The sequence below is a fragment of the Bosea sp. (in: a-proteobacteria) genome, assembly GCF_023953965.1.
Taxonomy (GTDB): Bacteria; Pseudomonadota; Alphaproteobacteria; order Rhizobiales; family Beijerinckiaceae; genus Allobosea.
This window is the reverse complement of the sequence record NZ_JAMLIX010000002.1, coordinates 493,588-947,119: the sequence shown is the minus strand read 5'-3', so window position 1 is coordinate 947,119 and position 453,532 is coordinate 493,588. Positions and strand designations below refer to the sequence as shown.

Below are 453,532 nucleotides of genomic sequence, written 5' to 3'. Positions count from 1 at the left end.
ACGAACATGTAGCCGAGCTGCGAGCAGGTCGAATAGGCGATGACGCGCTTGATGTCGTTCTGCACGAGGCCGACCGTCGCCGCGAAGAAGGCGGTGGTGGCGCCGATGGCGACGACGACGGTGAGCGCGACCGGCGCGTATTCGAAGATCGGCGACAGGCGCGCCAGCATGAAGACGCCGGCGGTGACCATGGTCGCGGCATGGATCAGCGCCGAGACCGGGGTCGGGCCTTCCATCGCGTCCGGCAGCCAGGTGTGGAGCAGGAACTGCGCCGACTTGCCCATGGCGCCCATGAACAGCAAGAGGCAGGTCAGCGTCAGCGCGTTCCAGTCATAGCCGAGGAAGCGGAAGCCCTGGCCCGCAAGCTCGCCCACACGCGGGAAGATCGCGTCGAAGCCGACCGAGCCGAACAGCACGAAGACCAGGAAGATGCCGAGCGAGAAGCCGAAATCGCCGACGCGGTTGACGATGAACGCCTTCATCGCCGCCGCATTGGCCGAGGGCTTCTGGTACCAGAAGCCGATCAGCAGATAGGAGGCGAGGCCCACCCCTTCCCAGCCGAAGAACATCTGGACGAGGTTGTCCGCCGTCACCAGCATCAGCATGGCGAAGGTGAACAGCGAGAGATAGGCGAAGAAGCGCGGACGGTGCGGATCCTCGTGCATGTAGCCGATCGAATAGAGATGCACGAGCGAGGAGACCGTGTTGACCACGACCAGCATCACCGCGGTCAGCGTGTCGACGCGGAAGGCCCAGTCGACCTGCAATTCGCCCGACGAAATCCAGCTCGCGACCTGAACGCGCGTCGTGCCGGCGCCGAAGCCGACCTGGACGAAGGCGACCCAGGAGAGGACGGCGGAGACCATCAGCAGCGAGGTCGTGACGATCTCGGAGCCGCGCGCGCCGATCAGCCGGCCGAAGAGGCCGGCGATCAGGAAGCCGATCAGGGGGAGGAAGACGATCGCGTGATACATGGTCGTGAGGTCCAGGCGCGGGGGCCGCGCTCAGCCTTTCATCATGTTGATGTCTTCCACCGCGATCGAGCCGCGGTTGCGGAAGTAGACGACGAGGATGGCCAGCCCGATCGCGGCCTCCGCCGCCGCCACGGTCAGCACGAACAGGGCGAAGACCTGGCCGACGATGTCGTTCAGGAAGCTCGAGAAGGCGACGAAGTTGATGTTTGCCGAGAGCAGGATCAGCTCGAGCGACATCAGGATGACGATGACGTTCTTGCGGTTGATGAAGATGCCGAGCACGCCGAGCGTGAACAGGATCGCGCCGACGGCGAGGTAATGGCCCAGTCCGATCGTCATCACGCCATCTCCTCGGGAACGCCGGCGCGCGAGGGCACCTGCTCGACCGCCATCGCCGTGTCCTTGGTGCGGGCGTTCTGGGTGGGCACATGCTGGCGCTTGATGCCGTGCCGGTCGCGCAAGGTCAGCACGATCGCGCCGATCATCGCGACCAGCAGCACGAGGCCCGCCGCCTGGAAGTAATAGACATACTGCGTGTAGAGCACGCGCCCGAGCGCCTCGGTGTTGGAGACGTTGGCCGGGATCGCGGCGACCGGCGCCTTGACGAGCCCGGGGTCGATGACCCAGACGCCGACGACCAGCAGGAGCTCCACCGCAAAGACGAAGCCGATCAGCGCCCCGATCGGCAGGTAGTTCAGGAAGCCCTGGCGCATCTCGGCGAAATCGACGTCGAGCATCATCACCACGAACAGGAACAGCACCGCGACCGCGCCGACATAGACCACGACCAGCATCATCGCCAGGAACTCGGCGCCGAGCAGCACGAAGAGCCCGGCCGCGTTGACGAAGGCCAGGATCAGGAACAGCACCGAATGCACGGGGTTGCGCGCGGTCACCACCATGAAGGCGGATGCAACCGTCACCCCTGCGAAGAGATAGAAGAAAGCCGCTGCGGCATTCATCTCGGCCAGCCCTTCCCGCCCCCTTGCGGCGCGGTCCTCGTTTGGTTCCTGCGCCGGGACTCGGGAGCCCGCCGCAATCTGGAGCGTCTATAATCAGGCCCGCCGGGCGGGACAACCGCACGGCGGGTCTCATGTCTCATTCGGTTTCCACGCCATCATCCCGGCCGCAGCGAAGCGCGGAGCCGGGATCCATGCCGGAACGCCCCCGGCAAAGGTTCAGGCATGGATCCCAAGGCTCCCTGCGGTCGCCCGGGATGACCGCCGGAGGCGGTCGGAAAGCATCACCGATACGGCGCATCCATCGCGATGTTGCGCGCGATCTCGCGTTCCCAGCGTGCGCCGTTCGCGAGCAGCTTGTCCTTGTCGTAGAACAGCTCCTCGCGGGTCTCGGTCGCGAACTCGAAATTCGGCCCCTCGACGATGGCATCGACCGGGCAGGCCTCCTGGCAGAAGCCGCAATAGATGCACTTGGTCATGTCGATGTCGTAGCGGGTGGTGCGGCGGGTGCCGTCGTTGCGGCGGGGGCCTGCCTCGATGGTGATGGCCTGAGCCGGGCAGATCGCCTCGCACAGCTTGCAGGCGATGCAGCGCTCCTCGCCGTTCGGATAGCGGCGCAACGCATGCTCGCCACGGAAGCGCGGCGAGAGCTGGCCCTTCTCGAACGGATAGTTCAGCGTCGCCTTCGGCTTGAAGAAATAGCGCATCGACAGGCTGATCGCCTCGACGAACTCCTTCAGCAGCAGGCCCCTTGCGGCTTGCGCGAGTGACATCGCCTTCGTCCTTTACATCCTCAGCCGAACAGCGCCCGGCCGATCACGAAACCCAGGATCGGCATGAAACCGACCGTCATCACCATGAGCGCCCATCGCAGGATGCCGATGCGGCGCTCGTAATCCTCTTTCTCGGCCTGCGTCGCCGAGCGATCCGTGCGCCTCAGCGCCCCGATCACCACGGCCGAGACCAGCCGGTATTCCAGCAGGCCCAGCGCGAAGCCGATCACGGCGCCGAGCGGGCCGGCCCAATTCATCCGGCGACCGGCCCCCAGCCCATCACCTGCAACACCAGCGCCACGATCACCACGCTGCCGATCGAGAGCGGCAGGAAGACCTTCCAGCCGAGCCGCATCAGCTGGTCGTAGCGGTAGCGCGGCACGAAAGCCTTCACCAGCGCGAACATGAAGAACACCAGGCAGACCTTGAGCGCGAACCAGAACACGCCGGGCAGCCAGGTGAAGGGCGGCAACGCGATGGGCGCCGCCCAGCCGCCGAGGAACAGGATCACCGTCATCGAGCACATGGTCATGATCGCCACGTATTCGCCGAGCATGAACAGCAGGTACGGCGTCGAGGAATACTCGACCATGAAGCCCGCCACGAGCTCCGATTCCGCCTCTGCGAGGTCGAAGGGCGGCCGGTTCGTCTCGGCCAGCGCCGAGACGAAGAAGATCACGAACATCGGGAAGAGCGGGATGAAATACCAGTTCAGGATCGAGAGCCACGGCACGCCGAGCGCATGCGCCAGCCCCCGGTTCGCTTGAGCCTCGACCACGGCCGAGAGGTTGAGCGAGCCGACGCAGAGCAGCACGGTCACGATGACGAAGCCGATCGAGACCTCGTAGGACACCATCTGCGCCGCCGAGCGCAGCGCGCTCATGAACGGGTATTTCGAGTTCGAGGCCCAGCCGGCCATGATGATGCCGTAGACGCCGAGCGAGGAGATGGCGAGGATGTAGAGGATGCCGACATTGATGTCGGCGATCGCCCAGCCTTCGGCCACCGGGATCACCGCCCAGGCGCCGAGCGCGAGCAGGCAGGAGATGAACGGCGCCAGCAGGAAGATGCCCTTGTTGGCGCCGGCCGGGATGATCGGCTCCTTGAAGGCGAACTTCATCAGGTCGGCGAAGCTCTGGAACAGGCCGAAGGGACCGACCACGTTCGGGCCGCGGCGCAGCTGCACCGCCGCCCAGATCTTGCGGTCGGCGAGCAGGATATAGGCGATGAAGACCAGGAGGCAGACCAAGAGCAGCAGGCTCTTGCCGAGGATGATCGCGATATCGAGGACGAGGTCCCAGTTCATAGCCGCTTACTCCGCCGCCTGCACGAGCCGGCCGGAGGCCAGCGCCGAGCATTCCGCCATCACGGCGGAGGCGCGCGCGATCGGGTTCGTCTGATAGAAGTCGGCGACGGGCGAGGTGAAGCCCGCCTTGTCGGTCTTGCCGCCGAGGCCGGCGAGGCCGCCGATCGCGGCCGCATCGTTCGCCGGCCGGCCGTCGAGCGCGGCGAAATGCGGATGCGCCTCGTAGAGCGCCTGGCGCAGCCCCGAGAGCGAATCGAAGGGCAGCGCCTTGCCGAGGTGGCCGGAGAGCGCGCGCAGGATCGCCCAGTCGTCGCGGGCATCGCCCGGCGGGAAGGTGGCGCGGTCGGCGATCTGCACCCGGCCCTCGGTGTTCACATAGGTGCCGGACTTCTCGGTATAGGCCGCGCCCGGCAGGATCACGTCGGCGCGGTGGGCGCCGCGGTCGCCATGGGTGCCCTGATAGACGACGAAGGCGCCTTCCGGCACCTCGATCTCGTCGGCGCCGAGCAGGAAGAGGACATCGAGCGCGCCGGGCTGGACCATCGCGGCGGCGTTTAAGCCCCCCTCACCCGGCACGAAGCCGAGATCGAGCGCGCCGACGCGGGCGGCGGCGGTGTGGATCACGCCGAAACCGTTCCAGCCTTCGGCCACGGCGCCGAGCGCCTGCGCCGCCTTGGCCGCGAGCGAGAGCACGGCCTCGCCGTCGGCGCGGGCGAGCGCGCCCTGCCCGACCAGCACCATCGGCTTGCCACCGGCGGCAGCGGCCGATTTGACGAGATCGGCCAGCGTCTCGGGGCCGGCGCCGAGATGGTCGTAAGTGTAGGTCAGGTCGGCCTTCTCGCCGATGACGCTGACCTTGAAATCGCCGCGCAGCCAGCGCTTGCGGATGCGGGCGTTCAGGATCGGCGCCTCGCGGCGCGGGTTCGAGCCGACGATCAGGAGCGAGCTCGCCTCCTCGATGCCGGCGATGCCGGCGTTGAGCACGTAAGCCGCGCGGCCGAATTTCGGATGCAGCCTGGTGCCGTCCTGGCGGGCGTCGAGATTGGCGCTGCCGAGCGAGCCGATCAGGCTCTTCAGCGCGAACATCTCCTCGACCGCGGCGAGATCGCCGGCGATGGCGCCGATCTTCTCAGGCTTCGCGGCCTTCACCCTGGCCGCGACGGCGGCGAGGGCTTCGTTCCAGCTCGCGGGGCGCAGGCGGCCGTTCTCGCGGATGTAGGGCCGGTCGAGGCGCTGCGTGCGCAGGCCGTCGACGATGTGGCGGGTCTTGTCGGAGATCCACTCCTCGTTCACCGCCTCGTTGAGGCGGGGCAGGATGCGCATCACCTCCTTGCCGCGCGAATCGACGCGGATGGCCGAGCCGACCGCGTCCATCACGTCGATCGATTCGGTCTTGGAGAGTTCCCAGGGCCGGGCCTTGTTCTGGTAGGGCCGCGAGGTCAGCGCGCCGACCGGGCAGAGGTCGACGACGTTGCCCTGCAATTCGGACGACATCGCCCGTTCGAGATAGGTGGTGATCTCCATGTCCTCGCCGCGGCCGATGGAGCCGAGATCGGAGGCGCCTGCGACCTCGGTGGTGAAGCGGACGCAGCGCGTGCACTGGATGCAGCGCGTCATGAAGGTCTTGACCAGCGGGCCGATATACTTGTCCTCGACCGCGCGCTTGTTCTCGGCGAAACGCGACGAATCCGTGCCGAAGGCCATCGCCTGGTCCTGCAGGTCGCATTCGCCGCCCTGGTCGCAGATCGGGCAATCGAGCGGGTGGTTGATGAGCAGGAACTCCATCACCCCTTCGCGCGCCTTCTTGACCATCGGCGACTTGGTCATGACGACCGGCGGCTCGCCGTTCGGGCCCGGGCGCAGGTCGCGCACGCCGATGGCGCAGGAGGCCTGCGGCTTCGGCGGGCCGCCCTTCACCTCGACGAGGCACATGCGGCAATTGCCGGCGATCGAGAGCCGCTCATGGAAGCAGAAGCGCGGGATCTCGACACCGGCCGCCTCGCAGGCCTGGAGGACCGTGTATTCGGCCGGAACGTCGACCTCGATGTCGTCGATGACGATTTTGGTCATGGTCTCACTCCGCCGCCATCAGCCGCACGGGCTCTGAGTGCGGGTTGGCGGCATAGTCGTCGATGCGCTGCTCGATCTCGTGCCGGAAATGCGCGATCAGGCCCTGGATCGGCCAGGCGGCGGCGTCGCCCAGCGCGCAGATGGTGTGGCCCTCGATCTGCTTGGTGACGTCGAGCAGCATGTCGATCTCGCGCTTCTGGGCGCGACCCTCGGCCATGCGCTCCATGACGCGCCACATCCAGCCCGTGCCCTCGCGGCACGGCGTGCACTGGCCGCAGCTCTCGTGCTTGTAGAAATGGCTGATGCGGGCGATGGCGCGGACGATGTCGGTCGACTTGTCCATCACGATCACCGCCGCCGTGCCCAGCCCCGAGCGCAGCTTCGAGAGCGAGTCGAAATCCATCGGCGTGTCGATGATCTGCTCGGCCGGGACCATGCGCACCGAGGAGCCGCCGGGGATGACCGCCTTGAGGTTGTCCCAGCCGCCACGGACGCCGCCGCAATGCTTCTCGATCAGCTCGCGGAAGGGGATGCCCATCGCCTCCTCGACGTTGCAGGGCTTGTTCACATGCCCCGAGACGCAGAAGAGCTTGGTGCCGACATTGTTCGGGTTGCCGATCGAGGAGAACCAGGCGGCGCCGCGGCGCAGGATGGTGGGCGCGACCGCGATCGACTCGACGTTGTTGACCGTGGTCGGGCAGCCATAGAGGCCCATATTGGCAGGGAAAGGCGGCTTCAGCCGCGGCATGCCCTTCTTGCCCTCGAGGCTTTCGAGCAGCGCCGTCTCCTCGCCGCAGATATAGGCGCCGGCGCCATGGGCCACATAGAGATCAAAGGGATAGCCGTGGACATTGTCCTTGCCGATGAGCTTCGCCTCGTAAGCCTCGTCGACGGCGCGCTGCAGCGCCTCGCGCTCGCGGACATATTCGCCGCGGATGTAGATATAGGCCGCGTGCGCGCCCATGGCGAAGGAGGCGATCAGGCAGCCCTCGACCAGCGTATGCGGGTCGTTGCGCATGATCTCGCGGTCCTTGCAGGTGCCGGGCTCCGACTCGTCGGCGTTGACGACGAGGTAATGCGGGCGCCCGTCGTTCTGCTTGGGCATGAACGACCATTTCAGCCCGGTCGGGAAGCCGGCGCCGCCACGCCCGCGCAGGCCGGACTTCTTCATCTCGTCGATGATCCAGTCCCGCCCCTGCTCCAGCAGAAACCTGGTGCCGTCCCACTGGCCGCGCTGGATCGCGCCCTTCAGGGTGCGCTCGTGCAGGCCGTAGAGATTGGTGAAGATGCGATCGCGATCTGCGAGCATGTCTTAAGCCTCACTGTCCCGGCTTGTCGCCGAGCTGCGACTCCGGGCGCCAGCCCGCCGCGAGCTTCTTCGACTGCGCGACCCAATCGTCGCGCCCGGCCCGCCCCTTGAAGCCGGTCAGGCGCGAATCGACCCAGGCGAGCTCTTCCGCCGTCCATTTGGCGATCTGGTCGAAATGCCAGACGCCCATCTCGTTGAGCATCTTCGCCAATTTCGGGCCGACGCCCCAGATCAGCTCGAGATCGTCGCCCTTGCCGCCGCGCGCGGCGGTGAGCAGCTCGGGCTTGCTCTCGTCGACGGCGGGCTTGCCTTCCGCTGCCGCGGGCTTGCTTTGCGTTGCCGCGAGTTTGCTTTGCGTTGCCGCGGGCTTGGCGGCCTCGGCCACGTCCTTCCGGTCGACCTTGCCCTTGGCGGCCGGCGTGTCGTTGGCCGCGTTGGAGGGCTGGCCGGGCGCGGAGGGCTTGGGGCGGCCGGCGGCGGCGGTCTCGGTCGCGGGCTTTTCGGCGACGGCGGCGGGCGTGGCCTCGGCCTTCTTCGCCTCGGCTTCGGCGGCCTTCCTGGCTTCCACCTCGGCGGCGGCCTTGGCGGCGGCGGCCTCGGCGGCGGCGCTGCGCTGATCGAGAATGCGCTTCTGCCAGGCGCCGGCGCCGATCATCGAGCCGTCATAGAGGGCCTTGTCGTTGAGCGTGTCCGGCCCGCCCTCCGGCGCGGAGCCGGTGCGGTCGTTCTGCGGGCCGGGCTTGACGGGGCGGCCATGGCGCAGGTCGTCGAGGAGCTGGCGGAAATTCGCCGGCGTCAGGTCCTCGTAGTAGTCGACGTTGATCTGCGCCATCGGGGCGTTGCAGCAGGCGCCGAGGCATTCGACCTCGAGCCAGGAGAGCTTGCCGTCGGCGGTCACGGTCGATTGCGGGCCGATCACCTCCGCGCAGACCTTCTTCAGCGCTTCCGCGCCGCGCAGCGCGCAGGGCGTCGTGCCGCAGAGCTGGACGAAATATTCGCCCACCGGCTGGAGGTTGAACATGGTGTAGAAGGTCGCGACCTCCAGCACCCGCATCGGCGCCATGCCGAGGCGCTTCGCGACCGTCTCGATCACGGCGCGCGAGACCCAGCCCTCCTGCTCCTGCGCCCTCCACAAAAGCGGGATGACGGCCGAAGCCTGCCGGCCTGCCGGATATTTGGCGATCTGCTGGTCGATCCAGTTCTCGTTCGCCGGGCTGAAGGCGAAGGAGGCAGGCTGAATGGAATCGGGCGCGAGACGACGGACGGACATCAGCGGTCCACTTCACCAAAGACGATGTCGAGGGAGCCGAGGATCGCGGAGACGTCGGCGAGCATGTGCTTGCGGCAGATGAAATCCATGGCCTGGAGATGGGCGAAGCCCGGCGCCTTGATCTTGCAGCGATAGGGCTTGTTGGTGCCGTCCGAGACCAGATAGACGCCGAATTCGCCCTTCGGCGCCTCGACGGCGGCATAGACCTCGCCTTCCGGGACCTTGTAGCCTTCGGTGTAGAGCTTGAAATGGTGGATCAGCGCTTCCATCGAGCGCTTCATCTCGCCGCGCCTGGGCGGCACCATCTTGCCGTCGAGCGAGGAGACCGGGCCGCCGCCATCGGGCGCCAAGAGCTTGTCGCAACACTGCCTCATGATGCGGACCGACTGGCGCATCTCCTCCATGCGGATGCAGTAGCGGTCGTAGCAGTCGCCGTTCTTGCCGATGGGGATGTCGAATTCCATCTCCTCGTAGCACTCGTAGGGCTGCGACTTGCGCAGATCCCAGGGCGCGCCGGAGCCGCGCACCATCACGCCCGAAAAGCCCCATTTCCAGCAGGTCTCGAGATCGACCACGCCGATATCGACGTTGCGCTGCTTGAAGATGCGGTTGTCGGTGAGCAGCCCCTCGAGATCGTCGCAGACCTTGAGGAACGGATCGCACCATTCGGCGATGTCGTGGATCAGCGAGACGGGAATGTCCTGATGCACGCCGCCGGGGCGGACATAGGCCGCATGCATGCGCGCGCCGCAGGCCCGCTCGTAGAAGATCATCAGCTTCTCGCGCTCCTCGAAGCCCCAGAGCGGGGGCGTGAGCGCGCCGACATCCATCGCCTGCGTGGTGACGTTGAGCAGATGCGAGAGGATGCGGCCGATCTCGGAATAGAGCACGCGGATGAGCTGGCCGCGGCGCGGCACGGTCACGTCGGCGAGGCGCTCGACCGCCAGCGCGAAGGCATGCTCCTGGTTCATCGGCGCGACATAGTCGAGCCGGTCGAAATAGGGCACGGCCTGGAGATAGGTCTTGGCCTCGATCAGCTTCTCGGTGCCGCGATGCAAAAGGCCGATATGCGGATCGACGCGCTCGACCACCTCGCCGTCGAGCTCCAGCACGAGGCGCAGCACGCCGTGCGCCGCCGGGTGCTGCGGGCCGAAATTGATCGAGAAGTTCCGGATGTTGTGCTCGCTCATGTCCGGCTCCGATCAGGCCGTCTTCGCTTTTTCATCGCCCGGAAGGACGTACTCCGTCCCCTCCCACGGGCTCAGAAAATCGAAGTTCCTGAATTCCTGGTTGAGCTTCACCGGCTCGTAGACGACGCGCTTCTGCTCGTCGTCGTAGCGCACCTCGACGAAGCCGGTCAGCGGGAAGTCCTTGCGCAGCGGATGACCCTCGAAACCGTAATCGGTGAGGATGCGGCGCAGGTCCGGATGGCCGGAGAAGAGGATGCCGTAGAAGTCGTAAGCCTCGCGCTCGAACCAGTTCGCCGCCGGGAAGACATCGACCACGGAGGGAACGGGCGTCGCCTCGTCGGTCTGGACCTTCACCCGAATCCGCCGGTTATGGTGCGGGGCGAGCAGATGGTAGACGACGTCGAAGCGCTTCTCGCGGCCGGGATAATCGGCACCGGCGATGTCGGTGAAGTTGACGAAGCGGAAGCGCGGATCGCTGTAGAGCGTGCGCAGGACCTCGACGATCGATGCCGCCTCGGCCCGGATCGTCAGCTCCCCGAAAGCGACGACAGCCTCCGTCACCGCGCCGGGCAGCGCGGCCATGATCTCTTCGCCGAGTTTTCCGAGCGCTTCGCTCATCGTCTCACCTTCATCGCCTGCAACATCGGCCGACGGAGCGCTCAGCGCTCGATCGTGCCCGTCCGCCGGATCTTCTTCTGCAGCAGCAGCACGCCGTAGAGCAGCGCCTCCGCCGTCGGCGGGCAGCCGGGCACATAGATGTCGACCGGGACGACGCGGTCGCAGCCGCGCACCACCGAGTAGCTGTAGTGATAATAGCCGCCGCCATTGGCGCAGGAGCCCATCGAGATGACGTAGCGCGGCTCCGGCATCTGGTCGTAGACCTTGCGCAGCGCAGGCGCCATCTTGTTGGTCAGCGTGCCGGCGACGATCATCACGTCCGACTGGCGCGGCGAGGCGCGGGGCGCGAAGCCGAAGCGCTCGACATCGTAGCGCGGCATCGAGAGCTGCATCATCTCGACGGCGCAGCAGGCGAGCCCGAAGGTCATCCACATCAGCGAGCCGGTGCGGGCCCAGTTGATCAGGTCGTCGGTGGCGGTGACGAGGAAGCCCTTGTCGGCGAGCTCGTCGTTGATCCCGGTGAAGAACGGGTCGCGCGCGCCCACGGGCTTGCCGTCCGGGCCGAGCAACCCTCTCGGGGCCGGCGCGACGAGCGGATCACCACGATCGACCGCTGTGACTGCCATGACCTAATCCTTGTGAACCCTTGCCTGCCGGACCCTTAAAGCGCCGCGTATGCGCCCTTAAGACCGGACGGTCAGTCCCACTCCAGCGCGCCCTTGCGCCACTCGTAGACGAAGCCCACGGTGAGCACGCCGAGAAAGACCATCATCGACCAGAAACCATACCAGCCGAGGCCGCCGAAGGCGACCGCCCAGGGGAACAGGAACGCGACCTCCAGATCGAAGATGATGAAGAGGATGGCGACCAGATAGAACCGGACGTCGAACTTCATGCGGGCATCGTCGAAGGCGTTGAAGCCGCATTCATAGGCCGAGAGCTTCTCCGCATCCGGCTTGGAATAGGCGATCGCGAAAGGGGCGATCAGCAAGGCGAGCCCGATCACCGCCGAGACGCCGATGAACAGCACCAGCGGCAGGTAATCGCTCAGAACGGACGGCACCGGAAGCGCTTGCATGGTCAAACCTGACTCGACGCGGCCACGGGGCGGCTCGCTGCCCAGTCGCTTAGACCGTCGATTAGAATGAAGCAAGACTCCGCCGCGCCGCACAATCGCCGCATCGGGGTCCGGCCCGGTGCGGAATGCGGCCGGATCGGCGCGTATCCGCCGCGCCCGGCCGGGCAGAGGCGCCAGCCCGATGAAACCATCCGCAATCCGTCCATCATGCCGAATCGTCGCCCGCCGCGCCTCACATCTCGCGCAGCGCGGCGGCTGCGGCCTCGGCACTGCGCGCGATCTCGAGGAGGAGCAGCGCCATCTCCTCGAAGACGCTGCGGTCGCTCTCCGCCTCGGTCAGCGTGTCGAGATCGATGAGGAAGGACAGAAGCGCCGCGATCCGCGCCTTGTGATCGCGGGCATCGGTGAGGTGGCGGCGCGCCTCGCGCCGGCGCTCGAGCTGGTCGAAACGGTCGAGCGCGCCGTCGAGCGTCTCGCGACAGGCGCAATTGAGATCCTCCGGCCGCAGGACGCGTCTGAGCCGGCCGATCAATTCGCTCGCCGGCGTATCGCGGCCGCCCCCGTGCTGCGGAGATTTGCCGTGCGCCCTGCCCATGCCCGCCTCCATCGTCACAGCTCGGCCCCGACATGCAGATGGCCCGGCACCGCATGCAGGAAGCCGTTGGCCAGGGGCACGTCGGGATAGAGCTCGCCGAGCCGGCGCTCGGCACCCTGCGCATCGATCCGCCCGTCGAGGACCTCGCGGAACAGCCGCGCGACCGCGACCATGTCGCAGCTCTGCGGCGAGAGCCTGAGCGCGGCGACGCCGGCCTCGCGCAGCGCCGGGATGTCGCCGAGCAGGCAGGCCGAGCCATGCGACAGCGTCTGCACGCCGTTCACGGAGAGGAAGCCGGTGCCGTCCAGCGTCGCGACCGGCATGCCGTCGGGGTCCTGCTCGCAGACGAAGCGGCAATTGTCCTTGGTCAGCTTGTGCGCACGGGCATGGTAGCAGCGGGCCGAGATCGCCAGCGGCACCTTGCCGAAGGCAAAGACCTCGATTTCGACCTCGGGCAGCGCCGCGGCGATGGTCGCGATCGCCGGAAGCGGCAGTTCGGGGGGCAGGCAGATGCGCGTCGCGCCGCGCCCGGCCAGGAAGCCCGCCGCCGCCTCGTTGTAGACATTGACGAAGGGGCCGACGGAAAAGCTCCTCCCGCCGAGGGAGGCAAGGCAGGTCAGGTCGTTGATCTCGACCTGCGCTTCCTGCGCCTGCATCAGCTCGCGCGTCTGGCGCCGCTCGCGCGGCAGCGAGACCAGGATCAGCGAAGCGTGCAGCACCCGCTTGCCCGCGCGCTCCAGCCGCTCGACCACGGCGGGGATATGGTCCTGCTTGAAGGGGGTGCGCTTGGAGCAGACGGCCTCGCCGACCACCACCGTCTCGACCGGGGCCTCGTCGGCGATGCGGAAATAGAAGTCGCGCCAGCGCTCCGGCTGCCAATGATAGAGCACGGGGCCGAGGGTGAGCTGCATCATCGGTGATCCTCCGGCGCCTCTAGCGCCAGCTCTTGCGATAGGCACCGGTCGTGCGCGCCTGCCCTTCGGCCATGGCGGCAAGGCTCGCCGCCGGTGCGCTGCGCCCTTCGTCGAGCGCGGCGAGGATGCCGCGGAAGGAGCGGACGACGCCGGCGATATAGGCGCGGCCGCGCTGGCGGCCCTCGATCTTGAGCGCGGTGACGCCGGCCTCGCGCAGCGCCGGCAGCATCGAGCCCGCATCGAGGCTGACCGGCTCCTCGAAGATGTAGCCTGTGCCCTTCGGCGTGGCGAAACGGCCCTTGCACAGGGTCGGATAGCCGGCCGGCTCGTCCTTGCCGAAGCTGTTGATGGTGAAGCCGCCGAGGGTGGAGACGATGCGCCCGTCGCGCTCGGCATAGGCGACATGGCTCGCCGGCGAGCAGACGCCCTGCATGTTCGGCGACAGGCCGGTGGCGTAGGAGGAGAGCGAGCAGCGCCCCTCCTCCATCACGCACAGGCCGCCGAAGACGAAGACCTCGGTCTCGCAGGCGCTCTCGCGCACGATCGCGGCGATCTCCGGCACGCTGAGCACGCGCGGCAGCACGACCCGGCGGGCGCCGAAGCTCTCGGCATAGAAGCGGATCGCGTCGGGATTGGCGGCCCCGGCCTGGACCGAGACGTGCAGCCTCTGGGCGGGATGGCGGCGGGCGGCATAGTCGAGCGTCGCGAGATCGGCCAGGATCAGCGCATCGGCCCCGGCCGCGACGGCATCGTCGATCGCCGACTGCCAGAGCCCGAAGGCGCCGGCGCGCGCGAAGGTGTTGATCGCGACCAGGACCTTGACGCCGCGGCGATGGGCGAAGGCGATGCCCTTGCGCAGTTCCTCGCGCGAGAAGTTCAGGCCGGGGAAGTTGCGAGCGTTGGTCTCGTCGCGGAAGCCGCAATAGACCGCGTCGGCCCCCGCCTCGACGGCGGCCTCGAGGCTCGCCGGGGTTCCGGCCGGGCAGATCAGTTCCAAGATGCGCCTCCCGTGGCGGGCACGGCCCGGATGCGCTCGCGCAGGGCAACGGCGAGGCGCTGCCCCAGCGGCCCGAGGCCGCCGAACAGGATCTTGCCGAAATCGATGCGGGCATCGTCGATGGCGTTGCGCAGCGCGAGCGCGGCCGCGACCTCGCCCTCCACCCGCAGCACGCGGGAGAAGAACAGGGCGTCGCCGTCGAGCGTGCCCTCCGCCATGCCGATCAGCCCGGCGAGCGGGCCGTGGATGCTGGCGTCGACATCGTCCGGCAGTGTGCGCACAGCGCGCACCTGCGGCCGGCGCTGCCTGGGCTCCAGCACGAAGGCGAAGGGCAGATCGGTCGGATCGAGGCCGAAGCGCTTTCGCGCATGCTCGCCGAGGCGGTCATGCAGATCGGGATGGGCGCGGACGATGCGCTCGAGCATCAGCGCCAGCGCCGGCTGCAGGGGCGCGAGCGGCAGCGGCGCGACGGCGCGCGCGAGCCATGGCGGCAGTCGCGGCGGGACCGCCCGCAACCCTGTCGTCTCCGGTTCCGGCATCGCTCACCTCCGGCGTCGCAGATTAAGGCGCCAGACGCGGCCCTCGTTGCGCCGGCGCAAAGACGGCCACGATCGGCGCGGGCGATGCTCCGGCAACCGGAGCCCTAAGCCCTTGCCGATCCGCGACCTGCCCCGCTTCCGCGACCTCAGCGCCTTCCTCGGCCATCTCGACGCGGCCGGGCAGCTCCGGCGGATCGCCGAGCCGGTCAGCGTCGTCCACGAGATCACCGAGATCCACCGCCGCGTCATCGCCGACAATGGACCGGCCCTGCTGTTCGAGCGCCCGGTGCGGGCGGACGGGACGGTCTCGGCGATGCCGCTCCTGACAAATCTCTTCGGCACGGTCGAGCGCGTCGCCTGGGGGCTCGGCGTCGCGGCGGAGAACATCCCCACGCTCGGACGCACGCTCGCCGAGCTGCGCGAGCCCAGGCCACCGCGCGGGCTCAAGCAAGCCTGGCAGGCGCTGCCGCTGGCGCGGGCGGCCTTGTCGATGCGGCCGCGCGAAAGCCGGCGCGCGCCGGTGCAGGAGCTGGTGTTCCGGGGCGAGGCGATCGACCTCGGCGGACTGCCGGTGCAGCTCTGCTGGCCGGGCGAGCCGGCGCCGCTGATCACCTGGCCGCTGGTGCTGACGGTGCCGCCCGAGCCCTCGGCCGGGGACGAGAGTAATCTCGGCGTCTATCGCATGCAGGTCATCGGGCGCGACCGCGCCATCCTGCGCTGGCTCGCCCATCGCGGCGGGGCGCGCCACCATGCGCAATGGCGCAAGGCCGGCCGCGAGATGCCGGTCGCGGTCGTGATCGGGGCCGATCCGGCGACGATCCTCTCCGCCGTGCTGCCGCTGCCCGAGACGGTTGCCGAGCTCAACTTCTCCGGCCTCCTGCGCGGCGAGCGGCCCTCGCTCGTTCCTTGCGTCAGCGTTCCGCTTGCGGTGCCGGCCGAGGCCGAGATCGTGATCGAGGGGCTGGTCTCGCCGGAGGAGACGGCCCCCGAAGGCCCCTACGGCGACCACACCGGCTATTACAACGCGGTCGAGCCCTTCCCGGTGATGCGGGTGACGGCGGTGACGATGCGGCGCTCGGCCCTCTATCTCTCGACCTTCACCGGCCGGGCGCCGGACGAGCCCTCGCGCATCGGCGAGGCGCTCAACGTGCTGTTCCTGCCGCTGCTGCAACGGCAGTTCCCGGAGGTCACCGACGTCTGGCTGCCGCCGGAAGCCTGCTCCTACCGGATCGCCGTCGTCGCCATCGCCAAGCGCTATCCGGGCCAGGCGCGACGGCTGATGCTCGGCCTGTGGTCGCTCTTGCCGCAATTCAGCTACACCAAGCTCGTGATCGTGGTCGACGAGGACATCGATCCGCGCGACTGGGCGCAGGTGATGTGGGCGGTGGCGACCCGGGCCGACGCCAGCCGCGACCTCGTCACCTTGACCGACACGCCGATCGACTATCTCGACTTCGCCTCGCCGAAGCCGGGGCTCGGCGGCAAGCTCGGCATCGACGCCACCAACAAGCTGCCGCCGGAGACCGAGCGGGACTGGGGCCGGCCGATGGCGATGGACCCCGCCGTCGTCGCCCGCATCGACGCACTCTGGCCTGCGCTGGGCCTGGCGCCATGAGCCGGGCGGTACGCGTCGTCGTCGGGATCAGCGGCGCCTCGGGCGCGGCGATCGGGCTTAGGGTGCTGGAGCGGCTCGCCGAGGCGAAGCGGATCGAGACGCATCTGGTGATCTCGCCGGCGGCGGAACGGACGCTCGCCACCGAGATCGACCCCGGGGCCCCGGCACGGGCGCGCGCGCTCGCCGCGCAGTGCCACGATCACCGCGACATCGGCGCCAGCATCGCCAGCGGCTCCTTCCGCACGGCCGGGATGATCGTCGCGCCCTGCTCGATGCGCAGCCTCAGCGCCATCGCCTATGGCCAGCTCGGCGACCTTCTGACCCGCGCCGCCGACGTCCAGCTCAAGGAGCGGCGCCGGCTCGTGCTGGTGGCGCGGGAAAGCCCGCTGCATCTCGGCCATCTGCGCGCGATGGCGCAGGTCACCGAATATGGCGCGATCATCGCCCCGCCCGTCCCGGCCTTCTATCTGAAGCCTACCGACATCGCGGCGATCGTCGACCAGATCGCGGCGCGCGCCATCGGCCTCCTCGGCCTCGACTGCGGGGAAGCGGCGCCGGCCGAATGGCGCGGCGAGGAGGCTTGAGCCCGTCGCCAGGGTAGCGATATGACGGAAGCCATGGCCCGCCATGCCGCCACGATCAGGCTCGCCGTCCTTATCCTGCTGGCTTTCGGCGGGGCCGCCACCGGCATGGCCGAGGGGCGCCGCGTCCAGATCATCACCTCGTTCCCACCCTCCTTCTTCGAGCCCTTCCGCAGCGCCTTCCGCGACCGGCATCCCGACATCGCCGTCGAGGTCGTGCAGCGCAAGACCACCGCCGCCGTCATCGACATCCGCACGCACAAGCGCCCGGACGCCGACCTGTTCTGGGCCTCCGCGCCCGATGCCTTCGAGCTTTTGAAGCGCGCGGGCCTGCTGGCACCGTCGAAGCCACGGCCGACCGGCGCGCCGCAGACCATCGCCGGCTACCCGGTCAACGATCCGGGCGGCCGCTATCTCGGCTTCGCCGTCTCGGGCTACGGGCTGGTCTACAATCCCTCCTATCTCACCGCGCGCGGCCTGCCGGTGCCGCATAACTGGGCCGATCTCGCAGCTCCCGTCCATGCCGGCCATATCGGGCTGACCTCGCCCTCCCGCTCGGGCACGACGCATCTGATGGTCGAGGCGCTGCTGCAATCGCTCGGCTGGGAGCGCGGCTGGGCGCTGTGGTCGGCGATCGGCGGCAACCTCGCGACCATCACGGCGCGCAGCTTCGGCGTCACCGCCGGCGTCGCGCGGGGCCGCTTCGGCATCGGCATCTCGATCGATTTCCTGACGGAGGCCAATGCCGCAGGCAAGGAGGGCAACCGCTTCGTGCTGCCGGGCGAGACGCTGTTCGCGCCGGCCAGCATCGCCAGGCTCGCGGGCTCGCCCAACCCGGAGGAGGCCGAGCTCTTCATCGATTTCGTGCTCTCGCCCGAAGGCCAGAGGATGCTGCGCGAGCCGCGAATCGGGCGCCTCGCCGTCTCGCCCTCGGCCTACGGCCCGCAGGAGACGCCGCCGCATCTGTCCGAGATCGAGGGCATCTTCAACCGCACGGGCTTCGACGCCGGCCTCTCGGCTGGGCGCTACGAACTGGTCAACCTGATCTTCGACGAATGGATCACCTTCCGCCGGGCCGAGCATGCGCGGCTCTGGCGCAGCCTCCAGGCGATGGAAGCGGCCCTGCTAAGCCGCCCGGACGAGGAGGCCGCCAGGCTGCTCACACGAGCGAGAGCGGCATTGACGCGCCCGCCGGTCTCAGCCGCCGAACTGGACGATCCGGCGCGCTTCCGCAACCTCGCGCGCGTGCCGCGCGGCCTGCCCGTGCCCGAGGAGCAGGCGCGCATCGAAGCCCGGATCAGGAGCGCGATCGCGGCCTCCGCCGCAGAGGCCGGCGACAGCCTGCGGCAGGCGGCCGAACGGCTCGCGGCGCTGGGCTGGCGCGACGAGAGCCAGACCGGGGCCAGGCCATGACGCTGCCGGCCGTGACGCCCCCTTGGCGCCGGCGGCGCTTCGGCATCGGCGGGCGGCTGATCGCGGCCTTCCTCGGTGTCGGCCTCTTCGCGGTCGGCGCCGGCATCGTCGGCGTCATCTCCTATGAGCGGCTGAGCAAGGAGCTCGCGGCGATCGCCAGCGACCACCTGCCCGGCCTCGCCTCGGCCGCCCGGCTCGCCGAAGCCAGCGCCCGCGTCATCGCCGGCATGCCCGAGCTCGCCAATGCCGAGCGGCGCGACGGCTACGATCGCGGCCGGCGCCTCGTCGGGGAGCGCCTGAACGAGCTCGACAAGGTCCTGTCCGAGCGGGCGGGCAGCGGCTTCGACGCCCCGGCGCTGACCGCGGTCGCCGCCGAGATCCGCCGCAACCTCGCCGCGATCGACGAGGTCTCGGAGCGCCGCTTCACGCTCGGTGAGCGCATCCGCGGCATCAGCGAGGAATTGCGCTGGCTCCAGGCGGATCTCATCGACGAGATCGAGCCGCTGATCGACGACGCCCGCTTCAACATCGAGACGGCGCTCGGCCAGGGCGGCGAAGCTCCCGGCAGGCCGAACACGATCCGCGAGGAGACCCGCAAGAGCGAGGCGCTGATGACGCTCAACGCCCAGGCCAATCTGATCGTCGGGCTGTTCGGGCGGCTCGGCACGGTGCAGACCCGGGAGGACATGGAGCAGACCGGCCATGTCATCGGCGAGGCGGTCGACCAGCTCGAGGTCGAGGCGAAGGCGCTCGCCGGCTGGGCCGACACGATCACGGCCAGGCAGATCACGCAGCGCCTGGTCGGGCTCGCCGACACCAATGCCGGCCTGCCCGGCCTCAAGCGCGCGGAGCTCGCCGCGGCGGCCGATGCGCAGCGCCTGATCGCGGAAAGCCGCCGCCTCATCACCGAGCTCGGCACGCTGGTCTCGCAGGAGGTGCGGCGGACGGAAGCCGTGGCGAAGGAAGCCGCCGACCGCTCGGCTCAAGCCATCCGGCTCGGCCGCGACCTGCTGCTCGCCATCGCGGCGGCCTCGCTCATCGGCGCGCTCGCGATCGGCTGGTTCTATGTCCGGCGCCATCTCGTCGCCCGCTTGCGCGTCCTGACCGAGGCAGCGACCAGCATCGCCGGCGGCCAGTCCTCGGCGCTGCCGCCGCAGACGGGCAATGACGAGCTTGGCGACCTCGCCCGCGCGCTCGCCGTCTTCCGGCAGACGCGCGACGACCTGATCCAGGCGGCCAAGCTCGCGGCGCTGGGCCAGATGGCGGCGGGCCTGAGCCACGAGCTCAACCAGCCGCTCGCCGCGATCCGCTCGCATGCCCATAACGGCGCGCGCCTGCTGGAGCGGGGCCGGCCCGAGGAGGCGCGGAAGGCGATCGGCCGCATCCAGGCGCTGACGACGCGCGCGGCCGAGCTGATCGCGCATCTCAGACGCTTCGCCCGCAAGCCCGGCGTGGTACTCGTCCCCGTCGAGGTCGGCGCGGTGATCGAGACCGCGCTCTCGCTGTTCGGGCCGCGCTTCGAGGCCGAGCGGGTCAGGCTGCGGCGCGAGGTGCCGGCCGGCAAGCTTTATGTCCATGCCGAGGAGATCCGGCTCGAACAGGTGCTGGTCAACCTGATCGCCAACGCGCTCGACGCCGTCGCGGGCACCGAGGGCGCGACCATCGCGGTCGGCGCGCGGCGTGCCGGCCACGGGGTCGCGATCTGGGTCGAGGACAGCGGCCCCGGCATCGACCGGGTCCATCTGGAACGGATCTTCGATCCGTTCTTCACGACCAAGCCGGTCGGCTCCGGGCTCGGCCTCGGGCTGTCGCTGTCCTACAACATCATCAAGGATCTCGGCGGCACGCTTTCCGTCGCCGCGACCGGCCCCGCCGGCACGCGCTTCCTGATCACGCTCGAAGGGACGACCCTCCACGTCATGGCTCCGCTGGAAATCGACGCATGAGCGCGCCGCAGATCATCCTCGTCGACGACGATGCCGAGGTGCTGGAAGCCTGGCGGCTGACGCTGGAGCTGGAAGGCTTCACGGTCCTGGCCCGACGCAGCGGCGACGCCGCTCTGACCGGGCTTGCCCGCGAGTCCGCCGTCGTGCTGGTCAGCGACGTGCGCATGCCCGGCCGCGACGGCTTCGGGCTGCTTTCGGCCGTGACCGCGATCGACGCAGAGATCCCGGTGGTGCTGATCACCGGTCATGCCGATGTTCCCATGGCGGTCAAGGCGATCCGCGAAGGTGCCTGGGATTTCGTTGAAAAGCCGGCCGATCCCGTCCGGCTGATCGAGACGATCAGGCGCGCCAGCGAATACCGCCGCCTCATCATCGAGAACCGCGCGCTGAAGGCGGGCGCGGCGCCCGAGGACCCCTGGGCCGCACGCCTCGTCGGCCATTCGCCGGCGATCGCGCGGCTGCGCGGCCGGCTCGCATTGCTGGCCGAGGCCGATACGGACGTGCTGCTTTTCGGCGAGACCGGGACCGGCAAGGAGGTCGCGGCGCGCGCGCTGCACGATCTCTGCAGCCGCCGGGCCGGACGCTTCGTCGCGGTGAATTGCGGGGCGATCCCCGAGACGATGATCGAAAGCGAGCTGTTCGGCCACGAGGCCGGCGCCTTCACCGGCGCGCGCGAGCGGCGGATCGGCAAGATCGAGCATGCCAGCGGCGGCACCCTCTTCCTCGACGAGATCGAATCGATGCCGATCGCGGCGCAGGTGCGGCTGCTGCGCGCGCTTCAGGAGCGGCGGATCGAGCGCCTCGGCTCCAACAAGGAAATCGCGGTCGACATCCGCATCGTCGCCGCGACCAAGACCGACCTCGCCGCGCTCGCCCGCGCCGGCGGCTTCCGCGAGGACCTGGTCTACCGGCTCAACGTCGTGACGCTGCGCCTGCCGCCGCTGCGCGACCGGCGCGAGGATATCCCCGTGCTGTTCCAGCACTTCCTGGCGCTCGCCGCCGCGCGCATCGGACGCTCTGCTCCGCCGCTCGGGCGCGACGCGCTGCAAAGGCTGACGCGGCAGGACTGGCCCGGCAATGTGCGCGAGCTGCGCAACGCCGCCGAGCGCAGCCTGCTCGGCATGGACGAGGATTTCGAGGATGCCGATGCCGGCATGGCGGCCTCCGGCGGCGCCGGGCGCACGCTGGAGGAGGAGGTCGCCATCGCCGAGGCGGCGGCGATCGGCGCCGCGCTGAAGCGCCATGGCGGGCGCATCGGCGTCACAGCCGCGGCGCTCGGCATCACCCGCAAGACGCTCTACCTCAAGATGCGCCGCTATGGGCTGAACGGGTCGGCGGCGCTCGCGGATTGATGGCATTCAGAGGATTTCATTGAGCACCGCCTCTGTCATTCCGGGCGATCCGTCAGGATCGAACCCGGAAACCACGACCGGGTTCTTCGCCGCGCGAAGCCGCGGAATGACGTCTCATGTTACCGCAATGACCCATCGCATGCGCCGGCCTGTTACCGCCACGCCCCAGAAATCGGGTCTTTCACGCCCCCGCCTCCCGAATTCATTAATGAAATCAGAACAACCCGCTTCTGGCATCGCAGTTGCTGGGTGAGCCCCATCGGCCTCGACGTCGAAACGAACACAATCCTTTGGGAGGATCTCATGCTCAATCGCAGGGCCGCGCTCGCGGCCACTCTTAGCCTGTCGCTCGGCGCTTCGCTCGCGACCGTCGCGCTGGCGCAGGCGCCTTCCGGCAAGGTCACGGTCGTCACCTCCTTCTCCAAGGACGTGACCGACCCGATCAAGAAGGCGTTCGAGAAGGCGGTTCCGGGCGTCACGCTCGAAGTGCAGAACCGCAACACCAATGCCGGCGTGAAATATGTCGAGGAGACCAAGGCCAACAACCAGGTCGACCTGTTCTGGGCCTCGGCGCCCGACGCCTTCGAGGTGCTGAAGGGCAAGAAGCTGCTGACCCCCTACAAGTCCAAGGCGACCGGCATCCCCGACAAGATCGGCTCCTACCCGATCAACGACCCGCAGGGCTTCTATTCCGGCTTCGCGGCCTCCGGCTACGGCATCATGTGGAACGACCGCTACGCCAAGGCCAACAAGCTGCCCGAGCCCAAGGAGTGGCAGGACCTCGCCAAGCCCGTCTTCTACGACCATGTCTCGATCGCGGCGCCCTCGCGCTCCGGCACGACGCATCTGACGATCGAGACGATCCTGCAGGGCGAGGGCTGGGACAAGGGCTGGCGCACCATCAAGGAGATGGCCGGCAATTTCCGCGCGATCAACGAGCGCTCCTTCGGCGTGCCCGAGCAGGTCAATTCCGGCCAGGTCGGCGTCGGCATCGTCATCGACTTCTTCGCCTTCTCGGCCCAGGCTTCCGGCTTCCCGATCAAGTTCGTCTATCCGAGCGTGACGACCGTGGTCCCGGCCAATGTCGGCATCATCGCCAACGCGCCGAACCAGGCCGCCGCCGAAGCCTTCATCGAGTTCCTGCTCTCGCCCGCCGGCCAGGAGGTTCTGCTCGAGCCCGGCATCCGCCGCCTGCCGGTCAACCCGACCGTCTACGCCAAGGCCGGCCCCGACTATCCCAACCCCTTCACCGATCCGCGCTTCCAGAAGATGATCGGCTTCGACGTCGACAAGTCGGAAGGGCGCACCGCGGTGGTCGATACGCTGTTCGACCAGCTGATCTCCTTCCAGCTCGATGCGCTGAAGGGCGTCAACAAGGTGCTGCACGAGGTCGACGCGGCGCTCGCCAAGAAGCCGAACGACAAGGCCAAGGCGCTGGCCGAGGAAGCCCGCGTGCTGCTCGCCGCCATGCCGGTGACCGAGGCACAGGCTGCGAGCCCGGAACTCCGCGGCGCCTTCACCGGCGGCAAGGAGAAGGGCGCCCGCCAGGCCGAGATCGAGAGCCAGTGGGCGAGCTTCGCCCGCGACAACTACGCCAAGGCGAAGGCCAAGGCGGAAGAAGCGCTCAAGGCGACGAAGTAGGCCTTTTGGTCGTTCCCGGGCGACGCGGCAGCGCGGCCCGGGGACCGCCTGCCGGCCGCGCCCGGCCAAACGCCCTTCGCAAAGGCTGCCCATGACCGCCATCCCGATCCCGGCTTCCCGCCCCCGCCGCAGCGCCGGCACGCCCGGCCAGATCGCGCTGGCGCTGGCGATCGCCGCCTTCCTCATGATGTTCCTGGTGCTGCCGGTCGCGACGGTGATCTATGTCGCCTTCACCGAAAAAGGCACCTCGACCTTCACGCTCGTCAATTTCTACGATTTCGTCCGCACCGAGCTGTTCATGCGCTCCTTGTGGAATTCCTTCTATGTCTCTGCGATGGCGGTGGTCTGGGCTTCCGTCTTCGCCCTGCCGCTGGCCTATCTCACGACGCGCTTCGTCTTCCGCGGCGCGGCCATCGTCCAGACGCTGGGCTTCCTGCCGCTGATCATGCCGCCCTTCGTCGGGGCGGTGGCGATGCAGCTCTTCTTCGGTCGCAACGGCTCGATCAACCTCCTGCTCGACGACTGGTTCGGCTTCAAGATCGACTTCATGGAGGGGCTGAACGGCGTCATCTTCGTCCAGTCGGTGCATTATTTCCCGTTCATCCTGATCAACCTCTCGGCGGCGCTGCGCAATGTCGATCGCGCCATGGAGGAAGCCGCGCAGAACCTCGGCTCCTCGGGCTTCAGGCTGTTCCGGCGGATCGTCTTCCCGCTCGCGATGCCGGGCTATCTCGCCGGCGCCTCGCTCGTCTTCGTCAAGGTCTTCGACGATCTGGCGACACCGCTCCTGCTCAACGTCAAGGACATGCTGGCGCCGCAGGCCTATCTGCGCGTCACCTCGATCGGCATCGCCGATCCGATGGGCTATGTCATCTCGGTCGTGCTGATCGTCGCCTCGGTCCTGGCGATGTGGCTCTCGGCGCGGGCGCTGAAGGGGCGCGATTACGCCACGACGCAGCGCGGCGGCGGCGGCCTCGCCAAGCGGGTGATGACGCCGATGGAGGCGGTGTTCGGCTATGGCATCGTCATCCTGATCCTGGCGCTGGTGCTGGCGCCGCATCTGGGCCTGCTGCTGCTCTCCTTCGCCACGATCTGGTCCTACTCGCCCCTGCCCGACGGCTTCACCACGGCGCATTACGCCCGCGTCTTCGGCGAGAGCTCGATCTACATCAAGAACACGCTGATCTATGCCACCATCGCCGGCGGCATCGACGTCGTGCTCGGCGTGGCCATCGCCTATCTGGTGCTGCGCACCAAGCTGATCGGCCGCGAATGGCTCGACTGGATGGCCTCGGCCGCGCTCGCCATCCCCGGCGTGGTGCTCGGCATCGGCTATCTTCGGACCTTCTACGGCATCACCCTGCCGGGCGGGACGCCGCTCGCCGCGCTGTGGATCACCATCGTGCTGGCGCTGGCGATCCGGCGGCTGCCCTATGCGCTGCGCGCCTGCTATGCGGCGCTCCAGCAGATCTCGGTCTCGCTCGAGGAGGCGGCCGAGAATCTGGGCGCGACCAAGGCGCGCACGGTCAGGCGCATCGTCGTGCCGCTGATGGCCGGCGGGATCCTGGCCGGCTTCGTCACCTCCTTCGCCACCGCGGCGGTCGAGCTCTCGGCGACGCTGATGCTGGTGCAGTCGAATTCAGACGCGCCGCTGGCCTATGGGCTCTACGTCTTCATGCAGTCGGCGGCCGGGCGCGGGCCGGGCGCGGCGCTCGGCGTCGTCGCGGTGATCCTGGTCGCGGCCTGCACCTTCCTCTCGCATCTCATCATCGAACGCAGCCAGAAGGCCAGGGGAATGGGCCACTGACCATGAACACGACCGTCTCCCTGACCACGCCCGCCGTCTCCGTCGACATTACGGGCGTCAACCTGTCCTATGGCACGAACCATGTGCTCAAGGACGTCAACCTCGCGATCGAGCCGGGCGAGTTCTTCGCCTTCCTCGGCCCCTCCGGCTGCGGCAAGACCACGCTTCTGCGCCTGATCGCCGGCTTCAACCAGGCCGATACCGGCGAGGTCCGGATCGGCGGCAAGCCGATCACCGACCTGCCGCCCTGGAAGCGCGATGTCGGCATGGTCTTCCAGTCCTATGCGCTCTGGCCGCATATGAGCGTGCGCCGCAACGTCGCCTTCGGGCTGGAGGAGCGCGGCGTCAAGCGCGCCGAGGTCGAGCGGCGGGTCGAGGCGGCGCTCGACCTCGTCGGCCTTGGCCATCTCGCCGACCGGCGGCCCTCGCAGCTTTCCGGCGGCCAGCAGCAGCGCGTCGCGGTGGCGCGCACCGTCGCGGTCGAGCCCAAGGTGCTGCTGCTCGACGAGCCGCTCTCCAACCTCGACGCCAAGATGCGCGTGCAGGTGAGGCGCGAGCTGCGCGATCTGCAGCAGCGGCTGGGCCTGACCACGATCTTCGTCACCCACGACCAGGAGGAGGCGAACACGATCTGCGACCGCATCGCCGTGATGAACGACGGCATCGTCCAGCAGGTCGGGACGCCGATGGAGCTCTACGAGCGGCCGGCCAACCTGTTCGTCGCCGGCTTCCTCGGCACCGCCAACATCCTCGCCGGCAAGCTCACCGGCAGCGGCGGGACCCGCGTCTTCGAGATCGAGGGCGGGACGCGGGTTCCGGTTCCCGCCGACGCAGCGGTGCCGGAGGGCGCGACCCTCGTCTTCCGTCCGCAGCACGCCAGCCTCGGCGCGGCGGGCGGCGGCACCGAGGACGGCATGCTCGCCCTGCCCTGCACCGTCGCCAACCGCGAATTCCTCGGCGCGAGCGTGCGCTACGGCGTCAGCATCGGCGCGGCGGAGGTGGCGGTCGACGTGCCGTTCCAGTCCGGCAGCGGGTTGTTCGCCGTCGGCAGCCAGGCCACGCTCAGGCTCTCGCCGCGCTCGCTGCTGTGGCTTGCGGCGTAGGAGCGGCCACGAGCAATCGCGCCATAAGACCAAATCCACAACCCTTGAGCCGATCCAGATATTCTCGAACGCCGTCAGAGAAATGAAAGGGCTTTGACCGACACTGCGCCGGCGCCGTCGTCGAACGACCGCCTGAGGCCGGCGCGGGAGAGGACTGTGAAGAAGCTCTATTCGGTGCAATATCTTCGCGCCTGCGCCGCCCTGCTGGTCCTGTTCGCGCATGCCTTTTCCTATCAGATCGGCACGGACGATCCGATCATCGTCGCGGCGGGCCGGCTCGGCGTGGTTCTGTTCTTCGTCATCAGCGGCTTCATCATGGTCTATATTTCAGGACAGGGGCCCTTCCCGGCCTCGACCTTCCTGAAACGGAGGGCGATCCGCATCGTCCCGCTCTACTGGCTCTTCACCAGCCTCACCGCCCTGCTGGCGGCTCTCGCGCCGAGCCTGTTCCAGACGACGGCCTTCACCTGGCCCCATTATCTGCAATCGCTGTTCTTCATCGTCCACGAGGCCCCAGGGCGGGACAGCACCAGCCCCCTGCTCTCCCTCGGCTGGACGCTGAATTACGAGATCTACTTCTATATCGCCTTCGCGCTGCTCGCCTTTCTGTCCGTGGGTTCGCGCGTGCGCGTGCTGACGCTCGTCTTCGGGGCGATGTGGCTTACCGGGCTGTTGCTGGCGCCCGCCAACCCCGTCCTGCAATTTTATCTCAATGCGTCTCCGCTGGCCTTCGTCATCGGCAGCTGGATCGGCCGGCGCTATCTGGATCGCGGCTTTGCCTGCGGCACGCGCGATCTCTGGCTGCTCGGGCTGCTCGCGCTTGGCGGCGCGGCGCTCGCGCTCGTCGACGACGGCACGCCGCTGATGAGCCAGATCAGCTTCGCGGGACAGGCCCTATGGGGCGCAGGCCTCTTGCTGTGCGGCCTCGGGCTGGAGCCGCGGCTCAAGCGCTGGAGCCTGCTCGAACAGCTCGGCGATGCTTCCTATGCGCTTTATCTGTCCCATATCTTCGTGATCGGCGCCGTGGCCCATCTGGCGAAGCGCACCATCGGCTACGATCAGCCGGCCACCGTGCTGCTGGTCTCGGTGGTTTCGATGGTGGCGGCCTGCATCGCGAGCCTCGCGATCCACCGGGTGATCGAAAAGCCGATCCTGCGCGCGCTGAGCGGCAGAAGAAAGCCGAGGAACACGCCGCTTCCCGACGATGTCGTGGAAGTCAAATAGACAGACCGCGAAGGGCTGCCTGCTACTTCGCCGCGTCGGCGACGATGCAGCCGAATGCGCCGGCCGATGCGGCAAGCCAGGACCAGAAGCTTCCCGCCATGCTGCGCGGGACCATGATCTCGAAGACGGGCCCGTCCGGCCCGTCGGCGAGCCGCCACAACTGCACGCCGACATGAGCGATGCTCGTCGCGGCGGCATCGCCCACGGCGAAAACCGCGGGGTGAAGATCGAGCATCACGCCCTTCGCCAGGAGATCGCGGACGCGCGGGCCCGAGAGCCTCAAGGCGGCGCGCGCGTGGCTCTGGTCGCTGACGGCGGCGTGGGCCGAGAGCTCGTCGAGCAGGGGCAGCAAGCCGTCGCGCGCGGCGGCGCGCAGCCACCATTGCTCCGGCCCCGTCCAGATCGCGTCATGGCCCCTGCCTAAGACAATCCTCGGCGTCCGCGGCAGCGCAATCCCGAGCCGGGCCTCGACCAGCCGCGACAGGGCCGGCGCCGCGCCCGGCCCGGCGATCAGGGTCGCGAGGCCGAAACCGTCGTGCAGCGTCGCGACGATGCCGGCCTCGCCCGTGGCACCGAAGGCGCCGGGCTCAGCGACCCCGGCCCAGGCGCCGCGCGGAAGCCATGAGGTCGCGGTCTCAGCCATGGAGGCGGGTTCCTTCGGGATCGACGAAGACGGGAGAGCAGATCTCGACGACGATGTCGCCGTTGCGGACGGGATCATAGGCGCGCACGCGTTCGCCGATGCGGGCCGATCCGCCCCTGATCAGGCCGAGCCCCATCCAGTGGTTGAGATGCGGGGAATAGGCGACGGAGGTCATGTAGCCCTCGTCGTTCTCCATCACGGCCGCCTTGCCGATGCCGATGAAATGCGCGCCGGCCCGCAGGCGCGCGTTCGGATCAACCGGCCTGAAGCCGACGAAGGACGGCCGGTCCTTCGCGGTGAGAGCCGGCCGGCCCGCCATCAGGCGGCCGATGAAGTCCTTCTTCGCCGACATCATCCTGCCGAGGCCGAGATCGCGCGCCGTGGTCTGGCCGTTGAGCTCGTTGCCGGCGACATGGCCCTTCTCGATGCGCATCACGCCGAGCGCCTCGGTGCCGTAGGGCGTGATGCCGAAGGGCTCGCCCGCCTGCATCAGCGCGCGCATCATCGCCTCGCCATGGCCGGCGGGGACGGAAAGCTCATAGGCGAGTTCGCCCGAGAAGGAGATGCGGAAGAGCCGCGCCGGGATGCCGCCGCCGACCGTGACCGCGCGCGCCGCGAGATAGGGAAAGGCCTCGTTTCCGATATCGTGCGCTGGATCGACGACGCCGCGCAACGTCTCGCGCGCCTTCGGGCCGGCGACCGACGCTTGCGCCCATTGCTCGGAGACCGAGACCATGCGGATATCGAGCCCGGGCCACAGCACCTGATGGCAGAATTCCAGATGCTGCATCACCTTGCCGGCATTGGCGGTGGTGGTGGTCATCAGGAAATGCTGCTCGCCGAGGCGGGAGGTCGTGCCGTCGTCCAGGACGAAGCCGTCCTCGCGCAGCATCAGCCCGTAGCGCGCCTTGCCGACCGGCAGCGCCTTCCAGCCGTTGACATAGACCCGCTCCAGGAAGGTGGCGGCGTCGGCGCCCTGGATGTCGATCTTGCCGAGCGTCGAGACGTCGCAGAGGCCGACGCCGCCGCGCACCGCCCTCACCTCCCGGTTCACGGTGGTCAGCCAGTCGCCCTCGCCGGGCTTCGGATAGTACTGCGCCCGCAGCCACTGGCCGGCCTCGACGAAGACGGCGCCCTGCTGCTTCGACCAGTCATGGGTCGGCGGAAATCGCGTCAGGCGGAAATCCCTGCCCCGGTGATGGCCGGCGAGCGCGCCGATCGCGACCGGCGTATAGGGCGGGCGGAAGGTGGTCGTACCCGTCTCAGGGATCGTCCGGCCCGTCTGCCCGGCCATGATGGCGAGGCCGGCGAGGTTCGAGGTCTTGCCCTGGTCGGTCGCCATGCCGAGCGTGGTGTAGCGCTTCAGATGCTCGACCGAGACATAGCCTTCGCGGGCCGAAAGCTCGATGTCCTTGTCGGTGACGTCGTTCTGGAAGTCGACGAAAGCCTTGCCCTTGCGACCCTTAACCCGCCAGACCGGCTCTAGCGCGGCCGTCTCGGGGTCGGTCGCCGGCACGGCCTCCTGCGCCACGGGCGTGAGCCCCGCGTCGGCCGCAGCCTCGTAGCCGAGCCGCGCGCCATCCGCCAGCGCCTGAGCCAGCGTGAAATGCCCGGCCGCGCTGCCGGCGACCGTAAGCCCCGGCGGCAGCGTGCCCGGCACGAAGCATTGCAGCCCTTCGTCCCAGGCCGGCCTGCCGTTCTGATGCGAGGTCAGGTGCAGCGTCGGGTTCCAGCCGTTCGAGACCGCCAGCAGGTCGCAGGCGAGCGCCGTCGTCGCGCCGGAGGCATCGCGGACCATGACGCCGTCGAGCTGCCTGCCGCCGCGCGTGCCCTCTACCAGACCGCCGGCGAAGAGCCGCGCTCCCAGCCTGTCGGCCAATGCCTTGCGGGCAGGATCGGCATCGGGGCGGGCATCGACGATCGCCGCGACCCTGCCGCCGGCGGCGGCGATGTCGCGCGCCGTCGCCCAGCCGTCGTCGCCGGCGGTGAAGAGCACCGTCTCGCGGCCCGGCAGGACGCCGTAGCGATTGACGTAACTACGCACCGCCCCGGCCAGCATCACGCCGGGTGTATCGTTGCCGGGGAAAACGATCGGCCGCTCCAGGGCGCCGGCCGCGAGGATCGCGCGCCTGGCGTAGATGCGCCAGCCGCGCTGGCGGGGCTGGTGGGCCGCCGGCTCCGGGAGATGGTCGCCGACACGCTCCACCGCGCCGTAGATGCCGTGGTCGTAGAGCCCGAAGACGGTTGTGCGCGGCATGATCCGCACCTCCGGCAGGCTTGCAAGCTCGGCCAGCGTCGCCACCAGCCATGCGGCGGCCGGCTTGCCGCCGATCTCGCGCTTCTCGGCCAGCAACCGGCCTCCGGGCCTGAAATCCTCGTCGCAGAGGATGACGCGGGCGCCGCTGCGGCCGGCCGCGAGCGCGGCGGAAAGACCGGCGGGGCCGGCGCCGATCACCAGCACGTCGCAGAAGGCGAAGGCCTTCTCGTAATGGTCCGGATCGTCCATGCCGGCGGCGCGGCCAAGCCCCGCGGCGCGGCGGATCAAGGGCTCGTAGAGCTTCTCCCAGAAGGCCGACGGCCACATGAAGGTCTTGTAGTAGAAGCCGGCGACGAGGGCCGGCGAGACGAGCCCGTTGAGCGAGAGCAGGTCGAAGGCGAGCGAGGGCCAGCGGTTCTGGCTTGCCGCATCGAGCCCGTCGAACAGCTCGACGACGGTCGCGCGCGTGTTCGGCTCGCGGCGGGCGCCGGAGCGCAGCTCGACCAGGGCGTTGGGCTCCTCCGGCCCGGCCGAGAGGATGCCGCGCGGACGGTGATACTTGAAGGAGCGGCCGACGAGGCGAACCCCGTTCGCCAGCAGCGCCGAGGCCAGCGTGTCGCCGCCATAGCCCCGATAGGACTTGCCGTCGAAGGCGAAGGCGAGCGGCCGGCTGCGGTCGATCAGGCCGCCCTGCGCGAGGCGATGGCTTTGAGCGCTCATGCCGCTCCTCCCGCATGCCGCTTCGCCGGTTCGACGGAGATGACCGCGTGGGTGAAGGTGTCGCGGCCGACGACGAGCCAGGCCCGGCAGCCCGCGCCGTGATACCAGAGCTCGCGATGCCGCCCGCGCGGATTGTCGCGCAGATAGACATAGTCGACCATCGCGGCCTCGCTCGCCGCCATGCCGTCGGGCCGCGCGAGATCGGCCGCGCCGAGATAGCTGAACTCCTGGGCGTCGCGCGCGCCGCAATGGGGACAGGTGATGCGCATGGTTCGTCCTCGGCGGCAGCCGCTCAGTGCAGGTTGGGCTGGGCGCCTGCGCCCTTCTCGTCGATCAGATGGCCGGTCGCGAAGCGGTCGAGCCGATAGGCCGCAGCGACCGGGTGCGGCTTACCCGTCGCGATCAGATGGGCGAAGCAGAAGCCGGAGGCCGGCGTCGCCTTGAAGCCGCCATAGCACCAGCCGGCATTGAGATAGAGCCCCTCGACCGGAGCGAGGTCGATGATCGGCGAGCCGTCCATCGACATGTCCATGACGCCGCCCCAATGGCGCAGCACGCGCAGCCGCCCCAGGCCCGGCCACAGGCCCATGCCCGCCTCCATGACGTCCTCGATGACCGGCAGGTTGCCGCGCTGGGCGTAGGAATTGTAGCCGTCGATGTCGCCGCCGAAGACGAGCCCGCCCTTGTCGGACTGGCTGACGTAGAAATGCCCGGCGCCGAAGGTGACGACGGTGTCGATCAGGGGCTTCAGCCCCTCCGAGACGAAAGCCTGGAGCACATGGCTCTCGATCGGCAGGCGAAGCCCCGCCATCGCCGCCACCCGCGACGAGTTGCCGGCGACGGCGAGCGCGATCTTCGTCGCCCGGATCGGGCCGCGCGCGGTCTCGACGCCGATAGCCCGTCCGCCGGCGATCGCGATGCCGGTGACCTCGCAGTTCTGGATCAGATCGACGCCGCGGCTGTCGGCGGCCCGCGCATAGCCCCAGGCGACCGCATCGTGGCGCGCCGTGCCGCCGCGCCGCTGCAGGAGCCCGCCCCGGATCGGGAAGCGGGCATTGTCATAATCGAAGAAGGGCAGCATCGCCCTGACCTGCTCGCGGCCGAGAAGCTCGGCATCGACGCCGGCGAGCCGCATCGCATTGCCGCGCCGGGCGAAGGCGTCGCGCTGCGCATCGGAATGATAGAGATTGATCACGCCGCGCTGGCTGACCATGGCGTTGTAGTTCAGGTCCTCCTCCAGCCCTTCCCAGAGCTTCATCGAGAGCTCGTAGAAGGGCGTGTTGCCGGGCAGGAGGTAGTTCGAGCGGATGATCGTGGTGTTGCGGCCGGCATTGCCGGAGCCGAGATAGCCCTTCTCCAGCACCGCGACATTGGCGATGCCGTGCCGGCTGGCGAGGTAATGCGCCGTGGCGAGCCCATGCCCGCCGCCGCCGACGATCAGGACGTCGTATTCGGCCTTCGGCGCCGGATCACGCCAGGCGGGCGTCCAGCCCCGGTGACCACGCAGGGTTTCCTTGAGAAGCGAGGCAATCGAGTAGCGCATCGTCAAATCCGCCTCCAAGCGGGCCGGCGAGCCGGCTTGCCAGTTTCAAGGTCGCGGTGGCGTGCGGCTTCGTCAACGCCAGCCACTTCTCGCGGGTCTACAAGCAGCGATACGGCCATGCCCCGACGATCGAGCGGGCGCGACAAGCGGCGAAAGCGCCCTGAAGGGCTTATGCGAAGCTGCCGGCTTGTGACCGTTTCGCCCCCCGGCGCAACCGCTGCAAGGGCTGGCCCGGCGCGCCGGCCTCATGCAAAGATGCGGCCGATTCAGCGAAGGAACAGCCTCTTGCAATCCGCATCACCCGACATCGTGCCGCCCTTGCTCGCCGCCATGCGGGCCTCCGGGCAGCCGGCGCCTTTCTACGCCGCCTTGGAGCAGGTCCTGAAGGAGCATGTCGGCTATCTGTTCGTGACGCTCTTCATCGTCGACGGCGGAGAGACCTTGCGGGTCTTCAGCACCGAGCCGCGCCTCTATCCGACGGGCGTACGCAAGCCGATGGCCGCCACGCCCTGGGGCGAGCAGGTGCTTCGCCAGCAGCGCTCGTTCCTGGCCAATGATGCGGAAGCCGTGGCGCGGACCTTCTTCGATCACGAGAAGATCGCAAGCCTGGGCTGCGGCGCGGTGATGAGCATCCCGGTCGTCTACGACGGGCGCTGCCTCGGTGTCCTCAATGTGAACCACCGCGAGCATGCCTATACGGACGACCACGTCCGGGCCGTGGAGGCGCTCGCCCCGACCTTGATCCCCGCCTGCCTCGATGCCCTCGCCGGGAGACCGTAACCAACCGTCATTCCGGGGCTTCGCGTCAGCGAAGAACCCGGAATGACGATGGTCGTGACGCCCTAGGAAGCGAGCGTGTTCTTGAAGAAGCGACCGCCGCGGGCGATCGCGGCCAATCCGTCCTCGGGCTTCGCCAGCAGGCCGATGTCGTCCAGCGGGTTGCCGTTGACCACGACGAAATCCGCATAGGCGCCCTCGGCGATCACGCCGGCCTTGTCCGCAAGCCCGCAGAGCCTGGCCGAGACGCGGGTCGCCGACTGGATGACCTCGCGCACCGGCAGAACCCTGGCGCGGATCTCGAATTCCATCGACTGGTACTTGTGCAGCTGGCCGAGCAGATCGGTTCCGAACGCCATCGGCAACCCGGCCTCGCGCATGATCTTCAGGGATTCCAGGCCCCCCTTGCGCACGACCTCGAGCTTGGCCTGCGATTCCGGGCCGAGGCCAAAGGCCGCGCCGTCCAGCGCCAGACCTTCGTAGGCGACGAGCGTCGGGCAGGCGAAGGCGCCGGCCTTGGCCGCGAGTCGCGCGGTCTCGGCCTGGATCAGATTGCAGTGCTCGAGGGATTTGACGCCGCATTCGACCGCCCGCCGGATCGAGACGTCGGTATAGGTATGGGCGGAGACGTAGAGGCCGTAATTCTCGGCCTCCTCGACGATGGCGCGGATCTCATCGCGCGAGTATTGCAGGACATGGATCGGGTCGTTCGGCGAGGAGACGCCGCCATTGGCCATGATCTTCACGAAATCGGCGCCCGCCTTGATCTCCTCGCGCGCGGCGCGGCGAACCTCGTCGACACCGTCGGCGATGCGACCCAGAGCCCCGAGCGATTCGAGATGCAGCGGCCGCTTGTCGCTGCGGGCCCGGTAGTCGCAATGGCCGACTGTCTGGCTGAGCGCCTTGCCGCAGATGATCAGGCGCGGGCCGTCGATCAGCCCCTCCTCGACCGCCAGCTTCAGGCCGAGATCGGCGCCGGCCAGATCGCGGACCGTGGTGAAGCCGCGCATCAGCATGTCGCCCATGATCTTGCGCGTGCGTAGCGCGATCAGGGACGAGGGCAGCCCGGCATTCGCGGCGAGATCGACGAGCGTCGCGACGACATGCACATGCGCGTCGATCAGGCCCGGCATCAGCGTGCGGCCGGCGAGATCGATCCGGCGGATGCCGGTACGCTCGATCGGCCGCGTCGAAACCTGCGCGATCCGCTCGCCCTCGACCAGGACCTCGACGCCGTCGCGCAGGACGCCCTCGTCGACGTCCAGGAATTTGCCACCGAAGAGAATGTAGCTGTCCACTTTCGTATCCCCTGAGATTTAACGGAAACGGCGCGCGCCGGATGCCGCGACGGTCAGTCCTCGACCGGAAATGCGCTGGCGACGACGGGCGCCGCGATGCCGACGAGCATCCTCAGATCGGCGGGATCGGCGGCCCGGTAGCCGTCGCCGGCGAAGGAGATGTTGGCCGAGCCCAGGATCTCGCCGTTCCAGAGCAGCGGAACGTTGATCATGCTGCCGACGCCCAGCGCGAAGATCGTCTCGTGGTCCGAGAAGTTCCTGCGGATGTCGTCGGCGTCGCGGGAGATCATGATCTCGCCGTCGGTCAGCACGACCTTGCCCCAGACGGTCTCGGGCGTGGCCTTGCGCCCGAGCACCGGATAGGTCGCCGGATCGCTGGAATAGAAGCGCTCGCTTTCCATGTCCTTGCGGATGAAGCGCAGGACGGTGAACAGCTTGTGGCCGTAGAGCCGGGCGAGGATCCCGTCGAGAACCTTGCAGGTCCCGACCAGATCGTGCGGCCCGGTCAACGAGGAGACGAGGCGGCCGACATCGTCCAGCGTCGGTTTGCAGTCGTGCATGGGGAGCATCCTCGAGTCAGGCCGGCTGCCGGCGGAGCGCGGCTTCAGCCAGCACCGCCGGCCTTACCGTGAGATGGTCATGGGCTTCCGGGATCAGGCCCTTCACCCGGTAGCGCAGGACGATGAGCAGGCCCGCGCTGAGCAGGAGCTCGCGGATCGCGGCCCCTTGCGGCGGCGTGATATAGGGGATGTAGGGCACCAGGAAGCGCGTGCCTTCCAGGATGATGATCACCAGCCCTGCGCCGAGAATGGCGCCGCGGTTGTTGCCGACACCGCCGGCCAGCAGCGACAGCTTCACATAGAGCGTGATCAGCGGCACGAAGAGTTCCGGCGCGATGAAGGAGGTGTAGTGCGCGTAGAGCGCCCCGGCGAGGCCGATGATGCCGCTGCCGATGGCGAAGGCCTGCACCTTGAAGACGCGGGCATCCTTGCCGGCGACGCCGACGACGACCTCGTCGTCGCGGATGGCATGGAGGACGCGCCCGAAGGGCGAATAGAGGATGCGCTGGCAGAAGACGTAGACGGCCAAGGCGATGACCGCGACGATGGCGAGAAAGATCAGGTTGTACTGGAACGTCGTGACGGTGCCGCGAAACGGCCCCGGAATGCCGGAAATGCCGTCTGTGCCATGCGTCAGCCAGATCTCGTTGGAGGCGACGATGCGGATCGCTTCGGCGAAGCCGAGCGTGACGATGGCGAGATAATGCTCCTTGAGCCGGCTGGTGATGAGGCACAGGACCGCGCCGAACAGCGTGGCGGCGACGATGCCCGCCAGGATGCCGAGCGGAATGGACACGCCGGCCGAGGTCGTCAGCAGGGCGCTGGTATAGGCACCGACCGCCATCGAGCCGACGAGGCCGAGATTGACCAGCCCCGCCATGCCCCACATCACGTTGAGGCCGAGCGCCATGATCGCGTAGATGCAGGCGATGATGGAAATGCTGAGGATGTAGATTTCCATGTCAGTTGCCCTCGCGCCCGAGAATGCCTTGCGGCCGCAGCGTCAGGATGACGAGGATCGCCAGGAAGGCGATCGAGGATTTGTAGCTCGCCGGCAGGGCAAGCAGCGACAGTTCCTCGGCGATGCCGACCACCAGCGCGCCCACCACCGCGCCGGGCACGCTGCCGAGGCCGCCGACGACCGCCGCCGCGAAGATCGGCAGCATGGCGCGAAAGCCCGTCATCGGGTCGATCGAGGAATCGAGCCCGATCAGCATGCCGCCGATCCCGGCGAGCCCCATCCCCATGAAGGAGACGATGCGCCCGACGGTGCGCGCGTCGATGCCCTTGATGTCGGCGAGCTGCGGGTTGTCCGCGACCGCGCGCATCGCCTTGCCCATGCGGGTGAAGGTGAGGAAGCCGAAGACCAGCGCCATGATCGCGACCGAGATGGCGATGTTATGCAGCTGCTGCGGCCCGACATGGATGCCGGCGACGACGATGTCGCGGGCGAGCGGCAGGTCGTAGCCGCGCAGATCGTTGCCGTAGAAGAGGCGCACGACGTTCTCGAGCCCGATCGTCAGCGCCAGCGAGCCGATCGCGGTCGTGATGAAGCCGGCCTTGCGGAACGGCTTCAGCACGAACTCGTCGGTCACGAGGCCGATCAGCCCGCCGACCAGCAGGGCGACGAGGAGGGACGGCAGGATCGGCAGGCCGAACAGCGCGTTTGCCGTCCAGCCCGCGAAGGCCCCGGCCGTGGCATGCGAGGCGATGGCGAAATTCGGGAACCGCAGCACCGCATACATGGCGGTAAGCCCGATGGCGGGGACGGCGAGGATGCTCCCCGCCATGACGCCGTTTGCGATCAGTTGCAGAATTTCCATCGCCCCGCCCAGCTTTTGTTTTGCCGCATTTTCTTCACGCGAACCGGTGCCCGCTTCGCTCGAAAATGCTCGAGATCAGACGACTTTGATCAGTTCGATCTTGGCGCCCTTCGCCAGGCCGTAGCGGAAGCGGCAATCGATGATGTCGCCCTTCTCGTTGAAGTCGCAGGGCCCGCTCACGCCGTCGTAATTGACGTCCTTGCCCTCGCGCAGCAGCTTGAGGCCCTCGACCGCCGATCCGACCTTGGTGCCGCCGCCCTGCGAGATCGCGCGGACATTGTCGCGAATGTCGGTGCCCGTCGCCTTCTTCGCCTTCTCGATGGCGAGCAGCGCCAGGCTGGCCCAATCGGTCGCCTGCGCTTCGTAGGAATCGGGCGCCTCGAGGCCGAGCCGCTTCTGGGCGAGCGAGAAGGCCGCGCTGTCGATGTCGCTGGAGGGCTGGACGTTGACGAGCCCGTCAGTCACCTCCGCCGGCAGGCTCTCCGCCACCTTGGTGTTATAGGCATAGGACTGGGTCAGCCGCCCGCCGGTATAGCCGGCGCGGAACAAATCCTTCAGCAGCACCGTCACGTCGGGCGAGTAGCTGTTGAGATAGATCATGTCGGGCTTGGCCGCGAGCGCGCGGTCGATCTCGGAGCGATAGCTCGTCTTCGACGGCTCGTAGACGAGGCCGCCGACCATCGAGGCCCCGTTGCCCGACAGCACATTGGCCATGATGTCCTTCATCGGAACGGCGAAGGGCGTCTGGACGGCGAGGTAGTACACCTTCTTCGCACCGGTGGAGGCGATGTACTCGGCATGCTTGGTCGCTTGCAGGGTGGTCGTCGGCTGCGTGCGGAAGATGTAGCCCTGGTGGGGAAGCTGGGTGATCGAATCCGCGCCCGACACCGTCATCAGCGCGGTCTTGCTCTCCCAGCAGACCGGGGCGACGGCCGAGGTGACCGCCGAGGCCCAGGTGCCCATGATAACCGGCACGCCGTCGACGCCGACGAGCTTCTGCGCGGCGCGCACCGCCGCCTCGGGATTGGTCTGGTCGTCCTCGACGATCAGCGCGACCTGCCGGCCGAGGACGCCGCCGGCCTTGTTGACCTCGTCGACGACGGCCTGCATCGCCTTGAGCATGCGCGGGCCGTCCTGCGATCCGGCCCCGGTCAGCGGCGTCAGCACGCCGAGCTTGAGAACGCTGCCCTGCGCCCGCAGGACGGCCGGCGCCCCGAGGCTGGCGGTCAGGCAGGCGGTTCCGGCAAGAAAGCTTCTTCTGTTCATCGTGCTCCTCCCATGAGCGACGCGGTGAAAAACGCTGGGCTAGATCGTCGCGCGTCCCACCGGGCGCGGTGACGATGATCTATCTCATTGGCAGAGCATCGGATTTTTCCGAAAAATGGATTCCACTTTTCGCATCCGACGCTCTAGCCGCCCAGGAACATGCGGCTGATGCCTTCGTCGGCCAGCAATTCCTGCGACGGGCCATCGATGCTGTTCTTGCCATCGACGAGAATATAGGTCCGGTCCGAGATCGCCATGGCGTCGCGGGCGTTCTGCTCGACGAGCGCGATCGCCTTGCCGGCCTCGCGCAGCCGGACGATCTCGCTGAACAATTCCCCGGCGGCGGCCGGCGACAAGCCGGCGGTCGGCTCGTCGAGCATGATCAGATCGGGATCGACCATCAGCGCCATGCCGACGGCGAGAAGCTGGCGCTGCCCGCCGGACAGCGTCCTCGCCAGCTGCGAGCGCTTCTGGCGCAGGATCGGAAAATGGTTCATCACCTCGTCGGCGCGGGCACGGAAATGCGCCGGGGCGACGAAGCCGCCCATTTCGAGGTTCTCGTAGACGGTCATGTTGCCGAAGACGTTTTGCTCCTGCGGCACGAAGGCGAGGCCGCGCTTGGAGATGTCGTGCGGCTTCAGCCCGCCGATCGGCGTATCGGCGAAGCGGATGCTGCCCTGCGAGGGCCGCAGCAGCCCGGCGATCGTCTTGAGCAGCGTCGATTTTCCCGCGCCGTTGGGGCCGACGATGCAGACGATCTCGCGCGGATTCACGACGAAATCCACGCCCTTCAGGATCTGGTCGCCCGCAGAATAGCCCGCGACGACGTTCTCGACGGTCAGCGCGGTCATCGCCTCGTCCCCATATAGGCATTCTGCACCTCGGCATTCGCGGCGACGTGGGCGAAGGTGCCCTCGATCATCCGCTGCCCTTCCGCCATCACGATCACGTGTTGGCAAAGGCGCGCGATGAGATCCATCTGGTGCTCGATGAGGACGATGGAGACCCCATCCCCGGCGATCTCGATCAGCCGGTCGCCGATATCCCGCACCAGGGACGGATTCACCCCCGCCATCGGCTCGTCGAGCAGCAGCATGGCCGGGTCGCGCATCATCGCGCGCCCGATCTCCAGGAGCTTCTTCTGGCCGCCGGAGAGGTCGGAGGCCTTGTTTCCGAGAACATGGCTGAGTTTCAGCCGCTCGGCGATGCGCAGGGCCTTTTCCACCAGCTCCTCCTCGCGGGCGATGCTGGCCCTGTTCGGGACGACCGCGTTGAGCAGCGCTTCGCCGGGCTGGTCGGTGCCGTACAAGAGCAGGCTTTCCAGCACCGTCAGCCGCGGAAAGCCGCGCGCGATCTGGAAGGTCCGCACCAGGCCGCGGCCGGAGATCTGCTCGGGCCGAAGCCCGTCGATGCGCTGGCCGAGGAAGCGGATCTCGCCGCTCGAGATCGGCAGGATGCCGGAAATGCAGTTGAAGAGCGTGGTCTTGCCCGCGCCGTTGGGGCCGATGAGTCCGGTTATGCCGCCTTGGGCGATCGTGATGTCGACGCCGCGCAGCGCCTGCACACCTCCGAACCGCCGTGTCACGCCACTGACTTCGAGCATGGCTCCCCCATCGAAGGATGCGACTTCTTACGGAGACAGGCAATGGCAATCAGATGGCGGATGGCCGTCGTTGCCGTGGCGGCGAGTAATCACGGCGGCGCTTGCGAGTCAACAAAGAAACAATCATATTTGTTTTTATGTTGGTCCCTGCGGCATGCGCCACATATCCACGGGATGCCCGCTGCCGGCATTGCGGATCGGCAGGGCAACGCTGTATTGAGTCCGACGCCTCGGATTCGGCCGCAGCCGTCTTCACCTGTGAGCGCTGCTCTACGACGAGACGAATGGACAGACGCAAAGCAATCCGGCGGACCCAGGCCGAACGGTCTGAGGAAACCCGCGAGAAACTATGTCGCGCTGCCCTCGATGCGATGACCGATGTGGGCTATGGGCGCTTCGCGACCGATGACGTGGCCAGGCGGGCCAATGTCTCGCGCGGCGCGCTCACGCACCAGTTCCCCAGCCGCAACCATCTGATCATCGCGGCCTACGACTATTTGCTGACGTCCTGGGAGCGGGACTGGGCGAACGACACCATTCACGCGGGACATATGACGCCGGTCGAGCTCACCGACCTGCTCTGGACCAAGCTCTTTCATTCGACGCAATATGTCGCCAGCCTCGAGATCATGCTCGCCGCCCGCAAGGACGACGAGCTGGGCAACGGCATCCGCGCGATCATGGTCCGGTGGACCGAGCATCGCGACAAGCTGACCGCCCACCTCCTCGGCGCCAGCCCGAGCGACGAGAAGGTGAAGCACTTCGTGCAGCTGACCCTGTGCGTCCTGCGCGGCATCGCGCTGCATCACAATTTCAGCACCGACGGCGGCGCAGGGTTGCAGGACAAGCTCCTGGCGGACTGGAAGGCCCTGGTGGCCGGGCAGTTCAAGTTCCCGGCGGGCCGCTAGATCGTCCGTCGTCGACGCCCGAACAGGGCGATCGCCGCGCCGCCGGTCACGAAGGCCGCCATCACGGCGAAGCCGGCTTCATATCCCCCCGTCGCGGCGAGCACGGCGCTGAACAGCAGCGGGCCGAGCAGCACGCCGAGGAAATTGATGCTCACCGCGCCGCTGGTCATGACCCCCGCCCGGCCGGCCGGCGCCAGGCGAGCGACCTCGGCATAGAGCACCCCGTTCCAGCCGAGCGCCGTGGCGCCGAAGAGGCACGAGACGACCGCCATCGCCCAAAGCGGCCAGGCCGGCGTGAACACCGCCACACCGACCGCGCAGAGCGCCATGGCAAAGCCGAGCCCGACGACGACCGTGAAGGGAGCAAGCAAGCGATCGGCGATCCAGCCAAGGGCGAGCCGACCGACGATGCTGCCGATCTGGCTTGCCCCAAAGATCCAGCCCGCGGCCGAAAGCGACAGGCCCTGGCGTTCGACGAGATAGACCGGCAGGAAGGCCCCGAGGCAAAGCTGCATGCCGGAATAGGTGAAGGAGGCCGCCATCATGCGGCGCAACGTCGGAATGCGCAGGACATCGGCGATCGGCTCGAAGAAGCGCGGCGCCCTGGTCCGGCCGGCAGGCTCGCGCACCTCGGCGAAGGGAAGCGTCGCGGCAAGCAGCAGGCAGGCGACGATCGAGCCGCCCGTGAGCGCGGTGACCGCGCCCTGCAGGGACAGCGCATCGACGAGCGGCGGGACGCACAGCCCCGCGACCAGGCCGCCGAGCGGCGCGCCGGTCTGCTTGAACGAGAAGATCAGGTTGGCATAGCGCCGTCCGGTGCCGGCGCTCAGGACATGCGACGTCGCGGGCACGACCGGGCCGTAGCCGAGGCCGATCACCAGCGCGCCGAGGACGAGCATGGCGAGCGTCGAGCCGAGCATCAGCGACAGCCCGAGCGCGCTCAACGCCACGCTGATCAGGCTCACCTTCAGCGGGCCGATGCCGTGCAGGACGCGCATGCCTCCAAAGGTCGCCGCCAGGGCGCCGACATACATGAAGAACGGGTAGTAGCCGACGAGCGCGCCGCTCCAGGAGCGGCTGGCGGCGATCGAGGGCGCGAGCACCGGCACGGAAAGGGCGATGAAGGAACTGAGCGCCTGGACGACGAGGCACAAAAGCGCGATCGCCGCGACCCGCCAAGGGCCCGGCTCGGTTGCAGCGGCAGACATCCCCAGATTCGCCCCGGTGCCCAGGCTATGTGCCCGGGCAGAGATATGTCATCGCGAGACCGTCGTCGATCCCGTGGTCGAGAGGCTCAAGCCTCGGCAGCGCATTCGCGCAGGCTCGCCTCGAGGATGTCGAGGGCCTCCGAGAACAGGGCGTCACCGATCGTCAATGGCGCCAGGAACCGGATCACATTGCCATGGACGCCGCAGGTCAGGAGGATCAGGCCCTTCTCCAGCGCCCGCAGGCGGACCCTGTTGGTGAAATCGGGTGCCGGAGTGGCGGTGCCGGGCAGGTTGAATTCGACCGCGTTCATGAAGCCGGGGCCGCGGATGTCGGCGATCTGGGGCACCGCCTCGACGAGCGACTGCAGGCGCTGCTTCAAGCGGGAGCCCAGCGCCTCCGCCCGCTCGCACAGATGCTCCTCGGCGATGACGTCGAGCACCGCATTGCCGGCCGCGACGCCGATCGGATTGCCGCCATAGGTTCCGCCGAGGCCACCGACGCCGGGCGCATCCATGATCTCGGCGCGCCCCGTGACCGCCGCGATCGGAAATCCGCCGCCGAGGCCCTTGGCCATGGTCGTGATGTCGGCGGCGACGCCGGCGCGCTCCATCGCGAACATGCGGCCCGTGCGGGCGAAGCCGGTCTGGACCTCGTCGGCGATCAGCATGATGCCGTGACGGTCCGCCAGCGCCCTGAGCTCGGCCAGGAAGGCGCGCGGCGCCTCGTAGAAGCCGCCCTCGCCCTGCACGGGCTCGACGATGAAGGCGGCGACGCGAGCGGGATCGACATCGGCCTTGAACAGCTTGTCGAGCGCGGCGAGCGAGGCTTCCGCCGTGACGCCGTGCAGCTCGACCGGGAACGGGATGTGGTAGACCTCCGGCATCATCGGGCCGAAGCCGACCTTGTATGGCGCGACCTTGCCGGTCATCGACATGCCCATGAAGGTGCGGCCGTGGAAAGCGCCGGCGAACGCGATCACGGCCGATCGGCCTGTCGCCGCGCGCGCGATCTTCACCGCGTTCTCCGTCGCCTCGGCACCGGTCGTGACGAAGATGGTCTTCTTGGCGAAAGCGCCGGGAACGAGCGCGTTCAGCCGCTCCGCCAGCCGGACATAGATCTCATAGGGCACGACCTGGTGGCAGGTGTGCGTGAAGCGATCGAGCTGCTCCTTGACCGCGGCGATCACCCTGGGATGCCGGTGGCCGGTGTTCACCACGGCGATGCCGGCCGCAAAATCGATGTAGCGGCGGCCTTCGGCGTCCCAGATCTCGGCGTTCTCCGCCCGGTCCGCATAAATCTGCGTGGTCACGCCGACGCCGCGGGAGATCGCGGCGCTCCGGCGGGCCTCCAGGGTCGCGTTCGATGCAGCCCTATCCGTTGTGGCGACGTTTGACATGAGAACCTCCGAAGGACCCCGACACCCGCTGCAGGAGTTCAGCCGACTTTAATTTTCTTGCATATTTTCTGCAAGAAGACAGAGTGGCTGCGCACAGGCTTTGGCCATAGCTTTCGCGGGCGAGCGGCCTTAGGCTCGCGCAGTACGGGACCGGATGTGGAGCCTCTTCGATTTCGCATTGCCGAAGCGGCGAGGATGGCCGGCGTATCGGCTTCAACGCTGAGGCTCTGGGAGACGCATGGTCTGATCGAGCCGATCCGGACGGCTTCCGGCCAGCGCCTCTACAGCCGCGAGCAGCTCGACCGCTTGCGGGAGATTGCCTGGCTGCGGCGCGAGAAAGGGCTCAATCCCCCCGCCATCGCCGAGCGGATCCGCCATTCCGAGGCCGAGAGCCTGGCCCCGGCCGCAGACGCGGCGGCCCTGATCGGGGCCAAGATCCGGCGCCTGCGGCAGGCGGCCCAGCAAACCCTGGAAGAGGTCGCCCAGGCGACGGACATACCGCTCTCGGCCATCTCGACCTTCGAGCGCACCTCGCTGGGGCTGTCCTTCAAGACCCTTCACGAGCTCGCCCGCCATTTCGGCACGACGCTCGCCGCCTTGAGCGGGCAGGAGGACCATGACACGCGCGAATCGCTGGTGCGGGCGGGCGAGTGGACGGTCTGGCCCCCGACCTCGCCCGGCGTCACCGTGCAGGCGCTGGCCCGGGGCCAGACCCTGATGGAATGCCATCGCTTCGCGCTCGCTCCCGGCGCCTCCAGCGAAGGCACCTACCAGCATGAAGGCGAGGAGTTCATCCACGTGCTGTCCGGCAGCATCGAGATCGCCCTCGACGGCACCAGCTTCGTCATCCTCAATGCCGGCGACAGCCTCTATTTCGAAAGCCGCAGGCCGCATGCCTGGCGCAACGCCGCGGATGCGCAGACCGTCCTGATCTGGATCAATACGCCCGCCAGCTTCTAGAGCATCGGACCGAAAAGTGGATTCCACTTTTCGGAAAAATCCGATGCTCCAACAATAAGATAGATCATCGTTATCGCGTCCGATAGGACGCGCGATGATCTAGGGTCGCCGTTCAGACCTAGCCGATCTGGTATGGCTCGCGCCGCTCGGGATTGGCCTGAAGCCAGGTTCGCGCGATCTCATCGCCGGTGGCCACCCAGACGCCCTGATGGGACAGGATGAACTCCAGCATGCGCCGCAGCAGCGCGATGCGGACGGGACGCCCTATCACCTGGGGGTGCAGGACGAGATGGAAGAATCCGCCCTTGCTGTAGATCTCGGTGAATTCCTCGCTCCATATCTCGAAAATCTGGGAGTTCGGGAAGATCGGCCGCGGCTGCGCGCGCGAGAAGAGCGAGTAGCACGCGTCGTCGATGTTCCAGTGCCAGGGCAGCTCCACCGGCCCCAGCGAGCCATCCTTCAGCACCGTCCGATACGGATCGATCTGGTCCATCAGGGTGGCGTCGTAGGTGAAGCCGTGCTCCTGGAGCAGCTCCATCATGTTCGGGCTGGTTTCGCCGGCGGGCGAGGCATAGCCGCTCGGCTTGACGCCATAGCGCGACTTCAGGACGGACAGGCCGCGCTCCAGCTCCTCGCGCTCCCTCTCCGGGAATTTCGGGTCGATCCACTGGTGGGAATAGCCGTGATGGGCCACCTCGTGCCCGGCCGCGAGGATGGCTTCCATCCGGTCGACATATTTCTCGGCCGTCCAGCCGGGGACGAAGAACGTCGATTTCAGCTTGTATTCCTGAAGCACGCTCAGGACGTTCGGGACGCCGACCTTTCCGCCGTAGGTGCCCATCGACAAGGTGCCCGGGCGCTCCCAGTTCGCCGGATCGCGCGATGTCCAGAGCGTTTCCGCATCGAAATGGATCGCGAGCAGAACCGCGATCCGTGCCCCGTTCGGCCAAGGCTGTTGCGTGTGCATGGTCTCGTTCCCCCTGTTCAGGCGTCAGGCCGGCAGGCCGACAGGCTCAGCACGCGACCAGCCGGGGCCTGCGGCCTCGGGCGGAGGCCGGCGCGGAGGCCGATCCGGCGATCTCGATGATCCGGTCGATATGCTCCCGGGTCAGGCGCTCCGCCGCCGCCATGTCCCGATCGTAGAGGGCCGCCACGATGTCCTTGTGATCCTGGTCGAGGCGCGCGCTGGCGCCGGTGCTGTCCGAGCGCCTGTGGAATTCCAGCTTCTCGCCCGGCCTTTCGTTGGTCTCGAGCAGCAGCTCCGCGACCGCGGCGAGCATGCGGTTATGGCAGGCCCTGGTGAGCAGCCCGTGGAACACGCGCGAATACCGGACCCGGCCCGCCCCTTCGGAGCAGGCACAGAGATCGGCGGCCCGGCTGATGCCGTCGATCTCCTCGCGCGTCGCCCGTGCGGCGGCCAGGCGCGCCGCCTCGGGCTCTATGGCGCGGCGGGCATGGAGCATCTCGAGCAGGTCCTCGCCGCGGGTGATCTCGGCGGCGGCGGCGATCAGCGCGCTCGCCTCCGTCAGCTGCTCGCGCAGGCGCAGCTGAATGAGCTGGTCGCGGCCGGCCGCCGTCAACGTGCGGCCCTGGCGCCCGCGCGAGCGCGTCCAGCCGAGCTCGTCGAGCTCGCTCAGATAGCGCCCCGCCGTGGCCTCAGCCACGTCGATGCCGTTGCCGCGGAACACCTCGCCCAGCTTGCGCGCGCCGATCGGCTGGCCCGATTCAGCGAGCAGGGCGAGCGTGATCAGAGCCATTCTGTCGCTGTGGGTACGATTCGTCATGGCGGGCTTTCAGCCTCTGTCGACGGATCCCCCGACCGCACCGGCCCCGGCATGAACGCGCCCTCCCCTATGCGGCGGGCTTCCAGACACGCCCGAACAGCCTCATCAGATTGCCGCCCAGGAACTTGCGCACGTCATCCTCGGAGAAGCCCATCTTCAGCAGACCCTCCGTGACGTTGGGCAGATCGGCGTTCGACCGCATCCCGGCCGGATAGGTCCAGACGTAGCGCTGGACGGGCAGGCTGCCGACGATCGAGCTGCGCTCGTAGACCGCGGTGAAGACGGGCGGGTCCCAGTTTTCCATCAGGTCGGGGCCGATCGCGATGCAGTCCACGCCACCCTTTTCCGCGACATAGGCGATGTGCCGCAGCACATGCTCGATCGTCGGCCCCGGCTCGTCGCTCACCAGCCCGTCCAGGGCATGGAAGCCGATCACGCCGCCCGCCTTCGCGATATCCCGGATGAAGTGATCGGGCAGGTTGCGCGGGTGCGAACACAGCGCCCGCGCGTTGGAATGCGAGGCGGTGATCGGGTCGCTGGAGGTGGCGAGGACATCCTCCGTGCCCTTGTCGGACAGATGCGAGACGTCGACCACGATGCCGAGGCGGTTGCACTCCTTCACGACATTGACGCCGAAATTCGTCAGCCCGCCCGCGTTGCGCTCGCGGATGCCGTCGCCGAGCTCGTTGCGCATGTCGTGCGTCAGGCCGAAGCAACGCAGGCCGAGGCGGTGGAAGTTGCGCAGATAGGAGATTTCGCCCTCCAGCGGCGCTCCGCCCTCCAGGCAGATCACGACGCCGATCTTCCCCTCGCGCTTGGCGCGCGCGATGTCGTCGACGCCAAGAACGAGGGTGAAATGCTCCGAATCCGAAAGATCGCCATAGGTATGGTCCAGCGTGCGCATGAAGCGCTGGAGATGGGTCGTCCGGTACTGCGTCGCGGGCAGGTAGCCATAGGGGGCATCGCCGCCGATGTGATCGCAGATGACCGTCACGCCGCCCTTGCGCAGGGTGGGCATGTGCCGGCGCTCCAGAACCTTGCGCTCGCCGCTCTCGCGCCGCCAATCGACATCCGAGGCGATGATGTCGGAGTGGCCGACGATGACGATGGATTCACGGTGCAGGTCATGCATGGCGGCTCGCAGCCCCTTCGATCAGTACAGCAATTTTGATCGACGAGCATGGCGAGTCAACCGCCAGCCGCATCCAATTCCACTCCGTTTTCGCAGGATGCGCGTTGATGATGCTCCCGATGTCGATTGACAGCGAAAAAAGGCACACTCAATATCATTCATCAGCGCTGATGAATAAGCGCGGGTGACGCTCGACGGGATCCGCAAGATGGCCAGATCGCCCGCCAGGCCGATACCGCCACCTCCTGGAACGACTGCAATGCGCAACATGACAATTGACGGCGACCGGCTCTGGTCGACGCTCATGGAAACCGCAGCGTTCGGCGGGACGCCGAAGGGCGGCATCCGGCGGCTTTCCCTCACCGACGAGGACAAGCTGGTCCGCGACTGGTTCGCCAAGGCGTGCCGCGCCGCCGGCTGCAGCGTGACGATCGACCGGCTCGGCAACATGTTCGCGCGCCGGCCGGGGCAGATCGACACGCTGCCGCCGATCTGCATCGGCTCTCATCTCGATACCCAGCCGACGGGTGGCAAGTTCGACGGCGTCCTGGGCGTGCTCGCCGGGCTCGAGGTGCTGCGGACGCTGGAAGACGCAGGCTACCGCACCAATGCGCCGATCGAAGTGGTCAACTGGACCAACGAGGAAGGCTCCCGCTTCGCGCCGGCGATGCTCGCCTCGGGCGCCTATGCCGGCGTGTTCGACGTTCCCTCGGTGCTGGCCCGCAAGGATGCCGCCGGCATCAGCATCGAGGCGGAGCTCGAGCGGATCGGCTACGCCGGCGATCAGCCGGTCGGCGGCCGGCCAATCTCCGCGATGTTCGAGCTTCACATCGAGCAGGGGCCGATCCTCGATGCCGAGGAACTGGATATCGGCATCGTCACCGGCGTCCAGGCCATGCGCTGGTACGAACTCGTGCTGACCGGCAGCGACGCGCATGCCGGCTCGACCCCGATGACCATGCGCCGCGACGCGCTCGTGGCGGCCAGCGACATCGTGCGGCTCGTCCGCGATGTGGCGCTGGCCCATGCACCGCTCGGACTGGGGACGGTGGGCCTAATCGAGGCGCGGCCGGGCTCGCGCAACGTCATTCCCGGCGAGGTCTTCCTGACCATCGACCTGCGCCACCCCTCCGACGACGTGCTCGAGCGCATGGAGGCAGAGCTTCTCGACCGGGCCCGCACGCTCGCCGCGGCGGCCGGCATCGGGCTTCGCAGCGAACGGATCTGGAAGGCGCCGGCCATCGCCTTCGACCCGGCGCTGAACCAGCATGTCCGCGCCACGGTCGAGCGCCTGCGCCTGTCGCATCGGGAGATCGTCTCGGGGGCCGGCCATGACGCGGCGAACATCGCCAAGGTCGCGCCGACGACCATGATCTTCGTGCCCTGCCGGGACGGCATCAGCCATAACGAGGCCGAGGACACGAGCCCCAAGGCCTGCGCCGACGGCGCCGCGGCGCTGCTGGGCGCCGTTCTGTCCTTCGACGCCACCCTCCAGGCCGGAGCGCCGACGGCCTGACCTCACCGGCCCGCAGCGGAGGCCAGGTCACCAAAATGTCGTTCTCGATGATCGGACCATCCCATCGGGCGTCCGAACGGGCCGGCGAGGCCCGCTGCGACGCCGCAACGCAAGGGACGCGAGCCGGCCCGGCAGCCGGATGCAAAAAAATTCGGCATGACCGCCCGCTTTTTTGCTCCACAGCCACGGCAGGCGTGTTGACTTCTGTCGACAGAAAGCAAGAATTGCCTTGTTGAACAACCTTTCAGCTGGAGCCTTCCCCATGCGCAGACGAACATATCTTCTCGCAACCGCGGCGCTGGCCGCAGCGCTGGCCGCGACCCCCGGGCTCGCGGCCGATCCCGTCAAGGTGGGTCTCATCATCCCGCTGAGCGGCGGCAACAGCCTGTCGGGCGCCGAGGTTCTGTCCGGCGTCACGCTCGCCATCGAGGAGTGCAACGCCGCCGTGGGCCCGAACGGCCGCCAGGTCCAGATCATCAAGGAAGACGACGCGGGCGTGCCGACGACAGGCGCCAGCGCCGCTCAGAAGCTGATCGAGCGCGACCGCGTCGTCGCGATCATCGGCTCGCAGACCAGCAACGTCGCGACGGCCATCGGCAATGTCGGGCGCAAGGCCAGGGTTCCGGTGGTGACCTCGGGCGCCGCCTCCTCGGACATCACCGAGACCAACACGGCCGGCGACCCCTGGATCTTCCGCGCCATGCCGGGCACCGGCGATCAGGGCGCCGAGAGCGCCAGCGACATGATCAAGATGCTCAATCTGAAGCGCGTCGCGATCATCTACGACAATTCGAGCTACGGACGGCTGCTCAACGACAGCTTCACCAAAGGAGTCAAGGCTCTCGGCGGGGAAGTCGTCGCCGCCGAGCATTACGAGCAGGGCGAGCAGGATTTCTATACGCTGCTGACCCGCGTCCGCGAGACCAAGCCCGACGGCGTGTTCATCGCAGGCCTGATCGCCGAAGGCGCCTCGATCCTGCGGCAGGCCCATGAGATCAACTTCAAGACGCAGTTCTACGGCTCGGGCGGCATGATCAGCAACAGCCTGCTGGACCTGGCCGGCCGCGAGGCGAGCGAGGGCTTCGCCGTCAACGTCATGTACGAGCCGAACACCAACAACCCTCGCGGCAAGGCGTTCGGCGAGCGGTTCCAGAAGCGGTTCAGCCTGCCCGGCAACACGCTGTCCGGCCATGGCTTCGACGTCGGCACACTGGTCTGCGACGCCGTCCAGCGCGCCAAGACCCTCGACGGCGTCGGCGTCAGGGACGCGCTGCGCACCTCGAACGTCGAGATGGTGGAAGGACCGGCCGGAACCCGCGTCAAGTTCGACGACAAGGGTGCCTCCTACTTCAAGCTGGGCACCGCGATCGTGAAGAACGGCGTGCGTACCCTGCTGCCCTATCAATAAACCGACCGGGGGGTGGCGGCGGACGCCGTCACCCCGACCGGGCAGACCCTTCGGGCAGGTACGATGGCGCTCATCGAACAACTTCTCATCAACGGGCTCGTCAGCGGCGGCGTCTACGTGCTCGTGGCCATCGGCCTGACGATCGTCTTCGGCGTGCTCGGCATCGTCAATTTCGCCCATGGCGAATTCTACATGCTGGGCGGCTATTTCGCGCTGATCTTCGCCACGGCGACCGGCATGCCGTTCTACCTCGCCCTGCCCGTGGCGATGCTGGGCGGGGCGATCATCGGCGTCCTCGCCGAGCGCCTGATCTTCCGGTCCGGCGGCGCCCAGCTCCAGGCCGACACCATCATCACCTCGTTCGGCCTGTCGATCGTGCTGCAGAACCTCGCGCTCCTGGTGTTCGGGCCGCAGCCGCAGCTCATCCGCTCCGGCGTGCCCGGCGGGGCGATGAAGCTGTTCAACGCCTATATCTCGACCCAGCGCGTCATCATCCCGATCGTGGCGCTCATCCTGGTCGTGCTGCTCCACCTGCTGCTGACCTACACCTGGACCGGGCGCGCCCTGCGGGCGGTCGCCCAGCAGCCGACCGTGGCGAAGATCGTCGGCGTCGACGTCAACCGCATCGCGATGTCCGCCTTCGCGATCGGCAGCGCGCTTGCCGCCGGCGCCGGCGCGCTGATGGGCACGGTGTTCACGATGGGCCCCTCGATCGGCGGCGCCATCGCGCTCAAGGCCTTCACCGTCGTGATCCTCGGCGGGATGGGCAATATCTACGGCGCCATCGGCGCCGGCCTGCTGCTCGGCATCGCCGAGAGCTTCACCGCCGGCTTCCTCGGCAGCCAGTGGCGCGACGCCGTCGCCTTCCTGATGGTCATCGCGGTGCTGCTGCTGCGCCCGAACGGCCTGTTCGGCTTTTCGGCGAAGAGGGCCTGAAGCGATGAGCGCCACCTCCTCCCCGGCGGCGGAAACCGCGGGCCCCGCGCCGCGCCGCTACGAACCGGCCCTCGTCTCCGTCGCGCTCATGCTGATGGTCGCCCTGCCCTTCCTGCCCGTGGGACAATACGGCATCCATCTCGCCGTCCTGGCGATGGTCTATGCCATCGGCGCGGGCGGCCTCACCGGCCTCATGGGCTATTGCGGCCAGTATTCGCTCGCCCAGGGCGCCTTCCTCGGGGTCGGCGCCTATACGGCGGCGGCGCTGACCACCAAGCTCGGCCTGCCCGGCTATGCGACCCTGCCCTTCTCGATTAGCGTCGCGGCCTTGTGCGGCATCCTGCTCGGCATTCCCTCGCTGCGGCTCTCGGGCCACTTCCTGGCGATCACGACCATCGCCTTCCAGGTGATCGCCTCGCTGATCTTCAGCCAGTGGTACACCGTCACGAACGGGCAGATCGGCATCGACAACATTCCCGGCATGCTGCCGGCCGCCATCCTCGACAGGGTCCAGCCGCAGGTCGCCCATTACTATCTGGTGCTCGTGCTCTGCGTGCTCGCCATCTGGCTGGTGCGCCAGCTCCTGAGCAGCCGGCTCGGGCGGGTCTGGCTTTCGATCCAGGGCGACGAGCTGCTCGCCAAGAGCCTCGGCCTCAACACGACGCGGGCCAAGCTCACGGCGTTCGCCCTCAGCGCGGGCTATGGCGGGGCGGCGGGCGCGCTCCTCGCGCAATACATGGGCAACACGCATCCGGCCGAATTCACCCTGTTCACCTCGATCACCCTGCTCGCCATGGTGCTGATCGGCGGCCGGCGCTCCGTCTACGGGGCGCCGCTGGGCGCCGCGATCCTGACGCTGATGCCGGAGCTGCTGCGCAGCTCCGACGAGCTGCGCCTGATCATCTACGGGCTTATGATCATCATCGTCTGCAAGTTCGCCCCCTTCGGCCTGCTCGGTGGCGCGATCGCCCGGCGTTCGCAATCGAGGACATGACGCCATGCTGCTCGAATGCTCCGGACTGACCCGCCTCTATGGCGGCGTGGTCGCCCTGAACAATGTCGATCTGTCGATCGACGAACGCAGCATCACGGGCATCATCGGCCCGAACGGCTCCGGCAAGAGCACCTTCGTCGATCTCGTCTCGGGCGTGACGCCGCCGACCTCGGGGCGGATCCGGTTCGCCGGCCATGACATCACCCATGCGCCGTCCTGGAAGATCGCCAGGCTGGGCATGGCGCGGACCTTCCAGATGCTGCGGCTGTTTCCCCAGCTCACGCTGCGCGAGAACATGACCATCGGCCAGAGCTGGCAGCTCGCCTCCGGCTATCTGAGCTCGGCTTTCGGCCGTGCCGAGGCGCGCGAGGACGAGGCCGAGCTCGACCGGCGCGCGATGCAGCTCCTGGCCGAGTTCGACATGGCGGCCTTCGCCGACCGCTACCCGTCCGAGCTCTCCATCGGCCAGCAGCGCCTCGTCGAGATCGCCCGCTCGCTGATGAGCTCGCCCAAGCTCCTGCTGCTCGACGAGCCGGCCGCCGGCCTCTCGCCGCCCAATGTCGACCGGCTGGTCGGGCATATCCGCCGGATCCGGGAGGAGAGGCAGACTTCCATCCTGCTGATCGAGCACGTGATGAAGGTCGTGATGAACACCTGCGACCGGGTGGTGGTCTTCGACCGCGGCGAGAAGATCGCCGACGGCGCGCCGCAGGCCGTCGTCGACGATCCGGCGGTCGCCGCGGCCTATCTCGGCGTGGAGAAGGAATCCGTCGATGCTTGAGATACGTGACCTCAAGGCGGGTTACGGCAAGGCGGTGATCGTCGACGGCGTGTCGCTCACGGTGCCGACCGGAGCGATCGTCGCGCTTCTCGGCGGCAACGGCACCGGCAAATCGACCACGCTGAAGGCCATCTGCGGCCTCATCGATCCGATGGACGGCGACGTGCTGCTCAACGGCGAAAGCCTCGTGCGGCTCGGCGCGCCGGGCGTGGTGAAGCGCGGCCTGTGCCTCGTGCCCCAGGGCAAGGAAGCCTTCGCGGAGATGACGGTCCGCGAGAACCTGCTGATGGGCGCCTATATGCACCGCGCCAACCGGGGCGAGGTCGCAAGCCGCCTCGAGGAGGTCGTCACGCGCTTTCCGCGCCTCGCCGAACTGGCCACGCGCCGCGCCGGGCACCTCTCCGGCGGCGAGCGCCAGCTCATGGCGCTGGGGCGCGCCTTGATGGCGAAGCCGCGCGCATTGCTGCTGGACGAGCCGTCGGCCGCGCTCTCGCCGCGCGTCGTCGGCGAGATCGGCGAGGCGGTCATGTCGCTCAAGGAGGCCGGCATGACGGTTCTGCTGGTCGAGCAGAACGTCAACTTCGCCCTGAAGCTGGCGGAACGGCTCTACGTGCTCAGGGACGGGCGCATCGCCCTCGAACGGGCCGTGGTCGGCGGCGATGCCGGCACGGACCTCAAATCCTACTATTTCGGAGTCGAGGAATGACGCACGGGCAACTGCAGAACCGGGTCGCCTTCGTCACCGGCGCGGGCTCCGGCATCGGGCGCGCCACCGTCCTGCGCTTCGCGCGGGAAGGCGCGCGGATCGCGGCCTTCGACCGCGACGCCGGCGCGCTCGACGAAACGGCGCGGGAGGCCGGCGGCGAGGTTATGCCCTTGCGCGGCGACGTCACCAGCGCGGCCGACCTCGATGCGGCCTTCGCCGCCTGTGCGTCGCGCTTCGGGGATCCTTGCATCCTGGTCAACTGCGCCGGCAGCGTCGGCCATGGCGGCGCGATCGAGGACATGAGCGAGGAGGCCTGGGACGCGCTGTTCGAGGTCAACGTCAAGGGTACGTTCCTCAGCGTACGCAAGGCGGCCCCGGCCATGCGCCGCAACCGCCGCGGCTCCATCGTCAACCTGTCCTCGACCGCCGGGCTCGTCGGCTCGGCCGCGCTCGGCGGCTACAGCGCCTCGAAGGGCGCCGTCGTGCTGATGACGCGCTCGCTCGCCATCCGCTACGCCCCGGACCAGGTGCGGGTGAACTGCGTCTGCCCCGGTTCGATCGATACCCCGATGCTGCGGGCGACATTCGAGACGGCCGGCCCCGACCCCGCGGCCCGGCAGGCCATGGCCGATCTCTACCGCTCCAAGCAGCCGCTCGGGCGGTTCGGCAAGCCCGAGGAGATCGCGGCCGCCATCCTCTTCCTGGCATCCGACGAAGCGAGCTTCATCACCGGCGCCTCACTGCCCGTCGATGGCGGCCGCATTGCCTGATCGCCCCCCGCGATGACCGCCACCGCCTCCCCGCCCGGCATCGCCGAACTGGTCGAGCGGCATCGGCGCGGCCTGGTTTCGCCGGTCGAGACGATCGAGGCTTCGCTCGCGCTGGCCGAGGCGTGGGAGCCGTTCCTCGGCGCCTTCGTCACCATCGCTCGGGAGCAGGCGCTGGCCGAGGCGCGCGCGTTGGAGACGCGGCTGAAACGGGGCGAGCCCGCCCCTGCCCTGGCCGGCGTGCCGGTGACCGTCAAGGACATCATCGCGACCGCGGGCATCCGCACGACGGCCGGATCGCCGGCGCTCGCCCGCAACATGCCGTCGCGCGATGCCGTCAACGTGGCGCGCCTGCGTGCCGCCGGGGCCATCGTGATCGGGAAGACGGCGACGCCGCAATTCGCCTGTCGCCAGACGACGGATTCGCCGCTGTCGGGCATCGCCCGCAATCCCTGGGACCTGCGCCTGACGCCGGGAGGGTCCAGCGGCGGGTCGGCCGCCGCCACCGCCGCCGGTGCGGGGCTGCTTTCGCTCGTGACCGACGGGGGCGGCTCGGCCCGGCTTCCGGCGGCCTGCACCGGCATCGCCGGCTTCAAGCCGACCTTCGGCCGCATGCCTTTCGACGGATCCTCCGACGCCTTCGGTGGGCTCGGCCATGCCGGCCTCATGGCCCGGACGGCGGCCGACATCGCCTACGCCCTGCCGCTGGTCGAGGGGCCGTGCGACGCCGATCCCTATTCCCTGGCGGTGACCCCGCGGCCGGCGCGGCAAGGCGGCACGCAGGCGCTGCCGCTCGCGGGCCTGACCATCGGCTGGCGCGCGCAACTCGCGCAAGAGCCGATGGAAGGCGCCATCGCGGCGGCCTTCGAGCGGGCGCTCGGCGCCGTCGCGGCGCTCGGCGCGCAACTCATCCCCATCGACGGGGCGGTGGAGCCGCCCTTGCCGATCTGGCGCGTGCTCCAGCACAGCATCTGGGCCGAGCGCTATGCCGACAACGCCGCCGTGATGGCGCATATCGACCGCGTGATCGCGGACGGCATCGCCGATGCCGGGAGCCTGACCGCCCGTCACCTGCAAGGGGCGATGCATGGCCGCACCCGGCTGTTCAGGCAGGTACAGGGCTGGTTTCGCGACTGCGACCTCATCCTGTCCCCGACGCTCGCGCGCGGACCGCTGGCCGCGGGCCATCCCGGCTACGGGCCCATCGACATCGATGGCCGGGAGGCGGGCGACATCCGCGAGGCCTGGGCCCCCCTGCTCGGCCTGTTCACCATGACCGGCCACCCGGCGCTCAGCATCAATATCGGCTGGACGCCGGCCGGGCTGCCGATCGGCCTGCATCTCGTCGGGCGCTGGCACGAGGACGCCAGGGTCCTGGCCGCCGGCGCCGCGATCGAAGCCCATTTCGACGCCGTGAAGCCTCCACCGCCGCTGCCTTCGCAGCCGGTTGCCGCGTCAGAACCGAAGGAGACACTCCCATGATCCAATGGCCGGGCAACAACCGCATGGCCTTGCTGCTGACCTTCGACTTCGACGCGGAATCGGTCTGGCTCGCCCGCGACCCGGAGAATGCGGGCCGGCTCGGGGTCCTGTCCCAGGGGCTCTACGGCGCCAGGCGCGCGGTGCCGAAGCTGCTCGAGCTGCTCGATGCCGAGAAGCTGCCGGCGACGTTCTTCATTCCCGGCTGGGTGGCCGAGCATCACACCGACCGCTGCAAGGAGGTCCGCGACGCCGGCTACGAGATCGGCCATCACGGCTATTCCCACGGCTGGGCCGACGCCGCCAGGCCGCAGGCCGAATGCGACGATTTCGATCGCGGCACCGAGGCGCTCGATCGCTTCCTCGGCGTCAGGCCCGTCGGCTACCGCCCCCCCGGCGCGGAGATCACCCGCAACACCCTGACGATGCTGACCGATCGGGGAATGCTCTACAACAGCAACATGCTCGACGACGTCTACCCCTATCGGCACGTGCTGCCGGATGGCCGGCAGGGTCCGATCGAGCTGCCGACGCACTGGTCGATCGGGGATGCCAACTACACCTGGAATTCCATCCGCCACCCGAAGGTCATCCAGACCTCGGAGCACATCTTCACGATCTGGAAGGACGAGTTCGACGCCCATTACGAATGGGGCGCGCTGTTCAACCTCGTACTGCACCCGCAGATGATCGGCCGGCCGTCGCGCGTGGCCCTGCTGCGACGGTTCATCGACTATGTGCGCGGCTTCGACGGCGTCTGGATCGCGACCTGCGCCGATGTCGCCGCCCATATCGCCAGCCTCGATACGAAGGGCTGAGCATGGCGAGCGGCGCGGATCGCCTGTGCGAGGCCCTGCTGGCGCACGGCGTCGATACCTGCTTCGCCAATCCCGGCACCTCGGAGATGCATTTCGTCGCGGCGCTCGACCGGCGGCTGGAGATGCGCTGCATCCTCGGCCTGTCGGAGGGCGTCGTCACCGGCGCCGCCGACGGCTATGCCCGCATGGCCGGCAAGCCGGCGGCGACGCTGCTGCATTGCGGCCCGGGACTGGCGAACGGCATCGCCAACCTGCACAACGCACGCCGTGCCCATACGCCGATCATCAACGTGGTCGGCGATCATGCGAGCTATCATCTGCGCAACGATCCGCCGCTGGCGATGGACATCGAGGGCCTCGCCCGGCCGGTTTCGACCTTCGTCCGGCGCATCGAAGGACCCGGCGCCATCGAGGCGGCCGTTGCCGAGGGCTATGCCGCGGCGGTCGGCCGGCGCGGTGTCGCGACGCTCGTCCTGCCCGGTGACGCCGCCTGGAACGAGGCGCCACCGGCCAGCTGGGCGATCGGCCGGCCGCCCCCGGCTGCGATGCCCGACGAGCGGACGATCGCCGCCGCAGCCGATGCGCTGCGTTCAGGCCGGCGCTGCGTCGTCCTGCTCGGCGGTCCCGCGCTCAGGGCGAAAGCGCTTGAGCACGCATCGCGGATCGCGCGTGCGACCGGCGCCAGCCTGATGGCCGAGCCGTCGAACGGGCGGATCGAACGGCGGCCCGAACATGCCCCGCTGGAACGGATGCCCTATGCGCTCGACGAGGTCGTCGCGCGCTTCCGGGACGTCGATGTCCTGATCGTGGCCGGGGCACAGCGACCGACCGCATTCTTCGCCTATCCGGGCAAGCCGACCTTCCTGCACGATCCCGGCGCCCTGCTCGTCGAGCTTTGCGGCGTCGCCGACGAGCTGGAGGGCGGGCTGGAGGCTCTGGCCGAAGCCGTGGCCGGCGCCGGCAAGGGCGAAGCTGTCCCGCCGGGCCGGCGCGCACTCGCCGGAGATGCGTCGTTCGACGGGCTGCTGAACGAGGCGGCGATCTCGCACATCGTCGCGGAACTCCTTCCGGAGAACGCCATCGTCGTTGACGAATCCATCACCTGCTGCCGCGGCTTCTTCGCCCTGAGCGACCGCAGCGTGCCGCATGACTACCTGCAGCTGACGGGCGGAGCGATCGGCATCGGCATCCCGCTCTCGGCCGGCGCGGCCGTGGCCAGCCCGGGCCGGAAGGTGATCACGCTGCAAGCGGACGGCAGCGCGATGTATACGACGCAAGGGCTCTGGACCCAGGCGCGCGAGCAGCTGGACGTGGTGACGATCCTCCTGTCCAACCGCGCCTATGCCATCTTGGAGGGCGAAATGCAGCGGGTGGGCGCGGCGCCCGCCCGCCGGAACGCCAGGCGGATGCTGCGGCTGGACGATCCGGGCATCGACTGGGTGAGCATGGCTCGCGCGCACGGCGTCGACGGACGCCGCGCCACGACCGTCGCCGCATTCCGCAGCGCGTTCGCCGATGCCCTGTCGCGGCCGGGGCCGGTTCTGATCGAGGCCGTGCTGTAGGGCGAAAATCCCCAGCCGGTTATTTCTTCTGGCTCGCGGCGGCGGCCAGGGAGCTGGAAAGAACCTCGCAGCTATGTTCCAGGTGAGCGATGAAGGCGCGGCGCGCGGCCTCGCCATCGCCACTGGTCAGCGCCTTCAGCAGACCCTGATGGGTACTCTCGAAGCGAGCGCCCGTGCCGAAGCCGCGGTTGACGAAGGTCAGCGCCAGGCGCAGCTCCGACGCCAGGTCGTCGAAGGCGGCGAGCAACCGGGCATTGCCGGTGATCGAACAGACGCGCCGGTGGAAGGCGAGATCGGCCTCCACCAGTTTTTCGCTATCGTGCTCGGCGGTGGCGGACCGCACCTCCGTGAGGATGGCGTTCAGAGCCTCAAGATCCTCGGGGCCGGCCAGCGTGGCCGCGATCGGCACCGCATAGGCCTCGAGCGCAATGCGCGTTCCGTAGATTTCCACGACGTCGCGGGCCGTGAGCTCCCGCACGAAGAAGCCGCGACGCGGTATCCAGCGGACGAGGCCGCGCTTTTCGAGGCGGCGCGCCGCCTCCCGGATGGGCGCCCGGCTGATCTCGAGGCGCCGCGACAATTCCGCCTCGACGATTCTGGCACCTGGCTTGAGTTCTCCCGACGCCATGGCGCGATAAAGCCGCAATTCGACCTGGGCAACGAGATTGCTTTGCTCAATCGGTGAGTTGAGGGTCGTTTTCAGCATCGGCCGGGGTTCTCTCTCATGACGGCAACGGTTGCCGCTTGGCGGCGAACGATATCGAGCACGTCAACAACCGCAATGCACCGCTGCGGACGACGCCTTGCGTCCCTGTCGCGCTCCTGAACGGCCTCAAACGGCATCGGCCGGCAGATGCCGCGCCGCGACATAGCCGCCATCCACCGGCACGATCGCGCCGCAGACATAGGAAGCCGCCGGCGAGGCGAGAAAGGCGATGACAGCGGCGATCTCCTCCGGCTGGCCGACGCGGCCGAGCGGCGTCGAATCGACCTGCAGCTTGCGGTAGTGAGGCTCCTCGAGGCGGTGGCGGACCATCGGCGTCTCGGTGACACCGGGAGCGACCGCGTTCACCAGGATGCCGACGGGGGCGAGCTCCCCTGCCAGCTGGCGCGTGAACTGGGCGATGCCCGCCTTGGCGACGGCATATCCCGTCGTGCCCGGATAGCCCACCAGGCCAAAGGAAGAGGCGACATTGACGATGCGCCCGCCCGGCTGCGCGAGGTGCGGGATGACATCGCGCGTGACGCGCAGCACCGAGGTCAGGTTGGTTTCGATCAGGCGATCGAGCAGCGCGTCGTCGGAGGCCATCAGCGACTTGGATCCGCCGATTCCGGCGTTGTTGACCAGGATATCGATGCGGCCGAAATGCTTCAGCGCCGTTTCCGCGAGCACGTGCCCCGCCGTGCGGACGGTCAGGTCGATCTCCACCGGGACGCCGATGCCTTCGGCCGTATCCCTGACGGAGGGGTCACGGTCGGCCAGCACGATGGCGATGCCCTGCGAGGCGAGCAGGCGCGCCGTCGCCGCCCCGATTCCGCGTGCCGCACCCGTGACAATGGCAACCCGCTCGACCATCGAACGCCTCCTGCTCGTGCCGAAACGGTCCACCGGCCGGCCGCTGCGATCCATACGCAAGACGATATGTAGTCTGTCGACAGAGGTCAAATAGCGATGAGGCTATGACAGGGGCGCCGCCGACAATTCGCCATCGAGCCACCGGCGCAGGGCGACGATCGGCGGGGTATCCCAGTGGGCGCGCGCGCAGACGATGTGATAGGCATCCACCGTCACCGCCGTGTCGAGGATCTCCACCAGCTCGCCGCGCGCGATGGCTCCACGCGACAGGATCGAATTGCCGAGCGCGATGCCTTGCCCGAGCGCGGCCGCCTGCAAGGCGAGATGCGTGTTCGGCATCTCGATCCCGTCGAGCCGATCCGGCCGCTGGGCGCCGGCGACCTCGATCCATCGATCCCACACACCCGTCTCGTCGCTATGAAGAAGCGGCAGCCGGAGCATGGCCTCGATCGAATCGATGGCGGGGTAGCGGGCAAGGAACGCGGGGCTCGCCACGGGAAACAGCCGCGGAGCATGAAGCGGCACCTGCATATGATCGGCGGGCAGGTCCGGCAGGGCCCCGAAGCGGACATGGACATGGATGCCCTCCCCGGCCGGCGTCTCGATCCGGCTCTCCACGCCCGTGATCAGGTTGATGCGCAGGTCGCCGAGCACCTGCGACAGCTTCGGGATGCCCGGCAGCAGCGTCTCATGCGCGAGGCCGGGCGTCGCGTGGATCAGGAGGCTGCGGGGGGCCGCCGGGCGCAGCATCGCCGTGGCGTCGCACAGGCTGTCGAAGGCCCGCCTGACCTTGCGATGGTAAGCCTCGCCGGTCGCCGTCAGCGACAATCCGCGCTTGTGCTTTTCGACCAGCGCCACGCCGAGCGATGCCTCGAGGCCGGCGATATGCCGGGAGATCGAAGCGTGATCGGTGCGCAGAACCTCCCCGGTCCGCCGCATGCTGCGCGTCTCCCCCAGGACGATGAAGGCGCGCAGCGCGATCAGGGACGGCATGCGGGTCAGATACGGATGCATGGGCGGGCTGGAACGCCTCGGAAACTGGTGACTTGAAGACACCATATCGGTGCAAAAATAGCAATTGCTCCGGTGCGTTGCGCCGTCCTACTGCGGCGTGGATTGCGGACCCCTTCGCAACCTGCTCCAGTGGCCTCGTTCTCGTCCGACGCCCGGCGGCCCGGAGCCTCGTGGAGATGCTCATGGTTGCCGTTCCCGACGGTTCGCTCGTCCCGCCCTACCGTATCGGCGTCGAGGTCGGCGGAACCTTCACGGATCTCGTCTGGGCGGACGCCTCGGGCGCCGTGCATACCGGCAAGACCCCGTCCACCCCGCATGCCATCCAGGAGGCGGTGCTGGCGCTGATCGCGTCGACCGGCCTGCCACTCGAGGCGGTCGCCCAGGTCACACACGGTTCCACGGTGGCCACCAACGCGCTGATCATGCGCAAGGGCGCCACGGTCGGGCTTTTGACCACGCGCGGCTTCCGCGACATCGTCATCCTCGGCCGGTGCGAGCGCAACCACGACGTCTACGACATGCAGTACCGCGCGACGGTTGCGCCGATCCGCCGCCACATGATCCGCGAGGTGACCGAGCGTATCGACGCCAGGGGCGCCGTCCTCCAGCCGATCGATCTCGAAGCGGCCTGGCGCGAGGTCGAGACCTTCCTGGCGCAGGGCGTGACCGGCATCGCGATCTGCCTCGTCAACGCCTACGCCAATCCGGAGCACGAGGCCGCGCTCGCCGAAATGATCCGCCGGCGCGCGCCGCATGTCTCGATTTCCGCCAGCTCCACCGTCTCGCCCGAGTTCCGCGAATACGAGCGCTCTGTGACGACGCTGGCGAACGCCTTCGTCGGCCCGCTGGTCGAGCACTATGTGCGCCTCCTCGACGAAGGCATTCGCCGGGACGGCTATCGCGGCACGCTGGAGATCATGCAGTCGAACGGCGGCGTGATGCCGGCCGCGGCCGCGGGCCAGAACGCGGTCAGGATGATGTTGTCGGGCCCCGCCGCCGGCGTCTGCGGCGCGGCCTGGTTCGCCCGGCGCAACGGCATCCGCGACATCCTCACGCTCGACATGGGCGGCACCTCGACGGATGTGGCGATCGCGCCCGATCTCGTGCCGGGCATGGTCACGGAGCTTACGGTCGACGGATTGCCGCTGCGCACCACCTCCGTCGACATGGCGACGATCGGGGCCGGCGGCGGCTCGATCGCCCATGTCGACCGGGGCGGCTTCCTCGCGGTCGGGCCGGAGAGCGCCGGCTCGTCCCCGGGCCCGGCCTGCTACGGCCGGGGCGGCACGCGCCCGACGGTGGCCGACGCGCAGATGGTGGCGGGACTGCTTCGCCCCAGCGACTTCTTCGGCGGGAAGATGGTGCTCGATGCCGACAAGGCGCGGGCGGCCGTCGCCCGCTTGCAGGCGCAGGGCCTGAGCGGCTCGGTCGAGGACATCGCCGACGCCATCCTGCGCACGACCAATGCCAACATGGCCGGCGCGGTGAGGCAGGTTTCGACCGCCCGCGGCATCGACCCGCGCGGCTTCACCCTGGTCGCCTATGGCGGCGGCGGGCCTCTGCACGCCGCCATGGTGGCGCAGGAGATCGAGATCCGCCAGGTGCTCGTGCCCTGGTCGCCCGGCCTCGTCAGCGCGTTCGGGCTGCTCGTCGCCGAGACCAAGATCGACACCGTCGAGAGCGCGCTGCATCCGCTCTGCGACACCAGCCTCGACGCCGCGCGCGTGGCCAAGCTGATCGACAAGGCGCGCGACACCGCCGCCGCCAATCACCTCGACGACGAAGACTGCGAGATCGCGATCGGCCTCGACATGCGCTATTCCGGCCAGGCCTTCGAGATCACGCTCTGGACCGACACGGCGGCGCGCGATGCGGCGGCGCTGCGGCAGCTTTTCGAGAGCGCGCACCGGCAGCGCTACGGCTATGTCCGGCAGAAGCTCGACTGCGAGGTGGTGGCCTATCGCCTGCGCATCAGCCGCAAGGCGCGCGATGCGATCGTCACCCCCCTCGACCACGACGCGCAGGCCACGGCACGCAAGGTCGAGATCGCGCTGGGCGGCAGCCATCATCACGCGACGCTCCTGCCGCGCGCGGCGCTGGCGGTCGGCGGCCGGCTTCCCGGCCCCGCCATCCTGACCGAGCCGACATCGACCACCGTGGTGCCGGCGGGCTGGGAGGCCGAATGCCTGCCGACGGGAGACCTGCTGCTGAGGGACGTGACATGAGCTTCGATCCGACAACGCTCACCATCATCGCGCGCGGCCTCCAGTCGGCCTCGGAGGAAATGGCGACGAACCTCATCCGCTCGGCCTTCTCGGCCGTGGTCCGCGAGGCGCGCGACTGCTCCACCGCCCTGCTCGATGCGGAAGGGCGCGTGGTCGCCCAGGCGGAAATGATCCCGATCCAGACCGCGGCCCTGTCGGCGGCCTTCGCCGCGGCCCGCGCCGTGCTCGATCTCGAGACGATCCGGCCCGGCCACTTCATCCTGCTCAACGACCCCTATAGCGGCGGGCAGCACCTCAACGACATCATCCTGTTCAGCCCGATCTTCGCCGATGACGGCAGCCTGCTCGCCTATGCCGGCAGCACGGCGCATCATCTCGACATCGGCGGCGGCTCCGCCGGCATCAACACCGCCGCCCGCGAGCTGATCCAGGAGGGGATCGTCATCCCTCCCCTCCTCCTCGACTACGAGCGCGACTGGAACGGCGGCAATTTCGAGCGCTTCTTCTTCGCCAATATCCGCACCCCGGATATCGGGCGCGGCGACATGGACGCGCAGTTCGCGGCCAACTTCCTCGGCGCGCAGCGGGTGCTGGCGCTGGCGCGCCGGCACGGCGTCGGCGCGGTCCGCGCCGCCATGGCAGGCGTCCTCGACTATTCGGAACGGCGCATGCGGGCCGCCATCGCCGAAATTCCCGACGGCCGCTGGACGGGCACCGCCCTGATCGACGGCGACGGCATCGCGGCCGACGGCCCGCCGCTGGCGATCGAGGTCAGCGTCGAGGTCGCGGGCGATGCCATCGTCCTCGACTTCACCGGCACGGCCGCTCAGGTCGGCAGCATGTTCAACTCGCCGCTCGCCTCGTCCATCGCCGCCGCGGTCACCGCGGTCCGGGCCGTGCTGAGCGACACCGGCATTCCGGCGAACGACGGCTGCAACCGGCCCCTGACGATCATCCTGCCGGAAGGATCGATCCTCAATCCGCGTCCCGGGGCGCCGGTGCGGGCGCGCGCCACCGCCTCCACCCGGGCGCTCGACGCCGTCCACGACGCGCTGGGGCAGATCATCCCGGAGCGGATTCCGGCGCAGGGCAACAACACGACCACCGGCCTGTTCATGACCCACGCCCCCAAGGGCGGCAGGATGCGGATCCACCTGGACATATTGGGCGGCGGCTGGGGCGCGGCGAAGGGCTACGACGCGATCAACGCCACCGACCACATCCTGTCCTCATGCCGGCTGACGCCGACGGAATCGATCGAGCAGATCTACGACCACCTGCTGATGGAGAGCTTCGGCCTCTGCCTCGGATCGGGCGGGAGCGGGGCGAACACGGGCGGCATGGGCATCTTCCGCCGCTACCGCATCACGGCCGACGGCGTGACGCTGAGCATCTATTCGGACCGGTTCCGCCTGCCGCCGCTGGGGCGCTCCGGCGGCCGTGACGGCGCCCGTTCGTCGCTGGTGGTCGAGCGCGGCGACGAGCGGATCGCGCTCGGCGCCAACAGCACCTTCGCGCTCAGCAAGGGCGACGTGGTCGAAATCCGCATCGCCGGCGGCGGCGGCTGGGGCGACCCGCGCGAGCGGGAGCGGGCCGAGGTGGAACGCGACCTCGACGACGGCTTCATCACCGCCGAGACGGCCCGCGAGGTCTATGGCCTCACCACGCGACAGGAAGAGACCGCAGCATGAGCACGCTTCCCTTGCGCCCCGTCGCCGCGTTCGACGCCGAGACCCTGCTCGCGGAGATCGTCACATGGGTCGAATACGAGACGCCCTCGGACAGGCCCGATCTGATCGATCGCCTGCTCGACCATGTCGAGGCGCTGTTTACCGATCTGCCCGTCGACCGCAAGCGGCTGCCGGCGCGCGAGGGCCGCGGCGGGCAGCTCATCCTGCGCTACGACCCGGCGGGCACGGATGCGCCGCCCCTCGTCTTCATGGGCCATATCGACACCGTCTGGGCGGCCGGAACCCTGGCCGAGCGCCCTGTCCGGCGCGATGGCGACAAGGTCTACGGGCCGGGCATCTTCGACATGAAGGCCGGCTCCTGCCTCAGCGTGCTGACGCTGCTGGCGCTGGCGCGGGAAGGCCTGGTGCCGCCGCGCCCCGTCGTCGTCTACCTCAACGGCGACGAGGAAACCGGCTCGCTCGCCTCGCGGGAGACGATTCTCGCCCTGGGGCGGCAGGCCGCCGCCGTCATCGTGCCGGAGCCGTCCTTCGAGGCACCGGGCACGGTGATCACCGCCCGCAAGGGCTGGGCGACCTTCCGGCTGGAAGCACGCGGCGTCGCGGCCCATGCCGGCGGCAGCCTGCACGAGGGCCGCAGCGCGATCAACGAGATCGCCCGCCATGTGCTCGATATCGCCTCGCTCAACGCGCGCGAACCACAGGCGACGTTCAATGTCGGCGTGATCGGCGGCGGAACCCGGCCGAACGTGGTGCCGGCCGAGGCCTGGGCCGAGATCGACATGCGCGCCGAGACGATCGAGGTGGCCGAGCGCATGACGGCGCAGATGCTGGCGCGGCGGCCCTTCGATCCGGACGTCGCCCTCCATGCCAGCGGGGGAATCAACCGGCCGCCCTTTCCCCGCTCACCGGCCGTGGCCGGCTTCTACGAGGCGACGAGGAGCCTCGCGGCGCGCCTTGGCCTGCCGCTCGGGGAGACCTCCCGCGGCGGCGTCTCCGACGGCAACTTCGTGGCGGCGATCGGCAAGCCGGTGCTGGACGGAATGGGCTGCTCCGGCGCCGGCGCCCATGCGCTGCACGAGCACATCCTGGTCTCGACGATCGCGCCGCGCGCCGCCTTGATGTTCAACATGGCGACCGGGATCACCGGGGCGTGACGGGCGCGGCCTCCTGTGCGGCGATCTCGGCCAGGGCGAGGGCCTGGGCGATGCCGTCGGCCGGCGCTCCGGCTTCGACGGCCCGCACGCGATCGACGAGCGCGGCGATCGTCGCCACCGGCAGACCGTGGCGGCGGCCGATGGCGACGACCGGCCCGAGCTGGTAGGGCACCTCGGTCGGGCGGCGACGGATCATGATATCGCGCCAGACACCGCTGTAGAGCTTGGTCGAGCCTTTCCGGCTCGCGATGATCGCCTCGATGCAGGCGTCGGCATCGGCATCCCGGCCGGTCAGGAAGGCGGCCGGATCGAAGGACTGGAACGGCATCGGCCGCACGCCCTCCGCCAGGGCGATCGCGAGAACCGAGCGGATCAGCCAATGGATCAACGGCCGCAGGCGCGGCTCGGCGAGGAAGCCGACGATGGTCTCCTGGGTGATGCCCTCGGCCTTCAGCACCGTCGCCCAGGCGAGCTTGCTCCAGAGGTAGCCATAGATGTTGTCCGTCAGGATCGCATCCGGCTCGAAATCCTTCAGCGCGGCGTGAAGCTCGATCGCGCGCGGCGTGAGCGCGCCATCGAGCTCGCCGACGACGACGGCGCCGCGCCCGCCGAAGGAAACACGGCCCGGCTCCTGCCAGTCGGCGCCGAAGTTCACGAAAGCGCCCATGGTCCGACGCTCGCCGGCCACCGCCGCGATCTGCGGCTCGTTCATGCCGTTCTGGCAGGACAGGATGTAGCCGTCGTCGCTGAGATGGGGCATCAGCCCCTCCAGCGCCGTTGCCGTGTGCTGGGCCTTCACGGCCAGGAAGACGCGGCCATAGCGGTCCTTCACCTCGCCGGGCAGCATGGCGCGGCAACGCACTGAAAAGTCGGCGACAGGGCCGTCGATCCGCAATCCGCGCCGTTCGATGGCGCGGACATGATCCTCGACCAGATCGACGAAATGGACCTCATGGCCGGCACGCGCGAGGAAGGCGCCAATGGTCCCGCCGATGGCTCCGGCGCCCCAGACGAGGATCGGATCGCTCATGCCTACCCCCTATTGCAGCGGCGAGCACGGCAGCGGCAGGCAGATCGAGGACTGCATCGGCGGCGGCAGCGTTCCCGGAAAGGCGTTTGGCGGCCAGATGCCGGCCCTGGCCGCCTCGGAACGGATCCGCAGGCGCTCCTCGAAACTCGCATAAGGCCAGAGATGGGTGAAACGCGGGGTCCCGTCGAGCGCGGCCCCTGCGGCAAGCACGGGCGACATCCCGGCCCGGGCGGGAAGCTTGCGCTTCCAGGCCTCGATCAGGGTCGGCAGCGTCCCGACGCGAAGATCGTAGGTTCGCAACTCATAACACGGGCCAAAGCGCCCCGCCGGCACCGGATCGATCCAGGAAAAGGGCAAATAGGCCTCGGCGCTGTAGCCCGTCATCAAGCTTTCGCAAGAGAACGGATCGGTCGCCATAGCCAATTGGCGCCGCTCGGCCATGAATTCCATGTCCGTCTCATAGGCGCGCATCAACACAATCTGGTTCAGCGCTCCAGTCTCGGTCGCCCAACAACCAAGCATGCGCCCGCCCGCGGCCGCTTTTGCAACGTACTGCGCCAGTCGTTCCGACACTTCGGCATGATGTCGGGCGGGAACGCTCAGATAGACATACTCGTGGATCATCACGACCGGTCCAAAGGATCAAAAGCATTGAAGACTTGTCATTTTTATTTGGATACGTCAATACACGCTTGTATGCAAAGAACCGAAGCGGTGAACCTCCTCACCCTCGGGCGGCGTCTGTTCAACGGAAAAGCCCATGCAGTCGGACCAGACCTCGAAACCGGACGAGTCGCGCCGGCTGTTCCTGCGGGTTTTTCCCTCGATCATGCTGCCGATGTTCATCGCGATTTCGGATCAGACCCTGGTCGCGACCGCCTTGCCGGCCATCGCCGCGGATCTTGGGCAGGTCACGCTGATCACCTGGATCGTCGTCGCCTTCCTGATGATGAACTGCCTGGCCGCGCCGGTCTATGGCCGCTTCGGCGATCTGATCGGGCGGCGGCAGATGATGCTGATCGCGCTGGCCTTCGTCATCCTGGGCGCGGCGATCGTCATCACCGCCCCGAGCGTCCATGTCATCATCCTCGGCCGCGCCATCCAGGGGGTGGGCGGCGGCGGGCTGATGAGCCTGACCCAGGCGCTGATCGGCCAGATGGTGCCGCTGCGCAAGCGCGGCAGCTATCAAGGCTATCTGGCGGCCGTCAACGCGACGGCCACCGTCGCGGGCCCGCTGCTCGGCGGTCTCCTGACCTACCGGTTCGGCTGGCGCGTCGCGCTCGCGACGACGATCCCGCTGGCCCTGATCGCGCTGGTCCTTACCTTGCGGCTGCCGAAGCTGCCGAGCCGCGGCACGGTCGCCAATTTCGATGCGCCGGGCCTGGGCTTCTTCGCCGCGACCGTGGTGCTGCTTCTGCTCGCCGTGCAGGAGCTGGAGAGGATCGCGCGGGGCGGATCGCCCGTTTCGATGCTGCTCCTGCTCGGTGCCGCCGGCGCCAGCCTGATCCTGCTCGGCCGTCGCGAAAAGCGGGCCTTAAGCCCGCTCTTTCCCCTGCCCGTCCTGTCGCATCCATCGATCTGGCGCGGCGCCTGCTTCGCGGCCTGCCATGGTGCGACCTATGTCTCGCTCGTCGCCATCACGCCGCTTTATCTGATCGCCGCGCGCGGCCTTGACGCGAACACGGTCGCCTTCCTGCTGCTGACGCTGACCATGGGCGTCGGCCTGTCGTCGATGGTCACCGGATTTCTGGTCAGCCGGACCGGCCGTACCATGATATTTCCCTCGGCCGGGTCCTCTGTCCTGACGGTGCTGCTGCTGGTCTTCGCCTGGCGCTCGCCGGAACTGAGCACCTGGCAACTGCCGATGTTCTATTTCGCGATGTCGCTTTGCATCGGCACTGTCATGGGCGTTCTGCAGGTCACGGTCCAATACGTCGCCGGGCCGGAAAACCTGGGCGTGGCGGCATCGGCGGTCCAGTTCTCGCGCACGCTCGGCGCGTCCCTGGGCACCTCGCTCGTCGGTGCCGTCATCTTCATCGCGCTCCAGTCCGGAGACGGGCGCGCGGCCGAGGCCTTCGCGATGGCGCTGCGTGGCGCGATGGAGTTGCCGGCCGACGCGGCGGCGCAAATTCGCGGTGAAATGCTGGCAGCCTTCCGGCCCGCCTTTCTGGCCGTGGCCGCCTTTGCCGGCATAGGGTGTCTGATGGGATGGTCCAACCCGGTTCGGCGGATTGCCGCCAGACCGGGTGAATGATCAGGACAGCGTCGCCATCAGCCGCTCCAGAAGCAATGCCCTGTGGGGGATGGTCGAGACGACCAGACGCTCGCTGTGGCTGTGGCTGCTGCCCTGCCCGTCGACGCCGAGCCCGTCCAGGGTCGGCGCATGGCTGGCGGTGAAGTTGCCGTCGCTGCAACCGCCGGTCTGAACGTCGCCGAGCTCGAAGCCGTATCCGGACGCAAGCTCCCTTGCCGTCTCGTACAGCGCCGCGATGCCGGGCAGCTTCTCGTAGGGCGGCCGGTTGAGCCCACCCGTCACCGTGATGGTGCAATCGGGATTATAGGTCTTGAGGTTCATCAGCCTGGCGACGGCCGCCTCGGCGACGGCCGGGTTCGGCACACGCATATCGACCTCCGCCTTGCATTCATAGGCGACGACATTCGGGCGGGTTCCGCCGTGGACGACACCGACGTTCACGGTCAGGCCGCTGTCGTAGTCGGTCATATCCTCCAGATCGAGGATCTGGCGCGCCATTTCCTTGATCGCGCTGCGCCCGTGGACGTGGCGGGAGCCGGCGTGCGCGGCGCGACCATGGATCGTGATGTCGAAACGCGCGGTGCCCTTGCGGGCCGTCACGCATCGCCCGCCGTCGCGCGCGGGCTCGGTCACCAGCACGTATTTGGCGCGCCCGGCCTCCTCCTCGATCCGCGCCCGCGAGGTAAGGCTGCCGATCTCCTCGTCGGAGACATAGAGATGGCGGATCGGCAAGGGCGTGCGGGCGCCGCGCGCGATCAGCTCGCGCAGGGCCGCGAAAGCGAGATAGGCGCCTCCCTTCATGTCGGAAATCCCCGGCCCGTAAGCCAGATCGCCTTCGACCCTGAACGGCAGGACGCTGCCCAGCGTCCCTTCCGGGTGAACCGTGTCGTAGTGGCTGAGGACGAGGATCCCCTTCTCGTCGGGCTCACCCCAGGGGGATTGCACGAAGACATGGTCGCCGCAGCCATCCCGGCCGGGAATCCGCTCGACCCGGGCGCCCGCGGCCCTCGCATCGGCCTCGACCTTGTCGGCCATCCGGTTCACCAGATCGGCATTCAACGACGGGCTTTCGATCTCGACCCAGGAGCGGATGCCTTCCAGCATCGTCTCGGGGCTGTATCGGGCGAGCGCGGCCGCATTGTCGGTCATCCGGAACCTCCTGAAAGTACCTTCCCGCTCAGAGCGAGCCGCCGTCGATCGACAGCACCTGCCCCGTGACGTATTTCGACAGATCGGAAGCCAGCCAGAAGACGCCGTTGGCGATGTCCTCAGCCTCGCCCAGGCGGCCTAGCGCCGTCTGCGCGAGCTTGGCCTGGCGCTTCTCGGGAGAATAGCCTTCCCAGCGGCGCACCTTGGCCTCGTCGGTGAGCACCAGGCCCGGCGCCACCGAATTCACCCGGATGCCGTGCGGCCCCAGTTCGACGGCGAGCTGTCGGGTCAGGCCGACCAGCGCATGCTTGGAGGCGCAGTAACCCTGCACCCCGGTGAGCGAAGGCTTCAACCCGGCGCCCGAGCTGATGTTGATGATGGCTCCCTTGCCATTGCGCTTCATGCCCGCGGCCGCGGCGCGGCTGGTCACGAAGGAGGCGTGGATATTGACATCGAAGAGGCGGTCCCACGACGCGTCCTCCACCTCGTCGACCGGCTGGAAGGGCGTGCCGAGCGATCCGCCGGCATTGTTCACCAGCACATCGACCGCCCCGCCGGACTGCGCCTCGACATCCGCGATCCAGGCCGCCGCCGCCTTGCGGTCGGACAAATCGACGATCGCCGTCGTCACGCCGGGCAGCGTCGAGATCTGCCTGAGCCCTTCGGGCTGGATGTCGCAGCCCCAGACCCGGGCGCCCATGCGCGAGAAACCCTCGGCGATGGCGCGGCCGAAGCCGGATGCGGCGCCCGTGAGCGCCACGGTCCTGTTCTCGAAATTCATGCTTCTCTCCTCATATGGGACAATCAACCACGAGACTTCGGATCGAGAATGTCGCGCAGGCCGTCCCCGAGCAGGTTGAAGGACAGCACCGTCATGAAGACGAAGAGGCCGGGAAAGATCGACAGGAAGGGGGCCGTCGTCAGATAGCGCTGCGCCTCCTGCAGCATCGCGCCCCATTCCGGCGTCGGCGGCTGCGCGCCGAGGCCGAGGAAGCTCAGGACAGCCGCGGCAAGAATGGCTTCCCCCAGCGAGAGGGTGGAGTAGACCACGAGAGGGCCGAGTATGTTCGGCATGACTTCCCGCAGGATGATCCGCTTGTCCGATGCCCCGATGCAACGGGCGGCTTCGACATATTGCAGCCTCGCCGTGGCGATCGTCGCGGCGCGGGCGACACGGGCGAACCGCGGAATGCGGACGATGCCGATGGCGATGATGCCGTTCTGCAGCGAAGGCCCGAGCACGGCAGCGATCAGGACGGCCAGCAGCACATAGGGCATGGCCATCATCACATCCATCAGCCGCATGACGGCGTTGTCGAGCGAACCCCGGTAATAGCCCGCCAGCACGCCCAGGGTCACGCCGAAGACCAGGGAAATGCTGACCGCGAGGAAGCCCACGCTCAAGGAGATGCGGCTGCCCAGAATGACGCGCGAGAAGACATCACGCCCGATCTGGTCGATGCCGAAGAGGTGCTCCCAGCTCGGCCCCAGGAGCACGCCGCTGGTGAACTCGTCGGACTCGTAGGGCGCGATCAGGGGAGCGAAGATCGCGAGCAGCGCCAGCAGAACGAGGAAGACCAGCCCGAACATGGCGCTTCTGCGCTCGGCCAGCCGCGAGAGGGCGATCCGCAGCCGCGCCGCGAACGACTTGCCGCCCGCACTCACGACCGGCGCGGCGTCAATGGCCTGATGTGTCATTGCCGCACCCTCGGATCAATGAAGCCATAGGAAACATCGACCATCAGATTCACGAAAACGATGATGACCGCATAGATGATGATCGCTCCCTGCACGACCGGATAGTCGTTCGCCAGGATCGCCTGCATCATGTGGCGGCCGAGGCCCGGCCAGGAGAACAGCGTCTCGGTCACGATCGAGCCGCCGAGATAGACGCCGATCTCGAGCCCGATGATGGTGACCACGGGGATCATGGCGTTGCGCATGACGTGCCGGGCCACCACCATCGGGAAGCTCAGCCCGCGCGCGAGGCCGGCATTGACATAATCCTCGTTGATGACCTCCAGCACGCTGGCCCGGGTCGTTCGCGCGATCAGCGCGGCCGGCGCGGTCGCCAGCGTGACGGCCGGCAGGACCATGTGTGAGGCCACGTCGACGAAGGCTTCCCGGTTCAGCGTCAGGATGCTGTCCAGGAAGGTGAACCCGGTCACGCGCGTCAGCACCGTGCTGTAGGAGACCATGCCGCCCGTCGGGAAGATATTGAAGTACACCGAGAAGACGACGATCAGGATCATTCCGAACCAGAACACCGGCAGGGAAATACCCGAAAGCGTCAGGAACATGGTCGCGGAATCGAACCAGCTTCCCTTGCGGATCGCCGCGATGGTGCCGGCGACAACCCCGAAGACCGAGCCGAGCAGCGTCGCCAGAATAGCGAGCTCCGCCGTGGCCTTCAGCCGGTCGAGCAGGATCGGCAGCACCGGGTCGCGGCTCTGCAGGCTCTGGCCGAAGTCGCCCTGAATCACGTTTCCGAGCCAGGAAAGATACTGGACGTAATAGGGCCGGTTGAAGCCCATCTCTTCGTGAAGCCGGGCGATGGCCTCCTTGGAGATGCTTTCGCCACCCATCATGGTGACGACCGGATCGCCCGGAATCGCCCGCATGAAGGCAAAGACGAGGACCGACAAAAGCAGCAGGACGACGAGGCTGTTCAGCAGCCGCGAAAGGACCGTGGAAAAGACGCGGTTCATGCCGGGCCGCCATTCGGCGCAGGAGCGAGCGGCGCCTCGTTGTAGAGGTGACAGCGCACTTCACGGTCGTCGACCATGCGCGGCTCCGGCAGAACCGTATCGCAGATCGCGCCGATCCGTTTGGTGCAACGGGTGTGGAACGGGCATCCCTTCGGAACGTGAACGTTCGAGGGAATCTCGCCTTCGAGCGGAGCGCGGTTGGTCTGCGCACCTGCGACAGGCTTCGGCGTCGCCGCCATGAGGGCCGCCGTGTAGGGATGAAGCGGATCGGCGAAGATGCGCTCGACCGGACCGGTCTCCACGATGCGCCCGAGATACATCACGGCCAGGCGATCGACGAGATAGCCGATCAGGTTGAGGTCGTGCGAGATGAAGAGGCAGCCGAGCCGCAGGTGGCGGCGCAGATCCTCGATCAGGGCAATGATCCTGGCCTGCACCGAAACGTCGAGCGCAGAGGTCGGCTCGTCCAGCACGAGGAACTTCGGATCCAGGATCAACGCGCGCGCGATCGCGATACGCTGCCGCTGCCCGCCGGAGAACTCGTGCGGGTAACGGTCGAAATGGGCCTCCGTCAGCCCGACCCGCTCGAGCATCTCGACCGCCAGCCTGCGCCGCTCGGCCGTGGTGCCGCGGTTGTGGACGATGAGGGACTCCATGATGATCGTGCCGGCCGTGCGGCGCGGGTTCAGCGAATTGTAGGGGTCCTGAAAGACCATCTGCACCTGCTCGCGCAGATGAAGCGCGGGAAGGTCGTCGATCGGCGTGCCGCTGAGCGTGACACGGCCCCCGGTCGCCGGCTGGAGCCTAACGAAGGCGCGCGCGAGCGTGCTCTTGCCGCAACCGGATTCACCGGCGACGCCGACCATTTCCCCCCGGCGGACCGACAGGTTGACGCCCTGCACGGCGCGAACGGCCAGTCTCTCGCGACCGCGGTTGAAGGGCCAGATGCCGTGACCGCGCACGGGGAAGCTGACCGAGACGTCGTGCGCCTCGAGAACCTCGTCAGGTTGCGTTGTCACCGCGGCCGGAGCTGCGGAGGTCTGCATGATCATAATGCGCCCTCGACGACCTTTGGTTTCTCAGCTCCTTCCGGCAGGCAGGCGACGTAATGACCCGGCTCGACTTCGATCATCTGCGGGATCTCGGGGCTGATCGATCCGTCCGGCAGGCGCCGCGTCGCGTAGCGATAGCCCCCGGGGGGCGGGACCTCGCGGGTCGCGCGACCGATCGGCTTGCCGCGGTCGGCGACGGAGGGCAGCGAGGCCAGAAGCGAGCAGGTATAGGGATGCACCGGGTTGCCGAACAGCATCTGCGCCGGCGCCATCTCGACGATCTGCCCCAGATACATCACCGCGATGCGGTCGCAGTTTTCGGCAGCGACCCCGAGATCATGCGTGATGAGGATCAAGGCCGATCCGAGATCGCGCCTCAAGTCGCGCAGCAGCCGCAGGATCTGCGCCTGAATCGAGACGTCGAGCGCCGAGGTCGGCTCGTCTGCGATGATGAGCTTCGATCCCCCGACGATGGCGACGGCGATCATCACACGCTGCGCCATGCCGCCGGACAATTCGAAGGAGTAGTTGCCCATGATGCGCGCGGGATCGGGCAGGCCGACTTTGGCCAGCGTCGCGATCCCGAGCTCTCTGGCCCTGGCGCGCGACACGCCCTGCGCCTGCATGGCGGCCTCGATGATCTGGCTGCCGATGGTCGAGACCGGATTCAAGGCCCGCTTGGCCTCCTGAAAGACCATCGAGATCTGCCGTCCGCGGATCTTGCGCCATTCCGTCTGGTCGAGCCCGACCAGCTCGCGTCCTTCAAGCTTGATCGAGCCCCCCTCGATCTGCCCGGGATGCGGCACGAGACCCATGATGGCGCGAGCCGTCATGCTCTTGCCGCTGCCCGTCTCGCCGACGATGCCGAGGCACTCTCCCGGTGCCAGATCGATATCGATCCCCTCCAGCGCACGCACCAGGCCCGTCTTGGTCGGAAAATGAAGGCGTAGCCCACGAATCTGCAGCAACGGCGCCGGCCCTGCGCTGTTCCCGGGGCTCTGGATGGACGTCACGCGGAGCACCTGCACAGTCTGGTTGAGCACATGGGGCATAAGGCTCGCGCCGCCGGACCAGAGGCCCGGCGGCGAAAGTTGTCCACGGGTGAAAGAACGACCCGTATCCGGCGCGTCATTTCTTCAGCGTAGCGGCGTTCAGATAGACCTGGTTCGCCGGGTTGCGGAAAACGCCCTTCACTTCGGCGCGCACGCCAAGGCTGTAGACCGGGTGGACGAGGAAGACCGCGGCGGCGTCATCGGCTATGATGTTCATCGCATCGGCATAAAGCTTCTGGCGTTCGGCATTGTCGTAAGTCGAGCGGGCCTTGTCCAAGAGCGCGTCGACCTTCGGGTTGTTGAGCCGCGACGCGTTGTCCTCACCGATGAACTGCGAGTGGAAGGTCGGGAAGATCACGCCCTCGGGATCGACGGTCGACGCCGTCCAGCCGCCGACCGTGATGCCGAAATCGCCGGCGCGACGGCGCGTGATCCAGTCGGACCAGGTCGCCATCGAGACCGTCGCCTTGATGCCCACGGCCTTGAGATCCGCCTGGATGATGGCAACGCCATCGGTGGGCGACGGGAAGTACGGACGCGGATTGGCGAAGGACATGAACTGCAGCTCGAAGCCATCCGGATAGCCGGCCTCGGCCAGGAGGGCCTTGGCGCCCTTCGGATCGAAGTCGTATTTGGGCAGGTTCGTCGAATGCCCGAGCTCGCCGGGAGGCATGGCCTGCTGGCTGATTTCGCCCAGGCCGAAGAACGAGACCTTGAAGACCCGCTCCCGGTTGATCGCCTTCTGGATGGCCTTGCGGACACGGATGTCCTTCAGCGGGCCTTTCTCGACATTCAGCCAGATTCCGGAGAAACCGACGGCGCCGATCGTCTGGATGTCGAGGGCCGGGTCGGCCTTCAGATCGTTGATCCGGTTGAACGGCACGTCGTCGGTCAGCTGGATCTCACCCTTCTGCAGCGCCAGCAGGCGCACGTCGTTCTCCGGAATGACACGCAGGACCACGCGCTCGACCTTGGGCACCTCGCCCCAATACTCGGCGTTCCGGGTGAGCTCGATCAGGTTGTTCTTTTCCCAGCGCACGAACTTGAAGGGACCGGTGCCCACCGGCCGATCGACGAGCCCGTCCGGCTTTCCGGCGATCGACTTCGGGCTGACGATGTAGGCGGGGTAGATGGCGAGGTTATAGAGCAGCGCCGGCTGCGGCAGCGAGAAGTGCAGCTTGACGGTGTGATCGTCGACCACCTCGACCGATTTCATCGCCCCGAGCTTGCCGTCCCAGCGGACGAAACGCCGCGAGTAGGACGGGTGGTCCTTGATGAACTGGCGCTCGAACGAGACCTTCACGGCCTCGGCCGTGAACGGCGTCCCGTCGTGGAACTTCACGCCATTGCGCAGCTTGAAGGTCCAGATCAGGCCGTTTTCCGAGCGCTCCCATGACTCGGCCAGGGCCGGAGCGATCTTGGTGGTCGGCCCATCGAAGCGGACGAGGCCGTCGAACACCCAGTCCGCGACCTTGAAGTCCTCGCTCGAGGTGGCCATGGCGGGGTCTAGCGAAAGCGAGTCCGTGCCACGACCATAGACCAGAGTTTGCGCCCAGGCGGCAGGTGCCGCGCTGAACACCGCCAACGCCGCGGCAAATAGCCCGGCAACAGCAGTTCTGCTCAGCAACATCGATGTCTCCCTTACTTAAAGTCCTGATGGAAAGGTACGAACTTCAGGCTACCGTGCCCAGCCAGATGCCCCTCACCTGACCAGAAAGCCGCAGCTTTATGTATTTATTTGTATACGGTTGCATCGGCATCGGATACTGTCAAACAAAATTGGCTGAACCCAGCTCCTTTTGCATCATCGTCAGGATGAAGCATTGGGCACGACCGGTAGCCGCAGCGAGCTGGGCCGCGAGGCGTCGAGATACACTGTATTGACGGCTACGCGTTTCCGGCGCGCCTCTCCCTCGGGCTCGCCGGTGTTGGGATTGACGTCGAACTTGGGAAAGTTCGACGAGGATACGTCGACCCGGATGCGGTGGCCGGCCCGGAACAGGTTCGCCGTCGGCAGCAGCGTGACCTCGATCCGCGTCACCTCGCCTGGCTTGCGCAGGCGCGGCTTCTCCGGGTCCTCGGCATAGCGAAGCCGCATGATCCCGTCCGTCAGCCACACGGCATAGCCATGGGGATAGTCCTGGCTGGCAGGGTAGACATCCAGGAGCTTCACCGTGAAGTCGGTGTCGAGGCCGTCGGTTTCGACCCAGAGCTCGGCGGTGACCGGGCCGATGATCGTCACATCCTCCTTCAGCGGCTTCGACTGGAAGGCCAGCACGTCGCTGCGGGAGGCGAGAGGAATGTAAGGCGCCTGGCAGCCGAGCAGCTTCTCGGACTCGACCTGATCGTAAATCCCGCCCGGAACCACGATCGCTTCCCGATTCAGCGCATGGCCGATGGTCGGTACCGGCTTCGAGGGATCGAAATCATAGCTGAGCGACGCCGTCTCCTCGGCCTGGCGCTCAGTCGACAGGCTGCCGTCGGCGTGAAGGTGATAAGGCCGGAACGCGGTGTCCGGCGCGGGCCAATCGGCAAGGCTGCGCCAGTGGCCGCCATGCTCGAACCGGCCGTCGCCGTTGCGCCGCCCGCTGCCGCCGCCCATCACGAACACGCGCACCGGCGGCTCGTCGAAAGGCTTGCCTTTGACGACGTGCTCGAAGAAGCGCAGGCGATAGCTGCGCCAGTCGCCGCACCAGGAATCGATCGCGGCATCGGGCCCGAACTCGACATCGCCGAACGCCGTCACCGAGCGATCGCCATGGGTCCAGGGGCCGAGGATCAGGAAATGGCGGCCCTTGCCGGCCTTCTTGAGCCCCATGTAGTTCTCGGCCTGCCCCCAAGGATAGATGTCGAGCCAAGACGACATCTGGATGGTGGAGGTCGGTGCGTAGGTCTCGTAATAGCCCGCGGCCCACAGGCCCGGCTGGCGCCAGTAATCGCCGAAGGCCCCGTGGCGCCATTCGTCGAAGATGTAAGCCTCGTAGTCGGGATGATGGCGCAGCGGCGAGTGCCCGGGCTTCCACGGCAGGCGCTGGTACCAATCCCGCAGGTTCTCGGCCTCCAGGGCCGCCTTCATCACCGGGTCGGCCTTGGCTTCGGGCGACATGATGGCCTGAGCCAGCGCCCAGGTCACCTGCTTCAGCTCGAAGGCGCCGAAGCAGCGGGCACCGTTCTTCCACGCATTGGCGAAGCCGCCCGAATCCACCGCCTGGGCCACGACGCCGGGGGCATCGACGGAGCCCAGGGCCACTTGCGTGTGGCCGCCATAGGAGAGGCCGAGCGTACAGATCCGCCCGTCGCTCCAGCTTTGCCGGACGATCCAGGCGCAGGTGTCGTAGCCGTCATAGGCTTCGTGCACGTATTTCGTGAACCGCCCTTCGGAATCATACCGGCCGCGGACGTCCTGATAGACCATCCCATAGCCATGCTCGCCGTAGAAGGCGGCGATGGCGGCACGATCGCGTGCCTTGAACTCATCGCGTGTCAGTTCACTGCGGCTGGCGATCTTGCGACCATATGGCGTCCGCTCGAGAATGATCGGGAACGGTCCCTCCCCCTCCGGCAGATAGATGTCGGTCGCCAGCTTCACGCCGTCCCGCATCTCGATCATCACGGTCTCAAGTCGCATACGATACCCCTTCCACCGGCCTTGCAGCCTAGATCGTCGCGCGTCCTGCCGGACGCGGTCACGATGATCTATCTCATTGTTTTAGCATCTGATTTTTTTTGAAAAGCCGATTCCGCTCTTCGTATCCGATGCTCTAGGCGTGTTCCATGTCCATTGCGACGGCCACGCCCAGCCCCGCTTCCTCCGGGATCGAGGCAAGGCCGCGCTGCAGCACGAAACCTTCGGCCGGATTCCGCGCGAGACGGTCCGGCCAGTTGATCTCGGGCAGGGCGATCACCGGATGCGCGTGGATCAGATGGATCGCGGCCGCGGTGCCGATCGTGGTCGAGAGAGAGCCGATCTGGCAGACGACGCCCGCCGCCGCCGCGATGGCGGCGATCTGCGCGGCGGGATAGAGCCCGCCAGCCTTCGGCAGCTTGATGTTGATGTAATCGCAGGCGCCGGCCGCGATGGCGCGAAACGCGTCATCCGGTCCATGGATGGATTCGTCGAGCATGACCGGGATGCTCGAACGGCGCCTGAGATCCGCATGACCCGCGATATCGCCCGCGGCCAAAGGCTGCTCGACCACGAATACGTCGTGGCGCGCGGCCTTGTCGAGGAAGCGCAGGGCCTCGCCGGCGGTCCAGCCCTGATTGGCATCGATCTTCAGGCGGAAATCCGGTCCGTTCTCCTCGCGAATGGCGCGCAGCGCTGCAAGCTCCCGCTCCGCATCGCTCCCCACCTTGACCTTGATCGTCGTGTAGCCGGCCTCGATATTGCGCCGCGCCGCCGCAACCATATCCGGCACAGGCCCGGTGCCGATGGCGCGCGACGTCGCGACAGGCCCTCCGGGCACGCCGCCGAGCAACACCGAAACCGGCACGCCCAGGGCGCGCCCGAGCGCATCATGGGCGGCGATGTCGACTGCGGAGAAAGCGGCGCGGTTGCCATGGGGGAAGACCCGGCGCATCGCCTCGTGCAGGCCGCGCATGTCGCGAATGTCGTGGCCGATCAGCGCGGGCACGAGATGATCGCGCAGCGCGATCACCATCGTATCCGACGTCTCGCCGGTTATGAACGGCACGGAAGGCGCCTCTCCATAGCCGGTATGGCCGCCTTCGGTCACGAGCTTCAGGATGACGTAGGATTGGCGCGTGTCGCCTGCATGAAGCGAAGTCGTCAGAGGATCGCGCGAGACCGTGTCGTAAAGCCGGACGGTCATCGACGTTATTGCAAATTCCATCTGGACGCCCTCCTCGAGCCTTACCGCACCGTCAAACGCCGCTTGCGCCCCAGGAGCGAAGTCTGGCGTCAAGGCCGTTCCATTCCGGCAGTCAAGCGGCGGAGGCGGTCAGCTCTTCCACAGCGCGAAGGGCTGGAGGCGCCTCCAGCCCGCCGCCCGCCTCCCGGGCGCTACGGGCACGACATGGACTATGCCGCCGGAGAGCCATCCACCGGCCCGGCCGCCCAACTCAGCCACCTGCATCGGCCCTCGTCCTCGCTCTGCTTTGCCAAGCGGCGCAGAGTTGTATTGATCGAATGCATCTACATGTATACAAATAAATTCAATAGAGACTGTCAAGCCGCTACACTGCCTAGCAAGACGATGACAAAGGAAATCGCGATGCCTCAGACCTCGCCCGCCACGCTGGCTGCTCAAGTTGACGGCGCCGCTCTGATGAAGACGGTTCGCTCTCTGGCGAAATGGGTCAAGCTCTCGGGTACGCCGGAAGAGCGTGAAAGCTTCGACCACGTGCGCTCGGTGCTCGACAAGATGGGCTGGCGCACCGAGATGATCGTCCATGAGGCCTATATCAGCCTCCCCGGCCGGGCCCGTGTCGAGGTCGATGGCAAGGTTCTCGGCTGCATCACGCAGTCCCACTCGGCCCGGTCGCCCGCGACCGGAACCGCGGGAGAGCTCATCTATCTGGGCAATGGCAACGCCGAGGACTTCAAGGGCAAGGACGTCACCGGGAAAATCGTGGTGATCGAAGGCATCGCCAAGCCGCCGCAGGCCTGGCTGTCCTCACAGGCCGGCGCCGCGGGCCAGATTCATATCACGCCCGGCGACATGCTGCACGAGATGTGCATTTCGCCGGTCTGGGGCAGCCCGTCGGCGGAAACGATCGGCCTGATGCCGAGCACGGTGATCGTCACGGTCTCGGGCGCCGACGGAGAGATGCTGAAGCAGCGCATCGCGGCAGGCAAGACCGGCGGCGTCACGCTCTTCGCCGAGGTCGACACGAAATGGACCGAAACGCCGATTCTCGTCGCCGAGCTGGATGCGCCGAACGCGGCCCCCGACGACCCGTTCGTGATGTTCTCGGGCCATATCGATACCTGGTATCATGGGGTGATGGATAACGGCACCGCCAATGCCACCATCATCGAGGTCGCCCGCCTCGCGCAGGCGCATCGCGAGGAATGGAAACGCGGCCTGCGGCTGTGCTTCTGGTCGGGCCACTCGCATGGGCGCTATTCGGGTTCGGCCTGGTATGCGGATGCGAAATGGCGCGAGCTCGACAAGCGCTGCGTCGCCCATGTGAACGTCGACTCGACCGGCGGCAAGGGCGCCAATGTGCTGACCAACAGCGGTTCGAACGCCGAGCTGCGGGGCATCGCGACCGACGCGATCAAGGCCGAGGCGGGCCAGGACTACGCCGGCAAGAGGCTGGGCCGCCAGGGCGATGAATCCTTCTGGGGCGTCGGCATTCCGGCCATGTTCGGCAGCCTCAGCCACCATGCCCCTTCGCCGGGCGAAAAGGCCCATATGCATCTCGGCTGGTGGTGGCACACCGCCGAGGACACGCTCGACAAGATCGACGAGGCCAATCTCGTCCGCGACACCAAGGTCTTCGCCCATGTCGTCTGGCGCCTGCTGACCGATCCCCTGGTACCGCTGGACTATACGATTCACGCCGACGACCTCCTGGCCGAGCTCGACAAGCTCGGCGATGCGGTCGACCTGTCGGTGGTTCGGGCCGGAGCCATGAAGTTGCGCGAAAACATGGCGGCGCTGAAAGCCAAGGCCGCCGCGGCGGACGCAGCGGGCCTTGCCGCGATGAACGCCGCGATCCTCAAGGTCTCTCGCGCGCTCGTGCCGATGGATTCGACCAAGGGCGACCGCTTCGTGCACGACCCCGCGCTGCCGCAGCCGGGCTGGCCGGTTCTGCAAGCCGTCCGTGCGCTGGCCGGCCTTCCGAAAGGCTCGGATGGCTGGCAGTTCCAGAGGGTCAGCGCCATTCGCGGCGTCAACCGGATGGTTCACGCCCTCGACGCAGCCAACGAGGCGCTGGAGGCGCAGCTTTGATCCACGCGTCCGGCCTTTGTCGATAAGGCTGTTTTGGAGACGTCAAGTCACCGTGTACAAGTGCTCCTAACCCATTCAGAGAAGACCGGTTAGGTCAGACCAGGGAGACTTGCATATAATGGCGGGACGCGCGGCACGTTCGAACACCACAGGCCAATCCCGCTCGGATTACGTCTATGGCCAGATCCGCGCCGGTCTTCGGCGCGGGGACATAAAGCCCGGGCAGCGGCTGCTGGAGGCCGATCTCGCCCAGCAACTCAACGTGAGCCGGACGCCGATCCGCGATGCCATCCGTCGCCTGATCTCGGAAGGACTTGTCACCATCGCGCCATCGCGCGGCGTGATGGTGATCGAGCTCAGCAAGCAGCAGGTCCGTGAGATCTACGCCCTGCGCGAAGTCCTGGAAGGGGCCGCCGCCCGGCTTGCCGCGCAATTCGCGACGAAGGAAGAGCTCGCCATCCTGCGCCAGGCGCTGGAATCCTCGGCCAACATCGTCGAGCCTGCCCGCTACGCCGATTTCAACACAGTGTTCCATCAGGCGATCCACGACGCGGCGCATAACCAGTATCTCGCCCTGGCGCTGAACCAGCTCGCGAACTCGCTCGCCCTCCTGCCGGGCACGACGTTCCAGGCACCCGGTCGCCTTCCGGTCGCGAAGCAGGAGCATATGGCGATGCTGGAGGCGATCGAGAGCCGCGACCAGGATCTGGCCGAGCTGCTCGCCCGCAAGCACATCCGCCAGGCCCATATGACGCGCGCGAACATGATGTTCGCCTCATCCTGGCAGGACAGCCGGACAGCCGCCGCCGACAACTGAGCCGCTCCCGCCAGCGGCCGATCGTTCCGCAGCGCGACAGTTTCCTGAAAGTACCAGAAAGAGATTGCCGGCGCAGGCGCTTCATGAGTATTGTCCGTATACATTTGTATTCATCTGCGAGTGCAGCAGACGGGCAGATCTCCAGAGGGACGATGAGATGAAGGCGGCCTGGTATGAGCGCAACGGCCCTGCGCGCGAGGTCATGATCGTGGGCGAGATGGCGATACCGGAGCCCGGCCCCAACCAGGTGCTCGTCCGCGTTCATGCCTCCGGGGCCAACCCGCATGACGTCAAGGCGCGCTCCGGCTGGACCGGAAACCCCCTCTACGCCGAGAAGGTCGTGCCCCATGCCGATGGCGCCGGCTTCATCGAGAAGGTCGGCCCCGGCGTTCCCGCCTCGCGGCTGGGCCAGCGCGTCTGGACCTTCCGCGCCGACGCCGCCCGCCCCGGCGGCGGCACGGCTGCCGAATTCGCGGTGGTGAACGCCGCCCATGCGGTGCCGCTTCCGGACAACGTCCCGCTCAGCACCGGCGCCTCGCTGGGCGTTCCCGCCATCACCGCCCATACGGCCGTGCTGCGCGACGGCACCGTCGCCGGCCAGTGGGTCCTGGTGCATGCGGGCGCGGGCGCGGTCGGCCAGTTCGCGATCCAGTTCGCCCGCTGGAGCGGCGCGCGCGTGATCGCATCGGCCAGCACCCCCGAGAAGGCCGGCATCGCGCGCGCATGCGGCGCCGACGAGGTCCTGGATTACCGCGATCCGGATTTCGTCGCGAAGGTGCGCGATCTCACCGGCGGCCTGGGCGTGGATCGGATCGTCGAGGTCGATCTGGGCGAGAACCTCGCCGCGGATATCGGCGCGATCCGCATGAACGGAATCATCGCCAGCTATTCGTCCACCCGCGTTCCCAAGCCCGTGGTGGACTATTACGCCGTCGCCGCCAAGGGCGTGACGCTCCACACCGTGCAGGGCCGGCACCTGTCCGAGGAGCGCCGCGCCGCCGCAGTGCGCGATATTTCCGCCCTGCTGTCGCGCGATCTCCTGAAGGCTCCCGAACCCGCCATATTCGCCTTCGACGATGTCGCCGCAGCCCACGAGATGATCGAGGCCGGCGCCGGCATCCGCAAGGTGATGCTCGCCGTGCGCTCGCTCGATGCGTGATCTCCCGCCCGCACTACAGGAGCGATACCATGAACAAGACCCTCCAGGCCTCCGCGCGCGATCTGGTCTCGCCTGAAGCCCTGACCGAGACCGTGGCCTATCTCTGCTCGCTCGGAGAGAAGGTCTCAGGCTCGGCGGAAGAAGAAAAGGCTTGCGACTACATTACCGGCAAGCTGCGCGAATATGGCTATGAGCCGGTCGTGCACCGGTTCGATTCCTACCTGTCCTATCCGCGCTCGGCCGCGCTGCGGGTCGGCGGCTCCGCCGGCTACGACATACCCTGCGTCGGCGTCGCCTTCGGCTCGTCCACCCCGGAAGGCGGCTTCACGGCCGAGGTCGTCCTCGTCGGATCGGGCACGGAAGCCGAATACGAAGGTAAGGACGTCGCCGGCAAGATCGTGCTCGTCACCAAGCTGCCCTCGCCCGGCAATTCGGTCGTCGCCGCCGCCAGGGGCGCCAAGGGCATGATCTGCATGTCCGCCGGCAAGCAGCGCCACAAGATGACGATCACGCCGGTCTGGGGCACGCCTGAATTCGACCAGACCAGGGATATTCCGCGCCTGTACCTGGTCTCGATCAGCAAGACCGATGGCGACCGCATCCTCGCCGACCTCGCCAAGGGCCGGGTCGAGGCCACCATCGTCACCGACGTCTTCGAAGGCTGGCGCAGCGTTCGCCTGCCGGTCGCGGAGATCAAGGGCGAGGAGCCGCTGTTCTCGCTGGTCGGCGCGCATTACTGCTCGTGGTTCGACGGCTCGACCGACAACATCACGGGCGATGCCTGCGTACTGGAGCTCGCGCGCGTCCTCAAGCAATTCGAGGGCAAGCTTCGGCACGGGCTGCGTTTCGCCTGGTGGCCGGGGCATTCCCATGGCCGCTATTCTGGCTCGACCTGGTATGCCGACACGTTCTTCCATGACCTGCATGAGAACGCGATCACCTATTTCAATATCGACAGCCCCGGCGTGAAGGGCGCGACCGTCTACGTGCCGCGCCACCAGATGGCGGAACTCTCGGCCTATAACGAGGGCACCACCAAGGACGTCACCGGCTGGACCACCCTCAACTCCTCGAATGCCCAGCTCGCGCTCGGCAAGCGCAAGGACAAATACGTCAGCCCGACCCGCCCCTCGCGCGCGGGCGATCAGTCCTTCTGGGGCGTCGGCGTCACGTCGCTGGCGGTCTATTCGATGCTGACCCCCGAGGACGAGAACCGCGACCTGAACGTCGGCGGCTCCGGCGGAGCCTGGTGGTGGCATTCCGAGCACGAGACCTTCGACAAATATTCGCCGGAGGTGCTCAGCCAGGATGCCAGGCTCTATGCGACGATCCTCATGGGTCTCTCGAGCGCCGATATCCTGCCTTTCGAGCCGGCCGCGATCACGGGCGACTACCTCGACAGCCTGCGGGAGTTCGAGGAGGCGGCGGGAAAGCATCTGCCGATCGCCGAACTCGCCGAAGAGACCCGCTCGTTGAAGGCAAGGCTCGAGGCGCTGCATGCCGGCGCCCGCGCCGACGCTGCCGACAACAGCAAAAGCGCGCGCACGAACCGCCTCTTCCTGCGGATTTCCCGCCTCCTGAACCCGGTGCTGTACCAGGCCGGATCCGATTTCCACCACGACCCGGCGCTGGGCAGCCGTGCCCTGCCCTCGCTGGGCCCGGCCCTCACGCTCGGCAAGCTTTCGCCCGAAAGCGACGCCTACCGGTTCGCGCGCGTCGGCCTGCTTCGCCGCATGAACCGGATCCGCCATCAGCTGCGCGAAACCAGCCGCCTGCTGACGGAAAACGGATATTGATTCGACCTGCGGCCCTGCACTTCCGCAGGGCCGCGGATGCCTCGCCGGATGCCGGGGCAAAAGCCGGACCGCTCATCGGCGCCGGGCCGGAGATAATTGTCCCCAGATGCGGATTTGCCGGCACCCTGCGCTTGACACTTCCGGCCCGGAGCAATACTCACCACACCGCTGATGGCGCATGCCTCGGCCGCCCAGCGCGGGCGTAGCTCAGTTGGTTAGAGTGCCGGCCTGTCACGCCGGAGGTCGCGGGTTCGAGCCCCGTCGCCCGCGCCATTAAATCAAAGACTTATGATCGCCATGCGTCCTACCGGACGCTAAAGCGCACGGGCCCGCTCCACGGCGCTTGCGATACGGCGGCCGAAGCCTTAAACGCGACCGCCAGGGCGGTTAGCTCAGTCGGTAGAGCATCTCGTTTACACCGAGAGGGTCGGCGGTTCGAGCCCGTCACCGCCCACCATCGCCATCCTGGTGGCGTGTTTCGCCTTTTTTTCTCCCGCTAGGCGCATCCGACGCACGATGCCGTCGTCGCGCCCGCATCATGCCAGCGACATGCAAGGCGCTCACCGAAAGGCTTTCAGCTGTTTGAAAGCTCCGGCACCGTTGCTTCCAGGCTCTCCAGTACAAAGCTGCGAAAGCCGTCCCGAGCCGCTGGACCGAGCGTTCCGTTCGCTGTCGGCCACCATGTCTTGTCAACCTCTCGGCCGGGCACGAGCCTCCGGCCCAGGAAATTCTTTTCGCCGGTCAAGGCCTGATGCTTTTCCAGCAAGGCGAAGTTCTGCCCATCGTAGACATTCAGCGAAAATGCTGCCGAAGCATAATACTGATTGCCCTGGAAACTTAATCCAAGACCGTCGACGCGCTGTCCCGTCTTCAACGCCATTCTTATTTTCATGACGACGATGTAACGATCACATCTGGGGGCCGTTATAACCTTGGCAAGAATGGCCCTGGCCTCCTCAGCGGGGTCGGAGAACGGACGGTAGCCCTCTTCGAGGACGGCAAACGATCCCTGGGGAACACTGATGCGTTTTAGATTTGAGCGCCTGCCAAGAACGGAAGAGATCTTGCTGAACACCAGGTCATCGATTCGCCAAGCGTCTATCGGAACCTTGAAGTTCTCGTTGTTGAAAACCGTGAAGCCGGTCTTCGCCACGGCGACGGTGTCGCCGATCGCCGAGATGATGCCGACGCACTTGCCGGTATCCTTCCTCGGTGCGATCGATTGCCCGGAAGCGGGACCCGCGTAGACGGGAGCGCATGCAAGCGCGACGACGGCGCAACGCCGAACAAGTCCGGCGATGACGGCAACTGTTTTGAGCGGCACGGAAATCCTCCAGTCCGGTTGCGATTATCGAACCTGCTATCGCAGTGTCAATTCAACCAGGCTCGACGGGCATCGGCTTTTCGGCCCGGGCGATCGTTCGTGCCGCCGGGAGAATCGGCGAGACGCCGCCCAAAACAAAACCGCCGGCGCTTGCGCGCCGGCGGCTCGTTCTTCGAAAGCCCGTAAAGCTCAGTGGGCGACGACGCCCGCCGCCTCGTCGTCCGTGCCCTTGGGCGGCACGGCCTTGAGATCCTCTTCCCAGACGATCGGAACCGGCTGGCGGGTCAGCGCATGCTGGAGCACCTGCTCCATCCGCGCCACGGGGACGATCTCCAGCCCCTCGCGGACGGATTTCGGCAGGTCGATCAGGTCCTTGGCGTTCTCCTCGGGGATCAGCACCTTCTTGATGCCGCCCCTGAGCGCCGCCAAGAGCTTCTCCTTCAGGCCGCCGATCGGCAGCACCCTGCCCCTGAGCGTGACCTCGCCGGTCATGGCGACGTCGCGGTTGGTCGGGATGCCGGTCAGCACGGAGACGATCGCCGTCGCCATCGCGATGCCGGCCGAGGGGCCGTCCTTCGGGGTCGCCCCTTCCGGAACGTGGACGTGGATGTCGCGCCGGTCGAAGAGCGGCGGCTCGATGCCGAAATCGATGGCCCGCGAGCGGACATAGGACGCCGCCGCCGAGATCGATTCCTTCATCACGTCCCTGAGGTTGCCGGTGACGGTCATGCGGCCCTTGCCGGGCACCATGACGCCCTCGATCGTCAGCAATTCGCCGCCGACCTCGGTCCAGGCCAGCCCGGTGACGACACCGACCTGATCCTCCGTCTCCGCCATGCCGTAGCGATAGCGCGGCGGGCCGAGATATTCCTCCAGCAGCTTCTCGTCGACGACGACCTTGTCCTTCTTGCCGAGCACGATGTCCTTCACGCCCTTGCGGACCGTGTTGGAAAGCTCGCGCTCGAGGTTGCGCACGCCGGCCTCGCGGGTGTAGCGGCGTACCAGCATCTGCAAGGCGCCGTCGGTGATCGACCACTCCTTGCCGTCGAGCCCGTGCTTCTTGATCGCGTTGGGGATCAGGTGCTTGCGCGCGATCTCGACCTTCTCTTCCTCCGTGTAGCCGGCGATGCGGATCACCTCCATCCGGTCCAGCAGGGCCGGCGGGATGTTCAGCGTGTTCGCCGTCGTCACGAACATCACGTTCGACAGGTCGTAATCGACCTCGAGGTAATGGTCGTTGAAGGTCGCGTTCTGCTCGGGGTCGAGCACCTCGAGCAGGGCCGCCGAAGGATCGCCGCGGAAGTCCTGGCCCATCTTGTCGATCTCGTCGAGCAGGATGAGGGGGTTGGCGGTCTTGGCCTTCTTCATCGACTGGATGATCTTGCCGGGCATCGAGCCGATATAGGTGCGCCGGTGGCCGCGGATCTCGGCCTCGTCACGCACGCCGCCGAGCGACATGCGCACGAATTCGCGCCCCGTCGCCTTGGCGATCGACTTGCCGAGCGAGGTCTTGCCGACGCCGGGCGGGCCGACGAGGCACAGGATCGGGCCGGCGAGCTTGTTGGTGCGCTGCTGCACGGCGAGATATTCGACGATGCGGTCCTTGACCTTGTCGAGGCCGAAATGATCGTCGTCGAGCACCTGCTGGGCGGCGTTGAGGTCCTTCTTGATCTTCGACTTCTTGCCCCAGGGAATGCCGAGCATCCAGTCGAGATAGTTGCGCACCACGGTCGCCTCGGCCGACATCGGCGACATCTGGCGCAGCTTCTTCAGCTCGGCCGTCGCCTTGTCGCGGGCTTCCTTGGTGAGCTTGGTGCGGGCGATGCGCTCCTCCAGCTCGGCCAGCTCGTCGCGGCCTTCCTCGCCGTCGCCGAGCTCCTTCTGGATCGCCTTCATCTGCTCGTTGAGGTAGTACTCGCGCTGGGTCTTCTCCATCTGGCGCTTGACGCGCGAGCGGATGCGCTTCTCGACCTGGAGCACGGACATCTCGCTTTCCATCAGCGAGAGCACCTTCTCCAGGCGATGGGCGACGTTGACGATCTCCAGCACGCCCTGCCGGTCGGCGATCTTGACCGCCAGATGCGAGGCGACGGTGTCGGCGAGCTTGGCCGGCTCGTCGATCTGCGAGACCGCGGCGACGATCTCGCCCGAGATCTTCTTGTTGAGCTTCACATAGCTCTCGAACTCGCTGACCACCGAACGGGCCAGCGCCTCGACCTCGACCTTCTTGCCCTCCTCCTCGGCGAGGCCGGTGGCCTCGGCCTCATAGAAGGAATCGCTGGCCGAATAGGACAGCGCCCTGGCGCGGCCGACGCCCTCGACCAGCACCTTCACGGTGGAATCGGGCAGCTTCAGCAGTTGCAGCACGCGCGCGAGCGTGCCGATCTCGTAGATCTCGTTGGGCTGCGGGTCATCGTCGCCGGCGTTCTTCTGGGTCGCCAGCAGGATGAGCCCGTCCGTCTTCACCACCTCCTCGAGCGCGCGAATCGACTTCTCGCGCCCGACGAAGAGCGGGACGATCATATGCGGGAAGACGACGATGTCGCGCAAAGGCAGAACCGGGTAGGTGCCGGTCTCGCCGGTGACGAAGGGGGCGCGTGGCGTCGAGCCAGTCATGGCAGTTCCTTTGCAGTTGCGCCCGGCGCGCCCCCGAAATGGGCGGTGCGATCGGACGAGCGGCCGAGGCAACCATTCGCCTCTCCGCCCCCGCGCGCCGCACCCTCGATAGGCATGCGATTCTCGCAGGTAGCGCTAAAGTGGAGATTTCCGCGCCGGCTTTCAAGCGAGGCGTCCGGTTCATTCACCGCAGGCTCGCGCCGCCTTAGAGCCGGCCGATCTCGAAATCCCGCCCGAGCAGCTTTGCGAGCTGCTTCAGCCGGCCCTCGACACGCTCGCTCGCCAGCGCCGTCAGGTCCTCCGGCAGCCGCAGGACGAGGCGGTTGTCGACACAAGCCCCCGGAATGCGCGGCAGGATGCCCGTCATCCCGGCCGAGAGCAGATAGGCGACGCGGAAGATCGCGGCGATCAGCATCGCCTGCGCCAGCGCCGGCGCCGGCAGCAGGGTCCTCAGGCCGGCGGCGGCCGGCGAGCTCGCCTTCAGGCCGGCATAGCGGTGGAAGATCGCCAGCGCCAGGAAGGCCCGCCCGACATGGTCGATGCCGGTGAAATAGGCGTGGGCGATGACGTTCATGCTCTGCTCGCCGCGATAATCGGGATGGGCGCGCCAGCCGATGTCGGAGAGCAGGCAGACGGTCTCGATCATCCGGTCGGAGGGCTCGTTCCAGGGCGGGCCGGCGGTTTCGAGGATGGCCTTCGTCCAGGCGATCAGCTCGGCGGCATGGCGCGGATCGCGGGCGCGCAGCAGGTTGTAGTCGCGCGCCGCCTGGAGCAGCGGGTCGACCGCCTGCTCCTGCGGCGAAAGCTGTTCGTAGAGCAGGCCCTCGCGCACGCCTTGGGCCGAGATGATCACCTCACGCGGCTTGCCGCGCTTGATCAGCTCGTCGAGCACCAGCGCGCCATAGACCAGCAGCGGCCGGCGCGCCGAGGAGACGGCATCGATCGCATCGAGCACCGAGGCATCGGCCCGCTCGACCAGCTTGACGAAATCGGCGACGTCGCGGGTCGGCACGGCATAGCCGTGCATCACGTTCAGCGGATAGGCGCAGCGGCGCTGGTGGAGCGTCGCGAGCGCGCGCCAGGTGCCGCCGACAGCGTAGAAGTTGCGCCCCTTCATGGCGGCAAGCTGCGGCAGCTTGTCGAGCTCGTCCCTGACGATCTTCTCGGCCGCCTTGAGCGAACCCTTCGAGCGGTCGAGCAGGGCAAGGCCGCCGAGCGGGACGCTGGCGCCCTGCCCCGCCGCGCCGTCCCGGACCGAGATAAGCTCGAGGCTGCCGCCGCCGAGGTCGCCGACGACGCCATCGGGATCGTCGAAGCCGGAGATCACGCCGAGCGCGGAGAGCGCGGCCTCCCGCCCGCCCGAGATCAGCTCGATCGGCTGGCCGATCGCCGCCTCGGCGCGGGCGATGAAGTCCGGCCCGTTCTGCGCATAGCGTGTCGCGGCGGTGGCGATGACGCGGATTGCGCCGACATTGATCGCCTCGCAGAGGATGCGGAAGCGCACCAGCGCGTCGATCGCCTTGACGATGGCGTCGTCTGCGAGGCGCCCGGTCGAGGCGACCTGACGGCCGAGCCCCGCCATCTCCTTCTCGTTGAAAACCTGGGATGGAGCCCGCGCCAGCATCTCGTAGACGACGAGGCGCACCGAGTTCGAGCCGATATCGACGATGGCGATGGTATCGGAAAGCGCGAGCCGGCCGGGCGCATGCCTGAGCTCAGGCCTTGCGTCCCCCTCGGCGCGAGAGGGAGCGGGGACTCGAATTGGAGAGCGATTTTCCACGTCCGGACAGACTCGGGTTCGTCATGAAATATTTATGCGCGTTGAACGGCTCTTCGTTCGGCGCGGGCACAATGCGGCGCGAGCCGCCATCGGGCAATATCGTCCAGCTTTGCTCGTTGTCGAGCAGGTTCGCCAGCATGATCTGGTCGAGGAGCTGCTGGTGCACGGTCGGATTCAGGATCTGGGTCAGCGCCTCGACGCGCCGGTCGAGGTTGCGCGGCATCAGATCGGCCGAGGAGATGTAGATCTTGGCCCGGGCCGCCGGCAGGCCGTGGCCGGCGCCGAAGGCGTAGATCCGGGTATGCTCGAGGAAGCGGCCGATGATCGACTTGACGCGGATGTTCTCCGAGAGGCCCGGCACGCCCGGCCTCAGGCAGCAGATGCCGCGCACGACGAAATCGATCTCGACGCCGGCCGCGCTCGCGTCATAGAGCGCATCGATGATCTCGGGATCGACCAGCGCGTTGCACTTGCCCCAGATCGCGCCCTTGCGGCCGGCCTTCACATGGGCGATCTCGGCGGCGATATCGGCGAGCAGGCGCTGCTTCAGGCCGGTCGGCGAGATCGCCATGCGCTCGAGCCCGTCGGGCTCGGCATAGCCGGTGATGTAGTTGAAGATGCGCGCGACATCCTGCGCGATCACCGGATCGGCGGTGAAGAAGGAGACGTCGGTATAGATACGCGCCGTGATCGGGTGGTAGTTGCCGGTCGCGATATGGCAATAGCTGACGAGCTGGCCGGCCTCGCGGCGCACGACCAGTGACAGCTTGGCGTGTGTCTTGAGCTCGATGAAGCCGTAGACGACCTGGACGCCGGCGCGTTCCATCTCCTTGGCCCAGCGGATGTTGGCTTCCTCGTCGAAGCGGGCCTTCAGCTCGACCAGCGCGGTGACCGACTTGCCGGCCTCGGCCGCTTCCGTCAGCGCCTTGACGATCGGCGAGTTGGCGGAGGTGCGATAGAGCGTCTGCTTGATCGCGACGACGTTGGGGTCGCGTGCCGCCTGCTGCAGGAACTGCACGACGACGTCGAAGCTCTCATAGGGGTGGTGGACGAGCAGGTCCTTCTGGCGGATCGCGGCGAAGCAATCGCCGCCATGCTCGCGGATGCGCTCGGGGAAGCGGGCGTTGTAGGGCTTGAACTTCAGGTCCGGCCGGTCGACGCCGACGAGCTGCGAGAGCTCGTTCAGGCCGATCATGCCGTTGACTTCGACGACCTCGTCGCTGTCGACCCTGAGCTCGCGCACGATCAGCCGGCGCAGATGGCCGGGCATGCCGGTCGAGAGCTCGAGCCGGATCACGACGCCGAGCCGGCGCTGCTTCAGCATCGTCTCGAAGACGCGCACCAGATCCTCCGCCTCCTCCTCGATGTCGAGATCGGAGTCGCGGATGATGCGGAAGGAGCCGGCGCCCTTGACCTCGTAGCCGGGGAAGAGCTTGCCGATGTACAGCGAGACCGCGTCGTCGAGCGTGATGAAGCGGTGCAGCCCCTCGCGCGCCAGGTCGGGCAGCTCGATGAAGCGGTCGATCTTGGTCGGCACGCGGATCAGCGCGTCGAGCTGACGCCCGTCGCTCTTGCGCTCGAGCGCGAGCGCGACGGTGAAGCCGAGATTGGGGATGAAGGGGAAGGGATGGGCCGGGTCGATCGCCAGCGGCGTCAGCACCGGGAAGACGTAGTTGAGGAAATAATCCTCCAGCCAGACCCGGTCCTGCGCGCCGATATCGGCCGGCTGGAGCAGGTGGATGCGGTTCTCGTGCAGATCGTGGCGCAGCTGCGCCCAGCGCGCCTGCTGGTCGGCGGTCAGCGCCGCGACCGCCTCGCCGATGGCGACGAGCTGCTCGGCCTGGGTCAGCCCGTCCTGGCTGCGCGTGACCACGCCGGCCTTGAGCTGCTCGCGCAGGCCGGAGACGCGGACCATGAAGAACTCGTCGAGATTGTTCGCCGAGATCGAGAGGAAGCGGAGCTGTTCGAGCAGCGGGTGGCTGCGGTTCGAGGCCTCCTCCATGACGCGGCGGTTGAACTGGAGCCAGGAGAGCTCGCGGTTCATGAAGCGCTCCGGCTCATGGCGCAGCAGCGGTGCGTCGGCATCGCTCAAAGCCGTGTCGGGCGCAATCGTCACGATCTCGGTGGTCATACGCTTCGTCCGGGCTCTGGTCGCCGCCATGGTCATGCGCCGTGTTGAAGACACTCTAGCGTGACGGTTCGATGACAAGCGACAGGATTTAATCAGGATTGGCTGCGTTCAACCCGCCTCCTGCGGGAACAGTTCCGCCAGCGCCTCCTGCACCAGCGGGCGCGTCACCCGGCGGCCGCGTTCGAGCGCGAGCCGGTCGAGCCGGTCGACCACCAGCCGCGCGGCGGCGAAGGAGCGCTCCATCCTGAGCGCGAGGCTGTCGATCACCGCGACGTCGACCACGAGCTGCCGGTCGATGAAGAGCTTGACCAGGAGCGCCCGCAAGAGGCCGTCGTCCGGCGGCTCGATCGTCGCGGCGGGCGCCAGCCTGAGCCGCGACAGCAGGTCCGGCACGGTGAGCCCCCAGAGATCGGGCGGGCGCCGCGCCGTCAGCAAGAGGAAGCCGCCGCGCGCCTTCACCGCGTTCATCAGGTGGAACAGCGCCGCCTCGTCGAGCGCCCCCGCATCGCAATCCTCGACGACCAGCGCGCCGGCCGAGACCAGATGCGGCACCTGCCCCTCGCGCAGCTCGGCTGCGGGAAGCGTCCAGGCATGGGCGGCGCGCGCCCAGATCGCGGCGAGATGGGTCTTGCCGGCTCCCTCCGGCCCGGTCAGGCGCAGCCACGCCTCGGGCCATTGCGGCCAGCACTCGATCAGGCCGTAGGCCGCCTCGTTGGAGGCGCCGACCAGGAAATCCTCGACGCCGTGGCGGCTGTCGACCGGCAGGTCGAAGGCGAGCTGGCGCGGGCGCTGGGGAAGGTCTGACATGCGAGCGTTTCAGCTGTCGGCGTCGCCGCGCGCCTTCGCCGCCGCGGCGCGGGTGGCGTCGCCGCCATGGTAGAGGTTGCTGGCGAGGTACTGGTTGAGCGCGAAGCGGCAGAGCACGCCGATGATCGCCGCCAGCGGCACCGCGAGCAGCAGGCCGACGAAGCCGAACAGCGAGCCGAAGGCCAAAAGCGCGAACATCAGCCAGACCGGGTGCACGCCGATCGAATCGCCGACGAATTTCGGCTGGAAGATGTTCCCTTCCAGGAACTGCCCGACCAGGAAGACGCCAAGCGTCGCCACCGGCCAGGTCCAGTCCGGCCAGAACTGCACCGTCGCGACGCCGACCGAGAGCACGAGCCCGGTCAGCGAGCCGACATAGGGGATGAAGGAGAGGAAGCCAGAAATGATGCCGATCAGCGCGCCGAAATTGACGCCGATCAGGCTCAGGCCCACGGCATAGAAGCCGCCGAGCAGCACGCAGACCAGCGCCTGCCCGCGCAGGAAGCCGGCGATCGACAGGTCCATCTCGTGCAGCAGGGTACGGATGGTGTCGCGATGGTCGAGCGGCAGCCAGCTGTCGACGGTCGAGACCATCCGGTCCCAGTCGACCAGCAGGTAGAAGGCGATGACCGGCGTCAGCACCAGGAGCGAGAACACGCCGACGATCGCCGTGCCGCCGGTCCAGAGCGATTGCAGCAGGCCGCCGATCCATTTCACGCTGTCGCCGACGAGGTTGCCGAGCGAGTTCTGCGCCTCCTTGGTCAGGTCGGCGCCGCCGAGGCTTTCCAGCCAGGGCGCGCCCTTCTCCAGCACCAGCGCCTGGAGCTTGGCGGCGTCGCCCGGCAGCCTGGCGACGAGGCCGGCGAGCTGCTGGCCGAGCAGCGGCACCAGCAGCACCAGCGCCAGCACGAAGAGGAGCAGGAAGACGACGAGGATGACGATCGTCGCCGTGAGCCGGCTCATGCCGATGCGCTCGAGCCTGTCGGCCAGCGGATCGAGCAGATAGGCCAGCGCCAAGGCCGCGATGAAGGGCAGGAGCACGTCCCGCAGCACGACCAGGAACAGGATGAAGACGAGAAGGGAGCCGACCCAGAAGCCGATCTGGCGCTGCAACGTCATCAGGCGGCCTCTCTCGAATCTGCAACCGGCGGGACAGGACAGATGTGCATCGCGCCCCGCGCTTCCAAGCCGCCGCGACGCAAAAACCGCTCAATCCGCCATATGGCGCAGCCAGAGGGCGAGATAGGCCGTCATCGAGGCGAGCGTCAACAGAGCGACGAGGAATTCGCAGACCGTCGCCGCCAGGCCGGGCTCGACCCCGAAGGCCCGCGAGCCGAGCGCCAGCGCCGCAAAGCCGATCTGCGCCGCGGTGTTGAGCTTGCTGACGGCGATGGGCGCGATCGTCAGCGGCTTGTCGAGGAGCCAGGACAGGATCACCGCCGCCACGATCATCAGGTCGCGCGCGACGACGAGGACGACGAGCCAGGCCGGAATCGCGCCGACGACGGCGAGCGTGACGTAGATCGAGACGATCAGCGCCTTGTCGGCGACCGGATCGAGCCAGGCGCCGAGCTCGCTGCCCATGCCGCAGCGCCTGGCGAGGAAGCCGTCGAGCGCGTCCGACAGGCCCGCGACGACGAAGAGCACGAAGGCCGCCCGCCAGTTCGCGCCGACGATCATGACGATGACCAGCGGCACCAGGAAGAGCCGGCCGATGGTGATCAGGTTGGGGATCGTCATGGTACATTTTCGCTCATGGCGCGGCGGGATGCCAGCTGCACCTCGGCGATGAGGCGGGCCGGCCTGTGAGAAACCGGGAAAGCGTCCCCGGATGCCTTGCCAGCCGGCATCCGCTTGCCTATCGCTCGCGCGAGCAGAAGGAAGGCATGACCGCAATGAGCAAGCCCGGCGCGAACGGACTGACCTATGCGCAGGCGGGCGTCGACATCGACGCCGGCAACGCCATGGTCGACCAGATCAAGCCCCTGGTGCGCGCCACCCGCCGGCCGGGCGCCGATGCCGAGATCGGCGGCTTCGGCGGGCTGTTCGACCTCAAGGCCGCCGGCTTCAGCGATCCGATCCTGGTCGCCGCCAATGACGGTGTCGGCACCAAGGTCAAGATCGCGATCGAGAGCGGGCTGCATTCCACCATCGGCATCGACCTCGTCGCGATGTGCGTCAACGACCTCGTCGTGCAGGGCGCCGAGCCCCTGCTCTTCCTCGACTACTACGCCACCGGCAAGCTCGACCCCAAGGTCGGCGTCGAGATCGTGCGCGGCATCGCCGAGGGCTGCCGTCAGGCTGGCTGCGCGCTGATCGGCGGCGAGACCGCAGAGATGCCCGGACTATACGCCGAGAAGGATTACGACCTCGCCGGCTTCGCCGTCGGCGCCGCCGAGCGCGGCACGCTCTTGCCGCGCGCGGATCTGAAGCCCGGCGACGTCATCATCGGCCTGCCATCCTCCGGCGTTCATTCCAACGGCTATTCGCTGGTGCGCCGCATCGTGCAACTCAGCGGGCTCGGCTGGGATGCGCCCGCCCCCTTCGCGCCGGGCGAGACGATGGCGCAGGCGCTGCTCACGCCGACGCGGATCTATGTGAAGCCGCTGCTCGCCGCGCTGAAGGCGACCGACGGGATCAAGGCGCTGGCGCATATCACCGGCGGCGGCTTCCCCGACAACATCCCGCGCGTGCTGCCGGACGGGCTCGGCGTCGCGCTCGATCTCGCCGCCATCCCTGCGCCGCCCGTCTTCGGCTGGCTCGCCCAGGTCGGCGGCGTCGCCGAGCGCGAGATGCTGCGCACCTTCAACTGCGGCATCGGCATGATCGTGGCGGCCGAGGCCGGCAAGGCGGACGACGTCCTCGCCGCGCTGAAGGCCGCCGGCGAGGCGCCGGTCAGGCTCGGCGAGGTGGTGCCGGTCGCCGCCGGCGCGGAGCCTGTCGGCTATCGCGGCAAGCTCGCACTGTGAGCGGTACCGCTGCCCGCAAGCGCGTCGGGGTGCTGATCTCCGGGCGCGGCTCCAACATGGTCTCGCTGGCGCAGGCGGCCGAGGCGCCGGATTATCCGGCTAAGATCGCGCTGGTTATCTCCAACATTCCCGATGTCGCCGGGCTTGAGCGGGCGCGCGCGTTCGGCATCGCCACGGCGACGGTAGACCACCGCCCCTTCGGCAAGGACCGCGAGGCCTTCGAGCGCGCTGTCGATGAGCTGCTGCGGGTCAACCAGATCGAGCTCATCGTGCTCGCCGGCTTCATGCGCATCCTGACGCCCTGGTTCGTCAAGCGCTGGGAGGGGCGGATGATCAACATCCATCCCTCGCTGCTGCCGCTGTTCAAGGGCACGCATACGCACCGGCAGGCGCTGGAAGCCGGTGTCACCGAACATGGCTGCTCGGTGCATTTCGTCGTGCCGGAGCTCGATGCCGGGCCGGTGATCCTGCAAGCGAAGGTGCCGGTTAAGCCCGGCGACGACGAGGAGACGCTCGCCGCGCGCGTCCTCGTCGAGGAGCACAGGCTCTATCCGGCGGCGCTGGCGGAGGTCGCCTCCGGCCGATCGAGGCTCGAAGCCGGCGCCGTCGTCCGCGGCTGAGGAGCCAAAGCCGCCTCCTCTTTCGCGCGCTCCTCCTTCTGCCAGCGGCGGAAGAGATCGGCGCGGCGGGCGGGATAGCGCTGCTCCAGCGAAACGAGACCGGTGATGCGGTCGGTGCGGAAATGGCGGAAAGCCTGCCGGAGCTCGCACCAGGCGACGACGATGCGCACACGGTCGTAGAAGGTCATGCCGATCGGCCAGATCATGCGCTGCGTCGCCTGGCCGCTCTCGTCGCTGTAGCGGATCGAGAGCTTGCAGCCGTTGCGGATGGCGGCGCGCACGGCGGCGACATCGACCTGGTCGGCCGGCACGTCGCCGGGATGGGCGGCGGCAAACAGCGCCCCGTCGAGCAGGATCGGCTTGAGATGCGGCGGCAGCACCGCCGCGACCTTGCTGACGACGTCCTCGGCGGCGCGCGCCAGCGCCGGGTCCGCCCGCTCGGCGAGCCAGCGCATGCCGACCAGCACGGCCTCGATCTCGTCGGGCGAGAGCATCAGCGGCGGCAGGTCGAAGCCGGCGTCGAGCACATAGCCGATGCCGGCCTCGCCGCGCACCGGCACGCCCTGGCGCACCAGCGCGCCGATGTCGCGATAGACCGTGCGCACGGAGACATCGAGTTCGCCGGCCAGCGTCTCGGCGGTCACGGGGCGCCTGCGGCGACGCAGGCTCTGGATCATGTCGAGCAATCGTTCGGCGCGCTGCACGGCCTCAGTCTCCCACTCCCTTCAGGCCAAGACAGGATGACCCGTCCAGCTGACAGCTTATGTCAGCAGCTTGGCAGGAGTGAGGCGCTTGTTCAGAACGGGCGCTTCAGCTTGCACTGATCGATGAACTGGAGGCCCTTCTGGCGCGCCGAATCGTTGAAATAGCCGGTGTCGCGGAAAGCCTGGATCTCGTCCTTGGTCATCGCGTTGACCGTGCCCTTGGCGTAGCAGCTGCAGGCGGAATGGACCGCCTCGCGCGTCGTGCCCATGAGCTGCGACTGCGTGACCAGGCAGGCGTCGAAGGCGCGCAGCTGGATCCTGTAGGGGCTCAGGTTCTTCGCCGTCGGGTCGGGCGGGGGCAAGGGAGCCGAACCGCTTGCGGCATAGGCCGAAACGCTCGCCAGAATCGACAGTCCACCGGCCAGAACGACCGCACTCATCCGCCGCATCTTCATGATCCGCCTGTCCTTCGAGAACCGGGCGCATCGCAGACCACGATGCCAAGCCCCGTGTCCCGGCATGGCCATAGAGCGCCGCGAGGTCAAGAGGCTGCGCGGCGAGGTGCCGATTCCGAGGCGCGATCCTAGTCGATCTCAGGCGCGCGCTCGGCGAGCTCGAGGAAAACCGCCACACAGAGCAACCAGAGGATCGCCAGTTCCATGATCGCCGCCCGCGCGCTCCATGGCCGGCAATGTCCGGCCTTCCGGACCATCCTCGCCCGCATCGATTAACGGGCGGTTTCGGGCAGCGCGCTAAGGAAATGGGAACCTTAACCACCCGTTAAACCTCATTCTCCAGATTGCGGGCATCATCTGTCCCAAGACGCCGTCGCGTCGGAGTTCTGGATCATGCGTTGCGTTGCGTATCTGGCCGGTCTTGCGGCCTGCCTTGCCCTGTCGCTGCCCGGCCAAGCCCAGGCCCAGTCCAGCGACTACTCGACCCTCACCTCCCCGCAATCTGCGCAGAACTGGTATCTCACGCTCGGCGCCGGCGTCCGTTACCAGCCCGATTACGCCGGCTCGGACGACTACGTCTTCCGCGCCCGTCCGATCATATCGCTGGGCAGGGGCCTGAAGAGCACCTGGTGGAGCGCCGAGGATGACGCGATGCTCTCGATCGGCGTGTTCTCCGGCCAGGGCTGGCGCATCGGCTTCTCCGGCGACCTGCTCTGGAAGCGCAGCGCCAAGGTCAATCCGGCCCTCGTCGCGGTGCCGTCGACCAAGTTCGGGGCCGAGGCCGGCGTCTTCGCCGAGTTCTATCCGACATCCTGGCTGCGCGGGCGCGTCGATCTGCGCCGCGGCATCGTCGCGCATGACGGCGTCGTCGCCGATCTCAAGCTCGACGCCTTCTCGACGGTCGGCCAGTGGACGCTCGGCGTCGGCCCGCGCATGCGGATCACCTCGGCCGACTATATCCGGACCTATTTCGGCACCTACGGCGCCATGCCCGGCACGGGCGGCCTGCTGCAACGCTACAATGCCGGCGTCCATACGGTCGGCGCGCTCGCCCAGGTGACCTATCACTGGTCCGAGCAGCTCAAGACCACGGCCTATGTCGAGTACAAGCGCCTCGTCGGCGACGCCACGCGCTCCCCGATCGTCAGGCCGTTCGGCTCGCGCGATTCGATTACGATCGGGCTCTCGGCGAGCTATTCCTTCGACACCGGAACGAGCTACTCCTTCGGGCTCTGATCCCGCATGAAAAAGGCGGGCCGGAAACCGGCCCGCCTTTTTCGTTTTCACGAAGCGGCTTGCGCTCAGCCGACGATCTCGTTGCCCGAGAAGAACTGGGCGATCTCGATCGCGGCGGTCTCCGGCGCGTCCGAGCCATGCACGGTGTTCTCGCCGACCGACTGGGCGAAGAGCTTGCGCACCGTGCCCTCGGCGGCGTTGGCCGGGTTGGTCGCGCCCATCACCTCACGATACTTAGCGATGGCGTCCTCGCCCTCCAGCACCTGCACGACGACCGGGCCGGAGATCATGAACGCGACGAGCTCGCCGAAGAACGGGCGCTCCTTGTGGACGGCGTAGAAGGTCTGCGCCTGCTCCTGCGTCATCCGGATGCGCTTCTGCGCGACGATGCTGAGGCCGGCCTTCTCGATGACCGCGTTGACCGCGCCGGTGAGATTGCGCTTCGTCGCGTCGGGCTTGAGAATGGAGAAGGTGCGCTGGACAGCCATCGATCGATCCTTGGAAGGGTACTGATAAAGGGAAATGCGGCGCGCTTATAGCCGCCGCCTCCCCGACCCACAAGGCGCTCCGTTCTCAGTGCCGCGTCAGGAAAGCGCGGGCCTCGCGCAGCGCGGCCGCGATCTCGTCGCGGTTCATCTCCAGCGCCAGCTCCCTGCGATGCTCCGCCGCCCGGGCGGAGCCGCGGGCGAAGGCGACGTTGAACCACATCTGCGCCTTGACCAGGTCGACGGCTCCCGCCCGCCCCGAAGCGTGCATCAGCCCGAGCTCGCAATAGGCTTCCGCCGAAACCTCCGCCGGGATCACCAGCGAAGCAGGAACCGCGCTCATCTCCATGCGTGCCATGACAGCCTCTCCTTGCACCGTCTTGTCGTTGTGCCGTCCGCCCGTCCAAAGGCCCCGGCTGATGAGTGCGAGAGTGGGCCCGATCCTTAAAATGCGTCCTAAATTTCGAGATGAATCGAACCTCAACGAAACGTCATCACCCGGTTAAAGCAACCGGGGATTCACCTTCGAATTACGAAAAAGGAAGCGATCTCAACGCATTGCCGAATCGCCCTCACAAGGGATGTTGAGAATGGATTCACCTTGCGTCACGGAAGCGGCACGGATCTGCGCCCGTGCCGCGCGGGATTGCGGCCGGCCCTCAGCGCGCCTTCTGGCCGAAGAGGATCGCCTTTTCCTCCGGGGTCCTGATGCCGGCCGGGTCGCGCAGCGCGGCGCCGACCTCGAGGCCGCGCCGCACGGCCGGCCGCGCCTGCATCGTCTCCAGCCAGCGGCCGACATGCGGGAACTGCGCGATGTCCTGCCCCTGCCGCTCCCAGCCGCGCGCCCAGCCGATGCAGGCCATGTCGGCGATGGAATAGTCGCCGCAGATATAGTCGCGGCCCTCGAGGCGCCGGTTCAGCACGCCGTAGAGCCGGTTCGCCTCGTTGGTGTAGCGCTCGATCGCGTAGGGCACGGGCTCGGGCGCGTAGAGGCGGAAATGATGGGTCTGGCCGAGCATCGGCCCGAATCCGGCCATCTGCCAGAACAGCCATTCATCGACGGCGACGCGGGCGCGCTCCTCCGCCGGATAGAATTTCCCGGTCTTGCGGCCGAGATATTGCAGGATGGCGCCGGATTCGAAGACCGAGATCGGCTTGCCGCCCGGCCCGTCGGGATCGACGATCGCCGGCATGCGGTTGTTCGGGGCGATGGCGAGGAAATCCGGCTTGAACTGCTCGCCCTTGCCGATGTTCACCGGCACGATGGCATAGGGCAGCCCGCACTCCTCGAGCATGATGGTGATCTTGAAGCCATTCGGCGTCGGCCAGTAATACAGGTCGATCGGCTTGGCGGGGACTTGCGACATGGTTCGCTTCCTTTCAGGTGGGCGGGAAGAGGCGATGGCGGCTCACGCCAGGAAAAGGCGCCTGGCCATCAGCAGCGTGTTGGGCGTGTCGTCGCGCCCGTCGAAGCGGGCCTGCCGCTGCAGGAAGAAGCCCATGCGCTCGTAGAAGGCGATGGCCGGCTCGTTCTGGCTCTCGACCTCGAGCCGCGCCACCGACGCCTCGGGGAAGCAGGCCAGCGCGACCTGGAGCAAGGTGCGCCCGATGCCGACGCCCTGCCTTGCCGGCAGGACATAAAGCCGCGTCAGCAGCGCCGCGCCGTCGCGCTCGCGCCTTGCGGAAGCGGTCGCGACGATCTCGGCACCGACCAGCGCGACGAGGAAGACGCCCTCGTCGCGGCCGAGCTGGGCGCGCAAGCTATCCAGCGAGTGCCAGGCATTGGTGATCTCGGCGACGCGCCGCCAGCCATAGATGCCGTCATAGGTCGCATGCCAGGTCTCGACGAGCAGCGCCCTGACCGCCGGCAGATCGGCGGCCTCGGCGTCGCGGATGACGAGATCGGCGGGGGTCACATGATCACTCGATTCCGAGCTTCTTCTTCAGGATCTCGTTCAGCGCCTGCGGATTGGCCTTGCCGCCGGACGCCTTCATCGCCTGGCCGACGAACCAGCCGAGCATGGTGGGCTTCGCCTTGACCTGCTCGACCTTGTCGGGATTGGCCGCGATAATCTCGTCGACCGCCTTCTCGATGGCGCCGGTATCGGTGACCTGCTTCATGCCGCGGGCCTCGACGATCGCGCGCGGGTCGCCGCCTTCGGTCCAGAGGATCTCGAACAGGTCCTTGGCGATCTTGCCGGAGATGACGTTCTCGCCGATCAGGTCGACGAGCCCGCCGAGCTGCGCGGCCGAGACCGGCGAGGCGGCGATGTCCTTGCCTTCCTTGTTGAGGCGGCCGAACAGCTCGTTGATCACCCAGTTGGCGGCGGCCTTGCCGTCGCGGCCCTTGGCGACCGCCTCGAAGTAATCGGCCTGCTCGCGCTCGGCGACCAGGACCGAGGCGTCATAGGGCGAAAGCCCGTATTCGGCGATGAAGCGGGCCTTCTTGGCGTCCGGCAATTCCGGCAGCGCGCCCTTCAAGGTCTCGACGAAGGCGTCGTCGAATTCGAGCGGCAGCAGGTCCGGATCGGGGAAGTAGCGGTAGTCGTGCGCCTCTTCCTTCGAGCGCATCGAGCGGGTCTCGCCCTTGCCGGGATCGTAGAGGCGCGTCTCCTGGTCGATCGTGCCGCCATCCTCGATGATGCCGATCTGGCGGCGCGCCTCGGTCTCGACCGCCTGGCCGATGAAGCGGATCGAGTTGACGTTCTTGATCTCGCAGCGCGTGCCGAAGGGCTCGCCCGGCCGGCGCACCGAGACGTTGACGTCGGCGCGCAGGTTGCCCTTCTCCATGTCGCCGTCGCAGGTGCCGAGATAGCGCAGGATGGTGCGCAGCTTCGAGACGTAGGCCTTCGCCTCCTCGGCCGAGCGCAGGTCCGGCCGGGAGACGATCTCCATCAGCGCGACCCCCGAGCGGTTGAGATCGACGAAGCTCATCGTCGGATGCTGGTCGTGGATCGACTTGCCGGCATCCTGCTCGAGATGCAGCCGCTCGATGCCGACGGTGATCTGCTCGGTCGGGGTCAGATCGACGACGATCTCGCCCTCGCCGACGATCGGGCTCTTGTACTGGCTGATCTGGTAGCCCTGCGGCAGGTCCGGATAGAAATAGTTCTTGCGGTCGAAGACCGAGCGCTTGTTGATCTCGGCATTGAGGCCAAGCCCGGTGCGCACCGCCTGCCGGACGCATTCGGCGTTGATCACCGGCAGCATGCCGGGCATGGCGGCGTCGACGAGGCTGACATGGGCGTTCGGCTCGGCGCCGAAGCCGGTCGCGGCGCCGGAGAACAGCTTGGCATTGGAGGTGACCTGGGCATGGATCTCCATGCCGATCACGACTTCCCAGTCGCCGGTCGCGCCCTTGATCAGCTTCTTCGGGTCGGCGGGGCGGGCATGCGCGTTCATCTGGTCTCTTCCGGCTGACATCATCGCCTACGCGTTACGATGTCGAAAGGCGGGCGGCAAGAGCGGCACGCCGCACCCCGCGCGCCGTGAAGCCGTTGCACTCCTGCAACCGGCTGACGGGAAGAGCAGGATAGTGCCGCCGGAGATAGCCTCTGACGAGTGATGGAACTTGACATTCGTCACTTCCCGTCTCTTCTAGCACGATATGCCGGGGTCCCATGGGTCGAGCCGGCGCGCCATCCGGAGTTCCGTCATGTCACGCAGCCGTTCCATCGGCCTGGTGCTCGCCGTCGTCTTCGCGTCGGCCGCCCCGGCGGCTTTCGACGCCGCCGCGCAGGGCGCTCCGCCCGCTCCCCCGGTCCAGGTCGCCAACCCGCTCGCCAAGCGCATCACCGACTGGGACGAGTTCACCGGCCGCTTCGAGGCCAGCGAGCAGGTCGATGTGCGCGCCCGCGTCTCCGGCTTCATCGACAGCGTGCATTTCCGCGACGGCTCGCTCGTCCAGAAGGGCGACCTGCTCTTTACCATCGATCAGCGGCCCTACAAACTGGCAGTCGACGCCGCCCGCGCCGAGGTCGCCCGCGCCCGGGCCCAGGTCGACCTCGCCCAGAACGAGGTCGAGCGCGCCGAGGGGCTGACGCAGAACCGCACCATCACGGCGCGCGACGTCGACCAGCGCCGCGCCAACCTGAACAGCGCGATCGGATCGCAGCAGGGCGCCGAGGCCAATCTGAAGACCGCCGAGCTCAACCTCGAATGGACCGAGGTGCGCGCGCCGCTGGCCGGGCGCGTCTCGAACCGCCGCGTCGATCCCGGCAACCTGATCGCCGGCGGCCAGTCGGGCGCCTCGCTGCTCACGACCATCGTCGCGGTGGCGCCGGTCTACTTCGCCTTCGACATCTCCGAGGCCGATTTCCTGCGCTATGCGCGGATGAGCCAGCCGCGCGCGGACGCCGCCAGGAACGCGGGCACGGTGGTCGAGGTGCGCCTCGCCGACGAGACCGGATGGGGCCGGCGCGGCAAGGTCGACTTCCTCGACAATGCGTTGAACGCCCGTTCGGCGACGATCCGCGGCCGGGCCGTGTTCGCGAACGAGGACCAGTTCCTGACGCCGGGCGTGTTCGGGCGCCTGCGCCTGCTCGCCGGCGAATCCGACGCGCTGCTCGTGCCTGACACCGTCATCGCCTCGGACCAGGCCGGCAGGATCGTGCTGACGGTTAGCCCCGAGAACAAGGTCGTGCCCAAGCCGGTGGTGCTCGGCCCGCTGAACGAAGGGCTCAGGGTGATCCGCTCCGGGCTCTCCCGCGAGGACAGGGTGATCGTCGGCGGCAACGCCAATCCGATGATCCGGCCGGGCGTTCAGGTGACGCCGCAGCCCGGCCAGATCAAGCTCGCGACGACCAACTGAGCCCGCCATGTTCCGCTTCGCCCATTTCTTCATCGACCGGCCGATCTTCGCCACCGTCCTCTCGGTGCTGCTGACGATCGCAGGAACGATCGCGCTGCGCACGCTGCCGATCGCCGAATATCCCGAGATCGCCCCGCCGACCGTCTCGATCACCGCCTTCTACCCCGGCGCCTCGGCGGAGGTCGTCGCCGCAACCGTCGCGACCCCGATCGAGCAGGAGGTCAACGGCGTCGACGACATGCTCTACATCACCTCGCAATCGACCGGCGACGGGCGGGTGACGATCAATGTCGTGTTCAAGGCCGGCGTCGACATCGACCAGGCGCAGGTCCTGGTGCAGAACCGGGTCTCGGCGGCGGAACCCCGCCTGCCGCAGGAGGTGCGCCAGCTCGGCATCCAGACGCGCAAGGCCTCGCCCGACTTCCTGATGGTGATCAACATCATCTCGCCGGACGGCTCGCGCGACGCGCAATACATCTCGAACTACGCCTCGCTCAACATCAAGGACGTGCTGACCCGCGTCGAGGGCGTCGGCGACGTGCAGGTCTTCGGCGCGCGCGACTTCTCGATGCGCATCTGGCTCGACCCGGCCAAGGTCGCCGCGCGCAACCTGACGGCGGGCGACGTGGTCACCGCGCTCAGGGCCGCGAACGTGCAGGTCGCCGCCGGCGCGCTCAACCAGCCGCCGGCCAGGTCGGACGAGGCTTTCCAGCTCTCGGTCAACACGCTGGGGCGCCTGAGCGAGGTCGCCGAATTCGAGAACATCGTCGTGCGCGCCGACGCCGACGGCGGCACGATCCGCGTGCGCGACATCGCGCGCGTCGAGCTCGGCTCGCAGGACTACACCACCAACGCCTATCTCGACGACCGCGGCACCGTCGCCATCGGCGTCTTCCAGCGGCCGGGCTCGAACGCGCTCGCGACCTCCGATGCGCTGATCGCGACGATGGCCGCGATGGCCAGGCAGTTCCCGGCCGGCGTCGAGCACCGCATCATCTACAACCCCACCGAATTCATCGGCGAATCGGTCAACGCCGTGGTGCGCACCCTGCTCGAGGCGATCGTGCTCGTCGTGTTCGTGGTGATCCTGTTCCTGCAGACCTGGCGGGCCGCGCTGATCCCGATCGTGGCGATCCCGGTCTCGCTCGTCGGCACCTTCCTGGTGATGAGCGCGCTCGGCATCTCCTTCAACACCATCTCGCTGCTCGCACTGGTGCTCGCCATCGGCATCGTCGTCGACGACGCGATCGTCGTGGTGGAGAATGTCGAGCGCTATCTGGCGCAGGGCCTGACGCCCGCGGAAGCGGCGCACAAGACGATGGACGAGGTCGGCGGCGCGCTCTTGGCGATCGCGCTGGTGCTCTGCGCGGTGTTCATCCCGACCGCCTTCATCAGCGGGCTGCAGGGCACCTTCTACCAGCAATTCGCGGTCACCATCGCGGCCTCGACGGCGATCTCCTGCTTCGTCTCGCTGACGCTGTCGCCGGCGATGTCGGCGGTGCTGCTCAAGCCGCACAGGAAGCATGGCGAGGACGAGCCGCACGGCTTCCTCCACCGGCTCGCCGCGCCGCTGCGCTGGTTCTTCCATTATTTCAACGCCGGCTTCGACTGGCTGTCGCGGGTCTACGGGCACGTCACCGCGCGGCTGATCCGCATCGCCGCGATCCTGCTGATCGTCTATGCGGGCCTGATCGCGGCGACCGTCTGGGACCTGCGCCGGACGCCGACCGGCCTCGTGCCGCAGCTCGACCGCGGCTATTTCATCATCGCGATGCAGCTGCCGCCGGGCGCCTCGCTCCAGCGCACCGACGCGGTGCTGCGCAAGGCCGGCGAGATCCTGCGGTCGCGGCCGGGCGTCGCCCACACCGTCGCCTTCGCCGGGCTCGACGGCGCGACCTTCACCATCGCGCCGAACGCGGCCGTCGCCTTCGTCGCGCTCGCGCCGTTCAAGGATCGCGAGAAGGCCGGGCTGTCCACGACCGGCATCCTCAACGACCTGCGCCAGCAGATGTTCACCATCTCCGAGGCGTTCACGCTGGTGATCGAGCCGCCGGCCATTCCCGGCATCGGCACCGGCGGCGGCCTGAAGGGCTATGTCCAGGATCGCGGCGGGCGCGGCCTGCAGGCGCTGGAAGGCGCGGCCTGGATCGTCGCCGGCTCCGCCGGGCAGGTGCCGGGCATCCAGCAGCCCTTCACGCTGTTCTCGACCAGGACGCCGCAGATCTACGCCGATATCGACCGCACCAAGGCGGAGATGCTCGGCGTGCCGGTGACGCGCATCTTCGAGACGCTGTCGGTCTATATGGGCTCGGCCTATATCAACGACTTCAACCTGCTCGGCCGGACTTTTCGCGTGACCGCTCAGGCCGACAACCCGTTCCGCCTGACCACGCGCGACGTCGCCAACCTCAAGACCCGCAACGCCGACGGCGAGATGGTGCCGATCGGCTCGATCGCCTCCTTCCACGACACGACCGGCGCCTATCGCGTGCCGCGCTACAACCTCTATCCGGCGGCCGAGGTGCAGCTCTCGATGGCGCACGGCCATTCGACCGGACAGGGGATCGCTGCGGTCGAGCAGATCGCGGCAGAGCGCCTGCCGGCCGGCTTCGGCTTCGAATGGACCGAGATCGCCTTGCAGGAGAAGCTCGCCGGCAACACCGCGATCATCGCCTTCGGGCTGGCGGTGGTGTTCGTCTTCCTGCTGCTGGCGGCGCTCTACGAAAGCTGGCTCCTGCCGCTCTCGGTCATCCTGATCGTGCCGATGTGCATCCTGGCGGCGATGTTCGGGGTGAACTATGCCGGGCTCGACCGCAACATCCTGGTCGATATCGGGCTCGTCGTGCTGGTCGGCCTCGCCGCCAAGAACGCGATCCTGATCGTCGAGTTCGCCCGGCAGGCGGAGGACGAGGGGCTCACCCGGCGCGAGGCGGCGGTCGCCGCCGCCCGCACGCGGCTGCGGCCGATCCTGATGACCTCGATGGCCTTCATCCTCGGCGTGCTGCCGCTCACCGTCTCGATCGGGGCCGGCGCCGAGATGCGCCAGGCGATGGGAATCGCGGTGTTCTCCGGCATGCTCGGCGTGACCCTCTTCGGCCTGATCTTCACGCCGGTGTTCTACGTGGTGGTGCGCTGGCTGGCCGACCTGCGCGGGAACCGGCGCAGGGTCGCGGCGGCGGCGCAAGGATAAGCGGTGTCAGACCAGGCGCCGCGCCACCGCGCGGCAGAGGAAGGCGAGGCCGGCGGCGACGGCGGTGCCGATCGCGCGTCCGGCCGGCTCGGGCACCGCCTCGCCACGCGCGATCTGAACGACCGTCAGCAGGATCAGCAGCACGGCGACGAAGGCGAGCAGCCCGGCGAGCACCGTCAGGCAGGCATAGGCCATGGCGCGGCTGACGATCATCGCAGAGGGCTCCGGCTACGCTCTCACCCCCACCAGCGCTCGGCGACCGGGAAGCGGCCCGCCGCCTGCTCGATCACCTCGCCGAGCGCAAACAGCGCCTCCTCGTCGAAGGGGCGGCCGATGAGCTGGAGGCCGAGCGGCAGGCCCTGCCCGTCGAGCCCGGCCGGCACGGCGATGCCGGGCAGGCCCGCCATGTTGACCGTCACCGTGAAGATGTCGTTGAGGTACATCTCGACCGGGTCGGCCGCGCCCTTCTCGCCGATGCCGAAGGCGGCCGAGGGCGTCGCCGGCGTCAGCACCGCGTCGACCCCTTGCGCATAGACTACCTCGAAATCGCGCTTGATCAGGGTGCGCACCTTCTGGGCGCGCAGGTAATAGGCGTCGTAATAGCCGGCGGAGAGGACATAGGTGCCGATCATGATGCGGCGCTTGACCTCCGCGCCGAAGCCGGCGGCGCGGGTCTTCTCGTACATCTCGACGATGTCCCGGCCCTGCTCGCGCAGGCCATAGCGGACGCCGTCATAGCGGGCGAGGTTGGAGGAGGCTTCGGCCGGGGCGACGATGTAATAGGCCGGCAGGGCGTATTTCGTATGCGGCAGCGTAATCTCGACGATCTCGGCGCCGGCGGCCTTCAGCCAGGCGATGCCCTGCTGCCAGAGCGCGTCGATCTCCGGGTTCAGCCCGTCGAGCCGGTATTCCTTCGGAATGCCGATCTTCATGCCCTTGACCGAGCGGCCGACCGCCGCCTCGTAATCCGGCACGGCCATGTCGACCGAAGTGGTGTCCTTCGGATCGTGGCCGGACATCGAACGCAGCATCACCGCCGCGTCGCGCACCGTGCGGGCGATCGGCCCGGCCTGGTCGAGCGAGGAGGCGAAGGCGACCGTGCCCCAGCGCGAGCAGCGGCCATAGGTCGGCTTGATGCCGACCGTGCCGGTGAAGGCGGCCGGCTGGCGGATCGAGCCGCCGGTGTCGGTCGCGGTGGCGGCGAGGCACAGGCCCGCGGCGACGGCCGCGGCCGAACCGCCCGACGAGCCGCCCGGCACGAGATGAGTGCCCTCGACGGCGCCGCCCGAGCCCGCAGAGACGTTCGAGCCTTTCCGGCGCCACGGGTTGACGACATTGCCGAAGGCCGAGGTCTCGTTCGACGAGCCCATGGCGAATTCGTCGTTGTTGAGCTTGCCGAGCATCACCGCGCCGTCGCGCCAGAGCTGGCTCGTCACGGTCGATTCATAGGGCGGCACGAAATTGCCGAGGATCTTCGAGCAGGCGGTGGTGCGCACGCCCTGCGTCGCGAACAGGTCTTTTATGCCCAGCGGCAGCCCCTCAAGCGGGCGCGCCTCGCCGCCGGCGAGCTTTTCGTCGGAGGCGGCGGCCTGCTTCAGGGCGTGCTCGGGCGTCTCCAGCACATAGGCGTTCAGCGCGCGGCCCTTCTCGACGGCGGCGATATGCGCCTTCGTCAATTCGGTGGCGGAGAAGCTCTTGGCTTTCAGGCCGTCGCGGGCCTCGGTCAGGGTCAGGCGGGTGAGATCGGTCACGGAACTATCCAGCATCTATGCGGTCGGGCGGATCGAAGCGGCGCGCGCTACTCGATCACCTTGGGCACCATGAAATAGTTGTCCTCGCAGGCCGGGGCGTTGGCGACGATCGCGGCGGCGATCCCGCCGTCGTTCACCACGTCCTCGCGCTGCTTCATCGCCATCGGCGTCACCGAGGTCATCGGCTCGACGCCGTCCACATCGACCTCGTTCAGCTGCTCGACGAAGCCGAGGATGGCGTTGAGCTCGCCTTGCAGCTTGGTGAGATCGGCCTCCGGCACGGCGATGCGCGCGAGATGCGCGACACGTTTGACGGTGGCGAGATCGACCGACATGGCGGACTCCTGGCATGGATGGCGGCGCGGGAGCGCCTCCTGTCGTCAGGGCTATAAGCGGAGCAGCAGGCGCCCGCAACCGAAGCCGGCGCCCGTTCCGTTAGCGGCTCAGATCGTGAAAGCCTCGCCCTTCTTCGGCACCACGACCTCGATGCCGCTGCCCTTCAGCCCCGCGACGAACAGATCGGCGTTCTGGTCGATGATCGGGAAGGTGCCGTAATGGCTGGGGATCGCCACCTTCGGCTTGACGAAGCGGCTCATGGCGAGCGCGGCGACCTTGCCGCCCATGGTGAAGCGATCGCCGATCGGGCAGATGCAGGCCTCGACGCCGTGGATCTCGGCGAGAAGCGCCATGTCGGAAAAGATATCGGTGTCGCCCATGTGCCAGAGCGTCTTCTCACCCTTGGCCTTGAGGATCGCGCCGTTGGGGCTGCCGACGGGGACGTTGACGCCGCCCTCGCCCATGCCGGCCGAGTGGTCGGCGCGGGTCAGCGTCACGCTGAACGGGCCGAGATCGACCGTGCCGCCGGTGTTCATCGGCTGGAAGTTCTTCAGCCCCTGCGAGGCCAGATGCATGGCGAGATCGTAATTGGTGATCACCACCGCGCCGGTCTTGGCCGCGATGTCGAGCGTGTCGCCGACATGGTCGCCATGGCCGTGGGTGACGACGATATGGCTCACGCCCCCCGAGATCGCCGCGACATCGCCCGCGAAGGCCGGGTTCCCGGTGAAGAACGGATCGATCAGGATGGCGGCGCCGGCGATGTCGACGCGGAAGGCGGAATGGCCGTACCAGGTGAGTTTCATGCGAAGGCTCCAGGCTTTCGAGTGTCCGGTCCCTATCTAGGCCGATCGGGGCCGCCGACCAAGTCGACAATGCCGCCGCGGAGGGGCAGGCTGCTGCGATGTCGAACCAACGGAACCACCCCATGACCGACGACGCCACGGTCTCCAGTCAAGAACTCGCCCGCCGGATCGCGCAGGGGCACGGCGACGAGCCGGCCGATCTCGTGATCAAGGGCGCGAAGCTCCTCGATCTCGTCACCGGTGATCTCGCCGAAAGCGACATCGCCATCTGCGGCGACACCATCGTCGGGACCTACGCAGCTTACGAAGGCAAGCGCGTCATCGACGCGAAGGGCCTCGTCGCCGTGCCGGGCTTCATCGACACGCATCTGCACATCGAATCCTCGCTGGTGACGCCGCTCGAATTCGAGCGCTGCGTCCTGCCGCACGGCGTCACCACCGCGATCTGCGACCCGCACGAGATCGCCAACGTGCTGGGCGCCGAGGGCATCCGCTATTTCCTCGCCTGCGCCGAGGCGATGCGGATGGACCTGCGCGTCAATCTGTCGAGCTGCGTGCCCGCCACGCATCTGGAAACCGCCGGCGCGGCGCTCGCGGCGCAGGACCTGACGCCGATGATGGACCATCCCAAGGTGATCGGGCTCGCCGAGTTCATGAATTTTCCCGGCGTGATCCATCGCGACCCCGGCTGCCTCGCCAAGCTATCGGCCTTCTCCCGGCGCCATATCGACGGCCATGCGCCGCTGGTGCGGGGAATGGACCTCAACGCCTATCTCGCCGCCGGCATCCGCACCGACCACGAGACCACCACCGCCGCGGAGGCTCGCGAGAAGCTCGCCAAGGGCATGGCGATCCTGATCCGCGAGGGCTCGGTCTCGAAGGACCTCGCCGCGCTGATCCCGCTGATCTCGCGCGATGCCTCGCCCTTCCTCGCCTTCTGCACCGACGACCGCAACCCGCTCGACATCGGCGAGGAAGGCCATCTCGACCACATGATCCGCACCGCGATCGCGAAGGGCGCGGACGTGCTCGCGACCTATCGCGTCGCCTCGCTCTCGGCGGCGCGCATCTTCGGACTCGCCGACCGCGGCTTCATCGGGCCGGGCAAGCGCGCCGATATCGTGCTGGTCGAGGATCTCGACGCCTGCTCGGTGCGCCATGTCCTGACTGGCGGGAGGCTGGTCGAGGACAAGCTGTTCGAAGGCCGGACCGAGGTTCCCGCGGTCGGACACGGCAGCGTGAAGTGCCGGCCGGTCACGCCGGCCTCCTTCCGGGCCGAGGCCCGCGACGGGCAGACACCGGTGATCGGCGTCGTGCCGGGGCGGATCATCACCGAGCGGCTCGCGATGCCCCTGCCCGCTCACGCCGGCGAGACCCTGCCCGATCTGGCTCAGGACGCGATCAAGGTCACGGTGATCGAGCGGCACGGCAAGAACGGCGGCATCGCCACCGGCTTCGTCCACGGCTTCGGCATGAAGCGCGGCGCCATCGCCTCCTCGGTCGGGCATGACAGCCACAATCTCTGCGTCGTCGGGGTGGACGACGCCTCGATGGCGGCGGCCGCGAACCGCCTGATAGAGACCGGCGGCGGCTTCGCGGTGGCCGATGGCGAAAGGATCGTGGCGGAGCTGGCGCTGCCGGTCGCCGGGCTGATGAGCGAGGAGCCGTTCGAGGCGGTGCGGCGCGACCTGGAACATCTGCGCGCCGCGGCGAAGGCGCTCGGCGTCGTGCTGGCCGAGCCCTTCCTGCAGGTCGCCTTCCTGACGCTGCCGGTGATCCCGCATCTCAAGATCACCGACAGGGGGCTGGTCGACGTCGACCGCTTCGATTTCGCGTGAGGCCGGCCTTGCGCTTCAACGATCCAGCGCTCGCGGCGCGAGGCGGGTCGTGATACCGCCATGCCATGACCAGCGCGATCGTCCCGCTCGAAGCTCTCCTTGCCCTGCCGGCGCAGGCGCGGCTGCTCGGGCTCGATCTCGGCACCCGGACGATCGGGCTTGCGCTCTCGGATGTGGAGCGCCGGATCGCGACGCCGCTGGAGACGATCCAGCGGGTCAAGTTCGGGCTCGACGCGGCCGCGCTCCTGAAGATCGCCGGAAAGCACCATGTGGCCGCGCTGGTCCTCGGCCTGCCGCTCAACATGGACGGCAGCGAGGGGCCGCGCGCGCAATCGACCCGGGCCTTCGCGCGCAATCTCGCCCCGCTCACCAGCCTGCCGGTCGTGTTCTGGGACGAGCGCATGTCGACGCTCGCCGTGACGCGCACCCTGCTCGACGCCGATGCCTCGCGGGCGAGACGGGCCGCCGTCGTCGACAAGATGGCGGCGGCCTACATCCTGCAAGGCGCGCTCGACCGGCTCGGCCGGCTCGGCCCGCAGGAAAGCGGGGATGACGGCGACGACTGACGACCGAACGATGAAAAAGGCCCGCGCATCGCGCGGGCCGTCACAAGCTCAAGGCTCGCGCCTCTAGTTGTTCCCGCCCCGATTGGTGCGGAAGTCGTAGGGCTGCGCGTAGCCATAGGGCGCGTAATAATACTGCGGATAGGCATAGACCGGCGCCGGGGGCGGCGCATAGTAATCATCGTAATAATAGGTCGGGGCCGCATAGGCGCGGTTCTGGGCCGCGATCGCGGCCGCGCCCAGGATGCCGAGACCGACCGCGCCGGCGACCGCCGCCCCACGCGAGGGACCGCGCCAGTGGCGGTAGCGATACTGGGTATAGTCGACCCGGGCCTCGTCGAGGCGCGCCGCATCGAAGCCGCGCGCCCCGGCCGCCGATGCCGGCACTGCGAAGCTACCGGCGGCGATGCCGGCCGCGGCCAGCGCAACGACTGTGCTTTTTCTCAGAGACATCATGACGGCATCTCCTTTCACGGGATCGCCCCGAACCATGACGGCAGGGTCGTACGATCCGGTTGAATGGGGCCTGAACCAATCGCGGCGGCTTTGCGGCAAGGTCCATGCCGGCCGCGCGTCGGCGTGACAGGGACAGGCCGGTTCTTGATTTCAACGGCCGCCCGCAGCCATTGTTCCCATACCGGCCTTCCGGGCGCAGCCGCGCGCGCGCCGCGACCTGCGATAATCCATCATGGCTAATGCGCGTGAGACACAACACCTACGCTTGAACTTTGACCGGAAATACAATTATTAATTGTACATCCGTAAGGGAAGCTCATCGGTTGAACAAATAGGCTTCCGATCATGGGAGGGTATCGATCGCCATGAAGCGTACAGTGCCCAAACTGGTCCCGCCCGGAGCAACCCGCCTCACATGCGAGGATGAAGAGATGGCCTGTCGTACGATGTCGCCGCTGGAAGTTGCTTCCTTCGTCGAGGGAATGACCGCCGAACTGCGCGCCATGGCCCGCGAAGCCAAGCTCGGCACCCTCGCCTATTTCCTCGAGATGGCCAGAATCGAGGCTTGCGCAGAGGTCGAGCGGCTCACCACGCCGAGCCGCGAGCGCCATTGATCCGCCCCAAGCACAGCCGAATGGCCGTGCATCCGACCGGGGCGAAGCGACCTCGCCGCGGCGGCCGCGATGCCCGACGGCACGCATCGGCGGGCTTCGTCGGCTGACGGACCTGGCTGAAGGGGCGCGGTAGCCGGCCGGCGGCGGTTCTGAGGAGGCCAGAATTCCGCCACCGACCGGCCGGGCCCTCCGGTTTCCCGGGAGATGCGGCGGACCCGGGCTCCCGAGGGGCGTGTCCGATCTCTACAAGGCGCCGGATGCGAATCAATCGAATCCGGCCGGCCGCCGGCCTTCGTCGATCGTTAACCCTACGGGCTAAGATTACCGGGCGGAAAAAGGCCCGCTTCAGGCCGCGTTGGCGACGATCACGCGGTTGCGGCCGTTGGCCTTGGCCCGATAGAGCGCATCGTCCGCCCGCTTCATCATGTCGGCGCAGGATGCATCGCCCGGACGCCGGTTCGACACGCCGACCGATACCGTGATCGTGATCTCGCGCGTGCCGTTCTGGACGACGAAGGGCGTGCTCTCGACACGTGCGCGGATGCGCTCGGCCACGCGATAGGCGGCCTCGGCGCCGGTATCGGGCAGCACCACGACGATCTCCTCGCCGCCCATGCGCGCGACCAGATCGATGCCGCGCGTGCAGGCGCGGACGCGGTCGGCGAATTCGCGCAGGACCTCGTCGCCGACATCATGGCCCCAGCTGTCGTTGACGGCCTTGAAATGATCGATGTCGAGCACGAGCAGCGACAGCGCACGCGCCCTGAGCGCCGATTCGTCGAACATCGCCGAAAGCCGGTTGTCCATGAAACGGCGGTTGTGCAGGCCGGTGAGCTGGTCCATCACCGCCATTTCCATCGAGGTCTGGACGCTGTCGCGCAGCCGCTCGGTGAAACGCTTGCGCCGAACCTGCGTGCGCACCCGCGCCAGCAATTCGTTGCGGTCGATCGGACGGACGAGGAAATCATGCGCGCCGATCTCGAGGCCGCGCAGGATGCGGTCTCGATCCTCGGCCTCCCCCATCATCAGCACCGAGACGTTGCGCGTGCGCTCCAGCGAGCGCAGCTGGCTGCACAGGCGCAGGCCGTCCTGCCCCTGCAGGTCGAGGCTGATCACCACGGCGTCGAAGCCGCCCTCGGCGGCACGCATCACCGCCTGCTGGGCGTCGCTCTCGATCTCCACGGCATGGAAGGCGCAGAGCGCGCTCTGCAACCGCTCGGCGGCGTGCGGCCGGTCCTCCACCACCAGGATCCGGCCGTTCAGGCCGGTCTCGGCCGCGGCCGTCGCGAGCGGATCGGCGATGCCGAGCCGGGCGGAGGCGACCGCGCGGCTGCGCAACTCGTCGGTCATCGCCTTCAGCCGGGCGAGGCTGCGCACGCGGGCGAACAGCGCGGTGTCGTCGAGGGGCTTGGTCAGGAAATCGTCGGCGCCGGCATCGAGGCCCTGGAGCCGGTCGCGCGGCTGGTCGAGCGTCGTGACCATGACGACCGGGATATGCGCCGTCGCGGGCGCGCCCTTCAGCCGGCGGCAGACCTCGAAGCCGTTCATGCCCGGCATCATCACGTCGAGCAGGACGATGTCGGCCTCGCCGCGCTCGCACAGCGCGATCGCGTCGCGGCCATTCGTCGCGGTGACCACGCCGAAATACTCGGCCGAGAGCTTGGCCTCGAGCAGCTTCACATTCGCGGGGATGTCGTCGACGACGAGGACGCGGGCGGTCATGGCTGCGGCTCAGGCTGCGCCGGCATAGGCGCGTACGGTCTCCAGGAACTTGGCGACCGAGATCGGCTTGGAGAGATAGGCCTCGCAGCCGCCCTCGCGGATGCGCTCCTCGTCGCCCTTCATCGCGAAGGCGGTGACCGCGACGACGGGGATCGCCTTGAGGTCGTCATCCTCCTTGATCCATTTGGTGACCTCGAGCCCCGACACCTCCGGAAGCTGGATGTCCATCAGGATCAGCGCCGGATGATGCGTCCGCGCCAGCTCGATCGCCTCGATGCCGTCCGACGTCTTCAGCGTCGCATAGCCGTGGGCCTCGAGCAGATCGTTGAAGAGCTTCATGTTGAGCTCGTTGTCCTCGACGATCAGAACCGTCTTCATCGGGCCGCCCTTCGTTTGCGCCGGGAGCGCCGCGCCGAAGGCGGGCTTTCCAAACTGGCGGCGTCGTTCGATGATTGCGTAGCACGTGAGCAGTTGACGAAACACAAACCCAATACAAGACTCAGGCCTTCATAATAATGCGACGCCCCACATCCGACGAAGCCGAGGCGCTGGCGCTTGGCGCGCTCGCCTTCCTGGCCGCCGAGCCCGAGCGGATCGAACCCTTCCTCAGCGCCACCGGCCTTCAGCCCGCGACGCTGCGTCAGGCCGCCGGCGAGCCCGGCTTCCTTGCCGCCGTGCTCGACCATATCGCCGGCAGCGATTCGCTTCTCCTGGAGTTTGCCGGAAATGCGGGCTTGAATCCCGAGATGGTCGCAGAGGCGCGGCGCGCCCTCGCCGGGCCGGAGCCGGACGATTTCCGTTGAGCGCGCGCGCGCTCTGCCGCGACTGCCTGTCGGATCACGCGGCGGCGGGGGCTATGCGGCGCTGCCCGGCCTGCGGCTCGCCGCGGCTTATCAGCCACGCCGAGCGCGATACGTTGAGCCTCGCCCATATCGACTGCGACGCCTTCTACGCCACGATCGAGAAGCGCGACGATCCGAGCCTCCAGGACAAGCCGGTGATCGTCGGCGGCGGCAAGCGCGGCGTGGTCTCGACCTGCTGCTACATCGCCCGCACCTATGGCGTGCGCTCGGCCATGCCGATGTTCAAGGCGCTGAAGGCCTGCCCCGAGGCGGTCGTGATCAAGCCCGACATGGCGAAATACGTCGCGGTCGGCCGGCAGGTGCGCCAGCTGATGCGGGAACTCACGCCGCTGGTCGAGCCGCTGTCGATCGACGAAGCCTTCCTCGACCTTTCCGGCACGCAGCGGCTGCACCATGCCAGCCCCGCGGTGACGCTGGCGCGCTTCGCCCGCCATGTCGAGGATGAGCTCGGCATCACCATCTCGGTCGGGCTGTCCTATGCCAAGTTCCTGGCCAAGGTCGCCTCCGACCTCGACAAGCCGCGCGGCTTCTCGATCATCGGGCGGGCCGAGGCCGTCGCCTTCCTCGCCGGCCAGCCGATCGGCCTCATTCCCGGCATGGGGCCGGCGGGCGTCACGCGGCTCGCCGAGGGCGGCTTCAAGTTGATCGGCGATTTGCGCGAGGCGCCCGTCGACAAGCTCTTCCGCCTCGCCGGCAGGGACGGGCCGCGGCTCAAAAACCTCGCCAACGGCATCGACCCACGCCCCGTCACGCCCGAGCGCGAGACCAAGAGCGTCTCGACCGAGACGACGCTCGACGTCGATCTCGCCCGCTTCGAGGAGCTGGAGCCGATCCTGTGGCGGCTTTGCGAGAAGACCTCGCAGCGGCTGAAGGCGCAAGGTCTCGCCGGCCGCACCGTCACGCTGAAGCTGAAGAGCGCCGATTTCCACATCGTCACCCGCGCCGCCCGCCTGCCGGAGCCGACGCAGCTCGCGGCGCGCCTGTTCGCCGCCGGGCGCGACCTCCTGAAGCGCGAGTGCAACGGGTGGCACTACCGGCTGATCGGCATCGGCGCGAGCGATTTCAGCCCGCCGGAGGCCGCCGACCACGGCGATCTCGCCGATACCGCGACGCCGCGGCTGAAGGCGATGGAGGGCGCGCTCGACGCCTTGCGCGCCCGCTTCGGCGACGCGGCGATCGGCAAGGGCCTCGCACTCAGGCTGCCGCAGCGCCAGCCGGCTATTTCGCGCAAGGCTCCTGCGGAAGAAGATCCAGACGCGTGAGCGTGCCGCGCAGCGAAAAGCCGCTGTAGTCGAGCCTGACCGCGCCGGTGATGCCGTTCTCGTAGAGCTCGAAGGCGATGCTGTAGGTGGGCGTCGATTCGCCCGATCCCGCCTTGTAATAGGAGATCGTCACCGGCCAGCGTGCCATCTTCTCGAACTCGGGGCGCTGCAACGGCTTCTCGGAGGGCGCGGTCTCGAGGCGCTTGCCGATGATCGAGAGCGTGTCATAGACGTCCTTGCCGGAATTGGCGCCGTCGTAGAAGCGCACGCTCAGCGTCTTCTGGCCGGCGCGCGCGGCCTGGATCAGCGCCTTCATCTGCGCGTTGGGGAATAGCGCGTCGTTCACCTCGCGATAGGTCTCGGCCTTGGGCCGGCTGAGCTTCACCTCATAGCCGCCATCGCGCTTCTGCGCCGTGCCGTCGACGGTTTCCGTGGTCCCGCCCGAGGTGTTGTCGGTCTTGAAGCGGTAGCTTCCCCCGTCCCCGGCCTCGAAGCTCACGGTGCGGGCATCGATCAGGCGCGACCCGGCCGGCGTCCCGAGCTGCGTGACCTGCCGGAAGGACAACGCATAGCCCTCGCAGGCGTCGCCGGTGAACTCGAAGGCGATGCGGCCCTTCGCCGTCTCGATGCTGCCGGAGGGCTTGCCCTCGTCGAGCACGAGATCGTAGACCGCCCGATGCGGGGCGAGCACCACGCGCTCAGCCGTTCCTTGCGCCCGGGCCGGCGCGCCGGCCAGAACCAGCGCAGCAGCGAAAACCCCGGCCGCGAGCCTCAAAGCCGTTCCGTTCATGCACCGTCCGTCCGTTGTGACCCGCCGGAAATCTAGTTGCATCGCGGCAATGGCGCAAACATGGCGACGAAGCCGCCCCCGGCCGATCGCATCGGCCCTGTCCGCCCGGCATGGCAGCAGTGCTTGCGGGCCGGCCGGCCATCGGCCATGAAGAAGCCCTGCCCTCGAAGCCAGATGGAGCCAAGCCCGTGAACGCCGCCGATACCCGACTGGCCGAACTCGGCATCACCCTGCCGACCCCCGCCGCGCCCATCGCCAACTACGTGCCCTACGTGATCACCGGCAACCTGCTCGTCATCTCGGGCCAGCTCTGCTTCGGGCCGGACGGCAAGCTCTCCGACCAGCACAAGGGCAAGCTCGGCGCCGAGATCTTCAACGAGGCGGGGCTGGAGGCGGCCAGGCTCTGCGCCATCAACGTGCTGGCCCAGGCCAAGGCCGCGCTCGGCGGCGATCTTAACCGCATCCTGCGCTGCGTGCGCCTCGGCGGCTTCATCAACGCCGCCCCGCATTTCTCCGCCCTGCCGGCGATCATGAACGGCGCCTCCGACCTGATGGTCGCCGTCCTCGGCGACAAGGGCCGCCATGCGCGCTCGACCGTGGGCGTGGCGGAACTGCCGGCCGATGCCGCCGTCGAGGTCGAAGCGATGTTCGAGATCACCTGATGGGTGCCGATCTCGGCTGGCTGGTGGCGAGGCCGATCGCCCATCGCGGCCTGCACGACCGCGCCGCCGGCGTGATCGAGAACAGCCCATCCGCCGCCATCGCCGCCATCGCCGGCGGCTTCGGCATCGAATGCGACGTCCAGCTCACCGCAGACGGCGAGGCGGTCGTATTCCATGATTTCGGGCTCGACCGGCTGACCGCCGAGACGGGAGCGGTCGTCGCGCGCAAGGCGGCGGAGCTCTCCGCGATCACCCTCAAGGGCTCGAGCGACCGTATCCCGACGCTCTCCGCCTTCCTCGACCTGGTCGGCGGGCGCGTCCCGCTCGTCATCGAGATCAAGAGCCGCTTCGACGACGACCTCGCGCTGACCCGCCGCACCGTCGAGGTCGTCGCGGGCTACGAAGCTCACCCGATCGTGATCAAATCCTTCGATCCGGCGATCGTGACGGCGCTGCGCAGGCTGGCGCCGGCGATCCCGCGCGGGATCGTGGCGATGAACGCCTATGATTACAGCGACTACGACAGCCTTTCGCCGCAGCGCAAGCACGCGCTCGCCAATCTCCTGCACTTCGCCGAGAGCCGGCCGGACTTCCTCTCCTGGAAGGTCTCGGATCTCGACAGCGCGGCGCCCTATCTGTGCCGCAACGCGCTGGGCTTGCCCCTGATGAGCTGGACGGTGCGCACCCCGCAGGAGCGGCAGAAGGCCGCCAGCTGGGCCGACCAGATGGTCTTCGAGGGCTTCCGTCCTTGAGCGAGGCGGGGGGCGGCGATCTCACGCTTCGTGCCGCGACCTCCCTCAAGGCCGTTTCCGCAGAGGCCTGGAACGCCTGCGCCCAGGCGCCCGCGGCCGATCCCGCGCTCGACCGGGACAATCCCTTCGTCGCCCATGAATTCCTGATGGCGCTGGAAGAGAGCCGCTGCATCGGCGGGCGCAGCGGCTGGTCGCCGGCCTATCTCATGGTCGAGGACGCGGCGGGCCGGCTGCTGGCGGCGGCGCCGAGCTTCCTGAAAAGCCACAGCCAGGGCGAATACGTCTTCGACCATGGCTGGGCCGACGCCTATGAGCGCGCCGGCGGGCGCTATTATCCCAAGCTCCTCGTCGCCGCGCCCTTCACCCCGGCGACGGGCCCGCGCCTGATGGTCGCCGCCTCCCCACGCGCCGACGAGGCCCGCGCCGCCCTGATCGAAGGGCTCGAGGCGCTCAGGGCGCAGGCGCAGGCCTCCTCGGTCCATGTCACCTTCGCGCAGGAGCCGGACGCCGCCGCGCTGAAGCAGGCCGGCTACCTCGAGCGCAACGACCTGCAGTTCCATTGGCTGAACGAGGGCTTCGGCACCTACGACGACTTCCTCGCCACGCTCGCCTCGCGCAAGCGCAAGGCGCTGAAGCGCGAGCGGCGCGATGCGCTCAGCCCCGGCATCACGATCGAGAACCTCTCGGGCCGCGATCTCACCGAAGCGGTCTGGGATGATTTCTTCGCCTTCTACCAGGACACCGGCTCGCGCAAATGGGGCCGGCCCTATCTCAACCGGGCGTTCTTCTCTCAGGTCGGCGCGGCTATGGCCGAGCGCATCGTGCTGGTGATGGCGAGGCGCGCCGGGCGCCATATCGCCGGTGCCATCAATTTCCGCGGCGCCGACACCCTCTACGGCCGCAACTGGGGCTGCATCGAGGATCATCCCTTCCTGCATTTCGAGGTCTGCTACCACCAGGCCATCGACTACGCGATCGCGCACGGGCTCGCCCGTGTCGAAGCCGGCGCGCAGGGGCAGCACAAGCTCGCGCGCGGCTACCGGCCGGTCGTCACCCGCTCGCTGCACCATATCGCCGATCCCGGCCTCAGGCGGCCCGTCGCCGCCTATCTCGAACAGGAGCGTGCCGAGATCGCGGCGGCGCAGGCGGCGCTCGCGACCGAGGGCCCCTTCCGCAAGGACGAGGCGAAGGATGACTGACGTGGCGCCGGCGTTCTGCGGGGACGGCGAGCTCGGGTATCGGCGCAGCCTGACCGACTTCTCGACGCCGCTTAAGCTCGACGAGAGCTACCGGCTGGCGCATCTGCCGCTGGTCGCGCCCGGGCATCCCGGCGTCATCCCCCGGCGCGAGGGCAGCTTCTACGAGATGGGCCGCCATCCCCGCGTGTTCTCGCTCGTCCTGCCGGTGGACGACGACACCTTGCGCGCCTCCCCGGCGTTCCTCGCCCTGGAGGGCTCGCTCAGGGCCGCCCCCTTCGCCGGCAAGATCGCCTGGGACCTGCTGCCGAAGCGGCGGGAGCGGCTGCATGCGACGGTCTGCGGCTCGCTCGGCCTCGCCACGCCGCCGGCGATCACGGCCGAGACGCGCGAGGCGCTACGCCGGATCGGGCCTTTCACGATGGAGCTGCGCGGGCTTTTCTCCGGCAACGTCAATCGCGGCCGGCTCTATCTGCCGGTCTATCCGGAAAAGCGGGGCGGCCGTAATCCGCTACAGCAGGTCCAGGCCGCCTTCGGCCGGGCGCCGGGCGATCTCTGGCTCACCGGCCTCTACAACCTCGCCGACGATCTCGACGCAGCCGAGACGGCCGCGCTCGGGAGAATCGTCGCGCGCTGGTCGAACGTGCCGCTGCTGCGGCTCGCCGTGACGGAGCTTCGGGTCATCGGGGCCTGCGACGACCTCGTCCTCGACGGCCATGTCGAAGCCGTGCTGCCGCTCGGCGCCGGCCCGCGGCCTTGACGGCCCGGCCTGCGGGCCGCAAGGCTTCAGGCCTTCCGTTTCCGATCCAGCCGGACCCGCCATGACCGCCTACGACCCGTCCAACGTCTTCGCCAAGATCCTGCGCGGCGAATTGCCCTCCCACACCGTCTACGAGGACGCCGAGACGCTGGCGATCATGGACATCATGCCGCGCGCCGACGGCCATGTGCTGGTGATCCCGAAGGCGCCCTGCCGCAACGTCCTCGACGCGCCCGCCGATGCGCTCAAGGCCGTGGCGCTGACGACGCAGAAGCTGGCACGGGCCGTCAAGGCTGCCTTCGCCGCCGAGGGCGTCACCATCCAGCAGTTCAACGAGGCTGCCGGCGGGCAGGTCGTGTTCCACCTGCATGTCCATGTCATGCCGCGCTTCGAGGGCGTGGCCTTGCGCCCGCATACCGGCGCGATGGAGAAAAACGAGGTGCTCGCCGACCATGCCGAGAAGATCCGCGAGGCCCTGAAAAGAACCTGAGCGCGCCTCAGCCCTTGCCGCCCTTCATCGCCATGGCGATCAGCTCGTTGCCGAAGTCGATCACCTCCTTCGGAATGCCGCCGACGGCCTGCACGCCGAGATAGATCAGGTAGACGAAGGCCGGCACCAGGATCCAGCCCAGCACCTCTTCGAAAACCTTGCGGCGGCGCCGGCGGCGGTCGCGCTTCTCGAACCAGCCGAGCTTTTCCTTGGGCGGACGGGCAGCCACCTTCTTAGCCGGGGCCTCTGCCAGCACCTCGCCGCTCTCGGCGGCGAGGCTTGCGGATTTCCGTTTGAACAACACGCTCCTTACGCCTTCGTCAGCGGAACCTTGGGTACGGTACGGACGGCCTTGGCCGAGGCCTTCGGCGCGTCGCCCGCGGGCCCGCCGCCCTTGGGCGCCCGGCGCGGCGGCGCCTTGGCGGCCTTGGCGGCGGTCTTGGCGCGCGGCTTCGGCGTGCGCCTGGCGGTCGCGGCCTCGACATCCTTCTCCGGCTTCGGCTTGACCGGCCCATCCGGGAATTCGAGGCCGAGAACCTTGATGCCGGTCTCGGAATGCACGACCACCACCTTGACGGCCCCGCCGTTCTTGAGGCGCCCGAACAGCACCTCGTCGGCGAGCGGGGTCTTGATCGTCTGCTGGATCAGCCGCGCCATGGGCCTGGCGCCCATCGCCTCGTCATAGCCGTTCTCGACCAGCCATTCGCGCGCCTCCTCCGTCAGCTCGATGGTGACGTTGCGGTCGGCGAGCTGGGCCTCGAGCTGGAGCACGAACTTGTCGACGACGCGCGCGACCACAGTCTTCGGCAGATGCCCGAAGGAGATCACCGAATCGAGCCGGTTGCGGAATTCCGGCGCGAACAGCTTGTTGATCGCCTCGGTATCGTCGCCCTCGCGCTTGGTGCGGGTGAAGCCGAAGGCGTTGCGGGCCATGTCGGCGGCGCCGGCATTGGTGGTCATGATCAGGATGACGTTGCGGAAATCGACCTGCTTGCCGTTGTTGTCGGTCAGCTTGCCGTGGTCCATCACCTGCAGGAGGATGTTGAACAGGTCGGGATGGGCCTTCTCGATCTCGTCGAGCAGGAGCACGCAATGCGGATGCTGGTCGATCTGGTCGGTCAGGAGCCCGCCCTGGTCGAAGCCGACATAGCCCGGCGGCGCGCCGATCAGCCGCGAGACGGTGTGGCGCTCCATGTATTCCGACATGTCGAAGCGGATCAGCTCGACGCCGAGCGAGGAGGCGAGCTGGCGGGCGACCTCCGTCTTGCCGACGCCGGTCGGGCCGGCGAAGAGATAGCAGCCGATCGGCTTCTCGCCGTCGCGCAGGCCGGCGCGGGCGAGCTTGATCGAGGAGGACAGCGCCTCGATCGCCTTCTCCTGCCCGTAGACGGTGCGCTTCAGCGTGGTCTCGAGATTGCGCAGCACCTCGGCGTCGTCCTTGGAGACGGTCTTGGCCGGGATGCGCGCCATGGTCGCGATCGCCGCCTCGATCTCCTTGACGCCGATCGTCTTCTTGCGCTTGGACTCGGTCACCAGCATCTGCGAGGCGCCGGTCTCGTCGATCACGTCGATCGCCTTGTCCGGCAGCTTGCGATCGTGGATGTAGCGGGCCGAGAGCTCCACCGCCGCCTTGATGGCGTCGTTGGTATAGCGCAGCTTGTGGAACTCCTCGAAATAGGGCTTCAGCCCTTTGAGGATTTCGATCGTGTCCGGCACCGAGGGCTCGTTGACGTCGATCTTCTGGAAGCGGCGCACCAGCGCCCGGTCCTTCTCGAAATACTGGCGGTATTCCTTGTAGGTGGTCGAGCCGATGCAGCGCAGCGTGCCCGAGGCGAGCGCGGGCTTGAGCAGGTTCGAGGCGTCCATCGCCCCGCCGGAGGTCGCGCCGGCGCCGATCACCGTATGGATCTCGTCGATGAACATGATCGCCTTGGGGTGCTGCTCGATCTCCTTCATCACCTGCTTGAGGCGCTCCTCGAAATCGCCGCGATAGCGCGTGCCGGCGAGCAGCGTGCCCATGTCGAGCGAGAAGACGGTGGCGTCCTGGAGCACCTCGGGCACCTCGCCGCGGGTGATCTTGAGGGCGAGCCCCTCGGCGATCGCGGTCTTGCCGACGCCGGGCTCGCCGACGAGCAGCGGGTTGTTCTTCTGGCGGCGGCACAGGATCTGGATGGTGCGCTGCACCTCGGCCTCGCGGCCGATCAGCGGATCGATGCGCCCGTCCCTCGCCTTTCGATTCAGGTTCACGCAGTAAGCATCGAGCGCGCTTTCCTTTTTCTTCTTGTCCTTGTCCTCGGCATTGCCCGGCTCGGCGCGCTGCTCGCGCTGCGGCTCGGCCTCGTCCTCGGCGCCGCGCACCGGCCGGTTCTCGCCGGCGCCGGGGCGCTTGGCGATGCCGTGGCTGATGTAGTTGACCGCGTCGTAGCGGGTCATGTCCTGCTCCTGCAGGAAATAGGCGGCGTGGCTCTCGCGCTCGGCGAACATCGCGACCAGCACGTTCGCCCCGGTCACCTCCTCGCGGCCCGAGGACTGGACATGGATCACCGCGCGCTGGATCACGCGCTGGAAGCCGGCGGTGGGCTTGGAATCGTCGCGCCCGTCGGTGACGAGGTTGGTCAGTTCCGCGTCGATATAGTCGACGAGGTTGCGCCTGAGCAGGTCGAGATCGACGCTGCAGGCGCGCATCACGGCGGCCGCGTCCTGGTCGTCGACCAAGGCCAGCAGCAGGTGTTCGAGGGTGGCGTATTCGTGACGGCGCTCATTGGCCAGAGCCAGAGCCCGGTGAAGCGCCTGTTCGAGGCTGCGCGAGAAACTCGGCAAGGGGCGCGCTCCTATCTGTTGCGGGGCGTTGCGGGCTGACTACTTCTTCTCCATCACGCATTGCAGCGGATGCATGTGCTTGCGCGCCAGGTCCATGACGAGCGTGACCTTGGTCTCGGCGACCTCATAGGTAAAGACGCCGCATTCGCCGACGCCGTTCTGATGCACATGCATCATGATCCGCGTGGCTTCGGCACGGTCCTTGTTGAAGAACCGCTCCAGAACGTGAACGACGAACTCCATCGGGGTGTAGTCGTCGTTGAGCAGCAGGACGCGATAGAGATTGGGCTTGCGCGTCCGCGTGCGGGTGAGCACGGCCGTGCCGGTGCCGTCGCGCCCGCCATCGGCCGGCGGCGGCGCGCGCTTGGGGCGATCGGCCATGACCGGCCGGCCGCCGCCAGCGTGCGGCCAAGCCCGCGATACCTTGCCCTGGCCCGACCCCGTCATTCCCGTCCACGCCGTATCCATCGATCCCGCATCGTCACCCGAGATAGTGCTTCGCCCGCGAATTTACAGACCTCGCCCCTGCTTCGCCAGCCCGTTCGCAACCGTCCCGGCTTGACCGGGCCGGGCCGGCGGACATAAGCCCGGCAGCCCGCTCGACAAGGACGCCGCCATGACCCCCAACGCCATCGTGACCATCGGGGAGGATCTCGCCCGGCCCGTGCGCTTCGGCAACAGCCTGCCGCTTTCGCTGATCGCCGGCCCCTGCCAGATGGAAAGCCGCGCGCATGCCCTCGAATGCGCGCTGGCGCTGAAGGAGATCGCGGCGGCGCTCGACATCGGCCTCGTCTTCAAGGCCTCCTTCGACAAGGCCAACCGCACCAGCGTCAAAGGCGCGCGCGGCGTCGGCCTCAAAGCGGCGCTGCCGGTCTTCGCCGAGATCCGCGAACGCACCGGCCTGCCGGTCCTCACCGACGTGCACGACGCCGGCCAGTGCGCCCCCGTCGCCGAGGTCGTCGACGTGCTCCAGATCCCGGCCTTCCTCTGCCGGCAGACCGACCTCCTCGTCGCCGCAGCCGCGACCGGGCGCGTCGTCAACGTCAAGAAGGGCCAGTTCCTCGCGCCCTGGGACATGGTCAACGTCGCGGCGAAGGTGACCGAGAGCGGCAATCCGAACGTGATGCTGACCGAGCGCGGCGCCTCCTTCGGCTACAACACGCTCATCTCCGACATGCGCAGCCTGCCGATCATGGCGGGAATCGGCGCACCCGTGATCTTCGACGCCACTCATTCGGTGCAGCAGCCCGGCGGCAAGGGCGCCTCGACCGGCGGGCAGCGCGAATTCGTGGCCGTGCTGGCGCGGGCGGCGGTCGCCGTCGGCGTCGCGGGCCTGTTCATCGAGACCCATCCCGACCCCGACAACGCGCCCTCGGACGGGCCCAACATGGTGCCGCTCGCCGCGTTCCGAGGGCTGATCGCTCAGTTGCAGGGCTTCGACCGCCTGGCCAAGTCGCAGACCGCGGCGGCTGCGGTCGCCCATGTCTGAACCCGTCCGGGCGCCGGCCGAGAGCCTCACGACCCTGGTCGTGATTCTCGGGCTGTGCGGCTTCTCCTCGGCCTTCACCATGCGGCTGATCGACCCGCTGGTGCCGACGCTCGCCGGCGAGTTCGGCGAAAGCATCCCGCGGATCGCCTTGCTGGTGACGGCGTTCTCCGGCTTCTACGCGCTCGGCCAGCCCTTCCTCGGCCCGATCGCCGATTCGGTCGGCAAGCTGCGCAGCATCACGGCCTGCCTCGTCGCGCTTTGCCTGTTCTCGCTGCTCGCGGTCTTCGCGACCGGGTTCTGGTCGCTGCTCATCCTGCGCGCCGCCAGTGGAATCGTCGCCGGCGGCGTCAATCCGGCGGCGCTCGCCACGATCGGCGACCGGGCGCCGATGTCCGAGCGGCAGATCATGCTCAGCCGCTACCTCGTCATCATGATCGTCGGCCAGATGGCGGGCGCTACCTTTTCGGGGGTGATCGCCGACCATATCGGCTGGCGCGCCGTCATGGGCGTCGCCGCGCTTCTCGCCGCGGGCGGGGCGCTGCTGGTCCGGCTCACGCTGAAGCCGCGCCCCGATCCGGCACGCGCGCCGCTCAGCCTCGCCGGCGCGCTGGCGGGCTACCGGGCGGTCTTCTCCAATCCGAGCAGCAAGCTGATCTATGCGCTGATCATGATCGAGGGCACCCTCGCCTTCGGGGTGCAACCCTTCATCGCCGCGATCCTCGACGAGCGCTCCGGCGTCGGCGCCTCCGAGGCCGGGCTCGTCATCGGCGCGATGGGGCTCGGCGGCGTCGTCTACGGCGTGCTGATCCGCCCCCTCGTCGAGCGGATCGGGCCGCGCCAGATGATCCGGCTCGGCGGGCTTACCGTGGCGGCGGGCTATTTCGCCTTCATGCTGCCGGGGCCGTGGTGGTCCGCGGTCGGCATCTTCCTGATCATGGGTTTCGGCCTTTTCCTCCTGCACGGCACCTTCCAGGCCCAGGCGACGGAACTCGCGCCGACGGCGCGCGGCTCGGCCATGGCCCTGTTCGCCTGCTTCTTCTTCATGGGCCACGCCAGCGGGCCGCTGGTCATGGGCCCGTTGCTGCAGGCGCTCGGCCCGCAGGCGGCGCTCGCCATCTTCGGCGTCGCCGTCGGCGTGCTCGGCCTCGTCGCGCCGCGCCTGCTGCGGCTGGGCGCGCCGGGCTGAAGGCCGTCAGCGCCCGCGATAGGGCGCCACCCCCTGGTCCGGCAGCCACAGCCCCTCCGGCGGCGCGGCCGTCTGCCAGAACACGTCGATCGGGATGCCGCCGCGCGGATACCAGTACCCGCCGATGCGCAGCCAGTCCGGCTCGAGCAGGTTGACCAGCGTCTTGCCGATCGAGACGGTGCAATCCTCGTGGAAGGCGCCGTGGTTGCGGAAGGCGCCGAGATAGAGCTTCAGCGATTTCGACTCCACCAGCCAGCGGCCCGGCAGATAATCGATGACCAGGATGCCGAAATCGGGCTGGCCGGTGACCGGGCACAGCGAGGTGAATTCCGGGCAGGTGAAGCGGGCGAGATAACGCGTGCCGGCATGGGGGTTGGGCACGCGGTCGAGCCGCGCCTCCTCCGGCGAGGCCGGCAGGGCGCTCATCCGGCCGAGTTGCAAGGTCGAGGCGTCGATGGTCATGGCATGCTCCTGCATTCGGGCGCGGTTCTAGAACACCTGCGGCCTATCTGTGAACCGTCGCCGCCCGCCCGATCGGATTTCCCTAAATATGTCACGGTTTTCCATACGCTTGCTTGCAAGGGCTGGAGGCAGGATCCCGTTCGATCTCCCGGGACGGAACAGTCGACAGAACGCGATGGTCATTGCCGGAATATTGTTCCCGATCGGCTTCCTGATCGGCCTCAACCGCGGCTATCCGGCGATCGTCCTGGCGAGCGCATTGGTCACGCTCGTCGTTTTCCCGGCCTGGTTGATCCGCGGGGAACTCGGCCTTTTCACCATCCTCGTCTGGGCAGGCTATCTCTTCGCGCTGCAGGCCGGCTTTCTGCTCGGCGGCTATTGCGGCCTGCCCGCGCCGGACGCGGACCTACCAGAACCAGACCGGGCGCCCCGCCAGGAAACAAAGCCCCGCCCACCACAGGACGGTCAGGCCGGACCAGAACAGGACAGCGGCAAGTGACGGACGGCGGCGGCCGGGCATGGTCTGGATCATGATCGTTCCCCGTTGGGACGAAGCGTCTTGAACGATCCGGTGATCCGCAAGCCCCGCGCCAGCGGGGGGCTTTCCCCGCGGCGGGCGGTTGGCTAGATCATCGCGCGTCCTACCGGACGCGGTAACGATGATCTATCTCATTGTCGGAGCATCGGATTTTTCCGAAAAGTGGATTCCACTTTTCGGTCCGATGCTCTAGAAGCGCCGGATCCATTCCGCCTCCTCCGGAGCCAGGCCATGACCGCGATCATCGACATCATCGGACGCCAGATCCTCGATTCCCGTGGCAATCCGACCGTGGAGGTCGATGTCGTGCTGGAAGACGGCTCGATGGGCCGCGCCGCGGTGCCCTCCGGCGCCTCGACCGGTGCGCATGAGGCGGTGGAGCTGCGCGACGGCGACAAGAGCCGCTATCTCGGCAAGGGCGTGCTCAAGGCGGTGGAATCGGTCAACATCGCGATCGCCGAGGCGATCGTCGCGATGGACGCCGAGGACCAGACCGCGATCGACCAGACCATGATCGAGCTCGACGGCACGCCCAACAAATCCAAGCTCGGCGCCAACGCCATCCTCGGCGTCTCGCTCGCCGTCGCGAAGGCCGCGGCCGAGGCCTCGGGCCTGCCGCTCTACCGCTATGTCGGCGGCACCTCGGCGCGCGTCCTGCCCGTGCCGATGATGAACATCGTCAATGGCGGGGCGCATGCCGACAACCCGATCGATTTCCAGGAATTCATGGTGATGCCGATCGGCGCGGCCTCCTTCGCCGAAGGACTGCGCATGGGCGCGGAGATCTTCCACACCCTGAAGAAGAAGCTCCACGACGCCGGCCACAACACCAATGTCGGCGACGAGGGCGGCTTCGCCCCGAACATCAAATCGGCCGAGGCCGCGCTCGACTTCGTCATGCAGGCGATCGAGACCGCCGGCTACAAGCCGGGCGAGGACGTGGCGCTGGCGCTCGACTGCGCCGCGACCGAGTTCTTCAAGGACGGGTCTTACGTCTATGCCGGCGAGCGCAAGACGCGCGATCCCAAGGCGCAGGCGAAATACCTCGCCAAGCTCGTCGGCAGCTACCCGATCGTCTCGATCGAGGACGGCATGTCCGAGGACGACTGGGAGGGCTGGAAAGCGCTGACCGATCTCGTCGGCGCCAAGTGCCAGCTCGTCGGCGACGACCTCTTCGTCACCAATGTCGAGCGGCTGTCGCGTGGCATCAAGGGCAGGACGGCGAACTCGATCCTGGTCAAGGTCAACCAGATCGGCTCGCTGACCGAGACGCTCGCCGCCGTCGATATGGCGCAGCGCGCCGGCTATACTGCCGTGATGTCGCACCGCTCCGGCGAGACCGAGGACGCGACCATCGCCGATCTCGCGGTCGCGACCAATTGCGGGCAGATCAAGACCGGCTCGCTCGCCCGCTCCGACCGGACGGCGAAGTACAACCAGCTCCTGCGCATCGAGGAGGAGCTCGGCTCACAGGCCGTCTATGCCGGCCGCGGCGCGCTGAAGGCGCTGGCCTGAGCCTTGCCGCGCGCGCCTGCGCAACGCGCGGGCGCCATGCGCGCCGGCCCGTAACCGGGCCGGCCAGTCGCCGCTAGACAGGGGCCATGGATCAGATCGCCCCTGCCCCCATGCTCGGGACGGATGCCGGGACGCGCCGTCGCAAGCGCCTCGCGGTCATGGCGATGCTGCTCGCCGTGGTGATCTACGGCTCCAATTTCGTCGTCAGCCGCCATGCCCTCCTGAACGGGCTGAACACCCACGACCTGATTGCGCTGCGCTTCGCCATCGCCGGGCCCCTGCTGCTGCCGGTCTTCCTGCGGCGGGGGCTTTCCTCCTGCGGCGGCGTCGGCTGGAGGCGCGGTTTCTGGCTGACGCTGAGCAGCGGCTTCCCGATGCCCTATCTGATGTTTATGGGGCTTGCCCTCGCACCCGCTGCGCATGGCGCCACCATCGGGCCGGGCGTCGTGACCCTGACCGGCATCGTCGGCTCGGTGGTGCTGTTCGGCGCGGCCCTGACCGGGCGGCTCGTCACCGGCATCGCCGGCGTGCTCGCCGGCCTTGCCTGCCTCGGCATCGCCGGCAGCGCCGGGGCGACCGCCATGACGCTGCGCGGGGATCTTTTCTTCCTCAGCGTCGGCCTGCTCTGGGGCTTCTATCCGCTGATGGTCCAGCTCTGGCGGATCGACGGGCTCATCGCGACGGCCATCGTCTCGGTCCTGTCGCTCATCTACCTGCCGGTCTATTTCCTGTTCTATTTCCGTGGCTTCGACATCGCGCCATGGTGGGTGCTCGCCTTGCACGGCATCAACCAGGGCGTGCTCAACGTCATCGTCGGCCTCTGGGCCTGGGGCTGGGCGGCGCATGTGCTGGGGCCGGGCGTGGTCGGACGCTTTCCGCCGCTGATCCCGGTCACCGGCACGCTGCTCGCCATTCCGGTGCTGGGCGAGATCCCCTCCTCGCTCCAGCTCGCCGGCGTCATGCTGATCATCGCCGGCCTGGTCGTGGCCTCATGGCGCCGGCCGGCGCTCAGGCCGGCTCGCCCCGCTGCCAGCCTGCTTGCGTCTCGGCGATGAAATCGGCGAGCCGCCCGGCCGCGATGGCCGCGCGCAGGCCCGCCATCAGCTCCTGATAATAAGCGAGGTTCACCCAGGTCAGCAGCATCTTGCCGAGCATCTCCTCGGCCTTGACGAGATGGTGCAGATAGGCCCGCGACCAGCTATTCGCCGCCGGGCAGGCGGATTGCGGATCGATCGGGCGCGGATCCTCGGCGTGCTTCGCGTTCTTGAGGTTCATCCGGCCGAAGCGGGTGAAGACCTGGCCATGGCGGCCGGCCCGCGTCGGCATCACGCAATCGAACATGTCGATGCCGCGCGCCACCGCCTTCACGATGTCGTCCGGCGTGCCGACGCCCATCAGATAGCGCGGCTTCTCCCGCGGCAGATGCGGCTCGACCGTCTCGATCATCGCCAGCATGACATCCTGCGGCTCGCCGACGGCGAGCCCGCCGACGGCATAGCCCTTGAGGTCCATCGCGGCGAGCGCGCGCGCGCTCTCGACACGCAGATGCGGCACCTCCCCGCCCTGCACGATGCCGAACAGCGCCCGCCCCGGATGCTCGCCGAATGCCGCCTTGCAGCGCTCGGCCCAGCGCAGCGACAGCCGCATCGCCTTCTCCGCGACCTTCTCCTCGCAGGGCAGCGCCACGCATTCGTCGAGCTGCATGACGATGTCGGAGCCGAGCAGGTTCTGGATCTCGACCGAGCGTTCCGGAGTCAGCACATGCTTCGCCCCGTCGATATGGGAGCGGAAGGTCACGCCCTCCTCGCCGAGCTTCCTGAGCTGCGACAGCGACATCACCTGGAAGCCGCCGGAATCGGTCAGGATCGGGTGCGGCCAGTTCATGAATCTGTGCAGGCCGCCGAGCCTGGCGATCCGCTCGGCGCCCGGCCGCAGCATCAGGTGATAGGTGTTGCCGAGCACGACATCGGCGCCGAGCGCCCGCACCTGATCGGGATACATGCCCTTGACGGTCGCGGCGGTGCCGACCGGCATGAAGGCCGGCGTGCGGATGACGCCGCGCGGCATCCTTATCTCGCCGGTGCGGGCGGCGCCGTCGCGGGCGGCGACATGGAAGGCGAATGCGGCCGGCGCGGCCGCGTCGAGCTGGGGTTGAGCGGTCATGCCCAGCGAGGTAGATCAGCGCACCGGTTTAGGGAAGAGGCGCGGAGCTCACCCCTTCGCCAGCGCCGCCTCGTAGATCTCCGGCTTGAAGCCGACGATCGTGCGGCCCCTGCCGAGGTCGAGCAACGGCCGCTTGATCATCGCGGGCTGCGCCAGCATCAGCGCGATCGCCTTTGCCGCGTCGAGCCCCTGCTTTTCGGCGTCCGGCAGCGCGCGGAAGGTCGTGCCGGCGCGGTTCAGCACCGTCTCCCAGCCATGCTCCTCGACCCAGCGCTCCAGGCAGGCCCTGTCGATCCCGCCGACCTTGTAGTCGTGGAACGCAAAGGCCACGCCGTGGCCGTCGAGCCAGGCGCGCGCCTTCTTCATCGTGTCGCAGTTCCTGATGCCGTAGATCGTGATCGCCATGGCGCGCGCTCCTCAGCCCGGCCGCTTCGGGCTGTCGAGGCCGCGCTGCACCGCCGGGCGCGACAGCCCGCGCTCCAGCCAGGCCGGGACATGGCTGAGCCTCGCATAGTCGACGAGCTCGCCCGCACCGTAGAAGCCGACGAGGTTGCGCACCCAGCCGAGGATCGCGATGTCGGCGATGCTGTAGTCGTCGCCCATGATCCAGGCGCGGTGAGCCAGCCTGTCCTCCAGCACGCCGAGCAGGCGCCTGCTCTCGTTGGCGTAGCGGTCGCGCGGGCGCTTGTCCTCGTATTCGCGGCCGGCGAACTTATGGAAGAAGCCGAGCTGGCCGAACATCGGGCCGATCGCCGCCATCTGGAAAAACACCCATTGGATGGTCTCGTAGCGGGCTGCCGGGTCCTTCGGCAGAAGCCGGCCGGTCTTCTCGGCGAGATAGAGCAGGATCGCGCCCGATTCCCACAGGCCGAGGGGCTTACCGCCCGGGCCGTCCGGATCGATGATCGCCGGGATCTTGCCGTTGGGGTTGAGCGACAGGAATTCCGGCCCCCAGGTCTCGTTCTTGCCGATGTCGATCAGGTGCGGCTCGTAGGGGAGTTCCAGCTCCTCCAGCGCGATCGAGACCTTCACGCCGTTGGGGGTCGGCAGCGAATAGAGCTGGATGCGGTCGGGGTGGCGGGCGGGCCAGCGCCGCGTGATCGGAAAGGCGGAGAGATCGGCCATGACGGGCTCCGGCTGAATCGGATTGAGCTTCGGGCTGGAACGATAGACCCGGCCGCGCCCAAAGCAACGGCCCGGCGCGAACCCGCGGGCGCTGCCGGCGTCGGGAAAGCCCCGGAACGGGGGCGACCCCGCAGCCCGGCGCGCAGGTCGGCTAGTTAGCAGGTGCAGCATGCCTGATCGGAAGCCATAGCGACGCACCATCCATACAAAACGCCCATACTGCCTAAATTGCAGGCATCAGTTTCCTCATCTTTGCCGCAAGCCTTACGTTCAGCGCAGGACGATCCGGCAAAAATAAGTGAAATCTTAACTTGTCATGCATTGGAAGCATATCAGAGCTGAACCTGTGCACCTGCCGGAAGCGGGCAGGCCGGTTTATATGCAGTGCACAACGAAATTGTCGCTGTGGGCACCGCCCCGGTCCGGAATATCCGCCAAGGAAGACTGCCATGTTCGTCACCATGATCGCCGCCAAGATCCGCGCCTATCTCCGCTATCGCGAGACCGTTCGCGAGCTCTCCCGCCTGAGCGACCGCGAGCTCGACGATCTCGGCCTGTCGCGCGCGGAGATCGCCTTCGTCGCGCGCAGCCACGCGGCCTGAAGCCACCGCGACCAGAACCGGCCCGTAAAAGGCGCGCCGTGTTCCGAATCGGTTCTCCCGGGTTCGTGACCTCCCCTCCCCTCGAACCACGGTCGAAGAGCGAATGCCCGCCTCACGGCGGGCATTTTGCGTTTCAGGGCCGCCCGAGCCCTTGACCTGAAAGCGGGCCTGCGGACACATCCCCCGCCATGAAGCCTGCATCCCTCAATCCCGTCCATGTCATCGGCGGCGGCCTCGCCGGCTCCGAGGCCGCCTGGCAGGTCGCCGAGGCCGGCGTCCCGGTCGTCATCCACGAGATGCGCCCCGTTCGCGCCACCGACGCCCACAAGACCGAGGCGCTGGCGGAGCTCGTCTGCTCGAACTCCTTCCGCTCCGACGATTCCTCCGGCAATGCCGTCGGCCAGCTGCATTGGGAGATGCGCCGCCTGGGCTCGCTGATCATGGCCAAGGGCGATGCCCATCAGGTGCCGGCGGGCGGCGCGCTCGCGGTCGACCGCGACGGCTTCTCGCAAGCCGTAACCGCCGCTCTCGAGGCCCATCCGCTCGTCAGCATCGAACGCGGCGAGATCGCGGGCCTGCCCCCGGCCGCGTGGGACAACGTCATCGTCGCCACCGGCCCGCTGACCTCGCCGGGCCTCGCCCAGGGCCTGCAGGCGCTGACGGGGGAGGATTCGCTCGCCTTCTTCGACGCCATCGCCCCGATCGTCCATGTCGATTCGATCGACATGGAGACGGCCTGGTTCCAGTCGCGCTACGACAAGGCGGGGCCCGGCGGCACCGGCGCCGACTACATCAACTGCCCGCTGACCAAAGACCAGTACGAGGCCTTCATCGACGCGCTGCTTTCAGCCGAGAAGACCGAATTCAAGGAATGGGAAGGCACGCCCTATTTCGACGGCTGCCTGCCGATCGAGGTGATGGCCGAGCGCGGCCGCGAGACCCTGCGCTGGGGGCCGATGAAGCCCGTCGGCCTGACCAACCGGCACAACCCGACCGTGAAGCCTCATGCCGTGGTGCAGCTGCGCCAGGACAACGCGCTCGGCACGCTGTTCAACATGACCGGCTTCCAGACCAAGCTGAAATATGGCGAGCAGGCCGCGATCTTCCGGATGATCCCCGGCTTGCAGAACGCCGAGTTCGCCCGGCTCGGCGGCATCCACCGCAACACCTATCTGAATTCGCCGAAGCTGCTCGATGATCTCCTCAGGCTGAAGGCCGATCCGCGCCTCAGATTCGCCGGGCAGATCACCGGCTGCGAGGGCTATGTCGAGAGCGCCGCGACCGGCCTCCTCGCTGGGCGCATGGCCGCCGCCGCGCGGCTGGGCCGCGCGCTGCCCCTGCCGCCGGCGACGACGGCGCTGGGCGCGCTGGTCAACCACATCACCGGCGGCCACATCGAGACCATCGACGAGGGGCCGCGCTCCTTCCAGCCGATGAACATCAATTTCGGGCTGTTCCCGCCGATCGCGGGCGTGGCGACGACCGGCCCCGACGGCAAGCGCCTGAAGGGCCCCGCCAGGAGCATCGCCCGCAAGCAGGCGCTGACGGCGCGCGCGAAAGAAGCGATGGACGCATGGGCGCGTAGCGTCGCGGCGGAGATCACCCCCGCCGCGCCGCCCGCCACAGGATCCATTGCCGGCGCCAGCCCGGCAGGGTGATGATGGTGCGGTAGGGGTCGTAGCCCTTGACCTCCATCCGCTTCAGATAGGGCTCCACCAGCGCGACCGGGAGGAAGGCTGGCCTTAAGCCGGAAGGGATCGTCTCGCCGAGGCTCACGAGCTTCGTGAGATGCCCGCGCGCGATCCCGCGCAGCTCCTTCAGCGTATAGAGCACGCCGGGCCCCCCGCGCCCGCGTACGATGTCGTCGCGGGTCACCCCGTTGCGGGCGAGGATATCGGCCGGCAGATAGACCTGTCCCTCGGCCGCGTGCCAGGGAAAGGCGCGCATCAGCCCGGTCAGCGCATAGGCGACGCCGGCATGGCCGCAGGCCGCCGCCCCGCCGGGATCGCGCCCGCCGGCGAGCACGATGCAGGCAAGCCGGATCACCGCGCTCGCCGTCTCCCCGGCATAGCCCTCCAGATCGCGCAGCGACGGCATCGGATCGTCGTAGAGGTCGAAGATGCGCGCATCGATCAGCGCCGTCAGCGGCGCGACAGGCAGGCGGTAGCGGCGCACCGTGTCGATCAGCGCGGCGGCGACCGGGTGCCCCTGCGCCTCGGCCGTCGGCTGGCCTTCGAGCAGGTCGCGCCACCATTGCAGCCTGACCTCGCCCGGCAGCGGCTCGCTGACCAGCGCCCGCACGCGCGCGATCTCGAGGCTGAAGGCATAAAGCGCATAGAGCGCGGCGCGGCGATCCTCGGGCGCGTAGAGCCCGGCGATGTAGCGGTCGGGATCCTGCTCGCGGACGATGTCCGCGCAATGGGCATAAGCCTCCGGCAGGCGCGCCGGCGCCGTTTGCCTGCGATCGTCGGTATCGGTCTGCGGCATCGTCCCGCCTCGGGCCGCCCTCATGCGGCCGCCTTCAGTCTAGGGCAAGCACCTCGGCCCCGCTACACCTGCCCGGCATGGCTGGCATCCGGAGCTACTCGCCTTTACGAAAATACGTTGTCATTCCGGGGCTTCGCTTAAGCGAAGAACCCGGAATGACAATGATCAAGCGTCAAAAGCGGCTAATCGACCGCGATCAAGGCCGCCGCCACCCGCCGATCCTCGCCGACGAGGACGTTATAGGTGCGTGCCGCCGGCCCCGTCGCCATGCCCTCGACCGTGATCCCCGCCTGCTTCAGCCGATCACGCAGGGCGGGCGGAATGAAGGCGATCTCCGGCCCCGTCCCGATCAGCAGGAAATCGATCGTCCCGGCCTCGTCGATGACCGGCTTCAGGCTCTCGATCGTCACATGCGCAAACTGCGTCACCGGCCAGATGCGGATGCCGGCCGGCGTCGCGATGATCGAGCCGCGGTGGCTCATCCCGGCGAAGCGGAAGCCGCCGGCGCCGATCGCGTCGAGCGGAAAGCGGCCGGGGACGAAGCCCTCGAAGCGCGCCACCCGCGCTCAGGCTTTCGCCTTGGCGGCCGAAGCCTTGGCGCGCGCCGCCTCCTGCGCCTCCTCGCGGGCGCCGGCGGAGCGGACGTCCATGTAGAGCAGCACCGGCGTCGAGATGAACATCGCCGAATAGGTGCAGACCACCACGCCGAACAGCATGACCAGCGCGAAGCCCTCGATCGCCGTGCCGCCGAACAGCACGAGCGCCAGCAGCGACAGGAAGGTCGTGGTCGCCGTCATCGCCGTGCGCGAGAGCGTCGAGTTGACCGAGAGGTCGAGCAGCTCGGCGATCGGCATGGTCTTGTAGCGGCGCAACAGCTCGCGGGTGCGGTCGAACACCACGACGGTCTCGTTCAGCGAGTAGCCGACGATGGTCAGGATCGCCGCGATCGAGGTCAGGTTGAATTCGAGCTGCGTGATCAGGAAGAAGCCGATGGTCAGCACGATGTCGTGCAGCGTGCCGATGATCGCGCCGATCGCCAGCGGCATCTCGAAGCGGAACCACAGATAGATCAGCACGCCGACGATCGCGAGCACGACGCCGAGCGTGCCGGCCTGCACCAGTTCGCCGGAGACGCGCGGACCGACCGTCTCGACGCGGCGGAACTCATAGTTCGCCGCGAAGGCGTCGCGCGCCTTGACCACGACCGCCTGCTGCGCGGTCTCGCCGCCCGGCTGCATGCCGAAGCGCATCGAGACCTCGCCGGCGGTGCCGAATTCCTGCACCTCCGCCTCGCCGAAGCCCAGCCCGTTGGCGGTGTGACGGATCTGGGCGATGTCGACGCTGCCCGCCTTCGACTGCATCTCGATCAGCGTGCCGCCCTTGAAGTCGATGCCGAAATTCAGGCCGACCGTCAGGAACAGCACGAGCACGAGGATCGAATAGGCCGCCGACAGCGGATAGCTGAAGCGGCGGAACCAGACGAATCTGAAACGGGTGTTGTCGGGAACGATGCGAAGCAGGCGCATGCGCATGGCCGATCTCCTGAAGGGCTGGCTGCGTCAGAACGGGAGGTGCTTGGGCTTGGTCCAGCGATACCAGAGCGCGATCAGCATCCTGGTCAGCGTCACCGCCGTGATGACGGTGGTGAGGATGCCGAGGATGAAGACGACCGCGAAGCCGCGCACCGGGCCGGAGCCGAGCGAGAACAGCGCCACCGCCGCGATCAGCATGGTGACGTTGGAGTCGATGATCGTGGCGAAGGCGCGCTGGAAGCCGGCCTCCAGCGCCGAGACCAGGCTGCGGCCCTGATGCTCCTCCTCGCGCATGCGCTCGTAGATCAGCACGTTCGAATCGACCGCCGTGCCGATGGTCAGGACGATGCCGGCGATGCCGGGCAGCGTCATCGTCGCGCCGAGGAAGGACATCAGGCCGAAGATCAGCCCGACATGGACGATGAGCGCGATGCTCGCGATGATGCCGAAGATGCCGTAGGTGGCGAGCATGTAGAGCACGACCAGCACGGTCGCGATCAGGGTCGCCATCTTGCCGGCCTGGATCGAATCGGCGCCGAGGCCGGGGCCGACGGTGCGCTCCTCGACGATGGTCATCTTGGCCGGCAGCGCGCCGGCGCGCAGCAGGATCGCCAGGTTGTTGACCTGCTCGACGGTGAAGTTGCCCGAGATCTGGCCCGAGCCGCCCGTGATCGGCGACTGGATCACCGGCGAGGAGATCACCTTGTTGTCGAGCACGATCGCCAGCGGCCGGCCGAGATTCTCGGTGGTGATCTGGCCGAAGCGCTGGGCGCCGCGGATGTTGAAGCGGAAGTTCACGATCGGCTGGCCCGAGCGCGAATCGAAGGCCGGCTGCGCGTCGATCAGGTCGGCGCCGTCGACCGAGGGCTGGCGCGCCACGGGCACCGGCTGGCCGCCGGCGTCCTGCGAGGGCAGCATGTCGATGTCGGCGCTGTTGGCGTCGCCGAGGAGGCGGAATTCGAGCTTGGCGGTGTCGCCGAGGATCTGCTTCAGGCGCTGCGGGTCCTGCAGGCCCGGCACCTGCACCAGGATGCGGTCGAGGCCCTGGCGCTGGATGTTCGGCTCGGTCGTGCCGAGCGCGTCGACGCGCCGGCGCAGCACCTCCATCGCCTGCTCGACGGCGCGGCGGATGCGCTCGTTCGAGCCGGCTTCCGTCACGGTGAGCTGGATCAGCCCGTCGGGCTGGTCGGCGATGGCGATCGACTGGTTGCCCGCGGAGCCGAAGGCGCTGAGCGCGCCGATCGGCTGGGCGAGCTCGCGCAGCTTGGGCAGGACGCGCGCCCGCTCGGCCGCGTCGGGGATGCGCACCTGCACGCCGCGCGGCGTCGTCTGGATGCCGCCCTGGATGCCGATGCGCTCCTCGCGCAGGATGCGGCGGACATCGTCACGCAGCTGGACGATCTGGCTGCGCACCAGCTCGGCCCGGTCGATCTCGAGCAGGACGTGCGAGCCGCCTTGCAGGTCGAGGCCGAGCACCACCGCATGGATCGGCAGGAAGGCGCGGGGAATCCACGCGGGCGCGTTGGTTTCGATCGCCCTGCGCGTCTCCGGCGAGAGCAGGTTCGGCACGGCGAGCCCGCAGCCGATGATCAGCACGAGCAGGACGAGGATGACCTTGCGGGCCTGGAGACGAAGCATCTTGCGTGAACAGCCTTGTTGTCGTGGCTCGAGGCCCGCGCAGGCGCGGGCCGCCGCATTCTCAGTTCTTGACCGGCTCGCCCTTGGAGCGGACGTCCTGAATCATGCCGCGCACGACGCGCACGCGCACGCCGTCGGCGATCTCGGCTTCCAGCTCGGCATCGTCGATGACCTTCGAGACCTTCGCGATCAGGCCGCCCGAGATGATGACGGTGTCGCCGCGGCGCACGTTCTTGATCATCTCCTGATGGGTCTTGGCCCGGCGCTGCTGCGGCCGGATGATCAGGAACCACATGATGACGAAGATCAGCAGGAACGGCACAAGCTGGATCAGCATGTCGGAGCCGCCGCCGGCTCCGGTCGCCTGGGCGAATGCGGGGGTGATCACGAAAGCACTCCTCTGCTACGGCGGCGGCGCGCCGCCGGCCACAGGCCGTTAGGTGAAAAGACGTCAGGCCAAAGCGATCGCCCGGCCGGAAAATCGCGCGGACTATAGCCAGCAACGCCGTGAAATCAATCGCAGATGCCCGGTTTCCCGCAAGCGCTCCTCACCTATGGCCTGGCCGCCCTTCGCGCAATGCCCTTCATGCATGCAATAGCTCTTGCGCGCGAGCAAGGCGCGGTTTAGCTAGCGGCAGGAGCCGTACCGGACGGTACGGTACGGCTCGACGGGACGAAGCGAAGGCAGCGCCGCCATGACCACGACCGAGATGACCACGACCGAAACCACCTCCGACCCGACGCTTGCCGCGCTCCTGCGCATCGCCGACGCGCTCGAGCGGATCGCCCCGCCCCGGCGCAAGCCCGCCGATCTTTCGGCCGCCGACGCCTTCGTCTGGCAGGCGGCGGCGGGCGAGCTTACGCCGGTCATGAAGGTCAACCGCGTCGCGCTCTCGCTGCTGCGCGGGGTGGACCGCGTCCGCGACACCCTGGCCGAGAACACCGAGCGCTTCGCCAGGGGGCTGCCGGCCAACAACGTGCTGCTCTGGGGCGCGCGCGGCATGGGCAAGTCCTCGCTGGTCAAGGCGGTGCATGCCGACACCAACCAGCGCCTCGCCGGAGCGGCAGCGCCGCTGAAGCTGATCGAGATCCACCGCGAGGACATCGAGAGCCTGCCGGCGCTGATGGGGCTCCTGCGCGCCGATCCGCACCGCGCCATCGTCTTCTGCGACGACCTGTCCTTCGACGGCGACGACACCTCCTACAAGTCGCTGAAGGCGGCGCTCGACGGCGGCGTCGAGGGGCGGCCGGACAATGTCGTGTTCTACGCCACCTCGAATCGCCGCCATCTCCTGCCGCGCGACATGATGGACAACGAGCGCTCGACCTCGATCAATCCGGGCGAGGCGATCGAGGAGAAGGTCTCGCTCTCCGACCGCTTCGGCCTCTGGCTCGGCTTCCACAAATGCAGCCAGGACGAATATCTGGAGATGATCGACGGCTATGCCCGCCATTTCGGGCTTACGATCGCGCCGGAGGAACTGCGGCGCGACGCGCTGGAATGGGCGACGACGCGCGGCTCCCGCTCCGGCCGCACCGCCTGGCAATACATCCAGGACCTCGCCGGCCGGCTGGGGAAGACGCTGGAGGGGTGATGCGCCCGCCCGCGGCTTCGCCGTTCCGGGGCAGACGAAAACGGGGCGGCCCTTTCAGGGCCGCCCCGTTCTTTTCGATCGGGAGGGTCTCGCGGAACCGATCGAAGGCTTGAAACCCGTGTCCGCGTCTTCCGATCAGTTGTTGAGATAGGGCGTCGGGTCGACCGGCTCGGAGCCCTTGCGCAGCTCGAAATGAAGCTGCGGCGAGGAGACGTTGCCGGTCTGGCCGGAATTCGCGACGACCTGGCCGCGCTTGACTGTGTCGCCGCGCTTGACCTTGAGCTCGCCGTTATGGGCGTAGGCCGAGACATAGCCGTTGGGATGGCGGATCAGCACGAGATTGCCGTAGCCCTTGAGCTCGCTGCCGGCATAGGCGACGGTCCCGCCCTCGGCCGCCTTGATCGGCGTGCCTTCCGGAACGGCGATGTTGATGCCCTCGTTGCCGCCCTTGCCGCCATAGCCGGCGATCACCCGGCCGCGCGCCGGCCAGCGGAAATCCGCCTTGTCGGACGACGAGGCCGCCTGTTCCTCGGCCTTGGGGATGCTGGCGGTGGTCTTGGGCTCGGCCACGGGCTCGGCCTTCGGGGCGGGCTTCGGCTCGACGACCGGCGCACTCGCGACGACCGCTGGCTTCGCCGGCTGAGCGGCGACCTTCGCCGGCTTCGGCTCCGGCGCGGGCTTCGCGGCCGGCACCGGCACGGCGGCGGTCTTGCGGGCTTCCGCCTTGGCCTTGGCCTCGGCCGCGAAGCGGGCACGCGATTCCTTCATCGCCTGGGCGTCGGCGGCGGCCTTGGCCTTTGTCTCGGCGGCAGCCTTGGCCTTCGCCTCGGCGGCGGTCGTTCTTGCCTCGGCGGCGGCCTTGGCTTTCGACTCGGCGGCGGCCTTGGCGTGCGCCTTCGGATCGACGGCGGCGGGCGGCACGGCGGGGCTGGTGACGAGGCGCGGTGTCTCAACCGGCGCCTGAACGGCCTGGCGGACGGGCGCGGCGGAGGCGGCGCCGGCCGCATTGTAGACCGGAATCGTGATGCGCGTGCCGGGAGCGACATTGGCGCTGCTCAGCCCGTTGGCCGACATGATGGCGGCGCGCGGCACGCCATAGCGCGAGGAGATCATGTCGAGGTTCTCGCCCTGGGCCAGCACGATCGGCGTGCCGCCCTGCGCGGACCAGCCGGCAGCCCCGCCCGAAACCGCCTGCACCGGCTGGGAGCGCAGCGCCACGGCCGATTGCGGCGGCGGCAGGGGCTGCGACTGCACGATCGGCGCGGCGGCGACGGGCTGGAGCGGCGCGCTCGCCACCCGTCCGATCGAGCCGGTGGTGACCGGATCGCGGGCCGGCGCCGGTGCCTGGGCGGTTCTGAAGGGGTTGTCGAAGGGCGTGTCGGTGAAACGCAACGCGTCCGACGAGCAGGCGCTGACGCCAAGGGCGAGCAGGCAGACCGTCGACAAACGGCGGACGGCACGGTGATGGGACGATCCGGCTTGGCTACGCATGGACTGAGCACTCGCGAACGACGCAACTCGATGACGGGGATTAAAGTCCCGTTGAGGTTACGAAAGCGTTTCGCTCACGCCGCCGTCTTCACTTTTTTGGATTTTTCGCCAGGCGGAAGCCTCACAGCGCCCGCGCCAGCCCCGGCATCAGCGGCGGCAGGCGCAAGCTCGGCCCGGTCGCATGGTCGAACCCGCCGTCGTCGAGGCGCGTGACCACCACGCGGCGCGCCACGCCCTCGACGCGCAGCGCGCCGACGAGGCGCCCGCCGGGCGAAAGCCTTGCCAGCAGCGCCTCGGGCACCGCGCGGGTGACGCCGTTGACGAGGATGCGCTCGAAGCGCCCCAGCGTCCGGTCGGGCTCAAACCCGTCGGCATGGCGCAGTTCGACGCCCTTGCCGAAGCCCATGTCGCCGACCCGCTCATGCGCCGCCAGCGCCAGCGAGCGATAGCGCTCGAGCGAGACGACCTCGCCCCCCATCGCCGCCAGCAGCGCCGAGACATAGCCGGAGCCGGTGCCGACCTCGAGCACCCGCACGCCGGCTTGCATGTCGAGCGCGCCGATGAGATCGGCGACGGTGTGCGGGGCGGTCATCGTCTGGCCGCAGGGCAGCGGCACCGAGACGTCCTGCCGGGCGAGATCGGCGAAGCGGGAGGGAGCGAAGCGCTCGCGCGGCACCTTCTCCATCGCGCGCAGCAAGGCGAGGTCGCGCACGCCGCGGCTGCGCAGCGAGAGCAGGAAGGCGACGGTGCGCTCGCCTTCGCTGGCCGGCGTGTCCGCGCTCACGTCATCTCACGCGAAGACCCGCGCGAAGCGCGTCAGCGTCGGCTCATGCGTCAGGTCGAGCTCGAGCGGCGTGATCGAGATGCGATTCTCGGCCATGGCGCGCAGGTCGGTTCCGTTGGCCGGCTCCTTGCGGGTGCGCTGGAAGGCGATCCAGTAATAGGGGTAGCCGCGGCCGTCCTTGCGCGGCTCGAGCTGCAACAGCTCCTGGTCGCGCCGCCCCTGCACGGTGACGGCGACGCCCTCGACCTCGCCCGGGCCGGTATGGGGGAAGTTGAGGTTGAACAGCACGCCTTCCGGAATGCCCTCCTCCAGCAGCCGGCGGATGATGCCCGGCGCATGGTGCTCGGCGCAGTCCCAGCGGATCACGTCGCGGTTGCCGGGCTGGTAGGCCTGGCTCAGCGCGATCGAGGGCACGCCGAGCAGCGTGCCTTCCATCGCGGCGGCGATCGTGCCGGAATAGGTCACGTCCTCGGCGACGTTCGAGCCGCGGTTGACGCCGGAGAGCACGAGGTCGGGCCTCGCCCCGGCCATGACCGAGCGCACCGCCATGATCACGCAGTCGGTCGGCGTGCCGGAGACGGCGAAGCGCTTCTCGTCGATCCGGCGCAGCCTGAGCGGGTTCGACAGCGACAGCGAATGCGCCACGCCCGACTGGTCGGTCTCCGGCGCCACGACCCAGACATCGTCGGACAGCGCGCGCGCGATGCGTTCCAGCACGTCGAGCCCCTCGGCATGGATGCCGTCGTCATTGGTCACGAGAATACGCATGTCGCTCAAACCTGCCTTTCGATAAGGGACGCGCGGGCTGCTTCAGGCCCGCTCGATCCGCGTCACGCCGCGCATATAGGGCACCAGCACCGCGGGCACGGTGATCGAGCCATCGGCGTTCTGATAGGTCTCCATCACCGCGATCAGCGCCCGGCCGACCGCCGTGCCCGATCCGTTGAGGGTGTGCACGAAGAACGGGCCCTTGCCGTCCTTCGTCTTGTAGCGGGCATTCATCCGCCGCGCCTGGAAATCGCCGCAGACCGAGCAGGACGAGATCTCGCGATAGCTCTTCTGCCCCGGCAGCCAGGCCTCGATGTCCCAGGTCTTGCGCGAGGCGAAGCCCATGTCGCCGGTGCACAGCGTCATCACGCGATAATGCAGGTCGAGCTTCTTCAGCACGGCCTCGGCGCAGGCGAGCATGCGCTCGTGCTCCTCGCGCGATTTTTCCGGCGCGGTGATCGAGACGAGCTCGACCTTCTCGAACTGGTGCTGGCGCAGCATGCCGCGCGTATCGCGCCCGGCGGAGCCTGCTTCCGAGCGGAAGCAGGGGGTGAGAGCGGTGAAGCGCAGCGGCAATTCCTCCTCGGAGAGGATCTGCTCCCGCGCCAGATTGGTCAGCGGCACCTCGGCGGTCGGGATCAGCCAATGCTCCTGCCCGGCCCGGAACTGGTCCTCGCGGAACTTCGGCAGCTGCGCGGTGCCGAACATCGCGTCGTCGCGCACCAGGAGCGGCGGGTTCACCTCGATATAGCCGTGCTCCTCGGTGTGGGTATCGAGCATGAACTGGCCGATCGCGCGCGAGAGCCGGGCGATCCCGCGCTCCAGCACGACGAAGCGGGCGCCCGAAAGCCTGGCCGCCGTCTCGAAATCCATCTGGCCGAGCGCCTCGCCGAGCTCGAAATGCTGCTTCGGCTCGTCGACGCCGGCGAGCAGCCCGCGCTCCTCCGGCTTCACGCCATGGAGGTGCAGCACGACGTTGCCGTGCTCATCGGCGCCGTCCGGCACATCGTCGAAGGGGGTGTTCGGGATCGCTGCGAGCGCGGCGTCCAGCGCTTCCCGCGCCGCCTTTTCCTGCGCCTCCAGCGCCGGCTGCGCTTCCTTCAGCCCGGCGACCTCGGCCTTGAGGCTCTCGGCGAGGGCGGCGTCCTTCGCGCCCATCGCCTTGCCGATTTCCTTGGAGAGCGCGTTGCGGCGCTCCTGCGTGGCCTGCGCCTTCGCGATTGCCGCGCGGCGCCTGTCGTCGAGATCGAACAAGGCGCGCGACGAGGTGTCCTTGAAGCCCCGGCGCTCAAGCCCCCTGTCGAACGCCGCGGCGTTCTCGCGAATCCATTTGATGTCGTACATCGTCGTCCGGCCATGCCATCGCTGCCGAAGCGCAGCGCAGGATGCTCTAGACCGGGATCGCGCGGGAGGGAACCACCGTTGTCGCCCTCCCCGCCGTCATTCCGCTTCCGCCTTCGCCGCCTCGCTCTTCTTCTCGACCCGGCGCACGGAGAATACCGAAAGCTCGTAGAGCAGCAGCATCGGGACCGCGAGCATCAGCTGCGAGATCACGTCCGGCGGCGTCAGCACCGCCGCCACGACGAAGACGAAGACGATGGCGTAGCGGCGCTTCTCCCTCAGGAACTTCGAATCGATGATGCCCGCCTGCCCGAGGAGCGTCAGGATCACCGGAAGCTGGAAGGCGATGCCGAAGGCGAAGATCAGCGTCATGATCAGCGAGAGATACTCGCTGACCCGCGGCAGGAGCGCGATGCCGGCCTGGGTCTCGGTCGCGGCCTGCTGCATGCCGAGCGAGAACTTCATCAGCACCGGCATGGCGAAGAAGAACACCAGCATCGCGCCGAGCAGGAAGAACACCGGCGTCGCCATCAGATAAGGCGCGAAAGCCGCCTTCTCGTTCTTGTAGAGGCCGGGCGCCACGAATTTGTAGATCTGCGTCGCGATCACCGGGAAGGCGAAGAAGCCGGCGCCGAAGGCCGCCACCTTGATATGGGTGAAGAACAGCTCGAGCGGGCCTGTATAGATCAGCTGCGCGTTGGCGGCGCTGCCGGCGGCCCGGACATAGGGCCAGACCAGGATGTTGTAGATCTGCGTCGAGAAGGCGAAGCAGACGAAGAACATGATCAGGAAGGCGATCAGCGACTTGATCAGCCGCGAGCGCAATTCGATCAGATGGTCGATGAGCGGGGCGCGCGAAGCCTCGATCTCGTCCTCGCCCTCGCGAGGATTGGCGACGCTCATGCGGAATTCTCCTCGCCCTTCACGGTCTTGCGCCGGCGGACGGGCTTGGCGGCCTCAGCCGCAGCGGCCTTGACGCTGCGCTTGCGGGCGGGTTTCGCCGGCTCAGGCTCGGCCGTGACAGGCGCAGCCGCCGGCTCGGCCGCGGCCTTGCGCGTCCGCCTGGGCCTGGGGCGCGGCGCCTCGATCTCGACGGGCGGCAGCGGTTCCGGCGGCGGCAGCGAGGCGAGGCTCGCCTCGGCCTGCTTCAGCGCCGCTTCGTCCGGCTTATCCGCTTCGGGCTTGGCGGGCTCGAAATCCTTGATCGAATCGATCGGCTTGAAGTCGCTGTTCAGCGCGTTCGACACCGATCCGCCGATATCGTCGACCTGCTTCTTGAGATCGGCGAGCTCGGCCTCGCGCATCGCCTCGTTGAACTGGCCCTGGAACTCCGCCGCCATGCGCCGGACCCGGCCGACCATCTGGCCGACCGTGCGCAGGGCCTTGGGCAGGTCCTTCGGGCCGATCACCACGAGCGCCACCGCGCCGATCAGCACCATCTCGCTCCAGGCGATGTCGAACATCGACGGCTCGTCCTCTCAGGCTTCAGCCCCGCGTCGCGGCGGCGTCAGGCCTTGTGCTCGGCCTTGGCCTTGGCCTCGGCCGCGGCGTTGTCGGCCTTGACCTGGTCGATCACCTTGGGGTCGACGGTCGGCGTCGGCTCGTCGTCCTCGGCCATGCCCTTCTTGAACGATTTGATGCCCTTGGCGACGTCGCCCATCAGCTCGGAGACCTTGCCGCGCCCGAACAGCAGCATCACGATGACGCCGACGACGATCCAGTGCCAGATGCTCACGCCACCCATGGTGGTACTCCTTACGAAATTGCGTCGACCGGGGGGCTATCCCCGCCAGATCCCTGCCCGGTCGCTTGTTCGGCGGCGGAACCTATTGATCCGCGGCCGGAAACACAAGGACTTCGTCCGAGGGAATCTCGACACCGACCTCGTCGCCCACCGCGATCCCGTCCGAGAGCCGCGCCCGCACCGACAGCGCCCTGTCGAAGCCGTCCACCATCACGCTCAGATGGTCGGCCTCGCCGAGGAAGCGCCGGCCCGTCAGCCGCCCGGGCAGGTAATAGCCCTTCGGCACGATGCGGACGCGATGCGGCCGGATGCAGGCGATCGCGTCGGCGCCTTCCGCGATGCCCGGCGCCGCGAAGCGGCCGAACGGCGTCTCGACCGCGCCGTCGCGGACCCTGCCCTCGACCTCGGTCAGATCGCAGAAAAATCGGGCGGCAAAGAGGCTGGCCGGACGCTTGTAGAGCTCCTCGCCCGTCCCGACCTGGACGATCCGGCCCGCCCGCATCAGCACGATCCGGTCGGCGATGCGCATCGCGTCCTCGGGATCGTGCGTGACGATGATCGAGGTCGCGCCGGTCTCCTCCAGGAGGGCCGCGGTCTCGTCGCGGACCACGTCGTGCAGGCGCCGGTCGAGGTTGGAGAATGGCTCGTCCATCAGGAGCACGCCCGGCCGCGGCGCGATGGCGCGCGCCAGCGCCACGCGCTGCTGCTCGCCGCCGGAGAGCATATGCGGATAGGACCCGGCGAGCTCGGCAAGCCCCACCCGCGCCAGCGCCCTGAGCGCCGTCGCCTCGGTGGCGGCCGGCGCCTGACCGCGCAGGCCGAAGCAGACGTTCTCGCGCACGGTGAGATGCGGGAACAGCGCATAATCCTGGAAGACGAAGCCGACGCCGCGATGCTCGGGCTCGACGAAGCGCTCCGGGGCCGAGACGTCGCGCCCCTCCAGAAGGATGCGCCCGGCGCTCGGCCGCTCGACCCCGGCGGCGAGTCTGAGCAGCGTCGTCTTGCCGCAGCCGGACTGGCCGAGCAGCGCGACGATCTCGCCGGGCTCGACCGAGAGCGAAACATCCGTCAGCGCCGCCACCGCCCCGAAGCGCTGCGTCACATGCTCGAATCCGAGCGCCATCGGGATCGCGGCACCGGCCGTGCCGCGCCGGCCCCAGCCGAGCCATCCTGCCTTGGTCTCGCTCAGTGCCAATCCCCGCTCCTCGTCATGCCGCCCTCGCTCAGCCCTGTTGCTGCCCGCTTTCGCCATCGTCAAGCGGGCTGAACAGGTCGCCGAGCGGGTCCTCGTCGTCGCGCAGGGACGGATCGTCGTCGGGCACCGGCACAGTCAGTTCGCGCGTCAGCGGCCCCTCGATCAGCCCCGTCCCCTTGAGCTCCTCAAGCCCCGGCAGATCATCGATGCGGTCGAGCCCGAAATGATCGAGGAAGCCCGGCGTCGTCCCGTAGGTGATCGGCCGGCCGGGCGAGCGCCGCCGCCCGCGCAGGCGCACGAAGCCCGCCTCAAGCAGGATGTCGAGCGTGCCCTTGGCGGTGGCGACGCCGCGGATCTCCTCGATCTCGGCCCGCGTCACCGGCTGGTGATAGGCGATGATCGACAGCATTTCGAGCGCGGCGCGCGACAGCCGGCGCGGCGGCTCAGCCTCCGCCGCCAGGAGATAGCCGAGGTCCGGCGCCGTCCGGAAGGCGAAGCCGCCGGCGACCCGGCGCAGGTTGACGCCGCGCGTCGCATAGCTTTCCGCCAGCCGGGCCAGCACCGGCCCGATCGCCACGCCCGCCGGCATGGCGCGCGCCAGCACCTCGGCGGTGAGCGGCGCCGCCGAGGCGAAGAGCAGCGCCTCGGCGATGCGCAGCGCCCGGGCGAAGGCTTCCGCCGCGTCATCGGCATCGTCGTCCGGGGCCTCGATCGCCCTGCCGCTCATGAGCCGCCCCCGGCGGCGAAGGGCAGCCCTTCGGGCCTGGCCGAACGCCGCCGCAGCGAGATCGGCGCGAAGGCCTTCTCCTGCCTGAGGTCGATCACCCCCTCGCGCGCCATCTCCAGCATCGCCGACAGGGCGGACGCCCGGACCGTCGCCCGCATCTCGCGCATCGGCAGGCCGTGCGAGGCCATGTAGCGCGTCAGATAGCCATCGAGATCGGTCCAGTCGCCGGCCTCGCCGATCAGCCGCTGCAACGCCTCGCGCGCCTCGACCAGCGACCAGACCACGCGGTGGCCGACCGAGATATGCGCCTGCGCACGCTGCTGCCGCTGCCGGGCATAGGCCGAGAGCAGATCGTAGAGCTCCGCCTCCCAGACCGGCCGGGCGCCGGGCGCCGTTTCTTCCCGCGCGCCGCGCGCGAACACGTCCTGCCCCAGCCGCTCGCGCGCGGAGAGCCGGTTGGCGGCGGCGCGGATCGCTTCCAGCCGGCGCAGGCGCAGCGCCAGCGCGGTCGCGAGATCGGCTGCGCTCGGCTCCTCGCCCCTGGGCGGATCGGGCAGCAGCAGACGCGACTTCAGATAGGCGAGCCAGGCCGCCATCACCAGATAATCGGCAGCGAGCTCGAGCCTCAGCGCCCGCGCCTCCTCGACGAAGGCGAGATATTGCTCGGCCAGCGCCAGGATCGAGATGCGGGCGAGGTCGACCTTCTGGCGCCGCGCCAGATCGAGCAGAAGGTCGAGCGGCCCTTCATAGCCGTCGACATCGACGACGAGCGAAGGCTCGCCCGCGCGCCGCCCGCGGTCTTCCTCGAATGGCAATTCGGCCGTCATCAGCCTCGGGCTCCTTTCCCCTGTCATTCCGGGGCGCGCCTAAAGGCGCGAACCCGGAATGACAACGTCATGGCACGTGCCGACAGCGCCTGAAGCCCCTGCGCCCCCGAGCTTCAGGTTCGGCCGTTCAGCCCTGCAACGCAAGCGCGGCCGCGACCTCGGCGCGGGCTGCCTCCAGATCGACCGGCTCCGGCGCGTGGCGGATGCGGCCGAGCGCGGCGGCGGCGCGCCGCGCCCGCGCGCCGGTCATCTCCGGCACGGCGCCGGCGACCGCGATCATCTCCGCCATGATGCCGTGGCAATGCAGGACGAGGTCGACGCCGGCGCGGATGGCGGCGCGCGCCTTGGCCTCGAACGAACCGGAGAGCGCCTTCATCGAGATGTCGTCGGTCATGATCAGCCCGTCGAAGTTAAGCTCGCCGCGCATGACCTCACGCACGATCTTTCGCGAGACGGTCGCCGGATGCCGGGAATCGAGCGCGGTGAACACGACATGCGCCGTCATCGCCAGCGGCATGTCGGCGAGATGCCGGAACGGGCGGAAATCATGCGCCCTGAGTTCATCCAGCGAGGCGTCGACGACCGGCAGGTCGTGATGGCTGTCGGCGCGCGCGCGGCCGTGGCCGGGCATGTGCTTGACGACCGGCAGCACGCCGCCGGCGATCAGCCCCTCCGCCGCGGCCCGGCCGAGCCGCGCGACCTGATCGGGGTCATGCGCATAGGCGCGGTCGCCGATCACGTCATGGCTGCCGGCGACCGGCACGTCGAGCACCGGAAGGCAGTCGACGTCGATGCCGACTTGTCTCAGGTCATGCGCCATCAGCCGGGCGCAAAGGCGGACGATCTCGCGCTGGCGTAGCGGATCGTTGATGCCGAGGAAGGCGCGCGCCGGCGGATATTTCGGCCAGCTCGGCGGCCCCATGCGCTGGACGCGCCCGCCTTCCTGGTCGATCAGGATCGGCGCGTGCCAGCCGACGGCCTCGCGCATCTCGGCGGTCAGCGCGGCGACCTGCTCGGGCGACTGGGTGTTGCGCCTGAACAGGATGAAGCCCCAGGGCCGGGCGTCGCGGAAGAAGGCCCGCTCGTCCGCGGTGAGACTCGAGCCGAGGCAGCCGGCGATGAAGGCGCGCGATGTCATGCCACCGGGTTAGGAAGCGGCGCGCGGGGCGTCAAGCGCTCCCGGCCCCGATACGGAAACGGCGACCCCGAAGGGCCGCCGTTCGCCGTAACCGGAAAGACCGTGACAATCAGTTCTTGGCGATGAAGCACTGCCCGCCGGCGGCCTGAAGCTGCGTGCACATCGTGGTCGCCTCGTCGCGGGAATACGGCCCGACGCGCAGGCGGTAGACGGTCTTGCCGCCGGCGAGCTCGGTCTTGCGCACGATCGGCGCCTGGCCGGAAAGCTGCTGCGGATATTTGCGCTGGAGCGCCGCGAAGGTGGCGCGGGCTTCCGCCTCGCTGCCCGGCGCGCCGAGCTGGACCACGAAGTCGCCGGTGCCGGCGCGCAGCGCGGCGGTCGCCGGAGCCTGCGGCGCGGCGGCGGGAGCCGCGTTGGCGAGGCGGGTCGGCACGGCCGGCGTGGTGGCGGCCGGCGGCGTCGTCGCGCGCTCCTGGACCTTCGGGGCGGCGGGGGCCTGCGCCGTGCGGGGCTGGGCCGCCGGCGGCGCCGTCGGCCGCAGCGGCGCCGAGCCGGTCGCGGCCGGCTGGCCGGAATCGACCGCGACGGGCGCCTGCGCCGGCGTGCCGTCGGGGCGGATCGAGACGGTGCGCACCTTGCGCGGCTCGCCGAGCCCCGGCACCGGCGGCATCGGGGTGAGCGCCGGCTCCGGCGGGACGATGCTGCGCTCGGGCGCGCCCGGTGCGGCGGCGAGCGCGGTCGCCTCGGCCGAGCTCGGTCCCGGCATGACCACGCGCGGCGGCAGCGAGCGCGCCGCCTGCTGCACGTCGACCGGCTGCTCCTCATTGTTCACGACGCGGCTCTGCCCGGCGGGGGCATCGGGGCTGCGCTCGTAGATCTGCTTGTTCTGGTTCGGGATCTCGGCGCCGCCGGGATTGACCGGCTCGACCTTGACCGGGCCGGCATCGGCCGTGATCAGCGGCGGCTGGCCGTCCGTCGAGGTCGAGCCGCCGCGCCAGGTGAAGGCGGCACCGACGCCGACGAGCCCGACCGCGATGACCGCGGCCGCAGCCCAGAGCCCCTTGCGCGAGCGGCGCGGCTCCAGATCGGGCATGTCGTCCTCGCCGTATTCGGGCGCGGGCTCGTCCTGCTGCGTCTCGCCATAGTCATACGCGGGCGCCTCGTCGGCATAGACGACCGGGGCGGGATCGAACCCGGCGCCCTCGTCGAGATCGCGCGGCGCGGCCGGATGCAAGGGCGGCAGCGGCTCGGGCAGGTCGAAATCGGGCGCGTACTCATGCCGGGGAGCGGCGGGAGGCGGGGGCGCCCGCTGCGGCTCGGTACGCCGCAGCAGCGCCTCGAACTCGTCCAGCGCGCCGCGCAGCTCGGCCGGCGGCGCGCCGCTCTCGGCGGCGGGCGGCGCAGGCTGATGCGGCACGACCTCGAAGCTCGGCTCATGGCGCAGGCCCTGGCGCCGCTCGGCGAAGATGTCCTTGAGCGGATCGTCCTGCCCGACGATGCGGGTCAGCTCCGCGAGCGGGTCGGCCTGCTGCCCCGGGCGGGGTGCCTGCCCGGCTGCGCGCAGCTGGCGCTCGAGATCTTCGAGATCGAGCGCGAAACGGTTCCTAGCTGGCTCACTCATGGCATGATCCATTCCAGCACAAGCCGCCCTTCCCTATGGAAAAGGCGATGACCCGTGCGGTCAATCTGACCTTGTGCGCGCCGGCGGAAAAGCCTCCGTCAGCGCATCTCTTCCGGCGCCGCAACTCCGGCGACAGCCAGACCGGAAGCAAGGACGCCGCGCACCGCATGCACGAACGCCAATCTCGCCAGGGTCGACTTTCGATCAGTTTGATTAACGAACCGTAATTGCGGCGAGTCTTTGCCCTTGTTCCAGAGCGAATGGAAGGCGCTCGCCAGTTCATGCACGAAGAAGGCGACACGATGCGGCTCATGCGCGGCGGCGGCTCCTTCGATGATGCGCGGCCAGGCCGCGATCGTCTTGACGATGCCGGTTTCCGCCTCGTCGGTCAGGATCGAAAGATCGGCCCCGGCCAGCGCCGCGGGCGAAAGATCGAGATCGGGGAACGTCTCGCGCGCCTGCCGGAAGATCGAGGCGCAGCGCGCATGCGCATATTGCACGTAGAAAACGGGATTGTCCTTCGACTGCTCGACCACCTTGGCGAGATCGAAGTCGAGCGTCGCGTCGTTCTTGCGGAAGATCATCATGAAGCGCACCGCGTCGCGGCCGACCTCGTCGATCACCTCGCGCAGCGTGACGAAATCGCCGGAGCGCTTCGACATCCTGACCTGCTCGCCGTTGCGCAACAGCCGCACGAGCTGGCAGAGCTTGACGTCGAGCGCGCCCTCACCGTTCGTCACCGCCTTCACCGCCGCCTGCATGCGCTTGACGTAGCCGCCATGGTCGGCGCCCCAGACGTCGATCATCTCCGGGAAGCCGCGCAGGAACTTGGAGCGGTGATAGGCGATGTCGTTGGCGAAATAGGTGTAGCTGCCGTCCGATTTCAGCAGCGGCCGGTCGACGTCGTCGCCGAAGCGGGTGGCGCGGAACAGCGTCTGCTCGCGGTCCTCCCAGTCCTCGTCCTTCTGGCCCTTGGGCGGCGGCAGCCGGCCCTCGTAGACGAGATCGCGCGCGCGCAGATCCTGGATCGTCTGGTGCACGGCATTGGTATCGCCGTCCCGGCCCTGCAGCGAGCGCTCGGAGAAGAAGACCTCGTGGACGACGCCGAGCGCGGCGAGATCGTCGCGGATCATCGCCATCATGGCGTCGGTCGCCGCCTGCCGGACGAGCGGGAGCCAGTCCCATTCGGCCTTGTCGCGCAGGGTCTCGCCATATCGCGCGGCGAGCGCCTGCCCGACCGAGACCAGGTAGTCGCCGGGATAGAGCCCCTCGGGGATAGCCCCGATATCCTCGCCCAGCGCCTCGCGATAGCGCAGGAAGGCGGAGCGGGCGAGCACGTCGACCTGCGCGCCGGCATCGTTGATGTAGTATTCGCGGGTGACGTCGTGCCCGGCGAAGGCGAGCAGGCTAGCCAGCGCATCGCCGAACACCGCGCCACGGCCATGGCCGACATGCATCGGCCCGGTCGGATTGGCCGAGACATATTCGACATTGATCTTCGGCGCGGGCTTCGGCGCGCCGCGGCCGTAATCGGCGCCGGCCTCGATGGCGGATTTCAGCACCGCGGTGAACACCGCCGGCCGCAGGGTCAGGTTGATGAAGCCGGGCCCCGCGATCTCCGCCCTGGCGATCTCGGGGTCCTTCGACAATTCCTCGACCAGGAGCGCGGCGAGCGCGCGCGGATTCGTCCCGGCCTCCTTGGCCAGCACCATCGCGGCGTTGGTCGCGAGATCGCCATGGCCTGCGTCCCTGGTCGGCTCGACCACGACGCGCGCGAGATTCAGGCCCGCCGGCAGCGCGCCTCGCGCGGCCAGCGCCGCAAGCGCACTGTGAAGACGGGCGGAATGGATCTCGAACAGGTTCATCGTGGTCACGGGGATCGCGGATGGGAAGCCGCCCGGCCCTATCGCAGCGCAGGGGTGACGTCAAACAGGCGCCGATGCTCGTCGAGCGCGTACCAGTCGGTCATGCCGGCGATGTAGTCGGCGATTCGCCTTGCGCGGCGGTGCGCGTCGAGGCCCTCGCAACCGGCCGCCCACTCCGCCGGCATCGCCGCCGGATCGGCGCTGAAGCGGGCGAACAGCTCGCGCACCACCTGCGCCGCATCGGCCCGGATCGGCGCGATGCGCGGGTGGCGGTACATGTTCGGATAGAGGAAGCCCTTGATGTCGCGGTCGGCCGCCGCGATCGGGCCCGAGAAGGCGACGACGGGGCCGTCCGCCCGCCGGATCTGATCGGCATCGGCCGGCTTGAGCGCGGCGAGGCGCCGCTGCGACTCGGCGATCACGTCCTCGACGAAGCGGGTGATAACGCGGCGCACCAGCTCGTTGGTGGCGCGCGCCCGCTCCAGCCCCGGATGCAGCCGCTCGATCTCGTCGAGCAGCCCGGCGAGGAAGGGCACCGCCCTGAGCTCGGCATGGCCGAAGAGGCCGGCGCGCAGGCCGTCGTCGATGTCGTGGGCGTTGTAGGCGATGTCGTCGGCCAGCGCGGCGGCCTGCGCCTCGGCCGAGGCATGGCTGTCGAGCCAGAGATCCTGGCGCTCCTGGTATTCGAGGATCGCGACCGGCAGGCCGCGCGCGACATGGCGCATTGTGGGCCTGCCCTCACGGTCGATGAGCGGGCCGTTGTGCTTGACCAGCCCCTCCAGCGTCTCCCAGCTCAGGTTGAGCCCGTCGAAAGCGGCGTAGCGCCGCTCCAGCCGCGTCACGATCCTGAGGGTCTGGGCGTTGTGGTCGAAGCCGCCGAAGCCGGCCATGCACTCTTCCAGCGCGTCCTCGCCGGTATGGCCGAAGGGGGTGTGGCCGAGATCATGCGCCAGCGCCAGCGCCTCGGCCAGATCCTCGTCGAGGCCGAGGGCGCGCGAGAGCGCTCGCGCGATCTGCGCCACCTCGATCGTGTGCGTCAGGCGGGTGCGATAGTGGTCGCCCTCATGCGAGACGAAGACCTGCGTCTTGTGCGCCAGCCGCCGGAAGGCGGTCGAATGGATGATGCGGTCGCGGTCGCGCTGGAATTCGCCGCGCGTCGCGGAGGCCGGCTCGGCGACGAGGCGCCCACGGCTCAGGGAGGAGCGGCAGGCATAGGGCGCGCGCCAGCGCTCGCCGGGCTCGAGGCCGGGAGGAAGGAAAAAGCCGGAAGGCGCGTCGCGTCGATGGGGCATGGCAGCCTCGTTGCGGCCCCCTGCTTGTCTGGCCGCCGCCGGGCCCTTACCTTTCCGGGCAACCGGGGTGCAAGGAGCATCTGCCGGGGAGCCTGCCCAAGGAGTCCCGATGATGTCGAGCGATCTCGCCGTCAAGCCGCGTGGTATCGAGGTCACGGCCAATGCCGCGAAACGAATCCTGTCGGTGATGGCCAACGAAGCGCCGGGCGCGATGCTGCGCGTCAGCGTCTCCGGCGGCGGCTGCTCGGGCTTCCAATACGTCTTCGACATCGACCGGGAGCAGGCCGCCGACGATCTCGTGATCGAGCGCGACGGCGCCAGGGTGCTGATCGACGAAACCTCGCTCGACCTGCTCGAGGGTTGCACCATCGACTTCGTCGACGACCTGATCGGCCAGTCCTTCCGGATCACCAACCCGAACGCGACCAGCTCCTGCGGCTGTGGCACGTCGTTTTCCGTCTGAGGCCGGCCAAAAGAGAGGGCGCCCGCGCGGCGCCCCTTTCATCCCATCGGCCGGGTGGGCCGCTTCAGTGCGCCACGCTCGCGCCGCCCTGCTCCAGATGGATCTCGGCCGCCATCAGCCCCTTCGGCCCCGGCCCGTAGCGCACCAGCACCGTCTGGCCCGGAACGAGCTCGACGAGGCCGTAGCGCCGCAGCGTCTCCATATGCACGAAGACGTCGGGCGCGCCCTCGCCCGTCGAGACGAAGCCGAAACCGCGCAGGCGGTTGAACCACTTCACCACCATGCGCTCCAGCCCGCTGGTCGGCGCGACCGCGACATTGGTGCGCGCCAGCGGCATCTCGGAAGGGTGGCGGCCGGCGGAGGTGTCGATCGAGATGACGCGCACCGCCTGGCGACCCCGCACTTTCTCGACCGCCTCGAGCACGATGCGCGCGCCCTCCGCGATCGCGTTGAAGCCGTCGCGCTTCAGGATGGTGACATGCAGCAGGATGTCGGTGCCGCCCGCCTCCGGCACGACGAAGCCGTAGCCCTTGGAAACGTCGAACCACTTGACGTAGCCGGCGATCTCGACCGGCACCTCCGCCGCGTGGCTGCCCGCCCCATCGAGCCGCACGACGCGGTTGAGTGACTGGATGGGACCCATCGGTGGCCGCCCGCTCTCACCGAATTCGTCGGACATGTGCCGCTCACCCCCACGCGCAACGCTTGATTCGCTGCCGATACGATAACACCGCTGCGGATTCGGGATACAGCCCCCGATGCGGTCGTCCACATCGACGATTGACGTAAAGGCCGGCGCGCCGCAAACCGATGAGACCATGCCGACGACCGCCAGCGCCCCGCTCAATCCCGATCTCATCGACACCGGCACGCCGCCGATCCCGGAGGCGAAAGGCTGGGCGCGCGCCTATGACGGCGACCGCGGCCCGCTGATCGATCTCTCCCAGGCGGTTCCCGGCGCCCCGCCACCGGCGGCCCTGCTCGAGCGGCTCGCCGGCGCCGCCGCCGATCCCGACACGGCGCGCTATGGCGGGCTTGCCGGCGACCCGGCCTTGCGCGAAGCCTATGCGGCCGAGATCTCGCGCCTTTACGGCAGCGCCTTCGCGCCCGCCGAGGTCGCGATCACCTCGGGCTGCAACCAGGCTTTCGTGGTGACGATGATGGCGCTGGCGCGGGCCGGCGACAATGTGCTCCTGCCGACGCCCTGGTACTTCAACCACGAGATGACGCTGTCGATGCTGGGCATCGAGGCCCGCCCGCTGCCCGCGGCGCCGGAAGCCGGCTTCGTGCCCGCTGTCGCGACCGCCGAGGCGCTGATCGATGCGCGCACCCGCGCCATCGTGCTCGTCACCCCCAACAACCCGACCGGCGCGGTCTATCCGCCTGAGACCATCGCCGCCTTCGCCGCGCTCTGCGCCCGGCGCGGCCTCTGGCTCGTGCTCGACGAGACCTATCGCGATTTCCTGCCCGCGACGGCTGCCAGGCCCCATGAAGTCTTCGCCGCAATGGGCTGGCAAGACACGGTGATCGGCCTTTACAGCTTCTCGAAGGCCTATGCGATTCCGGGCTGGCGGCTGGGCGCGATCACGGCCGGCGCAAGCGTGCAGGCCGAGATCGGCAAGGTGCTCGACTGCCTGCAGATCTGCCCGGTCCAGGCGGCACAAGCGGCCGTGGCCTGGGGCATCGACGGCATCCGCGACTGGCGTGGGCGCAACCGCACCGAGATCAACGCCCGCGCCGATCTGTTCCGCCGGGCGATGGCGCCGCTGAACGGCTGGCGGATCCTCTCGGCCGGCGCCTATTTCGCCTATGTCGCCCATCCCTTCGCGGGCGTGCCGGCGGGCGCGGTGGGGCGGCGCCTCGCCGAGGAACGCGGCGTGCTCACCCTGCCCGGCCCCTATTTCGGCCCCGGGCAGGAGAACCATCTGCGCATCGCCATCGCCAACGTCCCCGCCGACAGGATCGAGGGGCTGGGCGAGAGGCTGAAGGGCTTTTCGCTATAGGCGAAAGCCGCCCGCTACATCGTCGCGCCGATCTGCCATGGCACGTATTCGGCGTCGCCATAGCCGAGCTCCTCGGACTTGGTCCGCTCGCCCGAGGCGACCTTCAGGAGCTTGTCGAAGATCTCGCGGCCCTTCTCTTCCAGCGAAACCCCGTCGAGCACGTCGCCGCAATTGATGTCCATGTCGTCGATCATCTTCTCGTAGACGGGCGTATTGGTGGCGAGCTTCACCGAGGGCGTCGGCTTGCAGCCATAGGCCGAGCCGCGCCCGGTGGTGAAGGCGAGGATATTGGCCCCGCCCGCCACCTGCCCGGTCGCCGCGACCGGATCGTAGCCGGGCGTGTCCATGTAGACGAACCCCTTCGCCGTCACCGGCTCGGCATAGTGATAGACCGCCGAAAGCGTCTTGGTGCCGCCCTTGACGGCAGCGCCGAGCGACTTCTCCAGGATGGTGGTCAGGCCCCCCGCCTTGTTGCCCGGCGAGGGGTTGTTGTTCATGCTCATCCGGGCACGCGCGGTGTAGTCCTCCCACCATTCGATGATGCCGACGAGCTTCTCGCCGACCTCGCGCGTCGCGGCGCGGCGCGTCAGCAGATGCTCGGCGCCGTAGATCTCCGGCGTCTCGGAGAGGATCGCCGTGCCGCCATGCTCGACCAGGATGTCGACGGCGGCCCCCAGCGCCGGATTGGCGGTGATGCCGGAATAGCCGTCCGACCCTCCGCACTGCAAGGCCAGCATCAGCTCGGAGGCCGGCACCGTCTCGCGCACCGCCCGGTTGGCGATCGGCAGCATCACCTTCAGCGCCTCGATGCCGGCTGCGACCGCCTTCTTCGTGCCGCCCGTCTCCTGGATCGTCAGGGTGCGGAAGACGTCGCTCTCGGTGACGCCATAGGCTTCCTTCATCCGGCTGATCTGGAAGCCCTCGCAGCCGAGGCCGACGACGAGCACCGCCGCCATGTTGGGATTGCAGGCATAGCCCCAGGTGGTGCGCTTGAGGACCTCGAAGCTCTCGCCGTTGTAGTCGATGCCGCAGCCGGTGCCGTGGGTCAGTGCGATCACGCCGTCGACATTGGGATAATCGGCGAGCAGGCCGGAGCGCTTGACCTCCTCGGCCATGAAGCGCGCGGCCGAGGCCGAGCAGTTCACCGAGGTCAGGATGCCGACATAGTTGCGCGTGCCGGCCTTGCCGCCCGCACGGCGGAAGCCCTCGAAGGTCGCCCGTTGCTCGACCGGCAGCACGAATTCGGGCTTGGCCTCCGCGGCGTAGGCGTAGTCGCGCGCGAAGGCGTGGAAGCCGGTATTGTGCTCGTGCACCCACTCGCCCGGCAAGATGTCGCTCGTCGCGAAGCCGATGATCTGGCCGAACTTGCGCACCGGCTCGTCCTTCGCGATCGGCGCGATCGCCAGCTTGTGCCCACGCGGGACGCGCTTCAGCGCCGTAACCCCGGCCACCGTCATTCCGGCATCGATCGGATCGACGGCGACGACGACATTGTCGGCGGCGTTGAGCTTGAGCGTGCGGGGCGGCGCGGATTTGTCGAGCATGGCGGAAACCGGACCTCTTCAGCGCCGCGACGGCAGGCGCATACCCCACAGATGCGCTCAACCGGCGGTGTTTTCAATCGGTTCGAACGGCAGGCGGCAGCTGCCCCCGTCCGCCGCCATGGTTCCGCCCAACTTCGTCATGCTATAGAATAAACGGCAGCGGAAGGCCGGCGCGGGTTCTCGCCGGGCAGCAGCATGGGAAGTCCGGTCATGATCATGAATGGTGGGAAGCGTGCTGCCGGCGGGATCGACCGCCGGTCGTTCCTGGCGGTCTCGGCCGCCGGCCTCGGCGCACTGGGTCTTGGCGGCTGCGCCGGCGACGGCATGAGCCTCGCCGAGGCGCAGCAGCTCTACGGTCCGGTGCCGCAGGAGAAATTCCCGATTCCCGCGGTCGACGTCACCAAGGTCGACCCGAAATATTTCCGCCGCACCGTCCGCTACGAGACCCGCGAGGAGCCGGGCACGATCATCGTCGATCCGGCCAACTACTACGTCTACCGCATCGAGGGCGACGGCAACGCCACCCGCTACGGCGCCAATGTCGGGCGCGACGGCTTCCGCTGGAACGGCGACGCCTATGTCGGGCGCAAGTCCGAATGGGCGACCTGGACCCCGCCCCCGGAAATGATCAAGCGCCAGCCAGAGGCGGCCCAATACGCCCGCGGCATGCCCGGCGGCCTCGACAACCCGCTCGGCGCCCGCACGCTGCATCTCTACCAGAACGGCAGATACACGCTCTACACGATCTATGCGAGCAGCGACCCGGAATCGATCGGCAGCGGCGTCACCAGCGGCTGCGTCGGCCTGCTCAGCCAGGACATGATCCATCTCTACGATCAGACCCCGGTCAAGACCAAGGTCGTCGTCCTGCCGGCCTGACCCCGCTCTCGTCATTCCGGGGCTTCGCGCCAGCGAAGAACCCGGAACCCGCGACTGGGTGAGCCACCCGCAACCGGGCATCAGATGTTATACTCGGTGGTGGGTTCCGGTTTCGCGCCTTAAGGCGCGCCCGGGAATGACGGACCGTACGCCAAACGAAAAACCCCGGCCTGACCGGCCGGGGTTCGCAAACGCAACCGAACTCACGAGGAGCCGCGGCGGCCTTTCGGCCGCCGGCCGGGATCACGCCTTCGGGGCGGCCTTGGCGACGATGCCCTCGAACGGCTTGTAGGCGTCCTTGGCGAGAGCGGCATAGAGCTCGCCCATCTTGGTGATCTGGGCGACGGCGCCCTCGAACGAGGCCTTGATGAAGTCGGCCTGGATTTCCAGGGCCTTGTCGAAGGTCTTCACGCCGGCGAGCTTCTCGAGCGTGGCGGTGCCGGCCTCGAAGGACTTCTTGGCATAGTCGGTCGTCTCGACGGCGATCGTCTGCACGCCCTTCGAGGTGGCGCCGAAAGCCTTCAGGGCGGCGTCGACGTTGTCTTTGGAAGCCTTCTGGATGGTGTCGAACTGCTGGATCATGGTCGTCTCCCGGCGGTGCCGCCTCAGGGTGAATGGGCCGATCGGCCCGACAAGTCGCGCGCCCCAAGGTCGCATGATCGAGATCATCACCGGGGACTTACGGTATATTGTGCATCGCAACATAAATGTCAAGGGGACGCTGCATTGCACCAAACGCAGACTGTTCCGGCGACGACCGTTCAAGTTTTAACGGCTCCGTAACCGCGCCCGCCTAACCTCAGCGACTGTGTCCCCCGCGCCACGATGACCCGGCGCGGGGACCGGCCCAGTTGACGAGTTGAGGCGGGTACATGGTTTCTGGTTGCGTTGGGTTGCGGCGGCCGCGTCTGCGGGCCGTCGCCGGTCTGATCGGTGTCGTCGCCGTCGCGGCCACGATCGCCTCCTCCCCCGCCGAGGCGCGAAAGCGCCGGCACCATGCCGGCGGCGGCTATACGCCGCCCTATGCCGCGATGGTGGTCGACGCGAAGACCGGCCGCACCCTGCATGCGGTCAACGAGGATGCCGCCCGCATCCCGGCCTCGCTGACCAAGGTGATGACGCTCTACATGCTGTTCGAGCAGATGGAGCGCGGCCGCTTCAGCATGGATTCCGAGCTCAGGGTCTCGTCCTACGCGGCCTCGCAGCCGCCGACCAAGCTCGGCCTGCGCGCCGGCTCCACCATCGCGGTCGAGGACGCGATCAAGAGCATGATCACGCTCTCGGCCAACGATTCCTCGGTCGTCGTCGCCGAGAACATCGCCGGTTCCGAAGCGGCCTTCGCCGAGCAGATGACGCGCAAGGCGCGCGCGCTCGGCATGAGCTCGACCCGCTTCTACAACCCGCACGGCCTGCCCCATTCCCCGCCGAACCTGACGACGGCGCGCGACCTCAGCATCCTCGCCCGCGCCATCCAGGAGCGCTTCCCGAAATACTACCCGCTGTTCTCGATGCGGGCCTTCCAGTACGGCAGCCGCACGATCCGCGGCCATAACCGCCTGCTCGGCAAGGTCGAGGGCGTCGACGGCATCAAGACCGGCTATACCCGCGCCTCCGGCTTCAACCTGATGACCTCGGCCAAGGCGGAGGGCCGGCACATCGTCTCGATCGTGCTCGGCGGCCGCTCCGGCGCCGCGCGCGACCGGATCATGACCGATCTCGTCCTCGCCAGCCTGCCGCGCGCCTCGACCAGCGGCCGCTCCTCGGTGATGGTCGCCGAGGCGCCACCGGCTCCGGAGGAGCGCCCGCGCTCGCTGTCCGCCCCGCAGGCCGCCGCCGAGCCTGCGCCGATCCCGGTCCCGCGCCCGCGCCTGCAGGCGGAGGCGCAAGCGCTCCCGGCCGCCGCGCGCGCCTATGCGCCGCTGCCGACCACAACGCCGATCGCGCCGCCGCGCCCGGTCGCCGTCGCCGCCAGCGGCGGACAGCCGCTCCAGATCTCCGGCATGCGCCCGGTCGCGGCGACGACGACGCCGTCCGCCATGCGCTGGTCGATCGGCGCCCAGCCGGCCGACGCCAAGGTCCTGCGCCCGCCGGCGAATGTCGACGTCACCTCCTCGATCGCCAGGGCGTCCGAGCCCGCCGAGGAGCCGGTGAAGCTCGCCGAGGCCGTGACCGACGCTCCCGTCCGCAAGACCCAGAGCGCCGCCGTCGAGGTTCCGGCGCCTCAGCCCGCCCCGGCGATATCGCACCAGGCGGCCGTCGTCGCCTCCGGCAAATGGGTGATCCAGCTCGGCGCCACCGACGACGAGGCCAAGGCCAAGGAAATCCTGGCCCGCGCCCGGGCCAAGGCGGCGGGCTCGCTCGCCAGCGCCTCGCCCTTCACCGAGAAGGTCGCGAAGGGCGGCTCGACCCTGTTCCGCGCCCGCTTCGCCGGCTTCGACGACTCCAAGGACGCGCAGAACGCCTGCGCCCAGCTGAAGCGCGGCGGCTTCGCCTGCTTCGCCACGCGCAGCTGACCGGATCAGGGACAGGAGTTCACGCCATGTCGCAGAGCCACTCCCCGAACGCCTCGCTATCGCTGCTTCAGAAGGACGTCCTTGGCCTGGTTGACGCGAGCGGCAAGGCCGCTGGTGCCCCCGGCATCCGGGTGGATGCGCTTCATCAGGGCCCGGTGGGCTTCGCGGATCGCCTCCTCGCCCGCCCCCGGCTGAAGCCCCAGGATATCGTGGGCCTCCTGCTGCGTCATCGCGCCCGCGCCCGGCGCGCCGCGCTGCCCCGCGTCGCCATCACGCTGAGCGTCTTCACGCCAGCCGGGCGACCGGCGGTCGAGATATGCCTCTAGCAGGCGCGCCCCTTCGGAATCGCGCGCCAGGCAGTCGCGCATCAGCTGGGCGAGATCGGCCTGGCCCAGGCTGTCGAGGTTACGCCCCTCATAGGGGCCGGCGGTGACACGGCCGGCGACCGCGCCGCTGTCGTGATCGAGCTCCATCTCCAGCAGGACGGATTTGACCTGCGAGGTCGCGCCCGGCGTCGGCCCGCCGCGGTCGGCCCAGGGAAAGCGGATGCCGCCCGGCCCGGTCGCGCTCCAGCCGAGCAGCCAGGCGCCGATGCCGCCGAGGAAGACGGCCATGTCCATCCGACCCCTGGCCATCAGGAGCCCGGCCACACCGAGCGCGGCGACGCCGCCGCCGGTCTTCGCCAGCCGCGCCAGCGCTTTCGGGTTGGCCCCGGCGAAGAGCTTCGCCAGCCACCAGACCAGGATCAGCACGGCCACGCCGTAGATGAGGCTCACCGGCGCCCTCCGTCCATGGCGGCGATCAGCCCCTTCACCGCCGGGTTCGAGCCGGAAAGCCGCTGCATCGCCTCGCGCCCGCCGGCGGCATAGGCCGCCGCTCCGCGCAGGAGATCGAGCAGCGAATCCGGCGCGCCGCTATCGAAGCGTGCATGGGCGCCGCCGGTCAGCCGCGCGATCGTGGCGAAGGCCGAGCCAGCCGCGGGATCGTCGCCCTCCTGGAAGACGAAGCCGCGGATGCCGCGCAGGCCGAGCTCGCCGGCGAGCGCCGCCAGCGCGTCGATATCCTCCTCCATCGCATCGCCGACATAGACGAAGGCGCGCAGCGGCACCGCGCTCGCCTCGTCGCGGACATGGCGCAGCACGCGCGCGATCTGGGTCTGCCCGCCCGCGCAGGCGATGCGGCGCATCAGCCCGTTGAGCCGCGCCGGCTCGCCGACCCAGCCCGAGGCGCGGCACTCACCGAGGCCCCGGAAATAGACGAGCTGCACGGCAAGCCCGCCGCTTCCGGCGGCGACATCGAACATCCGCGCCTGCAGCGAGCAGGCGAGGTCCCATGTCGGCTGGCGGCTCATCGTGGCGTCGAGCGCGAAGACGAGCCGCCCCGCCTGACCCGTGGCCAGGGGCGCAAGCCGCTTCGCCGCGCCGAGGAAGCGATCGATCTCGCCCGGCTCAGAAGGCCCCGCCGCCGCGGTCGCTCCCGCCTTGCCGACGGCCCGCTCGTTCCTGTCGCTCATCGGCCCCTTTCGATCCGCTGAATCGCCCTTCTTTCCTGATATTGGCCATCACGGCGGCATTTGCTACCCGTGCGGCGAACGGAGAACTCAGGAATGGCCGCAATCACGGTTTTCGAGACGGTCGCCGCGATGCGCGCGGCCGTGGCCGGCTGGCATGGCGCCGGCGAGACGGTGGCGCTGGTGCCGACCATGGGGGCGCTGCACGAGGGCCATATCGCGCTGGTGGCGGAAGGCCGGCGCCGGGCAAGCCGCGTCATCGTCACGATCTTCGTCAACCCGACGCAGTTCGCCCCGCATGAGGACTTCAAGAAATATCCGCGCACCTTCGACGCCGATTGCGCCAAGCTCGTCGCGGCCGGGGCCGACGCGGTGTTCTTCCCCTCGGTCGAGGAGATGTATCCGGCCGGCTTCGCGACGCGCGTCCTGCTGCTCGGCCCGGCCGCGGTCGGGCTGGAGGACCGCTTCCGCCCGACGCATTTCGAGGGCGTGGCGACGATCTGCTGCAAGCTCTTCACGCAAAGCCGGGCCGATTGCGCGATCTTCGGCGAGAAGGACTATCAGCAGCTCAAGGTCGTGACGCGGATGGCGACGGATCTCGACCTCGGCGTCGCGATCGTGCCGCTGGCGACGATCCGCGAGGCGGACGGGCTCGCCATGTCCTCGCGCAACCGCTACCTCTCGCCCGAGCAGCGGGCGCTGGCGCCGCTCCTCCATCGCGTGATGCAGGAGCTCGCCATCCGCATCCGCAACCGCGACGACCTGTTCAAGGCGGTGGCAGAGGCGCAGGAGGCGATCATCACCGCCGGCTTCGAGCTCGACTATCTGGAAGCGCGCCACGCCGAGACGCTGGCGCCGGTCACCTCCCTTGCGGACGGACCGATCCGCCTGCTCATCGCCGCGCGCATCGGCGGCACAAGGCTGATCGACAATATCGCGGCGTAGGCAGCCTACAGCAGCCCCAGCCCCGCCAATTCCCGCCGCAGCGCCTCCGGCATCTCGCCGAGATCGCCGCCGTGGTCGGCGAGATCGCGCGGCGCGTCCTTGGCCTCGAGATAGCGCCAGCCCTGGAAGGGGCGGTACGGGCGCGGCTCGACCGGCACAACCACCGGCTCCATCACGAGGTGGCAGCGGCCGATGCCCTCGCCGTCGGTGAAGGGGCGGATGTCGATCAGGCGCTGGCGCGCCGAGACCTGGCCCTTGATCACCCAGTAGAGCGAGCCGCCGTCGAGGATCTCCGCGACCTTTCTGGGCACCATGCGCGTGGTGTGAAGCTGCTCGGCCGGCTCGCCGCGGGCCCGGCGCTGGGCCATGCGCTCCGCGATCCACTCCTCGAGATCGGTGATCGATTCGGCGCCGACGCAGAGCTTGAGCAGGTGAAGGGGCATGGCGGCAAAATAGGCCCCTGTCCGCCGCAGGGCCAGCCGCCGCCGCGCTTCTCCACAGCCCCGCCCGCCTCCCTGCGGCGGCACGTCGACGCAGCCTTCCGCAGGGGAGCGGGCGAGCGGCTTCGATTCGGCGGTTGCCACGCCCGCCGCGATGCGGTTCACAATCCTCCCGCCCCCGAACCATGGAAGGACGCCCCCATGCGCGGACTAGCAGGCAAGGCCATCCTCGTCACCGGCTCCTCGACCGGCATCGGCCATGCGATGGCCGAGCGACTGGTCGCGGAGGGCGCGAAGGTGATGCTCCACGGCCGCGACGCGGGCGAGGTCGACGCGGCCGTCGTCCGGCTCGGCGCGGCCACGCGAGGCATGGCGGGCGATCTCGCCGACCCTGCGACCGCGCGGACGATCGTCGACGCCACCGTCGCCGCCTTCGGCCGCATCGACGGGCTCGTCAACAATGCCGGCATCTATCCGCGCGGCATCCCGGCCGAGACAACGGCCGCCTTCTTCGACCATGTCTTCGCGATCAACACGCGGGCGCCGCTGCTCTGCGCGGAAGCGGCGATCCGCGCTTTTCGCGCGCAAGGATCGCCCGGCGCCATCGTCACCGTCGGCTCGATCAACGCCTATTGCGGCCTGTCGAACCTCACCGTCTATGCGATGTCGAAGGGCGCGCTGATGACGATGACGCGCAACCTCGCCAACACGCTGGGGCCCGAGCGCATCCGCGCCAACCAGCTCAATGTCGGCTGGACCTGGACCGCCAACGAAGACGCCACACAGCAGCGCGAGGGCCGCAAGCCCGGCTGGCAGAACCATCTGCCGCCGCGCGACGCCCCGACCGGCCGGATCATGCAGCCGCAGGAGATCGCCGCCCATACCGCCTTCTGGCTTTCGGACGAGAGCGCGCCGGTCTCGGGCCAGATCTACGAGGCCGAGCAGTTCCCGGTGATCGGGCGCCTGTAAGGCAGCGTGCCCGCTCGCCTATTCCCCCAGCACCACGATCTTCGCGCCTTCCGCGACCTGTCCGCCCGGCTCGCCGGCGACCTCGCTGACCGTGCCGTCGCGCGGGGCGGTCAGCACATGCTCCATCTTCATCGCCTCGACGATGGCGAGCCTCTGGCCCTTGGTCACGGCCTCGCCCGGCGCCACGAAGAGCGCGACGAGCTTGCCGTGCATCGGCGCCTTGACCACGCCCCCGGCCCCCGCGGCCGCGTCGAGATCGACGCCGAAGGGATCGAACAGCGCGACCGCCGTCTGCCGGCCGCGATGGAGCGCGTACCAGATGCCGCCTTCGCCTTCGGCCAAGGCGATCTCGTGCTCGCCCTCGCCGATCGCCTGTCCCGGCAGGCTGACGCGGGCGCCATCGCCCTGCCACTCGATCAGCGCCTCGACGCGCTCGCCATCGACCAGGAGAGGCAGCCCGAGCGGCTGGCGCGGCATCAGCGAGAAGGCATCGGGATTTTGCCAGGGCGAGCGCGCCTCGCCTTCCGTCGCGGCGAGGCCCGCCGCCTGCCGCGCTTCCTCGAGCTGCAGGGCCGCCGCCGCCACGGCCGCCGCATCGAGCGGCTGCGGCGCGGCGCCGAGCGCGCTCATGTTGCGGTCGATGAAGCCGGTGTCGAACGCGCCTTTGCGGAAGCCTTCCGCCTCGGTGAGCCTCTTCAGAAAGGCGAGGTTGGTGCGCGGGCCGGCGACGATGGTCTCGCCCAGCGCGCTGCCCAGCCGGTCGAGCGCCTCGTCGCGCGTCGGGGCGTGCGCGATCAGCTTGGCGATCATCGGATCGTAGAACGGCGTCACCAGATCGCCGGCCTCGACGCCGCTATCGACGCGGATGCCTTCGCCTTGCGGGAATTGCAGCGCCCAGAGCCGGCCGGTCGAGGGCAGGAAGCCCTTCTCCGGATCCTCGGCATAGAGCCGCGCCTCGACGGCATGGCCTTGCGCCTTCACTTCTGCTTGCGTGAAGCCGAGCGGCTCGCCGGCCGCGACCTTGAGCTGCAATGCGACGAGGTCGAGCCCGGTGATCGCCTCCGTCACCGGATGCTCGACCTGAAGGCGCGTGTTCATCTCCATGAAATAGAAGCGGTCGGGGTGCAGGCCCTCGCGTCCGTCGGCGATGAACTCGACCGTGCCGGCCCCGACATAGCCGACGGCCTTCGCGGCTTCCGTCGCCGCCTTGCCCATGGCGGCGCGCATCGCCGCCGTCATGCCCGGCGCCGGCGCTTCCTCGATCACCTTCTGGTGGCGCCGCTGCAAGGAACAGTCACGCTCGTAGAGATGCACGACGTTGCCGTGGCCATCGCCGAAGACCTGGATCTCGATATGGCGGGGGCTGAGGACATATTTCTCGACCAGCACGCGGACGTCGCCAAAGGCGCTCGCCGCCTCGCGCTGCGCGCCGGTCAGGGCGTCTGCGAAATCCTCAGGCCGGTCGACCTTGCGCATGCCCTTGCCGCCACCGCCGGCGATCGCCTTGATCAGCACCGGATAGCCGATGCGCTGCGCCTCCCCGGCGAGGAAGCCCGGATCCTGTTGGGGCCCGTGATAGCCCGGCACCACCGGCACGCCGGCCTTCTCGACCAGCGCCTTGGCGGCGTCCTTCAGCCCCATCGCCCGGATCGCGGCGGCCGGCGGGCCGACGAAGACGATGCCCGCCGCCGCGCAAGCCTCGGCGAAATCGGCGTTCTCGGAGAGGAAGCCGTAGCCCGGATGGATGCAGGCAGCGCCCGCCTCCCGCGCGACGGCGAGAATCCTGGCCGTATCGAGATAGCTCTCGCGGGCAGGCGCGGGGCCGATCGCGTAAGCCTCGTCGGCCATCTCTACGAACAGCGCCTCAGCATCGGCCTCGGAGTAGACGGCGATGGTCCTCAAGCCCAGCCGCTTCGCCGTGCGGATGACCCGGCAGGCGATCTCGCCGCGATTGGCGATCAGGACGGAGGGCAGCTTGGCGGCGATCGTCATGGCGGCGGCATCCCTGGCTAATCCGAGGCGGGCTTCTGCCGGCCGGCCTTGACGCCGGAGCGGCGCTCCTTCGAGGCGAGCCTGCGTTCCTTCGAGGCCTTGGTCGGCTTGGTCGCGCGGCGAACTTCAGGGCGCACCGCCGCCGCCCGGATCAGCTCCAGCAGTCGCTCCACCGCTTCCTCGCGATTGCGCTTCTGGCTGCGATGCGCCTGGGCGACGATCACGATCACGCCGTCCTGCGTCAGCCTGCTGCCGGCGAGCTTCATCAGCCGGATCGCGACCTCGTTGGGCAGGTTGGGCGAGCGGCGCGCGTCGAAGCGGATCTGCACCGCGCTCGAGACCTTGTTGACGTGCTGGCCGCCCGGTCCGGAGGCGCGCACGAAGCTCTCCTCGATCTCGCTTTCGTCGATCGCGATGGACGCGGTGGCTTGAATCATGGGAGGAGCGTAGCGGAATTCACGGAGACATGCAGCGGTGAAGCCCTCTCGCGAGATCGCCGGCCTGATCGCGATCATGGCCGCGCTGCGCCGGCCGGAAACCGGCTGCCCCTGGGATCTGGAGCAGGATTTCGCCTCGATCGCGCCCTATACGGTCGAGGAAGCCTATGAGGTCGCCGACGCGATCGCCCGCGGCGACAGGCTCGATCTCAAGGACGAGCTCGGCGATCTCCTGCTCCAGGTCGTGTTCCATGCCCGCATGGCCGAGGAGGAGGGCTCCTTCGCCTTCCCCGACGTGGTCGAGGCGATCACCGGGAAGCTGATCCGCCGGCATCCGCATGTCTTCGGCGAGGCGCGCGATCTCTCCCCGGCCGAGGTCAAGGCGCTCTGGCACAGGATCAAGGCTGAGGAGAAGGCCGGGAAGGCGGCGGCGCGCGCGGCCGCCGGCCTGCCGCCGAAGACGGAGGAGACGGGCGTCCTCGCCGGCGTGCCGCAGACGCTGCCGGCGCTCACCCGCGCCTGGAAATTGCAGGCGCGGGCTTCGACCGTCGGCTTCGACTGGAACGACGCGCGGCTCGTGCTCGACAAGATCCGGGAGGAAACGGCCGAGATCGACGAGGCGCTCGGCAGCGGCGACAGGGCCGCGATCCGGGAGGAGATCGGCGACCTGCTCTTCGTCGTCGCCAACCTCGCCCGCCATGTCGATGCCGATCCGGAAGGGTGCCTCAGCGCCGCCAACGCCAAGTTCGAGCGCCGCTTCAAGGCGATCGAGGAATTCCTTGAGGCTGAAGGCAGAACGGCGAAGGAAGCGAGCCTCGACGAGATGGAAGCGCTCTGGCAGGCGGCGAAGCGGCGCGAGAAGGCGGCGGGGTAGAGCCGCTTTCAGGGGAAACCGCCCTTTGTCATTCCGGGGCGCGCCGCAGGCGCGAACCCGGAATGACAAAGGTGGTGCTCAGCCCTGCCGCTCGGCCTGCGGGAAACGCGCGGTGAACGCCCCTTGCCGCTCCGGCGGCAGCCGGACGGTCAGCTTCAGCCCGCCATCCTCGGCGTCCTCGCGCGCCAGGATTTCGCCATTGGCATGCAGCCAGGCGAGCGACCGGCCATCTCCCGGCGCAAGCTCCAGCGCATAGACCGGGCGGGTCAGCGCGATCCGCGCCTCGATCGCGCGCGTCAGGCGCTCGATCCCCTCTCCGGTCAGTGCCGAGACCAGCACCGGGCGCGCGCCCTCCGGCCGCAGCGTCGCGATGCCGAGCTGGCGCTCGCGCTCTGCGGGAACGAGCAGATCGGCCTTGTTCCAGACCTCGATGACGCGCTCGCCGTCGTCGGGGTTGATGCCGAGATCGCGCAGGATCGCCTGCACGTCGGCGGCCTGGGCCTGGGTGTCCTCATGCGAAACGTCGCGCACATGCAGCAGCACGTCGGCCTCGATCGCATCCTCCAGCGTGGCGCGGAAGGCGGCGACGAGCTGTGTCGGCAGGTCGGAGATGAAACCGACCGTGTCGGAGAGCATGACGCGCGCCCCGTGGGGCAGCTTGATCGCGCGCGCCGTCGGGTCGAGCGTGGCGAACAGCATGTCCTGCGCCAGCACCTCGGCCGAGGTCAGCCGGTTGAACAGCGTCGACTTGCCGGCATTGGTGTAGCCGACCAGCGCGACGATCGGATAGGGCACGCGCTTGCGGCTCAAGCGATGCAGCGAGCGGGTGCGCTTGACGCCCTCCAGATCGCGCTCGATCTTGGTCATCCGCTCCTGGATGATGCGCCGGTCGGCCTCGATCTGGGTCTCGCCGGGGCCGCCGAGGAAGCCGAAGCCGCCGCGCTGGCGTTCGAGATGGGTCCAGGAGCGCACCAGCCGGCTCTTCTGGTAGTTGAGATGCGCGAGCTCGACCTGGAGCGCGCCCTCCCGGGTGCGGGCGCGCCGCCCGAAGATCTCGAGGATCAGGCCCGTGCGGTCGATGACCTTGCAGCCGAACGCCTTTTCGAGGTTGCGCTGCTGGACCGGCGAAAGCGCGCAGTCCATCACGACGAGGCCGATCTCCTCGGCCTCGATGCGCTTGCCGAGCTCCTCGACCTTGCCCTTGCCGAGATAGGTCGCGGGCCGCAGCGCGCTCAGCAGCACCTGCACCGGCGCGACGACGGTGAGGTCGATTGCCGCCGCCAGCCCCACGGCCTCGTCCAGCCGCGCCGCGAAGGAGCGCTGGTTGGCGTCGACCGCGACGCCGCGCTTCTGCAGATAGGGCCCCACGACGAGCGCGCGCGTGTTCGCCGCGATGTCGCGTTCGATCTCGTCGAGCGGCTTCGCGCCCGTTACCCGCGTAGCCGCCCGTTTCTCGTCGTCCGTGTGGCTTGTCGCCAAATCAGTTCTTGTCCGTGTCCTCGGGCTCGAACAACTGCACCGGATGGCCGGGCATGATGGTCGAGATCGCATGCTTGTAGACGAGCTGCGAGTGACCGTCGCGGCGCAGCAGCACGCAGAAATTGTCGAACCAGGTGACGACGCCCTGCAGCTTGACGCCGTTGACGAGGAAGATCGTCAGCGGGATCTTCTGCTTGCGCACATGGTTGAGGAAGGTGTCCTGGAGGTTCTGTGCCCGCTCGGCGGCCATGATCGTTCCTGTTGTTGGGATCGCCGATCGGATTTAAATCCAGCGATCCAGTTCGTTCCGTTTGAAACCGGCGGCGCATTCCGCCGGCATTCGGAACACCGACGCGCCATTAGATCGTCGACTTCGCTCACAACGCAAGTGCAGCAACGCCGAGTTTTACGCATGACGCCTGCGCGTTGCGCAAATGGACATGGGTGGAGCGCCTGCCTCAGCCGACGCCGAGCGACTTGAGCTTGCGGTGCAGCGCCGAGCGCTCCATGCCGATGAACTCGGCCGTGCGCGAGATGTTGCCGGAGAAGCGCGCGATCTGCGCGATCAGGTATTCGCGCTCGAAGATCTCGCGGGCATCGCGCAGCGGCAGGCTCATCAGCCGCTCGCCGCCCGAGCCCGACGGCGTCGTCGGCACCATGGCGCCGACCTCGGCCGGCAGCATCTCGATCGTCACCTCGGCGGTCGGGTCGCCCTGGGTCAGGATCATCAGCCGCTCGACGTTGTTGCGCAGCTCGCGGATGTTGCCCGGCCATTCGTGCGATTGCAGCACGGCCATGGCGTCGCTGCCGATCCGGCGCTTCGGCAGGCCGGTGGCGAGCGAGATCTGCTCCATGAAGAACTCGATCAGCTCGGGCACGTCCTCGCGCCGCTCCGACAGCGGCGGCACCTTGACCGGCACGACGCTGAGGCGATGGTAGAGATCCTCGCGGAAGTGCCCGTCCGCGATCAGCCGTGCGAGATCCCGGCTCGACGAGGAGATGACGCGGACATCGACATGGACCCGCGTCGCGCCGCCGACGCGCTGGAAATTCTGGTCGACGAGCACGCGCAGGATGCGGTTTTGCGTCTCGCGCGGCATGTCGCCGATCTCGTCGATATAGAGCGAGCCGCCATGGGCCTCCTCGAGCGCGCCGATCCGGCGCGAGCGGCCGTCGCCGCCCTCGACGCCGAACAGCTCCTCCTCCATCGTCTCGGGCGTGATCGTCGCCGCGTTGATGACGACGAAGGGCCCGCTGGAGCGGGTCGAGGCTTCGTGCAGCGTGCGCGCCGCCAGCTCCTTGCCGCAGCCGGGCTCGCCGGTGATCAGCACGCGCGCATTGGTGGGCGCGACGCGCTCGATCGTCTGGCGCAGCTGGTTGACGACCGTGGTGTGGCCGACGATGCGGTCGGCCTGGACCGAACGGGTCTTGAGCTCGCGGACCTCGCGGCGCAGGCGCGAGGCTTCGAGCGCGCGCTCGGCGACCAGCACCAGCCGGTCGGCCTTGAACGGCTTCTCGATGAAGTCGTAGGCGCCGCTCTTGATCGCCGAGACCGCCGTCTCGATGTTGCCGTGGCCGGAGATCATCACCACCGCGAGATCGGGATGGCTCTCCTTGATCAGCTCCAGCACCTGCAGGCCGTCGAGCCGGCTGCCCTGCAGCCAGATATCGAGGAAGACGAGGTTCGGCCGCCGCGAGGCGATCGCGGCCAGCGCCTCGTCGGCGGAGCCTGCCTTGCGGGTGCGGTAGCCCTCGTCCTCCAAGAGGCCGGCGACCAGATCGCGGATATCGACTTCGTCATCCACTACCAGGATGTCAGCGCTCATAGGCGTATCCCATTGCTCGCATTCGTGTCGGGCGCATCGCCGGCCTCGGCCTGCGGGGCCGGCCCTACTTCGGGGAACCAGAGGCGGATGCGCGCGCCGCGCGCCCCGCCGGCGGCATCCGGGCGGTCGAGCAGCTCGATGCCGCCGCCATGGTCCTCCAGGATCTTGCCGACGATGGCGAGGCCCAGGCCCGTGCCCCCCTCGCGCGTCGTCATATAGGGCTCGAGCAGCTTCTGGCGCTGGTCCGCCGGCAGGCCCTTGCCGTTGTCGATGACGTCGATGACGATCCGGCCGCCCTCCTCGCGCGCCAGATTGACCTCGATGCGGCCCTGCCCGCGCTCGTCGGCCGGCACGGCCTCGATCGCCTCGGTCGCGTTCTTGATGACGTTGGTCAGGGCCTGGGAAATCAGGCGCCGGTCGAAGCGGGCCGGCACGGCGTCCGCCGGCAGCGTCTCGGCGATCGTCGTGCCCGGATTGCCGACGCGCCAGAGGAAGACGATCTGGCGCACGGTCTCGACGATATCCTCGCTGGCGAGCGAGGGCTTGGGCATGCGGGCGAAGGAGGAGAACTCGTCGACCATGCGCCTGATGTCCTCGACCTGCCGCACGATGGTGTCGGTGCACTGGTCGAAGACGTCCTTGCCCTCGGTGATGACACGCCCGAAGCGGCGCTTGATGCGCTCGGCCGAGAGCTGGATCGGCGTCAGCGGGTTCTTGATCTCATGGGCGATGCGGCGGGCGACATCGGCCCAGGCGGCCGTGCGCTGGGCCGAGACGAGGTCGGTGATGTCGTCGAGCGTGACCACGAGACCGGCGCCCGTCCCCTCACCCTCGCGCACCGCGCGGATATTGACCATCCGGTCCTGGCCGGCGCGGGTGAAGGCGACCTGGCCGGAGCTCTGGCGCTGCCGGTTGTGCAGCGCCTCGGAGACGAAGCCCGCCACCTCCGGCGCGATCTCGGCGATCGGCTTGCCGAGAAGGCGCCCGCCGGTGCCGAGCAGGCTCTCGGCCGAACGGTTGATCGTGGTGACGTGGCCGTCGCCGTCGAGGCTGAGCACGCCGGAGGAGACGCCCGACAAGACCGTCTCGGTGAAGCGCCGGCGCCGGTCGATGACCTCGCTCGCCGTGACCAGGCTGTCGCGCTGGCGGCGCAGCTCCGCCGTCATCTTGTTGAAGGTCTCGCCGAGATGGGCGAGATCGCCCTCCGATCGTCGGATCGGCACCTGGACGTAGAAATTCCCGCTCGAGACCTGGTCGGTCGCGTCGATCATCCGCCGGATCGGCGCGACGAGGCCGTTGGCGAAGCTCAGGCCCAGCCAGATCGCCGAGAGCAGCAGGATCAGCGCGATCAGCCCGTACATCGAGGCGAAGGCGACCTGGACGCCCTTGCGGCGCGCATCGATCGACAGATACTCGACGGCGGCCCCGCGCGCGACCGCGGGGAACTCGACGGCGAGCGGATCGACCTCGCGGGCGACGTGCAGGAAGCTGTTGTCATAGGTCGGCAGCTTCATCACGGCGCCGAACACCGTCCCCGTCCGGGGAATGACGCAGATCGGCTCCGGCGCGGAGCGCGCATCGTCGAAGGCGGCCTGGTCGGGCATCGGCGGATTGCGCAGCACGTTGATGTTGGCCCGCGCGATGACCTTGTCCGGCGGCTGGATGATCGCGACGACAGGCAGGCCGAGCGCGGTGGCGCGCGAGGTCAGGAAGGTATCGAACCATTTGCGGTCGACGTCGAAGGCGGGCTTGGCCCGGCTCAGATCATCCGCCAGCACGCGGATCTCGCGGCCGAGCGAGCGGCACTGGCTGGCGGCATAGGCATCGGCGACCTCGACCGACTTGAAGACCGCGTCGCGCATGCGGTCCGAGAACCACGGCTCCAGCCCGCGCTCGATCGTGATCGTCGCGATGATGGCGACGAGCACCGCCGGCAGCGCCGCCATGATGCTGAACAGGCCGACGATGCGCACATGCAGGCCCGCCGCCGCCGCCCCCGCCTTGCGGGCGCGGATCAGCACGGCGGCCTCGAAGGCGACGATGACGATCAGCACCAGGATCAGCAGGGCATTGAGCACGAAGACGCCGACCACGACCTCGTGCACGGGCACGATCGGCGTGGCGCCGGAGAGCACGAGGAAGGTGAGCAGCGCCGAGACCAGCGCCAGCGCGACGACGATTCCCCCGACCCAGCCGGAGACGCGACGGGATTTCTCCTCGCCGCGCGGCATCATCCTGGCTTCGCTGACAGAAGCGGACACGGTTTGACGACAGCTCCGATGGGGCAGGAACGCAACGGGTCGCGCCTGCGGGGGCGCCTGTGATGCGCCGCCGCAACGGTGTTGTCAAAATATGACATCCGCAAGGCAGCCCGCCTCAGCGCGGCGAGCGGACCACCTGCATGTCGAGCTCCCGGATCTTCTTGCGCAGGGTGTTGCGGTTGAGGCCCAGCAGCTCCGCGGCGCGGATCTGGTTGCCGCGCGTGGCCGCCAGCGCCGCCGCGATCAGCGGCGGCTCGATCTCGCGCAGGATGCGGTGATAGAGGCCGGGCGGCGGGATCGCGTCGCCGAATCCGCTGAAATACCGGCCAAGATGCCGCTCGACCGAGCCCGACAGCGTCTCCGCCCGCTCGGGCGCCGCCGGCGCCCCGGCAAAGCCCGTGCCCACGGCGGCCGGCTGCAACTCGGCCTCGACGATCGGGGCGGTGATCGTTTCCTGGGGATAGAGCGCGGCCAGCCGCCGCACGAGGTTCTCGAGCTCCCGGACATTGCCCGGCCAGCGATAGCGGCGCATCACCTCCATCGCCTCCGAATCGACCTGCTTCAGCGGCAGGCCCTCCTTCTCGACCAGCGTGAAGAAATGGCGGACGAGGTCGGGGATGTCCTCGACGCGCTCGCGCAAGGGCGGCAGGCGGATCGGCACCACATTCAGCCGGAAGAACAGATCCTCGCGGAACAGCCCCTGCGCGATCGAGATGCGCAGGTCCTTGTTGGTGGCGGCGACGATGCGGACATTGGTCTTGATCGGCGTGCGCCCGCCGACCGTGGTGTATTCGCCCTGCTGGAGCACGCGCAGGAGCCGGGTCTGCGCCTCCATCGGCATGTCGCCGATCTCGTCGAGGAAGAGCGTGCCGCCCTCCGCCTGCTCGAAGCGGCCCGAGGAACGCGTCAGCGCCCCGGTGAAGGCGCCCTTCTCATGGCCGAACAGCTCCGATTCGATCAGGTCCTTCGGGATCGCGGCCATGTTGATCGCGACGAAGGGGCCGTTGCGGCGTTTGCCGTAATCGTGCAGCGCGCGCGCCACCAGCTCCTTGCCGGTGCCGGATTCGCCGTTGATCATCACGGTGAGGTCGATCGGCATCAGCCGCGCCAGCGCGCGGTAGACGTCCTGCATCGCCGGCGAGCGGCCGATCAGCGGGATATCCTCGGGCTCGGCCGCATGCCCGCGCGCCACCTCCCCGCGCGGGCGCGACATCGCGCGGCCGACGATGGCGACGAGCTCCTTCAGGTCGAAGGGTTTCGGCAGATATTCATAGGCGCCGCGCTCCGAGGCCTTGATCGCCGTCATGAAAGTGTTTTGCGCGCTCATCACGATGACCGGCAGATCGGGCCGCGCCCGCTTGATGCGCGGCAGGAGGTCGAAGGCGTTGCCGTCCGGCATCACCACATCGGTGATGATCAGGTCGCCGAGCCCCTGCGCCGCCCAGGTCCAGAGGGTGGCGGCCTGGCCGGTGGTGCGGACGTCGTAGCCCGCCCGGGCGAGCGCCTGGTTGAGGACGGTGCGGATCGCGGCGTCGTCGTCGGCGACGAGGATGTGACCGGTCGGCATCTGTGCGGCCCCTAGGTTGCCTGCCCCGGCCTGAGCTGGTGCAGGGGCAGGAGGATCCTGAAATGCGTCCGGCGCGGAACGGATTCGCACTCGACGATTCCGCCGTGATCGCCGATCACCTTGGCGACGAGTGCAAGTCCAAGGCCACTCCCCTGGGCCTTGGTGGTGACGAAGGGATCGAACAGGTGCGGCACCAGATCGGCCGGGACGCCCGGGCCGTTGTCGCGCACCCCGATCTCGAGCGGCAGCGCGATGCGCTCGCCGGAGCCCGGCACCTGCAGGCGGATGCCGGGACGATAGGCGGTGGTGAGCGTGATCTCGCCGTCGCCGGTCTCGGCGCCGATGGCCTCGGCGGCGTTCTTGACGAGGTTGAGCAGCACCTGGACGAGCTGGTCGCGGTTGCCCGCGACCGGCGGCAGGGAGGGATCATAGCTTTCCGTGAAGCGGATATGCCGCGCGAAGCCGGAGCGGGCGAGGCGCTTTACATGGTCGAGCACGTCATGGACGTTGACCGCCTCGCGCTCGCCCGGCCGTTCGTCGCCGAACAGCTCGACCCGCTCGACCAGCTTCACGATCCGGTCGGTCTCGTCGCAGATGAGCTGCGTCAGCATCCGGTCGTCGTCGGAGATCGCGCCTTCGAGCAGCTGCGCCGCGCCCCGGATGCCCGAGAGCGGGTTCTTGATCTCGTGCGCCAGCATGGCGCCGAGCGCCGTGATCGAGCGCGCTGCCCCCCGATGCGTCAATTGCCTGTCCATTTTTTCGGCAATTGTCCGTTCCTGCAGCATCAGCACGACCGCATCGCCCTCGCCCGGCAGCGGCGAGGCGAAGACGTCGACGATATGATCGCTGCCGAGGCGCGGCGTGCCGAGATCGAGGCGGTATTCGCTGACGCTGGCGCCGCGCCGGCGCACCTCCTCGATCACGCCGAGCACCGGCGAGCCGAAGGCGACGAGATCGTCGATGCGCTGGCGCTTGAGCAGGGCGGCGCCGGACTGGAAGAAATCCTCGGCCGCGGTGTTGGCATAGAGCACCGCATGCCCCGCCCCGATCACCAGGACCGGCATCGGCAGCACGTTCAGCGCCTGGAGCTCGATCGCATCGGCAAGGTTCGCGGCAAGCTTGCCCGTCATCGGCTGCCCTCCCGGCCTTCAGGCCGCTTCGCGGCTGCGCCCGGTCGAGAACAGTCCGGCGAGCGCCGCCAGGACCTGCCGCGGCTCGTCCGAGGTCAGGAGCAGGCGGCGCCGCTCCGGATCAGGTGCGCAGCCCTCCGCCACCGCGTCGTCGGCATAGGCGGCGAGATGCTTGCGCGCGTGGCGCACGCCGTGCGCCGTCCCCATCAGGGCGAGCAGCCCCTCATAGTGCTCGCAGGCCATGGCGAGCTTCTCCGCAAGCGTCGGCGGCCGGACCTCGCGCCCGTCGAGCGCCGCGCCGATCTCGCCGACGAGCCAGGGCCGGCCGAGCGCGGCGCGCCCGACCATCACGCAATCCGCTCCCGACTGGGCGAGGCAGGCCCGCGCATCCGCCACGTCATGCACGTCGCCATTGGCGACCAGCGGAAAATCGCCAACGCTACGCACCGCCGCGATCGCCCGCCAATCCGCCCTGCCCTTGTAGAATTGCTGGCGCGTGCGGCCATGGACCGTGATCATCCGCGCCCCCGCGGCGACGGCCCGGCGGGCGAGCTCGGGTGCGTTGCGGGAGGCGTCGTCCCAGCCCAGCCGCATCTTGACCGTCACCGGCAGGCGCGTGGCGGCGACCGCCGCCTCGACCAGCGCGAGCGCATGGTCGAGATCGCGCATCAGCGCCGAGCCCGCCCAGCCGCCCGTCACCTTCTTGGCCGGGCAGCCCATGTTGATGTCGACGATCGCCGCGCCATTGGCCTCGGCCAGCCGCGCCGCCTCGCCCATCCAGTAGGGGTCGCAGCCGGCGAGCTGCACGACATGCGGAAAGACGCCCTCGCCTTCGGCCCGGATGCGCGCTTCCTCGCTGCCGCGCACGAATTCGTCGGAAGCGACCATCTCCGACACGACGAGGCCCGCGTGCCGGCGCGCCGCGAGCCGGCGCATGACGATGTCGGTCACACCGGACATCGGCGCCAGGAAGGCGCGGGACGCGATGGGGATGCCTGCGATGTCCAAGGAACCAGCCTGCTTTTAAGGCATTTCTGCGGATGCATATTTATTGGACGATGCTGCGGGAGCGCAAGGCTTCGCGCGTCGATATTGCAGCGCAATGGCGCCAGACCCCCTGCCCCAGTGCGGCGGAATTGGTTATGGCATGCGCCCACGATCCCGCTCGCCGTGAGGACCCAGCGCCGTGCTTCGTCAATCTGATGCCCTCCCGCCCGTCGCAGCCCTCCTCGTCGCGGCCGGCAAGGGCCTGCGGGCCGGCGGCAACGAGCCGAAGCAGTACAGGCTCGTCGAGGGCCGCCCCGTCCTCACCCATGCGCTCACGCCCTTCCTGGCGGAGCCGGCGATCGCGCGCGTCGCGATCGTGATCGGCGAGGGCGACGAGGCGCGCTACGCCAATGCCGTCGCCGGGCTCGACGGCGCCCGCCTTGCCGCCCCGACGCTGGGCGGGCCGACGCGCCAGGCATCGGTCCGGCGCGGCCTGCTCGCGCTCTCCCGCGAGGGTTTCGACGGCATCGTGCTGGTCCATGACGCGGCGAGGCCCTTCGTCACGGGCGCCCAGATCGGCGCCGCGATCGGCCGGCTCGGCGCGGGCGGCATCGCCGCGATCCCCGCCTTGCCCATGACCGACACGGTGAAGCGCACCGGCGCCGACGGCCATGTCGTGGAGACGCCGCCGCGCAGCGAGCTCGTCACCGTCCAGACGCCGCAGGCCTTCCGCTTCAGGCCGCTGCTGGAAGCCCATGAGGCGGCGGAAGCGGCGCAGCTCAACGGCTTCACCGACGATGCCGCCCTGATGGAATGGGCGGGCCATCCGGTCGCGACCTTCCCCGGCGACCCGGCCAATGTGAAGCTGACCCATGCCGAGGATTTCCTGCAGCTCGCGGCGCGTTCGGCCGAGGCGCTGGTGACGCGGGTCGGCACCGGCTACGACGTCCATGCCTTCGGGCCGGGCGACCATCTCTGGCTCGGCGGGGTGAGGATCGGGCACGATCGCGGCGTGATCGCCCATTCCGACGGCGACGTCGCGCTGCATGCCCTGACCGACGCCCTGCTCGGCGCGCTCGCCGAGGGCGATATCGGCACGCATTTCCCGCCGAGCGACCCGCAATGGCGCGGCGCGGCCTCGGCCCGGTTCCTCGCCTTCGCCGCGGCGCGGGTCGGCGAGCGCGGCGGGCGCATCGATTTCCTCGACCTCACCGTGGTCTGCGAGGCGCCGAAGATCGGCCCGCATCGCGAGGCGATCCGCGCCGAGATCGCGGCGATCGCCGGCATCCCCTCAAGCAAGGTCGCGATCAAGGCGACGACCTCCGAGCGCATGGGCTTCACCGGCCGGGGCGAGGGTCTCGCCGCGCTCGCCACCGCGACGATCCGCCTGCCCGAGGAGGACTGACCCATGTTCGACGCCGAGATCACCGCCCTGGCCGAAACGGTTCTGTCGGGCTGCCGTGGGCGCGGGCTCGCGGTGGCCACGGTCGAATCCTGCACGGGCGGCCTGGTCTGCGCTGCCCTGACCGCGATCGCGGGCTCCTCCGATGTCGTCGCCGGCGGGCTGGTGACCTATTCCAATGCCGCCAAGACGACCCTCGCCGAGGTGCCGGCCGGGCTGATCGACGCCCATGGCGCCGTCAGCGAGGCGGTCGCGCGGGCCATGGCGGAAGGAGGCCGGGCGCGGCTAGGCACGGATCTCGCCGTCGCCGTCACCGGCGTCGCCGGCCCGGGCGGCGGCACGCGGCACAAGCCGGTCGGGCTCGTCCACTTCGCCTGTGCCGGGGCGAACGCCACCCGCCATCGCGAGATGCGGTTCGGTGCCCTCTCGCGCGACGAGATCCGGCGGCTTTCCGTCCTCGTCGCGCTCGAATTGCTGCGCGACGCGGCCGGCTGAAGCCCGTCAGAGCGCGAGCTTGCGCCAGATCGCGCCGATGACGTCGGCATAGTCGTCCCGCCAGGGCCGCGTGCCGGTGCCCTGCTCGACCTGCCAGTTCTCCTCCGGAGCGAAACGCAGATCGGCGGGGGCGCGTGCGACCATCGCGACCTGCGGCGAGAGCTTCTGCTGCCTGCTCAGCTCCGGCGTCTGGCGAGGCTCGCGGACCCAGGTGACGAGCCCGTGCTAGCGCGCCGTCGCGGCGACGACGGGAGCCAGGTCCATGTTCCGGTTGGAGATATGGAACAGCAGCGCCCCGCCCGGCGCGAGCCGGGACAGATAGAGCCCCATCGCCTCGCGCGTCAGCAGATGCACCGGGATCGCGTCCGAGGAGAAGGCGTCGACGACGATCAGGTCGAGCGAGCCCGCCGCCGCGTCGGCGAGCGTCAGCCGGGCGTCGCCGATCACGAACGGGGCATCGGGGGCGCACTGGCTGATGAAGGAGAACTGCGCCGGGTCGGTCGCGATCGAGACGACGCGGGTGTCGATCTCGTAGAAAGTCCAGTGCTCGCCGGGGCGGGTCTGGCAAGCGAGCGAGCCCGTCCCGACGCCGACCGAGGCCACCTTGCCGAGCACCCCGCCGCGCGCGCGCCGGAGCGCCTCGATGCCATCGGCAATGCCGCCGCCGGTGAAGTAATAGCTCAGCGGCTCGGGGCGGCCCGTGACCGGGCTGCCATCGTCGTTGCGCAGACGCTGCACGCCATGAACGGTCGTTCCATGCGCGAGGCTGCGGAAGCGTCCGTCCTCCGCCTCGAGAATGCGGTGGATCCCGAAGAAGGAGCGGACGGAATCGGTGCGCCGCCAGTCATTGGCGAGCAGAAACGCCATCATGCAGCCGGCGGTCGCGATCAGGCCCAGCTTCAGGACGCGCAGCCTCTCTCCGATGGCGCCGATCCCCGGACGGCAGAGCAGCCCGGCGACCATCAGCATCGGGTATTCGATCACCGTATTGAACAGCATCGGTGCCAGCAGGCCGCAGAACAGCCCGCCGAGCACGCCGCCGAACGACATCCACAGGTAGAATTCCGTCAGCCGCGACGCATCGGGCCGACGCTTCACCAGCTCGCCATGCGCGACCATGGCCGTGACGAAGAACAGCCCCAGATGCAGCGCGAGCGAATAGCCCCAGCCGATCCGAAACTTGGCCGCGACGGCGAGGAGCAGGGCAAACATCAAGGCGATCTGGAGATGCAGCATCCAGCGATGCGGCAGGATCGGGCGGCGCTGGAAGACGATGACGAAGGTCAGCAGGAACAGCGCCAGCGGCATCACCCAGAGCAGCGGCACGGCCGCGACATCCGTGGAGATGTGCGCGGTGACGGCCACCAGCAGCCCCGACGGGACGAAGGCGAGCGCGACCCAGCCGAAGCGCTGGGCGTTGGTGACCGGCGCGGCCGGAGCGGCCTCGACGGGCGCAGCCGCGTCCGCCCGGCCGGCGCCGATGGCGAGCCCCGCGCAGCCGGCGATTCCCGCCAGCAGCAGCGCGAAGCCCCAGGCCCAGCCGCTGGCCTGCAGGGCGAGCGGCAGCAGCGGCTCGACGAGGAAGGGATAGGCGATCAGGGCGAGGAAGCTGCCGGCATTCGAGGCGGCGTAAAGGAAATAGGGGTCGGCAGCATGGCTGTGGCCGGTCCGCGCGAACCAGGCCTGGAGCAGCGGGCCGTTGGCGGCGACGGCGAAGAACGGCAACCCGACCGAGGCCGTGAACAGGCCGATCAGCCAGAGGACCTCTCCCTCCTGCGGCGGCCGCTCGAAGCCGGCTGCGATATGGATCGGCAGGCTGATCGCCAGGACCGCGATCATCAGCCCCAGATGGATCAGCGCGGCGCGGCGCAGCGCGAAGCGGCTGACGAGCAGATGGGCATAGCCGTAGCCTGCGAGCAGCACGGCCTGGAAGAACACCATGGCGACCGACCAGACGCCCGGCGAGCCGCCCAGCTTCGGCAGCACCATCTTGGCGAACATCGGCTGGATGCCGAACAGCAGGAAGGCCGAGACGAAGATCGTCGCGACATAGACGGGAAGCGTCGCCGCCATGCGGCGCGCCTGGAGGCGATCGACGGTCCGTGCGGCGGATGCATCCATGGCATGTCCTCGGCTGAATGCCGCACCATGCCAGGCAGGGCTTAAGAGCCCGTCACTGCCGGCGCCGCACCCCGGCCATAGACCAGCTCGGCGCGTTTCTCGAAGGCTTCGGCGAACTTCCGGAACGCCTTGTCGAACATCGCGCCCATCAGCAGGCCGAGCATGCGGCTGGCGAATTCGTAGGAGATGAAGAAGCCGACCTCGCAGCCCGTGCCCTGCGGCTTGAAGGTCCAGCGGTTCTCCAGATAGCGGAACGGCCCGTCGACATATTCGACCAGGATCCTGAGGTTTTCCGGATCGAGCGTGACGCGGCTGGTGAAGGTCTCGTGGATCGCCTTGTAGCCGACGCTCATATCCGCCAGCAGCACCTCGCCGCCGCCCTCGCGCGGCGTGCGCCGGCGCACCGTCAGCCCCTCGCAGAGCGGCAGGAACTGCGGATATTTCTCGACATCGGCCACGAGCGCGAACATCTGCTCGGGCGAGTGCCGCACCCGGCGGGTGCTGTTGAACATCGGCATCGCGGGGCGCCGTCAGCCGCTGAGCTTGGCCGCCCGCGCATCGCGCAGCCGCGCGAAATCCTCGCCGGCATGATGCGAGGAGCGTGTCAGCGGCGTCGAGGACACCATCAGGAAGCCCTTGGCATAGGCGATGGTCTCGAAGCTCTTGAACTCGTCGGGCGTGACGAAGCGGATCACCGCATGGTGCTTGCGCGAGGGCGCGAGATACTGGCCGATGGTCATGAAATCGACCTCGGCCGAGCGCAGATCGTCCATGAGCTGGAGCACTTCGTTGCGCTCCTCGCCGAGCCCCACCATGATGCCCGACTTGGTGAAGATCGCCGGATCGAGCTCCTTCACCCGCTGCAGCAGCCTGAGCGAATGGAAATAGCGGGCGCCCGGCCTGACCTTCAGGTATTTGCCCGGCACGGTTTCGAGATTGTGGTTGAACACGTCGGGCCTGGCGGCCACGACCACTTCGAGCGCGCCGGGCTTGCGCAGGAAGTCCGGCGTCAGGATCTCGATGGTGGTCGAGGGCGAGGCTTCACGGATCGCGGCGATGACGCGGGCGAAATGCTCGGCGCCGCCGTCCCCGAGATCGTCGCGGTCGACCGAGGTGATCACGACATGCTCGAGCCCGAGCTTGACCACGGCCTCGGCGATCTTGCGCGGCTCTTGCGCGTCGAGCGGCAGCGGCACGCCGGTCTTCACGTTGCAGAAGGCGCAGGCCCGCGTGCAGGTGTCGCCCATGATCATGAAGGTGGCGTGCTTCTTCTCCCAGCACTCGCCGATATTGGGGCAGCCGGCCTCCTCGCAGACCGTGACCAGCTTCTCGGCCTTCACGATCTTCTGGGTCTCGGCCCATTTCGCCGAGCCCGGTGCCTTGACGCGGATCCAGTCCGGCTTGCGCAGGACCGGGTTCTCCGGGCGCTTCTGCTTCTCGGGATGGCGCAGCTCCGCGGCCGGTCCACGGGATTCGGCCTTCGGATTGCCGGCATTGGGCCGCGGATCGCGATTCAGAAGGTCGAGGACGAGCGCCATGTCGGGGTCCGGGCTTTCCAAGGCGGGAGCCGGCCGGGCCGGCCCCTCCTAGCTAACCCTCAACGCGTTCAGCCGCAACTGCCGGCCCCGCCGGCGGGAGCGCCTCACCTGCGACCGCGCGCCGCGTTCCAGACCACGATCACGATGACGGCGCCGGCGACCGCCGCGGTCAGCGTCCGCCAGAAGCCGAAGACCGGAATCTCCACGAGCTCCGCGAGCTTGGCGCCGACGAAGGACCCCGCCACGCCGACGAGCATGTTGGTGAAGAGGCCGTGATCGGACGAGGTCAGGCGCTCGGCGATCCAGCCGGCGATGACGCCGATCAGGAGCGTCATGAAGAAGCCGTAGCCCGGCTGGGCCATGGTGGCGGCGAAGCTTTCCATCTCGGACAGTCCCCAGCTTATGCGCGGATGCGCGGCGACAATAACGACGAGAGCCGGCCGAAGTTCCGCGTCCGGGCCGGTCAGGCGATGAAGCGCGCCAGCAGGATGACGAGAACGGCGCCGATGACCGCCATGCCGGCCTCGTCGAGGAGACGATAGCCGGTATTCAGCCGCCAGCCGGTCAGGCGCACGATGCCCTGCCCGACCAGCATGCCGAGCACGCCGACGACCGCATGCCGGACCATCCCGCCGCCACCGACGATCAGGCTGGCGGCGAAGCCCGTGACGGTGCCGAACGCCACCGTCGGCACGATGACGCTCAAGTCGAGCGGCAGCCCCCGGCGCGGCGGCAGGATCTCGATCTCCTCGTCGCGGACGATGCGATCGGGCTTGGGCGATTTGCGGGTGCGGGGCGGCATGGCGGCAATATGAGGGTGGACAGGCCGCGCGCCAAGGAGCGGGGACGCTACATTCGTCATTCCGGGGCATGGCGAAGCCATGAACCCGGAACCCACGACCGGGCGCGCCCTTGAATCCGCTTGGAGAAGCGTTGCACCCCGCCGCGGGTTCCGGGTTCGCGCCTGCGGCGCGCCCCGGAATGACGGACGTGGAGCCTCAGGCGTTCAGCACCTTGCCATAGGCGTCGAGCACGGCCTCCTTCATCGCCTCCGACAGGGTCGGATGCGGGAAGACGGTGTGCATCAGCTCTTCCTCGGTCGTCTCGAGGTTCATCGCCACGACGAAGCCCTGGATCAGCTCGGTCACTTCCGGGCCTACCATGTGGGCGCCGACGAGCTTGCCGGTCTTGGCGTCGAAGATCGTCTTGACCAGGCCGGAATCCTCGCCGAGCGCCACCGCCTTGCCGTTGGCGACGAAGTTGAAGCGGCCGACCTTGAGCGCGTGGCCGGCGGCCTTGGCCTTCGCCTCGGTCAGGCCGACGCTGGCGATCTGCGGGTGGCAATAGGTGCAGCCCGGGATCATCGCCTTGTCCATCGGGTGCGGGTGCAGGCCCTTGATCGCCTCGACGCAGATCACCGCCTCATGCTCGGCCTTGTGGGCCAGCATCGGCGGGCCGGCGACGTCGCCGATCGCATAGAGGCCCTTGACGTTGGTGCGGCAGAATTCGTCGATGACGATCGTGCCGCGGTCGGTCTTCACGCCGAGCGCCTCGAGGCCGAGATTCTCGACATTGCCGACGACGCCGACCGCCGAGATCAGCCGCTCGGCGGAGATCGTCTGCTTGGCGCCCTTCTCGTCCTCGACATGGGCGGTGACGGAATCGGCACCCTTCTCGACCTTGGTCACCTTGGCGCCGGTCAGGATCTTGATGCCCTGCTTCTCGAAGGCTTTTCGCGCGAAGGCCGCGATCTCGGCATCCTCGACGGGCAGGATCTGCGGCAGGAGCTCGACCACCGTCACCTCGACGCCCAGCGTCCGGTAGAAGGAGGCGAACTCGATGCCGATCGCGCCCGAGCCCATCACGAGCAGCGATTTCGGCAGCTTCGCCGGCACGAGCGATTCGAAATAGGTCCAGATCAGCTTGCCGTCCGGCTCGATGCCGGGCAGCGCGCGCGGCCTCGCACCCGTCGCGACGATGATGTGGTCGGCGGTATAGCTGCCCTCGCCCTTGGCGTTCTTCGGCGGCGGCACCTGCGGCTGCATCGCCGGCTTCCTGGTCGGCGCGACCGCGATCGTGCCGGGCTTCGTAAGCTTCGCCTCGCCCCAGATCACGTCGACCTTGTTCTTCTTCATCAGGAACTGGACGCCGTTGTTCATCCGCTGGGCGATGCCGCGCGAACGCTTCACGACTGCCTCCAGATCGGCCTTGAACGAGCCTTCCAGCGTCAGTCCGTAATCCTTGGCGTGCTCGCCGTAATGCAGGATCTCGGCCGAGCGCAGCAGCGCCTTGGTCGGGATGCAGCCCCAGTTGGAGCAGATGCCGGCGAGATGCTCGCGCTCGACGATCGCGGTCCTGAAGCCGAGCTGGGCGGCCCGGATCGCGGCGATGTAGCCGCCGGGCCCGGAGCCGATGACGATGATGTCGTAGTCAGCCATGGTTTCTCTCCCGCCGCCGTCAGACCAGCATCGCCATGGGCTTCTCGATATAGCCCTTGAATGCCTGCAAGAGCTCGGCGCCGAGCGCGCCGTCGACGGCGCGATGGTCGGTCGAGAGCGTCACCGACATCACCGTCGCGACAGCCGGCTGGCCGCCCTTGACGACGACGCGCTGCTCGCCGGCGCCGACCGCCAGGATCGTCGCATGCGGCGGGTTCACCACGGCGGCGAAGTCCTTGACCCCGAACATGCCGAGATTGGAGACCGCCGTCGTGCCGCCCTGATACTCCTCCGGCTTGAGCTTGCGGGACTTGGCGCGCGCCGCCATGTCCTTCATCTCGTTGGAGATCTGCGACAGGCTCTTGTGGCAGGCATCGCGGATGATCGGCGTGATCAGCCCGCCGGGGATCGAGACCGCGACGCCGACATCGGCGTGCCTGTGCTTCAGCATCGCGCCTTCGGTCCAGGAGACGTTGGCGTCGGGCACGGCCTTGAGCGCCAGCGCCAGCGCCTTGATCACCATGTCGTTGACCGAAAGCTTGTAGGCCGGCTTGCCGTCTTTTTCGGGCGCGGCGCCGTTGAGCTCGGCGCGCAGCTTCAGCAGCGCGTCGAGCTCGCAATCCACCGTGCAGTAGAAATGCGGGATGGTCTGCTTGGCCTCGGTCAGGCGGCGCGCGATCGTCTTGCGCATGCCGTCATGCGGGATCTCCTCATAGGAGCCCGGCTCGAACAGCTTCTTGACCGCCTCGTCGGAGGAACCGGCCGCGAGCGGCGCGGCGACGGGCTTGGCAGCCGCCGGAGCCGCCTTGGCGCCGCCGCCCTTCCTGGCAGCCTCGACATCCTTCTCGACGATGCGGCCATGCGGGCCGGAGCCCTTGATCGCGCCGAGGTCGAGCCCGGCCTCCCTGGCGATGCGACGCGCCAGCGGCGAGGCGAAGGGGCGGCTGCCGCCATGAGCCGGGGCCGCCGCGGGGGCGGGCGCAGCCGGAGCGGAGGCCGCGGGCGCCGCGGCGTCGGCCTTCGGCGCCTCGGCCTTGGCGGGGGCGGCGCCGGCGGCCGGAGCGGAGATGCTCTTGGCATCCTCGCCCTCGCCGGCGATCACGCCGATCACCGCGTTGACGGCGACATCGGCCGTGCCTTCCGGAACCAGGATCCTGGCGAGCACGCCCTCGTCGACCGCCTCGACCTCCATGGTCGCCTTGTCGGTCTCGATCTCGGCGATGACGTCGCCGGACTTGATCGCGTCGCCTTCCTTCTTCAGCCATTTGGCGAGGTTGCCCCTCTCCATCGTCGGAGAGAGCGCGGGCATCAAAATATTGGTTGGCATCTTTGCGCCCCCCTCTCAGCGATAGCAGACGGCCTTGGCCGCCGCGACGACCTCGCCGATGTTCGGAAGCGCGAGCTTCTCGAGATTGGCCGCATAGGGCATCGGCACGTCCTTGCCGGTGACGCGGGCGACGGGAGCGTCGAGATAATCGAAGGCCGCCTCCATGATCCTCATGCCGATCTCGGCGGTGACGCCGGACTGCGGGAAGCCCTCCTCCACCGCGACGCAGCGATTGGTCTTCTGCACCGAGGCGAGCACGGTCTCGATGTCCATCGGCCGGATGGTGCGCAGGTCGATGACCTCGGCCTCGATGCCCTCCTTGGCCAGCGCCTCGGCGGCGCCGAGCGCATAGGTCATGCCGATGCCGAAGGAGACGATGGTGAGGTCCTTGCCCGCACGCACCACCTTCGCCTTGCCGATGGGAACAAGGAAATCCTCGCCTTTCGGCACGTCGAAGGACTTGCCGTACATGATCTCGTTCTCGAGGAAGATCACCGGGTTCGGATCGCGGATCGCGCTCTTGAGCAGGCCCTTAGCGTCGGATGCGCTGTAGGGCATCACCACCTTGAGGCCCGGCACGTTCGAGTACCACGCCGCGTAATCATGGCTGTGCTGGGCGCCGACGCGGGCGGCGGCGCCGTTGGGGCCGCGGAACACGATCGGCGCGCCCATCTGGCCGCCGGACATGTAGAGCGTCTTGGCAGCCGAGTTGATGATGTGGTCGATCGCCTGCATCGCGAAGTTGAAGGTCATGAACTCGACGATCGGCTTCAGGCCCGACAGCGCCGCGCCGACGCCGATGCCGGCGAAGCCGTGCTCGGTGATCGGCGTGTCGATGACGCGCTTGGGCCCGAACTCCTGCAAGAGCCCCTGCGTGACCTTGTAGGCGCCCTGGTATTCCGCGACCTCCTCGCCCATGACGAAGACGTCCTTGTCGCGGCGCATCTCCTCGGCCATGGCGTCGCGCAAGGCTTCGCGGACCGTGGTCGAGACGAGCTCGGCACCGGCCGGGAACTCGGAGGAGGCGTCATAGCTCCTGGCCTGGGCGGGAACGCTGTCGGGCTTGCTCGCGGCCGGCACATCCTCGCTCTTGGCATCGCTCCTGGCCTCGGCCTTCGGCTCGGCCGCCTTCTCGGGAGCCGCCGCCTTGCCGCCGCCGCTGGCCGCGGCCGCGACATCCTCGCCATCGGCCGCGATCACGCCGATCTTCGTGTTGACGGCGACGTTTTCGCTGCCGTCCGGCACGAGGATCTTGGCGAGGATGCCCTCGTCGACGGCCTCGACCTCCATGGTCGCCTTGTCGGTCTCGATCTCGGCGATGATGTCGCCGGCCTTGATCTGATCGCCCTCTTTCTTCAGCCACTTGGCCAGTTTTCCTTCCTCCATGGTTGGAGAAAGCGCAGGCATGAGAATGTCGATCGGCATGAACGCACCCGGATTCTGTAAAGACGCGGGGAAAGGGATGAAGGCCGGCGGGGCGTGGGGCGATCAGCCCCGCGCGGCTTCCAGCAGGATGTCGGTATAGAGCTCCGAGGGATCCGGCTCGGGATCATGGGTCGCGAACTCGGCCGCGTCGTTGACGATCTCGCGCACCTTGGCGTCGATCGCCTTGAGCTCGTCCTCGCCGATCTTGAAATCGCGGATCAGGCGGGCGCGCACCTGCTCGATCGGATCGTGCTCCTCGCGCATGCGCTGGACCTCGTCCTTGGAGCGGTACTTCGCCGGGTCGGACATCGAATGCCCGCGATAGCGATAGGTCTGCATCTCGAGGATATAGGGCCCCTTGCCGGAACGGGCGTGCTCGATCGCCCGCAGGCCCGCCTCGCGCACGGCGCGGACATCCATGCCGTCGACCTGCTCGCCGGGAATGTTGAAGGAGATGCCGCGGCGGGAGAAATCGGTCTGGGCCGAGGCGCGCGTGACTGCGGTGCCCATGGCGTAGCGGTTGTTCTCGATCACGAACACGACCGGCAGCTTCCAGAGCTGGGCCATGTTGAAGCTCTCGTAGACCTGGCCCTGATTGGCCGCGCCGTCGCCGAAATAGGTCATCGAGACGCTGTTGTCGCCGCGATACCAGTCGGCGAAGGCGAGGCCCGTTCCAAGCGCGACCTGCGCGCCGACGATGCCATGGCCGCCATAGAAGTTCTTCTCGCGCGAGAACATGTGCATCGAGCCGCCCTTGCCGTGCGAATAGCCGCCGCGCCGGCCGGTCAGCTCCGCCATCACGCCGCGCGATTCCATGCCGCAGGCCAGCATGTGGCCGTGGTCGCGATAGCCGGTAATGACCTGGTCGCCGTCCTTCGAGGCCATCTGCATGCCGATGACGACAGCTTCCTGGCCGATATAGAGATGGCAGAATCCGCCGATCAGGCCCATGCCGTACATCTGGCCGGCCTTCTCCTCGAAACGCCGGATCAGCAGCATCTCGCGATAGGCGTGAAGGTCTTCCTCCCTGGTGAAGCTCGGCGTGTTGCTGAGGGCTCCCTCGCTGCCGGAACGGGCCTTCGCCGGCTTCGTGGCGGCTCTGGATTGAGCGGGAGCTTTCGACTTGCGCGCGGCAACGGCCATCAGGCGTCCTCCAAGGTCATCAGACCAATGTTGTAGAGGATCGGAAAAACCTTGGCGAGGACGCTATCTCGCACCGCAACATGAGGCAACGCCTTGAAAAACAAGGGCCGAAGCTTATCAACCTGAATCGAGTTAATCGGCTCTGCCGGGCCGGGAACGCGGCCTTGCGGGCTCAACGCCCCATGATGACGACGTCGTTCTTGTGGACCCGTCCGAGGATTTCGCGGGCGTTTTCCTCGAGCAGATCGCGATCGATGGCGTCGCTGCGCACCAAAGCAAGCTTCTGTTCCCAGGATTTGCGCTCGGCCGTGAGAGCGGCGAGCTCGGTTTCCATGTCGCGCAGCGACTCGCGGATCGCGCCGCGCGCCTCGAGGCCACGTGCGCCGTGCTGGGCGTGGAACAGGAAATAGGCGACCGCCGCCCCCGAGACGAGGTAGAGGGCCAATGTCACGAAGATCGAGCGGAGGCCGCGGCGGATAACCATGGCGCAGACGCTAGGACGGTTTGGTTTCCGCGCAGTTAACACCAGCGCCGCCAACCCGCCGGCGCCGCAAAATCACGCGACCCGCGCACGCAACGAGTTGACCGGCGCCGCTCGGCTCCGTATGCACCGGCGCGGTGAGGGCGGGTAGCTCAGTGGTAGAGCACGTGACTTTTAATCATGTGGTCGAGGGTTCGATCCCCTCCCCGCTCACCATTCAGCCGAGCCGCCGGGTCACGCCGCCCTTCGGCCATGACGGCGCCGGCGCGCGCAGCAGATAAGCTCCTCCCGCAGGCCCCAGCGCAGGCCAGCCGGGATCGGCGTAAGCGCCGAGCTCCCGGCAGCGCAGCCGCTCGCGTTCCGCATCGGTCGTCGCATCGGAGCAGGCGGAAACCTGCGAGCGCTGCCAAAAGGCGCTGGCCGGCACCGAGGCGGCGGCGAGCATCGCCGCCGCGAGGCAGGCCGAAACCGGAAAACCCTGCATCGCCTGCCCTTTCGGCACCTCGAGCGCGTGGGACGCCATGATGCAGGCCGCGTCCTTGCCGAAGGCTTAAGAGCCCTCCGGACATGGAACAGAACAAGCGGCTGCGACGTTTCGCCAGAATGCGCTAGGCGCGCGCGACAGCCGCCGGCAAGCAAATCGCCGGCCCGGCCAAGCTCACGCAGCCTTATCGTCCGGCGATGCAAGGTCGTGATCTTTCGGTCGGGCGCATCCGGCCCAGATCAGATTCACTCGATACCGACCCGAACAAAATCGGCTCTCGCTTGTTGTCGATACATCTCGTTCGACCGGGACAATTTCAGGAGCAAAGATATGATCAGGCACCATCGTTTCATGCTTTCCACCGTCGGCGCCGCACTTTTCGCCACGGCCGCGGTGGCCCAGACCAGCGCGCCGGCACCGACAGCCCCGGCACCGGCCGCGCCGGCGGCCACGCAGCCGGTCACCACGCCGTCGAGCACGGCAGGCGAAACCAATCTGGCCGGACAGGGCAAGTGGCGCACGAGCAAGCTGATCGGCGTCGACATCTACGGCCCCGACGACAAGAAGGTCGGCGACGTCACCGAGGTGATCGTCGACAAGTCCGGCAAGGTCGAGATGGTCACGATCGGCGTCGGCGGCTTCCTCGGCATCGGCTCGAAGGATGTCGCGGTTCCGTTCGACCAGGTGAACTGGAGCGATCAGCCGATGGCTGCGTCCGCTCCGGCCCCGGCCGCACCGACCGCGACCGGCACCGCCTCGGGCGGCGGCATGACCTCCGCGCCGGCGGCGACGGCTCAGCGGGCGCCCGCCATGTATCCCGATCACGGCAAGATCACGCTCACCCGGGACCAGCTCAAGGCCGCGCCGGGCGTGACCTATTCCGGCACCTGACGGTCATCGACCGCCAGGGCCGGGTCGCCCGGCAGGCCCGCCCCGTCAAAACGGGGCGGGCCTTTTCCGATCCGCGTCGCATCGGAGCGCGAGGACGTCTCGCAGCAGCGGCGGGACGGCCTCGGGCAGATCGTCGGCGATCAGCCCCATTCCGAGCCTTTCGCCGGCCAGGCCATGCAGCCAGACGGCCGCGCAGGCCGCCTCGAAGGCGGGCATGCCCTGGGCCAGGAGGCCCGCGATCAGCCCCGCCAGCACGTCTCCGGAGCCTGCCGTCGCGAGCGCAGCCGTCCCCGTGGCGTTGATGGCGGCGCGTCCGTCCGGCGCGGCGACGACGGTGTCGGGCCCCTTGTCGACGACGACGGCGCCGGACAAAGCCGCGGCCCTGCGGGCGCGCTCGAGCTTCGAAGGCTCGGCGGCGATGCCGGGCTCGTTCCCGAACAGCCGCTGGAATTCGCCCGCATGCGGCGTCAGCACGGTTTCAGGCCTGCGACCGCGCAGGCTCCGCACGCCGCCATCGGGCCATCCGGCGATGAGGGTCAGCGCATCGGCGTCGAGCACCGCGGGCCGGTCGTCCGCGATCACTGCCCGGACCAGATCGCCCGCGCGCCGGCCAAGCCCCAGCGCGGGACCGGCGAGGACGGCCGAAATCCGGCGATCCTCGAGGAACGCCGCGAGCGCGCCGGCATCGGCCACGGCCTGCTGCATCAACGCGTCCGGCCCGCGCGCGGCGTGCGCGGGCAGAGCCTCGGGCTCGCAGAGCAGGGTCGCAAGGCCTGCGCCCGCCCGCAGCGCCGCTCGTGCGCCGAGCCGCGGCGCCCCGACCCCCGAGACACCGCCGGCGAGCACGGCGAGCGCACCGCGCCTGAACTTGTGGGTATCGGCCGCGTGCTCCGGCCAGGCCCGGCGCCAGAGCGCGACATCGTTGCGGAAAGCCGTCATGCCGACGGCAGCGAGCGCGGCCCTCACCGGAATGCCGATATCGGCGACCGTCACCCGCCCGCAGAGCGAGCGCCCCGGCTGGAGCAGATGGCCGGGCTTCAGCCGGAAGAAGGTCACCGTCTCGCTCGCCTCGACCGCGAGGCCCTCCGCCCGGCCGGTATCGCCCGATACCCCGCTCGGCATGTCGACGGCGATGACGGGGCGGCCGGCGGCGTTGAGCATGGCGGCGGCTTCGGCGAAAGCACCGGCGAGCGGGCGCGTCAGGCCCGCGCCGAAGAGCGCGTCGACAAAGACATCGGCAGGCGCAGCGCCCGGCGGCTCGACCGGGCCGGCCCAGCGTGCGAGCGCGATCGCGGCATCGCCGGCAAAGCCGTCCGCACCGCCGGGCGCCACCACCCGCACCGCCATCCCGTGCTCGCGCAGGAGGCGGGCCGCAATGAAGCCGTCGCCGCCGTTGTTGCCCGGCCCGCACAGCAGCGTGACCGAGCCGCCGGCGCCGGCCCGCGCGAGCACGGCGTCAGCCACCGCGCGCCCGGCCCGCTCCATCAGCACGATGCCGGGCGTGCCTGCCGCGATCGCGACGCGATCGGCCTTCGCCATCTGCCCGGTGGTCAGCAGGGCGAGCTCCGCCCGGCCCGCCATTTCGGCATTCCAGTCGTCCATGCCGCATCTTCGGACAGGGGCCGGCCCGCCGCAAGTTGCGGTGCGGTGCGGCTTGTGGTCAACAAATAGGCAGATGCTTTTCTTTTGTGCCGTTCATTGCCCTTCCGGCGGGCGCGCCCCCGGGCTTCGCCGCATGGCGGGGCGCCGGCGCCAATGCTATGAGCACAGGCAAGGCTGCATCCGTTCGACGGCGCGGGTCGCGTTCCCGCGCCCGGGCGCGCTTTCAGCCGCGATCCGGCCCGCGCCGGACCAGGAGATCCAGAGGAGGCCGGTCGGCGCATGAAGAAGATCGAAGCGATCATCAAGCCCTTCAAGCTGGACGAGGTGAAGGAGGCGCTTCAGGAGGTCGGGCTTCAGGGCATCACGGTTCTCGAGGCCAAGGGTTTCGGCCGCCAGAAGGGCCATACCGAGCTCTATCGCGGCGCCGAATACGTCGTCGACTTCCTGCCGAAGGTGAAGATCGAGATCGTCCTCGCCGACGAGATGCTGGATCGCGCCATCGAGGCCATCATGAAGGCCGCCCAGACCGGCCGGATCGGAGATGGCAAGATTTTTGTATCGAGCATCGAGGGGGTGATCCGCATCCGTACCGGCGAGACCGGGGCGGACGCGATCTGAGCATTTCATCCCCGATCATTCGGACAACGGGCCGCGGCCGGATCGAAGCCGGCCGGCCTGCGTGGACCTGAGAAACTGCTGGCAAGAGGAATTGCTGAGATGAAGAGCGCCAAGGAAGTCCTCAAGGCGATCAAGGACAACGACGTCAAATATGTCGACTTCCGCTTCACCGATCCGCGCGGCAAGTGGCAGCACTGGACCTTCGACGTCAGCATCATCGACGAGGACATCTTCGCCGAGGGCACGATGTTCGACGGCTCCTCGATCGCCGGCTGGAAGGCCATCAACGAATCCGACATGCTGCTGATGCCGGACCCGACCACCGCGGTGATCGACCCGTTCTTCTCGGCCGCGACCATGGTGATCAACTGCGACGTGCTCGAGCCCGGCACCGGCGAGCCCTATACCCGCGATCCGCGCGGCATCGCCAGGAAGGCCGAGGCCTATCTCAAATCGACCGGCATCGGCGACACCGTCTATGTCGGCCCGGAGGCCGAGTTCTTCATCTTCGACGACGTCAAGATCGCCGCGGACCCGTACAACACCGGCTTCAAGCTCGATGCCGCCGAGCTGCCGACCAACGGCATGACCGATTACGAAGGCGGCAATCTCGGCCACCGCATCGCGACGAAGGGTGGCTACTTCCCGGTGCCGCCGCAGGACATGGCGCAGGACATGCGCGGCGAGATGCTGGCGGCCATGGCCTCGATGGGTGTCGCGGTCGAGAAGCACCACCACGAGGTCGCTTCCGCCCAGCACGAGCTGGGCGTGAAATTCGACACGCTTCTGCGCACCGCCGACCAGCTCCAGATCTACAAGTACTGCATCCACAACGTCGCCCAGAGCTACGGCAAGACCGCGACCTTCATGCCGAAGCCGGTCTATGGCGACAACGGCTCGGGAATGCACGTCCACCAGTCGATCTGGAAGAACGGCAAGCCGCTCTTCGCCGGCAACAAATACGCCGACCTGTCGCAGGAGTGCCTGTGGTACATCGGCGGCATCATCAAGCACGCCAAGGCGCTGAACGCCTTCACCAACCCCTCGACCAACTCCTACAAGCGCCTCGTCCCGGGCTACGAGGCCCCGGTGCTGCTCGCCTATTCGGCGCGCAACCGCTCGGCCTCCTGCCGCATTCCGTGGACGACCTCGCCCAAGGCCAAGCGCGTCGAGGTGCGCTTCCCCGATCCGATGGCGAACCCCTATCTCGCCTTCTCGGCCCTGCTGATGGCCGGCCTCGACGGCATCGTCAACAAGATCGATCCGGGCCCGGCGATGGACAAGGACCTCTACGACCTGCCGCCGCGCGAGCTGAAGAAGATCCCGACCGTCTGCGGCTCGCTGCGCGAGGCGCTGGAATCGCTCAAGAAGGACAACGCCTTCCTCAAGGTCGGCGGCGTCTTCAGCGACGATTTCCTCGAAAGCTATATCGAGCTCAAGATGCAGGACGTGGCGCGCTTCGAGATGACGCCGCACCCGGTCGAGTTCGCGATGTATTATTCGTACTGAGGCTTAGGCCGGGCGCGGGTCTAGATCGCCGAGCGTCCTATCGGGCGCGAAGTGGCGATCTAGCTCTTTGTTTCAGCATCGGATTTGTCCGAAAAGTGGATTCCACTTTTCGGTCCGATGCTCTAGAGCCGCGCCCGCGCCTACGTTTCGCCGACGAGGTCGCGGTAGCTCTCGAGCGTGCGCCCGACATGCCGGTCCGTCGTCAGCGGATCGCTCCAGTAGCGGCGATAGGCGCTAGCGCCCATCGTGCCCGCGAGGTTATCATCCCGCAACCGTGCGAGAGCCGCCGCGAGCCCGGCGCTGTCCCCGCCATCGACCAGGATTCCGTCCTCTCCGTCGGCGATCCAGCTCGCCGGCCCGGTGGTGCGCGCCAGCACGACCGGCACGCCGAGCGAACGCGCCTCGGCGACGACCAGGGGGCCGGGCTCGTACCAGAGCGAGGGCAGCACCAGGCAGCGCGCCTGAGCGATCTCGTCGAAGACGCGCTCGGCCGCGACCCAGCCGCGGATCTCGGCTTCAGGGTTGATCCGCGCGATCTCCCCGGCGAGCGGCCCCTCGCCGACGAAGCGCACCGGCATGCCGGCCTCGGCCGCCGCCCGCGCCAGGACGTCGCCGGCCTTCTCCTGGGTGAAGCGCCCGAGGAAGAGCGCGTGCCGGTTGGCCGCCACGTCGGCGGGCGGGCGCTTTCGCGCCTCCATCATGTTCTCGATCACGACATGGCGCGCCTGCTTCGGCAGGAAGGGCTCGGCGAAGCGGCGGGCGAAATCGCTGACATGGATGAAGAGCGGCGCCGAAAGCCTGCGCATCGCCTCGTCCGAGCGCCATTGCCGCGCGACCCGGACGAGCTTGTGCAGATAGGAAGCCCGGTCGCAGTGGCTCGCGATGCAGGCCGGCGACATCGGCTTCAGCCGGCACGGCGCATTGGCCTTGAAATCGAAATAGCCGCCGACCGGGCAGAACGAGAAATAATCGTGCATCGTGATCGCGACCGGCAGCCCGCTTTCGCCGGCGGCGGCGATGGCGGCGGGGCTGAACGCCTTGGTCCACTGGTGCAGATGCACCAGCGTGCCGCGGCGCGGCTGGCGCGCCAGGAGATCGCTGAGGAAGGCATGGGCCCGCGCGTTCCAGATGCCCTGCCGCGCCGCGGCGACCTTGCCGGCGACCTGCCAGATCTCCTCCCCGGCGAAGGGCTCAACCGTGATCAGCGGATGGTCGAGCCGCTCGCAAACCGGGCCGATGGCGCAGGCGAAGACGATCTCGACACCGGCCTCGGCAAGCCCGCGCGCGCTCTCGATCGCGACCTTGGCGGCGCCGCCGTTGACCGAGCCGAAATCGCTGACGATGACCGCGCGCATCAGCCCTGTCCTCAGCCGAGCGTCAGGACGCGCTGCGGCGCAAGCCGCCCGCGAACCAGATCCCACAGCGCCAGCAGGTTGCCCTTCAGCCGGCCGCGCCGGTCGATCAGCCCTGGCGGCCTGAGGCTGCCGAGCAGGTTGGCGCCGACATTGCCGACGAGGAAGCGCACGGTCCGCGACCAGCGCACCGTGCCCTTGCGCGTCACATAGATCGGGTTGGCGATCTGGGAATAGCCGAAGCGCAGGCCGGAGGTGCGGCCGCGCTTGGTGCCGCGATGGACCCCGCGCAAGGCCGAGGCCAGGACGATCCGGCCCCGCCCCCGGAGCTGGCCGGAGAAGTCGATATCCTCGTGCCAGCCATAGAGCGGCAGGTTCTCGTCGAAGCGCAGGCCGGCCCGCCTGATCGTCGCGAAGCGGAAGACCATGTTGCAGCCGTAGAGATCGTCGATCGGCAGGGCGCTGCCCTGTGTGGGCGGCCGGTCGTTCTCCAGGATGGCGAGCGCCGCCGGCAGGTCGATGCCCGGCCCCCGGATGCCGTCGGCCAGGAGCGCCCCGGTCGCGGCGACGATCCCGGGGTCGTCCCGGAAGAGCCGCTCGGCCTCCGCGAGAAAGCGATCGGCCGGCAGGTAATCGTCGTCGAAGAACACGATGAGGTCGGGTTCGCCCGCCGCATCGAGGATGGCGTTGCGCTGCGCGGTCAGCCCCTTCGGGCCGTCGACGCGCTCGACCGGGACGGAAAGCCCGGCCGCGTGGTCCCAGTCGACGTCGCCTTCGGCGGCCGGGCAGATCAGGATGCGGTCCGGGCGCCGCTCCTGCCGGTCGATCCGGGCAAGCGTGTCGCGCAGGACCTCGCGGCGGCCGGAGGTGGCGATGCCGACGATGATGGCGAAGGGTCGGGCACTAGGGGTCTCGGTCATGATGCCTCAGCGTGCGATCCAGCGCAGGAGGGTGAGAAAGGGGCGCGCGCTGAAGGCGAGCACGGCCGCCAGCGCGAGGCCGGTCGCGACCGGCAGATTGCCCGAAAACCAGCCGGCGCTGAGCCAGGACAGCGCCAGCGCGGCTGCGGGCAGCGCCACCGGCTGCCACGGCATGGCGAAGGAGCGCCAGTGCATCAGCGCGATGCCGAGCGCAAGCGCCGCGCCCGCGCCCGTGGCAGCGCCCGCGGCGATGGCCGCGTCGGCGCCGGGGAACAGCCATGCCGCGATCAGCGCGCCCGCGCAGGTCATGGCGCAATCCAGCACCGCGAGCCCGATGATGGCGGGCAGGCGCCGCCTGAGATGCGCCGGCGTCGGCAGAAGCGTGCTGATCAGCGGGCGCAGCAGCGCCATCAGGAGGAAGAACGGCGCCGTGCGCAGGAACGCGGGCTGGAGCCCGGCGGGAATGGCGATCCAGGTCGCGAGGCCCAGGACCGCGATCAGCCCCGCGGCCCCGATCAGGGAAAAGCCGACCAGCAGCGCATAGAACCGGCCGAGCTCGGCGCGGAAGCTCTCGGAATCGCCCTCGCGGTCGAACACCGCCACCAGCTCGGGGAAACGGATGGCCTGAAGCGACGAGACGATCATCACGAAGGGGCGCTGCAACAGGTCGAGCGCCAGCATCGGGCCGGCGGCGGCGGGACCGAGCGTCCCGATCAGGATGGATTTGAGGCCGAGCGGCACGCTGAGGTTCGCGATCGCGGCGCCCGCCGAGGTCCCGCCATAGGTCAGGTGATCGCGGGCGATGGCCCGGTTCCAGCCGGCGGAAAGCGGCAGGATGCGGCGGGCGAGCACCCAGGCCAGAGCGCAATAGATCAGGTTGCCCGCGAGCACGCCCGCGAGCACGAAGGCGAGATCGGCCCGGATCGCCGCGCCGCCGATCGTCGTCGCCGCCATGATCGTCGCCCGCGCGCCTTGCAGCCAGGAGAACAGCCTGAATTGCTGGCGGAAGCGCAGCATGGTCAGGTGCAGCTCGCCCGCGCCTTGCAGGATGGCGGCGACGGCGCCGATCAGGCCGAGCCAGAGCGGGGCGCCGAACAACGGCGCGAGCAGGGCCGCGAACAGGCAGACGACGGCGCTGCCGGAAAGCTCCGCCACGATGACGCCGCGCTGCGCCCGTTCGCTTGCGCCGTCGGGGCCGGGGTAGAAGCGGCTGCAAGCCGCGCGGATCCACTGGAAACAGATGGCATCGGCGAACTGGACGACGGCGATGAACAGCGAATAGGCCGCGTAGTCCAAGGCCGGCAGCAGGTTGGAGACGGCGATGAGCAGGCCGAAGGCCAGCAGCGCCTGATAGAGATAGGCGCCCAATGCGGCGATCTTGGCCATCAGGGCGCCGCCCCGCCGCCGGCGGAACCGTCAACCCTCGGATCGAACGCGCGAGAACCGATGCCGGAACGCATGAGCCTTTCCCCTCCGGCCACAGGGCTTAAGGCGAAAAGGTTGATATTTCCGCGCTACGACGCTGTCGTTTTCAGGAGAAACGCAGGATCGCGAGCCCGATCGCGGCCGCCACGGCCGCCAGCCACCAGAGCCAGCGGGCCGGCAGAGCATCGCTCGCCGCAGGCACGCCGATGACGTCCTCGTGACCGAAGGCTTCGCCGGCGAGGCGCGCCCGGCGCTGCAAACCCGCAATACCCGCAAGCGAGACAGACTGACGCGACGCCACGGCTTTCTCCCCTCACCGGCGATCATAGCCCATCTGCGGCGATCCGCATAAGGCTTAAACCGCGCCGACCATCTTCGGCATCCATGGTTAACGCGGGCTGAACGGCCCGGTTCCGCTCCCTTGTCGCCGATGCCGGCGACGGCATCATGACAGCGGTTCCGATACGCGGGCGAGACGTCTATAAACCGCCCCTGACACGGCATTGCGGCGCGCGATGCGCTACAGTCCGCGGGAACGAATCAGGAAGCATTGGTGGCGATGGCGGAGAACGGCGATCTTTTCGGTGCGGAGCCGGCGCGGTCGGATGCGGCGGGCCTCAGGCCGCAACCGCGCCCGCCCGCCGCGCCCCGGAAGGCCGCGCCCGCTCCCGCGGCGCCCGCCGGCAACGGCACCCTGTCGGAAACCGGCTACGACGCCTCGGCGATCGAGGTGCTCGAAGGGCTGGAGCCGGTGCGCCGCCGGCCCGGCATGTATATCGGCGGCACCGACGAACGGGCGCTGCACCATCTCTTCGCCGAGGTAATCGACAACGCGATGGACGAGGCGGTGGCCGGCCACGCCAGCTTCATCGACGTCGAATTGTTCGAGGACGGCTCGATCGCGGTCACCGACAACGGCCGCGGCATCCCGGTCGATCCGCACCCGAAGTTCCCGGGCAAATCGGCGCTCGAAGTCATCATGACGACGCTGCATGCCGGCGGGAAGTTCGATTCCAAGGCCTATGAGACCTCAGGCGGCCTGCACGGCGTCGGCGTCTCGGTGGTCAACGCGCTGTCGGACCGGCTCGAGGTCGAGGTCGCGCGCGGCAAGACGCTCTATCGCCAGCTCTTCTCGCGCGGCCTGCCGCAGGGACCGCTGGAAACCGTCGGCAGCGTGGCCAACCGGCGCGGCACGCGCGTGCGCTTCCATCCCGACGCGCAGATCTTCGGCGAGGGCGCGCATTTCTCGCCGGCCCGCCTACTCCGCATGGCGCGCTCCAAGGCCTATCTCTTCGGCGGCGTCGAGATCCGCTGGGCTTGCGCGCCCTCGCTGCTGAAGCCGGAAGGCGACGTGGCGGCGCAGGCCGTGTTCCGCTTCCCCGGTGGCCTGCGCGACTATCTCGGCGGCGAGATCGAGGGCAAGGATCTCGTCGCCGAGCCGATCTTCGCCGGCAAGATCAGCCGCGACGGCGGCCACGGCTCGCTCGAATGGGCGGTCGCCTGGCTCGCCACCGGCGAGGACGGCTTCTCCTCCTCCTATTGCAACACGATTCCGACGCCCGAGGGCGGCACCCATGAGCAGGGCCTGCGCATCGCGCTGCTCAGGGGCCTGCGCGACCATGCCGAGCGCGTCGGCCAGTCGAAGCGGATGGCGCAGGTCACCTCCGACGACGTGATGGCGACCTGCGCCGCCATGCTCTCGGTCTTCATCCGCGAGCCGGAATTCCAGGGCCAGACCAAGGACAAGCTCGCGACGCAGGAGGCCCACCGCATCGTCGAGGGCGCGGTGCGCGACGCCTTCGACCACTGGCTCGCCGCCGCGCCGCAGCAGGCGGCGCGGCTGCTCGACTGGTCGATCGACCGGGCCGAGGAGCGGCTGCGCCGGCGGCTCGAAAAAGAAGTCTCGCGCAAGACCGCGACGCGGAAGCTGCGCCTGCCCGGCAAGCTCGCCGATTGCTCGCATGCGGGCGCGGCCGGCTCCGAGCTCTTCATCGTCGAGGGCGATTCCGCCGGCGGCTCGGCCAAGCAGGCGCGCAACCGCACCAACCAGGCGATCCTGCCTCTACGCGGCAAGATCCTCAACGTCGCCAATGCGACGCGCGAGAAGCTGAACCAGAACCAGCAGCTCGCCGACCTGATCCTGGCGCTCGGCTGCGGCATCGGCAGCCAGTTCCGCGAGGACGATCTGCGCTACGAGAAGGTCATCGTCATGACCGACGCCGATGTCGACGGCGCCCATATCGCCTCGCTGCTGGTCACCTTCTTCTGGCGCCAGATGCCGCGGCTGATCGAGAAGGGCCATCTCTACCTCGCCGTGCCGCCGCTCTACCGGCTCCAGCACGGGGGAAAAAGCGTCTATGCCCGCAACGACGCCCATAAGGACGAGCTGCTGGAGACGGTGTTCAAGGGCAAGAAGCCGGAGATCTCGCGCTTCAAGGGCCTCGGCGAGATGATGCCGCAGCAGCTCAAGGAAACCACCATGGACCCGGCCAAGCGCATCCTGCTCAAGGTCATGGTCGACCACGAGGCCAAGGAGGAGACCTCCGACACGGTCGAGCGGCTGATGGGCAACAAGCCGGAGGCGCGCTTCAGCTTCATCCAGGAACGCGCCGCCTTCGCCGGCGAGCTGATCGACCTGTGAGGGCAAAGCCCTGCATTTCCGCGGGGCTGGGCGTTAAAGCCGGCGGGCTGCCGGGCGAAGCATTTCCCGCCAGGGTTCGCGGATGTCGAGCCCTCCCCGAGCCCCGCACCGCCATGACCGCCGCCATCACGCCACCGCCCGGGACTGGCCGCTGACGGCATGGGCGAGCCTGCTTCCCCTCCATCTCGACGCCACCGCGATCTGGCATCGCCCGCCGGGCGGATTTCCTGGGACGATATCGGGATCTTCAACGCCGTCGCCGGCGGCGGGTCGATGGCCGTGGCGGCGGCGCGGCTCGGCCTGAGCGAGGCCACCGTCGCGCGCCGGCTGAAGGGCCTCGAAGCCAGGCTCGGCCTGCAACTCTTCACGCGCGAGGCCAACCGGCTCGCGCCGACCGCGATCGGCACGGAGCTGGCGGTGGAAGCCGACCGCGTCGAGGCCGCCGTCAAGCGCTTCGCGACCCGGGCCGACGCCGCCCGCCCCCGCGCCGGCGCGCCGGTTCGCATCACCGCCACCACCTCGATCAGCCTGTTCCTGACGATGCACGCGACCACGATCTCGCAAGCCGCCGGCGGGATCGAGATCGTGATCATCAGCACGCGCGACAGGCTCGACCTGACGCGCGGCGAGGCCGATATCGCGCTCAGGATGAGCCGGGTTCCGGACGAGCCCGGCCACTATGCCCAAAAGGTCGGGCGGCTGATGCAGGCGCTCTATCTGCGCCGGGACGCCGATCCCGCCACCGCGCCGATCATCTCGGTGAACCGCGAAACCTCCTCGCGCATCGACGACCATATCATGGCCTATGCCGCCGGCCGGCCGATCGCGGCGCGTGTCGGCGATTCGGCCGCCCGCTACGAGAGCATCCGCTCGTCCGGCGCGCTGTCGATGGCGCCCTGCTTCATGGGCGATGCCGATCCGGCGCTGCGCCGGCTCGAGCCGCCGCCCGAGGCGACCGGCGACGACATCCTCCTCGTCTCGCACGAGGTCTCGCGCCGGCGGCCAGGCGTCGCTGCCGTGCTCGTCGCATTGCGCAGGCTGTTCAAGGAGCATCGGGCCAGCCTGATGGGGCGAACGGCCGCCGCCGGGGAGGATCGCTGAAGTCTACCGCGATCCGGCAAGACTCGGCTAACCATCCTTTTACTGCTCGCAGGGCATGCTGGCCGCAAAGCTCGTGAGGTCACGAGCCCGGAGAATGCGCCATGCGCCCGATCGAGCTGTTCTGGAAGAACGACCGCGGCACCGTCGCCGCCGACATCGCCAAGGCCGGCGCGGCCATCGCCTTCCTTTCGGTCATCGCCGCGAACTTCCTGTCGGGCCAGACCGCCTCGTTCGACAAGGACCGCATGGCCGCGGTCAGCCTCGCCGCCGCCAAGGGACAGCCGGCGGACCCGGTGACCACGGGCTCGATCGGCCGGACGGCGAACGCGACCAAGCTCGACCCCTGCGCCCTGCCGCGCTAGGCGGGCGTACCACCCTTGTCATTCCGGGGCGTGCCGCGGGCACGAACCCGGAATGACAGGCATGTCAGCCGAGCCAGCGCAGCAATTGCGCCGTCACGGCCTCCGGCGCCTCCAGCGTCGAGAGATGGCCGCAAGCCGGCACGACCGCGAGCCGGGCTCCCGTGATCCCGGCCATCTCCCGCGCCTCCGCGACCGGGGTGATCGCGTCCTCCTCCCCGACGAGGACCAGCACCGGGCCTGAAGCGGCGGCGAGCGCCGGGCGCGAATCCGGCCGGCGCATGATCGCCTTCTGCTGGCGCACGAAACCCTCGGCCCCGACGTCGTCGGCCATCCGGCGGACCTGAAGCCGCAGCCTCTCGTCGGTCAGGCGCGCGGGCGCGACCAGCCTCTGCCAGAGAAGCGTGGTGACGTTGTCGAAGGCCCCCTTCTCGACGAGCGCGATCATCTGCTCGCGCGGCCCGTTGGTCTCGGGCGTCGCGGGCTTCGCGCTGGTGCCGAGCAGGGCGAGCCGCGTCACCCGCTCCGGCGCCTGCCGCAGCACCTCGAAAGCGACATAGCCGCCCATCGACAGGCCGCAGAGCGCGAAACGCGGCGGCGCGGCAGCCAGGAGGCGGCGCGCGATGGCCCCAAGGCTGTCGTCGCGGGCGTGCTCGGCGACGAGGATCGGACGCCCATCGGCGAGCGCCGGCCATTGCGGAGCATAGAGCGCGGCGTTGCAGCTCAACCCCGGGACGAGAACGAGCGGGTCCTTCATCGGGCAAAAAGCGTCCTTTTCCGGCTAGATGATTGACTTTGCCGTGTTTTCTTTGCATTCCACACGGGTCCGAAGGCGCGCAGGAAATGAAGTCGCGCCAACGCGGTGGTCGAGCAGGTCATCCCGCCGCGTTTCACCGACCCAGAAGAAGCGCGATACCCGATGTCATTTGCCGAACTCGGCTTGAGTGAAAAGGTTCTGACGGCCGTCACCGCCGCAGGCTATAGCACGCCGACCCCCATCCAGGCCCAGGCCATTCCGCATGTGCTCGCCCGCAGGGACGTGCTGGGCATCGCCCAGACCGGCACGGGCAAGACCGCCGCCTTCACCCTGCCGATGCTGACCATGCTGGAGACCGGCCGCGCCCGGGCCCGGATGCCGCGCACGCTGATCCTGGAGCCGACGCGCGAGCTCGCCGCGCAGGTCGAGGAGAACTTCACCCGCTACGGCGTCAACCAGAAGCTTTCGGTGGCGCTCCTGATCGGCGGCGTCTCCTTCGGCGATCAGGACGCCAAGATCACGCGCGGCGTCGACGTGCTGATCGCGACGCCAGGGCGCCTGCTCGACCATGTCGAGCGCGGCAAGCTCCTGCTCACCGGCGTCGAGCTGCTCGTCATCGACGAAGCCGACCGCATGCTCGACATGGGCTTCATCCCCGACATCGAGCGGGTCTGCAAGCTCGTCCCCTTCACCCGGCAGACGCTGTTCTTCACCGCGACGATGCCGCCGGAGATCACCCGCATCTCCGAACAGTTCCTGCACAATCCCGTGCGCGTCGAGGTTTCCCGGCCGGCGACGGCGGCCACGACCATCACCCAGCGGCTGATCGCCTCCAACCCGCAGGATTTCGAGAAGCGCGAGACGCTGCGCAAGCTGATCAAGGACGCCGTCGAGCTTCAGAACGCGATCGTCTTCTGCAACCGCAAGCGCGATGTCGCGACGCTGCACAAATCGCTGCTGCGCCACGGCTTCCCGGCCGTCGCGCTGCATGGCGACATGGACCAGTATGCCCGCATGGCGGCGCTCGATTCGTTCCGCACCGGCGAGAATCCTATCCTCGTCGCCTCGGACGTCGCGGCGCGCGGCCTCGACATCCCGGCGGTCAGCCACGTCTTCAATTTCGACGTGCCGACCCATGCCGAGGACTATGTCCACCGCATCGGCCGCACCGGCCGCGCCGGGCGCGAAGGCGCCGCCTTCACCATCGTCACCCGCCATGACGACAAGCTCGTCGCGGCGATCGAGAAGCTGACCGGCCAGACGGTCGCCTTCGAAGGCCCCGGCCTCGACGCGTTGCCGCCGGGCCAGCCCCGCGAGGAGCGCCGCGGCCGCCGCGACGACAAGCGCCCCTCCTCGCGCGGCGGGCGCGGCCCGCGCGCCGATGCAGAGGCTGCGCGGGCGGACAGGCCCGACAGGAAGGCCGAGGAGCGCCCCGGCTCCCGCCGCGCCCCGGTCAGGCCCGATTCCGAAGCGACCCAGCCCGCCGCCGCGCAGGTCCGGGACGGCGCGAGGCGCGGCCGCGGCTCCCGCGAGCGGGACGAGGATGACGGGCCGCAGGTCAAGGGCCTGGGCGATCACGTTCCCGCCTTCCTGCTGCGTCCGGCGCGCGTCGGATAACCTTACGGCATCAACCGGCTGTTAACCTCGTCGACCTAGATTGCCAGTCGCCGCGGCGAGATGACCCGTGCGGCGAACGGGCGCATGCCACCGTGGATACGGACAGGATGTCCCGCTTCGATGATGGCTATCGGAGCTGATCGCGGCTTTCAGGCCCGCGGCCCGGCTTCGTACCGGATTGGCAATGGCATGGACGATTCCGATTCGGCTCCCGCTCGTACCAGTGATCTCGCCGAGCGCGTGGTCGCGGCGATGCGCCAGCACGGCTCGCCGGACTATCCCCGCGCCTTCGAGGTCTGGTACGCGCATCTGAGCGGCGAGATGCCCGCCGTCAGCCTCGCCATGAACGCCATCATCGCCGGCAGCGACGGGCAGGTCGGCGCCGCCGACATCGACAGCCTCTACGAACGCTTCATCTCGACCGAGCGCTTCTCGCGCCAGGCCGAGCGCACCAGCCTGCAGGTGCTCGGCGAGATCGACGCGATGATGGAGCTGGTCGACAAGGCGCTCGGCTCCAGCGAGCTCTATCACGGGCGCCTGGCCGCCATGTCCGAAGAGGTTCCGCCGACGACGGATCGCCACAAGCTGCGCGAATGGGTCGAGGCGCTGGTGATGTCGACCCGCGAGGAGGTCACCCGCAAGGCCCAGCTCGAGGTCGAGCTGCGCGCCAGCTCCAACGAGATCCGCAACCTGCGCGAGGCGCTCGAATCCACCCGCGCCGAAGCCCTCACCGACCCGCTGACCGGGCTCGCCAACCGGCGGCATTTCGAGGAGATGCTGCAGAAATCGATCGACCAGGCGACGCTGCGCCGCGAGCCCTTCGCGCTGGTCATGGCCGATATCGACTTCTTCAAGCGCTTCAACGACGTCCACGGCCATCTGACCGGCGATCAGGTCTTACGCCTCGTCGCACGCACGATGAAGGACAAGTTCAAGGACAAGGCGGTGATCACCCGCTTCGGCGGCGAGGAGTTCGCGATCATCCTGCCGGAATCCGACCTGATCGCGGGGAAATTCGGGGCGGAGACCGTGCGCCAGGCGCTGCTCACCCGCGAGCTGATCAAGCGCTCGACCAATGAGAGCCTCGGCCGCATCACGATCTCGCTCGGTGTCGCGAGCTATCGCCGCGGCGATACGGCGGGCTCGCTGGTCGACCGGGCCGACCAGGCGATGATGCTGGCCAAGCGCGCCGGGCGCAACCGCACCGTGACCGAGGACGCGATCGAGACCGCCAGCCGCGTCGCCTGAGCCAGCCGGCCTTTCTCGAACCGCACGCCTGCCATTCCGGGCGTGCCGTAAGGCGCACAACCCCGCAATGACAGGGGGCCTCCGACCGAGAACGATCGCAATCGTTCACACCGCCTAAGGTGCCGTCAGCGCGCTCTCGTTCCTCGGCTTGATCTCGACCGATTCGCCGCAGCCGCAGGCCGAGACCTGGTTGGGGTTGTTGAAGACGAAGGTCGAGGAGAACCGATCCGTCCTGAAGTCGAGTTCAGTGCCGAGCAGGAACAGCACGGCCTTGGCGTCGACGACCACCGTCGCATCCTTCTCGGTCACGACCTCGTCGCCCTTGCCGACCGCGCGCGCGATCTCGAAGCTATATTCCATGCCGGCGCAGCCGCCCTTCCGCACACCGACCCTGAGGCCGAGCGCCGGACCGTCCCCCTCGGCGGCTTGCGCCACGATCTCGCGGATGCGGGCCGCAGCGGCGTCGGTCAGCGAGATGACCTTCAGGCCCGGTATCGAAAACATCGCCGTCCCTCCTCGACCGGGTTCAAGGCCCGGTGAAGCAAGATTCACCACTATAACATAAGGATCGGTGCAGCCTTCGTCGAGATGGCGCCGGCGTTCAGAGCAGCGCCTCGCCCCGGAACATCGGCACGCAGCCGCCGCCGACCCGCGCGCGGAACCCATCCGCCGCGCGCCGTGCGGCGACCTTCAGCAGGCTCGGGCGCCCCATCTCGGCGCCTTGCCTGATGCTGTAGGCGGCCTCGTCGCCGCCATCGAGCGACAAGAGGAAAGCGCCGAGCGTGGCGCTGGCGCTGCCGGTCGCCGGGTCTTCCCAGGTTCCCGAGAGCGGCGCGAACATCCGCGCCCGGACGGCGTTCCCGTCGCGGGCATAGAGGAACAGCGACAGCCGCCCCGCGAGCGCGGCATGGCGCCCCTCCAGCGCGCGGAAGGCAGGCAGGTCCGGCGCAGCCTGCGCCAGGGCCGCCGGCTCGACCTGCGCCAGGACGAAGTTCAGGCCGAGCGAAGCCTGCACCGGCGCGTGAGCGCTCGTGACGATGCCGGAAGCCGGCAGGCCGGCACAGGCCGCCACCCCCTCGGCCGGCAGCGCGATGCCGAGCGACAACGCCTGCGGCGCGGCGATGACGGCGCCCGTCACGGCGCCTGCCGCGTCGCGCTCGACCGCGATCTCGACTTGCCCGGCCATCTGCTCGAAGCGCAGCACGCCGCCGCGGTCGCGGCCATGGCGGGCCAGCACGCAGGCCGTGCCGACATTGGGATGGCCGGCGAACGGCATCTCGGCGGTACGATGGAAGATGCGCACGCGCGCATCGCAGGCGGGGTCTTCCGGCGGCAGGACGAAGGTCGTCTCGCTGTAGTTCATCTCCGCCGCGAGCGCCTGCATCTGCGCATCGGACAATCCGCGCGCATCAGTGAAGACGGCGAGCGGATTGCCGCCGAAGGGCCGGTCGGTGAAGACGTCGACAGTCTCGTAGGGAAAGCTCGGCATGCGACAGCGCCGCCTTCACCACATGTCGAGCGCGACGCGGGCCTCGTCGGACATGCGCGACTGGTCCCAGGGCGGGTCGAAGGTCATGTTGACGGTGACGCCGGCGACGCCCGGCACCGTGCCGACGGCATTCTCGACCCAGCCCGGCATCTCGCCGGCGACCGGGCAGCCCGGCGCGGTCAGCGTCATGTCGATCGTGATCTGCCGGTCGTCGGCGATGTCGACGCGGTAGATCAGGCCGAGCTCGTAGATGTCGGAGGGGATCTCCGGATCGTAGACCGTCTTCAGCGCGGCGACGATGTCGTCGGTCAGCCGGTCGATCTCCTCCGGCGGCAGCGCGCTGCCCTTGGCCATGGTGGGGGCGTTCGGCTTGAGGTCGTCGGCGGTGCTGTCGGTCATTTCTTTCAAATCCCCGTCAGGCGAACAGGCTCTCGGCCTTCCGCAGGGCCTCGACCAGAGCGTCGACCTCGTCTTGCGTGTTGTAGAGCCCGAAGGAGGCGCGGCAGGTCGATGTCACACCATATCGTGCCAAAAGCGGCATGGCGCAATGGGTGCCGGCCCTGACGGCGACGCCGGCGCGGTCGATCACGGTCGCGACGTCATGGGCATGGGCCCCCTTCATCTCGAAGGCGACGATCGCGCCCTTCTCCCGCGCCCTGCCGAAGATGCGGATGGAGTTCATCTCCGAGAGCCGCTCCATCGCATAGGCGTTGAGCCTTGCCTCATGCGCGGCGATGTTCTCGCGGCCGAGCGCCATCATGTAGTCGAGCGCGGCGCCCAGGCCCACCGCCTCGACGATCGCCGGCGTGCCGGCCTCGAAGCGGTGCGGCGGGTCGTTATAGGTGACCGTGTCCTCGGTCACGGTGACGATCATCTCGCCGCCGCCCTCATAGGGCGGCAGCCGGTCGAGCCATTCCTTCTTGCCCCAGAGCACGCCGGAGCCCGTCGGCCCATAGGTCTTGTGGCCGGTGAAGGCGTAGAAATCGCAGCCCAGCGCCTGCACGTCGACCGGCAGATGCACCGCGCCCTGGCTGCCGTCGACCACCAGCGGAATGGCGTGGGCGCGGCAGATCGCGGCGACAGCGGCGATCGGGACGATGGTGCCGATCGCGTTCGACATCTGCGTCAGCGACACCACTTTGGTACGCGGCGTGATCAGCTTCTCGAACTCATCGAGGAGGAAATTGCCGTCATCGTCGACCGGCGCCCATTTGATCACGGCGCCGTGGCGCTCGCGCCAATAATGCCAGGGTACGATGTTGGAGTGGTGCTCCAGGATCGACAGGATGATCTCGTCGCCTTCGCCGAGGTTCAGATGGCGCCCGAGCGAGGAGGCGACCGTGTTGAGCGCGCCGGTCGAGGAGCGCGTGAAGACGATCTCCTCCAGATGGGCGGCGTTCAGGAAGCGGCGCGCGCTTTCGCGTGCCGCCTCATAGGCTTCGGTCGAGGCGTTGGCGAGATAGTGCAGGCCGCGATGGACATTGGCATAGTCCTCCCGCATCAGCCGCGTCATCGCCTCGATCACGGCTTCCGGCTTCTGGGCGGAAGCCGCGTTGTCGAGATAGGTGAGCGGCTTGCCATAGACTTCCCTGCTCAGGATCGGGAAATCCCTGCGGATGGCGGAGACGTCGTAGGGCTTGGCCGGCGCGTTCATCGGCTCAGGCCTTGCCGGGCGCGGCCGCGTCCCGATCCGCGACGAGCTGGCCGCCATGGCCCCAATCCTCGCGCTCGATCTCCTGGATCACGACATGGGTGTTCTCAGGCTTCTTGCCGAGCACGCGCACCAGCGTCTCGGTGAAGACCTTGACGATCTCCGCCTTCTGCGCGCGCGTCGCGCCCTTGGTGATCTGGACGTTGATATAGGGCATCAGACCGTACTCACCTCGGAAGCGGCCTCGCGGGCCTTGAGCCAGGCTTCGACCTCGGCCATGACGAGGTCGCGGACGTTCTCGTCGGCGATGAAGGCGACCGCCTCGCCGGCGAAAGCCTGCAGCACCAGCGCCTCGGCCTGCGGCCGCGGCAGGCCGCGCGCCATGAGGTAGAAGAGCTGCTCGCCGTCGATCTGCGCCACCGTCGCGCCATGGCCGCAGACCACGTCGTCGGCGAAGATCTCGAGCTCGGGCTTGTTGAACATCGTCGCGCCGTCGTTGAGCAGCAGCGCGTTGCTCTTCATGCCGCCATCGGTCTTCTGCGCATGCGGGCGCACGATGACCTTGCCCTGGAAGACGCCGGTCGACTCGCCACCCGCGATCGTCTTGTAGAGCTCGCGGCTGGTGCCGTGCGGCACCTCGTGGTCGACGATCAGCGTCACGTCGGAATGCTGCGCCTTGTTGATCAGGTTGACGCCGCGCAGGCCGACCTCGCTATGCTCGCCGGCGAAGCGGATGAAATGCTGCTGGCGCAGCGTGCCGGCATTGCAGACGAGCGCGAAGGAATCGAACTTCGCCTGCGCTCCGACCGTCGCCAACAGGCTCTGCACCTCGACCGTCGCCGCCTGCTGGCGGGTGACGATGCGCACATGCTGGATCTCGCTCTCGTCGCCTGTCTCGAAGACGATCGCGCCGTTGATCTGCTGGGCGGCGGAACCGGCCGCCTCGTCGATCTCGACGATCGTGGCCTTGCTGCCCTTACCGGCGAGCACGACCGAGCGATGAAACACCGCCCGCTCCTCCTCGCCGGAAGCGAGCGAGACGATCACGACCGGCTGCGCGAGCTCGACGCCGTCCGCGATCTCGACGAAGACGCCATCGCGCATCAGCGCGGTGTTGAGGGCAAGGCCCGTATCGTCGGCGCCGACCGAGGGGCCGGCGAGAAGGCGGGGCAGGTCCTCGCGGGCCGAGACCAGCGCATCGGCGAGCGACTGCACCGAGACGCCCGCGGGGATCGCGTCGAGCGTGGAGAGCTCGGGCACGAAGGCACCGTCGACCAGCACGAGGCGCGGGCCCGCGAGCTTCAGTTCGGCGAGCCGCGCCTTGACGGCGCCGGTGACGGCGCCGCCGCCTGCGAGCGGGCGCGCCTCGCGCAGCAGCGCGCGCAGATCGGTATAGCGCCAGGATTCGAGCCGGCGATGCGGCAGACCCCTGGCCTCGAAGCCGGCGAAGGCGTCCTCGCGCAGCTTGCGCACGGCCGGGCCGCCGGGCAGCTCAGCCTTCGCGTCGGCATATTGCTGGATCAGCGTCTGCTCGGCCGCCGTCTTCAGCGGGGTGACGATGGCCATCACGCCGCCTCCCCGAAGGCAGCATAGCCCGCCTTCTCGAGCTCCAGCGCCAGGTCCTTGCCGCCGGTCTTCACGATCCTGCCCTTCGACATGACGTGCACCGTGTCCGGCACGATATGGTCGAGCAGGCGCTGGTAATGGGTGATGATCAGGAAGCTGCGGTTCTTGGCGCGCAACGCATTGACGCCCTCCGCGACGATGCGCAGCGCGTCGATGTCGAGGCCGGAATCGGTCTCGTCGAGGATGCACATCGACGGCGCAAGCAGCGCCATCTGAAGGATTTCCATGCGCTTCTTCTCGCCGCCCGAGAAGCCGACATTGAGCGGCCGGCGCAGCATCTCGCGCGCGATGCCGAGCCTGTCGGCGGCGGCGTTGACCTGCTTGATGAAGTCCGGCGTCAGCAGCTCGTCCTCGCCGCGCGCCTTGCGCTGGGCGTTCATGGCGGCCTTCAGGAAGGTCATGGTGGCGACGCCGGGGATCTCCAGCGGATACTGGAAGGCGAGGAAGATGCCGGCGGCGGCGCGCTGGTCGGCCTCCATCTCCAGCACGTTCTCGCCATTGAGCAGGACCTCGCCGTCGAGGACCTCATAGTCCTCCTTGCCGGCGATGACATAGGAGAGCGTCGACTTGCCGGAGCCGTTCGGCCCCATGATGGCGGCGACCTCGCCGTCCTTCACGGTGAGGTTCAAGCCGTTGAGGATCTGCTTGTCCTCGTCGGCGATCTTGACGGTGAGATTGCGGATTTCGAGCATTGTTTCGTTCCGATAAGCGAATGGCGAATAGCGAGTGGAAGGGCTTACGGCGATGGCGGGGCGGTTAAGCCACTCGCCCTTATCCGACCGAGCCTTCCAGCGAGATCGTGATCAGCTTCTGCGCCTCGACGGCGAACTCCATCGGAAGCTCCTGGAGCACCTCCTTGACGAAGCCGTTGACGATCAGCGCCACCGCCTCCTCCTCGGAGAGGCCGCGCTGCTGGCAATAGAACAGCTGGTCCGCGCCGATCTTCGAGGTCGTCGCCTCGTGCTCGAAGATCGCGGTCGCGGTCTTGGCCTCGATATAGGGGATGGTGTGGGCGCCGCACTGGTCGCCTATCAGGAGCGAGTCGCAATTGGTGAAGTTGCGCGCGCCCGTCGCCTTGCGGTGGGCCGAGACCATGCCGCGATAGGTCGAGTCGGACTTGCCGGCGGCGATGCCCTTGGCGATGATCTTCGAGGTCGTGTTCTTGCCGAGATGCAGCATCTTGGTGCCGCTATCGACCTGCTGCATGCCGTTCGACACCGCGATCGAGTAGAACTCGCCGCGCGAGCCGTCGCCGCGCAGGATGCAGGACGGGTATTTCCAGGTGATCGCCGAGCCGGTCTCGACCTGCGTCCAGGAGATCTTCGAGCGCTTGCCGCGGCAGTCGCCGCGCTTGGTGACGAAATTGTAGATGCCGCCCTTGCCCTCGGCGTCGCCGGGGAACCAGTTCTGCACGGTCGAGTACTTGATCTCGGCATCGTCGAGCGCGATCAGCTCGACCACCGCGGCGTGGAGCTGGTTCTCGTCGCGCTTGGGCGCCGTGCAGCCTTCGAGATAGCTGACATAGGCGCCCTCGTCGGCGATGATCAGCGTGCGCTCGAACTGGCCGGTGTTCTGCTCGTTGATGCGGAAGTAGGTCGACAGCTCCATCGGGCAGCGCACGCCCTTCGGCACATAGACGAAGGAGCCGTCGGTGAAGACCGCGCTGTTGAGCGTCGCGAAATAATTGTCCGTCACCGGCACGACGCTGGCGAGGTACTTCCTGACCAGGTCGGGATGCTTCTGGATCGCCTCCGAGATCGAGCAGAAGATCACGCCGACCTTGGCGAGCTCCTCCTTGAAGGTCGTCACCACCGAGACGGAATCGAACACCGCATCGACCGCGACGCGGTTCTCCGGCGCGACGCCGGCCAACACCTCCTGCTCGCTCAGCGGAATGCCGAGCTTCTTGTAGGTCTCCAGGATCGCCGGATCGACCTCGTCGAGCGATTTCGGCTGCGCGCCCTTCTTCGGCGCGGCGTAATAATAGAGATCCTGATAGTCGATCGGCGGGTACTGCACGCGCGACCAGGCCGGCTCGGTCATGGTCTTCCAGCGGCGGAAGGCGTCGAGCCGCCATTCCAGCATCCATTCCGGCTCGTCCTTGCGGGCCGAGATGTAGCGGACCGTGTCCTCGGTGAGGCCCTTGGCCGGCTTGTCGACCTCGAGCTCGGTGACGAAGCCGTATTTGTACTCGGTCACGTCGATCGACTTGACCTGATCGATGGTCTCCTGGACCGCTGCCATGTCTACTCTCCTGTCGCGGGTTCAAGGCCCGCCGGTTCGGTCTTCGTGTTGCGGAACGCCTCAGGCGGCAACCTGGGTGCCCCGATCGGTGTGTGCGGCCATGAGCCTGGCATAGGCCGCGAGAAAGAGATCGATATCCACCTCGCAGGTGGTCCATCCGAGCGACGCCCGCAAGGCCCCCGCGCTCATGGCAGGGTCGACGCCCATGGCGTCCAGCACATGCGAGCGCCTGACCTTGCCGGACGAGCAGGCCGAGCCGGAGGACAACGCCACCCCGGCGAGATCGAGCTTGATCAGTACCGTCTCGGCCTTGAAGCCCGGCGTCGCGAAGGCCGAGGTATTGGGCAGGCGCGGCGCCCCACGGCCGAAGACGACGGTCTCGGGCGCCAGCGCCAGCACTCCGGTCTCCAGCCTGTCGCGCAGGGCGGAAACCCTGTCAGCCTCGCTGGCCAGCGCTTGACAGACAGATTCTGCCGCCGCACCGAAGCCTATGATTCCGGGCAGGTTTTCGGTTCCGGCCCGCCAGCCGCGCTCCTGCCCGCCGCCGCGCATCGGCTTGTCGGCGAGTTCGAGCGCACCGGTGCGCAGGACAATGGCGCCGATCCCCTTCGGCCCGCCGATCTTGTGGGCCGAGAGCGTCAGCACATCGGCGCCGAGCGAGGCGATATCGACCGCGATCTTGCCGGCCGCCTGCACCGCATCGCTGTGCAGAAGGCCGCCATGGCGATGCACGATCGAGGCTGCCTCCGCGACCGGCTGGATCACGCCGGTCTCGTTGTTGGCGAGATGGATCGAGACCAGCGCGCGGGCGCCGGGATCGTCCGCGGCGAAGCGCGTGAGCCTGGCGTCGAGCCAGGCGAGGTCGACCAGACCGCTCGCATCGACCGGAATGGCTTCGGCCGCGCCGGCCGGGAAACGGTGTCCCTCGCGCACGCAGGCATGCTCGGTCGCGCTGTAAAGCAGCAGGGTGGCCGGTGTGCGCACGCAATCGCGCCCGCCATCGCAAGCCATCAGCCCGGGCGAGAGCACCGCGACATTGGCCTCGGTGCCGCCGCTGGTGAAGACCACGTTCGAAGCCTTCGCGCCGGCGAGCCTCGCGACCTGATCGCGCGCCTGCTCCAGAGCGGCGCGCGCGGCACGCCCCTCGCCATGGACGGAGGAGGGATTGCCCGGCAGCGTCAGCGCATGGGCGACCGCTTCCGCCGCCTCCGGCCGCACCGGGGTCGTGGCGTTGTGGTCGAGATAGGCGCGTTCCGCCGTCACGATCCTGCCCGCTCCATCCTCATCATCGCCGACGCGCCGACACGAAATGCTTGAAATCGCACCTGTGCGCCGTGCTATAGCCGCCCATCCGAACCGGCCGGAACGGTCGAAACCAAGGCTCGCTCGTGCGATCCCTCGTTTTGTTCCTGACTTGTTCACGGCTATTAGAACTATTCTAAGCGCCCTTCATCTAGGGCGCGCATGGTGGCGCCGTCAAGGGCGGCCGGGTTTTTAAGCGGGCATGCGCCCGCTTTCTGCCCGCCCGCGCCGGCACCGCCCAAGAAGCGGTGAGACGATGCCAGAGGTTATCTTCAACGGGCCGGCAGGCCGGATCGAGGGCCGCTACCAGCCAGCCAGGAAGCGCGGCGCGCCGCTGGCGATCATCCTGCACCCGCACCCGCAATTCGGCGGGACGATGAACAACCAGATCGTCTACAACCTGTTCTACACATTCGTGAACCGCGGCTTCTCGGCGCTGCGCTTCAATTTCCGCGGCGTCGGCCGCAGCCAGGGCCATTTCGACCATGGCGCGGGCGAGCTTTCGGATGCCGCAGCCGCGCTCGACTGGATGCAGGCTCTCAACCCCGAGGCCAAGAGCTGCTGGATCTCCGGCGTCTCCTTCGGCGCCTGGATCGGCATGCAGCTCCTGATGCGCCGCCCGGAGATCGAGGGCTTCCTCTCGATCGCGGCGATGGCGAACCGCTATGATTTCTCGTTCCTGGCGCCCTGCCCGTCGTCGGGCCTGTTCGTCCACGGTTCGGAAGATCGCGTCGCACCCGTGAAGGAGGTGATGGCGGTGATCGAGAAGGTGAAGACGCAGAAGGGCATCCAGATCGAACATGCGGTCGTCGACGGCGCCAACCATTTCTTCGACGGGCGCGTCGAGCAGCTGATGGAGCAGGTCGGCGCCTATCTCGACCGCAAGGTCGGCCCCGAGATCCTGAAGAGCGAGCAGGAGCAGGCCTGACCGCCATGACAGCCTTCAAGTCCGACCTTCTGCGCACGCTCTCCGAGCGCGGCTATGTCCACCAGATCTCCGACCCGGAGGGGCTCGACGCGGCCGCGGCCAAGGGGCCGATCAGCGCCTATATCGGCTTCGACGCGACGGCGAGCTCGCTTCATGCCGGCTCGCTGATCCAGATCATGATGCTGCACTGGATGCAGGCGACCGGCCACAAGCCGATCGCGCTGATGGGCGGCGGCACCTCGATGATCGGCGATCCCTCCTTCAAGGAGGAATCGCGCAAGCTTCTGACCGTCGCGGATATCGAGCGCAACCTGCAGGGCATCAGGCGGGTTTTCGGCCGCTATCTCGATTTCAGCGGCCCGGCGACGATGGTGAACAACGCCGACTGGCTCTTGGGCCTGAACTATCTCGAATTCCTGCGCGACGTCGGCCGGCACTTCTCGGTCAACCGCATGCTGTCCTTCGACAGCGTGAAGACGCGGCTCGAGCGCGAGCAGTCGCTGTCCTTCCTCGAATTCAACTACATGATCCTGCAGGCCTACGACTTCGTCGAGCTCAACAAGCGCACCGGCTGCATCCTGCAGATGGGCGGCTCCGACCAGTGGGGCAACATCGTCAACGGCATCGATCTCGGCCACCGCATGGCGGGCGTCCAGCTCTACGCGCTGACCTCGCCGCTGCTCACCACCGCGTCTGGCGGCAAGATGGGCAAGACCGCCTCGGGCGCGGTCTGGCTCAACGACGACCTGATGAGCCCCTATGAGTTCTGGCAGTACTGGCGCAATACCGAGGACGCCGATGTCGAGCGCTTCCTGAAGCTCTACACCACGCTGCCGATGGCCGAGATCGCCAAGCTCGCCGCGCTCGGCGGCGCCGAGATCAACGACGCCAAGAAGGTGCTGGCGACCGAGGTCACGGCCCTGCTGCACGGCCGCGCGGCGGCGGAAACCGCCGCCGAGACGGCGCGCAAGACCTTCGAGGAAGGCGCGCTCGCCGCCGACCTGCCGAGCGTGTCGATTCCGCGGGGCGAGGTCGCGCCGGGGCTCGGCGTGCTCACCGCCTTCGTCAGGGCCGGGCTCGTGCCCTCGACCGGCGAGGCACGCCGGCAGGTCAAGGCCGGGGGCCTGCGCGTCAACGATGCCCTCGTCACCGACGAGCGCGCCACGCTCAGCCTCCGCGACCTGACGGCGGAGGGGGTGGTCAAGCTCTCCTTCGGCAAGAAGAAGCACGTCCTGCTGCGGCCGGAATAAGCCGTCAGGGGCGCGGCTGCGCCTGGCCGGGCTGAACCGGCCGCTGCGCCGGCGCGCCGCCGAGCGGGTCGACGAAGCGGCGCAGGATGCCGGGCGCCAGCGCCGAGAGCGGGTTGATCGTCATCGTCGGCGCGCTGGCCGGGCCGGAGATGCGGAAATTGACGGCGAAGAGCCCGCCATACTGGCTGCCGCCGCCGAGCAAGGCCCCGACCACGGGCACCTGCGCGAAGGCGTTGTTGAAGGCGTAGCCCGGCACGAAGGTCCCGCCGATATCGACGCGGTCGCGGCCGTAATCGACATGGCCCTGCAAGGTGAAGCCGAGCTGGTGGCCCCAGATCACCATGTCGGAAACGTCGAGCCGGCTGGCGGAGCGGGTGAATTCCGCCCTGAGCTTGGTGAAGGCGACCTCGCTTGCATCGATGCCCCGCCCGGCCGCGCCCTCGCCCGAAAGGCCGCCCTGCGCGCCGACGACCCGGCGCAGCACGGGCTCGTCGCGGACCATGAAATTGCGGAACAGCAGATCGCCGCTCTGGTTCTCGCCGGGGATCATCGTCAGGATGAGGTCGCCGCCATAAGCCTTGTTGTAGAGGTCGAGGAAGCGCAGCAGCGAGCCGCCGTTCTCCGACTGGACGACGAGCTTGCCGCCCTGGCCCTGCCGGGCCGTGACCTCGGCCTTGCCGATCCGCCCCTGGAAGCCGACGGAGCGCAGATCGCCGCCGCGGCGGGAGAATTTCAGCGTGCCGGCGGTGATCGCCTCGTTGTTGAAGCCGGTCAGGATCGGCACGTCGAGATCGAGGTCGAGATCGGTGCTCCGGCCGGCCGCCCTGTCGCCCCCGCGCGCCGGCGCCCGGCTCTGCAGATCCCTGATGAAGGGGCGCAGATCGGCGACCGCGCCGCGCACGGTGAGCTTGAGGAGATTGCCGTCCCGCCTCGCCTCGACCTTGAGATTGTCGCCCGGCGACAGGCGAAGCTGCGAGAAGCTCGCGCTGTCCACGCCGTTCAGCCGGTTCAGCTCGATACGCCCCTTGATCAGGACCGAGCCGGCCTCGAGCACGAAATCCTCGAGGTCGGGGCCGTCCGGATCGGCGACATAGGCGAAGGCGACGCGGCCCGGCCGGCCGGAAGGCTTCACCAATCCGGGAACGACGCCCTCGAGCGCGACCTTGGTGAGATCGATCTCGACGCGCGGCGGCGGCTCGCCCCCCTTGCCGATCAGCTTCGTCACCTTGACGGGCAGCGTCCCGGTGATGCCGGCATCGGCCGGCAAGCCGCGCCGCTGCCGGGCTGCCGCGTCCAGCGCAAGCTGCAGGATCGCCTCGCCCTGCCCTTTGCCGTTCTGCCGCAGCTCGACCTGCGTCTTGTCGCCGCCGATGCGCGCATCGCCGCGCAGCATGAGCCCGTTGCGGTCGAGCGCGACGGTGAAGCTGCCGGCATCGAGCTTCTCCGTCCCAAGGAGCGTGTCGGACGCGACGCTGGCGAGCGTCCCGCTGCCCGTCACGACAACCTCGTCGGACTTCAAATCGTCGGCGAGCGGAAGGGCGATGGTGACCTTGAGGTCGCTCGTGCCCCTGATCGCCGCCGGATCGAGCCGGCCCGGATTGAATTCCCTCAGGGCCGGAAAGGCGATGAGCGCGGCAAGCGCGTCCATCGCGCCGACCGAGCGGAAGTCGATCCGCGCCTGCGGGCGCGGCGGATGGAAATCGGGCACGGCGAAGCTGCCCTCGCTCAGCTGGAGCCGGCGGCCGCCGCCGAGCTCGGCCGTCGCCTTGCCGATGGCGAGCTGGACGCTGCGCCCACCGACCCGTCCGGAGACGGTCGCATCGCCGAGCGGCGGCAGGCCCGGATCGGGCAGATAGCGGACGCGGTCGGCATCGATCATCACCGACAGCGCCCGATCGGGCATGGCTTCATGCCGGGCGAGCCGGGCATGGTCCTCCGGCGTGAGGGCAAGATCGACGGTGAGCGACTTCATGTGCCCGGCCGCGAGCTGACGCCGCAGCACGTCGTGCACGTCGGGCGCGCCGAAGCCCCGCCAGATCGCCAGCAGAGCGCGCACGTCGGAATCGACCGCCTTGATCGCGAAGCGCTGCTCGGCCGAGCCGTTCAGCCGCTGGACGAAGGCCGACATCTCGACCGAGGCCGCGGGCCCGCGCAGCGACGCCGAATCGACGGTCACGGCGGTATGGGCGGGATCGAGCCTGAGCGCGGCCTTCAGGGCGTCGATCCTGACCGGCGGATCGGCATCGAGCCCGGCGAGCTCGCCTGCGGCGTCGAGCGCGATGCGCCAGCCGCCATCGTCCTCGCGTAGCGAGCCTGTCGCCGCAAGGCGCGTGGCGCCGGCCCTGATCTCGCCGCGCAGGATGTTCAGCTCGGTCAGGTCGGCGCCGCTCGCCAGCTCGAACTCGGCCGAGTCGAGCGCGAAGGGCGAAAGCGGGCTGTCGGGGAAACGCAGCGTCCCCGCCTGGACAGCGATCCGCGCCGTGATCGACTTGCGGCCATCGGGGGCCTGCTTCAGGGTGGCGCGGCCTTGCAGCGGCAGCCCCTCGACCAGGACCGCGCCGGTGCCGAAAGCGAGCGCCACCGCCTCCGCTGGCTCGAAGCGCCGGATGTCGATGTCGGCGCGCTGGGTGCCGTCGGCCTCGGTCGTCAGATCGGCCGAAAGCTCCTTCCAGCGCTGGCCGGTGCGGCCCTTCATCGTCATCCGCGTGCCGCGCTCGCCGATGCGCGTCAGCCTGATCTCGACGTCTTCCAGCCCGGCCTTCTGGCGCCCCTCCGGATCGACCAGCGAGAGCCTGGCGCCGTTGATGCCGGCTTCCTCGAGCGCGCCGAGAAGCCCGTCGCCGCGCGCGAGCGTCGAAATGGCGCCCATGATGCCGGTGAAGGCGTTCCACTGCGCCGCGTCGGGCACGGCGGGCTGCAGCGTCGCCTCGGCCGGGGCCGCATCGGCATTGACCACGAGGGCGCCGTCCCTGGTGACGCCGAGCCGGACATTGACGCCGCGCAGATCGACCGAGACGAGCCGGATATCGCCCCTGAGCAGCGCCAGCGGCGCATAGCCGAGGACGGCTTCGGGGGCGCGGATGACCGCGCCGCTGACGTGCTGGAACGAGACCTGCCTGACGAGGAGCTGGGAACGCCCGTCGATCCGGCCGAGCTCGGCGGAGGTGGCCTCGACCTTCCAGTCCGGGCCGAGCCGCTCCTCGATCGCGGCGGTGATGCGCCCTTCGAGCCCCGACAGCGGGACGATGCCGGTGGCGAGCAGCGTAACAGTCGCGCCTGCCAGAACCATGAGCGCGACGCCGACCGCGACGCAGAGGGTGACGAGGCCGGCCTTCGCCCGCCGCTTCACGGTTGCGAGCTCGCAAGGATCGCCGGCGGATGCCGCTTCCGACGGCCCCCCGGCCACAGCTTTTGTGTCCTGCTCCGCCAAACTCGCTCGATCCCCTTCGGCGCCTCACGCCATTTCGTCTCAGGGCGCGGCCGTCTCCCCTTGCCGCGCGCCCGGAAGGCAGCATGACTGTCGATGCGGCCGGGCGGGCCGATTCGGCAATCCGGAAACGGAAGGCACGACGATACGCCGGCCCCAGCCTCAAGCCGCCATGCCGGGTTGCGGGCTCCATGCAGCGGGAAGGCGACGAAAGGAAGGCAAACGCCATGGCATTGCAGGAAGGCGACCCGGCACCGGACTTCACATTGCCGCGCGACGGCGGCGGAACGATCGGGCTCGGCACATTCAGGGGCCGCAAGCTCGTGCTCTACGCCTATCCCAAGGACGATACGCCCGGCTGCACGCAGGAGGCCATCGCCTTCAACCGCCTGCGCGCGGATTTCGCCGCCTGCGGCACCGAGATCATCGGCGTCTCGCCCGATTCGGTGAAGCGGCACGAGACTTTCAAGCGCAAGCACGCGCTCGACTTCCCGCTCATCGCCGACGAGACGCAGGCGCTGGCCAATGCCTACGGCATCTGGGTCGAGAAAAGCCTGTATGGCCGTCGCTATATGGGAATCGAGCGCTCGACCTTCCTGATCGATGCGCAGGGGCGCCTCGCCCGAATCTGGCGGAAGGTGAAGGTCGAGGGACACGCCGAGGAGGTGCTCGCGGCGGCGCAGGCGCTGTGAGGCGCCGCCGGCGCTCTTTGCGAAAGATTAACCCTAACAAACTCTAATGGCGGGATCGGCAGCGTGATTATCGGTTTTGCGTATGCATCAGCCCCAGACAGCCCCCGCCCTCGCGACCGCAGGCCTTCTCTCGCACAAGACCTATACGGTGCGTCGCTCCACCATGCTCGCAGGCCTCGCCTGGCTCGCGCTGACCACCGCCGGCTGCGGCACGGCCGGCTGGTACATGCTCAGCCGCGACGACCTCGCCGCCCGGCTGATCGCCCGCGAAACGGCCCGCCAATACGCCTATGAGGACCGGATCGCGGCGCTCAGGGCCGATATCGACCGCTATGCCAGCCGCGCGCTGCTCGACCAGGACGGCGTCGAATCGCGCGTCGACGAGCTCGCCAGCCGGCAGGCGGAGCTGGAATCGCGCCAGTCGCTGGTGACGGCGCTCGCCGACACGCTGCAATCCAGCGGCCTGATGCCGGCGCCGAAGCTGCCGCTGCGCGCGCAGGCCATCAAGCCCGGCGAGCCGATCCGCGCCTCGGGCGTCACCAGCTTCGCGCCGATCCTGCCCGGCAAGCCGATGCCGGCCCCGGAGACGCCCTCGCTGCGCGGCGCCGACGGCACCGCCCAGGGCGGCTGGCAATCCGGCGAAGCCGCGGCCGAGCCGCCGGCCAAGCGCCTCGAAGCCGCGCTGACGACCCTCGACAGCGCCATCGCACGCACCTCCGACGCCCAGCTCACGGCGCTGAAGGACATGGACGAGACGCTGGCCGCCACGCAGAAGCGCCTGCGCAGCGCGCTCGCCGACACCGGGCTCAATCCCGAGCGCCTCGCCGCGCCGGCCACCGCCGCCGCCGGCATGGGCGGGCCCTTCGTGCCGGTGAAGCTCGACGCTTCGGCTGGGCCCTTCGAGGCGACGCTGAGCGCGCTGCAGCCGCGCGTCGCCTCGGTCATGCGCCTGCGCGGCGCGATCGAGCAATTGCCGCTCGCCAAGCCGATGGCCGGCGATCACGGCTTCACCTCGAATTTCGGCTACCGGACCGATCCGTTCACGCGCGGGCTCGCCATGCATACCGGCGTCGATTTCCGGGCCGAATCCGGCTCCGCCATCCTGGCGACGGCGCCGGGCAAGGTCGTGGTCGCCGAATACAATGGCGGCTACGGCAACATGGTCGAGATCGAGCACGCCAACGGCTTGAGCACGCGCTACGCCCATATGTCGGCGATTTCGGTCTCCACCGGGCAGATCGTCAAGACCGGCACGGTGGTCGGGCGCGTCGGCACGACCGGCCGCTCGACCGGCCCGCATCTGCATTACGAAACCCGCATCAACGACGAGCCGGTCGACCCGACCCGCTTCCTGCGCGCCGGCGGCAAGCTCCTCGCCAGCGCGCTCTGACGAGACCTTCCGGGACGAAAAAGGCCGCGCTCCGGGCGCGGCCTTTTTCGTTTGCCGTCAGGCTCAGTCGATGTCCTCGACCTCGACCGTGGTTCCGTAGACGCGCTGCGCCAGCGAGGCCTCCATGAAGGCGTCGAGATCGCCGTCGAGCACCTCGGAAGGATCGGTGGAGCTGACGCCGGTGCGCAGGTCCTTCACCAGCTGATAGGGCTGAAGCACATAGGACCGGATCTGGTGGCCCCAGCCGATATCGGTCTTGGAGGCCTGCTCGGCATTGGCCTTGTCCTCGCGCTTCTTCAGCTCGATCTCGTAGAGGCGCGCGCGCAGCATGTCCCAGGCCTTGGCCCGGTTCTTGTGCTGCGAGCGCTCCTGCTGGCAGGCGACCGCGATGCCGGTCGGGATATGGGTGATGCGCACCGCCGAATCCGTCGTGTTGACGTGCTGGCCGCCGGCGCCTTGCGAGCGGTAGGTGTCGATGCGGCAATCCGATTCCTTGACGTCGATGACGATGCGGTCGTCGACGACCGGATAGACCCAGACCGACGCAAAGGAGGTCTGCCTTCTGGCGTTCGAATCGAAGGGCGAGATGCGCACCAGCCGGTGCACGCCCGATTCGGTCTTCAGCCAGCCATAGGCGTTGTTGCCCTTGAACTGCAGCGTCGCGGACTTGATGCCGGCGGTGTCGCCGTCCTGGTATTCGAGCGTCTCGACCTTGAACTTGCGCCGCTCGCCCCAGCGCCGGTACATGCGCAGCAGCATCTCGGCCCAGTCCTGGCTTTCGGTGCCGCCGGCGCCGGGATGGATCTCGACATAGGTGTCGAGCATGTCGGCCTCGCCGGAGAGCAGGGTCTCGACCTGAAGCCGAGCGGCCTCGTCCCCGACGCCCTTGATCGCCTGCTCGCCCTCGGCGACGGTCGCCTCGTCGTCCTCCATCTCGCCGAGCTCGATCAGGGTGAGCGCGTCGTCGAGATCGCGTTCGAGCTTGCCGATGCCCTCGATCTGGGTTTCCAGCGCGGTGCGCTCGCGCATCAGCTTCTGCGCGGCCTCGGCATCGTTCCAGAAATCGGGGCCCTCCGAGAGGGCGTTCAGTTCCGCCAGGCGGCGCTGGGCCTGATCCCAGTCAAAGATGCCTCCTCAGCAGTCCGATCGACTGCTTGGCGTTATCGAGCTGCGACTGGATTTCAGGGCGCATGATTCTAAGTCCGGATGATCGTGCGGGCTGAGATAGGGGGCAAAGCGCCGGCTGTAAACGGCCGGGCGCGCCAGCCCTCAGTACAGCCCGCCCGTGCCCGATCCGACGGAGCGTCCGCCGCCCGGGCCGACGCTGAGCGCGCCGCCGTCACCGGCTGCGCCGATCACCGAATAGCTGTCCGGCGGGGCGGTGCCCGGCTTGAACGCCTCCAGGATGCCGCCGTCGCCGCCGGCGCGCATGCCGGTGCGGGGATCGACGCGGATCAGCTTGATGCCGGCGGGCACGCGGAACGGCGTCGCCGGCTTGTCCTTCAGCGCGACGCTCATGAAGTCGCGGAAGATCGGCGCGGCATACTGGCCGGCGGTCGCGGAGGTGCCGAGCGATTTCGGCTTGTCGAAGCCCATATAGACGCCGACGGCGAGGTCCGGCGAGAAGCCGACGAACCAGACGTCCTTGGCGTCGTTGGTCGTGCCGGTCTTGCCGGCGAGCGGCTTGCCGACGGACTTGACCACCGTCGCCGTACCGGCATTGACCACGCCCTCGAGGATCGAGACCATCTGGTAGGCGGTCAGCGGGTCGAGCACCTGCTCGCGGTTGTCGACGAGGCGCGGCTCCGGCTGGTTCGCCCATTTCTCGGCGTTGCAGCCCTCGCAGACCCGCTGGTCGTGGCGGAAGATGGTCGAGCCCGAGCGATCCTGGATGCGGTCGATCAGGGTCGGCCGGATGCGCTTGCCGCCGTTGACCAGCATCGAATAGGCCGCGGTCATCCGCATCACGGTGGTCTCGCCGGCGCCCAGCGACATCGACAGCACCGGCTGAAGGTCATCATAGACGCCGAAGCGGCGGGCATATTCGGCGATCAGCGGCATGCCGACATCCTTGGCGAGCCTGACCGTCATCAGGTTCTTCGAGAACTGGATGCCGTAGCGCAGCGTGCGCGGCCCGGTCGACTTGCCGTCGTAGTTCTCCGGCCGCCACATGCCGAGCCCCGGCCCCTGGTCGATCTCGATCGGGGCGTCGAGGATGATGCTGGACGGGGTATAGCCGTTGTCGAGCGCGGTCGCGTAGACGAAGGGCTTGAAGGAGGAGCCGGGCTGGCGCAGCGCCTGCGTCGCGCGGTTGAACTCCGACTGGTCGTGGCTGAAGCCGCCGACCATCGCCAGCACGCGGCCCGAGAACGGGTCCATCGCGACGATGGCGCCGTTGACCTCCGGCAGCTGGCGCAGGCGCGCGAAGCCCGGCCGGCTCTCCATCGGCTCGACATAGACCACGTCGCCGACCGAGACCGCACGCGAGACGCGCTCGCGGCGGGTCCATTTGATGCCGTCGGCGGCGAGCGTCAGCGTCTGGCGCTCCTTGTTGAGATGGCCGGCATTGTCGCGCAAGGGATGCAGTCCGAGCCTGGCGGTGTCGCCATTGACGTCGAGCACGACCGCGAGGCGCCAGGGCGCGACATCGCCCAGCACCGGCAGTTCGCCGATCGCGGCGCCCCAGTCGCCATGGCCGAGCTCGAGCTTCTGGATGGCGCCGCGCCAGCCGCGCGCCTCGTCGAAGCGCACGAGGCCGTCGACCAGCGCCTTGCGCGCCATCAGCTGGGTCTTGGGATCGACCGTGGCGCGCACCGAAAGCCCGCCTTCGAGCAGCTTCTTCTCGCCGTAGCGATCCTGCAATTCGCGCCGGATCTCCTCGGCGAAATAGCCGGCGGCGATCTGGTTCGGCGAGACCGTGCGCGGATTGACGCCGAGCGGCTGCTTCTTGGCCGTCTCGCCGTCCTCGCGCTTGACGTAGCCGTTCTCGACCATGCGATCGATGACGTAGTTGCGGCGCTCGATCGCGCGGTCGCGGTTGCGGAAGGGATGCAGGTCGGAGGGCGCCTTCGGCAGGGCGGCGAGATAGGCCGCCTCCTGCAGGTTCAATTCGTGCACCGACTTGCCGAAATAGTTCAGCGCCGCGGCGGCGATACCGTAGCTGCCCTGCCCCGGCGCCGGCGCGCCGAGATAGATCTCGTTCAGGTAGAGCTCGAGGATCTTGTCCTTGGAATAGGTCGCCTCGAGCTTCAGCGCGACCAGCGCCTCGCGGATCTTGCGCTCATAGGACTGCTCGGGGCTCAGGAAGAAGTTCTTCGCGACCTGCTGGGTGATGGTCGAGGCGCCCTGCTGGCGACGGTTGGTGCCCTTGTTGCGGAAGTTCGAGATCACGGCGCGCGCCAGCCCTTCGGGGTCGACGCCGACATGCTTGTAGAAATTCTTGTCCTCGGCCGAGAGATAGGCGTCGACGACGAGCTTCGGCACGGCCTGGATCGGCAGATAGAGCCGGCGCTCGCGCGCATATTCCGCGATCAGGCTGCCGTCGCCGGCATGCACGCGCGTCATCACCGGCGGCTCGTAGTTCCGCAGTTGCGCGTAATCCGGCAGATCCTGCGAATAATGCCAGATCAGCCCGCCGGCGATGGCCGCGCCGATCACGAAGGCGATCGCGCCGGCGGCGAACAACCATCCGAAGATTCGCAGAATGAACCGCATCTCAGGCCCTGGACCCCGTAACTGCCATCCGGCGGGCGCCAGATCGGGGCGCTTCGCAGGTCATCGCTATAACATGGCGGAGATGGCGGAACCGTGGCCTTGCGATCACAATTCCGCAATGCTTTGCGCGGCCCGCGCGCCTAGTTCCGGTTCTCCGCCGCCTTGCCCACCGAGGCGCGCTCGCGGGCGAAATAATCGTCTATCGCGGATGAGACGGCGCCGACCGCCTTGCCGCGCCACTCCGGCGAATTCAGAAGCTCGGCATCCTTCGGGCTCGACATGTAGCCGAGCTCGATCAGGACCGAGGGCACGTCCGGCGCGCTCAAGACCCAGAATCGCGCCGAGCGCAGCGGGATCTTGTGCATCTTGATCGAGCCGCCGAGCTTCTCGACCAGGTTGCGCGCGAAGACGCCGGTGAAGGTGCGCGTCTCGCGGCGGGCGAGGTCCATCAGGATGCCGGCGACGTCCTGCAGCTCCTCGCTGGTCTCGAGTCCCGCGACGGCGTCGGCCTCGTTCTCCTTGGCGGCGAGCCTTGCGGCCTCCGCGTCCGTCGCGCGCTCCGAGCGGGTATAGACGGTCGCGCCGCGCACCTCCTGCGCCTGCGTCAGCGAATCGGCATGGATCGAGATGAACAGGTCGGCCTGCTCGCCGCGCCCGATCTGCACCCGCTCGCCGAGCGGGACGAAGCGGTCGTCGTCGCGGGTCATGACGACGCGGTAGCGCCCGTTCGCCTCGAGCTCGTCCTTCAGCGCCTTGCCGAAGGCGAGCACCACCGCCTTCTCGGCGATGGCCGCGATGGTGGCGCCGGGATCGATGCCGCCATGGCCGGGATCGATGACGATGGTGCGCCGCGTCTCGCCGGCGGCCTTCACCGGCGCGGGGGCAGGCAGGGCGGGCCCGGGCCGGCGCGGCTTGCCGGCCTCGGCCAGGAATTCGGCCCGCGCCACCTTCTTCAATTCGATCGTCAATTCGCCGAAGCCGCCGCGCACCGCCTTCACCTGCGCCTTCGCGACGATGGCCGGGTGGGCGAGATCGATGATGATTCGGGCCTTGTCGGTGGTGAACAGGCCGAATCGATAGCCGCTGACGAAGCCGGCGCTGCGCCTGGCCGAGGGCTGGATCTGGAAATTGGTCGAGGGCAGCTCGACGATGACCCGGTCCGGCGCGGCCTGCACCCAGGCCTCGACCGGCACGGAAGACGACAGCATCATCGACAGGCGCACGCTCTCGCCGCTCTGCTCGATGCGGGCGTCGGTCGCGACCGGGTATTCGCTCTGCGGGCGCGGCTCGGCCTTGGGCTGCGCTGAGGCGAGGCCGGCGGCGACGAGGCAGGCAGCCGCCGGCGCGCACCGCAGCGCCCGGCGCCACGGCGCATCGCGACGGCTCGAATCGGCGCGGCGGATGCGGAAGAACAGCTCGAAGAATCCCGTCTGTCGTCGGTTACGAGGGTTTAACCATAACGGGGCTGAAAACCTAACAGCCCGTTACCATCTCTCCCCTGAAAGCGTGAACCGCCCGGCGCGCCTGCCGGGCAAATGCGGCCGTCATGTGACTTGCCAATCACTGTCACCTGTCTGTAATGGAACAGGTTGCTTGTCAGCCTGCCCGCGGGAGCACACCCGGATCGAGCGATCCGTCGACGTCCGAGGCAGGCTGGGCCATCGTTCCGAACCGGAGCGGCGGCGGCAAGACGACCGCAACGAATCGTCCGCAGACGGTCGGCATCGGGATTGCGTGTGTTTTATGCGCCCTGCCCTGTCTTGCGAGCGTGCAAACGCGATGCGCTTGGCCGCCGTGCCGGTGCATCGCAGGTCAGGACAGATGACGGGGCATAAGACGCCGCTGCCAGCATCGGTAAACCGTCCGAACCCGCGGGACCGCGCCGGGCTTCAGGCCCGTCCGATCGTTCCACGCCACCTTCCTGTCCGGATTTTTTCCTCCCTCCCCCTGCAACATGCCGGCTCCCGCCGGCCTCTTCGCGGCGCCCCTGCCCGCGGTGGCGGATCCCGATCCGTAGCCGCGCGCCTTCGGCTGGCGGCCGCGCCAATGGAAATGACTTATGGCCAACAAGATGCTCATCGATGCCACCCACCCGGAGGAGACCCGGGTCGTGGTGGTGCGCGGATCGCGCGTCGAGGAATTTGATTTCGAATCCGCCAGCCGCAAACCGCTGCGCGGCAATATCTATCTCGCCAAGGTGACCCGGGTGGAGCCCTCGCTCCAGGCCGCCTTCGTCGAGTATGGCGGCAACCGCCACGGCTTCCTCGCCTTCTCCGAGATCCATCCCGACTATTACCAGATCCCGGTCGCCGATCGGCAGGCGCTGCTCGAGGACGAAGCCCGCGCCGAGCGTGACGAGGAACGCGACGAGGAGCGCCGCGAAAAGCGCGGCCGCCGCGACCGTGGCCGCCGCGGCGACCGCGACAGCCGCGCCAAGAAGGCGGCCGCCGACGAGACCGTCTCGGCCGATGTCGAGAGCAATGGCGAGCTGCGCGTCGAGACCGACGGCAAGCAAGCCGCCATGGTCAACGAGGGCGCGCCCGCCTTCGGCGAGTTCTTCGCGCCCGACGTCGCCGAATCGACCACTGAGGACGCCGTCCCCAACGCCGCGCCGCTGACCTTCGAGACCGTCGAGGCCGTCGTCGAGGACACCGCCTCCGAGGCGGAACCGTCCGAAGCTGCCGGGACCGAGGCCCGCAAGCCTTCCGAGGACGACGGCGACGACGAGAACGGCGACCACGACGAGAACGGCGACGACGACGCCGAGGATCAGCCCGAGCAGCTCGGCGGGGGCGACGCCCTCGACGACATGCCCGAGCGCCCGCAGCGCCATTCGCGCCGCCAGTACAAGATCCAGGAGGTGATCAAGCGCCGCCAGATCATCCTGGTCCAGGTCGTCAAGGAGGAGCGCGGCAACAAGGGCGCGGCGCTCACCACCTATCTCTCGCTCGCCGGCCGCTATTCGGTGCTGATGCCGAACACCGGCAAGGGCGGTGGCATCTCGCGCAAGATCACCAATGCCGAGGACCGCAAGCGCCTGAAGGAGATCGCCCAGGAGCTGGAGGTCCCGGAGGGGATGGGGCTGATCCTGCGCACGGCCGGCGCCGCGCGCACCAAGGTCGAGATCCGGCGCGACTACGAATATCTGATGCGGATGTGGGAGAGCGTGCGCGAGCTGACGCTGGCCTCCGTCGCGCCTGCGCTGGTCTATGAGGAGGGCAACCTCGTCAAGCGCTCGATCCGCGACCTCTACAACAAGGATATCGACGAGGTTCACGTCGCCGGCGAGGAGGCCTATCGCGAGGCGAAGGACTTCATGCGCATGCTCATGCCGAGCCATGCCAAGAGCGTGAAGCCCTATCGCGAGCAGACCCCGCTCTTCGCGTCGTTCGGCGTCGAGAGCCAGCTCGACGCGATGTTCTCGAACACGGTCACGCTGAAATCCGGCGGCTACCTCGTCATCAACCAGACCGAGGCGCTGGTCGCGATCGACATCAACTCCGGCCGCTCGACCCGCGAGCACAATATCGAGGACACCGCCCTCAAGACCAATCTCGAAGCGGCGGAGGAGATTTCCCGCCAGCTGCGCCTGCGCGACCTCGCCGGCCTCGTCGTGATCGATTTCATCGACATGGAGGAGAACCGCAACAACCGCGCCGTCGAGAAGAAGCTGAAGGAGTGCCTGAAGGACGACCGCGCCCGCATCCAGGTCGGCCGCATCTCGGCCTTCGGCCTGCTCGAGATGTCGCGCCAGCGCATCCGCACCGGCGTGCTCGAATCGTCCTCGGTGCCCTGCCCGCACTGCGCCGGCGCCGGCATGATCCGCTCGACGCCTTCGGTCGCGCTGCAGATCCTGCGCGCGCTGGAGGAGACGCTGATCAAGAGCGCCTCGCACAACCTCTCCGTCCGCACGAGGCCGGAGGTCGCGCTCTATGTGCTGAACCAGAAGCGCGCCCATCTCGCCGACCTGGAGAGCCGCTTCGCCATCGCGATCACGATCTCGACCGATCTGAACCTGCTCGGCACCCGTTATTTCGAGGTCGAGCGCGGCGAGTTCGTCGGCAATGAGGGCCGCGTCGTTCCGAGCGGCATCAAGGCCGAGGCAGTCGTCTCCGACGTCGACGACGAGGCGCTCGACGCCGCCGCGGAAGCCGCCGCGCTGGACGCCGAGACCGACGGCAACGAGACCGCCGCGACCGAGGCCGAGCGCGGCGAAGGCGAGAACGGCCGCCGGCGCCGCCGCCGGCGCCGGCGCCGGCGCGGCGGCGAGCGCGACGAGCAGGGCCAGCAGCTCGACGGCACGCAGGCCGATGAGGACGGCGACGAGGGCGATGAGGACGGCGACGAGGCCGCAACCCCGGCCGCTGCCGCCCCGGCCGCCGAGGCGGTCAGCGAAGCGGCGCCCAGCGAGGCCGTCCCGGCCGAGGTTCCGGAGACAACCGTTGAGGAGCCTGCCGCCAAGCCCAAGCGCAGCCGCGCCCGCAAGCCGAAGGCCGAGGTCGAGGCCGAGGTCGCCAAGGAGGTCGAAGCCGAGGCCGTCGCGGCCGAACCCGCCCCCGCTGCCGCCGAGGCCGAGAAGCCCAAGCGCAGCCGCGCCCGCAAGAAGGTCGTGCCGATCACCGAGGGCGGGGAAGCCGCCGCGGAAGCGGCGCCCGTCGCAGCGCCGGCCGAGGCTCCGGCAGCCGCCCCCGAGCCGGCCCCTGCTCCGCCTCCGGCCGAGGAGCCCGTCGCGGTCGTGCTGACCGAGCCGGATCCGACGCGGCCGAAGCGCGGCGGCTGGTGGAACAGGCTCGCCGGCCGGTCCTGAGCGCGCCCTCGAAATCCGAACGAATGAAGAAGCCCGCTGCGATCCGCAGCGGGCTTTATGCTTTTCACGAACCAGCAAACCGGTCAGGATCGCGGCCATCCGGGGAAAGGAACCGATGCCGCCGCCGCGCAATCCCGAGCGCATGGTCATGATCGCCCTGGCGGCCATCGGGTTGGCCGGGCTTTCCTATCTCGCCTGGAGCGCGGTCGGCTGGTTCGGCGTCGGGCTTCTGGGCCTCCTGGTGTCGTTCCTCTCGGTCCGGATCGAGCTTGAAGGCAACCGGCCGGTCGGCCACCAGATGACGCCCGATCTCTATGCCGGGCAATATCGCAGCGAGGCCGGCCAGGGTCACGCCGAGCGGACCGGCCGCGTCTCGGAGCGCCTCTCGCTGGCCAATACGGCCCGCCTCGCCGGCCTCGTCGGCGGCGTTCTGGCGCTCGTCGGATTCGGCCTGTTCTTCCTGCTGTAGGTGATGTGGACAGTTGCCGGATCACTCCCGGTCGGCATCACCGCCGTATGGCAGGTATCCACACCGCTTGGAGCCCGCTTCAGCGCTTCTTCAGCCAGCCGCCGATCCGCGCCACCGCCTCCTCGCATTCGCTGAGCGAACCGGCGAAGGAGAGCCTGATCGTGCGGCTCCCGCGCGCCTCGTCGAAATCGAGGCCGGGCGTGATCGCGACCCCGGCCTCCTCCAGCACGGCACGGCAGAAGGCCATCGAATCGTTCGAATGCCTGCCGATGTCGAGATAGATATAGAAGGCGCCGTCCACGGGGAGGAAATCGCCAAGCCCGATCTCGGGCAGCGCCTTCAGCAGGAAGGCGCGGTTTCGCGCGTAACCCGCCTTGATCGCCTCGCATTCCACGGTCGCGTCGAAGGCCGCCTCACCCGCCACCTGGCTGAGATAGGGCACCGAGATCGAGAAGTTCTGCTGCAGGCGCTCGATCGTGCGCACCAGCCGCGGCGGCACCACGAGCCAGCCGACCCGCCAGCCGGTCATGCAGTAATATTTGGAAAAGGAGTTGACGATGATCGCCTCGGGATCGGCGGCAAGCGCCGTCGTCGCCGGGGTCTCGTAGGTCAGCCCGTGATAGATCTCGTCGGAGATGTACCAGAGCCTAAGCCTGCGGCAGCAGGCGGCGACATCGGCGATCGCGCCGGGCGCCATCACCACGCCGGTCGGATTGGCCGGGCTCATGGTCAGCACGCCCGCCAGCGGTTTCTCGCGATGGGCGCGCTCGATCAGCTCCGGCGTCAGGGCGAAGCGTGTTTCGGGGCCGACCTCGATCGCCACCGGCTCGAGCCCCAGCGCGATCAGGATGTTGCGATAGGCCGGATAGCCCGGCGCCGTGATCGCGATCCGCGCGCCGGGCTCGAAGCAGGCGAGGAAGGCCAGGATGAAGCCGCCCGACGAACCGGTCGTCACCACCACGCGCTCGGCCGCCACCGCGACGCCATGAGTGTCCTGATAATGGCGCGCGATGCGAGCCCTGAGCGAATCCGTGCCGAGCGCCTGCGTGTATCCGATCCGGCCATGCTCCAGCGCACGCGCCGCGGCGGCGCGAATCGAGGCCGGCGTCGGCGCCGAGGGCTGGCCGACCTCCATATGCACGACCGAACCGCCGCGGCGCTCGATCGCCGCCGCCTGGTTCATCACGTCCATGACGATGAAGGGGGCGACGCGCTCGGCGCGCTTCGCCAGAGCGGGCATGATGAGGGGCTGCGGCATCGGCTCGTCCGGTTTCATGAGGAGGCGGGTTCGCGTAGCCGAGCCGGCTGTCTCCCGCAACCGCTGGCAGAGCTGTGATTTGACCTTCACCCGCCGAAGACCCACAAGCTCGCGCCTGAACACGCCGCTTCGTCGGCGGCCGCTTTGAGAAGGATGACGAGATGGCTTTCCCGACCCTCACCGGCCTGGCGCGCGCCTGCCTGCGGCCGGCCGCGCTGGTGCTCGGCCTCTGGCTCGCGACCTCGGCCGCCCCGGCCATGGCGCAAGGCCAGCCGCTCTCGCCCGAGCAGCGCAAGGCAGTGACCGACCTCGTCCGCGAGACGCTCCTTAAGAACCCCGAGATCATCCAGGATGCGCTGATCGAGCTGGAGCGGCGCAACACGCTCGCCCAGGCCGATGCCCAGCGCGGCGCGGTCGCGGCCGAGAAGGCCCGCATCACCGATCCGGCGACATCGGTGGTCATCGGCAATCCCGATGGCGACGTCACCCTCGTCGAGTTCATGGATTACAATTGCGGCTTCTGCAAAAGGGCGATGGAGGACGTCACCGCGCTCACCAAGGCCGATCCGAAGCTGCGCGTCGTGCTCAAGGACTTTCCGATCCTCGGCCCCGATTCGGTCGAGGCGAGCCGCATCGCCGTCGCCGCCAAGAACCAGCTCCAGGGCCAGAAATATTTCGACTTCCACAACAAGCTGATGGGCGTGAAGGGCAAGGTGAACGCGGCCAAGGCGCTCGAGATCGCCAAGGAGGCCGGCGCCGATGTCGAACAGATCAAGAAGGACGTGAAGGCACCCGCCACCATGGCCGCGATCGAGGACACCATGGCGCTCGGCGACCGCCTCGGCCTCACCGGCACGCCCGCCTTCATCATCGGCGACGAGATCGTCTTCGGCGCGGTCGGCCAGGCGGCGCTCAGGCAGAAGATCGACTCCGTGCGCCGCTGCGGCAAGACCGACTGCGCCGGCTGAGCCGCGACGGAACTGGCCCGGACGCTTCAGGCTTCCCCTGCCGGCCCGCAACGTTTATGAGGGCGGCTTATGCCGCCCGCGCGCGGCGCCGGAATCAACACCCTCCATGGTCGCCGTCCACGTCCTGAACGGACCCAATCTCAACCTGCTCGGAACCCGCGAGCCCGCGACCTACGGCGCGGTCACGCTCGCCGGCGTCGAGGAGCGGCTCAGCCGCAAGGCCGAGGCAGCCGGCGTCGCCCTCACCTTCCGCCAGACCAATTCCGAGGGCGAGCTCGTGAGCTTCGTCCAGGAGGCCGGGCTTGGCGGCGCCGGCATCATCATCAATGCCGGGGCCTATACCCATACCTCGGTGGCGCTGCGCGACGCGATCAAGGGCGTCGACGCGCTGGCGATCGAGGTCCATATCTCGAACGTGCATGCGCGCGAGGACTTCCGGCACCATTCCTACATGGCGCCGGTCTGCGTCGGCGTGATCTGCGGCTTCGGCGTCGCGAGCTATGAGCTGGCTTTCGACGCCATCGTGCCGCTCATGGAGAAGCGGGCGCGGACAGCCGCCTGACATCTGATTGAACGGGAGGACGGCACGGCCGCCCCTCCCATCCGCGATTTGAGAAGAAGACGGTGACACCGCCATGGCGACCAAGAGCCCGATCGACCCCGACCTCGTCCGCGAACTCGCCGAGCTTTTGAACGAGACCGATCTCACAGAGATCGAGGTCGAGAAGGGCGATCTGCGCGTCCGCGTCGCCCGCAGCATCACGGCGACCGTCCAGGTGCCCGCCGCCGCGCCGCTCGCCGCGCCGCCGGCCGCGGCAGCGCCCGCCCCCGCCGAGGCGAAGCCCGCCGCCCATCCCGGCGCCGTGCCCTCGCCCATGGTCGGCACCGCCTATCGCCGCCCCTCGCCGGAAGCAAAGCCCTTCGTCGAGGTCGGCAGCCTGGTGAAGCAGGGCGAGCGCATCCTGCTCGTCGAGGCGATGAAGACCTTCAACGACATCGTCGCCCCGCGCGCCGGCAAGGTTACGGCCATCCTGGTCGAGGACGGCCAGCCGGTCGAATATGGCGAGCCGCTCCTGGTGATCGAGTGAGCGCGGCGCCGGGATCGGGTTTCAAGATGTTCGACAAGATCCTGATCGCCAACCGTGGAGAGATCGCGCTGCGCGTGCTGCGCGCCGCCAAGGAGCTCGGCATCGCCACCGTCGCGGTGCACTCCACCGCCGACGCCAACGCCATGCATGTGCGCCTCGCCGACGAGAGCGTCTGCATCGGCCCCCCGCCCGCCCGCGAGAGCTATCTCAACATCCCGGCGCTGATCGCCGCCTGCGAGATCACCGGGGCGGACGCGGTCCATCCCGGCTACGGCTTCCTCTCCGAGAACGCCCGCTTCGCCGAGATCCTGGAGCGGCACCAGATCGCCTTCATCGGTCCCAAGCCCGAGCATATCCGCAGCATGGGCGACAAAATCGAGGCCAAGCGCACCGCCAAGCGCCTCGGCATCCCCTGCGTGCCCGGCTCCGAGGGCGGCGTCAGCGACGAGGCCGAAGCCCTGCGCATCGCCCGCGAGATCGGCCTGCCGGTGATCATCAAGGCCGCGGCCGGCGGCGGCGGCAAGGGCATGAAGGTGGTCCGCGACGAGGAGGAGCTTCCCGTCCTGCTCGCCACCGCCCGCAGCGAGGCCAAAGCCAATTTCGGCGACGATGCCGTCTATATCGAGAAATATCTCGAGAAGCCGCGGCATATCGAGATCCAGGTGCTCGGCGACGGCCGCGGCAACGCCATCCATCTCGGCGAGCGCGACTGCTCGCTGCAACGGCGCCACCAGAAAGTCTGGGAGGAAGGCCCCTCGCCCGCCCTCAACGCCGGCGAGCGCGACAGGATCGGCGAAATCTGCGCCAGGGCGATGGCCGAGCTCGGCTATCTCGGCGCCGGCACGATCGAGTTCCTCTACGAGGACGGCGAATTCTACTTCATCGAGATGAACACCCGCATCCAGGTCGAGCATCCGGTGACCGAGATGATCACCGGGATCGACCTCGTCAACGAGCAGATCCGCATCGCCGCGGGCGCGCCGCTCTCGCTCAAGCAGTCCGACATCGTCATCGACGGCCATGCCATCGAATGCCGGGTGAACGCCGAGCACCCGGCGACCTTCCGCCCCTCGCCCGGCCGTATCACCTCGTTCCATACGCCGGGCGGGCTTGGCGTGCGCGTCGATTCCGCCGCCTATCAGGGCTATGCGATCCCGCCGCATTACGATTCGCTCGTCGGCAAGCTGATCGTCCATGGCCGCAACCGCGACGAATGCCTGATGCGGCTACGCCGCTCGCTCGACGAGTTCGTGGTCGACGGCGTCGATACGACGCTGCCGCTGTTCCGCACGCTGGTGCGCAACCCCGACATCATCAACGGCGACTACAACATCCACTGGCTGGAGAAATTCCTGGCCGCCGGCGGCATGGGCGCGCCGGACGCCTGAGCGCGCCGCCCCTCACAGCGCCTCCAGCAGGCCCTTGATCAACGCCCGGCGCGGCGCGATCGAGGAGATCAGCCCGTATTCCTGCAAGGTATGCGCGCCGTCGCCGTCGATGCCGAGCCCGTCGAGCGTCGGCGTGCCCAGCGCCGCGGTGAAATTGCCGTCCGAGCCGCCGCCCGTCATCGGGCAGTCCTGCAGTTCGAAGCCGATCTCCGCCGCGACCTTGCGCGCCAGCGCGAACAGCTCGGCCACCGCCGGCGTCTTCTCATAGGGCGGGCGGTTCATCCGGCCGGTGATGCGCAAGCTCACATCGGGGTCGTGCGGCTTCAGCCCGAGGATACGCTTCTCCATCATCGCGCCGTCGGCGAGCGTAGTGACGCGGCAATCGACGCTGAACCAGGCATGCTGGGGGATGACGTTGGCCGCCGTGCCGCCGCCGACCAGCGCGACGCTGGTGGTGATGCCGCGCGCATAGTCGGTCATGCCCTCGATGGCGAGGATCTGGTGCGCCGCCTCGCGGATGGCGTTGCGCCCGTCGGCATGGCGCGAGCCGGCATGGGCGGGGCGGCCTTCCACCCTGACCTCGAAACGGCCGACGCCCTTGCGCGCGGTGACGACCCGGCCGCCGTCGCGCGCCGGCTCGGTGACGAGCACCGCCTTGGCCTTGCGCCCGATCTCCTCGATCAGCCCGCGGCTCACCGGCGAGCCGATCTCCTCGTCCGGCGTGAACAGGAAGACCATCGGGCGCCCGGCCGTGCCCGCGACCGCGACCTGCTTGAAGGCCTGCAGGGCAAGCCAGGCGCCGCCCTTCATGTCGTAGACGCCGGGGCCGTAGAGCCGGTCGCCCTCGATCCGGACCGGCAGCCCCTTGGCGCTGGTGCCGAGCGGATGCACCGTGTCGAGATGCGACATCACCGCGACCGCCGGCTCGCCATTGTCGGGCCCGGCGCGCAGCAAGAGCATGTCCCCGAGCCCGTCGCGCCCGGGAATGCGCTCGACCGCGATCGGCAGCCCGGCGACCTCCTTTTCGACGAGATCCATCATGCCGTTGACCCCGGCGGGGTCGCTGGTCGGGCTCTCGAGCGCAACCCAGACGGAAAGCGCGGCGGCATCATTCTGATTCATGGTCGACTAGTCTCCAGACAAATGGAACGGGCGCGGCTCAGCCGGCGGCGAGCGCCGCCTCAGCCGCCATGGCGATCGCAAACAGCGCCGCGTCGCCGCCGCCGGCCCGGGCCAGGGTCAGCCCGGCCGGCGCCTCGCCGGCGCGCTGCATCGGCAGCGAGATCGCGCAGCCGTCCATCACGTTGATGAGGGCCGGATTGCGCAATACCAGCAGGTTGATGCGGGTGTAAGCCTCGTCGTCGGCATCGCATTCCGCGATCGTCGGCGCGATCACCGGTACCGTCGGCATCGCCAGCGCGTCGAAAGCCGAGACCTCGTCGCGCATCGCCGCGACGAAGGCCGTGCGCTCCTGGACGAGCCGGATGTAGTCGGCGCAATCCTGGTTGCGGCCACGCAGGATGCGCGCCTTGACCCGTGGATCGTAGCCCTCGCCCCTGGCCTCGATCAGCTCGCGGTGATGGGCGTAGGCCTCGGCAGGGGGAAGGCCGCCCTTGGCATTCATGCGCGCGACCTCGGCGAAGCGCGTGAAAGGCTCCTCGGAGACGGCCGCGCCGGCCTGGGCGAGCCGCTCCAGCGCCCGCTCGAAGCTTGCCGCCACATGCCGGTCGAGCCCGTCCAGCACGAGCGTCTGCGGCACGGCGATGCGCAGGCCCTTCAGGTTCGCCGGCCCCGCCTGCGGCAGCGCGGCCCCGCTCATGATCTCGTGCAGGATGCGGCAGCATTCCACGCTGTTGGCCAGGGGCCCGATCGAATCGAGCGTCTGCGACAGGGGGAAAGCGCCCTCGCGCGGCACGCTCGCGGCCGTCGGCTTGTAGCCGACGATCCCGCAGAAGGCGGCCGGGATGCGGCAGGAGCCGCCGGTGTCGGAACCGATGCCGGCGAAGGCCATGCCCTCAGTGACCGACACCGCGGCGCCCGATGAGGAGCCGCCCGGGATCCGGCGCGTCGTCGCCCGCTGATAAGGCGCGGCCGGCGTGCCGTAATGCGGGTTGAGCCCGAGGCCGGAGAAGGCGAACTCGGTCATGTTGGTGCGGCCGATCACGATGAAGCCGGCCCGCCGCAGCCGGGCGATGGCGGGCGCGTCGCGCTCGGCCGGGGCCGCATCCGCCAGCACGGTCGAGCCCGCCGTCGTCGGCTCGCCGGCGAGGTCGAACAGATCCTTGACCGAGATCGGGATGCCGGCGAAGGGCGACGGCTGAAGCCCCGCCGCCCGCAGGCGGTCCATCGCCTCGGCGGCGGCGAGCGCGGCCTCGCGATGGACCTTGAGGAAGGTCCGCCGTCCCTCTCCGTCCGGGGCGTCGATCCTGGCGAGCGCCTCGCGCACGAGGTGAAGCGCGCTCGTCCGTCCCGCGGCGAGATCGTCGGCAAGGGCGGAAAGGGTGGGAGCCATGGCGTATCGGACCGGATCGAAGGCGTGGGTAGCGGGGAGCAGGCGAGCGTCCCCGGTCGGGCGGCCCATGATTGGCATGCGGCGGGCGCACCGCCTAGCCCCGCGCGGAAAAACAGGCGAGCCCCGGCGGGTTTCGCATCGGCGCTGAATTCGGCTCTTGCCAAGCCGGACCGCATTGATTAGACCCCGGCTCACCAACGCGGTACGGCCCTTGAAGCGCCCCTGCCGTTGGGGGATCGTCTAACGGTAGGACCCCAGACTCTGACTCTGGTTGTCTAGGTTCGAATCCTAGTCCCCCAGCCACCCTTTGGTGGCGCAATAAAGTGCAATGAATTCAAGCGCTTACGAGCATCAAGAATTTCTCTGGTAGCCCAGCGGTAGCCCATTTGGGTATCCCGATGGGTGGCCCCGTTCTTGGGCGAAGCCTCCAGCCGCTGCCCACGGATCGAGGCCGTGCTGAATGTGTGGTTAGATTGAGTTCTCATCCGAGACTGAGTCGAGCCACGAGAGGTGACGCATGCCCGATTGGTTTGAGAGCTTGGCTAAGGTGCTACCGGGCGAGAAAATATACGATGACGCACTAGCACCGGCAGCCAAGCAGGTAGGCCGCCTCGGCGAGGATACGGTGAAGACGGCGCGCCTGATGTTGGCGCCGTTGCAGATTGCGGCCCATTTTCAGGACCGTCTGGAAAATATGCTGAAGAGGGTTGGCGAGCGGGTTCCCGAGGAGCGAAGGATCGAGGCTCCACCACAGATCGCTGGCCCGGCTCTGGCTCAGATGCATTTTCTGGAAGAGGGCTCCGAACTATGGCGCGCGTTCGAAGAACTCCTAACGAAGGCCGTAGACCGCGACAAGGTTGGTCTCGTTCACCCGGCCTTCGTGCAGATAGTGTCTCAGCTGAGCCCAGACGAAGCGCTCATACTTCGATCTCTTCGAACGAAAACCATCCTTATCACCGATAAATTGGATTGGGACGCGGCTAACCGGAAGTTTGAAAACAGACAGATACTTGAGCACAACATTCCCGAGAGCGAGCTGTCTCTGCCGCAGCAGTTCCAGCTATATGTCCTGCATCTGACGTCGCTCGGTCTCGCTGAGTGGCCGGTGACCGATCAGGCCCCCTTGATGCGGGGAAATGCCCAAATCGGGGTGAAGCGCAATTCCGCTGTTCAACTGACGGACTTCGGGCGGCTATTCGCTGACGCCTGCGCGCCGCCTTCAGCAGAATAGCGAAAGCTAACCGACTGGTGGGCCAGCGCGGCCGGGCGTGAACCGGGGCGCGGCGAAGCAAAAACAGGGGGAGGCCCCGGTTGCCCGAAGTCTCCCCCTGAGGTTCACCTTAGAAAGCCCTCTCAGGCGCCTCTCGGCGTGGTCGCTTATCGTACTCAGGCAGCTCTCGGGTCATCGTGTTCATCAGGTGGATGAACGGCACCCAGTTGCCCCACGGGAACGCCTTGGCGACGTTCCGCACGTCCTGCTGCGACAGGTTGTTGTCGCTGGACAGGAGGTTCCCGCCCACGGTCCCGAGAGCCTTCTGCACGTCATCACTAGGCTGAAGGTCGGGTTGCCCGTTAGGAAGTTGCTGGCCTGCCCGCTCATGCGGAAGCCGAAGACGGGGTCTTGGCCGGCGAGCGCTAGAACGCTGTCCGCCGCCGTGGGGACGAACGAGGACCAACTCGTCCGCTGGAAGCCGCCAGCTAGCAGGCCTTGCCACGACAGCGCCCTGTCCAGCTTCTCCTCCCGGCGTGGGTCCGACGCGTAGCGGTAGTGGCTGTACGCGATGTGCGTCAGCACACCGCCCAGCCCCGTCAAGAGGAAGGTGGTGGCCGTCTCCCAGTCTCGCATGTGGATGTTGTGCATGAGGTGTCGCGCCCACGCACCCATGACGAAGCTGCGGAACTGGAAGACCATGCGTCCGAGGCCGTGTCCCATGACGCGGTTGAGAGCGCCGGGGTCGTTGGCGAGGACGTCGGGAGCGTAGTCGTTCAGCCAGAATTCCGACACGCGCTCCGGATCGCAGGACAGGATCACGACCGGCCCGCGCGTGACGCGCCGCATCTCGCCCAGCCCGCGCTCGAGGTCGCGCCATTGATGGATCGTGAAGCTTGCCATGGCCGCATCGAAGCTTCGGTCGGCAAAAGGGAGCTCTTCGGCCGCAGCGTCGACGGCGACCGGAAGATCGGCCGGGCGCTCAGCGCGCATGGCGGCGGAAGGCTCCACCGGCGTGACCTGCCTGCCCGCCGGCTCGTAGGAGCCCGCGCCGGCACCGACATTCAGCACGGTCCGGGCGTCGCCCAGCGCCTGCTCGATCAGGCGCGCGATCGCCGGCTCGGGCTGCCGGAAACGGCTGTATCCGGCACCGATCCGCCCGTAATCGGCATCGCCGGCGCTTCCATCCGCTTTCCTCACGCTCATTCCCTCCCGCTTCGATTGTCGATGCGAGGGTATGGCGCAGCCGAGCCGGGCGCACTATCGAACAGTCCTGTCGGTTTCGTGAGTTTTCCCGCTTGCAGCCTGGGGTCGCCTCATCAAAACGCCGCGACCAGCGCTGTTCCCGGACGAATACTGCGATCAGAATAGCCCCTCGATGCGACCGCGGTGGCCGCATGGCCCTTCGAAGGTGGCGACGATGATCACGAGGCGGTCTGTTCTGGGAGCAGTGGCGGCCGGCGCGGCCGGTGTCGGTTTGGCATGGCATCCGCGCGCGGCCATGGCCGCGGAGGCTTTCGCGGTCAAATTCACCGACGACGAGTGGCGCAAGCGGCTCTCGCCCGAGCAATATGCCGTGCTGCGCGAGAGCGCGACCGAGCCACCCTTCACCAGCCCGCTCGACAGGGAGAAGCGCCGCGGCAGCTTCGCCTGCGCCGGCTGCGACCAGGAGCTGTTCTCCTCCGCGACCAAATTCGAGAGCGGCACCGGCTGGCCGAGCTTCTGGGCGCCGATCGCCGACACCGCGGTCGGCACCGAGCGCGATACCTCGTTCGGCATGGTGCGCGTCGCCGTCCATTGCAGCCGCTGCGGCGGCCATCTCGGCCATGTCTTCGACGACGGACCGAAGCCGACCGGGCTGCGCTACTGCATGAACGGGCTGGCGATGACCTTCAAGCCGCTGGCCGCCTGAACGAAAGACCGATGACCCTGCTTCTGCTCGCCTATCTCGGCGGTGTGCTGACCATCGTCAGCCCCTGCATCCTGCCGGTCCTGCCCTTCGTCTTCGCGCGGGCCGGACAGCCCTTCCTGCGCGGCACGCTGCCGATGCTCATCGGCATGGCGGCGGCCTTCGCCGGCGTCGCGACGCTCGCGGCGGTCGGCGGCCATTGGGCCGTCGAGGCCAACCAGTACGGCCGGATCGCCGCGATGGCGCTGCTTGCCCTGTTCGGCCTCGCCCTGCTGCTCCCGGCCCTGGCGAACCGGGTCGCACGGCCGCTCGTCGCGCTGGGCGGGCGGCTCACCGAAGCAGCCGAGCGGCATGGCGGCGGCGCGGGCGCGATCCTGCCCTCGCTCCTGCTCGGCATCGCGACCGGGCTGCTCTGGGCGCCCTGCGCCGGGCCGATTCTCGGCCTGATCCTGACCGGGGCGGCTCTCCAGGGCGCCAATATCGGCACCTCGCTGCTGCTGCTCGCCTATGCGGCGGGCGCGGCGACCTCGCTCGCCGTGGCGCTGCTGGCCGGCGGGAAGGTGTTCGCCCTGATGAAGCGCTCGCTCGGCGCCGGCGAATGGCTGCGCCGCACTGGGGGTGTCGCGGTGCTCGCCGCCGTGGGGGCGATCGCGCTCGGGCTCGACACCGGCGTCCTGACGCAACTCTCGCTGGCCGGCACGAACGCGCTCGAACAACGCCTGCTCGACCGTTTCGACACCGCCGCAACGCCGCCGCCGGCACCCGCGATGATGAGCGGGAGCGCGGCCATGACCGGCGCCAACCCCGCCATGATGAGCGCGAACCCCGCGATGATGGCGGCCAAGCCTGCCGGCGCGGATACCGCACTGCCGGTCGAAGGCGCCCTGCCCTCGCTTGCCGGCGCCGTCACATGGCTGAACTCTCCGCCGCTGAGCAGTGAGGCGCTCAAGGGCAAGGTCGTGCTGGTCGATTTCTGGACCTACTCCTGCATCAACTGCCTGCGCGCCATCCCTTACGTCCGGGCCTGGGCGGAGAAGTACAAGGACCAGGGCCTCGTCGTCATCGGCGTGCATACGCCGGAATTCGCCTTCGAGAAGCGGATCGACAATGTGAAGCAGGCCGCCGCCGGGCTGAAGATCGGCTATCCCCTGGCGATCGACAACGACTATGCCATCTGGCGCGCCTTCGCGAACCGCTACTGGCCGGCGCATTACTTCATCGATGCGCAGGGCCGCATCCGCCATCACCATTTCGGCGAAGGCGGCTACGAGCAATCGGAAAAGGTGATCCAGCAGCTTCTCGCCGAAGCGGGACGCAAGGACGTCGCGACCGGAACCGTCTCTGTCACCGCATCGGGCGCCGAGATGGCCTCGGACGAGGCGGATGTCCGCTCGCCCGAAACCTATCTCGGCTATGAGCGGGCCGAGAACTTCGTCTCGCCGGGCGGGGCCGTCGAGGATGCGAGCCAGCGCTATGAGCCCGGCATGCCGCGCCTCAACGAATGGGGCCTCTCCGGCCAATGGACGATCGGGAAAGAGCATGCCGCGCTCGACGCGGCCGACGGCGCCATCGCCTATCGCTTCCATGCCCGCGACCTGCATCTCGTGCTGGGTCCGGGCGCGGAGGGCGCGCCGATCCGCTTCCGCGTCACCATCGACGGGGCCGCTCCCGGCCCCGATCACGGCGTCGACATCGACGCGGACGGCAACGGCACCGTCACCGGCCAGCGCCTCTACCAGCTCATCCGGCAAGGCGGCCCGGTCAAGGACCGCAGCTTCGAGATCCGATTTCTCGATGCCGGCGCCCAGGCCTATGCCTTCACCTTCGGTTGATCACGGAGCTTTCGCCATGTCCGTCAGGAACACCCGCCCCCGCCGCAACCTCAGCCGCCGTTTCCTGCTGGGCGGCGGCGCCCTCGCGCTCGGCTGGATCGCCTTGAAGCTGTCGCCGCTGGCGGCCGCGGAAGAAGCGCGCATCATTCCCGCCCCCGCGGTCGACGAGCCCGCCGCAGCCGGCGACGCGGCGAAGACGGCAATCCTCGCCGGCGGCTGCTTCTGGGGCGTCCAGGGCGTGTTCCAGCATGTCGAGGGCGTAAGCAGCGCCGTCTCCGGCTATGCCGGCGGCGAGCAGGGCACGGCCGAATACGAGCAGGTCGGCACCGGCCGGACCGGCCACGCCGAAGCCGTCAAGGTCACCTACGACCCGCGCAAGATCAGCTATGCCAAGCTGCTCCAGATCTATTTCTCGGTCGTCCACGATCCGACGCAGCTCAACCGGCAAGGGCCGGATGTCGGCCCGCAATACCGCTCTGCGATCTTTCCGGCCGATGCCGAGCAGGCCCGCGTCGCCAAAGCCTATATCGCCCAGCTCAACCGGGCCCGCGTCTACGACGCCGCGATCGTGACCAGGATCGAGCCGGACCGCGCCTTCTATCCGGCCGAAGCCTATCATCAGGATTTCCTGACGCGATATCCGACACATCCCTATATCGCGATCAACGACATCCCGAAGGTCGAGAACCTGAAGCGCGTCTTCCCGCAACTCTACCGGGACAAGCCGGTGCTGGTCTCGCAGGCTTCGCACTGAGAGACCAGCTATCCCGCTGTCGTCAGCCGGCCCCATGATCATGACAGGACCCGGAGCATCCGAAGCCGTGTCGCGAGGACGCGCCATATTGAAGCGAGAGCCGCGCCTCAGGCAGAAAAGCCTCTCCCGCGACGGTCTCGGCGCGTGCCCCTGGTGCGGCCTTTCATATTGGGATGGAACCGGCAGTAGTATTCGACGGTGTCGCCGGCCGTCGCGATATGCGTCGCCGTCCTGCCCGGCGGGATCAGGACATCCCACGAGCCGGGAACCGGCCAGCATGGCGGCGCCCGCCAGCAGCGCCTGCCGCCGGTCGAGGATTCCCGCCGTCATTTCAGCTCTGCAAGCTCGCCTTGCGCTGCATATGCGGTATGAATGATTCTCTTAGTCGCAGGTCGATAGGAGATTTCCGTGAAGCTGTATTACAAAGCCGGCGCCTGCTCGCTTGCGCCGCACATCGTCCTGAGTGAAGCCGGGCTTGCCTATACGCTGGAAGCCGTCGACCTGAAGACGAAGAAGACCGGGAGCGGGGCCGATTATCTGACGGTCAATCCCCGCGGCGCGGTGCCGGCGCTCGAAGTCGAGCCGGGGGTGGTGATCACGCAGAATGCGGCGATCCTGCAATATATCGGCGACCACTCGTCCGTCGCGGCTTTCAAGCCCGCCTATGGCTCGCTGGAACGCGCCCGCCTGCAGGAGGCGCTCGGTTTCTGCTCCGACCTGCATTCCGCGGTCGGCGCCCTGTTCTCGCCGACCCTGACGGAAGAGGCCAAACCCGGCGCCATCGCCAACATCCACCGGCGCATGGGCCAGCTCGAAGCCATGCTTCCGGACAATCAGGCTTATTGGCTCGGTGCCGAGTTCACGCAGCCGGATGCCTATGCTTCGGTGGTCGTCGGCTGGGGCATCGGGCTGAAGCTCGATCTCGCCGCCTATCCGAAGGCGCTGAAGCTGCGTGAGCGTGTGCGGGCGCGGCCGAGGGTGCAGGCCGCGCTCAAGGAGGAAAACCTTCTTTGAAGACCGGATCGGCCAGCGGCACCGGGGCATGGCCCCGCCGCTGGCCGACGAGGGGCGACTGATCGGGGAATCCGTTCACGCGAACGAGCCCTGGGAGTTCTCTTCCCCGATATGGCTGATCATGTCGCGGAGCATGTCGCTGACATGATCGTCGGCGATCTCGTAGAACACGTTCTTGGACCGGCGCGTGCCCCGCACCAGCCTCGCACCGCGCAGCAGGCGCAGATGATGGCTGACGAGCGACTGCGAAAGCTCGAGCTCCTCCGCGATCTCGGAGACCGATTTCGACCCTTCCGAGCAATGAAGCAGGATCTTCAGCCTGCTGGGGTCACCCAGCAGGCGAAAGGTCTCGGAGAGGATGATCAGGTCCTGCGGCGACAGCGTTTTCGCTTTTGACGATGAGCCGGCCTTTTCTCCCATGTCCGCTGGCTCCCCCTCAGTGCGCGTGGCCATGGTGCGCCGGCACCGGGGCGGCTCGCTCCAGGCTGCAGCGGCTGACGCCATCCCAGTCGATGCCGATGGTCGGATGCTCGATGCCGAAACGCTCCTTCAGCTCCCGTTCGGCTCGCCTGACCACCGCGGCGAGGTCGGCATCGGCTTTCGGCTGGAGCTGGAGCGTCGCAAGCACGCGGCCGGAGGTGATCGACCAGACATGAACATGGTGGATGTTCTGCACGCCTTCGACCGTCCCCTTCAAATGGGCGGCGATCTTGTCGGCTTCCGCGTTGGCGGGCGCGCCTTCGAGGAGGATGTGCAGGGTCTTCTTCAGCAGGCCCCAGGCGCTGCGCAGGATCAGGAGCGAGACGAACACCGACAGGATCGGGTCGATCGGGGTCCAGCCCGTATACCAGATCACGATGGCCGCGACGATCGCGCCGACCGAACCCAGCAGGTCGCCCATGACGTGAAGCACGGCCCCCTTGATATTGACGTGCTCGGAGTCGCCGCGCGTCAGGTACCAGAGCACGAAGAGGTTCACCACCATGCCGACGCTGGCCACGACGAACATCGATCCGACCAGGATCGGCCGGGGTTCGAGAAACCGCTCGACGGCTTCGTAGACGATCCAGCCGACGATGCCGAACAGCGTCAAGGCGTTGACGAAGCCGGCGATGACCTCGAAGCGGGCATAGCCGAAGCTTCGCCGGCTGTCGGCCGCCCGGCGCCCGAGCCGGAAGGCGATATAGGCGAGGCCGAGCGCGATGGCGTCGGTCAGCATGTGGCCCGCATCGGCCAGCAGGGCCAATGAGCCGGACATGACGCCGCCGACCGCCTCGACGATCATGAACAAGAAGATCAGCACGAACGACACGAGAATCTTGCGCTCGTTGTCCGCGGTCACGGCAGGAGCGTGCGAATGGTCGTGATCGCCGTGATCGTGATTATGGCCGGAGTGGTCGTGCCCCTCGTGACCGGCATGATGGCGTGAGGACGGGGTCATGGCTGCTCGTTTCGGCTAACCTAAAACACATGAATAAGTATTCATATGTTAGTTTTTGAAAACGAGTCAAGCGCCGATCCGCGACCTCCGGATCAGCTCACGGTCGCCGGGTAGCCGGCCTGTTCGAGAACCCGCAAGATGGCGGCCTGTGCGGCGCTCGTTTCGACCCTGACCGAGCGTTCGGCGGGGTTGGCCTCGACCCTGGCCGCGGAATCGACCGACTGGATCGCCTTGGTGACGGACTTGGCGCAGCCGCCGCAGGACATGCCTTCGATCCTGAGTTCCATGAGATGGCTCCTTGGTTTCGATGTCACGGCCCTCAAGATGGGGCTTCCAACAATGGCAAGGTCAAGAGCGAAATTCCCGGCCGGCGGCGCTTGTCCTTGGCTCGCACAACGCCCTACGGAACGAGGGCGAAGCCCGCGCCTGTGGCTGCAAGGATCACCACGACCAGCCAGGACGGCGCCTTCCAGACCGCGAGGAGGAGAAATCCGGCCAGCGCGACGAGGAAGTCGCGCGGCGTGAGGACGGCGCTGGTCCAGACCGGGCTGTAGAGAGCGGCCCCGAGAATCCCGACCACCGCGGCATTGGCTCCCCGCATCGCCGCTTGCGCCGCGGCCTTCGTCCGCAAGGAATCCCAGAACGGCAGCGAGCCATAGACGAGCAACAGACCCGGAAGGAAGATCGCGACGAGCGCGATCGCCGCGCCGACGGCTCCCGAGGGCGGCAATGTCATCGCCGCTCCGAGATAGGCTGCAAAGGTGAAGAGCGGGCCGGGTATCGCCTGCGCAAGAGCGTAGCCGGCGAGGAAGGTCTCGCTCTCCACCCACCCTTTAGCGACCGTCTCGGCTTGCAGCAGCGGCAGGACGACATGTCCGCCGCCGAAGACCATGGCCCCCGAGCGGTAGAAGCCATCGAAGAGAGCGATGCCATGGGCCCCCGCGATCGAGGCCGCGATCGGCGGCAAGACCAGCAGCAGGACAAAGATCGTAAGCGCGGTGACGGCGGCACGGCGCGACACCGGAAAACCCAATGTCTCCCCGACAGCCGCGGGCGCGCCCCGGCAGAGCCGAAGCCCGGCAAGGGCCCCAACGGCGATGGCCAGGATCTGGCTCGGCGCGCCGGCGACGAACACCGAGATCGCGACGGCAAACAGCGCGATCGCCGCGCGCTGCCTGTCCGGCGTCAGAGCGCGCGCCATTCCCCACAAGGCGTGTGCGACGACGGCCACGGCGACGAGCTTGAGCCCATGCAGCAAACCCGCCGCGAGCGGGCCGCCGAGCGCGGCCGAACCTGCCGCGAAGGCGAACAGAACAAGCGCCGACGGCAGCGTGAAGCCTGCCCAGGCCGCCAGCCCGCCAGGAAGCCCGCCGCCGCGCAGGACGCCGAGCACAAAGCCGAGCTGGCTCGATGCCGGCCCGGGAAGGAACTGGCAGAGAGCCAGGAGATCGCCATACCCGGCTTCGTCGATCCAGCGGCGTTTCAGCACGAACTCGTCGCGGAAATAGCCGAGATGCGCCACCGGGCCGCCGAACGCGGTGCAACCGAGCTTGAGGAATGCGCCAAAGACCTCGCCGGGCGAGCCTCGGATCGCGCTGGCCTGCCTGTTCGAAGCGGATTCTGCGTTCATGGAGGAGCCCGTCGGCGGCCTGGGATTCGATCGGCGCCGCCGCGCTCATACCAGCCCGGTCGCGATGGGACGTTCGTACCTGACGGATCAAGCCTGCCCCGTTGCCGGAGCAGGCCTGTTCGCGGCGGACGTCGGGACCTCTCAGTGCAGGATCTGGGAGAGGAAGAGCTTAGTGCGCTCGTGCTGCGGGTTCTTGAAGAATTCGTCCGGCGTGTTCATCTCGACGATCTGGCCGGCGTCCATGAAGATCACCCGGTCGGCGACCTGCCGGGCGAAGCCCATCTCGTGCGTGACGCAGAGCATGGTCATGCCCTCGTCGGCCAGCGAGACCATGGTGTCGAGCACCTCCTTGACCATTTCCGGATCGAGCGCCGAGGTCGGCTCGTCGAACAGCATGATCTTCGGGCTCATGCACAAGGAACGGGCGATCGCCACGCGCTGCTGCTGGCCGCCCGAAAGCTGGCCTGGATATTTCGCCGCCTGCTCCGGAATCTTGACGCGCTTGAGATAGTGCATCGCGATCTCCTCGGCGTCCCGCTTGGGCATCTTCTTCACCCAGATCGGCGCGAGCGTCAGGTTGTCGAGGATGGTCAGATGCGGGAACAGGTTGAAATGCTGGAAGACCATGCCGACATCGCGGCGGATCTCGTCGATCTTCTTCAGGTCGTTGGTGAGCTCCGTGCCGTCGACGATGATCTGGCCCTTCTGGTGCTCCTCCAGCCGGTTGATGCAGCGGATCATCGTCGACTTGCCGGAGCCCGACGGCCCGCAGATGACGAGCTTCTCGCCACGCCCGACCTTGAGGTTGATGTCGCGCAGCACGTGGAACTCGCCGTACCACTTGTTGACGCCGATCATCTCCACCGCCGTCTCGGTGTTGAGCGAGGTCGGCTTCAGCGCCGCCGGTCGCGTCCCGGCCGTCCCGATATCTGCCATTGCCATGGTCATCGTCCTCTCAGCGTTTCTGGCCGGCGGCGAGGCGCTTCTCGACCGCGATCGAATAGCGTGACATCCCCCAGCAGCACAGGAAATAGAAAATCGCGGCGAAGGCATAGCCCGTCGACCGCGTCACCGGCGTCGCCCAGGTCGGGTCGATCAGCGTCGCCTCGATGGTGCGCAGGAAGTCGAAGATGCCGACGATGGCGACCAACGTCGTATCCTTGAACAGCCCGATGAAGGTGTTGACGATGCCCGGGATCACGATCCTGAGCGCCTGCGGCAGGATGATCAGCCGCATCATCTGCCAGTAGCCGAGGCCCAGCGACATCGCCCCCTCGTACTGGCCCTTCGGGATCGCCTGCAGGCCGCCGCGCACCACCTCCGCCATATAGGCGGCGGCGAAGAGCGCGACGCCGACCAGCGGCCGGAGCAGCCGGTCCGGCGACCATTCCTGCGGCACGAACAGCGGCAGCATGGTGTTGGCCATGAACAGCACGGTGATCAGCGGCACGCCGCGCACGAACTCGATGAAGATCACCGAGAGGAGCTGGATCGCCGGCAGCCGCGAGCGGCGCCCCAGCGCGAGCAGCACGCCCAGCGGCAGCGAGAAGACGATGCCGACCGCCGAGATCAGGAACGTCACCGTCATCCCGCCCCAAAGCCCGGTATCGACCCGCGGCAGCCCGATCCTGTCGTCGAGGAGCGCGAGAACCCCGAAGACGACGAGCGCGATCAGGATCAGGCGCTTGGGCCGGTAGAAGCGCAGCCAGGGCGGCGCGGCCTCCTCGACCGCGAGCTGCCCCTCGCCGATCCAGAACCGCATCAGCCTCGGCGCGAAGGACAGCACGATATAGAGCGCGGCGAGCGCGAAGCTCGCCAGGATCAGGAAGCGCAGGAAGCCCACCGCCCGATCGCCCCCTAACAGCAGGATGAAGGCGCTCGCCGGCAGGATGACGAAGAAGAAGAACGCGCCGATCTTCTTCAGCGGCGCCTTGCTCCAGAGCAGCCAGAACACGCCGAGCGCGAACATCGCGAAGACGATGTTGACCCGCCAGCGCTCCGCCACCGGATAGGAGCCGTAGATGAAGTACTGGAGCCGGTCCGCGACATAGGCCCAGCAGGCCCCGACCGGGCGCCCGGCCTTGCCGGCGAGGCAGGCGTCGCGGTTCTCGCCGGTCCAGACCGCATCGATGAGATAGAAGCGGACCAGCCCCGGAACCGTGTCGATGACGAGCCAGACGCAGATGAGCGTCAGAAACGCGTTGAGCGGGCTGGAGAACAGGTTCGCCCTCGCCCAGGCCAAGGGGCCGGCCACCGACAGCGGCGCCGGCTCCTGCTCCAGCGTCTCCTTGCGGACGAAGGCGTAGGGGGCGTTCTCGGTCGTTGCGTCGGTCATCGCGCGCCCCTCACCGTTCCACCAGCGCCATGCGCTTGTTGTAGATGTTCATGATGAGCGATGTCACCAGCGAGATCGTCAGGTAGACCGCCATCGTGATCGCCACGACCTCGACCGCCTGTCCGGTCTGGTTCAGGACCGTGCCGGTGAAGACCTGGACGAGGTCGGGATAGCCGATCACCACCGCCAGCGACGAGTTCTTGGTGAGGTTGAGATAGTTCGAGGTCAAGGGCGGGATGATGACGCGCATCGCCTGCGGGATGACGACGAGCTTCAGCGTCGGCCCGTTGCGCAGGCCCAGCGCATGCGCCGCCTCGCTCTGCCCCTTCGACACGGCGAGGATGCCGGCGCGCACCACCTCGGCGATGAAGGCCGCCGTATAGGTGCTCAGGCCGATGAGCAGCGCCACGAACTCCGGGAAGATCTGGATGCCGCCGCGCAGGTTGAAGCCGGCAAGCTCGGGATAGACGAAGGAGACCGGCCGGCCGGTGGCGACATAGACCAGCGCCGGCAGGGCCGCGATCAGGCAAAAGGCGACGAGGCCGACCGGATACTGCCGGCCGGTGGCCTCCTGCTGCCGGCGCGCCCAGGCGCGGAAGACGAAGGTGGCGGCAAGGCCGATCAGGAAGGCCCAGAGGATCAGGCCGCCGCCCGGCCCCAGTTGCGGATCGGGCAGATAAAGGCCGCGGTTGTTGAGCAGCGCGCCGGCGGGCAGCGCGATCGACTCGCGCGGATTGGGCAGCGGCTTCAGCACCGCGTTGTACCAGATGAAGAGCTGGAGCAGCAGCGGGATGTTGCGGATGCCCTCGACATAGATCATCGCGAGCTTGGCGATCACCCAGTTGTTCGACAGCCTGGCGACACCGACGAGGAAGCCCAGGATCGTCGCGAAGACGATGCCGAGCGCGGAGACCAGGAGCGTGTTCAGAAGGCCGACGAGGAAGGCGTCGCCATAGGTCGAGCCGCCCGAAGCCGAGAACGGGATCAGCTTCTGGTTGACGTCGAAGCCCGCCGCATTGTGCCAGAAGCCGAAGCCCGAGGCGATCTTCTGCGCCCTGAGGTTCTCGATCGCGTTCGACGCCGCCGACCAGACCAGGAAGCCGACGATCGCGATCATGGCGATCTGATAGGCATAGCCCCGGATCTTCGGGTCGTAGAACAACGAAGCCTTGCCGGGGGACGTCGTTTCGTGGGGAATGCTCGACACCTGTCACGCCCTCTTCGCTGCGCTTGGGATGGCCGGCGATCCTGCGGCGCCGCGGTTGCGCCGTGGTCGTCTCGTCAGTCCGTGCGACGCTTGCGGTTCTGCTGTCGGCGTCCGGCCGGCAGGCCGGTTTCGGCGGATCGGCTTAAAGCCTCAAGGCTTCCCGCCAGCGACCCCGCAGCGCATTCAGGTCATATTCGATCGTCGGTGGCACATCCCGGCCGGGCGGCCCCGAAGACGGTCTCAAAGGCAGGACGACGGCTTCCGCGGCGCGGCCGGCCCGTCCGCCGGATCGCAAGCCCGCCGGGCCATGGCCAGGGCGGCAAACAGACCCGGCTCCCGGCGCGGCGAGAAAAGCCGCGCCGGGCGCATGGGTGAATACGGGGCGCGCGCCGGCTCAAGCCTTGCGCGCGCGCCGCATGCCGCTTCAGCGAACCGGCGGCGCGTATTGCAGGCCGCCCTTGGTCCAGAGCGCGTTCTGGCCGCGGGCGATCTTGAGCAGCGAGCCCTGGCCGACATTGCGCTCGAAGCTCTCGCCGTAATTGCCGACATGCTTGACGATGCGGACCACCCAGTCCGGCGTCAGGCCGACCTGCTCGCCGAACTTGCCCTCGGTGCCGAGCAGGCGCTTGATCTCGGGATTATCCGACTTGAGCTTCTCCTCGACGTTGGCCTGGGTGACGCCGAGCTCCTCGGCGTTCAGCATGGCGAAGCCGACCCATTTCACCAGGTTGAACCACTGCGGGTCGTTGTTGCGGACGGAAGGGCCGAGCGGCTCCTTGGAGATGATCTCCGGCAGGACGATGTGATCGTCGGGGTTGGCGAGCTTCAGGCGCTCGGCATAGAGGCCCGAGGCGTCGGTGGTGAAGGCGTCGCAGCGCCCGGCATCGTAGGCCTTGACCGTCTCGTCGGAGGTGGCGAAGGCGACGACCTCGTATTTCAGGTTGTTGGCGCGGAAATAGTCGGCGAGGTTGAGCTCGGTCGTGGTGCCCTGCTGCGTGCAGACCGAGGCGCCGTTGAGCTGCAGCGCCGAGTTCACGCCGAGCTTCTTGCGCACCAGGAAGCCCTGGCCGTCATAATAGTTCACGCCGGTGAAGAGCAGGCCGAGCGAGGCGTCGCGCGTCATCGTCCAGGTCGAGTTGCGCACCAGGACGTCGACCTCGCCCGACTGGAGCGCGGTGAAGCGGTCCTTGGCCGAGAGGGGCACGAACTTCACCTTGGTGGGGTCGTTGAAGATCGTCGCCGCGATGGCGCGGCAGACATCGACGTCGAGCCCCTTCCAGTTGCCCTGCGCGTCCGGAACGCCGAAGCCGGCGAGACCGGTATTCGAGCCGCAGATCAGGTTGCCGCGCTGCTTGATCTGCCCAAGCGTCGCCTGCGCCGAGGCGCCGGTCACGGACAATGCCAGACCGATCCCTGCCGTCAGCGCGGCTGCCAGAAACTTCTTCATCGATGCTCTCCCGTTGGAACCCGTTGCCCGGCTTAAGCCGGAAGTCGTCCCCGGGTCGCGCCGCCGGCGGTGTTTTTCACCGCTCGGTTCATCGTGCGATCACGCGGCGTACCCGTGTCCTTGAAAATCGCTTGCCAGAGTGACCCATGAGCGTCAAGCAACCGCCGCCTTCCTGCGGCGCCCCTTGTTCTCTGCATGGATCACATGCGAGTTTGTCAGAGTAGGTCAAGCCTGACCACGTTTTTCCTACTCCTCATCGTGCCGTTCCATGAAAAAGCCGACCTCGTCTGAGTTTAAGCGCCTCGGCGCGCGCACGCGCCTCGTGCTGGCCGGGCGGGACCCGGCCGATAGCTACGGGTTTGTCAATCCGCCTATCGTACGAGGCTCGACGGTGGTCTATCCGAACACGGAAGACTTCCTGGCCCGCAAGGCGCGCTACAGCTACGGCACGGATGGCAGCCCGACGCTCGACGCGCTGATCGCGGCCGCCGGCACGATCGAGGGCGGCGCCGGCGTCGTCGCGACGCCCTCCGGGCTGATGGCCTGCACGCTCGCCTTCCTCGCCATGCTCTCGGCCGGCGACCACGTCCTGGTGACGGACAGCGTCTACCGGCCGACGCGGATCTTCTGCGACGGCCTCTTGAAGCGTATGGGCGTCGAGACGACGTATTACGACCCGCTGATCGGCGGCGACATCGCCAAGCTGTTCAAGCCCAACACCAGGGCCGTCTGGACCGAGGCGCCGGGCTCCCAGACCTTCGAGATGCAGGATATCCCGGCGATCGTCACCGCTGCGCATGAGCGCGGCATCCTGGTGGGGATGGACAACACCTGGGCGACGCCGCTGTTCTTCGACAGCCACGGCTTCGGCGTCGACCTTTCCGTGCAGGCGGGGACCAAATACTACGCCGCCCATTCGGACGTGCTGATCGGCACCGTCTCGGCCCGGACGCCGGCGCTGTTCAGGGCGCTGCGCGACACCTGGAAGCAGCTCGGCCTGATCGTCGCGCCCGAGGACGCGTTCCTGACGCTGCGCGGCATGCGCACGATGGCGCTGCGCCTCAAGGAGCAGATGGCGGCCGGCATCGCCATGGCGGAATGGCTCAGGCAGCGGCCGGAGGTTGCCCGCGTCCTCCACCCAGCTTTGCCAGGCGCGCCGGGGCATGCGATCTGGAAGCGCGATTTCACCGGCGCCTCCTCGCTCTTCTCCTTCGAGCTGAAGCCGGCCTCGATGAAGGCGGTCGGCGCGATGCTCGACGGGCTGACGCTGTTCGGGATCGGCGCCTCGTGGGGCGGCTATGAAAGCCTCGTCCTGCCCTTCGACTGCCGGGATTACCGCACCGCCACGGCGCCTGGCTTCGAGGGACCGACGATCCGCATCCATATCGGGCTCGAGGACATCGAGGACCTGAAGGCCGACCTCGCCGCCGGCTTCGAGCGGCTCAGCGCGGCAGGCTGAGCCGCGCGGCCGTCATTCCTGGGCTTCGCGTAGCGAGGAACCCGGAACCCACGGCCGGGCGAGACATTCCATACCCGGGTGCAGGCCGCCCACCCAGTCGTGGGTTCCGGGTTCGCGCCTTGAGGCGCGCCCCGGAACGACAGGGGCGGTTCCAAGACCCGTGCGCCCTCAGGCCGAGGCGGTCTTGGTCTCGTCCTCGCGCTCGGCGTAGATGAAGAGCGGGCGCGCCTTGTTCTCCACCGCCTCGGGGCCGATCACCACCTCGTCGACGCCTTCCAGGCCCGGCAGCTCGTACATGGTCTCGAGCAGGATGCCCTCCATGATCGAACGCAGGCCGCGCGCGCCGGTCTTGCGCTCGATCGCCTTGCGGGCGATCAGGCTGACCGCCTCGTCGGTGAAGGTGAGCTGGGTGTCCTCCATCTCGAACAGGCGCTGATACTGCTTGACCAGCGCGTTCTTCGGCTCGGTCAGAATCGTCTTCAGCGCCGCCTCGTCGAGGTCCTCCAGCGTCGCCAGCACCGGCAGGCGGCCGACGAATTCCGGGATCAGGCCGAACTTCAGCAGATCCTCGGGCTCGACCTGGCGGAAGATCTGGCCGATGCGGCGGTCGTCGGGCGCCTCGACCTTGGCGCCGAAGCCGATCGAGGTGCCCTTGCCGCGGCTCGAGATGATCTTGTCGAGGCCGGCGAAGGCGCCGCCGCAGATGAACAGGATGTTCGTGGTGTCGACCTGCAGGAATTCCTGCTGCGGATGCTTGCGCCCGCCCTGCGGCGGCACGGAGGCGACGGTGCCCTCCATGATCTTGAGCAGCGCCTGCTGGACGCCCTCGCCCGAGACGTCGCGGGTGATCGAGGGGTTGTCCGACTTGCGGCTGATCTTGTCGATCTCGTCGATATAGACGATGCCGCGCTGCGCCCGCTCGACATTGTAGTCGGAGGCCTGGAGCAGCTTGAGGATGATGTTCTCGACATCCTCGCCGACATAGCCGGCTTCCGTCAGCGTCGTCGCGTCGGCCATGGTGAAGGGCACGTCGAGGATGCGGGCGAGCGTCTGCGCCAGCAGCGTCTTGCCCGAGCCCGTCGGCCCGATCAGCAGGATGTTCGACTTGGCGAGCTCGATGTCGTTCTGCTTCGTCGCATGCGAAAGGCGCTTGTAATGGTTGTGCACCGCGACCGAGAGCACCTTCTTGGCGTGCTCCTGGCCGATGACGTAGTCGTCGAGGACCTTGCGGATCTCCTTCGGCGTCGGCACGCCGTCCTTCGACTTCACCAGCGCGGATTTCGATTCCTCGCGGATGATGTCCATGCACAGCTCGACGCATTCATCGCAGATGAACACGGTCGGCCCCGCGATGAGCTTGCGGACCTCGTGTTGGCTCTTGCCGCAGAAAGAGCAGTAGAGCGTGCTCTTCGAATCGCCGCTGGGCTTGCTAGCCATCGTCCATCTCCAGTTCGGGAGCCGGGAGCCATGCCCGCCGGGGCGGACGGCCTTCGTCTCTCGGTCACACTTAAGCGCTCAGATCACGATGATTGGGTTAACGGCCCGCTCCGGTACATCCGGACTAAGCGGGCCGGCCCAAGCCGGATCAGAATGGAGCACCCGTCCGCTCACCCCCGGCTCCATGCAAACACGGGGCCGCCTTCCGTACAATATGGAGGCTCCGGCGCGCCGGGCCAACCCACAGGATCGCGAGTGCGGCGATCAGCCTTCCGCCTCGGCGCGGCGCTCCATCACCTTGTCGATCAGGCCGAATTCGCGGGCCTGCTCGGCGGTCATGAAATTGTCGCGCTCCAGCGCGGCGTGGATATCCTCGTAGGAGCGGCCGGTGTGCTTGACGTAGATCTCGTTCAGGCGCCGCTTGAGGCTCTCGACCTCCTTGGCGTGGATCAGGATGTCGGTCACCTGGCCCTGATAGCCGCCGGAAGGCTGGTGAACCATGATGCGCGCGTTCGGCAGGGCGAAGCGCATGTCCTTGGCACCGGCGGTCAGGAGGAGCGAGCCCATCGAGGCCGCCTGCCCGACGCAGACCGTCGTCACCGGGCAGCGGATCAGCTGCATCGTGTCGTAGATCGAGAGGCCGGACGTCACCACCCCGCCGGGCGAGTTGATGTAGAAGGAAATCTCCTTCTTCGGGTTCTCGGCCTCGAGGAACAGGAGCTGGGCCACGATCAGCGAGGCGGAGAAGTCCTCGACCGGGCCGGTCAGGAAGATGATGCGCTCGCGCAGCAGGCGCGAATAGATGTCGAAGGCGCGCTCGCCGCGGCTCGACTGCTCGACCACCATCGGGACGAGATTGTTGTAGGTCTCGAGCGGATCGCGAAGCATGGATCAATCCTCGGGTCGGAGCGCCGTATCGCGGCGATGTCATCGAATCAGCGGCGTCTTGGAAGACACCCACATAAGCACGGCGAAGGCGGCTGAAAAGGGAAACGCCGCCGGTCGCGAAGGCCGGCGGCGCGATCGTTGCCGTTAAGGTTGCCGACGGGATCAGGCGGAGGCGTCCTCGGCCTTCTTCGCCTTCTTGCCGGCGGCCTTCTTCGGCTTCGCCTCGGTCGCATCCTCGGCCTCGTCGTCGGCGAAGAGCGCCTCGCGCGAGACCGTCTCGTCGGCGACCTTCACCTGGCCGAGCAGATGGTCGACGACCTTCTCCTCGAAGATCGGGGCGCGGATCTCGGCCAGCGCCTGCGGGTTCTTGCGGTAGAACTCCCAGACCTGCTTCTCCTGGCCGGGGAACTGGCGGGCGCGCTCGATCAGGGCCTGCGTCACCTCCTCGTCCGAGATCTGCACCTTGGCCTGCTCGCCGATCTCGGCCAGGACGAGGCCGAGCCGCACGCGCCGCTCGGCGATCCTGCGATAGTCGGCGCGGGCGGCGTCCTCGGTCGTATCCTCGTCGGCGAAGGTCTTGTTCGCCTGCTTCATGTCGGCCTCGACCTGGCTCCAGACCGAGGCGAACTCCTGCTCGACCAGGGTCGGCGGCAGATCGAAGGCGTATTTGCCGTCGAGCGCATCGAGCAGGCCCTTCTTGAGCTTGCGGCGCGACTGGACGGTGAAATCGCGGCCGATCTGCTCGCGCACGGCTTCCTTGAGCTTGTCGAGCGATTCCATGCCGAACGACTTGGCGAGCTCGTCGTCGATCTTGACCGCGTCCGGCCCCTGCACGTCGGTGACGGTGACCTCGAACTCGGCCGGCTTGCCGGCGAGATTCTGGGCGCCATAGTTCTCCGGGAAGGTGACCTTGACGGTGCGCGTCTCGCCGACCTTGGCGCCCTCGAGCTGCTCCTCGAAGCCGGGGATGAACTGGCCGGCGCCGAGATCGAGCGGGATCGCCTCGCCCGTGCCGCCGTCGAACTTCTCGCCGTCGAGCGTGCCGACGAAGGAGATGATCAGGCGGTCGCCGGTCGCGGCCTTGGCCTTCTCGCCCCTGGAGGTATAGCTGCGGTTGCCGGCAGCCATGCGCTCCAGCGCGGCCTCGACATCGGCGTCGGGAATCTCGGCGACGGGCTTGACGAGCGAGACGTCGGAAAGATCGGCGAGCTCGATCTTCGGCAGCACCTCGAGCGCGACGGTGAAGGCGAGATCGCCCTTGGCCTCCATCGCGGCCTCGATCTCCTCCTTGTTCTCCGGGAAGCGGATCTGCGGCTCGAAGGCGAGCTTCAGGTTGTTGTCGGCGACGATCTTCTGGTTCGCCTCGTTGACGGCGTTCTGGAGCACGTCGGACATGACCGAGCGGCCATAGAGCCGGCGCAGATGCGCGACCGGCACCTTGCCGGGACGGAAGCCGTTGATGCGGGCCTTGCCCTGGAGATCCTGGAGGCTGCCGTCGAGCCTGGACTTCAGATCGGCGGCGTTCAGCACCACCTGGAATTCGCGCTTGAGGCCCTGGGACAGGGTTTCGGTCACGTTCATTTTTGTACCGCCAACAGCTCGTTTACGTCTCAATGTCCAAAGCGCGGCGCCGGTTCCGGCCGCCGCCACGCTCGCGAAAGAATCCTGACCGGTGGTGCGGGCGGAGGGACTCGAACCCCCACGACTTTCGCCGCTGGAACCTAAATCCAGTGCGTCTACCAAGTTCCGCCACGCCCGCCGGCCCGATAGCGCCGCGCGCGAGCAAACGCAGCGCGGCCATCGTCAAGCCGCAGGGCTATACGCATTTCGTCCGGGCCATGCAGCAAAAAAATGACGATCCGGCAAAACAGGCCTTTCGCCGTCGCCTCTCGCCAGAGCGGCCGGCCCGGATTATGCGGGATGCCATGACGAAGCCGCCCGCCGCCCCGCTCCCCCTCACCCGCCGCCGCCTGCTTACGGGGTTCGGCGGGGCCTGCCTGATCGCACCGCGCGCGGGCTTCGCGCAATCGTCAGGGCCGGCCGAGCAGCGAACGCTCGTCGCCGCCCCGGCGAAGGCGCGCTTGCGCCCCTCGCCGCCGGTCGACACCGAGATCTGGGCGTTCGACGGCGCCACGCCCGGCCCCACCTTACGAATCAAGCAGGGCGAGAGCCTGAATCTCAAGCTGGAGAACAAGACGGCGGCGCCGCTCGACCTGCACTGGTACGGCCTGCGCGGCGAGGCGGAACGCGGCGGCACGACGACGCTCGCACGCCCGCCGATCCAGCCGGGCGAGACGGGCGAATTCCGCCTCACGCCGCCCGATCCCGGCACGCTGCTCTATCGCCCGCTCATACCCGGCGGCTCGTCCGAGCCCGCGGGCCGCGGCCTGAGCGGGCTCCTGATCGTCGCGGAACCCGAGCCGCCGGCAGTCGATCTCGACCTCGCCGTGCTCGTCACCGACTGGCTGCTCGGCGACGACCAGGCGCTCCAGCCCTTCGTGCTGCAGGGCAACGCCGCGGCCTCGGCCGGGCGGCTGGGAAGCTGGCTCACCGTCAACGGCCGCTCGCCGCCGCTGCCGGTTTCGGCCCGGCCGGGGGCGCGCATCCGCCTCAGGCTCGCCAATGCCTGCAATGCCCGGATCATGCGGCTGCGCTTCGACGGCGGCAAGGCGACCGTGATCGCGGTCGACAGCCAGCCGACGGAGAGCTTCGCGCCGGTGCGCTCGCAACTGCCCTTCGCGCCGGGCACACGCTACGACGTCGTCCTCGACCTGCCGGAGGAGGCCGGCGCCGCCGTCAACGTCACCGCCCTGATCGGGCCGGGCCTGCCGCTCATCAGGATCGTCACCGCCGGCGAGAAGAAGGCGCCGATGACCGAGCCCCCGGCGCTGCCGCTCAACCCGGCGCTTCCGGCCGCCGTGCGGATGCAGGACGCGCTGCGGCCCGAACTCGTGATCGAGGGCGGGGCGACGCTCACGGAAGACCGGACGCTGGATTTCGCCGGCCTCGACCTCGCCCGGCCGTGGCGGATCAATGGCGGCCTCGGCTCCTTCGACGGCAAGCCGCTGTTCAGCGTCAAGCGTGGCACGCCGATCGTCATGGCCATCGACAACCGCACCGCCTTCGTCCAGCCGGTGCATGTCCACGGCCACAGCTTCCGGCTGCTGCACCCGCTCGACGACGGCTGGGAGACCTATTTCCTCGACACCGTGCAGATCCCGGAGCGCAAGAAGCTGCACATCGCCTTCATCGCCGACAATCCGGGCCGCTGGCTGATCTCGTCGACGGTGCTGGAGCGGTTCGATCTCGGGGTCTGGAGCTGGTTCGAGGTGGCGTGAGGCGGCCTCAACCCGGCTTTTTCGGCTCGACATGGCCGCCGAAGCCGGCGCGCATGGCCGAGAGGATCTTCTCGCCGAAGGTGTGGTCGAGGCGCGAGCGGAAGCGCGCGAACAGCGCCGCGGTCAGCACCTCGGCCGGCGTCGCGGTCTCGACGGCGGCATCGACCGTCCAGCGGCCCTCGCCCGAATCCGAGACGTTGCCGGTGTAGGCGGACAATTCCTCGTCGGCGGCCAGCGCCTCGGCCGTCAGGTCGAGCAGCCAGGAGGTGACGACCGAGCCGCGGCGCCAGACCTCGGCGATCTCGGCGACGTCGAAATCAAAGCCGTATTCGGCCGGCAGGCCCTCGCTGGCGGAGGCGTTGCGCAAGAGGTCGAAGCCCTCGGCAAAAGCCTGCATCATGCCGTATTCGATGCCGTTATGGACCATCTTGACGAAATGGCCGGAGCCGGTCGGGCCGCAATGCAGATAGCCTTGCTCGCTCGTGGATTTTCGGCCCTCGCGATGCCGCGTCGGCTCGATTGCGCCCTTGCCCGGCGCCAGCGCCGCGAAGATCGGCTCCAGCCGGTCGAAGGCCGCCCTGTCGCCGCCGATCATCAGGCAATAGCCGCGCTCCAGCCCGTGGACGCCGCCGGAGGTGCCGGCATCCATGTAATGGATGCCCCTGGCCGTGAGCTCGCGGCCGCGGCGGACATCGTCCTTCCAGAAGGCGTTGCCGCCGTCGATCAGCGTATCGCCCGCCGCGACCAGGCCTGAAAGCGTGGCGAGCGTCGCTTCCGTGACGCTGCCTGCCGGCAGCATCACCCAGATCGCGCGTGGCGCCTTCAATTTCGCGACCATGTCCTTGAGATCGGCGGCAACGGTCGCGCCGTCGGCGGCGAGCGCCCGGCCCGGCTTCGGATCGCGGTCGTAGACCACGCATTCATGACCGGCGCGCATCAACCGGCGCACGATGTTGCCGCCCATCCGGCCGAGGCCGATCACTCCAAGCTGCATGCCGCCACCTCCCGCGCGCCCGCCGCCCTGCGGCAGCCGGGACTACCGTTTCATTGCACCGTGAGCACGGGGCGGCAAGCCGGGTCGGGCGCAAGCGCGGCCGGCAAGCTTTGATTCAGATCAACGCCTCGCTTGAGGAATGTTTAACCGGCCCATGCAAAGCAAACCGCCACAACTTTGACCTGAGGAGGCAGGAATGAATTTCGACGACGCGATCAAGTCCCACAGCAACTGGAAGATGAAGCTCGGCACCTATATCCGCAATCCAGACCGCAGCCTGAAGGCGGTCGAGGTGGCGCGCGACGATGTCTGCCCGCTCGGCTGCTGGATACACGGCGATGGCCGCAGCTTCGCAACGCTGCCGGAATATGCGGTTCTCAAGGCCGCCCATGACCGCTTCCACAAGGCCGCGGCCGAGATCGTCCGCAAGGCCGATGCGGGCGAGACCGTCTCGAGCGACATCTCGCTCTCGGCGACCAGCCCCTATGCCAAGACGTCGATGGAAGTCGTGCAGGCGATCATGGCGATGAAGCGCAAGGCAGCCTGAGCGGGACGCAAGCGAACCCGCCGGCGGCGGCCGCCGCCGATCTCGACTTTCGTCGCGGTGCTCCCGTGCAGCTTTTGGCATTTACGAATGCCGGAGAATCGCCTTAGCCTCCTTCCCGTCGGCAACAACTGAAAGGAGGTGATCCAGTGTCTCATTGTCATCAACCGCTGGTGCAAGGCGGGCGGACCTGGACCTCTTCTTGCTGGGGTTTCTATTCCGCGTGAGTTTTGGCACCTTTGATCCGGCTCGCCGGGTCGCGGTTCGGCAATGGAAGGGCTGCCCGCAAGGGCAGCCCTTCTTGCTTTCGCGATACACGCATGCTGGCGCGCGGACGCAAGCCGTGGCAGAGAGGCGCCGTGTCACGCTTTCCTCTTCACGTCCCGAGCCCCGGCCGTGCCCGTCCCTGAACCGAGCCGCGAAGCGATCCTCGCCTTCATCGAGGAAGAGCGCGCCGCCGGCCGCGAGGTCGGCCGGCGCGAGATCGCCCGGGCCTTCGGGCTCGACCAGGGCGGCAAGATCTGGCTGAAGCGCCTGCTGCGAGAACTCGCCGAGGCCGGCGAGATCGGCGGCGACGGTGAGGTGCGCCCGGTGCATCCGCGCGGCGCGCTGCCGCCGGTGCTGCTCTGCGAGATCAAGCGCCGCGACCGCGAGGGCGACCTCATCGCGCAGCCGCTCGAATGGGACGAAGCCGGGCAAGGCGCGCCGCCGCAGATCCTGGTGGAACGCACCCGCGAGGGGCGGCGCAGGGACAAGGCGGCCGCTGCCGCGCCGGGCATCGGCGACCATGTCGTGCTGAAACTCACGCGGCTGCGCGGCGTCACGGGCTTCGGCTATTCCGGACGCGTGCTCAAGGTGATGGGCAAGGCCAGGGCCGCCGTGCTCGGCATCTTCCGCGCCCTGCCCGACGGCTCCGGCCGGCTCGTGCCGATCGACAAGAAGGCGCAGGGCCGCGAGGCGATCATCCCGAAGGGCCGCACGGACGAGGCGCAGGACGGCGACCTCGTCTCGGTCTCCTTGCGGCGCGAGAGCCGCTTCGGCCCGCCCGAGGCACAGGTGCGCGAGCGTCTGGGCTCGATCAAGTCGGAGCGCGCCGTCAGCCTGATCGCGATCCACGCCCACGGCATCCCGCACGAATTCCCGCCCGCCGCGCTGAAGGAGGCGGCGGAAGCGCCGCTCGCAAGCCTGAAAGGCCGCGAGGACTGGCGCGACCTGGCCCTCGTCACCATCGACCCGGCCGACGCCAAGGACCATGACGACGCGGTCCATGCAGCGGCGGACGAAGACCCTGGCAATCCCGGCGGCTTCGTCGTCACCGTCGCCATCGCCGATGTAGCGGCCTATGTCACGCCGGGCTCCGCGCTCGACCGCGAGGCGCTGGAGCGCGGCAACTCGGTCTATTTCCCCGACCGCGTCGTGCCGATGCTACCGGAGCGGATCTCGAACGACCTGTGTTCCTTGCGCGAGAACGAGGACCGGCCTGCCATGGCGGTCCGCATCGTGCTCAAGGCCGACGGTTCGAAGAAGGGCCACTCCTTCCACCGCGTGCTGATGCGCTCGGCGGCAAAACTCTCCTACGATCAGGCGCAGGCCGCCATCGACGGCAAGCCGGACGCCAAGACCGCCCCGATCCGCGAGAGCGTGCTGATGCCGCTCTGGGCGGCTTACGGCGTGGCGGCGCGCGCCCGCGACCGGCGCCAGCCGCTCGAGCTCGACCTGCCCGAGCGCAAGCTCGTCCTGAAGGCCGACGGCTCGGTCGACCGCGTCATGGTGCCGGAGCGGCTGGCGGCGCACCGGCTGATCGAGGAGTTCATGATCCTCGCCAACGTTGCCGCCGCCGAGACGCTGGAGAAGGCCGGCAGCCTCCTGATCTATCGCTGCCATGACGAGCCGACGCTGGAGAAGATGCGCGCGCTCGGCGAGGTTCTGGCCTCGATCGGCATCAAGCTGCCGCGGGACGGGGCGCTCAGGCCCGTGCTGTTCAACCGCATCCTGGCGATGATCAGGGGCTCGGAGAACGAGACGCTGATCAACGAGGTCGTGCTGCGCACGCAGGCGCAGGCCGAATACGTCGCCGAGAACTACGGGCATTTCGGCCTCAATTTGCACCGCTACGCCCATTTCACCTCGCCGATCCGCCGCTATGCCGATCTCGTCGTGCATCGCGCCCTGATCGCGGCGCTGAAGCTCGGCGACGACGGGCTGCCCAGGACCACGACGCTCGCGGAGCTGCGCGAGGTCGCGACGCGCATCTCGGCGGCCGAGCGGCGCGCCATGATGGCCGAACGCGAGACCACCGACCGGCTGATCGCGCATTTCCTCTCCGGCCAGATCGGCGCAAGCTTCGACGGGCGCATCGGCGGGGTCACCCGCTCCGGGCTGTTCGTCAAGCTCGACGGCACCGGCGCCGACGGCTTCGTCCCGGCCTCGACGCTCGGCGGCGACTATTATCGCTTCGACGAGGCGGCGCACGCGCTGACCGGCGAGCGCACAGGCGAGAGCTGGCGCCTCGGCGACCGGGTGCATGTCAAGCTGGTCGAGGCCGCCCCCGTCGCCGGCGCGCTGCGCTTCGAGATGCTCTCGGCCGGGCGAAAGGTGGCGACGGCCCGCGCCGGCAGGCGGCGCGGCGGCGGCACGTCTTTCGGCAAGAGGCGCTGATGGGAATCCGGATCAACGGCGTCGAAACCGCCCCGGCGGAGCGCAACTGGCGGCAGGCGATCTCGCGGGGCCTCAGGGGCCGCTGCCCGCATTGCGGGCGGGGCCGGCTGTTCCGCGCCTTCCTGAAGCCGGTCGAGGTCTGCGCCGCCTGCGGCGAAGAGCTGCACCACCAGCGCGCCGACGACCTGCCGCCCTATATCGTGATCACCATCGTCGGCCATATCGTCGTCGGCGGCCTGCTGCTCGCCGAGAAATTCGCCGACTGGCCGATGGAACGGCATATGATCATCTGGCCGGCCCTGACGCTCGTCCTCTCCTTCGCGCTGATCCAGCCGGTCAAGGGCGGGGTCATAGGCCTGCAATGGGCCGCGCGCATGCACGGCTTCGGCGGCGAGCCCGACCGGCCCGAGCGCCAACCCCTGCCCTCTCCCGGACCGCGCCAATGACCGACCACGTCCTCACCCTCAACCAGACCGAGCGGGCCCGCACCAAGGTCAACCTGCGTCCCAAGGACGCCGCGACCATGATGATCCTCGACCGCAGCGGCACCCGCCCCAAGGTGCTGATGGGCAAGCGCCATGCCGGCCATAAATTCATGCCGGGCAAATACGTCTTCCCCGGCGGGCGCGTCGACGACGGCGACCGGCGCATGGTCGCGACCGGAGCGGTGGCGCAGATCTGCGAGGACCGGCTCGGCAAGCGCTGCCTGCGCCCCGGCGCCGGCAAGGCGCGCGCGCTGGCCTTGGCCGCGATCCGCGAAACCTTCGAGGAAACCGGGCTCCTCTTCGGCTCGGCGGAGTTCGGCGCGCCGGAAGCCCCGCCGGCCGGAAGCTGGCACGATTTCGCGGCGCAGGGCGTCTTCCCCGATCTCTCGGCCGTCACCTTCGTCGCGCGCGCGATCACGCCGCCGCGCCGGCCGAAGCGGTTCGACACGCGCTTTTTCGCGATCGACGCCTCGGCCGTCGCCAGGCGGATCGAGGGCGTGGTCGGCCCCGATTCGGAGCTTGTCGACCTGGTCTGGGTCGATTTCGACGAGGCCAAGGCGCTCGACCTGCCGAGCATCACCAAGGTCGTCATCGAGGAGGTCGAGGCCCGCATCGCGGCGGGCTTCGCGCCCTGGCTGCCGGTCCCGTTCTACTGGGAGAAGCGCGGCAGCTTCGTGCGCGAGGAGCTCTGAGAGGGGCGAGCTTTCGTCCTTGACTTCGCCGGCCGGTTGCGGCATTCCCCGCGCTGACGGTTTGCCGGGCTCGCCCGGCCATTTTGTTTTCGCAAGGGCGCCAAGCCCGCACGGTTCGAGGATAGACCCATGGCCAAGGCCGTGACGATCAAGATCAAGCTGCTTTCGACCGCCGACACCGGGTTCTTCTACGTGACGAAGAAGAACTCGCGCACGATGACGGAGAAGATGTCGAAGAAGAAGTACGACCCGGTCGCGCGCAAGCACGTCGAGTTCAAGGAAACCAAGATCAAGTAAGGCGTAAACGGCCCGAATATCCGATCTGGATTTTGGAGAACCGCCCCTTCGCCGGGCGGTTCTTTCGTTTGGTTTCAAGGCATGCCGCGCGACAAGGCCCCGCCGGGATGGCGCCGGATCGCGCCCGTCAGCTCCAGCTCGAGCAGGACATGGCCGACCGCGCGGGCGGAAAGCCCGCTGGCGCGGACGAGATCGTCGAGCGCGATCGGCGTGGGGCCGAGCAGCTCGAGCAGGCGGCGGGCATCGGCGCCATCGGCGGGGCGCTCCGATTGCGGCGGCTGCGGCACGAAGCCGTCGTCATGGCGGGCATATTCGGGGGCCGGCAGGATCCCCGGCCAGTCGAGCTCGTCCCACATCGCCTCGGTCGGCGACGGCTCGAGCGTCTCGCGCATGGTCCGGGCCGGGGGCGGCAGGCCGGGCTCGCGCTGCCGCAGGGGATCGAGCGCCTCGATGACATGGGCGGCTTCCGCGCAGAGGATCGCGCCCTCCCGGATCAGGTGGTTGCCGCCCTCGGCGCGCGGGTCGAGCGGGGAGCCCGGAACGGCGAAGACCAGCCGGCCCTGTTCGTTGGCGAAGCGCGCCGTGATCAGCGAGCCCGAGCGGCGCGCCGCCTCGACCACGACCGTCCCCAGCGAAAGCCCGGAGACCAGGCGGTTGCGCCGCGGGAAATCGCGCGCGCGGGCGACCCAGCCGAGCGGCATCTCGCTGATCAGCGCGCCACGCTCGACGATACGGCGGGCGAGCGGGATGTTCTGCGGCGGATAGATCTCGTCGAGCCCGCCGGCGAGGACGGCGACCGTCCCGGTTTCGAGGCTCGCCTCGTGGGCGGCCGTATCGATGCCGCGGGCGAGCCCCGAGACGATCGCGAAATCGGCCTCGCCGAGCTCACGCGCGAGGCGGGCGGTGAATTTCAGGCCGGCGGCCGAGGCGTTGCGGGAGCCGACCAGCGCCACGCCCGGCCGTTGCAGCACCTCGGCCTGCCCGAGCACCGCGATGAGCGGCGGCGCCGAATCGATCGCCTGGAGCGGCACCGGATAGGCGGCTTCGCCCGAGGCGATCAACCGGCCGCCGAGGCGGTGCAGCGCCTCGAACTCGCGCTCGGCTTGCGCCGCCGGGCAGAGCCGGATGGCACGGCCGGCCTGACGGGCGAGATCCGGCAGGGCGTCGAGCGCGGCGGCCGCGCCGCCGAAGCGGTTCATCAGGGAGCGGAAGCTGCGCGGGCCGATGTTCTCGCTGCGGATCAGCCTGAGCCAGTCGAGGCGCTGGCGATCGGAGAGGACGATGCCGGCCATCCCGTCAGCCCTTCTGGCCGATCTTGCCTTCGGTCCCGGCGGCGAGCCGGGCGATGTTGCCTCTGTGCATGATCCAGAGCAGGAGCGTCAGAACGGCCATGACCAGCGCGGCCTGCGGCATCCCGGCCCAGAGCCAGAGCAGGAGCGGCGTCAGCAGGCTGGCGACCAGCGCGGCGAGCGAGGAATAACGCCAGATGCCGGCAATGCCGAGCCAGACCGCGGCGAAGACGAGCGCGACCGGAAGCTTCACGCCGATCAGCACGCCGAGATAGGTCGCGACGCCCTTGCCGCCCTTGAAACCCAGCCAGACCGGGAAGAGATGACCGAGAAAGGCGCCGAAGCCCGCCGCCAGCGCCGCCTCCGGGCCGCCGAGGAAGCGCGCCCCGACGAGCACCGCGGCCGTCCCCTTCAGCATGTCGCCGATGAGGGTCGCGGCCGCCAGCTTCTTGCTGCCGGTGCGCAGCACGTTGGTCGCGCCGATATTGCCGGAGCCGATGCTGCGCAGGTCCGGCCCGCCGGAAAGCTTCGTCACGACGATGCCGAAGGGGATCGAGCCGAAGAGATAGCCGATGACGAGGGCGATGAGCGTGGCCGGGCCGGAGAGGCCCCAGTTCAGAACATCCGTCATGCCGCCCATTTCCCCCGCGGTGCGCGCGGACAGCCTAGCCGGCTTCCGCCTCGTAGACCACCCGGCCGCCGACGAAGGTCGCCTGGACGATGCCTTCCAGCCGCGCCTCGTCGAAGGGCGAGTTCTTGGCGCGCGACTTGAGCTTGCGCTTGTCGACGACGAAGGGCGCCTCGGGGTCGAAGAGCACGAGATCGGCCGGCGCCCCGGCCGCGAGCCGGCCGGCGGGAAGCCCGATGAGCGCGGCGGGCCGCGCCGAGAGCGCGGCGAGGAGCCCGGGCAGGCCGATCTGCCCGGCCTGCACCAGCCGCTGCGAGGCCGAGAGCATGGTCTCGATGCCGAGCGCGCCGTCGGCGGCTTCGGCGAAGGGCTGGCGCTTGGTCTCGACGTCCTGGGGATCGTGGTCGGAGACGACGACGTCGATCACGCCCTCGGCCAGGCCCGCGACCATGGCCAGCCGATCGTCCTCGTGGCGCAGCGGCGGCGAGACCTTGCAGAAGGTGCGGTAGTCGCCGACGTCGTTCTCGTTGAGGGTGAGGCTGTTGATCGAGACGCCGCAGGTGACGCGCACGCCGTCCTGCTTGGCGCGGCGTATGAGCTCGACCGATTCCGCGCAGGAGATCATCGCGGCGTGGTAGCGGGCGCCGGTGGCGCGGGCGAGGCGGATGTCGCGCTCCAGCATCACCGTCTCGGCCTCCCGGGGAATGCCCGGCAGGCCCTTGCGGCTGGCGAACTCGCCGTCGTTCATCACGCCCGAACCGCGCAGCTCGGGGTCCTCGACATGGTTCATGATCAGCGCGTCGAAATTCAGCGCGTAGATCATGGCGCGGCGCATGACCTGCGGGTTGCGCAGGCCCCTCGCCCCGTCGCAGAAGGCGACGGCACCGGCCTCCAGCAGCAGGCCGAACTCGGTGATCTCGTTGCCCTCGAGCCCCTTGGTCAGGGCGGCGCAGGAGAGAACGTTGACGATCGCCTTGTCGCGGGCGCGGCGCTTGAGGAAATCGATGATCGCGGGGTCGTCGATCGCCGGGTGGGTATCGGGACGGCAGACGATCGTGGTCACGCCGCCGGCGGCGGCGGCCTGCGAGCCGGTGCCGAGCGTCTCGCGGAACTCCGCGCCGGGCTCGCCGAGAAAGGCGCGCAGATCAACGAGGCCGGGCGCCAGCACCTGGCCCTTGGCGTCGATGCGGCGCACGCCCTCGCCCGTGGCGGGCATGCCCTGCCAGTCGACAGCCGCGATCACGCCGTCGCTGAGCCGGACGGAGCCCACGCCCTCGCGTCCGGTCGCGGGGTCGATCAGCCGGGCGTTGAGGATTGCGATGTCCTGCGTTTCAGCCATGTTCGGTCATCCCGCTCAGACGTTCGGCAGGTGCTGGGCCAGCGCGTCGAGCACCGCCATGCGCACGGCGACGCCCATCTCGACCTGCTCGCGGATCAGCGACTGGGCGCCGTCGGCCACGGCCGAGGAAATCTCGACGCCCCGGTTCATCGGTCCCGGATGCATCACCAGCGCGTCCGGCGCGGCGCGGGCGAGCTTGTCATGGTCGAGCCCGTAATAGCGGAAATATTCCTTCGGCGAGGGCACGAAGGCGCCGTGCATGCGCTCGAGCTGGAGGCGCAGCATCATCACGATATCAGCGCCTTCGAGGCCCTTGTTCATGTCGGTGAAGACCGCGACGCCCATGCGCTCGATGCCGGCCGGCAAGAGCGTCGTCGGCGCGATCAGCCTGACCTTGGCACCCAGCGCATTGAGCAGGATGATGTTGGAGCGGGCGACGCGCGAATGCAGGATGTCGCCGCAGATCGCGACCGTCAGGCCCTGGATGCGGCCCTTGTTGCGGCGAATCGTCAGCGCGTCGAGCAGGGCTTGCGTCGGATGCTCATGGGCGCCGTCGCCGGCATTCACCACCGAGCAGCTGACCTTGCGGGCGAGCAGGTTGACCGCGCCCGCCGCGTGATGGCGCACGACGATGATGTCCGGCCGCATGGCGTTGAGCGTCGCGGCGGTGTCGATCAGCGTCTCGCCCTTCTTCACCGAGGAGGAGGCGACCGACATGTTCATCACATCGGCGCCGAGGCGCTTGCCGGCGAGCTCGAAGGAGGCCTGCGTCCGTGTCGAGGGCTCGAAGAACAGGTTGATCTGCGTCCGTCCGCGCAGCGTCGCCGCCTTCTTCTCGACCTGCCGGGAGAGGGCGACATAGTCCTCCGCCCTGTCCAAAAGAGCCTCGATGTCCAGATGGGACAACCCCTCGATCCCGAGGAGATGGCGGTGCGGATAGAGCGGTGCTGGCGATGTCATTTGAAGCAGGCTGTTTAGGCGCGAGTCGGGCGCCGCGCAAGCGGGCGTGGTAGCAACAGCGTCATTCCGAGTTCGCGCCTGCGGCGCGCCCCGGAACGACAGGGGTAGCGCCTAGTCCTTCACCGCATAGACATGCCCCGGCCCCGGGAAGCGCCGGGCGCGGACCTCGGCGGCGTAATCCGCCATCGCCTTGTCGGCGGCTTCGCCGAGACCCCCGAAGAGCTTCACAAATTTCGGCACGCGCCCGGTCAGGCCGAGCATGTCGTCGAGCACGAGCACCTGCCCGTCGCAGGCCGCCGAGGCGCCGATCCCGATGGTCGGGATCGCGACCGCGGCGGTGATCTCGACCGCGAGCGGCTCGGCGATCGCCTCCAGCACCACGGAAAAGGCGCCGGCCTCGGCGACAGCCGCGGCGTCGGCGCCGATCGCCGGCCATTGCGCGCGGTTGCGCCCCTGCGCCTTGAAGCCGCCGAGCACGTTCACCGCCTGCGGCGTCAGCCCGACATGGCCCATCACCGGGATGCCGCGCTCGACGAGGAAGCGGATCGTCGGCGCCATGCGCTGCCCGCCCTCGAGCTTCACCGCCCCGCAGCCCACCTCCCGCATGACGCGGGCGGCGTTGCGGAACGCCTGCCCGGGGCTCTCCTCATAGCTGCCGAAGGGCATGTCGACGACGACGAGCGCCCTTCGCGAGCCGCGCATCACGGCTTGCGCGTGCAGGATCATCATCTCCAGCGTCACCGCCACGGTGCTGTCGAGGCCGTGCACGACCATGCCCAGCGAATCCCCGACGAGCAGGATATCGCAATGGCGGTCGGCCAGCGCCGCCATCGGCGCGGTATAGGCGGTGAGCGTCACGATCGGCTCGGCCGCCTTGCGGCTCGTGATGTCGAGCGCCGTCAGGCGCCTGATCTGTGCTTGCGACGACACGCTTTTCTCCCCATGTGACGGCGATGCACCGCGAAAGGCTCTAAACGGTCCTGTACGACACGCAAAGCGCATTCGCCGTTTGACACGGCCTCTCCGCTGACCCACTTTCGCGCGCAATTCCGAACCGCCGGAGCCTTGCCGGTCGCGGAACCGCCCCGTCCCGGGCCGGCTCCGCGCTCCGGAAGACCTGTTGTCGAGACCACGCATCATGAAGCTCCTCGTCGTCGAGTCGCCGGCCAAGGCCAAGACGATCAACAAATATCTCGGCTCCGACTACGAGGTCATCGCCTCGTTCGGCCATATCCGCGACCTGCCGGCCAAGGACGGCTCGGTCGAGCCGGACAACGACTTCGCCATGACCTGGGAGATCGAGGGCCGCGGCGCCAAGCAGGTCGCCGAGATCGCGCGCGCCGTGAAGGGCGCCGAGAAGCTGATTCTCGCCACCGACCCGGATCGCGAGGGCGAGGCGATCTCCTGGCACGTGCTGGAGGCGCTGAACCAGAAGCGCGTGCTGAAGGGCATAGCCGTCGAGCGCGTCACCTTCAACGCCGTCACCAAGGACGCCGTGCAGAAGGCGCTGGCCAATCCGCGCGCGATCGACCAGGCGCTGGTCGATGCCTATCTGGCGCGGCGGGCACTGGACTATCTCGTCGGCTTCACGCTCTCGCCGGTGTTGTGGCGCAAGCTTCCGGGCGCCCGCTCGGCCGGCCGGGTGCAGTCGGTGGCGCTGCGCCTCGTCTGCGACCGCGAGCGCGAGATCGAGGCATTCCGCCCGCGCGAATACTGGTCGCTGGTGGCGACGCTCGCCACGCAATCCGGCCAGACCTTCGAGGCCCGCCTCGTCGGCGCCGACGGCAAGAAGATCGCGAGGCTCGACATCGGTACGGCCGAGGAGGCGAAAGCCTTCAAGGAGGCGCTGGAAAGTGCCCTCTTCACGGTGACCGAGGTCGAGGCGAAGCCGGTCAAGCGCCACCCCTACCCGCCTTTCCAGACCTCGACGCTGCAGCAGGAAGCCTCGCGCAAGCTCGGCCTCGCCCCGGCGCGGACGATGCAGCTGGCGCAACGCCTCTATGAGGGCGTCGACATCGGCGGCGAGACGGTCGGGCTCATCACCTATATGCGAACCGACGGCGTCGACATGGACGGCTCGGCCATCGCCGCGGCGCGCCGCGTCATCGGCAAGGAGTTCGGCGACAGATACGTGCCGAACGTGCCGCGCAAATACACGGTCAAGGCCAAGAACGCGCAGGAGGCCCACGAGGCGATCCGCCCGACCGATCTCGGCCGGCTGCCGGCGATGGTCACGCGCCATCTCGAACCGGAGCAGGCCAGGCTCTACGAGCTGATCTGGAAGCGCACCATCGCCAGCCAGATGGAATCGGCCGAGATGGAACGCACCACGGTCGACATCGCGGCAAAAGTCGGCGCGCGCAATCTCGAGCTGCGCGCCTCGGGGCAGGTCGTGCTCTTCGACGGCTTCCTGACGCTCTATCAGGAAAGCCGTGACGACGAGGAGGACGAGGATTCGAAGAAGCTGCCGGCGATGAAGGCGGGCGACCGGCTGGAGAAGCGCGCTATTACCGCCGACCAGCATTTCACCGAGCCGCCGCCGCGCTTCTCGGAGGCGAGCCTCGTCAAGCGCATGGAGGAGCTCGGCATCGGCCGGCCCTCGACCTATGCCGCGACGCTCTCGACGCTGCGCGACCGCGAATATGTCCGCATCGAGAAGAAGCGCCTCGTGCCCGAGGACAAGGGCATGCTGGTGACAGCCTTCCTCGAAAGCTTCTTCAAGCGCTATGTCGAGTTCGACTTCACCGCCAATCTCGAGGAGAACCTCGACCGCGTCTCCAATGCGGAGGTCGACTGGAAGGCGCTGCTGCGCGCCTTCTGGGAGGAGTTCACCGCCTCGATCGGCGAGACCAAGGATTTGCGCGTCGGCGACGTGCTGGAGGCGCTGAACGGCATCCTGGGCGACTACATCTTCCCGAAGAAGGCCGACGGCTCCGATCCGCGCGTTTGCCCGAACTGCGGCAACGGCCAGCTCTCGCTGAAGCTCGGCAAGTTCGGCGCCTTCGTCGGCTGCTCGAACTATCCCGAATGCCGCTATACGCGGCCCCTCTCCGTGCCCGCCGCCGATGGCGAGGCCTCGGCCGAGGGCGGACAGGGCACGCCCGGCGTGCGCATCCTCGGCACCGATCCGGTGACGGGCCTCGAAGTCACGCTGCGCGACGGCCGCTTCGGCCCCTATATCCAGCTCGGCGAGGGCGAGAAGCCGAAGCGCTCCAGCCTGCCCAAGGGCATGAGCCCGGCGAGCGTGACGCTGGAAAAGGCGCTGGCGCTGCTTTCGCTGCCGCGCGAGGTGGCGAGGCATCCCGAGAGCGGCGAGCCGATCCTGGTCGGCATCGGGCGCTTCGGGCCCTACGTGCAGCACGGCAAGGTCTACGCCAATATCGACAAGGGCGACGACGTGCTCGAGCTCGGCGCCAACCGCGCCATCGACCTGATCGTCGCCAAGGAGAGCGGCGGCGGGCGCGGTGGACGCCCCGCGACGCCGGGCCGGGCGCTGGGCGAGCATCCTTCCGGCGGGGCGCTGGAGGTCAAGGCCGGGCGCTACGGCCCCTATGTCGCCTGGGGCAAGATCTTCGCGACGCTGCCCAAGGCGATGGCGCCGGAAAGCGTCACGCTCGAACAGGCGATCGCGCTGGTGAACGCCAAGGCCGAGGCGAAGGGCGGCGCCAAGGGCAAGGCCAAGGCCGCAGGCGCCGCGAAGCCCAAGGCACCAGCCAAGAAGGCACCGGCCAAGAAGGCACCCGCGAAGAAGGCGGAGAAGAAGCCGCCCAAGGCGGCGCGCGGCTGAAGCGCAGCCCGCCTTCGCCCGGTCAGAGGCTCGCCACCACGACGATGCGCTTCACCTCGCCGCGCAGGAAGGCCTGCAGGAAGCGGTCATAGTCCTTGAAGGAGATGCAGCCGTTCGAGTCGCCGCGCGGCCCGAGCAGATAGGTATGGGCGAGCAGGCCGGCGCGGCCGTGGATGGCCCCGCTGCCGCCGACCGGGTTCAGCCGGATGGCGCGCACGCCGTGGAACAGCGCCTCGCGCTCGGTCAGCGTGTAGGTGTGCGGCGGGGTGACGCCCTTCATCCGGACATGGGCGTAGCGGACGTCGTCCATCATCTCGCCGAGGCCGGAATGGGCCTCCAGCCGCTCTCCGTTCGGCATGTGGACCGTCCTGGCAGCGATATCGTAGATCGCCGTGCCGGCCTCGGCGGTGCGCGGCGGCGTGCCGGCCGAGGGGCTGAGACGGGTGACGCGGCCACGGTCGAGGACTTCGTCCTGCGGCGCGGCATAGGCGAGCGCGGTCCCGGCGGGCTGTTTCGATACGCCGAAGAGCTTCTCGAAGAAATTGCGGTTGTCCTCGGGCGTCGGCTGGGCGGCGGCGGCGCGGTTGCGCCGGGACGGCGTGGGCTGCGCCAGGCGCGGCGGCGGAGCATCGCGGTTCGCCAGCAGGTCCGAGGGGCGCGGCACCGGCAGGGGCGCGACCGTCTCCGCCAGCGTGACCTGAGGCTGCGGCGGCAGAGGCAAGGCCGGCTCGGCGGCCACGGGCGGCGCCGGCTGGAAGGCGGCGCGGAAGGGAGCCCCCCGGACGAAGGAAGCAGCCTTCCCGCCCGACAGGGCCGGATCGAGCAGGCCGCTATAGGCGGGAGCCTGTGGCGCAGGGGCGGCGGGCACAAGGGCGGCGGGCGCGCGCGCCATCTCGGTTTCCGGCGCATCCGGCCCCAGCATCCAGAAGCCGGACATGACGCCGCCGGCCAGTGCGGCTGCGAGGAGGAGGCCTTTCAGCAGGGGCTGGCGGCGGTTGCGGCGGCGCGAGCGCACATAGGGTATGCCGCCTTCCCGCACATAGGTCGCATAGCTCATCCGCCGCACTCTCGATACGCTTACGCCACGCCCGGCGGCCACTGGCCGAACCCGAATGTCGTTCCGCTTCGATAAGGCGCCCTCTTGGTTAACCGGCGGTGAACCGAATCGCTGAATCTGGCGCCATATTTCCCGCCCCGGCCATCGAATCGGCTATGTCGCAGCTATCGTAACCGCGGAGGTTGCAACCGCCGGGCCGGCAGGCTTCCATGGCGGCTCAACAGGAGGCCGGGACCGCTGTGAGTGAGCCAGCCGAGCCGAGGACGAGTTCAGTCGCCGCATTGGGCGCGATCGTCAGCGGCGCGCTGATTCTCCAGATCGCCGCGACCATCGTGAACACGGTCGTGCCGCTCAAGATGGCGCTGGAGCAGATGCCGCCGCTGCTGATCGGCCTCGTCGGCTCCGCCTATTCCGTCGGCTTCCTCGCCGGGTGCTTCGTGGTCCCCGCCTTCATCCGCCGCGTCGGGCATATCCGCGCCTTCGCGGTCTTCTCGGCCCTGCAGGCGGTGTTCACGCTGAGCTTTGCGCTCACCCCGCTCGATCTCTGGGGCGCGGCGCGGCTCGGCATGGGCTTCGCCGGTGCAGGCCATGCGATCTGCATCGAGACCTGGATCAGCGGCCAGGCCAAGCCCGGCCAGCGCGGGCGCCTGTTCGGCTTCTACCAGATCCTCAACCGCCTGGCGCTGATCGGCTCGCAGATCGGCGTCGGCTATGTCGCGCTGCAATCGCACGACATCTTCCTGCTGGCGAGCGCGGCCTTCTCGATCGCCCTGATCCCCGTCGGCATGACCCACGCCAAGGGGCCGGAATCGGGCAAGGTCATCTCGGTCAGGCTCAACACGATGTGGCAATATGCGCCGGCCTCGGTGATCGGCTGCCTCTATACCGGGCTGATGGGCGCCACGCTGACCAATATCGTGCCGGCCTACGGCATCCTGATCGGCCTCGACCAGGCCTGGGCGATCCTGCTGACCGCCGGCATCCAGATCGGCGCGCTCCTGCTGCAATGGCCGCTCGGCCTGCTGGCTGACCGCGTCGAGAGCCGCAAGATCATGCTGGGCGCGGCGATCTCGGTCCTGCTCTGCTCGATGGCGCTCGGCACGGTGATCTGGCTTGCGCTGCCCTATGCCCGGTTCTGGCTGTTCGGCCTGTTCGCGCTGATCGGCGCGGGCGCGATGCCGATCTACGCGGTCGCCGTCGCGCATGCCTATTTCCGGCTCGGCCCCGAGCGGGCACTGGGCTTGTCCGCGCAGCTCCTCTTCCTGTGGGCCACGGGCTCGGCCATCGGCCCGCTGGTCTCGACCACCTTCATGCAGGTCATCGGGCCGCAGGGCCTCCTGGTCTATTTCGGGCTGCTCTCGGCGGCGACCGGCGCCTATCTCGCCTTCCGCCTGCGGCGCAACCCGCCTTCGGCCCATCCGTTCGGGGAGCGCAAGCCGATGATGCCGACCATTCCCGACGTCACGCCCTCGGGCCGCCGCAGCCACACCGAGGGACACTAGCTCCTTGTTCTAGCATCGGGCGGCCCTTCGCCGCCTCAATGGAAATCCCGCGATTTCGGCAGGATACGGACGTTGCGCGGGTGGCGATGGCGCGGCGGCGGCGGGTTCCTCAACTCGTCGACGGACATGGGCATCTCGGCGCGGTGCGTGTCCGACAGCGAAAGCAGATCGGGCGAGCGGTCGGCGATGCGCCGGGCCATGAGGTGGACGACGCCCTCGGGGCTCTTCTGCACCCGGCCCTCGACCAGCATCAGCCGCGCGCCCATGACCTCGCGGCGGAAGCGCTCGAACAGCCGCGCCCAGATCACGACATTGGCGATGCCGGTCTCGTCCTCCAGCGTGACGAAGACGGCGTTGCCCTTGCCCGGCCGCTGGCGCACCAGCACGATGCCGGCGGTGCGGGCAAAGGCTGAATCGGACTTCGCCTCGATCTGCGCACAGCTCAGCACGCCCTCGCGACGAAAGCGCGAGCGCAGGAACGCCATCGGGTGGCTCTTCAGCGACAGGCGCAGCGTCTGGTAATCGGCGACGACATGCTCGGCGAGCGGCATGACGGGCAGCGCCATGGCGGGCTCCTGCCCCAGCTCGCGGGCGCGCGCCGCCTGGAACAGCGGCAGCGCGCCATCGTCCGGCAGGCGGCGCACGGCCCAGAGCGCCTCGCGCCGGTCGAGGCTAAGCGAGCGGAAGGCATCGGCATCGGCGAGGAGGCGCATGGCGCGCGCCGGCAGGGCGGCCCGGCGCATCAGTTCCTCGACGTCGCGGAACGCGCCTTCCCCTCCCGCCTTTTCGATGGCGAAACCCCATTCCTTCTTGAAGCCGTCGACCTGGCGAAAGCCGAGGCGCAGCGCGAAGGGGTGTTTTTTCACCCCCTCGCGACATGGATCCCGGGTCTTCCTACAGTCGCCCGGGATGACGATGTCCTGTTCATCCAGACGTTCCAGCCGGTTGTCCCAGCCGCTCGCATTCACATCGACCGGCCGCGGCTCGACCCCGCCGTTCTCCTGCGCCTCACGCACGATCTGGGCCGGGGCGTAGAAGCCCATCGGCTGGGAGTTCAGCAATGCGCAGGCGAAGGCGGCCGGGTGCCACCGCTTCAGGAAGGAGGAGATGTAGACCAGCTTGGCGAAGGAGGCGGCGTGGCTCTCCGGGAAGCCATAGCTGCCGAAGCCCTTGATCTGCTCGAAGCAGCGCCGGGCGAAGTCGCGCTCATAGCCGCGCGCGACCATGCGCTCGACCATCATCGCCTCGTAATTGCCGATGGTGCCGGCATTGCGGAAGGTCGCCATCGCCTTGCGCAGGCCGTTGGCCTCGATATCGGAGAATTCCGCAGCCACCATGGCGAGCTTCATCGCCTGCTCCTGAAAGAGCGGAACACCGAGCGTCTTGTTCAGGACCCCGTGAAGCTCGTCGGCATCATGAGGAGGCGCGGGCTTTGGAAAGACCACCTCCTCGATCCTCGCCCGCCGCTTCAGGTAAGGGTGCACCATGTTGCCCTGGATCGGGCCGGGGCGGACGATCGCGACCTGGATGATGAGATCGTAGAACTCCCTCGGCCTGAGCCGCGGCAGCATGTTCATCTGCGCCCGGCTCTCGACCTGGAAGACGCCGAGCGACTTGCCCTCGCAGAGCATGTCGTAGGTGGCTTCATCCCCGTCCTTGAAATCCGCGAGCTCGTAGGGCTTCGCCTCATGCTCCGCGATCAGGTCGAACGCCTTGCGGATGCAGGTCAGCATGCCGAGCGCCAGCACATCGACCTTCATCAGGCGCAATTCGTCGATGTCGTCACGGTCCCATTCGATGAAGGTGCGATCCGCCATCGCGGCGTTGCCGATCGGCACCGTCTCGTCGAGCCGCCCGCGCGACAGGACGAAGCCGCCGACATGCTGCGAGAGATGGCGCGGGTAGCCCAGGAGCCGGGTGGCGAAATCGACGGCGCGGCGGATCGTCGGATTCGCCGGGTCGAGCCCGGCCTGGCGGATGCGGCTGTCGCCGATCCCATCGCCCCAGCTGCCCCATTGCGTGTCGGCGAGGCGGGCGGTGACGTCCTCGGTCAGGCCCAGCACCTTGCCGACCTCGCGGATGGCGCTGCGCGGCCGGTAATGGATCACGGTGGCGGCGATGCCGGCGCGCTCGCGGCCGTATTTGCCGTAGATCCACTGGATCACCTCCTCGCGCCGCTCATGCTCGAAATCGACGTCGATATCGGGCGGCTCGCGGCGCTCGGCCGAGATGAAGCGCTCGAACAGCACGTCGTTCTCGGCCGGATCGACGGCGGTGATGCCGAGCACGTAGCAGACGGCGGAATTGGCGGCCGAGCCGCGGCCCTGGCAGAGGATGCCCCGGCTCTCGGCGAAATCGACGATGTCGCTGATGGTCAGGAAATAGCGGGCGTAATCCAGCGTCTCGATCAGCGAAAGCTCCTTGGCCAGGAGCTTCTCGACCTTGTCGGGCACGCCACCCGGATAGCGGATCAGGCTGCGGCGGCGGACGAGCTCGACGAGCCAGTCCCGATCCTTCCAGCCGGGCGGGACCGGCTCGTCGGGATATTCATAGGTGAGCTCGCCGAGATCGAACCCGACGCGGGAGAACAGCGCTTGCGTCTCGGCGATCGCCTCGGGCGCGTCGCGGAACAGGCGGGCCATCTCGCGCGGCGGCTTGAGGTGGCGCTCGGCATTCATCTCCAGCAGCCGCCCGGCCCGCTCGATCGTGACGCCCTCGCGGATGCAGGTGAGCACGTCCTGGAGGTCGCGCTGGGCGCTGGAATCATAGAGCGCGTCATTGGTCGCGATCAGCGGGGTGCGGGTCGCGGCGGCGATGCCTTTGAGCCGCGCGAGGCGGCGGCGGTCGTCGCCCAGCCGGTGCATGGCGGCGCCGAGCCAGACCGCGCCGGGCGCGGCCTCGTCGAGGCGTGCGAGCAGCGCGGCGAGGCTGTCCGGCCTGCGGCCCGGCATCGCGATCAGCAGCAGGTCGCGGGCATCGGTCAGGAGGTCGTCGAGGATGAGGCGGCACTCGCCCTTCTTCACACCCTCCTTGCGGTTGCCGAGGCTGAGCAGCCGGCACAGCCTGCCCCAGCCGGCACGGTTGGCCGGATAGGCGACGATGTCGGACGTGCCGTCGGCGAAGACGAGGCGGGTGCCGGTCGCGAGCTTGAAGCGGAGGGCAAGCGCCTTCATCTGCCCGGGCGTGAAAGGCAGCTCCGCGAAATCGGGGTTCTCGACCCAGAGATATTCGCCGGGGCTGCCGCCTTCCCTGACCTTGTCGGGCGCCGGCAGGCCGTCCTCCCGCAACTGCCGGAGCGCCGCCCAGGCGCGCACGACGCCCGCCACCGTGTTGCGGTCGGCGATGCCGATGCCGGCATGGCCGATGAGCAGCGCGCTCAGCACCATATGCGCCCCCGGCGAGGCACCGCGCAGGAAGGAAAAATGAGTCGCCGCAACGGGTTCGGCGAAGGTATTCTCGTTCTGATTCATGCGAAGAGCCCGTGCAGGAACCAGCGCGGCGGAGCACCGTCGGCATCGTGGAAGCCGGTACGGTAGAGCCAGAAGCGGCGGCCTTGCGCATCCTCGACGCGGTAATAGTCGCGCATCGGCTCGTCGCTGCCGTCGCGCCACCATTCGGGGGCGATGCGCTCCGGCCCCTCGGCGCGGGCGACGTCATGGACGAGGCGGCGCCAGCGGAAGCGGATCGGCGGGCCGTCCGGCACCTCGGCGATGGCCTCGACCGGCTGCGGCGGCTCGAAGAGCTGCAAGGGGCGGGCCGGCGGCTCGTCCGGCTCGGGCTCGGGCCAGGGCGTTTCCGGCCGCGGCGCTGCGGCCGGGAGCGCCTTCGCCGCCCGGACGGGGTGATGGGTGTCCTGCGCCGCGAAGCGCAGCACCCGGTCGCGGCCGAAGCGGGCGGTGAGGCGGTCGACCAGATCGGCCACCGCCTCCTCCTCCACGGCGCGGCCGTCGAGGCTGTGCTGGGGCGCGGCCAGCGGCTCGCAGAGCGGCACGGCAAGCCTGATCGCATCGAAGCCGAAGCCGGGATCGAGCGGATCGGCCAGCGTCGCGATGCGCTCGCGATAGAGCCTGAGCAGCGCCTTGCCCTCGCGCGAGGGGCGGCCGGTCTCGATCGCGAGGCGGCGCACCGCGCCGTCGCTGCGGAAGAAGGCGAATTCGAAGACGCGCCCGCCTTCGCCACGCGCCTCCAGCACCCGCGCCGCCTCCCCGACCAGCCGGGCGACCACGGCCTCCAGGCTCGCGGCATCGGCGAAGGGTTCGGCGAAATGACGCTCGACCACGCAGTCGGGCGGCGGGCGCAAGGGGGTGATGCGGCGATCCTCATGGCCGAGGATGCGCCGAAGCTTCCTTACCAGCACCTCGCCGAAGCGGGCGGAAAGGGTCGCGGAAGGGCGCGCCGCGAGATGGGCAAGCGTCTTCAGGCCGGCGCGGGAGAGCGCGATCACGGTCTCAGGCTCCACCTCCAGCACTGCGACCGGCAGCGGGCAGAGCATCTCCGCCTCCCGCCCCGGCGGGACGATGCCGCCGCCCCCGAAGCGGGAGGAGGCGCGGGCAGCGTCGGGCGTGCCGGCGATGGCGGCCTTCAGCGTAAGGCCGATCGTCCGCATGGCATGCCCCACGCGATCGATCATGCCCGCCTCGCCGCCGAAGAGATGGGCGCAGCCGGTGATGTCGAGGATCAGGCCGTGCGGTTCGTCGCAGGCGACCAGCGGCGTGAACCGGTCGCAGAAGCCGGCGAGCGCTTCGAGGAAGTCCAAATCCGCCCGCGGCTGCGCCTCCAGCGCGACGAGATCGGGGATGCGGGCGCGGGCATCGGCGAGCGTCAGCCCCCGCGTCAGGCCAAGCCGAACGGCGCAAGGGTCGCAATCGACGAGGCGCAGGCCGCCGTGCTGCGTCTCGACGAGGACGTGCGGCTTCTCAACCCGCCCGCCGCAGGCCGGTATCGCGCCCGTCCGCCGCAACCTGTCCGTCGCCAGGAAAGGGAACCAGAGGGCGAGATAGCGGCGCGGCATCGGTTCTGCGGGGCTCGAGCCTGTCGGATCGGTCGAAAACGGGTCGCTCAGTGAAAGCACATCGGTCACGGTCCCACTCCACACGCCACTCACGCTCGCCCGCGCCGCCGCGCTGGCGCAGCAACCTGGCAGTGAAGGCCGGGGCACCCGGCGCGTTCGCCTCCAGCGCCCGCGAGGCGAGCGCCCTCACCTGCCAGCGCGTCTGCGCCGCGCTCGGCGCCTGCGCCGCCGCCACGCGCAGCAAGAGCACCGGCACGCCAGAGCCTTCCGCCGCCAGAGACAACCGCCGGCTCGCCGTCAGGTCGAAAGGGCGCGGCTCGCCCCAGGGCTCGATCAGCACGGCGGCGAGCGCCGGGCAGCGCGCGCCTTCCGCGCCCGCCCGCAGCACGCCCTCTGCCTCGCGCGCCCTGACCAGCAGCAGGCGGCCCGGATCGAGGCCGAGCTCGCCGAGCCCCGGCGCATGCAGCCGCCCGGCCTCCGCATCGACGAAATCCTGCCGTGCCCAGAGGATCGGCCGCCCGGCAGCCTTCTCCTGCCCCGCCCGCAGGGCGAGCCCGAGCGCAAAGCCGGTCGCTGCGGCAAGATCGGCGACCGCGCCGGCATAGACCTCGTGCAGCGCCGCCCGCTTGAGCCCGCCGTTCAGGACCGCGTCCAGCGCCGGCACGCCCAGCCCGATCCGCCCGGCCGCGGCCGGGCCGCCGCGCAAGGCGGCCTCGGCAAGGCTGCGGCGCAGATCGGACAGGGTCGGTGCGGTCTCTGGCATGGAGGCAAGGCGATTGTTCTCTCTTTGTTCTCTTATAGAACACCTTTTGCCGGAAGGCGAGTCCAAGTCTCGCGGGCGCCTCCTCCAGGCGATGGACGCTTGCCATACCGTTGTCATTCCGGGCTTCGCGTAGCGAAGAACCCGGAACCCACGACCGGGCGGGCGGCTCTCAACCGGGCATGAGAAATCTCACCCGGTCGTGGGTTCCGGGTTCGCGCCTTAAGGCACGCCCCGGAATGACAGCGGTGGTTCGGATCGAGCGCAACGACGCAAGTCTTTGTCATCGCACCGGATTCGTCCTAGCCTCGTTGGAATGTGGGAGATTCTCTCGACCTACTGGCCGCATATCCTCGCCGTCATCTCGGTCGTGATGGCGAGCATCGCCGGGGCGCATGCGGTGATGACGAAGGACGAGGTGCGCGCCGCCATCGGCTGGGTCGGCGTCATCATCCTCTCGCCCATCGTCGGGCCGCTGCTCTACGCCATCGTCGGGATCAACCGCATCCGGCGCGCCTCGCTGCTCGCCCAGCGCCCCGGCCACGGCATGGCGGCGGCCGATTTCCATGTCGAGGACGGGGCGCTGGCGACGCATTTCGGCCGGCGCTTCCTCGCGCTCAAGACGCTCGGCGACCGCGTCGCCCGCCACCCGCTGACCACCGGCAACCGCATCGAGACGCTGGAGACGGGCGATGCGGCCTATGGCGCGATGCTCGAGGCGATCGCGGCGGCTGAGCGCAGCATCATCCTGGAAAGCTACATCTTCGACCGCGATCCGATCGGCCTGCGCATCGCCGACGCGCTGATAGAGGCCGGGCGGCGCGGCGTCGCGGTCAGGGTGCTGATCGATGCGGTCGGCGCGCGCTATTCGGTGCCGAGCATCGCCGGGCATCTGCGCGAGGGCGGGATCGCGGTCGACGTCTTCAACGGCAACATCATCATGGGCCTGAGGCTGCCCTATGCCAATCTCAGGACGCACCGGAAGATCATCGTCGTCGACGGCACGATCGGCTTCATGGGCGGCATGAACATCCGCCAGGGGTTCACCCGCGAATTCGCCGGCGACGCCTTCGCCCATGACACGCATTTCCGCATCGAGGGGCCGGTGGTGGCCGATCTCTTCGCCGTCGCGGCCGAGGACTGGTGCTTCGCCACCGGTGAATCGCTCACCGGCCCGGTCTGGAAGATTCCGCCCCCGGCGGCGGGCGGCATGGCGGTGCTGGCGCGCGCGGTGCCCTCGGGGCCGGATTCCTATCTGGAGACCAATCACAAGCTGCTGACGGGGGCTTTGTCGGTGGCGCGCCATTCGGTCAGGATCATGTCGCCCTATTTCCTGCCCGACCAGGAGCTGATCAGCGCGCTCGTCACCGCCGCGCGCCGCGGCGTCGACATCGACATCGTCGTGCCCTCGGTCAACAACCTCGTGCTGGTCGACCGGGCGATGACCGCGCAATTCGACCAGATCCTGAAGAACTACTGCCGGATCTGGCGCTCCACCGGCGCCTTCGACCATTCCAAGCTGCTGGCCATCGACGGGAGCTGGGCCTATGTCGGCTCCTCCAATCTCGATCCGCGCTCGCTCAGGCTGAACTTCGAGATCGATCTCGAGATCCTCGACCACGGCTTCGCCGAGGCGATCGAGCGCCGGATCGAGGCGGTGATGGCAAGCGCGACCCCGGTCACGCTTGTCGGGCTTTGCGCCCGGCCCTATGTCATGCGTCTGGTCGACAGGCTGATCTGGCTCGGCTCACCCTATCTATGAGCCGGACCAACCCGATTCCCGACACCGTCGAGCGGGGCAGCTCCGGAGCACGAGCCGGCGGAACGATGCAGAAGAAGAACAAGCAGAGCCTGCCCGCCAGCATCATCGCCTCGCTGCGCCAGCGCCGGAACCGCCCCGGCACCCTGCCGGCCGGCGCGCAGCGGCGCCCCGCCGGCACGCTCATCGCTTCCTACAACGTCCATAAATGCGTCGGCGTCGATGGCCGCTTCGATCCTGGCCGGATCGCGCAGGTGATCCGCGAGATCGCGCCGGACGTGATCGCCCTGCAGGAGGCCGACAAGCGCTTCGGCGCCCGCCAGGGCCTGCTCGACCTCGCGCGGCTGAAGGAGGAGACCGGCCTCGTGCCGGTGCCGGTCGCGAACGCCAACGCCGCCGCCCATGGCTGGCACGGCAATGTCGTGCTGTTCCGACAGGGGCTGGTGCGCGACGTCCACCAGGTCTCGCTGCCGGGCCTGGAGCCGCGCGGCGCGCTCGTCGTCGACATCGACCTGGAAAGCGGCGCGGCGCTTCGGATCGTCGCGGCGCATCTGGGGCTGCTCAGGCGCTCGCGCTCGCAGCAGGCACGCATGATCCTCGGGCTGATGCGCAGCCGCGACGCACGCCCCACCCTGCTCGTCGGCGACCTGAACGAATGGCGCCTCGGCGGCCGCTCGGCGCTGAGCGCGCTCGATGCGGCCTTCGGCACCATGCCGATGCCGGTGCCGAGCTTCCCGGCCGGGCTGCCGCTCCTGGCGCTCGACCGGATCATCGCCGACCGCCCGGAGATCCTCTCCGAGGTCGCGGTCCACGACACGCCGCTCGCGCGCGTCGCCTCGGACCATCTGCCGATCAAGGCCTATGTCGACTCAGGCCTGGCGGCCCCGCCGGCGCCGGCGCTGCAAGGCGGCGAGCCGCCCCTGCCGTTTGCCGCCGCCTCGCAGGGCGGCCAGGGGGCCAGGCCCGGCAACCGCGAGATCGTGCGCAAGGCCGGCGCCCAGCTGAAGCGCGCCGTCCGGCGCACCCTGCGGCGGCCCGACGCCCCACCCCGGTGATGGCTTGAACCCGATGCCGGATATCCTGGCCGAGCGCCCGAGCGCGCCGCAACTCTTCCTGATCTTCGCGCGGATCGGGCTGACCAGCTTCGGCGGCGGCCTGAGCGGCTGGCTCCTGCGGGAATTCGTGCAGCGGCGCCGGCTGATGAGCGAGGAGGATTTTCTCAACGGGCTGTCGATCGCGCAGGCCCTGCCCGGCGTCAACGTCACCAACATGGCGATCTGGATCGGCTACAAGCTCGGCGGGCGCAAGGGCGCGATCGCCTCCTGGCTCGGCATGGTCGTGCCGTCGGCCTTCCTCATCGTGCTGATCGGCAGCCTCTTTTCCGCGCTCGGCGGCTATGAGCTCAGCCATGTCGCGCTCGGCGGCGCGGCCGCCGCGGCGATCGGGCTGTCGCTGGCGATGGGGCTGACCGCGGCGCGACGGGTGCCGCGCCGGCTGTTCCCGCTCGCGATCATGGCCTTGACCTTCGTGGCGGTGGCGATCCTGAAATGGCCGCTGATCTGGACCGTGCTCGCCGCCGGCTCGCTCAGCGTCGCCATCGCCTATCGCGAGAGCTGAGCACGACGCGATGCAGCCCCAGCCCCTCGGCATCCTCCTCGTCTTCCTGCCGCTCTCGCTGGTGACCATCGGCGGCGGCCAGAGCGCCGTCGCCGACATGCACCGCCAGGTCGTCGAGGTGCATCAGTGGATGAACGCCGCGCAATTCGTCGATGCCTTCGCGATCGCGCGGCTGGCGCCGGGGCCCGGCTCGCTGATCGCGACCCTGATCGGCTGGCAGATCGCCGGCTTCTGGGGCGCGGTCGCGGCCACCGCCGGCATCTTCGGGCCGACGGCCTTCCTGATCTACGGCGTCGCCCATCTCTGGTCGCGCTATGAGGGGGCGCGCCTGCTGCGCGCCCTCGAAAGGGGTTTGAGGCCGGTCGCGGCCGGAGCGATCCTGGCGGCGAGCTACGTCCTGGTCCAGTCGCTCGACAGCGGCTGGCTCGGCCGCGGCACCGCGATCGCCTCGACGGCCCTGCTGATGCTGACGCCCATCAACCCGCTGCTGCTGATCGCGGCCGGAGCAGGCTCATTCGTCGGCCTGCACCTCCTGGGGCTGATCTAGACCGCCGTGCGTCCTAAACCGGACGCGACTATTGCAGGTCGGCGAAGGCGCCCTTCAGCCGCTCGACCGCTTCCGCCACCACCGCGCGCGGTGTCGCCAGATTGAAGCGCAGGAAGCTTTCGCCGCCCTTGCCGAAGCTCGGGCCGTGATTGGCGGCGATCCTCGCCTGCTTCTCGACGCGCGCGGTGAATTCGGCCGGTTCCATCCCCGTCCCGGAGAAATCCACCCAGGCGAGATAGGTTGCTTCGAGCGGCATCGAGCGCAGGCCGGGAATGGCCGCGATGCCGGCATCGAAGAGGCGGCGGTTGCCGTCGAGATAGAGGGTGAGCGCATCGACCCAGGCGGCGCCCTCAGGGCTGTAGGCGGCGCTCGCCATGGCCATGCCGAAGGAGTTCGGCGAGATGCCGAGCGCCTCCATGCGCCCGCGGAACGGCCCGCGCAGCCGCTCGTCGGGGATGATGACGTTGCCGACATGGGCGCCGGCGATGTTGAAGGTCTTGGTCGTCGCCGTCATCATGACGAGGCGATCCACGATCTCGGGCGCCGCGAGCGGCATCACGGTGTGCGTCCGGCCGGGCATGACGAGGTCGTGGTGGATCTCGTCAGAGACGAGGACGAGGTCGTGGCGCCGGCAGAAGGCGGCGATTTCGCGGAGCTCCTCCCGCGACCAGACCCGCCCGCCCGGATTATGCGGCGAGCAGAGGATGAGCATGCGCTCGGCCCCGGTCATCGCGTCGTCCCAGGCGGAGATGTCGAGGACGTAGCGTCCCTGATCCAGCGCCAGCGGGCATTCGACGACCCGGCGCCCCGAGGCGGCGACGATCCGCGCGAAGGCATGGTAGACCGGCGTCATCAGCACGACGCCGTCGCCGGGCTTCGTATAGGCCTCGACGCACAGCGCCGTGCCGTTCACCAGGCCGTGGGTGGTGAAGATCGAAGCGGGCGAGACCTCCCAGCCATGCCGGTTCGACATCCACCAGCGGATCGCCGCGAGATAGGCCCGCTCATCCCCGAAATAGCCGTAGACGCCGTGAGCGGTCATCGCATCCAGGGCCGCCTGCACGCAGGCCGGCGGGCGGAAGTCCATATCCGCCACCCACATCGCGATGCCATCCCCGGCCGGCACGCCATAGACGGCTTCCATCTTGTCCCATTTGGCCGAATGGGTGCCGCGGCGATCGATCCGCTCGTCGAAATCGGGGAGAATCTGCATGAGTTCCTGCCGGCTGGTCGGGAGAATTCCCTTCCCCTATCAGGTCGCCCGGAACAATTCCGCATTTTTCCGGGCCGAGCCGTGACCGGACCTTGCCGGCAGGACGCGCGATGATCTAGCGGCCCCAGCGCAGCGCCAGCGGATCGAGCTCGCGGGCGAGTTCGATCAGCCCTTCGCGCGTCTTCGGATGCAGCGGCGCCAGCGGATGGCGCACGGCCTCCGACCTGATGACCCCGCCTTCCTTCATCACCGCCTTGGCCGAGCGCAGGCCGCATTGGCGGTTCTCGTAATTGATGATCGGCAGGACGCGGGCATAGAGCGCCATCGCCTGCCTGCGATCGCCGGCGGCATGGGCGGCGAGGATCGGCTTGATCAGATCGGGGATCATCGCCGAGGTCATCGTGCCGGTGGCGCCGGCATCGAGATCGGCCATCAAGGTGATCGCCTCCTCGCCATCGAAGGGGCCGACGACCGCATCGCCGCCAGCCTCGATCAGCGCGCGCAGCTTGTTCGCGGTGCCGGGCATCTCGATCTTGAAATAGCGGACGAGCGGGACCTCCTTGCCCAGCCGGATCATGAAGGGCACGGTCATGGTCACGCCCGAAAGCGGCGCGTCCTGCAGGATGATCGGGAGACCGCAGGCGTCGGCCACCGCCTTGAAATGCTCGATCATGCCCTGCTCGTCGGCCTTGAGCAGCGCGCCGTGATAGGGCGGCATCATCATCAGCATCTTAGCGCCGGCAGCAGCCGCGGCCTTGGCGCGGGCGGCGGCGACACGCGTCGAGAAATGCGAGGTGGTGACGATCACGGGCACGCGGCCCGCGACCTGCTCCAGCGAAAGCCGCATGACCTCATCGCGCTCGTCGTCGGTGAGCAGGAACTGCTCCGAGAAATTGGCGAGGATGCAGATGCCGTCGACGCCTTGATCGACCATCAGGTCCATGACGCGCCTGTTGCCCTCGCTATCGAGGTCGCCGTTCTCGTGGAAGATCGTCGGCGCGATCGGCAGGATGCCCTTGTAAGGTTCGGTCATTCGAAAGCGTCTCTCAGCGTCGGGGGAGAAAAAGGGGTGATCCTTCGTCGAAAGCCCGGGTCCCGCAGCCTGGAGGCCGGGCTTTCGACCGTCCGCGCCCCCGGGACGGACCCGGGCAGGATGCGCAAACCGCCTCCTAATTCATGACCATTGCGCGCAAAAGTCAAATTCATGGGGACGGGCCACCGCCGTGGGTTGCCGCTTCAGTCCAGATTGAACATGTTGTTTCTTGCCTTGAAGATATGCGACGTCATCGCCTCTTCCGCCCTCTGGTGATCGCGATCACGGATCGCCGTCGTGATCACCTCGTGGTCAGCCACGTAACCTTCCATCCGCTGCGGCGTGAGGCTCTGCTCCTTCAGCTTGCCCCAGAGATTGCCCGCGCGGACCGAGCTGATCAGCTCATAGACGGCAAGCATCAACTCATTGCGCGCCGCCTTGGCGACCACGCTGTGAAACTTCGAATCCCAATGCTCGAATTCGCCGAGAGACTGCGCCCGCCGGCCACGCTCGATCGCCTCGCTCATCTCCCGCATATGCTCGGGCGTCGCGCGCTGCGCCGCCATATGCGCCAGTTGCGGCTCGATCGTCAGGCGGGTCTCGAAAACCTCCGTCGGGTTCGTATTCGCGAGCCAGTCCAGGGATTGCGCGGGCGGGCCCTGCCGCCGGCCGCCCAGGCGCGGCGGGCCGGCCGAGCCGGCGATGAAGGTGCCCCGCCCGATCTCGCGGACGATCATGCCGGCACCTTCAAGCTCCGCCAGCATACGCCGCAGCGCTGTCCGCGGCAGTGAAAGATGCGCGGCAAGATCGCGTTCGGCCATGAGCCGATCGCCCGGTGTCAGTCGCTCACTCTCGATGTAGGCCCAGAGCTTGTTCGTCACAATTTCCTCGATCGGTTTAAACCATATTGGTTGATATTGACACCGGTAGCAATACCAATCACTGCTCCGCTCACTCAGGACATTGGAGGTCAGATGCACGCGACCGCGACTGTGCTTCCGGAATTCGAGCGCGACAACCCGCCTGCCGGCGTGCCTCGGCAACTGTTGATCGGCGGCATCTGGCGGGACGCCGCGGAGATGTCCCGCTTCAAGGTCATCGACCCGGCGACGGGCGCTGCGGTCGCCGAGGTTGCCGACGCGTCGATAGAGGACGCCATCGCAGCCGTCGACGCTGCCGCGGCGGCGGCGGAGTGCTGGGCCGAAACCGCTCCGCGCAGGCGGGCGGAGCTGCTGATGTCGATATTCGAGGCGATCCTCGCGCAGCACGAGCGGCTCGCCCAGTTGATCTCGCTCGAGAACGGCAAGAGCATCGCGGATGCGCGCGGAGAGGTTTCCTATGCCGCCGAATTCTTCCGCTGGTATGCCGAGGAAGCCGTGCGGGCTCATGGCAGCCTGGGCCTTGCGCCGACGGGGGCCAACCGCCTGCTCGTCGACCACCGCCCGATCGGCATCAGCGTGCTGGTCACGCCCTGGAACTTTCCGGCCGCGATGGCGACGCGGAAGATCGCGCCCGCCCTCGCGGCAGGATGCACCTGCATCCTGAAGCCGGCGGCGGAAACGCCGCTGACGGCGCTGGCTCTCGCCGAGATCATGCGGCAGGCCGGGGTGCCGGCCGGGGTCGTCAACGTGGTCGCGACGACGCGCGCCGGACCGGTCGTCAGCGCGATGCTGCATGATCCGCGCGTGCGCAAGCTCTCCTTCACCGGGTCGACATCCGTCGGCCGGCTTCTGCTCAGGGAGGCCGCCGACCAGGTCATCAGCTGCTCGATGGAACTCGGCGGCAACGCAGCTTTCATCGTGTTCGACGACGCCGATCTCGACGCCGCCGTCGAGGGAGCGATGATCGCCAAGATGCGCAACGGCGGCGAGGCCTGCACCGCCGCAAACCGGTTTTTCGCTGAGCGCGGCATTCACGACGCCTTCGTCGACCGGCTGGCGGAGCGCATGGGCAGCCTGCGGGTCGGCCCCGGCCGCGACGAGGCGACCCAATGCGGCCCGCTGATCACGGTCGCGGCCGTGGAGAAGGTCGGGCGCCTGGTCGCGGACGCGGTCAGCGCCGGCGCGCGCGTGGTCACGCAGGCGGCCGCGCCCGCCTGGCCGTATTATTATCCGCCGACCGTCATGGCCGAAGTGCCGTCTTCGGCCGCGATCCTCAGGGAAGAGATCTTCGGCCCGGTCGCGGCCGTCGTGCCGTTCGACGGCGAGGACGAGGTCGTGGCGCTGGCGAACGATACCGAATACGGTCTGGTCGGCTACGTCTATACCGGCGATTTCAAGCGGGGGCTGCGGGTCGCGGGCCGCCTGGAAAGCGGGATGGTCGGGCTCAATCGCGGATTGGTTTCCGACCCCGCGGCTCCCTTCGGCGGCGTCAAGCAGAGCGGCCTGGGCCGCGAGGGCGGCTCGCATGGGCTGCTCGAATTCCTCGAGACGCAATACATCGCAGCCTCCTGGTGAGGCGAAAGGGGCGGCGGATGGCTCAAACATTTGGATTCGTCGGCCTCGGCCGCATGGGCAGCCGGATGGCGGGCCGCCTCGTCGCGGCCGGGCACGCGGTCGTGGGCTACGATCCCGCCGCGCCGGCCGGTCAGCATGGATTGCGCCGGGCCGGCAGCCTCGCGCAGCTTGGCGAGATGGCCGAGACGGTCCTGCTCAGCCTTCCCGACGCCGCGGTCGTCGACGATGTGCTGTTCGCTCCCGACGGCCTTTTGTCCGGGTCCTCGCGGGTCAGGACCGTGATCGATCTCTCGACGATCGGGCCGAAAGCCGCCACGGCGACGGCGGCCGCGCTCGCCCAGCGCGGCGTCGGCTGGGTCGAGGCGCCGGTCAGCGGCGGACCCAGGGGCGCCGAGGGCGGAACGCTTGCGGTGATGGTGTCCTGCACGGACGCGCTCTACGCCGAAGCCGAGCCGGTGCTCGCGCCGCTCGGGCGCATCTTTCGCACGGGAACCCGGCCGGGCCTCGCCCAGGCCGCGAAGCTTGCGAACAACATGCTGTCGACGACAGCCCTCGTCATCACCGCGGAAGCGATGACGATGGGCGTGAAGGCCGGGCTCGATCCCGCCATCCTTCTCGACATCATCAATGCCGGCAGCGGCCGCAACAGCGCGACGCAGGACAAGTTTCCGCGCGCGGTCGTGACGCGCGGCTTCGACTACGGCTTCGCGACCGCGCTCGCCTACAAGGACGCGCGCCTCTGCGTCGACGAGGCGGAGAATCTGGGCGTGCCGATGCTTCTGGGATCGCTGGTGCGCCAGATGATGGCCGCGACCAACGCGAAGTTCGGGCCGGCCTCCGATTTCACCGAGGTCGCGCGCATCTACGAGGAATGGGCGGGCGTCGAAATCGGCGCCGGGCCCTCGGCGTGAAGGAGACGATCATGGCGAGCGAAACCTACGAAGCGGGCATGAAGGTCAGGCGCGAGGTGCTCGGCGCCGAATACGTCGACAAGTCGATGGCGAGCGCCGACGATTTCAACCGCGCGATGCAGGATCTGTCGACCGAGTTCTGCTGGGGCGCCGTCTGGGCCCGCGAAGGCCTGTCCAGGAAGACCCGCAGCCTGTTGAACCTGGCGATGATCGCCGTCCTCAATCGGCCGCATGAACTGAGGCTGCATGTCAGGGGCGCCCTGCGCAACGGCGTCACCAAGGACGAGATCCGGGAGGTTTTCCTGCAGGTCGCCGTCTATGCCGGCGTGCCGGCGGCGATGGACGCCTTCCGCAACGCGCGCGAGGCCTTCGACCAGGCATGAGCCGGATCCGCCACCCGGCGGATCAATGATCGACTAACGCCGGCAATGTGCAAAAAATGCTTGGCGGGCCGGTATCACTAGGGTAAAGAAAAATACCGGTCTAAACCGGTTTCGGAATTGGTTCTCCTGACGTCCAGCCTGATCTGTCTCGATGCGGCGCCGCTCCGGCGCTGCATTGCCGGTCTGCGCGCCGGATGTGAAGCGCTTCACCCAAGGCGGCGACAAGACCGCACCTAAGAACGCAGGGCCCATGAGGCCAGCATCGGGAGGTTACAGCATGATGTTCAAAGCAGGAATGACCGCCGCTTCTGTCATGTTGCTGGCGCTGCAATGGTCAGGGCAGGCACAGGCGCAGGCGCAGGCGCCGATCCGCATCGGAATCCTCAACGATCAGTCCGGCATCGTCTCCGACGCGAACGGCAAGGGCTCGGTGATCGCCGCCCAGATGGCCGTCGACGATTTCGGCGGCAAGGTCCTGGGCCGGCCGATCGAGATCTCGGGGGCCGACCATCAGAACAAGGCGGATATCGGCGCCTCGATCGCTCGCCAATGGTACGATCAGGGCTTCGACCTCGTCGCGGATACGCCCAATTCCGCCGTCGCGCTCGCGGTGCAGGAAATTTCCAAGCAGAAGCAGAAGATGTTCATCAATGTCGGGGGCGTCGTCCACGATCTCTCCGGCAAGTTCTGCACGCCCTATTCGTTCCACTGGATGAACGACACGGCGGTCATGGCCTCGGTCCTGCCGAAGATGATGGTCAAGGACGGCGCCAAGAAATGGTATTTCATCGGTGCCAACTACACGTTCGGCCAGATCCTGAGGCGGGACGCGACGGAGGTCATCGACGCGGCCGGGGGCTCGGTCGTCGGCGGTGTCGAGCATCCGATCGAGGCGACCGATTTCTCCTCCTACATCATCGGCGCCAAGGCGTCGGGCGCCGACGTGATCGCGCTGGCCAATGCCGGCGAAAACACGGCGAACTCCCTGAAGCAGGCTAATGAATTCGGCATCGGCATCGGCGGCAAGCAGAAGATCGCGGCCCTGAACGCGGCCTTTCACGACATCGTCTCCATCGGCCTCGACACGGCCCAGGGCCTGACCCTGATGGAGCCCTACTACTGGGACCTGAACGACGAGACCCGGGCCTGGAGCAAGCGCTTCCAGGAAAAGAAGGGCATGCCGCCGAGCGTCAACCAGGCCTCCGTCTATGGCGCCATCATGCATTATCTCAAGGCGGTGCAGGCCGCCGGCAGCGTCGAGGCCTCGGCCGTCGCCGCCAAGATGAAGGAGCTGCCGGTCAACGACTTCATGATCAAGAACGGCGTCGTGCGCCCCAACGGCCGTCTCGTGCGTGACGTCTACGTCTTCCAGGTGAAGACGCCGGCCGAGTCGAAGTCGAAGTTCGACGTCTACAAGCTCGTCGCCACCATCAAGGGCGCCGATGCCTACAAGCCGCTGAACGAGGAAGGCTGCCCGCTGATCAAGTGAGGCGGATCACGCCCAAGCGGGCGCCGCGCGGCGGCACCCGCATCCGCCTTGAGGACAAACATGTCTGACGCAATCCTGGAAGCGCGGGGCCTGACGCGCGAATTCTCCGGCTTCATCGCCGTCAATTCGGTCGATCTGACGATCCACGAGGGCACGATCCACGCGCTGATCGGCCCCAACGGGGCGGGCAAGACGACCTGCTTCAACCTCTTGACCAAATCCATGCCGCCGACGCGCGGCACGATCCGCTTTCGCGACCGGGACATCACCGCGCTGGATGCGCCTGCCGTCGCAAGGCTCGGCATGGTCCGCTCCTTCCAGATCTCCTCGATCTTTCCAAAGCTGACGGCGCTGGAGAACGTGCGCCTGGCGCTGCAGCGGCGCAGAGGACGTTCCTTCGACATCTGGCGCTCCGAGACGGTGCTCGATCAATATGACGGCGACGCCATGGACCTGCTCGACGAGGTCGGCCTTAGCGATCACGCCGATGCGGAAGCAGCCCTGCTCTCCTATGGCCGCAAGCGGGCGCTCGAGATCGCGACCACCCTGGCGCTGGACCCGTCGATGCTGCTGCTCGACGAGCCGACGGCGGGCATGACCCAGGCGGATGTCGAGCGCATCGTCGGCCTGATCCGCCGCGTCCGGAAGGGCCGGACCATCCTGATGGTCGAGCACAATCTCTCGGTGGTCGAGGGGTTGTGCGACGAAATCACCGTCCTGACGCGGGGCCGGATCCTGGCGCAGGGCGACTATGCCGCCGTGTCGGCCAATCCCGATGTCATCGACGCCTATCTGGGAAGCCCGGAATGAACGCCGATCAACCAGGGCCGGCCATGCTCCAGCTCGACCGGGTCGAGGCCTGGTATGGCGAGAGCCATGTCCTGCACGGCATATCGCTGGAGGTGCGTGCCGGCGAGGTCGTCACGCTGCTCGGCCGCAACGGCGCGGGCAAGACGACGACGATGAAGAGCATCATGGGGCTGATCGACCAGCGCCGCGGCAGCATCCGCTTCGAGGGCGAGGAAACCGTCCATCTGCGCGCCGACAAGGTGGCGCAGCGCGGAATCGCCTTCTGCCCCGAGGAACGCGGAATCTTCGCGACCCTGTCCGTCACCGAGAACCTGATGCTGCCGCCGCGCATCGCCGCCGGCGGGCTCGATATCGATACGATCCACGCGATCTTCCCCAATCTGAAGGAGCGGGCGAACAGCCAGGGCACGCGGCTTTCCGGCGGCGAGCAGCAGATGCTCGCCATCGCCCGGATCCTGCGCACGGGGGCGCGGCTGCTGCTGCTGGACGAGCCGACCGAGGGGCTCGCGCCCGTGATCGTCCAGCAGATCGCGCGCCTGATCCAGACCATTCGCGAACGCGGCTTCACGATCCTGCTGGTCGAGCAGAACTTCCGTTTCGCGCAGAAGGTGGCCGACCGGCACTATGTCGTCGAGCACGGCCGCGTCGTCGACATGTTCGACAACGCGATGCTCGATCGCAATGTCGGCAAGCTGCACCATTATCTCGGAGTGTGAGCGATGACCGCCCTGGCGAGCGTGCCGCTCGAACTCATCCTCGGCCAACTGGTGCTCGGCATGATCAACGGCGCCTTCTACGCGCTGCTCTCGCTGGGCCTGGCCGTCATCTTCGGCATGATGAACATCATCAACTTCGCGCATGGCGCGTTCTTCATGCTCGGCGCCTTCGTGGCCTGGCTGATCGGCTTTCCCAACACCTGGCTGCCGATGATCTCGCCCGGCCTGTCGGTGCCGCCCTGGCTCGCCGTCAATTTCTGGGGCGCGCTGATCGTGGCGCCGCTGATCGTCGCAGCCTTCGCGCTGCTGCTCGAGCGCATCGTGATCAAGCGCATCTACGGTCTCGACCCGCATCTCGGCCTGCTGCTGACCTTCGGGATGGCGCTCGTGATCGAGGGCATCATGCGCAACGCCTTCGGCAGCACGGGCAATCCCTATCCCGTTCCGCCGCAGCTGCGCGGCGGCTTCGATGCCGGCATCCTGTTCATCCCGTATTATCGTCTGTTCGCGGTCGTCGCGGCCTTCGTCATCTGCCTCGGCACCTGGCTGGTCATCGAGAAGACGCCGATCGGCGCGCGGCTGCGGGCAGCCACCGAAAACCCGAAGCTGGTGCTGTCCTTCGGCGTCAACGTGCCCCGGATGATCGCGCTGACCTATGCCGGCGGCATCATGCTCGCGGCGGCGGCCGGGGTGCTCGCGGCGCCGATCTATTCGGTCAATCCGAGCATGGGCACCAATCTGGTCGTCATCGTCTTCGCCGTCGTCGTGATCGGCGGCATGGGCTCGATCATGGGCTCGATCGCCACCGGCTTCGGGCTGGGCATCGTCGAGGGACTGACCAAGGTCTTCTACCCGGCCGCTTCCTCGACGGTGATCTTCATCATCATGGTCGTGGTGCTGACGACACGCCCGAACGGCCTCTTCGGAAAGGCGCGCTGATGTCCGCAATCGAGATGTCCGGCACGGCCCTCGGCGCGCTGCGGAAACAGCGCAGCCGGAAGGGCTCATGGGCGTTGCGCATGGCGATCCTGACGGCCGTCGTCGCCGTGGCGCCGCTGCTGCTCTACCCGGTCTTCCTGATCAAGGTGCTGTGCTTCGCGCTCTTCGCCTGCGCCTTCAACCTGCTGGTCGGCTTCGCCGGGCTGATGAGCTTCGGCCACGCCGCCTTTTTCGGGATGGGCAGCTATATCTCGGCCTGGACCGCGAAGGAGTGGGGCCTGACGCCGGAGCTCGCGGTCCTGGCCGGCGGGCTCGTCGGCACCGCGATGGGCGCGGCCTTCGGCTGGGTGGCGATCCGCCGGCAGGGCATCTTCTTCGCGATGATCACGCTCGCCTTGGCGCAGATGGTCTATTTCTTCTGCCTGCAGGCGCCTTTCGCCGGCGGCGAGGACGGCATCCAGCACGTTCCGCGCGGCCGGCTCCTCGGGCTGATCCCGCTCGACAACGACCTCGCCATGTACGGGTTCTGCGCGGTCGTCTTCCTGCTCGGCTTCGCCGTCATCCACCGGGTCGTGCATTCGCCCTTCGGCCAGATCCTGAAGGGCATCCGCGAGAACGAGACGCGGACGGCATCGCTCGGCTACGACACCGCGCACTACAAGCTGATCGCCTTCATCGTTTCCGCGACGTTCTCGGCCATGGCGGGCGGCGTCAAGGCGCTGGCCTTCGGCATCGCGACCTTGACGGAAGTCCACGCGGCCACCTCGGGCCACGTCGTCCTGATGACCCTGGTCGGGGGCATGGGCACGATCTTCGGGCCCGTGGTCGGGGCCTTCGTGATGACGGCGATGGAGCAATATCTCGCCCGCTTCGGCTCCTGGGTGACCGTCATCCAGGGGCTGATCTTCATCTTCTGCGTCCTGGCCTTCCGCACCGGCATCGTCGGCGAGTTCAACCGCTGGCACGGGCTCTGGCGCGCCCGGCGCGATCCCGCGCCGGCCGGTGCTGCCCCCGCTCGAAAGAGCTCCCCCAGCCAGCATGCCGGAGATGCCTCATGACGGTCGCCACGCACTTTCACATGAACGGCGAGGAGACCCTCGGCCATGCGGGGCTGGAACGGGTCGAGCGGGTGGTCGAGACGCCGGCCGGGCCGGCGCGCATCCAGGGCTATGTCGATCCGCGCTTCGCCGGGGTCGTCGATGCCTATGCGCAGGGCTTCGCCAACGACGAGGAGATCGGCTCGTCGACGGCGGGATACCGGCATGGCCGGAAGATCTACGACCTCTGGGGCGGCCACGCCGACAAGGCCCGCACGATCGAATGGTCTGAGCACACGATCGTCAACACGATGTCGACGACCAAGGCCTTCTCCGCCACCTGCCTGATGATGCTGGTCGATCGCGGGCTCGTCGATCTCGATGCGCCGATCGCGCGGTACTGGCCGGAATTCGCGCAGGCGGGCAAGGCGAAGATCCCCGTCCGCTATATCCTCGATCATCGCGCCGGCCTCGCCCGCATCGACCGCCCGGCCCATCGCGGCGGGATCTTCGATACGCAGGCCATGGAGGAAGGCCTCGCCGCGCAGGCACCGAACTGGGAGCCGGGCAGCCAGGCCGGCTACCATGTCCTCACCATGGGCTTCCTCATCGGCGCGATCGTGCGGCGGGTGTCCGGCAAGACGCTCGGCACGTTCCTGCGCGACGAGATCGCCTTGCCGCTGAAGCTCGACTTCCATGTCGGCCTGCCGGTCGCGGATCACGCGCGCGCGGCCGAGTTCGTCAACGCCGAGCGCGGCACCATCTTCCAGAAAGCGGCGGCGGAGCCGGATTCCCTGATCGCCAAGGCGACGGCGCAATTGCCCGAGAGCAGCAACTCGCCCGCGTTCCGCTCCTGCGAGCACGGCTCCGGCAACGGCCACGGCACGGCCCGCGCCGTGGCCCGCTTCTATGCCTGCCTGGTTGCCGGGCGCAGGCTCGATGGCGTCACCCTGATGCGGCCGGACACGATCGCGACGATGACGACGCAGCAGCACCGCCTGACCGAGATCGTCAACAACCGCGATTACTGCCAGGCGCTGGGCATGCTGCGCAATTCGCCGGAATGGGCCTGGATGGGCCCGAACGAGAACGCTTTCGGCCATCACGGCGTCGGCGGCTCGATCGGGCTGGCCGATCCCGACACGGGGCTGAGCTTTTCCTATCTGATGAACAAGATGCACGAGCGCATCGACAACGGTCCTCGCGCGCGCCGCCTGATCGAGGCAAGCTTCGCTTCGCTGTAGCGCCATGTCGGAGGCGATGATCCCGTGAAGCGTGTCGTCGAGATCGAGCAATTCTGTTCCCTGGCCAACCTCGCCGGCGAGTGTCCCCTCTGGAACCCGGATGACGGGCATCTCTACTGGATCGACGCGCGGGGCCGGGCGATCTTCCGGCAGGCGCCCGGCGGAGCGCCGACACGCTGGGCCCTGCCGAAGCGCATCGGCTCCTTCGGCTTTCGCGCCGATGGCGGCATTCTCGCAGCGATGGAGGACGGCTTCTTTCGCCTCGATCTGCGCGCCCGGGACGGGGATGGGGCGTTCACGCGCCGCCTCATCGTCGAAGCGGAGCCGGATCTTCCGGATAACCGCATGAATGACGGGAAATGCGATCGTCGCGGGCGCTACTGGTGCGGCTCCCGCGGCGAGGATTCCGTCACGCCGCTCGGCTCGCTCTATCGGCTCGACGGGCGGGAATGCACGCGGATGGACGTGGGCTTCATCGTGCCCAACGGCATCGCCTTCAGCCCCGACGACCGCACGATGATGATGTCGGATTCGGAGTCCGACGTCCTCTTCGCCTATGATTTCGACTTGGAAGAGGGCGTGATCTCCAATCGGCGCCTGTTCTGCTCGACGGCGGACATGCCCTGCCGCGTCGATGGCGCCGCCTTCGACAGCGAGGGCGGCTATTGGTGCGCGATGATCTATGACGGCATGATCGTCCGCTTCGACCCGGTCGGCCGCATCGACCGCATCGTTCGCCTGCCCACGCGCTATCCGACGATGTGCTGTTTCGGCGGGCCCGATCTCGAGACGATGTATGTGACGACGGGCACGATCTTCCTGCAACCCGGCGAAGCGGAGCAACAGCCTCTGGCGGGCTGCGTGCTCGCCATTCACGGCCTCGGCGTCAGGGGGGTCGGCGAGCCGCGCTTCGCGGGATGACCTCGCCGCCCTATGAATGGCTGTTGCACGCATTGGGCATTTATGATCTAGATAGCCTCCAAGGTCGGAATAACCGATCGCCCGCGCCCGCAGGCGCCAGGGGAAATCAGGGAGATCGCCATCATGTCTCGCACGAACCTCATCGCGCGCTTTGCCGTCGCTGCTCTCGCCTGCCTTTTCATGGCCGCGCCGGCATCGGCGCAGCGGCTCGACGAGATCATCAAGCGCGGTAAATTGCTCGTCGGCATCGACATCAACTCGCCGCCTTACGGCTTCCAGGACGAGAAGCAGGAGGCGCAGGGGTCTGAGGTCGAGACCGCGCGGATGCTCGCCAAGGATCTCGGCGTCGAGCTCGAGATCGTGCCGACGACCGTGGCCAATCGCGTGCCCTATCTGACGACGAACCGGGTCGATGCGGTGATGGCGACCTTCGCGATCACGCCGGAGCGGGCGAAGTCGGTCTGGTTCACGACGCCCTATGGCACCACCGGTTCGATCATCATCGCGCCGAAGGGCACGACGATCCGCAACTATGCCGATCTCGACGGCAAGAAGATCGCGACCACGCGCGGCTCGGCCGCCGAGATCGCGCTCGGACAGAATGCGCCGAAGGGCGCGCAGATCGTGCGCCTCGACGACGATGCCGCGGCCAGCGCCGCGCTGATCACCGGCCAGGTCGACAGCCTGATCACCACGCCCGCCATCGCGCAGACGCTCTACAAGCGCTTTCCCGACCGCGGCTTCGAGGAGAAGTTCTCGGTGCTGAAGTTCTGGTACGGCGCCGGCGTGGCGCGCGGCCATACCGACCTGCTGCAGTGGCTGAACACCGCGCTGATGTTCAACATCCAGAACGGCAACATCTCGCGCATCAACGAGAAGTGGATGGGCGTGCCGCTGAACAACATTCCGACGCTCTGACAGGGACGAGCGCCTTGACCCGTCAGGCCCGGTCGCCCATGGGTCGAGCCGTCTCATGATCGACGCCCATCAGCACTTCTGGGCCACCGCGCGTGGCGACTATGGCTGGCTGACGCCGGAAGCGGGCGTGCTCTATCGCGATTTCGGGGCGGAGGATCTCTCCCCCCTGCTCGCCCGCCACGGCATCACCGGCACGATCCTGGTCCAGGCGGCGCAGACGGTCGCGGAGACACGCTACCTGCTCGACATCGCCGAGCGGGCGCCTTTCGTTCTCGGCGTCGTCGGCTGGGTCGACTTCACCGCGCCCGACGCAGCCCGGCAGATCGCGGAGCTGGCTGGGGAGCGGCTCCTCGTCGGCCTGCGGCCGATGGTGCAGGACCTCGATGACGACGACTGGCTGCTGCGCCGCGACATCGCGCCCGCCATCGCCGCCATGCAGGAGCACGGGCTGGTCTTCGACGCCCTGGTCTATCCGCGCCATCTGCCGCGGCTTTGCGCCTTTCTCGATCGCTATCCCGGCTTGCCCGTGGTTCTGGACCATGGCGGCAAACCGGAGATCCGCAACGCGGCGCTCGATCCCTGGCGGGCCGACATCGCGGCGATCGCGGCAAGGCCGCGCACCCTCTGCAAGGTCTCAGGGCTCGCGACGGAAGCCCGTGGCGACTGGAGCGCCAAGACGCTGCGCCCCTATGTCGATCATCTGCTGGCCGTATTCGGACCGGCGCGGCTGATGTGGGGCAGCGACTGGCCGGTGCTGACCAAGGCCGGCAGCTACGATTCCTGGCGCGAGGCGGCGCAAAACCTGCTCGGCGGCCTCAAGCCCGCCGAAAAGGCGGCGGTGTTCGGCGGGAACGCCGCGCGCTTCTATCTCGGGCCGCGCGGCCGGCGGCCCGGCTAAAGCATCGGACCGAAAAGTGGAATCCACTTTTCGGAAAAATCCGATGCTCGAACAATGAGATAGATCATCGTTATCGCGTCCGATAGGACGCGCGATGATCTAACCGGCCGGCGCCGGCTGGACCAGCTCGATGGCGTAGCCGTCCGGGTCCGCCAGGAAGGCGATGACCTTGCCCGAGGCGATGGTGAAGGGCTCCCGGGTGACCTGCCCGCCCGCGGCCGCGATGAGCCTGCAGGCCTCGCGGACATCGTCCATGCCGAGCGCGATATGGCCGAATGCGTCACCGGCCTCGTAAGCGGAGCGGCCGCGATAATCCGTCAGCTCCAGGACGGTGGTATTTTCCTCTGGGCCGTAGCCGATGAAGGCGTTGCGGCGGCCTTCGTCGGGCATGTCGCCGCGCCGCAGCACCCGCATGCCGAGGACATCGGTATAGAAGGCGATGCTGCGCTCGATATCGGCGACGTGAAGCATGGTGTGCAGGAAGCGCGCGCCGGCAATCATCGTCATTCTCTCCTGTGAGCGGTGGAGGCAGGGAGCCGGTCACGGCCGTCTCCCGAAAGCGTCAGAGCGTCAGGCAGACCTTGCCGAAATGGCCGCCTTGCTTGAAGGTCCGCAGCGCCTGCGGAACCTCGTCGAACGGCCTTACGCCATCGATGACGGGTTTAAGCCGATGCTGCGCGACGGCGCGGCCCATCGCCTCGAAGCTGTCGCGGTTGCCGACCCGGATGCCGCGCAGCCCGATGCCCTTGCGGCTGAGCTCGCCCAGGTCGAACGACGGCGTCGTCCCCGACAGGAAGCCGACGAAGCTGACATGCCCGCCATTGCGCAGGCAGACCAATGATTGCCCGAGCGTCTGCGTGCCGCCGACCTCGACGACGCAATCGACCGGCCCGGCCCGGGCGAGGATGGCCGCGCCCCAATCCGGCTCGGCCCGGTAATTGATGCCGAGATCGGCTCCGAGCGCGCGGGCCCGTTCGAGCTTGCCGTCGCTGCTGGAGATCAGCGTGACGCGCGCGCCGGCGAGCTTCGCGAATTGCAGCGCGAAGAGCGAGACGCCGCCCGTGCCCTGGACCAGCACATGATCCCCCGGCTTCAGCGCGGTCGCCACGAAAAGAGCATTCCAGGCGGAGACGCCGGCGCAGGGCAGCGCCGCGGCCTCGGCATCGGAAAGATGCGGCGGCACGGCGACCAGCTCGTCCTGGGGAAACACCGCCTCCTCGCGCGCGACGCCGTCGAGCGGTCCGCCCAGCGTCGGCAGGCTGTCGAGCAGCGGCAGCGGCCCGTGATGCCAGCCCTTGATGAAGGCGGGCATCACCCGGTCGCCGACCGAAAAACCGGTGACGCCGGCCCCGAGAGCCATGACCACGCCGCAGGCATCGGACAGCGGCACGAGCGGCAGCGGGATCCGGCGCACCCCCTCGACCACCTGGAGGTCGCGATAGTTGAGGGCGAGCGCCGTGATGCGGACGCGCACCTCGCCGGGGCCGGGATCGGCCGGCTCGCGATCGATCCAGCGCAGGTTGTCGAAGCCGAAGCCGTCGACGAGGGAAAGCGTGCGCACCATCGGACGGCTCAACTGACGTAACCGAGCGGCGGCGGGGTGAACACCCGCCGAAACTCCTCCAGCCGCGCGACGACCTTCGGACGGGACAGTTCGAGATGCGCGCGCAGCGCCTTGGCCACGCCCTTCTCCTTGCCGGCGAGCATGGCGTCGAAGATGTGCAGATGCTCTTCCATGAAGGGCTCATGCACCGGCACGTCCATTTCGACGCCGAGCACATGCTTGCTCAGCGTCAGCACGCAACGCGAGCGCAGCAGGGCGCCGAGCAGCTCCTTGTTGGGGCAGGCCTCGAGGCAGCGGACATGGAGATCGTATTCCAGCTCGTTCATCTGCGTGGCGGTGACGGCCGGATAGGCCTTCAGGCAATCGAGCAGCCGCTGGCGCATCGCCTCGACCTCGCCCCGGGGCAGGTGCGGGATCGCCTGGGCGAGCGCCGCCGGCTCCAGCAATTCGCGCAGCTCGTAGAGAAAGTTCAGCCTCTCCCGGTCGAGCGAGACGATGATCCAGCGCTGGCGCTCATCCTTCTCCAGCATGCCGAGGCTTTGCAGCCTGACCAGGACGTCATGAGCGACGGTGCGCCCGACATTGTAGTGGCGGGCGAGCTCGAGCTCGTTGACGCGGTAGCTGCCGAAAGCCGAGCGGTGAATGATCATCCGCTCGACCTCCTCATAGATCCCCTGCCAGGCGAAGGAGCGCTTCAGCATCTCCGGCGCTTCGTCGATATCGAGCATCCCGGCGGAAAGCTTGACCCGGCGAACGCCGGCCCTGTCGCCGCCGACACGGTAGCCGCGGCCCTCGAAGCGCTCGACGAGCCCGGCCCCCTGCAACTGCATCAGGGCCTGGCGCACCGGCGCCCGGCTCGATCCGAGGATCTCCGCGAGCGGGCCTTCGAGCAGGACGGTGCCGGCTGGCAGGGTGCCATTCTCGATCGAGCGGCGCAGGATGCGCTCGAAACGCAGATAGAGCGCCTCGCCGACCGCGCCGTCCTCGTCCCCGGAAGCAGAAGCGGACGACACCTTGGAATCTCCATAAATGGCTATTGCGGGCGAAAGCCAATCATGTTAGGCCTCGCCTGTCAACGAGAGAGCGCCCCGCTCAGAGGGCGTCAGAAAGAACCAGACTGAGGAAATCGCTTCGGAGGGCCAGGGCGAACGTCGTCTCGGCACGAGCTTCGTCGTCTTTATTTCAGGGTTCCTGCCCGATGAACTACACCTTCCAATTCGGCGAGGTCACGCGCTACTGGACCTGGCTGCTCAACGGCCTGCTGGTAACATTGGCGTTCACCTTCGTCGCCGCGTTCCTGAGCGTCGCCGTGGGGATATTGGGCGCGGTCGCGCGCCGGTCCCGGTTCGCATGGGTGCGCGCGGTCGCGCGCCTCTATGTCGAAATCATGCGCAATACACCGTTCCTGGTCCAACTCTTCATCCTGTTCTTCGGCCTGCCCAGTCTCGGCATTCGTCTCAACGCCTATGTAGCGGCATTGATCGGACTCGTCCTCTACAATGGCGCGTTCATGACGGAAATCATCAGGGCCGGCCTCGGGGCGGTGCACCGAAGCCAGGTCGAGGCCGGCCTGTCGATCGGGATGTCGCGGCTGCAGGTCTTCCGCCACGTCGTCCTCGTGCCGGCCCTGCAGAAGGTCTACCCGGCGCTGTCGAGCCAGTTCATCCTGCTGATGCTGAGCACGAGCGTGATTTCGGCGATCGGCGTCGACGAGCTGACCTCATTCGCCGGCCATATCCAGACGCTCAATTTCCGCAGCATCGAGGTCTATCTCGTCTCGATCGTGATCTATTTCATCATGACGCTCCTGCTGCGGGCGGGCGCACGCAGCCTCGGCTACGTGCTGTTCCCCTATCGGCGCGGCGCGGCAGCCGGCGCGGGGGTCTGAGGCATGGGCTTCCGCACCTTCGGGCTCAACGACGTCATCTATCTGATCGAGGCCGCGCGCTGGACCGTGCTGCTGGCGCTGATCGCCTTCGCCGGCGGGGGCATCGTCGGCGGGCTCGTCACGCTGATGCGCATCTCGAAGAGCCGCGTGCTCCGCGGTTTCGCGATCGGCTTCGTGGAGGTGCTGCAGGGCACGCCGCTGCTGATGCAGCTCTTCCTGTGGTTCTTCATGCTGACGCTGCTCTTGCCGGTGAAGCTGTCCTCGATGACGGTCGCGGCCATCGCGCTGACGCTGAACGCGGCGGCCTTCTTCGTCGAGATCTGGCGCGGCTCGATCGAGGCCGTCGCCCGCACGCAATGGGAGGCCGCGGCCTCGATCGGCATGTCGCGGATGCAGCAGCTTCGCTACATCATCGTGCCGCAGGCCTTCCGCATCGCGCTCGCCCCGACCGTCGGCATGATGGTGGTGATCCTCAAGGGAACCGCGCTGACGTCGCTGATCGGCTTCGTCGAGGTCACGCGCGCGGGCCAGCTCATCTCCGGCGTCACCTTCCAGCCGCTGAGCACCTTCCTGGTCGTCGGCGCCATCTATCTCGTGCTGTGCATGCCCCTGGCGGAACTCAGCCATCGCATCGAACGGAATTTCAATGTCGATCGTTCAGCTCACGTCGGTTCGTAAATCCTATGGCGGATTCGAGGTCCTGAAGGGCGTGACGCTCTCGGTGGCGCGTGGCTCGGTCGTGGTCGTGATCGGGCGCAGCGGCTCCGGCAAGAGCACGATGCTGCGCTGCATCAACGGGCTGGAGAAGATCCAGGGCGGCGAGATCACCGTCAATGGAAAGCCGGTTCTCCCGGACGAGAAGGCGCTGCGGGCGCTCAGGCGCGATATCGGCTTCGTCTTCCAGAGCTTCAACCTGTTCCCGCATCTGACCGTCGAGCGCAACATCACCATCGGCCTCACGGTGGTGCGCGGCATGGCTCTGGCCGAGGCGCGCACGATCGCCGAGAACGCGCTCAGGCAGGTCGGCCTGCTGGAAAAGCGCGACGCCTATCCCGACCATCTCTCCGGCGGCCAGCAGCAGCGCGTCGCGATCGCGCGCTGCCTGGCGCTCTCGCCGAAGGTGATGCTGTTCGACGAGGTGACATCCGCCCTCGACCCCGAGCTCAAGGGCGAGGTGCTGAAGGTGATCGCCGATCTCGCCCAGCAGGGCATGACGATGATCCTGGTCACGCACGAGATGCAGTTCGCGCGCTCGGTCGCCGACCACGTCGTCTTCATGCACGAGGGGCTGATCTGGGAAGAGGGGCCGCCCGCCACGCTGTTCAGCCAGCCGGGCACGCCGGAGTTGAAGCAGTTCATCGCGACCAGTCTCTAGAGGCCAAAAAAGGGGAGGATCACCATGATAGCAAGACGCAGCCTCATCACTTGCCTGTCGGCCGTCGCGCTGGCGGCCATGCTCGCGCTGCCGGCCGCGGCCCAGGCGCCCGGCGGCACGCTCGACGCCATCCTGAAGCGCGGCAAGGTCCTGATCGGCATGGACATGTCGGCGCCGCCTTTCGCCTATCAGGACGAAAAGCAGCAGCCGGCGGGATCCGAAGTGGAAACCGCGCGCCTGATCGCCAAGGATCTCGGCGTCGAGCTCGAGATCGTGCCGACCTCCGCCGCCAACCGCATTCCCTATCTGGTCACCGGCCGCGTCGACATGATGATGGGCGCGTTCTCGATCTTCCCGGACCGGGCCAAGTCGGTCTGGTTCAGCGCGCCCTACGGCTCGGTGACCTCGGTCATCATGGGGCCGGTCGGGCTTGCGGCGAAAGCCTATGGCGATCTCGCCGGCAAGAAGATCTCGGTGTCGCGCGGCACCTATACCGAGCAGGTGATGATGGCGGCCCTGCCCAAGGACGTGCAGATCGTCCGCTTCGACGACGATGCCCAGGCCATGGCGGCCATGGCGAGCGGACAGGTCGATGCCTATGGCGTCGGCAACGTGCCCGGCTCGGCCCTGATCAAGCGTTTCCCGGGCAAGTACGACATCAAGATCATCATCCCGCCGCGCAACTGGTACAGCATCGGCGTGCGCTCGGGCGACACCGATCTCCTGCAATGGCTGAACACCTTCGTCTTCTTCCATCGCGAGAACGGCGACCTGAAGAAGATCTATGAATCCATCATCGGCGACACGCTGCCGCCGCCGCCCGTGCTCTGAGGAAGGTTCCGTCGATGACGCCCCACCGTCCGATCGGCGAGCGCCGCAACGCCTCGGCAGAACAGGTTCCTGCCGCGACGCTCGACGCCCTCGCCGGCCTGCCCACCGCCATCCTGAGCGACAACATGCAAGGCCTGGTGGGAACCGGCCTGCTGCGGCCCTGGCATCGCGGCGGGCGGATGGCGGGAACGGCCGTCACCGTGCGGGTGCGTGCCGGCGACAACCTGGTCCTGCATCGCGCCCTCGACCATGTCCGGCGCGGCGACGTGCTCGTCGTCGACGCCGGCGGCGAGGTCGCCCAGGCCGTCACCGGCAAGATCATGCTGACCTATCTGGAAAGCATCGGCTGCCGCGGCATCGTCATCAACGGCGCCGTCCGCGGCACCGACGAGATCGGACGCAAGGACTTTCCCTGCTTCGCGCGGGGCACGACCTGCCGCGGCCCCTTCAAGACGGGGCCGGGCGAATACAACATCCCGGTCGCGATCGACACGCTGGTGATCGCGCCGGGCGACATCGTCGTCGGCGATACCGACGGCCTTGTCGCCTTTCCGCCCACCGAAGCCGGGCGCCTGATCACTGCCGCGGGCGCGCAGCTGGCGAAGGAGGAGGAAGGCGTGCGGGCGATCGCGCAGAACCGGTGGGACCGGAGCTGGATCGCCGCGACGGAAGCGAAATACGGGCTCTCCTGAGCCGGATCGACGAGGACGACATGCCCAAGGTTATGCTCAAGGACGTTTGCCATGCCCGCTCCGGCGACAAGGGCGACACCGTCAATCTCGGCCTGCTCTGCTACGATCCCGCCGATTACGACTGGGTGAAGCAGCACGTCACGGCCGAGGCGGTGCTGAAGCATTTCGCCCCGCTGGCGAAAGGGCCGGCCAGGCGCTTCGAACTGCCGAACCTGTCCGCCTTCAACTTCCTGATCGAGCATGCGCTCGACGGCGGCGTCACCAAGGCGCTGATGATCGACGGCCACGGCAAGGGCTACAGCGCCTGCCTGCTCGAAATGATGATCGATTGCGACGTGGCGCCGAAAGGGCTGGCCTCCAGGGGCCATCCCGGCCAGCCGACGGGAGAAGCAGCATGACCAAGCGCACCATCCGGCTCGGCGCCGGCTCCGCCCATGAGGGCGACGACCTCGACGCCGCCAAGCTGCTCGCCGAGAAGGGCGAACTCGACTACATCGTCTTCGACTGCACCTCCGAGAAGGCGATCTCGCTGGCGCTGATCCGCCGCTCGAACGGCCTGCCCGCCTTCGACGCTCAGCTCGCGGCGAAGCTGCGCGCGGTCGCGCCGGCCTGCATCCGCAACGGCACCAGGATCATCGCCAATGCCGGCGGCTTCGACCCCGACGGCGCCGGCATGCTCGCGGCCGAGATCTGCCGCGAGCTCGGCCTGAAGGACGTCAAGATCGCCTACTCCACCGGCGGCGACGTGCTCGACCAGCTGCGCCGGCTCGACCCGACGGTGATCGAGACCGGCAAGCCGGTCTCCGCGCTCGGCAACAACGTGCTCGGGGCGCTGGCCTATGGCGGCACGGACGCGATCCGGCAAGCGCTCGCGGGCGGCGCCGACATCGTGCTGACCCAGCGCGCCGGCGATTCCGAGCAGTTCCTCGCCCCGATGATGCATGAATTCGGCTGGACGGGCCAGGACTGGGACAAGATCGCCTGCGGCCTCGGCATCGGGCATCTCGCCGAATGCGCCGCCCAGCTCTCGGGCGGCTATTTCTACGACCCCGGCTACAAGGACGTGCCCGACATGCACCGCCTCGGCTTCCCGATCATCGAGATGGACGAGGATGGCGGCGCCACGATCAGCAAGGTCGCCGGCACGGGCGGGGTCATCAGCGAGCTGACCTGCCGCGAGCAGCTGCTCTACGAGATCGGCGACCCGAAGAACTACGTCCATGCCAGCGGCGTCGTCGACTTCACCACGACGCGGGTCGAGCAGCTCGGCCCGGACCGCGTGCGCGTCGACGGCACGACCGGGCGGCCGCGCACATCCGATGCGCGCGTCGCGCTGGCCGTGCGCGAGGGCTATATGGGCATGAGCCGCATCGTCTATGGCGGCGTCGGCTGCTACGACAAGGCCAGGAAAGCGGCCGAGATGGTGCGCGGCCAGCTCCGCGAGCGCTGCGGCGTCGCCGACGAGAACATGCGCTTCGACTTCATCGGCGTGAACGCGCTGTTCGACTGGGGCGTCGATCCCTCCACGGTGCGCGAGGTCGAGCTTCGGATCGCCGGCCGCTTCATGACCATGGAGGAGGCGCGCAAGGTCCCCTATTTCGGCTCGCAACTGCCCTGCAACGGGCCGGCGGGCGGCGCCTGGGGCCGACCGATCGACCAGGGCGGCGTCGAGGAGATCATCACCTTCTATTCGACCCGCCTGCCGCATTCCGAGATCCATTACGAGCTCAAGACGCTCGTCTCGTGACGCCCTTGAGGACATTGCCGCCATGACCGACGTGGTTTTGACCGATCTTCACAACGGGGTCCTCACCGTCACGCTCAACCGGCCCGAGGACAACAACCGGATCGACCGGCGCACGACCGCGGCGATCATCGCGGCGATCGACCGGGCCGCCACCGACAAGGCCGTCAGGGTGATCGTGGTCACCGGTGCCGCCCCCTATTTCTGCGGCGGCGGCCGGCCGGACGGGCATCCGCACGGCACGCTGGAACAGCGCAGCGCCTATGCGCTCGCCTTCGTCCAGATGCAGGAGGCCTTCGCCCGCGCCAATGTTCCGATCGTGGCGCGCGTCGGCGGCCATTGCGTCGCCGGCGGCATGAGCCTGCTCTCGTTCTGCGACCTCGCGGTCGCGGCCGACGATGTCGAGTTCGGCTATCCGGAGGTCAATTACGGGCAGTTCCCGGCGCTGGCGCTCGCGGTGCTGATCCCGATGGTGCCGCCCAAGGAGGCTTTCGACATCCTCTATTCCGGCGATCGCTTCTCCGCGGCGCGGGCGCTGGAGCTGCGTCTGGTCAACAAGGTGGTGCCGCGCTCCGGGCTCGACGCGGCCGTGGCCGAGTATATCGCGATGCTGAAGAGCAAGAACCAGGTCTCGGTCGGGCTCGGCCGGCGCGCCTATTACGCGATGACGCCGATGACGCCGGCCTCGCGCCTCGAATACGCGCAGACCTTCCTGATGACGCTGCTGGCGGCCGAGGGCACCGGGCAGGTGCCGCCCCCGGCGAAGCACGACTGAGATGACGGCGGAGCGACCGGCTCTGCTGACGCTGGCGGAATTCGCCGCCGGCCTGCAGCCAGAGGCCCTGCCCGCGCGGGTGCGCGAGAGGCTGCGCAGCTCGCTCATCGACTGCGTCTGGGGCTGCCTGCACCTTCATCACGATGCGAGGGCCCAGGCCGCGCTCACGGTGATGCCGCGGGCCGCGGGGGGCCTGGCGCATGTGCTGACCACCGGCCACCGCGCCAATGCCGGCGACGCGGCTTTCGTCAACGCGCTCGCCACCGCGGCCACCGATCGCAGCGACACGCATCTGCCGACCGCGACCCACCCCGGCATCATCGTCATCCCCGCGGTTCTGGCGGCGCTGGAGGAACGCGGCGGCAGCGGGCTGGATCTCGAGCGCGGCATCGCGGCGGGTTACGAGATCATGGGCCGCATCGCGCGCGCGGTGATGTCGCCGGAGCTGGCGAGGATCTTCCGCCCCACCGCCGTCGCCGCGCCGGCCGCGGCGGCGATGGCCGTGGCTTCGGCGCTGCGTCTCGATGCGCGCCGGATCGCGGTCGCGGGGTCGCTCGCCGCCCAGACGGCGATCGGCTTCAACGAATGGGCGCGCGCGGGCACCGGCGAGCATGTCGTGCACGCCGCCTTCGCCGCGCGCAACGGCGTGACCAGCGCCTATCTGGCGGCCGAGGGTTTCGAGGCGGCTCCAGGAGCGCTCGACGGTGTTTCGGGCCTGCTGGCCGGCTATGGCGTGCGGGCGCGCGGCGCCGAGCTGACCCGCGATCTCGGCTCAACCTTCGAGTTCGACCAGATCGCCTTCAAGCCCGTCCCGGCCTGCTTCTTCGCGCAGACCCCGGCGCAGGTGGCCGCCGCGATGCCGCCCCTCGACAGCGGCGGGATCGAGGCTGTCGAGATCCGCGTGACCGGCCAGGCCGCAGCCTATCCGGGCTGCGCCGCCGCGACCGGGATCGACACCTTCCAGGCCGCGGTGATGAGCATCCCCTTCGCGGTCGCCTCGACGCTTCTGGCCGGCCGTCTCGACGCCGGCGCCTGGGCGCGCTTCCAGGCCCCTGAGCTCGCCGCGCTCGCGGCACGATGCGCGGTCGTGATCGACGCCGAGCTCTCCGCCGCCTATCCCGCCCGCAGCGGCTGCCATATTCGCGTGCGGATGAGCGATGGCCGGCTCGTCGAGCAGCGCCATGACGACTTCGCCTCGATGAGCGCCGCTGAGGTCCGCCAGCGCTTCCGCGACGACGCCGCGCCCCTGATCGGGGCGCAGGCGGCCGAGCGGACACTCGCGGCCATCGCCGCGCTCGAAACCCTGCCGCAGGCGCGGCTGATCGGCGAAGGCGCCGAACCCGCGCGAGTGCCCCGGAAAACCGCATCATGACCGATGTCCCAGCCCTGATCAGGCTCGCCGCCGAAGACAATGTCGCGACCTCGCGCCGACCGATCCCCGCCGGCGAGACGATCGGCGAGGGCCTGACGACGCTGGTCGACGTACCGCGCGGCCACAAGGTGGCGTTGAGGCCGATCGCGGCCGGCGAGCCCGTGGTGAAATACGGGCAGGTCATCGGCTATGCCAGCCAGCCGATCGCGGCGGGCGAGCACGTCCACACCCAGAATGTCGAGATGCGCGACGTCGAGCTGCATCACGCCTTCTCGAGCACCGCGCGGCCGACCGCGTTCGTGCCGGAGGCCGAGCGCGCCGGCTTCCAGGGCTATCTGCGGCCGGACGGACGGGTCGGGACGCGGAATTTCATCGCGATCCTGTCCTCGGTGAACTGCTCGGCCACCGTCTCCCACGCGGCGGCGGATTATTTCAACCGCGGCGGCGGGCTTGCCGGCTTCGAGCATATCGACGGCGTCGTCGCGCTGACGCATGGCGGCGGCTGCGCGATCAACACGCAGGCCGAGGGCTATGCCTATCTGACGCGCACGATCGCCGGCTATGCCCGGCACCCCAATGTCGCCGGCGCCCTGATGATCGGGCTGGGCTGCGAGACCAACCAGATTCCGCTCCTGATGGAGAAGCACGGCCTTTCGGAAAGCGAGGCCTTGCGGACCATGACGATCCAGGAGGTCGGCGGGACCAAGAAGACAATCGCGGCCGCGATCGACGCCATAGGCGCCATGCTCGACCGGGCGAACGCGGCGCGGCGCAGCATGCAGCCCGCCTCGAAGCTGGTCGTCGCTCTCGAATGCGGCGGCTCGGACGGCTATTCCGGGATCTCCGCCAATCCCGCGCTGGGGCATGCGGCGGACCTGCTGGTCCGCCACGGCGGCACCGCGGTGCTTTCGGAAACGCCTGAAATCTACGGCGGCGAGCATCTCCTGACCAGCCGGGCCGCGAGCCCGCGCGTGGCCGAGAAGCTGCTCGAGCGCATCGCCTGGTGGCGCGACTATGCCGCCAGCAACAAGGCCGAGCTCAACAACAATCCCTCGCACGGCAACAAGGCCGGCGGCCTGACCACGATCCTTGAGAAGTCGCTCGGCGCGATCTCGAAAAGCGGCAGCACCAACCTCAACGCCGTCTATGAATATGCCGAGCGGATCGATGAGCCGGGCTTTGTGTTCATGGACACGCCCGGCTATGATCCAGTCGCGGTGACCGGCCAGGTGGCCGGCGGCTGCAATCTCGTCTGCTTCACCACCGGACGCGGCTCGACCGCGGGCTACAAGCCGACACCCGGGCTGAAGCTGGCGACGAACACACCGATGTACGAGCGCATGCAGGACGACATGGATATCAATTGCGGCACGATCGTCACCGGTGACGAAACGGTCGAAGAGGTCGGCGAGCGCATCTTCCGGGCGATGATCGAGACCGCCTCGGGCAAGCCGACGCTCAGCGAGGAGCACGACTACGGCCATAACGAATTCGTGCCCTGGCAGGTCGGAGCGGTGATGTGACCGCGGCTGCAGATTCCCTCCCCGGCTCCGGGGAGGCTTATGACTTCATCGTCGTGGGGGCCGGCTCGGCCGGATGCCTGCTCGCCAACCGGCTTTCGGCCGACCCGTCACAGCGCGTGCTCGTCGTCGAGGCGGGAGGGCGCGACAACTGGATCTGGTTCCATATTCCGGTCGGCTATCTCTTCGCCATCGGCAATCCGCGCGCGGACTGGCGCTTCGAGACCGAGGCCGAGCCGGGATTGGGCGGGCGCCGCCTGGCCTATCCGCGCGGGCGCGTGATCGGCGGGAGCTCGGCGATCAACGCGATGATCTATATGCGCGGCCAGGCGGCCGATTACGACGGCTGGCGCCAGCGCGGGCTCGAAGGCTGGGGCTGGGACGAGGTGCTGCCCTATTTCCTGCGGCACGAGGACCACGAGGCGCCGCCATCGCCCTGTCATCGCTCCGGCGGCGAACTGAGGGTGGAATACCCGCGCGTGCGGTGGGACCTGCTCGACCGCATCCGCGACGCGGCCGAGAGCGCCGGGATCGCCAAGATCGAGGACTTCAACGGCGGGGATAATGCCGGCTCCTCCTACTTCCAGGTCACGCAGCGGCGCGGCAGGCGCTGGAGCGCGGCCACCGCCTTCCTGAAACCGGCGCTCACGCGCAAGAACCTGACCCTGCTGACCCATGCCGAGATCGAGCGCGTGCTGTTCGAGGGTCCGGCCGCCAGGGGCGTGGTGCTGCGCGAGGGCGGGCAGAAGCGCATCGCGAACCTGCGGCCCGGCGGCGAGGTGATCCTTGCAGCCGGCGCGATCGGCTCGCCGGCCCTGCTGGAACGCTCCGGCATCGGAGACGGAGAGCGCCTGACGGGGATCGGCGTGACGCCCATCCATCAACGCCGCGGCGTCGGCGAGAATCTGCAGGACCACCTCCAGATCAGGCCCGTCTACCGCGTCGCCAATGCGCGGACGCTGAACGGAGACTACCGGAACCTGTTCCGGCGCGGATTGATGGGGCTGGACTACGTGCTGCGGCGGCGCGGACCGCTGACGATGGCGCCTTCACAGGTCGGCGCCTTCGCAAGATCTTCCGAACGCTATGAGACCGCCAATCTCGAATTCCATTTCCAGCCGCTCTCGCTCGATAAATGGGGAGAGGGACTGCACCGCTTCCCGGCCTTCACCGCCAGCGTCTGCAATCTGCGCCCGAGCAGCCGCGGCAGCAGCCATGCGACGGCCGCCGACGATCCGCGCGCGGTCGCGATCAGGCCGAACTACCTCGCCACGCAGGAGGATCGGCAGGTTGCCGTCGAGGCGCTGAAGCTGACGCGTCGGATCGTATCGCAGCCGGCCTTGAGCGGTTTTCATCCCGAGGAAGTATCGCCCGGCCCGGGCTGCGCCAGCGACGCGGACCTGCTTGCCGCCGCCGGCGAGCTGGGCACCACGATCTTCCATCCGGTGGGAACGGCGCGCATGGGGCTGGCCGATGATCCCGATGCCGTGGTCGACGGACGACTGCGGGTGATCGGCCTTCAGGGCCTGCGCGTCGTCGATGCTTCGGTGATGCCGACGATCACCTCCGGCAACACCAACGCGCCGACGATGATGATCGCGGAGAAGGGCGCGGCCATGATCCTGGAGGATCGGCGTCGATAGCCTTCGGCGCCGGATTCCGCGAAACCTCAAGGCACGCGCCGGCCGGCATCAGGCCGGCCGCGCTCGCTCACGTCATCGGAAACTGGACCTGCGCCGTCAGGCCGCCATCGACGACGAGCTCCGTGCCGGTGATGTAGCTCGCCTCGTCCGAAGCGAGGAACATCGCGAGATTGGCGACGTCCCAGGCCGTGCCGAACCGGCGAAGCGGGATCGTGCGCGCCCGCAGGGCCATGGCTTCGTCGGGATCGGTGATGCCCAGGGTTTCCCGGAAGGTCATGCTGGCTCCACGGGCCAGGAGCGGGGTATCGGTGATGCCGGGCGAGATCACGTTCGCCCGGATGTTCTGGGCCCCGTACTGCGCCGCGATCGCGCGCGTCATGGCGACGAGCGATCCCTTGGTCGTGGCGTAGGCGATCTGCGGCATGCCGAGATAGCGCAGGCCCGCGACGGAGCCGATATTGATGATGGAACCGCCGCCGGCCGCCTGCAGCAGCGGCAGCGCGTGCTTGCAGGTCAGGAACGTGCCCTTGACGTTGACGTCCGCGACCCTGTCCCAGGTTTCCTCGCTCGTCGCCTCGGGACCGCCGGCCGCGGGCATCCCGACATTGTTGTGCAGGATGTCGAGGCCGCCATAGGTGCTGACGGCGGCATCGAGGGCCATGCGGACATCCGCCTGGGACGAGACATCCGCGCGGATCGCCGTGCTGATGCCGCCCTCGTCGGCAATGATCCGGTGCGTTTGCGCCAGCGCTTCCCCGTCGATATCGACGCAGACGACATTGGCGCCGCGCCGGCCGTAGGAGACCGCGGCGGCCTTGCCGATGCCCCAGCCAGGGCCGCAGGCTCCCGCTCCGAATACGATGACGGTCTTGCCTTCGAATGGCTTACTCATGCTGGTCGCGGGTCAGGGAGGTCATTGGAACAGCCACCTTGTAGCGCCCTTTGCAGCGGCAGGGCGAGCAGAAGCCATGAAAGCCAATAACGTCTTTCAGATCAAGCGCTTGAATGCCTGAATGGCGCGGTCTACGGGAATCGAACCCGTCTTCCCAGCGTGAAAGGCTGGTGTCCTAACCGATAGACGAAGACCGCTTGCCCGGAAACCGCGGAGGTTCCTGCCGAGGCGGGGCGAGGTATAGTGGCAGGCTTTCCGCTCCGCAAGCACCCGCTCACAAGAAAAATCGCGGGGCGCTTGCACCTCAGGTCGGCCGGGCAAGATCGAGGATGCGCAGCTCCGCCGCCTCCCGGCCGCCCCAGCGGTTGAGCGACAACGTCGCGGCGAGATGCACGCTCTCGCCGCGCGCGGCGATGAGGGCCCGGCCCAGCGGCTCCTGCGCCGCCCGAAAGGCGATGCCGCCGATCACGGCGCCGTCACCGCTGCGCAGCTTGACGCGGACATGGCCGCCGCTGCCGATCTCGACGGCTTCAGTCAGGCGATGCGCCGGAAAGACGAAGACCGGCTCGGGGCTGCCCGATCCGAAGGGGCCGGCCCGCTCGATCTCGGTGAGCAGGCGGGGGCTGGCGCCGCCGGCCGAGAGCGCGGCGTCGACGAAGAGCGCCTCGGCCTCGCCCGCGGCGCCGACCTCGGGCGACAGACGGGCGTTGAGGAAGGCGTGGAAGGCCTGCGCCTGCCCGGCCGCCAGCGTCACGCCCGCCGCCATGGCATGGCCGCCGCCCTTGAGCGCGAGCCCGGCCTCGACGGCGGCCCGCACCGCCCGGCCGAGATCGACGCCCGCGACCGAGCGGCCGGAGCCGGTGGCCCCGCCCTCACCGTTGAGCGCCAGCGCGAAGGCCGGGCGGCGGAAGCGCTCCTTCAGCCGGGCCGCGACGAGGCCGACGATGCCGGGGTGCCAGTCGGCGCTGCCGGCGAGCAGGACCGGCAGTTCCGCCACGCCGGCGAGCTCGTGCTCCGCCTGCGAGACTGCCTCGAGCACGGCGAGGCGCTCGATCTCCTGGCGCTCCTGGTTGAGCCGGTTGAGCTCGGCTGCGATCGTGCGCGCCTCGACCTCGTCCTCAGTCAGCAGCAGGCGCGCGCCGAGCGCGGCGTCGCCGATGCGCCCGCCGGCATTGATGCGCGGGCCGAGCAGGAAGCCGAGATGCCAGGGCTGGATCGGCCCGTCGAGGCCGGAGACGTCCATCAGCGCGGCGAGACCCGGCCGGCCGCGCATCCGCATCATCGCCAGCCCCTGCCGCACGAAGGCGCGGTTGAGGCCCTGCAACGGCACGACGTCGGCGACCGTCGCCAGCGCGACGAGATCGAGCGCGCGCAGGAGGTCGGGCTCGCCGCCCAGCGCCGCCCAGTGGCCCTGCCGGCGCAGCGCCCGGCTGGTCGCGACCATGACGAGGAAGACGACGCCGGCGGCGCAGAGAGCCCCAAGGCCGGAGAGATCGTCCTGCCGGTTCGGGTTGACCAGCGCCGCGACGGCCGGCAGCCGCTCGGGCGCCTGGTGGTGGTCGAGCACGACGACATCGAGGCCGAGCCGGCGCGCCTCCGCCAGCGGCTCCCCGCTGGTGGTGCCGCAATCGACCGTGACCAAGAGGGTCGCGCCCTCGCCGGCCAGCATGCGGATCGCCTCGCTGTTGGGGCCGTAGCCCTCGATCAGCCTGTCGGGGATATGGATACGCGGGCGCGCGCCGGCCTGCGTCAGGAACCACGCGAGCAAGGCGGACGAGCAGGCGCCGTCGACATCGTAGTCTCCGAAGATCGCGACGCGTTCGCCCCGCATGCCGGCACGGGCCAGCCGGGCCGCGGCCGGATCCATGTCGGTCAGCACGGACGGGTCCGGCAGGACGTCGCGCAGCTTCGGCTCGAGGAAGCGCGCCGCCTCGGCGGGCGCGACGCCGCGGAAGGCGAGCAGGCGGGCGAGGATGTCCGGCAGGCCCTGCTGCTGGCTCAGAGCCTCGGCGCGGCCGAGGCCGGCGATATCGAGCCGGTCGCGCCAGGGGCGGCCGAGCACGGAGCGCGAAACGCCGAGGAAAAGGCGGTGAGCCTGCGAATCCATGAAATCGGCAGCCGGCAGTCGTTCAGTCCGACGGCCGACGGCCCCTTCTCAGTCGAGCTGGAACTTCGAGAACTCGCGGTGCTCGCCATAGATGCGGCGGACCGTGCCGGTGATCGAGCGGTAGACGATGGTCTCCGTCTCGATCACGTCCTGGCCGAAGCGCACGCCGGAGAGCAGGCCGCCATCGGTGACGCCGGTGGCGCAGACGATGACGTCGCCCGAGGCCATGTCCAGCATGTCGTATTTCCTGTTCGGGTCCTTGACGCCCATGGTCGCGGCGCGCTGGCGCTTCTCCTCGGTGTCGAGGATCAGGCGCCCCTGCATCTGGCCGCCGACGCAGCGCAGCGCGGCGGCCGCCAGCACGCCTTCCGGCGCGCCGCCGATGCCGAGATAAAGGTCGATGCCGGTCTTCTCCGGCTGGGTGCAGAAGATCACGCCGGCGACGTCGCCGTCGGTGATCAGGCGGATCGAGCAGCCGGTCTTGCGGACCTCCTCGATCAGCTTGGCATGGCGCGGGCGATCCATGATCAGGGTCGAGATCTCGCTGGGCTTGACGCCCTTGGCCTTGGCGAGCGCATTGATGTTGTCGGCCGGGGAAGCGTCGAGATCGATGACGCCCTTGGGATAGCCGGGGCCGATCGCGATCTTGTCCATGTAGACGTCGGGGGCATAGAGCAGGCTGCCGGCGCCGGCCATCGCCATCACCGCGATCGAGCCCGGCATGTCCTTGGCGCAGAGCGTGGTGCCCTCGAGCGGATCGACCGCGATATGCACCTTCGGGCCCTGCCGGTTGCCGACCTTCTCGCCGATGAAGAGCATCGGCGCCTCGTCGCGCTCGCCCTCGCCGATGACGATCTCGCCGTCGATGGGCAGGCGGTTCAGCTCGCGGCGCATCGCGTCGACCGCGGCCTGGTCGGCGGCCTTCTCGTTGCCGTGGCCGCGCCAGCGGGCGGCGGAGACGGCGGCGCGCTCGGTGACGCGCACCAGCTCCATCGAGAGATAGCGCTCGATGATCTGGTCAGGCGAGATGCGGAGATCGACGGACATGGAGGGCTCCCGGTTTCTTTAGGCAGTCGGCAGGCGATGATCGCGATTGCCTACTCCCGTTCTATGCGAATGACTTGCGGCGGTTCCGCGACATGGCCGTCGGCCGTGACCTTCTCGAGCGCGGCGCGGATGGCGGTTTCACTGGTGGCGTAGGTGATGAGCACGACCGGGACCGGCGCGCCGGAGCGCCCCTCCGGATCGCGATGGGCGGCCTCGGGCGAGCGGCGCTGGACGATGCTTTCCAGCGAGATGTCGGCCTGCGCCATCCGGGTTGCGATCGCCGCGGCGGCGCCCGGCCGGTCGGCGACGGCGAGCCGGACGTAGTAGCCGCCCTCGTGCCGCTGCATCGGCGCGCGCCGGGGTTCTTCCAGCCGCGCCACCGGCAGGCCGAAGGGCAGGCCCGCCGTGCCGCGCGCGACATCGGCAATGTCGGCGACGACGGCGGACGCCGTCGGGTCGCCGCCGGCGCCGGGGCCGACCAGCGTGATCTCCCGGACCGCGTCGGCATCGACGCTGACGGCATTGAGCACGCCCATCACCTGCGCGATGGCCGAGGATTTCGGCACCATGGTCGGGTGCACGCGCTGCTCGATGCCGGTCCTGGTGCGCTCGGCGACGCCGAGCAACTTGATGCGGTAGCCGAGATCGTCGGCCATCTTGAGGTCGAGCGGCGCGATCGCGGAAATGCCTTCGACATGAATCGCTTCGGCGTCGATCTTCGTGCCGAAGGCGAGGCTCGTCAGGATGGCGAGCTTATGGGCGGTGTCGAAGCCCTCGACGTCGAAGGTCGGGTCCGCTTCGGCATAGCCGAGGCGCTGGGCGTCCTTCAGGCAGGCCTCGAAGGTCAGCCCCTCCTGCTCCATGCGCGAGAGGATGTAGTTGCAGGTGCCGTTGAGGATGCCGGAGATGCGGCTGACGCTGTTGCCGGAGAGCGCCTCGCGCAGCGTCTTGACGATCGGGATGCCGCCGGCCGAGGAGGCCTCGAAGGCGAGCGCCACGCCCTTGCGCTCCGCCAGCTCCGCCAGCGCGACGCCATGGGCCGCGAGCAGCGCCTTGTTGGCGGTGACGACATGCTTGCCGGCCGACAGCGCCGCCTCGACGGCGGCCTTGGCCGGGCCGTCGGCGCCGCCGATCAGCTCGACGAAGCAGTCGATCTCGTCGGAGGCCGCCAGCGCCACGGCATCGTCGAACCAGGAAAGCCCGCCAAGATCGACGCCGCGGTCACGGCTGCGGTCGCGCGCCGAGACGGCGGTGACGCGGATCGCGCGGCCGCAGCGCGCGGCGAGAGCATTCTCCTGCCGGCGCAGGATGCGCAGCGTCGAGGCGCCGACCGTGCCGAGGCCGGCAAGGCCGATGCGCAGGGGCCGGGAAGCGGGCGAAAGAGGCGGGTTCGTCATGCGCGCGGGGTCGCATGAGGCGCGGCGGGTGTCAACGAGGAAGCCGCAGGCGGTCAGCCGAAATGGCAGACGACCTCGGCCGCGACGCGCTTCACCTTGCCGTCCTCGAAACCGAGATAGATGCGCAGGAGGTTGCTGCCGAAGGCCGTCGCCTTGATGGTGTGCAGCGCCTCGATCGTGGTGCCTTCCGAAACGGTGCTGTTCTCGACGGCGGGCGTCCAGAACCAGGGCTTCGGCGGGTCGATCGTCACCTGCGCGAGGATGTTCTCGGCCTCGGCCCGGCCGGTCCCCAGCGGGATATGGCGGGTGACGATCTCGGTCGCGTCGCGCGCGCATTCGCGCCCGTTGCTGACGGAAAGCACGTCCGAGACCAGGGCCGAGCGCGTCTCGGGAATACGGCCCCTCGAATAGTCATAGGTCGCGACGAGGCAGATCAGGGCGAAGACGGCGAAAGCGACGCCGACGAGGCGGCCTTGTCGTGACATGGAAAACGAGCCCCGGACGCGATGCGGACCGATCCGTCCGCTCCGCTGGGTTCCCATGTTTTGCCGGCCGGGTCCAGAGGCAAGGGCGCCGCGGCAGCACGCCGTCATCCCGGATCGGCGCGGCTAAAGCCGCTTGTCCGGGACGACCACCGCTTTTTGGGGCGAGCGGGGCCGCCCTACCCCGCCTTCGGCATCTGGATGACGTTGTGCAGGGTCGCGTCGGCGCCTTTCAGGAAGCGGCCGATATTGCGCGCCGCCTGGCGGATGCGCTGCTCGTTCTCGACGATGGCGATGCGGACGTGATCGTCGCCATGCTCGCCGAAGCCGATGCCCGGCGCGACCGCGACCTCGGCCTTCTCGATCAGGAGCTTGGAGAACTCCAGCGAGCCGAGATGGCGGAACTTCTCCGGAATCGGCACCCAGGCGAACATCGAGGCCTCCGGCGCCGGAAACTCCCAGCCGGCCTTGCCGAAGCTCTCGACCAGCGCGTCGCGGCGCTTGCGATAGGTCTCGCGCATCTCGCGGATGCAATCGTCGGGGCCGTTCAGCGCCGCCGCCGCCGCGACCTGGATCGGCGTATAGGCGCCGTAGTCGAGATAGGACTTCACCCGCGCGAGCGCCGCCAGCAGCCGCTCGTTGCCGACGGCGAAGCCCATGCGCCAGCCCGCCATCGAAAAGGTCTTCGACATCGAGGTGAACTCGACCGCGACATCGATCGCGCCGGGCACCTGCAGCATCGAGGGCGGCGGGTTCGCCTCGTCGAAATAGACCTCGGCATAGGCGAGGTCGGAGAGCAGGATGATCTCGTGCTTCTTCGCGAAGGCGACGAGGTCGCGGTAGAAATCGAGCGTGGCGACATAGGCCGTCGGGTTCGCCGGGTAGCAGGTGACGAGCGCGATGGGCTTGGGCACCGAATGCATCATCGCCCGCTCCAGCGCCGGGAACATCGCCGGCGTCGGCTCGGCCGGGACGGAGCGAATCACGCCGCCCGCCATCAGGAAGCCGAAGGCGTGGATCGGATAGCTCGGATTGGGCACCAGCACGACATCGCCCGGCCCGGTGATGGCCTGCGCCATGTTGGCGAAGCCCTCCTTCGAGCCCAGCGTGGCGACGACCTGGGTCTCCGGGTTCAGCTTCACGCCGAAGCGGCGATCGTAATAGTTCGCCTGGGCGCGGCGCAGGCCGGTGATGCCCTTCGAGGCGGAATAGCGGTCGGTGCGCGGCTTGCCGGCGGTCTCGACCAGCTTCTCGATGACGTGCTTCGGCGCCGGCAGGTCGGGATTGCCCATGCCGAGATCGACGATGTCGACGCCCTTGGCGCGCTCGGCGGCCTTGATCTTGTTGACCTGTTCGAAAACATAGGGCGGCAGGCGCTTGATACGGTGAAAATCGGTCATCTCGAACAGGTCCCAGGGCCGGCGCCAGCCGGCATCACGATTTAAGCGCGGATCATATCCTTGCGCCGGGGCTGCTTAGCATCGCATCTTTCGTCATGACAGGGGAAAAGACGCAATATCTTGCGATCTTCAGTCCTGCGGGATGACGGCCGGCGCGGGCGGCGGCGTCGCGCCGAGCGCTTTGGCCGTATTGCCGGCGGCCTCGTTGGCGCTGCGCTTGGCCTCGAGCTCGGCCTCGATCGCCTTGTAGTCGCCGACCGGCTTGCGCGGGGCGTCGCGGGCGATGCTCGAGCCGACGGGGATGTATTCGAGCTCGGCCGGGCGGGCCTCCCGAACGAAGCCCTTCGATTCCTGCGGGGTGGTCGCCATGCCGGCGGCCTCCGCGACGCCCTTGAAGCCTTCGCTCGCCCCGCAGCCCGCGAGCGCCATGCCGGCCACCGCCAGCAGCACCGCCGTCACGAGCGGCTTCTTCGCAGGGGTTTCAATCGGCATCGGGGCATCCAGCGGTTCGTCGATTTCACTTGGTAAAGCACAGGGGCTGCGTCCTTAATAGGATCAAAATGGAGCGCCATGCGCTATCCTGCAACGATCGGGGGGAAAGGGCCAAACCATGACCCGCAACAGCGACGACAAGACGAAGGCCGCCGCTCCCGACTTCGACCAGTTCGCCCAGAACATGGGCCGGCTCGTCGAGGAATATGGCAAGGTTACCGCCGCCTACCTCAAGCCGCTCGAACGCGGGCAGGCCAAGACCGGCCAGGCCGACGAGGCGAGCGACATGGTCAAGACGCTCGGCCGCGTCGCCGAGCGCTGGGTCAACGATCCCGCCAAGATCATCGAGGCGCAGGCCTCGCTCACCGGCGACTTCATGAACCTGTGGAGCACGGCGCTGAAGCGCGCCGGCGGCGAGGAGGTCGCCCCCGTCGCCGAGCCCGACAAGCGCGATCCCCGCTTCAAGGACCCCGACTGGACGAACCACCCGACCTTCGACTTCATCAAGCAGGCCTATCTGATCGGCTCGCGCTGGGCCGAGACGATGGTCGACAAGGCCGACGACCTCGACCCGCATACGCGCGAGAAGGCCCGCTTCTACATCAAGCAGATCGCAGGCGCCCTCGCGCCGACCAATTTCGTCGCCACCAACCCGGAGCTGCTGCGCGAGACGCTGCAGCAGAACGGCGAGAACCTCGTGCGCGGCATGAAGATGCTCGCCGAGGACGTCGAGGCCGGCGGCGGCGAACTGAAGATCCGACAATCCGACCACGGCGCCTTCGAGGTCGGCGTCAACATCGCCACGACGCCGGGCAAGGTGATCTTCCGCGACGAGATCATCGAGCTGATCCAGTACGCGCCGGCAACCCCGCAGGTGCTGAAGCGGCCGCTCCTGATCGTGCCCCCCTGGATCAACAAGTTCTATATCCTCGACCTCAACCCGGAGAAGAGCTTCATCCGCTGGTGCGTCGCGCAGGGGCTCACCGTGTTCTGCATCTCCTGGGTCAATCCGGATGCCCGCCACGCCGCCAAGGATTTCGAGAGCTACATGCGCGAGGGCATCTTCGCCGCGCTCGAGGCGATCGAGGAGGCGACCGGGGAAAAGCGCGTCTCGGCCATCGGCTACTGCGTCGGCGGCACGCTTCTGGGCGTGACGCTCGCCTATATGGCGGCGACCCGCGACAAAAGGATCGAGAGCGCGACCTTCTTCACCACCCAGGTCGATTTCTCGCAGGCCGGCGAGCTCTCGGTCTTCGTCGACGAGGAGCAGATCCGCGCGGTCGAGGAGCAGATGGCCAGGACCGGCTATCTCGACGGCTCGCGCATGGCGGGCGCCTTCAACATGCTCAGACCCAACGACCTGATCTGGTCCTACGCCGTCAACAACTACCTCAAGGGCAAGACGCCGACGCCCTTCGACCTGCTCTACTGGAACGCGGATTCGACGCGGATGCCGGCGGCGAACCATTCCTTCTATCTGCGCAACTGCTATCTCGACAACAAGCTCTCCAAGGGCGAGATGCAGATCGGCGGCAAGACGCTCGACCTCGGGAAGGTGACCATCCCGGTCTACAACCTCGCCACGCGCGAGGACCATATCGCGCCGGCCCAATCGGTCTTCAACGGCTCGCAATGCTTCGGCGGGCCGGTCGAGCATGTCGTCGCCGGCTCCGGCCATATCGCCGGCGTCGTCAACCCGCCGGCCAAGGTGAAATATCAGTACTGGACCGGCGGCCCACCCACCGGCCGTTATGTCGACTGGCTGGCGAAGGCGCAGGAGCATCCCGGCTCCTGGTGGCCGCACTGGTTTTCCTGGCTCGAGGCGCAGGCGCCGAAGAAGGTGGCGGCACGCGAGCCGGGAGACGGCAAGCTCAAGCCGCTCGCCGATGCGCCCGGGACCTATGTGAAGGTGAAGGCGTAGGGCGCCACCCTTGTCATTGCGGGGCTTCGCGTCAGCGAAGAACCCGGAATGACAGAGCTGTCGCATGCCACCGCCAACGAAAAAGCCGGCCCGAAGGCCGGCTTTTCACGCGACAGCGGTCGAGCTCAGTATTTGCGCACGACCGGCTGCACCGGAATCGTCTCGGCCGGGTTGTCCCAGCGATAGGTCAGCGCGGCCGAGAGGACGTGAACCTGCGGCTTGGCCTCTGCGGAGTAGATCACCGGGGCGGCCGGGCTGAACTGCGGATGCGCCGGGTTGTAGTTCACCCGCGCCTTGTTGATGTGGATATAGGTGTAGCCGAGATCGAGATTGATCTTCTCCGAGAACTTGTAGCTCATGCCGGCCGAGAGCCAGAGCCGGTCGTTGTCGGAGATATAGATCGTGCGGTTGGTGTCGTTGACCGCCGAGAGCTCGTAGCCGACGCCGGCGCGCAGCGTCAGGTCGGGGTTGTACTTGTATTCGACACCGGCGGCGAAATACCACGAATCGTCATAGACGAAGTTCAGGCTGCTGAGCGGCTGGCCGCTGATCCGGCTGACGATCGGGATGCGGCGGAAGCGGCTCCAGTTGGTCCATTCGACGCCGAGATGGGCCTGCCACTGCTCGTTGATGACCTGCGAAACGCCGAAGACGACCGAATCCGGCAGGTTGAGGTTCGCCTTGACCGGCAGAACGGGGGGAAGCCCCGGCGTGCCCGCCAGCGTGCCCTCGAGCGTCTGCCGGATCGAGGAGCGATAGGCGATGCCGATGTTGGTGCCCTGCCAGGGGGTGAGGTTCACACCGAAGCGATAGCCGAAATCGACGGTGTCGCCGTCGAGGATCGCGTTGCCGGCGGTGGCCCTCAGGCCGGTAGCCTGCTTCAGGTCGGCCTTGAAATACTGGACCTGGAGCGCGGCGCCGATCGAGAGCCAGTCATTGACCTGATAGCCGATGGTCGGGGAGACGTTGATCGAGCGCACCTTGGCCGAGCGGCCATAGGTCTGGGCGGCGTGGAAGGTGTTGTCGGCCTTGGAGCGCATGCCGAAGGGCGCGCCGGTCGTCAGGCCGATCCAGAACCGGTCGGTGAGCTGCCAGGCGGAATAGGAGGCCGGGATGAAGGCGCCGTCGCCGCCGATCGGGCCGGTGCCGAGCGGACTGCCGCCGAGCACGGTGTTGGGCACGCTGGTCACCGGCGAGGTCATGACGCGCGTGCCCGTCGTCGGCTTATATTCGCCCTGCGGCAGCAGATAGGTGAAATTCCACTGGCTGGTGCGGCCGGGGAACATGGTGATGGTCGCCGGGTTCCAGGCCATCGAACTCATGCCGACGCCGCCCGCGGCCGCGCCCGCATAGGCCATGCCGAGCCCCTCGGCGCCCTGGCCGCTGCGGATGGAGAAGGAGCTCGCCGAAGCCGCTCCGGCCGCCAGGAGAGCGGCGAGCGAAACCGTGGCGGCAGCGGTGGTGCGGACAAGGCCCTTCATCGAATCCATCCCGATCTCGGTTCTCCGAGGCCCGACACCTCGCCTGATTCGGAATCATGGCGCGAGCCGATTACCGCCGCAATCCTGCTTCCGACGCGCCGCAAACGCCGCACAGCCTCCCCATTCGGCCGGCCGCGCCGGAAAATCGCCCGAATATGCCGATTTTCAGGCAGGTCCCGGCAAGCTTGCCCGGAAAGATATCGTTTATATGAGAACCATTGCCGGTTTCGGGCCTTTCCGCCGCGCCCGTTCCTTTACGGAAGCCGTCGCTTTGAGCAGCGCCGTTGCATTCAGGCAACAATCCGGGCGCCGGCCTGCCGCCGATGCGCCATGCAGGGGACGGGCTTGTGTTTTAGGCCGGCATCCGGTCAGGATCACCAGCCATTCAAGATCGTCAGAGAACGGGGGACCATCGTGAAACTGCTCCGCTACGGCGCGCCCGGCCAGGAGAAGCCGGCCCTTCTCGACGGCAAGGGCGGGTTGCGCGACCTGTCCGGCGTCATTCCCGATCTCACCGGCAAGGCGCTGACCTCCGCCTCGCTTGCGCGGATCAGGGCACTCGCGCCGGAGTCGCTGCCGCTGGTGGCGGGTTCCCCGCGCCTCGGCGCCTGCGTCGGCGACGTGCGCAATTTCATCGCCGTCGGGCTCAACTTCGCCGATCATGCGGCCGAGACCGGCTCCGCGATCCCGAAGGAACCGATCCTGTTCAACAAGGCGCCGAACTGCATCGTCGGGCCGAACGACGACGTGATCATCCCGAAGGGCTCGCAGAAGACCGACTGGGAGGTCGAGCTCGCCATCGTGATCGGCGACGGCGGCTCCTATATCGCCGAGCAGGACGCGATGGCGGCGGTAGCCGGCTTCTGCGTCTGCAACGACGTCTCCGAGCGGGCGTTCCAGATCGAGCGCGGCGGGCAATGGGCCAAGGGCAAGGGCTGCCCGACCTTCGGCCCGCTCGGCCCCTGGCTCGTCACCGCCGACGAGATCGCGGACATCCAGAATCTGAGCATGTGGCTCGAGGTCGACGGCGAGCGCGTCCAGAACGGCTCCACCAGCACGATGATCTTCGGCGTCGCCCACCTCGTCCATTATATCAGCCAGTTCATGCGGCTCGATCCCGGCGACGTCATCACCACCGGCACGCCGCCCGGCGTCGGCCTCGGCTTCAAGCCGCCGCGCTTCCTGAAGGGCGGAGAGGTCGTCCGACTCGGCATCGAGGGGCTCGGCGAGCAGAAGCAGAACATCGTCGCCTACAAGGGCTGAAAGCCGGACGGGGGCGCTGCGCCGCCCCCTCCCCGCGCGGCGCGAACCGGCGGCCACTTCGCCCCAAAATACGCCAGAGCATGCTGATTTTATACGGAAAGACGCGGTCATCCCGGGCGCGCGGCGAGCACGCTTGCGCGGCGCGATCTCGCCTGACCGCCAGAAGAAGAGCCAACCTGACGAGCCCGGCATTGCGCCGATCTCGTCGTGGCGGCCGAAACCGGACGATCAGAGCAATGGTCGCAGGGTCATCTCGATGCCCAGAAGCAGCAGGCAGACGAGAAACACGCGCCGGAAGCTGGCCGGGCTGATCCGGTTGCGGAGCTTTTGTCCCGCCCACATCCCCGCGAGCGCCGGCACCAGGACCAGGAGCGAGAGCCCCATTGTCTCCGAGGCGAAAGCGCCCTGAGCCTTGAGCCCGGCGGCCAGGGCAACGGTCGAAACGGTGAACGACAGTCCCAAAGCCTGGACCAGATCGTCCCTCGAAAGACCGAGCGCTTGCAGATAAGGCACAGCCGGGATGACGAAAACCCCGGTGCCGCCGGCCATCATGCCGGTTATCGCGCCGATCAGGGGCGAGAGCCACCGTTCGGTTCGGACGGGCACGTGAAGCTGTCTCGCTACCAGGGTGTAGCCGGCATAAATCGCAAGCGTCGCGCCGAGGGCTGTGGTCGTCACCTCGATGTCGCCGCTGGCGAGCCAGGCCGAGCCCAGCATCGTGCCGGCGCAGATCGCCAACATCATCGGCCAGAGCCTGCGGATGAGCGCGCCGAAGGCCGGCCCGGCCAGCAATTGCCATAGATTGGTGACGAATGAGGGCACGATCAACAAGCTCGCCGCCGCGAGCGGCGAGATGACCGCGCCGAGAATCCCCATCGCGACGGTGGGCAGGCCCATGCCGGTCACGCCTTTGACCGTGCCGGCGGCGAAGAACGTGACGGCTGCCACGAGAAGAAGGGATAGGGACAGATCGGTCATAAGCGGGAAAGTGTCAGCACCATCCCCATCGTAGCCCGACCCATCCCAAAAGACGATGTGCCGCGAACGATCGATCGGGCGGTCGCGAGCCATGTTCCCCCAGGGCGACCTCGGTCCGTGCCTCGTCGCTGCCACGACCTGGCGGCGGGGCTGGTCTTTACCGGCGTCGGATCGGGAATAGTGCTGTCAGGCAAGATGCGCGCGGCAGAAGCTGCGCAGTTCCTCGGCCGGCCGCACCAGGAACTCGACCGGGGTCAGCGGCACATGGTCGAATCAAAGAACCGCTCGACGGAGAGACACCGCCGAACGCGCTCGCTACGGTGAGCGGTTGCCTGTGCCCTCGCCGCAGAGCGCCGTCAGCCTGACCGGTGATCGTTCACTTTGACGAGCTCGCTCGAAATCTGGCGAGCCCCGATGAAGAAGCCCCTTACCGCATCGCCGACGATATCGCCGAGGTCGGACGGGGTCGCGGTCTGGTACACGAAGCGTCGGATCGCGATGTAGAAGATGCGCCCGTGCAAGCCCCAAAACATCTCGGTCTCGCGCTCGATCAGAGGCAGTTGAGCCACATCCGGCAGGCCGAGCTCCCGACGCAGTTCGGCGCAGGCCGGCTCGATCACTTCGCGCCTCACGATGTCGAGATAACGGCCTGTGATATCGAAGGAACGCAGGCCCGAGAAGACGAAGATCCGGACCCAGTCATGGTCGAAGACCTTCGCGACATACTCGCGGTAGAACTGGTCGAGCCGCGCTTCGAGCGATTGTGAGCGGTCCTTGATCAGCGGCGCCCAGCCCGGCTGCCAGCGACTGAGATAGACCTGCTCGTACACACGCTCGATCAGCGCCTCCTTGCTTGGGAAATGCCGGTAGATCGCCGAATGGGTGATGCCCATGCGCTTGGCGAGCTCGCGCGTCTGGCCGTCGAAGCCATGCTCGGCGAAGAAGCGGATCGCCTCGCTCAGGATCGCCTGTTCCCGGTCCGTCGCACGCATGTTGCGCCGCCGCGGCCGGGTCTCGCCAGCTCCGGATGTGGTCATGCGTGCCATCGCGCTCCAGTTTCGCACCGGGCCGTGCCGACCCGGTCGTCCGAATTTGCGACCATCTGGTCATTTTGGCCAGCGCAATTCCAGATATCCCCGCAACGCAGGTTCGTCGCGGCCGTCTCTGCCGGCCTGCGTACTTTGCCAGTCCTGCCCGAAGCTTAGCTCTGCCCGATCCGTGTCCGGCATGCCAGGAGGGTCTCTGTCGTTATATCTAATGGAATATAACGCATTGGTCGTGCAAGGAAATTTTGTGACCAATTGGTCATTTCTTCTTGACGCCCTCCGGGGCGCGTGCATTCATTTTGAGACCAGATGGTCACAAATCTGGCCTGGAAACGCACGACGGAGTTCGGAGCCTTGAAAGCCCGAGCCTTCAGCTATTTTCGCCCCGCTACGATCGCGGAGGCGCTCGCGGCCTTCGCCGAGGCCGCCGGCGATGCCAGCTACATAGCCGGCGGGCAGAGCCTCGTGCCGGCGCTCGCCCTGCGCCTGCAGGCGCCGGAGCGCCTGATCGACATCGCTCATATCCCCGAACTGCGCGGCATCTCGCTGCAGGACGGCAGCTTGCGCCTGGGCGCGTTGACCCGTCATGTCGAAGCGCATGACGATCCGCTGATCGCCAGATACGCGCCGCTGCTCGCACTGGCCGCCCCTCATGTCGCACATCCGGCGATCCGCAATCGCGGCACGCTGGGCGGCAGCGTCGCCCTGGCGGACCCCGCCTCCGAATTCCCGGCGATGATGCTCGCGATGGATGCAGAAATGGAGATCGCCGGCCCCGAAGGTGCGCGCCGCGTGCCTGCGGCGGCGTTCTTCCAGGACCTCTACCAGACGGCGATCGAGCCCGGCGAATTGCTGGTCGCGTTCCATATTCCCGCCGCGCATCCGCAGCATCGCTGCGCCTTCGACGAGCTGGCGCGCCGGCGCGGCGACTATGCCATCGTCGGTTGTGGCGCGATGCTCGGCCTGGAAGGGGGCCTCGTCGAGGAGGCACGCATCGCCTTGCTGTCGGTCGGCCCCGTTCCCGTGAGGGCCAGGACGGCGGAAACCGTTCTCGCCGGAGGCGTGCTCGACGCCGAGACGATCCGCCGGGCACAGGCGGCGCTCGCCGACGACCTCGATCCGCAGGACGACGAACAGGTGCCGGCCGCGATGCGCCTGCATCTGGCGCGCGTCCTGCTCGGGCGCCTGCTTGGCCGGATCGCGGAGGCGTCATGACAGCGGCCGTTCCCGTCACCCTCACGATCAATGGCGAGACGCTGACGCGGCTGGCCGAGCCGCGCGAGACGCTGGCCGATTTCCTGCGCCGCGATCTCGGCCTGACCGGCACCCATGCCGGCTGCGAGATGGGTGTCTGCGGCGCCTGCCTCGTCATGCTGGACGGCGTGCCGGTTCATGCCTGCCTGACCTTTGCGGTGCAGGCAGGCGGCGGCGCCGTCGAGACGGTGGAAGGATTGAGCGAAAGTGCCGTGATCGCCGATCTGCAACGCGCCTTTCACGAGCGCAACGCGTTGCAATGCGGCTTCTGCACGCCCGGCATGCTGGTCACCGCCCATGGACTGCTGGTGCGCAAGGCGACGCCAAGCCGGGAGGAGATCCGCGACGCCCTCTCCGGCAACTACTGCCGCTGCACCGGCTACGAGGCGATCGTCGATGCGATCGAGGCCGTCGCGCGCCGCCGTGCCGCAGGCGAGACCGCAGCCGCCTTCCTGGAGGAGCCGGCATGAACGCGCCGCTCGGCACCCTCGACCGCCCGAACTCCTATATCGGCCGCTCGGTCTCGCGTCCCAACGCCAAGCGCTTGCTTGCGGGACGGGGTCGCTACGTCACCGACCTCGTGCTGCCGCGCATGCTGCACGCCGCTTTCCTGCGCAGCCCCTATGCCCATGCCCGCATCGTCTCGATCGATGCCGCGGAGGCGCGCGCCATGCCCGGCGTGCGGCTCATCGCGACGGGGGGCGATCTGGCGAAGCTGTGCAAGCCCTGGAGCGGTACGCTCGATCATTTCAAGGGCATGAAATCGGCCCCGCAACTGCCCCTGCCGCTCGAGGAGGTGCTCTGGGCCGGCCAGGCGGTCGTGGCGGTGGTCGCCGATACGCGCGCCCAGGCGGAGGATGCGGCCGAGGCGATCGCGGTGGAGTTCGAGGAGCTGCCGCCGGTCGTCGACGTGGACGCCGCGCGGGAGCCGGATGCCGACCGGGCCGCCGTCGCCGTCTCCGACAATCTCTGCTTCGGCTGCCGGCTCGATACCGGCGGCATCGACGATATCTTCGCGGGGGCCGCCCATATCGTCGAGGAGGAGTTCCATTTCGGCCGGCATACGGCGGTGACGCTGGAGCCGCGCGCGATCCTCGCCGACTGGGATGCGAGCGAGGGCAAGCTCACGGTCCATCACGCGACGCAGACGCCCTACCAGTTCCAGGACCTCTATTCGCGCCACTACGGCATCCCGGAAGCGAGCGTGCGCGTCGTCGCCCCCGATATCGGCGGCTCCTTCGGCATGAAGCTGCATGTCTATCACGAGGATATGGCGGTCGTGGGCCTGAGCATGCTCTGCGGGCGACCGGTCAAGTTCGTGGCGGACCGGATCGAGTCCTTCGTCTCCGACATCCATGCCCGCGACCACCGCGTGCGCGCCCGGATGGCCCTGGATGCGGAAGGCACGATCCTGGCGATGGACGTCGACGACGTCACGGCGATCGGGGCGTTCTCGACCTATCCGCGCACCAGCGCGGTCGAGGGCAACCAGGTCATCCGGCTGATGGGCGCACCCTATCGGTTCGACAGCTACCGCGCCGAGCTTTCAGTCGTATTCCAGAACAAGGTCCAGACCAGCCAGTATCGCGCCGTCGGCCACCCGATCGCCTGCGCCGTCACCGAACGGCTCGTCGACATGGCTGCCGCGCGGGCAGGTTTCGACCCGATCAGCCTGCGCGAGAAGAATCTGATACCGGACGGCGCCTATCCCTTCACCTCGCCGACCGGATACCAGTTCGAGGCGCTGTCGCATCAAAAGAGCCTCGCGCGGCTCAAGGTGCTGATGGGCTACGACGCGCTGCGGGCGGAGCAGGCGGCGCTGCGTGGGCGCGGCATCCATCGCGGTGTCGGCCTCGCGAGCTTCGTCGAGATCTCCAATCCGAGCCCGGCCTTCTACGGCATCGGCGGCGCGCGCATCTCGGCGCAGGACGGGGCCGTTCTGGCGGTGACGCCGTCAGGCGAGATCCGCTGCCAGATCTCGGTGACCGAGCAGGGACAGGGCACCGAGACCATCATCGGCCAGATCGTGGCCGACCAGTTCGGCATCGGGCGCGAGAAGGTTCGCGTCATCACCGGCGACACCGAGAACACGCCCCATGGCGGCGCGACCTGGGCCTGCCGCGGTGCCGGGATCGGCGGCGAGACCGCGCTGCAGGCGGCCCGCAAGCTGCGCGGCAACGTGCTGTCTTTGGCCGCGACGATCCTGCAAGCCAGGCCGGGCGATCTCGACATGCGGGACGGCGTGGTGGTCGACACGCGCGGCGCCGAGCGCGTCAGCCTCGCCGAGATCGCGCGCATCGCCTATTTCCGCTCCGATACGCTACCGAAGGATGCGAGCGCCCAACTCACCGTCGCGCATCATCATGCGCCGCAGGGCTACCCCTTCGCCTTCACCAACGGTGTGCAGGGCTGTCATGTCGAGCTCGACGCCGAGACCGGCTTCGTGAAGATCCTCAAGCATTGGGTCGTCGAGGATTGCGGACGGATCATCAATCCGCTGCTGGTCGACGAGCAGGTCCGCGGCGGCGTGGTTCAGGGCCTGGGCGCAGCCTTCTTCGAGGAATGCCGGTACGACGAGAACGGCCAGCTCACAAATGGCTCGCTGGCGGACTACCTCGTGCCGATGGCGTGCGAGATGCCGGACATCGTGATCGCCCATATCGAGACGCCGACGGCCGACACCGCCCTGGGCGCCAAGGGTTGCGGTGAAGCCGGCACTGCCGCCGCATCCGCCGCCGCGCTCAATGCCGTCAACGACGCGATGGCGCCTTTCGGCGCCAGTATCGCGCAAATCCCGATGACGCCGACGCGCCTGCTCAAGGCGCTCGGAACGATCTGAACAGAGACAAGAACAAAGCCCCTCGGAGGAGACGATCATGACAGACAAGAGCAAAAGCCTGCCTTCATTCACACGCCGCGCCACGCTCGCGGGCCTCGCCGCCGGCGGCGCGACGCTCGCCATGCCGGGCATCCTGCGCGCGCAGGGGGAAACCATCCGCATCGGCTTCCCGACGCCGCTGACCGGCCCCTTCGCCGCCGAGGCCAAGGACCAGGTCAAGAGCGCCGAGCTCGCGGTCAAGCTGATCAACGACAAGGGCGGCATCGCAGGCCGCAAGGTCGAGCTGCTCGTGCGCGACGACAAGCTCAACGCGGGTGAGGCGGCGACGCGCACGCTGGAACTGATCGAGAAGGACAAGGTCCACGCCATCGTCGGTGCGCTCTCCAGCGCCGTTCAGCTCGCGGTCAACGAGGTCACGCGGGCGCGCGGCGTCATCTACGTCTCGATCAGCCAGTCGGACACCATCAACGAGATCAAGGATTTCAGCCGCTTCACCTTCCACGAGGCGTTGAACCCGCACATGACGACGGCGGCGGTGGCCAAGCACACCTTCAAGAAGGACTCCAAGATCGCCTATCTCGTCGCCGATTACGCCTACGGCCACGAGATGCTGCGCGGCTTCAAGCGGGCGCAGCAGGCCATCGGCGCGACCAGCGCCGGCGAGATCCTGCACCCCTTCGGCGCGGCCGATTATTCGACCTTCATGCCACGGCTGCGCTCGATGCGCCCCGACATCCTCTGCATCTGCAATTTCGGCCGCGACCAGGCGAACTCGGTCAAGCAGGCGGTCGATTTCGGCATGAACCGCCAGTCGAAGATCGTGGTGCCCGTGCTGCTCCACAACCAGCGGCTCGCCATCGGTCCCGAGGCCTTCGAGGGCGTGATCGGCGGCGCCAACTACTATTGGGGCCTCGAGGATACGATTCCGACGGCGAAGAGCTTCAACGACGCCTTCAAGGCCGCCAATGGCGGCGCCTACCCGACCGATTACGGCGCCTATGGCTTCAGCGGCGTCTATTCGCTGCTGCTCGCCATGGAGAAGGCGGGCGGCACCGACACCGACAAGGTGATCGCGGCGCTCGAGGCGCTGAAATACGACATCGCCAAGGGCCCGCAGCACTATCGCAAATGCGACCATCAGTCGGTGCAGTCGGTGCTGGTGCTCGAGTCGAAGAAGAAGGCCGAGATGAAGAACGAGGCCGACCTCTTCAAGGTTCTCGCCACGGAGCCCGCCTCGGAAACCATTCTGCGCAGTTGCTCGGAACTCGGCTTCCCGGCCTGAGCATCGCCGACACACGCGTCATGGAGGGTCTGTGATGGACGCCGAACTCATCGCGATGCAGCTCTTCTCGGGCGTCGCGCTCGGGGCGATCCTGATCATGGTCGCGCTCGGCCTGTCGATCATCTTCGGCATGCTGGGCGTGGTGAACTTCGCCCATGGCGCGCTGTTCATGATCGGGGCCTATGCCGGGCTCTGGGTCGCGTCGCTGACCGGCAGCTTCTGGTGGGGGCTGCTGATCGCCCCCATCGCCATCGGCGCCTTCGGGATGCTGATCGAGCGCTTCCTGATCCGCCCGCTCTACAAACGCTCGATCGACGACCCGCTGCTGCTGACCTTCGGGCTCGGCTATGTGCTGGTCGAGGCCGTCCGGATCGTCTTCGGCAGCGACGGGATCCCGTTCCAGACCCCGCCGGAACTGGCCGGGGTCGCCGATCTCGGCATCGGCTTCTTCCCGATCTACCGGCTCTTCGTCGTCGCGGTCGTCGCCGTCATCCTCGTGCTGCTCTGGCTCGGGCTGGAGAAGACGAAGTTCGGGCTGATCGTGCGCGCGGGCGCCAAGGATCCACAGATCATGCGCGTGCTCGGCGTCGACATCTCGAAGGTGTGGCTCCTGGTCTTCGGGCTCGGCATCGGGTTGACCGCGCTGGGCGGCGTGCTCGCCGCGCCGATGCGCAACGTCAATCCGGAGATGGGCTCGCTCGTGCTGGCGGAGGCCTTCGTCGTCACGGTCATCGGCGGCATGGGCTCTCTCGTCGGCGCCGTGGTCGCGGGGCTGCTCGTCGGCGTGGCGATCAGCATGACGGCCCTGTTCGCCCCGGAAATGGCGACGATCGTGATGTTCGCGCTGATGGCGCTCGTGCTGCTGGTGAGGCCGCATGGCCTGTTCGGCAAGCCGGTGCGCGGCTGAGGAGACGACGATGACCGCTTCCGACTCCTCCGTCGCCGCCGTCATGGCCGGGCCGGACGGCCACAGGGGCTGGCGCGCAAGGCTGACGGCCTGGCGCGTTCCCCTCTCGATCCTGACCCTGTGCCTGCTGCCCTGGGTGCTGCCCTCCCAGGCGCTCGCCGTCAACGTGCTGATCTACGGGCTCGTCGCGGTCGGCTACAATCTGCTGTTCGGCTACACCGGGCTGCTTTCCTTCGGCCATGCCGCCTTCTTCGGGGCCGGCGCCTATGTCACGGGGATCGCGATCGGCAAGTTCGGACTGCCCTGGTACGTGGCCGTCGCGCTCGGTGTCCTCGCCGGCAGCGCGCTCGCCTTCGTCATCGGCCTGCTCTCGATCCGGACGCGCGGCATCTATTTCTCGATGGTGACGCTCGCCCTGTCGCAACTCGTCTACTATGTCGCGCTGCAGGCCTACTCATTGACCGGCGGCGAGAACGGGCTGCGCGGCTTCACCGTCGCCAGGATCGACCTCTTCGGCTGGACGGTCGACTTCCTCGACCCGCTGAAGAAGTATTACGTGCTCATGGTCTTCGCGGCGGCGGCCCTGTGGCTGGTTTCCCGCATCCTGAACTCGCCCTTCGGGGCGGTGATCGAGGCGATCCGCGAGAACGAGACCCGGGCGCGCGCCTGCGGCTACGACGTCGAGCGCAGCAAGCTGATCGCCTTCACCCTGTCCGGGTTGATCTGCGCGCTGGCCGGGACGCTCTCGGCCCTGCATCTGGCGATCGTGCCGCTCGACATCCTGCACTACCACACCTCCGGCATGATCGTGATGATGACCCTGCTGGGCGGAGCCGGCAGCTTCTTCGGCCCCTTCGTCGGCGCGCTCGCCTTCCTGCTGATGGAGGACGTCGTCTCGCTCTGGACCTCGCACTGGCAGATCGTCGTCGGCAGCGTCTTCATCCTGTTCGTGCTGTTCCTGCCCAGGGGCATCTGGGGCACGGCGCTCGCCTGGAGGGCCGGCCGATGAGCGCCCCCCTGCTCGCGGTCGAGAATATCGGCCGGCGCTTCGGCGGCTTCGTCGCGCTGGAGGGCGTCACCGCTTCCTTCGAGCCGAACAAGGTCACGGCGATCATCGGGCCGAACGGGGCCGGCAAGAGCACCTTCTTCAACGTGCTCTCCGGCGTGCTGGCGCCTTCAGGCGGCTCGATCCGCTTCAAGGGCCGCGACATCACCGGGATGCCGCAGCACCGTTTCGCGCATCTGGGAATTGCACGCTCCTACCAGATAACCAACATCTTCCCGGAGCTCTCCGTCCACGAGAACGTGCGCGTGGCGGCCCAGGCTTTCCGCTCGCGCTACGACATCTGGCGGAACCGGGCCGCGATGACCGAGCTCGACGACAGGGCCGATACCGCGCTCGCCGCCGTCGGGCTGATGTCGCGGCGCGGCGCGACGGCGAAGTTCCTCGCCCATGGCGAGCAGCGCGCACTGGAGATCGCGATCGCGCTGGTCGCCGATCCCGAGCTCCTGCTGCTCGACGAGCCGACCGCCGGCATGGGGCCGGAGGAGACCAAGGACATGGTGGCTCTGCTGGAGCGGCTCGCGGCCGGGCGCACGATCCTGCTTGTCGAGCACAAGATGAAGATGATCCTCGGCCTTTCCGACCGCATCCTCGTGCTGCATCACGGCCGCCTGATCGCCGATGGCAGCCCGCAGCACATCCAGACGGACCCCGAGGTCCGCCGCGTCTATCTGGGGCAGAACCATGGCTATGCTTGAGGTCGAGGACCTGAACGCCTGGTACGGCGCGAGCCATGTCCTGCACGGCATCTCTCTGGCGGTCGAGCCGGGCGAGATCGTCGCCCTCGTCGGCCGCAACGGTGCCGGCAAGACCTCGACGATTCGCTCGGTGATGGGCCTGATGCCGCGCACCGCAGGCTCGGTGCGCTTCGCCGGAGCCGAGTTGCTGCCGCGGCCGGCCCATGCGCGCTTCCGGCTCGGCCTTGCCTATGTGCCCGAGGAGCGGCGGATCGTGCCCGGCCTCACCGTCCGGGAGAACCTCCAGCTCGGCCTCGTCGCGACCGACGGTTCCATCGATGAGCGCCGGGCCATCGACGAGATCGCCGAGAGTTTTCCGCGCCTCAAGGAACGTCTCGACCAGCAGGGCGTCACCATGTCCGGCGGCGAGCAGCAGATGCTGGCCATCGCGCGGGCGATGATCGCCAAGCCGAAGATGATCCTGCTCGACGAGCCCTCGGAGGGCATCATGCCCGTGCTTGTCGAGGAGATGGGCGTGCTGTTCCGGCGCCTGCGCGATCAGGGCGTCACGCTGCTGCTGGTCGAGCAGAACGTCGAATGGGCGCTGAAGCTCGCCGACCGTGCCGTGATCGTCGACCAGGGCGAGGTCGTCCATCGCAGTACGGCGGCCGCGCTGCTGGCCGACAAGGCCGTTCAAGAACGCTACTGCGCCGTCTGACGCGCGCTCCGGAGGCAATCATGGATATCACCGGCGAACATCGCATCACGGCACCGCGCGAGAAGGTCTGGGCGGCCTTGTTCGACGTCGAGACGCTGAAGGCCTGCATTCCGGGCTGCAAGGAGCTGGAGCAGACCTCGCCCACCAGCTTCGCCGCCAAGGTGCAGCTCAAGGTCGGCCCCGTCTCGGCGACCTTCGCCGGCACGGTCGAGCTGCAGGACATCGACGCGCCGAATGGCTGCCGCATCGTCGGCCAGGGCAATGGCGGCATTGCCGGCTTCGCCAAGGGAGGCTCGCAGGTCACGCTGGTCGAGGACGACGGCGGGACGGTGCTCAGCTACGATGCCAAGGCCGAGATCGGCGGCAAGCTCGCCGCGCTCGGCACGCGCCTGGTTCAGGCAACCTCGCGCAAGCTCGCCGATCAGTTCTTCACCGTCTTCACGGCACGGCTAACGAAATAAGCGGTGCTTGAAACCATCCAGAGCGTAGCCTTGCTGCGCGCCCTTCACGATAGAACTGCGAACCCTGTGCAGGGCGGTGAGAAAACCATCCAGTGAAGCGCCTGCGTTTGTGCGGGCGCGGGCGGCGTAAAAGTCGTCCACTGGATAGGCTGATCCCTTTCGGGGTCGGCGGGGATGTTCGCTGTGGAGGTCTACGCGGCGGTTCGCGATTTCGTTTTCAATCAGAAGCAGAGCCGACGGGAAGCGGCTCGCGTGTTCGGGCTGAGCCGCGAAACGATCGCCAAGATGTGCCGGTTCTCGATCCCTCCGGGCTACACGCGCACGAAGCCGGTCGAGAAGCCGAAGCTCGGTCCGCTGCTGCCGGTGATTGAGGCGATCCTGGACGGAGACCGGGCGTCTCCGGTGAAGCAGCGCCATACGGCGAAGCGGATCTTCGAGCGGCTGCGGGACGAGCACGGCTTTGCCGGCGGCTACACGGTGGTGAAGGACCATGTGCGGCTCTGCCGGGCGCGGGGCCGCGAGACCTTCGTTCCGCTGGCCCATCCGCCCGGTCACGCCCAGGTGGATTTTGGCGAGGCGCTGGCGGTGATCGGCGGCGTGCGGCAGAAGATCCACTTCTTCTGCCTGGACCTGCCACAGTCGGATGCCTGCTTCGTGAAGGCGTATCCGCGCGAGACGACGGAAGCGTTCCTGGACGGTCACGTCTCGGCTTTTGGCTTCTTCGGCGGTGTGCCGCTGTCGATCCTCTATGACAACACCCGCATTGCGGTGGCGAAGATCTGCGGCGATGGCCGGCGCGAGCGGACGCGGGCCTTCACGGAGCTGGTGAGCCACTATCTGTTCCGGGATCGGTTCGGGCGCCCGGGCAAGGGCAATGACAAGGGCAAGGTCGAGGGGCTGGTGAAGTATGCCCGCTCGAACTTCATGACGCCGATCCCTTTGGCGGCGAGCTTCGCCGAACTGAACGCGATGTTGGCCGAGCGCTGCCGCCGGCGACAGGACGAGCGGGCCGGCCGGCATGCCCAGACGATCGGAGAGCGGCTTGTTGCCGATCTCGGGGTCTTGCGCCCTTTGCCGGCAGTGCCGCTGGAGCCGTGCGAGAAGCGTGGTGCGCGGGTCTCGTCGACGGCGCTGGTCCGATATCGGTCGAACGACTACTCGGTCCCGACGGCCTATGGCTTCCAGGACGTGGTGGTGAAGGGCTTCGTCGAGGAGGTCGTGATCCTGTGCCGGGGCGAGGAGATTGCCCGCCATCCCCGCAATTACGGGACGGGCGTGTTCGTCTCCGATCCGCTGCACTATCTGGCGCTAATCGAGGAGAAGCCGAACGCCCTCGACCAGGCCGCGGCCTTGCAGGGCTGGGACCTGCCCGAGGCCTTCCAGCACCTGCGCCATCTCCTGGAAGCGCGCATGGGCAATCGCGGCAAGCGCGAGTTCATCCAGGTGCTGCGGCTGCTGGAGGCCTTGCCGCGCGAGGTCGTGAGCTTCGCCGTCGGCGAGGCGATCCGGCTGGGCGCGATCGGCTTCGATGCGGTGAAGCTGATCGCGCTGGCGCGGCTGGAACGGCGCCCGGCCCGTCTGGATCTGGCGGCCTATCCGTATCTGCCGAGGACTACGGTGAAGACGACCTCGGCGGCCGATTACGCCGTGCTCCTGCCGGGAGCCGCGGCATGACGGGCTCGGGGAAAGAGACGATGCCGGCGGGCACGACCGCTGGAACGCCGCAGGTCCTGCTGGCGCACCACCTCAAGCAACTGAAGCTGCCAACCGTCCTGCGCGAGTACGACAAGGTGGCACGGGAATGCTCCCGCGACGGCGTCGATCATCCCCGCTACCTGCTACGGTTGGTCGAGCTCGAACTGATCGACCGGGAGCGGCGCACGGTCGAGCGGCGGATCCGGGCGGCGCGCTTCCCAGCGGTGAAGAGCTTCGACACCTTCGACTTCACGGCGATCCCGAGCCTGAACAAGATGCTCGTGCTGGAGCTGGCGCGCTGCGGCTACATCCTGCGCCGGGAGAACATCATCGCGCTCGGCAACAGCGGCACCGGCAAGACCCATGTCGCCCTCGCGCTCGGGCTGGCCGCTTGCCAGAAGGGCTTCTCCGTCGCCTTCACGACGGCGGCTTCGCTGGTCAACCAGCTCCTCGAAGCCCGCGACGAGAAGCGCCTGCTCAGGCTCCAGCGCGAGTTGCAGGCGGTCAAGCTGCTGATCGTCGACGAGCTCGGCTATGTGCCGCTGTCGCCGACCGGCGCCGAGCTCCTGTTCGAGATCTTCTCGCAACGCTACGAGCGCGGCTCAACCATCGTCACCTCGAACCTGCCCTTCGAGGACTGGACGTCCGTCCTGGGATCGGAGCGCCTCACCGGCGCGCTGCTCGATCGCCTGACCCACCACGTCAGCATCCTCGCCATGAACGGCGACAGCTACCGCCTCAAACAATCGGCCGGCCGCCGGCGCGCCTCCGCCGCGGCGGGGCAAAAACAGACCACCGCCAACGAAGCCGATCCAGAAACCGGCGAGATCATCCCCTGATCAATCCCGACAGCGCGATATGGCAGGGGCCCCGATCGGGGCCCCTGCCATATCCGCCACCCTCAACGCCAGTGGCCTGCTTTTACTCCGCCACGCTGGCCTGGAATCCGACCGCCGTTGACACGGCCATAGAGTGGTCGCGCGTGACGCCCAGACCATTGGTGCGGCAGTCGAGAGTCCAATCGTGAAAAACCGCGAACTGTCCATCCGTCGTCGGATGGATGTCGATTTCCACAATGTCGGAGCCGGCCTTAAAGCTCGCCTGCACAGAAGCGATCGTGTTCTCCAAATAGTCGTGCGTCGGTGGCAACATGCGGGACGCCGTGCAGGTATCATTGGTGACGCCGACCGGATCAAAGCGTTGCGCAATGCCGCGATGGGCAAGAAGGATCGGCTCCCCGGTCAAGGCAGGTGCAAATAGGTTTGTGTTGTTGAGAAAGATGAAGGCAGCAAGCGCGATCAACGCGAGGACCAGATAGCGCCAAACTTTTCGCAAGCAGCATTCCTCTCACAATTAGGGCTCAAGCCAATCTGCAACGGGCTTGCCTTCCGCAGATGGCTGAAGTGGGGCCGAGCTTCCGAATAACGGCTTCCACGACAAAGCTGTGATCTGGCCGGATTCATCATCCGCACCGGATATTCCAGTGGACCCCGGCGCTTCAAACGCCGGGGTCGACACTCTTTGCACTTCGCTCAGCACTGACGAGCCATCGCAAATAGCCGCCGTCGATCGTGTCGCGGCAGGCTTTCAGGATGCGCGCGAGCTGGCGTCGCTCAGGCGCATTCTTCCAGTCGATCGCGCGCAGCGCTTCGACGTTCCTGTTGAGAAGGGTGCCGGCGACGATGCGGCGTGATGCTCCGGACTCGACGCCATCCCATGCGCGCAGCATCAACGCGGCGCGATGGAGCTGGAATCGGGACAGGCGTTGCTCTTGCGGCCAGCGGCCGGCGTGCCTTCCCTCCAGCCGCCGCACCAGGCGACCGGCATTGCGATGACGCCACCAGAAATGCGGATCGATCGGAAGGACGATCGCCGCAAGGACCGGCTCCGCGCCGGTGTCGAACCAGAGTTGGTGGTCGCCCTCGGCGTCGGCGGCGACAGCGTGCAATCCATCTCCCGTCAGTTCGCCGAGGATGGGCAGCGCGCGCGGATCAGGCAGCGAAGTAGCCGCGAAGCCGTCCGGGGCAGCAGTGACAATCAGCGTGGCAGGGAAGCATTGCGCCTGCCACACAGGATGCGCCGTCACGGCCGATGCAGAAGGGTCGGCCGGGAAACGCCAACCCCCAGCGGCGCGAGAGTCGGGTGATGGCTTCCGTCCTCGTCGTGCCGCCGGCGGCGATCTCCGTCAGCGCGGTTGCGTAGTCCTGCCGGTATTGGCTGTTGCGGCGGAGAAACTCGAAACTCACGCGACCGCGGTCGAGGTGGCTCAATTCATGCTCGAATTGCGGGGATCGCCAGTCCTGCAAGGGCTCCATGTTATTTCCTCCCGGCCCGGTTTTTAAGAATGATTCGAGTATCGGGGCGCGGGGATGGGCTGCAATGTAGATAATCGGAATGCGAAAGGTTCGCTGGGCGAGCCATCATAAGTTGCATAGCCGTTAGAGAATTAGTGCGGGGCTCACTGCATCCGTGGCTGGAGAAGGTGCCGATAACCTTGCTCGGTCATCCAGCGCGCACGCGCCAAGTGAGTGTCGTGCATATGCTTCGCGCGCTCCGGATCGGCATCAGCATCGAGGCCGAACACGATCTCGACCACCTCGCGCCAGTCGGCGCCTTCCTCCGCCGCGTCGAGCAGCCGGAGGTAGGTGGCGAGATGCGCTTCGTCGTAGGCATTCACCTGATCGGTCAGCGGCGGACTGTCCTTGAAGGCGGACTTATTCGTCATGGTGTTCCCCAACCCGTTCCCCACTTTGACAAATAGGTTATCGGCCTGGCCCGCAATAGATTTGCGACAGCATTCCCTCGCCGAAAGCGGAATGACGTTATGCGGCCGCGGCGATAGCGGGTCGCTTGGCGGACCGAATCGGAGGTAAGAGTCGGCCTCCGACCATACCGAATAGGAACGATCATTCCTAGAACGATCGTTCCGATTCTGGCTCCGATGCGTCATGGACCTTAAGGAGGTCATGGCGATCAACATGCGTCGGCTGCGCTATGACAAGAAACTGACGCAAGAGGAGTTGGCCGAGCGCTCGGGCTTGAGCATGCGCTACGTCGGCTCGATCGAGCGCGGCGCGGTGTCGGCAAGCGTGAGCGTCCTCGGCAAGGTCGCCGAGGCGCTGGGCGTCGATCCCTGCGATCTGATCCGGGCGCAGAAGCGCTGACGATCGCCACGCCGAGATCCCGTGCAAGCGCGTGATTTCCAATCGGATCATTGGAATATTCGTGTGTGGATCGCGAGCCGGGCGCAGCCCGGCGAGCGGCGGCCGTGCCGACCTGGCGCGGCCGCGCCGCCGATCCAACTTCACGGATCGGCGGAAAATTGCTAGTCTTCGCCCATTAGTAACCGCGATTAGACGGCCCTGTGAGGGCCGCGCCGTCGATGATGACGGCGCGGCCTTGATGTTTATGCGGCCTTCTCCAGCAAGGTCTTTGCCTTCCCCTCCAGTTCAAGGCGCGTGTCCTGATGCGCCTTGGTGCGGGCGTGCGCGGTCATGCCCTGCACAAAGTCGAAGATGCTTTCCGGCGGACGGCCTTCCTCCTGCAACACGGTCTCGATGATCTTGCCGGTTTCGGCCTTGCTGAATCCGCGCTTGCGCAGGAAGGTTTCGCGGTCGTCATCGGTGCGGGCAACGATGCGCTCCCGCGCCGCCCTGATGCCGGCGACGAATGGCGCGGGCGAGGAATGGGCGAAGCTCGTCAACGCGGGCGCTGCTTCATGGGCGAAACGCTGCGCGGCAAACTTGCTGTGCCGGATGCTGATTTCCTCGAAGCCTTCCACGCCCCAAAGATTGCGGTTCATACAGACCGCGCGCAGATAGAATGACGCGATGCCAAGCGTCTTCGATCCCACTTCGCTATTCCAGCAATAGAAGCCCCGGAAATATAAATCCGGCTCTCCGTTCGGCAGGCGTCCCGCTTCGATGGGGTGCGTATCGTCGACAAGGAAAAGAAAAACGTCCCTGTCCTCGACAGGGCGGCTCTCCGTTTCCGCAACCGGCGTGGTGCGCATCAGCGGCGGCAGCCATCCGGTCCCGGCAAGAAGCTGCTCGGCGGCTTCCGCCATCGGCTGCTTCTTCATGGCGGCGAGACGATCCGCCGCCTCGTCGCTGACGGCCTCCCGCACGGCGTCGAGAATGAGCGCCTTGGTGACGCGGCCAAGATAGGTCCGCACCGTGGGCGTCCAGTGCGCGGTCATGTCGAGCGTGAGCGCGCTCGCCAGCTTGTCCGCCGTCTCAAGAACGCGCGGCTTGCGCTCCCACGGCAGTTTCACCGCGTTGACGGTCTGCGAGGCGCAATGCGCGAACAGCGCCATGACGCTCGCATGGTCCAGCCCGGCGATGAAGCCCCACAGGTGCGCCACGTCACGCGGCATGTCAGCAGCCCATCCGGCGTGACGATCCGCCAGCGCCTTCGCCGCCGCCGTGTCCTCGATGCCGTCCGCATGCCCGCCAAGGCTGGCGCTGATAGGACGGATTTCAAGGCAATGAGCATCGACGCCGCGATAGAAGGTCTGCGCGGCGAGCGCATGGGTGACAGCGATCAACGCCATGTCCGGCTGCTCGCCAAGAGCGAGCCGCAGGCCAAGGGTGTGGTGTGCGGTCAGGTCGCGAACAAGGATGTCCGACAGTGGCTTGCCGTCTTCCTCCGTGTCCTCGTCCTCTGCGTCTGGCTCGGCAACATGGTCGCCGTCCTCGACAACCTCGCCGTCGGCATTGACGCGCACGCCGTCGATGACGGTTTCGCCATCGCTGGCTTCCTCCGCTTCCGGCTTCTCGTCCTTGGGGCGGACAAACCCACGCTCGATGCGTGCGCCGCCGTCATGGTCCAGCACAACAAACACGCCGCTGCGCGTGATGTCGTCGAGGTCGTAGGCGTGGCGCTTGGCGTCGATGTGCTCGATCTCGGCTTCAAGCTCCCCGAAGCGCTGATCCACATCGTCGGGAAGCTCGTCCGCACCCTCATACTCCGACGACAGGCGGTCATATTCCTCCTGTGCGGCGGCGTAGACGGCTGCATCCTCGGCGGACAACTCCACCGGATGCGGATAGACACGGCGCATGCCGTGCGCATGGGGGAAGTCGATATGCGCTTCCCACCACTTCCACCCCTCGTCTCCCCGGACGCGGAACGCAATGCCTTCCAGCTTCTCCATGACAAGCCGGTCGAGCAATGCGGCATCTTCATAGAACCCGCCGCGATCCTCGGTGAATAGATCGCGGATGATATTGCCGCCTGCCTCCGTGTAGGCTTCTGCGCCGATGAAGATCGCGCGCCGATCCGTCGCCGGGACGTTCGCCTTGGTCAGATCGCGCCGGATTTGCGCGGGATCGCGGTTATAGGACAGGTTCGCAAAAACCTGCTCCTGCCGTGCATGGTCCTCGGTGATCGCGAAAGCCATCAACTGGTCCAGCGTCAAACCGCCGTCACGATAGACCTGCATCAGCCTGGGGCTGACAGCGCCAAGCCGAAGCCGCTGCTTCACCACATGCGCGGTAACGCCGAAGCGGGCCGCGATTTCCTCGGCTCCCCATCCGCGATCTTCGGCAAGCTCGCGGAAGCGCTCATACTCGTCGGCGGGATGAAGGTTCTCGCGCGTCACGTTCTCGTCAAGGCTGATTTCGGCCGCGTCGTTCATCGTGTCGATGAGGCAGCGGATCGGTTCGGTCTTCTTGATCTGCTTGCGCTTCACGCGGAGCAACTGCGCCAGCCTGCGGCCTTCGCCAACGGCCACGAGATAGAAGCCGGTCGGCTGGCCTTCGGCGTCAAGCTCCGGCTCCACCACAAGGTTTTGCAGGATGCCCTTCGCGGCGATGCTTGCCGCCTTCCCCTCGATCGACGCCTCGCTATGCGGGGTCTTTCGCGCATTCTTCGGATGCTTCTTGAGCTTGTTGAGCGGAATGAAAACCGTCTCGCCGCTTGCCGCGACCGCTGACGTTTCCGGGCCGGTCGCAATTGCCGCAACGGTGCCCACTTCTCCAACGCTCGCCGCTTCCTCGACTGCCGCAACCGTGGCGGCCTTCGTCTTCTTCGATGTCCTAGCCATTATTCCAATCCTTTCTCTGTTCATGCCGGAGGCATGGCCCCCGCCATGCCTCCCGGGGGCGCGTGAGCGCTCGGCAGAGAGGGGGGCGGCTATCGGCGAGCGTGGCCGGGCTGCGCAACAAGCGAGGTGGATTGGACGGATCGGAAGAATGACAACGGTGCGCCGCCTTGCGCGTGCGCGGCCCTGCCATTGCGCAGGCGGTAGTCGCGGGGGAGAGATGGCCGAGACCATCTCTCCCCGGCTACGATCGGCAAGGCGTCAGCCGCAGCCGATCACGACAAAGCGAGCGAAGCTCTCGTCTCTAAGTGCAGCCAATGGTGGCGGTTCGATGCCGACACAAGACGGATGCTGTCGCTCCCGCCTAAGGACGGGGACGACAATTCGCCATCTCCGAAATGTTTTCCAGCGTTTCAGTATTTTTTCGATCTGCTACGCGTTGCTACGCCAGAGTTCGCTCACGAGCGGATCGCTGTCTTTTCGCAGACGTGGCTATCTGTTTGTATCCTTTCATGAGCAAAGATACGGATACCCCACGTCGCACGATGATGTTCGCCACAAAGAAGGCGATCCGACGCGCCGAACTGCGGCAGATCGTGCCCTTGTCGGATTCGACTATCTACGACCTTGAGCAGCGCGGCGAGTTTCCCCGCCGTTTTTATCTCACGGCGCGATGCGTCGTATGGGATCTGACAGAAGTTGAAGAATGGATTCATCAGCGACGACGCGCTTCAGAGGCGTCGCTTATTCAGCGGGCGCCCCTGCCCGACGTTCGCCAGCGAAAGGCGCGCCCAGTCAGGCAGTAGTCGTCATTCCCGCCGGGAACCGCATTGCAGGCGGATATAGGACCGGCGAGTGATTTCGATCTTGCTCCCAGGCGTCCACCATATCAGCCCACTCTTGCAGCATGTGACGGCGTTGGTGTTCGTACTCCGCCTTGTTGTAGACGCCGCGCGAGCTGCGTCCATCCTCATGCGCCAAACACTTCTCGATCCAGTCGCTATTGAAGCCAATCTCGTTCAGCAACGTCGACCCGGTTCGGCGCAAATCATGCACAGTGAACGGCTCCAGGGCCAATCCGAGCTTCTTCGCGCGCTCTGCAACCGCCGTCGTGATCCGGTTGAACGTCGCGCGCGACATTGGAGCATCAGCGTCGTATCGAGACGGCAGAAGATAGTGGGAATTTCCGGCGCACGTCTTGAGCGCGATCATGATGTCGAGCGACTGCCGAGACAAATAGACGTTGTGCGGTTTGCGGCGCTTCATGCGCTCCTTGGGGATGCTCCATACCGCGTTCTCAAAGTCGACTTCGCTCCAAACAGCGTCGAGCAATTCGCTCTTGCGCACCATTGTCAGGAGGATGAGGCGAAGACCAAGCCGAATGGTGGGCAACGTCGGAACGTGCCTCAGTTGGTCGAGCATGATCCGTATTTCGCTTGGCGTGAGGGACCTGTCTTTCGGTGCGAAGGTTGCGATGGAAGCAGGGCCGACGTCCTCCGCCGGATTTGGGATTTTCTCGCCGTTCAATATCGCAAAGGCATAAATCTGTTTGACGATGTCGCGAACGTGAATTGCGGTTGCGGGCGCTCCACGATCCTTCACCTTGACGCACTGGGCTCGTAGATCATCGGGGGTGATCTCCGAAAGCAGGCGATTTTTCCAAACAGGAAGTATGTCGCGGTCAAAAATCGTCTTGCGCATAGCGCGGGTGCTGTCGGCCATCGGTGCCGACTTGATCCAGCGCCGACCAACGTCGCCGAACGTCTCACCGAGCGCGACGCGCCGCTTAGCGCGCTGCTTCTCCTGGGCGGGAGAGCGCCCCTCGGCAACATCTTTCTTGGCAGCGAGACAGCGATCGCGCGCCTCGGCGAGCGATAAGCCGCCGGGTCCGTAGCGCCCGATGGTGAGCGTTTCGCGTCGGCCATTCAGCCGGTAGTCCATTCGGAAGGTTTTCGCGCCGGACGGGATGACGAGAACGTACATACCGTCACGGTCTGCGACCTTGTATTTTTTATCCTTTGGTTTCAGACCTTTAAGCTCGGTGTCGGTCAGCATTGTGGGCCTCGCAAAGGCTAGGCGAACTTGAAATTGACCGTCATTTTGTCCGTCATAAAAAAGACCGTCAAGAGAAATAAAAATCCACGATATATCAATAACATATCGCGATTTTGGAGGATCGCTGCGCTTGGCAGGGCTGACGGTCTTTCTGTTGAGGGTCTACCTGCAAATTTCTGAGACCGTCAGAAAGACCGTCACAACGAGATGGTAGCAATCAATACGTCTCAAACGATCGTCGCAGAAATATCCTGTTATTTCAGTATATTAGATCGTAGCCAAGCGCAGGGTTCAATAGACCAAAACAGACCTGAATCATTCCCACTCGATCGTGCCGGGCGGCTTCGACGTCACGTCGTAGACGACGCGGTTGATGCCCTTGACCTCGTTGATGATCCGCGTCGCCGCACGGCCGAGGAAAGCCATGTCGAAGGGATAGAAATCCGCCGTCATGCCGTCGACCGAGGTCACCGCCCTCAGCGCGCAGACATGATCATAGGTGCGGTGGTCGCCCATGACGCCAACCGTACGCACCGGCAGCAGCACGGCGAAGGCCTGCCAGATCACGTCGTAGAGGCCCGCCTTGCGGATCTCGTCGAGATAGATCGCATCCGCCTTGCGCAGGATGTCGAGCTTCTCCCTGGTGATCTCGCCGGGGCAGCGGATGGCGAGGCCAGGCCCCGGAAAGGGGTGGCGGCCGACGAAAGCCTCGGGCAGGCCGAGCTCGCGGCCGAGGACGCGCACCTCGTCCTTGAACAATTCGCGCAAAGGCTCGACGAGCTTCATCTTCATGCGCTCGGGCAGGCCACCGACATTGTGGTGGCTCTTGATCGTCACCGAAGGCCCGCCGCTGAACGAGACGCTCTCGATCACGTCCGGATAGAGCGTGCCCTGCGCCAGGAAATCGGCCGGTCCTTTGCCATCACTTGCGAGCTTGGCGGCTTGCGCATCGAAGACCTCGATGAAGAGCCGGCCGATGGTCTTGCGCTTGGCTTCCGGGTCTGCGCCGCATTTGGCCAGTTCCGACAGGAAAAGCGCTTCGGCTTCGACATGGACGAGCGGGATGTTGTAGTGGTCCCGGAACAGGGTCACGACCTCTTCGGCTTCGCCCAGGCGCATCAGGCCGTGGTCGACGAAGACGCAGGTGAGCTGGTCGCCGATCGCCTCGTGGATCAAGACCGCCGCCACCGCCGAGTCGACGCCGCCCGAGAGTCCGCAGATGACGCGGCCACCGCCGACCTGCTCGCGGATCTTCTTCTGCATCTCGGCGCGATAGGCCGCCATGCTCCAGTCCGGCTTGCAGCCGCAGATCTCGACCACGAAATTGCGCAGGAGCTTGCCGCCATCGGGAGTGTGGACCACCTCGGGATGGAACATGGTGGTGTAGAAGCGCCGCGCCTCGTCGCTCGCCACCGCGAAGGGCGCGTTCTCCGAGGTCGCCTTGACCGAGAAGCCCTGCGGCAGCGCGGTGACCCGATCGCCATGGCTCATCCAGACCGGGTAGCGGGCGCCCTCCTCCCAGATGCCGGCGAAGAGCGCCGAGGGGGCGACGATTTCGATATCGGCGCGGCCGAACTCGGCGGCGTGCCCGCCCTCGACCCTGCCGCCGAGCTGATGCGCCATGGTCTGCTGGCCGTAGCAGATGCCCATCAGCGGAATGGCCGCGGTGAAGACCGCCTCGGGCGCGCGCGGGCTGCCTTCGTCAGGCACCGAGGCCGGGCCGCCGGAGAAGATCACGCCCCTGGGCTTCAGCCGCGCAAACGCCTCGGCCGCCTTCTGGAACGGAGCGATCTCGCAATAGACGCCGATCTCGCGGATGCGCCGCGCGATGAGCTGCGTCACCTGCGAGCCGAAATCGATGATCAGGATGGAGTCGTGATGGGGCCGGGCGCTCGTCATCGCGTCCCGTTAGAGCATCGGGCCGAAAAGTGGAACCCGTTTTTCGGAGCAATCCGATGTGCCGCAAAGATGGATCGCGCGGGCGGGCGCAACGCCGGCTGCGGCCTCAATCACCGCGCCGGAGGCAGGCCAGATAGAATCCGTCCGTACCCGTACGGCGCGGCGTGAGCTGGATGCCGAAGCTCGTGGCGAAGCGGGCGAGCAGGGAGAAGTCGCTTTCCGCCCCCTTGAGCACGTCGATCGGCGCCACGGACGTAAAGCCCGGATGGCGCCCGAGGAAGGCGCGGACGCCATCGTCATTCTCCTCCGGCAGGACCGAGCAGGTGATGTAGGCGATGCGCCCGCCGGGCTTCACCAGCTTCGCGGCGCGCGCCAGCACCTGCGCCTGCTCCTTGACGCGTTCGGCCAGCGCGCCGGGGCGCACCCGCCATTTCGCATCCGGGTTGCGCCGCCAGGTGCCTGAGCCGGTGCAGGGGGCATCGACCAGGACGAGATCGGCCTCGCCCGCGATATCGGCGAAGGGCTCGTGGCCGCGCGAGCGCGGGATGCGGATCTCGACGATGCTCGCGCCAGAGCGCGCCAGCCGGTCATGCAGCGGCGCGAGGCGGCGGCTGTCGAGATCGGTGGCTGAGATGCGGCCGCGATCGGCCATCAGCGCGGCGAGCGCCAGCGTCTTGCCGCCGGCCCCGGCGCAGAGATCGATCACGCTCTGGCCCGGCCGCGCGCCGGCGAGCAGCGTCACGAGCTGCGAGCCCTCGTCCTGGATCTCGAAGGCGCCGGCGAAGAAGCCGGGCTCGGCCTGCAGCGAGGGGCCGCGGCCGTCAGGACCGGGCTGGAAGCGCACCGCGTCGGGCGACCAGGCGCCGGCCTCCGGCCGCAGATGGGCGAGTTCCTTCAGGACGGCGTTCCGGTCAGCCTTGAGGCGGTTGACGCGCAGGTCGACCGGCGCGCGCGCCGCCAGCGCCTGCCCCTCCGCGACGGCGAGCTCGCCGAGGCCGGCGCGGAAGGAGGGCCAGAGCCATTCCGGCACATCGGCCCTCGCCCAGTCGGGCGCACCCTCGGTCGAGAAGACGGTGAGAAGCGCCGTCTCGTCGTCGCTCAGGGGGGCGGGCGCGTGGTTCTCGCCCGAACAGAGCGCCGCGATCTCCGCCACGCCAAGGCCGCGCAAACCCGCCAGCATGCCCAGCACCAGCGCACGCGGCGCCTCCGAGGCCATCGCATAGCCCGAGGAGCCCTTGCGCCGGAGCGCGTCATAGACCAGCGAGGCTATCGCGGCGCGGTCCTTCGAGCCGGCGAAGCGGCGCGACAGGCCCCAGTCCTTGAGGGCGTCAGTGGCCGGCCGGCGGCGCTCGGCGATGTCCTGGAGCACCTCGATGGCGGCGCTGATCCGGGCGGCTGGGGTCATGGCGCCGAACATCCTTCGAGCGGTTCAAACATGACTGTGGGACATGCAGCCCCCGGCGCCACGCTCTTGACGCGGTCGTTCCACAAGCGGAAACACGATGCAACCGCATGTCGCGGCCCTGGGGACATCCACACATGAAAAGCGTGAGCCGCATCGTCATCCTGAGCCTCGTCACGCTGGGCCTCGGCGCCTGCGCCACCCAGCAGCCGGACTACACCCCGCCGGCCGCCAAGCACCTCGACGCCAAGACGAGCCTCGAGAACCGTCGCTGAGACGCGGCGGGCCGCCCGGCCCGTCAGCCCTCCTCCTCGATCGCGACCTGGGCGATCTGCCGGGCCCCGCCATTGAGGCCCGCGGCTAGCGCGTGGCCGAGCGCGACCGCCCCGACGCAGAGCACGACCGAGGCGACAATGTTGACGAGCGCGCGCGCCATCGCGCCGCTGCGCATCAGGTCGAGCGTCTGGAGGCTGAAGGAGGAGAAGGTGGTGTAGCCGCCGCACAGCCCGATCATCACGAAGAGGCGCATCGTCTCCGGCATCGGGTAGCGGCCATGGGCCAGGGTCAGCGTGCCGAAGAAGCCGATGACGAAGGAGCCGGTGACGTTGATGATGATCGTGCCCCAGGGCAGGTCGCCGCTGATCGGCAGCGCCAGCAGCGAGATAAGGTAGCGCGCCAGCGTGCCGAGCGCACCACCGGCCATGATCACCAGACAGGTCGAGAAGGACATGCTCGCTTGCTCCAAATGGCGGGCGAGGCATGAAAAACCCGCCCTGGCGGCGGGTGTCGGGCACACTCCTACCGCTGTTTCGTCGCGGTAGGAGTCATCAGCCCTCACGGGCGGTTTCGGGGGAACTCCATCCCCATCGCTCCTGAAGATAGGATGCCGCGCGGCGAGGCGCAACCGGCAGAGCCGTGGCTTCAGCCCTCGGGCAGGCCGAGCATCAGGCGGATGTTCTGCACCGCCGCGCCCGACGCCCCCTTGCCGAGATTGTCGAGCCGGGCGACCAGCACCGCCTGGCCGAGATCGTCCTGGCCGAACACGGTGAGCTCCAGCTTGTTGGTGTCGTTCAGCGCCTCGGGCTCGATCTTGCCGCCCTTGCCGTCCTGCGAGAGCACGGAAACACAGGTCGAGCCGGCATAGCGCTCAGCTAGCGCATGGTGGAGATCGGCGATGCCCGGCCGCCCCGGCAGCGTGTCGAGATGCAGCGGCACGCAGACCAGCATGCCCTGCCGGAAATTGCCGACCGAGGGCACGAAGATCGGCCGCCGGGTCAGCCTCGCATAGGCCTGCAGCTCGGGCAGGTGCTTGTGGCGCAGGCCCAGCCCGTAAAGCTCGAAGGCGGGCGCGACGCCGCTCTCGAAATCCGCGATCATCGCCTTGCCGCCGCCCGAATAGCCGGAGACCGCGTTGACCGTGACCGGATGGTCCTGCGCCATCAGCCCGGCATCGACGAGCGGACGCAGGAGCGCGATGGCGCCGGTCGGATAGCAGCCGGGATTGGCGACGCGCGCGGCGCCTGCGATCTTGCCGGCATGGCCGGGCTCGAGCTCGGCGAAGCCGTAGACCCAGCCCGGCGCGACGCGATGGGCGGTCGCGGCATCGACGATCTTGGGCGCGCCGGCGCCGAGCATATCGGCGAGCGCGACCGATTCCTTCGCCGCCTCGTCCGGCAGGCAGAGCACGACGAGATCGACCTCAGCCATCAACGCTTTACGCGCGCCGGGGTCCTTGCGCTTGTCGGGATCGATGCTCCTGACCTCGATCTCGGGCACGGCGGCGAGCCTGTCGCGGATGCCGAGACCGGTGGTGCCGGCTTCGCCGTCGATGAAGATGGTTTTCAGGTTCTGGTTCATCGGGACCCCCGGTGGCTGGGCAGGCCGTTGCTTCAGGCATAAAAAAACCGCGCTTTCCGGCGCGGTCGCGGGCGTTCGGGCTTCAGCCGAGCGTCATCGCGGGCGCGCCGGAGCGGCCTGGATCAAGCGACGTCGGATGAAGCTCGTCATCATGGCTCGTATATGTTCGCGCGCGGGCGGGGTGTCAATCACGCCTTTGGACTCCTCAGCCGCCATCGTGGAAAGCCGAATCCCTGGAATCACTTCGCCGCCTGTCCTGACAGGCCGATTCAACGCCTTCGCAAACCGATTTAACCGGCCTTCCTCAGCGCCAGCGCCTGGATGTGGTGCTGCACGATGGTCGCGGCCGCTATCGCGGTGACGTCGGCATGGTCGTAGGGCGGGCAGACCTCGACCACGTCCATGCCGCGGATGTCGAGATCGCCGAGCGCCCGGAGGATGCGCAGCACCTCGATCGTGGTGAAGCCGCCCGAAACCGGCGTGCCGGTGCCGGGCGCGAAGGCGGGATCGAGCGCGTCGATGTCGAAGGTGAGGTAAGCTGCGCCCTCCCTGACCCGCTCGCGGATGCGCCGCGCCGTTCCCGCCACGCCGAGCTCATGGGCCGCATAAGCGTCGAGGACGGCGATGCCGCAGTCGCGCGGCGCGACGGTGCGGATGCCGATCTGGATCGAGCGCTCGACGTCGATCAGCCCCTCGCGCACCGCCTCCAGCACGAACGAGCCATGGCCGATGCCGCCGGGACCATCGTCCCAGGTGTCCTGATGCGCGTCGAACTGGATCAGCGCCAGCTTGCCGTGACGGGCGACATGGGCACGCAGCAGCGGCAGGGTGACGAAATGGTCGCCGCCGAGCGTGACGAGATGCGCGCCCGTGGCGAGAATGCCGGCAGCTTCAATCTCGATCGCTTTCGCTGAGCCCCGGAGATCACCGCGCGGCAGGGCGCAGTCGCCGTAATCCACCGCCTGGAGCCGGGCGAAGGGATCGAGGCCGGAGGGGTATTGCGGATCGCCGTCGAAGATCGCGCTGGCGCGGCGGATCGCCTGCGGGCCGAAGCGGGCGCCCGGCCGGTTGGTCACGGCAAGGTCGAAGGGCACGCCCCAGATCGCGAGGTCGCAGCCCGCGACATCCTTGCCATAGCGGCGGCGCATGAAGGAGAGCGCGCCGGCATAGGTCGGATCGGCGGCGCCGCCACGCCGGTCGCCGGTGAAGGCATGGTCGATCGGGGGCTTGCCGGTGATTTCGGTCATGGGCTTTCGGACAAGTCAGCGGCGCGCTGTGAACCAGACATAAAGGCACCAGGGCAGGATCAGGGCGAGCGCCGTCAGGACGAGGCGCAGCATCGTCCAGGCGTTCGGATTGTTCAGCGCCCGGCCGTCGAGCTCCGGCACGCCGTGGATCAGGCCGAGCGCCACCGCAGGCGCCAGGAAGACGACGAGCGCCCGGCCGATGCGGCTTGCGCGCGGCAGTTCCTCGCGCGCCAGCATCAGCAGGGCGGGGGCGGCGATCATGCCGAAGGCGATCAGGGTGAGCAGGACGCGCATCGGGCCTTGCTACAGCACAGGCCCGAGAGGCGGCAACCGCTACGAAAAAGGGCGGCCCTCGCGAGCCGCCCTTCCGCATACCGGATAATCCGGAAACGATCAGCGCTTCGAGAACTGGAAGCTGCGGCGGGCCTTGGCCTTGCCGAACTTCTTGCGCTCGACGACGCGCGAGTCGCGGGTCAGGAAACCTTCCTTCTTGAGCGGGCCGCGCAGTTCCGGCTCGTAATGGGTCAGCGCCTTGGAGATGCCGTGGCGCACCGCGCCGGCCTGGCCGGAGAGGCCGCCGCCCTTGACCGAGACGACGACGTCGTACTGGGTCATGCGGTCGACGAGCTGGAGCGGCTGCTGGAGAACCAGACGCAGCACCGGACGGGCGAAATAGACCTCCTGGTCGCGGCCGTTGACCGTGACCTTGCCGGCGCCGGGCTTGATCCAGACGCGGGCGATGGCGTTCTTGCGCTTGCCGGTGGCATAGGCGCGGCCCTGCGCATCGACCTTCCTGACGTGGACGGGAGCCTGCGGCTCGGCGGGCTTCGCCACCTGGCCGAGTTGCTCGAGAGACTGAAGAACCTCGGCCATGGTCAGACCCTCTTGTTCTTGCTGTTGAGCGCGGCGACGTCGAGCGTCTCCGGCGACTGGGCGGCGTGGGGATGCTCGGCGCCCTTGTAGACGCGCAAATTGCCGAGGATCTGGCGGAAGAGCGGGCCGCGCGGCAGCATGCGCTCGACGGCCTTCTCGACGACGCGCTCGGGGAAGCGGCCTTCCAGGATGAACTCGGCCGAACGCTCCTTGATGCCGCCCGGGAAGCCGGTGTGGTGGTAGTAGTTCTTCTGCTCGCGCTTGCGGCCGGTGAAGGAGACCTTCTCGGCGTTGATCACGATGACATTGTCGCCGCAGTCGACATGGGGGGTGTAGGCGGCCTTGTGCTTGCCGCGCAGACGCATCGCCACGACGGAGGCGAGGCGGCCGACGACGAGCCCGGAGGCGTCGATCACGACCCATTTCTTTTCGACATCGGCGGGCTTGAGCGAGACGGTGGTCTTCATCGCGGCACCCTTCGGTTCATGTAAAAAAGGACAAGCCGCCGGAGAGCCCCGGCGGCGGTGTGGCGTCGCAATAGGCGGCGCCGGGCACGCTGTCAAGCATCGCGATCGACCTGAGAAGACAGAAAATGTCGATTTTTCAAGCAGCTGATAAAAACGGTATCAGGATACCGTATCATTGCTTTCAACACGTCACCGTTCCGCCGGGATCGAATAGGTCCCGGTCGCGTGGCAGACCATCTCCGGCTCGCCTTGGGAGTAGAGGCCGACCTCACCGACCGCGAGCCGCTTGCCGAGCTTCAAGAGCTTCGCCTCGCCGATCAGCGCGGCCCTGCCCGGCTTGCGCAGGAAGTTGAAATTGAGGCTCGTCGTCACGGCGAGGCCGACCGGCCCGATCTGAGCCAGGATCGCCGCATAGAGCGAGAGATCGGCCAGCGCCATCATGGTCGGCCCCGAGATCGTGCCGCCGGGGCGCAGGTGCTTCTCGTGATAGTCGCAGCGCATCCGGGCCGTCATCGGCCCGACATCCTCGATGAAATAGCTGCGCCCGCCATGGTGGATCTGCGGAAAGGCCTCGTCGAGATAGGCTTCGATCGCGGCGGCGGTCATGCGGGTCGTCATGCGGGAAACCATGGGCTGAGGCGGGGCCTGTCCCCTTGCAGCATGGCCGGCAGGCCCCGACAATAGGCCGAAATGCGCAAGGGAAGCCCATGAACGCCCATCACCAGCCGCAACTCCCCCTGCTGCGCAGCGACGCCGGAGGCATCGCGACGCTGACGCTGAACCGCCCGCAGGCGCGCAACCCGCTCAGCGAAGCGATGCTGACGGCGCTCGGTGAGGCTTTCAGCGCCATCGCCGCCGACCGGGCGGTCAAGGCCGTGATCCTCGCGGCGGCCGGGCCGGTGTTCAGCGCCGGGCACGATCTCAAGGAGATGACCGCCCATCGCGCCGATCCCGACCGGGGCCGGGCCTATTTCGCCGATATTCTCGGGCGCTGCTCGGCCGTGATGCAGCAGATCACCGCCCTGCCCCAGCCGGTGATCGCGGCCGTCGAGGGCACCGCGACGGCCGCCGGCTGCCAGCTCGTCGCGAGCTGCGATCTCGCGGTCGCGGGCGAGGCAGCGCGCTTCTGCACGCCGGGCGTCCATATCGGGCTGTTCTGCTCGACGCCGATGGTGGCGCTCTCGCGCAACCTCTCAGCCAAGCACGCGCTGGAGATGCTGCTCACCGGCGAGATGGTGCCGGCGACCGAGGCGCTGCGGATCGGCCTCGTCAACCGCGTCGTGCCGGCCGGCGAGGCTCTTGCCGAGGCGCGGCGGCTTGCCGGCGTCATCGCCGCGAAAGCGCCGGCGACAGTCCGGCTCGGCAAGCGCGCCTTCTACGAACAGCGCGAGATGGGGCTGAAGGCGGCTTACGACCACGCCGCGGCGGTGATGGTCGAGAACATGCTGGCGCGCGACGCCGAGGAAGGCATCGGCGCCTTCATGGAAAAGCGCGCGCCGGTGTGGGAAGAGTAGAGACGCCATCGACACGCCTGCGCTGGGACTTCCACCTCATGAACCACGACGCCTATCCCGATAGCCTGATCCGCGAGATCCTGAAATCCGTGAAGCGGATCGCGCTCGTCGGCGCCTCCGCCAACGAGGCGCGGCCGAGCTGGATCGTGACGAAATACCTCCTCGACCGCGGCTACGACGTCATTCCGGTCAATCCCGGCCTCGCCGGCCAGACGCTCCTCGGCAAGACGGTCTATGGCTCGCTCGCCGAGATTCCGGGCCCGCTCGACATGGTCGAGATCTTCCGCAACTCGCAGGCCGCCGGCCCGATCACCGACGCGGCGCTCGCGCTCGATCCCCTGCCCAGAGTGATCTGGATGCAGCTTTCGGTGCGAAACGACGAAGCCGCGGCACGCGCCGAGGCGAAGGGCGTCACCGTCGTCATGAACCGCTGCCCGAAGATCGAATATGGCCGGCTCTCCGGCGAGATCGGCTGGCAGGGCATCAATTCGCGCATCCTCTCGGCCAAGAAGCCGGTGCTCGCCGGCAAGGGCTTCCAGAAGCTGACGATCAACCGGCCGGGCACATGAGGCCGCCGCCGGGGCCGAATTGACGCCTCCTCAACCGTTCGTTAAATCGAACGATCCGTTTTCGACACCAGATGACCAGGGAAGAGCCATGACCGACCGCGCACCGGGCTTCAACACACTCGCCATCCATGCCGGAGCGGCGCCCGATGCGGCGACGGGCGCGCGCGCCACGCCGATCTACCAGACGACGTCCTTCGTCTTCGACGACGTCGACCACGCCGCCTCGCTGTTCGGCCTGCAGGCCTTCGGCAACATCTACACCCGCCTCGGCAACCCGACCAACGCGGTGCTGGAGGAGCGGGTCGCGGCGCTGGAGGGCGGCACGGCTGCGCTGGCGGTGGCGTCGGGCCATGCGGCCGAGTTCCTGAGCTTCCACGCCCTGCTCCAGCCCGGCGACGAATTCGTCGCCTCGCGCAAGCTCTATGGCGGCTCGATCAACCAGTTCAACCATTCCTACAAGAACTTCGGCTGGAACGTGATCTGGGCCGATCCCGACGATCTCGACGGCTTCGCCAAGGCGGTCACGCCGAAGACCAAGGCGATCTTCGTCGAGTCCGTCGCCAATCCCGGCGGCGTCATCGTCGACATCGCCGCGATCAGCGCGATCGCGAAGAAGCACAACATCCCCTTCATCGTCGACAACACCATGGCGACGCCCTATCTGCTGCGCCCCTTCGAGCACGGCGCCGACATCGTGGTGCATTCGGCCACCAAGTTCCTCGGCGGCCACGGCAACTCGATCGGCGGGCTGATCGTCGACGGCGGCTCGTTCAACTGGGTCGGCGACGACCGCTACCCGATGCTCTCCAAGCCGCGGCCGGAATATAACGGCATGGTGCTGGGCGAGACCTTCGGCAATTTCGCCTTCGCCATCGCGACGCGGGTGCTCGGCCTGCGCGATCTCGGCCCGGCGCTCTCGCCCTTCAACGCCTTCATGCTGCTGACCGGCATCGAGACCCTGCCGCTGCGCATGCAGCGGCACTGCGACAACACCCAGAAGGTCGCCGAGCATCTGGCCAAGCACCCGGCGGTGGAATGGGTGAACTATCCGGGCCTGCCGGGCGATAAATACCATGCGCTCGCCAAGCGCTATACGCCCAAGGGCGCGGGCGCCGTCTTCACCTTCGGGCTCAAGGGCGGCTACGATGCCGGCGTCAAGCTGGTCTCGGACCTCAAGCTGTTCTCGCATCTCGCCAATATCGGCGATACGCGCTCGCTGGTGATCCACCCGGCCTCGACCACCCACCGCCAGCTCACCGACGCGCAGAAGGAGCAGGCCGGCGCCGGCCCGCAGGTGGTGCGCCTCTCGATCGGGCTCGAGGATGTCGAGGACCTGATCGCCGATCTCGATCAGGCGCTGGCATAGGCTTCTCGCCCCGTCATTCCGGGGCACGCCGCAGGCGTGAACCCGGAACCCACGACCGGGTGAGCCCTCTGAAAGGGCGACGATCGGAAAAGCCGCGGCCCAGTCGTGGGTTCCGGGTCCGCTGCTGCGCAGCGTCCCGGAATGACGAGGGGAAGCGCCCTATCCCCGCGCCGCCTGCTCGGTGCGGGTGAGGTGGACCACGCCCATCGCCAGTACGGCAAAGCCCAGCGCCTGATGGGCGAGCCCGGCCCAGAGCGGCACGACGAGGAGCAGCGTCGCGATGCCGAGCGCCGATTGCGCCAGCACGAGCCCGGCGATGGCGGTCGCGCGCTTCGCGCTGCCCGAGCCCGGCGCGGCGCGGCGAAGCTTGAGCGCGCTCCAGAGCGCGAGCGCGAGCAGGAGATAGGCGCCGAGCCGGTGGTTGAACTGCACCAGAGCGACATTGTCGACGAAGTTCTCCCAGAACGGCGCCTGCGCGAACAGGAGCGAGCCGGGCGGCACCAGCACGCCGTCCATCAGCGGCCAGGTGTTGAAGGTGAAGCCCGCCCGCGAGCCGGCGACGAGCCCGCCGAGCGCGACCTGCACGAACAGCATGAGCAGGATGAACCACGCGCCCGCCCTGCCCCGCGCCGGCTCGGCGCGGCGCGGCGGCGTCAGCACCGTGGCGAAGGCGACGACGGAGGCGAAGAACAGGCCGGCGAAGGTCAGGTGCAGCGTGAGCTTCACCGGCGCGACCGCGACCATGCCGGGTTCCAGGCCCGACGCCACCATGATCCAGCCGATCGCGCCCTGCAGGCCGAGCAGGAGCCCCATGCCGAACAGGATCAGCGTCCGGCCGGCCGGCAGCAGGCGCCGCAGCGCCACGACGAGGAAGCCGGCGAGATAGATCAGCCCGATGAAGCGGCCGAGCTGGCGATGGCCCCATTCCCACCAGTAGATGAACTGGAACTCGCCGAGGCTCATGCCCTCGTTTAGGAGCCGGTATTGCGGGCTTTCGCGGTATTTGCCGAACTCCTCGGCCCAGGCCTGGCCCGAAAGCGGCGGCAGCGCCCCGGTGATCGGCTTCCATTCGGTGATCGAGAGGCCGGAGCCGGTGAGCCTCGTCGCGCCGCCCACCACCACCATCAGGAAGACGAGGCCCGCCACCGTCCAGAGCCAGCGGCGGATGCCGGCATGGCCTGTCGCGGCGGTCTGATCGAGGGCGAGGGTCATAGGGCGCGCGGGCTTTCGGTTTCAGGACGGTTCTTTGCCCGCATGCTTCACAAGCGCGGGCGCCGGTGACATAGACCCGTGGCTCCGGCGCGACAACGCCCGCATTGCCGCAGCCGCCGAGCCCGCCTGGAGAGCCCGATGAGACAACGCACCCGCAAGCTGGTCGGGACCGTGGTGATCCTGGTCTTCGTCTGCGTCTACGCGCTCGTCGCCATGGCGCTCGCGCAGGGGCGGATCACCGAGGCGCCGAAGCTCGTGCAGACAGCCGCCTATATCGTGCTCGGCCTCGCCTGGGTGTTGCCGCTGCTGCCGCTGATCAAGTGGATGGAGCGCAAGGACGAGGGGTGAGCCTTCCCGCGTTCTCAGTCGGAGATGGTCAAAACGCTCTGTCATTCCGGGGCTTCGCAAAGCGAAGAGCCCGGAATGACGATCGTCTAACCAGAACCGCTGCCGCCCTATTCGACATCCAGCCTGCGCCCCCGGTTGCGCAGCCAGAACGGCAACCCCGAGAGCAGCGCCCGCAGCGCCGCCTCGTTCTGGTGCAGGCCGTTGAGCGAGACGCGCGGCAGGGCATGCAGATGGGCGGCGTGCTCGGGAAAGAGATGACCCGGCCGGGTCGTGACCGCGCTGTCGAAGCCGGCTTCAGCCGCCAGCGCGAAATCGCGCGGGCCGGCGGAACCGGAATCGCCGACCGGATAGGCGAAATGGCGGATCGGCAGGCTGAGCTGCGCTTCGAGCCGCGCCTTGCTGTCCGCGATCTCGCGGCGCGCCGTCTGCGCATCATGCTTGCCCAGCATCGGATGCGTCAGGGTGTGGGCGCCGATGGTAATCCCCGGCGCGCCGGACAAGGCCCTGAGCGTCTCCCAGGGCAGGCATTCGCGCTCGACGAGGGCGACAGGGTCGATGCCGGCCGCAGTCGCCAACTCGGAAATCGCAGACAGCAGAATCGCTTCCGGGCCGCGGCGCAGACGCCGGTAGAGCCCGGCGAAGGCGCGGCCCTTCTCGGCGTCGGTTCCGGTCGGGGCGGTGAAGCGGCCGTCCGGCAAGGTCAGGTCGAGGCGCGGCAGGGCCCGGATCGCCTCCTCCAGCTCCAGCCACCAGAGCCGCGCGGTGCGGTCGGCGAAGCCCGGCGTCACGAACAGCGTCCAGGGCACCCCGTGCCTCGCCAGGACCGGCCAGGCCTCCTCGACCGTATCGCGATAGCCGTCGTCGAAGGTGAGCGCGACGAAGAAGCGGCCGGGCTCGGGGTTCTGCAAACGCGCCAGCGCCTCGTCGAGGGTGATGATGTCGTAGCCCTCGTCCCGGATCAGCCGCAGCGCGCGGTCGAGGAAATCCGGCGTGACCTCGAGCAGGGCGTTGGGGTTAAAGCCGCGCGGGGCGGCGGAGCGGACATGGTGCAGCGTCAGGATCGCGCCTCGCCCCTGCGCGAAGCCGCGGCTCCAGCGGTCGGCGCCCGTCGCCGCCATCACCTGGAATGCGGCCGCGATAGCCCTGTGACGCCCGTCCATCCTCAATCGACCACTCGCTCGCAACCGCCCGCTAACGCTATCGCGCGATCGCGCGGCCGGGCCGGGCGATTGTGGCCGATCCGTTCACAATGACGGGTTAAGGACGCCTATCCGATCTGCTCGCACGGGCGAAGGAGCCATGTCCACCATCGCCACCCCGACACCGGCCGCCTCCTATACGCCAGCAGCCCTCGACAGCCGCCCGCGCCCCTGGGCCTCGATCGTAGTCGAGACCGATATCGCCGCGCTCGCCGAGGAATGGCGCGCCTTCGAGGCCACCGCGCTGGCGAGCCCCTATCAGGGCCATGGCTGGGTCAGCGCCTTCGTCGAAACCATCGGCGCCGCCCAAGGCATGGCGTTCCGCCATGTCCTGCTGCGCGATGCCGCCGGCGCCCTGCTGGCGCTGCTGCCGCTGACCATCACCAGGCGCGGCGGCTTCCGCTTCGCCGAGTTCATCGGCGGCAAGCACGCCAACTACCATATGGGGCTCTATGCCCCGGCCTTCGCCGCCGCGCTCGACGGAAGGCTGGCCGAGCGGATGCTGAGGGAGGTCGGCGCCGCCATCGGCGGGCTCGACGCGCTGGTCTTCGTCAACCAGCCGGTGACGTGGCGTGGCATCGCCAATCCGGCGGCCCGGCTCGCCGCCGGTCCCAGCCCCAGCCGCGCCTACAAGCTTTCCCTGATCGCCGGCGACGGCGAGGCGACGCTCAAGCGCTCGATGAGCAGCCATGCGCGCAAGAAGCTCAAGAACAAGGCCAGCCGCTTCAGGGATTTCGGGCCCTCGACGCTGGTGCGGGCGACGACGCCGGGCGAGATCACGCGCATCGTCGATGCGTTCATCGCCCAGAAGGCCGAGCGCTTCCGGGCGATGGGCGTGCCCGATCCCTTCGCCGGGCCGGCGATGCGCGCCTTCCTGGAACGCGGGGCGATCGAGCTCTATGCGCTCGAGCTCGCGGGCACTTATGTCGCCACCTATGTCGGCACCAGCCTCAACGGGCGTTTCTCGGGGATGGCGACCTCGTTCGACATGGGCAGCGAAACCGTGAAGAGCAGCCCGGGCGAGCTCCTGCTCGCCGAGCTGATCCGCCTGAAGGCCGGCGAGGGCATGGCGGCCTTCGATCTCGGCGTCGGCGAGGCGCGCTACAAGACCACCTTCTGCGACGATCACGACGATCTGGTCGACAGCTTCCTGCCGCTGACCGTCAAGGGCCGGCTCTTCGCCGCGATCGCCCGGACGAAACGCGAGCTGAAGCGGCGGATCAAGCGCTCGCCGGCGGCGCTGAGGCTCGCCCAGCGGGCCTCGGGCCTTCTCCGGCGCGGGCCGCCGGAGGAGGACTGAAGCCTGTCGATCGTCAAACCCCGGCTGGCATTTCCGGGTGCTGGATCGGCGCCATCGGCACGCCCTCCTCGGGGTCGAGGACGAGGGTGACCGGCGCTTCGGTCAGTTCGCTCAGGCGATAGGCGGTCTCCAGCGCATGGCCGTTGCCGACCTGCCCGCTCATCACGAGCCCCGCCTGCGCCCGGCGGGCGAGCGGGGCGAGCACCGCGGCCTCGTCGCTGGAAGCGGCGGCGACCAGCACCCAGTCATAGGTCTCGCAGAGCGCGTCGAGCGCGACGTCGACGAGATCGGACGCCGCCAGCACGGCGGCGCGGCCGGCGCGGCCGGCGCCGATGCGATGCAGCCGCGAGCCCGGCTCCCGCATGATGATGTCGGAGAACAGCGCCTCACCGGCCAAAAGCTCCGAGAAGCCGGCTTCGCCGGTCTCGTGGTCGCGGGACAGATCGACGAGCACGCAGCGGCAGCGCTGCGCGAGCAGCTCGGCGAGGTCGCGGGGCCTTGCCGCCCCCTCGCCCGCGCCGTCGAGGACGAGCGCCAGCGGCGCCATGCCGCGGGCCGGCTCGCGGGTGCGTTCGGCGATCTCGGCCAGCGTCAGCTCGGGCCGGTCGAGGTCGAGCCGGCTCTGGCCGAGCCGGCCGGCATGGGTCAGGAGGCCGGCGACGCGCTCATGGCGCGGCGTGCCGGGAACGGGGCCGCCGGGCCCCGCCTCGTCCTCGGACGCGCCGGCGGAGACCCAGCGCGGACCACCCCGGGCACCCTGCTGCCGGCCCTGGCCGTCGAGCAGCTCGCGCGTCACGATCGTCGCCAGCGCGATCAGGAAGGTGGCGAGCGTCGAGACCAGCACGACCGGCACCTTCTTCGGGAAGGAGGGCTCGGTCGGCTCGATCGCGCGCGAGATGATGCGCGCATCGGCGGGCGTCGCGTTCATGGTGTCGCGCGCGACGGCCTCGCGGTAGCGCTGCATGTACTGCTCGAGCTGGTCGCGCAGCGCGCGCGCCTCGCGCTCCAGCGCGCGCAATTGCACCTCGCTGTCATTGGCGCTGGAGACGTTCTTCTTCTGCCCGTCGAGCGCGGCCTGGAAGCTCTCGACGCGCTGGCCGGCGATCTTGGCCTCGTTCTCGAGCGTGCGCACGGCGCGCTCCGCGGCGGCGCGCAATTGCCCCTCGAGGTCGCCGAGCTGGGCGTTGAGCTCCTTGATCCGGGGATGCTCGGGCAGGAGGCTGCGCGATTCCGCCGCGATCTGGGCGCGCAGGTTGACGCGCTGCTCGATCAGGCGGCGGATCAGGTCGTTGTTGGCGACGTCGGGGATCTCGAAGGTGCGCCCCTGCTTGATCGCATCGCGGATCAGCCCGGCCTTGGCCTGCGCCTCGGCCTGCTGGCTACGCGCGTTGGAAAGCTGGGTCGAGAGGTCGGTGAGCTGCTGGGAGGTGATGGTGGTGTTGTTGGGGCCGGAGAAGAGCCCGTTCTGCGAGCGGAAATCCTCGACCTTGGCCTCGGCGTCGGCCACCCGCTTGCGCAGCGGCTCGATCGTGGTCGAGAGCCAGTTCGAGGCGCTGCGGGCGTTCTCCTGCTTCGCCGCCTCCTGGAATTCGAGATAGGTCTCGGCGATGATGTTGGCGCCCTTGGCCGCGAGCGCCGGGTCCTGCGAGGTGAACTCGATCGAGACGATGCGCGAGCGGGCGACGGGATAGACCAGGAGCCGGTCGAAATATTTCTCGAGCACGCGCTCCTCGGGCGAGCGGTCGGCCGGATGGGCGCCGAGCCCGACCATGACCGCGAGCTTGCGCAGCGCACCGAGCGCGCCGACGCCGGAATCGAACTCGGCATTGCCGACGAGGCCGATGCGCTTGATCGCCTCGCGCGCCAGATCGCGCGACATGATGACCTGGACCTGGCTCTGCACGGCCTCGGAATCGAACTGGCCGGCGCTGTCGGGCAGGGACTGGCCGGGCAAGGCGTAAAAGCCGCCGCGGTTTTCCAGGAGCAGCCGCGCCTCGCCGGTATAGCGCGGCGTCACCACGTTCACCGCGGCGAAGGACAGGCCGAGCGCGATGAGCGTCGGCACGACGATCCAGAACTTGCGGCGCTTGATCGCCGCCCAGAGGGCGGAGAGATCGAGCATGTCGCCGCGGCCTTCGCCGGCGCCGCGCGCATCAAACCCAGCTTGAGCGGTCATGGACCCACCTTCGACGCAAAACCCCTGCCCCCCGGAAGGGGCGCGGGCGCCATTGAACACTCGGTAAGGTTATTGGGGAGTAAATGCCGGGCGGCGGCCCCGCGGATTGCCGTCGCCTTGCCTGCCGGCGCCCCGCCCCGACGGCCCGCGGGAAGCCTTTGTTAACCATATCGCCCCTAAAGATCGGTCGAGTTATGCACGGGTAGCCAGTGATGAGTCGACGCCTCGCCTCCCTCGCCTTGGCCGCCGCCATGACGGCGGGTGCCTGCGCGCCCCGCTTTCCGGCGTCGGACTATGCGCTCGCCGAACCGGCCGGGCCCTACAGGCTCGCCAGCGGCGACCGGCTGCGCATCATCGTCTTCGGGCAGGACAATCTCTCCAACATCTATGCGGTCGACGGCTCGGGCCGCATCGCCATGCCGCTGATCAACACGGTCGAGGCGCAGGGGCGCACGACCCAGCAGCTCGCCCAGGCGATCGAGGCCAAGCTGCGCGGCGGCTATCTGCGCGAGCCCAAGGTCTCGGTCGAGGTCGATACCTACCGGCCCTTCTTCGTGCTCGGCGAGGTCACCAATTCCGGCCAGTTCCCCTATGTGCACGGCATGACGGTGCAGACGGCGGTCGCCATCGCCGGCGGCTTCACCCCGCGCGGCCAGCGCTCATCGGCCGAGGTGACGCGCCAGATCGAGGGCCAGACCGTGACCGCGACCGTGCCGATCACCTATGCGGTCCAGCCCGGCGACACCATCGTCATCAAAGAGCGCTGGTTCTGAACCGGCACCGCCTTTAGATGACGGACAGCCCCGCCGCCCGCCCCTTGCGCATCCTGCATGTCTTCCGCGCCCCGCTCGGCGGGCTGTTCCGGCATGTCCTCGACGTGGCGCGCGGCCAGGTCGAGCGCGGGCACGACGTCGGCGTCTTCTGCGATTCCAGCACCGGGGGGCCGCGGGCCGACGCCGTCTTCAGCGAGCTCGCCGGCCGGCTGACGCTCGGCGTGACGCGGGTGCCGATGTCGCGCTATCCGAGCCTGACCGACCTCAAGGCGCAATTGTCCGCGATCGCGCTCAGGCGGCGGCTTGCGCCGGACGTGGTGCACTGCCACGGCTCGAAAGGCGGGGTCTATGGCCGCATCCCCGCCCTGTTCTCACCCGGCCGGGCTTATGTCACCGCCTATACCCCGCATGGCGGCAGCTTCAACTACAAGCCCGGCGGGCTGGAGCATAAGATCTACATGAGCGTCGAGCGGCTGCTCGAAGGCGCGACCGACATGTTCCTGTTCGAGAGCCGCTTCATCGCCGGCCGTTTCGAGGCCTATATCGGGCATCAGCCGCGCACCGCCCATCGCGTGGTGCTGAACGGCGTCAGCGATGCGGAGTTCGCGCCGATCGACCACGGGGCGGCGGAATTCGACCTGCTCTATCTGGGGGAGCTGCGCTCGGCCAAGGGCGTCGACACGCTGATCGAGGCGCTCTCGCTGATGCGGCGGGAGGGCTTGAGCCCCCGCATCCTGATCGTCGGCTCGGGTCCGGACGAAGACGAGCTCAGGCAGATGACGCGCGAGCGCGGGGTCGCCGACCAGTGCGTCTTCGAGCCGCCGGCGCCGATCCGCATGGCGCTTTCCCGCGCGCGCGCCATGGTGATCCCCTCGCGCGCCGAATCCCTGCCCTATGTCATCCTGGAGGCGGCGGCGGCGGCGCAGCCGCTGATCTCGACCAATGTCGGCGGCATCGCCGAGATCTACGGCCCGAACCACCGCCAGCGGCTGATCCCGGCCGACGACCCGGTCGTGCTCGCAGGCGCGATCCGGGAGATGCTGGCGATGCCGGAGGCCGGGCGGCTCGCCCAGGCGGCCGACCTCGCCTTGCATGTCCGGCAGAATTTCCGCCTCGACGACATGATCGACGGCGTCGTCGCCGGCTATCGCGACGCGCTGAAGGCGCGCGGCGTCCCCTGCTGAACGAACGGCCGACGCGAAACAGCGAGCGGTCCGGTTAAGTCTTCCGTGAGCAATTTCCGATAGAGCCGAACCGGGATCGCCCTGCCGTAGCGGAGCGCTCCGGGTTGAGGGTATCAGGCTCATGGGGACTTTCGACGTCCGCGATATGATGAAGACGGACGCGGCCGCCACGGCGGCGCCGGCCGTGTTCGGGGGGGCCGATCCGGCCGGAACGCGGCGCTTCCACCCGCTCGCCGAGCGCATCGCGGCGATCCCCGTCAAGCCGACGCTGTCCCCGGTGATGATCGAGGGCGTGGCCCGGCTCATCGACCTCGCCGCCGTGCTCGGCACTGGCGGGCTGATCTACTGGCTCTACGCGGCCGGCAAGGTCGAGCCCTTTCCCTATCAGGTGATGGTCGCGGCGCTGGCGCTGGGATCGCTCGCGCTCTTCCAGACGCTGCAGCTCTATCCGATCGGCGCGCTGCGCAACCTCGTCGGCAGCGCGGTCAGGCTGGTCACCGGCTGGACCATGCTGTTCCTGGTCGCGCTCGCGGCCTTCTTCTTCCTGAAGATCGGCGACCAGGTCTCGCGCATCTGGCTGATCGGCTTCTACCTCGCCGGCACGGGCGCGCTGCTGACCGGGCGCGTCGCCATGGCGGCGGGCGTGCGCCACCTCACCCGCACCGGCCGGCTGGAGCGGCGCACCGCGATCGTCGGCGGCGCCGAGGCGGGCGAGGCGCTGATCCGGGCGCTCGAAAGCCAGAAGAACACGGGGCTTCGCATCTGCGGCGTGTTCGACGACCGCAACGACGAGCGCTCGCCCGATCTCGTCGCCGGCTATCCCAAGCTCGGCACAATCGACGACCTCGTCGAGTTCGCGCGCCGCACCAAGCTCGACCTCGTGATCTTCACCATGCCGATCTCGGCCGAGGCGCGGCTGCTTACCATGCTGCGCAAGCTCTGGGTGCTGCCGATCGACATCCGCCTCTCGGCGCATATGTCGAAGCTGCGCCTGAGGCCACGCTCCTATTCCTATTTCGGCGCCGTGCCGGTGCTCGACGTCTTCGACCGGCCGATCGCGGATTGGGACATCGTGGTCAAATGGGCGTTCGACAAGGTCGCCGGCACGCTCGCCCTGATCGCGCTCTCGCCGGTGATGCTGGCGACCGCGGTCGCGATCAAGCTCGATTCGCCCGGGCCGGTGTTCTTCCGCCAGAAACGCTACGGCTTCAACAACGAGACCGTCGACATCTTCAAGTTCCGCTCGCTGCGCAACGACATGGCGGACCACAATGCCGCCAAGCAGGTCACCAAGGACGATCCGCGCGTGACGCGCGTCGGCCGCTTCATCCGCAAGACCTCGATCGACGAATTGCCGCAGCTCCTCAACGTCGTCTTCAAGGGCAACCTCTCGCTGGTCGGCCCGCGGCCGCACGCGATCCACGCCAAGGCGTCGGACCGCGCCTACGAGCAGGTGGTGGACGGCTATTTCGCCCGCCACAAGGTCAAGCCCGGCATCACCGGCTGGGCCCAGATCAACGGCTGGCGCGGCGAGACCGATACCGAGGACAAGATCCAGCGGCGCGTCGAGCACGACCTCTACTACATCGAGAACTGGTCGGTGCTGTTCGACCTCTACATCCTGCTGAAGACGCCGTTCTCGCTGCTCACCAAGAACGAGAACGCCTATTGAGCGCGCTCGCCGAGACCCCGCGGCAGGAGGCGCCGGCGCCGCGCCTGGCGGTCTCCTACGCCGCGATCAAGCGCGGCACGCTGTGGCTGCTCGGCGCCTCGAGCGGGCTTGCCCTGATCGAGCCCTCGCCCTACGAGATCGTCTTCCTCGTGGTGCTGTTCGTCTTCACGCTGACCGGCATCCGCTTCTCGCAGAAGCTTCTGCCGCTCGCGCTCCTGCTGCTCGGCTACAATATCGGCGGCATCGTCTCGCTCATTCCCTGGATGGACGACAGCGCCGCCGTGCGCTTCACGGCGGTCTCGGTCTACCTGATGATCACGGCGGTGTTCATCGCCGGCATCATGTCGCAGGATGCGGCCGGACGGCTGGAGACGCTGCGCCAGGGCTACCTGTTCGCCGCCTGGGTCGCGGGCGTCGCGGCCATCCTCGGCTATTTCGACATCGGCGGGCTTGGCGAGATCTTCACGCTCTACGGGCGTGCCGCCGGCACCTTCAAGGACCCCAACGTGCTCGGCCCCTATCTCGCCTTGCCGATCGTCTATGTGCTGCAACGCGTCCTGACCGGGCAGATCGGAATCCTGCGTGGCCTTGCGACGCTGAGCATCCCGCTTGCGGCGCTGTTCTTCACCTTCTCGCGCGGCGCCTGGGGCGTGTTCGTCGCCTCGACGGCGCTGATGATCGCGCTGACCTTCCTGATGGCGCCGAGCTCGGCCGCACGCGCGCGGATCGTCGCGATGTCGGCCGCGGCGCTCGTCGCCGTGATCGCGGCGCTTCTCGTCGCGCTGTCCTTCGAGGATGTCCGCGCCGTCTTCGAGATCCGCGCCAGCCTGGAGCAGGACTATGACCAGGGCGTCACCGGCCGCTTCGGCAACCAGCTGCGCGCCATTCCGATGCTGCTGGAGGCGCCGAACGGCTTCGGGCCGCTGCGTTTCCGCTGGCATTTCAACCAGGCCGACCCGCACAACGTCTATATCAACGCCTTCGCCTCCTATGGCTGGCTCGGCGGGCTTTCCTGGATCGCCCTGATGGCCGCGACCATCTATGTCGGCTGGCGGCTGGTCTTCCGGCGGGGGCCGGCCCAGCTCGACGCCATCGCGATCTGGTCGGTGCTCTTCGTCACCATCCTGCAGGGCTTGCAGATCGACAGCGACCACTGGCGCCATCTCTACCTGATGATGGGCCTCGTCTGGGGGCTCGCGGCGCTGGCGCCGCAGGAGGAGGACGCGGGCGTGCCGGAACCACCTCTGTCATTCCGGGGCGCGCCGAAGGCATGAACCCGGAATGACAACGGGGCGGCAGGTGTCAACGATGCCTAGAGCATCGGATGCGAAAAGTGGAATCCACTTTTCGGAAAATCCGATGACCTAACAATGAGATAGATCATCGTTACCGCGTCCGATAGGACGCGCGATGATCTAGCCCCTGCCCTTGCGCACGACGACATAGGCATAGGTCGTGACCAGGCTCCAGCCGATCCGGGCGGCGAGCGCGTTGAAGGCGTGGTCGGCCTGCTTCAGCCCCGGCATGCGGTCGAAATAGCCGTGGCCCCAGAAGCGCTGGACGTGGATCTCGGCGAAGCCGGCCCGCTTCAGCATCGGCCCGAGCAGGGCCGGATCGCCGCGGCACCAGTCGTAGAGCGCGGGGAACTTCGGATCGCCGCCGCCGTCGCGGCGCGCCGGGAACAGGGCGTGGACGATGGCGCGCGAGAACTTTTCGGGCAGGACATGGTTCAGCGCGAAGACCGGCGCCCACAGCGTCGGAAAGAACGCCAGCGCCACGCCGCCGGGCGCCAGCAGCTCATGGACGTTGGCCCAGGCCCGCTCGACGCCGTCGACATGCTCGAAGACCATGCGCGACACCATCATGTCGTAGCCGCCGCGCGCGACATCGGGCTCCGACAGATCGCCGGCGATGTCGAAGCACGCGGTCTCGAGCCCGCCCCCGGTCAAGGCGAGCTCGCGCGCGTCGATGTCGTTGACGATGAGATCGATGCCGTTGCGGGTGGCCTCGCCCTGCGTGAAGAGCGGATCGCGGCCGCCGCCGATCTCGCAGACGCGGCGCAGGCCGAACTGATGCGCCAGCCCCAGGATCGTCGCCTCGTAGTGATCCCAGGCCCATTGCGAATGCCAGCCGGGCTCGATCGCCTCGAAGAAGCCCGCAAGAGAGCCGGCCGCCGGCCCCTTCGCCGGACGCTCGAGATCGGCACCCGCGGTCGCAAGGCTCGCCATGGACATGATCGCCTCCGCCATACGGGCCTGCCCAGGCCCTGGCGGCGACACTGAGCGCATGGCGGCGGCGGCGCAACGACTAGCTCGAGCGATGGTAAATTGGCGGCACCGCGGCCGATCCGCGACGGGAACGGGCAGCGCATCGCATTTTCAGGATTGGAATGGTCGGAGCGAGAGGATTTGAACCTCCGACCCCTTGTCCCCCAGACAAGTGCGCTAACCGGGCTGCGCTACGCTCCGACGGCTCGGCTTATAGTGGCGCGACGGCGCAGATGCAATCCGCTTCGATGCGATCGCGCGCATGATCGTGCCGGCAAGCCTCGCACGAAGCGGACACCTCCCAAATGGGGGGGTGCGCCGCCCCACGCGATGCGGGAATGATGACGGCTCAGTGCCGGGTCGTCATGTCATGAAACATACGCATCAGATGTCGCTCATCGCGCGCCGCGCCCAGATTCGCCGCGCGGCCGCCCAGCGGAAGGAGCTCGTTTCCGCCGAGCGCCTCCTGCTGCGCCTGGTGGCTTCGGCCGGCGACGAGGCCGGACAGCCCTCGCGGCATGATCGCCGCGAGGCGGCGCCGGCCGCCGATCCGCCGGTGACGCGCCAGCGCCCGTTCAGCCAATAGTCATCTGCGATACCCCTTCATGCCGGCGCGGCACGGCGATCGCCGTCGCGGCGATGACGGCATGGGCGGTATCACGTTGAGACAAGACTGGTTCCATTGCGAGGATTGCGGCTCGCCGGGCGTCTCGATCCCGCAGGCGCTCGGGGATGCGAGCGTCGTCTCCTGCGCCCATTGCGGCCTCGTGCTCGGTTCCTGGGCCGAATATCGCCGCCGGGTCGACCAGGCGCTGATGGCCGAGCAGGCCGGCAGGACCCGCCGCCTCGTCGTCGCCGACCCGGTCGGCGCCATGCCGGCGCAGGCATAGGGCGCGTCCCGCGTTTTTGTTGCAGCATCGGATCGTTCCGGAAAGCGGACTCCACATTCCGGCCCGATGCCCTAAGCTGCCGCGATGGAGATCCTCGTCCCCCTGCTCATCGGCCTCAGCCTGATCTGGCTGATCGGCCGCGGCGTGCCCTGGAACGCGAAGCTGACGACCATCGCGGTCACGCTGGCGATCATCGTCGATCGTGCTGCTGGAGCGCGGGGGCTACTGGCCGCAATCCTGGCGCCGGAGCTGAATCCGGCGCTCAGGGCGAGACCAGCTTGAGCCCGACGATGCCGGCGACGATCAGGCCGATGCAGGCGAGCCGCAACGCGCCCGCCGGCTCGCCCAAGAGGGCGATGCCGAGGATCGCCGTCCCGATCGTGCCGATGCCGGTCCAGATCGCATAGGCGGTGCCGACCGGCAGCGCCTTCAGGGCAAGCCCGAGCAGGCCGAGGCTGACGACCATGCTGGCGAGGGTGAAAAGCGTCGGGACGAGACGGGTGAAGCCATGCGTGTATTTCAGGCCGATGGCCCAGCCGACCTCGAACAAACCCGCAATGAACAGATAGAACCAGGCCATGCCGGCACTCCGCGACGATGGGCGCGGTCGTCCGCGCGACTTGAGGAAGGATGTCCGGGGTCGTCCCCGGCCCCGAAGGCGGATCGCCTCCTTGTTTCAGCACCGGACCGGGCGCAGCCGCAAGCCTCGATCAGACCGCGTCGGACGCCGGCTGCAGGGCCTGCTCGAGGATGCGCCGGCACTCGCCGAGCTCCTTCAGCACCGCCGTCAGGACGGAGACGTCGTCGAGCCCTTCGGGGACGGGCGGCCGGCCATGCGCCTGCCGCTCGGCGCCGGCCTCGGGGGGGGCGCCCGGCCCGATCGCCGCGTCGCGGGGCCCGGCCGCCGGAGCCGCGCCGATCGGCGCGCCCCGGCCGATCGCCTGGACATGGCGCGGCCCCTGCTCCTTCAGGATGCGCTGGAGGCCCTTGATCGTATAGCCTTCGCCGTAGAGCAGGCGCCTGATGCCCTTGAGCAGGGCAACATCGTCGGGGCGGTAGTAGCGGCGCCCGCCGCCGCGCTTCAGCGGCTTGATCTGGTTGAAGCGGGTTTCCCAGAAACGCAGCACATGCTGGGGGATGTCGAGGTCTTCGGCGACCTCGCTGATGGTTCGGAAGGCATCTGGGCTCTTGGTGTCCAATTCGGCCTCGGTATCGCCGGCGTGGAACTCCAGATTCACTCAGTCTCACCCTCGCCACTCTGCCCGTTGATGCGGGCCTTCATCACATTCGAGGGCTTGAACACCATCACGCGACGCGGTTCGATCGGCACCTCGACTCCCGTCTTCGGATTACGCCCGATTCGCTCGCCTTTGTCTCGCACGACGAAAGAGCCGAACGAGGACAGCTTCACATTCTCGCCGCGCGCGACCGCATCGCAGATCTCGTCGAGCACCGCCTCGACGAGCTTCGACGACTCCGTCCGCGACAGCCCGATCTTCTGGTAGACAGCCTCGCACAGATCCGCGCGAGTGACCGTTTGCCCCGCCATTCATAGCCTCCAAGGCGTATTGTGGGCGGCGGCGGAAACCGCCGGCCCTTCGCCATTACGGACGGCGGACGCTAGGCGCCCCCGCCGCAGGGGTCAATCCTTCAGGGCGGATTCGATCCGAATTGACGATCGACCACGGTCATTTCGACGTCAAGAAACCGCCGCCTCACCAGCGGATCAGGGCCGAGCCCCAGGTGAAGCCGCCGCCCATCGCCTCGATCAGGACGAGCTGGCCGCGCTTGATGCGCCCGTCGGCATGGGCTTCCGCCAGCGCCAGCGGAATCGAGGCGGCCGAGGTGTTGCCGTGGCGCTCGACCGTGACCACGACATGGCCGCGGTCGATGCCGAGCTTGTCGGCGGTGGCGTCGATGATGCGGCGGTTGGCCTGGTGCGGCACGAACCAGTCGATGTCGGCGCCGGTCAGCCCCGTCTCCTCGAAGGTGTGGCGCACCGTGTCGGCCAGATTGGTGACGGCGTGGCGGAAGACCTCCTTGCCCTCCATGCGCAGATGGCCGACCGTCCTGGTCGAGCCGGCGCCGCCATCGACATAGAGCTTGTCCCGGTAGCGCCCGTCCGAGCGGATATGGGTGGCGAGCACGCCGCGATCGGCGAGCGTCCCCTCCCCCGGCACGGCCTTCAGCACCACGGCGCCGGCCCCGTCGCCGAACAGCACGCAGGTCGTGCGGTCCTCCCAGTCGAGGATGCGCGAGAAGGTCTCGGCGCCGATCACCAGGGCCACGCGGGCGCTGCCGGTGGCGAGGAACTTGTCGGCCGTCGCCAGGGCGAAGACGAAGCCGGAGCAGACCGCCTGCATGTCGAAGGCGGCGCCGCCGGTGATGCCGAGCGCCGCCTGGATCTGCGTCGCGGTCGCGGGAAAGGTGTAGTCCGGCGTCGCGGTCGCGACGATGATCAGGTCGATCTCGGCGGGATCGATGCCGGCGTCCGCGATCGCCGCCTCAGCCGCCTTGAGGCCGACCGCCGAGGTCGGCTCGTCATCGGCCGCGACATGGCGCTGGCGGATGCCGGTGCGCTGGACGATCCACTCGTCGCTGGTGTCGATGCGGGCGGCGAGCTCGGCATTGGTGACGATTCGGGCGGGCAGGTAGGAGCCGCAGCCGACGACTTGAGAGCGCAGGATGGACAAGAAGATCGTTCCCTATTCGGCCTCGGCGGGCGCGGCCGCCGTGAGTTCCGGGCGCGTGCTCGCGGCGACCATCTCGCGGACCTTCGCCATCAGGTCCTCGCGCGCCATCTCATAGCCGAGTTCGACGGCGCTGGCGAAGCCGATCGCATCCGTGCCGCCATGGCTCTTGATGACGATGCCTTCGAGCCCGAGGAAGACGCCGCCGTTCGACTTGCGCGGATCGAGCTTCTCCTTCAGCGCCGCGAAGGCGCCGCGGGCGAAGACATAGCCGATCCGCGCCATCAGCGAGCGGCCCATCGCCGCACGCAGGAAATCCGCGATCTGGCGGGCGGTTCCCTCGGCGGTCTTGAGCGCGATGTTGCCGGTGAAGCCCTCGGTCACCACGACGTCGACCGTGCCCTTGCCGAGGTCGTCGCCCTCGACGAAGCCGTGATAGGCCAGATGCGGCAGGTCGCTCTCGCGCAGGATGCGGCCGGCTTCCTTCACCGCCTCGACGCCCTTGATCTCCTCGACGCCGACATTGAGCAGGCCGACCGTCGGCCGGTCGAGATCGAGCACGACGCGGGCCATCGCCGCGCCCATCACCGCGAGGTCGACGAGGTGGCGGGCGTCCGCCCCGATGGTGGCGCCGACATCGAGCACGATGCTCTCGCCGCGCGCCGTCGGCCACAGGCAGGCGATCGCCGGCCGGTCGACCTGCGCCATCGACTTCAGGCAGAATTTCGACATCGCCATCAACGCGCCGGTGTTGCCGGCCGAGACGGTGACGTCCGCCTCGCCGGTCTTGGTCGCGTCGATCGCCCGCCACATCGACGATTTGTAGCGGCCGTAGCGCAGCGCCTGGCTCGGCTTGTCGTCCATCTTCACCGAGACCTCGGTGTGGTGGAAGGTCGTCACCGTCCTGAGCTTGGGATGCTGGTCGATCAGCGGCACGACCTGCGCCTCGTCGCCGAAGATCACGAAGCGCGCATCCGGGCGGCGTTCCAGCATCAGGGCTGCGCCGGGGATGACGATGGCGGGGCCGTGATCCCCGCCCATCGCATCGAGCGCGATTGTAACCGGTCTTGTCATGGAATTCTGGCGTGTCCCGGATATGGCCGACCTTCGATCCGGGGCGGCTCAGTGCCGGCCGGACAATAGCGGTTTGGGCCGGCGCCGCAAGCCGCCGGAACGGCGTAAAATGCCTCAGTCACCGCGTTTCAGCTTCGCAAGGGCGGCGAAGGGCGATTCCGCCCCGGCCTCGCCCGCCGCGGATTGAAACTGCGCGCCGGGCTTGCGCGGGTAAGGGTCGAGCGCCAGCGCCAGGAATTCGAGCGTTATCGCGCCCAGATCGATCACGCCGCCGGTGATCGGCTCGGGCGGATCGTCCTCGTTCAGCAGGACCTCGATATCGATCGGGGCATCGTCGCGCTCGCTGCGGCGCGCCAAGGCATCCTCGCCGGGCGCGAAATCGAGCTTGACCGGCACGTCGAGCCGCACCGGGAAGGGATCGAGCGTCACAACGCAAGCCTGATGCAGCCCGACCACGATGCGGCCCTCGAGCGCCACGCGCTCGCCGTTGCGGGAGAGAGTATAGCGCGCCTCCAGCGATTCGACGCGGACGACGCCGAGCAGCTTCGCGACGGCGGGCAATTGCCCCTCCTCCGCCCGGATCACGATTTCGGTGCCGCGCGGGCGGATCGTCTCGACGCGGATCGGATGCTGAAGCGGCGAAGCACGATCAGGCGCCATGGGCGGCCTCCGCAGGCGTGAACGCCGGGAACAGATTCTCCCGGCGCAGGAGAGCATCGAGATCGGCGGCGGCGAGTGCCTCCTGCCCGGCCCGGACGAAGGCCGCGAGCGCCGGCGCGGCTTGCGGCGCGCAGGCGTTGCGTCCGAGCGCCTCGGCGAGCGCGTCGAGGCCGGGCGCGGCGAGCGCGGCTTCATAGGCCTGGACGCGGCCATAGAACATCTGGCCGATCTTCTTCATCTTCTTCGGCACGGCGATGTCGCTGACGCCGCCATTGCGGAAACCGAGCTCGAGATAGGCGAAGGCGGCATCGACCAGTTCCTGCGCCAGCTCATCCGCCGGCGGCGGCAGCTCGCGCAGGCGGCGCAGCACCATGAGCAGGTGCAGGGTCAGCGATTCGAAGCGGCCCTCGAAGCTGTCGGGAATCCCGCCCTCGATGTAGAGCACGGACCGGCGCGACGCCTCGGCGACCCGCGCGAACAGCGTGTCCACAGGGAAGCGCCGGCGGGCGCGCTTGCCGAACAACCCGAAAATCACCCGTTTGCTCCCGACCGCGACGGCTGGGGGCGTCCTCGCCTTGCCAAAGCCATCCTCGGGCGTTACGCCAACCCTCACCCTTTTGACAAGCGGCTTGGGATCGTCCCGGCCGTGCCCGCCTTCGGATCGTGCCCGCATGACCCATATCAGCCGCCGCACGGCTCTGCTCGGAGCCCTCGCGACCACCTCTCTCGCGCTCGCCGGCTGCGGCCCCGACGCCGGCGGCTTCGTGCTGCCGACCTCGGCTGGCCTCAACGAGGAGTTCAAGCGCGGCTTCGTGATGGACGAGGCGCTGGTCGCGCAGATCAAGGTCGGCATGGACGTTCAGGCGGTGCTGCAGATCCTCGGCACCCCCTCGACGACCTCCACCGTCGGCAACCGCACCTTCTACTACATCAGCCAGACGATGCGCCGCCGGTTCCAGTTCCAGGAGCCGCAGATCATCGACCAGCAGGTGCTGGTGATCTATTTCAACAAGGGCTTCAAGGTCGAGCGCATCGCCCATTACGGCCTGCAGGACGGCGTGATCTTCGACTTCATCAGCCGCACCACCCCCACCGGCGGCGAGGAGCAGAGCTTCCTGCGCAACCTGTTCAAGGGCGTCACCAAGTTCAGCCCGTTCGGCCCCTGAGCCGCCACGCCTTGCCGGACGCGACGAACCCCGCGGGACACCGCGGGGTTTTTTCTTGGCCGGACGCTCGCAGATCGATTCAACGGCCTGCGGAGGTGATTCAACCCGGAGCGGCAAGCCTTTGTTTTGGCGGGGTTTTCCGTGGCTGTTTTTATGGAAGCGGCCCGGAATGACAGTGGTGGCACGCGAAAAAAACCCGCGGCTTTCGCCGCGGGTCCGTAAGCGCTTCAGCGATGCTCGCGATCAGGAATGCGCCAGGATCGCCAGCAGCAGCAGGGCGATGATGTTGGTGATCTTGATCGCCGGGTTCACGGCGGGGCCCGCCGTGTCCTTGTAGGGGTCGCCGACGGTGTCGCCGGTCACGGACGCCTTGTGTGCCTCCGAGCCCTTGAGATGGCGCACGCCGTCCTTGTCGACGAAGCCGTCCTCGAAGCTCTTCTTGGCGTTGTCCCAGGCGCCGCCGCCCGAGGTCATCGAGATGGCGACGAAGATGCCGGTGACGATGACGCCCATCAGCATGGCGCCCACCGCCGCGAAGGCGTTGTTCTTGCCGGCGATCGCGTGGATCACGACATAGGTCACGACCGGGGCCAGCACCGGCAGCAGCGAGGGCACGACCATTTCCTTGATCGCGGCGCGGGTCAGCATGTCGACGGCGCGGCCGTAATCGGGCCGGTCCTTGCCTTCCATGATGCCGGGCTTCTCGCGGAACTGCTTGCGCACCTCCTCGACCACCGAGCCCGCCGCGCGCCCGACCGCCGTCATGCCCATGCCGGCGAACAGGAAGGGGATGAGGCCGCCGAGCAGGAGGCCGACGACGACATAGGGGTTCGACAGCGTGAAGTCGACCGTGACGCCCTTGAAGTACTGGAACGCCGTGGAGCCGGCCTTGTTGGCCTCGGAGATGAAGAAGTTCAAATCCGAGGTATAGGCCGCGAACAGCACCAGCGCGCCGAGGCCGGCCGAGCCGATCGCATAGCCCTTGGTGATCGCCTTGGTGGTGTTGCCGACCGCGTCGAGCGCGTCGGTGGAGTGGCGCACCTCCTTGGGCAGGCCCGCCATCTCGGCGATGCCGCCGGCATTGTCCGTGACCGGGCCGAAGGCGTCGAGCGCGACGACCACGCCCGCCAGCGCCAGCATGGCGGTGGTGGCGATGGCGATGCCGAACAGGCCGGCCAGCGTATAGGACACGATGATGCCGGCGATGATGACGATGGTCGGCAGGGCGGTCGATTCCAGCGAGACCGCGAGGCCCTGGATGACGTTGGTGCCGTGGCCGGTCACCGAGGCCTGGGCGATCGAGACCACCGGGCGCTTGCCGGTGCCGGTGTAGTATTCGGTGATGATGACGATGAGCAGCGTCACCGCAAGACCCACCAGCGCGCAGCCGAAGAGCGCGCCCGAGGTGAAGCCGACGCCCTGCGCCGTGGTGAAGGAGGCCGAGAAGCCGCCGAACATCACGTAGTTCACCGCCGCGATCGCGCCGACCGAGAGCACGCCGGCGGCGATGAAGCCCTTGTAGAGCGCGCCCATGATCGACTGGTTGGCGCCGAGCTTGACGAAGAAGGTGCCGATGATCGAGGTGACGATGCAGGCAGCCCCGATCGCCATCGGGTAGAGCATCATCGTGCCAAGCGTCGGCTGGCCGGCGAAGAAGATCGCGGCGAGCACCATGGTCGCGACCAGCGTCACCGCATAGGTCTCGAAGAGGTCGGCGGCCATGCCGGCGCAGTCGCCGACATTGTCGCCGACATTGTCGGCGATCGTCGCGGGGTTGCGCGGATCGTCCTCCGGGATGCCGGCCTCGACCTTGCCGACGAGGTCGGCGCCGACATCGGCGCCCTTGGTGAAGATGCCGCCGCCGAGACGGGCGAAGATCGAGATCAGCGAGGCGCCGAAGCCCAGCGCCACCAGCGAATCGATCACCGTGCGGCTGCCCGGCGCGAAGCCGAGGAAGGAGGTCAGGACACCGTAATAGACCGCGACGCCGAGCAGCGCGAGGCCGGCGACGAGCATGCCGGTGACGGCACCCGCCTTGAAGGCGACGTCGAGCCCCTCGCCGAGCGACTGCATCGCGGCCTGCGCCGTGCGGACATTGGCGCGCACCGAGACGTTCATGCCGATGAAGCCGGCGACGCCCGAAAGCACCGCACCGATCAGGAAGCCGATCGCCACCCATTGGCCGAGCAGCCAGAAAAGCGCGACGAAGAGCACGACGCCGACCATCGAAATGGTCATGTACTGGCGCTTGAGATAGGCCTGCGCGCCCTCCGCAACCGCGCCGGAAATCTCCTGCATGCGCTGGTTGCCGGCATCGCGCTTCATCACGTCGCCATAGGCCCAGATGCCGTAGGCTATGGAAAGCGCACTCAATATGATGATGAGAAGCAGAGCTGACATTCGTTTTCCTGACCTTGATCTTCCAGCCGTCGGGAGCGCGCGCGGCTCCTCTCGTGCAGCGTTGGACGTCAGGCAGCGAAAAAACGGGCCAGAATCCTAAAAGGCCCGCTCCACGTCGCCAGTGTCAGGCGGCTTTGTGGCAAGTTTCGCGGAAGAGCGCAAACCGCCGCGCTTACAAATCCACGCGAATGTCAGCGGCGCGCTGCCGCAGGCGTCACAGCGGGAAGCCGCGATTGACGTTCTTGTGGCAGGCGTCGCCGTCCGGCCGGGTAGAGTTGCTGCGGCAGCAGCCGCCCATCCAGATGAAATCCCGCTCCCGGATCTCGTGCCACTCGTCGCCGGGCAGGTAGAGCCCCTGCCCTTCCAGCATGTAGAGGCCGCGCTTCATCTCGAAATCGAAGCGCATGTCGCAATAGGGCAGCAGGGGCTCGCTCCAATCGGGTCTCAAGCCGCGGCGGGCCGCTGGAAACGTTGCCACGCCACGAGCAGAAGGGCGATGGCGACCGGCGGGAAGACCAGCCAGTTCACCGCGTCCCAGCCGCCATGGCTGAGCAGCCCGCCCGAAGAGAAGGAGGCGATGGCGACCGAGCCGAAGACGAGGAAATCGTTCGCGGCCTGGACCTTCACCCGCTCCTGCGGCCGGTAGCAGTCGGTGATCAGGGCGGTCGCGCCGATGAAGCCGAAATTCCAGCCGATCCCGAGCAGGACCAGGGCGAGCCAGAAATGGCCGACGCTCAGCCCGCTCAGGCCGACGACGGCCGCCAGCGCCGTCAGGAGGAGACCGGCCGCCGTCACCGTGCCCTTGCCGAAGCGGTTGATCAGCCCGCCGGTGAAGAAGCTCGGCCCGAACATCGCCAGCACATGCCACTGGATGCCGAGCGCGGCGTCGCCGACCGAATGGCCGCAGGCGACCATCGCCATCGGCGCCGCCGTCATGACGAAGCTCATCAGGCCGTAGGCGACGAGCGAGGCCGTGACCGAGGCGATGAACTTGGGCTGGCGCATGATCTCGCCGAGCGGGCGTCCCCCGTCGGAATGGACGGCGGCGACCGGCGGGGCGCGCAGCTGCGAGACGATGGCGATCGCCAGCAGCGCCAGCACGCCCTGGGCGAGGAAGCTCGCGGCGAAGGGGGCGGCCGGCGTCAGGTCGCGCGTCCAGTAGACCGTCTGCGGGCCGATGACGCCGGCGACGAGGCCGCCGATCATCACCCAGGAGATGGCGCGGGGCCTGAAGTCGGCGCTCGCGGTATCGGCGGCGGCGAAGCGGTAGCTCTGCACGAAGGCGCCGTAGAGCCCGCAGACGAAGGTGCCGAGGCAGAACAGCCAGAACAGCCCGAGCGTGACGCCGCCGGTGGCGATGCTCGCGCCCGTCGCGCCGACGAGCGCGCCTATCAGGTAGCCGCCGCGCCGCCCCAGCCGGCGCATGATCATCGCGGCCGGGATGACGCCCGAGGCGATGCCGAGCTGGAGCAGGCTGACCGGCACCGTGGCGAAGGTCTTATCGGCGACGAGCTGCGCGCCGACGATGCCGCCGAGCGAGACGATGATCGCCGGATTGGCGCCGCCGAGCGCCTGGGCGCCCGCGAGGATCAGCGCATTGCGCTTCGCGAGCCTGTCGCCGTCGAGGGCGGTAACATGCTGGTTCATCACAACGCCGCCCTGCGGCCGCCGCGACGCGCCGCTCTTCAGAAATGGGAGAAGGAGCCTTGCGCGAAGCTGCGCAAGCCATCCTTCGCGCGATAGGTCGCCACGCCGGCCTCAGGCGTGATCCGCCCGATCGGGGTCAGCGGGAGCGCGACCTCAGCCGCCGCCGCGACCAGAGCAGGATATTCCCTTTCCGAGGCCGTACAGAGGATTTCGTAGTCGTCCCCGCCTGTCCAGGCCAGTTCCGCCAATGCGGGGGCGGCCATGAGCGCGGCGCGGGCCGCCAGCGAGAGCGGGACGGCATCGAGATCGATCCGGGCGCCGACGCCGGAGACGGCCAGCAGCTTGGCGAGATCGCCGACGAGCCCGTCGGAGACGTCCATCGCGGCCGAGGCATGGCGCTGCAGGGCTTGCGCGAGACCAAAGCGCGGCTGCGGATGCAGATAGCGATCGGCGAGGAAGGCACGTTCCTTCTTGCCGAGCGCGGCGACCCAGCCCGGCTTGTCCGGCCCATGGACCTTGAGGCCGAGCGCGCCGTCGCCGATGCTGCCGGAGACGAGCACGACATCGCCGGGCTTCGCGCCGGAGCGCCGGACCATCCGCCCGGCCGGAACCGTGCCGAAGGCGGTGATGGAAAGGGTGAGCGGGCCTGCGGTCGAGACGGTGTCGCCGCCGATCAGCGGGCAACCGCCGGCCTTGGCCATCCGCCCGAGGCCCATGGCGAAACCGGCGAGCCAGCCTTCGGTCCAGCCGCGCGGCAAGGCAAGCGTCAGGACGAAGCCCTCGGGGGCGGCCCCCTTGGCGGTGAGATCGGAGAGGTTGACGGCGAGCGCCTTCCAGCCGATCGCCTCGGGCGGGTCGTCGGGAAAGAAGTGCACGCCGGCGACCAGCGCGTCGGCGGTGACGACGACCTCATAGCCGCGCCCCGGCCGCAACAGCCCGGCATCGTCGAGGAGGCTTAAGGCCCCCGGCCCGGCGATCGGCGCGAAATAGCGGGCGATCAGCTCGAATTCGCCGGGGCGCTGGTCATCGGCCATCGTCGACCGGCCTCCACCTTTTTCGGGCCTCTCCGCCGTCATTCCGGCAAGCTGCGGCAGCAGCGCCTACGCCGCCGGGGTGTCGAACTCATCTGCACGGAAATCGCGGGCCATGCGGTCGAGCACGGCGTTGACCATGCCGATCTCCTCGCCCGCATAGAAGGCGTTGGCGACGGCGACATACTCCGAGATCACGGCGCGCGCCGGCACGTCCTTGCGGAAGGCGAGCTCATAGGCTCCCGCGCGCAGGATCGCCCGCATCACCGCCTCGACACGCTTCAGCGGCCAGTCCCGGGCGAGCAGATCGTCGACGGTGCGGTCCACCAGCCGCTGCTCGCGCACGACGCCGCCGAGGACATCGCGGAAAAAGGCGAGCTCCACCTTCGGCAGCGCGATCTCCTCGACCTCCTTGCCGATCCAGAAGGCCTCGAACTCGGCCATCGTCTCGATGACGCCGCGGCCGCCGACCTCCATCTCGTAGAGCGCCTGCACGACCGAGAGCCGCGCGCCACGCCGCAGCTCGGCCCGGCTCATGTCGACTGCTCCGCCAGCGAGCGCTTGTAGCGCAGGACGCTGAGCGCGGCTTCAGCCGCGCCGCCGCCCTTGTCCATTTCGGAGCGGTTGGCGCGGGCCCAGGCCTGCGCCTCGTTCTCGACGGTCAGGATGCCGTTGCCGAGCGGCAGGGCGAAGGCGACCGACAGGTCCATCAGCGCGCGCGCGCTTTCGCCGGCGACGATGTCGTAATGGCCGGTCTCGCCACGGATGACGGTGCCGAGCGCGACCACCGCCTCGTAAGGATCGACGGACTCGTCGGCCGCGCGCAGGCCGATGACGATGGCGGCGGGGATCTCCAGCGCGCCGGGAACCGTGACGACGTCGACGCGGCAGCCCGCGGCTTCGAGCACGGAGGCCGCGCCGGCCAGAAGCTCGTCGGCGAGCTTGTCGTAGAAGCGCGCCTCGACGACGAGGACGCGCACGCCGTCGAGCTCGACGGCCTCAGTTGCGGCCTTGTCGGCCGGGGTCTGCCGGGGTCCGGCCATTTGTTCTGTCCTTCTTGGAATTCGAGCGGGCTCGTTACCCTTGCGGGCGCGCTTCCGCAAGCCGTGCGGCATAACGCGCCATCAGATCGACCTCGAGATGGACGGCATCGCCCTCCTTCCGTTCTCCCCAGGTGGTGACCGAAAGCGAATGCGGGATCAGCAGCACGGTGAAGACGTCGCCCGCGACCGTATTGACGGTGAGCGAGGTGCCGTCGAGGCAGATCGAGCCCTTGGCCGCGATGAAGCGGGCCGTGCCCTCCGGCGCCTTGATGTGGAAGCGCGCCGTCGCGCCCCAGGGCTCGTCCGGATCGGGCGCGATCGGCTCGATCTTCAGGATGCGCGCGACGCCGTCGACATGACCGGTGACGAGATGGCCGCCGAGCTCCTCGCCGACCTTGAGCGAGCGTTCGAGATTGATTCGGGTGCCCGGCTCCCAGCCCCCGACGACCGTCTTCGCCAGCGTCTCGGCCGCCGCCTCGACCTGGAAGACTGAGCCCGGCGCACCATCCGGCCGCGGCCGCAGCGCCGTCACCGTGAGACAAACACCGGCACAGGCGATCGAGGCGCCGATGGCGATGCCCTCAGCCTCATAGGGGCAGGCGATGGCGAGGCGCTTCAGGCTCGGCCCCTTGCGCTGCGCCTCCACGACCTCGCCGATGGCGGTGACGATGCCGGTGAACATCAGCCTCTCCTCACGAAATGCTCGAAACGGTCGCCGCCGATCAGGCGGGTCTCGGCAGGGGCGTATAGATCGGGATCGGCCAGCAGCGCGGCAAGCCCCGGGCGAACGGCGACGATGCCGGGCCCGCCCAGCAGCTTCGGCGAGGTCGAGACGACGACCTCGTCGGCGAGCCCTGCGAGCGCCAGCTTCTCGCCGATGCGCGGCCCGCCCTCCGAGAAGACGCGGGTGATGCCGCGCGCGCCCAGCAGCACCAGCGCCTCGCCGAGGTCGAGATGGCCGTCGGCGGCCAGGCCGACGCGCATGACCTCGACGCCGGCCTCGACCAGCGCGGCTTCCGGCTCGACCGGCGCCGTCTCGGCCGCGATCACCCAGACCGGGACCTCGCGGGCCGTGCGCACGAGCCGCGACGCCGGCGGCAGGCGCAGATGCGTATCGAGGATGACGCGGATCGGCGAGCGGTCCGCCATGCCGGGCAGCCGCACGGTGAGCTGCGGGTCGTCCGCGAGCACCGAGCCGATGCCGAGCATGATCGCGTCGTGATGCGCACGCTGGAGGTGGACCCAAGCCCCGGCGACCGGGCTCGACACGGTGAGCGGCGTGCCTCCCGCCCCGCCGGCATAGCCGTCCGCCGTGCGGGCGATCTTGAAGGTCACCATCGGCCGCCCTTGCGTGACCCGCAGGACATGGCCGCGATGGGCGCGCTGCGCCTGATCTTCGAGCACGCCGACGACGACCTCGATGCCGGCCGTGCGCAGCAGCGCATGGCCGAGCCCGGCGATGAAGGGATTGGGATCGTCCATCGCCGAGACCACGCGCCGCACCCCCGACAGGATGGTGTGCTCGACGCAAGGGATGCCGCCGCGCACCGAGCGATGCGCGCAGGGTTCGAGGGTGACGTAGAGCGTGCCGCCCATCGCGGCCGCTCCGGCCCGGGCGAAGGCGTGCGCCTCGCCATGCGGGCGGCCTCCGGCCTGCGTCAGCCCGCGCGCGACGACGGCGGGGCCGTCCGACGTGTCGCGGGTGACGATGGCGCCGACGGAGGGGTTCGGCCAGGTCGCGCCGAGATTGCGCGCGCCATAGCAGAGCGCCTGCGCCATGAAGGCACGGTCGATCGCGCCTGGATCAGTCATCGGAGCGGAGCTGCGGGGCGCCCTCCTCGGCGGCGCCGAGCTGGCCGAGCAGCTCCTCGAAATCCCTGGCCTCGCGGAAGTTCTTGTAGACCGAGGCGAAGCGGACATAGGCGACGTCGTCGAGGGCTTTCAGCCCCTCCATCACCAGCTCGCCGATGGTCGAGCTCGGAACTTCCGCCTCTCCCGCGCTTTCGAGCTGGCGCACGATGCCGTTGACCATGCGCTCGATGCGCTCGGGCGCGACCGGGCGCTTGCGCAGCGCATGCGCGATCGAGGTCTCGAGCTTGTCGCGGTCGAAGGGCGTGCGCCGGCCCGAGCGCTTGACCACCATCAGCTCGCGCAGTTGCACGCGCTCGAAGGTGGTGAAGCGGCCGCCGCAATCGGGGCAGACCCGGCGGCGGCGGATCGAGGCGTGATCGTCGGTGGGACGGGAGTCCTTCACCTGCGTGTCGAGGGAGCCGCAATAGGGACAGCGCATTTTCAGTGCCCCTCTCGTATCGCCCTCAATAGATCGGGAAGCGCGCCGTCAGCGCCTTGACCTTGGCGGTGACCGCCTGCTCGACGGCCGCATTGCCCTCCTCGCCATGGGCGGAGAGGCCGTCCAGCACCTCGGCGATCAGCTCGCCGACCTGCTTGAACTCGGCGATGCCGAAGCCGCGCGAGGTCGCCGCCGGGGTGCCGAGGCGGATGCCGGAGGTCGTCATCGGCTTCTCGGGGTCGAAGGGGATGCCGTTCTTGTTGCAGGTGATGTGGGCGCGGCCGAGCGCGGCCTCCGCCGCCTTGCCGGTCAGCTTCTTCGAGCGCAGATCGACCAGCATCAGGTGGTTGTCGGTGCCGCCGGTGACGAGGTCGAAGCCCTTGGCCTTCAGCGTCTCGGCCAGCGCCTTGGCGTTGGCGACGACGGCATGGGCATAGGTCTTGAACGCGGGCTGCAGCGCCTCGTGGAAGGAGACCGCCTTGGCGGCGATGACATGCATCAGCGGGCCGCCCTGGATGCCGGGGAAGATCGCCGAATTGACCTTCTTGGCGATCGCCTCGTCATTGGTCAGGATCATGCCGCCGCGCGGGCCGCGCAGCGTCTTGTGCGTCGTGGTGGTGACGACATGGGCGTGCGGGAACGGGGAAGGATGCGCCCCGCCGGCGACGAGCCCGGCGAAATGGGCGATGTCGACCATGAAATAGGCCCCGACCTTGTCGGCGATCTCGCGGAAGCGGGCGAAATCCCAGTGGCGGGCATAGGCCGAGCCGCCGGCGACGATGATCTTGGGCTTGTGCTCGACGGCCAGACGCTCCATCGCGTCGTAGTCGACGCGCTGGTCGACGACGCAGACGCCGTAGGAGACGACGTTGAACCATTTGCCGGACTGGTTGACCGGCGCGCCATGGGTCAGGTGCCCGCCGGCGGCGAGGTCGAGGCCCATGAAGGTGTCGCCGGGCTGCATCAGCGCCATGAACACGCCCTGATTGGCCTGGCTGCCGGAATTGGGCTGGACATTGGCGAATTTGCAGTCGAACAGCCGGCAGGCGCGCTCGATGGCGAGTTTCTCGGCGATGTCGACGAACTGGCAGCCGCCATAATAGCGCCGGCCCGGATAGCCCTCGGCATATTTGTTGGTCATCACCGAGCCCTGCGCCTCCAGCACGGCGCGGGAGACGATGTTCTCCGAGGCGATCAGCTCGATCTCGTCGCGCTGGCGGCCGAGCTCCAGCGCAATCGCGCGGGCGATCTCCGGATCGGCATCGGCGAGCGTGGCACCGAAGAAGGAGTTCGAGAGGTGCTTGTCGCGCGCGGCTTCGGTCATGTCGTCCGGTTCCTGGAGTTCAACGGCCGGTCGGCGCCCGGCTCCGCCGCGGCGTCCCTATCATGCGGCGGGAGGCTGTCCAAGCGATAGATGGACGCGCGGCGGCCGGCCCGCTTTTGCAGCCTCTGCGGCGGCAAGCCAGGAATCAATCTATTGCAGTGCAAAAATCAAATCCGGCGCCGCCCTTTCGATGTCGTCGACAGGCCCAACGGGCAGGGCCTGACGAGCGCCAGCATTACGAGAGAAATCCAGCCATCAGGCGCCGGGTGGAACGCTCTCGCCGGACTCACAACACCACAATCGATCCGCGAAAAGCTGCGACAGGCTTGCCGATCCTCTCCCCATGACCGATGGTAGCCTGGCAATAGCCACAGAGGAAGGAAGACGATGCGCATTCTCATCGCTATGATCACCCTTGCCGCCGCCGGCTGGTTGACGCTCTCGGACGCGCAAGCCGCCTGCACCGGGACCAATGGCAGGGGATGGGGCACCGGCAGGGGCGCCGGCCAGTTCCAGATGACCACGGCGGACAAATCCTGCCGCATCAGCCATCCGGGCATCGTCAACGACAGGGCGGGGACGCGGATCGTGGCGAACCAGGTCAGCATCACCAGGGCGCCCAGCTCGGGCAAGCTCGCGGTTTCGAGCGGCGGCATCGTCTATACGCCCAACAAGGGCTTCAAGGGCAGCGACAGCTTCTGCACCAGCAACACCACGCCCAAGGCGCCGGGCGAGGTGCTCGCCGGGTGCGTCACGATCATGGTGCAATAAAGCTTACGACCGCTCGCAAAGAAAAACCCGCCGGAAGACCGGCGGGTTCGATGGAGAAGCCGCGGAAGGCCAGAGCCTCAGATGTCCTGATCGCCCTGCAAGGCCGCGACCGGCGCCGGGCCCAGCCCATCCTTGTTGTAGATGTCGTCGCGGAACTGCACGCCGCCGTCGGGCGTCGCCCAGGCGGTGACGTAGACCCAGTAGCACGGCACCGGATCGGCGATGCGGGCGTTGACGCGCTGGCCGGACTGGATGGTCTCGTCGATCTTGGCGCGGTCCCAGCCGGGGGTGTTCTTCAGGAGCCAGGCGACATAGTCGCGCACGTTCTGGACGCGCATGCAGCCCGAGGAGACGAAGCGGTAATCGTCGCCGAAGATGCCCTTCGAGGGCGTGTCGTGCATGTAGACGCCGTGGGGGCTGGGGATGTTGATGCGCACGAAGCCGAGCGAGTTGAACTCGCCGCCCGGATCCTGCCGGAAGGTGTAGCGCGTCGCCTCGTCGGAATTCCAGTTGACGCTCGCAGGCGCGATCTCGGCGCCGCTCGGCGCGATGATGCGGATCTTGTTCTCGGTCAGGTAGTTCGGCTGCTTGCGCATGGTCGGGATCAGATCCTTGCGGATGATCGAGGCCGGAACCGTCCAGGTCGGGTTGAAGTTGATCTCGGGAATCTTGGTCTGCAGCAGCGGCGACTGCCGGTCGATTTTGCCGACGCCGGCGGCGTGGCGCGTCGCGACATGGCCGTTCTCGACGGTCTCGACCATCGCGGCGGGGATGTTGGCGACGACATAACGCCCGCCCAGATTGCCCGACCAGCTCCGCAGCCGGACGACATTGGTCTCGAGCTGGCGGATGCGGCGGTCGATCGGCACGTTGAGGGCGGCGGTTGTGGCGCGGTTGATCGCACCGGTGGTCGACAGGCCGACGCGCGACTGGAAGCGGCGCACCGCGGCCTCGACATAGGAATCGTAGACGGCGCTGTCGCCGGCCGCGGCATCGAGATCGCCGGTGACGATCAGGCGGCGGCGCAGCGCCACCACGCCCGGCCCCTTGGCGCCGACACCCATGCGGTCGGGCAGCTGCACCTGCGGCCAGCCGCCGCGGGCGGCGAGATCGCGATAGGCCGCGATCGCCTGCTCGGTCGCCTGGAGCGCTTCCGAAGACAGCATCGGCGTCGAGGAGCGCACCACGGCGTTGCGCGCGCCGGCATCGTAGCTCTGGCGCCATTCGGCCTGCTGGGCAAGCGCCGGTGCGGCGGGGGCCGTGGCGGCGCCCGACAGCAGGGCGAGCACGGTTTCGCGGCGGGTCAGGCTCACTTGCGACATCTCATTCCTCTTCAACACTGCACGCCGGCGCCGGGACCACATGAAAACGCCGCCGCAAGGGGCGACGCTCATGGCGCCGGACGACCTGTCAGGCCGCCGACGGTGTCCTAGCACGGTTAAAGAGGTGTGATGAGAGCGGCGAATTTAGGGCATGGCCCCATTTTGCCGCATGCATGGCGGCAAAGTCACAGTCGCCCGGGCCGGCCGGGTCATCGGTCCCGGCCGGGCGGCGGCAGCGTTCTTCAGAGCTTGTAGCGGATCTGGTCGGTCCAGAAGCGCTCCAGGCGGAGCAGGGCGTTGTTCATCCGCTCGAAATCGTCAGGCGCAATGCCGCCGATCTGCTCGACCGTGCGGACATGCTTGTCGTAGACGCCCTTCACGATATCGTGCACGGTCGCGCCCTTCTCGGTCAGGCTGATGCGGACCGAGCGGCGGTCGATGCGCGAGCGGGCATGATGGAGATAGCCGAGCTCGACCAGCTTCTTGACGTTGTAGGACACGTTCGAGCCGAGATAGTAGCCGCGCGTCCGAAGCTCGCTGGCGGACAATTCCGAGTCGCCGATGTTGTAGAGCAGCAGCGCCTGGACGCTGTTGACGTCGTCGCGGCCGCGGCGCTCGAACTCGTCCTTGATCACGTCGAGCAGGCGCCGATGCAGCCGCTCGACCAGCGTGAGCGACTCAAGGTAAAGAGGCTTCACATTGAGTTCGCCCTCGCTCGTCTTCGCAACATCCGAAGTCTTGACACTGGCTTTCATGGTATACCCCACCTGTTGTCTATCGGCCGGAATTTGTCTTCCGGTCCGCTTCTGAAAAACACCATAGGCCAGCCCGAATGAAAACGAGTTTAAATATCAGGATGAATCAGGGATTTACCCCTTTGGGTGAATGCAAGATGAAGCCAGAAAAGCTTAAGCTAAAGCGTTTCTTACCATGACCCGGAGCAATCGAGCGGCCCGGGGGGCGCCGCACGACCCGTCATTGCGAGCGTAAGCGAAGCAATGACGAGGATGGCGGCGGGCGCTACTGCGCCTCGTTCTCGGCCGCCCAGGTCGCCAGGAAGTAGACGGCGATCAGCGCGATATAGAGGCCGACGAGCCAGGCCGTCATCGGCACGAAGCGCGGGAAGAGGAAGCCGAGCAGCATCTGGCTGATCGCCGCCAGAAGCCAGAGCACGCCGCCCCAGGTCGAGGTCAGCCAGAGGCCGACGGCGGCGACGAGGTCGATCACCGCGAAATAGACGATGATCGCCTGATAGCTCAGCAGGCGGTTCTCGAAGGGCGGCTGCGGGTTGCCCGGCAGGCCGAAGATCACCGCCCAGGCCGTCAGCCCCTTGGCGAGCCAGAAGGCCGAGAGCAGGCGCAGGAACCAGACGAGCACGAGCCGCCACCGGTTGGCCTGCCCGCCCCCGCCTTCGCCCGTGCGGGCGCCGCGCAGGGCCTCGCCGTCTCCGCCCAGACCCAAGCTTCAGCCCTCCAGCTTCAGTTCATCGGCGCCGAGCGGCGCGAAATAGGCATCGATATCGGCCTGATCGACCTCCTCCAGCGTCGCCGGCCGCCAGCGCGGCGCCTGGTCCTTGTCGATCACCACGGCGCGCACACCCTCGTAGAAATCATGGCCGCGGGCGATGCGCGAGACGATGCGGTATTCGGTGCGCATCGCCTCGGCGAAATCGAGGCCGCCGCCCAGCCGCATCTGCGCGAAGGCGATGGCGACGCTGGTCGGCGACTTGACCGCGATCGTCTGCGTGAGCTTGCCGGCGAAGGCGCTGCCCTTGCCTTCCGCCCGGCGCAGGCGCTCGATCACCTCCGGCAGGGTCGCGGCGCCGAAGACGTCGGCCATCATCGCCTGCTCGCCATGCAGGGGGCCCGGCCCGCGCTGCAAGGTGAAGCCGGCGAGGATGTCGTCGATCGCGCCCGGCCGGGTCAGCGCGTCGGTGAGCTCGGCCATGCGCTCGCTCGGCACGGCATGGGTCGCAAGCCCGGCCGAAAGCGCATCGGCCGCGCCGATCCGCTCGCCGGTCAGGGCGAGGAAGCCCCCGAAGCCGCCATCGAGGCGCGGCAGCGCCCAGGTCGCGCCGACATCGGGGAAGAAGCCGATGCCGACCTCCGGCATGGCGAAGAGGTAGCGGTCGCCGGCGATGCGGTGGCTGCCATGCAGCGAGATGCCGACGCCGCCGCCCATGACGATGCCGTCGATCAGCGCGACATAGGGCTTGGGGTAGGTCTTGATGCGATGGTTGAGGGCGTATTCCTCGGCCCAGAAGGCGAGCATCTCGTCATGGCGCCCGGCCTTGCCGCGATCGTGCAGCCAGCGGATGTCGCCGCCGGCGCAAAACGCCTTCCCGCTGGTGCTGACCACGACGACGCGCGTGACCTGCGGGTAGTCCTCCCAGGCGTCCAGCGCGCTGGCGAGCGCGCGGACCATGCCGAGGCTCAGCGCATTCAGCGCACTCGGCCGGTCGAGGATGACGAGGCCGGCCGCGCCGCGAATCTCGCAGGTGATCTCGCGCTGCTGGGTCATGCTCGCTTTCGGCCTCCGACGGGCTTGCGGTTCTGGAAGGCGGGGCGAGGCTTGTCAACGCGAGGCTCTTGCGACCATGCGCCCTGTTTTGGAATCGTTCCGATGTGCTATGGAAAACCCCGGCCGCCTTCGCCCGCATGACGAATGCCGGACCCAGTGTCGTTCAGAAGCGTGAGGCGATCGCCATGGAATACCGGGTCGTGCGGCCTTTCCCCGCCGCGCAGTCGCGCCAGGACGAGGCGCCTTCGCTTAACCTGACGCGGCGGATGCGGCGCAACCGCAAGGCGGAATGGTCGCGCCGGCTGGTGCGCGAGACGAGGCTTTCCACCGACGACCTGATCTGGCCGATCTTCCTGACGGATTCCGCCGAAGCCCGCACGCCGGTCGCGTGGATGCCCGGCGTCGACCGGCTGAACATCGACGAGGCCGTGCGCCAGGCGGCGGAGGCCGCGGCGCTGGGCATCCCGGCGATCGCGCCCTTCCCCTTCGTCGACAAGGGCTTGCGCGATCCGACCGGGTCGGAGGCGGTCAACGCCGGCAACCTGATGTGCCGCGCGGTTCGCGCGATCAAGCGCGAGATCCCTGAGATCGGCATCATCTGCGACGCGGCGCTCGACCCCTATACCTCGCACGGCCATGACGGCGTGATGGACGGCGAGCGCATCCTCAACGACGCCTCGGTCGCGATCCTCGTCCGGCAGGCGCTGGCGCTGGCGGAGGCCGGCGCCGACGTGATCGCCCCCTCCGACATGATGGACGGGCGCGTCGGCGCGATCCGGGCGGCGCTGGACGGCGAGGGCCACGAGGAGGTGCAGATCATGGCCTATGCGGCGAAATACGCCTCGGCCTTCTATGGTCCGTTCCGCGACGCGATCGGCACCAATGCGACGCTTATCGGCGACAAGCGCACCTACCAGATGGACCCGGCCAACTCCGACGAGGCGATCGCCGAGGTCGCGCTCGACCTTGAGGAGGGCGCCGACATGGTGATGATCAAGCCCGGCCTGCCCTATCTCGACGTGGTGGCGCGGGTGAAGGACCATTTCCGGGTCCCGACCTTCGCCTACCAGGTCTCGGGCGAATACGCGATGCTGACGGCGGCGGCGCAAAATGGCTGGCTCGACGGCGAGAAGGCGATGCTGGAGAGCCTCACCGCCTTCAAGCGCGCCGGCGCCGACGGCGTGCTGACCTATTTCGCCCCGCGCGCGGCGAAGATGCTGAAGGCCGCCTGCTGACGGCGCGGTTCCCTTAGCCTCGTCCCGGCGCTACCGTCGCCGGGCATGCGCGCCCTCCTCCTGCCGCTTCTGGCTGCCGTCACGCTCGCGCTTGCGGGCTGCGGCGGCGATTTCGACACCGACCAGACGCGGCTGTGCCGGCAGGCGATTCCGCCGCTCAACCCGCCGGGCGCCCGCATCGCGATCGAAGGAACCGCCCGGGGCCCCGCGCCGCGCGCGCTCAGGCTGTATTACCGGGTCCAGCTCGGCGACGGGCTCTCGCGGCACCGCAGCATCGACTGCCTCTTCGCCGGCGAAGGCGGCGGGCAAAGCCGGGGCGCCCTGATCGGCATCGCCTCCGACGGACGGCCGATGGCCGATGCGAGCTTCTATCTGCTGCGGCGCTTCTATCTGGAGGACCGGGTGGAGCCGCCGCCGGACCCGGCCGCGCCCGCGCCGGAGACGCTGCCGGCGATTCCCGCCTGGCTCGCCTACGGCTTGCAGCAGAGCCTGAGCGGCCTGCCCTCGGCGGCGATCTACGCCATGCTCGCGGCGGCCTATGCGCTGGTCTATGGCCTGACCGGGCGGATCATCCTGAGCTTCGGCGAGTTCGCCGCGCTGGGGGCGCTTTCCTCCGTCGTCGGGGTTGCTCTTCTCGTCTCGCTTTCGGTCTCGACGCCGTTTTCCGGGATCGTCGTCGCCTTTGTCGTCGCCATCGCCGTCTGCGCGCTGCACGGCTTCGCCATGGGCCGCTTCGTGCTGCGCCCGCTCGAACGCGCCAGCGGCCAGCAGGTGCTGATCGCCACCATCGGGCTTTCCATCGCGCTGTCCGAATATCTCAGGCTTGCGCAGGGGCCCGAGTTGCGCTGGCTGCCGCCGGTGTTCAACACCCCGGTCGCGCTGGCGCATGCCGGCGACTTCATCGTCACGCTGAACCCGCTCGCGCTGGGACTGGCGGCGATCGGGCTCGGCGCCACGCTCGGGCTCGTCGCGCTGATCCGGCTCAGCGCCTATGGCCGCGCCTGGCGGGCGGTGGCCGACGATCGGCGAACCGCCGCGCTGTTCGGCGTCGATGCCCGCGCCGTGCACGACGCCGCCGTCGTCATCGCCTGCGCCGCCTGCGGCCTGGCCGGCGTCATCGTGACGGTGGTCTATGGCGGGATGGGCTTCGCCGGCGGCTTCTCGCTCGGGCTGAAGGCGCTCGTCGCGGCGATCCTCGGCGGCATCGGCTCGGTCGGGGGCGCGGCGCTGGGCGGGCTCAGCATCGCCGTCTTCGAGGCGCTCTGGTCGGCGGCGCTGCCGATCGACCAGCGCGACCTTGCCGTCTATGCGCTGCTTGCCATCGTGCTGATCTGGCGCCCCGGCGGCTTTTTCGGCGAGGGCGAATTGACGCCGCGACGGGTGTGAGGCCCAGTCGAGGCCTTTTGAACGGGACTTAGGACCATGAGCGAGCGCTTCGCGATCACGCCCGAGGATATCGACGCAGCCGCCTCGCGGATCGCCGGGCATGTGCTGCGCACGCCGCTGGTGCCGGCGCCGCGCCTGTCCGAGCTCACCGGCGCGCGCGTCCTGGTGAAGCACGAGAACATGCAGGCGACCGCCTCCTTCAAGGAGCGCGGCGCGGTCAACAAGCTCATCATGCTGAGCGAGGCCGAGCGGGCGCATGGCGTCATCGCCATGTCGGCGGGCAACCATGCCCAGGCGGTCGCCTACCACGCCCGCCGCTTCGGCACGCCTGCGACGATCGTGATGCCGCAGACGACGCCGCTGGTGAAGGTCGAGAACACCCGCGCGCATGGCGCGCGGGTCGTGCTCTACGGCGAGACGCTCTCGGAATCCGCGCAGAAGGCCCATGAGCTCGCCGGCGCCGAAAAGCTCAGCTTCGTCCACCCCTATGACGACGCCGCCGTGATGGCCGGGCAAGGGACGCTCGCGCGCGAGATGCTCACTGAGGCGCCCGATCTCGAGGTGCTGATCGTCCCGCTCGGCGGCGGCGGGCTGATGGCCGGCACCGCCGTCGCGGCCAAGGCGATCAAGCCGGGGATCGAGCTCGTCGGCGTCGAGACCGATCTCTACCCCTCCTTCTTCAACGCCGTGCACGGGCAGGAGCGCCCGATCGGCGGGCCGACGCTCGCCGAGGGCATCGCGGTCAAGACCGTCGGCCGGCTGACGCTGCCGGTGATCGCAAGCCTCGTCAGCGACACGGTGCTCGTCGGCGAGGACCTGATCGAGCGGGCCGTCAACGCTTATGCGAGCCTGCAACACAGTCTTGCGGAGGGGGCGGGCGCGGCCGGCCTCGCGGCGATGCTCAAGGAGCCGGAGCGCTATGCCGGGCGCAGGGTCGGGCTCGTGCTCACCGGCGGCAATATCGACATGCGCCTCATCGCCACCATCATGGTGCGCGAGCTCGAGCGCGAGGACCGCATCGTCGCCTTCCGCCTGAGCACCGCCGACCGGCCGGGCCTGCTCGGCAAGGTCGCGAGCCTCATCGGCGCGGAAGGGGCCAACATCCTCGAGGTCAGCCATGGCCGGCTCTTCCTCGACATGCCGGCCAAGGGGGTCACCCTCGACGTCACGGTCGAGACGCGCGGGGCGGCGCATGCGCGCTCGATCGCGGACACGCTCGCCGCAAACGGCTTCGCGCCGCGGCGCATCCTGCCGCGCGGCCTTGCGGAACCGGCCCGCTGACCAAACATTATGAGGTGTTGTTGCACCCCGCCGGAGGATCGAAGCCCCGATGAGCGATATCCGTCATGGCCAGCCGCCGGTCACGGCGCTGGAGCCGCGCCCCTTCCAGAACGTCAGCGGCGTTCTCGGCTCACGGCTGTTCGCTTGGTTCGTCGACATCGTCGCGCTGTTCTTCCTCGGCTGGCTCGTCATGCTGCTCCTGTTCTTCCTCGGCATCGTCACCTTCGGCGCGACCTGGGCGCTGCTCCCGATCGCCACGGTCGCGACCGCGCTCGGCTATGCCGCGCTGACGATCGGCGGGCCCAGGCAATCGACCTGGGGCATGCGCGTCGCGGGCCTCAGGGTCGAGACCGCCATGGGCGGGCGCCCGGACGGGCTCTCGGCGGCGGTGCACGCGCTCCTGTTCTATGTCGCGGCCGGCACCTTCCTGCTCTGGCTCGTCGATGTCGCCTTCGGCTTCGCCCGCGCCGACCGGCGCATGGGCCACGACCTGCTGACCGGTCTCGTCGTCGTGCGCGCCTGAGCGATTGAGCCAGGTCAAAAAGCCGCGAACCGCGCCCATTTCGGCACCGCCGCGCTTGTTGCCGATGCGTCCGATGCTAGATTGATGCTTACAAGCTTCCGGGGAGCCGGCCGACGTGACGCGCCCATTGCGGGATGCCCCGCAATTCTACCTGACCTCGCCGACCGCGTGCCCCTATCTGCCGGGGCGCGAGGAGCGGAAGGTGTTCACTCATCTCGTCGGCCCGCGGGCGCCCGAGCTCAACGACGTCTTGTCGCAGGGCGGCTTCCGGCGCTCGCAGAGCATCGCCTACCGGCCGGCCTGCGAGGGTTGCCGCGCCTGCATCTCGGTGAGGGTCTGCGTCGCGGATTTCCGCCCGTCGCGCGGCTTCCGCCGGGTCATGGCCCGCAATGGCGACCTGATCGGCGAGGCCCTGCCGCCCAAGCCGCGCTCCGAGCATTATTCCCTGTTCCGCTCCTATCTCGACGAGCGCCACCCCGATGGCGGCATGGCGACGATGTCGGCGCTGGATTTCGCGATGATGGTCGAGGACACCCATGTCGAGACCAGCCTGATCGAATACCGCCGCCGCGGCCCCGATTCCGGCTTCACCGGGCGGGGCAAGGGCGACCTCTTCGCGATGGCGCTCACCGATACGCTCGGCGACGGGCTCTCCATGGTCTATTCGGTCTACGATCCGGGGCTGGAGGCGCGCTCGCTCGGCACCTTCATGGTGCTCGACCATATCGACCGGGCGCGCCGGCTTAACCTGCCTTACGTCTATCTCGGCTACTGGGTCGAGGGCTCGCCCAAGATGGCCTACAAGGCCCGCTTCCTGCCGCAGGAGCGCCTGATGCCGCAGGGCTGGGAACGCGTCGACCGGGAAGATCCGGCCGCGTGAGGCGCGGGCGATAAGAAAATCGCAACCTATGGTTGTGTAACCTGAAAACCTTGCCGCCTGCGGGCGGCGAGCCCACCACGGACCGGACAACGGGGCGCAAACGCCTCGTTGTCCGGAAAATGTCGGCTCCCCTTTAAGAGTAAATCAAGCCGGACCTGCTTAAGTGGTGCCACTGCCTTGTCGTGGGGGTCCACATGCTGCGTAACCTGACCCGGATGCCGGCAGAGATGTCGCCGGATTCGCGCCGGCAGCTTCTCCATGCCGTCACCGATCTCTTCCTGCTCGACGGGGACCCGAACGAGATGGTGAAGGAGCATTACGGGGAGATCGCGGCGGGTTCGCTCAGCCATCTCAACGACGCAGAGCGCAAGGGCTATGCCGATCGCGTCGCGGCCGTGCCGAGCCTGCCGCACAACGTCGCCGTCACGCTCGGCGGCGACGGCAACGCCGAGGTCGCGCGGCTGGTGCTGTCGCTGTCGCCGGTCCTGACCGATACCGATCTCGCCGCCATCGCGGTCAGCCAGTCGCAGCAGCATCTCGTCGCCATCGCCGAGCGCGCGCGCCTGTCGGAAAGCGTCACCGACATCCTGGTCGAGCGCGGCGACAAGGCGGTGCTGCACACGGTCAGCGCCAATGAGGGCGCGGCCTTTTCCGATCGCGGCTTCGACCGGCTGCTCGAACGCGGCGAGGACGATGCCGCCATCGCCGGCGCGCTCGCCCGCCGCTCCGATCTCGCGCCGAACCGGGCCCAGCGCGTGCTGCGGATCGTCGAGCAGCTCTCCGAGGGCGCGGGCGCGGCGCCGGCCACGGAAGCCTCCGCCTCGCTCGCCCGGCAGGCGCGCCAGCAGCGCCTCGAGGTCAAGCTCCTGCTCTCCGACCTCGCCGCCAAGGTGCGCGAGGTCGACGACGTACTGACCATGCTGGCCGACGAGGACCGCGCCTACCATCTCGCGCAGGTGCTGTCCCACATCGCCGACATCTCGATCGACCAGGCGCTGCGCGTGCTGATGCAGCGCGATGCCAGCGGCATCGCCGTCGCCTGCCGCTCGCTCGGCATCGGCGCGACCGCCTTCCGCGCCATCCTGCAATTGCGGGCGCGGCGGCTCTACTTCTCGTCCCACGACATCGACGACGACGTCGACGCCTATGGCAAGCTCGATCTCGCGACGGCGGAACGGACGCTGCGCTTCCTCAAGCTCAGGACCAAGATCGCCTGAGGCGCGCGCCACAAAACCGCGACATTCGCGCCGCCCCATGCTAGCTTAGACAGCTAGCGCGGTCGCGAGGGTGCCTTCGACGTGAGATTTCCGCTTCTTTCCGCCGTGACGCTGGCCGCCCTTCTCGGGGCCGGCGCACCGGCGCGGGCGCAGGCGGTCCTGCCGCTCTCGGGTTTCGCCCCGCTTCCCTCCTTCGCCTGGGACGAGCCTAGCCTCTCCCCGAAATGGGAAGGCTCCTATGCCCGCATCTCGTCCGGCTTCCATGTCAGCAGCGGCAAGCATATGCGCACCAGCGCCGGCCCCACATTCGGGCTCGAGGCCGGGACGATGCGGCGCGAGGGCAATTTAGTCTATGGCGTCGCCGGCGCGCTCGACTACATGCCGGCCGTCGGCGGCTACGGCTATCCGAGCTTCGGCACCATGGCTTATACGCGCGACTTCGCCGGCGCCTTCAAGGTCAAGGCCGGCGTGCTGGTGACGCCCGATGTCCTGGTCTACTCGACGGTTGGCCTGAGCGCCGCCAACGAGACCTGGCGCTTCGGCGCCACGGGCTTCTCGTCCCCCTTCAGCCGCAGCAGCATCGCGGTCAGGCCCGAGGCGCGCGCCGGCGTGGTCTGGGCCGTCACCGACAAGATCACGATGGGGCTGGAAGTCGGCGTCGTCGGAGAGGCGATCCGCTGAGGATTTGATTCAAGCGGTTGCGGAGCTGATACCGATTTCCCGGGCAAGCCCTTGATCTGGCAGGCAACCTGCTCCCTCACCCCCCGAAGCTGTTGCTCTTCGGAAAACCCTTGGGCGGCAAGCGGCCGGCCTCGGCGCGGTGGCCGAGCCATTCGATCAGATCGGCCGGCGCCACCGTCCAGGTCCGGCCGGACGTGTCGAGCCAGGTCAGGCCCTCGGCCAGGTTGAAGGTCTTGGCGTCCGAGAGGCCGCCATCCTTGTAGCGCTGCAGGCGCACGCCCTTGCCGCGCGCCATCTCCGCCACTTCCGAAAGCGGGAAGCAGATCAGCTTGCGGTTCTGGCCGATGATCGCGACATGGTCGCCGTCGGCCGGCACCGCCAGCACCGCGACGGTATCGCCGTCGACATTGAGCACCTGCCGGCCTTTACGCGTATTGGCGACGACATCGTCGGCCGGGGCGACGAAGCCCCTGCCCTCGCTCGTCACCATCAGCAGCTTCGAGCCCGGCCTGTAGGGGAAGGCGGAGACGATCTCGGCAACCTCCTCCAGCTCGATCATCAGGCGGATCGGATCGCCGAAGCCGCGCCCGCCCGGCAGCTTGGACGCCTCCAGCGTGAAGACCTTGCCGTTCGAGGCGAGCACCAGCACCTTCGCCGTGGTCTCGGTGAAGAACGCCGTCTGGAGCGCGTCGTCGCCCTTGAAGGAGAAGCTGGAGCGGTCCTGGACATGGCCCTTCAGCGCCCGGATCCAGCCCTTCTTCGAGATCACGACCGTGATCGGCTCGCGCTCGACCATCGCCTGCGTCAGGTCGATCCCGGCGGTATCGGGCATGTCTGCGAAATCGCTGCGGCGCTTGCCGATCGCGGTTTCCGGGCCAAACGTCTTCTTCACCTGGCGGATGTCCCAGGCGATGGTCTTCCACTGCGTCGCCTCGGAGGCGAGCAGGGCCTCGATCTGCTCCTTCTCCTTGACGAGCTCGTCGAGCTCGGTCTTGAGCTGCATCTCCTCCAGCTTGCGCAAGGCGCGCAGGCGCGTGTCGAGGATGGCGTTGGCCTGGATCTCGGTGAGGTCGAAGACCTTCATCAGCTCGATCTTCGGCTCGTCCTCCTCGCGGATGATCTTGATGACGCGGTCGAGGTCGAGATAGACGATCAAGAGGCCGCGCAGGATTTCCAGCCGCCGGTCGATCTGGCCGAGCCGGAAGCGCGAACGCCGCTGCAACACCTCGCGGCGATGATCGAGCCAGGCGCGCAGCGCCTCGGCGAGGCCGAGCACGCGCGGCACCAGCCCGCCGGTCAGCACGTTCATGTTCATCGGAATGCGCGCTTCGAGCTCGGAGAGCCGGAACAGCGATTCCATCATCAGATTGGCGTCGACGCTGCGGGCGCGCGGCTCGATGACGATGCGGATGTCTTCCGCGGATTCGTCACGCAGGTCCGCGACTAAAGGCAGCTTCCGCTCGTTGAGGAGCTCCGCGATCTTCTCGATCAGCCGGCCCTTCGAGACCATGTAGGGGATCTCGGTGACGACGACCTGCCAGGTGCCCCGGTCGAGCTCCTGCTTTTCCCAGCGCGCCCGGGTGCGGAAGGCGCCGCGGCCGGTGCGGTAGGTCTCCGCCATCGAGGCACGGCTCTCGACGATGATGCCGCCGGTCGGGAAATCCGGCCCCGGCACGAAGGTCATCAGTTGCTCGGAGGTCGTCTGCGGGTGCTGGATCAGGTAGAGCGCGGCGTCGCAGAGCTCGGCGGCGTTGTGCGGCGGGATCGACGTCGCCATGCCGACCGCGATGCCCTGCGAACCGTTGGCGAGCAGGTTCGGGAAGGCGGCCGGCAGCACCACCGGCTCCTCGTCCTCGCCATTGTAGGTCTCGCGGAAATCGACCGCGTCCTCGTCGATGCCGTCGAGGAGGAGGCGCGCGACCTCGGTCATGCGCGCTTCGGTGTAGCGATAGGCTGCGGCGTTGTCGCCGTCGATATTGCCGAAATTGCCCTGCCCGTCGACGAGCGGATAGCGCTGGGCGAAATCCTGCGCGAGGCGCACCAGCGCGTCATAGACCGACTGGTCGCCATGCGGATGGAACTTGCCGATGACGTCGCCGACGATGCGGGCGCATTTCTTGTGGACCTGGCCCGGATCGAGCCGGAGCAGCCGCATGGCGTGCAGGATGCGGCGGTGGACCGGCTTCAGCCCGTCGCGCGCATCCGGCAGGGCCCGGTGCATGATGGTGGAGAGCGCATAGGCGAGATAGCGCTCCTCGAGCGCCGATTTCAGATCGATGCGCTCGGATTCGTCCTCCGGCGGCGGATCGACCGGTTTGCCCATGCTGCCTCAGCCCTCGTCTCGTCGCATTTCGCGCCATCTCGATCACGTCGCATTCAGACGGCACCGTCTGAATGCGAAACACGTGATCGATTCTTAAAGTTAGAGCATTGCTCCGCGCGAAAAACCGGTACCCACTTTTTCGCGCAATGCTCTATGGCACGGCGCGAGTCGCCCCGCCAGAACAATGCAGGTACGAAGCCGCCCGCGCAAATGCGTGAGCCGGGTTTTCGCGCTCAACCGGTGGGTAATTCCGCACTGCGCCGGGCAAGCTCGATCAGCCGCGCCCGCTCCGGCGGCTCGCTCAGGCCGCGCGGCTCGTAGATGTGGCGGCGCAGGAAGAAGCCGGTCAGGGCAAAGCCCGCCAGAAGATCGGCCGGGGACGGCCGGCGTCCGCCCTGCCCCTCGGCGAGGAAGGCCGGCAGCTTCAGCAGCCGGTCTAGGTAAGGCTGCGCAGCCGGGCGGCTGACAGCCTTGCCGGATTTCGGCGAGACATGGCTGAGATCGTCGGGCGAGCCGGTGACGGCGCAGCGCGCCAGATCGAGCCCGAAGCCCAGCTCCGCCAGCATGGCGAGCTCGAAGCGGACGATCAGCGCCGGCGCGAGCTCGATCTCGTCGAGATGGGCGATAAGGACGCAAAGCGCCTCGTGCAGGCCGGGATGGGGATCGCGCTCCGGCAGCAGGCGCAGGAGGCCCGCGATGGTCGCGAGCCCGTAGAGCGCGACGGGGGCGACCATCAGCCGGGCGGCGTGGGAGGTGATGAGCTCGACCCTATATTCGCCGAGATGCTCGTCGAGCCTTGCCCGCCAGCTCAGCGCGACGCTGTTTCCGGGCTGGAGCAGCGGCAGCGTCTTCTGCGAGCGCCCGCCACGGACGAGGCCGAGATGGCGGCCGTGATGGCGCGTCATCACCTCCAGGATCACGGCACTCTCGCCATGTCCTTTCAGGCCGATGATCGTGCCCTCGTCGGTCCATTCCATGGCTGGATTTAGAGCGAACAGGGCGTATGTTTCCAGCGCTTCCTTGGCAACGCGCTCCGGGCACAAGCGCGGGTTCCCCGCGCCCTTATGAGGAATGCGGCCGCAACCCTACCCGACCACCCGCTCGACCCGGCTGATCACCCGCTTCTCGCGCAGCTCGCTGATGATCGCCGAGAGGTGCTTCAGGTCCCAGACGGTCAGATCGATGGTGACGTCGGTGAAGTCCTGATTGGGGCGCTCCATCTGGACGGCGTCGATATTGCCGTCATGCTCGGCGATCGTCGTGGTGATCTGGGCGAGCGAGCCCGGCTCGTTGATCGACTTCAGCGCGATCCGGGCCGGGAAGCGCTGCGGCGCCTTGTCGTCGAGGTCCCAGCGGACATCGAGCCAGCGATCCGGCTCGTTGTCGAAGGCGGCGAGCGCCGGCGACTGGATCGGGTAGATCGTCACCCCCTCGCCCGGCGTCATGATGCCGACGATGCGGTCGCCCGGCACCGCCCCGCCCTGGGGCGCGAAGCGCACCGGCAGGTCGCCGCCCAGCCCACGGATCGGGATCGCGGTGTCCGGCGCCTCGCCCGGCAGCTTGAACTTGAGGTTCTCGCCCTGGCGCAGCTCGAACCAGCCCTTGCCGTTGGCGGCGGCGGCCGGCTTGCCGTCGGCGCGCTTCTCCGGCTCGAGGTCGGGATAGACCGCCTTGACCACGTCGCCGGAATACATCTCGCCGCGCCCGACCGCGGCGAGCACGTCGTCGACCGCCGTGCGGGCAAGCCGCTTCAGCGCCGCCTTCAGCTTGTCGTCGGAGAAGGCGCGCTCGGCCCGGGTGAAGGCGCGCTCGAGGATCTGGCGGCCGAGGCCGGCATATTGCCGGCGCACGGCGGCGCGCGTCGCGCGGCGGATGGCGGCGCGGGCCTTGCCGGTGACGACGAGCGATTCCCAGGCGGCGGGCGGCGCCTGCCCGTCGGCGCGGGTGATCTCGACCTCGTCGCCGTTCTGCAGCTCGGTCAGCAGCGGGGCGATGCGGCCGTTGATCTTGGCGCCGACGGCGCTGTTGCCGACGTCCGTATGGACTGCATAGGCGAAGTCGATCGGTGTCGCCCCGCGCGGCAGGGCGATGAGGCGCCCCTTCGGCGTGAAGCAGAAGACCTGGTCGTGGAAGAGCTCGAGCTTGGTGTGCTCAAGGAACTCCTCGGGGCTGTCGCCCTCGTTCAGGAGGTCGACGGTGCGGCGCAGCCATTGATAGGCGCGGCTCTCGTCGCCGAGCTGGCCGGGGTCGCCGGGGCGGCCGTCCTTGTAGTGGGCATGGGCGGCGATGCCGTATTCGGCGATGCGGTCCATCGCGTCGGTGCGGATCTGCAATTCGACGCGGCTGTGGCCCGGCCCGACCACGGTCGTATGGATCGAGCGGTAGTCGTTCTGCTTGGGCGTCGAGATGTAGTCCTTGTAGCGGCCGGGCACCATCGGCCAGGTCATGTGGACGAGGCCGAGCACGCGGTAGCAATCCTCGGGCTTCTCGACGATGACGCGGAAGCCGAAGATGTCCGACAATTGCTCGAAGGAGACGGATTTCCGCTCCATCTTCTTCCAGATCGAATAGGGGCGCTTGCGCCGGCCGGAGACCTCCGCCCTGATGCCGCTCATGGCGAGCTTCTGCTTCAGATCCTCCTCGATCTCGCCGATGACGGCGCCCTCGCGCGCCGTCACCTCCTCGAGGCGCTTGGTCACGGTCGCGTGGGCCTCGGGCTTGATGTGGCGGAAGGAGAGCTCCTCCAGCTCCTCGCGCAGTTCCTGCATGCCCATGCGCCCGGCGAGCGGGGCGTAGATCTCGATCGTCTCCTCGGCGATGCGCAGGCGCTTCTCCGGCGGGACGAAATGCAGGGTGCGCATGTTGTGCAGCCGGTCGGCGAGCTTGACCAGCAGCACCCGGACATCCTCGGCGATGGCGAGCAGGAGCTTGCGGAAGTTCTCGCCCTGTGCCGCCTTCTTCGAGACGAGGTCGAGCTTCTTGATCTTGGTGAGGCCGTCGACGAGCCGGCGGATGTCCGGCCCGAACAGGTTCTCGATCTCCTCCAGCGTCGCGGCCGTATCCTCGACCGTATCGTGCAGGACGGCCGCGACGATGGTGGCGTCGTCGAGCTTGAGATCGGTCAGGATCGCCGCGACTTCGAGGGGATGGGCGAAGAACGGGTCGCCCGAGGCGCGCTTCTGCGTGCCATGCGCGCGCATGGCATAGACATAGGCCCGGTTGAGCAGATCCTCGTCAGTATTCGGATTGTAGCTCCTGACCCGGTCGACGAGCTCATATTGCCGCATCATGGCCATGCGGGTCCCAGCCTCGTTCCGCGATCGTTGCAACGGGTGAATATTTGCACAGACATCGGCGGCGGCAAGGCGTTTTTCGGGGGCGGGCTTAAGAAAAAAGCCCGGCATTGCCGGGCTTTAACGCAAGACGGTGAACGATCGGTCAGTCCTCGTCGTCGGCGCTCTCGGTCGGCGGGACGAGGCCGTCGAGCCCGCGCAGCAGGTCCTCCTCGCTCATCCGGTCGAACTGGACCTCGCTGTCGGGGGTCGACGCGGCGGCGGGGTTGGCGAGCAGCGGCACGGTCTCCGGCTCCGGCTCGTCGACCTCGACATGCTTCTGCAGCGAGTGGATCAGGTCTTCCTTCAGATCCTCGGGCTTGAGCTTCTCGTCGGCGATCTCGCGCAGCGCGACGACGGGGTTCTTGTCGTTGTCGCGGGTGACGAGGATCGAGGAGCCCGACGCGATCATCCGCGCGCGATGGCTGGCGAGCAGCACCAGCTCGAAGCGGTTCTCGACCTTGTCGATGCAGTCTTCAACGGTAACGCGAGCCATGGCCGGCTTCTTCCGATCTCAGCGATGCGAGGGAAATGGATCGGGCAGCCCTTACAGGCAAAGCCGCCACGATGCAAGAATTTCGCTGCCCTGCTTCCCCGGCCCCGCCTCAGGCGCGCATGCGCCGCACCATGTCGTCCAGCGTCGGCTCGCGCCTTTGCTCGCTCTCCTCGATGATCCGCCCGCCCATCGCCGGCAGCTCCTGCGGCCTGATCTCGGCGAAACGCATCCGCATCGTGGTGGCGACGCCCTCGCCGAAGGCGATCGCCTCGCGGTTGCCGATCGAGGACAGGAAGGCGATCGTGCTGGCTGAAGCGTCGGAGATCGCCGAGCGGATGATCTGCTGGTCGCGCTCGTTTGCCAGCCGCATCGCGAAGACGGTCGAGCATTGCGACAGGATGGTCGGATCGAGCTCGCCCGGGCGCTGCGTCACGATGCCGAGATAGGCGCCGTATTTGCGGCCTTCCTTGGCGATGCGGGCGAGCGCCTGCCGCGTCGGCGCAAAGCCGAGCGCGATATCCGAGGGGACGTAACGATGCGCCTCCTCGCAGAGCACCAGGATCTCGCAGGCGCCCTGGCTCGCCGCAGCGAGATCGAAGGCGAGCCGCGACAGCACCGAGGCGACCGCGTTCACCACCTCGCCCGGCAGGCCGCCGAGCTGGAAGGCGGTGATCGGCCGGCCGTGCATGGGAACGCGGAAGACCTGCGCCAGGATCGGCGCCACCGTCTCGTACATGTTGGCGCGGCCGAACATGAAGCGGTAGCGGGGATCGTTGTGGAGCGCCTCGAGCCGCACCTTGAGCGCGCGCAGGGCGCCGCGCGGCCAACGCTGCTCGTGCAGGCCGATCAGCTCGTCGATGACGGCGAAGGCGTCCTTGAGGCGATAGGGGGTGGCGAGATCGCCGCCACCACCGGTCGGCGCGGCCTCCGCCGGCTGGCGCGACATGCCCATATCGAGCGGGCGCTTCAGCAGGCTGGAGCCGAGATCGCGCGCCATCTCCTGTGCCTTGGGCTGGCGATAGCGGGCGCGGGCTGCGATGACGACCTCGCGCAGGATATCCGCCTCGTCGTCGGGGGCAGGCCGCCCCCGGAAGACGACATCGGTGAGCTCCTCCTGGCTGAACATCCAGAACGGCAGGTCGAGGCTGTCGCCGTCGATGGTCAAGGCGAGGTCGGGAAAGGCCGAGGAATATTCGTTGTGCGGATCGAGGATGAGCACGCGCAGCCGCGGCCGCACCGAAACGGCCCGGCGCAGCAGGAGCGAGACCGCGCTCGACTTGCCGACGCCGGTGGTGCCCACCAGCGCGAAATGGCGCGAGAGCATGTCCTGGATGCTGACGGTTGCCGGGATGCTCGAATCTTGCGTGACATGGCCGATCTCGACGCCGGCCCGGTCGCCGAGATCATGGACGAGCGCGAGATCGCCGGAGCGGATGCGGTGCGCGACCGCGCCGATCGGCGGAAAGGTGGTGATGCCGCTCTGGAAGCGCGGCCGCTCGCCGGTGTCGCTTTCCAGCACCTCGCCGAGGAACTCGACCTCGACCCGGATCGGATTCTCTTCCGCCTCGCTCCAGGCGGCTTCGACGGCGTGCAGCTTGTAGACCAGGGCGACGATGCGGCTCGCACCCAGATTGATCGAGACCATCCGGCCGATGGCCCAGGCATCGCTCGCCTGCCAGTTTCCGGTCGAGACCGCGCTGAGGATCGTGGCGCGCGAGCCGTCGCAGGCGATCACCCGGCCCAGCGCCCGCTCGGGTGGCTGGTGATTGTCGCGCCTGTCGGGCGAAATGTCGTTCCGGAAAGCCGCGTTGTTCAATGGAAGTTGCATCGGATGCGCACGAAACCCTGGAAGCGTGACGGGTTGACGCTACAGGAAGCGGGTTACGAATACCTTCACGGCGCGCCGCCAATCCGCGTGATCGCTCCGCCCGGCAAAAGGATGTCGAGCGCCCCGCCTTGAGCCGGCCCGCCACTTTCGTCTAAGCAGGTCGCGGGCAACTGAGGATATCGCATCATGGCCGGACGGCTGCGCCTGGGCGTCAACATCGACCATGTCGCCACGGTCAGGAACGCGCGCGGCGGCGCCGTGCCCGATCCGGTCAGGGCGGCGCATCTGGCCGTCGCCGCCGGCGCCGACGGCATCACCGCCCATCTGCGCGAGGACCGGCGCCATATCCGCGACGCCGACATGGAGCGCCTCGCCGCCGAATTGACCCGGCCGCTCAACTTCGAGATGGCGGCAACCGAGGAGATGATCGCGCTGGCCGAGCGGCTGAAGCCGCATGCGGCCTGCCTCGTGCCGGAGAAGCGCGAGGAGCGCACCACCGAAGGCGGGCTCGACGTCGTCGGCCAGGAAAGCGGGCTTGCCCCCCGCATCGCCCGGCTGAAGGCGGCCGGCTGCCGCGTCTCGCTGTTCATCGAGCCGGACGAGGCGCCGATCGCGATGGCCGTCAAGCTCGGCGCGCCGGTGGTCGAGCTGCATACCGGAAGCTGGTGCCATGCGCAGGCCGATGGCCAGACGCGGAAGGCTGAGGCCGAGTTCCGGCGGCTGGCGGAGGGCGCGGCGCTGGCGGCGAAGCTCGGCCTCGAGGTCCATGCCGGGCACGGGCTCGATTACGACACCGCGCGGACGCTCGCTGCCGTGCCGGCCTTCGTCGAGTTCAACATCGGCCATTTCCTGATCGGCGAGGCGATCTTCATCGGCCTCGAGGCGGCGATCGGCCGGATGCGGCAGGCAATGGACGAGGGGCGCAAGCGGAGCCGGGCCCAGGCATGATCCTCGGCATCGGCTCCGACCTCTGCGACATCCGCCGGATCGAGCGCTCGCTCGAGCGCTTCGGCGAGCGCTTCACCCACCGCGTCTTCACCGAGGGCGAGCGGGCGAAATCGGACCGCCGCGCGACGCGCGCCGCTTCCTATGCCCGCCGCTTCGCCGCGAAGGAAGCCTGCGCCAAGGCGCTGGGCACCGGCATGAGGCACGGCGTGTTCTGGCGCGACATGGAGGTGGTCAACCTGCCCGGCGGGCGCCCGACCATGCGGCTGAGGGACGGCGCGCTCGCGCGGCTGAAGGCGATGACCCCGCAAGGTTGCGAGGCCATCGTCCATGTCTCGCTGACCGACGACCCGCCTCTGGCGCAAGCCTTCGTGGTGATCGAGGCGCGGCCGATCGGGTGAGCCGGCCTCAGCGGCCGGTGACCTGGCCTTCCGGCTCGTCGCTCAGCCAGCGATAGACCACGCCGCCGAGAACGCCGCCGATCAGCGGCGCCACCCAGAACAGCCAGAGCTGCTGGAGCGCCCAGCCGCCGACGAAGAGCGCCGGGCCGGTGCTGCGGGCGGGGTTCACCGAGGTGTTCGTCACCGGGATGCTGACGAGGTGGATCAGGCACAGGCCCAAGCCGATCGCCAGCGGCGCGAAGCCCGCCGGAGCCTTGCCATGCGTCGAGCCCATGATGATGAAGAGGAACATCATCGTCATCACGACCTCCATCAGCAAGGCCGCGCCGAGGCCGTACTTGCCGGGCGAGTGCTCGCCGAAGCCGTTCGAGGCGAAGCCCTTGGCGACATCGAAGCCCGGCGCGCCGCTCGCGATCATGTAGAGGACCGCCGCGGCCACGATCGCGCCGACGACCTGCGCGACGATGTAGGGAACGACCTGCCCGGCCGGGAAGCGCCCGCCGGCGGCAAGGCCGACCGTCACCGCCGGATTGAGATGGCAGCCGGAGATGTGGCCGATCGCATAGGCCATCGTCACGACTGTGAGGCCGAAGGCGAGCGATACGCCGAGCAGGCCGATCCCGACATTCGGAAATCCGGCGGCGATCACCGCGCTGCCGCAGCCGGCGAAGGTTAACCAGAAGGTGCCGATGGCCTCGGCGGCTAATTTCTTCGTGCTCATGAGCGAATCCTCGAATGTCGCGCGACTGTGATGCTGTTGGCGAAAATCAACCCCGTCAATCCGCACGCTTGCCGAAAACCGCCCTGATCCTGCCGTTTTCCCGTCCTGGATTCACCGCCCTCATCCTTATGCCAGCGCCCGGCGTCCTTCCCCCTTCCGTTCTTGCGCGTTGTCGCAGGCACGATAGTCGGCTAGACCGCGCTGGAACGAGCCTCAGGAGCGCCCCGCGTGGCCAACGACGTCGACAGCAAGAGCAAGGCGGCCAAGGAAGAAGGCGGCATCCTCGAGACGATCAAGGTCGTCGTCCAGGCGCTGCTGATCGCGCTCGTCATCCGCACGCTGCTGTTCCAGCCCTTCAACATCCCCTCGGGCTCGCTGATCCCGACGCTGCTGATCGGCGACTACCTGTTCGTGTCGAAATACACCTACGGCTATTCGAAGCATTCGATCCCGTTCAGCCCGCCGCTGTTCTCAGGCAGGATCTGGGCGGCCGAGCCGCAGCGCGGCGACATCGCCGTGTTCAAGCTGCCGAGCGACAATTCGACCGACTACATCAAGCGCGTCATCGGCCTGCCGGGCGACCGCATCCAGATGATCGACGGCATCCTGCACATCAACAACCAGCCGGTGAAGCGCGAGCGCATCGCCGACTACGCCACCGCCGACAACTGGGGCCGCAGCGCGCCGGTGATCCGCTATCGCGAGACGCTGCCGAACGGCGTCAGCCACGAGATCATCGAGCGCGAGGGCGACACCGGCACCTTCGACAACACCCAGGTCTTCGCCGTGCCGCCCGGCCATTTCTTCATGATGGGCGACAACCGCGACAACTCGCTCGATTCGCGCGACCGCAGCGTCGGCTTCGTGCCGTTCGAGAACTTCGTCGGGCGCGCCGAGATCATCTTCTTCTCGATCGAGGACGGCGCCTCCGCCTGGAAGATCTGGGAATGGCCCGCAACGGTTCGCTGGAACCGCCTGTTCAGCACCATCAAGTGAGCAAGGCGGGCGAAGGCGGGCGCAAGGCGCCGGACACCGCGCGGCTCGAAGCCGCGCTGGGGCACCGTTTCGCCGATCCCTCCCTGCTCGCCACGGCGCTCACCCACATGAGCGCCGAGGATTCGCGGCTGGCGAGCTATCAGCGCCTCGAATTCCTCGGCGACCGGGTGCTCGGCCTGTCGGTCGCCGATCTGCTGTTCAGGCATTACCCGCAATCGGAAGAGGGCAATCTCTCGCGCCGGCTCGCCGATCTGGTCCGCAAGGAGACCTGCGCGGAGGTGGCGCAGGGCTGGAACCTCGGCCAGTTCATGCGGCTCGGCGAGGGCGAGATCCTGGGCGGGGCGCGCAAGAACCAGGCGATCCTGGCCGATGCCTGCGAATCGATCATCGGGGCGGTCTTCATCGACGGCGGCTACGAGGCGGCGCGCGCGCTGGTCGAGCGCGCCTTCGGCGAACGCCTGCTGAAGCCGGTGAGACCGTTGCGCGACGCCAAGACCGCGCTGCAGGAATGGGCGCAAGGGCGGGGCTATCCGACGCCGACCTATAGCGAGCGCGCCCGCTCCGGCCCCGACCATGCCCCGGTCTTCGTCGTGGCGGCGAAGATCAACGGACTTTCCGACGCCGAGGCGCGCGGCCCCTCCAAGCGGCTGGCCGAGCAGGCGGCGGCCGAAGCCTTCCTCCGGCGCGAGGGCCTGTGGAACGACAACCTGGGAAGCGGCGATGCCTGAAACCACGCGCTGCGGCTTCGTCGCGCTGATCGGCGCGCCCAATGCCGGCAAGTCGACGCTGATCAACCAGCTCGTCGGGGCCAAGATCTCGATCGTCTCGCGCAAGGTGCAGACGACGCGCACGCAGATGCGCGGCATCGCCTTGTCCGGCGCGGCGCAGATCGTCTTCGTCGACACGCCGGGCATCTTCGCGCCCAAGCGCCGGCTCGACCGCGCCATGGTGACGAGCGCCTGGGGCGGGGCGACCGATGCCGACCTGATCGGCGTGCTCGTCGATGTCGGACGCTTCGACCATGAGGAGAACACGGCGCTGCTCGAGAAGCTTTCCGAGCTGAAGCAGCCGAAATTCCTGGTCCTCAACAAGATCGACACCGTGCCGAAGGAGAAGCTGCTCGCCATCACCGCGGCGGTGAACGCGCTGGGCCGCTTCGAGGCGACCTTCATGGTCGCGGCGCTGACCGGCTACGGCGTCAAGGACATCCTCGCCTGGCTGGAGACGCGCCTGCCGCCCGGCCCCTGGCTCTATCCGGAGGACCAGATCTCTGACGCGCCGCTGCGCTTCCTCGCCGCCGAGATCACCCGCGAGAAGATGTTCGAGCGGCTGCACGACGAGTTGCCCTATCGCTCGACCGTCGAGACCGAGAGCTGGCAGCAGAAGCCGGACGGCTCGGTCAGGATCGAGCAGACGATCTATGTCGAGCGCGAGGGCCAGCGGAAGATCGTGCTCGGCGAAGGCGGCCAGACGATCAAGGCGATCGGCCAGAAGGCCCGCGCCGAGATCGCCGAAGCCGCCGAGGCCAAGATCCATCTCTTCCTGTTCGTGAAGGTGCGCGAGAACTGGAGCGACGATCCGGAGCGCTATCGCGAGATGGGGCTGGAATTCCCCAAGGGCAAGGCTTGAGCGGCGCGGCGATGCGCAGCGAGAAGGACAAGATGCTGGCCGGCGCGCTCTACCGTGCCGACTGCCCCGAGCTCGTCGCCGACCATCGCCGCATCTGCGCCTGGATGGAGCGCTTCAACGCGACCACCGCGACGCCCGAGCAGCGGCTGCCGCTGCTCGGCGAAGCTCTCGGCCATGTCGGTCAGGGGGTCGTCATCCGCCCGCCCTTCCATTGCGATTACGGCTACAACATCAGCCTCGGCGACGGCGTCTTCCTCAATTTCGGCTGCGTCATCCTCGATGTCGTCGCTGTCACCATCGGCGAGGGCACGCAGATCGGCCCCGGCGTGCAGATCCTGACCGCCGATCATCCGCGCGACCCAGAACAGCGGCGGCAGATGCTCGAATTCGGCCGCCCGGTCCGCATCGGCCGCAATGTCTGGATCGGCGGCGGGGCGATCATCCTGCCCGGCGTCACGATCGGGGACGACGCGATCATCGGCGCGGGCAGCGTGGTCACGCGCGACGTGCCCGCCGGCCGCATCGCGGTCGGCAATCCCGCCCGCCTGCGCCCCTGACGCCGTGGCAGGGATGATCCACGCCGTGCCGCCGGGCGCGGCGACTTGAAACTTGTCTGATTTCAGTCATGAAACGACATTGTTAAACCGCGTTTTGCGGGCAGTTTGTTTACTTGAGATATTTCAGCAGGAGTCATTGCCATGAGCGGCGCACCGCGCATCGCGCTTTTCATCGACGGCGCCAATCTCTACGCGACCTCGAAGCAACTCGGCTTCGACATGGATTACCGGCGTCTGCTGCGCGAGTTTCAGGGGCGCGGCAACCTGATCCGCGCCTTCTATTTCACCACATTGGTGGAAAGCGAGGAGTATTCCTCGATCAGGCCGCTGGTCGACTGGCTGGACTATAACGGCTACCGGGTCGTCACCAAGGCGGCGAAGGAGTTCACCGACGCCACCGGCCGGCGCCGGGTCAAGGGCAACATGGATATCGAGCTGGCGATCGAGATGCTGGAGCTCGCGCCGCATCTCGACCAGATCTACCTGTTCTCCGGCGACGGCGATTTCCGCCCGCTGGTCGAGGCGGTGCAGCGCAAGGGCGTCAAGGTCTCGGTGGTGTCGACGATCTCGACCAATCCGCAGATGGTCTCCGACGAGCTGCGCCGGCAATGCGACGAGTTCGTCGACCTCGCCCAGCTCGCGCAGAAGATCGGCCGCGACCCGGCCGAGCGCACGAGCCGCGGCGGCGCCGCGCCCGCCGCCCCCGGCAACCCGTCGCTGGAGCGGCGCTACGGCATCCGCCAGGGCGACGAACCGGCCGAGGGGTAAAGCGCGGGGCGCCCCTACCCGCCCGTCTTCAACAGCCGCTGCTTGTCGCGGTTCCAGTCGCGGGTCTTCTCGGTCTCGCGCTTGTCGTGCAGCTTCTTGCCCCTGCCGAGGCCGAGCTCGATCTTCGCCCGGCCCTTCTCGTTGAAATAGACCTTGAGCGGGATCACGGTGAAGCCCTCGCGCTGGATCGCGCCCATCAGCTTGTTGATCTGGCGGCGATGCAGCAGGAGCTTGCGCGGCCGGCGAACCTCGTGGTTGAAGCGGTTCGCCTCGAGATATTCCGGGATGTAGGAGTTGAAGAGCCAGAGCTCGTCGCCCATCGGGCCGGCATAGCTCTCGCCGATCGTCGCCCGGCCGCCGCGCAGCGACTTGACCTCCGTGCCCTGCAGGGCAAGGCCGGCCTCGATCGTCTCCTTGATCTCGTAATTGAAGCGCGCCTTGCGGTTGTCGGCCGCGAGGCGATAGCGCTCCGGATCGGGTTTCTTCATGCCGCTTATCTATCTAGGCATTGAGCAGCCCGGCGAAAACCATCGCCTCGCGAATGATTTTGCCCGTCGCCGGCGTCACCGGCAGGAGCGGCAGGCGGATCTCCTCCTCGACGCGGCCGAGCAGGGTCAGCCCATGCTTGGCGCCGGCCAGGCCCGGCTCCTTGAAGACGGCGTCATGCAGCGGCACCAGCCGGTCCTGCACCTTGAGCGCCCCGGCGAAATCGCCCTTCCGCACGGCCTCCATCAGATCGGCGCAGAGGCGCGGCGCGACATTGGCGACGACCGAGATGCAGCCATGGCCGCCGGCCGCCATGTAGGCGAGCGCCGTCATGTCCTCGCCCGAGAGCTGGATGAAATCCGCGCCTAAGGCGTGGCGCTGCTGCGAGACGCGGGCGAGATTGGCGGTGGCGTCCTTCACCCCGGCGATGTTCTTCAGCTCGTAGAGCCGCGCCATCGTCTCGACCGACATGTCCACCACCGAGCGCGGCGGGATGTTGTAGATGATGATGGGCAGGCCGATCGCATCGTTCACCGCCTTGAAGTGCCGGTACATGCCCTCCTGGGTCGGCTTGTTGTAATAGGGCGTCACCACCAGCACGGCGTCGGCACCGGCCTTCTCGGCATGGACAGCGAGGTCGATCGCCTCGGCGGTGCTGTTGGAGCCCGCGCCGGCGATGACCGGGACGCGGCCCTTGTTCTGGCCGACGACGATCTCGACGACGCGCTTGTGCTCGTCATGGGACAGCGTCGGGCTTTCGCCGGTGGTGCCTACGGGCACGAGCCCGGTCGAGCCGCTGCCGATCTGCCAGTCGACCAGCGCGCGCAGCGCTTCCTCGTCGATCTTGCCGGCTTTGAACGGCGTGACCAGAGCGGGCATCGAGCCGGAAAGGGCAATCTGCTTGGTCATGAGCGGCGATCCTGAAGGCGAAAAGGCGGGTTGCAAGGCCGCCACACATAAACCGTCGCCCCGCCAAGGCAAAGCCGGAAGCCGATGAAAATCCGTGGCCTCATGGTTAAACCTTCTTAAACGCCCTTCCCCGACCATCGCACGATGTCCGCCCGAGATCGGAGCCCCGCCATGGCCTCGCCCGCCACCGCGAGACTGATCGGCCTCTTGCTGCCCGCCCTGCTCGGCGTCTCGCCGGCGCGGGCGGACGAGGACGGCCCGCCCGCGAGCCCGCCTGCGCTCGTCATGCCCGTCGACGTCGAGACGACGGGCGCGCTGCCGCCCTACCCGACCGACGCGCTCAAGGCCGAGACCGCCGCCGATCCACAGGCCGTGAAGGCGGCGGTCAGCGCCTATCGCCGCGGTGCGCTCAGTGCCGGCGACGATCTCGCCCAGCGCATCGACGACAGGGCCGCCCGCTCCCTGCTCGAATGGGTGGCGATCTACGCCAATGCCGGCAGCGTCCCCTTCGCACGGATCGAGGCCTTCCTGCGCGAGCATCCGAACCACCCGGCGACGACCCGCTTCCGGCGCCGCGCCGAGGAGGCGCTGATCGCCGAGAAGAAGAGCCCGGCCGTCGTCCGCGCTTTCTTCCAGGGTCATGAACCGCTCTCCCCGGCCGGGCGGATCGCGCTTTCGCTCGCGCTCCGGGACGAAGGCCGGAGCGAGGAGGCGATCGCCCTCATCCGCCGGACATGGCGCCAGGATGCTTTCGGGCAGGCGCTCGAAAAGATCGTGCTCAAGGCGTTCGAGAGCGCTCTGATCCGGGACGATCACCGCCTGCGGGCCGAGCGCTTCCTGTTCCGCGGCAACGGCGAATCGGCCTTGCGCAACGCCGCCCGCGTTTCGGCCGATTACCTCGTGCTGGCCAGGGCCCGGCTCGCCAGCGCCAAAGCGCGCCGGCCGATTGCGGAGAAGCTGATCGCGGCCGTGCCGGCTTCGGTGCGCGGCGACGTTTCCTTCGCCTTCCTCCAGGCCCAGCAGGCACGCCGGGCCGACAGGCTCGACGATGCGGTGAAGGCGCTCAGCCCCGTGCCGCGCGATCCGGCCCTGCTCGGCGACGGCGACGGCTGGTGGGAGGAGCGGCGCCTGATCGCGCGCAAGCTTCTCGATGCCAATGAGCCGCAGAAGGCCTATGAGGTCGCGGCCGGGCACGGCGCCGAGGATGCGGCCGAGCGGATCGAGGCGGAATGGCATGCCGGTTTCATCGCGCTGCGCTTCCTGAAGAAGGCGGATGTCGCGCTGAAGCATTTCGACACGGCGGCAAGCATCGCGGCGACGCCGATCTCGGTCGCGCGCGCCGCCTATTGGCAGGGCCGCGCCCATGAGGAGCTGGGCGAGGCCGAGGAGGCCCGGGCCGCCTTCGGCCGGGCGGCGGAGCATCCGGTCGCCTATTACGGGCAGCTGGCGCGGGCGAAGCTCAGCCTTCCCGGCCTGAAGCTCAGGCGCACGGCGGCGGCCGGGCTCGACACGCTGCCGGGGCACAAGGCGCTGCGCCTGCTCTACCATATCGGCGAGCGCGACCTCGCCACGCTGATGCTGAACGAGCTGGCGCAGCGCCTGCACAGCACCGAGGCGCTGGAGGCGATCGCGGCCATCGCCCGGCGCGAGAGCGATGCGCGCGCCCTGCTGCGCATCGGCAAGGCCGCGCTGCAACGCGGCTTCCCGCTCGACATGGCAGCCTATCCGACCGACGGCGTGCCGGAGTTCGACGTGCTCGGCGACCCGATGGAGCGGGCGATCGTCCACGCCATCGCCCGGCAGGAAAGCGCCTTCGATCCGACCGCGATGTCGCATGCCGGCGCGCGCGGGCTGATGCAGATGATGCCGGCGACGGCGCGCGAGACGGCACGGCGCGCGGGGCTACCCTTCGACTGGCAGAAGCTCGGCCAGGATGCGCTCTATGCGGCGCGGATGGGCGCCGCCCATCTCAACGACCTGCTGAAGGAGTGGCGCGGCTCCTATATCCTGACCTTCGCCGCCTACAATGCCGGCTCGCCGAACGTGAAGAAATGGATCGCCGCCTATGGCGACCCGCGCGACCAGCAAGTCGACGCCGTCGACTGGGTAGAGCGCATCCCCTTCTCCGAGACGCGCAACTACGTCCAGCGCGTGATGGAGAACCTGCAGGTCTATCGCGAGCGGCTGAACCAGCGCACCGCCTATCTGATCGATTACGACCTGAAGCGCGGCGGCAGGCGCGAGTGAGCCGGCGGTCGGCCCGCCCGCTTTCGCCCCCGCTCCCGCCATGGTTAGCTGCGCTCCCCTTGCCTCCTTTTGAGTCCATCATGCCGCCCGAATCCGGTTTCTCCTCCCGCTTCGTCAACGCCGGCGACGGGCTCAGGCTTCACCTGCGCGACTACGGCCCGCTCGAGGCCACGGCGCTGCCGGTCGTCTGCCTGCCGGGGTTTGCCCGCACCGCCGCCGATTTCCACGAGCTCGCACGCGCGATCGCCGAGGACGAGGCCCGGCCGCGCCGCGTGCTGGCTCTCGACTATCGCGGGCGGGGCCTGTCCGCCTACGACCCGGACTGGAAGAATTACGAGATCCGCATCGAGCTCGACGACATGATCCAGGCGCTGGTCGCCAGCGGCATCGAGCAGGCCGTCTTCGTCGGCACCTCGCGCGGCGGCCTGCTGACCATGGCGCTGGCGGCGGCCCGGCCGGCGATGATTCGCGGCGCCGTCCTCAACGATGTCGGACCGGTGATCGACGCGCGCGGCCTGCTGCGCATCCGCGGCTATGTCGGCAAGCTGCCGGTGCCGCGCAGCTTCCAGGAAGGCGCCGAGATCCTCAAGCGGCTCTCCGACCAGCAGTTCCCGATCCTGAACGATGCGGAATGGGAGATGATGGCGCGCCGGACCTGGACGGATCGAGACGGGCCGCTCCGGCCCGATTACGACGCCAAGCTGATGAAGGTGCTGGAAGAACTCGACCTCGAGGCGCCCCTGCCGGTGCTCTGGCCTTATTTCGATGCGCTGAACGGCGTGCCGCTGCTCGCGATCCGCGGCGCCAATTCCGATCTCCTGGCCGACAAGACCCTGCACGAGATGGCCGAACGCCACCCCGATTGCGAGATCTTCACCACGCCGGGCCAGGGCCACGCCCCGCTTTTGGGCTCCACCGACATGATCCGGCGGATCGCCAGGCTGATCGCGCGGGCCGAGCGCCGCGCCGGCTGATCCGGCTCAGGCTCCCGGACGCCCGGCCGGCCTGCGCAGCAGGCTTGCGCAGACACAGCCCAGCCAATAGGCGCCGGCGAACAGAAGCCCCGTCTCGACCCAGGTCGCGGTCGCGCCGTTCAGGAGCTGGAGCCAGCTCAGGGCGGCGCCGGCGATCCAGAGCGCGGCGACGGCGCTCCAGCCGCCGCTCCAGAAGCGGGCCTTGCCGCCGTCATGGCTGATCCAGCCCATGGCGAAGCCGAGCCCGAAGGCGGCGAGCAGGAACCAGAGGAACTGGCTGGCGAGATAGAGCATGGCAGCCTCCTATTTCGCCACGGTGAACTGCACACGGCGGTTCATCGCCCGGGCCTCGGGCGTCTCGTAGGTCACCAGCGGGCGGGTGCTGCCAAAACCCCGGACCGAAAGCTGGCCCGGCTCGATGCCGCGCCGCACCAGCTCGTCGCGCACGTGCTGGGCCCGGCGGAGCGACAGGTCCATGTTGTCGTAGCCGCGCCGCTCGCCGTCGCGGTTGGCGTGGCCCTCGATCACCACCGCCGAAGCCGGGCACTGCTTCAGGATGGAAGCGGCCTCGCCGATGACCCGGTCCGTCTCGGGGTCTGTTTCGAGGACTGCGGTTGCCTGGCCGAACAGCACGGTATTGCGCGTCGTCAGCCGGTCGAGATCGCTCTGGCAGGTCGCCGCGGAAACGACCACGCAGCCGGTCTGGCGCAGGCCGATGACCGCATCGGCCGTGAAGCCCGGCGGCAGGCCGGTGGCGGCGCTGGTCTCGATCTCGCTCTTGATCAGTTCGCGGCAGGTCAGTCCGCGCAGCGTGACACGATCGTCCACCACCGAGGCGGAGCCCATATCCAGCCGCAGCAGGTCGGCGAGGACGGTGCGGGCCGCCGCGCCGAAGCCGGCCGGGCTGCCCGGAACCAGGATCGTTGCGTCGTCGAGGCGATCCTTCAGCGGCGATTCGGCGACCGCCGCGCGCAAGGCGGCCCGCGTCGCCTCGTCCGGCAGATAGCCGGAGAGGCTGAGGCCGCCGCGATCGACCGACAGGGAAAGGCCGTAAGGCCGGACGACGACAGCGCCGGGCCCCTCCTCGGGCAGCGCAAGCCCGGCGGGAGCGCCGCGCGCCAGAAGATCGCGCAGGGCCTGAAGGCTTGCGGCATCCGCGGCCTCGCCGGCCATCGCGAAAGCCTTGTCCCGGATCGTCACCGAGCCGGCCTTCAGCTTCGACAGCACATCGAGCGCGAAGGCGGTGGAAGCGCGCAGATCGATATCGGAACGCAGCGCCGGCTCGATCATCATGCGATCCTCGACGGCCGCCCCGAAATGGCCGCGCGCCAGGCCGAGAACCTCGGCGCGGAGCGCCTCGTCCGGCAGCATCCCGTCCAGCCGCACGCCGCCTTCGCCGCGCACCGCGCTCCAGTTCACAGGCACGGCCGGGCGCGGCGCCTCCACCGGCACAGCGGCCGCCGGCGGCGTGACCGGTTGAGGCGCGGGGGGCGCCGGAGGCTCGGCAGCGGGTGCGGGCGGCGCGGGAGGCGCTTCGGCAGGCGCCGCTGCGCTTTCCGGCTGCGGCGGCGCGGGCAGGACATCGTCCAGGATCAGCCCCGGCACCTCCGGCAGCGGAACCACGACCGGCACCGGTGGCGGCGGAGGCGGCGGACAATCGATCGTGGCCCGCGTCACCGGAGCGTCCGTCCGGGCAACATCACGGCGCAGCGCCTCGCACGCCTCGTAATCCTGCGGGCCATTTCCGGCGAGCGTCAGGGCATCGCCCTCGATCTCGGCCTTGCCCTCGCGAAGCCGCGCCAGATCCGCGACCGCGCGCCTGACCTTCGCCAGGAAGGTCGCGGGTGCGCCGAGCGCCGGCTTCATCTCGTCACGCAGCGCTGCCGCTGCCCCGAAAGCCTGCCGCACCGCCGCCAGCATCTGCTCGCGCGTCTCGCGGTCGGGATAGAAGCCGCGCAGGGTGAGCCCGCCGCCGGCTTCGCGCTCGGCGCTCCAGCGATAGGGCGTCACGCTCGGCGGCTCGAGATCGCAGGCGACGGCGCTGAAGCCCGGCCGCTGCGCCCGCACGCTGGCCGTCTCGAGTTCCAGAAAGGAATCGGGGCTTGCGGCCTTCCCCTCGATACAGAAGCGGCCATCGTCGAGGGCGGCCCTGCCGGAGGCGAGCTTCGGCAATTCGGCGATCATCGCCGCCGCCATGGCGGCGAACCCCTCCGGCGCACCGAAGGCGACGGTCTGGCGGTCGTCGACCGCCAAGCCCGGCAGGGCCGCCGAAGCCGCCGCCAGGTTAGCCGCCGCGGTCTCGAGATCGGGCACGAAGCCGCCAAGCGTCACCGTGTTCCCCTGGCGGCCGGCGAACCAGGAATAGGGCTTCTGGGCGACCACCTGCGACAATCCGCCGAGCGTCCTGCGCACGCCGAATTCGCCCTGCAGCCGGGCCATCGCCTTGGTCGCCCCGTCGGAGGAGAGGACCTCGCCACCGATGGTGACGTCGCGGCCGTCGACCTCGGCCACCACGGGGCGGGCGCCCGGTATCGTGCCGGCCACCGCCGCCACGGCCCGTTCGGCCCGCCGGCCGACATCCTGCTCGATCGCGGAATCGAGCGCGAAGTTCCCGGCTCCCCACAACAAAGCCAGTGGAACCAGCCCCCAGAGCCAACGCGCCGGCTGAGACATGCACCGCCCCCCGCTCCGCCCCGATTCGCGATCGGGCGCAGCTGTCCCCCTATCCGGACCGTCCTCGCTTCTCGAAGGCTTGCCGGGCGATCCGCGGAATCGATTCGTCGGGCGCCCGCGAGCCGCCGCCTTGCGGGACGGTGGCGCGAACACCCATGCCAGATCAGGCTGGACAACAGGCCGCCGTCAACAGCCAAGCCGGACAACCCACATGAAAAACAGGCACCGGAAACCGGGGCCTCCCGCGATATGGAAACGGACGCCCCGGTTTCCCGAGGCGCCCTGTATCAAAAAAAGAAGCCCCGGGTTTCCCCGGGGCTTCCTGACCAGAGATCGGAAACCGATCAGAAGTCGCGCTGGATGCGCAGACGGCCGGCCCAAGCGTCGTCCGACTTGATCGTGCGGGCGTTGACGCCGAGGATGGCGGACTTGGCATCGATCACGCGCGCACCGTACTCCATGCGCGAGTAGAGGACTTCGACACCGATGTCGAGGCCGGCAACCGGCATCCACACCAAGCTGGCGCCGAGGATCAGCTCCTTCGGATCGATCGACTTGAGGACGCCGACACCGTCGTTCGTCTTGAGAGCCGCATACGAACCGATGAAGTCCGAACGGATCTGCGGGGTCCAGAAGTGGCGGAACGCCGCAACCAGGTTGAAGCCCGTCGTCGCCTTGAAGTTGCCGAACGCGTTCCAGCCGAAGTTGACCGGGACGTAGGCAGGCAGACGGCCAAAGCCGACCGCGGTGCCACCAGCGGCGCCGAGATACTCGATCGCGCCGTCGGCGTAGCCGGCCTGCAGCCACAGGGTGTCGCCAGCGGCGATCATCGGCAGGTTGAGCTTCACGCCGGCCTGGATCGCCCAGCCCATCTCATCCTTCTTGGAGCCGGCAGCGAGGCCAGCGACGGCCGGGCCCCACGGCGAGACATACAGGCCACGGTCGCCGATGGCGGCCGACAACTGAGCCGAACCCCAGCCCTGGTCGACGCGCAGCGAGGCGACGACGTCAGGATAGGTCATGCCACGGAAGGCAGGGTTGGCAACCACGGCGCCGTTGACGAAGCGGCCGCCGCGACGAGCCGTCGTCGAGGGGTCTTCGAGCGAGATCGTGGCGCTGAAGCCGCTGCCGAAGGTGGCGGTGTAGGCGAGCAGGTTGGTGTTGCGGTCCGAGGTGCGCAGGCTGCTGAAGCCGATATCGTTCGCGTAGAACGAATAGAACGACTGCATCTTACCAGCGGTCAGCGGGCCGAACTGAACGATCGCCGTCTCGAGGAGGAACGGGGTCGGGTCAGCGGTGCCGGGGACGGCGTTGAACATGTTGGCGCCGGCGTTCAGGCCGCCATAACGGTAGGAACCCGTGCGGGTGTTACCGTCGAAGCGGACGAAGGTGCGCAGCGTGCCGTAGGCGGTCTGGTTGCGCGCATCGACGAAGATGCGGCCCTGGACGCGGGTGCCGTACGAATCCTGGCCAGCGTTCCAACGCTCACCGAAGGTGTACTCACCGCGGACGCGGCCGCCGATGCGAAGGCAGGTATCGGTGCCGGGGATGTAGAAGAAGCTGGCGCCGAAGGCGGAGCAGACACGAACGTATTCGACCGGAGCGGCCTTCCGCGAGGGAAGGTCGGCGGCCTGAGCCCCGGCGACCGCGGCGATGCCGGCGGCGGAACCGAGGAGGAGGCTCTTGACGAGCTTCATTTGGTAACCTCCAAAAGAGTTTCGAGACCCTCGGGCTTCAGCCTGCCCCCCGCCCCAAGCTTTCTAGCCTGATCGCAGAACCTGCCTGTTCCCGGTCTTTCGCCTGCGTCACCGACCTATTTCGGAGGCGAAGGCGAAAAACAGCGACCGGGAACGTCCCGACGCATTTCCACCATACGAAAGCCGCCTCGCCGATCAACCACGATCCGCCCTCCGAAGCCGCCGCGGGGGTGCTTTGGAACCCGGTGTTGCAGGCAGGTCACGCTTTCACCTTCGAAATTTACCGGGCATTAACCGCAACCGGGCGGCGCAGGGGTCTTTCGGCTTGCATCGGCGGGGAATCGCAGCTCCGGAAACCGGGTCCGGCGCCGAATCCGTGACGCCGGATTCGCCGGCGGACGGGCCGGTTCAGTATTCCCACTCGGCCCCGATTCCGACCGCGGCGCTGCCGTCCGCGCCGGTCTCGGCCTGGAGCTTCAGGCGCTTCGTCACATCGACGCCGACCGAGACGCCGCTGTCCTCGGGCTTGGAGCCGACCTTCACGCCGACGGAGATGTTGTCGCTGATATAGCGCGAGGCGCCGACCGTCGGCCCGCCCGCCCCCATCTGGATGTCGAGATTGTCGACGCCCAGCGACCTGCGCAGCCGCTCGAAGGTGTCGTCGCCGCCGCCCCCGGCGAACTGCGCCGCCGCCTGGGCAAGCTGCAGCGCCTGGAACGGCGACAGCGAGCCCGAGGCGCGGGCGAAGAGCAGCCGCGACAGAACCTCGTCCGGCGGCAGCTCGGGCTGGGAGGTGAAGGCGAAGACCGGCTGGTCGGCCGGGCCGCTGACGGCGACCTGGGCTGTGACGTTGCCGGCGGCGGTCCGGGCGATGAAATCGAGCTCGGGAACGAGCCCGCCGGCGAAGGTCAGCCGGCCGCGGCTGAAATCGAGCCGCTGGGTCAGGACGCTGAGCCGGCCGCGGCGCAATTCGAAGCCGCCATCGAGCACCGGCGCCGAGGAGGTGCCGCCGACGCGGATCTCGCCGCCGAGCTCGGCATCGATGCCGCGGCCGCGGATGAAGACGCGGGCCGGCGCGGAAACGGTCAAGGCGAGCGCCGCGTCGAAGGCCGGCCCGGCGCGGCGGCCCGCCCTCGCCTTGTCGGCCCTGCGCTGCGCGGCAAGCCGGGCAGCGGCGGTGCCGCGCGCATTGACGTGCCTGATCCCGTCGACCGGCCGGAGCGTCGCCGGCAGGCGGTCGGGCACCGAGACCTCGAGCGAGGCGATATCGATCCGGCCGGCGAGGCGCGGGCGCTGCGCCAACGGGCCGGAAACCTCGAGATCGAGCCCCGCGACCGCGGTCACCAGCCCGCTGGAGACGAGCTGGGCCCGATCGCCCCGGATCCGGATCTGGCCGGGGAAGCCGGCCGCCGGATCGACCCGGACCTGGCCGCTCGCGGAGATCGTGCCGCCGTTCGGCGTGCGGGCGGAGGCGCGCTCGATCGTCAGGTTGTCGCCATTGGCGGCGATGCGTGCCTCGATCGCCGTGAGGCGGATGCCTTGCAGGGCGTCGGTGAAGCTGCCGCCGGTCAGGGTCGCGGTGCCGCTGAGGCGCGGGGCGGAAGCGGTTCCGCCGGCGCGCATGTCGAGGGCGACCGTTCCGGTGACACGCTGCCCGCCCGCCCCCAGCATGGCGTTGGCGAGCGTGGCGTCGAGGCGGCCCTGCGCCGCAAGATCGAGCGGGCCGGACGCGTCGAGCGGGGCGGTGCCGCGCAGCGTCAGGCTCGCGCCCTTCCCCGCGTTGACGGTGGCGGAGACGCTGGTCGCATCGCCCCTCAGCGCGCCCTCGCCCCGGATCTCGGCCGGCGGCAGGCCGGCCTGCCGGGTCTCGGGCGTGGCGAACCCAGCGATCCTGAGCTTCCACGGCCCGGAGAGATCGCCCGGCCGGCCCCTGATCTCGGCCTCCGCGTTCAGCGTGCCGCCGAGCCTCAAGCCGGGCACGGCGATGCTGGCGGCGGAGAGCGGCACGTCGCGGGCGGCGAAGCGCAGGTCGAGCGTCTCGCCGGCGCGGCCGTCGAGCGTCATCCGGCCCCGGTCGACCGAGAGCGCGAGGCCCGCGATCTCGACGCCCGTGGCCGGGAAGCTGAAGGTCGCCGGTTTCGCGAGCGTGATCGCCCGGCCGTCGCGGCGGGCGTCGAAGGAGGCAAGCTCGAGCTTCAGCGGCTCGCCCGGAACGAGGCGGCCGGCGCCCTTCAGCGCGAAGCCGCGGGCGTTGGCGGAAAGCGTGAAGGCGCTGGCCTCGGGCGCGCCTTGCGAATCGAAGCGGATGGCGCTGATCGCCTCGCCGCCGACGACGGCACGGTCGATGGCGATGGCGGCATCGAGCATCGGGCGGCCGCGGATGTCGCGACCCTTGGCGCGGGCGTCGAGCTTGTCGATGCTGAGCGACGGGCCGGCGAGCCGCGAGCCCCGCGCGGTCAGGTCGATGTCCTGCCGGCCCTCCGGGGCCGCCAGCACGATATCGGCGTCGAGCTCGCCGCCGAGCTTCGTCAGCGCGAGCGCGGAGAGATCGTCGAGATTGCGCGCGGCGAGCGTCAGGCGCCCGGCCGCCAGGCTCGCCGGATCGAGCGTCAGATTGCCGTTCAGCCGGACGGAGCCGAGGGCGAAATCCAGCGTCGAGAGGTTCCAGCCGTCATCGGGCTGGCGCGCGAGATGCAGCGAGCCGGTCGCCGGCCTGGAATCGACCTCGCCGGCGAGGGTGAGGCTGGCGTCGAGCGCGCCCTGCAGGTCCTTGGCCACGGCATCGATCGTCAGGCGCGGGATCGGCCGGGCGAGCGCGGTCGCGTTGGCGACGGCGATGCGGGCCGTGGCGTCGAGCCTGTTCTGCGGGCCGGTGATGTTGGCGGTGACGTCGCCGCGGCCGGAGAGGCGCGGATCGGCGCGCTTCAGATCGGGCAGCTTCAGCGCGAGCTTCAGATCGGATTGCTGCCGGCCGATCGCGCCGTCCGCCGTGAAGGCGGCGTGCTCGCCGGCGACGTCGAGGCCGCTCACGGTGTAGTCGCCGGCGAGCGCCTCGACGCGGCCGGCCAGCGTCAGCTTGCCGGCGAGCAGGCGGTCGAGGGCGGCTTCGCCGGTCGAGAGGCGCTCGGCCCGGCCGGTGAGCGTCGCCTTGTAATTGTTCTGGCGGGGCGTGGCGTCGAGATCGGCACCGATCTCAGCCTGGCCCGCGAGCGGTCGGCCGGCCAGCCCACTCAGCCGGGCGAGGTCGGGCAGCGCCGCCTGGAGCCGGCCGAGCATGCGCGCCCGGCCGAGCTTGCCGCGATAATCGAGCGCGACGCCCGACATGGCGAGCTTCAACGTCTCGAAATCGGCGGTGCCGTCGTCCTGCCCGGCGCCGCGCAGGGTGAAGCCGACCTTGTCCCCGACCGCGCGCGCCAGCGCCTTGTCGGCGAGCGCGATCCCGCTCGCCTCGCCGTCGGAGGTGAGCGCGATCACGGTGCCGGGCTCGCCGATGGTGCCGCTCGGCCTGGCGTCGAAGGCGAGCGCGACCTTGCCGAAGCGCCCGACCGTGAGCTTCAGCTCCTCGGCATCGAGCCGCGCGGCGATGGTCGGTCCGGCGAGCGGGCCGCGGATCGTCGCGTCGAAGGCGAGCTTGCCGATCTCGGTGCCGGCGGTGACCGTGCGGCCTTCCGCATTGGGGCGGGCGGCCGCGGTGACGCGCAGGTCGAGCGTCCTGTCGGGGTTGTAGCGGCCGAGAACGTCGAGCCGCGCCAGGGCCGAGACCAGCGCGAGCTTGCGGATGTCGACGCCGCCGCCGTCGGCGAAGGCGACCGAGCCGTCGAGCCGGGTCGAGCCGGCGAAGACCGGCGCGGCGGGCGGCGGCATCAGCCCCTCGATGCGGGCGTCGAGCCCGAGCGCGAGCTCACGCTCTGCCCCGGCGCGGGCGAGCGTGGCGGAGCCCTCGGCGCCGATCGTCGGGCCGGCGGTGAAGACGAGGCTGGAGCTGAAGGAATCGAGCGGGCCGTCGCCCTTGAGATCGAGCGTCACCGGCGGCTCGCCGGGCAGCCCGGCGACCTTCGAGATCAGGCCGCCGGCCGGCTCGTCGAGCTTGGCGGCGAGCTGAAGGCGCGTGCTCTCCGGCACGAAGGACAAGGTGACGTCGAAGAGGCCGCCCATGTCGAGGCGCTTCGCCTCGAATTTGAGGTCGAGCCCCTCATTGGGCGGGCCCAGCCGCGCCGCGCCGGAGGCGCCGAGCCTGGCGGCGACGCCGAGAACCGGCTCGCCCAGCGCGAACTCGTTGAGCTGGAACGCCCGGATGATGACCTTGAGCGGCAGCTCGGGCAGGATCGGCTCGTTGCCGCGCGGAGCAGCGCCTGCCGGCTGCTGCGCGGGCCGGCGCAGGACCTCGAGCTTGCCGATCTCGAGCCGGTCGACGTCGAGCCGGCGCAGCAGCAGGGCGCTGCGGGTCCAGACCAGGCGGACACGGTCGAGCCTGAGCCAGGCCCCGTCGCGGTCGGAGAGCACGATGTCGCGGATCTCGACATTGGAGGAGAGCGCGCCGTCGACAGCGCCGATCGAGACCTGGCTCGTCTCGCTCGACAGGGCGCGCGAGATCAGGTCGGCGACGATGCCGCGATCGGTCTCGGCGTTCTGGGCGAAGCCGCTGAGATGGGCCGAGACGAGGAAGCCCGCCGTCAGCAGCAGCGCGAAAAGCGCGAGACGGGGAAGGGTCGGGAGCCGGCGCATCAGAAGGCCTGCCCGATGCTGACATAGAGCGCGGCAGGCCGGTCGCCCTTGCGCGGGTTGAGCGGGGCCGCGACGTCGACCCGGATCGGCCCGATGCCGGTATAGTAGCGCAGGCCGAGGCCAGCGGCCATGCGCAGCCTCTCCTTGCCGTCCGGCAGGCTCGTCTCGAAGGCGGTGCCGGCATCGAAGAAGGGCACGATGCCGATGGTGTCGGTGACCTTGATCCGCGCCTCCAGCGAGGCTTCAAGCAGGCTGCGCCCGCCGGTGAGCTGGTTAAACGGCCCGAGCGGCGAGAGGCTGCGATAGGCATAGCCGCGCACCGAGCCGCCGCCGCCGGCATAGAAGCGCCGCGTCGCCGGGATCTCGCCGAGGCCAGCGCCGGAGATCGAGCCGAAGCCGACGCGGCCGGCGAGCACGTAGCGCGCATCCTCGTCGAGCGCGAAATAGGCCGAGAGCGACGCCTTGGTCTGGTAGATCCCGACCGTCGAGCCGAGGAAGCTCGGATAGGGCGTGAAGGAGGCCGTGGCGCGGAAGCCGCGCGTCGGGTCGAGCAGGCTGTCGGTGGAATCGTATTTCACCGAGAGCGGGACGCCGACCAGCGTATAGGTCACCTGCCCCAGCACGTCGCTGGTCTGGCCGCGCTCGACCTCGATGCCGCCCTGCACCGAGAAGGTGTCGCTGAAGCGGTGGCGGATCGCGGTGGCGAGGTTGCCGTAGCGGGCGGTGTAGCCGCCATAGCGGTTGATGCCGACGCGCTCGCGCGTCGCGACGCCGTCGAGGAGCCAGTCGTTGCGGCTGCCGCCGAGCGCCGGCTTCATGAAGCTGAAGGCGAAGCGGCCGCCGATATCGGATTCCTTGAAGTCGCCGAAGCGCTGGATCTTGGTGCCGTCGATGCGCGGCGCGAAGAAGATGCCGGCCTCCAGCCGCAGCCGCTCGGCGCCGCCGAACAGGTTGCGGTGCTCCCAGTAGGTCTTCACCGCCGGGCCGTCGATGGTCGAGTAGCGGGCCGAGAAGCCGAGCAGGCGCTTGGGCCGCTCGGTCACCTCGACGAAGATCGGCAGGTTGCCGGCGCCATCGAGCTTCTCGCCCTCGCGGATGCGCACCGAGCCGATGGCGGGGATCGTCGCGATCGAGCGGCGCGTATCGGCCAGCGCCTTGGGCGAATAGGGATCGCCCGGCTCGAGATAGATGAAGGAGCGCACCACCTCCGGCGGGATCTCGTCGGTCTGGCCGATCGCGATCTCGCCGAAGCCGGCGAGCGGGCCGGGCGCCAGCACATAGGTCACGTCCATGATGCCGGCGGCGTGGTCGACCACGGGCCTGAGCTCGACGACCCTGGCGAGCGGGCGCGACTGCGCGCGCATATGGTCGACGAGCGCGGCCTGCGCGGCCCTCAGCGCCGCGGCGGTGGCGGGGTCGCCCGCGTTCAGCCGCGAGACCCTGAGCGGATCGGCGATCGCGGGGGGGCCGGCCTCGTCACGCTCGACGACCTCGATCTTGCGCAGTTCGAAGACCCTGCCCGGCCGGGCCTTGACCGTGATCGGCACGGGCTCGCGGTTGCGATGCGCCTCCAGCGCCCTGACCAGCGCGGCATTGGGCTCGGCCCCGACGCTGAGCGTGGCGCCGTCGACGACGATCTCGAGGTCGGCGTTGAAATAGCCCTGCGACCAGAGCGCATCGAGCATCGGGTTCAGATCGCTCGCCATCCGGCGCGACAGCGTCTCGCCGTCGGGGGGAGCGTCCTGGCGCAGGCGATAGAGCAGCGAGGCATCCTGCAGCGAGCGCGTCAGCGCCTTGGCGTTCTCGGCCTCGCCGAGATCGAATTCGAGCCTGTAGGGCAAGGTCGAGGCGCTCGGCGCCGGCGGCTCGTCCTTCTTGGTGAAGAGGCCGAAGACGTCGAGCGACGACAGGTCGAAAGCCCGGGCAGGGGCGGCCTGCAGGCTCAGCAGCGCGGCGAGCGCATAGCCGCCGCCCAGCGCGACCGCATGCCCCACCCGACACCAGAACCGCATCTACCCTCCAAGCAACCCCAGCCACGCAATCGAAACCAGTCTGCCCGCCGCCATCATAAGCAGCGAGCCAGCCCGTGCAATCCTCAAGGCAACGCCCGATCCCGTTAACGAAGCGTCAAGGTCACCGCCGCGAGCGGCGAAAGCCTGGCCACCACCTCGCCCTTGCCGGGCGCGAGCACACCGCCGCAGAGGCTGCCCGTGGTCACGATCTGCCCGGCCCGAAGCGAGCCCAGATCGTCGCCCGCGCGGTTGGCCCAGGCGAGGACCGGCACCATCGGATCGCCGTTGCCATGGACCGCCGGCCGGTCGTAGAGCGTCTCGCCGTTGAGCGAAATGAAGCAGCCGAGCCGGCTCGGATCGTCCAGCGCGGCGATATCGATCTCAGGGCCGACGAGATAGCCGCCATGGCCCATCGCATCGGCGAGCCAGAGCGGAAAGGCGACCTTGCCGGACCAGTCGGCGAGGCGGCTCTCGATGATCTCGATGCCGAGGAAAGCCTTGTCGCAGCAGGCGATGAACTCGGCGCGCGACCAGGGCCGCCCCGGGCGCAGCGGCACGTCGCGGGACAGCCTGAGCCCGATCTCGATCTCGATGCGCAGCTCCGCGCCGGCCGCGCCCTCGTAGACGTCGGCCGGCTCAAGCCATGGCCCCGGCATCAGGCCGGCGACCGGGGTGCCATCCGCGGCGATGGCGACCTTCCAGCCCGCTTCGGCAAGGCCGAGCGCGGCGCCCACCGCCGCCTGCACGGCGTGGCCCTCGGTCAGCGTCTCCGGCACCGGCAGGGGCGCGATCCCGGCGAGCGAGCGCTCGCGGCGAGCCTTCACCAGCGCATCGCGCAGGGTCTCAACGGTGGTCGGCATGGGAATTCCTCGGCATCCGGATGCGGGAAGCGGCGCACCCTGCCCTGCTATCGCAGCCGGCCTTGCGCGACAAGGCGGCCATGGAACCTCCCGGCCGCTGCCCGGTTGCCCGAGCATGACCCGGACGATCCACCGCAGCGGCAGGGCGCTCATCGCCAGCCTCGCCTGCCTCGTCATGATGCCCTTGGCCGCGCTGGCGCAGGCGCCCATCCCGGCGCGGGATTTCGTGCGCGAGACGGCGAACGTCCAGATGTTCGGCATCGAATCGGCGACGCTGGCGCTGCACAAGAGCGGCTCGCCCGCGATCAAGGAATTCGCGCATCAGCTCGCCAGCGAGCAGGGCGCGGTGACGAGCGGCTTGCGCCGCATCGTCGCAAGGCGCTCCGACGTCGCCCTGCCCGACCGCCCCGACGCGCGCCATCTCGACCTGCTGCGCGATCTTTCCGGCAAGCAGGGCGCCGCCTTCGACGAGGCCTATGTCGCGGCCCAGCGCAGCGCGCATCACGAGGCCGCGCTTTTGATGGAGCGCTATGCCGGCGAGGGCGAGGATGCCGAGCTCAGGGATTTCGCCACGCAATCCCTGCCGGTGTTCCGCGAGCTCGACCGCAAGGCGCAGGCGCTGCCGGCGACGCCTTGAACACCGCTGCCTTCCGTCAGGGCGCGATCTCGAAGACCACCGTGACCTGCGTCCGGTAGCTGTTCTCGCCGCCCTCCAGCGGCACAGCCTCTGCCGCCATGCGCCGGATCGGGCTGAACTGCACCGGCTGGGGCGTCGTCGAATGGTCCTCGATCGACAGGACACGGCCGAGCTTGACTCCGGCCGCCTCGGCCAGCGTCCCGGCGCGGGCGAGCGCGTCGGCGACGGCGCGCTTGCGCGCCTCGGTGAGGGTCGGTCCGAGATCGTCCTTGACGAAGGCGATGCCGCCGCCCGCATTGACGCCGAGCCCGACCGCCTTGTCGAGGATGGTGCCGGCGTCCGCGAGGTTGCGGACCCGGACGGTCAGCGTGTTGCCGACGCTGTAGCCCGTGATCCTCGGGTGGACGTTGCGGTCCTTGCCGGGCTCGGAATAGTGCGGCTGGATGCTCAGGCGGGAGGTCTGGAGATCGCGCGCGGCGATGCCCGCCTCCTTCAGCGCGGCGAGGACCTGCCGCATCGCCTCGCTGTTGGCGGTGAGCGCCGCACGCGCCGTCTCGGCCTCGCGCAGCACGGTGAGGTTGAGGATCGCCATGTCCGGCGCGACGGCGACCTCGCCCTCCCCGGCCACGCTGATGCGCGGCGGCGGGCGACCGGCTGCCGGCTCCTGCGCCGCCGCCGGCATGGCGAAGAGCGTGGTGGCGGCGAAAAAGGCAGCTCCGGCAAAAGCAGGGGAATGGAAATACGGCATCATGACTCCAGTCGGTGCTACGGCCATCGATGGCCCCCGCCATGCCAAGCGCGAGATGATGTCGAGATTATCACGAACCCCGCCCGCCCCGCCCAAGGGCCGCCAATCATGACCGAAATTTAACTTTTGCCGGAAGCACGCCGCCACTAGATTAAAATCAATCTAAACTGGGGGTGCCCGAACCGTGACCGATCTGCCGCTTCATCCCGCCGCTCGCGCCTCCTATGACGCGGTCTCCCGCAGGCTGCACTGGTTCATGGCGGCGCTGATCGCGCTGGCCTTCGTGCTCGGGCTGACCATCGATGCCTTTCCGAAGGACTGGAAGCCCGTGGCGCTCGAGACCCACAAGATCGCCGGCATCGCGGCCCTGCTGCTGCTCATCGTCCGCTTCGGCTGGCGACTGACCCACCGCATGCCGGCACAGGCGGAAAGCCCGGCCGTGCTGGCGCTGGCTGCCCGGGCCGGCCATGCGGCGCTTTATGTCCTCATGCTGATCGTGCCGGTCATCGGGCTGATCTATGCGATCCGGCGCGGACAGGGCTTCGATTTCGGCCTGTTCAGCCTGCCCCCGCTCCAGGCGCCCGAGCCGCGCGCCGTCATCCGCCCGCTCCGGGAACGGCACGAATGGGCGGCCTATGCGCTGATCGCGCTGGCCGGCCTGCACACGCTGGCGGCGCTCTGGCACCATTTCGTCCGCAAGGACGACACGTTGCAGCGCATGCTGCCCGAAGCGACGCAGCGTCCGCTCAAAGGCTGACCCGCCGCCGCGCGAGCGCGGACGATGGCCGGCGGGAAACGACGGGGCGGCTTCACATCATCAACCATTCCTCAACGGAACGCCACTAACGTCACGTTCGACTGAATGCCTTGGACGATGCGAAGCGCCACGCCCCCTTCCCCAGACGGCCACGCCGAGCTGCTGAACAGCGAGCACGAAGGATTCGCCTCCTTCGCGCAGAACGCTTTCTCGTCGGCCATCATCAACTTCGCGGCGGTGGTCGCCATCGCGGCCATGCTGTGGCGGCCCGACCAGGAAGCGTTGCTGATCGGCTGGATGCTCGTCACGCTGATCTATTCGCTGTCGATGTGCCTCGACATCGCCGCGTGGCGCAGCCGCCTGCACGAACGCTCGCCCTGGCCGGTGCGGATCGTGCATCTGCGCGCGCCGGCGCTCGGGCTGATCTGGGGCGCCCTGCCCTGGGTCGCCGGTCCGACCGCGGATACCAGCGAGAACATCACGATCGGCTTCGCGATCGCCGCCATCATCGCCGGGGGCATGACGCGCTTCGTCGTGGTGGCGCGCGCCGCGCAGGTCTACGGCTTCACGCTGGCCGCGACCGCCGTCCTGTCCTTCAGCCAGCAATCCTCCGGAACCGCGACGACGGTGGGGGTGCTGCTCACCCTCTACCTGATCTTCATGACCCGCCACATCACGACCTATGGCGCGACGCTGGCCGGAGCCGTGCGCAGCCGCAACGCCGCGATCGAAAGCAGCCGCGAGCGCGCCCATCTGCAGGAGATCGCGCTCGCCGAGCGCGACGAGGCGAGCCGCCGGCACCAGGAGCTGATGGAGATCGTCGCGGCCTTCCGCCAGTCCATGTCAGGCTTCCAGGAGGTCGTCCGGCGCGAGACCCGGGGCATCGCGGCAAGCGCGGCCTCGCTCTCCGACACCGCGGAAACGACCGCGAGCCAGGCCGGGGCGGCGCGCAACGCGACGGCGAGCGCAACCGGCGAGATCGACGCCATCGCCGCCGGCACCGGCCATCTCAACGACGCGATCACCCGCATCGGCGAGCGGACCTATCGCGCCGGCGAGGTGATTAGCGACACCGTCTCGGTCAGCGCGACGGCCATGGCCGACATCGCCCAGCTCTCCACGGTGATGCAGGGCATCACCGGCATCGTCGAGATGATCCAGTCGATCGCCGGACGCACGAACCTGCTCGCGCTCAACGCCACGATCGAGGCGGCCCGCGCGGGCGAAGCCGGGCGCGGCTTCTCCGTCGTCGCCGCCGAGGTCAAGGGCCTCGCCGCCCAGACCACCGAGGCCAGCAACGAGATCATCACCCGCATCGGCGCGATCGGCGCCTCGGCCGCCAATGTGACCCGCTCGATCGAGGCGATCCGCCAGGCCGTCCTCGACGTCCACGACGTCACCCACGCCATCGTCTCCGCGGTCGAGGAGCAGCGGGCCTCGACCGCCGCCATGTCGAGCAACATCGATTCGGCCGCCGATCACAGCCGCCAGGCGACGCAGCGCGTCGAGCAGGCCTACAACGCCGTAGGCGAGACCAAGAGCGAGATCGAGAAGGCCCGCCAGGCCGCCGAGATCATGGCCGAGGTCGCGGGCTCGCTGACCACCTCGGTCGACGAGTTCCTGCACCGTATGGAATCGGTCAACGCGTGCCCGGCCGAAGCTCCCTCGCAAGCCCGCTCGGCCTGAGCCTCAGAGAGCCTCGACCACGTCCTCATAGGTCCTCAAGCCCGTGCGCGGGGCATAGACCAGCACCGCCATGTTGCCCGGCGCGTGCTCGTTCCTCCACATCTTGTGATGGGCGATCGGGATCTTGTCCCAGGGGAAGACCTCGGACATGCAGGGGTCGATGCGCCGGTCGAGCACGAACTGGTTGGCGGCGCTGGCCTGCTTGAGATGGGCGAAATGCGAGCCCTGGATGCGCTTCTGCCGCATCCAGACATAGCGGGCGTCGAAGGTGATGTTGAAGCCCGAGGTGCCGGCGCAGAACACCACCATGCCGCCGCGCCGGGCGACGAGGCAGGAGACCGGGAAGGTCGATTCGCCCGGATGCTCGAAGACGATGTCGACGTCCTTCTTGCCGGTGATGTCCCAGATCGCCTTGCCGAACTTGCGCGCCTGCCTGGTCCATTCGGCATATTCGGGCGAATTGACCTTGGGCATCTGGCCCCAGCAGTTGAAATCCTTGCGGTTGACCACGCCCTTGGCGCCCAGCCCCAGCACGTAGTCGCGCCGGGTCTCGTCGGAGATCACGCCGATGGCGTTGGCGCCGGACGCCGCGCAAAGCTGCACACCGAAGACGCCGAGCCCGCCGGACGCGCCCCAGACGAGGACGTTGTCGCCCGGCTTGATCGTGTGCGGGGCATGGCCGAACAGCATGCGGTAGGCGGTGGCCAGCGTCAGCGTGTAACAGGCCGATTCCTCCCAGGAGAGGTGCCGCGGCTTGAGCATGAGCTGGCGCGACTGCACCCGGCAGAACTGGGCGAAGGAGCCGTCCGGCGTCTCGTAGCCCCAGATGCGCTGGCTGGGGGAGAACATCGGGTCGCCGCCATTGCATTCCTCGTCGTCGCCGTCGTCCTGGTTGCAGTGGACGATGACCTCGTCGCCGACCTTCCAGCGCCTCACCTTGGAGCCGACGGCCCAGACCACGCCGGCACAGTCCGAACCCGCGACATGGAAGGGCGCCTTGTGGACGTCGAAGGGCGAGATCGGCTGGCCGAGCCCCGCCCAGATGCCGTTGTAGTTGACGCCGCCGGCCATCACCAGGAGCAGCACCTCCTCCTCGCCGATGGTCCAGGTCGGCACCACCTCGATCTGGAAGCTCTCCTGCGGCGGCCCATGGCGCTCGCGCCGGATCGCCCAGGCGTACATCTTCTCCGGCACATGGCCGAGCGGCGGCAGTTCATCGAGCCCGTAGAGGTCCTTGAGCGGCTTTCCGGCGGCGGCCTGCGACTTCGACATCCTCGTCTCCCCCTGCTCCGGTCCGTCGTGGCCCGCGCGGCTTCCACCGCCGGAATTTGCTGCACTGCATCATCAATCCAGGAAATTACGCCGCAGCGCAACAAATTCCGCCGAACCCTTGCGTTTTCCGCGTCGTTTGCGACGATGCCGAACGCCTGCGCGAGGCTGGGGAGACAGGATGCGCGGACTGCTGATGATGGTCGGCCTGCCCGACATGCCTCTGCTGTCGATGATGCTCGTCGTCACGATGATCCTGATGGGTGCCCTCACCTTCGGCTGGCTCGCCGATCTGCTGCTTTCCGATGCCAGCTTCGGCGTGATGTTCAATGCCGGCATCCTGCTGGTGGGCGCCTTCGCCGGCGCCTGGTTCTGGCACCGCTACGGCATTCCGACCCGCTTCCAGGCCGAGGCGGTGCGGGCCCTCGTCGCGACGGGATCGGGGCTGTTCCTGCTGATCGGCCTGGCGGTGGCGCGGCCCTGACCGCGCGACCGACCCCTGTCATTCCGGGGCGCGCCCCGGAATGACAGGGGTTGCGGAGACGACCCGGCGTCCTGCCTAGGCCGGAACGCCGCGGCTGGCGGCGAGCATGTAGTTCACGTCCATGTCGCGCGCCGCGCCCCAGCGGCCGGTCAGCGGATTAAAGACCACGCCGGTCCGCGCTCCGATCGTGAAGCCGCTGGTCTCGATCGCGGCGGAAAGCTCGGCCGGCGTCACGAACTTCTCCCAGTCATGCGTGCCCTTCGGCAGCCAGCGCAGCACGTATTCGGCGCCGACGATCGCGAGCGCGTAGGATTTCAGCGTGCGGTTGATTGTCGCCATGACGATGAGCCCGTCGGGTTTCACCGCCGCGCAGCAGGAGGCGACGAAGGCGTCGACATCGGCGACGTGCTCGACGACCTCCATCGCCAGCACGATGTCGAAGCGCCGGCCCGATTCCACCACCGCCTCGATCGTCTCCTCGCGATAGTCGATGGCAAGCCCGCTCTTTTCGGCATGGGCGCGCGCGACGGCGATGTTGGCCGGGGCCGGGTCGAGGCCGGTGACCGTGGCGCCGAGCCTGGCGAGCGGCTCGCAGAGGACACCGCCGCCGCAGCCGATATCGACGAGACTCAACTGCGCGAGCGTTCGCATCTGCCCGGGATCGCGGCCGAAATGCGCGCAGACCTCGTCGCGGACGAAGGCGAGCCGCACCGGATTGAACTTGTGCAGGACCGCCATCGGACCCTTCGGATCCCACCAGTCGCGCGCCAGCGCATCGAAGCGGGCGACCTCGGCCGGGTCGATCGTCGTGCCTGAGCGTTCCGCCGCTGCCGCCATGAACCCGTCCCTCGCCGCGCGACGCCGCATTGACACCGCGCCCGCCGCCCGTCATCTACACCCGCCCCGCCCCGAGCGCGAGGGCGACGTTTCGACCCGGCCCTGGCGCCGGGGATAGCTATCGAGAGCCGAAAAGACCGTCATGGCCCGTCTGGTGATGAAATTCGGCGGCACCTCAGTCGCCAATGTCGAGCGCATCAAGAACGCGGCGCGCCACGTCAAACGCGAGTTCGACGCCGGCAACGAGGTCGCGGTCGTGGTCTCCGCGATGTCGGGCAAGACCAACGAGCTCGTCGCCTGGTGCAAGGAGGTCGCGCCCTCCTTCGACCAGGCGGAATACGACACCGTCGTCGCCTCGGGCGAGCAGGTCACCTCCGGGCTGATGGCGATGGTGCTCCAGGCGATGGGCCTGCCGGCGCGCTCCTGGCAGGGCTGGCAGATCCCGCTCTACGGCTCCGACGCGCATGGCGCGGCCCGGATCGAGGGCATCGACGGTGCCGGCATCCTCGCCGGCTTCGACCGCAGCCGCGAGATCGCGGTCTGCTCCGGCTTCCAGGGCATCAACCCGCGCACGCACCGCATCGTCACGCTCGGGCGCGGCGGCTCGGACACCAGCGCGGTGGCGCTCGCGGCGGGTCTCAAGGCCGATCGCTGCGACATCTACACCGATGTCGACGGCGTCTACACCACCGATCCGCGCGTGGTGCCCAAGGCCAGGCGCATGGACAAGGTCTCCTTCGAGGAGATGCTCGAAATGGCCTCGCTCGGCTCGAAGGTCCTGCAGGTGCGCTCGGTCGAGATCGCGATGGTGCATCGCATGCCGACCTATGTGCGCTCCTCCTTCGACGACCCCGAACACCCCAATCCCGGCACCCTCATCTGCGACGAGGACGACATCGTGGAACAGCAGATCGTCACCGGCATCGCCTTCTCGCGGGACGAAGCCCAGATCACGCTCCGGCGCGTGGCCGACAAGCCCGGCGTCGCCGCGGCGATCTTCGGCCCGCTCGCCGACGCCAACATCAATGTCGACATGATCATCCAGGTCGTCTCCGACGACCGGGCGACGACCGACATCACCTTCACCGTGCCGACCGCCGATTACGAGCGCGCGAGGACCGTGCTCGAGAGCAAGCGCGACGCGATCTCCTATGAGGACATCCAGGGCGCGACCGATGTGGTGAAGGTCTCGGCGATCGGCGTCGGCATGCGCTCGCATGCGGGCGTCGCGGCGCGCGCCTTCCGGGCGCTGGCCGAGAAAGGCATCAACATCCGCGCGATCACCACCTCCGAGATCAAGTTCTCGGTCCTGATCGACGCCGCCTATACCGAGCTTGCGGTGCGCACGCTGCACTCGCTCTACGGGCTCGACGCCGCCTGAGGCGGCGCCCTCCCGTCACTCCGCCGGATGCGTCACCGGCGCCTGCCTGCCGCCGCGCAGCCAGCCGCCGAGCCTGACCAGCCCCTCCGACAGCCTGTCCATGTAGAGGAACAGGACGGGGGTGATGAACAGCGTCAGCACCTGGCTGATCATCAGGCCGCCGACGACCGCGATGCCGAGCGGCTGGCGCAGCTCCGCGCTCGCGCCGGCGCCGAGCGCGATCGGCAGCGTGCCCATCAGCGCGGCGAGCGTCGTCATCAGGATCGGCCGGAAGCGCATGATGCAGGCCTTGTGGATGGCCTCCTGCGCCGTGAGGCCCTCGCGCCTGAGCACCAGCGCCACGTCGATCATCATGATCGCGTTCTTCTTGACGATGCCGATCAGCATCAGGAGCCCGATGATGGCGATGACCGAAAGCTCGAGGTCGAACAGCCTCAGCGCCCCCAGCGCGCCCATCGCGGCCGAAGGCAGGCCTGTCAGGATCGTCAGCGGGTGGATGAAGCTCTCGTAGAGGATGCCGAGCACGATATAGATCGTCAGAATCGCGCCGGCGATCAGCAGGCCCTGGTTCGCCAGCGAATCCTGGAAGACCTTGGCGGTGCCGGCGAGCGTGGTCGAGATCGACTTCGGCAGGCCGAGCCCGTCCTTGATCGCCGCGATATGCGCGACGCTGTCGCCGAGCGCGACCCCAGCCGGCAGGTTGTAGGAGATCGTCACCGCCGGGAGCTGGCCGAGCTGGTTGACCGTGAGCTGGCCGGCGGTGCGCTCGATCCGGGCGATGGCGCCGAGCGGCACCAGCGTGCCGGACTTGGTGCGCACGCGGATGGCGTTCAGCCGCTCCGGCGTCCAATGCTCGTTCGGGTTGAACTCGACGACGACATTGTAGCTGTCGCCGGCGGTGTAGATCGTCGAGACCTGCCGGACGCCGAAGCCGGAATAGAGCGTCGAGCGCAGGATGTCGGAGCCGATGCCGAGCGCATTGGCCTTGTCGCGGTCGACCACGACGGTCGCCTGCAGGGCGTTGTCCTGGAGATCGGTGGTGACGTCGACGAAGGTCGAGCGGTCGCGGCTCATCGCGTCCGCGAGGCGCAGGGCCCAACCGTTCATCAGCTGCTGGTCGAGCCCCTGCACGACGAGCTGGTACTGGCTCTTGGAGGAGCGCGCGCCGATGCGCAGGTTCTGCACCGGCGTCATATAGGTGCCGATGCCCGCCACCTGCGCGAGGTCGCGCCGGAGCGAGGCGAGCACCGCCTGGATATTGGGCCGCTCGTCGAGCGGCTTGAGCTCGACGAAGAGCCGGCCCGAATTGAGCGCGTTACCCCCGCCATTGCCGCCGACCGACGAGGCGACATGCGCCACGTAAGGCGACTTGCGGAAGACATCCGCGACCTCGTTCTGGAGCTTCTGCATCGCCTCGAAGGAGATGTCCTGCCGCGCCTCGGTCGAGACCTGGAGCTGGCCGATATCCTCCTGCGGGAAGAAGCCCTTCGGCGCGCTCTGGAGCAGCCAGACGCTGCCGGCCATGGTCAGGAAGAAGGCGACGAGCATCAGCGGCTGGACGCGCAGGCACAGCTTCAAGCCCGCATCGTAGCCGGCGAGGAGCTTGTCAAAGCCCTTCTCCAGAAAGCGGCCGAGCGCGTTCTCCCGGTGATGCTCGGAATAGCCCGAGAGCAGGCGCGAGCACAGCATCGGCGTCAGCGTCAGCGAGACGAAGGCGGAGGCGAGGATCGAGACCGTCACCACCACGGCGAACTCGTTGAAGATGCGGCCGATGACGCCGCCCATCAGCAGCACGGGGATGAAGACCGCGACCAGCGAGAGCGAGATCGAGACGATGGTGAAGCCGATCTCGCCCGAGCCCTTCAGCGCGGCGTCGAAGGCGGAAAGCCCGTCCTCCTCCATGTGCCGGACGATGTTCTCCAGCATGACGATGGCGTCGTCGACGACGAGGCCGACCGAGAGCGTGAGGCCGAGCAGCGAGATGTTGTCGATCGAGAAATTGAGCAGATACATCACGGCCAGCGTCGCGATGATCGAGATCGGCACCGCGACCGCGGGAATGAAGGTCGCCGCCACCCGGCGCAGGAAGACGAAGATCACCATGACGACCAGCGCGATGGTGAGGAACAGCGTGAACTCGACGTCCTCCACCGCGTGGCGGATCGAGGTCGAGCGGTCGTTGAGCAGCGAGAGCGAGGCTGCCGCCGGCAACTGCTCCTCGAAGGCGGGGATCATCGCCTTGACGCGGTCGACGACCTCGACGGTGTTGGCGTCGGGCTGGCGCTGCACGGCGAGCACGATCGCCGGCGTGCCGTCGTACTGGCTGCGCGTCTGGGTGTTCTCGACCGAATCGATCACCTTGGCGACGTCGCCGAGCCTAACCGGCTTGCCCGAGCGCGTGGTGACGATGACGTCGGCGAACTGGGCGGCGTTGGCGAGCTGCGTCTTCGCCAGGATGGTGAGCTGCTGGGCGTCGTTCTGCAGCGTGCCGACCGGCGTATTGGCGTTGGCGGCGGTGATCGCGGCTTGCAATTCGTCGAGGCCGATGCCGCGCGCGGCGAGCGCGGTCGGGTCGATCTGGATGCGCACCGCATATTTCTGGCTGCCCCAGATCAGGACCTGGGCGACGCCGTCGACGGTGGAGAGCGCCGGCGAGATCACCTGCTGGGCGAAGGCATCGAGCTGCGAGAGCGGCACGATGTCGCTCTTCAGCGCCATCAGGATGATCGGCGCATCGGCCGGGTTGACCTTGCGATAGCTCGGCTGCGTCGTCATCTCGGCCGGCAATTGCCGCTGGGTGCGGGCGATCGCGGCCTGCACGTCGGCGGCGGCTGCGTCGATGTCGCGGTTCAGCACGAACTGGATCGCGATCGAGGTCGAGCCTTGCGAGTTGGTGGTCGAGATCGAATCGATGCCGGCGATGGTGGCGAACTGCTTGATCAGCGGCGTCGCGACCGAGGTCGCCATGGTGTCGGGCGAGGCGCCGGGCAGTTGCGCCGAGACGTTGACGACCGGGAACTCCGCCCGCGGCAGGGCCGCGACCGGCAGGAAGCGCCAGGCGAACAGCCCCGCCAGCACCAGCGAGACCGACATCAGGATGGTCGCGACCGGGTGGCGGATGCAGAAGGCGGAGACGTTCATGAGCGCGCCCCTTCCGCGACCGGCGTGGCCTGCGCCGGCTTGTCGCCGGCAGCGGCGCGCTCGCGCACCCTGGTGCCCTGCTTCAGGCGCATCTGGCCGTCGGTGACGACGCGCTCGCCGGGCGCCACGCCCTCGCTCAGCGCGGTACGCTCGCCCTCGCTGAGCGCGACCTTGACCGGCCTGAGATCGACGGTCGCATCCGGCTTCACGACGAAGACGTAAGGCCCCTTCTGCCCGGTCTGCACCGCGACCGTCGGGATCACCGTGACGTCGGAAAGCGTCTGCGGCACGATCTCGACATCGACATATTGGCCGGGCCACAGGCTCAGATCGTCATTGGCGAAGGCGGCCTTGGCGGTGATCGTACCGGAGGCGACGTCGACGGCCGAATCGACGAAATTGAGCTTGCCCTCCGCCGGGGGGCGGTCGGCGTTCGGGACGCTGGCGGTCACCGGCACGGGCCTCGCCGCAGCGAGCGCGCCCTGCAGGGTCATGAGCTCGCTCTCGGGCATGGCGAAGGAGACGCGCAGCGGCTTCATCTGGGTGATGGTCAAAAGGCCGGTGCCGCTGCTGTTGGCGCTGGCGTTGACGAGGTTGCCCGGCGTGACCTGCACCGTGCCGATGCGCCCGTCGATCGGCGCGGTGATGCGCGTATAGCTCAGCTTCAGCCGGTCGGCGTCGAGCGTCGCATGGTCGGCCCGGATGCCGGCGGCCGAGCTCTTCTCATCGGCCGTCGCCTGGTCGACCTGCGCCTGCGTGCCGGCATTGCGGGCGAAAAGCTGCCTGTACCGGTCGAGATCGGCGAGGTTGCGGGTATGCGTCGCCTCGTCGCGCGCCAGCATCGCCTCGTCCTTGGCGATCTGGGCCTTGATGTCGCGGTCGTCGAGGGTGAAGAGCAGGTCGCCGGCCTTTACGAACTGCCCGTCGGTGACGTGCTGGGCCGTGATCTGGCTGTCGATGCGCGAACGCACCAAGACGCTCGCCGGCGTCTCGACGAAGCCGATGGCGCGCTTGCGCACCGGGACATCCGCCCGGATCGCCGCCGCCGTGACCACGGCGACAGGCGCCCCCTCGCCGCGCCCGCCGCGGGCGGCGTGCTCGGCTTGCGGCGCGCGGGCGCGCCAATACCAGATCCCGCCCGCCGCGAGGCCGGCGATGACGACGCCGATGACCAGTCCCGAACGCTTCATCGTCTGTGCACTCGCTCAGGCGGCATGGCCGGCGGAGGCCGGGGCCTTGGTTTCGGATCGGGTCCTGATCTGCTCGCGGATCGCGGAAAGCGCATCGAGCGCCGCCAGGATCGCCGGCTCGTCGACCTCGCCCAGCACCTCCCGGGCGATCTCGCCGCGCACCGCGTCGAGGCTGTCGACCAGCGACCGGCCTTCGGGCGTGAGGAAGAGGCGATAGGCACGCCGGTCGGCGGGGTCGGTGCGGCGCTCAATCAGGTTCTGGCTCTGGAGGCGGTCGAGCAGGCGGGTCAGCGAGATCGGCTGGAGGTCCATCTGCTCGGCGAGCGCGGCCTGGTGCAGCCCCTCCTGCCGCCGCAGCCGCGACATCAGCCCCCATTGCGCCCGCGTCGTGCCGTGCCGGCGGGCGCGCTGGTCGACATAGGTCCTGAGCAGCCGCGCGGTTTCGACGAGCTGGAACATGAGCTCGCGCCGCAGGGGTCGTTCCATCGCCAGCCTCCATATCGTAAGCCTGCTTATCATATGGAGGATTACGGCGTTTCTGCGAAGCCGCTGGATTTTTCGCCCGTGCCGCGCCATGGGACGCAAGGCAGGGCCGGATGCGCGCCATGACGGTTCTGCCGGAGCCGAAACGCCTCTAGAGTGCGCGCCGAATCCTGTCCCTTGCGAGACCCGTCCCCATCATGAGCCAGCTCTTCAGCCCCTATCAGCTCGGCAGCCTTTCGCTCGCCAACCGCATCGTCATCGCCCCGATGTGCCAGTATTCGGCGGAAAACGGCTGCGCCAACGACTGGCACAGCATCCATCTCGGGCATCTGGCGCTATCGGGCGCGGGCCTGATGATCGTCGAGGCGACGGCCGTCGAGCCGGACGGGCGCATCAGCCCCTTCGACCTCGGCCTCTGGAACGACGAGACCGAGGCAGCGCTGGCCCAAGCGCTTCGCCCGGCGCGCCGCTGGTCGCAGATGCCGATCGCGATCCAGCTCGCCCATGCCGGCCGCAAGGCATCGACCGCGAAGCCCTGGGAGGGCGGCGGCCAGCTCGATCCCGACAAGGGCGGCTGGACGGTGCATGCGCCCTCCGCGGTTGGTTTCGAGAACTATCCGCGGCTGCCGCGGGCGCTCACCCGCGACGATATCGGCCGGCTCTGCGAGGCTTTCGCGGGCTCGGCCCGGCGTGCCGTGCGGCTGGGCTTCGACGCGATCGAGCTGCACGGCGCCCATGGCTATCTGATGCACCAGTTCCTCTCGCCGCTCTCGAACAAGCGCGAGGACGACTATGGCGGCTCGCTGGAAAACCGCATGCGCTTCCCGCTCGAGGTGCTCGATGCGATCAGGGCCGTGGTGCCGGCGGGTTATCCGGTCGGCTTCCGTATTTCCGGCACCGACTGGGTCGAGGGCGGCTGGGACATCGAGCAGAGCATCGTCTTCGTCAAGGCGGGCCAGGCGCGCGGGGCCGCTTTCGTCGACGTCTCCGGCGGCGGGATCTCGACCGCGCAGAAGATCCCGCTCGGCCCGAGCTACCAGGTGCCGCTGGCGCGGGCGGTGAAGCAGGCGACCGGCCTGCCGACCATGGCCGTCGGCCTGATCACCGAGCCCGAGCAGGCCGAGGCGATCATCGGCACCGGCGAGGCCGATTTCGTCGCGCTGGCGCGCGGCATCCTCTACGACCCGCGCTGGCCCTGGCATGCGGCGGCCGCGCTCGGCGCCACCGTCAAGGCGCCGAGCCAGTATCTGCGCTCGCCGCCGCGACAGCATTCCAAGCTGTTCGCCTGAGCTTGCCGCGATGACCGCCTATTCCGAGCTCTCGGCCCATTTCGGCCGCATCGCGGCCATGTCCAACGCCATCGGCATCCTGCAATGGGACAACGACGTGATGATGCCGAAGGGCGCGGCCGGAACGCGCTCCGAGAGCATGGCCCTGCTCGCCGTCCTGCGCCACGGGCTTTCGAGCGATGCCCGCATCGGCGACTGGCTCGCGAAGGCCGATGGCGACGAAAGCCTCGGCGCCTGGGAAAAAGCCAACCTGCGCGAGATCCGGCGCGTCTGGACGGTCGACACCGCGCTTCCTTCCGATCTGGTCGAGGCGTCGAGCAAGGCGATCTCGGCCTGCGAGATGCGCTGGCGGCAGGCGCGGGAAGAAGCGGATTTCGCCGGGCTCCTGCCCTATCTCGCCGAGGTCCTGAACCTGCAGCGCGAGATCGGCCGGGCCAAGGGCGAGAAGCTCGGGCTCATCCCCTATGACGCCCTGCTCAACGACTACGAGCCGGGCGGCCGTTCCGCGAAGATCGACGTGCTGTTCGACGATCTCGCCGCCTTCCTGCCCGGATTCACCGAGGAGGCGCTTGCCGTGCAGGCGCGCCGCCCGGCGCAAGCCGCGCTGGAAGGCCCCTTCCCGACGCAGGCGCAGCGGGCGCTGGGGCTCAGGCTGATGGCGGCGCTGGGCTATGATTTCGAGCGCGGCCGGCTCGATATCTCGACCCATCCCTTCTGCGGCGGCGCCGACAACGACGTGCGAATCACCACCCGCTATGACGAGGCCGATTTCACCAAGGCGCTGATGGGCGTCCTGCACGAGACCGGGCATGCGCTCTACGAGCAGGGCCGGCCGCAAGCCTACATCAACCAGCCGGTCGGCGCGGCGCGGGGCATGAGCCTGCACGAGAGCCAGTCGCTGCTGATGGAGATGCAGGCCTGCCGCTCGCGCCAGTTCCTCGCCTATGCCGCGCCGCTGATGCGCGAGAGCTTCGGCGGTGCGGGGCCGGCATGGGAAAGCGAGGCGCTGTGGCAGCGCTATACCCGCGTCGCGCCCGGCTTCATCCGCGTCGATGCCGACGAGGTCACCTATCCCGCCCATGTCATCCTGCGCTACCGGCTGGAGAAGGCGCTGATCGCCGGCGAGATGGCGCTCGCCGACCTGCCCGCCGCCTGGAACGACGGCATGAAAACCCTGCTCGGCGTCATCGTGCCCAACGACCGTCTCGGCTGCCTGCAGGACATCCATTGGCCCTCCGGCGGCTGGGGCTATTTCCCGACCTATACGCTGGGCGCGATGACGGCGGCCCAGATCTTCGATGCCGCCTGCCGGGCGGAACCGGCGATCCTGCCCGGCATCGGCAAGGGCGATTTCAGCCCGCTCACCGGCTGGCTGCGCGCCAATATCCACGGCAAGGGCTCGCTGCTGACGACCGACGATCTCCTCACCGAAGCCACCGGCAGGCCGCTCGATGCCGCCGTGTTCAAGGCGCATCTGCGCCGGCGCTATGTCGAGGAGGTTTGATTTTATTTATTCAAAATCAAATACTTAATCTTCGTTCCGCGCCTGCCTGCCATGCCGTTTCAGGGCTTGCGCCGCGGCGCCGGAAGCAGGATGTCGGGAGCGACCTCCCGCTCCGGTGACCGATCATGACTGAGACCAAGCCTGCCCCGCGCATCGCCATCACCTATTGCTCGCTGTGCAACTGGATGCTGCGCTCGGCCTGGCTCGGGCAGGAGCTGCTCTCGACCTTCGGGCAGGATCTCGGCGAGGTCGCGCTGATCCCGCGCAGCGGCGGCATCTTCCAGGTCCATTACGACGGCGAGCTGATCTGGGACCGCAAGAGCGATGGCGGCTTCCCGGATTCCAAGGTGCTGAAGCAGCGCGTGCGCGACCGGCTCGACCCCGAGCGCAGCCTCGGCCATGTCGACGGGCATGTAGCGCAGGCGGAAGCGGAGGGCTGAGAGCGCCGGAATGAGGTTCAGGCTGTCGCGTGCCGCCGCGTCGCCGCGAGCCATTGCTTCAGCCGACCCTCGGGATCGGCGTTCAGCGTGATGTCGGTCACGGCCGCGACGCTGTCGGCGCCCGCCGCGAAGACGCCCTGCGCCCGCTCCAGCGAGATGCCGCCGATGCCGACCAGCGGGAGCGCGCCGATGCGGCGCTTCCATTCGCCGAGCCGCTCCAGCCCCTGCGGGCCGAAGCGCATTGCTTTAAGAATCGTCGGATAGACCGGGCCGAGCGCGACGTAATCCGGCTCAGCCGCCAGTGCGCGCTCGAGTTCCGCCTCGTCATGGCTGCTGACGCCGAGCCTCAAGCCCGCCTTGCGGATCGCGCCGAGATCGGCGGTATCGAGGTCTTCCTGGCCGAGATGGACGCAATCGCAGCCCTCGGCGATGGCGAGCTTCCAGTAATCGTTGACGACGAGCACGCAATCAGCCGCGGCGCAGAGCGCCTTGGCGCGGGCGATCTCGCGCGCGACCTCGGCCTCGGGGCGATCCTTGACGCGCAGCTGCACCAGCCTGACGCCGAGCGGCAGCATGCGCGCCAGCCAGTCGGCCGAATCGAAGATGGGGTAGAACGGATCGAGCTTCATGCGAGAAAGGCCTTGCCCATGACGGGGGTGGAGGGAGCCGCCATGTCGCGCGCCTCGATCGGCCCGGCGGCAAAGGCCTGGCGGCCGGCGCGGATGGCGAGCGCGAAGGCTTCCGCCATCGCGGCGGGATCGCCGGCCTTGGCGACGGCGGTGTTGAGCAGGATGCCGTCATAGCCCATCTCCATCGCCTGCGCGGCATGGGAGGGCAGGCCGATGCCGGCATCGACGACGAGCGCGACCTCGGGGACATGCCGGCGCAGGCTCCTGAGGCCGTAAGGGTTGTTGAGCCCCCGGCCCGAGCCGATCGGCGCGCCCCAGGGCATCAAGACCTCGCAGCCGGCATCGATGAGGCGCCCGGCGACGACGAGGTCCTCGGTGGTGTAGGGAAAGACCTTGAAGCCGTCGTCGCCGAGGATGCGGGCGGCCTCGACCAGCGCGATCACGTCCGGCTGGAGCGTGTCGTCCTCGCCGATCACCTCGAGCTTGATCCAGTCGGTGCCGAAGACCTCGCGCGCCATCTGCGCGGTGGTGACCGCCTCCTTGACGGTGTGGCAGCCGGCCGTGTTCGGCAGCACCCTGACGCCGAGCTCGCGGATCAGCGCCCAGAACGCCTGCCCCGCCCCGCCCGCCGCCTCCCGGCGCAGCGAGACGGTGACGACCTCGGCGCCCGAGCGCCTCACCGCCTCGGCCAGGATCGCCGGCGAGGGATATTGCGCCGTGCCCAGGAAGAGCGGGTTTTGCGGCGTGAAGCCGTAGAAGGACGCCATCTCAGCCTCCCTGCATCGGCGCGACGATCTCGATGCGGTCGCCCTCGCTCAGACAGGTTTCAGCGCGCCTGCGGGCCGGCACGAATTCGCCGTTCATCGCGGTCGCGACGATGCGCCCGCCGAAGCCGAGCTCGGCCAGCGCCTCGGCCAGCGTCTTCGCGGCGATCTCGCGGGGTACGCCGTTAAGCAGCAAGGTCATGCAGCATCTCCGGTTTCGCTTGCGGGTCGAGCACGGCATCCGCCGCCATCCGCGCCATGGCGGGGCTGAGCAGGAAACCGTGGCGATAGAGCCCGTTGACATGGATCACCCGCCCGCGGCGGGTGAGCCGCGGCAGATTGTCGGGAAAGGCCGGGCGGGCATCGGTGCCGATCTCGACCACCTCCGCCTCGGCGAAGGCCGGATGCAGCGCATAGGCCGCGCCAAGCAGTTCCAGCATGGCGCGCGCCGAGATGCGCCGGCGCTCGCCGCTCTCGATCATCGTCGCGCCGACCATGAAGAGCCCGTCCGCGCGCGGCACGACATAGAGCGGGATGCGCGGATGCAAAAGCCGCACCGGCCGCGCGAGCGCGATCTCGTCGCTCCGCAGCAGCAGCATCTCGCCCTTGACGCCGCGCAGCTCCGGCAGGGCCTCGCGCGCCGCAAGCCCCCGGCAATCGAGGACGATGGCGGCATCGAGATCGGCGGGCTCGGCGGCGCTGCCGAGATGCAGGGCCGCGCCCTGCGCCACGAGACGCTCCGCCAGCGCCGTGATCGTCCGCCGCGGATCCAGATGCGCCTCGCCGGCGAAGAACAGCCCGCGCGCGAAACGCCCGGCGAGATCGGGCTCCAGAGCGGCGATGGCCTCACCGTCGATCTCGCTGAAATGATCGGTGCGCTGGCCGAAACGGGAGAGCTCAGCACGGTCCCGGCTCGGTGCGACGACGAGCGTGCCGTTGCGGACGACGCCGCCGGCATGGCGCTGCCACCAGTCGGCCGCCTCCCGCCCGAGCCGGACCACCGGCTCCTCGGCGCTCTCGCCCTCGCACCAGGGCGCGAGCATGCCGCCGGCGAACCAGGAGCAGGCTTCCGCGCCGATGCGCGAACCGCGCTCATGGATGACGACCCGCGCCCCGCGCGCCACAAGCTCGGCGGCGCAGGCGAGGCCGACGACGCCGGCGCCGATCACAGCGATCGTCGGTTCCAAGCGAGAGCTTTGCGCCGTCATGCTTCCCCTGCTCCCGGGAAGGCAGCAGCCTCAGGCGCCAGATGTCTGCGAGCCGAAGACCGTTCCCTTCGCCGGCATTACCCGGATCAGGTACGATGGGTTGGCGCGAACGCGCGCCTCTCAGCCTTTCGGCACCCCAACGGACGGCCCCAATCTAGTGGCTTCGCGCCGTGAGGACAAGGCAGGCCGGTGCGGCCTTGCATCTCGCGCATGAGCGAGGCGAGGGAAGCTGCCGACGAGGCTTGTCAAACGGCACCGCAATCGGGCATAGAGCCTCTCGCCGGAGACGTGGCCGAGAGGCTGAAGGCACTCGTTTGCTAAATGAGCATACCCCACAAGGGTATCGAGGGTTCGAATCCCTCCGTCTCCGCCACTCCTAAGCCCTTGAAAACGTTAGGAATCGATCGAATCGATTCCGCGTCGTCCGTTACGCCGTCCTGTCACGTTCGGGATGGAGGGTCCCGACTGGAATCGGGGTCGCGATGTATCTGCATCGGCGCGGCGCGCATTGGTGGTTTCGTAAGGCTGTTCCCTCAGACTTGACCTGCGTCCTCGGCAGGCCGGACGTGCGCCGCTCCCTGCGCACCCGCAACGCCGCCCTGGCGCGACGGAGAGCGCTGCAGGTGCTGATCAGGATCGACGAGGTCTACGCCGTCCTTCGCTCGCAGTGGCCGATGCGGCCGGCGCGCGAAATTGCCCTCGCCATGCTCGACGATGCTATCGGATCCGTTTCCGGGCAGCCTCCCCTCGTGGGGCAGCAGCTTGCCCTTCTGCGTGACGCGCGCGGCGTAATCGAAAACCACGTCCGCGACGCGGACGGCGACGACCGGGATGAGGCCCTGGCCGACACGCACTGGATCGGCAAGGCCGAGGCTTTCGGCATTC

The 453,532-nt window shown here is 68.4% G+C and carries 419 protein-coding genes, 8 tRNA genes, 3 pseudogenes and 2 riboswitches (2 of these 432 running past the window's edge); of the genes and pseudogenes, 181 read left to right on the top strand and 249 right to left on the bottom strand.

Annotated elements, in window-relative coordinates; genetic code table 11:
* The 17 genes from nuoL to ubiT form a co-directional block, all read right to left on the bottom strand.
* Positions 1-974 carry the beginning of an NADH-quinone oxidoreductase subunit L gene (gene nuoL / locus M9917_RS19595; protein ID WP_297256526.1) on the bottom strand. It extends 1,021 nt beyond the left edge of the window, so the window shows 974 of its 1,995 coding nt (coding positions 1-974); the start codon lies at positions 972-974; the stop codon falls past the left edge of the window.
* Positions 975-1,004: 30 nt separating this feature from the next.
* Positions 1,005-1,313 carry an NADH-quinone oxidoreductase subunit NuoK gene (nuoK, locus tag M9917_RS19590; RefSeq protein ID WP_297256524.1) on the bottom strand — a complete coding sequence of 103 codons (309 nt, stop codon included), beginning with the start codon at positions 1,311-1,313 and terminating at the stop codon, positions 1,005-1,007.
* Positions 1,313-1,936 carry an NADH-quinone oxidoreductase subunit J gene (locus M9917_RS19585; RefSeq protein WP_297256523.1) on the bottom strand — a complete coding sequence of 208 codons (624 nt, stop codon included), beginning with the start codon at positions 1,934-1,936 and terminating at the stop codon, positions 1,313-1,315. The genes nuoK and M9917_RS19585 overlap by 1 nt, the downstream gene beginning before the upstream one ends.
* A gap of 281 nt (positions 1,937-2,217) precedes the next feature.
* Complete coding sequence (gene nuoI / locus M9917_RS19580) at positions 2,218-2,706, bottom strand: NADH-quinone oxidoreductase subunit NuoI (protein WP_297256521.1); 489 nt, start codon at positions 2,704-2,706, stop codon at positions 2,218-2,220.
* 20 nt (positions 2,707-2,726) lie between these two features.
* A complete protein-coding gene (locus M9917_RS19575; protein ID WP_297256519.1) occupies positions 2,727-2,963 on the bottom strand; it encodes a hypothetical protein in 237 nt (78 codons plus the stop codon).
* Complete coding sequence (gene nuoH, locus M9917_RS19570; RefSeq protein ID WP_297256517.1) at positions 2,960-4,012, bottom strand: NADH-quinone oxidoreductase subunit NuoH; 1,053 nt, start codon at positions 4,010-4,012, stop codon at positions 2,960-2,962. The genes M9917_RS19575 and nuoH overlap by 4 nt, the downstream gene beginning before the upstream one ends.
* A gap of 6 nt (positions 4,013-4,018) precedes the next feature.
* Positions 4,019-6,082 (bottom strand): NADH-quinone oxidoreductase subunit NuoG, encoded by a 2,064-nt coding sequence (gene nuoG / locus M9917_RS19565; RefSeq protein ID WP_297256515.1) that lies wholly within the window; start codon positions 6,080-6,082, stop codon positions 4,019-4,021.
* A gap of 4 nt (positions 6,083-6,086) precedes the next feature.
* Positions 6,087-7,391: an NADH-quinone oxidoreductase subunit NuoF gene (gene nuoF, locus M9917_RS19560; protein WP_297256513.1), complete on the bottom strand. Its 1,305-nt coding sequence runs from the start codon at positions 7,389-7,391 to the stop codon at positions 6,087-6,089.
* A gap of 10 nt (positions 7,392-7,401) precedes the next feature.
* Positions 7,402-8,661 carry an NADH-quinone oxidoreductase subunit NuoE gene (gene nuoE / locus M9917_RS19555; protein WP_297256511.1) on the bottom strand — a complete coding sequence of 420 codons (1,260 nt, stop codon included), beginning with the start codon at positions 8,659-8,661 and terminating at the stop codon, positions 7,402-7,404.
* Positions 8,661-9,851, bottom strand: coding sequence for an NADH-quinone oxidoreductase subunit D (locus M9917_RS19550; RefSeq protein ID WP_297256510.1), 1,191 nt, complete (start codon positions 9,849-9,851; stop codon positions 8,661-8,663). The genes nuoE and M9917_RS19550 overlap by 1 nt, the downstream gene beginning before the upstream one ends.
* 12 nt (positions 9,852-9,863) lie before the next feature.
* Entirely contained in the window at positions 9,864-10,469 is a 606-nt protein-coding gene (locus M9917_RS19545) for an NADH-quinone oxidoreductase subunit C (protein ID WP_297256508.1), read from the bottom strand.
* 41 nt (positions 10,470-10,510) lie between these two features.
* On the bottom strand, positions 10,511-11,095 hold the full coding sequence (locus tag M9917_RS19540; protein ID WP_297256507.1) for a NuoB/complex I 20 kDa subunit family protein: 585 nt from the start codon (positions 11,093-11,095) through the stop codon (positions 10,511-10,513).
* 71 nt (positions 11,096-11,166) lie between these two features.
* Entirely contained in the window at positions 11,167-11,547 is a 381-nt protein-coding gene (locus M9917_RS19535) for an NADH-quinone oxidoreductase subunit A (RefSeq protein ID WP_465246392.1), read from the bottom strand.
* A gap of 232 nt (positions 11,548-11,779) precedes the next feature.
* Positions 11,780-12,142: a hypothetical protein gene (locus tag M9917_RS19530; protein WP_297256505.1), complete on the bottom strand. Its 363-nt coding sequence runs from the start codon at positions 12,140-12,142 to the stop codon at positions 11,780-11,782.
* 14 nt (positions 12,143-12,156) lie between these two features.
* On the bottom strand, positions 12,157-13,053 hold the full coding sequence (gene ubiV, locus M9917_RS19525; RefSeq protein WP_297257131.1) for a ubiquinone anaerobic biosynthesis protein UbiV: 897 nt from the start codon (positions 13,051-13,053) through the stop codon (positions 12,157-12,159).
* Between the two features lie 22 nt (positions 13,054-13,075).
* Positions 13,076-14,053: a ubiquinone anaerobic biosynthesis protein UbiU gene (gene ubiU, locus M9917_RS19520; RefSeq protein WP_297256504.1), complete on the bottom strand. Its 978-nt coding sequence runs from the start codon at positions 14,051-14,053 to the stop codon at positions 13,076-13,078.
* The gene (gene ubiT, locus M9917_RS19515) at positions 14,044-14,592 is read right to left on the bottom strand and encodes a ubiquinone anaerobic biosynthesis accessory factor UbiT (RefSeq protein WP_297256502.1); all 549 of its coding nucleotides are present in this window, start codon (positions 14,590-14,592) and stop codon (positions 14,044-14,046) included. The genes ubiU and ubiT overlap by 10 nt, the downstream gene beginning before the upstream one ends.
* A gap of 112 nt (positions 14,593-14,704) precedes the next feature.
* On the opposite strand from ubiT, the gene M9917_RS19510 reads away from it, so the two are divergent.
* From M9917_RS19510 to M9917_RS19470, 9 genes are all read left to right on the top strand, one after another.
* On the top strand, positions 14,705-16,207 hold the full coding sequence (locus tag M9917_RS19510; protein WP_297256500.1) for a UbiD family decarboxylase: 1,503 nt from the start codon (positions 14,705-14,707) through the stop codon (positions 16,205-16,207).
* Positions 16,204-16,791: a UbiX family flavin prenyltransferase gene (locus M9917_RS19505; protein WP_297256499.1), complete on the top strand. Its 588-nt coding sequence runs from the start codon at positions 16,204-16,206 to the stop codon at positions 16,789-16,791. Before M9917_RS19510 ends, M9917_RS19505 begins: the two co-directional genes overlap by 4 nt.
* A gap of 21 nt (positions 16,792-16,812) precedes the next feature.
* A complete protein-coding gene (locus tag M9917_RS19500) occupies positions 16,813-18,201 on the top strand; it encodes an ABC transporter substrate-binding protein (RefSeq protein WP_297256497.1) in 1,389 nt (462 codons plus the stop codon).
* Positions 18,198-20,147 carry an ATP-binding protein gene (locus tag M9917_RS19495; protein WP_297256495.1) on the top strand — a complete coding sequence of 650 codons (1,950 nt, stop codon included), beginning with the start codon at positions 18,198-18,200 and terminating at the stop codon, positions 20,145-20,147. The genes M9917_RS19500 and M9917_RS19495 overlap by 4 nt, the downstream gene beginning before the upstream one ends.
* Complete coding sequence (locus M9917_RS19490) at positions 20,144-21,499, top strand: sigma-54-dependent transcriptional regulator (RefSeq protein WP_297256493.1); 1,356 nt, start codon at positions 20,144-20,146, stop codon at positions 21,497-21,499. The genes M9917_RS19495 and M9917_RS19490 overlap by 4 nt, the downstream gene beginning before the upstream one ends.
* Positions 21,500-21,802: 303 nt before the next feature.
* Complete coding sequence (locus M9917_RS19485; protein ID WP_297256491.1) at positions 21,803-23,140, top strand: ABC transporter substrate-binding protein; 1,338 nt, start codon at positions 21,803-21,805, stop codon at positions 23,138-23,140.
* Between the two features lie 91 nt (positions 23,141-23,231).
* A complete protein-coding gene (locus tag M9917_RS19480; protein WP_297256488.1) occupies positions 23,232-24,947 on the top strand; it encodes an ABC transporter permease in 1,716 nt (571 codons plus the stop codon).
* Between the two features lie 2 nt (positions 24,948-24,949).
* Positions 24,950-26,050 (top strand): ABC transporter ATP-binding protein, encoded by a 1,101-nt coding sequence (locus M9917_RS19475; protein ID WP_297256487.1) that lies wholly within the window; start codon positions 24,950-24,952, stop codon positions 26,048-26,050.
* Between the two features lie 156 nt (positions 26,051-26,206).
* Positions 26,207-27,274, top strand: coding sequence for an acyltransferase family protein (locus M9917_RS19470; RefSeq protein WP_297256485.1), 1,068 nt, complete (start codon positions 26,207-26,209; stop codon positions 27,272-27,274).
* Positions 27,275-27,296: 22 nt separating this feature from the next.
* Here the strand turns inward: M9917_RS19470 and M9917_RS19465 are convergent, their stop codons facing one another.
* From M9917_RS19465 to M9917_RS19450, 4 genes are read right to left on the bottom strand one after another with little or no spacing between them, the layout of a single operon-like run.
* Positions 27,297-27,917, bottom strand: a complete 621-nt coding sequence (locus tag M9917_RS19465; protein ID WP_297256483.1) for a sarcosine oxidase subunit gamma — start codon at positions 27,915-27,917, stop codon at positions 27,297-27,299.
* Positions 27,910-30,894: a sarcosine oxidase subunit alpha family protein gene (locus M9917_RS19460; protein WP_297256481.1), complete on the bottom strand. Its 2,985-nt coding sequence runs from the start codon at positions 30,892-30,894 to the stop codon at positions 27,910-27,912. Before M9917_RS19460 ends, M9917_RS19465 begins: the two co-directional genes overlap by 8 nt.
* Positions 30,891-31,163, bottom strand: a complete 273-nt coding sequence (locus M9917_RS19455) for a sarcosine oxidase subunit delta (RefSeq protein WP_297256479.1) — start codon at positions 31,161-31,163, stop codon at positions 30,891-30,893. Before M9917_RS19455 ends, M9917_RS19460 begins: the two co-directional genes overlap by 4 nt.
* A 23-nt stretch (positions 31,164-31,186) precedes the next feature.
* Positions 31,187-32,437: a sarcosine oxidase subunit beta family protein gene (locus M9917_RS19450; protein WP_297256478.1), complete on the bottom strand. Its 1,251-nt coding sequence runs from the start codon at positions 32,435-32,437 to the stop codon at positions 31,187-31,189.
* Between the two features lie 285 nt (positions 32,438-32,722).
* Here M9917_RS19450 and M9917_RS19445 point away from each other — a divergent pair, with 285 nt between their 5' ends.
* Entirely contained in the window at positions 32,723-33,217 is a 495-nt protein-coding gene (locus M9917_RS19445; protein WP_297256476.1) for a GAF domain-containing protein, read from the top strand.
* A 62-nt stretch (positions 33,218-33,279) separates the two neighbouring features.
* On the opposite strand, the gene M9917_RS19440 is transcribed toward M9917_RS19445, so the two are convergent.
* The 7 genes from M9917_RS19440 to M9917_RS19410 form a co-directional block, all read right to left on the bottom strand.
* Positions 33,280-34,512 (bottom strand): metal-dependent hydrolase family protein, encoded by a 1,233-nt coding sequence (locus M9917_RS19440; RefSeq protein WP_297256475.1) that lies wholly within the window; start codon positions 34,510-34,512, stop codon positions 33,280-33,282.
* Between the two features lie 53 nt (positions 34,513-34,565).
* On the bottom strand, positions 34,566-35,072 hold the full coding sequence (locus M9917_RS19435; RefSeq protein ID WP_297256474.1) for a GAF domain-containing protein: 507 nt from the start codon (positions 35,070-35,072) through the stop codon (positions 34,566-34,568).
* A 16-nt stretch (positions 35,073-35,088) separates the two neighbouring features.
* Positions 35,089-36,033, bottom strand: coding sequence for a branched-chain amino acid ABC transporter permease (locus tag M9917_RS19430; protein ID WP_297256472.1), 945 nt, complete (start codon positions 36,031-36,033; stop codon positions 35,089-35,091).
* A gap of 1 nt (position 36,034) precedes the next feature.
* The gene (locus tag M9917_RS19425) at positions 36,035-36,895 is read right to left on the bottom strand and encodes a branched-chain amino acid ABC transporter permease (protein WP_297256470.1); all 861 of its coding nucleotides are present in this window, start codon (positions 36,893-36,895) and stop codon (positions 36,035-36,037) included.
* A 75-nt stretch (positions 36,896-36,970) separates the two neighbouring features.
* A complete protein-coding gene (locus tag M9917_RS19420) occupies positions 36,971-38,161 on the bottom strand; it encodes an ABC transporter substrate-binding protein (protein WP_297256468.1) in 1,191 nt (396 codons plus the stop codon).
* Positions 38,162-38,304: 143 nt separating this feature from the next.
* Positions 38,305-39,012: an ABC transporter ATP-binding protein gene (locus M9917_RS19415; protein WP_297256466.1), complete on the bottom strand. Its 708-nt coding sequence runs from the start codon at positions 39,010-39,012 to the stop codon at positions 38,305-38,307.
* The gene (locus tag M9917_RS19410; RefSeq protein WP_297256464.1) at positions 39,009-39,764 is read right to left on the bottom strand and encodes an ABC transporter ATP-binding protein; all 756 of its coding nucleotides are present in this window, start codon (positions 39,762-39,764) and stop codon (positions 39,009-39,011) included. Before M9917_RS19410 ends, M9917_RS19415 begins: the two co-directional genes overlap by 4 nt.
* A gap of 137 nt (positions 39,765-39,901) precedes the next feature.
* Here M9917_RS19410 and M9917_RS19405 point away from each other — a divergent pair, with 137 nt between their 5' ends.
* Entirely contained in the window at positions 39,902-40,672 is a 771-nt protein-coding gene (locus M9917_RS19405; protein WP_367273941.1) for a TetR family transcriptional regulator, read from the top strand.
* Here M9917_RS19405 and M9917_RS19400 read toward each other — a convergent pair.
* Complete coding sequence (locus M9917_RS19400; protein ID WP_297256461.1) at positions 40,669-41,880, bottom strand: MFS transporter; 1,212 nt, start codon at positions 41,878-41,880, stop codon at positions 40,669-40,671. The genes M9917_RS19405 and M9917_RS19400 overlap by 4 nt on opposite strands.
* An 86-nt stretch (positions 41,881-41,966) precedes the next feature.
* Positions 41,967-43,277 carry a 4-aminobutyrate--2-oxoglutarate transaminase gene (locus M9917_RS19395; RefSeq protein ID WP_297256460.1) on the bottom strand — a complete coding sequence of 437 codons (1,311 nt, stop codon included), beginning with the start codon at positions 43,275-43,277 and terminating at the stop codon, positions 41,967-41,969.
* Between the two features lie 195 nt (positions 43,278-43,472).
* Between M9917_RS19395 and M9917_RS19390 the strand changes: the two genes are divergently transcribed.
* Positions 43,473-44,237 carry a cupin domain-containing protein gene (locus M9917_RS19390; protein WP_465246391.1) on the top strand — a complete coding sequence of 255 codons (765 nt, stop codon included), beginning with the start codon at positions 43,473-43,475 and terminating at the stop codon, positions 44,235-44,237.
* A gap of 118 nt (positions 44,238-44,355) precedes the next feature.
* Here M9917_RS19390 and M9917_RS19385 read toward each other — a convergent pair whose 3' ends face one another.
* The 3 genes from M9917_RS19385 to M9917_RS19375 form a co-directional block, all read right to left on the bottom strand.
* Positions 44,356-45,204: a polysaccharide deacetylase family protein gene (locus tag M9917_RS19385; protein WP_297256457.1), complete on the bottom strand. Its 849-nt coding sequence runs from the start codon at positions 45,202-45,204 to the stop codon at positions 44,356-44,358.
* Between the two features lie 46 nt (positions 45,205-45,250).
* Positions 45,251-46,021 carry an FCD domain-containing protein gene (locus M9917_RS19380; protein WP_297256455.1) on the bottom strand — a complete coding sequence of 257 codons (771 nt, stop codon included), beginning with the start codon at positions 46,019-46,021 and terminating at the stop codon, positions 45,251-45,253.
* 67 nt (positions 46,022-46,088) lie between these two features.
* On the bottom strand, positions 46,089-47,153 hold the full coding sequence (locus M9917_RS19375; RefSeq protein ID WP_297256454.1) for a dipeptidase: 1,065 nt from the start codon (positions 47,151-47,153) through the stop codon (positions 46,089-46,091).
* A gap of 259 nt (positions 47,154-47,412) precedes the next feature.
* On the opposite strand from M9917_RS19375, the gene M9917_RS19370 reads away from it, so the two are divergent.
* The 10 genes from M9917_RS19370 (at position 47,413) to M9917_RS19325 (ending at position 58,120) form a co-directional block, all read left to right on the top strand.
* Positions 47,413-48,669: a M20 family metallo-hydrolase gene (locus tag M9917_RS19370; RefSeq protein WP_297256452.1), complete on the top strand. Its 1,257-nt coding sequence runs from the start codon at positions 47,413-47,415 to the stop codon at positions 48,667-48,669.
* A gap of 262 nt (positions 48,670-48,931) precedes the next feature.
* Positions 48,932-50,077, top strand: coding sequence for an ABC transporter substrate-binding protein (locus M9917_RS19365; protein ID WP_297256451.1), 1,146 nt, complete (start codon positions 48,932-48,934; stop codon positions 50,075-50,077).
* Between the two features lie 63 nt (positions 50,078-50,140).
* Complete coding sequence (locus tag M9917_RS19360) at positions 50,141-51,013, top strand: branched-chain amino acid ABC transporter permease (RefSeq protein ID WP_297256449.1); 873 nt, start codon at positions 50,141-50,143, stop codon at positions 51,011-51,013.
* Positions 51,014-51,017: 4 nt separating this feature from the next.
* Entirely contained in the window at positions 51,018-52,007 is a 990-nt protein-coding gene (locus tag M9917_RS19355) for a branched-chain amino acid ABC transporter permease (protein ID WP_297256447.1), read from the top strand.
* A gap of 4 nt (positions 52,008-52,011) precedes the next feature.
* Positions 52,012-52,788 (top strand): ABC transporter ATP-binding protein, encoded by a 777-nt coding sequence (locus tag M9917_RS19350; protein ID WP_297256445.1) that lies wholly within the window; start codon positions 52,012-52,014, stop codon positions 52,786-52,788.
* Positions 52,781-53,494 carry an ABC transporter ATP-binding protein gene (locus tag M9917_RS19345; protein ID WP_297256443.1) on the top strand — a complete coding sequence of 238 codons (714 nt, stop codon included), beginning with the start codon at positions 52,781-52,783 and terminating at the stop codon, positions 53,492-53,494. Before M9917_RS19350 ends, M9917_RS19345 begins: the two co-directional genes overlap by 8 nt.
* Positions 53,491-54,264: an SDR family NAD(P)-dependent oxidoreductase gene (locus M9917_RS19340; RefSeq protein ID WP_297256441.1), complete on the top strand. Its 774-nt coding sequence runs from the start codon at positions 53,491-53,493 to the stop codon at positions 54,262-54,264. Before M9917_RS19345 ends, M9917_RS19340 begins: the two co-directional genes overlap by 4 nt.
* Positions 54,265-54,276: 12 nt before the next feature.
* Positions 54,277-55,743, top strand: coding sequence for an amidase (locus M9917_RS19335; RefSeq protein ID WP_297256439.1), 1,467 nt, complete (start codon positions 54,277-54,279; stop codon positions 55,741-55,743).
* Positions 55,740-56,558 (top strand): polysaccharide deacetylase family protein, encoded by an 819-nt coding sequence (locus M9917_RS19330; protein ID WP_297256437.1) that lies wholly within the window; start codon positions 55,740-55,742, stop codon positions 56,556-56,558. The genes M9917_RS19335 and M9917_RS19330 overlap by 4 nt, the downstream gene beginning before the upstream one ends.
* Before the next feature lie 2 nt (positions 56,559-56,560).
* Positions 56,561-58,120 carry an acetolactate synthase large subunit gene (locus M9917_RS19325; protein ID WP_297256435.1) on the top strand — a complete coding sequence of 520 codons (1,560 nt, stop codon included), beginning with the start codon at positions 56,561-56,563 and terminating at the stop codon, positions 58,118-58,120.
* 19 nt (positions 58,121-58,139) lie between these two features.
* Here M9917_RS19325 and M9917_RS19320 read toward each other — a convergent pair whose 3' ends face one another.
* The 3 genes from M9917_RS19320 to M9917_RS19310 form a co-directional block, all read right to left on the bottom strand.
* Entirely contained in the window at positions 58,140-58,826 is a 687-nt protein-coding gene (locus tag M9917_RS19320; protein ID WP_297256433.1) for a GntR family transcriptional regulator, read from the bottom strand.
* Positions 58,827-58,952: 126 nt separating this feature from the next.
* Complete coding sequence (locus M9917_RS19315; RefSeq protein WP_297256431.1) at positions 58,953-59,696, bottom strand: SDR family NAD(P)-dependent oxidoreductase; 744 nt, start codon at positions 59,694-59,696, stop codon at positions 58,953-58,955.
* A gap of 102 nt (positions 59,697-59,798) precedes the next feature.
* Positions 59,799-60,710, bottom strand: a complete 912-nt coding sequence (locus tag M9917_RS19310; RefSeq protein WP_297256429.1) for a LysR substrate-binding domain-containing protein — start codon at positions 60,708-60,710, stop codon at positions 59,799-59,801.
* 182 nt (positions 60,711-60,892) lie between these two features.
* Between M9917_RS19310 and M9917_RS19305 the strand changes: the two genes are divergently transcribed.
* Genes M9917_RS19305 through M9917_RS19295 form a run of 3 tightly spaced genes read left to right on the top strand, consistent with a single transcriptional unit; the run spans position 60,893 to position 65,780 of the window.
* The gene (locus tag M9917_RS19305; RefSeq protein ID WP_297256427.1) at positions 60,893-62,935 is read left to right on the top strand and encodes a hydantoinase/oxoprolinase family protein; all 2,043 of its coding nucleotides are present in this window, start codon (positions 60,893-60,895) and stop codon (positions 62,933-62,935) included.
* Positions 62,932-64,626, top strand: a complete 1,695-nt coding sequence (locus M9917_RS19300; protein WP_297256425.1) for a hydantoinase B/oxoprolinase family protein — start codon at positions 62,932-62,934, stop codon at positions 64,624-64,626. Before M9917_RS19305 ends, M9917_RS19300 begins: the two co-directional genes overlap by 4 nt.
* The gene (locus M9917_RS19295) at positions 64,623-65,780 is read left to right on the top strand and encodes a M20 family metallopeptidase (RefSeq protein WP_297256423.1); all 1,158 of its coding nucleotides are present in this window, start codon (positions 64,623-64,625) and stop codon (positions 65,778-65,780) included. Before M9917_RS19300 ends, M9917_RS19295 begins: the two co-directional genes overlap by 4 nt.
* Here the strand turns inward: M9917_RS19295 and M9917_RS19290 are convergent.
* On the bottom strand, positions 65,767-66,810 hold the full coding sequence (locus M9917_RS19290; RefSeq protein ID WP_297256421.1) for a ketopantoate reductase family protein: 1,044 nt from the start codon (positions 66,808-66,810) through the stop codon (positions 65,767-65,769). The genes M9917_RS19295 and M9917_RS19290 overlap by 14 nt on opposite strands.
* 9 nt (positions 66,811-66,819) lie before the next feature.
* A complete protein-coding gene (locus M9917_RS19285) occupies positions 66,820-67,434 on the bottom strand; it encodes an NIPSNAP family protein (protein ID WP_297256420.1) in 615 nt (204 codons plus the stop codon).
* Between the two features lie 136 nt (positions 67,435-67,570).
* On the opposite strand from M9917_RS19285, the gene M9917_RS19280 reads away from it, so the two are divergent.
* Positions 67,571-69,064, top strand: a complete 1,494-nt coding sequence (locus M9917_RS19280) for an MFS transporter (protein WP_297256418.1) — start codon at positions 67,571-67,573, stop codon at positions 69,062-69,064.
* Here M9917_RS19280 and M9917_RS19275 read toward each other — a convergent pair whose 3' ends face one another.
* From M9917_RS19275 to M9917_RS19235, 9 genes are all read right to left on the bottom strand, one after another.
* The gene (locus M9917_RS19275; RefSeq protein WP_297256416.1) at positions 69,065-70,213 is read right to left on the bottom strand and encodes a M20 family metallopeptidase; all 1,149 of its coding nucleotides are present in this window, start codon (positions 70,211-70,213) and stop codon (positions 69,065-69,067) included. It abuts the gene before it with no gap.
* 28 nt (positions 70,214-70,241) lie between these two features.
* On the bottom strand, positions 70,242-70,994 hold the full coding sequence (locus M9917_RS19270) for an SDR family NAD(P)-dependent oxidoreductase (protein ID WP_297256413.1): 753 nt from the start codon (positions 70,992-70,994) through the stop codon (positions 70,242-70,244).
* Between the two features lie 23 nt (positions 70,995-71,017).
* Positions 71,018-71,911: an ABC transporter permease gene (locus tag M9917_RS19265; RefSeq protein ID WP_297256411.1), complete on the bottom strand. Its 894-nt coding sequence runs from the start codon at positions 71,909-71,911 to the stop codon at positions 71,018-71,020.
* Complete coding sequence (locus M9917_RS19260; protein ID WP_297256409.1) at positions 71,908-72,921, bottom strand: ABC transporter permease; 1,014 nt, start codon at positions 72,919-72,921, stop codon at positions 71,908-71,910. Before M9917_RS19260 ends, M9917_RS19265 begins: the two co-directional genes overlap by 4 nt.
* Positions 72,918-73,940, bottom strand: a complete 1,023-nt coding sequence (locus M9917_RS19255) for an ABC transporter ATP-binding protein (protein ID WP_297256407.1) — start codon at positions 73,938-73,940, stop codon at positions 72,918-72,920. The genes M9917_RS19260 and M9917_RS19255 overlap by 4 nt, the downstream gene beginning before the upstream one ends.
* 29 nt (positions 73,941-73,969) lie before the next feature.
* The gene (locus M9917_RS19250) at positions 73,970-74,941 is read right to left on the bottom strand and encodes an ABC transporter ATP-binding protein (RefSeq protein ID WP_297256405.1); all 972 of its coding nucleotides are present in this window, start codon (positions 74,939-74,941) and stop codon (positions 73,970-73,972) included.
* A 160-nt stretch (positions 74,942-75,101) separates the two neighbouring features.
* Positions 75,102-76,523, bottom strand: a complete 1,422-nt coding sequence (locus M9917_RS19245; RefSeq protein ID WP_297256403.1) for an ABC transporter substrate-binding protein — start codon at positions 76,521-76,523, stop codon at positions 75,102-75,104.
* Between the two features lie 312 nt (positions 76,524-76,835).
* Entirely contained in the window at positions 76,836-78,653 is a 1,818-nt protein-coding gene (locus M9917_RS19240; protein WP_297256401.1) for a CocE/NonD family hydrolase, read from the bottom strand.
* Between the two features lie 133 nt (positions 78,654-78,786).
* Positions 78,787-79,857, bottom strand: a complete 1,071-nt coding sequence (locus tag M9917_RS19235; RefSeq protein ID WP_297256399.1) for a mandelate racemase/muconate lactonizing enzyme family protein — start codon at positions 79,855-79,857, stop codon at positions 78,787-78,789.
* On the opposite strand from M9917_RS19235, the gene M9917_RS19230 reads away from it, so the two are divergent.
* From M9917_RS19230 to M9917_RS19205, 6 genes are all read left to right on the top strand, one after another.
* The gene (locus tag M9917_RS19230) at positions 79,783-81,945 is read left to right on the top strand and encodes a M28 family peptidase (protein WP_297256397.1); all 2,163 of its coding nucleotides are present in this window, start codon (positions 79,783-79,785) and stop codon (positions 81,943-81,945) included. The genes M9917_RS19235 and M9917_RS19230 overlap by 75 nt on opposite strands.
* A gap of 118 nt (positions 81,946-82,063) precedes the next feature.
* Positions 82,064-82,762 (top strand): GntR family transcriptional regulator, encoded by a 699-nt coding sequence (locus tag M9917_RS19225; protein WP_297256395.1) that lies wholly within the window; start codon positions 82,064-82,066, stop codon positions 82,760-82,762.
* A gap of 157 nt (positions 82,763-82,919) precedes the next feature.
* Positions 82,920-83,921, top strand: a complete 1,002-nt coding sequence (locus M9917_RS19220) for an NADPH:quinone reductase (RefSeq protein ID WP_297256393.1) — start codon at positions 82,920-82,922, stop codon at positions 83,919-83,921.
* 29 nt (positions 83,922-83,950) lie between these two features.
* Positions 83,951-85,717: a M28 family peptidase gene (locus M9917_RS19215; protein WP_297256390.1), complete on the top strand. Its 1,767-nt coding sequence runs from the start codon at positions 83,951-83,953 to the stop codon at positions 85,715-85,717.
* 196 nt (positions 85,718-85,913) lie between these two features.
* A tRNA-Asp gene (locus M9917_RS19210) sits at positions 85,914-85,990 on the top strand.
* A 108-nt stretch (positions 85,991-86,098) separates the two neighbouring features.
* A tRNA-Val gene (locus M9917_RS19205) sits at positions 86,099-86,174 on the top strand.
* A 117-nt stretch (positions 86,175-86,291) separates the two neighbouring features.
* On the opposite strand, the gene M9917_RS19200 is transcribed toward M9917_RS19205, so the two are convergent.
* The 7 genes from M9917_RS19200 to M9917_RS19170 all read right to left on the bottom strand — a co-directional run bounded on the left by M9917_RS19200 (position 86,292) and on the right by M9917_RS19170 (position 96,115).
* Positions 86,292-87,041 (bottom strand): hypothetical protein, encoded by a 750-nt coding sequence (locus M9917_RS19200; protein ID WP_297256389.1) that lies wholly within the window; start codon positions 87,039-87,041, stop codon positions 86,292-86,294.
* 189 nt (positions 87,042-87,230) lie between these two features.
* Positions 87,231-89,657 (bottom strand): endopeptidase La, encoded by a 2,427-nt coding sequence (lon, locus tag M9917_RS19195; RefSeq protein WP_297256386.1) that lies wholly within the window; start codon positions 89,655-89,657, stop codon positions 87,231-87,233.
* A gap of 205 nt (positions 89,658-89,862) precedes the next feature.
* Positions 89,863-91,437, bottom strand: coding sequence for an exopolyphosphatase (ppx, locus tag M9917_RS19190; RefSeq protein WP_297256384.1), 1,575 nt, complete (start codon positions 91,435-91,437; stop codon positions 89,863-89,865).
* Positions 91,373-93,604, bottom strand: a complete 2,232-nt coding sequence (locus M9917_RS19185) for an RNA degradosome polyphosphate kinase (protein WP_297256382.1) — start codon at positions 93,602-93,604, stop codon at positions 91,373-91,375. The genes ppx and M9917_RS19185 overlap by 65 nt, the downstream gene beginning before the upstream one ends.
* 72 nt (positions 93,605-93,676) lie before the next feature.
* Entirely contained in the window at positions 93,677-94,375 is a 699-nt protein-coding gene (locus M9917_RS19180) for a P-loop NTPase family protein (RefSeq protein WP_297256380.1), read from the bottom strand.
* Positions 94,376-94,384: 9 nt separating this feature from the next.
* Complete coding sequence (locus M9917_RS19175; protein ID WP_297256378.1) at positions 94,385-95,494, bottom strand: AI-2E family transporter; 1,110 nt, start codon at positions 95,492-95,494, stop codon at positions 94,385-94,387.
* Positions 95,495-95,584: 90 nt separating this feature from the next.
* Positions 95,585-96,115 (bottom strand): CDP-alcohol phosphatidyltransferase family protein, encoded by a 531-nt coding sequence (locus M9917_RS19170; protein ID WP_297256376.1) that lies wholly within the window; start codon positions 96,113-96,115, stop codon positions 95,585-95,587.
* A gap of 155 nt (positions 96,116-96,270) precedes the next feature.
* Here M9917_RS19170 and purM point away from each other — a divergent pair, with 155 nt between their 5' ends.
* Together purM and purN are read left to right on the top strand one after the other, a co-directional pair.
* Positions 96,271-97,344: a phosphoribosylformylglycinamidine cyclo-ligase gene (gene purM, locus M9917_RS19165; protein ID WP_297257130.1), complete on the top strand. Its 1,074-nt coding sequence runs from the start codon at positions 96,271-96,273 to the stop codon at positions 97,342-97,344.
* 56 nt (positions 97,345-97,400) lie between these two features.
* Positions 97,401-97,964, top strand: a complete 564-nt coding sequence (purN, locus tag M9917_RS19160) for a phosphoribosylglycinamide formyltransferase (protein WP_297257129.1) — start codon at positions 97,401-97,403, stop codon at positions 97,962-97,964.
* Here the strand turns inward: purN and M9917_RS19155 are convergent.
* Entirely contained in the window at positions 97,892-98,668 is a 777-nt protein-coding gene (locus M9917_RS19155) for a helix-turn-helix transcriptional regulator (RefSeq protein WP_297256374.1), read from the bottom strand. The two genes, purN and M9917_RS19155, sit on opposite strands and share 73 nt — an antisense overlap.
* A 92-nt stretch (positions 98,669-98,760) precedes the next feature.
* On the bottom strand, positions 98,761-99,108 hold the full coding sequence (locus M9917_RS19150) for a hypothetical protein (protein WP_297256372.1): 348 nt from the start codon (positions 99,106-99,108) through the stop codon (positions 98,761-98,763).
* A gap of 408 nt (positions 99,109-99,516) precedes the next feature.
* Between M9917_RS19150 and M9917_RS19145 the strand changes: the two genes are divergently transcribed.
* Positions 99,517-100,359: a MipA/OmpV family protein gene (locus M9917_RS19145; protein WP_297256370.1), complete on the top strand. Its 843-nt coding sequence runs from the start codon at positions 99,517-99,519 to the stop codon at positions 100,357-100,359.
* 65 nt (positions 100,360-100,424) lie between these two features.
* Here M9917_RS19145 and ndk read toward each other — a convergent pair whose 3' ends face one another.
* From ndk to gatB, 5 genes are all read right to left on the bottom strand, one after another.
* A complete protein-coding gene (ndk, locus tag M9917_RS19140) occupies positions 100,425-100,847 on the bottom strand; it encodes a nucleoside-diphosphate kinase (RefSeq protein WP_297256369.1) in 423 nt (140 codons plus the stop codon).
* A gap of 85 nt (positions 100,848-100,932) precedes the next feature.
* The gene (locus tag M9917_RS19135) at positions 100,933-101,202 is read right to left on the bottom strand and encodes a hypothetical protein (RefSeq protein ID WP_297256367.1); all 270 of its coding nucleotides are present in this window, start codon (positions 101,200-101,202) and stop codon (positions 100,933-100,935) included.
* A 301-nt stretch (positions 101,203-101,503) separates the two neighbouring features.
* On the bottom strand, positions 101,504-102,211 hold the full coding sequence (locus M9917_RS19130; RefSeq protein WP_297256365.1) for a glutathione S-transferase N-terminal domain-containing protein: 708 nt from the start codon (positions 102,209-102,211) through the stop codon (positions 101,504-101,506).
* Positions 102,212-102,253: 42 nt separating this feature from the next.
* Positions 102,254-102,760, bottom strand: coding sequence for a GNAT family N-acetyltransferase (locus M9917_RS19125; RefSeq protein WP_297256363.1), 507 nt, complete (start codon positions 102,758-102,760; stop codon positions 102,254-102,256).
* Positions 102,761-102,764: 4 nt separating this feature from the next.
* Positions 102,765-104,246, bottom strand: coding sequence for an Asp-tRNA(Asn)/Glu-tRNA(Gln) amidotransferase subunit GatB (gene gatB, locus M9917_RS19120; protein WP_297256361.1), 1,482 nt, complete (start codon positions 104,244-104,246; stop codon positions 102,765-102,767).
* Between the two features lie 253 nt (positions 104,247-104,499).
* Here gatB and M9917_RS19115 point away from each other — a divergent pair, with 253 nt between their 5' ends.
* The gene (locus tag M9917_RS19115) at positions 104,500-105,654 is read left to right on the top strand and encodes an efflux RND transporter periplasmic adaptor subunit (RefSeq protein ID WP_297256359.1); all 1,155 of its coding nucleotides are present in this window, start codon (positions 104,500-104,502) and stop codon (positions 105,652-105,654) included.
* Between the two features lie 7 nt (positions 105,655-105,661).
* Positions 105,662-108,844 (top strand): efflux RND transporter permease subunit, encoded by a 3,183-nt coding sequence (locus tag M9917_RS19110; protein ID WP_297256357.1) that lies wholly within the window; start codon positions 105,662-105,664, stop codon positions 108,842-108,844.
* A gap of 6 nt (positions 108,845-108,850) precedes the next feature.
* Here the strand turns inward: M9917_RS19110 and M9917_RS19105 are convergent, their stop codons facing one another.
* From M9917_RS19105 to M9917_RS19090, 4 genes are all read right to left on the bottom strand, one after another.
* Entirely contained in the window at positions 108,851-109,057 is a 207-nt protein-coding gene (locus tag M9917_RS19105) for a hypothetical protein (RefSeq protein ID WP_297256355.1), read from the bottom strand.
* Positions 109,058-109,080: 23 nt separating this feature from the next.
* Positions 109,081-110,595 carry an Asp-tRNA(Asn)/Glu-tRNA(Gln) amidotransferase subunit GatA gene (gatA, locus tag M9917_RS19100; RefSeq protein WP_297256353.1) on the bottom strand — a complete coding sequence of 505 codons (1,515 nt, stop codon included), beginning with the start codon at positions 110,593-110,595 and terminating at the stop codon, positions 109,081-109,083.
* Positions 110,596-110,642: 47 nt separating this feature from the next.
* Complete coding sequence (gene gatC / locus M9917_RS19095) at positions 110,643-110,930, bottom strand: Asp-tRNA(Asn)/Glu-tRNA(Gln) amidotransferase subunit GatC (protein WP_297256351.1); 288 nt, start codon at positions 110,928-110,930, stop codon at positions 110,643-110,645.
* 108 nt (positions 110,931-111,038) lie between these two features.
* Positions 111,039-111,737 (bottom strand): metal-dependent hydrolase, encoded by a 699-nt coding sequence (locus tag M9917_RS19090; RefSeq protein ID WP_297256349.1) that lies wholly within the window; start codon positions 111,735-111,737, stop codon positions 111,039-111,041.
* 122 nt (positions 111,738-111,859) lie between these two features.
* On the opposite strand from M9917_RS19090, the gene ade reads away from it, so the two are divergent.
* Both ade and ruvX read left to right on the top strand, forming a co-directional pair.
* A complete protein-coding gene (ade, locus tag M9917_RS19085) occupies positions 111,860-113,575 on the top strand; it encodes an adenine deaminase (protein ID WP_297256347.1) in 1,716 nt (571 codons plus the stop codon).
* Between the two features lie 65 nt (positions 113,576-113,640).
* Complete coding sequence (ruvX, locus tag M9917_RS19080) at positions 113,641-114,141, top strand: Holliday junction resolvase RuvX (protein WP_297256345.1); 501 nt, start codon at positions 113,641-113,643, stop codon at positions 114,139-114,141.
* Positions 114,142-114,204: 63 nt separating this feature from the next.
* Here ruvX and M9917_RS19075 read toward each other — a convergent pair whose 3' ends face one another.
* The gene (locus M9917_RS19075) at positions 114,205-114,591 is read right to left on the bottom strand and encodes a hypothetical protein (RefSeq protein ID WP_297256343.1); all 387 of its coding nucleotides are present in this window, start codon (positions 114,589-114,591) and stop codon (positions 114,205-114,207) included.
* 434 nt (positions 114,592-115,025) lie between these two features.
* Here M9917_RS19075 and M9917_RS19070 point away from each other — a divergent pair, with 434 nt between their 5' ends.
* On the top strand, positions 115,026-115,208 hold the full coding sequence (locus M9917_RS19070; protein ID WP_297256341.1) for a hypothetical protein: 183 nt from the start codon (positions 115,026-115,028) through the stop codon (positions 115,206-115,208).
* Between the two features lie 345 nt (positions 115,209-115,553).
* Here M9917_RS19070 and M9917_RS19065 read toward each other — a convergent pair whose 3' ends face one another.
* Both M9917_RS19065 and M9917_RS19060 read right to left on the bottom strand, forming a co-directional pair.
* Entirely contained in the window at positions 115,554-116,930 is a 1,377-nt protein-coding gene (locus M9917_RS19065; protein WP_297256340.1) for a PleD family two-component system response regulator, read from the bottom strand.
* A 9-nt stretch (positions 116,931-116,939) separates the two neighbouring features.
* Positions 116,940-117,308: a response regulator gene (locus tag M9917_RS19060; protein WP_112576866.1), complete on the bottom strand. Its 369-nt coding sequence runs from the start codon at positions 117,306-117,308 to the stop codon at positions 116,940-116,942.
* A 137-nt stretch (positions 117,309-117,445) separates the two neighbouring features.
* Here M9917_RS19060 and M9917_RS19055 point away from each other — a divergent pair, with 137 nt between their 5' ends.
* Positions 117,446-117,733, top strand: coding sequence for a DUF3572 domain-containing protein (locus M9917_RS19055; RefSeq protein ID WP_297256337.1), 288 nt, complete (start codon positions 117,446-117,448; stop codon positions 117,731-117,733).
* Complete coding sequence (locus tag M9917_RS19050; RefSeq protein WP_297256335.1) at positions 117,730-119,055, top strand: DNA polymerase IV; 1,326 nt, start codon at positions 117,730-117,732, stop codon at positions 119,053-119,055. The genes M9917_RS19055 and M9917_RS19050 overlap by 4 nt, the downstream gene beginning before the upstream one ends.
* Here M9917_RS19050 and M9917_RS19045 read toward each other — a convergent pair.
* A complete protein-coding gene (locus tag M9917_RS19045) occupies positions 119,012-119,845 on the bottom strand; it encodes a cell envelope integrity EipB family protein (RefSeq protein WP_297256333.1) in 834 nt (277 codons plus the stop codon). The two genes, M9917_RS19050 and M9917_RS19045, sit on opposite strands and share 44 nt — an antisense overlap.
* Before the next feature lie 188 nt (positions 119,846-120,033).
* Between M9917_RS19045 and M9917_RS19040 the strand changes: the two genes are divergently transcribed.
* From M9917_RS19040 to M9917_RS19020, 5 genes are all read left to right on the top strand, one after another.
* Positions 120,034-120,507, top strand: a complete 474-nt coding sequence (locus tag M9917_RS19040) for a RidA family protein (RefSeq protein WP_297256331.1) — start codon at positions 120,034-120,036, stop codon at positions 120,505-120,507.
* The gene (locus tag M9917_RS19035; RefSeq protein ID WP_297256329.1) at positions 120,507-121,259 is read left to right on the top strand and encodes a glycerophosphodiester phosphodiesterase family protein; all 753 of its coding nucleotides are present in this window, start codon (positions 120,507-120,509) and stop codon (positions 121,257-121,259) included. The genes M9917_RS19040 and M9917_RS19035 overlap by 1 nt, the downstream gene beginning before the upstream one ends.
* A complete protein-coding gene (locus M9917_RS19030) occupies positions 121,256-122,458 on the top strand; it encodes a GNAT family N-acetyltransferase (protein ID WP_297256328.1) in 1,203 nt (400 codons plus the stop codon). Before M9917_RS19035 ends, M9917_RS19030 begins: the two co-directional genes overlap by 4 nt.
* Positions 122,451-123,215: a 2'-5' RNA ligase family protein gene (locus M9917_RS19025; protein ID WP_297256326.1), complete on the top strand. Its 765-nt coding sequence runs from the start codon at positions 122,451-122,453 to the stop codon at positions 123,213-123,215. The genes M9917_RS19030 and M9917_RS19025 overlap by 8 nt, the downstream gene beginning before the upstream one ends.
* A gap of 61 nt (positions 123,216-123,276) precedes the next feature.
* Entirely contained in the window at positions 123,277-123,705 is a 429-nt protein-coding gene (locus tag M9917_RS19020; protein ID WP_297256324.1) for an HIT family protein, read from the top strand.
* 7 nt (positions 123,706-123,712) lie between these two features.
* On the opposite strand, the gene M9917_RS19015 is transcribed toward M9917_RS19020, so the two are convergent.
* The 3 genes from M9917_RS19015 to clpS are packed head-to-tail and all read right to left on the bottom strand — an operon-like array spanning position 123,713 to position 126,906.
* Entirely contained in the window at positions 123,713-124,009 is a 297-nt protein-coding gene (locus M9917_RS19015) for a hypothetical protein (RefSeq protein WP_297256323.1), read from the bottom strand.
* A gap of 5 nt (positions 124,010-124,014) precedes the next feature.
* On the bottom strand, positions 124,015-126,525 hold the full coding sequence (clpA, locus tag M9917_RS19010; RefSeq protein ID WP_297256321.1) for an ATP-dependent Clp protease ATP-binding subunit ClpA: 2,511 nt from the start codon (positions 126,523-126,525) through the stop codon (positions 124,015-124,017).
* 39 nt (positions 126,526-126,564) lie between these two features.
* Positions 126,565-126,906 (bottom strand): ATP-dependent Clp protease adapter ClpS, encoded by a 342-nt coding sequence (gene clpS / locus M9917_RS19005; protein ID WP_297256320.1) that lies wholly within the window; start codon positions 126,904-126,906, stop codon positions 126,565-126,567.
* A gap of 235 nt (positions 126,907-127,141) precedes the next feature.
* On the opposite strand from clpS, the gene kdsA reads away from it, so the two are divergent.
* A complete protein-coding gene (kdsA, locus tag M9917_RS19000; protein ID WP_297256318.1) occupies positions 127,142-128,014 on the top strand; it encodes a 3-deoxy-8-phosphooctulonate synthase in 873 nt (290 codons plus the stop codon).
* On the top strand, positions 128,007-129,200 hold the full coding sequence (locus tag M9917_RS18995; protein ID WP_297256316.1) for an MFS transporter: 1,194 nt from the start codon (positions 128,007-128,009) through the stop codon (positions 129,198-129,200). Before kdsA ends, M9917_RS18995 begins: the two co-directional genes overlap by 8 nt.
* Before the next feature lie 6 nt (positions 129,201-129,206).
* Here the strand turns inward: M9917_RS18995 and queF are convergent, their stop codons facing one another.
* Entirely contained in the window at positions 129,207-129,662 is a 456-nt protein-coding gene (queF, locus tag M9917_RS18990) for a preQ(1) synthase (RefSeq protein WP_297256315.1), read from the bottom strand.
* Between the two features lie 175 nt (positions 129,663-129,837).
* Between queF and M9917_RS18985 the strand changes: the two genes are divergently transcribed.
* From M9917_RS18985 to M9917_RS18975, 3 genes are all read left to right on the top strand, one after another.
* The gene (locus M9917_RS18985; RefSeq protein ID WP_297256312.1) at positions 129,838-130,161 is read left to right on the top strand and encodes a hypothetical protein; all 324 of its coding nucleotides are present in this window, start codon (positions 129,838-129,840) and stop codon (positions 130,159-130,161) included.
* A 270-nt stretch (positions 130,162-130,431) separates the two neighbouring features.
* Positions 130,432-131,715, top strand: a complete 1,284-nt coding sequence (gene eno, locus M9917_RS18980) for a phosphopyruvate hydratase (RefSeq protein ID WP_297256310.1) — start codon at positions 130,432-130,434, stop codon at positions 131,713-131,715.
* Between the two features lie 86 nt (positions 131,716-131,801).
* On the top strand, positions 131,802-132,770 hold the full coding sequence (locus tag M9917_RS18975) for a DMT family transporter (RefSeq protein ID WP_297256309.1): 969 nt from the start codon (positions 131,802-131,804) through the stop codon (positions 132,768-132,770).
* Here the strand turns inward: M9917_RS18975 and tgt are convergent.
* The 3 genes from tgt to M9917_RS18960 are packed head-to-tail and all read right to left on the bottom strand — an operon-like array spanning position 132,724 to position 135,003.
* A complete protein-coding gene (gene tgt / locus M9917_RS18970) occupies positions 132,724-133,878 on the bottom strand; it encodes a tRNA guanosine(34) transglycosylase Tgt (RefSeq protein WP_297256307.1) in 1,155 nt (384 codons plus the stop codon). The two genes, M9917_RS18975 and tgt, sit on opposite strands and share 47 nt — an antisense overlap.
* 48 nt (positions 133,879-133,926) lie before the next feature.
* Positions 133,927-134,283, bottom strand: a complete 357-nt coding sequence (locus tag M9917_RS18965; RefSeq protein WP_297256306.1) for an ArsC family reductase — start codon at positions 134,281-134,283, stop codon at positions 133,927-133,929.
* A 12-nt stretch (positions 134,284-134,295) separates the two neighbouring features.
* Entirely contained in the window at positions 134,296-135,003 is a 708-nt protein-coding gene (locus M9917_RS18960) for a glutathione S-transferase N-terminal domain-containing protein (RefSeq protein ID WP_297256305.1), read from the bottom strand.
* 449 nt (positions 135,004-135,452) lie between these two features.
* On the opposite strand from M9917_RS18960, the gene M9917_RS18955 reads away from it, so the two are divergent.
* Positions 135,453-135,605, top strand: coding sequence for a DUF1127 domain-containing protein (locus tag M9917_RS18955; RefSeq protein WP_297256302.1), 153 nt, complete (start codon positions 135,453-135,455; stop codon positions 135,603-135,605).
* A gap of 188 nt (positions 135,606-135,793) precedes the next feature.
* The gene (gene trmFO / locus M9917_RS18950; protein WP_297256300.1) at positions 135,794-137,263 is read left to right on the top strand and encodes a methylenetetrahydrofolate--tRNA-(uracil(54)-C(5))-methyltransferase (FADH(2)-oxidizing) TrmFO; all 1,470 of its coding nucleotides are present in this window, start codon (positions 135,794-135,796) and stop codon (positions 137,261-137,263) included.
* Here trmFO and M9917_RS18945 read toward each other — a convergent pair.
* From M9917_RS18945 to yajC, 5 genes are all read right to left on the bottom strand, one after another.
* On the bottom strand, positions 137,205-138,092 hold the full coding sequence (locus M9917_RS18945) for a phytoene/squalene synthase family protein (RefSeq protein WP_297256298.1): 888 nt from the start codon (positions 138,090-138,092) through the stop codon (positions 137,205-137,207). The genes trmFO and M9917_RS18945 overlap by 59 nt on opposite strands.
* A 182-nt stretch (positions 138,093-138,274) precedes the next feature.
* The gene (locus M9917_RS18940; RefSeq protein WP_297256296.1) at positions 138,275-138,652 is read right to left on the bottom strand and encodes an Mth938-like domain-containing protein; all 378 of its coding nucleotides are present in this window, start codon (positions 138,650-138,652) and stop codon (positions 138,275-138,277) included.
* Positions 138,653-138,658: 6 nt separating this feature from the next.
* The gene (gene secF / locus M9917_RS18935; RefSeq protein WP_297257128.1) at positions 138,659-139,618 is read right to left on the bottom strand and encodes a protein translocase subunit SecF; all 960 of its coding nucleotides are present in this window, start codon (positions 139,616-139,618) and stop codon (positions 138,659-138,661) included.
* Between the two features lie 33 nt (positions 139,619-139,651).
* Positions 139,652-141,262 carry a protein translocase subunit SecD gene (secD, locus tag M9917_RS18930; protein WP_297256294.1) on the bottom strand — a complete coding sequence of 537 codons (1,611 nt, stop codon included), beginning with the start codon at positions 141,260-141,262 and terminating at the stop codon, positions 139,652-139,654.
* A gap of 61 nt (positions 141,263-141,323) precedes the next feature.
* Positions 141,324-141,599 (bottom strand): preprotein translocase subunit YajC, encoded by a 276-nt coding sequence (gene yajC / locus M9917_RS18925; protein WP_297257127.1) that lies wholly within the window; start codon positions 141,597-141,599, stop codon positions 141,324-141,326.
* Positions 141,600-141,957: 358 nt separating this feature from the next.
* Here yajC and M9917_RS18920 point away from each other — a divergent pair, with 358 nt between their 5' ends.
* Positions 141,958-142,857 (top strand): ATP-binding protein, encoded by a 900-nt coding sequence (locus M9917_RS18920; protein WP_297256293.1) that lies wholly within the window; start codon positions 141,958-141,960, stop codon positions 142,855-142,857.
* Between the two features lie 135 nt (positions 142,858-142,992).
* Here the strand turns inward: M9917_RS18920 and M9917_RS18915 are convergent, their stop codons facing one another.
* The 14 genes from M9917_RS18915 to M9917_RS18850 form a co-directional block, all read right to left on the bottom strand.
* Positions 142,993-144,348 carry a peptidoglycan DD-metalloendopeptidase family protein gene (locus tag M9917_RS18915; RefSeq protein WP_297256291.1) on the bottom strand — a complete coding sequence of 452 codons (1,356 nt, stop codon included), beginning with the start codon at positions 144,346-144,348 and terminating at the stop codon, positions 142,993-142,995.
* A gap of 121 nt (positions 144,349-144,469) precedes the next feature.
* The gene (locus M9917_RS18910; protein WP_297256289.1) at positions 144,470-145,132 is read right to left on the bottom strand and encodes a protein-L-isoaspartate O-methyltransferase family protein; all 663 of its coding nucleotides are present in this window, start codon (positions 145,130-145,132) and stop codon (positions 144,470-144,472) included.
* A 6-nt stretch (positions 145,133-145,138) separates the two neighbouring features.
* Complete coding sequence (gene surE, locus M9917_RS18905) at positions 145,139-145,900, bottom strand: 5'/3'-nucleotidase SurE (RefSeq protein ID WP_297256287.1); 762 nt, start codon at positions 145,898-145,900, stop codon at positions 145,139-145,141.
* Positions 145,901-145,942: 42 nt separating this feature from the next.
* A complete protein-coding gene (gene serS / locus M9917_RS18900; protein WP_297256285.1) occupies positions 145,943-147,244 on the bottom strand; it encodes a serine--tRNA ligase in 1,302 nt (433 codons plus the stop codon).
* Positions 147,245-147,340: 96 nt separating this feature from the next.
* Complete coding sequence (gene tatC, locus M9917_RS18895; RefSeq protein WP_297256283.1) at positions 147,341-148,144, bottom strand: twin-arginine translocase subunit TatC; 804 nt, start codon at positions 148,142-148,144, stop codon at positions 147,341-147,343.
* Positions 148,141-148,704: a Sec-independent protein translocase protein TatB gene (gene tatB, locus M9917_RS18890; protein WP_297256280.1), complete on the bottom strand. Its 564-nt coding sequence runs from the start codon at positions 148,702-148,704 to the stop codon at positions 148,141-148,143. The genes tatC and tatB overlap by 4 nt, the downstream gene beginning before the upstream one ends.
* A gap of 44 nt (positions 148,705-148,748) precedes the next feature.
* The gene (locus M9917_RS18885) at positions 148,749-148,985 is read right to left on the bottom strand and encodes a twin-arginine translocase TatA/TatE family subunit (RefSeq protein ID WP_297256278.1); all 237 of its coding nucleotides are present in this window, start codon (positions 148,983-148,985) and stop codon (positions 148,749-148,751) included.
* Between the two features lie 82 nt (positions 148,986-149,067).
* Complete coding sequence (locus tag M9917_RS18880; RefSeq protein WP_465246403.1) at positions 149,068-150,108, bottom strand: ABC transporter ATP-binding protein; 1,041 nt, start codon at positions 150,106-150,108, stop codon at positions 149,068-149,070.
* A 100-nt stretch (positions 150,109-150,208) separates the two neighbouring features.
* Complete coding sequence (gene scpB, locus M9917_RS18875) at positions 150,209-150,907, bottom strand: SMC-Scp complex subunit ScpB (protein WP_297256274.1); 699 nt, start codon at positions 150,905-150,907, stop codon at positions 150,209-150,211.
* Positions 150,904-151,734, bottom strand: coding sequence for a segregation and condensation protein A (locus M9917_RS18870; RefSeq protein WP_297256272.1), 831 nt, complete (start codon positions 151,732-151,734; stop codon positions 150,904-150,906). Before M9917_RS18870 ends, scpB begins: the two co-directional genes overlap by 4 nt.
* Positions 151,735-151,861: 127 nt before the next feature.
* Positions 151,862-152,872, bottom strand: coding sequence for a beta-N-acetylhexosaminidase (gene nagZ / locus M9917_RS18865; RefSeq protein WP_297256270.1), 1,011 nt, complete (start codon positions 152,870-152,872; stop codon positions 151,862-151,864).
* A 109-nt stretch (positions 152,873-152,981) separates the two neighbouring features.
* On the bottom strand, positions 152,982-154,493 hold the full coding sequence (locus M9917_RS18860; RefSeq protein WP_297256268.1) for an SPOR domain-containing protein: 1,512 nt from the start codon (positions 154,491-154,493) through the stop codon (positions 152,982-152,984).
* A 98-nt stretch (positions 154,494-154,591) separates the two neighbouring features.
* On the bottom strand, positions 154,592-156,358 hold the full coding sequence (gene argS, locus M9917_RS18855) for an arginine--tRNA ligase (RefSeq protein WP_297257126.1): 1,767 nt from the start codon (positions 156,356-156,358) through the stop codon (positions 154,592-154,594).
* Positions 156,359-156,396: 38 nt separating this feature from the next.
* On the bottom strand, positions 156,397-157,650 hold the full coding sequence (locus M9917_RS18850; RefSeq protein ID WP_297256267.1) for a deoxyguanosinetriphosphate triphosphohydrolase: 1,254 nt from the start codon (positions 157,648-157,650) through the stop codon (positions 156,397-156,399).
* 109 nt (positions 157,651-157,759) lie between these two features.
* Between M9917_RS18850 and erpA the strand changes: the two genes are divergently transcribed.
* Entirely contained in the window at positions 157,760-158,113 is a 354-nt protein-coding gene (erpA, locus tag M9917_RS18845; protein WP_297256265.1) for an iron-sulfur cluster insertion protein ErpA, read from the top strand.
* A 64-nt stretch (positions 158,114-158,177) separates the two neighbouring features.
* Here erpA and M9917_RS18840 read toward each other — a convergent pair whose 3' ends face one another.
* Positions 158,178-158,792: a cold-shock protein gene (locus tag M9917_RS18840; RefSeq protein WP_297256263.1), complete on the bottom strand. Its 615-nt coding sequence runs from the start codon at positions 158,790-158,792 to the stop codon at positions 158,178-158,180.
* 139 nt (positions 158,793-158,931) lie between these two features.
* Here M9917_RS18840 and M9917_RS18835 point away from each other — a divergent pair, with 139 nt between their 5' ends.
* On the top strand, positions 158,932-160,116 hold the full coding sequence (locus M9917_RS18835; RefSeq protein ID WP_297256261.1) for an aminotransferase: 1,185 nt from the start codon (positions 158,932-158,934) through the stop codon (positions 160,114-160,116).
* A 14-nt stretch (positions 160,117-160,130) separates the two neighbouring features.
* On the opposite strand, the gene M9917_RS18830 is transcribed toward M9917_RS18835, so the two are convergent.
* The gene (locus M9917_RS18830) at positions 160,131-161,660 is read right to left on the bottom strand and encodes a UxaA family hydrolase (protein WP_297256259.1); all 1,530 of its coding nucleotides are present in this window, start codon (positions 161,658-161,660) and stop codon (positions 160,131-160,133) included.
* Positions 161,661-161,870: 210 nt separating this feature from the next.
* Here M9917_RS18830 and M9917_RS18825 point away from each other — a divergent pair, with 210 nt between their 5' ends.
* Positions 161,871-162,539, top strand: a complete 669-nt coding sequence (locus M9917_RS18825) for a L,D-transpeptidase (protein WP_297256256.1) — start codon at positions 161,871-161,873, stop codon at positions 162,537-162,539.
* Positions 162,540-162,782: 243 nt separating this feature from the next.
* Here the strand turns inward: M9917_RS18825 and M9917_RS18820 are convergent, their stop codons facing one another.
* Entirely contained in the window at positions 162,783-163,121 is a 339-nt protein-coding gene (locus M9917_RS18820) for a phasin family protein (protein ID WP_297256254.1), read from the bottom strand.
* Between the two features lie 311 nt (positions 163,122-163,432).
* Here M9917_RS18820 and M9917_RS18815 point away from each other — a divergent pair, with 311 nt between their 5' ends.
* Complete coding sequence (locus M9917_RS18815; protein WP_297256252.1) at positions 163,433-165,052, top strand: SPOR domain-containing protein; 1,620 nt, start codon at positions 163,433-163,435, stop codon at positions 165,050-165,052.
* 56 nt (positions 165,053-165,108) lie between these two features.
* On the opposite strand, the gene M9917_RS18810 is transcribed toward M9917_RS18815, so the two are convergent.
* Both M9917_RS18810 and M9917_RS18805 read right to left on the bottom strand, forming a co-directional pair.
* Positions 165,109-165,828, bottom strand: a complete 720-nt coding sequence (locus M9917_RS18810) for a J domain-containing protein (RefSeq protein WP_297256251.1) — start codon at positions 165,826-165,828, stop codon at positions 165,109-165,111.
* On the bottom strand, positions 165,825-166,565 hold the full coding sequence (locus tag M9917_RS18805) for a VWA domain-containing protein (RefSeq protein WP_297256249.1): 741 nt from the start codon (positions 166,563-166,565) through the stop codon (positions 165,825-165,827). Before M9917_RS18805 ends, M9917_RS18810 begins: the two co-directional genes overlap by 4 nt.
* A 93-nt stretch (positions 166,566-166,658) precedes the next feature.
* On the opposite strand from M9917_RS18805, the gene panC reads away from it, so the two are divergent.
* On the top strand, positions 166,659-167,507 hold the full coding sequence (gene panC / locus M9917_RS18800) for a pantoate--beta-alanine ligase (protein WP_297256247.1): 849 nt from the start codon (positions 166,659-166,661) through the stop codon (positions 167,505-167,507).
* A gap of 5 nt (positions 167,508-167,512) precedes the next feature.
* Here the strand turns inward: panC and M9917_RS18795 are convergent, their stop codons facing one another.
* A complete protein-coding gene (locus tag M9917_RS18795) occupies positions 167,513-167,950 on the bottom strand; it encodes a DUF1489 family protein (protein WP_297257125.1) in 438 nt (145 codons plus the stop codon).
* 198 nt (positions 167,951-168,148) lie between these two features.
* Here M9917_RS18795 and M9917_RS18790 point away from each other — a divergent pair, with 198 nt between their 5' ends.
* Positions 168,149-168,916, top strand: a complete 768-nt coding sequence (locus M9917_RS18790; RefSeq protein ID WP_297256245.1) for an SDR family NAD(P)-dependent oxidoreductase — start codon at positions 168,149-168,151, stop codon at positions 168,914-168,916.
* Positions 168,917-168,934: 18 nt separating this feature from the next.
* Here M9917_RS18790 and M9917_RS18785 read toward each other — a convergent pair whose 3' ends face one another.
* Positions 168,935-170,908 (bottom strand): acetyl/propionyl/methylcrotonyl-CoA carboxylase subunit alpha, encoded by a 1,974-nt coding sequence (locus tag M9917_RS18785; protein WP_297256243.1) that lies wholly within the window; start codon positions 170,906-170,908, stop codon positions 168,935-168,937.
* A gap of 17 nt (positions 170,909-170,925) precedes the next feature.
* Entirely contained in the window at positions 170,926-171,345 is a 420-nt protein-coding gene (gene arfB, locus M9917_RS18780; RefSeq protein ID WP_297256241.1) for an alternative ribosome rescue aminoacyl-tRNA hydrolase ArfB, read from the bottom strand.
* Between the two features lie 37 nt (positions 171,346-171,382).
* Between arfB and mazG the strand changes: the two genes are divergently transcribed.
* On the top strand, positions 171,383-172,219 hold the full coding sequence (gene mazG / locus M9917_RS18775; RefSeq protein ID WP_297256239.1) for a nucleoside triphosphate pyrophosphohydrolase: 837 nt from the start codon (positions 171,383-171,385) through the stop codon (positions 172,217-172,219).
* 78 nt (positions 172,220-172,297) lie between these two features.
* Here the strand turns inward: mazG and hflX are convergent, their stop codons facing one another.
* The 7 genes from hflX to dusB all read right to left on the bottom strand — a co-directional run bounded on the left by hflX (position 172,298) and on the right by dusB (position 181,490).
* Complete coding sequence (gene hflX, locus M9917_RS18770; RefSeq protein WP_297257124.1) at positions 172,298-173,626, bottom strand: GTPase HflX; 1,329 nt, start codon at positions 173,624-173,626, stop codon at positions 172,298-172,300.
* Positions 173,627-173,699: 73 nt separating this feature from the next.
* Entirely contained in the window at positions 173,700-173,948 is a 249-nt protein-coding gene (gene hfq, locus M9917_RS18765; RefSeq protein ID WP_055726983.1) for an RNA chaperone Hfq, read from the bottom strand.
* Between the two features lie 208 nt (positions 173,949-174,156).
* A complete protein-coding gene (ntrX, locus tag M9917_RS18760) occupies positions 174,157-175,524 on the bottom strand; it encodes a nitrogen assimilation response regulator NtrX (protein WP_297256232.1) in 1,368 nt (455 codons plus the stop codon).
* A complete protein-coding gene (locus M9917_RS18755) occupies positions 175,521-177,785 on the bottom strand; it encodes a sensor histidine kinase NtrY-like (protein ID WP_297256230.1) in 2,265 nt (754 codons plus the stop codon). Before M9917_RS18755 ends, ntrX begins: the two co-directional genes overlap by 4 nt.
* A 115-nt stretch (positions 177,786-177,900) precedes the next feature.
* Entirely contained in the window at positions 177,901-179,352 is a 1,452-nt protein-coding gene (gene ntrC, locus M9917_RS18750; RefSeq protein WP_297256228.1) for a nitrogen regulation protein NR(I), read from the bottom strand.
* A gap of 11 nt (positions 179,353-179,363) precedes the next feature.
* On the bottom strand, positions 179,364-180,482 hold the full coding sequence (locus M9917_RS18745; protein ID WP_297256226.1) for a two-component system sensor histidine kinase NtrB: 1,119 nt from the start codon (positions 180,480-180,482) through the stop codon (positions 179,364-179,366).
* Between the two features lie 18 nt (positions 180,483-180,500).
* Complete coding sequence (gene dusB / locus M9917_RS18740) at positions 180,501-181,490, bottom strand: tRNA dihydrouridine synthase DusB (RefSeq protein ID WP_297256224.1); 990 nt, start codon at positions 181,488-181,490, stop codon at positions 180,501-180,503.
* A 178-nt stretch (positions 181,491-181,668) separates the two neighbouring features.
* Between dusB and M9917_RS18735 the strand changes: the two genes are divergently transcribed.
* Positions 181,669-182,874 (top strand): bifunctional 2-C-methyl-D-erythritol 4-phosphate cytidylyltransferase/2-C-methyl-D-erythritol 2,4-cyclodiphosphate synthase, encoded by a 1,206-nt coding sequence (locus M9917_RS18735; protein WP_297256222.1) that lies wholly within the window; start codon positions 181,669-181,671, stop codon positions 182,872-182,874.
* Between the two features lie 3 nt (positions 182,875-182,877).
* Positions 182,878-183,366 (top strand): CinA family protein, encoded by a 489-nt coding sequence (locus M9917_RS18730; protein ID WP_297256220.1) that lies wholly within the window; start codon positions 182,878-182,880, stop codon positions 183,364-183,366.
* A gap of 6 nt (positions 183,367-183,372) precedes the next feature.
* On the opposite strand, the gene M9917_RS21780 is transcribed toward M9917_RS18730, so the two are convergent.
* The 11 genes from M9917_RS21780 to M9917_RS18680 all read right to left on the bottom strand — a co-directional run bounded on the left by M9917_RS21780 (position 183,373) and on the right by M9917_RS18680 (position 193,896).
* Positions 183,373-183,510 (bottom strand): hypothetical protein, encoded by a 138-nt coding sequence (locus M9917_RS21780; RefSeq protein ID WP_367273931.1) that lies wholly within the window; start codon positions 183,508-183,510, stop codon positions 183,373-183,375.
* An 81-nt stretch (positions 183,511-183,591) separates the two neighbouring features.
* Positions 183,592-185,487: a spermidine synthase gene (locus M9917_RS18725; RefSeq protein ID WP_367273930.1), complete on the bottom strand. Its 1,896-nt coding sequence runs from the start codon at positions 185,485-185,487 to the stop codon at positions 183,592-183,594.
* Between the two features lie 41 nt (positions 185,488-185,528).
* Positions 185,529-186,005, bottom strand: coding sequence for a type II toxin-antitoxin system RatA family toxin (locus tag M9917_RS18720; protein ID WP_297256218.1), 477 nt, complete (start codon positions 186,003-186,005; stop codon positions 185,529-185,531).
* Between the two features lie 12 nt (positions 186,006-186,017).
* Positions 186,018-187,025 (bottom strand): lipoyl synthase, encoded by a 1,008-nt coding sequence (gene lipA / locus M9917_RS18715; RefSeq protein ID WP_297256216.1) that lies wholly within the window; start codon positions 187,023-187,025, stop codon positions 186,018-186,020.
* A 104-nt stretch (positions 187,026-187,129) separates the two neighbouring features.
* A complete protein-coding gene (locus tag M9917_RS18710; protein WP_297256215.1) occupies positions 187,130-187,408 on the bottom strand; it encodes a GlsB/YeaQ/YmgE family stress response membrane protein in 279 nt (92 codons plus the stop codon).
* Positions 187,409-187,488: 80 nt separating this feature from the next.
* Positions 187,489-187,827: a GlsB/YeaQ/YmgE family stress response membrane protein gene (locus M9917_RS18705; RefSeq protein ID WP_297256213.1), complete on the bottom strand. Its 339-nt coding sequence runs from the start codon at positions 187,825-187,827 to the stop codon at positions 187,489-187,491.
* A 196-nt stretch (positions 187,828-188,023) separates the two neighbouring features.
* Positions 188,024-189,463, bottom strand: a complete 1,440-nt coding sequence (gene lpdA / locus M9917_RS18700) for a dihydrolipoyl dehydrogenase (protein ID WP_297256211.1) — start codon at positions 189,461-189,463, stop codon at positions 188,024-188,026.
* Positions 189,464-189,482: 19 nt separating this feature from the next.
* The gene (locus tag M9917_RS18695; protein ID WP_297256209.1) at positions 189,483-190,790 is read right to left on the bottom strand and encodes a pyruvate dehydrogenase complex dihydrolipoamide acetyltransferase; all 1,308 of its coding nucleotides are present in this window, start codon (positions 190,788-190,790) and stop codon (positions 189,483-189,485) included.
* A gap of 15 nt (positions 190,791-190,805) precedes the next feature.
* On the bottom strand, positions 190,806-192,215 hold the full coding sequence (locus M9917_RS18690; RefSeq protein WP_297256207.1) for a pyruvate dehydrogenase complex E1 component subunit beta: 1,410 nt from the start codon (positions 192,213-192,215) through the stop codon (positions 190,806-190,808).
* Positions 192,216-192,278: 63 nt separating this feature from the next.
* Positions 192,279-193,358: a pyruvate dehydrogenase (acetyl-transferring) E1 component subunit alpha gene (pdhA, locus tag M9917_RS18685; RefSeq protein WP_297256206.1), complete on the bottom strand. Its 1,080-nt coding sequence runs from the start codon at positions 193,356-193,358 to the stop codon at positions 192,279-192,281.
* A 172-nt stretch (positions 193,359-193,530) separates the two neighbouring features.
* Positions 193,531-193,896 (bottom strand): FtsB family cell division protein, encoded by a 366-nt coding sequence (locus tag M9917_RS18680; protein WP_297256204.1) that lies wholly within the window; start codon positions 193,894-193,896, stop codon positions 193,531-193,533.
* A gap of 84 nt (positions 193,897-193,980) precedes the next feature.
* Between M9917_RS18680 and M9917_RS18675 the strand changes: the two genes are divergently transcribed.
* Positions 193,981-194,055: transfer RNA gene (locus tag M9917_RS18675), tRNA-Lys, on the top strand.
* A 1-nt stretch (position 194,056) separates the two neighbouring features.
* On the opposite strand, the gene M9917_RS18670 is transcribed toward M9917_RS18675, so the two are convergent.
* Complete coding sequence (locus tag M9917_RS18670; protein ID WP_297256202.1) at positions 194,057-194,362, bottom strand: hypothetical protein; 306 nt, start codon at positions 194,360-194,362, stop codon at positions 194,057-194,059.
* Positions 194,363-194,653: 291 nt separating this feature from the next.
* On the opposite strand from M9917_RS18670, the gene M9917_RS18665 reads away from it, so the two are divergent.
* A complete protein-coding gene (locus M9917_RS18665; protein WP_297256200.1) occupies positions 194,654-195,214 on the top strand; it encodes a PRC-barrel domain-containing protein in 561 nt (186 codons plus the stop codon).
* A gap of 45 nt (positions 195,215-195,259) precedes the next feature.
* Here M9917_RS18665 and M9917_RS18660 read toward each other — a convergent pair whose 3' ends face one another.
* On the bottom strand, positions 195,260-196,816 hold the full coding sequence (locus M9917_RS18660) for an NAD(P)H-hydrate dehydratase (RefSeq protein WP_297256198.1): 1,557 nt from the start codon (positions 196,814-196,816) through the stop codon (positions 195,260-195,262).
* A 279-nt stretch (positions 196,817-197,095) separates the two neighbouring features.
* On the opposite strand from M9917_RS18660, the gene M9917_RS18655 reads away from it, so the two are divergent.
* Both M9917_RS18655 and glnA read left to right on the top strand, forming a co-directional pair.
* Positions 197,096-197,434 carry a P-II family nitrogen regulator gene (locus M9917_RS18655; protein ID WP_297256197.1) on the top strand — a complete coding sequence of 113 codons (339 nt, stop codon included), beginning with the start codon at positions 197,096-197,098 and terminating at the stop codon, positions 197,432-197,434.
* Between the two features lie 99 nt (positions 197,435-197,533).
* On the top strand, positions 197,534-198,943 hold the full coding sequence (glnA, locus tag M9917_RS18650) for a type I glutamate--ammonia ligase (RefSeq protein WP_297256195.1): 1,410 nt from the start codon (positions 197,534-197,536) through the stop codon (positions 198,941-198,943).
* A 140-nt stretch (positions 198,944-199,083) separates the two neighbouring features.
* Here the strand turns inward: glnA and M9917_RS18645 are convergent, their stop codons facing one another.
* The 4 genes from M9917_RS18645 to M9917_RS18630 form a co-directional block, all read right to left on the bottom strand.
* Complete coding sequence (locus M9917_RS18645) at positions 199,084-200,298, bottom strand: glycosyltransferase family 4 protein (protein WP_297256193.1); 1,215 nt, start codon at positions 200,296-200,298, stop codon at positions 199,084-199,086.
* Positions 200,299-200,309: 11 nt separating this feature from the next.
* A complete protein-coding gene (locus M9917_RS18640) occupies positions 200,310-201,215 on the bottom strand; it encodes a glycosyltransferase family 2 protein (RefSeq protein WP_297256191.1) in 906 nt (301 codons plus the stop codon).
* Positions 201,216-201,221: 6 nt separating this feature from the next.
* Positions 201,222-202,601, bottom strand: a complete 1,380-nt coding sequence (locus M9917_RS18635) for an oligosaccharide flippase family protein (protein ID WP_297256189.1) — start codon at positions 202,599-202,601, stop codon at positions 201,222-201,224.
* 145 nt (positions 202,602-202,746) lie between these two features.
* The gene (locus M9917_RS18630; protein ID WP_297256188.1) at positions 202,747-202,941 is read right to left on the bottom strand and encodes a hypothetical protein; all 195 of its coding nucleotides are present in this window, start codon (positions 202,939-202,941) and stop codon (positions 202,747-202,749) included.
* A gap of 258 nt (positions 202,942-203,199) precedes the next feature.
* On the opposite strand from M9917_RS18630, the gene parE reads away from it, so the two are divergent.
* The 3 genes from parE (at position 203,200) to M9917_RS18615 (ending at position 206,744) form a co-directional block, all read left to right on the top strand.
* Positions 203,200-205,281 (top strand): DNA topoisomerase IV subunit B, encoded by a 2,082-nt coding sequence (gene parE, locus M9917_RS18625; RefSeq protein WP_297257123.1) that lies wholly within the window; start codon positions 203,200-203,202, stop codon positions 205,279-205,281.
* A 159-nt stretch (positions 205,282-205,440) separates the two neighbouring features.
* On the top strand, positions 205,441-206,382 hold the full coding sequence (locus M9917_RS18620; RefSeq protein WP_297256185.1) for a LysR family transcriptional regulator: 942 nt from the start codon (positions 205,441-205,443) through the stop codon (positions 206,380-206,382).
* Between the two features lie 101 nt (positions 206,383-206,483).
* A complete protein-coding gene (locus M9917_RS18615) occupies positions 206,484-206,744 on the top strand; it encodes a hypothetical protein (RefSeq protein WP_297256183.1) in 261 nt (86 codons plus the stop codon).
* 64 nt (positions 206,745-206,808) lie between these two features.
* Here M9917_RS18615 and M9917_RS18610 read toward each other — a convergent pair whose 3' ends face one another.
* Positions 206,809-207,498 (bottom strand): alpha/beta fold hydrolase, encoded by a 690-nt coding sequence (locus tag M9917_RS18610; protein ID WP_297256181.1) that lies wholly within the window; start codon positions 207,496-207,498, stop codon positions 206,809-206,811.
* 162 nt (positions 207,499-207,660) lie between these two features.
* On the opposite strand from M9917_RS18610, the gene M9917_RS18605 reads away from it, so the two are divergent.
* Entirely contained in the window at positions 207,661-209,115 is a 1,455-nt protein-coding gene (locus M9917_RS18605; RefSeq protein WP_297256179.1) for a DEAD/DEAH box helicase, read from the top strand.
* Between the two features lie 189 nt (positions 209,116-209,304).
* A complete protein-coding gene (locus M9917_RS18600; RefSeq protein ID WP_297256177.1) occupies positions 209,305-210,363 on the top strand; it encodes a GGDEF domain-containing protein in 1,059 nt (352 codons plus the stop codon).
* A gap of 114 nt (positions 210,364-210,477) precedes the next feature.
* Here the strand turns inward: M9917_RS18600 and M9917_RS18595 are convergent, their stop codons facing one another.
* The 9 genes from M9917_RS18595 to M9917_RS18555 form a co-directional block, all read right to left on the bottom strand.
* Positions 210,478-210,867, bottom strand: coding sequence for a HesB/IscA family protein (locus M9917_RS18595; protein WP_297256175.1), 390 nt, complete (start codon positions 210,865-210,867; stop codon positions 210,478-210,480).
* 97 nt (positions 210,868-210,964) lie between these two features.
* Positions 210,965-211,852, bottom strand: coding sequence for a PhzF family phenazine biosynthesis protein (locus tag M9917_RS18590; RefSeq protein ID WP_297256173.1), 888 nt, complete (start codon positions 211,850-211,852; stop codon positions 210,965-210,967).
* A 15-nt stretch (positions 211,853-211,867) separates the two neighbouring features.
* On the bottom strand, positions 211,868-212,251 hold the full coding sequence (locus M9917_RS18585) for an SUF system Fe-S cluster assembly protein (RefSeq protein ID WP_297256171.1): 384 nt from the start codon (positions 212,249-212,251) through the stop codon (positions 211,868-211,870).
* Positions 212,252-212,267: 16 nt separating this feature from the next.
* On the bottom strand, positions 212,268-213,506 hold the full coding sequence (locus M9917_RS18580; RefSeq protein ID WP_297256169.1) for a cysteine desulfurase: 1,239 nt from the start codon (positions 213,504-213,506) through the stop codon (positions 212,268-212,270).
* A 4-nt stretch (positions 213,507-213,510) separates the two neighbouring features.
* Complete coding sequence (locus M9917_RS18575; RefSeq protein ID WP_297256167.1) at positions 213,511-213,720, bottom strand: tautomerase family protein; 210 nt, start codon at positions 213,718-213,720, stop codon at positions 213,511-213,513.
* Positions 213,720-215,069, bottom strand: a complete 1,350-nt coding sequence (gene sufD, locus M9917_RS18570; protein ID WP_297256165.1) for a Fe-S cluster assembly protein SufD — start codon at positions 215,067-215,069, stop codon at positions 213,720-213,722. Before sufD ends, M9917_RS18575 begins: the two co-directional genes overlap by 1 nt.
* Positions 215,069-215,821 carry a Fe-S cluster assembly ATPase SufC gene (gene sufC, locus M9917_RS18565; RefSeq protein ID WP_297256163.1) on the bottom strand — a complete coding sequence of 251 codons (753 nt, stop codon included), beginning with the start codon at positions 215,819-215,821 and terminating at the stop codon, positions 215,069-215,071. Before sufC ends, sufD begins: the two co-directional genes overlap by 1 nt.
* A gap of 79 nt (positions 215,822-215,900) precedes the next feature.
* Positions 215,901-217,373, bottom strand: a complete 1,473-nt coding sequence (sufB, locus tag M9917_RS18560) for a Fe-S cluster assembly protein SufB (RefSeq protein WP_297256162.1) — start codon at positions 217,371-217,373, stop codon at positions 215,901-215,903.
* Positions 217,374-217,433: 60 nt separating this feature from the next.
* Entirely contained in the window at positions 217,434-218,639 is a 1,206-nt protein-coding gene (locus M9917_RS18555; RefSeq protein WP_297257122.1) for a cysteine desulfurase family protein, read from the bottom strand.
* Between the two features lie 292 nt (positions 218,640-218,931).
* On the opposite strand from M9917_RS18555, the gene M9917_RS18550 reads away from it, so the two are divergent.
* The gene (locus M9917_RS18550) at positions 218,932-219,603 is read left to right on the top strand and encodes an alpha/beta hydrolase (protein WP_297256160.1); all 672 of its coding nucleotides are present in this window, start codon (positions 218,932-218,934) and stop codon (positions 219,601-219,603) included.
* A 5-nt stretch (positions 219,604-219,608) separates the two neighbouring features.
* Positions 219,609-220,853 (top strand): tyrosine--tRNA ligase, encoded by a 1,245-nt coding sequence (tyrS, locus tag M9917_RS18545; RefSeq protein WP_297256158.1) that lies wholly within the window; start codon positions 219,609-219,611, stop codon positions 220,851-220,853.
* A gap of 4 nt (positions 220,854-220,857) precedes the next feature.
* On the opposite strand, the gene M9917_RS18540 is transcribed toward tyrS, so the two are convergent.
* Positions 220,858-224,259, bottom strand: coding sequence for a DUF3971 domain-containing protein (locus tag M9917_RS18540; RefSeq protein WP_297256156.1), 3,402 nt, complete (start codon positions 224,257-224,259; stop codon positions 220,858-220,860).
* A gap of 248 nt (positions 224,260-224,507) precedes the next feature.
* On the opposite strand from M9917_RS18540, the gene M9917_RS18535 reads away from it, so the two are divergent.
* On the top strand, positions 224,508-224,972 hold the full coding sequence (locus M9917_RS18535) for a peroxiredoxin (protein WP_297256154.1): 465 nt from the start codon (positions 224,508-224,510) through the stop codon (positions 224,970-224,972).
* A gap of 148 nt (positions 224,973-225,120) precedes the next feature.
* The gene (locus M9917_RS18530; protein ID WP_297256152.1) at positions 225,121-226,362 is read left to right on the top strand and encodes a M23 family metallopeptidase; all 1,242 of its coding nucleotides are present in this window, start codon (positions 225,121-225,123) and stop codon (positions 226,360-226,362) included.
* 63 nt (positions 226,363-226,425) lie between these two features.
* On the opposite strand, the gene prfB is transcribed toward M9917_RS18530, so the two are convergent.
* The 3 genes from prfB to M9917_RS18515 all read right to left on the bottom strand — a co-directional run bounded on the left by prfB (position 226,426) and on the right by M9917_RS18515 (position 231,299).
* Positions 226,426-227,554, bottom strand: a protein-coding gene (gene prfB / locus M9917_RS18525) for a peptide chain release factor 2 (protein WP_297256150.1) whose coding sequence is annotated in 2 segments (ribosomal slippage) — positions 226,426-227,484 and positions 227,486-227,554 — 1,128 coding nt in all. Because the reading frame shifts where the segments join, the coding sequence is not laid out codon by codon here.
* A gap of 77 nt (positions 227,555-227,631) precedes the next feature.
* Positions 227,632-230,076 (bottom strand): penicillin-binding protein 1A, encoded by a 2,445-nt coding sequence (locus M9917_RS18520; protein ID WP_297256148.1) that lies wholly within the window; start codon positions 230,074-230,076, stop codon positions 227,632-227,634.
* 140 nt (positions 230,077-230,216) lie between these two features.
* Positions 230,217-231,299, bottom strand: coding sequence for an N-acetylmuramoyl-L-alanine amidase (locus tag M9917_RS18515; RefSeq protein WP_367273929.1), 1,083 nt, complete (start codon positions 231,297-231,299; stop codon positions 230,217-230,219).
* 836 nt (positions 231,300-232,135) lie between these two features.
* Between M9917_RS18515 and M9917_RS18510 the strand changes: the two genes are divergently transcribed.
* The gene (locus M9917_RS18510; RefSeq protein ID WP_297256147.1) at positions 232,136-234,883 is read left to right on the top strand and encodes an Rne/Rng family ribonuclease; all 2,748 of its coding nucleotides are present in this window, start codon (positions 232,136-232,138) and stop codon (positions 234,881-234,883) included.
* 115 nt (positions 234,884-234,998) lie between these two features.
* Entirely contained in the window at positions 234,999-235,352 is a 354-nt protein-coding gene (locus M9917_RS18505) for a hypothetical protein (protein WP_297256145.1), read from the top strand.
* Positions 235,353-235,431: 79 nt separating this feature from the next.
* On the opposite strand, the gene M9917_RS18500 is transcribed toward M9917_RS18505, so the two are convergent.
* Entirely contained in the window at positions 235,432-236,610 is a 1,179-nt protein-coding gene (locus M9917_RS18500; protein WP_297256143.1) for an aminotransferase class I/II-fold pyridoxal phosphate-dependent enzyme, read from the bottom strand.
* 161 nt (positions 236,611-236,771) lie between these two features.
* Here M9917_RS18500 and M9917_RS18495 point away from each other — a divergent pair, with 161 nt between their 5' ends.
* From M9917_RS18495 to accC, 4 genes are all read left to right on the top strand, one after another.
* Entirely contained in the window at positions 236,772-237,578 is an 807-nt protein-coding gene (locus M9917_RS18495) for a DsbA family protein (protein ID WP_297256141.1), read from the top strand.
* A 106-nt stretch (positions 237,579-237,684) separates the two neighbouring features.
* Entirely contained in the window at positions 237,685-238,140 is a 456-nt protein-coding gene (gene aroQ, locus M9917_RS18490) for a type II 3-dehydroquinate dehydratase (RefSeq protein WP_297256139.1), read from the top strand.
* Between the two features lie 73 nt (positions 238,141-238,213).
* Positions 238,214-238,666 (top strand): acetyl-CoA carboxylase biotin carboxyl carrier protein, encoded by a 453-nt coding sequence (accB, locus tag M9917_RS18485; protein WP_297256138.1) that lies wholly within the window; start codon positions 238,214-238,216, stop codon positions 238,664-238,666.
* Between the two features lie 26 nt (positions 238,667-238,692).
* The gene (gene accC / locus M9917_RS18480) at positions 238,693-240,054 is read left to right on the top strand and encodes an acetyl-CoA carboxylase biotin carboxylase subunit (RefSeq protein ID WP_297256136.1); all 1,362 of its coding nucleotides are present in this window, start codon (positions 238,693-238,695) and stop codon (positions 240,052-240,054) included.
* 12 nt (positions 240,055-240,066) lie between these two features.
* On the opposite strand, the gene M9917_RS18475 is transcribed toward accC, so the two are convergent.
* A complete protein-coding gene (locus M9917_RS18475; RefSeq protein ID WP_297256134.1) occupies positions 240,067-241,176 on the bottom strand; it encodes a M20 family metallopeptidase in 1,110 nt (369 codons plus the stop codon).
* A 37-nt stretch (positions 241,177-241,213) separates the two neighbouring features.
* Positions 241,214-242,566 carry an amidase gene (locus M9917_RS18470; RefSeq protein ID WP_297256132.1) on the bottom strand — a complete coding sequence of 451 codons (1,353 nt, stop codon included), beginning with the start codon at positions 242,564-242,566 and terminating at the stop codon, positions 241,214-241,216.
* 229 nt (positions 242,567-242,795) lie between these two features.
* Between M9917_RS18470 and M9917_RS18465 the strand changes: the two genes are divergently transcribed.
* Positions 242,796-242,869, top strand: a tRNA-Gln gene (locus M9917_RS18465).
* A gap of 214 nt (positions 242,870-243,083) precedes the next feature.
* Positions 243,084-243,797 carry a DUF4393 domain-containing protein gene (locus M9917_RS18460; protein WP_297256130.1) on the top strand — a complete coding sequence of 238 codons (714 nt, stop codon included), beginning with the start codon at positions 243,084-243,086 and terminating at the stop codon, positions 243,795-243,797.
* Positions 243,798-243,980: 183 nt separating this feature from the next.
* Here the strand turns inward: M9917_RS18460 and M9917_RS18455 are convergent, their stop codons facing one another.
* Positions 243,981-244,982, bottom strand: a complete 1,002-nt coding sequence (locus M9917_RS18455) for a class I SAM-dependent methyltransferase (protein WP_297256128.1) — start codon at positions 244,980-244,982, stop codon at positions 243,981-243,983.
* A 214-nt stretch (positions 244,983-245,196) separates the two neighbouring features.
* Here M9917_RS18455 and msrB point away from each other — a divergent pair, with 214 nt between their 5' ends.
* The 4 genes from msrB to gst all read left to right on the top strand — a co-directional run bounded on the left by msrB (position 245,197) and on the right by gst (position 249,285).
* Complete coding sequence (gene msrB, locus M9917_RS18450) at positions 245,197-245,688, top strand: peptide-methionine (R)-S-oxide reductase MsrB (RefSeq protein ID WP_297256126.1); 492 nt, start codon at positions 245,197-245,199, stop codon at positions 245,686-245,688.
* 11 nt (positions 245,689-245,699) lie between these two features.
* A complete protein-coding gene (locus M9917_RS18445) occupies positions 245,700-247,517 on the top strand; it encodes a cytochrome c biogenesis protein DipZ (RefSeq protein ID WP_297256124.1) in 1,818 nt (605 codons plus the stop codon).
* 16 nt (positions 247,518-247,533) lie between these two features.
* Positions 247,534-248,271, top strand: a complete 738-nt coding sequence (gene msrA, locus M9917_RS18440) for a peptide-methionine (S)-S-oxide reductase MsrA (protein WP_297256122.1) — start codon at positions 247,534-247,536, stop codon at positions 248,269-248,271.
* Between the two features lie 408 nt (positions 248,272-248,679).
* Entirely contained in the window at positions 248,680-249,285 is a 606-nt protein-coding gene (gene gst / locus M9917_RS18435; protein ID WP_297256120.1) for a glutathione transferase, read from the top strand.
* Positions 249,286-249,360: 75 nt separating this feature from the next.
* Here the strand turns inward: gst and M9917_RS18430 are convergent, their stop codons facing one another.
* From M9917_RS18430 to M9917_RS18395, 8 genes are all read right to left on the bottom strand, one after another.
* Complete coding sequence (locus M9917_RS18430) at positions 249,361-249,705, bottom strand: ArsR/SmtB family transcription factor (RefSeq protein ID WP_297256118.1); 345 nt, start codon at positions 249,703-249,705, stop codon at positions 249,361-249,363.
* Between the two features lie 16 nt (positions 249,706-249,721).
* Positions 249,722-250,726, bottom strand: coding sequence for a cation diffusion facilitator family transporter (locus M9917_RS18425; RefSeq protein WP_297256116.1), 1,005 nt, complete (start codon positions 250,724-250,726; stop codon positions 249,722-249,724).
* Between the two features lie 92 nt (positions 250,727-250,818).
* A complete protein-coding gene (locus M9917_RS18420) occupies positions 250,819-251,013 on the bottom strand; it encodes a heavy-metal-associated domain-containing protein (protein ID WP_297256114.1) in 195 nt (64 codons plus the stop codon).
* A 113-nt stretch (positions 251,014-251,126) separates the two neighbouring features.
* Positions 251,127-252,356 (bottom strand): chromate efflux transporter, encoded by a 1,230-nt coding sequence (gene chrA, locus M9917_RS18415; protein ID WP_297256112.1) that lies wholly within the window; start codon positions 252,354-252,356, stop codon positions 251,127-251,129.
* Positions 252,357-252,497: 141 nt separating this feature from the next.
* The gene (locus M9917_RS18410) at positions 252,498-253,214 is read right to left on the bottom strand and encodes an amino acid ABC transporter ATP-binding protein (protein ID WP_465246402.1); all 717 of its coding nucleotides are present in this window, start codon (positions 253,212-253,214) and stop codon (positions 252,498-252,500) included.
* Positions 253,215-253,311: 97 nt separating this feature from the next.
* The gene (locus M9917_RS18405) at positions 253,312-254,691 is read right to left on the bottom strand and encodes an amino acid ABC transporter permease (RefSeq protein WP_297256110.1); all 1,380 of its coding nucleotides are present in this window, start codon (positions 254,689-254,691) and stop codon (positions 253,312-253,314) included.
* A gap of 10 nt (positions 254,692-254,701) precedes the next feature.
* Entirely contained in the window at positions 254,702-255,889 is a 1,188-nt protein-coding gene (locus M9917_RS18400) for an amino acid ABC transporter permease (protein WP_465246401.1), read from the bottom strand.
* Between the two features lie 433 nt (positions 255,890-256,322).
* On the bottom strand, positions 256,323-257,345 hold the full coding sequence (locus tag M9917_RS18395; RefSeq protein ID WP_297256107.1) for an amino acid ABC transporter substrate-binding protein: 1,023 nt from the start codon (positions 257,343-257,345) through the stop codon (positions 256,323-256,325).
* A gap of 268 nt (positions 257,346-257,613) precedes the next feature.
* Between M9917_RS18395 and metC the strand changes: the two genes are divergently transcribed.
* A complete protein-coding gene (metC, locus tag M9917_RS18390) occupies positions 257,614-258,804 on the top strand; it encodes a cystathionine beta-lyase (RefSeq protein ID WP_297256105.1) in 1,191 nt (396 codons plus the stop codon).
* Between the two features lie 168 nt (positions 258,805-258,972).
* Here metC and clpX read toward each other — a convergent pair whose 3' ends face one another.
* The 4 genes from clpX to M9917_RS18370 all read right to left on the bottom strand — a co-directional run bounded on the left by clpX (position 258,973) and on the right by M9917_RS18370 (position 262,888).
* Positions 258,973-260,241 carry an ATP-dependent Clp protease ATP-binding subunit ClpX gene (gene clpX, locus M9917_RS18385; RefSeq protein WP_297256103.1) on the bottom strand — a complete coding sequence of 423 codons (1,269 nt, stop codon included), beginning with the start codon at positions 260,239-260,241 and terminating at the stop codon, positions 258,973-258,975.
* Between the two features lie 264 nt (positions 260,242-260,505).
* Positions 260,506-261,129: an ATP-dependent Clp protease proteolytic subunit gene (locus M9917_RS18380; RefSeq protein ID WP_297256101.1), complete on the bottom strand. Its 624-nt coding sequence runs from the start codon at positions 261,127-261,129 to the stop codon at positions 260,506-260,508.
* A 162-nt stretch (positions 261,130-261,291) separates the two neighbouring features.
* Positions 261,292-262,710 (bottom strand): trigger factor, encoded by a 1,419-nt coding sequence (gene tig, locus M9917_RS18375; protein WP_297256099.1) that lies wholly within the window; start codon positions 262,708-262,710, stop codon positions 261,292-261,294.
* A 92-nt stretch (positions 262,711-262,802) separates the two neighbouring features.
* A tRNA-Leu gene (locus tag M9917_RS18370) sits at positions 262,803-262,888 on the bottom strand.
* A gap of 166 nt (positions 262,889-263,054) precedes the next feature.
* Between M9917_RS18370 and M9917_RS18365 the strand changes: the two genes are divergently transcribed.
* Entirely contained in the window at positions 263,055-264,467 is a 1,413-nt protein-coding gene (locus tag M9917_RS18365) for a multicopper oxidase family protein (protein WP_297256097.1), read from the top strand.
* A 7-nt stretch (positions 264,468-264,474) separates the two neighbouring features.
* Here M9917_RS18365 and gnd read toward each other — a convergent pair whose 3' ends face one another.
* A complete protein-coding gene (gnd, locus tag M9917_RS18360) occupies positions 264,475-265,461 on the bottom strand; it encodes a phosphogluconate dehydrogenase (NAD(+)-dependent, decarboxylating) (protein WP_297256095.1) in 987 nt (328 codons plus the stop codon).
* Positions 265,462-265,657: 196 nt separating this feature from the next.
* Here gnd and M9917_RS18355 point away from each other — a divergent pair, with 196 nt between their 5' ends.
* From M9917_RS18355 to rpmG, 5 genes are all read left to right on the top strand, one after another.
* The gene (locus M9917_RS18355; protein ID WP_297256093.1) at positions 265,658-266,008 is read left to right on the top strand and encodes a CZB domain-containing protein; all 351 of its coding nucleotides are present in this window, start codon (positions 265,658-265,660) and stop codon (positions 266,006-266,008) included.
* A gap of 267 nt (positions 266,009-266,275) precedes the next feature.
* Positions 266,276-268,663: a ribonuclease R gene (rnr, locus tag M9917_RS18350; RefSeq protein WP_465246390.1), complete on the top strand. Its 2,388-nt coding sequence runs from the start codon at positions 266,276-266,278 to the stop codon at positions 268,661-268,663.
* Positions 268,663-269,109, top strand: a complete 447-nt coding sequence (locus M9917_RS18345) for a DUF983 domain-containing protein (RefSeq protein WP_297256089.1) — start codon at positions 268,663-268,665, stop codon at positions 269,107-269,109. Before rnr ends, M9917_RS18345 begins: the two co-directional genes overlap by 1 nt.
* On the top strand, positions 269,106-269,840 hold the full coding sequence (locus M9917_RS18340) for an NUDIX hydrolase (protein WP_297256087.1): 735 nt from the start codon (positions 269,106-269,108) through the stop codon (positions 269,838-269,840). Before M9917_RS18345 ends, M9917_RS18340 begins: the two co-directional genes overlap by 4 nt.
* A gap of 129 nt (positions 269,841-269,969) precedes the next feature.
* On the top strand, positions 269,970-270,137 hold the full coding sequence (gene rpmG / locus M9917_RS18335) for a 50S ribosomal protein L33 (protein WP_038367996.1): 168 nt from the start codon (positions 269,970-269,972) through the stop codon (positions 270,135-270,137).
* Positions 270,138-270,211: 74 nt separating this feature from the next.
* On the opposite strand, the gene dprA is transcribed toward rpmG, so the two are convergent.
* From dprA to panB, 5 genes are all read right to left on the bottom strand, one after another.
* Positions 270,212-271,429 carry a DNA-processing protein DprA gene (dprA, locus tag M9917_RS18330; RefSeq protein ID WP_297256080.1) on the bottom strand — a complete coding sequence of 406 codons (1,218 nt, stop codon included), beginning with the start codon at positions 271,427-271,429 and terminating at the stop codon, positions 270,212-270,214.
* A 4-nt stretch (positions 271,430-271,433) separates the two neighbouring features.
* The gene (gene plsY / locus M9917_RS18325; protein ID WP_297256078.1) at positions 271,434-272,057 is read right to left on the bottom strand and encodes a glycerol-3-phosphate 1-O-acyltransferase PlsY; all 624 of its coding nucleotides are present in this window, start codon (positions 272,055-272,057) and stop codon (positions 271,434-271,436) included.
* 34 nt (positions 272,058-272,091) lie between these two features.
* On the bottom strand, positions 272,092-273,393 hold the full coding sequence (gene pyrC / locus M9917_RS18320; RefSeq protein ID WP_297256076.1) for a dihydroorotase: 1,302 nt from the start codon (positions 273,391-273,393) through the stop codon (positions 272,092-272,094).
* Positions 273,394-273,408: 15 nt separating this feature from the next.
* The gene (locus M9917_RS18315; RefSeq protein ID WP_297256074.1) at positions 273,409-274,353 is read right to left on the bottom strand and encodes an aspartate carbamoyltransferase catalytic subunit; all 945 of its coding nucleotides are present in this window, start codon (positions 274,351-274,353) and stop codon (positions 273,409-273,411) included.
* A gap of 111 nt (positions 274,354-274,464) precedes the next feature.
* A complete protein-coding gene (panB, locus tag M9917_RS18310; RefSeq protein WP_297256072.1) occupies positions 274,465-275,283 on the bottom strand; it encodes a 3-methyl-2-oxobutanoate hydroxymethyltransferase in 819 nt (272 codons plus the stop codon).
* 208 nt (positions 275,284-275,491) lie between these two features.
* On the opposite strand from panB, the gene topA reads away from it, so the two are divergent.
* A complete protein-coding gene (topA, locus tag M9917_RS18305) occupies positions 275,492-278,140 on the top strand; it encodes a type I DNA topoisomerase (protein ID WP_297257119.1) in 2,649 nt (882 codons plus the stop codon).
* A 22-nt stretch (positions 278,141-278,162) separates the two neighbouring features.
* Here topA and M9917_RS18300 read toward each other — a convergent pair whose 3' ends face one another.
* A complete protein-coding gene (locus M9917_RS18300; protein ID WP_297256070.1) occupies positions 278,163-279,197 on the bottom strand; it encodes a DUF2778 domain-containing protein in 1,035 nt (344 codons plus the stop codon).
* A gap of 239 nt (positions 279,198-279,436) precedes the next feature.
* Here M9917_RS18300 and M9917_RS18295 point away from each other — a divergent pair, with 239 nt between their 5' ends.
* On the top strand, positions 279,437-280,699 hold the full coding sequence (locus M9917_RS18295; RefSeq protein WP_297256068.1) for an MFS transporter: 1,263 nt from the start codon (positions 279,437-279,439) through the stop codon (positions 280,697-280,699).
* Positions 280,700-280,734: 35 nt separating this feature from the next.
* Here the strand turns inward: M9917_RS18295 and M9917_RS18290 are convergent, their stop codons facing one another.
* From M9917_RS18290 to M9917_RS18280, 3 genes are read right to left on the bottom strand one after another with little or no spacing between them, the layout of a single operon-like run.
* The gene (locus M9917_RS18290) at positions 280,735-284,169 is read right to left on the bottom strand and encodes an error-prone DNA polymerase (RefSeq protein ID WP_297256067.1); all 3,435 of its coding nucleotides are present in this window, start codon (positions 284,167-284,169) and stop codon (positions 280,735-280,737) included.
* A complete protein-coding gene (locus M9917_RS18285; protein WP_297256066.1) occupies positions 284,166-285,710 on the bottom strand; it encodes a Y-family DNA polymerase in 1,545 nt (514 codons plus the stop codon). The genes M9917_RS18290 and M9917_RS18285 overlap by 4 nt, the downstream gene beginning before the upstream one ends.
* Positions 285,616-286,473: an ImuA family protein gene (locus tag M9917_RS18280; protein ID WP_297256065.1), complete on the bottom strand. Its 858-nt coding sequence runs from the start codon at positions 286,471-286,473 to the stop codon at positions 285,616-285,618. The genes M9917_RS18285 and M9917_RS18280 overlap by 95 nt, the downstream gene beginning before the upstream one ends.
* A 313-nt stretch (positions 286,474-286,786) precedes the next feature.
* Here M9917_RS18280 and M9917_RS18275 point away from each other — a divergent pair, with 313 nt between their 5' ends.
* From M9917_RS18275 to M9917_RS18260, 4 genes and pseudogenes are all read left to right on the top strand, one after another.
* The gene (locus M9917_RS18275) at positions 286,787-288,232 is read left to right on the top strand and encodes a phospholipase D-like domain-containing protein (RefSeq protein ID WP_297256064.1); all 1,446 of its coding nucleotides are present in this window, start codon (positions 286,787-286,789) and stop codon (positions 288,230-288,232) included.
* Positions 288,233-288,297: 65 nt separating this feature from the next.
* Positions 288,298-289,098, top strand: a pseudogene (locus M9917_RS18270) (endonuclease/exonuclease/phosphatase family protein); the annotation flags it as partial.
* A 199-nt stretch (positions 289,099-289,297) separates the two neighbouring features.
* Positions 289,298-289,846, top strand: coding sequence for a chromate transporter (locus M9917_RS18265; protein ID WP_297257118.1), 549 nt, complete (start codon positions 289,298-289,300; stop codon positions 289,844-289,846).
* 10 nt (positions 289,847-289,856) lie between these two features.
* On the top strand, positions 289,857-290,393 hold the full coding sequence (locus tag M9917_RS18260; protein WP_297256063.1) for a chromate transporter: 537 nt from the start codon (positions 289,857-289,859) through the stop codon (positions 290,391-290,393).
* A 28-nt stretch (positions 290,394-290,421) separates the two neighbouring features.
* On the opposite strand, the gene M9917_RS18255 is transcribed toward M9917_RS18260, so the two are convergent.
* From M9917_RS18255 to M9917_RS18245, 3 genes are all read right to left on the bottom strand, one after another.
* Entirely contained in the window at positions 290,422-291,606 is a 1,185-nt protein-coding gene (locus tag M9917_RS18255; protein WP_297256062.1) for a MalY/PatB family protein, read from the bottom strand.
* Positions 291,607-291,721: 115 nt separating this feature from the next.
* On the bottom strand, positions 291,722-292,639 hold the full coding sequence (locus M9917_RS18250; protein WP_297256061.1) for a dihydrodipicolinate synthase family protein: 918 nt from the start codon (positions 292,637-292,639) through the stop codon (positions 291,722-291,724).
* Positions 292,640-292,842: 203 nt separating this feature from the next.
* On the bottom strand, positions 292,843-293,520 hold the full coding sequence (locus M9917_RS18245; protein ID WP_297256060.1) for a FadR/GntR family transcriptional regulator: 678 nt from the start codon (positions 293,518-293,520) through the stop codon (positions 292,843-292,845).
* A 93-nt stretch (positions 293,521-293,613) separates the two neighbouring features.
* Here M9917_RS18245 and M9917_RS18240 point away from each other — a divergent pair, with 93 nt between their 5' ends.
* The 12 genes from M9917_RS18240 to M9917_RS18185 all read left to right on the top strand — a co-directional run bounded on the left by M9917_RS18240 (position 293,614) and on the right by M9917_RS18185 (position 305,361).
* Positions 293,614-295,095, top strand: a complete 1,482-nt coding sequence (locus M9917_RS18240; RefSeq protein ID WP_297256059.1) for an NAD-dependent succinate-semialdehyde dehydrogenase — start codon at positions 293,614-293,616, stop codon at positions 295,093-295,095.
* A gap of 17 nt (positions 295,096-295,112) precedes the next feature.
* On the top strand, positions 295,113-296,006 hold the full coding sequence (locus M9917_RS18235; RefSeq protein ID WP_297256058.1) for an NAD(P)-dependent oxidoreductase: 894 nt from the start codon (positions 295,113-295,115) through the stop codon (positions 296,004-296,006).
* 11 nt (positions 296,007-296,017) lie between these two features.
* A complete protein-coding gene (locus M9917_RS18230) occupies positions 296,018-296,389 on the top strand; it encodes a carboxymuconolactone decarboxylase family protein (protein ID WP_297256057.1) in 372 nt (123 codons plus the stop codon).
* Positions 296,390-296,684: 295 nt separating this feature from the next.
* The gene (locus M9917_RS18225) at positions 296,685-297,878 is read left to right on the top strand and encodes an ABC transporter substrate-binding protein (protein WP_297256056.1); all 1,194 of its coding nucleotides are present in this window, start codon (positions 296,685-296,687) and stop codon (positions 297,876-297,878) included.
* Between the two features lie 60 nt (positions 297,879-297,938).
* A complete protein-coding gene (locus tag M9917_RS18220) occupies positions 297,939-298,688 on the top strand; it encodes an ABC transporter ATP-binding protein (RefSeq protein WP_297256055.1) in 750 nt (249 codons plus the stop codon).
* Positions 298,685-299,404, top strand: a complete 720-nt coding sequence (locus tag M9917_RS18215) for an ABC transporter ATP-binding protein (protein ID WP_297256054.1) — start codon at positions 298,685-298,687, stop codon at positions 299,402-299,404. The genes M9917_RS18220 and M9917_RS18215 overlap by 4 nt, the downstream gene beginning before the upstream one ends.
* A 3-nt stretch (positions 299,405-299,407) precedes the next feature.
* Positions 299,408-300,343, top strand: a complete 936-nt coding sequence (locus M9917_RS18210) for a branched-chain amino acid ABC transporter permease (RefSeq protein ID WP_297256053.1) — start codon at positions 299,408-299,410, stop codon at positions 300,341-300,343.
* Complete coding sequence (locus M9917_RS18205) at positions 300,343-301,401, top strand: branched-chain amino acid ABC transporter permease (RefSeq protein WP_297256052.1); 1,059 nt, start codon at positions 300,343-300,345, stop codon at positions 301,399-301,401. The genes M9917_RS18210 and M9917_RS18205 overlap by 1 nt, the downstream gene beginning before the upstream one ends.
* Complete coding sequence (locus M9917_RS18200; RefSeq protein ID WP_297256050.1) at positions 301,398-302,624, top strand: serine hydrolase domain-containing protein; 1,227 nt, start codon at positions 301,398-301,400, stop codon at positions 302,622-302,624. The genes M9917_RS18205 and M9917_RS18200 overlap by 4 nt, the downstream gene beginning before the upstream one ends.
* A 24-nt stretch (positions 302,625-302,648) precedes the next feature.
* Positions 302,649-303,545: an SMP-30/gluconolactonase/LRE family protein gene (locus M9917_RS18195; RefSeq protein WP_297256048.1), complete on the top strand. Its 897-nt coding sequence runs from the start codon at positions 302,649-302,651 to the stop codon at positions 303,543-303,545.
* A 123-nt stretch (positions 303,546-303,668) separates the two neighbouring features.
* On the top strand, positions 303,669-304,463 hold the full coding sequence (locus M9917_RS18190) for a transporter substrate-binding domain-containing protein (RefSeq protein ID WP_297256046.1): 795 nt from the start codon (positions 303,669-303,671) through the stop codon (positions 304,461-304,463).
* A gap of 55 nt (positions 304,464-304,518) precedes the next feature.
* Complete coding sequence (locus tag M9917_RS18185) at positions 304,519-305,361, top strand: amidohydrolase family protein (RefSeq protein WP_297256044.1); 843 nt, start codon at positions 304,519-304,521, stop codon at positions 305,359-305,361.
* Between the two features lie 99 nt (positions 305,362-305,460).
* Here the strand turns inward: M9917_RS18185 and M9917_RS18180 are convergent, their stop codons facing one another.
* Genes M9917_RS18180 through M9917_RS18170 form a run of 3 tightly spaced genes read right to left on the bottom strand, consistent with a single transcriptional unit; the run spans position 305,461 to position 307,938 of the window.
* Positions 305,461-305,868: a VOC family protein gene (locus M9917_RS18180; RefSeq protein WP_297256043.1), complete on the bottom strand. Its 408-nt coding sequence runs from the start codon at positions 305,866-305,868 to the stop codon at positions 305,461-305,463.
* 55 nt (positions 305,869-305,923) lie between these two features.
* Entirely contained in the window at positions 305,924-306,937 is a 1,014-nt protein-coding gene (locus M9917_RS18175) for a zinc-dependent alcohol dehydrogenase family protein (protein WP_297256041.1), read from the bottom strand.
* Positions 306,934-307,938, bottom strand: coding sequence for a GntR family transcriptional regulator (locus M9917_RS18170; RefSeq protein ID WP_297256039.1), 1,005 nt, complete (start codon positions 307,936-307,938; stop codon positions 306,934-306,936). Before M9917_RS18170 ends, M9917_RS18175 begins: the two co-directional genes overlap by 4 nt.
* Positions 307,939-308,123: 185 nt before the next feature.
* Between M9917_RS18170 and M9917_RS18165 the strand changes: the two genes are divergently transcribed.
* From M9917_RS18165 to M9917_RS18115, 11 genes are read left to right on the top strand one after another with little or no spacing between them, the layout of a single operon-like run.
* The gene (locus M9917_RS18165; RefSeq protein WP_297256037.1) at positions 308,124-308,813 is read left to right on the top strand and encodes an amino acid ABC transporter permease; all 690 of its coding nucleotides are present in this window, start codon (positions 308,124-308,126) and stop codon (positions 308,811-308,813) included.
* A gap of 3 nt (positions 308,814-308,816) precedes the next feature.
* Positions 308,817-309,491, top strand: a complete 675-nt coding sequence (locus M9917_RS18160; protein ID WP_297256035.1) for an amino acid ABC transporter permease — start codon at positions 308,817-308,819, stop codon at positions 309,489-309,491.
* The gene (locus tag M9917_RS18155) at positions 309,460-310,188 is read left to right on the top strand and encodes an amino acid ABC transporter ATP-binding protein (protein ID WP_297256033.1); all 729 of its coding nucleotides are present in this window, start codon (positions 309,460-309,462) and stop codon (positions 310,186-310,188) included. Before M9917_RS18160 ends, M9917_RS18155 begins: the two co-directional genes overlap by 32 nt.
* Positions 310,189-310,212: 24 nt before the next feature.
* Positions 310,213-311,019, top strand: coding sequence for a transporter substrate-binding domain-containing protein (locus tag M9917_RS18150; RefSeq protein WP_297256031.1), 807 nt, complete (start codon positions 310,213-310,215; stop codon positions 311,017-311,019).
* Positions 311,020-311,033: 14 nt separating this feature from the next.
* A complete protein-coding gene (locus M9917_RS18145; RefSeq protein ID WP_297256029.1) occupies positions 311,034-311,711 on the top strand; it encodes an RraA family protein in 678 nt (225 codons plus the stop codon).
* Between the two features lie 20 nt (positions 311,712-311,731).
* Positions 311,732-312,109, top strand: coding sequence for an AtuA-related protein (locus M9917_RS18140; RefSeq protein WP_297256027.1), 378 nt, complete (start codon positions 311,732-311,734; stop codon positions 312,107-312,109).
* Positions 312,106-313,458: an acyclic terpene utilization AtuA family protein gene (locus M9917_RS18135; protein WP_297256025.1), complete on the top strand. Its 1,353-nt coding sequence runs from the start codon at positions 312,106-312,108 to the stop codon at positions 313,456-313,458. Before M9917_RS18140 ends, M9917_RS18135 begins: the two co-directional genes overlap by 4 nt.
* Positions 313,459-313,480: 22 nt before the next feature.
* Entirely contained in the window at positions 313,481-314,230 is a 750-nt protein-coding gene (locus tag M9917_RS18130) for an enoyl-CoA hydratase/isomerase family protein (RefSeq protein WP_297256023.1), read from the top strand.
* A 1-nt stretch (position 314,231) separates the two neighbouring features.
* Positions 314,232-315,602 carry an MmgE/PrpD family protein gene (locus tag M9917_RS18125; RefSeq protein WP_297256022.1) on the top strand — a complete coding sequence of 457 codons (1,371 nt, stop codon included), beginning with the start codon at positions 314,232-314,234 and terminating at the stop codon, positions 315,600-315,602.
* Entirely contained in the window at positions 315,599-317,125 is a 1,527-nt protein-coding gene (locus M9917_RS18120; protein ID WP_297256019.1) for a UxaA family hydrolase, read from the top strand. The genes M9917_RS18125 and M9917_RS18120 overlap by 4 nt, the downstream gene beginning before the upstream one ends.
* Positions 317,122-318,765, top strand: coding sequence for a GMC family oxidoreductase (locus M9917_RS18115; RefSeq protein WP_297256016.1), 1,644 nt, complete (start codon positions 317,122-317,124; stop codon positions 318,763-318,765). The genes M9917_RS18120 and M9917_RS18115 overlap by 4 nt, the downstream gene beginning before the upstream one ends.
* A gap of 67 nt (positions 318,766-318,832) precedes the next feature.
* On the opposite strand, the gene M9917_RS18110 is transcribed toward M9917_RS18115, so the two are convergent.
* The 8 genes from M9917_RS18110 to M9917_RS18075 all read right to left on the bottom strand — a co-directional run bounded on the left by M9917_RS18110 (position 318,833) and on the right by M9917_RS18075 (position 326,582).
* On the bottom strand, positions 318,833-319,657 hold the full coding sequence (locus M9917_RS18110) for an SDR family NAD(P)-dependent oxidoreductase (RefSeq protein ID WP_297256014.1): 825 nt from the start codon (positions 319,655-319,657) through the stop codon (positions 318,833-318,835).
* A gap of 122 nt (positions 319,658-319,779) precedes the next feature.
* A tRNA-Glu gene (locus tag M9917_RS18105) sits at positions 319,780-319,854 on the bottom strand.
* Positions 319,855-319,961: 107 nt separating this feature from the next.
* Complete coding sequence (gene recJ / locus M9917_RS18100; RefSeq protein ID WP_297256013.1) at positions 319,962-321,764, bottom strand: single-stranded-DNA-specific exonuclease RecJ; 1,803 nt, start codon at positions 321,762-321,764, stop codon at positions 319,962-319,964.
* 48 nt (positions 321,765-321,812) lie between these two features.
* Positions 321,813-322,811 carry a class II fructose-bisphosphatase gene (glpX, locus tag M9917_RS18095; protein WP_297256011.1) on the bottom strand — a complete coding sequence of 333 codons (999 nt, stop codon included), beginning with the start codon at positions 322,809-322,811 and terminating at the stop codon, positions 321,813-321,815.
* Between the two features lie 50 nt (positions 322,812-322,861).
* Entirely contained in the window at positions 322,862-324,208 is a 1,347-nt protein-coding gene (locus tag M9917_RS18090; protein ID WP_297256009.1) for a homoserine dehydrogenase, read from the bottom strand.
* Between the two features lie 53 nt (positions 324,209-324,261).
* Positions 324,262-324,693, bottom strand: coding sequence for a hypothetical protein (locus M9917_RS18085; protein ID WP_297256007.1), 432 nt, complete (start codon positions 324,691-324,693; stop codon positions 324,262-324,264).
* A 176-nt stretch (positions 324,694-324,869) separates the two neighbouring features.
* A complete protein-coding gene (locus M9917_RS18080; protein ID WP_297256005.1) occupies positions 324,870-326,090 on the bottom strand; it encodes an LL-diaminopimelate aminotransferase in 1,221 nt (406 codons plus the stop codon).
* Positions 326,091-326,219: 129 nt separating this feature from the next.
* Positions 326,220-326,582: a hypothetical protein gene (locus M9917_RS18075; RefSeq protein ID WP_297256003.1), complete on the bottom strand. Its 363-nt coding sequence runs from the start codon at positions 326,580-326,582 to the stop codon at positions 326,220-326,222.
* A 118-nt stretch (positions 326,583-326,700) separates the two neighbouring features.
* Between M9917_RS18075 and phaC the strand changes: the two genes are divergently transcribed.
* A complete protein-coding gene (gene phaC, locus M9917_RS18070) occupies positions 326,701-328,503 on the top strand; it encodes a class I poly(R)-hydroxyalkanoic acid synthase (RefSeq protein WP_297256000.1) in 1,803 nt (600 codons plus the stop codon).
* Between the two features lie 125 nt (positions 328,504-328,628).
* Here the strand turns inward: phaC and M9917_RS18065 are convergent, their stop codons facing one another.
* Positions 328,629-329,984 carry an OmpP1/FadL family transporter gene (locus M9917_RS18065; RefSeq protein WP_297255998.1) on the bottom strand — a complete coding sequence of 452 codons (1,356 nt, stop codon included), beginning with the start codon at positions 329,982-329,984 and terminating at the stop codon, positions 328,629-328,631.
* A gap of 414 nt (positions 329,985-330,398) precedes the next feature.
* On the opposite strand from M9917_RS18065, the gene M9917_RS18060 reads away from it, so the two are divergent.
* On the top strand, positions 330,399-331,247 hold the full coding sequence (locus M9917_RS18060) for a fumarylacetoacetate hydrolase family protein (protein WP_297255996.1): 849 nt from the start codon (positions 330,399-330,401) through the stop codon (positions 331,245-331,247).
* 228 nt (positions 331,248-331,475) lie between these two features.
* Here the strand turns inward: M9917_RS18060 and M9917_RS18055 are convergent, their stop codons facing one another.
* Positions 331,476-332,225 (bottom strand): sulfite exporter TauE/SafE family protein, encoded by a 750-nt coding sequence (locus tag M9917_RS18055; protein ID WP_297257117.1) that lies wholly within the window; start codon positions 332,223-332,225, stop codon positions 331,476-331,478.
* Between the two features lie 356 nt (positions 332,226-332,581).
* Positions 332,582-333,217 carry a TetR/AcrR family transcriptional regulator gene (locus M9917_RS18050; RefSeq protein WP_297255994.1) on the bottom strand — a complete coding sequence of 212 codons (636 nt, stop codon included), beginning with the start codon at positions 333,215-333,217 and terminating at the stop codon, positions 332,582-332,584.
* Between the two features lie 408 nt (positions 333,218-333,625).
* Between M9917_RS18050 and M9917_RS18045 the strand changes: the two genes are divergently transcribed.
* The 11 genes from M9917_RS18045 to istB all read left to right on the top strand — a co-directional run bounded on the left by M9917_RS18045 (position 333,626) and on the right by istB (position 345,006).
* Positions 333,626-334,486, top strand: a complete 861-nt coding sequence (locus tag M9917_RS18045; RefSeq protein WP_297255993.1) for an FAD binding domain-containing protein — start codon at positions 333,626-333,628, stop codon at positions 334,484-334,486.
* Positions 334,483-334,995, top strand: a complete 513-nt coding sequence (locus M9917_RS18040; protein WP_297255991.1) for a (2Fe-2S)-binding protein — start codon at positions 334,483-334,485, stop codon at positions 334,993-334,995. Before M9917_RS18045 ends, M9917_RS18040 begins: the two co-directional genes overlap by 4 nt.
* Positions 334,992-337,364: a xanthine dehydrogenase family protein molybdopterin-binding subunit gene (locus M9917_RS18035; protein WP_297255989.1), complete on the top strand. Its 2,373-nt coding sequence runs from the start codon at positions 334,992-334,994 to the stop codon at positions 337,362-337,364. The genes M9917_RS18040 and M9917_RS18035 overlap by 4 nt, the downstream gene beginning before the upstream one ends.
* Positions 337,365-337,401: 37 nt before the next feature.
* On the top strand, positions 337,402-338,646 hold the full coding sequence (locus M9917_RS18030; RefSeq protein ID WP_297255987.1) for an ABC transporter substrate-binding protein: 1,245 nt from the start codon (positions 337,402-337,404) through the stop codon (positions 338,644-338,646).
* 34 nt (positions 338,647-338,680) lie between these two features.
* A complete protein-coding gene (locus M9917_RS18025; protein ID WP_297255985.1) occupies positions 338,681-339,553 on the top strand; it encodes a branched-chain amino acid ABC transporter permease in 873 nt (290 codons plus the stop codon).
* Positions 339,554-339,563: 10 nt separating this feature from the next.
* Positions 339,564-340,562, top strand: a complete 999-nt coding sequence (locus tag M9917_RS18020; protein WP_465246389.1) for a branched-chain amino acid ABC transporter permease — start codon at positions 339,564-339,566, stop codon at positions 340,560-340,562.
* On the top strand, positions 340,559-341,314 hold the full coding sequence (locus M9917_RS18015; RefSeq protein WP_297255984.1) for an ABC transporter ATP-binding protein: 756 nt from the start codon (positions 340,559-340,561) through the stop codon (positions 341,312-341,314). Before M9917_RS18020 ends, M9917_RS18015 begins: the two co-directional genes overlap by 4 nt.
* A complete protein-coding gene (locus tag M9917_RS18010; protein WP_297257115.1) occupies positions 341,307-342,011 on the top strand; it encodes an ABC transporter ATP-binding protein in 705 nt (234 codons plus the stop codon). Before M9917_RS18015 ends, M9917_RS18010 begins: the two co-directional genes overlap by 8 nt.
* A 20-nt stretch (positions 342,012-342,031) precedes the next feature.
* Positions 342,032-342,472: an SRPBCC family protein gene (locus M9917_RS18005; RefSeq protein WP_297255982.1), complete on the top strand. Its 441-nt coding sequence runs from the start codon at positions 342,032-342,034 to the stop codon at positions 342,470-342,472.
* 174 nt (positions 342,473-342,646) lie between these two features.
* Positions 342,647-344,146, top strand: a complete 1,500-nt coding sequence (gene istA / locus M9917_RS18000) for an IS21 family transposase (protein WP_297250232.1) — start codon at positions 342,647-342,649, stop codon at positions 344,144-344,146.
* A complete protein-coding gene (istB, locus tag M9917_RS17995) occupies positions 344,143-345,006 on the top strand; it encodes an IS21-like element helper ATPase IstB (protein ID WP_465246306.1) in 864 nt (287 codons plus the stop codon). Before istA ends, istB begins: the two co-directional genes overlap by 4 nt.
* A 124-nt stretch (positions 345,007-345,130) precedes the next feature.
* Here istB and M9917_RS17990 read toward each other — a convergent pair.
* The 4 genes and pseudogenes from M9917_RS17990 to M9917_RS17980 all read right to left on the bottom strand — a co-directional run.
* Positions 345,131-345,502, bottom strand: a pseudogene (locus M9917_RS17990) (glycerophosphodiester phosphodiesterase family protein); the annotation flags it as partial.
* A gap of 163 nt (positions 345,503-345,665) precedes the next feature.
* Positions 345,666-346,253 (bottom strand): DUF2285 domain-containing protein, encoded by a 588-nt coding sequence (locus M9917_RS17985; RefSeq protein WP_297255980.1) that lies wholly within the window; start codon positions 346,251-346,253, stop codon positions 345,666-345,668.
* On the bottom strand, positions 346,159-346,482 hold the full coding sequence (locus M9917_RS21775; RefSeq protein WP_367273928.1) for a transcriptional regulator domain-containing protein: 324 nt from the start codon (positions 346,480-346,482) through the stop codon (positions 346,159-346,161). The genes M9917_RS17985 and M9917_RS21775 overlap by 95 nt, the downstream gene beginning before the upstream one ends.
* Before the next feature lie 143 nt (positions 346,483-346,625).
* Positions 346,626-346,892, bottom strand: a complete 267-nt coding sequence (locus M9917_RS17980; protein WP_297255978.1) for a DNA -binding domain-containing protein — start codon at positions 346,890-346,892, stop codon at positions 346,626-346,628.
* Positions 346,893-347,115: 223 nt separating this feature from the next.
* Between M9917_RS17980 and M9917_RS17975 the strand changes: the two genes are divergently transcribed.
* The gene (locus tag M9917_RS17975) at positions 347,116-347,331 is read left to right on the top strand and encodes a helix-turn-helix domain-containing protein (protein WP_297255976.1); all 216 of its coding nucleotides are present in this window, start codon (positions 347,116-347,118) and stop codon (positions 347,329-347,331) included.
* An 809-nt stretch (positions 347,332-348,140) separates the two neighbouring features.
* Here the strand turns inward: M9917_RS17975 and M9917_RS17970 are convergent.
* A pseudogene (locus M9917_RS17970) lies at positions 348,141-350,213 on the bottom strand (ParB/RepB/Spo0J family partition protein); the annotation flags it as partial.
* Positions 350,214-350,608: 395 nt separating this feature from the next.
* On the opposite strand from M9917_RS17970, the gene M9917_RS21805 reads away from it, so the two are divergent.
* Entirely contained in the window at positions 350,609-351,016 is a 408-nt protein-coding gene (locus tag M9917_RS21805) for a helix-turn-helix transcriptional regulator (RefSeq protein WP_465246388.1), read from the top strand.
* On the opposite strand, the gene M9917_RS17960 is transcribed toward M9917_RS21805, so the two are convergent.
* The 3 genes from M9917_RS17960 to M9917_RS17950 form a co-directional block, all read right to left on the bottom strand.
* Positions 351,006-352,265, bottom strand: coding sequence for a tyrosine-type recombinase/integrase (locus M9917_RS17960; protein ID WP_297255974.1), 1,260 nt, complete (start codon positions 352,263-352,265; stop codon positions 351,006-351,008). The two genes, M9917_RS21805 and M9917_RS17960, sit on opposite strands and share 11 nt — an antisense overlap.
* Positions 352,266-352,580: 315 nt before the next feature.
* Positions 352,581-354,164, bottom strand: a complete 1,584-nt coding sequence (guaA, locus tag M9917_RS17955) for a glutamine-hydrolyzing GMP synthase (RefSeq protein WP_297255973.1) — start codon at positions 354,162-354,164, stop codon at positions 352,581-352,583.
* A 106-nt stretch (positions 354,165-354,270) separates the two neighbouring features.
* Complete coding sequence (locus M9917_RS17950; protein ID WP_297255971.1) at positions 354,271-355,569, bottom strand: RsmB/NOP family class I SAM-dependent RNA methyltransferase; 1,299 nt, start codon at positions 355,567-355,569, stop codon at positions 354,271-354,273.
* A gap of 134 nt (positions 355,570-355,703) precedes the next feature.
* Between M9917_RS17950 and M9917_RS17945 the strand changes: the two genes are divergently transcribed.
* Complete coding sequence (locus tag M9917_RS17945; RefSeq protein WP_297255969.1) at positions 355,704-355,841, top strand: hypothetical protein; 138 nt, start codon at positions 355,704-355,706, stop codon at positions 355,839-355,841.
* A gap of 23 nt (positions 355,842-355,864) precedes the next feature.
* Here the strand turns inward: M9917_RS17945 and crcB are convergent, their stop codons facing one another.
* From crcB to M9917_RS17910, 7 genes are all read right to left on the bottom strand, one after another.
* On the bottom strand, positions 355,865-356,296 hold the full coding sequence (crcB, locus tag M9917_RS17940) for a fluoride efflux transporter CrcB (RefSeq protein WP_297255967.1): 432 nt from the start codon (positions 356,294-356,296) through the stop codon (positions 355,865-355,867).
* An 81-nt stretch (positions 356,297-356,377) separates the two neighbouring features.
* A riboswitch (Fluoride riboswitch) is annotated at positions 356,378-356,440 on the bottom strand.
* A gap of 47 nt (positions 356,441-356,487) precedes the next feature.
* Positions 356,488-357,423, bottom strand: a complete 936-nt coding sequence (argC, locus tag M9917_RS17935) for an N-acetyl-gamma-glutamyl-phosphate reductase (RefSeq protein ID WP_297255964.1) — start codon at positions 357,421-357,423, stop codon at positions 356,488-356,490.
* A gap of 290 nt (positions 357,424-357,713) precedes the next feature.
* A complete protein-coding gene (speB, locus tag M9917_RS17930; RefSeq protein WP_297255962.1) occupies positions 357,714-358,670 on the bottom strand; it encodes an agmatinase in 957 nt (318 codons plus the stop codon).
* Positions 358,671-358,685: 15 nt separating this feature from the next.
* The gene (locus M9917_RS17925; RefSeq protein ID WP_297255961.1) at positions 358,686-358,964 is read right to left on the bottom strand and encodes a hypothetical protein; all 279 of its coding nucleotides are present in this window, start codon (positions 358,962-358,964) and stop codon (positions 358,686-358,688) included.
* Between the two features lie 99 nt (positions 358,965-359,063).
* Positions 359,064-359,543, bottom strand: a complete 480-nt coding sequence (gene rpsI / locus M9917_RS17920) for a 30S ribosomal protein S9 (protein WP_297255959.1) — start codon at positions 359,541-359,543, stop codon at positions 359,064-359,066.
* A gap of 2 nt (positions 359,544-359,545) precedes the next feature.
* Complete coding sequence (rplM, locus tag M9917_RS17915) at positions 359,546-360,010, bottom strand: 50S ribosomal protein L13 (protein WP_297255957.1); 465 nt, start codon at positions 360,008-360,010, stop codon at positions 359,546-359,548.
* A 189-nt stretch (positions 360,011-360,199) separates the two neighbouring features.
* On the bottom strand, positions 360,200-360,628 hold the full coding sequence (locus M9917_RS17910) for a PaaI family thioesterase (protein ID WP_297255956.1): 429 nt from the start codon (positions 360,626-360,628) through the stop codon (positions 360,200-360,202).
* 89 nt (positions 360,629-360,717) lie between these two features.
* On the opposite strand from M9917_RS17910, the gene M9917_RS17905 reads away from it, so the two are divergent.
* From M9917_RS17905 to M9917_RS17895, 3 genes are all read left to right on the top strand, one after another.
* The gene (locus tag M9917_RS17905; protein ID WP_297255954.1) at positions 360,718-361,524 is read left to right on the top strand and encodes an enoyl-CoA hydratase; all 807 of its coding nucleotides are present in this window, start codon (positions 360,718-360,720) and stop codon (positions 361,522-361,524) included.
* Between the two features lie 38 nt (positions 361,525-361,562).
* The gene (locus M9917_RS17900) at positions 361,563-362,093 is read left to right on the top strand and encodes a CoA-binding protein (RefSeq protein ID WP_297255953.1); all 531 of its coding nucleotides are present in this window, start codon (positions 361,563-361,565) and stop codon (positions 362,091-362,093) included.
* An 88-nt stretch (positions 362,094-362,181) separates the two neighbouring features.
* Positions 362,182-363,459 (top strand): O-acetylhomoserine aminocarboxypropyltransferase, encoded by a 1,278-nt coding sequence (locus M9917_RS17895; RefSeq protein ID WP_297255951.1) that lies wholly within the window; start codon positions 362,182-362,184, stop codon positions 363,457-363,459.
* A gap of 159 nt (positions 363,460-363,618) precedes the next feature.
* Here M9917_RS17895 and M9917_RS17890 read toward each other — a convergent pair whose 3' ends face one another.
* Positions 363,619-364,671, bottom strand: a complete 1,053-nt coding sequence (locus tag M9917_RS17890) for a COX15/CtaA family protein (protein ID WP_297255949.1) — start codon at positions 364,669-364,671, stop codon at positions 363,619-363,621.
* 138 nt (positions 364,672-364,809) lie between these two features.
* On the opposite strand from M9917_RS17890, the gene M9917_RS17885 reads away from it, so the two are divergent.
* Positions 364,810-365,019: a DUF2842 domain-containing protein gene (locus M9917_RS17885; RefSeq protein ID WP_297255947.1), complete on the top strand. Its 210-nt coding sequence runs from the start codon at positions 364,810-364,812 to the stop codon at positions 365,017-365,019.
* A gap of 107 nt (positions 365,020-365,126) precedes the next feature.
* Here M9917_RS17885 and M9917_RS17880 read toward each other — a convergent pair whose 3' ends face one another.
* On the bottom strand, positions 365,127-366,179 hold the full coding sequence (locus M9917_RS17880; protein ID WP_297255945.1) for a polysaccharide deacetylase family protein: 1,053 nt from the start codon (positions 366,177-366,179) through the stop codon (positions 365,127-365,129).
* A gap of 139 nt (positions 366,180-366,318) precedes the next feature.
* Here M9917_RS17880 and M9917_RS17875 point away from each other — a divergent pair, with 139 nt between their 5' ends.
* Positions 366,319-367,518: a GNAT family N-acetyltransferase gene (locus M9917_RS17875; protein WP_297255943.1), complete on the top strand. Its 1,200-nt coding sequence runs from the start codon at positions 366,319-366,321 to the stop codon at positions 367,516-367,518.
* A gap of 13 nt (positions 367,519-367,531) precedes the next feature.
* On the opposite strand, the gene M9917_RS17870 is transcribed toward M9917_RS17875, so the two are convergent.
* Complete coding sequence (locus M9917_RS17870; protein WP_297255941.1) at positions 367,532-369,694, bottom strand: GumC family protein; 2,163 nt, start codon at positions 369,692-369,694, stop codon at positions 367,532-367,534.
* Positions 369,695-369,906: 212 nt separating this feature from the next.
* Between M9917_RS17870 and M9917_RS17865 the strand changes: the two genes are divergently transcribed.
* The 4 genes from M9917_RS17865 to M9917_RS17850 all read left to right on the top strand — a co-directional run bounded on the left by M9917_RS17865 (position 369,907) and on the right by M9917_RS17850 (position 374,597).
* Entirely contained in the window at positions 369,907-370,467 is a 561-nt protein-coding gene (locus M9917_RS17865) for a polysaccharide biosynthesis/export family protein (protein ID WP_297255938.1), read from the top strand.
* 17 nt (positions 370,468-370,484) lie between these two features.
* The gene (locus M9917_RS17860) at positions 370,485-371,651 is read left to right on the top strand and encodes a glycosyltransferase family 4 protein (RefSeq protein WP_297255937.1); all 1,167 of its coding nucleotides are present in this window, start codon (positions 370,485-370,487) and stop codon (positions 371,649-371,651) included.
* Positions 371,652-371,772: 121 nt separating this feature from the next.
* Positions 371,773-373,323 (top strand): undecaprenyl-phosphate glucose phosphotransferase, encoded by a 1,551-nt coding sequence (locus M9917_RS17855; RefSeq protein WP_297255935.1) that lies wholly within the window; start codon positions 371,773-371,775, stop codon positions 373,321-373,323.
* Complete coding sequence (locus M9917_RS17850) at positions 373,320-374,597, top strand: O-antigen ligase family protein (protein ID WP_297255933.1); 1,278 nt, start codon at positions 373,320-373,322, stop codon at positions 374,595-374,597. The genes M9917_RS17855 and M9917_RS17850 overlap by 4 nt, the downstream gene beginning before the upstream one ends.
* 141 nt (positions 374,598-374,738) lie before the next feature.
* Here the strand turns inward: M9917_RS17850 and M9917_RS17845 are convergent, their stop codons facing one another.
* Both M9917_RS17845 and M9917_RS17840 read right to left on the bottom strand, forming a co-directional pair.
* Positions 374,739-375,557: a methyltransferase domain-containing protein gene (locus tag M9917_RS17845; protein ID WP_297255932.1), complete on the bottom strand. Its 819-nt coding sequence runs from the start codon at positions 375,555-375,557 to the stop codon at positions 374,739-374,741.
* 156 nt (positions 375,558-375,713) lie between these two features.
* Positions 375,714-375,791 (bottom strand) — tRNA-Pro (locus M9917_RS17840).
* Positions 375,792-375,960: 169 nt separating this feature from the next.
* Between M9917_RS17840 and M9917_RS17835 the strand changes: the two genes are divergently transcribed.
* From M9917_RS17835 to M9917_RS17825, 3 genes are all read left to right on the top strand, one after another.
* Entirely contained in the window at positions 375,961-376,176 is a 216-nt protein-coding gene (locus M9917_RS17835; RefSeq protein ID WP_297255930.1) for a hypothetical protein, read from the top strand.
* A 61-nt stretch (positions 376,177-376,237) separates the two neighbouring features.
* A complete protein-coding gene (locus M9917_RS17830) occupies positions 376,238-376,480 on the top strand; it encodes a hypothetical protein (protein WP_297255928.1) in 243 nt (80 codons plus the stop codon).
* 84 nt (positions 376,481-376,564) lie between these two features.
* On the top strand, positions 376,565-376,762 hold the full coding sequence (locus tag M9917_RS17825) for a hypothetical protein (protein ID WP_297255926.1): 198 nt from the start codon (positions 376,565-376,567) through the stop codon (positions 376,760-376,762).
* Here M9917_RS17825 and sugE read toward each other — a convergent pair.
* From sugE to M9917_RS17790, 7 genes are all read right to left on the bottom strand, one after another.
* A complete protein-coding gene (gene sugE, locus M9917_RS17820) occupies positions 376,743-377,060 on the bottom strand; it encodes a quaternary ammonium compound efflux SMR transporter SugE (RefSeq protein ID WP_297255925.1) in 318 nt (105 codons plus the stop codon). The genes M9917_RS17825 and sugE overlap by 20 nt on opposite strands.
* Positions 377,061-377,190: 130 nt before the next feature.
* Complete coding sequence (locus M9917_RS17815; protein WP_465246387.1) at positions 377,191-377,718, bottom strand: MerR family transcriptional regulator; 528 nt, start codon at positions 377,716-377,718, stop codon at positions 377,191-377,193.
* On the bottom strand, positions 377,715-378,029 hold the full coding sequence (locus M9917_RS17810; RefSeq protein ID WP_055726295.1) for an integration host factor subunit alpha: 315 nt from the start codon (positions 378,027-378,029) through the stop codon (positions 377,715-377,717). Before M9917_RS17810 ends, M9917_RS17815 begins: the two co-directional genes overlap by 4 nt.
* Positions 378,030-378,195: 166 nt before the next feature.
* Positions 378,196-379,173: a beta-ketoacyl-ACP synthase III gene (locus M9917_RS17805; RefSeq protein ID WP_297255920.1), complete on the bottom strand. Its 978-nt coding sequence runs from the start codon at positions 379,171-379,173 to the stop codon at positions 378,196-378,198.
* A gap of 12 nt (positions 379,174-379,185) precedes the next feature.
* A complete protein-coding gene (plsX, locus tag M9917_RS17800; RefSeq protein ID WP_297255919.1) occupies positions 379,186-380,244 on the bottom strand; it encodes a phosphate acyltransferase PlsX in 1,059 nt (352 codons plus the stop codon).
* A gap of 114 nt (positions 380,245-380,358) precedes the next feature.
* A complete protein-coding gene (locus M9917_RS17795) occupies positions 380,359-380,904 on the bottom strand; it encodes a YceD family protein (RefSeq protein ID WP_297255918.1) in 546 nt (181 codons plus the stop codon).
* Positions 380,894-381,439, bottom strand: a complete 546-nt coding sequence (locus M9917_RS17790; RefSeq protein WP_297255917.1) for a ubiquinol-cytochrome C chaperone family protein — start codon at positions 381,437-381,439, stop codon at positions 380,894-380,896. Before M9917_RS17790 ends, M9917_RS17795 begins: the two co-directional genes overlap by 11 nt.
* Before the next feature lie 136 nt (positions 381,440-381,575).
* Here M9917_RS17790 and M9917_RS17785 point away from each other — a divergent pair, with 136 nt between their 5' ends.
* Positions 381,576-382,070 carry an outer membrane protein assembly factor BamE gene (locus M9917_RS17785; protein WP_297255915.1) on the top strand — a complete coding sequence of 165 codons (495 nt, stop codon included), beginning with the start codon at positions 381,576-381,578 and terminating at the stop codon, positions 382,068-382,070.
* Between the two features lie 243 nt (positions 382,071-382,313).
* Here the strand turns inward: M9917_RS17785 and M9917_RS17780 are convergent, their stop codons facing one another.
* The 10 genes from M9917_RS17780 to glyA form a co-directional block, all read right to left on the bottom strand.
* Complete coding sequence (locus M9917_RS17780) at positions 382,314-384,470, bottom strand: sodium-translocating pyrophosphatase (RefSeq protein ID WP_297255914.1); 2,157 nt, start codon at positions 384,468-384,470, stop codon at positions 382,314-382,316.
* Positions 384,471-384,684: 214 nt separating this feature from the next.
* A complete protein-coding gene (locus tag M9917_RS17775) occupies positions 384,685-384,918 on the bottom strand; it encodes a cupin domain-containing protein (RefSeq protein WP_297255912.1) in 234 nt (77 codons plus the stop codon).
* Positions 384,915-386,117: an MFS transporter gene (locus M9917_RS17770; protein ID WP_297255910.1), complete on the bottom strand. Its 1,203-nt coding sequence runs from the start codon at positions 386,115-386,117 to the stop codon at positions 384,915-384,917. The genes M9917_RS17775 and M9917_RS17770 overlap by 4 nt, the downstream gene beginning before the upstream one ends.
* Positions 386,118-386,155: 38 nt before the next feature.
* Complete coding sequence (gene thiL, locus M9917_RS17765; RefSeq protein WP_297255908.1) at positions 386,156-387,151, bottom strand: thiamine-phosphate kinase; 996 nt, start codon at positions 387,149-387,151, stop codon at positions 386,156-386,158.
* Between the two features lie 66 nt (positions 387,152-387,217).
* Entirely contained in the window at positions 387,218-387,685 is a 468-nt protein-coding gene (gene nusB, locus M9917_RS17760) for a transcription antitermination factor NusB (RefSeq protein ID WP_297255906.1), read from the bottom strand.
* Positions 387,682-388,191 (bottom strand): 6,7-dimethyl-8-ribityllumazine synthase, encoded by a 510-nt coding sequence (gene ribH / locus M9917_RS17755; protein ID WP_297255904.1) that lies wholly within the window; start codon positions 388,189-388,191, stop codon positions 387,682-387,684. The genes nusB and ribH overlap by 4 nt, the downstream gene beginning before the upstream one ends.
* 34 nt (positions 388,192-388,225) lie before the next feature.
* The gene (locus M9917_RS17750; RefSeq protein WP_297255902.1) at positions 388,226-388,873 is read right to left on the bottom strand and encodes a riboflavin synthase; all 648 of its coding nucleotides are present in this window, start codon (positions 388,871-388,873) and stop codon (positions 388,226-388,228) included.
* Positions 388,873-390,003, bottom strand: a complete 1,131-nt coding sequence (gene ribD / locus M9917_RS17745; protein ID WP_297255900.1) for a bifunctional diaminohydroxyphosphoribosylaminopyrimidine deaminase/5-amino-6-(5-phosphoribosylamino)uracil reductase RibD — start codon at positions 390,001-390,003, stop codon at positions 388,873-388,875. The genes M9917_RS17750 and ribD overlap by 1 nt, the downstream gene beginning before the upstream one ends.
* Positions 389,996-390,481 (bottom strand): transcriptional regulator NrdR, encoded by a 486-nt coding sequence (nrdR, locus tag M9917_RS17740; RefSeq protein ID WP_297255898.1) that lies wholly within the window; start codon positions 390,479-390,481, stop codon positions 389,996-389,998. The genes ribD and nrdR overlap by 8 nt, the downstream gene beginning before the upstream one ends.
* Before the next feature lie 25 nt (positions 390,482-390,506).
* Positions 390,507-391,805 (bottom strand): serine hydroxymethyltransferase, encoded by a 1,299-nt coding sequence (gene glyA, locus M9917_RS17735; RefSeq protein WP_297255896.1) that lies wholly within the window; start codon positions 391,803-391,805, stop codon positions 390,507-390,509.
* A 387-nt stretch (positions 391,806-392,192) separates the two neighbouring features.
* Between glyA and M9917_RS17730 the strand changes: the two genes are divergently transcribed.
* Positions 392,193-392,576: an Ig-like domain-containing protein gene (locus M9917_RS17730; protein WP_297255895.1), complete on the top strand. Its 384-nt coding sequence runs from the start codon at positions 392,193-392,195 to the stop codon at positions 392,574-392,576.
* 77 nt (positions 392,577-392,653) lie between these two features.
* Here M9917_RS17730 and M9917_RS17725 read toward each other — a convergent pair whose 3' ends face one another.
* The 4 genes from M9917_RS17725 to M9917_RS17710 all read right to left on the bottom strand — a co-directional run bounded on the left by M9917_RS17725 (position 392,654) and on the right by M9917_RS17710 (position 396,418).
* Complete coding sequence (locus tag M9917_RS17725; RefSeq protein ID WP_297255893.1) at positions 392,654-393,898, bottom strand: L,D-transpeptidase family protein; 1,245 nt, start codon at positions 393,896-393,898, stop codon at positions 392,654-392,656.
* Positions 393,899-394,140: 242 nt separating this feature from the next.
* A complete protein-coding gene (gene ldtR / locus M9917_RS17720; RefSeq protein ID WP_297255891.1) occupies positions 394,141-394,653 on the bottom strand; it encodes a transcriptional regulator LdtR in 513 nt (170 codons plus the stop codon).
* A gap of 265 nt (positions 394,654-394,918) precedes the next feature.
* A complete protein-coding gene (locus M9917_RS17715; RefSeq protein WP_297255889.1) occupies positions 394,919-395,359 on the bottom strand; it encodes a DUF6163 family protein in 441 nt (146 codons plus the stop codon).
* Between the two features lie 3 nt (positions 395,360-395,362).
* Complete coding sequence (locus M9917_RS17710) at positions 395,363-396,418, bottom strand: enoyl-CoA hydratase/isomerase family protein (RefSeq protein WP_297255887.1); 1,056 nt, start codon at positions 396,416-396,418, stop codon at positions 395,363-395,365.
* Positions 396,419-396,603: 185 nt separating this feature from the next.
* Here M9917_RS17710 and hemB point away from each other — a divergent pair, with 185 nt between their 5' ends.
* The 7 genes from hemB to M9917_RS17675 all read left to right on the top strand — a co-directional run bounded on the left by hemB (position 396,604) and on the right by M9917_RS17675 (position 403,621).
* The gene (hemB, locus tag M9917_RS17705) at positions 396,604-397,653 is read left to right on the top strand and encodes a porphobilinogen synthase (protein ID WP_297257112.1); all 1,050 of its coding nucleotides are present in this window, start codon (positions 396,604-396,606) and stop codon (positions 397,651-397,653) included.
* 45 nt (positions 397,654-397,698) lie between these two features.
* Positions 397,699-399,039 (top strand): branched-chain amino acid ABC transporter permease, encoded by a 1,341-nt coding sequence (locus M9917_RS17700; protein WP_297255885.1) that lies wholly within the window; start codon positions 397,699-397,701, stop codon positions 399,037-399,039.
* Positions 399,040-399,075: 36 nt separating this feature from the next.
* Positions 399,076-400,320: a threonine ammonia-lyase gene (locus tag M9917_RS17695; RefSeq protein WP_297255883.1), complete on the top strand. Its 1,245-nt coding sequence runs from the start codon at positions 399,076-399,078 to the stop codon at positions 400,318-400,320.
* A gap of 49 nt (positions 400,321-400,369) precedes the next feature.
* A complete protein-coding gene (locus tag M9917_RS17690) occupies positions 400,370-400,843 on the top strand; it encodes an RDD family protein (protein WP_297255881.1) in 474 nt (157 codons plus the stop codon).
* A 115-nt stretch (positions 400,844-400,958) separates the two neighbouring features.
* Positions 400,959-401,723: an arginyltransferase gene (locus tag M9917_RS17685; RefSeq protein ID WP_297255879.1), complete on the top strand. Its 765-nt coding sequence runs from the start codon at positions 400,959-400,961 to the stop codon at positions 401,721-401,723.
* A 194-nt stretch (positions 401,724-401,917) separates the two neighbouring features.
* Positions 401,918-402,940 (top strand): DUF2336 domain-containing protein, encoded by a 1,023-nt coding sequence (locus M9917_RS17680; RefSeq protein ID WP_297255877.1) that lies wholly within the window; start codon positions 401,918-401,920, stop codon positions 402,938-402,940.
* An 81-nt stretch (positions 402,941-403,021) separates the two neighbouring features.
* Positions 403,022-403,621 carry an outer membrane protein gene (locus tag M9917_RS17675; protein WP_297255875.1) on the top strand — a complete coding sequence of 200 codons (600 nt, stop codon included), beginning with the start codon at positions 403,022-403,024 and terminating at the stop codon, positions 403,619-403,621.
* A 76-nt stretch (positions 403,622-403,697) separates the two neighbouring features.
* On the opposite strand, the gene parC is transcribed toward M9917_RS17675, so the two are convergent.
* From parC to M9917_RS17650, 5 genes are all read right to left on the bottom strand, one after another.
* A complete protein-coding gene (gene parC, locus M9917_RS17670) occupies positions 403,698-405,944 on the bottom strand; it encodes a DNA topoisomerase IV subunit A (protein ID WP_297255873.1) in 2,247 nt (748 codons plus the stop codon).
* A 233-nt stretch (positions 405,945-406,177) separates the two neighbouring features.
* Positions 406,178-406,921: a DNA repair protein RecO gene (gene recO, locus M9917_RS17665; RefSeq protein ID WP_297255871.1), complete on the bottom strand. Its 744-nt coding sequence runs from the start codon at positions 406,919-406,921 to the stop codon at positions 406,178-406,180.
* A gap of 108 nt (positions 406,922-407,029) precedes the next feature.
* Positions 407,030-409,234: a RelA/SpoT family protein gene (locus M9917_RS17660; protein WP_297257111.1), complete on the bottom strand. Its 2,205-nt coding sequence runs from the start codon at positions 409,232-409,234 to the stop codon at positions 407,030-407,032.
* Positions 409,235-409,382: 148 nt separating this feature from the next.
* The gene (gene rpoZ, locus M9917_RS17655; protein WP_297255869.1) at positions 409,383-409,772 is read right to left on the bottom strand and encodes a DNA-directed RNA polymerase subunit omega; all 390 of its coding nucleotides are present in this window, start codon (positions 409,770-409,772) and stop codon (positions 409,383-409,385) included.
* A 109-nt stretch (positions 409,773-409,881) separates the two neighbouring features.
* The gene (locus M9917_RS17650; protein WP_297255867.1) at positions 409,882-411,600 is read right to left on the bottom strand and encodes an ATP-binding protein; all 1,719 of its coding nucleotides are present in this window, start codon (positions 411,598-411,600) and stop codon (positions 409,882-409,884) included.
* A gap of 183 nt (positions 411,601-411,783) precedes the next feature.
* Between M9917_RS17650 and M9917_RS17645 the strand changes: the two genes are divergently transcribed.
* On the top strand, positions 411,784-412,548 hold the full coding sequence (locus M9917_RS17645) for a pyridoxine 5'-phosphate synthase (protein WP_297257110.1): 765 nt from the start codon (positions 411,784-411,786) through the stop codon (positions 412,546-412,548).
* Entirely contained in the window at positions 412,545-412,946 is a 402-nt protein-coding gene (gene acpS / locus M9917_RS17640; RefSeq protein WP_297255865.1) for a holo-ACP synthase, read from the top strand. Before M9917_RS17645 ends, acpS begins: the two co-directional genes overlap by 4 nt.
* A 7-nt stretch (positions 412,947-412,953) precedes the next feature.
* On the opposite strand, the gene aqpZ is transcribed toward acpS, so the two are convergent.
* Positions 412,954-413,667, bottom strand: a complete 714-nt coding sequence (aqpZ, locus tag M9917_RS17635) for an aquaporin Z (RefSeq protein WP_297255863.1) — start codon at positions 413,665-413,667, stop codon at positions 412,954-412,956.
* A gap of 228 nt (positions 413,668-413,895) precedes the next feature.
* On the opposite strand from aqpZ, the gene lepB reads away from it, so the two are divergent.
* From lepB to M9917_RS17610, 5 genes are all read left to right on the top strand, one after another.
* A complete protein-coding gene (gene lepB / locus M9917_RS17630; RefSeq protein WP_297255861.1) occupies positions 413,896-414,663 on the top strand; it encodes a signal peptidase I in 768 nt (255 codons plus the stop codon).
* Positions 414,660-415,391, top strand: a complete 732-nt coding sequence (rnc, locus tag M9917_RS17625; RefSeq protein WP_297255859.1) for a ribonuclease III — start codon at positions 414,660-414,662, stop codon at positions 415,389-415,391. Before lepB ends, rnc begins: the two co-directional genes overlap by 4 nt.
* The gene (gene era / locus M9917_RS17620) at positions 415,384-416,292 is read left to right on the top strand and encodes a GTPase Era (RefSeq protein WP_297255857.1); all 909 of its coding nucleotides are present in this window, start codon (positions 415,384-415,386) and stop codon (positions 416,290-416,292) included. The genes rnc and era overlap by 8 nt, the downstream gene beginning before the upstream one ends.
* Positions 416,293-416,303: 11 nt before the next feature.
* On the top strand, positions 416,304-416,849 hold the full coding sequence (locus M9917_RS17615; protein ID WP_297257109.1) for a sugar O-acetyltransferase: 546 nt from the start codon (positions 416,304-416,306) through the stop codon (positions 416,847-416,849).
* Positions 416,850-416,990: 141 nt separating this feature from the next.
* Positions 416,991-417,617 carry a LabA-like NYN domain-containing protein gene (locus M9917_RS17610; protein WP_297255855.1) on the top strand — a complete coding sequence of 209 codons (627 nt, stop codon included), beginning with the start codon at positions 416,991-416,993 and terminating at the stop codon, positions 417,615-417,617.
* Positions 417,618-417,631: 14 nt separating this feature from the next.
* On the opposite strand, the gene smpB is transcribed toward M9917_RS17610, so the two are convergent.
* Both smpB and dapA read right to left on the bottom strand, forming a co-directional pair.
* Positions 417,632-418,105 carry an SsrA-binding protein SmpB gene (gene smpB / locus M9917_RS17605; RefSeq protein ID WP_297255853.1) on the bottom strand — a complete coding sequence of 158 codons (474 nt, stop codon included), beginning with the start codon at positions 418,103-418,105 and terminating at the stop codon, positions 417,632-417,634.
* A 13-nt stretch (positions 418,106-418,118) separates the two neighbouring features.
* Entirely contained in the window at positions 418,119-419,012 is an 894-nt protein-coding gene (gene dapA / locus M9917_RS17600; RefSeq protein WP_297255850.1) for a 4-hydroxy-tetrahydrodipicolinate synthase, read from the bottom strand.
* Positions 419,013-419,183: 171 nt separating this feature from the next.
* Here dapA and M9917_RS17595 point away from each other — a divergent pair, with 171 nt between their 5' ends.
* Together M9917_RS17595 and M9917_RS17590 are read left to right on the top strand one after the other, a co-directional pair.
* A complete protein-coding gene (locus M9917_RS17595; RefSeq protein WP_297255849.1) occupies positions 419,184-421,259 on the top strand; it encodes a lytic transglycosylase domain-containing protein in 2,076 nt (691 codons plus the stop codon).
* An 80-nt stretch (positions 421,260-421,339) separates the two neighbouring features.
* A complete protein-coding gene (locus M9917_RS17590; RefSeq protein ID WP_297255847.1) occupies positions 421,340-422,233 on the top strand; it encodes an alpha/beta fold hydrolase in 894 nt (297 codons plus the stop codon).
* A gap of 6 nt (positions 422,234-422,239) precedes the next feature.
* Here the strand turns inward: M9917_RS17590 and M9917_RS17585 are convergent, their stop codons facing one another.
* The 6 genes from M9917_RS17585 to M9917_RS17560 all read right to left on the bottom strand — a co-directional run bounded on the left by M9917_RS17585 (position 422,240) and on the right by M9917_RS17560 (position 434,200).
* Entirely contained in the window at positions 422,240-422,527 is a 288-nt protein-coding gene (locus tag M9917_RS17585) for a hypothetical protein (RefSeq protein ID WP_297255845.1), read from the bottom strand.
* A gap of 9 nt (positions 422,528-422,536) precedes the next feature.
* Entirely contained in the window at positions 422,537-424,906 is a 2,370-nt protein-coding gene (locus M9917_RS17580) for an OmpA family protein (RefSeq protein WP_297255843.1), read from the bottom strand.
* Positions 424,907-425,250: 344 nt separating this feature from the next.
* A complete protein-coding gene (locus M9917_RS17575; protein WP_297255842.1) occupies positions 425,251-426,603 on the bottom strand; it encodes a porin in 1,353 nt (450 codons plus the stop codon).
* 408 nt (positions 426,604-427,011) lie between these two features.
* Positions 427,012-431,328 carry a translocation/assembly module TamB domain-containing protein gene (locus M9917_RS17570; protein WP_297255840.1) on the bottom strand — a complete coding sequence of 1,439 codons (4,317 nt, stop codon included), beginning with the start codon at positions 431,326-431,328 and terminating at the stop codon, positions 427,012-427,014.
* A complete protein-coding gene (locus tag M9917_RS17565; protein WP_297255837.1) occupies positions 431,328-433,340 on the bottom strand; it encodes an autotransporter assembly complex protein TamA in 2,013 nt (670 codons plus the stop codon). Before M9917_RS17565 ends, M9917_RS17570 begins: the two co-directional genes overlap by 1 nt.
* A 104-nt stretch (positions 433,341-433,444) precedes the next feature.
* Positions 433,445-434,200, bottom strand: a complete 756-nt coding sequence (locus M9917_RS17560) for a hydratase (RefSeq protein ID WP_297255835.1) — start codon at positions 434,198-434,200, stop codon at positions 433,445-433,447.
* A gap of 115 nt (positions 434,201-434,315) precedes the next feature.
* On the opposite strand from M9917_RS17560, the gene M9917_RS17555 reads away from it, so the two are divergent.
* Entirely contained in the window at positions 434,316-434,837 is a 522-nt protein-coding gene (locus M9917_RS17555; protein WP_297255833.1) for a DUF4142 domain-containing protein, read from the top strand.
* A gap of 16 nt (positions 434,838-434,853) precedes the next feature.
* Here M9917_RS17555 and M9917_RS17550 read toward each other — a convergent pair whose 3' ends face one another.
* The gene (locus tag M9917_RS17550) at positions 434,854-435,585 is read right to left on the bottom strand and encodes an SIMPL domain-containing protein (RefSeq protein ID WP_297255831.1); all 732 of its coding nucleotides are present in this window, start codon (positions 435,583-435,585) and stop codon (positions 434,854-434,856) included.
* Positions 435,586-435,769: 184 nt separating this feature from the next.
* Here M9917_RS17550 and M9917_RS17545 point away from each other — a divergent pair, with 184 nt between their 5' ends.
* Together M9917_RS17545 and M9917_RS17540 are read left to right on the top strand one after the other, a co-directional pair.
* Positions 435,770-436,342: a cytochrome b gene (locus M9917_RS17545; RefSeq protein WP_297255829.1), complete on the top strand. Its 573-nt coding sequence runs from the start codon at positions 435,770-435,772 to the stop codon at positions 436,340-436,342.
* A gap of 117 nt (positions 436,343-436,459) precedes the next feature.
* Positions 436,460-438,028, top strand: coding sequence for a methyl-accepting chemotaxis protein (locus M9917_RS17540; RefSeq protein ID WP_297255827.1), 1,569 nt, complete (start codon positions 436,460-436,462; stop codon positions 438,026-438,028).
* A gap of 3 nt (positions 438,029-438,031) precedes the next feature.
* On the opposite strand, the gene ccrA is transcribed toward M9917_RS17540, so the two are convergent.
* Positions 438,032-439,300: a crotonyl-CoA carboxylase/reductase gene (gene ccrA / locus M9917_RS17535; protein ID WP_297255825.1), complete on the bottom strand. Its 1,269-nt coding sequence runs from the start codon at positions 439,298-439,300 to the stop codon at positions 438,032-438,034.
* 178 nt (positions 439,301-439,478) lie between these two features.
* On the opposite strand from ccrA, the gene M9917_RS17530 reads away from it, so the two are divergent.
* On the top strand, positions 439,479-439,781 hold the full coding sequence (locus tag M9917_RS17530; protein WP_297255823.1) for a hypothetical protein: 303 nt from the start codon (positions 439,479-439,481) through the stop codon (positions 439,779-439,781).
* 75 nt (positions 439,782-439,856) lie between these two features.
* Here the strand turns inward: M9917_RS17530 and ubiG are convergent, their stop codons facing one another.
* A complete protein-coding gene (ubiG, locus tag M9917_RS17525; RefSeq protein WP_297255821.1) occupies positions 439,857-440,618 on the bottom strand; it encodes a bifunctional 2-polyprenyl-6-hydroxyphenol methylase/3-demethylubiquinol 3-O-methyltransferase UbiG in 762 nt (253 codons plus the stop codon).
* A gap of 142 nt (positions 440,619-440,760) precedes the next feature.
* On the opposite strand from ubiG, the gene M9917_RS17520 reads away from it, so the two are divergent.
* The gene (locus tag M9917_RS17520; RefSeq protein WP_297255819.1) at positions 440,761-441,999 is read left to right on the top strand and encodes an aspartate kinase; all 1,239 of its coding nucleotides are present in this window, start codon (positions 440,761-440,763) and stop codon (positions 441,997-441,999) included.
* A gap of 15 nt (positions 442,000-442,014) precedes the next feature.
* Here the strand turns inward: M9917_RS17520 and M9917_RS17515 are convergent, their stop codons facing one another.
* The 3 genes from M9917_RS17515 to M9917_RS17505 are packed head-to-tail and all read right to left on the bottom strand — an operon-like array spanning position 442,015 to position 446,816.
* A complete protein-coding gene (locus M9917_RS17515) occupies positions 442,015-445,140 on the bottom strand; it encodes an efflux RND transporter permease subunit (protein WP_297255817.1) in 3,126 nt (1,041 codons plus the stop codon).
* On the bottom strand, positions 445,137-446,330 hold the full coding sequence (locus M9917_RS17510) for an efflux RND transporter periplasmic adaptor subunit (protein WP_297255815.1): 1,194 nt from the start codon (positions 446,328-446,330) through the stop codon (positions 445,137-445,139). The genes M9917_RS17515 and M9917_RS17510 overlap by 4 nt, the downstream gene beginning before the upstream one ends.
* A gap of 15 nt (positions 446,331-446,345) precedes the next feature.
* On the bottom strand, positions 446,346-446,816 hold the full coding sequence (locus M9917_RS17505) for a MarR family winged helix-turn-helix transcriptional regulator (protein WP_297255813.1): 471 nt from the start codon (positions 446,814-446,816) through the stop codon (positions 446,346-446,348).
* Between the two features lie 194 nt (positions 446,817-447,010).
* On the opposite strand from M9917_RS17505, the gene M9917_RS17500 reads away from it, so the two are divergent.
* The 3 genes from M9917_RS17500 to M9917_RS17490 all read left to right on the top strand — a co-directional run bounded on the left by M9917_RS17500 (position 447,011) and on the right by M9917_RS17490 (position 450,046).
* Positions 447,011-448,102, top strand: a complete 1,092-nt coding sequence (locus tag M9917_RS17500) for an NADH:flavin oxidoreductase/NADH oxidase (protein ID WP_297255811.1) — start codon at positions 447,011-447,013, stop codon at positions 448,100-448,102.
* A gap of 10 nt (positions 448,103-448,112) precedes the next feature.
* Complete coding sequence (locus tag M9917_RS17495) at positions 448,113-449,606, top strand: carboxypeptidase M32 (RefSeq protein WP_297255809.1); 1,494 nt, start codon at positions 448,113-448,115, stop codon at positions 449,604-449,606.
* 125 nt (positions 449,607-449,731) lie between these two features.
* On the top strand, positions 449,732-450,046 hold the full coding sequence (locus M9917_RS17490; protein WP_297255807.1) for an Rdx family protein: 315 nt from the start codon (positions 449,732-449,734) through the stop codon (positions 450,044-450,046).
* Positions 450,047-450,063: 17 nt separating this feature from the next.
* On the opposite strand, the gene M9917_RS17485 is transcribed toward M9917_RS17490, so the two are convergent.
* From M9917_RS17485 to thiO, 4 genes are read right to left on the bottom strand one after another with little or no spacing between them, the layout of a single operon-like run.
* Positions 450,064-450,675, bottom strand: coding sequence for a thiamine phosphate synthase (locus M9917_RS17485; RefSeq protein ID WP_297255805.1), 612 nt, complete (start codon positions 450,673-450,675; stop codon positions 450,064-450,066).
* Positions 450,672-451,442: a thiazole synthase gene (locus tag M9917_RS17480; RefSeq protein WP_297255803.1), complete on the bottom strand. Its 771-nt coding sequence runs from the start codon at positions 451,440-451,442 to the stop codon at positions 450,672-450,674. The genes M9917_RS17485 and M9917_RS17480 overlap by 4 nt, the downstream gene beginning before the upstream one ends.
* Position 451,443: 1 nt before the next feature.
* Positions 451,444-451,641, bottom strand: a complete 198-nt coding sequence (gene thiS / locus M9917_RS17475) for a sulfur carrier protein ThiS (protein ID WP_297255801.1) — start codon at positions 451,639-451,641, stop codon at positions 451,444-451,446.
* Positions 451,625-452,626, bottom strand: a complete 1,002-nt coding sequence (gene thiO, locus M9917_RS17470) for a glycine oxidase ThiO (protein ID WP_297255799.1) — start codon at positions 452,624-452,626, stop codon at positions 451,625-451,627. Before thiO ends, thiS begins: the two co-directional genes overlap by 17 nt.
* Before the next feature lie 67 nt (positions 452,627-452,693).
* Positions 452,694-452,796: riboswitch (TPP riboswitch) on the bottom strand.
* A gap of 133 nt (positions 452,797-452,929) precedes the next feature.
* On the opposite strand from thiO, the gene M9917_RS17465 reads away from it, so the two are divergent.
* Both M9917_RS17465 and M9917_RS17460 read left to right on the top strand, forming a co-directional pair.
* Positions 452,930-453,020, top strand: a tRNA-Ser gene (locus tag M9917_RS17465).
* Positions 453,021-453,129: 109 nt separating this feature from the next.
* Positions 453,130-453,532, top strand: the 5' portion of a protein-coding gene (locus tag M9917_RS17460) for a DUF6538 domain-containing protein (protein ID WP_297255797.1). It continues 1,478 nt past the right edge of the window; the window shows 403 of its 1,881 coding nt (coding positions 1-403); its start codon is at positions 453,130-453,132; its stop codon lies beyond the right edge, outside the window.

Coding starts and splice junctions, on each gene's coding strand:
- nuoK (WP_297256524.1), bottom strand. CDS start 1,313: ATGACGATCGGACTGGGCCATTACCTCGCCGTCGGCGCGATCCTGTTC.
- M9917_RS19585 (WP_297256523.1), bottom strand. CDS start 1,936: ATGAATGCCGCAGCGGCTTTCTTCTATCTCTTCGCAGGGGTGACGGTT.
- nuoI (WP_297256521.1), bottom strand. CDS start 2,706: ATGTCACTCGCGCAAGCCGCAAGGGGCCTGCTGCTGAAGGAGTTCGTC.
- M9917_RS19575 (WP_297256519.1), bottom strand. CDS start 2,963: ATGAATTGGGCCGGCCCGCTCGGCGCCGTGATCGGCTTCGCGCTGGGC.
- nuoH (WP_297256517.1), bottom strand. CDS start 4,012: ATGAACTGGGACCTCGTCCTCGATATCGCGATCATCCTCGGCAAGAGC.
- nuoG (WP_297256515.1), bottom strand. CDS start 6,082: ATGACCAAAATCGTCATCGACGACATCGAGGTCGACGTTCCGGCCGAA.
- nuoF (WP_297256513.1), bottom strand. CDS start 7,391: ATGCTCGCAGATCGCGATCGCATCTTCACCAATCTCTACGGCCTGCAC.
- nuoE (WP_297256511.1), bottom strand. CDS start 8,661: ATGTCCGTCCGTCGTCTCGCGCCCGATTCCATTCAGCCTGCCTCCTTC.
- M9917_RS19550 (WP_297256510.1), bottom strand. CDS start 9,851: ATGAGCGAGCACAACATCCGGAACTTCTCGATCAATTTCGGCCCGCAG.
- M9917_RS19545 (WP_297256508.1), bottom strand. CDS start 10,469: ATGAGCGAAGCGCTCGGAAAACTCGGCGAAGAGATCATGGCCGCGCTG.
- M9917_RS19540 (WP_297256507.1), bottom strand. CDS start 11,095: ATGGCAGTCACAGCGGTCGATCGTGGTGATCCGCTCGTCGCGCCGGCC.
- M9917_RS19535 (WP_465246392.1), bottom strand. CDS start 11,547: ATGCAAGCGCTTCCGGTGCCGTCCGTTCTGAGCGATTACCTGCCGCTG.
- M9917_RS19530 (WP_297256505.1), bottom strand. CDS start 12,142: ATGGGCAGGGCGCACGGCAAATCTCCGCAGCACGGGGGCGGCCGCGAT.
- ubiV (WP_297257131.1), bottom strand. CDS start 13,053: ATGCAGCTCACCCTCGGCCCCGTGCTCTATCATTGGCAGCCGGAGCGC.
- ubiT (WP_297256502.1), bottom strand. CDS start 14,592: ATGCCGGAACCGGAGACGACAGGGTTGCGGGCGGTCCCGCCGCGACTG.
- M9917_RS19505 (WP_297256499.1), top strand. CDS start 16,204: ATGAGCCGGGCGGTACGCGTCGTCGTCGGGATCAGCGGCGCCTCGGGC.
- M9917_RS19500 (WP_297256497.1), top strand. CDS start 16,813: ATGACGGAAGCCATGGCCCGCCATGCCGCCACGATCAGGCTCGCCGTC.
- M9917_RS19495 (WP_297256495.1), top strand. CDS start 18,198: ATGACGCTGCCGGCCGTGACGCCCCCTTGGCGCCGGCGGCGCTTCGGC.
- M9917_RS19490 (WP_297256493.1), top strand. CDS start 20,144: ATGAGCGCGCCGCAGATCATCCTCGTCGACGACGATGCCGAGGTGCTG.
- M9917_RS19485 (WP_297256491.1), top strand. CDS start 21,803: ATGCTCAATCGCAGGGCCGCGCTCGCGGCCACTCTTAGCCTGTCGCTC.
- M9917_RS19480 (WP_297256488.1), top strand. CDS start 23,232: ATGACCGCCATCCCGATCCCGGCTTCCCGCCCCCGCCGCAGCGCCGGC.
- M9917_RS19475 (WP_297256487.1), top strand. CDS start 24,950: ATGAACACGACCGTCTCCCTGACCACGCCCGCCGTCTCCGTCGACATT.
- M9917_RS19465 (WP_297256483.1), bottom strand. CDS start 27,917: ATGGCTGAGACCGCGACCTCATGGCTTCCGCGCGGCGCCTGGGCCGGG.
- M9917_RS19460 (WP_297256481.1), bottom strand. CDS start 30,894: ATGAGCGCTCAAAGCCATCGCCTCGCGCAGGGCGGCCTGATCGACCGC.
- M9917_RS19455 (WP_297256479.1), bottom strand. CDS start 31,163: ATGCGCATCACCTGTCCCCATTGCGGCGCGCGCGACGCCCAGGAGTTC.
- M9917_RS19450 (WP_297256478.1), bottom strand. CDS start 32,437: ATGCGCTACTCGATTGCCTCGCTTCTCAAGGAAACCCTGCGTGGTCAC.
- M9917_RS19435 (WP_297256474.1), bottom strand. CDS start 35,072: ATGCACGACTGCAAACCGACGCTGGACGATGTCGGCCGCCTCGTCTCC.
- M9917_RS19430 (WP_297256472.1), bottom strand. CDS start 36,033: ATGGAAATCTACATCCTCAGCATTTCCATCATCGCCTGCATCTACGCG.
- M9917_RS19425 (WP_297256470.1), bottom strand. CDS start 36,895: ATGGAAATTCTGCAACTGATCGCAAACGGCGTCATGGCGGGGAGCATC.
- M9917_RS19420 (WP_297256468.1), bottom strand. CDS start 38,161: ATGAACAGAAGAAGCTTTCTTGCCGGAACCGCCTGCCTGACCGCCAGC.
- M9917_RS19415 (WP_297256466.1), bottom strand. CDS start 39,012: ATGACCGCGCTGACCGTCGAGAACGTCGTCGCGGGCTATTCTGCGGGC.
- M9917_RS19410 (WP_297256464.1), bottom strand. CDS start 39,764: ATGCTCGAAGTCAGTGGCGTGACACGGCGGTTCGGAGGTGTGCAGGCG.
- M9917_RS19405 (WP_367273941.1), top strand. CDS start 39,902: ATGTTGGTCCCTGCGGCATGCGCCACATATCCACGGGATGCCCGCTGC.
- M9917_RS19400 (WP_297256461.1), bottom strand. CDS start 41,880: ATGTCTGCCGCTGCAACCGAGCCGGGCCCTTGGCGGGTCGCGGCGATC.
- M9917_RS19395 (WP_297256460.1), bottom strand. CDS start 43,277: ATGTCAAACGTCGCCACAACGGATAGGGCTGCATCGAACGCGACCCTG.
- M9917_RS19390 (WP_465246391.1), top strand. CDS start 43,473: ATGGCCGGCGTATCGGCTTCAACGCTGAGGCTCTGGGAGACGCATGGT.
- M9917_RS19385 (WP_297256457.1), bottom strand. CDS start 45,204: ATGCACACGCAACAGCCTTGGCCGAACGGGGCACGGATCGCGGTTCTG.
- M9917_RS19380 (WP_297256455.1), bottom strand. CDS start 46,021: ATGACGAATCGTACCCACAGCGACAGAATGGCTCTGATCACGCTCGCC.
- M9917_RS19375 (WP_297256454.1), bottom strand. CDS start 47,153: ATGCATGACCTGCACCGTGAATCCATCGTCATCGTCGGCCACTCCGAC.
- M9917_RS19370 (WP_297256452.1), top strand. CDS start 47,413: ATGCGCAACATGACAATTGACGGCGACCGGCTCTGGTCGACGCTCATG.
- M9917_RS19365 (WP_297256451.1), top strand. CDS start 48,932: ATGCGCAGACGAACATATCTTCTCGCAACCGCGGCGCTGGCCGCAGCG.
- M9917_RS19360 (WP_297256449.1), top strand. CDS start 50,141: ATGGCGCTCATCGAACAACTTCTCATCAACGGGCTCGTCAGCGGCGGC.
- M9917_RS19355 (WP_297256447.1), top strand. CDS start 51,018: ATGAGCGCCACCTCCTCCCCGGCGGCGGAAACCGCGGGCCCCGCGCCG.
- M9917_RS19350 (WP_297256445.1), top strand. CDS start 52,012: ATGCTGCTCGAATGCTCCGGACTGACCCGCCTCTATGGCGGCGTGGTC.
- M9917_RS19345 (WP_297256443.1), top strand. CDS start 52,781: ATGCTTGAGATACGTGACCTCAAGGCGGGTTACGGCAAGGCGGTGATC.
- M9917_RS19340 (WP_297256441.1), top strand. CDS start 53,491: ATGACGCACGGGCAACTGCAGAACCGGGTCGCCTTCGTCACCGGCGCG.
- M9917_RS19335 (WP_297256439.1), top strand. CDS start 54,277: ATGACCGCCACCGCCTCCCCGCCCGGCATCGCCGAACTGGTCGAGCGG.
- M9917_RS19330 (WP_297256437.1), top strand. CDS start 55,740: ATGATCCAATGGCCGGGCAACAACCGCATGGCCTTGCTGCTGACCTTC.
- M9917_RS19325 (WP_297256435.1), top strand. CDS start 56,561: ATGGCGAGCGGCGCGGATCGCCTGTGCGAGGCCCTGCTGGCGCACGGC.
- M9917_RS19320 (WP_297256433.1), bottom strand. CDS start 58,826: ATGCTGAAAACGACCCTCAACTCACCGATTGAGCAAAGCAATCTCGTT.
- M9917_RS19315 (WP_297256431.1), bottom strand. CDS start 59,696: ATGGTCGAGCGGGTTGCCATTGTCACGGGTGCGGCACGCGGAATCGGG.
- M9917_RS19310 (WP_297256429.1), bottom strand. CDS start 60,710: ATGCATCCGTATCTGACCCGCATGCCGTCCCTGATCGCGCTGCGCGCC.
- M9917_RS19305 (WP_297256427.1), top strand. CDS start 60,893: ATGGTTGCCGTTCCCGACGGTTCGCTCGTCCCGCCCTACCGTATCGGC.
- M9917_RS19300 (WP_297256425.1), top strand. CDS start 62,932: ATGAGCTTCGATCCGACAACGCTCACCATCATCGCGCGCGGCCTCCAG.
- M9917_RS19295 (WP_297256423.1), top strand. CDS start 64,623: ATGAGCACGCTTCCCTTGCGCCCCGTCGCCGCGTTCGACGCCGAGACC.
- M9917_RS19290 (WP_297256421.1), bottom strand. CDS start 66,810: ATGAGCGATCCGATCCTCGTCTGGGGCGCCGGAGCCATCGGCGGGACC.
- M9917_RS19285 (WP_297256420.1), bottom strand. CDS start 67,434: ATGATCCACGAGTATGTCTATCTGAGCGTTCCCGCCCGACATCATGCC.
- M9917_RS19280 (WP_297256418.1), top strand. CDS start 67,571: ATGCAGTCGGACCAGACCTCGAAACCGGACGAGTCGCGCCGGCTGTTC.
- M9917_RS19275 (WP_297256416.1), bottom strand. CDS start 70,213: ATGACCGACAATGCGGCCGCGCTCGCCCGATACAGCCCCGAGACGATG.
- M9917_RS19270 (WP_297256413.1), bottom strand. CDS start 70,994: ATGAATTTCGAGAACAGGACCGTGGCGCTCACGGGCGCCGCATCCGGC.
- M9917_RS19265 (WP_297256411.1), bottom strand. CDS start 71,911: ATGACACATCAGGCCATTGACGCCGCGCCGGTCGTGAGTGCGGGCGGC.
- M9917_RS19260 (WP_297256409.1), bottom strand. CDS start 72,921: ATGAACCGCGTCTTTTCCACGGTCCTTTCGCGGCTGCTGAACAGCCTC.
- M9917_RS19245 (WP_297256403.1), bottom strand. CDS start 76,523: ATGGCCACCTCGAGCGAGGACTTCAAGGTCGCGGACTGGGTGTTCGAC.
- M9917_RS19240 (WP_297256401.1), bottom strand. CDS start 78,653: ATGCGACTTGAGACCGTGATGATCGAGATGCGGGACGGCGTGAAGCTG.
- M9917_RS19235 (WP_297256399.1), bottom strand. CDS start 79,857: ATGACCGTCCGGCTTTACGACACGGTCTCGCGCGATCCTCTGACGACT.
- M9917_RS19225 (WP_297256395.1), top strand. CDS start 82,064: ATGGCGGGACGCGCGGCACGTTCGAACACCACAGGCCAATCCCGCTCG.
- M9917_RS19220 (WP_297256393.1), top strand. CDS start 82,920: ATGAAGGCGGCCTGGTATGAGCGCAACGGCCCTGCGCGCGAGGTCATG.
- M9917_RS19215 (WP_297256390.1), top strand. CDS start 83,951: ATGAACAAGACCCTCCAGGCCTCCGCGCGCGATCTGGTCTCGCCTGAA.
- lon (WP_297256386.1), bottom strand. CDS start 89,657: ATGACTGGCTCGACGCCACGCGCCCCCTTCGTCACCGGCGAGACCGGC.
- M9917_RS19185 (WP_297256382.1), bottom strand. CDS start 93,604: ATGACCATGGCGGCGACCAGAGCCCGGACGAAGCGTATGACCACCGAG.
- M9917_RS19180 (WP_297256380.1), bottom strand. CDS start 94,375: ATGTCAGACCTTCCCCAGCGCCCGCGCCAGCTCGCCTTCGACCTGCCG.
- M9917_RS19175 (WP_297256378.1), bottom strand. CDS start 95,494: ATGACGTTGCAGCGCCAGATCGGCTTCTGGGTCGGCTCCCTTCTCGTC.
- M9917_RS19170 (WP_297256376.1), bottom strand. CDS start 96,115: ATGACGATCCCCAACCTGATCACCATCGGCCGGCTCTTCCTGGTGCCG.
- purM (WP_297257130.1), top strand. CDS start 96,271: ATGAGCAAGCCCGGCGCGAACGGACTGACCTATGCGCAGGCGGGCGTC.
- purN (WP_297257129.1), top strand. CDS start 97,401: ATGGTCTCGCTGGCGCAGGCGGCCGAGGCGCCGGATTATCCGGCTAAG.
- M9917_RS19150 (WP_297256372.1), bottom strand. CDS start 99,108: ATGAGTGCGGTCGTTCTGGCCGGTGGACTGTCGATTCTGGCGAGCGTT.
- M9917_RS19145 (WP_297256370.1), top strand. CDS start 99,517: ATGCGTTGCGTTGCGTATCTGGCCGGTCTTGCGGCCTGCCTTGCCCTG.
- ndk (WP_297256369.1), bottom strand. CDS start 100,847: ATGGCTGTCCAGCGCACCTTCTCCATTCTCAAGCCCGACGCGACGAAG.
- M9917_RS19135 (WP_297256367.1), bottom strand. CDS start 101,202: ATGGCACGCATGGAGATGAGCGCGGTTCCTGCTTCGCTGGTGATCCCG.
- M9917_RS19130 (WP_297256365.1), bottom strand. CDS start 102,211: ATGTCGCAAGTCCCCGCCAAGCCGATCGACCTGTATTACTGGCCGACG.
- gatB (WP_297256361.1), bottom strand. CDS start 104,246: ATGAACGCGCATGCCCGCCCCGCCGACCCGAAGAAGCTGATCAAGGGC.
- M9917_RS19115 (WP_297256359.1), top strand. CDS start 104,500: ATGTCACGCAGCCGTTCCATCGGCCTGGTGCTCGCCGTCGTCTTCGCG.
- M9917_RS19110 (WP_297256357.1), top strand. CDS start 105,662: ATGTTCCGCTTCGCCCATTTCTTCATCGACCGGCCGATCTTCGCCACC.
- M9917_RS19105 (WP_297256355.1), bottom strand. CDS start 109,057: ATGATCGTCAGCCGCGCCATGGCCTATGCCTGCCTGACGGTGCTCGCC.
- gatC (WP_297256351.1), bottom strand. CDS start 110,930: ATGTCGGTCGATCTCGCCACCGTCAAACGTGTCGCGCATCTCGCGCGC.
- M9917_RS19090 (WP_297256349.1), bottom strand. CDS start 111,737: ATGAAACTCACCTGGTACGGCCATTCCGCCTTCCGCGTCGACATCGCC.
- ade (WP_297256347.1), top strand. CDS start 111,860: ATGACCGACGACGCCACGGTCTCCAGTCAAGAACTCGCCCGCCGGATC.
- ruvX (WP_297256345.1), top strand. CDS start 113,641: ATGACCAGCGCGATCGTCCCGCTCGAAGCTCTCCTTGCCCTGCCGGCG.
- M9917_RS19075 (WP_297256343.1), bottom strand. CDS start 114,591: ATGTCTCTGAGAAAAAGCACAGTCGTTGCGCTGGCCGCGGCCGGCATC.
- M9917_RS19070 (WP_297256341.1), top strand. CDS start 115,026: ATGGCCTGTCGTACGATGTCGCCGCTGGAAGTTGCTTCCTTCGTCGAG.
- M9917_RS19065 (WP_297256340.1), bottom strand. CDS start 116,930: ATGACCGCCCGCGTCCTCGTCGTCGACGACATCCCCGCGAATGTGAAG.
- M9917_RS19060 (WP_112576866.1), bottom strand. CDS start 117,308: ATGAAGACGGTTCTGATCGTCGAGGACAACGAGCTCAACATGAAGCTC.
- M9917_RS19055 (WP_297256337.1), top strand. CDS start 117,446: ATGCGACGCCCCACATCCGACGAAGCCGAGGCGCTGGCGCTTGGCGCG.
- M9917_RS19045 (WP_297256333.1), bottom strand. CDS start 119,845: ATGAACGGAACGGCTTTGAGGCTCGCGGCCGGGGTTTTCGCTGCTGCG.
- M9917_RS19035 (WP_297256329.1), top strand. CDS start 120,507: ATGGGTGCCGATCTCGGCTGGCTGGTGGCGAGGCCGATCGCCCATCGC.
- M9917_RS19025 (WP_297256326.1), top strand. CDS start 122,451: ATGACTGACGTGGCGCCGGCGTTCTGCGGGGACGGCGAGCTCGGGTAT.
- M9917_RS19020 (WP_297256324.1), top strand. CDS start 123,277: ATGACCGCCTACGACCCGTCCAACGTCTTCGCCAAGATCCTGCGCGGC.
- clpS (WP_297256320.1), bottom strand. CDS start 126,906: ATGGCCGATCGCCCCAAGCGCGCGCCGCCGCCGGCCGATGGCGGGCGC.
- kdsA (WP_297256318.1), top strand. CDS start 127,142: ATGACCCCCAACGCCATCGTGACCATCGGGGAGGATCTCGCCCGGCCC.
- M9917_RS18995 (WP_297256316.1), top strand. CDS start 128,007: ATGTCTGAACCCGTCCGGGCGCCGGCCGAGAGCCTCACGACCCTGGTC.
- queF (WP_297256315.1), bottom strand. CDS start 129,662: ATGACCATCGACGCCTCGACCTTGCAACTCGGCCGGATGAGCGCCCTG.
- M9917_RS18985 (WP_297256312.1), top strand. CDS start 129,838: ATGGTCATTGCCGGAATATTGTTCCCGATCGGCTTCCTGATCGGCCTC.
- eno (WP_297256310.1), top strand. CDS start 130,432: ATGACCGCGATCATCGACATCATCGGACGCCAGATCCTCGATTCCCGT.
- M9917_RS18975 (WP_297256309.1), top strand. CDS start 131,802: ATGGATCAGATCGCCCCTGCCCCCATGCTCGGGACGGATGCCGGGACG.
- tgt (WP_297256307.1), bottom strand. CDS start 133,878: ATGACCGCTCAACCCCAGCTCGACGCGGCCGCGCCGGCCGCATTCGCC.
- M9917_RS18965 (WP_297256306.1), bottom strand. CDS start 134,283: ATGGCGATCACGATCTACGGCATCAGGAACTGCGACACGATGAAGAAG.
- M9917_RS18960 (WP_297256305.1), bottom strand. CDS start 135,003: ATGGCCGATCTCTCCGCCTTTCCGATCACGCGGCGCTGGCCCGCCCGC.
- M9917_RS18955 (WP_297256302.1), top strand. CDS start 135,453: ATGTTCGTCACCATGATCGCCGCCAAGATCCGCGCCTATCTCCGCTAT.
- trmFO (WP_297256300.1), top strand. CDS start 135,794: ATGAAGCCTGCATCCCTCAATCCCGTCCATGTCATCGGCGGCGGCCTC.
- M9917_RS18945 (WP_297256298.1), bottom strand. CDS start 138,092: ATGCCGCAGACCGATACCGACGATCGCAGGCAAACGGCGCCGGCGCGC.
- secF (WP_297257128.1), bottom strand. CDS start 139,618: ATGCGCCTGCTTCGCATCGTTCCCGACAACACCCGTTTCAGATTCGTC.
- secD (WP_297256294.1), bottom strand. CDS start 141,262: ATGCTTCGTCTCCAGGCCCGCAAGGTCATCCTCGTCCTGCTCGTGCTG.
- yajC (WP_297257127.1), bottom strand. CDS start 141,599: ATGCTGATCCAGCTTGTGCCGTTCCTGCTGATCTTCGTCATCATGTGG.
- M9917_RS18920 (WP_297256293.1), top strand. CDS start 141,958: ATGACCACGACCGAGATGACCACGACCGAAACCACCTCCGACCCGACG.
- M9917_RS18915 (WP_297256291.1), bottom strand. CDS start 144,348: ATGCGTAGCCAAGCCGGATCGTCCCATCACCGTGCCGTCCGCCGTTTG.
- surE (WP_297256287.1), bottom strand. CDS start 145,900: ATGCGTATTCTCGTGACCAATGACGACGGCATCCATGCCGAGGGGCTC.
- serS (WP_297256285.1), bottom strand. CDS start 147,244: ATGTACGACATCAAATGGATTCGCGAGAACGCCGCGGCGTTCGACAGG.
- tatC (WP_297256283.1), bottom strand. CDS start 148,144: ATGAGCGTCGCCAATCCTCGCGAGGGCGAGGACGAGATCGAGGCTTCG.
- tatB (WP_297256280.1), bottom strand. CDS start 148,704: ATGTTCGACATCGCCTGGAGCGAGATGGTGCTGATCGGCGCGGTGGCG.
- M9917_RS18885 (WP_297256278.1), bottom strand. CDS start 148,985: ATGGGTGGCGTGAGCATCTGGCACTGGATCGTCGTCGGCGTCATCGTG.
- M9917_RS18880 (WP_465246403.1), bottom strand. CDS start 150,108: ATGGCGCTCGGATTCGAGCATGTGACGCAGCGCTTCGGGGCGGTGGCG.
- scpB (WP_297256274.1), bottom strand. CDS start 150,907: ATGAGCGGCAGGGCGATCGAGGCCCCGGACGACGATGCCGATGACGCG.
- M9917_RS18870 (WP_297256272.1), bottom strand. CDS start 151,734: ATGACGGCCGAATTGCCATTCGAGGAAGACCGCGGGCGGCGCGCGGGC.
- nagZ (WP_297256270.1), bottom strand. CDS start 152,872: ATGACATCGCGCGCCTTCATCGCCGGCTGCCTCGGCTCGAGTCTCACC.
- M9917_RS18860 (WP_297256268.1), bottom strand. CDS start 154,493: ATGAGTGAGCCAGCTAGGAACCGTTTCGCGCTCGATCTCGAAGATCTC.
- argS (WP_297257126.1), bottom strand. CDS start 156,358: ATGAACCTGTTCGAGATCCATTCCGCCCGTCTTCACAGTGCGCTTGCG.
- M9917_RS18850 (WP_297256267.1), bottom strand. CDS start 157,650: ATGCCCCATCGACGCGACGCGCCTTCCGGCTTTTTCCTTCCTCCCGGC.
- erpA (WP_297256265.1), top strand. CDS start 157,760: ATGATGTCGAGCGATCTCGCCGTCAAGCCGCGTGGTATCGAGGTCACG.
- M9917_RS18840 (WP_297256263.1), bottom strand. CDS start 158,792: ATGTCCGACGAATTCGGTGAGAGCGGGCGGCCACCGATGGGTCCCATC.
- M9917_RS18835 (WP_297256261.1), top strand. CDS start 158,932: ATGCCGACGACCGCCAGCGCCCCGCTCAATCCCGATCTCATCGACACC.
- M9917_RS18830 (WP_297256259.1), bottom strand. CDS start 161,660: ATGCTCGACAAATCCGCGCCGCCCCGCACGCTCAAGCTCAACGCCGCC.
- M9917_RS18825 (WP_297256256.1), top strand. CDS start 161,871: ATGATCATGAATGGTGGGAAGCGTGCTGCCGGCGGGATCGACCGCCGG.
- M9917_RS18820 (WP_297256254.1), bottom strand. CDS start 163,121: ATGATCCAGCAGTTCGACACCATCCAGAAGGCTTCCAAAGACAACGTC.
- M9917_RS18805 (WP_297256249.1), bottom strand. CDS start 166,565: ATGAGCGACAGGAACGAGCGGGCCGTCGGCAAGGCGGGAGCGACCGCG.
- panC (WP_297256247.1), top strand. CDS start 166,659: ATGGCCGCAATCACGGTTTTCGAGACGGTCGCCGCGATGCGCGCGGCC.
- M9917_RS18795 (WP_297257125.1), bottom strand. CDS start 167,950: ATGCCCCTTCACCTGCTCAAGCTCTGCGTCGGCGCCGAATCGATCACC.
- M9917_RS18790 (WP_297256245.1), top strand. CDS start 168,149: ATGCGCGGACTAGCAGGCAAGGCCATCCTCGTCACCGGCTCCTCGACC.
- M9917_RS18785 (WP_297256243.1), bottom strand. CDS start 170,908: ATGACGATCGCCGCCAAGCTGCCCTCCGTCCTGATCGCCAATCGCGGC.
- arfB (WP_297256241.1), bottom strand. CDS start 171,345: ATGATTCAAGCCACCGCGTCCATCGCGATCGACGAAAGCGAGATCGAG.
- hfq (WP_055726983.1), bottom strand. CDS start 173,948: ATGGCCGCCGAGCGGGCACAGAACCTCCAGGACACCTTCCTCAACCAT.
- ntrX (WP_297256232.1), bottom strand. CDS start 175,524: ATGAGCGCTGACATCCTGGTAGTGGATGACGAAGTCGATATCCGCGAT.
- ntrC (WP_297256228.1), bottom strand. CDS start 179,352: ATGCCGACCGGTCACATCCTCGTCGCCGACGACGACGCCGCGATCCGC.
- M9917_RS18745 (WP_297256226.1), bottom strand. CDS start 180,482: ATGACGGGCAAGCTTGCCGCGAACCTTGCCGATGCGATCGAGCTCCAG.
- M9917_RS18730 (WP_297256220.1), top strand. CDS start 182,878: ATGTTCGACGCCGAGATCACCGCCCTGGCCGAAACGGTTCTGTCGGGC.
- M9917_RS21780 (WP_367273931.1), bottom strand. CDS start 183,510: ATGGTCGCACGCGCCCCCGCCGATCTGCGTTTCGCTCCGGAGGAGAAC.
- M9917_RS18725 (WP_367273930.1), bottom strand. CDS start 185,487: ATGGATGCATCCGCCGCACGGACCGTCGATCGCCTCCAGGCGCGCCGC.
- M9917_RS18720 (WP_297256218.1), bottom strand. CDS start 186,005: ATGCCGATGTTCAACAGCACCCGCCGGGTGCGGCACTCGCCCGAGCAG.
- lipA (WP_297256216.1), bottom strand. CDS start 187,025: ATGGCGCTCGTCCTCGACCTTCTGAATCGCGATCCGCGGCCCAATGCC.
- M9917_RS18710 (WP_297256215.1), bottom strand. CDS start 187,408: ATGGAAAGCTTCGCCGCCACCATGGCCCAGCCGGGCTACGGCTTCTTC.
- M9917_RS18705 (WP_297256213.1), bottom strand. CDS start 187,827: ATGCCGCCCCGCACCCGCAAATCGCCCAAGCCCGATCGCATCGTCCGC.
- lpdA (WP_297256211.1), bottom strand. CDS start 189,463: ATGGCTGACTACGACATCATCGTCATCGGCTCCGGGCCCGGCGGCTAC.
- M9917_RS18695 (WP_297256209.1), bottom strand. CDS start 190,790: ATGCCAACCAATATTTTGATGCCCGCGCTCTCTCCGACGATGGAGAGG.
- M9917_RS18690 (WP_297256207.1), bottom strand. CDS start 192,215: ATGCCGATCGACATTCTCATGCCTGCGCTTTCTCCAACCATGGAGGAA.
- pdhA (WP_297256206.1), bottom strand. CDS start 193,358: ATGGCCGTTGCCGCGCGCAAGTCGAAAGCTCCCGCTCAATCCAGAGCC.
- M9917_RS18670 (WP_297256202.1), bottom strand. CDS start 194,362: ATGGCGTCCCACGCGCTCGAGGTGCCGAAAGGGCAGGCGATGCAGGGT.
- M9917_RS18665 (WP_297256200.1), top strand. CDS start 194,654: ATGATCAGGCACCATCGTTTCATGCTTTCCACCGTCGGCGCCGCACTT.
- M9917_RS18660 (WP_297256198.1), bottom strand. CDS start 196,816: ATGGACGACTGGAATGCCGAAATGGCGGGCCGGGCGGAGCTCGCCCTG.
- M9917_RS18655 (WP_297256197.1), top strand. CDS start 197,096: ATGAAGAAGATCGAAGCGATCATCAAGCCCTTCAAGCTGGACGAGGTG.
- glnA (WP_297256195.1), top strand. CDS start 197,534: ATGAAGAGCGCCAAGGAAGTCCTCAAGGCGATCAAGGACAACGACGTC.
- M9917_RS18645 (WP_297256193.1), bottom strand. CDS start 200,298: ATGCGCGCGGTCATCGTCAGCGATTTCGGCTCGGTCAACGGCGGCGCC.
- M9917_RS18640 (WP_297256191.1), bottom strand. CDS start 201,215: ATGACCGAGACCCCTAGTGCCCGACCCTTCGCCATCATCGTCGGCATC.
- M9917_RS18635 (WP_297256189.1), bottom strand. CDS start 202,601: ATGGCCAAGATCGCCGCATTGGGCGCCTATCTCTATCAGGCGCTGCTG.
- parE (WP_297257123.1), top strand. CDS start 203,200: ATGGCGGAGAACGGCGATCTTTTCGGTGCGGAGCCGGCGCGGTCGGAT.
- M9917_RS18620 (WP_297256185.1), top strand. CDS start 205,441: ATGGGCGAGCCTGCTTCCCCTCCATCTCGACGCCACCGCGATCTGGCA.
- M9917_RS18615 (WP_297256183.1), top strand. CDS start 206,484: ATGCGCCCGATCGAGCTGTTCTGGAAGAACGACCGCGGCACCGTCGCC.
- M9917_RS18610 (WP_297256181.1), bottom strand. CDS start 207,498: ATGAAGGACCCGCTCGTTCTCGTCCCGGGGTTGAGCTGCAACGCCGCG.
- M9917_RS18605 (WP_297256179.1), top strand. CDS start 207,661: ATGTCATTTGCCGAACTCGGCTTGAGTGAAAAGGTTCTGACGGCCGTC.
- M9917_RS18600 (WP_297256177.1), top strand. CDS start 209,305: ATGGACGATTCCGATTCGGCTCCCGCTCGTACCAGTGATCTCGCCGAG.
- M9917_RS18595 (WP_297256175.1), bottom strand. CDS start 210,867: ATGTTTTCGATACCGGGCCTGAAGGTCATCTCGCTGACCGACGCCGCT.
- M9917_RS18590 (WP_297256173.1), bottom strand. CDS start 211,852: ATGCCGAGCTTTCCCTACGAGACTGTCGACGTCTTCACCGACCGGCCC.
- M9917_RS18585 (WP_297256171.1), bottom strand. CDS start 212,251: ATGACCGACAGCACCGCCGACGACCTCAAGCCGAACGCCCCCACCATG.
- M9917_RS18580 (WP_297256169.1), bottom strand. CDS start 213,506: ATGAACGCGCCGGCCAAGCCCTACGACGTCTCCGCCATCCGCAGGGAT.
- M9917_RS18575 (WP_297256167.1), bottom strand. CDS start 213,720: ATGCCCTATATCAACGTCCAGATCACCAAGGGCGCGACGCGCGCGCAG.
- sufD (WP_297256165.1), bottom strand. CDS start 215,069: ATGGCCATCGTCACCCCGCTGAAGACGGCGGCCGAGCAGACGCTGATC.
- sufC (WP_297256163.1), bottom strand. CDS start 215,821: ATGCTCGAAATCCGCAATCTCACCGTCAAGATCGCCGACGAGGACAAG.
- sufB (WP_297256162.1), bottom strand. CDS start 217,373: ATGGCAGCGGTCCAGGAGACCATCGATCAGGTCAAGTCGATCGACGTG.
- M9917_RS18550 (WP_297256160.1), top strand. CDS start 218,932: ATGCCAGAGGTTATCTTCAACGGGCCGGCAGGCCGGATCGAGGGCCGC.
- tyrS (WP_297256158.1), top strand. CDS start 219,609: ATGACAGCCTTCAAGTCCGACCTTCTGCGCACGCTCTCCGAGCGCGGC.
- M9917_RS18535 (WP_297256154.1), top strand. CDS start 224,508: ATGGCATTGCAGGAAGGCGACCCGGCACCGGACTTCACATTGCCGCGC.
- M9917_RS18520 (WP_297256148.1), bottom strand. CDS start 230,076: ATGCGGTTCATTCTGCGAATCTTCGGATGGTTGTTCGCCGCCGGCGCG.
- M9917_RS18510 (WP_297256147.1), top strand. CDS start 232,136: ATGGCCAACAAGATGCTCATCGATGCCACCCACCCGGAGGAGACCCGG.
- M9917_RS18505 (WP_297256145.1), top strand. CDS start 234,999: ATGCCGCCGCCGCGCAATCCCGAGCGCATGGTCATGATCGCCCTGGCG.
- M9917_RS18500 (WP_297256143.1), bottom strand. CDS start 236,610: ATGCCGCAGCCCCTCATCATGCCCGCTCTGGCGAAGCGCGCCGAGCGC.
- M9917_RS18495 (WP_297256141.1), top strand. CDS start 236,772: ATGGCTTTCCCGACCCTCACCGGCCTGGCGCGCGCCTGCCTGCGGCCG.
- aroQ (WP_297256139.1), top strand. CDS start 237,685: ATGGTCGCCGTCCACGTCCTGAACGGACCCAATCTCAACCTGCTCGGA.
- accB (WP_297256138.1), top strand. CDS start 238,214: ATGGCGACCAAGAGCCCGATCGACCCCGACCTCGTCCGCGAACTCGCC.
- accC (WP_297256136.1), top strand. CDS start 238,693: ATGTTCGACAAGATCCTGATCGCCAACCGTGGAGAGATCGCGCTGCGC.
- M9917_RS18475 (WP_297256134.1), bottom strand. CDS start 241,176: ATGAATCAGAATGATGCCGCCGCGCTTTCCGTCTGGGTTGCGCTCGAG.
- M9917_RS18470 (WP_297256132.1), bottom strand. CDS start 242,566: ATGGCTCCCACCCTTTCCGCCCTTGCCGACGATCTCGCCGCGGGACGG.
- M9917_RS18460 (WP_297256130.1), top strand. CDS start 243,084: ATGCCCGATTGGTTTGAGAGCTTGGCTAAGGTGCTACCGGGCGAGAAA.
- M9917_RS18455 (WP_297256128.1), bottom strand. CDS start 244,982: ATGAGCGTGAGGAAAGCGGATGGAAGCGCCGGCGATGCCGATTACGGG.
- msrB (WP_297256126.1), top strand. CDS start 245,197: ATGATCACGAGGCGGTCTGTTCTGGGAGCAGTGGCGGCCGGCGCGGCC.
- M9917_RS18445 (WP_297256124.1), top strand. CDS start 245,700: ATGACCCTGCTTCTGCTCGCCTATCTCGGCGGTGTGCTGACCATCGTC.
- msrA (WP_297256122.1), top strand. CDS start 247,534: ATGTCCGTCAGGAACACCCGCCCCCGCCGCAACCTCAGCCGCCGTTTC.
- M9917_RS18430 (WP_297256118.1), bottom strand. CDS start 249,705: ATGGGAGAAAAGGCCGGCTCATCGTCAAAAGCGAAAACGCTGTCGCCG.
- M9917_RS18425 (WP_297256116.1), bottom strand. CDS start 250,726: ATGACCCCGTCCTCACGCCATCATGCCGGTCACGAGGGGCACGACCAC.
- M9917_RS18420 (WP_297256114.1), bottom strand. CDS start 251,013: ATGGAACTCAGGATCGAAGGCATGTCCTGCGGCGGCTGCGCCAAGTCC.
- chrA (WP_297256112.1), bottom strand. CDS start 252,356: ATGAACGCAGAATCCGCTTCGAACAGGCAGGCCAGCGCGATCCGAGGC.
- M9917_RS18410 (WP_465246402.1), bottom strand. CDS start 253,214: ATGATCGGCGTCAACAAGTGGTACGGCGAGTTCCACGTGCTGCGCGAC.
- M9917_RS18405 (WP_297256110.1), bottom strand. CDS start 254,691: ATGACCGACGCAACGACCGAGAACGCCCCCTACGCCTTCGTCCGCAAG.
- M9917_RS18395 (WP_297256107.1), bottom strand. CDS start 257,345: ATGAAGAAGTTTCTGGCAGCCGCGCTGACGGCAGGGATCGGTCTGGCA.
- metC (WP_297256105.1), top strand. CDS start 257,614: ATGAAAAAGCCGACCTCGTCTGAGTTTAAGCGCCTCGGCGCGCGCACG.
- clpX (WP_297256103.1), bottom strand. CDS start 260,241: ATGGCTAGCAAGCCCAGCGGCGATTCGAAGAGCACGCTCTACTGCTCT.
- M9917_RS18380 (WP_297256101.1), bottom strand. CDS start 261,129: ATGCTTCGCGATCCGCTCGAGACCTACAACAATCTCGTCCCGATGGTG.
- tig (WP_297256099.1), bottom strand. CDS start 262,710: ATGAACGTGACCGAAACCCTGTCCCAGGGCCTCAAGCGCGAATTCCAG.
- M9917_RS18365 (WP_297256097.1), top strand. CDS start 263,055: ATGACGAAGCCGCCCGCCGCCCCGCTCCCCCTCACCCGCCGCCGCCTG.
- gnd (WP_297256095.1), bottom strand. CDS start 265,461: ATGCAGCTTGGAGTGATCGGCCTCGGCCGGATGGGCGGCAACATCGTG.
- M9917_RS18355 (WP_297256093.1), top strand. CDS start 265,658: ATGAATTTCGACGACGCGATCAAGTCCCACAGCAACTGGAAGATGAAG.
- rnr (WP_465246390.1), top strand. CDS start 266,276: ATGGAAGGGCTGCCCGCAAGGGCAGCCCTTCTTGCTTTCGCGATACAC.
- M9917_RS18345 (WP_297256089.1), top strand. CDS start 268,663: ATGGGAATCCGGATCAACGGCGTCGAAACCGCCCCGGCGGAGCGCAAC.
- M9917_RS18340 (WP_297256087.1), top strand. CDS start 269,106: ATGACCGACCACGTCCTCACCCTCAACCAGACCGAGCGGGCCCGCACC.
- rpmG (WP_038367996.1), top strand. CDS start 269,970: ATGGCCAAGGCCGTGACGATCAAGATCAAGCTGCTTTCGACCGCCGAC.
- dprA (WP_297256080.1), bottom strand. CDS start 271,429: ATGGCCGGCATCGTCCTCTCCGATCGCCAGCGCCTCGACTGGCTCAGG.
- plsY (WP_297256078.1), bottom strand. CDS start 272,057: ATGACGGATGTTCTGAACTGGGGCCTCTCCGGCCCGGCCACGCTCATC.
- pyrC (WP_297256076.1), bottom strand. CDS start 273,393: ATGGCTGAAACGCAGGACATCGCAATCCTCAACGCCCGGCTGATCGAC.
- M9917_RS18315 (WP_297256074.1), bottom strand. CDS start 274,353: ATGACATCGCCAGCACCGCTCTATCCGCACCGCCATCTCCTCGGGATC.
- topA (WP_297257119.1), top strand. CDS start 275,492: ATGAAGCTCCTCGTCGTCGAGTCGCCGGCCAAGGCCAAGACGATCAAC.
- M9917_RS18300 (WP_297256070.1), bottom strand. CDS start 279,197: ATGAGCTATGCGACCTATGTGCGGGAAGGCGGCATACCCTATGTGCGC.
- M9917_RS18290 (WP_297256067.1), bottom strand. CDS start 284,169: ATGAATCAGAACGAGAATACCTTCGCCGAACCCGTTGCGGCGACTCAT.
- M9917_RS18285 (WP_297256066.1), bottom strand. CDS start 285,710: ATGCCGCGCCGCTATCTCGCCCTCTGGTTCCCTTTCCTGGCGACGGAC.
- M9917_RS18280 (WP_297256065.1), bottom strand. CDS start 286,473: ATGCCAGAGACCGCACCGACCCTGTCCGATCTGCGCCGCAGCCTTGCC.
- M9917_RS18275 (WP_297256064.1), top strand. CDS start 286,787: ATGTGGGAGATTCTCTCGACCTACTGGCCGCATATCCTCGCCGTCATC.
- M9917_RS18265 (WP_297257118.1), top strand. CDS start 289,298: ATGCCGGATATCCTGGCCGAGCGCCCGAGCGCGCCGCAACTCTTCCTG.
- M9917_RS18260 (WP_297256063.1), top strand. CDS start 289,857: ATGCAGCCCCAGCCCCTCGGCATCCTCCTCGTCTTCCTGCCGCTCTCG.
- M9917_RS18255 (WP_297256062.1), bottom strand. CDS start 291,606: ATGCAGATTCTCCCCGATTTCGACGAGCGGATCGATCGCCGCGGCACC.
- M9917_RS18250 (WP_297256061.1), bottom strand. CDS start 292,639: ATGACCGAACCTTACAAGGGCATCCTGCCGATCGCGCCGACGATCTTC.
- M9917_RS18240 (WP_297256059.1), top strand. CDS start 293,614: ATGCACGCGACCGCGACTGTGCTTCCGGAATTCGAGCGCGACAACCCG.
- M9917_RS18235 (WP_297256058.1), top strand. CDS start 295,113: ATGGCTCAAACATTTGGATTCGTCGGCCTCGGCCGCATGGGCAGCCGG.
- M9917_RS18230 (WP_297256057.1), top strand. CDS start 296,018: ATGGCGAGCGAAACCTACGAAGCGGGCATGAAGGTCAGGCGCGAGGTG.
- M9917_RS18225 (WP_297256056.1), top strand. CDS start 296,685: ATGACCGCCGCTTCTGTCATGTTGCTGGCGCTGCAATGGTCAGGGCAG.
- M9917_RS18220 (WP_297256055.1), top strand. CDS start 297,939: ATGTCTGACGCAATCCTGGAAGCGCGGGGCCTGACGCGCGAATTCTCC.
- M9917_RS18215 (WP_297256054.1), top strand. CDS start 298,685: ATGAACGCCGATCAACCAGGGCCGGCCATGCTCCAGCTCGACCGGGTC.
- M9917_RS18210 (WP_297256053.1), top strand. CDS start 299,408: ATGACCGCCCTGGCGAGCGTGCCGCTCGAACTCATCCTCGGCCAACTG.
- M9917_RS18205 (WP_297256052.1), top strand. CDS start 300,343: ATGTCCGCAATCGAGATGTCCGGCACGGCCCTCGGCGCGCTGCGGAAA.
- M9917_RS18200 (WP_297256050.1), top strand. CDS start 301,398: ATGACGGTCGCCACGCACTTTCACATGAACGGCGAGGAGACCCTCGGC.
- M9917_RS18190 (WP_297256046.1), top strand. CDS start 303,669: ATGTCTCGCACGAACCTCATCGCGCGCTTTGCCGTCGCTGCTCTCGCC.
- M9917_RS18185 (WP_297256044.1), top strand. CDS start 304,519: ATGATCGACGCCCATCAGCACTTCTGGGCCACCGCGCGTGGCGACTAT.
- M9917_RS18180 (WP_297256043.1), bottom strand. CDS start 305,868: ATGACGATGATTGCCGGCGCGCGCTTCCTGCACACCATGCTTCACGTC.
- M9917_RS18165 (WP_297256037.1), top strand. CDS start 308,124: ATGAACTACACCTTCCAATTCGGCGAGGTCACGCGCTACTGGACCTGG.
- M9917_RS18160 (WP_297256035.1), top strand. CDS start 308,817: ATGGGCTTCCGCACCTTCGGGCTCAACGACGTCATCTATCTGATCGAG.
- M9917_RS18155 (WP_297256033.1), top strand. CDS start 309,460: ATGTCGATCGTTCAGCTCACGTCGGTTCGTAAATCCTATGGCGGATTC.
- M9917_RS18150 (WP_297256031.1), top strand. CDS start 310,213: ATGATAGCAAGACGCAGCCTCATCACTTGCCTGTCGGCCGTCGCGCTG.
- M9917_RS18145 (WP_297256029.1), top strand. CDS start 311,034: ATGACGCCCCACCGTCCGATCGGCGAGCGCCGCAACGCCTCGGCAGAA.
- M9917_RS18140 (WP_297256027.1), top strand. CDS start 311,732: ATGCCCAAGGTTATGCTCAAGGACGTTTGCCATGCCCGCTCCGGCGAC.
- M9917_RS18135 (WP_297256025.1), top strand. CDS start 312,106: ATGACCAAGCGCACCATCCGGCTCGGCGCCGGCTCCGCCCATGAGGGC.
- M9917_RS18130 (WP_297256023.1), top strand. CDS start 313,481: ATGACCGACGTGGTTTTGACCGATCTTCACAACGGGGTCCTCACCGTC.
- M9917_RS18125 (WP_297256022.1), top strand. CDS start 314,232: ATGACGGCGGAGCGACCGGCTCTGCTGACGCTGGCGGAATTCGCCGCC.
- M9917_RS18120 (WP_297256019.1), top strand. CDS start 315,599: ATGACCGATGTCCCAGCCCTGATCAGGCTCGCCGCCGAAGACAATGTC.
- M9917_RS18110 (WP_297256014.1), bottom strand. CDS start 319,657: ATGAGTAAGCCATTCGAAGGCAAGACCGTCATCGTATTCGGAGCGGGA.
- recJ (WP_297256013.1), bottom strand. CDS start 321,764: ATGGATTCGCAGGCTCACCGCCTTTTCCTCGGCGTTTCGCGCTCCGTG.
- glpX (WP_297256011.1), bottom strand. CDS start 322,811: ATGTCCGTCGATCTCCGCATCTCGCCTGACCAGATCATCGAGCGCTAT.
- M9917_RS18090 (WP_297256009.1), bottom strand. CDS start 324,208: ATGACGAACCCGCCTCTTTCGCCCGCTTCCCGGCCCCTGCGCATCGGC.
- M9917_RS18085 (WP_297256007.1), bottom strand. CDS start 324,693: ATGTCACGACAAGGCCGCCTCGTCGGCGTCGCTTTCGCCGTCTTCGCC.
- M9917_RS18080 (WP_297256005.1), bottom strand. CDS start 326,090: ATGACCGATTTTCACCGTATCAAGCGCCTGCCGCCCTATGTTTTCGAA.
- M9917_RS18075 (WP_297256003.1), bottom strand. CDS start 326,582: ATGCCGATTGAAACCCCTGCGAAGAAGCCGCTCGTGACGGCGGTGCTG.
- phaC (WP_297256000.1), top strand. CDS start 326,701: ATGACCCGCAACAGCGACGACAAGACGAAGGCCGCCGCTCCCGACTTC.
- M9917_RS18065 (WP_297255998.1), bottom strand. CDS start 329,984: ATGAAGGGCCTTGTCCGCACCACCGCTGCCGCCACGGTTTCGCTCGCC.
- M9917_RS18055 (WP_297257117.1), bottom strand. CDS start 332,225: ATGACCGATCTGTCCCTATCCCTTCTTCTCGTGGCAGCCGTCACGTTC.
- M9917_RS18050 (WP_297255994.1), bottom strand. CDS start 333,217: ATGCGTGCGACGGACCGGGAACAGGCGATCCTGAGCGAGGCGATCCGC.
- M9917_RS18040 (WP_297255991.1), top strand. CDS start 334,483: ATGACAGCGGCCGTTCCCGTCACCCTCACGATCAATGGCGAGACGCTG.
- M9917_RS18035 (WP_297255989.1), top strand. CDS start 334,992: ATGAACGCGCCGCTCGGCACCCTCGACCGCCCGAACTCCTATATCGGC.
- M9917_RS18030 (WP_297255987.1), top strand. CDS start 337,402: ATGACAGACAAGAGCAAAAGCCTGCCTTCATTCACACGCCGCGCCACG.
- M9917_RS18025 (WP_297255985.1), top strand. CDS start 338,681: ATGGACGCCGAACTCATCGCGATGCAGCTCTTCTCGGGCGTCGCGCTC.
- M9917_RS18020 (WP_465246389.1), top strand. CDS start 339,564: ATGACCGCTTCCGACTCCTCCGTCGCCGCCGTCATGGCCGGGCCGGAC.
- M9917_RS18015 (WP_297255984.1), top strand. CDS start 340,559: ATGAGCGCCCCCCTGCTCGCGGTCGAGAATATCGGCCGGCGCTTCGGC.
- M9917_RS18010 (WP_297257115.1), top strand. CDS start 341,307: ATGCTTGAGGTCGAGGACCTGAACGCCTGGTACGGCGCGAGCCATGTC.
- M9917_RS18005 (WP_297255982.1), top strand. CDS start 342,032: ATGGATATCACCGGCGAACATCGCATCACGGCACCGCGCGAGAAGGTC.
- istA (WP_297250232.1), top strand. CDS start 342,647: ATGTTCGCTGTGGAGGTCTACGCGGCGGTTCGCGATTTCGTTTTCAAT.
- istB (WP_465246306.1), top strand. CDS start 344,143: ATGACGGGCTCGGGGAAAGAGACGATGCCGGCGGGCACGACCGCTGGA.
- M9917_RS21775 (WP_367273928.1), bottom strand. CDS start 346,482: ATGGAGCCCTTGCAGGACTGGCGATCCCCGCAATTCGAGCATGAATTG.
- M9917_RS17980 (WP_297255978.1), bottom strand. CDS start 346,892: ATGACGAATAAGTCCGCCTTCAAGGACAGTCCGCCGCTGACCGATCAG.
- M9917_RS17975 (WP_297255976.1), top strand. CDS start 347,116: ATGGACCTTAAGGAGGTCATGGCGATCAACATGCGTCGGCTGCGCTAT.
- M9917_RS21805 (WP_465246388.1), top strand. CDS start 350,609: ATGTTTTCCAGCGTTTCAGTATTTTTTCGATCTGCTACGCGTTGCTAC.
- M9917_RS17960 (WP_297255974.1), bottom strand. CDS start 352,265: ATGCTGACCGACACCGAGCTTAAAGGTCTGAAACCAAAGGATAAAAAA.
- guaA (WP_297255973.1), bottom strand. CDS start 354,164: ATGACGAGCGCCCGGCCCCATCACGACTCCATCCTGATCATCGATTTC.
- M9917_RS17950 (WP_297255971.1), bottom strand. CDS start 355,569: ATGACCCCAGCCGCCCGGATCAGCGCCGCCATCGAGGTGCTCCAGGAC.
- M9917_RS17945 (WP_297255969.1), top strand. CDS start 355,704: ATGAAAAGCGTGAGCCGCATCGTCATCCTGAGCCTCGTCACGCTGGGC.
- crcB (WP_297255967.1), bottom strand. CDS start 356,296: ATGTCCTTCTCGACCTGTCTGGTGATCATGGCCGGTGGTGCGCTCGGC.
- argC (WP_297255964.1), bottom strand. CDS start 357,423: ATGAACCAGAACCTGAAAACCATCTTCATCGACGGCGAAGCCGGCACC.
- speB (WP_297255962.1), bottom strand. CDS start 358,670: ATGACCGAAATCACCGGCAAGCCCCCGATCGACCATGCCTTCACCGGC.
- M9917_RS17925 (WP_297255961.1), bottom strand. CDS start 358,964: ATGCGCGTCCTGCTCACCCTGATCGCCTTCGGCATGATCGCCGCCCCC.
- rpsI (WP_297255959.1), bottom strand. CDS start 359,543: ATGGCCGAGGTTCTTCAGTCTCTCGAGCAACTCGGCCAGGTGGCGAAG.
- rplM (WP_297255957.1), bottom strand. CDS start 360,010: ATGAAGACCACCGTCTCGCTCAAGCCCGCCGATGTCGAAAAGAAATGG.
- M9917_RS17910 (WP_297255956.1), bottom strand. CDS start 360,628: ATGACGACCCGCATGACCGCCGCCGCGATCGAAGCCTATCTCGACGAG.
- M9917_RS17905 (WP_297255954.1), top strand. CDS start 360,718: ATGAACGCCCATCACCAGCCGCAACTCCCCCTGCTGCGCAGCGACGCC.
- M9917_RS17900 (WP_297255953.1), top strand. CDS start 361,563: ATGAACCACGACGCCTATCCCGATAGCCTGATCCGCGAGATCCTGAAA.
- M9917_RS17895 (WP_297255951.1), top strand. CDS start 362,182: ATGACCGACCGCGCACCGGGCTTCAACACACTCGCCATCCATGCCGGA.
- M9917_RS17890 (WP_297255949.1), bottom strand. CDS start 364,671: ATGACCCTCGCCCTCGATCAGACCGCCGCGACAGGCCATGCCGGCATC.
- M9917_RS17885 (WP_297255947.1), top strand. CDS start 364,810: ATGAGACAACGCACCCGCAAGCTGGTCGGGACCGTGGTGATCCTGGTC.
- M9917_RS17880 (WP_297255945.1), bottom strand. CDS start 366,179: ATGGACGGGCGTCACAGGGCTATCGCGGCCGCATTCCAGGTGATGGCG.
- M9917_RS17875 (WP_297255943.1), top strand. CDS start 366,319: ATGTCCACCATCGCCACCCCGACACCGGCCGCCTCCTATACGCCAGCA.
- M9917_RS17870 (WP_297255941.1), bottom strand. CDS start 369,694: ATGACCGCTCAAGCTGGGTTTGATGCGCGCGGCGCCGGCGAAGGCCGC.
- M9917_RS17865 (WP_297255938.1), top strand. CDS start 369,907: ATGAGTCGACGCCTCGCCTCCCTCGCCTTGGCCGCCGCCATGACGGCG.
- M9917_RS17860 (WP_297255937.1), top strand. CDS start 370,485: ATGACGGACAGCCCCGCCGCCCGCCCCTTGCGCATCCTGCATGTCTTC.
- M9917_RS17855 (WP_297255935.1), top strand. CDS start 371,773: ATGGGGACTTTCGACGTCCGCGATATGATGAAGACGGACGCGGCCGCC.
- M9917_RS17845 (WP_297255932.1), bottom strand. CDS start 375,557: ATGTCCATGGCGAGCCTTGCGACCGCGGGTGCCGATCTCGAGCGTCCG.
- M9917_RS17835 (WP_297255930.1), top strand. CDS start 375,961: ATGAAACATACGCATCAGATGTCGCTCATCGCGCGCCGCGCCCAGATT.
- M9917_RS17830 (WP_297255928.1), top strand. CDS start 376,238: ATGGGCGGTATCACGTTGAGACAAGACTGGTTCCATTGCGAGGATTGC.
- M9917_RS17825 (WP_297255926.1), top strand. CDS start 376,565: ATGGAGATCCTCGTCCCCCTGCTCATCGGCCTCAGCCTGATCTGGCTG.
- sugE (WP_297255925.1), bottom strand. CDS start 377,060: ATGGCCTGGTTCTATCTGTTCATTGCGGGTTTGTTCGAGGTCGGCTGG.
- M9917_RS17810 (WP_055726295.1), bottom strand. CDS start 378,029: ATGGCGGGGCAAACGGTCACTCGCGCGGATCTGTGCGAGGCTGTCTAC.
- plsX (WP_297255919.1), bottom strand. CDS start 380,244: ATGACAAGACCGGTTACAATCGCGCTCGATGCGATGGGCGGGGATCAC.
- M9917_RS17795 (WP_297255918.1), bottom strand. CDS start 380,904: ATGGCGCCTGATCGTGCTTCGCCGCTTCAGCATCCGATCCGCGTCGAG.
- M9917_RS17785 (WP_297255915.1), top strand. CDS start 381,576: ATGACCCATATCAGCCGCCGCACGGCTCTGCTCGGAGCCCTCGCGACC.
- M9917_RS17780 (WP_297255914.1), bottom strand. CDS start 384,470: ATGTCAGCTCTGCTTCTCATCATCATATTGAGTGCGCTTTCCATAGCC.
- M9917_RS17770 (WP_297255910.1), bottom strand. CDS start 386,117: ATGAACCAGCATGTTACCGCCCTCGACGGCGACAGGCTCGCGAAGCGC.
- thiL (WP_297255908.1), bottom strand. CDS start 387,151: ATGGCCGATGACCAGCGCCCCGGCGAATTCGAGCTGATCGCCCGCTAT.
- nusB (WP_297255906.1), bottom strand. CDS start 387,685: ATGAGCCGGGCCGAGCTGCGGCGTGGCGCGCGGCTCTCGGTCGTGCAG.
- ribH (WP_297255904.1), bottom strand. CDS start 388,191: ATGGCCGGACCCCGGCAGACCCCGGCCGACAAGGCCGCAACTGAGGCC.
- M9917_RS17750 (WP_297255902.1), bottom strand. CDS start 388,873: ATGTTCACCGGCATCGTCACCGCCATCGGCGAGGTCGTGGAGGCGCAG.
- ribD (WP_297255900.1), bottom strand. CDS start 390,003: ATGACTGATCCAGGCGCGATCGACCGTGCCTTCATGGCGCAGGCGCTC.
- nrdR (WP_297255898.1), bottom strand. CDS start 390,481: ATGCGCTGTCCCTATTGCGGCTCCCTCGACACGCAGGTGAAGGACTCC.
- glyA (WP_297255896.1), bottom strand. CDS start 391,805: ATGACCGAAGCCGCGCGCGACAAGCACCTCTCGAACTCCTTCTTCGGT.
- M9917_RS17730 (WP_297255895.1), top strand. CDS start 392,193: ATGCGCATTCTCATCGCTATGATCACCCTTGCCGCCGCCGGCTGGTTG.
- M9917_RS17725 (WP_297255893.1), bottom strand. CDS start 393,898: ATGTCGCAAGTGAGCCTGACCCGCCGCGAAACCGTGCTCGCCCTGCTG.
- ldtR (WP_297255891.1), bottom strand. CDS start 394,653: ATGAAAGCCAGTGTCAAGACTTCGGATGTTGCGAAGACGAGCGAGGGC.
- M9917_RS17710 (WP_297255887.1), bottom strand. CDS start 396,418: ATGACCCAGCAGCGCGAGATCACCTGCGAGATTCGCGGCGCGGCCGGC.
- hemB (WP_297257112.1), top strand. CDS start 396,604: ATGGAATACCGGGTCGTGCGGCCTTTCCCCGCCGCGCAGTCGCGCCAG.
- M9917_RS17700 (WP_297255885.1), top strand. CDS start 397,699: ATGCGCGCCCTCCTCCTGCCGCTTCTGGCTGCCGTCACGCTCGCGCTT.
- M9917_RS17695 (WP_297255883.1), top strand. CDS start 399,076: ATGAGCGAGCGCTTCGCGATCACGCCCGAGGATATCGACGCAGCCGCC.
- M9917_RS17690 (WP_297255881.1), top strand. CDS start 400,370: ATGAGCGATATCCGTCATGGCCAGCCGCCGGTCACGGCGCTGGAGCCG.
- M9917_RS17680 (WP_297255877.1), top strand. CDS start 401,918: ATGCTGCGTAACCTGACCCGGATGCCGGCAGAGATGTCGCCGGATTCG.
- parC (WP_297255873.1), bottom strand. CDS start 405,944: ATGGGCAAACCGGTCGATCCGCCGCCGGAGGACGAATCCGAGCGCATC.
- recO (WP_297255871.1), bottom strand. CDS start 406,921: ATGGAATGGACCGACGAGGGCACGATCATCGGCCTGAAAGGACATGGC.
- M9917_RS17660 (WP_297257111.1), bottom strand. CDS start 409,234: ATGATGCGGCAATATGAGCTCGTCGACCGGGTCAGGAGCTACAATCCG.
- rpoZ (WP_297255869.1), bottom strand. CDS start 409,772: ATGGCTCGCGTTACCGTTGAAGACTGCATCGACAAGGTCGAGAACCGC.
- M9917_RS17650 (WP_297255867.1), bottom strand. CDS start 411,600: ATGCAACTTCCATTGAACAACGCGGCTTTCCGGAACGACATTTCGCCC.
- acpS (WP_297255865.1), top strand. CDS start 412,545: ATGATCCTCGGCATCGGCTCCGACCTCTGCGACATCCGCCGGATCGAG.
- aqpZ (WP_297255863.1), bottom strand. CDS start 413,667: ATGAGCACGAAGAAATTAGCCGCCGAGGCCATCGGCACCTTCTGGTTA.
- era (WP_297255857.1), top strand. CDS start 415,384: ATGCCTGAAACCACGCGCTGCGGCTTCGTCGCGCTGATCGGCGCGCCC.
- M9917_RS17615 (WP_297257109.1), top strand. CDS start 416,304: ATGCGCAGCGAGAAGGACAAGATGCTGGCCGGCGCGCTCTACCGTGCC.
- M9917_RS17610 (WP_297255855.1), top strand. CDS start 416,991: ATGAGCGGCGCACCGCGCATCGCGCTTTTCATCGACGGCGCCAATCTC.
- smpB (WP_297255853.1), bottom strand. CDS start 418,105: ATGAAGAAACCCGATCCGGAGCGCTATCGCCTCGCGGCCGACAACCGC.
- dapA (WP_297255850.1), bottom strand. CDS start 419,012: ATGACCAAGCAGATTGCCCTTTCCGGCTCGATGCCCGCTCTGGTCACG.
- M9917_RS17595 (WP_297255849.1), top strand. CDS start 419,184: ATGGCCTCGCCCGCCACCGCGAGACTGATCGGCCTCTTGCTGCCCGCC.
- M9917_RS17590 (WP_297255847.1), top strand. CDS start 421,340: ATGCCGCCCGAATCCGGTTTCTCCTCCCGCTTCGTCAACGCCGGCGAC.
- M9917_RS17585 (WP_297255845.1), bottom strand. CDS start 422,527: ATGCTCTATCTCGCCAGCCAGTTCCTCTGGTTCCTGCTCGCCGCCTTC.
- M9917_RS17580 (WP_297255843.1), bottom strand. CDS start 424,906: ATGTCTCAGCCGGCGCGTTGGCTCTGGGGGCTGGTTCCACTGGCTTTG.
- M9917_RS17575 (WP_297255842.1), bottom strand. CDS start 426,603: ATGAAGCTCGTCAAGAGCCTCCTCCTCGGTTCCGCCGCCGGCATCGCC.
- M9917_RS17570 (WP_297255840.1), bottom strand. CDS start 431,328: ATGCGCCGGCTCCCGACCCTTCCCCGTCTCGCGCTTTTCGCGCTGCTG.
- M9917_RS17565 (WP_297255837.1), bottom strand. CDS start 433,340: ATGCGGTTCTGGTGTCGGGTGGGGCATGCGGTCGCGCTGGGCGGCGGC.
- M9917_RS17560 (WP_297255835.1), bottom strand. CDS start 434,200: ATGCCGACCACCGTTGAGACCCTGCGCGATGCGCTGGTGAAGGCTCGC.
- M9917_RS17555 (WP_297255833.1), top strand. CDS start 434,316: ATGACCCGGACGATCCACCGCAGCGGCAGGGCGCTCATCGCCAGCCTC.
- M9917_RS17550 (WP_297255831.1), bottom strand. CDS start 435,585: ATGCCGTATTTCCATTCCCCTGCTTTTGCCGGAGCTGCCTTTTTCGCC.
- M9917_RS17540 (WP_297255827.1), top strand. CDS start 436,460: ATGCGAAGCGCCACGCCCCCTTCCCCAGACGGCCACGCCGAGCTGCTG.
- ccrA (WP_297255825.1), bottom strand. CDS start 439,300: ATGTCGAAGTCGCAGGCCGCCGCCGGAAAGCCGCTCAAGGACCTCTAC.
- M9917_RS17530 (WP_297255823.1), top strand. CDS start 439,479: ATGCGCGGACTGCTGATGATGGTCGGCCTGCCCGACATGCCTCTGCTG.
- ubiG (WP_297255821.1), bottom strand. CDS start 440,618: ATGGCGGCAGCGGCGGAACGCTCAGGCACGACGATCGACCCGGCCGAG.
- M9917_RS17520 (WP_297255819.1), top strand. CDS start 440,761: ATGGCCCGTCTGGTGATGAAATTCGGCGGCACCTCAGTCGCCAATGTC.
- M9917_RS17515 (WP_297255817.1), bottom strand. CDS start 445,140: ATGAACGTCTCCGCCTTCTGCATCCGCCACCCGGTCGCGACCATCCTG.
- M9917_RS17510 (WP_297255815.1), bottom strand. CDS start 446,330: ATGAAGCGTTCGGGACTGGTCATCGGCGTCGTCATCGCCGGCCTCGCG.
- M9917_RS17505 (WP_297255813.1), bottom strand. CDS start 446,816: ATGGAACGACCCCTGCGGCGCGAGCTCATGTTCCAGCTCGTCGAAACC.
- M9917_RS17500 (WP_297255811.1), top strand. CDS start 447,011: ATGAGCCAGCTCTTCAGCCCCTATCAGCTCGGCAGCCTTTCGCTCGCC.
- M9917_RS17495 (WP_297255809.1), top strand. CDS start 448,113: ATGACCGCCTATTCCGAGCTCTCGGCCCATTTCGGCCGCATCGCGGCC.
- M9917_RS17490 (WP_297255807.1), top strand. CDS start 449,732: ATGACTGAGACCAAGCCTGCCCCGCGCATCGCCATCACCTATTGCTCG.
- M9917_RS17485 (WP_297255805.1), bottom strand. CDS start 450,675: ATGAAGCTCGATCCGTTCTACCCCATCTTCGATTCGGCCGACTGGCTG.
- M9917_RS17480 (WP_297255803.1), bottom strand. CDS start 451,442: ATGGCGTCCTTCTACGGCTTCACGCCGCAAAACCCGCTCTTCCTGGGC.
- thiS (WP_297255801.1), bottom strand. CDS start 451,641: ATGACCTTGCTGCTTAACGGCGTACCCCGCGAGATCGCCGCGAAGACG.